Raw genomic sequence first — 461373 nt, 5'->3', positions numbered from 1 at the left:
AAACAAGTAGTCGCATAGGCTATCTCAGTCAGAACATGGATACAGTACTCACCTTGGGACTCACCATTCTTGCTGAGTGGCTAGCTTTTTTTATTTTCATTAAAAAAAATGTCCCCCAAAGACATGTCCTGGGCTGGATACTGTTTATCGTAGGGATTAATTGCCTAACCAATCCCTTAGCGCAAATGATTTATTCCAGCCTAAAGACGCTTAATTTTCGACCTTTAGATTGGCTTCTAACTGAAATTCTTGTCATTTTGGGTGAAGCCTTTCTCATTTATGAAATCATGGCGCAAACCTTTCGTAGAGGCTTGTTTTATTCCATGTTGTTAAATATTACCTCTATTCTCGTGGGAGCGATATTGTGTTGGTTAAATTTATTGCCTTGGTGTTATTAGGATTCTGGTCCTTCTCTTCCTATGCCGATATTATAATTCCTGACAAAAAAGCAGAGTTCATGGATGGCTTTTTTAGTCCCAATGAAAAGCTCTCACTGGTTTTAATCTTGATCGGCATTATCATTCTTGTTTTTGTTTGGCGTTATGTAAGAAGACGAAAATGACACAGATGTCTAACAACGTAACCCTGCCATGTTCAAGTTTTACTTTTTAGGCTAGAGCTATCTTTCCCTGCAAATAAAGTCGACAACTTCCCGTGAGTAATACGCGATCACCACTGACCTCACAAATTAACTCCCCTTGACGTTTCAATCCTTGAGAAGCGTGAATGCGTTGTTTTCCTAGCCGCTCGCTCCAATAAGGTGCAATAACGCAATGAGCTGAACCTGTTACCGGGTCTTCAGGGACATCACAGCCAGGGTAGAAGCAGCGAGAATAAACATCGAACTTTGCTGAGGGAGCCGTTAATATTATTCCTCGATTTTGCAACAAACTGATCGCGTTAAGATCAGGTTTAGCTTCCTCGACTTCTTTTTCTTCAGCAAAAATCAATAGGAGGTCAAAGGTGCTTTCATAAACAGCTTTAGGTGTAACATTCAATGCAGCAAGTAAGGCAGAAGAAGGAGTCATTTGTTTATAAGGTAAAGCAGGAAAATTCAGTTGTAATTGCTCCCCTTGTTTTTTAACTTGCAATTCACCACTTAAACTCTTAAACGTAATGCTATTCCCAGCATGACCTAACATTGTAAAAATCACATAGGCACTGGCTAATGTTGCATGTCCGCAAAGAGCAACCTCTGAGTTAGGGGTGAACCAACGAATGTGATAGGCTTCTCCTTCTCTTACAATAAATGCCGTCTCTGACAAATTATTTTCATTGGCAATGGCTTGCATTGTTTTGTCATCAAGCCAACGATTAAGAGGACAGATTGCCGCTGGATTACCACCAAACAATTTTGTGGTAAATGCATCCACTTGATATATATCTTGCGTTACCATCAGAACTCCTAGAAATTAAATATTGCGCACTATAACATAGCATGCTATATATTAGCAATAAATATAAAATGGATCATTGTATGCAAACATCGACCCTCTTAAAAAAAGCCAATCGCTTGCTGGTTAAAAAAGCCAATGAATTACTCAAACCCTATAAAATTACCCATGCCTATACCTCTTTTTTAATGGAATTATTTGCAAAAGCAGGCCTCACACAAGCTGAAATGTGTAAGCGCATCGGGATTGAGCAACCAACAGCAGTCAGGACCCTTGATCGTATGGAACGCGATGGATTTATTCGTCGCAAACCGTCAGAAAACGATAGGCGCGTTTATCTTGTTTTCCCAACTGCAAAAGCATTGGCAGTAAAAAATGAGATTGACCTGTGCGCACAAAAACTGAATGAATTGGCTTTACAAGGATTTAGTGAGGAAGAAAAAAAATATTTTAATCAATTGATTAAGCGTTTAAACGATAATCTAGGATAATTTTTTTTATCTATGGTATAACAAATAAACTTTACATTTAGAGGCTAAGAATCTAGCATGAAAGCCATTGGATATCAAAAATCCCTGCCCATCGATGATAGCAGCTCATTGGTGGATATCGAGTTGCCAAGCCCAGTAGCCAATGGGCGAGATTTACTGGTTGAAATCAAAGCCGTTGCCGTTAATCCCGTTGATACCAAGGTTAGGGTGAGAGAAGAACCACCTCCAGGCGAATATAGAGTATTAGGGTGGGATGCCGCGGGCATAGTAAAAGCAATAGGTGAAGGCGTGCAACTCTTCAAACCAGGGGATGAAGTTTGGTACGCTGGCGATATCACCCGCCCTGGAACGAACAGTGAACTTCATCTTGTTGACGAACGCATTGTAGGTCTTAAACCAAAAAATCTTTCTTTTGAAAAGGCAGCTGCACTACCGCTAACATCTTTAACTGCCTGGGAACTCCTCTTTGACCGTCTGGGTGTCATGGCCAGTGAAAAATCTAGTCTTCTGATCACCGGTGCCGCTGGCGGAGTAGGATCGATTTTAGTGCAACTAGCAAGACAACTCACAACGTTAACCATCATTGGCACGGCATCAAGAAAGGATTCTAAAAAATGGATTCTTGAGCAAGGTGCTCATCATGTCATTGACCATAGTAAACCCATGCACGAGCAACTCTTAGCACTTGGCATAAATGAAGTGGATTACGTTATCAGTTTGACGCATACCGATGAGCACGCAGAGGAGCTGGTCAAATGCCTCAAACCGCAATCCAAATTTGCACTCATTGATGATCCCACCCATATCGATATACGTCTCTTTAAGCCTAAAAGCATCTCAATTCATTGGGAAATGATGTATACCCGCTCAAAGTTTAAGACGCTAGATATGGTTAAACAACATCATATTTTAAACGAGGTAGCCCACTTGGTGGAGAAAGGGGTAATCAAAACGACATTTAATGAGAGTTTCGGGACAATTAATGCCGAAAACCTACGCAAAGCGCATAAACTCCTGGAGAGTGGTCAGTCAAGGGGTAAAATTGTGCTTTCTGGGTGGGCTTGAAACCCCTCACCCACCCTCTCCCACAAGGGGCGAGGGTACTAGAAGAGAAGCCGAGACGCAGCGTAAAGGGGTTTATCAATCACTTAAAATATACGCTTTAATGAGTTAATGAGACTAGAATCTTCTTCTAACTGAACCTCATTTGTAAATTCGGAATACTCATTAAGTTTATTCAAATAATTGACAGTTGTGGTGTTTTTAAGCCCAAATAGTCCGAGAATAAAAGTCAAAATATCTTGCCCTGTATTTAAAATTTGGTATTTTGTTTTATTTGAATTAGGAGTCTTCGTGTTATCGCAGTAAAACGCCTCAAGTACAGCTTGAACTCCGTCCATGGATTTTTGACGTTCTAAGTCTTCAATTAAGTCGCTTAATACGACATGCTTATCCCTAACCGCCAGGTATCCAAAAAAGTGCTCTCTTCTATCGCTCTTTAAGAAATCCCTGTAGCTTTTGAGTTTTTGAAAAATGCCACTATTAAAAAAAATTACTGCTGCTGGAGTATGAGGCTCTCGCTCATCATAAACAGGTTTTGGAGAAGGGATGTGCGCATCAGGAAGGAGCGCGTGCATTCCTTTTTTAAGGAATCTCATATGCTGGTTGAAAAATTCCATTTGTTTGGTTGATGCGTCTTTGTTCTCTAAGTATTTTGCAGCACACCATACAGCTTGCGCATAGACCTCGAAATGGTGTTTAGTAGGGGTTTGACTAAGCGTCCTTAGGCACTCTTCGACATACTTCTCTTCACCATCCCACTTTGATTTAGCATTGGGCACTCTTGCCGGTACTCCGGTTCTACCACATGCTTCCTGGATGTCTCTACTATATTTAAGAATATCTTCCAATTTATAATGCATAACATTCCTCTACTCATGTATCATTTAAACAGCTGTTATACCTGCATTAGTTCGGCTTGACAAACGTTTCTCGAGAAAACTTCTCATCCCGTTCAAACGCAACTATCGCTTTTGCCAAAGCACAGTAGACCTTATGAGTCGTGTCGGTTCTTTTCCAACTTTTACTTTCTTGCTCACCATCATAACCTCTGTCTAAAAGAGCCTTTTTTATACCAGCGATTTTTAGGTCGGAGCTAGCATGCCCATTCAGAAAACGGTTGATGGCGATAATACCTTTGGGACTTAAGAATTCCTCTTGGGTTAACTTATCAAATTCATAGGCATACTCAGGGTTGCGGAAAAAAACCAAACTTCTACTAAACTGCCGTATCCAATTAAAACGAACTTCTTTGCTCCAATCATAAGGCTCTATGATTTTTTGCAAATCATTTAGCAAGTCCTGTGCACTCATATCTACTCCTTGATAATCAGCTTTGCTAACGATTACATATCCCTTCCCGTATTGCAAATGCAACATGAGTAGACATTATCAAGCGCTTGACATTCTCTTGTCTCATAATAAATTAAGGAATTCCTCATAGCCCAAGGTGATCATGTCCACCAATTCGCCAATAACGCTGGTTCAACTATCTGATCTTCATTTCTCAGGAGAAAAGCCTTTAAAAAATCATCCCAAACTCCCCGCTGAAGGTCTGGCTAATGTCTTAAAGCATATCGAAACCACTATACCAGAGGAAAAGATTATCATCCTAACAGGTGATCTTGTCGCTGATCCTGACCCTGCGTTATACCAGGAACTAGCTTCTATCTTTAGAACACTCCCCCACACGGTTGCTGCTATTCCAGGAAATCATGATTCCTTTGAGATGATGAAGGAACATTTTTTTGGCTATAATATTTCTTCGAAAACTGTCCTCTCTATTGGTAAATGGTTAAATATTTTATTAGATTCGAGTCATTCAGGGCTAGTAAAGCACTCGGGGCGCATCATCAATAGTGATCTAGAAATGCTCGAGAACACTCTGACGCAACATCCAAATCAACATATATTAATTTTTTTACACCACCCACCCATTGCTTTTGGATCTGAAAAGTTTAAGAAAATCATCCTTGAAAATGCCGCTGATTTTAATTCTATCGTTCAACGCTTCGAACAAGTAAAAGCAGTCATCTTTGGACATGCTCATACTGAATTTAGCCTTCTGCGGCAAAAAATATTGTATTTGAGCTGCCCTTCTACATGGGCACAATTTGATCGCTCCCAAGATGACTTGTTTTTTATGCCAACACCATCAGCCTACAATAGCTATCGTCTCTATGATGATGGTTCTTTTCTTTTTATGACGCATTATTGCTGGAGCTAAACTCAGTTGTCCGCAAATACACAAGAACGTGTCATCCCGAGCATGGTGGGGGATAACAGACTCTCACCGAATTTGTGATAAAATTGCTCATAGTTATTATTAATTCACTACCCAAAGTTATGTCGAATATCATTTCTCTACGTTCGTACAAGACAGAAAGCGCAAGTCATAGCCATGAGTTTGCTCAAATAGTCCTACCTATTCGTGGCTCACTTGAACTAGAGATTGAGGGTCGAGGTAGTCAGGTCAAAGATGGCATTGGCGCGTATATTGCCACCAACAGCCGCCACTGTTTCGCAGGAAGTCAGGACAACTTGTTTTTAGTAGCCGACCTCCCAAAACAATCGCCAGAACTAAAACCTTTTGTTTATGTAACTGCTACTGTAAAAAAATTCATTTGCTTCACTCACTCCTATTTGCAAACAACGCAAGATCCCCTCACAGATTATCTACTCTATCAATTGATGGTGAATGTTTTATCCCCATCTTCCTTGCTAAGTCATCGCAGTGTACAACTTGCCAAAGAGTGGATTGCAAAACATCTTGCTGCGCCAATGGATATTTCTAAATTAGCCCGACACTGTTGTCTTAGTAAGAGTCAGTTGCAACGGCGTTTCAAAGAAGAGACTGGGCTTGGTCTTGCTGAATATTGGCGTATAAAAAAATTGGAATATGCTCAAATGTTATTGAGTAAAGCTAAATTGTCCATTGAAGAGATTGCCTTCGAAGTAGGTTATGAAAATTTATCTGCTTTCAGCCGACGATTCACTAAATTTTTCTGTATGACCCCTTCTCAATGGCGCCATATGACGCTAACGGCAAAGAGTATGCGTCCTAAAGACAAGAACTAGAACTAAAAGACCTGGTAAACTATGGTTTATATTTTAGTCTTATAACTCTGGGGTTGGTTTATCATTATGCGTACAGCAGCTAAAAGTCCTTCACAGGGACTGGTATTTTTAATTCTTGCGCAAACGATGGTCGGAATTAATATCGTAGCGTCTAAAGTGTTATTGGCCTCACTACCCATATTTTTTCTGTTGTTTATACGTTTTACCTTGGCAACTTTAATCCTTTTAGCTTTACATTGGCTTACTTATCTTAAAGAAGCCACCCCCTTAAGTTACTTTTTTTCTGAACTCAAACGAAAAGACTGGCTTTTTATTCTCGCTCAGGCTCTTTCTGCTGGTGTGCTATTCAACTGTCTTATGCTTTTAGGCTTACATTATACCGATGCCAATGTTGCCGGGATCATTACCAGTACGCTGCCAGCAATGATTGCTATTCTCTCCTGGATTTTTCTTGGGGAAAGAATAGCAGGAAAACAAGGTCTTTGTATCTTTTTTGCTACCATGGGGCTTATGACGATTGCTTATGGCAAACTCTCTGGCACGCAAGTCATTCACTCATTTGTTGGCGATATTATCATTCTTTTTTCTCTTTTGCCTGAAGCTGCCTATTATGTTTTATCTCGAGCTTACCCAAATCGCCTCCCAGTCTTTCTTATTTCGGCTTTGATGAATGGCATAAATGCAATGTTAACCTTACCCCTCGGCATTCTCTTCTACCTGCAAACCCCTACGTTTGATCTAACGACATGGATAATCATGTTTATTTTAGGACTAAGTTCAGGATTATTTTATGTTTTTTGGTATTTTGGCTGCCAGCAAGTGGATGGTGTTCTAGCTTCTCTTTCTACAGCGGCGATGCCGCTTGCTACTGTAATATTGGCTTTCGCAATTTTGGGAGAGCAATTAACCCTTCAGCAAGGTCTGGGTATGCTGTTAGTATTGTTCTCCATAGTCCTCTATGCTCGGAAATAGGACTACGACAGTGACAGCCTAATTTTGACAGGTAACGATCTTCAACGAGGGGTGGCACGGAAGGAGGGCTCCCACCGCGCGCAGCTTGCGAGCACGGTGGGATACCTGCAGTGACAGGACCCCGAGGCGAGGAATTCTCTTTGAGGAACGATTAAGAAGAAACCCTTTTTCCCCTGTCAACATTAGGCTGTCACTGTACTACAAATCCATATGGATTGAATGACTACGTTACGCTTAGATCACATACTAAGACTTGCTTGTGTTGATGGCTCCACGTCAGGTATTGCGTCAGTAATCTCTTTAAATAAGATCTCATTGCTTTTACTCTCATGCCATCTTAGGTTTGCTCCAGCATTCGTCGTCATAAACCGAAGATAGAGCTTGAGGTCGTTTAGGCAATTTTTTATGGTTAGTGCAGGGATTTCGCTGAATTTTTCCACCTCAAATAGCTCACACAATAATTTTGCTAAAGCTGATCTATCTTTAACTGAACTTTCAAACGTATATTCGTTATTGATTTTATCTAAATGCAATAAATATACACCGGCTAAAGCACGCCTTAAAAATTCAGTTATTTGCTGATTGTTAGGTGTTTCCTTACGAAATATTCGTGCAAGCGTCTGATATTGATATCTATTTTTATCGATATTTTTGGCAACGGTACAGATAAAATTAATATCGCTTGACCTATTTGGATTGTTTGTTTCACCTCTATAGGAGGCTAGAAACCTATTCTTATCCATGAGCTGGCGTTCTTCTTTATAATCACCGAGCAGACGGTCTGCAAAAGGGATTAACTCATCCAAGGTAGGTATTTTAAATGTCATTTTTCTTCTCCATGATGAAAATGCTACTAAATGAACACAATGTCCCAAATGACAATTTACTATACTTTTTCTTTCATCTGTAGAGTAAGGGAACGTTCCCAACGTAATTTGAGGATAAACTTTATAATTTGTGAATAACAGTCTTAAAAGCAATTGCTGCATGCAAGAAATGAAAATGATGGGGGCGGGGAAAATCCGCCCCGCTAAAATTAAGGACTTACAGCGAAATAAGCCTCATCATAGGGATAGCAGGTCCAGTTAACTGTTCGTCCACCTATATTTACTTCAATCACATTCGAACTTAAAGCGGCTAGAGAGGGTTGTGCCTCCGCATAACATATCTTGTTAGTACCACCGATAGTTACATAATGATAAGAGCTGGTTGTTGTGTAAGTGTTAGGAACATAGTAAACAGCACCACGATCTTCCAAAACAACTGGCGGACCAGATATAACAACCTTATCGGCAAATGAAGAAAAGCTGAATGCCATAAGAAATAAAGAAGAAATACTCACTGTAATCGTTTTCATCGTCAAATCTCCAGTTATGTTAATAAAGCTGGCAATATAGACAATTCAGGGTTGTCTACCATGACACAAATTTCTTGCTAAACTCCATCTTAGTTTAGCATTTATTTGAAGTCTTATATTTTGCTGAAATTTTCTACTGATACTTCACGGATTTCCTTATCTCAGCAATGCAGTTACCATCCCAAATATAATCATAATGCCCCGCTTGCACAGGCAAAGTTAGCGCTGGAGGTCTGAAGATTGCCAGACACCTAGCATCTGCGCTCTCGCTTCTTACGCTGGGGTACAGTAAGCCCCATTCGTTTTGCCGCTTTATTTCGCGTCCTAACTCCTGACTTTTAAAATAAGCATTGATGTTAGGATTTAAGTAGTCTCTGTAGACATCACTAGATAAATCAACCAGAGGTTTTGTAACGAAAGCGGTATATTCTCTCATTTGTACAATGCAAGGAGGCTCCTGCGATGCAGCCAGGAAACGTTCCCTATGAAACCTGGTTTCAGCAATCGCCGTTCTTATGGAATCGCCAGCATAGTAAATCCCATACGATGTTCCATCACTAAATCTTGAAACACCAAAATGGGTAAAAGCCGCCATTAATGGCGTTGCTCCTGGTCCCCCTACCCAATCATCTTTAGCCACTAAGGAAATTTGACCATACTCCGTGGTTAAACGATCATTGGTTAGACCCTCAAGGTAAGCAAGTTGTTCCAATTCTTCAGGAGACTCCACCCAGTCAAATAATGTAACTGGAGGATAGCGTGATGGAATAAGGCGATGTGTTTTTTCTTTAAAATCCGTATAATTGAACATCTATATATTAATATCCTCGCCAAAAATCCAAAAACCTTCGTACCTCTGCGAGCCTCATTAAACTGCCCTCCATCATGTAGTTTCTTGGGCTAAGGCCATTAAATGGAGGCAAATTATTTTTTCGATCTATCCACGACATAGCCTGGTTGCTATCAACAAACAAAATTCGCAGGTCCTTATAGATACCTAGTAACAAAGAAATGCGTTCTTTTTCATCTCTTGTTAAATTACCCTCATATTTACTTATCCCTTTATAATAAGAGGAAGGCGGCATGTCTCCCATCAAGATAAGGGCCTCTTCTTTATTAAAAGAGAATCTTTCCACCAAATTTTTTAAAGCCTTCCATGCAACTTCATTAGGAACAGATAATGAGACTTGAGTTGAAGTTTTCATGATAGTCTTCTTCTTGCAACTATAATCCAACTATAGTCTATTTTTAGAATTTTGTCTAATTTTAGAATAAATTTTTAGATAAAACATGTTAGTAGCACCGATCACAGCTGCTGGCATGACTAAAAGGTTCATAAAAGGAACAAAACTTAATAAACTTGCTGCAAACCCAAAACCTAACGATAAACTTTTATTGTTACTAATCATGCTTCGCATTGTCTTAAAATCAATCAAATTATTATCCATAACAAAATCTTGATATTGAATACTCAGTATCCATGCATTAAATACAAACCATAAGAAGGGTAACATGGGGTGAAATGGTGGCAGAAAAAACAAAAAACACATCAGTAGTAAGCGTGGTACATAATAAGCAATAAATTGCCCCTGTCGTTTAATACTTTGAATCACTGCCTTACCGAACCCTCTTTCAGGAATAGACGCATTCTGTAGGATCTTTTGAGCTCGCTCGGCTAATAAACCATTAAAAGGTGCAGCAAACAAATTGGCCAAAACGGAAAAGGTAGTTAAAAAAAAGAGAATAAATAATAGAAAAAATAAGATAGTAAAAACCACACTCAGAAAACTAAGCCAATGAGGTAATTTACTAATGTAGTAATCTGCCCAAGGTGATAAATAATGATAGCCCAAATAAGCGATTGCCCCATAAACAAAAAGATTAAAAATCACGGGCATCACGACAAAACGCCTAAGTCCTTTTTTATTTAAGCTTCGCAGACCCGAGAAAAAATAGTATATCCCTGTAAAAAAATCGCGCATTTTCCTTTAAAGCCTCTGAGTCCCAATTATTAAGAGAATCAACTATGGTTTAAATGTAGTATAAAAGAAAGTGTATCAGCAGTTCCTCTAATATGAGTGCCCTAAAGCGTATGCTGGGAGAAAAAAAATGAAGCATCAGAAAGACAATAAATCTAATGCAAACCATCCTTTAGACAAAGAATTACAAGTAGTCATCGATTTTGCTTATAAAGCGGGTAACATCGTAAAAAATATTCGTTCCCGAGGCTATAAGATCTTTGATAAAGGAAAACATCTAGGGTTGGTTACTGAAGCTGATCAGGAGGTAAGTCAGTTCTTAGTCAAGTCAATGAAACAAGTCTTTCCCGATGATCTTATTATCTCCGAAGAAGAACCCCTACCTCCCAAATCAGCCCAAGCGGATAGGATATGGTTTATTGACCCGATTGATGGCACAAGTGATTTTATCTCTGGCAGCAATGAATGGTCCGTCATGTTAGGGCTTGCTATTAAGGGGGAGGCTCAACTTGGCGTGGTCTATCAACCAGATACACAAGAACTTTATTATGCTATAAAAGACTGCGGTTCATTTTTCACCAAACCACAGAAAAACCAGCCCCTACAAGTGAACACCGTCTCAGATCCTGCTCGAGCGATTTTAATACAATCCAGGAGTCATTGGAGTACTAGAGCAGAAAACATAGCAAAAGAGCTAGGTATTAATAAAATCATCAAGCATGGCTCCCTCGGCTTAAAACTGGGGAAAATTGCCAAAGGTGAGGCTGATCTTTATTTTAACTTTTCCGGTCATTGCCATTTATGGGATCTATGCGCTCCTGAGATCATTCTCAACGAAGCAGGAGGAAAACTTTTGACAGCCTCTACTAACAGACTTATCTACTGTGCAGGTGAAACAAGAATTAAAGAAGGTTTTTTGGCGACGACCAATAGCTTAGCCACTAAAGTTCAGCGATTTTTGCAATAAATGATTAACTATCAGCCTACTAAACTCAACCGAATTAGGGACGTTCCTAAATTCTAGATATGAATTTGTTATCCTTTATATAAAACCGCAACAATTCGTTTGCCCAATGCTTGGCATAGTCAACACCTACACGTGGTCTTTCTGAAATGGCTATATGGGTTTCATCAATAGGAGCAGCAATATAAAAATTGTCACTTAGTAAATCATGACCATTTAATTGTTTGTCTATTCCCATTGCCTTACATAGCAAACCTGGGCCTTGTGTACGTTGGTTAAGATTGTTAATCGGTTCAAGTGCTCGCAATAAGACAGCAGAACCACTACCCTCACTCTCTGTAACCACATTCATGCAATGATGAATACCGTAAATCAAATAAACATAAGCATAACCTGGGGGGCCAAACATTATTTTTGTCCGTGGTGTCACACCCTTTGAGGAATGCGCTGCCAAATCATGCTGGCCTAAATAAGCCTCGACTTCAACAATTTTACCAACGCGTTCATAACCGTTTGTGGAGTGAACTAAATACTTACCCAATAGATCCTTAGCCACTGTTATTGTGTCTCTACCATAAAATTCACGGGATAATTTTTGCATATGCTTTATATACAACCCCTGTAATAGACCTGTTAAAAGTTTAGCAAAGACCTAGATACAAGATTAATCTAAAAACAATAAGGCTAAATTTTAGCTATCTTATTGTCGACAAAGCAAATTATTTTTAAATAATTGAATTTAGATTTAGTAAAAATAAGATTTTTTGTCTATCCTTGTAAGGTACATCTTTAAGGGAATAAATAAAATGTCAACAAAATCTAGATTGGATTTCTTACTAGGCCTTGGAGTAATGCTATTACCTCTATCCACCATGGCAACATCCCCCACCGAAATGACCAAGGATGATTGGCTAGCAAAACTGAAAGAAGTGGCACCTAGTGTCATTTGCAAAGGTTTCTTTGAAGAAGCTTCTCTCAAACAGCGTATGGATGACTTGAAAATTGACAATGCGAAGTGCACTTCCTTGATCCCTGATAGTTTTGAGAAATGCCAAAAACAATATTATTCCAATCTACCTGCAATGATGAATAAAGAAAGTGCATCAAAATGGGGACATACGCTTGGCGAATGCATCGGCACCGATTTTGCGACCAAATATTTGGTTAGTGCTTCTTCCCCCAGTACAGCAAGCTCAAGCACGCAATCCGTGGACATGCCTAAAGATAAATGGTTAGAACAGGTTAAAGCACTTGCTCCAACGATGATTTGCAATGGTTTCTTTGAAGATGAATCGATTAAGAAAAAACTTCAGGGACGCAATATTGACAATGCGAAATGCATGACTTTAATTCCTGAGAGTTTCGATAAGTGCCAGACGCAATATTACTCCAGTCTTCCAAGTACTCTCAATGTGGAGACAGCAAACACTTGGGGACATAAGATAGGCGAGTGTATTGGCACCGATTTTGCGAAAAAATATCTGGTTCCTGCTGAAACGACCACAAATGGTCAATAAAATTCCCTCACCCTACCCTCCCTCTGGGAGAGGATAGGGTGAGGGGAGAGATCCTCTCAGTGCATAGCATGGTGAGTGAGGGGATTAAGTGGACCTTTAGTCCAAGCTTAAGTTTCAAATTTAAGTATTTGCTATATTAAAAATAACAATCCTATTAACACTAAATCATATGTCTAAAGCGCCAGTCAATCATCTCATTCATGAAAATAGCCCATATCTACAACAGCATGCGCATAATCCTGTTGAATGGTATCCATGGGGAGAAACGGCGCTAGATAAGGCGCGAACAGAAAATAAGCCCATCTTACTTTCCATTGGTTATGCAGCCTGCCATTGGTGCCATGTGATGGCTCATGAATCATTTGAAGATGAAGAAACGGCAGCGTTAATGAATCAGTTATTTGTCAACATTAAAGTTGATAAGGAAGAACGCCCTGATCTAGATAAGATTTATCAAACCTCCCATTATTATTTAAGCCAACAAAGTGGAGGCTGGCCACTTACCATTTTTTTAACCCCTGATCTTACACCATTTTTTAGCGGAACTTATTTTCCTCTGGAGGATCGCTATCAGCTACCCAGTTTTAAAAAGGTGTTGAATATCACATCCTATTTATACAAAAACAGGACAGAAGACATCCGCAAACAAGGCATGGAATTAAAACGAATTTTGCAGCAACAGAATAAAACATTCAGCTTATCGTTAAATCCACAACCATTAGAACTTGCGTTTACCATGCTGGAACAAAATTATGATGAAAAATATGGTGGCTTTGGTACCGCTCCCAAATTTCCGCAAGCTAGTAAATTGGAGTATTTATTGAGTAATCGATCTCCTCTGGCAGCTGAAACATTAAAAAAAATTGCCAAAGGTGGTATTTATGATCAATTGCGAGGGGGATTTTATCGCTATTCCGTTGATCAAAAATGGAATATCCCTCATTTCGAGAAAATGTTATACGATAATGGTCAATTGTTAACGCTTTATAGTTTGGCGAGCCGTGCCTATCCGCAATCTTCATTTAAGAAAATTTTAACAGAAACTGCAGAATGGGTGATTGCAGAGATGCAATCCGCAGAAGGCGGGTATTTCTCCAGTTTAGATGCTGACTCAGAAGGTGAGGAAGGGAAATTCTATTATTGGGATAAAAGCGAAATTCAAGCTTTATTAACTGCACAAGAATACACTGTTGCTTCGCTGTATTTCGGCCTAAATAATCCTGCCAATTTTGAAAATCACTGGCACCTATATATCTCACAGCCTTTAAAATCGGTGAGCAGAACATTGAATATGCCACTGGTAGACGTCAAAGAATTGATTGCCTCTGCAAAGAGAAAGCTCTTGTGGGCACGCAATAAGCGCTCCACCCCTTTTCGCGATGAAAAAATTTTAACATCTTGGAATGCCTTGATGATAAAAGGCATGTTATTGGCAGGAAAACGATTAAACCAAGAAAAATACCTTCATTCTGCTTATCAGGCTTTAGATTTCGTTCAAAGCAAGCTTTGGGACGGAGAAAAGTTACAAGCCTGTTATAAGAATGGTGATGCTTATTTGCTGGGTTATCTAGATGATTACGTCTTTTTATTGGACGCCTTACTGACCTCTTTGGAAGTATCCTGGAATACTGACCATTTATTATTTACTATTGAACTTGCAGAAGCTATTCTGGCTCATTTTTCTGATGAAACAGTTGGGGGCTTCTTTTTTACAGCTAACAATCATGAGAAATTACTCTATCGTCCCAAAACGATGATGGACGATGCTATTCCCGCAGGCAATGGTGTTCTTGTGCGCACCCTTCTTATCCTTGGTCATTTGCTAGGAGAAATTCGTTATATAGAGGCTGCAGAACAAACCCTAAAAGCAGCGTGGACCATGTTGTCTCGTTACCCAGCGGAACATTGCTCTTTGTTATTAGGATTGCAAACCTATCTAACCCCACCACAAATCATTGTAATTCGCGGTCAAGAAGATGAAATTCAGCGTTGGCAAGCTCTTGCAAAATCCTTTAATAATTATGTGGTTGCGATTCCAAGTCATGTATCGCATTTGCCTGAAGTACTAGCGGCTAAAAAGGCTCAAGGAGATTGCTGTGCTTATGTCTGTCAGGGGCATGAATGTAAAGAGGTCATCAAAGCCTTTGATGACCTCAAACGCGCTCTAATAAAGGAACCAACCAGTTCCTAATCATTGCTGGAATAAGAAAACAACAATTCTCCTTGCTAAAACTTAATCTTCAAATTTCTTATTTCTCTACTTTTCGTAACATCGAATTACCGTGGTTTGACCACGGGGTCTATTGAGGCAGTCAATGGATACCGTGGTCAAGCCACGGTAATTCGGTATTTTAGCCTAACTTAACAAGTGAACCTTACCCCTTGTATAAACGTCGTAATTTTCAGCTAAGCGTTCTTTGATTTTTTGTTCTCGTTGCGGACCAAAGAATAAAGGAGCATATAATACATTTAAAGTTTGCTGAATATGACAAATTTTTGCCTTTGAAGCTTTAACAACAATTTCTGTCTCAGGATCGTCTTTACCCAGGCTTTCAAGAAGCTCTTTTTTTGTTTTCCCAAATCTCTCTGTGTTGCCGTTATCTGACTCGGGTATGAAACGCTTTTTTCCCTTTAACAATTCACGTTTAGCACGGTAATAGTCGCCCAACTCCTGCAAGCTGAAGGTTTTCTGTTGTTGATTTCTGTACATATCAAGTAATGGGCTTCTTGCTAACGAAGGATTATGGCACGCTGGAGGTGATATTTTTTCACTTCCTAGAACAATATTTAAGGTCTCATTTGCCTTGTAAGTTATGTAAAGGACTAAAGGTAAAGCGGTAATCATAGCGATAGCAAAGGGAAGCATGACTGGACCAAATGTTATTAGAGACAACGTCACTACAATACTAAGTACAGTCATGCTGCCGACAACACATCCCAACCCTTCTGGTTTTGTTAGCCAAAGCAAAAATTTGAAAAACTCAGAAGACTTATCTCCTTTGTACCAATTGACTAAGCACCAAAATGTTTTATCCAGTAAGAAACCTAGGGGGATACCAAAGACAGCAAAACATGCAAATCCAAGCGTAAAAGGGAGACTGGGTAAGGCAATCACTGGAGCAACAACCAATAACAACCACGGTAAAAAAATTACTGTAGCTGTAACAGCAAGTTGGGTTTTATGACTAGTAATATAACGCAATAAAGGTAAGCTAAAATAGCGAAAAGGCACAACAGCAAAATAATAAACTAACACCCGCCCAACGGTATAAAACCAAAAATTACGTTTTCTATGCTCCTCATTATCCGCAAGTGGATCAACAGTAATAAACTCTGTTTGCGCGAAACCCGCGTAATTTAAAGCATGATCAAGGAGTGGATTTGGTCCTTTCTTATCGGGCGGCGGTTTTACATGTAAAATATTCCAGTCACTCTTCCATACCCCAAATCGGGAAACAGGATCATTACCCTGTTTTTGCACGAACACTGCTGGCTTGTGCTTCAAGTGTTCCCAGTGATCGTCAGTGTCTTTGAACCACGCGTCATGAAGACCAGCAGGATTAAGAGCATCAACTCGAGATATTTTATCGTCTTGATCTTTATCGAGTGCCAACAGCAAAGATAAAGATCCCCCTAGACTGGTTCCACAAACATGCACCTTACCTCTTTGCTGATGCAACCAATCCATTATTCGTTTTCGCCCACTCCGATATAGCTTAGTACCCACTGTTTCGAAGCCTTTTAAATCTGCAGCCACCTGAGTCGGGAAACCTTGACCAGCCGGATAAGTGGTCCCCATGAACAGCAAGTGGGATTCAGCATTATCGTTATTAAGGGGTTCCAAACCATAGGCAAATACCCTGTCCTCATCCCGCATAAACAATTTTTTAAACCCATGCGTAGGGGTTAATTCGATGGGAACAACATGATAATCAATGAGTTGCCATTGCCCCTCTACCCACTGAGGAACAGCGATGGATTCATAGGGATTAATATCACTAAACGGTAACAGAGTCAGACAATTGCTGATATATAATTGCGCTTGTCTAAATTGTGGTTTTTGTGATTCAGTTAACCCTGCTCTTAGCAATTGTCCGTGGATATGAGTAAAACCTTGCTGGAAGGCCTCTCTCATGCCCAGCATTAATTCACGATCACGTTTAAGAAAGACGGCTTTGAGAACCTCAGGAGATATCATCTGCTGCCAATCAGAATGCCACCCCATCATTAAAATCCGCAAAGCATTCCTTGCAATAGCAGTGGCTTTATCGGGTGAATCTGTTGGAACCCGTTCAAGATCAGCTGTCTGGAAAAAATTTAGATCTAGCCCACTAGCATAAATTTCCCCGGCACTCATCCAGCCCCTCCAAAGGTTTGGGTACGTAAGGGCGATTAAGCAATAACCGAAAAACCAAATAATATTCCATGTTGTGTAGGAATACTTGAAAAACGCCCCGCATCATTCAATGGCGGATGAAACCTTGTGTTACCGCCAAAAACACCTTGGTATAGCAAATTTAAACTTGTAATTTCCGTAAGCGGGTAACCAAAACCCGCTTGAACTTCTCCTGCCAACTCTGTTTTATTGTTTATCAGATTCGTTTCCATCTCCCATTGACGATAAGCAATGCCACCTTTTAATTGCGCGAAAAGTAAGCTTTCGCTGATCGGTGTTGTATTCGCAGTAAATAGCAAATCTAACATGGGTTTGACGGTTGTGCGGACAACGCCGCCCAGGATGTCCAATGTTCCTGGAGGCAGCCCAACACGCATACGGTTTCCATTCTGAACACCAAACTCTAAACCGAATGCTGTTTGTGTAGTTGTAAGTAGCTCTGCTCCAACGGCCAACCTGCCCAGAGGCGTTTGGCCATCATCACTATAAGCATGTTCGTATTGCCCATAGCCCAAACTTGCAATAATAGACCATCGATTACCTTGGCTTTCTTCTATTGTTATCGCCGGTAAGTAAGTTCCTGCCAAAGCATTAAATGATAGAACACACCCCAGCGCGATCATTCGCGTTCTATGTGTCATGCTCTCATCCTTTTAATTAATTGCACAATTTAGATTCAACACTACGAGCTCAGCTCCTTTTATACGGTATTTGTAAACTTTTTTCCACTGGATTGAGTAATTTTGCCTGACTTTATAAATTTAGATGCTTTCCTTCATTAACTGACATACACTAAGTCTGCAAATACGGACAAGCTAAGAGCTAGATTTTGGAGATGATTATGAGAAAAATAAAGACAAGTCTATTCATTTTACTAACGCTATTTTGTCTTTTTAGCTTGTTAAGCGCTTGTGCGCCAACCACGCCAACAACGGAAGAAGATTATGGCGGAGGAGGTCCTGGTGGTTACGCCGGAACAGGTGGTGTCGGAGGAGGTCGTTAAGCAACCATAGAAACCACAACCTTGATCTTAAGGTCAATAAAAGCGATGATTTTTTCTTTTTGATTTGTAAGGAGTTGGTGTGCAGCACGAAACAATGGAATATGATGTCGTCATTGTCGGTGCCGGCCCGGCCGGGTTATCCGCGGCTATCAAACTTAAGCAACTAGCAGCAGAAAGCGGCAAAGAACTTAGTGTTTGCATTCTTGAAAAGGGAGCTCAAGTAGGCGCTCATATTATGTCAGGAGCCGTGCTTGAGCCCAGAGGTTTAAAAGAGCTCTTGCCTAACACTTGGCAAGAAGCCCCCTTAGATACCGCCGTCACCGAAGATGGTTTTTATTTCCTGACTAAAAAACATCACTTTCGCTTCCCTACACCAAAGCCCATGCAAAATCATGGCAACTACATTATTAGCCTGGGTGAATTATGCCAATTCTTAGCGACGCAAGCAGAACATTTAGGTTGTGAGATCTATCCTGGGTTTGCTGCCACCGATATTCTCTATAATACCAAGGGAGAGGTCATTGGCGTGGCAACAGGCGATGTTGGTATCGACAAGAAAGGAGATAAGACACCTCACTTCCAGCCTGGAATGCATTTGCATGCCAAACAAACTCTTTTTGCGGAAGGTTGTCGCGGACAACTCAGTCAAAACTTGATGCGTCGTTTCCATCTACAAGACAATGTGCAACCACAAACTTACGGGATAGGGATAAAAGAAATTTGGCAAGTTCTTCCTGAGAAACATAAACCTGGCTTAGTCATTCATACTTGTGGATGGCCTCTGGATCAAGGGACTTATGGCGGCTCCTTTATCTATCACTTGTCAAAAAACCGCGTAGCCCTTGGTTTCGTTGTGGGACTTGACTATAAGAACCCCTGGCTAAATCCTTTTGCTGAATTCCAACGTTTTAAAACTCACCCTTTCGTGCGTCCAACGTTAGAAGGCGGTGAACGAATTAGCTATGGTGGGCGAGCTCTTAATGAAGGTGGCTGGCAGTCCATACCCAAGTTAATTTTTCCTGGTGGAGCATTAATTGGTGATGCGGCTGGTTTTCTGAATGTACCAAAAATTAAAGGTATTCATGCCGCAATGAAATCAGGGATGCTTGCGGCTGAAGCTTGTTATGAAGCGTTAAAGCAAGCAAGCATCGATTCCCAGGTTACGCTTAAGACCTACCCTGAGAAATTTCAGCAATCGTGGCTTGCAGAAGAATTATATAAGGTCAGAAACATTCGTCCTGGATTTCGCTACGGACTTTGGGTGGGACTAGCCAATGCAGCTTGGGAAACGTATGTAACGCATGGCAAATCACCGTGGACGATGAAACATCATGCTGACTATACGACGTTGATCCCAGCTGAGAAAGCAAAAAAAATTGATTATCCCAAACCTGATGGCGTATTGACTTTTGATAGACTCTCTTCCGTATATTTAACAAATACTTTTCATGAAGAGAATCAACCATGTCATTTGAAACTTCGTAATCCCAAACTGGCCATTGATGTTAATTACCAACAATATGCCTCACCTGAAATCCGCTATTGTCCAGCGGCAGTCTATGAAATCATCCAAGAGGAAACCGGCCCAAGGCTACAAATCAATGCGCAGAATTGCATCCACTGTAAGACTTGCGATATCAAAGATCCACGTCAGAATATCGTTTGGTATGCCCCAGAAGGCGGTGGTGGTCCAAATTATGTAGAGATGTGAAGCGCATTATTGTTATTTCCCAACGATAAAGCTAGACTTGCATACGAATAAGTCCCGGTGGCACAGCTGGATAGCGCAGCCCCCTCCTAAGGGGCAGGTCGGAGGTTCGAATCCTCTCCGGGACGCCAGTAAAACATGTTAAGATTAAATACCCAACACAACCCAAGTTCATAGGGTGCATCTAGGGTGTATATTAAATGTGTCTCCATATTAGCAAGCGTAGGCTGGGCTGTTAAGCCCAGCATTTAAGGATTGGAAACACTGTATTCGAAATGATGCAAATTATGAACAGCATATCAATTATATTCATTACAACCCCGTAAAATATCACTATGTCTCTAGTCCATCTAAATGGCCTTATTCAAGTATCCATCGATTCATTCAATCAGGAATACTTCCTGTCAATTGGGCTTATAATGATGAATTTCATAATGGACATTTTGGAGAGTAAAATCAATTCGACAACCGCTGGGCTTGACAGCCTAGCCTACGCTTGCTTTGCAAGATTATTTAAGAGGCTTGGCCTCCCTATTCCTAGAGAAACTGGAGTGAAAAAACAAATAGCAAATTACTGGTGAAAAAATCATGGATAAGAATCAGTCATTAGTTGATGTAGATATCAAGCCACGTAGTAAACCTGCAAAATCTTCTAGTAGTACTCTTGATGCTCTCGATCTTCAGCAGCAAGAAAAATCTGTTTCAAGTTCACTAAAACCGCGGTGATTTAACCTTGCTTGAATACAATGTGCCATTATTCTTTGTGGATGTCCCAACTATTCGGTTTAAAAAGGAACATTTTTATGCTTGAAAAAATGACGTACATGGGACACCAAGGTTCGCAGTAAATTTTGATGATCGGCTTCCGGGATCTTAACTTGAGCATGTTGCAAATGCTCAATAGCACTCACCCTTTTTACAACCAAGGCACTTATCTTTTCCATTAGTTCGGGTCTATTCGCAAATAGAGCACCAATATTATCATGATCAATTTCAATAATTATACTTTCTGTTTTTACAACAATAGATCCTCTGCAAAGAGCACCCGTTAAAAGGGAGATTTCACCAAAATAGTCGCCTTCTTGATAGCTTTCAAATAGCACTGGATTATTCGTCTTTGTATTTATAAAAAGGGACACTGAACCTCGATAAATAACATATAATGATTGGTTACTCTCACCTTCTACCAACACCCTTTCTGGGGGACCATACATTCTATAGTGACAATGTTCTGCAAGTGATTGGATTTCCTCCTTTTGTAAGCAATGAAATAAATCCACTTTACGCAAGAAACTAGCTAATTCTTTGTGAGAAAGCGTGGGTTTAGGGGGTAATTCTGAACCAACGAGAATAATATCTTCGCGCAGACATCGATACCAAAGTGCCGACAAAATTTGATCATTGATCATTGTTGTACTAATTTCTTTGGTAGAATAAACCAATTGGTACAACGAATCTTCCTCTCTAAGTTCCATCAAAGTGGCAATTGGTTTAGGTTCAGCCAACACTTTGTCTGACTGTAAGGCAACCGAGACTAGAATGTTTTTAAACCGCTCAGGAGAGATAAGCTGTTTTACAGTAACAGACAGTGTCCCAGAATGAACAGGATTAGGTTGCGACAGATTTTCAATAATTTGCTGAGAGATAACCGAGTTGGGTATCGATAGAATGTTTCCATCGTAGCTAAGTAAATTTACAAAGCGCCAATTGATATCCAAAACTTTTCCTGTGACCGAACGTCCTGCGCCCGCGCCGCCATATACAGTTATCCAATCACCATCACTAAATTGTTTCGTTGTATTTAACCCTATACCGGCAAAAACATCACTTAACGTTGCCTGTGCAGAATAACCAAGAATGATTGCCATTATTCCAGATGCGGTAAAAATACCAAAAACAGATTTCGCAAAAACAAAGTGTACAATAGCTGCTACAGTTAAAATCAAAAAAACCAAGGAAACTAAATTTTTAAAAATCCTAGGAACAATCACACCGGATTGTAATAACCACTTGTTCCATATGAAATAATTAATGATTTGGTTGGCCAAAAAATAAAGGGAAAACCACCATAAACATTCAAGTACTGTCTGAATAAAGTATTGGAATTCTTTATGTTTACTAAATGAAATGATTTGTGTCTCAAAAGCGAATAAAAAACTGAAAAAAATAAAAAGACCACAAGCCAACCAGAGCTTATATTGTGTAACATTTTTAACCAGTTTTTTCAAAATATAGCTATATAAATTAACTGCCAGCAGGAGGCTTGAAATTAACAAAATTGTTTTGAACAACTCATTAATATTCATAGGAAGAAATTAACTGGGCGATGCTAAAAGTTTAGTTCATTTCAAAGCGCGGAGGAAATTTAGGCATCATAGGCAGTTTCCCGTATTACGCGCTGCTGCGCTATACGGGCTACAACTCTACAACTCTTTAAAACAATGGCATGGCAGCTTAGCTGCCATGGTTTATTCTGGCTAACTGAACTGAACAGTAGTGTTTGCCGTATCTTCCGCATGATGCGTACAAGCCTGCTTAAGCGCATTAAAGCCTGTTTGAATCGCATAACTGATACCCTGTAAAATATCCAGGAAACTCCCGTGTTTATAACCATAGATTTTGAAATACATCTGATTTTCTTCCTGGCTTAATTGATGATCAAAGAACTTAATATCGTCTCTAATCGATTTTGCATCCTCAATAAACTCTTCTTCTACTTTGTCATCAATAAATTCGCGCAATTGCGCATCATTCGTAACAGGAGCTAAAGTCCTAATCATCTCTTGGATAGCTGGGCTTTTACGAAGCTCAGAGGAGTCTTTTACATCTCCCAAACTCCAAACACAGCATCGAGCCAAATTTTCAAGCGCTTCAGTATATTCAACATAAGCGGTTTTTCTTTGTCCTAATTGGTATGACCCGTAGGCAAAACCAACCATAGCAGCCATGCTTAAAGGCAGAAACCAGGACAAACTTAAAGCACCAAAGCCAGTGGCGAACCCTGCCGTAGCATGAGCATCAATGGCTTGTAATCTTTCTAGTTTGTGCTTCATCATTCGGCTGCAACCTTCTAGCAATTTTATATGCGCGGGGTCTTCAGGATTAAACTTCACTTTTTTCTCGTGATACTCTACCAATAGCAACGTATGCTCAAACGAGCTGATAGAAGGTTTTGCAAAAAAAGACATAATTACTCCCTGTTATAAAAATTGTGCATAATTTATTAGATAATTTTTTGATATACAATACTTTTTTAAAACAAATAATGTATTACCGACACATCGATGGATTTTGATTCTGTGGATACAGGGTTGACTCGGTTAAGTCGATGCGCGCTCCATCTCTGGAAAATATCAGGATAATACTGAAGCTAATACCAATCTAAAGCATAATTTTAACCCGTGATTTGTTTGACTTCATTAAGGAAAACTGAGCCAATACCGGCAACATTGAGTTTGACTCCTTCTCCGTTTACCCCTAGACAGACACTATCCACATTCGCAGCTGTCATTGTTTTGAGTGTTACCTCTTGTCCGTCGCATATGGCATTCACCTTAAGGCTATAGTTACCAACTGGAACTCTTTCACCTTTGTCATTAGAGCCATCCCAAATGAATTCAAACAACCCTGGATTTTGTTGCCCTAAAGAAATTATTCTCATTAAGTCTCCTGACTGAGAATAAATTGCCGCTCTTAAGTGCTGCACTTCTCCTGCAGGCACATCAATTGCTGCCTTTACTCCTTCCTCTTGACCTAGATTAAGAATATTACTACTGACTAGAACCTTTAGACCTACTAATGCAGATGCCTGTAATGCTTGATTAGAGTGTAAGGAGGAAGTCAATCTTTGAATCGATTTTTGCATTTTAGTAATCCCATCATTCATACTGAAACTGCATTGGATGAGCAGCCACCATTTACTTCCAGGCTCAAAGGAATCTGCTACGAACTACGAAAAGTCATCTATAACCTTTGTCAATAGCAACGATGCAAGGGATATGCCAACCAAATAATCTTATACTCTTGAGCTGATGAAAGTTGTTCTATGTGCAGTTTGACAGTAAAATTAGCAAGAAATCACGGGTCCAGAAGACTAGACATGAATGAAATAGAAAAATTGCCCACCGATGCCATTGACCTGATAAAAGCATATTTACTTCAGCTACAAAATACTATTTGTAGGACGTTAGAAACCTTTGAGCCTCAAAACCCATTTATCGAAGATGTCTGGACAAGGCCGCAAGGTGGTGGCGGAATCACTCGTATTCTCACTGAAGGAAACGTGTTTGAAAAAGCGGGGGTAAATTTTTCTCATGTGTTCGGTGAACAATTACCTCCTTCCGCAAGTGCCCATCGACCTGAATTAGAGGGCAGGAAATTTAATGCACTAGGCGTGTCACTCGTCATCCATCCTGATAACCCTTACATCCCTACTTCACATGCAAATGTTCGCTTTTTTGTGGCAGAAAAGGAAGGCAGTAATCCAGTTTGGTGGTTTGGTGGCGGTTTTGATCTTACCCCTTATTATGGATTTCGTGAGGATTGTCAGCATTGGCATCAAACAGCCCTTGCTGCATGTGAGCCTTTTGGAGCAGATATTTACCCTCGCTTTAAAAAATGGTGTGATGAATATTTTTATCTTAAACATCGCCAGGAGGCACGTGGCATCGGAGGGTTGTTCTTTGATGACTTTAATCAAGGCGGATTTGCTAATAGCTTTGCTTTAATGAAAAGCATAGGCGACCACTTTATCGAGGCCTATGTACCCATTATTAAAAAACGCAAAGATCTTGCCTATGGAGAGCAGGAAAAAAATTTTCAACTTTACAGGCGCGGACGTTATGTGGAATTTAATTTAGTTTATGATCGCGGTACATTATTTGGCCTGCAATCCGGCGGAAGAACTGAATCAATTTTGATGTCTCTGCCTCCTAAAGTTCATTGGGAATATAATTGGCAACCCGAAAAAGACAGTGCTGAAGCTCGACTTTACACTGATTTTTTGCCAGCACAAGATTGGCTGAACACTTGTCTATAGTGTTCCAATCTTGGTAAGGGGCCACCATAATCCTACAGCAGTCAGAGCATTTAATATGGCTAGAATGAGAAAAACCATAGGAATGCTCATGTTTAAATAGATTAAAAACATGACAAATGCGGATCCAATGATCATAAATAAGGCATTAAAGATGTTATTTGTGGCAATGGTGCGTGCTCGTAACGTTTCATCACTCACCACTTGAAGGTAAGTGTATAAAGGAACGATGAATAACCCAGCACTAACAGAAAACAGAAAAAAATCGGCGGTAATACGCAGACTATTTAATTGAGATAAAAATACAATTAAAGACTGCAAAGAATCAACCGTAAGTGCCTTTGGTGAAGCCAGGTATAAATCAATCCCAAAAAAGGACAGTAGGAGCATACATGGGGGCACGTAACGTAATGTTATTTTCCCTGCTAATAAATGACCAATAGAAATGGCTCCTAAAGCAATGCCAATGGAGAACAAAGCAAGAAAAAAAGCAAAAACGGTAGGCTGCGCCTTTAAAACGTAATGAGTGTAGTCGGGTAATTTGGTGAGGATGACAGTACCGAGCAACCAAAACCAGGAGATGGTAAAAATTGCAGGCAATACCTTATGGTTGGTCATAGCAGCTTTCATCATTTGTATCGTCGCTCGCCCAACATTCCAGTCTATTTTAAGCTCACTCACTTTGGGTAGCGCTTTAGGAATAAAAATGCTTGATGCCAAACCTAACCATGCAACTAAATTGGTTAAAGCTACCGCATATCCAGGATGCGGACTAGTGCTTCCAATGGTTAAAGCACCGAGGGTGGTCCCAAATAAGATAGCTAGAAATGTGGATGCCTCAATTAAAGAAGTGCCTCCAAGTAATTCTTTACGAAATAAATGATTAGGCAAAATGGCATATTTTATGGGCCCAAAAAACGTTGAGTGAATACCCATACCCGTTAATGTTAACATCATCAAGAAGACATTTTGCAAGTAAAGAGCAAAGCTGCCAATGATCATTAGAATCACTTCAAGTATCTTGACCGCGATTGCAAGACGGGCTTTATCGAACTTGTCAGCCAATTGACCTGCCGTTGCTGAAAAAAGAAAAAAAGGGATAGTAAATAAAGCACCCGCAATGGCTTGATATTTCTCTGATTGCATCGAGGACGTACTGACGTGATAGCTAATCAAGGTTAGCATCGCTAATTTGAAAGCATTATCATTAAAAGCACCAAAAAATTGCGTTAAAAAAAGAGGTAAGAAACGTCTTGATTTAAGTAAATAGGCCGTTGGAAACCCCATTTATGCTCCATCTTCTTTTTGAAATAGCATAACTGCAGAATCCCTTTCTTAACAGTCACTAGGAATAAAAGGACAACTATGAGCGTTTCGACGAACATCAAAGATGACTTTTGCCTGAGGATAATGAGGACTTAAAACCACTTGCCCTACACAGTTCATGAACACTCGTTTATTATCGCCCAACATTAGAAAATCTTCCTGGTTAAAGCTCGTAGGTAAGTCTACTACACTCTTTAAATTAATCGGAGATGAGATGAACTCTTTCTTGCCATCTTCTACGTAATTAAGAAATAAATCAATTTTTTTGTCATTCATCTCATAAACATCAAATGCCTCCAAATGGTCATCTTGACAACGCCAAAAAACTTTATAGTCTGCTCCATAGCTCAAGGCTGAAAAAAATAACATGATCAGGCCCGCAATCCAGGTATTCATTCCTTTCTCCCGCTAAATCGTAATGTTGGGCCAAGGCCCATAGCCGTCAGGCTAAGAAAGAAATTGTTTGTTTAACTTATTGAAATAATAATAAAAAAAGCTAGAGTACCCTTTTAAATTTTTTCCCGCCAGGAAAACAACCAAAAGGGACTCTATGCTGCTGGATACCCTATCAAATATTCCTCAAGAAATCTTTAAATTTTTTACTTATGAAGCGGATCGGATAGGAAAGGAAACAGGTTTTCAGAAACGCCGTTCAAAATTGACACCTAGTGTTTTTATAAAATCATTGATAACGCTCTGTTTTTCAGAACATTTTAATTTGGAACTTTTCTGTGGATTGGTAAAAACGCAAAAAGTTTATATCAAAAAACAATCATTACATGAGCGATTTAACGAACGAACAGCCGGATTTCTTAAAGCCTTTTCATTATTCTGTTTAAAGCACTTTCAAATGAAAAAGTTACCTCAACTCCAAGGATTGGAGCAATTTAGTAGCCTTAACATCATTGATAGCAGTACTATATCCTTACATCAGGCGCTGAATGAGCTTTTTAAAGGCAGTGGCGGAGCCGCATCCAGTTCCGCTATGAAAATCCAAATGATGTTTGATTATCTTGGTGGACAAATAAAAGAGCTTACTCTAACTTCGGGCTGTGATAACGATCAGGGCTTTGATAATTATTTTAATACTATTGAAAAAGGAGCTCTTTATTTAATGGATTTAGGTTATTTTAAACTGAACACGTTTAAGAAAATTATGGAAGAAAACGCTTTCTTCATAAGCCGCTTGCTCACCGGAACTAAACTTCTAACACAAGATAAGAAACCTTTTGATTTACTCGTTACCTTGGAGAATGCTGCACCATTCTTTTCTCAGCAGGTCCTTATGGGAGCAACGCATAAAATTCCTGTCCGCTTGGTCGCTCAACGATTACCACCAGTCATTGCCGAGCAAAGGCGGAGAAGACTTATAAAAGATCATCGTCGCCGTGGTTCCACACCAAACCAGGAATCGTTGGCTTTACAAAGTTGGTCTATTTATATTACCAATACCTCTGAAACTCAAATCAATAATAAAGCAATTCATCAAACGTATGCTTTACGATGGCAGGTAGAACTCCTCTTTAAATTAAGTAAATCCTTAATGCATATTGACTCTATCAAAACTAAAAAGTTTGCTCGAGTGATTATTGAAACCTATGGTAAGTTTATTGCAATGATGCTTTTGTTTTTGCTATGCAATCCCATGCGCAACATAGAAGGCAAACAACTCTCTTTTTATAAAGCCTGTCACCAACTAAGTTCCAAGGCTACTGGATTGATTATCGCCCTCATGTCTCCTTATCGATTAAAGCATTTCTTGAATGATTTCTATGAAAATCTCTCCCTCTTTGCTATCAAAGATTCAAAAAAGAAACCTCTTTTGACCTTTGACTTCTGCGAAGGAGAGTGCTTTTAAACTCTTAGCCTGACGGCTATGGGCCTTGGCCCAACCTACATTATTTTATCCTATTTATTTAAAATTAAACTTCAATAAAATCGTCCTAACTCTCGCTTGTCATGGCACGCTTGCTTAAGGAGGCAATAATTTTTTCCAGACTATGATGGTGCGGGTCCTGTTGCTCAATAATTGCTTGCATTCGTTGCTCACAATAATCCTTTACTTCCCTATCCGGTAGAATATAAAAGGTTTTGCTTTCAACCTCTTTAATAATATGTTGGGCCACATCCTCTGCAGGTCGGCTACGAGCAACCAAATCAGCGACCATATAATGAAGTCTATCTGTATGCAAAGGTGTTGAGTTTTTAAGTAACTGGGTATTGGCAAAGGAAGGACAAACCACAGACACATCAACCGGTTTCTCTAAACGCTTCAGATCAAAATATAACGATTCAGAGAGTGCCACAATAGCATGTTTTGACATCGCATAGGCAGACATCTGCGAACCACTGCATAATCCATATAGACTAGCCATATTTATGATATGAGAACGATGAGGTTGCTTAAACATAAAAGGCAAAAATGCCTGTATTCCATGAATAACGCCATGCAAGTTGACATCCAGAACACGGCGGATATGCTCATTTGTCAATTCCCATATAGGTGCTAAATGCCCACTAATTCCTGCATTATTAAACAGCCAATCTACGCGATTAAAATGCTCATACGTTTGTTTTGCTAAATGCCGCAGACTTTCAGCCTTAGTGACGTCACATACGACACCCAACACTTCAGCTTGCGATTGATTGCTTAACTGCTCAACCTTATCGCAAAGGATTGTCACAGCATTATCCGCCATAACCACATGCATTCCGCGCTGTAAACACATGTGAGCAAGAGCAAGCCCTATACCGCTTGCAGCGCCGGTGATTACTGCAACTTTTTGATCAGACTCCATTCCAATCTCCTCTGAAGTGATAATAATGTTGCTCCCCTATTGCTTCTAAGCAGCTGATTCTTTCTGCTTTAATTTTAAACAAAGGAAAAAGTTAAGGTGGATAATAGCGATTCCCATAGTCCTTGGTCAAGACAAGTATCGGTTGGAATTTTACTGAAACATAAAAGACAAGAGTCAGGTAAGTCTACCTGACTCTTGTCTCATAGAGATATTTAAGTTATTCGATTATAAATTACTTCGCTTCATCAGTAATCACGATAACATCCTGAGCTTTATAACCCTTGGGTCCTTTATCAAGTACAAAAGTTACCGGATCGTTTTCATGTAAGGTTTTGAAACCAACGCCCTGAATATCTTTATAATGAACAAATATATCGTCCCCTTGTTCATTAACGATAAATCCAAATCCTTTTTTTTCATTGAACCACTTAACATGGCCAGTTTCTCTTTGCGACATTCACTATCCCCTTAGTCTAAAACCTCTACTTTTCATAAGTAGAGTAAAGCTTTGTAAACGCTCCTCGCTCAATGGCAATCGTAACACCAATGATAATCAAAAAGCACATTTTAAATTTTGATGGATACTTTTTAGATTATCTTCAGTAAACGCACAATTAGAATAACAGTTTTTTGTTGATTGTTAATGGTTTTTTTAAAAACATTGCATCTTATCGCCTCTTTGGGTCCACTCTTGGAAAAAATTTATGTAGAATGCTCGTTTACTGAAGCCTTTTTTTATAATCACAGACGTAGGTAACTTTTATGCACCAATTTAAAGAGTCATTTATTCGTTTAGCACTGGATTGTCAGGTATTGAAATTTGGTGAGTTTACCTTAAAGTCCGGACGACAAAGTCCCTATTTTTTTAATGCAGGATTATTTTATCAAGGTGGTGCCTTGCATCAGTTGGGACAATTTTATGCAAAAACGCTTTTGGCTAACAAAGTAGATTTCCAACATCTCTTTGGACCAGCTTACAAAGGCCTTCCCCTGGCCACAGCCACGGCAATTGCCTTAGCCGAACTGGGCGTGAACGTTACGGTGACATTCAATCGCAAAGAAATTAAAGATCATGGTGAAGGGGGACAACTTATTGGAGCTCCCTTATCTGGCAAAACGGTCATCATTGACGATGTTATAACTGCTGGCACAGCCTTTCGGGAGTCTCAATCATTAATTCGGGCTCATGGGGGTAACCTTACTGGAGTCATCATCGCCCTGGATCGCTGCGAAAGAGGTATAGGTAATCAATCCACACTTGCAGAAATCGAAGCTCAAGGGATTCGCGTATACTCTATCATCACCTTATTTGATTTAATTGACTATCTTAAAAAAGACGGCCAACTTAATGAAGTTGACCGTCTTTTAGCTTACCATCGTGAGTATGGGAGTTGAAATAATAGATGCTTCATCCGACTCACTTTCCTCCTCACCCTACCCTCTCCCACAATGGGAGAGGGAATAATGTGCACCTCTCCCCTTTGTGGGAGAGGTCGACGCGCGTTAGCGCGACGGGTGAGGGGAAATCGGGTCTATGCACCGGTCACAAACCAGGAGGATGACACTAATCAAGCTGGCTTAATACGCTGCGATATCTATCGTTTTCATCTTGTAGTTTAGCATCTTACCATGCCTTAGAACGGCCAAGTTGATTGTCTCGCCAACCTTAATATCAACTAGAATATTGTAGAAGGCATCATAATTCTTTACAGGATGGCCATTAATAGCAACGATAACATCACCCAGATGAATATGTCCCCAACTATCCCGCGTGGTTCCTCGCAGTTTGACTTGTGCTGCGGGCGTGTGAGGTAGAACATCAGCAACCAATAATCCTTTAGTAACCCCAAGCCGTTTAGCAATGTGAGGCTCTACCACTTGAATACCGATACCGGATAAAACAACTCTACCATTTTTAATCAATTGCGGAACAATGCGTGCTATATCATCGGCAGGCACTGCAAAACCAACACCTGCAGAAGAACCTGAGTTTGAATAGATCGCCGTGTTAAGCCCAATCAGTCGTCCTTTACTATCAAGCAAAGGACCTCCAGAGTTACCTGGGTTGATTGAGGTATCGGTCTGGATCATATCACGGATAGTCACGCCACCTGCTCCGGGTACTTGACGTCCCAACGCGGAGATTACTCCCACGGTTAAGCTATGATCTAATCCAAAAGGATTACCAATGGCAATCGTTTTTTGTCCTACTAAGAGCTCATTCGTATGGGCAAGTTCAAAAGGAGTATAGGATTTTAGTAATTCCAATGCCTTGGGAGCAGTAATTGCAAGAACAGCAATATCCTTTCGCGGCTCAGCGCCTACTACTTTCGCAGGAACCGTTAATTTACCAATAGTTACACTCAAGTGATCAGCGCCATTAATGACATGGAAATTGGTCACAATATGCCCTTGAGCATCCCAAATAATACCTGAACCAGCACCTGCAGGAACTTGCATACGCTCATAAGAATGGTTCAACACGGTGGCCAAGCGATGAACATAAACAACTTTTGGTGAGAATTTCTGAAAAATTTCAACGGTGTTTCTTTCATTTGGTAATAGCTCATCTAAACTAGTCGCATAAGAAGGCAATGCCAATAAATTAGCAATGCACAGTAACAACAAAACAAACCATCTACTCATTATCAAACTCCATACCTATCGCACCAGATAAACGTTTACGAATACTCTGACGAGATAATAATTTATCTATCACGGGTTGTGGAAAATCTGTGATTGTAATTAAATTCTTACTTATCAACAACTCAATGAGATCTTCTAATACCCGAATCAACTGCAGATCTGAGCGTAGTAACTTCAATTGCTCCTCGCTATCACAACGAGCGAGAAATTCAATAACCTCAGGGTGCTGCATATCAATTTCTTCCATGCCTGCCCCACCTGTTTCGTAAAGTGCACAAATTTTGCCCTTACTATCGCGTTTAATGTAAGCCACAGGGATTGTCCTTATTTTTTTGCCAATTATGCCTTATTTTAGTGTAAATAGACAAATAATAAAACATCAAGAGCTGTTTAAACTAGCTGGCAAGGAAATTGCTTGTTAATCGCATTATCCAGCTTTATCAGGAAGGTGAATCCCGCAGACGCCAAATGTCAATTAGCACTTATGATCGTATCAGTGGTGCACCAGCAGTCGTTGCCGCTCTTGATAAATTTTTGGAATATGCTAGAAAGCACCCTGGAGGGTGGTTTGCCCGTAAAGATGAGATTGCACAATGGGCTCTTAACAATCATTTATCTTAAGGAGCAATAGAATGCCACACGTAATTCTTGAAATACCTCGTCCTCTAACGGCTGGAAAAGATTTGCAAAAACTACTGCACGGTATACATGACGCAATTGCCTCTGTCCCCAGTGCATTTTTGGCAGATATAAAAACGCGTATTCATCTGCTAGATGATTTTCGCGTTGGAGCAGGAACAAGTGAGTCAGGATCTTTCATTCATGCTAGATTGATTCAGACTAGGCCACGTTCTCCTGAGGATCAAAAATTGATGGGTGAAAAAGTCATGGCAGCACTTGAGGCTTTCTTTGGCAAAGACAAACCAGCTTATCCGCTACAATTGTGTCTTGAAACCACCATCATTCCTGTGGGCGGGTATTTAAGGGTAATTATCTAGACTTGTACTCTTTCATCAAGAGTTCAGCGAAATTTGTTGATGTCATTGTTAATAAACAAATTAGCCATAGCCATTTTACTATTGTTCTTTTTTGCTGCTATGAAACAACATTCTCTCCAAGATGATTCGGTATAATCTTTGGCGAACCCATAAGGGATTTTATAAACACTTCTATTGGGAGAGGACTTTAAGGACCAACAAGAATTGCGTGAACAACAATGGCAAAGACAAAAAGAGAATGAAATCAATCCTGTTTACGACATTAGGGAAGAACAAAAAGACGAGCGACCAATCCAATTAGAAGCTCAAATGCTTGAAAAAAGTGCCTTAATCAATGATCTGACCCAAAGTATCTATCAGCACTCAAGCGAAGAGGAGATAGCCAAGATCCGAGAGAAAATTCAAGGTGCAAGACGTGAACTAGAACGCTTATGGCATCAACAGGCTCTTATTGAACAAGAGAGTGAACAACAGCTATTGTTAAATAGCACAAGGCTTTGTGCTTGAACGGGTTGCTTCCTTTAACAGAGTAAATACTAATGATTTACAAGTTTGTAACGGTAGTGTTAGCATCTACTAATTAAATTAGGAAAAATGATTTTTATCTAATTTTACAAGGAAATGGCATGTCAAATGCAGAGTAAAAAAAAACTTAGCTGGTTAGTACTCTTACTATTTTCTACCTCAGCTTCTGCGGTAGCAGATAATCCTATTAGTATATTGCCATTACCTCCTCGGCTAAATATTTGGGGTTCTACAGGAAATAACACCTTTGGTGAAGGTGATGCGATGATTCCACTATCTGGTAACCCAAATCAAATTCTTTATGGTGATATCTCTGGCAAATATGGTGATGACCGTGCGTGGTATGTCAGTGGCGGTTTAGGCGGTCGAAAAATTGTTCGTAATACCACCATTCTGGGAGCCTATTTTTTTACTGACTATAACAAAACTCCTAATGCTAATTACTTTACTGTGCTTAACCCTGGCATTGAATTGATGAGTAACCGATGGGATGGGCACCTTAACGGTTATGTTCCAATCGGGAAAAGAAAGGACTTAATGGGCATTTTCACTACTAATCAGCTTGGTAAACCTAACATGAGCTTTTTTAGCGGGCATGCGCAATATGAGCCTTTATTTGATTAAATAGAAAACGTTGGGCCTGGCGTTGATTTAGAGGTAGGGCATACTTTCAATTCACCCTATTTGAGGCGAACACGTGTTTTTGCTGGAGGCTATCATTTCAATCCGAGATACACGTCTAATGTGAATGGTGTTGAGGCGGGTTTTGAGATGCCATTAAAATTTAAATGGGCTTCGGTAGAAGTACGCGATAGTTATGACAACATTAATCATAATACATTTCTTTTGACCTTACGCCTTACTTTTGGTGGATTAGATAAGACTGGTGAGCCGGATATTCATGACCGTATGTTAGATAGAATACCGCGTCATATAGCAAACCTAAACAATGGTGATGGTATTCCAAGCGAAAAAGGAATTATCAATACCGGTCGAACAGTGCTAATAAAAGACAACATTTGGTTTTTCAATGCAGATGGAACCCCATCAGTCGCTCAAGGATTCCAAAGCTGTACCTTCGAACATCCCTGTATTGGTTTGGCGCAAACACAAATTGATACGATTAATGCATTATCTCCCAACGCGAATTTTTATCTGAGTTCGGGTACTTATAATAATCCTGCTGTGGGCACGGGTTTTACTTTTTATAATGGACAAAATATTTTTGGTAGAACAAGCAACTTTGCTTTATCTGCAAATGGTTTGGACCGCCCATTAATTAATGATTCCTTGTTGCTTGATGGAAACAATAACATTGAAAATATAAGAGTTAATGGTCAAACAATAAGAATTTTAAATACGGGTTTAGATTCTATTCCCTTGCAAGTGGGTGTATTAATCAACCCTCTTTCGACTGGAATAATTAATATTTCCAATACCGAAATCAGTTCTACATCATCTACAGGTAATGTTATTGGCTTTGCTTCAAACTCTGTAACAAGTTCAACATTAATAAACTTAAACAATTCTGCTGTGATTGCAAGCATTACGAATCTTCCAGTTATGCCTTCTTTAACCATCGCCATCGGGGCTGGAAATTTGCATAATGGAGTATTTAATATTATTGACTCCACTATCTCAGCGTCAGCCTCAGATACAGCAAATAACGGGAACATTGTGATAGGGGTAGTGAATAATGAGCAAGGGACAATAAACATAGCAAGCTCTTTAATTACTTCTAATCTTAACAATGGAAATCTATCAGCAGCTATATTAAATAATGCATCCTTAGGTCTTGGTCTAGGCATTATTAATATCACTGAATCGACCATTTCAGCTACTGGTAATGGCGCTGGTCTTGTGGTTGGGTCATTAAATCAAGCTAATAACCTATTTGGAGTTAGTGGGGCGATTAATATTAATCAGTCAACAATTTCTGTGCTCTCTAATAATGGAGGAGGTACAGTAATAGGAGTAAATAATGGTGGAAGCGGCACAACTTCTATAGTTAATTCTTCTATTAATGGAAGTGCAGATAGTGGAAGTCTTTTTGGTATAGTTAATAGTGATCCTGCATCAACAGTGAATTACCAAAATACTACTATTTCACTTAACCCCTCTGGTACGGCAGTTGCAACGCCAACGGCAAATGGAGGAACTTTGAATGACAATGGTGGCAATCAATGTTTTGTAAATGGCGCTCTTGTGCCTTGTTAGTTATTGTATGATGAGTTCGATGTCGAGTTTTCCCTTCACAAGATTTGCTATATTGATTCTTGAAATTATTCGGTTGTAGTTCGATGGCACGAGCTTATTGCCATTAGTTCAGGCTGGCTATGCGGAAAACCTATAATTTTAATTTTAAAAATATGTGTTCTATGACAATGATACACTGGAATGACTCAGCATGGTAGTGGCCATCATAGCCCCCGCTGTGTCTAATTGTAGTTCTTTGTAGGGCTGCAGTTTGCTTACTCAATAGTTCATCATAACCAAACATATCATTACTCATGACCTGCCACGCATGTTTCTTTTTCAAAACGAGCGGCATGGTAGCGATTCTTATGCTGAAAATTGAGGTAATAAACCCAGGGCAGGACGGTGAACTAGGCAGGCATCACCAGGATTTACCGGTTGCAGGTTCTACGACACTCATTTCAGTAAATCCATTACGACAATCGGCGATGGATTCGGCTTCTTGCATTAAAGCATAGATAGTTTGTTCAGGCTCATTTTCATCTTGATAAGGAATTTTCAGAATGTATTCCCAGCCGTCTTTGTCCTTTTTCACCATATCAAATGATGCAAATGATGTGGTTTAGGCTGCCCCTTATCTTTATGTGGGTACCCAAAAATCACGTCTTTAAATATCCCGGGGTACTTAGACTTTATTAAAAACTACATTATTTTCAAACTCCAAATCAGCCAAGTGAGCGATCAGAATAATGTCGCATCACCGATGCATTAAGTATTGCAAAGAGTACCGGCCAAAATTGCAAAGACATAAAAAACAACAAAATAAACCATGTGAACCGTTTGTGAACCGATAAGATGTAAAAAAACCACTAATTTCATATAGTTATGCATGTCAGTGGTATTGACGCAAGTAATAAGAGAGGATAACTGAATTTAATTATAGAAAGTGAGCAATATTCAAATAAAAAGGGAGGATTAAACAATGAAGAACATTTATAAGAAATACTAAAAAGTACATCAGTTATGAAGAGCGCCAACTCTTCATAACCTTAGCTCAATTAGCTTGGAACGAAGCTAAATGCGAAAATTACCAGGGATAAGCTCAAATCCATAGAAATTTTCGGCGAGAAGCTGACATTATTTGGCCATAGTTTTATAGGACTCTCTTTTGGAGAACAGCTAATTTACTCAAGAAAATTATCATTCAGCAATATGAAGCATCTCCTGAATCCCTAAAAGATCCCTCACTACGTCGGGATGACAACGAACTTGTCATTCTGAGCATAACGAAGAATCTCCTGAATCTTGGGATGCCAGTTTATTGCAATCACCAAATCCTGTCTACACAATCAATTCATGCTTGATCTTAGTGTCCCTTAAATTATCATCATCTGTTGGTGTATCGTTGATGTCGTCTTCGGCATCAGATACATCTTCTCTTGCATCGCTTTCATCCTTGGCTTTACTCTCATCAACATTGGTTGAACCTTTAAAGTACTGCATTAACAGGGTGATGGGTGCCATAATGAGCGCTTTAAACGTTTCTGTACTGGCTTCAATCGATTTTGTAGCAACAACTTCGCTGTTGCGGTTATGACGCAGATAGATTTTTTCTAGTAAACCAGAATGACGTTCATAAATAGCATCGAGATGACTATTCCGCTTTTTTTCTTGATCTAAGAGATAATCCTTTAGCTCTGAATGTGTATCCCACAATGAATCACGGCGTTTCTGTAACTGTTCTAATTCATTGTTGTAGAATTCCAATTCTTTATCAATTTCCCTTTTTAGCTGATCACAGGTCGCCTTTCGATCTGCGGATTGTTCACCTCCAACTATAGCTGTAGACTCTTTAATGGCCATTTGTCCATAGCGGTGGATTAGCTCTAATTTTTTCCTAAGAATATCTTCAATCTTTTGATCAAGGTATTGGATAGCATCCTTATTGGAACCTAATACCTGGTAATGGGAATCGAAACGCTTACTGCTAGCCATTTCTTTACGTAAGTTCTCCAACTCTAGTACTTCTTGACTTAATGCTCTCTGCTGGGCTCTATCATTTAAATCTTTATCACGACTTAATAACAGTTGTCTGATGAATGCAGACAATACCGCAACAACGCCAAATGCAGTCGCACAAATGATCGCTATAGTTATGGGTTCCATAGCAAATCCTCCTTTAGTGCAAATGAATCAATTGAGTGTGGATATCGATGGCAAAATAACTGCTAAATGTTTGATATGAATCAACTATTGGCCATTCTTCTCTGTTATTACACATACGCATCATCTCAGACTCGAAGATTGGTTGGTAATAATGTTGAAGGAAGGGCTTTATTTGACTTAATCGACTAAAATTTTTGATCACAACAGTCGCATTCTCTGCCAAATGAGACAGAGTGACTCGTTCCAAGACACTAATTAGGTCAGATTGCTCTTCTACTGCTGCCTTCATCCATTTAAGAAGCACGGATCGAGGTCTAACACGCAGTAGTTGCTTGCCTTCTTCTATTGAAGATTCCATAAGAACAATTTGTGAGTGAAGTTCGAATTTAAAACAACATAGAAAGTCCAAGAAACTTCCCTCAATTTCATTGCGAGCATTTTCTCCAAGCCAGCGAGATATCTCGTGTCTAAACATCGTTGTAAAATGGCGCTCAATTTCATTTAAAGTTTCTTCATCATTTTTTTGCTTTTTAATAACATAAGCGGTGTTATCAGTCTGTAACAAACGTAATTCCGGTAATTCAATTTCTGGTAATTGAGAAGCAAGGAATGATAAGAAAACAGGGGTGGGCTTAAGAATAATAATTTCCCATCGACTTGGTTGCATGACGCTCTCCTTGAATTTTATCGACTCATCCTGAGTACAACTAAAAAGCAAAATCAACGTCTTTAGTACAACTTTAAAACCAAAATCAACGTCTTTTTTCCCAAACTCTTTTCTGAGGGAAGACTATCAGATTAACTTAAATACAGGAAAATAACAAGATATTCACAAGAAAATAACAGGATAAATTTTCTTAAACACAAGAAAATAACAAGATATACACAAGAAAATAACAGGATAAATTAAATTTTTCGGGTTGATGTATAACTTGACATGGCTCTCGTTATCTATACTATATGCTTGCCGTGTCTTCCTTATCTCTAAAAATGAAATTTCTAAAAAGATTAGTCTTTACCTTCTCGGCTCTTGTTATTATTGCAAGCTTAATCCTCTGGACACTTTCCAAATCAATAAGACCAGAGATTGTTAAAGATTACATAAACGCGCAACTAACGGCGTTGACTCATCAAAATAGTAAAATAGAAGGCGATATTTCCTGGCAAATTTTCCCAAGACCAGCTATTCGGGTTATAGACGTGCAAATTGGAGAGCAGGATAAATCCTATTACGCTGTTAAATTAGACAATTTGCTTTTTAATTTAAAAATAACTCCACTTTTACGGGGAAAGTTGGTATTCAGTGAACTGAATGCGAATGGTTTCCAAGTCAATATTAACCCTGATGCACAACTACCGGTTAAATTTAAGAAATCCTTATCTTCTGAGCAAACACAAAACCATCATGTTGCAGAACAATTTGCAATTGAACGAGTTCTACTCAGCCATGGTCAAATTATCTTAAAACAAAATCAACAAATAACGACCCTCTCTAATTTACAAATTGGAGCTGAGCAATTTAACTTAAAAAAAATCCCCTTCCCAATCCAACTAAAAACTCAGCTTGCCATTATTTCTGAGAATAAAACGCTGGCAAAAGTGCAAGTTAATTTTAAGGGCAGCACGGCATTATCCACCTCTTTGTTTAATAATCCTCTGTTAGCATTGCAAAATACTCCTTTAAATGGACAATTGTCGCTTCAGGATCTGAAGGTGAAGCAAATAAAAATCAGTAAAGTCAGTGCAAATGTAAAAACGAAGACAGGTGTATTTTCATTAAACCCATTGACTGTGAGCCTCTATAACGGTGAATCAGTGGGTGATCTTGCTTATGAATTTGCAAGCGGTAAACTTACCCTCAATCAAACCGCAACCAACCTGAACGCCAATAAACTCCTACATGATCTTCTTAAGAAGAAATTATTTAAGGGTAGTCTTGATTTCTCTCTTCATAGTCAAGCTAATGTTCAGCGTAGTAATTGGCACGAGAGCATCCTCGGTAAGGGTAGTCTAACCATCAAAGATGGAGAACTTGAATCCATAAATCTTGACAGAGTCATTGATGAAACCAGTAAAAAAATTAATCAATTGCTCAGTGGCAAAAAGGACCAAGTCAACGATGTATTACAGTTAAGTCAATTTGATGATCCTTCTTTTTTCAGAGGCAACACCGCGTTTAAGCTTTTAACTTTTCAATACACACTACAAAACGGTAAGCTCCAGAGCGATTCTTTGGTATTGCAGACTGACAGACTGCAACTTAAGGGCGATGGTGAGTTAAACCTTAGTGATGACAGTCTAAATAGCCATCTATTTGCGAAAGTTAGCTTGACTGATCCAGAGGTAGATAAAATTCAACAATTATTGGGTGGAAATTTTCCTCTTTTAGTTAAAGGCACTCTAAAAGCACCTATCGTTCTACCTAACTTGGGTGTAATCAACCCTATTCTTTCCAAGTTCTGGCTAAAGGAAACGCTAGCAAAACCGGTCAAGCAAATTCATAACCAAATTAAATCACTGTTAACCAGCGACAATGAGATTAATTAGGATAAAGCTCATTTTGGTTTGAAATAGTGATTTTGTTTGAAATTGTTCATATTTTCGTCATTCCCGCGTAGGCGGGAATCCATTCAACAAGATACACCAGAATTTAATACAGAAGTGGATTCCCGCCTACGCGGAAATGACAAAAAATGTTACATATACAATCCAAGTCCTTTAGCTAAGGTAGTAGAAATGTCCTTACAAGAGAAATTCAGCCTCCCCTTACTAAGTTGGTTCGACCATTTTGGACGAAAGGATTTACCTTGGCAAAATCCTCGTACTCCGTACAGAGTTTGGATTTCTGAGATTATGCTTCAGCAAACTCAGGTGAAAACAGTGATTCCTTACTTCAACCGTTTCATGGACAATTTTCCAGAGATTTGGCACTTAGCTCGCGCGTATGAGGATGATGTTTTATCACTCTGGTCAGGCTTAGGTTATTACAGTCGCGCGCGCAATCTAATCAAAACGGCAAAAATTATTTACGAGAGGTACCAAGGGGAATTCCCACGTGATCTGCAGTTATTGATTTCATTACCAGGTATTGGGCCCTCAACTGCAGCAGCCATTACGTCGCAAGCATTTAATTTGCCCACGCCAATATTAGACGGAAATGTTAAGCGTGTTCTTTGTCGTTACTTTGCAGTAGATGGCCCTCCAAATTTAAGCTCAGTGCAACACCACTTGTGGGGATTAGCAAAGCAATGTATGCCAGATAAACGTTGTGCTGATTATACTCAAGCAATTATGGACTTGGGAGCCACCTGTTGTACAGCTAGAAAACCTGATTGCGCTATTTGCCCATTGCAAGAAACCTGTCTAGCTAAGCTGCAAAATCAAGTTGAACGTTATCCAAATAAAAAGATCAAAAAAAGCCTTCCCATTAAAGAACAGCTCTTTTTGTTACTATATACGGCAAAGGATGATATTTTCCTTGAAAAAAGACCCCCAGTAGGCCTCTGGGGTGGACTTTGGTGTATGCCTATCATTGACCCTGATACCTCTGCCGCAGCTCATATTAAAGAATTGTACAACTTTGATGCTACCCAGATTCAAGAATTGATGAGAATAAAACATTCCTTTAGCCATTTTCATTTACAGATAGCAGCGATAGCCATCCTCATCGCAGAACCTGAAGATAGAATAAGTGAATCCTCTGGAAAATGGATTAAGATCAGTGAAATTCATCGACTTGGACTCGCCAAGCCAACGATGAGCATTATTAACTATTTTCGAGAGAAACGGAATTTGGGCCGCGACGATTACTAAATGCCATAAAAATTAAGATAATACCAGCCAGAATTAATAAAACAATTTCTCCTGAATAGAGTTGAGTAATAGGAACATTTTTCCAGCGAGCCAATCCATAATAAAAGAAAATAATTACCGCCCCAGATAAGCTATTAAACAAAGATTGCACTCTGCCTTGGTAGTCCAAATCTGTCATCCCCTGCGCAAGTGTCGTTAACAACGCCCACGAGGAGAAAGAAAAACCAATAAAAAAATGATAAAAAGTAGCCCACGTCGGATTATGTGTATGGCTAAAGAGATAAAATGAAATAGCACCTAGCACTACTTGCCCAAAGATGACTTTTGATAGTGAAAACACCGTTGCCAGCCAAGGACTTATAAAACCACCTAAAATAATTCCAGCTGAGAGCATGGCTTCAAGCCAACCGAATTGCATTACATTGCTGTGTAATACTGATTTTGCAAAAGGTGCCAACAAGACGGGAGCAGTCATATAACAAATAAAAAAGAGCCCCTGGACTAAATAAATAAAGAGTACCGGTATGCGGCGAATGATATAACGCCATCCTTGAATAAATTGCATGAGAAATGATTCTTTCATGGTATTGGCCTTCCCATCCCTATAGTAAGGAATTAACAAAATAAGAAGAGTAGCCAGCAAGTAACAGGCTCCATTGATAATGAAGCAAGTTGCAAAGGACGTCTCAGCAAGAATTAGCCCAGCACTTCCCATCCCTAGAACAGCTCCCATCTCATAAGCGGTGTCCAACAAGGCATTAGCATATAACAAATCTTCTTCAGCAATGATTTCGCGCACAAATGTCATAGCCACTGGGATATATGCAGCTAGCAATGTCCCTATGACTGTTGCAAGAAAGTAGATTGCAAACGCCGAAATATAATTATGATAAGCAATGAAGGCAAAACCAAACAAACAAACAGCTCGCAAACCTACGGTAAGGAGAAGTAAGTGTTTTCTATTACAGCGATCCGCAAGAACACCCAAAAAAGGACCAAGTAATACATTAGGAAGCCAAAAACAAGCCATTAGAATCGCCGTTGAAACCACAGAGGCGTCAAACTTCATCAGCGCCCAGACCATAACTATGTAAGTTAGTCCATTGCCGAACATCGCGAGCATGCAACTTAGCATAAAATGCCTAAAAGCCGCATTTTTTAAAAGATAACGTTGTTTATTAAACATAATAATCGTTTTTGTTGAAGAGTGTTCAATCTTTGATGGAATCAAAGATTACACTGATGATGATTCAGGCCGATATCATCCAAATCAGCTCCTCTCATGCTGCCCTACTGTCTTCATCTCCGTCCTACGACACCAATCAAGCAGTGAACTGGATATTTTATCATGTCGTCAGTAATATGAAAAGTTTTTGAACATTATGCGTGGTTCATTCACCCGTAAAAGCTTATTGTGTTCGCCGATAAATGCAGTATTATCAGGTCTTAATCTTCTTGAGAGCCGTTATGATTCTTTTACTTCTGATAGTCAGTTTCATTGCTTTGTTGTGGGGAGCAAATAATTTGGTTACCGGAGCATCCGGAATTGCTGCACATTACCATCTGTCACCACTACTCATTGGCTTTACCCTAGTAGCATTTGGAACCTCGGCACCAGAAATTATGATCGCCATTACAGCCTCTCTCGAAGGAGTGACGGATATTACTATTGGCGATGCCATTGGAACTAACATAGCAAATATCGGCTTAGTGTTAGGGTTAACCGCTCTTATTAAGCCCATACGCGTTCAATCCACTCTACTGCGCCGCGAATACCCATTACTTTTTTTGGTCATGCTCTTTTCTTATTCTCTCATGTTGGATGGTTACTTGGGGATTTTGGATGGCTGTCTATTTTTGCTGATATGTTTATTGCTACTTAGTTATTTCATTTTTGTCACTCGTCAACAACGCCCGCAAAAACAATTAACTCTTGCTTTTCAGCACGCCATGTTAGCCAAATTTTCGCTAAGATCACATGTAATTAGTCTAGTACTCGGTCTTATTGTACTGCCCATCAGCGCCAAATATTTAATTAGCAGTTGCATTGAAGTTGGACATCTTCTTGGTGTAAGTGATTTGGTCATGGGTTTAACGCTTATCTCGATAGGAACCAGTTTACCTGAACTCGTAACATCCATAGTAGCGGTAATAAAAGGCTCAGATGATATCGCCATTGGTAATATCTTAGGTGCCAATATGTTTAACCTCGTCGCAGTTATGCTTTTCCCCAGTATTATTCATCCAGCGGCAATCAGTACAACCCTTCTGTGGAGAGATGTACCCGTAATGTTTGTGACTACTTTTATTCTTTTATGGATCAATTATCGCAATAAACAAAGGATGGCACGCTGGCATGGTGGAATTTTAATTCTGATTTATTGTTGCTATATGCTATCGATAATTATCAACGCTAGCATTTAAAATGACTTTTTAGAGATCGAATTACCGTGGCTTGACACGGTATCCATGGTCAAGCCACGGTAATTCGATATTGATTTGTCAAATTTAAAACTTGGAGGTCGAATATTAACAAATCAGCTAAAAATGGTATGGGGCTGTTGCTGTAGAATGGCAACAGCAGCAACTGCATCAGGTTGCCCAGCCCTTGCTGCCTTCCGAATCCAGTACCAAGCTCTTTTGCGATCTTCGATGACACCTTGACCGTAATAATACATATACCCTACCGCGTATTGGGCATCGGGCTGTCCTCTTTTGGCTTCTTTTTTAAGGCGAACAAAAGCTTTCCGATAATCTTGTACACGAAAACTTCTGATGCCTGCAGCCAGATTAGTATGATTGGTATGATGGGTATGACTTGCGCAGCCAAACTGAGTAAGACTTAGAATAATGGTCACCAGAGCTATGCGCAGCGAAAAAAGCATTCGTTTATTCCTCAATTAGCGGCTTAGCTGGAGCATCAAAGAGTAATTCATTTTTTGGCAAACTTAAACTCTCCAGGACTCCATTGTGCAAAACAACCACCCCATTTTCCGAAATTCGTTTGATAACAGCCCCACCAGGCAAAGTATCTCCAATCATGTAAATTTTCTCTTGTCCACCACCAGCACGGATTATAACCTGTGAATTCTCCTCTTTGTTAGAAAAAAGGATCCCCACAACCTCAACGTCCAGCATGGACTGTTTAATCTCAGCATCTGCCAAATTCGTCGGAACATAGGCTCCAAATAAAGGCCTAGTAAACAGCGGTGAATTACTCTGCAAACTTTCTCGGCCGCGAACACTCGTGATTTTCGTGGTGACTGTTACTATTTCCTGCGATCTAAAAAAGCTGACCATTTCCCAGAGAAAGAGGAAGCAAGCTACTAAAAAAATTAGCACAGCCGCTATTAATTTGGAATCTTGAGCTTCTAAAAAAAACTTGATATTTTTCATCATCTTAAATTCAACGAGAGCATGATTTTTGTCTTATTCATGCATATAACCCAACCGACAACAGGGCAACCGCATCTTATGGTTAAATTAATATCTATCTGACGTCATTGCGAACGAAGTGAAGCAATCAAGAACTGAATTTTAACGAGGCATCGATCTGGATTGCTTCACTTCGTTGGCAATGACGGCGAATTGTTTTAATTTTATTGTCATGCGTTTGCCCTGCAACCGACAACTATATAGCCCTCTTATCTTTCTCTGAAAGCATCAGTAATAGAACGTTGAATAGGCTTGAATAAATACTCTAATAACGTCTTTGAACCAGTAATAATATCGGCCTGAACAGTCATTCCTGATTTTAAAGATTTTTTTTGAGTTGGAGAACCTAAATATTGCTTTGCTAACTGAATTTGTGCTTTGTAATAAGGGTTTCCTTTTTCATCAAAAAAAGTGGAGGCAGAAATATTGCTTACTTGTCCGTCAATAGTACCAAAACGCGCGTAGTCATAAGTCAATATTTTAACTTTTACTTGAGCACCTGTCTTAATATAGCCTATATCTTGTGGTTGAATGCGACTTTCTGCAATGAGTCGTTCTCCTTCAGGAACAATCTCCATTAAAACATCTGCTGCTTTAGCTACGTTTCCTGGAAATACGGTGATTCCTTTTACTGTTCCAGCCATTGGAGCGCGGATATATGAACGTACTATCTGTTCTTGATATTTTTCTATCTTATGATCAACAGTCAATATATCAGCTTCAACCTTTGCTAATTGAGCTAAAGCCTCTTTCCTTGTAGTAGCTGTAATTTCTTGAAGCTTGTTTCCTGCTTCTTCTATAGCCTGTTTTGTTTGCGCTATTTTGCTATCTAACGTAGCGCCCTCCCCTTGAGATTGGTTCATTTCTCGCATAATCGTTAAATAGTCCTTACTAGAGATGTAAGATTTATTTTTAAGACCTTGATACATATTAAATTCTTCGGTCAATAATTTGATATGAACTTCCCAGATTTTCTTTTTATTAAGCAATTCTTTTAATTCTTCATTATGTTTCTCTAGGCTATTTTTAAGACCTTGTTGTATTTCCTCTAGCTCCCGATACTGTTCATTGAGTAAACGAACTTGATTGCCTACGAGAATATCGATCTCAGATTTTTGTTTGATCTGATTATATTTTGATTCGAGAAGTGTCTTTGTCCAGACACCAGCATTGGCCGGCTTATTATCCAAAAAGCTTTTGAGGCGTAAAGAATCAAGAAGCAAAGAAGTTTCATTACTTTCCAATTCATCCAGTTCAGCTCTTAATTCATTCGTTTTTAGCTCAATCAATAACTGATTTTTTTTAACGAAATCACCATCTTTAACCAATACTTTATTAACAATACCCCCTTCTAAATGTTGAATTACTTGAATCTGACCCTCAGGAACGAGTTGACCGTATGTGTTTGTTGTTTCGGTAATTGTGGCAAAAGCTGACCAAATGATTAAACTGAGTAGCAATATCGCAACCGTTATAAGCCCTTTCAGAATCAGCTTTGTATTGCTGGCTTCTTCTAAATAAGTTACATCGGAAATATATTGTAATTGCCTATAGTTTTGTAGTTCCTGATGTTCCATATCCGATGTCCACTATTTTTGAATAATTTGCAGTCTAGGAATAACTTCATTAGGGGGACCTTGTAATACAAGCTGCCCTTGATCCATTAAAAAAATCTTATCTACCTTACGCCAATGTGAAGGCCTGTGAGATACCATGATAACAGTTTTCTTCCCATGCAAAGAAGTTAGATACTTTATCAGTTGTTCATCTGCAACTTCATCTAAAGTATTCCCAGGCTCATCAAGTAATAATATCGGCGAATCGCGTAAATAGGCACGTGCTAAACATAAAGATTGAACGAAACTGGTTGATAAATTTTGTCGATTTTGATCATGTATTTTTGTCTTAAACTGTTCAGGCAGTTCAAGAATGGTATCCAAAATTCCTGCTTTTTTTGCAGCATTTGCTATGTCATCTTCACTTGCTACTGGATTGCCTAGTCGCAAATTGCTTTCGATAGTGCCAAAAAAGAGTTCAGGGTTTTGGGGCAAATAACCAACACTAGAACGCAAATCGATAGGATTTAACTGCCGTATATCCTGACCGTCAATTAAGATGGCTCCAGCTTGAGGTGCATATAATCCTAATAAAACTTTCAATATAGTGGTCTTCCCTGAACCATTTCGTCCTGTAATGACAACAAAGCTTCCCGCATCGATAGAGAAAGTAACACCGAGTAGACTGGGATTGTAAGCATTCGGATAACGCATACTTACACGCATAAAATCAATATCACCACGAAAAACAATCCTTCCCTTTTTGACCTGAGCGATTTGAGTGGCCTCAGATGGCAAACTCATTAATTTTTCAATTTGATGCACGCTCGTATTTAATTGTAAAAGTCTAGGAAGTGAGGTCACTATGGATTTCATGGGACTTAGAATTCGCCATACAATCATCATAATACCGAGCAATTCGCCTACATTGATACTTCCATTCATCGCTTTTAATGCACCAATAGCGAGGACAGTTATACCTGAACTCATTAAAATAAATTCAGAAATTGTGTTATTGATAGCGTCATAAAAAGTAAGTTTAATATTTGCCAAGTTTGTTTTAGCGGAGGCTTCGCGATACCTTTGACTCCAATCTCGAACTCGATTGGTGTATTTAATGACTCTCAGTGATTCAATGGATTCAAGTAAAAACTCTTGTAATGAAGAGAAATTTTTTGCAGATTCAAGAATTGTTTGATTGATTTTAATGGAAATCAGATAGGAACTTAAAAGGAATAACAGCAGAGCTGCCAAAGGAATAAAAGCGAGGCTACCGCCTAAGAAAGCAATCAAAGACAAACCAATCAAAATAAATGGCAAATCAAAAAAAACATTGAGCATTGGACCAGAAACGAATTCGCGCAATCTATCAAAATCTTTTATTCTGGCAATTTGTGCCCCTACAGTCGCTGTTTCCGTATATGAGGGAGCAAGATATAAAAGTTGGTCCATTATTTGGTTACCAATTGCTGAATTAAAATATGCACCCAATAAGGACAGATGTTGCGCCCTGATTTTATAAATTAAAGACATCCCCACGAGAGCTAATATAATTCCTATAACAAACTCGCTCAGCATTACATAAGAAGAAGCATTTATTACATAGTCATAAATAGCTATTACAAAAATGGAGGTGGATAACATCAGCAAATTTAGAATAAAACTCAGAAAAAGGGCGCTGTATAATAAAGCCTTATTTCTCTTTACTGAGCTCCAAAACCAACCCCCACCATGGGTGGAGATCTCAATTTTTTCTTTGGATTTAAAAATATATAGCGTACCTTTTTGAAAGTACTCTTGAAACTTCTCTTCTTCAATGACTTGCAGTTGGTTAAGTTGTCCATTAAATAACTTATAGTTAAAACCAGAACGTTCTAGAAGAACAAATACTTCATCACGCTCAGTAACAAGAAGAGCGGGTAAAATACGCTCGTCAATCCCAGATTTACTTAGACCGAGGTTTTTAATATCAAATTGCAAATTCTCGAAAACCTCAAGAAAAACTCTTAGAGAGTTAATTTCAGAAAAATGAGGTAATGATTCTTGAAGTTGTCGATAATTGCCTTGCCAATTTAAGGCATCCAGTAAAGGCATTAAGCTATTGGCATAGGCAGGTTTATTTTTCATAACGGATGACACTAGTATCGGGTTCAGTTATCAATTGTAATTTCCCATTTTCCAAGACATAACTTCTATGAGCCATGGCAATGACTGATGGACGATGAGAAACTAATATCATGGTATGCTTATCCCGCAGGCTTTTTAGCAACTCAATGATTCTTCTATCACCTTCAATATCAATAGCTATATTAGCTTCATCAAACAATATTATTTTTGGATCAGAAATAAGCGCCCTTATAATGACGATGTACTGCATAAGACCACGCGGCAAAGTAGCTGCTGCTTGGTATCCAACCTTTGTTTCATAACCATCTGGCAGTTGCTCAATGTAATTAGCAAGACCTGTCTGACGTGATAAGAATCTAGCTTTTACATCATATTCTTCCCTGAACATCGTTAAATTTTGTAGAATTGTTCCTTTAAATAGAATAGCCTGTTCAGCCATATACCCAATAGCATGGCGTAGGCTTTCCGGACTCAGTGAAACAATATCTTTCCCATCAATTAAAATACGACCACTCGTTGGAGTATTTAATTTCAGTAATAATGATAAAAGAGTGCTTTTCCCACTTAAGCCTTCCCCGGTGATACTGATGGTTTCTAGAGGCTTAATTTTTAAATTGATGTCCTTAAGAATAAAATAATCTTTATCTGAGTAGCGAAAACTTAAGCCATCCAATTCTAATTCTCCCTGAACATCTCTAAGCGTCTCCATTCCAGAGGTATATTCTGGCACCATCGTCATTATTTTCTGCAACTCTTGGTGAGCAATCCTGATTGTTTGTAATCTTCCCCACATGCTCAGCAGGGAATTAACAGGTTGAAGACATTGACCTGCTAGTAAAATACATGCGGCCAAAATACCTACGCTTAAAGTGCCACTGAAGACCAAGACGCTACCTAAGCCTGCTACAAGAACGATAGTCGCTTGAGAAAATATAATACTATCCGATATTAAGATTGCGCTTCCTTGGGTGATTTGATAATCGAAAGCAGATGAGGACTTTTGTAATCGTTCAAAACGCCGCAACATTTGTGCTTCCATGGTAGTGGATTTTATGGTGTGGATTTTTGATAACGTTTCTACAATAAAATTTAGCCGCCGTTCATCATGATCTTGGCGCTTCATTAATTTTTTCTGTAGTAGGTTCGTGCTGTTTAAAGTTGTAATAAAAGCAATCGCAATAATAAACATAGGAGCTAGAACTAACCAACCGGCCACATAAGTAATAAGAGCTAGGTATAGGAAGATAAAAGGCACATCGACTAATGTAATTAAAGCTTGCCCGGCATAAAACTGCTTTAGTGAACTCAGGGCGGTCATACGCTTTAAATGCCTACCACTACCCTCTTTTTCATAAAATGATAATTTACATTGCAGTAAACTATCGAAGGCTTTACAACCAGTGTGGTGCTCAAATTTAGCATCAGCCCATGCTCCCACATATGAACGAACTATTTTCAGAATAGCGCTCAAAATAAGTGAGCCAAAAACTAATATGGTAAGCCAAATTAAGGTACCAATGGATTGGTGAGGGATAATTCGATCATAGACCTGTAATAATGTGAGTGGAAAAATTAAGTTTAAAATGTTTATTATCAAACTTGAGAGTAGAACGCTATAAACAATTTTCTTGTCATTTTTCCAAGCCCCCATTAATAAAGAAAATCCTGAATCCTTTAGCCAAATCTTTATCCAAGAAAATTTGCTGAGCCAATCATAAGGCTTTTTTGCCCTCACTCCCTTCGCATCCAGATGCATTCAATAATAATCCTTTCTTATTATTTAGGGACTTTAGGGACGCTCCCTAAGACCAACGAATTTGATCAATATCAGTAAATGTAGCCATACTTCCATCAGCAAGAGTAATTGTACCACTTGCATTACCTTCAGTGAAAGTGACTGCTTTGTCAACTATTGTGTATGTGGCTTCTGTTTGTAGGAGCCAATCACCCCGTGCTTCAATAGAGTTAGCTGGTCCAGTAGTCGCATCAGTTAACTGAACTGTGTCTACCCAGCTGCCTCCGTCTTGTGTATCGGTACCGCCATATAATACATCGCTATCACTGTTTAAACCAAAGGTAAACAAGTCATTGCCTGCTCCACCCATCAACGTATCATTCCCAGCACCTCCACTCAAAGTATTGGCATTGGTATCGCCTAAAAGAGTATCGCTATATTTCGAGCCTGTGATATTTTCAATACTGGTAAATGTATCTCCGTGGGCTTCTCCGCCACTTCCTATACCCGTACTTAGATTAACTGAAACCCCCATGGTTGAACCCGTATAGGAAGCTGTGTCACTGCCTTCTCCTCCGAGCAAAGAATCCTCGCCAGCTCCACCTTCTAAAATGTTATCACTTCTGTCACCTATTAATGTATCTCCAAAAGAAGAGCCTTTGATATTTTCAACATCTTGCAAGCTATCGCCCATACTGGAAGTGCCCGTTGTTAAATTTACTGTCACCCCACTAGCAGAGTCCTCGTAGGAAGCTGTGTCAACGCCTGTGCCACCACTAAGGATATTACTTCCCGAGCCTCCGAGGAGAACATCGTCTCCGGCACCACCAATCAATTGATCGTTACCTTCACCGCCCCAAAGGGTATTATACCCACTGTTACCTTCAAGGATATCAGCATATTTAGAGCCTCGAATATTTTCAATGCCACTTAAGATATCGCCTGTAGCATCTCCTCCAGTGTTTGATCCAGAAGATAGATTGACTTTTACCCCAGCTAAAGAATAGGAATAATCAGCCGTATCCATTCCGGTTCCTCCTGAGAGATAATCTGCGGCCCCACCACCAATTAGAATGTCATCACCTGCACCACCACTAATAATATCACTAGACTCGGTACCTCTTAGCGTGTCATTGCTAGAGCTACCTTCCATAAACATTCCTCCTTGGGCCATATCCTTAAGAAGACTATGGTAAATATCCCATCCAGCTGCTTGATTCTGGGATTGCCAGGCTATAACAATGCTGCCATCCGTAAGCTCTGTTAGCGTTGGGAGATTCTGATCATTTGCATTATGAACATTTATTCTAAACTCATCGCCAGCTTTGCTGCCATCCGCATTAAATTCTTGTGCAAAAACCCCATATTTATCTGAGCCACTTTCTACTGAACTCCAAACAACCATGTATCCTCCTGATCTAAGAGCAGTAACGGCTACATTATCCTGATTTCCAGTTGTTGTTGTGTTTATTCTTGTTTCAACACCTACTGCAACCCCATCTGCGTCAAACTGTTTGAGATAAATTTCTTTACTAGAGCCCACTGTTGATTCATACGTGACAACAAAATTGCCATTTTCAAGAACAGTAACTTCTGGATTATTCTGGTTGCTACCCACAATTGTATTAACTATGAAATTACTACCTATAAAACCTCCAAGACTGGATGAGTCGATAGAAATTAATTGTGCTTTGATATCATAACCATTGCTTGAATTTGCATTATCTTCCCAAGTAATAACAACTTTATCCCCCACCTGGGAAATACTTGGGCGTTGTTGATTATTAGATAAATTGGTATTAATTCGAATTTCATTCGTTAATGCTGTTCCTGAACTATTAAAGAAGCGTGCATAAATATTCGGAGCACCGGATTCAACAGATTCCCAAACAACAGCAATCTTTCCATCATCTAACACAATCACCTGACTATTCTGTTGATTGCCTGAGGTTGATTGATTAATTCTAAATTCACTACCACCTACACCATTGCTATTAAAAACACGAGCATAAACACCTGTACCACTGCTATCCAAAGCACCTGATGCTGAATCCCAGGTTGCAATAAATCCTGAAGAGGTTGTAGCAACACTTACATTTTGTTGGTTACCAGAAGTTGAGCTATTAATACGAAATTCGCTTCCAATTTTTGATCCAGCGTCATTATAAATTTGACCATATACTCCAGTGGTATCACTAGCTCCTCTTCCTTCCCAAGCAACAACATAACCTCCGCCAGACAAAGCTGTTACTACGGGATCACTTTGATTACTATTGGTCGTGGTATTTACAAGTGCTTCATTTGCAGGTGTAAATTCAAACCTACGTTCATGAATGTTTATAGCAACAGTTGCTGTGTTACTTGTTCCACCTAAAGGATCAATGACCTTATATGTGAAACTATCTGTTCCATAATACCCTGGATTTGCTGTGTAGCTAAATGAACCATCTGTATTTAAAATGAGTTGACCATGTGCTGTGCCCGTGACCACGTTAAAAGAAAGACTATCCATGCCGTGGTTGCTATCTGCATCGGTAGCATATAATTGACCTAAAATATTTTGTCCCTCACCTAAGCGTAAGACGCTCGCAGTTGCTACCGGGTTATCATTAACACCAACTATATTACTAATTGTTAGCGTCGAGGTGGTCAATCCACCGTATTGATCAGAAACAGCATACTCAAAGGTCTCACTTACAGATTTCCCGGCACCCAGATAAGCAGTAGCATCAGGATTAACAGTATAAGTAAAACTACCATCAGGTTCCCATGTTAATTGGCCCCAAGCTCCTATGCTTGTGCTATTGTTTGAATTATTTATCCAGGCAAGATTTAATTGATCACCGATATCTACATCCCTATCATTACTAAACAAATTTCCAGATACTGATTGAGCGGCATTTAAGCTTACTACATCTGCAGTAGCAATCGGCAAATCATTTGTGCCTTTGATGGTGATAACAACGTTTTGATTGGTACCGTCCACTGTTTTAACCGTGAAGGTTTCCGTTAAGCTGCCATTGGCTGGCAAGCGTTGTATGGCTTCTTGACTGTTATCAGCACTATAAGACCATTCACCTTCGGCATCCATGCTAAAGCGACCATAAGTCCCTGCAACGTTCTCTTGTGCAATGAACGCGGCTTCGCCCGTATCCACATCGCTGATCGTCAAACGACCCCCGGTGGTTAAAAGGGCTGCCCCTTCTTCACTGACCAACCCTGCAGCTGCACCTGCAATCACCGGTAAATCATTGGTGCCTTTGATGGTGACCGTGATGGTTTGATTGGTGCCATCAACGGATTTGACGGTGAAGGTTTCCGTTAAGCTGCCATTGGCTGGCAAGCGTTGTATGGCTTCTTGACTGTTATCAGCACTATAAGACCATTCACCTTCGGCATCCATGCTAAAGCGACCATAAGTCCCTGCAACGTTCTCTTGCGCAATGAATGCGGCTTCTCCCGTATCCACATCGCTGATCGTCAAACGACCCCCAGTGGTTAAAAGCGCTGCCCCTTCTTCACTGACCAGCCCTGCCGTGGCACCCGCAATCACCGGTAAATCATTGGTGCCTTTGATGGTGACCGTGATGGTTTGATTGGTGCCATCAACGGATTTGACGGTGAAGGTTTCCGTTAAGCTGCCATTGGCTGGCAAGCGTTGTATGGCTTCTTGACTGTTATCAGCACTATAAGACCATTCACCTTCGGCATCCATGCTAAAGCGACCATAAGTCCCTGCAACGTTCTCTTGTGCAATGAACGCGGCTTCGCCCGTATCCACATCGCTGATCGTCAAACGACCCCCGGTGGTTAAAAGGGCTGCCCCTTCTTCGCTGACCAGCCCTGCAGTCGCTCCCGCAATCACCGGTAAATCATTGGTGCCTTTGATGGTGACCGTGATGGTTTGATTGGTGCCATCAACGGATTTGACGGTGAAGGTTTCCGTTAAGCTGCCATTGGCTGGCAAGCGTTGTATGGCTTCTTGACTGTTATCAGCACTATAAGACCATTCACCTTCGGCATCCATGCTAAAGCGACCATAAGTCCCTGCAACATTCTCTTGTGCAATGAACGCGGCTTCGCCCGTATCCACATCGCTGATCGTCAAACGACCCCCGGTGGTTAAAAGCGCTGCCCCTTCTTCACTGACCAGCCCTGCCGTGGCACCCGCAATCACCGGTAAATCATTGGTGCCTTTGATGGTGACCGTGATGGTTTGATTGGTACCGTCTATTGTTTTAACCGTGAAGGTTTCCGTTAAGCTGCCATTGGCTGGCAGGCGTTGAATGGCGGCTTGGCTATTATCGGCGCTATAAGACCATTCGCCCTCGGCATCAACGCTGAAGCGACCATAAGTCCCTGCAACATTCTCTTGTGCAATGAATGCGGCTTCGCCCGTATCCACATCGCTGATCGTCAAACGACCGCCGGTGGTTAAAAGCGCTGCCCCTTCTTCACTGACCAGCCCTGCAGTCGCTCCCGCAATTACTGGTAAATCATTGGTGCCTTTGATGGTGACCGTGATGGTTTGATTGGTACCGTCTATTGTTTTAACCGTGAAGATTTCCGTTAAGCTGCCATTGGCTGGCAGGCTTTGAATGGCGGCTTGACTGTTATCGGCACTATAAGACCATTCACCTTCGGCATCCATGCTGAAGCGACCATAAGTCCCTGCAACGTTCTCTTGCGCAATGAATGCGGCTTCTCCCGTATCCACATCGCTGATCGTCAAACGACCCCCAGTGGTTAAAAGCGCTGCCCCTTCTTCACTGACCAGCCCTGCAGTCGCTCCCGCAATCACCGGTAAATCATTGGTGCCTTTGATGGTGACCGTGATGGTTTGATTGGTGCCATCAACGGATTTGACGGTGAAGATTTCCGTTAAGCTGCCATTGGCTGGCAAGCGTTGAATAGCGGCTTGGCTATTATCGGCGCTATAAGACCATTCGCCCTCAGCATCAACGCTGAAGCGACCATAAGTCCCTGCAACATTCTCTTGTGCAATGAATGCGGCTTCGCCCGTATCCACATCGCTGATCGTCAAACGACCCCCGGTGGTTAGCAAGGCTGCCCCTTCTTCACTGACCAGCCCTGCAGTCGCTCCCGCAATTACTGGTAAATCATTGGTGCCTTTGATGGTGACCGTGATGGTTTGATTGGTACCGTCTATTGTTTTAACCGTGAAGATTTCCGTTAAGCTGCCATTGGCTGGCAAGCGTTGTATGGCTTCTTGACTGTTATCAGCACTATAAGACCATTCACCTTCGGCATCCATGCTAAAGCGACCATAAGTCCCTGCAACGTTCTCTTGTGCAATGAACGCGGCTTCGCCCGTATCCACATCGCTGATCGTTAACCGACCCCCGGTGGTTAAAAGCGCTGCCCCTTCTTCACTGACCAACCCTGCAGCTGCTCCCGCAATCACCGGTAAATCATTCGTGCCTTTGATGGTGACCGTGATGGTTTGATTGGTACCGTCTATTGTTTTAACCGTGAAGGTTTCCGTTAAGCTGCCATTGGCTGGCAGGCGTTGAATAGCGGCTTGGCTATTATCGGCGCTATAAGACCATTCGCCCTCGGCATCAACGCTGAAGCGACCATAAGTCCCTGCAACATTCTCTTGTGCAATGAATGCGGCTTCGCCCGTATCCTCATCGCTGATCGTCAAACGACCGCCGGTGGTTAAAAGCGCTGCCCCTTCTTCACTGACCAGCCCTGCCGTGGCACCCGCAATCACCGGTAAATCATTCGTGCCTTTGATGGTGACCGTGATGGTTTGATTGGTACCGTCTATTGTTTTAACCGTGAAGATTTCCGTTAAGCTGCCATTGGCTGGCAAGCGTTGTATGGCTTCTTGACTGTTATCAGCACTATAAGACCATTCACCTTCGGCATCCATGCTAAAGCGACCATAAGTCCCTGCAACGTTCTCTTGTGCAATGAACGCGGCTTCGCCCGTATCCACATCGCTGATCGTCAAACGACCGCCGGTGGTTAAAAGCGCTGCCCCTTCTTCACTGACCAGCCCTGCAGTCGCTCCCGCAATTACTGGTAAATCATTGGTGCCTTTGATGGTGACCGTGATGGTTTGATTGGTACCGTCTATTGTTTTAACCGTGAAGATTTCCGTTAAGCTGCCATTGGCTGGCAAGCGTTGTATGGCTTCTTGACTGTTATCAGCACTATAAGACCATTCACCTTCGGCATCCATGCTAAAGCGACCATAAGTCCCTGCAACGTTCTCTTGTGCAATGAACGCGGCTTCGCCCGTATCCACATCGCTGATCGTCAAACGACCCCCGGTGGTTAAAAGGGCTGCCCCTTCTTCGCTGACCAGCCCTGCAGTCGCTCCCGCAATCACCGGTAAATCATTGGTGCCTTTGATGGTGACCGTGATGGTTTGATTGGTACCGTCTATTGTTTTAACCGTGAAGGTTTCCGTTAAGCTGCCATTGGCTGGCAGGCGTTGAATGGCGGCTTGGCTATTATCGGCGCTATAAGACCATTCGCCCTCGGCATCCATGCTAAAGCGACCATAAGTCCCTGCAACGTTCTCTTGTGCAATGAACGCGGCTTCGCCCGTATCCACATCGCTGATCGTCAAACGACCGCCGGTGGTTAAAAGGGCTGCCCCTTCTTCGCTGACCAGCCCTGCCGTGGCACCCGCAATCACCGGTAAATCATTCGTGCCTTTGATGGTGACCGTGATGGTTTGATTGGTACCGTCTATTGTTTTAACCGTGAAGGTTTCCGTTAAGCTGCCATTGGCTGGCAGGCGTTGAATAGCGGCTTGGCTATTATCGGCGCTATAAGACCATTCGCCCTCGGCATCAACGCTGAAGCGACCATAAGTCCCTGCAACATTCTCTTGTGCAATGAATGCGGCTTCGCCCGTATCCACATCGCTGATCGTCAAACGACCGCCGGTGGTTAAAAGCGCTGCCCCTTCTTCACTGACCAGCCCTGCCGTGGCACCCGCAATCACCGGTAAATCATTCGTGCCTTTGATGGTGACCGTGATGGTTTGATTGGTACCGTCTATTGTTTTAACCGTGAAGGTTTCCGTTAAGCTGCCATTGGCTGGCAAGCGTTGTATGGCGGCTTGACTGTTATCGGCACTATAAGACCATTCACCTTCGGCATCCATGCTGAAGCGACCATAAGTCCCTGCAACATTCTCTTGTGCAATGAATGCGGCTTCTCCCGTATCCACATCGCTGATCGTTAACCGACCCCCGGTGGTTAAAAGCGCTGCCCCTTCTTCACTGACCAGCCCTGCAGTCGCTCCCGCAATTACTGGTAAATCATTGGTGCCTTTGATGGTGACCGTGATGGTTTGATTGGTACCGTCTATTGTTTTAACCGTGAAGGTTTCCGTTAAGCTGCCATTGGCTGGCAGGCGTTGAATAGCGGCTTGGCTATTATCGGCGCTATAAGACCATTCGCCCTCAGCATCAACGCTGAAGCGACCATAAGTCCCTGCAACATTCTCTTGTGCAATGAATGCGGCTTCGCCCGTATCCACATCGCTGATCGTTAACCGACCCCCGGTGGTTAAAAGCGCTGCCCCTTCTTCACTGACCAGCCCTGCAGTCGCTCCCGCAATTACTGGTAAATCATTGGTGCCTTTGATGGTGACCGTGATGGTTTGATTGGTACCGTCTATTGTTTTAACCGTGAAGGTTTCCGTTAAGCTGCCATTGGCTGGCAGGCGTTGAATAGCGGCTTGGCTATTATCGGCGCTATAAGACCATTCGCCCTCAGCATCAACGCTGAAGCGACCATAAGTCCCTGCAACATTCTCTTGTGCAATGAATGCGGCTTCGCCCGTATCCACATCGCTGATCGTTAACCGACCCCCGGTGGTTAGCAAGGCTGCCCCTTCTTCACTGACCAGCCCTGCAGTCGCTCCCGCAATTACTGGTAAATCATTGGTGCCTTTGATGGTGACCGTGATGGTTTGATTGGTACCGTCTATTGTTTTAACCGTGAAGGTTTCCGTTAAGCTGCCATTGGCTGGCAAGCGTTGAATGGCTTCTTGACTGTTATCAGCACTATAAGACCATTCACCTTCGGCATCCATGCTAAAGCGACCATAAGTCCCTGCAACATTCTCTTGTGCAATGAATGCGGCTTCGCCCGTATCCACATCGCTGATCGTTAACCGACCGCCGGTGGTTAAAAGCGCTGCCCCTTCTTCACTGACCAACCCTGCAGCTGCTCCCGCAATCACCGGTAAATCATTCGTGCCTTTGATGGTGACCGTGATGGTTTGATTGGTACCGTCTATTGTTTTAACCGTGAAGGTTTCCGTTAAGCTGCCATTGGCTGGTAAGCGTTGAATGGCTTCTTGACTGTTATCAGCACTATAAGACCATTCACCTTCGGCATCCATGCTAAAGCGACCATAAGTCCCTGCAACGTTCTCTTGCGCAATGAATGCGGCTTCTCCCGTATCCACATCGCTGATCGTCAAATGACCACCAGTGGTTAAAAGCGCTGCCCCTTCTTCACTGACCAACCCTGCAGTCGCTCCCGCAATCACCGGTAAATCATTGGTGCCTTTGATGGTGACTGTGATGGTTTGTGGTGTACCATCCACCGATTTGACGGTGAAGGTTTCCGTTAAGCTGCCGTTGGCTGGCAGGCGTTGTATGGCTTCTTGACTGTTATCGGCACTATAAGACCATTCACCTTCGGCATTCATGCTAAAGCGACCATAAGCCCCTGCAACATTCTCTTGCGCAATGAATGCGGCTTCGCCCGTATCCTCATCGCTGATCGTCAAACGACCGCCGGTGGTTAAAAGCGCTGCCCCTTCTTCACTAACCAACCCTGCAGCCGCTCCCGCAATCACCGGCAAATCATTGTTTTCATCTCTCATATCTGTGGAAGTTTGCACCTCAACTTCATTCGAGGCTGCGAGGGATTCTGCAAGGGATTCTAGGGTCAAATTTTCTGTAATTGGTAAAGATGCTGTTGGAGAAGCATTTTCTTCTAAAATCAATTTAACTTGAATATCATCTGCAGGCTCTTGGGATGCGCTAGAAAAATGCAATTTGTTGGTCACGTAAGCACTGCTTCGTGCAGCTTCATCCGGAGAATAACTATGAAAAGAACTCTCATTGTTATAAAAAAAATCCTCATTGACTGGTAAATATCTGTTATGGGAGAAGGACTCCACTGAATCAGTATCACTAAATGAAGGCCGCGAAACGACTCCTTTATACTCGGAAATACTAAAGGTTTCATTATCAAGATTGGGAACGCTTGAAGACAAATTTTTATCATATGTACCAGCTTTGCTACCTTGGTGAATATTGGCAAAAAAATTATCTAAATTGGGTGTGTGCTCAGGTAAGTTTGGTTGGTGCTTACCAGTAGGAATAGTCTTTAATTTGGTAATTTCTTGATCTTGAAAGAAAAGCTTATAGTCAAGGGTACTATCAAAATGATAATTTAAGTTTTTAATTTCCATACTTCTCTCTTCAAATTTAATCCCCTAGTCTATTTTTTAGTATTCTTAAATTAAATATAGCATGCGTCCTGCGGAAAGATCTTAATATAAAAATATAGACTACAAGAGGGATTATTTCCCTGATAAAAGTGACAACAATTCATCGCTGAGTTCACAGTAATAAGTAGCGATGGTTATGCAAAATAATGATAAGCCCCTGACAGCACTGAATTTTCATGGTGAGAATTAGTGAGATCTCTTTGATTAGTTTAAATTTGTTATAAATGCAAACGAGATCTAAACACATGATGAGGATCATATTTTTTCTTAAGCCTCATCCAATCCTCGAAATAAGTACCAAAGTGCTTCTGCCAGTACGATTCATCCAAATTGTTGCCAAGATAGCCTGAAAGATAACGCTTGCCACCATTTTGCAAAAAAAACTCATCTAACATCTCTATTGTTTGCAAGCAACTTGGGACTAATTTCGGATGCACCCCAGGATTTAAAATCATCACCTCGTAGACCTCCTTATCTGTAGGTAGCATGAAAAAACCGGTGGGTAATTGTTCAGGCATCGGTACTATTTGTAGTATCAAAGCATAATGAAGGGGTAGTTTTTCCAATAAATTATCAAGATGAGCTCTTAGTATCCTACCAGGAACAAAGCACTCATACCAAGGATGAGCAAGCTCCCATTGTCCAATCAATTTCATTGCTTCAAAACGCGAATCATGGCGATACAAATAGGACTCAATGGCTTCATCTTGTATATGAAGTATTTTCCATGGACGCAAATGTTGACCAAAATCATCCAATTGGGGAGGTGTACCGTCATACTCTTTTGAAACATGCAACACATACAACCATTGAGCAAAGGGCAAACGCTTCCCTGCAACCAATTTGGCACCTTGCATAGCTGGAGAACAAAAGGTTTCAATATAATCCGCGTGTTGGCGGACTTTTTGTAGATCTTCTAGCCATTGTTCTTGCTCAAGGTAGAGCAAAAACATCGTTCTCACATTTTTTAAGCAAGAACGCAATTTTATACAAGCTTTTGTTATGACTGCGAAGCGTCCTTGACCAGAAAGACAAGCTTTAAATAACTCAGATTGAGAGTCAACAACCTTCAATTCGCCTGCTACCGTCATCACTTCTAGCGCTTCAACGTGAGCACTGACGCTGCCAAACTTGAACGATGAGGCACCTACTCCTCCTGCAGATAAAACACCGCCAACCGACAAATGACAATTGTATGGTAGAACATAAGGAATTTGAGATTTTTCCAGCGAAATTTGCAGCATCGTTGCCCAACTGGCATTACTATCTACCCAGATTAAATTTTGCGAATACTCATGGGCACTATTGAATTTTCCTAAATGTAAACTAACTCCACCATCAACAGGAAGCGACTGACCTCCTTGACTTAAACCATTCCCTCTTATCGTTAACGGAAGCGAATTTTGGTGAGCATAATTCAGAAATAATTGCAGTTTTTCTAGTGATTGCGGAACATAAACAGCAATAGGATTAGCTTGTACTAACTTACCAAAATCATGGGCATATGAAACAAGCGTAGGCTCGTCCTTGAGCAGCGCTTGTCCAATTTCTTTCTCACAGTGCTTTATCTGATGCATATTCCAATGCATTTGCTGCATTTTTTTCCTTTTCTTTAGCCAATTGCAGTCGTTTATTACATGCAAGAATTAGTCCATCAAACATCCTGCTGAAAGCATCATAACATCTATCGATCATCTTAAGTGCCTTACGACGAACATCGATAGGTACTGGCCACTCTACTAGCCTTCGTTCCATCTCTTCTTCAAAGATGGCATGTGCCATTTCTACTTCGAGATGTGAACTTGAGAAATATTTGAGATTTTTATCTTCGCCCGTTTTTTTCACTTGTTTGACCACCTTTTCAAAAAAGACATGGCCAGAAGATTCCAAAGTGAGCAATAAGGCGATATTCAATATTTCGTTATCCATTTTATAAATCTCAGACACGATAGCATAAGCTGCATCACGAGTAATCTGAGATTCTTTACTGTACAGCCAAGCTACGTCATCTTTTGTACATGATTTATTACTGGACACATTACCCAAGTATTTCTTATCGTGCAAAAACCACTTGTCATGACCAGCATCTTCTAGACGGTGGTGACGAGCAATTTTTTTGAGATAAGGATCAGTGACTCTTTCTTCATTCAGACGTAAGATATCTTGGAAAGTCATTGCCCAGAATGTTAATTCAGGAACAAAATAACTGATCTCCTCTATGCTATTTAGTTGAGCAAGGGTATCAAAAAAGGGATGATTCATAAATTCTTGTTGCTTAGAATCAATATAAGCTTGTATCGTTTTCATAGTCGTTGCCTCCGAGGCATAATTTGTTACTCAAATATGGTATTGCACTCCGCATGCCAAAAATTTTTACTTTTTGGTTGTTATTTGCTCTAAATTTGCCTGAATTTTTCTTTTTTGCAGGGCAAAACCTCGGAAAGCGACAAAAATTTGTCTCCGAAATCGGGGGTTGTGACAAAATTTTGGCCAAATTAATCCTTTAAGTTAAATGACTTTCCGTTCTTAACCTTAAATTCGCCAAATTTTTGTCGTATTCGTCCATGAGATCATCGACTGTTTTCCAGTCTATCTCTTCAATAGTCCTCACTTTTTCACAAATTTTCTTTAACATCTCCTGTTGTAGTTCCCCACATGCCCTTGCTTTGGCATAAGGGGTGTTTGTAAACATGACCAAGACGTGTTTTGAAACATAGCGCTCTGGGTAACGATGCATTAATTCTTGTTCTGTTTGTTTGCGTAAATTAAATTTTTCATCCCGAATATCGCTTTGGATTTCATGGTAATTGTCCATTGACATTGCCGCTACTGCATCTGTATTGACTTTGCGAGAAGTAAAAAATGCTGGTAGCACTTGCTTCCAATTATCGTGATATTGATCTAAAAGTTCATTTAAGATGCGACAATCTTCAAAGGCACTATTCATTCCCTGACCAAAAAAAGGAACGACAGCATGCGCAGCATCGCCTATCAATAAGCAATGATCCTCCACATGCCAAGGAGAACATTTAACCGTACTTAAATGACCCGTTGGATGACTAAAAAATTCTCCAATTAAATCGGGCATTGTCTTAAAAGCATCAGGAAATTCCCTTTGAAAAAATGAATTAACAGCCATTTCATTATTAAGTTCTGCAAAACTATTCTTTCCTTCGTTCGGAAGAAACAAGGTTCCTGTAATGGAATAATCGCGATTGGGATTGCCAAGAAGCATGAAAGAATCTCTTGGCCATAAATGTAAATGTTCTGGAACAAAATCAGTGGAAAAGCTTCTAGAAATAGTTAGCTCTTTATAACCATGCGGTAGAAAATCACGTGAAGCTTCAACAAGATGCTGCTTTTTTAATGCTTCCCGAACATGAGAGGCAGCACCATCAGCGCCAATCAGCAGATCATACGTTTTAACGACCTGCTCTTCCCCATGTTGTTCAAAATGCAACAATTTTTTGTGTACATCAATATCCACTAGCTTCCTGTTGAAATGCAAATGAATGCGAGGAATTTGTTCAGCAGCATTAAGCAATAACACGTTTAATTCACTGCGATGGATCGCATTAATATATTCTTCCTGATGGCGGCCAAATGCTTGAAATTTTATTTGGCCATTAGAAAGATGAATGGCACGAGCACGCATGGGGACCATGATTTCTTTAACCTGTGTCAATAACGCCGCCGCAGCTAAACCAGTAAGCCCACGACACGACAAAGCCAAATTAATTGATCGCCCCCGATCCATTCTTTCTACACGAATGTCAGGTCTCGATTCAAACACATCAACCTCATAACCTCGCTTGGCTAAATAGAGCGATAATAAAGTCCCCGCTAACCCAGAACCAATAATGGTTACGCTTCTCATCCTTCTCTCCATTGCCTACCCCAGGGCTATTAAAACTCGCTTACACCAAGTTTCAATACCTTGGACTTGCTTTCCTTAACACATCTGTCACTATCCCTCGGCAAAGTGACTAAACCAATGACTTCTTCTTTAGCCAATCATAACTAATTCAACATCACAACCCACAAACCTCCAGTTTTCATGGCAATCGTTTGAGAACTCAAACCGTAAAAAGATCCCAGCAATAATTGTACCTATTTGATGGATATAGCTTGTTTTTCGTTCTGTCCACTCCCTTAACTGTACTGACATTAAGCTAAGGATTTTTTTCTATCCTCTAATTACCGCTCCCGGACTCGATCCGGGATCAGACCGCGGTACCCATGACATCATGGACCCCGCGGTCGATGCCGGGGATTCGAAATCAATTAACTTAATGCCAGTGAGCTGTGGGAAGCGGATGGTAGCGGATGGTAAAATGAGAGGGTTAATCTTTATAGCTAGGATATTCTTTCAGGAAATCCTCTAAGACCTCAGGGGAGTTGGGGGCTTGGAAATAATACCCTTGAGCGTAATCGCACCCATGCTGTATCATGAATTCTTTTTGTAGCTCTGTCTCTACTCCCTCAGCCAATACTTCTAAATTCAAGCTATGTCCTAGATTGATAATGGCTCTTGCAATCGCCGCATCATTTTCCTGGTTAACTAACTCAGAGATAAACGAACGATCAATTTTTAATTTGTCTACAGGAAATTGCTTTAGATAAGACAAACTAGAGTATCCTGTACCAAAATCATCAATAACCAGTTTTACTCCCATATCTTTTAATTGATACATTGTTTCAACAGCATGCTCGATATCATCAACCAATAAGCTTTCAGTCAGTTCAAGCTCTAAGTACTTTGCGGATAGCCTAGTTTCTTTTAAAACCGCGCGAATCACTTCAGGCAATTGACTTTGACGAAATTGACGTCCAGAAATATTTACTGCAATGGTTAAATCTTTATATCCCTGTTTATGCCAGTTTAATGTTTGTATACAAGCTTGTTCTAAAACCCATTTGCCAATGTCGATGATTAAACCATTTTCTTCGGCCATGCCAATGAAATCAACAGGTGAAACTTGGCCTAATAGATGACTATTCCAACGTAATAATGCTTCAAACCCAACAACTCGATGCTTTTTCAAATGAATAAGAGGTTGATAAACCAGGTAAAACTCATTATTTTTCATAGCATCCCGCAATGCATTATCAAGTTGCATATGGTTGATGACGCGTCTGTTCATCTCTTGTTCAAAAACACGATAATTATTACGTCCGCTATCTTTCGCATGGTACATGGACAAATCAGCACTTTTCATTAAGGTTTCATAGTCCAAACCATCTTTAGGATAATAACTAATCCCGATACTGCCAGTTATTTTTAAACTGTGTTGATCAATTTGAAATGGCTTTTCTAAAAGAAATAAGATTTCCTGTGCCATTTGCTCTGCCTGCGATTCCGTACTGAGATCAGGTAAAAGAATAACAAACTCATCGCCCCCCAGACGTGCAACGGTATCAAAATCGTTGGTAGCGATGAGTAACCGATTGGAGACCGCTTGCAGTAATTTATCACCAATGCTGTGGCCGAGCGTATCATTTGTCATTTTAAAGCGATCGAGATCAAGAAACATGAAACCAAGTAAAGTATTCTTCTTTTTGGCCTGCAGAATAGCTTGTTCAACCCGGTCCATTAACAAAACTCGATTAGGCAATTCAGTAAGGGAATCGTGGGTAGCTTGCCTAACCAACTGCTTTTCCATTTCACGACGTTGAGTTATGTCATTGATAATGCATACAAAATGCTTGATTTTACCGAATGAGTCACTAACCGGTGCAACACTCAATTCCGACCAATACATTTCGCCATTACGACGGTAGCTTTCAAGCTCGACAGTTTCTTCACGCTCTTCTCGGATAGCTAAATTCAACCTTTTTTGGTTAACTTGATCGATTTTACTACCAATGATTAATGAAATATTTTGACCAATCGTTTGTCTTTCACTATACCCAGTTATGCGCTCAAAGGCTCTATTAACATAGATGATTGGTTGCACTGCTCTGGTAATATCTATTATGGCCACACCGTGGGTACTGGCTTCAATCGCTCGTTCGCGAATACGTAACTCATCATTAGCCATTAACTTCTGGGTTACATCTCGAAAACTGTAAACACGACCAACGATTTCTGATCCAACCCTTTGAGGTTGAGTATAGCGTTCAAAAACACGACCATCTTTAAAATGTAATAAAGGTAGCTCACCTTCCCACTCTGGGTTTTCATATAAATACTGAACATCGGCAATGACCGCTGCGGGATTGCTTAATTGCTCCAGAATGTAATCAAAACTGATACTTTCAGTCCCTACCTCCAACATATAGGATGGTATACGCCACATTTCCACAAATTTTTGATTCCAATCCACTACCTGACCTTTGCCGTTGACCATCATGATGCCATCAGCAGTTGACTCCAATGTGGCCCGTAAGAGTGACAGCGATTTTTCCAGCTCGATATTCTTTTCAAGAATTTCGCTTGTTTTAATTTTAATATTTTCGGAAAGTGGAGCTTTAATGGAGCGCTGGAACTCCGGTTGATTGCTATACCATTTTTCAAGAAGCGAAGACAACTCCGGGGTAAAAGACAGGATCCCCAACTCTTCACAAACATTCGTTAGAGAGGGTTCCTTCCCCCGCTGTTTTACAGACTCTGCGGCAGAGGCAACTTTTTCATAGCTAATTTCTTGCCTAGGCATCCATCCCTCACTAGAATGACATCATTTTGATGTACTGTTCTTAAAACTTAATAACTGGTTAATTCAGTACTTATTATTAAATTATTATATACTGCTCTGGTAATTTTTGCCGGGCAGTGAATTTGCAACAAAGGAATTCCTATGGACAAGACTCATTTTGATACCCGTGCCATTCATGCGGGTCAAACACCTGATCCTAGTACTGGCGCAGTAATGACGCCAATCTATGCCACATCAACTTATCATCAGAGCGCCCCAGGAATCCATAAAGGCTACGAGTACTCGCGTACGCATAATCCAACAAGAAAGGCTTATGAAGACTGTGTCGCTAGTTTAGAGTCAGGGGAACGTGGATTTGCCTTTGCTTCAGGGATGGCGGCGATTAATACCATAATCGATTTATTAGATTCTGGTGATCATGTAATTGCTACAGATGATCTCTACGGTGGGACATTCAGGTTATTTGATAAGGTTAAAACACGTACATCAAACCTGTCTTTCTCTTTTGTCGATATGGCGAATAGCAAAAATATTGAAGACGCAATTCGTCCTGAAACTCGAATGATTTGGGTAGAAACCCCATCTAACCCTATGTTAAAACTCGCTAATTTACATGAAATTGCAACACTGGCAAAACGGCACAATATTCTTACCGTTGCTGATAACACATTTGCCACACCCTGGATTCAACGACCACTCGAAGCGGGTTTTGACCTGGTTGTACATTCAGCGACCAAGTATTTAAATGGTCATTCTGATGTTGTGGGTGGAATCGTTGTTGTTGGAGATAGCCCTGAATTGGCCGAACGAATGGCTTTCCTACAGAATTCCTGCGGAGGAATAGCTGGTCCTTTTGACAGTTTTCTTGTCTTAAGAAGCTTGAAAACCCTATCCTTACGTATGCAGCGTCATTGTGAAAATGCCAGTGCTCTCGCCCAATGGTTAGCAGCACATCCTAAAATTTCCAGGGTGATTTATCCAGGCCTGGCCAGTCACCCGCAACATGTTCTGGCCAAGGAGCAAATGCACCATTTTGGCGGGATGATTTCTATGGTAATTCATGGAGACGTGCATACAGCCACACGGTTCTTATCACGCTGTGAATTGTTTACCTTGGCTGAAAGTTTAGGCGGAGTAGAAAGTTTGATTGAACACCCGGCTATCATGACCCATGCTTCTATTCCAGCTGAAACAAGAAAAACGTTAGGGATTGATGATGGTTTTATCAGACTTTCGGTCGGTATCGAATACATCGATGATCTGATTGCTGATTTAGATTACGCTCTCAAAGGTTGTTAAGTAAGGAAGGAGAAACCATTGAAAAAAGCAAAACGTATAAGAGGCCAGCTTCACGGTTTTCTGGCCATAGGAATACTGATTCTGTCTACCTCCTTGGGATTTATCCCTATACTTTTGCTAGGGGTATTAAAACTTTTTCCTAATCGTCATTGGCAACTTTTTTGCACTAAAATGGTGGATGTAGTGGCCAGTTGGTGGTCAGCCATCAATAGTGCCTATATCAAACGTACCCAATGCATCACTTGGGAAGTTGATGGCCTAGAGAATCTCAGTCGCCAAAACTCATATCTAGTGATCGCTAATCATCAAAGCTGGCTTGACATCGTGGTACTACAACATCTTTTTAATCGTAAGATACCTGTTTTAAAATTTTTTATTAAAGATCAACTGAAATGGGTTCCTCTTCTGGGGTTCGCCTGGTGGGCAATGGGATGCCCTTTTATGAAGCGTTATTCCAAAGAATATCTGGTGAAAAATCCCCATAAAAAAGGCAAAGATCTGCTTGCCGCTAGCAAGGCCATCGAACTATTCAAACATGCTCCAGCAACAATCATGAGCTTTGTAGAGGGCACACGTTTTAGTATGCAAAAAAGCAAAGAACAAAAGTCACCCTATCAATTTTTATTAAAGCCAAAAGCAGGCGGACTAAGCTTTGTCATCAGCACAATGGGACATCAATTTACCAGTCTACTGGATGTAACCATTATTTACTCAAACGCCAAACATTCCCTTTGGGACTTCTTATGCCGCAGAATTGATGCCATTAAAGTACACATTAGACATTTACCTATCCCTAAACAATTTTTAAGCCCCTCATTAATCGCAGATGATAAGGCTCAAGAAGAATTTAGGAATTGGCTAAATAATAGTTGGTATGAAAAGGATAGATTAATTGCTAGCTTAAAAGCTTAGGAATGCCCCTCACCCTACTCTCCCCCCTTGTGGGAGAGGTTGACGCGCGTAGCGCGGCGGTTGATGGGTAATATGAGATTACTAAGCAGGAATGGCTCCATAAAAAGACAAATACCATTGCACAAAATGCGAAATGCCTTGTCGAAAATCGACTTTAGGCAAATACCCAAGCTCGTCGTGCAAACGATCTGTATTAGCCCAGGTTGATAAAACATCTCCAGGTTGCATAGGCAGAAATTCTTTAATCGCCTTTTTGTCTGTCATCTTTTCAATTTGCTCTATATAGTCCAACAAATTCACAGGCCTACCACAACCAATATTATAAATTTTATAGGGCGCATAACTACTTGCAGCATTTGGATTCATTGCTGACCATGCTGGATCAGGGGCAGCAATTTTGTCAATTGCCATTGAAACACCTGCCACAATATCGTCAATATAAGTAAAATCTCGTTGCATATGACCATGGTTGTAAACTTTTATAGGCTTGCCTGCAAGAATATTACGAGTAAATGAGAAAAACGCCATATCTGGCCTACCCCATGGACCGTAAACAGTAAAAAACCGCAGGCCTGTGGTAGGTAATTGATATAAATGAGAATAGGAATGGGCAATAAGTTCGTTTGCTCTTTTTGTCGCTGCATAAATAGTTAGAGGGTGATTAACCTCATCACTTTCTTTATAGGGCTGCGCTTCATTTGCACCATAAACAGAGCTCGTTGAGGCATAAACCAAATGTTCGACCTGATGATGCCTGCAGGCTTCAATGATGGTGGTAAAACCAACTACGTTTGATTGCACATAAGCATGGGGATGACTTAACGAATAACGAACACCTGCTTGCGCTGCCATGTTCACCACGCGTTGAGGCTGATGTTGCTTGAAAATGGCATTTATCTTGTCAGCATCAGCAATATCTACTTGGTAGAATTGGAAATTTGAATAAGCTTGTAATTGCTGCAAACGGGCTTGTTTTAAGCGAGTATCATAGTATTCATTCAGATTATCCACAGCAATCACTGAATCCCCACGCTCTAAACGCAGTTTTGCTAAATGAAAGCCAATAAACCCAGCAGCACCAGTGATTAACAAACGCATAGTTAGTCCACGAATTCTAATTGTGAGGGAGTATACTCCCTATCTTGTTAACTGCAAACCAGGCTCTCCGAGAAGTTTTTCATGTCTAACATTAGCATTTCTATAAATCTTTCCTTTGAGTATACTAACTTGCCATTATCTTACGATGTGTACCATTATGAACTCATTACAATCGACCATTGAGTTGGGTTTTGACCAACGCCAAGAACTGACGCCAGACACAGCTCCCAAAGACATCATTGATGCCGTAAATGACGTTTTAAGAGGTTTAGATCAAGGGTATTATCGAGTTGCCGAAAAACAAAACGGGGAATGGGTTGTACATCAGTGGCTCAAGAAAGCCGTACTCCTTTCCTTTAGACTGAACCCCAATCGAGTAATTGATGCAGGCTTCACAAAATTCTACGATAAAGTCTCACTTAAATTTGCAGAATTTGGCCTTCAGGAATTCCAAAACACCGGGGTACGCGTTGTTCCTCATGCCATGGTTAGGCATGGAGCATTTATCGGCAAAAATACAGTGCTAATGCCTTCTTATGTCAATGTCGGCGCTTACATCGATGAAGGAGTAATGGTTGATACCTGGGCAACGGTAGGTTCTTGTGCACAAATTGGAAAAAATGTACATCTCTCTGGAGGGGCCGGTATAGGCGGTGTTTTGGAGCCTCTACAAGCTAACCCTACCATTATCGAGGACAATTGCTTCATAGGAGCACGTTCAGAAGTCGTCGAGGGGGTTATTGTTGAACGTGATTCCGTTTTGTCAATGGGAGTATTCTTAGGTCAAAGCACAAAAATCTATAATCGTTTAACCGGTACGATCACCTATGGCCGGATTCCTGCAGGTTCAGTTGTTGTCCCGGGAAATCTGCCCAGTGAGGACGGGCATTATAGTCTTTATTGTGCTGTGATTGTAAAACAAGTTGATGAAAAAACACGTGCAAAGGTTAGTATTAATGAGCTGTTAAGAGATGTTAAATGAATAAAATAAAAACCCTGCTCACTAAACTTGTGGAATTCCCCTCGATTACGCCCAATGATGCCGATTGTCAAGAGTTTATGATTGCTTTTCTTGAAGGACTGGGTTTTCAATGCCAGCGCTTTAACAATCCACCTGTCAGCAATTTTTTTGCACGCTTGGGTCAAGGATCCCCACTATTAGTGTTTGCTGGCCACACCGATGTCGTTCCAGTAGGTGAAGTGGACAAATGGCGTACAGACCCATTTATTGTGGAAGAAATTGATGGCCTCCTTTATGGCCGTGGCACAGCAGATATGAAAGGAAGTCTTGCCTCCATGATGCTTATGGCCACACGCTTTGTGGAAAATCTCTCTCATTTTACAGGAAGTCTTGGCTTTCTCATTACCAGTGGAGAAGAAGGCGATGAATTTGCTTTAGGAACCCCCTATGTTATGTCTGAGCTCCATAAGCAAGGGGTTAAACCCGATTTCTGTGTAATAGGCGAACCTTCAAGTAGTCAATTATTGGGAGATGTTATTAGAATCGGTCGACGTGGATCATTAACAGGCAAATTAATCTTGCACGGAAAACAAGGGCATGTTGCCTACCCTCATCTTGCTCAAAATCCCATCCATAATATAAGTCCGGTTCTTGCAGAGCTAACTTCAAGAACATGGGATACAGGCAATCAATATTTTCCACCAACCTCCTTGCAAATTACTCATATTAAAGCTGGTGGCCATGGGGGTAATATTATTCCTGGTGAACTAACCCTACATTTTAATTTCCGATTTTCAACTGAGCAATCTGCTGATACATTGAAAGCAGCCGTCGAATCCTGTTTTAAAAACCATGGATTACTACCTACTATCGAATGGACATTGAATGGCGAGCCTTTTTTAACGGCACAGGGCAAATTGTTGGAGAGTTGTATTAGAGCTATTCAGCAAGTGACTAATAGAACCCCTGAATTGTCAACCGGCGGAGGAACTTCAGATGGCCGCTTTATTGCACCCTACGGGGTTGAAGTCATTGAATTAGGTCCATTGAATGGAACCATTCATCAAGTGAATGAATGTGTGTCATTGAACGACCTGGGTGTTTTGAGTTCTATTTACTACAGTATCTGCGAACAGCTTTTACATTGACTTAACCGTAACCATGATTAGGTTAGTCAATCTTCACGGTTATCTTTCTTCGTGTTAATATCTTATTATGGTTTTTGTTTTTACATGTTGATAATATGTTGGTCACAGAAAACAATCTAAATAAAGTAACTCTTTTATTAGATGCAGGAAAAAAACAAGAGGCTGTCAATGAAATAAAGCCAATTATCTTCGACTTCTTCACCGATGTCCAAAATGCCAGTGGCGCTTGGGAATACTCAGGCACGCAAGTGGGAGAGAAGTTGCAAGCATTATTAAACAGGATTCGCAGCGAATGCCCGGCCGAATGCCAAGTATCAGATTTAGAAGTGCTACGTTTTCAGGTAGGTGACCGAGTGTATGGCTATAACATAGATGAATCAGCCATATTGTTTGCATTATCACCCTTTTTGGGAGAGGGTAACCTCATTATCGATCATTTAAATGATCACTACCGCATCCAAAGTTCCACTTTAAGCTCTGAGGAGAGTTTGTATGGATATAAAATTTGGCATGGCAGCGATGTTTCCTCTGGTCTTCAAGAACATCTTGTGGAGGGTTATGTTGAATTCTATCAAGAAGTGCCCAAACTCGCTCCATTACCTCGATACGAGATTTCAGTCAAAGATATGTCTCAGATCACAAAAGAAAACATTACAATGATTGATCGAGCATGTAAAGCGGGGATCTTAAAAACGCTTTTGGATGGGAAAACCGTTCACTTCAATGTAGACCAGTACCTTCATAATCCTGATTTTATTAGTCAAGCGCCTGCCAAAAAAGACAAAACGTCTGGTGGCCCAGGGTTTTATACTGCAAAAGAGTTACGTTTTGTTAAACGACTCACTGACACTTACCCAGAGCTCGCTAAAAACATCAAATTTTACGATAAGGGTGTCGAGGTGCAACCTCCATGGATTACGCACTCGGCACAGTGGCTACAATATAAGAGTAAAGGACATGGGGTACAAGAGACAATAGCTGCGATTGCTTACTCTTCAAAAAATAAGAATCTCCGTGAAGCGGCGCTAAGCGTTTTAGCTTCTGCAACTACCGCTGCAGTCAGTGTTTTATCTGATATTGCAGTGTCTGTAGATGCGACCAAACAACTATAGGTCATCAGAGGAGCCAGAATGTTTGCACCATCTGAGTTTAAGACAAAGGAATTTAAAGGATTATTAGCTAAGACCTGGAGCCCCCTAGAGGAATTGAATAAAGAGTTAAAGAAATTACAGAATGAAGTTCATAACGACGAACTTGAAATGACTATTGCACTTATTGATGAGGTATCGTCATTTAAAAAAAGTAAAAGTGAGATAGTATTACAATACCTTTCTGTCGTTATGCTAGAGGTGGCTTACTCTTTGGCAAATATCAAAGATGAACATCATCTTCTATCTAACCATGCAAGAGAAGCCCTGGAAGAAATTAATTACATCACGAAACATTTCGAGACAATGTTTAGGGACGTCCCTAAACATTGCAGTAAATAGCTACTCCGTCACCAGTTCAGGGCTAATAGCAGGCAGCTGTTGGGCCAAGTATTGATCAGCATTCACTTTTTCATTAACAACTTTGGCCACACAAGAATCAGACCAAACGTTTAATGACGTTTCAAGCATATCGATAAGACTATAAAACGGTAAAATGACCCCCATTAAGGTAATAGGTACATTCATACTGGCGAGCAAACTAGCGCTTAAGAAGAAGCAACCCATTGGAACTCCAGCATTACCTATTGCTGCTATAGTGGCAATCACCACCCACAATGCCATCATAGGCAAGGAAATGACGATACCGTGATTTTGCATAAGGTAAATAACTGTTGCAAAAATAAATGCCGCACAACCGTTCATATTCAGGCTGGTGCATAGCGGTAATACAAAACGGCTTACCTCAGGCTTAACTTGTAAGTTTTTCTCTGCCGTTTCCATAGTCACAGGTAGTGTACCCACTGATGATTTTGAGAAAAAAGCAACAGACAGCGCAGGCAACATGCCTTTAAAAGCTGCGAAGGGTTTTATCCCTTGTGACTTTAACCATAATGGCAGGACAACTAACCCTTGAATTAAGTTCGCAAGAACGACAATTAGCAAATACTCCCCAATCCCTTTAATTGCCACACCATCCCGCAGTTGTACTACCGTTGTGGTAATAAATCCGTATAAACCTATAGGAATAACTGCGATAATCCAATTGGTTATTACCATGAACAGTCCATGCGCTCCACGGAAAAATTGCGTAATAGTCTGTCTAGCCTCAGGCTCAGGAATAAACCGTATAGCCACTCCCACGACTATCCCAATCAACAATACGCCCATAACCTGATGTTCTAAAAAAGGTGCCAGAATACTCGATGGAATAAGGTTAGCAATATGCTCGAAGTAGCCAAGTTTGGTGGTTTCAGGAGCAACCGGGGTTTGCTTTATAATACCAACCATACCAGGCTGAATAAGCAAATACAAAAGACAGCTAATTGCTGCAGCAATCAGGGTTGTCCCCAATGTATAAGACATGGCTCGACGCCAAATTTTTCGCATGGCACCATCCGCACGATAATTGGCTAAAGTGACGATGATGGAGAGAGCGATAATGGGTAAACTAATGCATTTAAATATCTTGATAAAGACATCTGCGATAAATAGCCCAAATGTTTTTAATAAAGGGAAATCCGAATAACCGCTAAGTAAACCAAGAATGATCATAATAGCGTATAACACTGGAGTACTTAACCACTTTTTCTTTGAAGAATGTTGTGCACACATGACTGAGTTACCTTCTAGAATTCATTAATTGGGGTGCGGAAAATAAAGAGTTAGCAACAACAGCAGCAGCAAATATGGGAGAAGAATGCCGGAGAAGAGATTACTGTGTATGAAGGTAAATCAGAAGGGTCGTGCATAATCATCATGAGTTAGTTTATTTTTTGTACAGAGAGATCATATGCTAACATATTTTCTTTTTAGGTCAAGTTAATTTTGCACGAAATTCCTTTTGCAGCTATAAAATTGCTTTAAGCGCACTATTCTCGCATAAGCTTGTGCGATACGTTCCGATGATATTACTTTTAAACTGACAAGCTCTTCTATCTTATCGATCACTTCACCGGCAGTAATTTCTCCTAATTGATTAGCAAAAATTAACATGTCAGCTCCTGCATTAATCGTTAAACACAACGCATCCTGCAAAGAATAGTGTTTGGCTATAGCATGCATCTGTAAATCATCACTAATGACTACACCGTCAAAACCAAGTTCTTGTCGCAATAGGGATAACATTGTTTTTGATAAGGTCGCCGGTAAGCCACTAGGATCAAGCTTGCGGTTAATGACATGGGCTGTCATAACCATTGCCGGAAAACTCTTCTCCTTGGCCATAATCCTATAGGGCTCAAGCTCAGCCGACTGAAACGTGTCAGTGACATCAACAAAGTCAGCATGAGTATCTCCCAAGGCACTACCATGACCTGGAAAATGTTTGTAGCAACAAACAATCTCATGTTTAGCATGAGTATCCACAAATGATTTAGCAATCGCACTAACCCTGTCGGGCCGGGAAGAGAAACTACGTCCTAACTTCCCTATGATGCCATGTTCTTTTGTGAGCTCTAAATCCACCACTGGGGCAAAGTTAAGATTAAAACCTAAGGATTTTATATTTTCTGCCATCTTATTAGCTTCAATACGAAAATCCGTTCTTGAAAGCATGGCTTGTTCACAGGGACTTATCGTAGACGTACACCCCGGCACATGCTTTAAACGATCAACCGTCCCTCCCTCATAGTCAATGGCGATAAAAAGAGGGAGTTTCATTTGTTGATGACTTGAAAGTGCAGCTTGCTGAAGTTGATTCGTCAAATGTTGAATTTGAGTACGATCCACGAGATTCTTACCCTGGCGTTGCTGGCTTACATCATAGTCAAATAACAAAACACCGCCTATCCCATCCTGATTTATCCAACGTCTGACAGGACTGGATTGATCAATTGTTGTTCCTGAGAACCCCATGATTAGCATCTGTGCAATTTGCTGTCTTAAGGTTGTCACCTATAACCCCTCTCTCTCAGCCATGAAGGAGGATAATACAGTGTCATTGCTGCGAATGAAAGCCTTCTTTATCTGAGTTCCAGAACTACCAAGTTGACTTATACGTGAACGCTTGCGTTACCGTATAAGTCAATTTCCATGTTTCATTCCTAAGTTGAGCTTACAGACTCTATTGTGGTGGTGGTGGAGGAATATTTTCCCAGCCACAATCGCAATTTCCAACTGCATCTGGGGGAAGAGGTACAGCCGCAAAATTAGCAGCAAAACAAACAGGAATGTTCCAAGCTGTTTCCTTTGGACCTATAGAGGCTGGCAAAGACCAGTAGCGTATCGATTTGTAGGTTTTGCCGATCTCACTTTGCCAAAATACAGGCTGATAAGTCGCTTGATAATAGAATCGTTGCGCAGGTTCACAAGTGAATAACTGTCTTCCCCAAGATTTTCCCTTAGGGAGATCAATGGTTAAAATTTGTTTGTTTGTCGTTGCATCGATGACAATAACCTTTACTTCATAGTTAGCCCAACAACTATCCTTTGCTAGAGTAAAAAAACATGGGAAAGCAAAAAGTTTTGCTGAAGACATAACGCATAGAATGGCAAGAGTGATTTTGGTAATCATATCTATTCATTACGCTAAAAAAGATACTGTAATTATATACTATCCCTATGAATTCCTGATATTCCTACTCGCGGTTGATTTCCTGGGTAGATGAGTATATTCTTCGCGCTTGAGGAGAGATGGCCGAGCGGTCGAAGGCGCACGCCTGGAAAGTGTGTATACGGCAACGTATCGAGGGTTCGAATCCCTCTCTCTCCGCCACTACTATCAGGAAATTTATAACAAATCTCTCTATGAATGCACAATTAATAGACCTTTTCTATCAGTGCGAAGACTATTTCTTCAAAGCGATAAGCCGAGAATCCTTCATCTTAGAGAATGAGACTGCAGTTTATATAACCGGTGTGCCTGTAGCAAGCTTAAATCTTGTTGTCATGCATAAGGACATCAATAACCTCAAAGATTTTCTTTGCGAGTGCGACCAATTTTTTTGCGCGAAAAATTTACCCTGGGCTGCGGTACTCTCTGAACATTATTTAGAGCATGAACTGGAGGAATCTTTGGCTCGTCTTTACTTTGAAGACGCTGAAAATGCAACACCAATGGTTATTGCGATTAATAAGAAACCGCAGTTTGAACCGCAAGTGGATCGATTAGTTAAATCGACTGACACGAATTTAAAAGCCTGGATGTTACCCTTGATAGAAGCTTTTCATTCCACAGAAGAATTAACCGCTCTTTATCTACAAACTCATGAACACGCACTGAGTAAACCATCACAACTGCGCCATTTAACCTTGTTTATTGATGACGACCCCATATCCTCCCTAACGCTTTCTTTTACCAACAATGTTGCGCGCATCGATGATTTTGGAACCGTACCTTCTTATCAAGGAAAAGGTTACGGCCGCTATTTATTGTCTTACGCTTTAGAAGAGGTAAAAAAATTAGGAGTAGAGCTTTGTTTTCTAGAAGCAGCGGAAACCAGTTTGTCCCTATATAAAAAAATGGGGTTCACATCACTTTTTAGAAGAAAATACTTGTGGAATTTCTTGAGGTAGCCATTCTTTTAAAACCCTCACCCTACCCTCTCCCACAAGCCCACAAGGGGAGAAGGAAAAAATGCCTCTCCCCTTGTGGGAGAGGTCGACGCGCGCAGCGGGACGGGTTAGGGAAACCAAAACAATTCTAATCTACCCTCATGAAGGTCTAGCAAAAAAATCAGAAGCGATTGCCTGCTCCACCTCTTTTTTAAGGTATCCATTCCCACACATTTGCACGATTTTAGTTAAAATTTGCTTTTGAACCTCAAGCTGCACCGCAGGTTCAAATTGACTGGGATCTTGCTTGCTAAGTTTGCAAAATACCTTTATTTTTTGAGCTAATGGCTCGCTTGGGAGACGAAAAAAGCTATGCTGAGCATGCCCTTGGGCAAACACTCGTGCAACCTCCCTAATACGAACAAAATCTTTGGCTCCTTTATTGGTATATTTTTCTTCAGAAGTCGTCACTGGATGAGGCTTCGCTCCTAATACCTCCACAATGCTTAAAGCATGCTCAGGATCCTCAAAAAGTAGATCAAAATTCCTTTGATCAAGTTTGTCGCTATCGAATAAACAGGTACAAGCACTTTCTACCACTCGGAAAAATTGAGCATGCTTAATTAATTTTTCAATATTCGGAAGATTGAGAAGTTCTGCACTTTCTAGATCAGCTAATAGATCAAGGAGCTCTACTCTCATTAATTTCTTACTCAATAATTCTTGGCAGAGGATATTCTTCTTTGTCAGCTTAGCGTTTGTCTGCAATAATTCATCTTCTGCATTAAAAAGTTTAAGATCAAGATAGACCATGATACTGCCCACAATCGTCGCATTTTCTGGGTCCCTCAGTGCCAGTTCTTTCGTTTCGGGAGAATATTGACCATCCTTTAATTCTTTTAACAAAAAAGCAAGGTCATCTGCGTATCCTGGAGTGCGGCAGATGACTCCTAGATTGTCTTTATCCATTAGATCGTTTTGCAGGAGATTTCCCACTCCATCAAGAAATTTGTCATAGCATTCAGGGAACTTAAATATTGTCTCCAAAATGGGTTGAACTAGATGGGGACTGAGTTTGAACGTCTTTAATTTTTCGAAAGCTATTGCTATTTTTGTGCCAAACCCAGCAATAATACTTACAATGATGGCATCCAAATTATATTCTGTATTCCAGCCAGTCTCACGAAATATAAATCCCTTTATTTGACTGAGCTCATCGAGGATCTCTGAAAGCAATAAGCTGTCTTTCTCGAGATTGCATATGGCTTTTAAATGGGGTGCAATCAAGTTAGGATCAGTACTTTCAAGTCGTAACAAAATATTGTAAATAGAACCGATGTAAATAGAACAAGGCAAATAATCCCAAGCTTCTTTGCCGATTTTATGCTTATCCAAGAGCAATATTGTGTTAGCCATTGCAGTCGCTGCTTCTGCTTCACATTTGGCCACTAATAACACTGTTTCCTGACAAAGCAAGTTTGCTTTTTTTAGAGACCTTATGTCTTTTAACTTTGGTTGAATCGTTGATAAATCGATCTGTTTTATCAATGTTCGCAGAGGCTCACCAGTAACAACACCCTTTAATAAAACGATAAAATGAGATAACTCATCAGCAAATTGTTTATTTGTTTCGATGAGCACAACCGTCGTCATGGTTAACCGTTTGTGATCTTTCAACCGTTGCAGTGCCTCCCTCCCCCCTAATTGGTCTAAGAGGCCATCAAGGGCTTTACTGCTCTCTGAATCATTCCAAGTATTTTTTCCGAGGCAAATTTTGACCAATTTCAAGTGTTCTTCGGGTGTTAAATCCCTATTTTCTTCTTTAATGGGATCATAAAATTGACGTAATTCTTCGATATGAGGCTCGCCTTTTAGATTACGGCGGCTGAAGCCCTTGTTTGCATCATAACCCTCAAGACATTCTTTAATTTTTGAAATCTTCATTTAGAAATCCTATCTTTGTATTTATTCCATACCTCGTTGAGGAAACTTGAGGCAAGCATCTTGCCTGCAAGAAAATAGCTTTAGCCTTACCAAGAGTCAATAATTAACCGTTAATTATTGGTTAATAACAAATTCAAAAAAATTTGAGCTAAGCGTGCAAAATATCAAGCGATCTTCTAAATTCACATTCAAAATAATTGATCTTATGGAGCACAGATTGATAGCATTTCATCGTAATTGAATTTTTGATTATCATGATGTATGTTATTTGAATTTATAGCTCTGATATCATCAAAAATGCCAGGTAAAACACGAACCAACACCCCTGCTCGTTTGCAAGACATTGTTCTTGCAGCAATCGCTCAAAATCCTGATTTGAGCATTAGCATCATTCACAATAAAGAATATGAGATTCCTCATATTAAAGAAGCTTTAATAAATAGTCTTTTCATCCAACTCTTACCTGTAGAGATACAGTGTGAGATCATCTCTTTTCTGCCTATCCAAGACTGGGAGTCGTTATTTAAAGTGAGCAAAGCATGGCAGCAACAAGTGGTTACTGCAGCAAACCTTTATCTTAATTCCATCAAGAACCAGCTAGCGCCAATTCAAAATTATAACTTCGAGAGTTTGATGAAAAAGTTAATGAATCAAGTTCACGCTTATGACGGTCAAGCCAATAATTACGGAAGACACCCTAATCGGTCCACCCAGATTAACGCTTTATTCCAACTAAATGATGAGATTCCCTGCTTAACAAAACCTCTGGCAAAATTATTTCACTGTCAGAAAAAGGTGGGTGAGATTCAAAGCGCTATAGAAAAAGAATATTCCTATGGCTCATTCTTTGTCTCTATTCCCCAAAACAGTCGGTTGTATAGCATTCTCCTGCCGGTCAGTACAGAATGCCGAAAATTAACCCAGCGGCTTAAAAAAGCAATGGAATGTGCTAAATTTTCTCCTGAGCACCCTGTTGCCAAACTATTTTCTGATGCTCTTTTAGAAATAAAAAATCTGCAGAGTCTCAAAATGGAAATTGAGTCCGGTCGCGAAGAAGCTTCTTTGGCCTTATGATAAATAGAACATTATAAAACGTCGTTCGTCATACTTGATTGTCGCGTTTGCCAATCTTTTTGCAACAAACGATACAGAACATGCCACGAAAGAGGATGCTCAATAGGTAAATTGGGATGATGAAAATCATCCTTTTTATCATGAGACAACCCTATTTTTTGCATGACCCGCTGTGACCGTTTATTCCTCTCTGAGGTAAAAGAAACAATTTCCTGCACGTGTAACTTGTCGAAAGCATAGTCCAACACAGCCTTGCCTCCCTCAGTGGCCAATCCTTGCCCCCAAAATGATCGAGCCAGACGCCAGCCAATTTCGACACAAGGAGTAAAATGTGCTGTAAAAGAAGGGACATTTAAACCGATAAATCCAATAAACTCTTTTGTTGCTTTAAGTTCAGCTGCCCAAAGACCAAATCCATGACGTTGAATGTGTGCTTGTATTCGTTCAACCATAGCCCTTGTTTCTTGTTCTGTAAGCCTGGCGGGAAAATATTTCATGACTTTGCTATCAGCATTCATTAGAGCAAAGGGTAAAAGGTCAGAATCTTGCCATTCTCTAATTACGATACGCTCAGTTGATAAGATATTCATTTTAATCCCAAAATTTTTTATACCGTCATTGCGAACGAAGTGAAGCAATCAAGTACAAATCTTTGTTCAAAGTTCGATCTGGGTTGCTTCGCTAATGCTCGCAAAGACACCATTTTGATTTTTTGTCTATGCGAAGCTAAATCTATACATCGTTGACCCTTTAACAGTTTCTCATAGCAAAATAACCACTCTTATAAATTAGTGATTCACTCAAAAAAATAATTCTTGCGTTCTAAGCTTTTTTCTTATAAAAATCTCCTTCTGTGTATTTTGACGTAAAAATTTATGGACAAAATACAAAATTATTGTACAATTTTTCGGGCCATTCATCCTTCACTTTGAGAGAGATTAAACAGTTAGTGAGTACTCATAACAAAGGCAGTGCCGCGCCAATAAACGATGGCGGTTACAGAAGAGGTCTTAAAGACCGTCACGTTCAATTGATTGCATTGGGCGGAATTATTGGCTCCGGCTATTTTCTAGGAACAGGCGCAGTTGTCAACCAGGTCGGCCCTTCTGTTTTTATCGCCTATATGCTTGGCGGTTTAATCATCTATCTAACCATGCTCTGCATGGGAGAACTTGCTGTTGCAATTCCGATTTCAGGCTCATTCATCACGTATACCGCTGATTTTATCTCTCCAACCATTGCTTGTGGTGTGGGATGGTCTTATTGGATCAGTTGGGTCGCTTATATACCAGCAGAGTGCATTGCAGGTGGGATCATCATGCAACATTTTACTGGAATAAATGGCTATATCTGGGCTGTTTGCTTCGGCCTCCTGATTACTTATATCAATATTGCCAAGGTGGGTACTTTTGGTGAGATTGAATTTTGGTTGGCTATTATCAAAATTGCCGCCCTTATGGGTTTTGTTGGGCTATCGGTTTTGATTTTCTTTGGTATCATCCACGGGCCACAACCAGGTGGGATTATTGGCGGTAAGTTTATTTTTGATCAAGGAGGACTCTTCCCTAATGGGCCTATGGTTTTGCTAACAGCCATGGTTTTACTGCTCGTGAATTATCAGGGCTCTGAAATTATCGGTCTTGCTGCTGGAGAGTCAATTAATCCAGCTCGGATGATACCACGTGCAATTCGCACAGTAACGTTTAGAATTCTCTTTATCTATATCATCCCGGTTTTTTGTTTGGTTTTGATTTTTCCCTGGCAAAAAGCAGGACTTGCAAATTCAGTATTTGCCGATGCGCTTGATTTCTACGGCTTAAAGTGGGCAGGTGTGGCTACCAGCTTTGTCACCCTTAGTGCTACTCTTTCTTGTTCAAATTCGGGCGTTTATGGCATCGTGAGATCATTAAATGCGCTTGCTCGCAATGGTATGGCACCACATAAATTAAGCAAGTTAAATCGCAATGCAGTCCCACAAAACGCAGGCATCGTCACTTTAATTGCGATTTGGTTATTGTTGGCCGCAGGCTATTTTTTTGGTCAGTCCATGCTATATATTGCTCTTCTGCTTGTCTCAGGCTTTACCGGAGCCACCGCTTGGATTTCTCTCTGTTGGGCACAAATTAATTTTCGCAAACGCTTATATAAAGCAGGTTATACCACTGAGGATTTAAGTTATAAAACACCAGGCTCCCCTTATACCGGCATTGTCGCTATTATTCTGATGTTAGCCTGTATGACTTTCCTGATTCTAAATCCTGATCCAAGCTATAAAATCGCCTTTGTAATGGGAGTGATAAGCTTTGTCGGCCCCATCCTAATTTACAAAATTGGAGGCTTCGATAAGCGTCGGCATCTCATCCCACAAACAACTAATTTGCAATTTAAGGATGTTTTTCCTGAGCGCAAGAGAACTAGTCCCCCACGCATAAAACTCTCGCAAGGGAAAGCTTTGTAGACATTTTCTAAACTATTGTACATTATATATCTTGCCAGTTTGTAAGCCTTCCACACTTTTACTATAAGCCAGGGCCACACGAGCAGCAGGCACGGGCTCATAGCCTCTGAAATATTCTGCATAATTTTCCATTGATTCAGCAATGACAGTTGGGCTAACGCAATTAATACGTTGTCGTTTTGGCATTTCTATTGCCGCTGCGATAACAAAGGAACGCAAAGCACCATTAACCAGTGACGCCGAACAACCATAACGAATTGGATCATCACTTAAAACACCACTCGTTAAAGTAAACGAGCCGCCTTCATTTACATAATGCCTTCCTATTAATACCGTATTCACTTGTCCCATTAGTTTATCTTTTAAACCAACGCTAAATTCCTCTTCATCCATTTGCATGAAATCACCAAAATGCACCTTACCCGCCGCCACAATTACTGCATCCACCGACTTAATTTTGTTAAACATTTGCTCAATTGAGTGTTTATCCTTAAGATCAACGTTAATATCACCTGAATTAAAACCCGCGCTAATCATTTCATGACGTGATTGCAACTCATTTACGATGGCTCGTCCGATGGTGCCAGAAGCCCCGATAATTAGTATTCTCATAATCAAATCTCCTAAACAAATTCTCTAAAGTGTGTCGACAATGCCCCCAACACGTGCCGCGAACAAGTCGCGGCACGTAGGTTTGGTACCAATTATCAACACACCCTAAAATTTCTTAGAATTTAGTTTGTCAGAAAAAAGTATTTGTTTCTACACTGGTTTTTTAGCTCAGCGTAATTTATAGCTAAAACACCAGTTAAAAATAAAATATGCAACCTTTGTTTTGCAATGGTCACAAAAGTACATTATATTAACTTATTGTTCTAAATTTGACATCGTGTTAAAATAGACAACACTTAATTTATTCGTCTTATTTAAATTATGCCATTACATAAGCTTTCTAAGCCCATCATCTCTGATAAAAAAGCACTCACAGATCCACGTTATACAATTCTATCTACATTGATCGACAGTTTTAATAAAGCTGAAGAAGGTAGTTCCGAGCAGTTGATGTTCCTTGAACAAATCGACATGTACTCGAGAGCTATCGTTGAACAGTGTGAAGCTGAATTTTTCGAAGAGCGTCCTGAAGCCGCAGCTCTTGGAGCCACGAGTATAATTATAAGTGCGGTTTATGATTGGCGAAACGAGAATAGATTGTTTACTGATACACGAACAGAGCTCATAAAAAAAGCGCTTCGGCAGACAGAAACATTAGGAAGAACACTTGAGCTGTCCTGCAATTTAACGCAGGCAGCTAATTACAAAAAATGTTTAAAAAAGACACTTGAGCAGGTAACCGAATTACAAAAAGACTTTGAGGAAGCAAGCCACCTAGAGGAAGCGCTTAAGCAACTAGATACGTTACAAGAAATGCTTGGGCAAGAAAGTGACATTGATTCACAAGAGTCACTTACGCAAGCACAAGAGGAACTACAGGAAACGCTCAAGCAAATAAGAGACCCCGATAAAACAATATTTCAGCAAGCAAAAAGCTTAGATGACTCTCTAAATCAGAAAAGCCCATTACGAAAGCAGCTTCAGCAGGCCAAAAAACTAGAGACAACGCTGCGTCGGCAAGCAAACAACTTAGAGGAAGCGCTTAAGAAAAAGACACACATATTTCAGGAAACGCTTAAACGAGCAACCAACTTAGAGAAGGAAATTAGAGAGCAGACAACTGGTCCAGAGGAATCGCTTAGGTGCGTAGATGGTTTAGAGCAGACACTTCAACAGACAGGACAATTAACAGAAGCTCTACAACAGAGACTTAAATTGCAAGAGACTCTTAAGCGTAACAGCCTGGAAGGTGCTCTTCAGCTAGCAAACGACTTAGAAAAGACGCTTCAGAAGTCTTCCCCTGGAGCAGAAGCGCTCAGACAGATAAAAAGCTTAGAGAAGGAGCTTAAAGAGGCAAACGGTTTAGAGAAAGCCCTTGAACAAACGCGCATACTGAAGAGTAGGCTTGAGCAGGATCTCGAGATAGAGAAAACATTTCAGAAGACAAATAGCTTACATGGAGAACTACAGCATTTCGGAATACATCGAGATGCATCGATTTTTCTTAGAAGCGGAGAATATTCAGCTGCATATGCCAGTCTATTGAAAGCAAAAAATGAGCAAAAAGAAAGTATTGATGAGGAAGTAACGCAAGAGGATTTGGACTCTGAAACAAGCGTTCTAAGATTTTATGAGCTCATGAATCAGCGTTACTTGATTTTAAGCAACATGTTAAAACAAAAGTGTAAGCTGGAATCAGAGAAAGAAAAGACATCATCTGATCTTTCAAAAGCAGAAGAAGATTTGGATGAGTTGCAAGGTCGCTTGCATAAAACTCATACCAACATGTTTCATTTAATTCAATCTTCATCTGCAGTACAAGCATTATTAGCAGAGCATCGTCATATGCTGCCTTTCTGTCTAGCGAAAGCTGAAGCACGTTTAGAAAACCGAGAAGACAAAACGTTTACTATGGACAAGGAATTTGCAAAGGAAGAAGAAAAACGCTTAGGAAGGAAAGTAAATAATGACAATTTCCTATTCAAGCTTAAAGCACATAATTCAGACATAATGTTAGTCATTCGCAAAGAGGATCGTGACGATTTAGAACATGAGCAGCGGTTACAATCTAACCCCATAGCGAGATTTTTTATTCCTGACTATGTTACTTTCATGGAGCGAGATGAAAAAGGGGGTTATAAACCTGTTAGTATCAGCCGATACGCAACAGGAGGAGATTTAGAACACATTGCCGATAAGCTGGAAATAGAGGATATCGTTCGACAAGCCCAACTTTATTTTGCTCAGATCAGTCGATTTTGCCAAGAGCTAATTGCACTAGGCCTATATCATCCGGATATTAAACTTTCAAATTTTCTTGTTGATTTTCAGCTAACTGAGACCGATCATGGAACTATCACAACTTACAAAATTCAAGTAAGTGATCGAAAGACTCTTTTAAGTAAGAGAAAAATCCCTATTACAGAAGTTAGAACCAGTCCCCTTTATTCACCTCCAGAATTGACGCAACATCTCAATAAAGCGGGAAATAACTTTGGTGCTCGATTAAGAAGATTACATCTCCAGAAGAAGCAGAAACCCCCAGAGATTGATCTTGTGCCCTATATGTCTTTCCAAGTGGGAATAGCATTAAAATTATTTTTAGTGATGGGAAAGGCTTCAATTAATATTCAGCGGGTTAATTTTTTTGATTTTATTCCAAATCCTAGTGTGGAAGAACGAAATTTACTTACTTTAAGTCAGGCACTAACAAGGAATAATCCTAATCAACGAATTAGTTTAGAGACTTTTTCGAACATGCTTTCTTCAGAGAAATTACACCTTAACCCTGAAGAGTTTTGCGTTGAATTAAATAAACTTCATGGACAGGAGGTTTTTCCTGTCGCTACTGCATTGCGTGGGTTAATACAAAAAGGCGAAGAAGATATCAATATCACTGAGCTTAAAGACGCATTGGCCGGTTATAAGGATAATCTTTCATTACTCGACTACGATGCTGAGCTCATGCTCTTAACACTCTTTAAACAAAAAAAGGTTTCCTCAATCTCTTTCCGTGAGGTGGCAATCAAAATAGAAACCATTCAAAAAATTGCAAACCAAGTCCAGATGACTAATAAAAAAGAGTTACAAAAAAAATATCTCGAAACTCTTTATCAAGCTATTGAAGAAGGTAAGCGTTTTCTAGAACCAAACAAAAATGTGAAGGAAACATCTTTCGCTAACCAACTCCTAAGCAAAACATTACTCGAGGTGGAGAAAGACTATGGAGATTATCTAAATAGAATGAGAATGAAGAGTTTATCCCCCAAACTTGAGAATAAAACCCTTACCTTAGAAGAGCTAACAGAGATATTTACATATTTAAATAAATACTTGAGCACGAATATAACAGATCTAGAATTTAAAAAAGATTTCGATTGCTTTAAAACTCAAGCTCACAAATATATTGAGGATGAAGTAGCCACCTATAACTATCATAAAGCCTGGTTCTGGGAAAAATTCTTCGTCTGGCTTGGATGGGCCAAAACCGTTCCTAACAGACTGGAAGCTAACATGAAAGACATGGAGAGCAGCCCAGAACTTCAACACAGTCATAAACTTTTATCTGCCCTTGAGAAAAATAAGGTTAAAGATTTGTTCTTGGATGATAGCCCACTGCAAACAAGCATGGTAACATTTTACGCTCCGAAAGAAGAAAACGAGCTGGCTACGAAGGAAGAAGAGAAGAACCCCGATTCCCATAAAAAAATGCAAACAGCTCTTGGAAAATCTGTTAAACCTACATCTGATCTTGCTCGTCGTCCCGTAAACACATCAAAAATAGACAATAATGAAACTAAACCTGAGCATACACCACCGCAGGAAGATACGGACCCGAGGACTGCTACTACAGAAATTCACAAGGCTTATGATACTACTCAAATATATATTTAGGAGAAATTAGTTACCAAGGATTGAATTCTGATAGTTAGAAAATTTGAAACTGCACATCAAGCTGCGTCATTCCCGCCTTCGCGGGAATGACAGAATATGAATCAAAAAGATATTATTTTAATCTTAATAATATCAACATCCCCTAATGCAATTTTTGGCCGTTGGGGACTTTATAATCCGTGGTGATTAAGCAAATAGCTCCATTTGCATCAGTAAAACCCACCAATAAAAATTGTGAGGTAAATCCAGCCACATTTTTTTCACTTAAATTTACACAGCCAACCACTGATTTTCCCAACAACGATTCTCGTGTGTAGTTAGTGACTTGAGCAGAGGTTTGTAAGATACCGATTTCTTCGCCAAAATCGACCCAGACTTTAGATGCCGGTTTTTTTGCTCTCGGAAATTCTTCCACCTTCACTACGGTTCCAGAACGCAAATCAACACGAGCAAAATCTTCATAACTTATCTTCATATACTACCTTTTTACTAACAGAAAACTTTAAACTAACCCCTTCTCAACCAATGCCACCAACCTAACCGGTGCCTCAGTTCCCTCTTCAACTTTGATAGGTAAAATTAAGATATAACTTCCTAATGGTAGAAGACAACCAGCATTTGCCACATTTTCTACAATATATTTTCCCGCTCCTAAGAAAGTCTTATGAACGTTGTAGCCTGCATCAGGTCGATCGGGAGAGAGAGTATCTACTCCAAGTCCTACCGCATTACGCTGTAATAACATATCAGCTGCATCCTGAGCAACGTAAGGAAAAATATAGTTATTCCGATATTTGTCTCGGTCGACCCAATACTTTTCCCAGCCGGTTCTTAGGATAACAAAAGAATGCTCCTGAATTTTTCCATAGTTCATTTCAAAATAAGAGATATCTTTGGCGGTGATTTGAGTATTTTCTGTGGCCTTTGTAGAAACATCAATGACTACACAAGGAGCCAACAACTGATCTAAATCCAGATCAGCTATGGTCTTACCACCTTTAACGCAATGTGCAGGGGCATCAATATGTGTACCAATTCCCGCATCCATAATAAGACGTTGTACGCGAAAACCTATCTCAGAATCACTATCGTCATAATCTAAAACAGTTTGATGCTGGAAACCGCAATCTCCCTCCCAGCTAGGAATGAAGCCAGACAAGCTATGGGATAAATCGATAAGTGTGTAGGGAAACGGTTTTATGGCCATTATTTCTTCCGTAGCCCTCGCTCTCTTAAGCTCTCTATAGTCACATAGAACACTGGAACAACAAATAAGCTCAAAATCGTTGCTAAAAACATGCCACCCATCACCGTAGTCCCAATCGAATGACGGCTGGATGCACCTGCGCCGGTTGCCACAGCCAAAGGTAAGGTGCCTAAGATAAATGCAAAGGCTGTCATTAAAATGGGCCTTAAGCGTAAGATTGCCGCCTCCAGAGCTGCATCGAAAATGGATGCCCCTGCTTCACGCTTATCCTTAGCAAACTCAACAATAAGAATAGCATTCTTGGCTGCCAATCCAATTAATAAGACAAGGCCAATTTGCGCATAAACATCCAAGGCCAAGGATCGCAACGTTAACGCAAGACCTGCGCCTAATAAAGCCAGAGGAACAACTAATAAAATCATGAAAGGCATGGACCAGCTTTCATAGAGCGCTGCAAGAAAAAGAAATACGAACACTAAACAAAGCATAAAAATAAATGGAGCTAAATTACCTGCTTTTAATTGTTGGTAAACAATGTTTGTCCACTCATAACTTATTCCCTTAGGAAAAACCTGATCAGCCGTTTCTTCAACCGCTTTTATCGCATCACCAGAACTATAACCAGGAGCTGCTGCGCCAGTTACACTAGCGGCTGTGTAAAGATTATAATGAGGAACATTAAAAGGCCCTGTTATAGACCGAACCTTAACCAAACTACTTAAAGGAATCATATCCCCCTTATCACTTTTTACATAAAGCTTATTAATGTCAGAAACTTGTGCTCGCGCTGTCCCTTCAGCCTGTACCATCACACGATAGACTTGATTGTATTTGGTGAAATTATTGACATAATAAGCACCTAAATAGGTCTGTAAAGTCGTCAATAAATTAGTAATGGGAACATTAAGCGCTTTTGCTTTCGTTCTATCAATATCTAGATAAAGCTGCGGAACGCTTGTCGATAGATCAGAAACTAAAGGTGTTAACTCTGGGCGCTTACTTGCTTCGGCAATGAATTTGTTAACAGAGTCTGTCAAGACGTCTATTCCTAAGTTCCCAACATCTTCTACCTCAAGCTGAAATCCACCCACTGAGCCTAATCCAGGTATGGAAGGAGCATTGACGGTCCCAATGATGGCATCCTCGATTTGTGCAAATTGTTTTTGCACTGTCTTCATTATTCCTTGCACATTTAATTCTGGCGTTTTCCGTTGCGACCAGGGGTTAAGAACAACGAATATAACTGCAGCATCAGGTTGATTAATTGAGTCAATAATATTGTACCCATTGACACTTACGATAGCGGAAACCCCTTCGGTTTTTTTCAGGATATCAACGATCTTGGAGACTGTTTTCTCAGTTCGATATAAGGACGAGGCATCAGGTTTTTTAACCACCACAATGAAGTAACCTTGATCTTCTTCAGGAATAAAAGCACTTGGTAGATGGTTAAGAACAAAAAATGTTGCTAAAGCTAAGAGGGCAAATATCAGAAAAACGGATTTTCTATGGTTAAGGCAATACTCAACACCATGTTTATATTTGCGGAGTGCTTTTTCATAACCAGCCTCAAACCACCGGAATATAAAAAAATGGCTTTCTGTCTTCTTTTTTAGCAAAATGCCACAAAGTGCTGGGCTTAGGGTAAGGGAGTTGATACCTGAGAGCGCCACTGAAAAAGCAATGGCTAAAGCAAACTGGTTATAAAGCTGCCCCGTCAATCCTGGAATAAACGCTACTGGCACAAACACAGCCAGAAGAATGAGCGTTGTAGCGAAAATTGGCCCCTGCACTTCTTTAGTCGCCAACAAAACCGCTTCTTTGACATTGGTAATTTGTTGCTCCAATTTTTTCTCAACGTTTTCGACAACCACAATCGCATCATCCACAACCAAACCGATTGCCAAAACGAGGCCAAGCAAACTCAGCAAATTGATTGAAACTCCAAATACACTAAATAACGCAAAAGCACCGATCAGAGACACAGGAATTGCAATGCAGGGAATTAGCGTCGTTCGCCAATTTTGCAAGAAAATAAATACAACAAGAAATACCAATACCAACGCTTGTAAGAGTGTTTTAACTACTTCCCAGAGCGACTCCTTAACAAAATTCGTCGTATCATAATCAATAACGTATGTCATACCATTGGGAAAGTTTTTTGCCAATTCTTTCATGACCACACGAACTTGCTCAGCAATTTGCAAGGCATTAGAACCTGGCAACTGGTAAACACCCAAACTGGCTGTAGGTCCACCGTTTAATTGGGATGTGGTAACGTAGGTTTCTGCACCCATTTCAACTCTTCCCAAATCACGGATGCGAACAATCTGGCCATTCTCATCCGTTCTGACAATAATATCAGCAAATTCCTCAGGCTCACTCAATTGTCCCAGTGTGGAAATTTGATACTGGAAAGGCACATTACTTGGTACAGGTGGTTGACCTATTGCTCCCGTTGCAGCTTGTTGATTCTGATCCTGAATAGCATTAATGACATCTTGAGGACCAAGCCCCATACTAGCCAACTTATTGGGATTAAGCCAAACACGAATGGAGTATTGCAATAAACCAAAATTGTTAACATTACCAACTCCAGGAATTCTGCTTAGCGCCGGAGTAATATGAATATCAGCATAGTTGGTAAGAAAAGCATCATCGAACTCCTTATTTTCGGAGTACACATTGACCACCAAAACCATGTTACTAGAAACTTTTTCAATAGTAACCCCACCTTGGGTAACATCTGCAGGCAGCAACGGTTGGGCGGTGTTTGTTTTGGTTAAAACATCCACTGCAGCGATATCTACGTCATATCCCACATCAAACGTAATGGTAATCAGGGAATTGCCATTGTTAGTACTTGCCGAAGACATGTAAATCATGCCTTCTACCCCATTAATATTGCGCTCTAAAGGAGTGGTAACTGTTTTTGCAACAACATTGGCTCCCGCACCGGTGTATTGTGCACTCACTTGGACTTGTGGAGGCACAATAGAAGGATACTGCGCGATCGGCAGAATGAAGATGCAAATACCACCCACGAGCAACATCAAAAGGGCTATCACCATAGCAAAAATAGGGCGATGAATGAAAAATTTAACCATAGGGCCCCCTATTGCCCATTCATTTTTATAATAACCTTTTGATTCGGTTTTACGTTTTGCAAACCACTCGTCATGATGACGTCGCCAATCTGTAAACCTGATTTAACGATTGATTGATCCTCATATTCGGCTGCCGTAGTGATGGTTCTAACTTCTACCTCATTTTCTTTATTAATAACATAAACCGATTTTTCACCTTGGGTCTCCATGATGGCTTTAGAAGGAATTAGAATCACGTCGCCATGCTCAGTTAAAATAACTTTTATATCAACATAAATACCGGGCAGAAGCAATTTCTCAGGGTTCTGTATAAGTGCCCGCATTAATATTGTTGCGGTGGGAACATCGGCTTGATTATTTACCAAATCAACCTGACCACGGAAAACGAGGTCCTTGTTTTGCGGTAGACTAACCTCAACCTTAAAAGGAACATTCTCTCGATACTTTAAAAATTCACCAAAATCATTAACGCTTGGACTGAATTGTACGTACATGGGGTCTAATTTAACTACCGTTGCAAGCAACGTATTCTTAGTGCCACCAACTAAATTACCAACATCGACGTATCTTTCTCCAATAATTCCATCAATCGGTGAACGCATATAGCAATAGCTCAAATTGATCTTTGCTTCTTCGACTTTTGCCCTACCAACTTCAACATCAGCCTCGGCCTCTTGATAGGTTGCACGCACCTCATCATAACGCGATTGCGATACATCACCCTTCGCCACAAGCTCTTTCATGCGCAAGAATTGTACGCGTTGGAATTCCTGATCGGCTATGCTCCTTGCCAATTGTCCTTGCGCGAGTTCTAACTGTGCCTCGAAAGGCTTAGGGTCAATGACAAATAAGAGCTGGTCCTTTTTAACAGGTTTTCCCTCAACAAAATTCATTTGTGTTAAAAAACCTTCGACCCGAGCTCTGATACCAACACTCGCAATGGATTGCGTGATACCGATATATTCTTTGTAAATAGGAATTTGCGAGGAAACAACTTTAATCGCAGAGACAGTAGGGGTAGGAGCTGTCGGCTGCTTATCCTGATGACATCCTGTAATAAGCATCAGCACTAAGGAACTAAGGCAGAAATATATTTTTATAAAATCCGTTTTTATCATTATTATTCAAGTAATTTTGCGACTGAGTTTGGTTCTATTTGTGAGTTGAACTCTGGAACCAAGCTCTTTAATAAAATGTATAGCTCTGCATTATTATGCATAGTACAAGCCATATTTAACAAACGGATTGTCTGCGTTAATTCCGTCCACTCCAGATTCCGAAATTTTGCTTTAAACAATTTCTCATGTTCTGTCTGCGCCAATTGTTCAGAAGAATGAAACAACTCCTCAAACAATTTTTCACCAGGTCTTAGTCCTGTATACTCTATGGCGATATCTTTTCCCGGTTCTTTTCCAGCCAAACGAATCATCTGTTCGGCAAGATAACTGATTTTAATAGGCTCTCCCATATCCAAGACAAAAATTTCTCCACCCTGACCGTTTACCATGGCTTGCAAAATGAGCTGACAAGCTTCAGGAATGGTCATAAAATAGCGTTCTATATCAGGATGAGTGACAGTAAGAGGTCCGCCAGCTTGTAATTGCTTCTGGAATAAAGGAACCACGCTTCCTGCCGAACCAAGCACATTACCAAAACGAACAGTAATAAATTGCGTATCCACTCGTTCATTTAAATTCTGACAATAAATTTCAGCAACGCGCTTGGTTGTTCCCATAACATTCGTGGGATTAACAGCCTTATCTGTAGAAATTAGAATGAATTTTTCCACACCAACAGCCACACTGGCTTCAGCAACCACCTGTGTACCGATCACGTTGTTTTGAACTGCAACACGCACTTGCTCTTCAAGCATAGGAACATGCTTATAGGCTGCGGCGTGGAAGATGATCTGTGGTTTAAATTGATGAAACAGGAAGTCAACAGCCGTCGCATCTGTTACTGAAATCAATCCCAGTTCAAGAGGACTATTTGGGAATTTTTTCTTTAATTCCAGCTCTATTTTGTAAAGATTAAACTCGGAATTATCAATAATTAACAGTTTGCTAGGATTAAGTTGCATTATTTGGCGGCATAATTCGGAACCAATTGAACCACCTCCCCCAGTTACAATAATATTTTTATCCTTTATGTTTGCAGCGATTTTTTCCCAGTTTAATTGGACTTGGTCACGCCCCAAGAGGTCTTCAATATTCACATCGCGAAGCGCTGTAACCTCAACACGGCCTGCAGCCAGAGCAGAGAGACTAGGCAATGTACGAAAAGGTACTTTGCAACTTTCACAGTGATTGACAATTCGACGCATGGTTGCGGAGCGGGCGGAAGGTATTGCAATAAATATCAGTTGGATATCATAGTTAGCCACTAAATCAACCAGATCTCGTGTGGTGCCCAGTACCCTGACACCATGTACCTCCAACCCTCGTTTTGCCAAATTGTCATCGACAAAGCCAATAGGCCGATAGGATTGTGTACGCTTTAAATCTCTCACCAACCCTTCGCCAGCCCTGCCAGCCCCGATAATTAGAACGCGCTTTGCTTCACCAAAATGACCCTTTTCTTGCCAATCCCAAAAAGACCGCAATGTCAGTCGTGCACCACAAAGCAAAATGACCAAAATCATGTTATATAGCGGCAGGACGGAACGGGGCAAGTGTTGTAGCAAAGAAGCAAAGTATAATGCTAAAACAGTCAAAACTGTCGCAAAAATTGTAGAATTAATAATCCTGGCCACATCTTTAAGGGAAGAAAAACGCCATAGACCACGATAAACCTTGAAATAATAATAACAACCAATTTGCACGGTGGTTAGAATCAACAAGGAAGATAAAGAGTAAAAACTAGTAAGATTACGAGGGAAAGGCTGCAAGTTATATCTTAGCCAATAAGCAAGATACCAAGCACATGGTATAGCAAACACGTCGAAAGCAATGACAGGCAATTTCTTATAAAATTTTTGTAAAAAATGACTAAGGCTCTGCATATTGGAAAAATCCTTTAGATTTACTGCGCCAATTTCCTAAAAAATAAAAAATGAATATTACTACAGCTTCACTTTGAGAGTGTATAAATTTCATAGCGATATAACGATTTTTGATTGCCTGTCGTGAGAATCGCTCTGAATTTGTATAAATTGGTATTTTTCAGCCTTTGCTGTAAACAAAAGTCAGCTGGTGTATACCTGATTTCTCCTTTTTCTACTAAAGAGGTTAAAATAATTGCATCCGGATGGCTGATAAATACTTGATTACATAAAAAAAAGTACATATCTTGTGCTGATGCATTTACCATTTGTTTATTATTGAGACAATAAGAATCAATAAAATTTAAAGAGCTCATATAAGGAATCATTCCGCTATCAGCTAAAACAACATAGCTACCTGGCTTCATGTGTTGATTTAACCAGTTAACCACATTTTGCCGAAGGCGCAAACCGAGTTTTGGGTTTATGGTGAAGTAGCGGTAATTTGCTAAGGTCATTTTGGGAATAAACAATAAAGCGATCACTACCACAGTCACTAGAAGAGCAGCAAAATAAAAGACGTCCTCTTGCGGGAAAACGTATTTAATTGCAATGTTAATGCCCTGCAGGGTCAATGGTAAAAGTAAAATAAAGGCCGGTAAAAACAGACGATTAGCAAAAGCCGCTACTGGATCAGCACCAATGAGTAGCAGTAAATAAATCAAACTTGGCAGCCACAAAAAATAATTGCGTTTATCATGAGCTCTGCGAATAATCGCCGGTAGCGCTAATAGGATAAAGGGCCATGCTAGACGTAAATAGACTAAGTCCAACTGTAAAGAAAAATCAACAAGGCCCTTACAGTAGATGGCATTGGGAAATAACCGCCCATAATAATGCCAACGCCAGAAAAAATAAGGCATAAAGAGTATAAAAAAGATAAGACAGCTCAATAACCAATTTTGCAAATAGTTTCTTTTCATATGCTTTGGACTATCAAAGAGAGCCCAACTATAAAAAACAACGATCAGGGCTGGAGCTTCGGGTCTGGTCATACTGGCTAAAGCGAAGAGTGCTCCAGTCACCACCCAGAAAACGTTCTTTCCTTCTTCTCTGCTACCCGGAAACGAACGGTAGCCCATGGCTCTCAATAAAAAAAATAAAGAGGCACAAATTAATCCCTGATACACCGTGGTCTCTAAACCACTAACACTCCACAGAATCTCACCGTTGTATAGCAATAACCAAAAACAAGGGATAACAGCAACCCAAGATGAAAACCACAACCTAGAGAGACCGTATAGACTTATAGTGCTTACCAACAACCCAAGCACTCCAAAACTTTTGAGCGTAATGACGGGATCTAGATTGAATTGAATAGCAAGGGCAGCAAGGACAACAAAACTAAAATTTGAATAACCTTCAACAGGGTCTTCACTAATGTTCCATAATAGGCCATGCCCTTCTGCCCAATGTTTAGCGTAACGTAAAGGGATGTACATATCATCAATCGTGAAGGGCCAAATAGCACTGACTTGCATCACCAGAAGGTAATAAAAAGATAACAGCAAAAAAGCGACCAAGATGCATCGACGAAGCAATTCTCCTCTGCAGTAGAGTTTCGAAAGAAGTCTATTGATCATTTCATGAGCGCAATCACAGTAAGAGTCAGAAAACACAGTAAATTAAAGCGGGATAAATTATCTCTAAAGAAAATGGAGACTGGATCGTCATTATCAGAATTGCGGGTTGTTAACCATGCAAAACGCCATAATCCAATTGCTGCAAAAGGGAGCGTCAACAAAAAATAGAACGATTCATCTCGAGCATAGATGGTATAAAAAAGATAAGTGACAAAGCTCGCTATAGCGGTAATTGTTATAAGGTTATCTAATAAATGAGGCGAATATTTTCTTAAAACAGCTCTGGTAGCAGAACGCAACCCCAATTGCTTTTCCAATCTTCGCTTACAGAGAGCAATAAATAAGCTAATTAGAGTAGCTGTGAACGCTAACCACCAGGAAATTGGCAGATCAATCCCTATAGTCCCTGCTAAAACTCGAAGCAGGAAACCACTTGCAATACAGAGAACATCAAGAATAGGAACATTTTTTAGTACATGATTATAGGCCAGGTTAATGAGTAAGTAGATTCCAAGAAGTGCAGCCAGGTTACTTGAAATTAGCCAAGCAAGAATGAATCCAGTGAGCAAAAGGATAGCAAGCATGCTGACTGCAAAATCCAGTGAAATTTCTCCAGAAGCCAAGGGACGATAACGCTTTTTGGGGTGTAGCTGATCTTCTTCTATGTCCTGAATGTCATTGTAAATGTAAACAGCGCTAGCAATGAGACAAAATGCAAGCGCAGCAAGTAAAGCATTAGGAAGGTATTGCAATGATCCAGCATAAAAAACACCCAGGAGAACAAATGCTGCTTTAGTCCAATGGGATAGTCTTAGTAACTTGATGCATTGTTTTATTGACGTCATAACCAACAGCCTAAGATAATATTTTTTATTCTTATCACGTCACTATATCATCAGTTTTTCAATAGGTTAATTAGGGCTGTTCAATTCGTCTATAATATCTACGTACCGCGGGCTTGTCCGCGGTATCCAGAAATCTCATGGAAGCCGACGTACAAGCCGCGGCACGTAGGCAACGGTATGAATAGTCAACATGTCCTAGTGTTACTTTTACAATAGCTAAACATAATAATTTAGTAAAAATTAACCAACTGAGATTGCATTTAACCAAGGAATCCGTAATATAGAAAGCTAGGATGATATTTCAACAAGGATGTGAGGTGACTATGGGCTTCGTACTTTCTGATAAATTTCTGCCAAGGATGGCAAGTCTTCGGTCAGACTACCAAAATGAGGCCAAGGTAATTTTGGAGGGAACACAAGGCCCCAATCGCTTGAGTCTTTTTCTAGGTGCGAAAGACACTAAAACCAGGGATAAGCAGATTGCTTTTATTGAAAAATGGCTTGCTGCACTCGACAACGACCTCCATCCCGAAAGACTTTTTCTTCAGGAAGCACTTCCCGGATCGGAAAAAGATACTTTAGTAACAAGTAATCCTGAAGACACCCAAGCTCCCTCCTCCTCTATACCGAAAGAGCCATTCCTGCTCCATATTCCAGCCGAAGCAATGGAGAATCAGATCACCGCTTTACGTGTTCTTGTTACAGCATCTCTATACCTCAAATCTCAGATCGACTCAACTTATTCGAATTATTCCGTGCGGTCTGGGGAATATTCGATTTTAGAGCAATTACTTAACAAAGCGATGGGGCTTAGTTCTACAAATCCTATGGATGAAGAAACACGAGCCTGCTGCCTGTTGGCAGCAAAGCGCTACCTCACCGAAAAGGGTCGGTTTGAAACGATAAACGCTGTTTTGCGTCCCCGTTTCACGGAATCCCAATGGAATGATTTTTTAGTATGGGTAATCAATCAATGTGATGGGCTACACCCCAAGTATAAGACAAATTACCCAGTAACGCGCGTCATGATGCCACTATTTGGGAAGCCTCTTGAATTAGCCGGGTATACTACCGGTTTCTTACTGGGCGAGATGGTAGGCAAATCCACCAAATTATTGAAAGGTCGTATAGCATTAACGGGTGTAATCAGTAGTGGTTTGATGTTTTTTATGGGTCCAACAGCCAGTGTTGGCGTCATGTTACTCGCACCCACTTATGCCGGAAAAATTTTAGACGCGTATTGTGGTGTTACCTTGGCTTGGGTACTAGGAACAGTCGGTAATATGGCTGGGCAAGGTATTGGTTTGGGCGTTGGCTTGTCCTTGGATTTGAGTTGGAAATTAATTTACAAAACTTGCAAGGTAATAGGCAGGCTTTATTCAAGCCATGAAAGTATGGAAAAGTTAACGGGCATTTGTCTAACGGATGGGGCTCGTATGTTGAATGGACATAAACTAGAAATTGTTGAGGTGGACAGTTCAGCATTTGCGAAAGAGAACTGTATAGTAAAAGTTGAGGCTGATGATAGCGCTTTAAAAATAACCCTTAACGACGAACAGGCTATCATTCCTTGGCAAGATGGACAGCCTGCTTATTTAGAAGCATTGAAAAAACTCCTGCTAGCGAAAGCCAATGAAGGCAAAATACAATTGCTCCCAGACGATGATAGCGTACAGAAAAACCAAGAAAATCCAACCACTGTAATTACAGAAGAACTGCAAGGGGATAGTCTAGAAGAAAGCAAAAGGCAAATTCAGTTAACTGTTTGATTTTTTTTAATTTTTTATTCATACCCAAGATTCAGGGGATCCTTCGCGGCGCTCAGGATCTCTGAATCTTGGATATGATAGAGCTTTCATATTATTTCTTTTTTTCTGCTCCCGGGCTCATTAAACTAGATACAACACTGACAATTAAAATAATAACTATCACACCCAAAGCAATAATGGTCGGCACATGTAGCCAGTAACTTACTATCATTTTCAAACCAATAAAAATCAGGATGCAAGCTATCCCATATTTTAAAAGATGGAAACGATCTGCCAAATTTCTCAATAAAAAATACATGGCACGCAAACCTAAGATAGCAAAAATATTGGACGTAAAAATAATGAAGGGATCCTCAGTAATAGCAAAAATAGCTGGAATGCTGTCTAGGGCAAAAATCAAATCGCTCATTTCAATAAGTACTAATACTAAAAATAAAGGCGTAATGAACCATTGATTATTTTTTTTAATAAAAAAACGCTCTTCATATAAGTCTTTCGTCACTCTTAGATATTTCCGCATGACAATTAAAATTGGATTGGTATCCAACCTTGCATCTTTCTCAGCAAAGAAAAATAATCTCACACCACTAATCAAGAGAAAGATGCCAAAAAGGTAGAGTATCCAATGAAATTTGGCCACCAAAAAGACCCCTAATAAAATGAGCAGCAAGCGCATGAAAATAGCGCCTAAAACCCCAAATAGTAATACACGACGCTGATACTCAGGTGGAATACAAAAATAATTAAAGATCATGATGAAAATGAACATATTGTCCATTGAGAGCGATTCTTCGATTAAATACCCTGTCAAAAACTCGAGAGCTCTTGCGTGGGCGATTGCAGGGGTTGTGGTATGTAGCAAATAAATCCAGAGAAGGAGATTAAATATCAGAGCCAAGGTTATCCATGTAATCACCCATGCCAACGCTTCCCTTGTTGAGACAAAATGGGCTTTTTTTCCACTTAACATAAAGATATCAATGGCAAGCATCAAGCCGATAAAGAGAAAAAAACCTGCCCACATCCACCATTCACTGATTGACTGCATCCATTGCTCCTAGCCAACTGAAATAGGGAATATCCCATGTCATTTGGTGATCGATTTAATAATTTAATGGATAAATTTAATTATATTTGTATTATTTTAATACAATCTTAAGGTTTATATGTAAAAATAATCCTCAAGTACTTTTAAGGAAATCCATTTTATGAGACAGAAATCTGACTATACCAGTGAATCTTTAAACTGGACACCATCCATGTTTCAACCGCTAGGTAACAGCAAAAGTCAAATGACTGAACTTTCAGCTGTTAGCTTGACCCCAATGGAATTGTTGTTAAGATCATACAAAAAATATCCCCTCCTGGAAGGTTATAAAGATCTTAGAACCATCCGTTCAGAAAACAGAGATTATGAGGGTGTTGAGTTGCTCAATAATCCCACTGACTTAATCAGTGGCAGAGATTATTTATATGTGATCACTGAAAGTGGCCAAATTTGGTTTGCTCCCCAGTATGTAAAAGGCAACAAACTCACTCATGGGGGTCTACTAAGAAAAGCCTTGAAAATACCTGAGGGTGAGCCTACTCCACCCGTACTTTCCGCAGGTCTTATAGGAAGAGATGAGAATCGTTTCTTTCTCAACCTTGCTAGCGGACATTTTATACCAGGATTTAATGCTTATTTCCCTACACTCGAAACATTAAGCAGTATAATTCCTGAAAAAGAAGTTTATATTCAATTTGTTGGTCATTATAAAAGTCTGGATGCACGTTCCTGTGACAGGATCAATTTTCAGGGTGTGCAAGAAAATCAGTCTTTCAGGCTAAGTCTTCTCAGTTACATCCAGGAAAACAGCCACAAAGTGGCCCTATGCGATTCTGTACGTAAAATCTTCTCAGCAATAAATGTTTCCGGCGAAGATTTCAGCGACGAGAAAACATTTACCTTCTCTCAGGAAGAAGTAAATGAGCTATTTAAAGATGAAAAATTAGCCGAGCTCCTTAAAAAACATGCTTCACTCTGCCCTGAGGAGATGCAATCTCTCATGAGTAATCTCGGCGGTGACTTTGGTATGAAGACTTAAATAGGATTAGAGCTATCAATAAAATAGTGCTCTAATTGGAAATTAACGGCTAGATGTTTGCCTAATTCTTGAATGCCATAACGTTCTGTCGCATGATGTCCACAGGCAAAATAGTGGATTCCCAACTCTTTCGCCTGATAGTAAGTACGTTCAGATATTTCTCCACTGATATAAGCATCTGCACCAAGATGATATGCATCCTCAATAAAATCTTGGGCAGCCCCCGTGCACCAGGCTAGCCGCTTTATGACCTTAGCCTTTCCTGCAATATGCAAAGGCTTTCTTTGCAACTGTTGCTCCAATTCGCTTAAAAATTCAGGAATAACTTTAGGCTCCCCAAATACCCCTGACCATAAAAGATTCGCTGTTTTTCCTGCTCGATGCATTTCAGTAGTACTTAGATTTAACCGCTTCGCAAGGCTTGCATTATTGCCAAATTCAGGATGACAATCGAGAGGCAAGTGGTAAGCAAACAGTGAAATGTCATGAGTCAATAATTTACCAAGACGTTGACGCTTCATTCCTGTAATGTTGGGCTCCTCTCCTCGCCAAAAATATCCGTGATGAACGAGCAAAGCATCTGCTTGGAGTACAAGCGCGTGTTCAATCGTCTCAGCGGATGCAGTCACTGCTGTACAGATCCGTTGAATGTTTGTTTTACCCTCAACCTGCAACCCATTAGGTGCGTAATCATTAAAATCAGCGCAACTTAGAAGGTCATGCAGATAGGATGCTAATGCATCACGTGCAATCACCTTACGGAAACCCTCTTGATATCCGCTCCGAGCATGGACAATTTCTCTTCAATGCGCTCATAACCGCGATCCACATGATAGACCCGTTCTACAGTTGTTTCTCCTTCAGCCGCAAGACCCGCCAAAATCAGGCTGGCGGAGGCTCGTAAATCGGTTGCCATCACCGGTGCACCAGTCAATTTTCCCACACCAGTTATCATTGCTGTATTGCCATTTAAATGGATTTGGGCTCCCATTCTTTGTAATTCTTGTACATGCATAAAGCGGTTTTCAAAAATGTTCTCAATCACCGATGACGAGCCATCAGCCAGCGTATTTAATGCCATAAATTGCGCTTGCATATCCGTGGGAAAAGCTGGGTAAGGGGCGGTGGAAATATTAACCGCTTGCGGTCGTAGGCCATGCATATTCACCGTCACCCAATCTTCTCCGATTGCTAATTCAGCACCGGCCTCCTCAAACTTACATAGCATAGAGAGTAAATTATCGGGTTTTACACGACGCACAGTCACTTTTCCACGAGTTATAGCTCCTGCAACGAGATAAGTCCCCGCTTCAATACGATCAGGCATAACAGCATAGGTGCCTCCTGATAAGGCATCGACACCTTCCACTTCTATTGTTCCGGTGCCCGCACCAGTGATCTTAGCGCCCATTTGATTCAAAAAATTGGCCAGATCAACCACCTCAGGTTCACGAGCTGCGTTTTTAATTAGCGTTTTTCCTTCAGCGAGAACAGCGGCCATTAATACATTTTCAGTACCGGTTACGGTAACGGAATCAAAGACCAATGTTTTACCTTGCAGCCGACCCTTTTTACAGCGAGCTTTGATATAGCCATTTTTTACCGTAATATCAGCTCCCATGGTTTTTAAAGCCTTAAGATGCAAGTCAACCGGGCGTGTACCTATCGCACAACCGCCAGGAAGAGAAACATCAGCTTGGCCAAAACGAGCCAATAGGGGACCTAATACTAGAATAGAGGCACGCATGGTTTTTACTAGCTCATAAGGTGCAACATACTCAGTGATATGGGATGCGTCCACCTGAACATTCATTTTTTCATCAACGGTTAACTGTGTACCCAATTGCCCTAAAAGCTCCATCATCGTGGTGACATCTTTAAGATGAGGGACATTAGCAATGGTCACATTGTCGTTAGCGAGAAGAGTGGCCGCCATGATGGGTAGTGCTGAATTTTTTGCTCCCGAAATGATGACCTCGCCTTGTAAGGCTTTGCCACCATTGATAATTAGCTTATCCATGATTTTTCTCCCACTCTGCCTTCGTTAAAGTCTTCATACTTATCGCATGCAGACTACCGGTCGTAATGTAATCTTTGAGTTTTGCATAAACCCATTGCTGTCTGGCCACTTTTGACTTGCCGATAAAGGCATCCGATACGATCGTTAACTGATAATGGTAGCCATCCCCTTCCACTCGCACAAAATCAACGTCACCTGCTTCAGCCAGACGATCTTCTAATTCTTTATTATTCATGCAACATACTCTCACATCTAACACTCACTCAAGATGGCATCCACTCCACAAAATTCAGCCAATGCTTGGACAATTTTGGGCATGCCATCGATTTTACACATTTTGTTTTCCCTGGCACTTAATCGTTTTGCTTCAATTAACAAAGCAAGACCAGCACTATCACACTGTGCGACTTCGCTCAAATCCAATTTAATAAGCTTTTCTTTCGTTTCACGCACATAATTATTCAAACGTTCGCGATCAGATACCACTGTTGCGAATGTCATTTCTTGTGATGGCTTGAATGATTGCTCTTGCATTTATGCTGCCTTTTTTCCAGGTTGCTGACGCAGTTGCTTAATAATTTCCTCCATGCTTGAGCTTCTGAGTGCTTCTGCAAATTGTGAACGGAAACTTTGCAATAAGCTCACCCCTTCCACACTAAAATCGTAAATTTTCCATGTGCCATTCTTAGAAACCAGGCTATAGCTTAAAGGAATATTCTGACCATTTGAGCGAACAATCACACTGTTAACACGTAAAAAGCGATTTTCAACAGAACCTCTAATGGGCAAAAATTTGATTTTTTCATCCGTGTATTCCGCAAGAGGGCTTGCATAAGTACGAATCACAAGCTGAGTAAATGCGTCTGCAAATTGTTGTCTTTCACTAGGAGAAGCCTTATTCCAAGCTTGCCGACCTAATACGGAGCGTGACATTCCGCTCACATCAACAATAGGCAATAAATGACGTCTGACGATCTGTTGAATGACCTTTGGATTATTTTTTAAGGCTGCCTTGTTTTCCTTTAATGAGGCAATGATTTGATTCGCTGTATTTTCAAGCATGGGGATAGGTGACGTTTGCGCCCATAAAAATTGGCTAATTGACAAGGCTATTGCAACGACGAATGACTGAAGTGCTTTCATAATTCACCTTATTTTTTATTGATGTTAAATAGTAGCTGACCAATCAAATTTTCGAGTATGACAGCTTCCTGTGTTTTAACAATGACATCACCCTCGCGCAGGTAAGGATGCTCTTGGTTCTCATCTTCGAAACCAGGAACAATACTGATGTAATTAGAACCAATCAGGCCTTCAGTTAAAATGCGAGCTGATGTGTCCTCATAAGGGATTGGCTTATCATTCCTAAGCGACATAGTCACTTTGGCATTTAATTCACCAGGCTGTAATTCAATACGAGTGACCTCACCAATTTTTACACCAGCCACAGTAACAGGCGCTCTTACCTTAAGTCCACCGATATCGGTGAACTCAGCACTAACGGTATACCCTTTTTTAGAAACCAGGGTGGTTATACCGCTCACCTTCATCACGAGAATAAGTAAGGCAGATAAGCCTAGCAACATAAAAATTCCTACGCTTATATCGATGTAACGTTGCCTATGATTATTCATTTACCAACCTCCAATCATCATCGCTGTCAAAATAAAATCAAGGCCAAGCACCGCCAGCGACGAATAAACTACAGTCCGGGTTGTTGCTTGACTAATGCCTTCTGCAGTAGGAGTACAACTAAAACCTTGAAATACAGCTATCCACACAACAACAAAAGCGAACACAATACTTTTTATAATTCCACTTAGAATATCAATGCGAAAATCAACGGCGGCCTGCATATTTGACCAAAAACTGCCGGCATCAACCCCCAACCATTCCACACCAACAAAATAACCCCCATAAATTGCCACGGCAGTAAAAATTAATGCCAATAACGGTAAGGAAATTAAGCCGGCGATAAAACGGGGATAAACGACCCGCCCTAAAGGATCCACACCCATCATATCCATACTTGCCAATTGTTCCGTGGCCTTCATTAAGCCAATTTCAGCCGTTAGGGCAGAACCTGCCCGTCCTGCAAACAGTAAAGCACTTATTACGGGACCAAGCTCCCTAGCTACACTTAGCGCTAACAGCTGACCCAGTTGGCTGCTCGCACCAAATTTTTGTAATGTATTATATCCTTGCAAACCAATGACCATACCCACAAACAATGCAGAAACAACGATAATTAAGAAAGACAAAACGCCAACAAAATACAGTTGTTCTCTTAATACCGGCCACAATCTTGGTAGATCAGGGTCTCTTAGAAACATTCGTAATAAGAACACGCCCGAATTACCCATTGCTTGCAAATTGTTTACTCCACGCTGACCTAAACGTGCAAGTAGATCAAGCATCTAGCAACTCCTCTGTATAGGGGCAAGCTGGGTAATGAAACGGTACAGCACCATCAGCTTCACCATGCATAAATTGTTTAACCTGCGGTTGAGTTGATTTTTTTAATTCAAGAGGCGTGCCATATCCAATGACTTGTCCCTCAGAAATGAGATAAATATAATCTGCAATAGAGCAGGTTTCTTCCACATCATGAGAAACAATGATCGTTGTTGTTTGCAACAATTGATTTAACCGCTTGATTAAACGCACGAGAACACCCATTGAAATGGGATCTTGCCCTGTAAAGGGCTCATCATACATCATTAACTCAGGATCAAGTGCAATCGTTCTCGCTAAAGCAACACGCCTTGTCATACCTCCTGAAAGTTCATTTGGCATTAATTGCGCTGCCCCTCGCAAACCGACAGCCTCAAGCTTCATTAAAACAATGTCACGTAACATGGCATCGTTTAAGTCGGTATGCTCCCGTAAAGGGAAGGCGACATTATCAAAAACAGACAAATGAGTAAAGAGAGCACTGCTCTGAAACAATAAACCTATTTTGCGTCTAGCCAGATATAATTCTTTGCGTGATAGTTGGTGGATATTATTCCCGTTGATTAAAACAGTCCCGGCTTCTGGGTACAACTGTGCCCCAATTAAGCGCAATAAAGTGGTCTTACCGCTACCACTAGGCCCCATAATGGCAGTAATTTTTCCGCGCTCCATCACCATATCTATGCCATTAAAGATGCGACGTTTTCCCCTGGCAAAGGTAAGATTAGTAATTTCTACTAAATTATCCTTCATGTATTTTTATTCTCAGATGAAATTTAAACGATGATTATATACTCGATAAGCGTTATTTTGCGAATTTAAAAATCCGTGGGGTGGGGGAAACGTAGGGTCCCCCACTCACCTGTAAAGAGTAAAATTCCTATGGTACACTTCACTTCTTTATTGGATCACAAAAAAAACATATGAATTTTTGCAAATTAGGTCTTGCAGTTATTGAAACTGAAGCACAAGCAGTATTTGCTCTAACGCAGCGTCTTGATGAACGTTTCGAGACAGCTTGCAAACTCTTATTGGCTTGCAAAGGTCGGGTAGTAGTTACTGGTATGGGTAAATCGGGACATATCGGTAGCAAAATTGCCGCCACATTTTCAAGCACAGGCACACCTGCTTTTTTTATGCACCCTGGAGAAGCCAGTCACGGTGATTTAGGGATGATTACTCGCCAAGATACTGTGCTAGCCATCTCTAATTCAGGTTTTACCAATGAAATCATTACCCTACTTCCCTTACTAAAAAGACTGGAAGTCCCTTTAATCACGTTAACAGGTAATAGCGAATCCACCATTGCCAAAGCTGCAGATGTAAATCTTGATATTAGTATTCATCAAGAGGCCTGCCCTTTGGGGCTTGCCCCTACAACGAGCACCACCGTTTCTTTAGTGATGGGTGACGCATTAGCCATTGCCCTTCTGCAGGCCAGAGGTTTTAGTGCTGAGGATTTTGCTTTAGCTCATCCTGGAGGCACATTGGGTCGGCGACTTTTACTGCGTATTGATGAACTTTGTCACGAAGATGATGAATTACCCCTCGTTAATGAACAAGCCACAATTAGTGAAGCTCTAATCGAGGTCACTGCAAAAAAGTTAGGTATGACTTGCGTCGTGGATGCACACGGATATCTTGCAGGTGTATATACTGACGGAGATGTAAGACGAACGCTAAACCAAAATATTGATATTAGCATTACGCCTGTGGCAATGGTCATGAGCAGGAACTGTAAAACAATCAAAAAAGGACTACTAGCCGCTGAAGCTCTAACCATGATGCAAAAATATAGCATTACTTCTCTGGTGGTCATTGATGATAGTAATCGACCTACCGCAGTTGTGCACTTGCACGATCTGTTGCGCGCTGGTGTTATTTAGAGGGCAAAAGATGAATGAGTTGATTGAGAAAGCAAAAAAGATAAAGTGCTTGATTTGTGATGTAGATGGCGTTTTAACTGACGGTCTCCTATACCTTGATAATTATGGCAATGAGTTAAAGGCGTTTCACGTGCAAGATGGTATGGGCTTGAAATTGTTGCTCGCCGCTGATATTCAGGTCGCCGTGATTACCACTTCAATAAATGCAGTCGTTGATCATCGAATGAAGCAACTAGGTATCCAGCATTATTTTACCGGGCAAGTGGATAAACGCAGTGCCTTTGCAAAACTTAAGGCCAATCTGGGTCTACATGATAGTGAATTCGCTTACGTAGGTGATGATTTACCCGACCTTCCTCTCATTCAGCAAGTAGGCTTAGGCATTGCTGTGGCTAATGCCGTTCCTCAGGTTAAAGAATTTGCTGTATGGCAAACAGAGCAATCTGGAGGCCGAGGTGCAGTACGAGAAGTTTGTGAACTGATTTTAAAGGCGCAAAATAAGCAAGAAACTGCTCTTTCAAGGTACCTAATGACATGAATGCAGCAAAACATACTTTCTGGTTATTCTGTGTACTTATAGCTCTAGCTTGCTCAGGGTGGTACTTCGCAAGCTCGGCGGATATTATGAAATTAGATGATAAAACCCTTTCCCAATCCGCGGATACAATTGTTACCAATCTATCAATACGCCGATTCGACGATAAAGGAGCGCTTGTCAATTTTCTGCAGACGCCAGAGATGCAACATATCCCCGCCGAAAATACCCATCTCCTTAGAAGGCCACATATTGTCGTGGTCCAGCCAGGTCAGCCGGAATGGCAAATCAGTTCAGATCATGCAAAGGCCATTCATGGTGGAGAACAGATTACGTTTATTAATAATGTTGTTGTTCATCAAAATAAAGGTGAACGTACTCAAGAAAGCACCATGAGAACCGAAGAACTGGTATACTACCCCAAGCAGAAATTAGCTACTAGCAAGCTTGCTGTCAGTTTTGAGCAGCCAGGCACTATAGTGCGTTCACAAGGAATGAAAGCTTATCTTGCTGATAAGAAAGTACAACTTTTAAGTCGAGCTCGAGCAATATATGAACCTAAACATGGTTAAATTATTAACTTTTACAGTAACACTTATCATGATCATGGCCTCCAAGATTAGCTTCGCCATGCCCGACGACCGTGAAAAAGTGGCGGAATTATCTGCTGACTCAGCCGATTTAAACCAACAAACCCATCGCGGAGAGTACATAGGGAATGTAGAATTTGACCAGGGAACTACACACTTGCGTGCAGCCAAAGCAATCACCGAAGGAAACCAACAGAATAAATTAATCCTTGCTGTTGCTCTAGGCGATAAAAATGCTCAGGCGCATTATTGGACGCAAACGGCAGCCGATAAACCTTTAGTACATGCCTATGCCGATATGATTCGCTATTATCCTGAGCGTCATTTGATTGAGCTCATAGGTAATGCGCGGGTGATTCAAGGAGACAATTCCTTTTCGGGTCCTAAAATCAGTTACGATACGGAAAAACAACATGTCATTTCGAAGGCCGATGGGGAAAAGCGCATCAACATTGTTATTCATCCTGAGAAAAAGACATGACTACGTTGTCAGCACAGCACCTAAAGAAATCATTTAAAACACGCACCGTTGTTAATGATGTGAGTATTGACATCCATCAAGGAGAATGCGTAGGGTTACTAGGTCCAAATGGTGCAGGTAAAACAACTTGCTTCTACATGATAGTAGGCTTGCAATCATGCGATGAAGGAAAAATTATTCTCAACGATAAAGACATCACTAAAGCAGCCATGCACGAGCGTGCGCGCTTAGGTATAGGTTACCTACCACAAGAAGCCTCCGTATTTCGTAAATTGTCCGTAGCAGATAACATCTTGGCTATTCTACAATTACGCAGGGATTTAGATGACAGAGCACGTCAGCAAAAGCTACAGGAATTGATGCAAGAATTTCATATTTCTCATATACAAAACAGCTTGGGGATGAGTCTTTCTGGAGGAGAACGACGTCGTGTTGAAATTGCTCGTGCTTTAGCCATTGAGCCAAACTTTATTCTACTGGACGAACCATTCGCGGGCGTGGATCCTATTTCAGTCCTAGATATTAAAAAAATCATTCTTCATCTGTGTGACAAAGGAATTGGCGTATTAATTACTGACCACAATGTACGTGAAACATTGGATATCTGTGAACGTGCCTATATCGTGAGCCAAGGTAAAATTCTTTGCGAAGGAACATCGCAAACCATTCTCGCTAACCAACAAGTTCGCGCAGTTTATTTAGGGGAAGAATTTTCTTTATAACTCGATCTTCAAGTTTTATTGCTTAACCCTTTAGAACATCGAATTACGGTGGCTTGACCACGGTATCCAGCGATCTTCAATGAACCATGGATACTGTGGTCAAGCCACGGTAATGCGTTTTGATTTGCCACATTTAAAAACTTGAAGATCGAATAAATAGTTTATCAAGAGTTTTTGCATGTTGCTCATTATCGATAATTATGATTCCTTTACTTACAACCTGGTGCAATATTTTCAATACCTAGGGCAACGCGTTGTTGTATACAAAAATGATAGGATTACCCTCGAGGACATTGAGCACATAGCTCCCAGTCATCTTGTCATTTCACCAGGTCCGAACGGCCCGAAAGATGCCGGAATTTCGTTAGCGGTGATCGAACACTTTCACGCGAAAATCCCAATTTTAGGAATATGCCTGGGGCATCAATGCCTGGCTCATTTTTTTGGTGCATCCATTATTCAAGCATCAACCATTATGCATGGCAAAACATCAGCCATTATGCACCATAAACAAGGACTGTTTCATGATCTTCCTTGCCCTTTTCAAGCCACACGCTATCATTCTCTTGCTATCGATACAGCTACCCTTCCCTCTTGTTTTTCAATTGATGCTTGGGCAGACGATACAATCATGGCCATTTCTCATCGTCAATATCCTCTTTTTGGTCTACAATTCCATCCGGAAGCCATTTTGAGTGAATACGGCTTAGAATTGTTAACTAACTTCTTAAAACATGAATACAAAACAGCTTTTTGAACAATTAATTGCTGGTGAGGATCTAAGTGCTCCCCAAATGCAAGAATTCATGCGCGCATGCATGGCTGGAGAATTGACTGATGTGCAAATAGCCGCCTTTCTCGCGTTAATGCGTATGAAAGGTGAAACGACAGAAGAATTAACCATAGCAGCCTCAGTGATGATGGAACTAGCTCACTTTATTGATTTAGGTGAGGATCTCATTGATATTGTAGGTACTGGAGGAGATGGAAGAAACACATTTAATGTATCTACAGTGAGTAGTTTTGTGGCGGCCGCTGCTGGTGCTCGTGTTGCTAAGCACGGAAATCGCTCGGTATCCAGTCGCAGCGGCAGTGCCGATCTGTTATTAGAGGCTGGTTTTCAGATCCAGTTGCGTGATGAGCAACTTAAAACGTGCATGCGCGCATGTGGCCTTAGTTTTTTATTTGCTCCCCACTTCCATCCAGCAATGCAATATGCCCGCAATGCCCGACAACAGTTAGGCATTCGTACCTTGTTTAACCTTCTCGGCCCCGTAATTAATCCCGCACGCGTAAAAAGGCAGGTGGTGGGTGTCTTTGATGCACATTGGCTTAGGCCTTTAGCCACAGTCTTAGCTAATCTTGGTAGCGAACGTGCGCTCATTATTAATTCTCGTGATGGCTTGGATGAAGTAAGCATCACAGCGATTACTGATGTGGTCGAATATCAACACGGACAATTTAGAGAATGGTTAATAGACCCAAAGGATTATGGTTGCTTTCACCCAAATTTAGACGACATCCTAGTCGACTCTCCTGCTCAAAGCCTCTTTTTAGCGAAAAAAGTCTTCAATGGTGAACCAGGGCCTGCGCGTGATATCGTTATACTGAATACGGCAACAGCATTATATTGTGCTGAAGACTCGCTAACTTTCGAGAAAGCCTTAGAAAAAGCAAAAAAAGCCATCGATAGCCAAGAGGCCGCAAGACGATTCAACGAGCTAAAAAAAATAACCCAAACAGGGCAAGCATCATGAAGAGTATTCTAGATAAAATAGCACAACGGAAAAAGCAAGAGGTCGAGCAGGCCAAGCACAAGACGCCTGTAGAACACCTAAGATGTGACAAACCAACGCGTCATTTTATTGATGCTCTAAAAAAAACTAGCCCAGCTATCATCGCCGAAATCAAAAAAGCTTCACCTAGCAAAGGATTGATTCGTGCAGATTTTGATGTTGCTAGTATTGCTAGCACTTATGAAAACGCTGGTGCCAGCTGCTTGTCAGTCTTGACTGATGTTGATTTTTTTCAAGGGGATCCATCCTTTATCGGGATAGCAAAAGCAAACTCGACATTGCCTGTACTTAGGAAGGATTTCATCATTGATTCCTATCAAATCTACGAGAGTCATTTTCTAGGTGCTGACTGTATTCTTCTTATTGTGGCTATGCTCGATGATGCTCAGCTTCAAGATTATTGTCAATTGGCCCAAGAGCTTGGCATGGCGGTCTTGGTTGAAAGTCATACACTTCCAGAGTTACAACGAGCGCTTAGCCTTCCCACCCCATTGATGGGTATCAATAACCGCAGTCTACATACGTTTACTACAGACATTCGTACAACCCTCGAATTAGTGCAATATCTTCCCGATAACAAAATAAGCATCACAGAAAGTGGTATCAATACTCGTGAAGATATTAAGCTCATGTTGGCACATGGTATTAACGCGTTCCTCATTGGTGAAAGCTTGATGCGTGCTCCGGATATAGGCAAAAAGCTAAAGGAATTCTTAGGGAACGTCCCTAATTTATAAAATCAGGGTGGCGACTAAGAAATAAATGGTGATGCTAATAATATCTTGTAATGCAGTTGCCAAAGGCCCACTACCCAACGCAGGATCCTGACGCAAGACATTAAAAGCAATTGGTATTAAACAGGCTAAAACTGTGGCAATGACGACTGCCAAAAATAATGAAATTCCTACGACCAAACCAATGATGAACGTTTGAGAAATTAGAATTGCACCAATAGCCCCCAATAAACCCAAAAAAGCACCAATCAATATGCCAATGAACAGTTCTTTTAAAAGGTAGGCAAGAATGTTAACTTTCAAGACACTGATTGCGCGGATAAAAATGGTTTCAGTTTGCGTACCGACTGAATCTGCAATATAGGCTATTACCGGAATAAAAAAGGCTAAAGCGATATTTTCTTGCAATGTTCTTTCGAATCCTCTTGCTATAACCCCCAATCCTATGCCGACGATTAGTCCAACAATCAGCCATGGAAGTCGAGCTTTAAGGATGAAAAATAAATTACCTGTTGCCAACTCCAGAAGGTTAGCCCCTTTACCACGAATTCCAGAAGACCTGAAGAAATACTCTAGATGTTCCTTATGCAAAATATCAATGATCTCATCAGCAAGAACAACACCCAATAGTTTCCCATTATCATCGACAACTGGAACTGACTCGACATCGCTTTTAATGGCTTCTCTAACTAAATTGACCTGACTTAAAGAGGGAGTTATGGTCAGTTTAGGTTTTGACATTAACTGTTCAGCGGTTTCATCTTTTTTAGCCGCTAAAACTTTTGGAACTGGAATCAAACCAACTAACGTTTTTTCCTCAGAAAGCACAAAAATAGTGTGCACATCTCCCCAATCCTTGCTTGCGAGGATCGTCATTACTTCAGATGCTGTGGTATTTGTTTTGACCACGGGTACTGAAGTAACCATTAATCCACCAGCGGTTTCAGGTGAATAGGTGTTCTTATCCATCATTTTATGCTCTTGCAAATTCCATTTTCATGTTGCCTTTTATTTGTATTACTGTGCTAAATTTAGCATAATGCAAGACTTTTTTTCTTTTTGAAAAAACTATGACACAAAACAGAGTAACTCTTGATCTCTTAAAACAGCTGGTTAGCAAGGCAGAGCTTAGCCAGGAAGGCGATACAGCTAACTATATCCCCGAGTTAGCAAATGTAAATAAAGATATTACCGCCATAGCCGTTCATCCTTTGGATGGAGAACCAATATCTTATAGTAATCAGGAAATTGCACCGGTTACTCTGCAAAGTACGGGCAAAATGATAACGCTTATTGGGCTACTGGAAGAGTTTGGTCTTGAACAAGTGTTTGAATGGGTTAAAGTTGAACCTTCAGGCGATGATTTTGCTTCAATAACCCGTCTTGAGCAACTTGGCCCTAAACCCTCAAATCCTATGTTAAATGCCGGAGCCATTACCTTATGTTCACACATTCCTGGCGTTGGGGAGCAACAATTCGCCTGGTTGGAATTTTGGGTACAAAAACTATTTAATCAAAAACTTAGCATTAATCCTTTGGTATTTGCTTCCGAAAAAAGGACAGGGAATCGCAATCGTTCTTTAGCTTACCTACTTAAAAGCCGGAATAATTTGGGTGCTGAAGTGTCCGAAACATTGGACTTATATTTTGCGCTTTGTTCCTATGAGGCCAAGCTGGAACAAATGCTCTATTTACCTACAATCCTTGCTAATGCTGGAAAGGATCCAAAAAATGGAGAGCAAATTATATCTCTTGAAACGTGTAAAATTACTCTAGCGATTATGGCAACCTGCGGTTTATACGATGAAACAGGTACGCACATGGTAAGGACAGGCATGCCAGCAAAAAGTGGCGTTTCTGGTTACACTATTGCCGTGGTGCCAGGAAAAGCTGGAATTGTTGTGTTAAGTCCGCGCGTTAATCCCAAAGGCAATAGCATCCGTGGGGAAATCATGTTGGAAGAGTTGTCCAAAGCGATGAGTTGGCATTTCGCTTTGCCTTAGAAATGAGGGGCAAGTATGAGGTTGAACACTCCATTAGTTAAGCTAGAAATTCTTCGTCTTCCAGCTTTTATTCTATCTCTTACCCACCTAACTCGTTCACGACTACGATAGGCTGCTGCACAATATCCTGCAAGGACTGGAGTCCTTGGACATCTGGTATGCTGGGACCTAGCCCTTCAAAGGTAAGTTGGGCGCCACTAGCAAAATTTACATTCAAATCTTGACCATCGCCGCTCTTTGAGAAAGGATTATTTTGATCCAGGAGTTCGTCAAGATCATCAACGGTCTCAACACCCAAAACACTCTCAAATTTGAGAACATCTTGTTGCGGATCAAAATGCTTAATGGTGTTATGACCTTTAAATGTTTCAAGGTTAAGAAGCAAAGTGTCACTATCTGTGTCAATCCCGAAGTCAATGATGTTATTACCTGTTCCAGGATCCACAACGTCAGCGCCCCTGCCAGCAAGAATTTCATCATTGCCTTCCTGACCATAAATTCGGTCATTACCTGCACCACTATCAATGTAATCGTTACCACCTGCTCGACCAGAACCATTAGCGAGTAATGTTTCTTGAGCAAGTTCATGACTGTGATTATTGATATAATCAAGCGTATCTTCCCTAGTCCAGTTGTACTGGCTATTATTTTCCAATTCATCAAACACAGACCAACCAGAACCTTCAGGAAAATCAAAGAGGTCAAGACCCATCAGCGTGGCCAACTCATCAGTATTTAATGCATCACCATAAAGAATGTCATCCCCATAGTCACCAACGATGCGATCATCACCGACCGTATTTAATTGGTTCAAGGGTGATAGATCAGATAATACCTGATTAAGTTCCTCAGCACTGTCAATATTATTGCTCAGACTGCTTGGATTACTGCCCTCCATTTTATCTAGAATCTGTTTAGCAGTTAAATCATTGGCTGTTCCAGATGGATTGTACACAATCGCCGTTTCGCTGACATTAATACCAATAGCCTCAATTGGACCAAACGTTTGTTCTAACAAAGCAACTTCGTTAACGTTATCTTGGGCTGTGGCACCTAATGGGTCATACACAGTTCGTTCAGTCGTGGTACTACCGGTACCGCCTACTGTACCGTTACTGTTAAGATAATAGGTTGGAGCACCGTCGGAGATAAAGATAGTCTGATTAATTAGATTCTGATCTCCAGTTAATGGCCCTCCACCATTAGCCCAGTTATATGCGTTTTGGAAAGCCGCTTCATAATTCGTTCCCCCATTAGCGCTTAGACCATTAATTGCAATTAGAGATTGCTCCAATGCGGTATCTACCATTGCCCCATTGACAACTAAATTAAACGTACCAACTGCAGCGGCATTGGTATTAAACTGGACAATATGAACACGAACATTTAACGTTTGGCTCTCTGCGAGTTCATTTAAGAGATTACTAACCGCATTTTTTAGCGCTTGCATACGAGAAATGGTTGATCCTCCAAAAGGTATTTGATTGCTCATGCTACCTGAGGTATCCAAGATTAAAAGGAGATTAATACTTTTCAGGGTGGCATCAATACCGCCTACATCACCGACAAGAACATCATTGCCACCATTTCCAGTTATTGTACCTGTTCCAGATCCAACCTCATAAGTTGCAGGACTGGACGTACTATCACTGGTATTTGTGCCAACTTTAAATACTGGCTCAGCCAAATTGACTGTTAAATTAGCCAGGCTTGTATCACCGTCAGCATCTTGCAAGGCAACTTCAAAATTCATATTTACATTAGGGACATTCGTAACAATTGTCTCATAGGAGAAAAGGCCAATGTCAAAAGCTTCTCCATTTAACGTTGAATCATTAATGCCATGAGCGCCCGAACGCGCATTCTCTATTTCGATGCGGTTATAACCTTCATCTGTCCCTACAGTGATAATATCATTTAAGCTCAAACCTCTGATCAGATAACCACCAGAACCATCTGATTGCAGATCATCCAGATCCAAGCTAACGCCATTTACTTTTATCGTTGAGATCGTTGTTTGAGGATCATCTGCCAATTGCGCATTGTGCACACTGGTACTCGTACCACTGGGGTCATCATCATTTGCATCATAAGTACGAACCCATATCTCTATGGAGCCTGGTGGTGGATTACCGTTAACCTGAACAATCTTAAAGTTAAAGTTATTGATATCAAAGTGATCCGTATAGTTATAGGAGTTACTTGCAGAGTTTGTCACTGAAGGTGAATTGACAAAATCGATACGTAGATTATCTCCGTCATTCATGCTCTGATTATTAACGCCAACAGCAGTGCTATTCGTATTAACCGTACCCTGAGTAAGGGAACCATTTGTTGCACGCACGTAACCTGAGAATAATAAATCTTCGGTGGTGCCACTTACATCAATAAAGTTGAATGCTTTATTTCCGGCTGTTGCAAAACTAGTATTGGTTATCGTGGTTGTTGTGCTAGTCCCAATTGGAACAAAAATCTCAACTTTATACGTGTCATTATTTAAATTGTAATTACCATCGGGCTGTAAAGTAATTCTAAATACCTCTATTGCACCCACATCGCCAGGGGCACCTTTTATCCAGCCTTGTAGCGTATCAGGGGTTGCAACATTAGAATCATGATCGACTAAATACAAATGAATCGGAAATCCGTTAGCGCTTAAGTTAACTACATCACCATCTATAACTCCAGTTGCCTGTTGTCCATCTACGATACTTGAAAAACTTATACTACCTAGCTGATCAGCGCCCACATTATTATCAATGTTACCATCAGTATCTAAGGAAAACGTCGTGGTTGAACCAGCAACATTTCCAAGAGAAGCTCCTTCTGGATCAATGATTGTAGGGACATCGTCATCAATGACTACTGTCAGAGAACCGATTGACGTATCCCCATCACCATCAGTCACCGTATAATTTAGGTTTACACTAGCATTCGTTGTTTCATTGTTATCTGCAATTTCATGATGATTAACAGCGGCAAGTAAAGTGAAAGTATATTGACCATTTACTGGGTTGACAGTGATCTTAAACACATCATCTGTACCTAAAACCCCATTCGCCCGATAAGCAGTCAAGGTATTGTCGCTAGCATTCCAGGAGTATTTAATTGATTCAGCACCTAACGTAGCTGTTAATCCATTCATTGCTACAAAATCGATTTTTCCAGCACCATCAGCACCAAAATTATGAACCAATGTGCCAGTTAAATTGCTTTGAGCATCATCCCCGGTAACTATATTATTATTACCCTTGGCTAAGTTATCTTCATCTGCTGTTAGGCTTTGTGTACCTGCATGTGGACCATCATCTGCAAAGCGAACATTGCCACCCAAATCAATGGTTTCACTGTCTGTGGCCGTATCGCCATCACCATCCGTCGTCAAGGCACTGGCCGTTAAGGTCACCAAACCATTACCTAAAACCGCAAACTGATCGGCAAAGGGTGAACCCGTAGGACTTGGATCGTTAGCAATTGGATGGTCAATTTCTTCATATTGCTTGAGCGTCACGACCCCTGAGGCATCGACACTTAAGTCAAAAATCGTATTGGAGGCATCAACCCCTGCTAATGCCGCAGCCGTTGAACCAACAATCACGCCAGCGATGTCGTAAAGATAAATGGATAGGCCATCGCTGTCTAAACCAGAATCCGTTCCCGGGGCGCCTGCCAACGCCAGTGAATAACTCATCACCGTGCTGCCCGCACCGTCTGCACCATAAGTCGGGGTGTTGCTAAACACACCGCTAAAATTAGCCGTCGTTGTCGCGGTATCCGTCGCAGCCCCAATCGTATCCGCATCTTGCGTCGTCAATAATACGCCTGCTTCGGCATTTGCATTGACCACCACACTCGGACCATCATCGGCAAAGCGAACATTGCCGCCTAAATCAATGGTTTCACTGTCTGTGGCCGTATCGCCATCACCATCCGTCGTCAAGGCACTGGCCGTTAAGGTCACCAAACCATTACCTAAAACCGCAAACTGATCGGCAAAGGGTGAACCCGTAGGACTTGGATCGTTAGCAATTGGATGGTCAATTTCTTCATATTGATTGAGCGTCACGACCCCTGAGGCATCGACACTTAAGTCAAAAATCGTATTGGAGGCATCAACCCCTGCTAATGCCGCAGCCGTTGAACCAACAATCACGCCAGCGATGTCGTAAAGATAAATGGATAGGCCATCGCTGTCTAAACCAGAATCCGTTCCCGGGGCGCCTGCCAACGCCAGTGAATAACTCATCACCGTGCTGCCCGCACCGTCTGCACCATAAGTCGGGGTGTTGCTAAACACACCGCTAAAATTAGCCGTCGTTGTCGCGGTATCCGTCGCAGCCCCAATCGTATCCGCATCTTGCGTCGTCAATAATACGCCTGCTTCGGCATTTGCATTGACCACCACACTCGGACCATCATCGGCAAAGCGAACATTGCCACCTAAATCAATGGTTTCACTGTCTGTGGCCGTATCGCCATCACCATCCGTCGTCAAGGCACTGGCCGTTAAGGTCACCAAACCATTACTTAACACCGCAAACTGATCGGCAAAGGGTGAACCCGTAGGACTTGGATCGTTAGCAATTGGATGGTCAATTTCTTCATATTGATTGAGCGTCACGACCCCTGAGGCATCGACACTTAAGTCAAAAATCGTATTGGAGGCATCAACCCCTGCTAATGCCGCAGCCGTTGAACCAACAATCACGCCAGCGATATCGTAAAGATAAATGGATAGGCCATCGCTGTCTAAACCAGAATCCGTTCCCGGGGCGCCTGCCAACGCCAGTGAATAACTCATCACCGTGCTGCCCGCACCGTCTGCACCATAAGTCGGGGTGTTGCTAAACACACCGCTAAAATTAGCCGTCGTTGTCGCGGTATCCGTCGCAGCCCCAATCGTATCCGCATCTTGCGTCGTCAATAATACGCCTGCTTCGGCATTTGCATTGACCACCACACTCGGACCATCATCGGCAAAGCGAACATTGCCGCCTAAATCAATGGTTTCACTGTCTGTGGCCGTATCGCCATCACCATCCGTCGTCAAGGCACTGGCCGTTAAGGTCACCAAACCATTACTTAACACCGCAAACTGATCGGCAAAGGGTGAACCCGTAGGACTTGGATCGTTAGCTATTGGATGGTCAATTTCTTCATATTGATTGAGCGTCACGACCCCTGAGGCATCGACACTTAAGTCAAAAATCGTATTGGAGGCATCAACCCCTGCTAATGCCGCAGCCGTTGAACCAACAATCACGCCAGCGATGTCGTAAAGATAAATGGATAGGCCATCGCTGTCTAAACCAGAATCCGTTCCCGGGGCGCCTGCCAACGCCAGTGAATAACTCATCACCGTGCTGCCCGCACCGTCTGCACCATAAGTCGGGGTGTTGCTAAACACACCGCTAAAATTAGCCGTCGTTGTCGCGGTATCCGTCGCAGCCCCAATCGTATCCGCATCTTGCGTCGTCAATAATACGCCTGCTTCGGCATTTGCATTGACCACCACACTCGGACCATCATCGGCAAAGCGAACATTGCCGCCTAAATCAATGGTTTCACTGTCTGTGGCCGTATCGCCATCACCATCCGTCGTCAAGGCACTGGCCGTTAAGGTCACCAAACCATTACTTAACACCGCAAACTGATCGGCAAAGGGTGAACCCGTAGGACTTGGATCGTTAGCAATTGGATGGTCAATTTCTTCATATTGCTTGAGCGTCACGACCCCTGAGGCATCGACACTTAAGTCAAAAATCGTATTGGAGGCATCAACCCCTGCTAATGCCGCAGCCGTTGAACCAACAATCACGCCAGCGATGTCGTAAAGATAAATGGATAGGCCATCGCTGTCTAAACCAGAATCCGTTCCCGGGGCGCCTGCCAACGCCAGTGAATAACTCATCACCGTGCTGCCCGCACCGTCTGCACCATAAGTCGGGGTGTTGCTAAACACACCGCTAAAATTAGCCGTCGTTGTCGCGGTATCCGTCGCAGCCCCAATCGTATCCGCATCTTGCGTCGTCAATAATACGCCTGCTTCGGCATTTGCATTGACCACCACACTCGGACCATCATCGGCAAAGCGAACATTGCCGCCTAAATCAATGGTTTCACTGTCTGTGGCCGTATCGCCATCACCATCCGTCGTCAAGGCACTGGCCGTTAAGGTCACCAAACCATTACCTAAAACCGCAAACTGATCGGCAAAGGGTGAACCCGTAGGACTTGGATCGTTAGCAATTGGATGGTCAATTTCTTCATATTGATTGAGCGTCACGACCCCTGAGGCATCGACACTTAAGTCAAAAATCGTATTGGAGGCATCAACCCCTGCTAATGCCGCAGCCGTTGAACCAACAATCACGCCAGCGATGTCGTAAAGATAAATGGATAGGCCATCGCTGTCTAAACCAGAATCCGTTCCCGGGGCGCCTGCCAACGCCAGTGAATAACTCATCACCGTGCTGCCCGCACCGTCTGCACCATAAGTCGGGGTGTTGCTAAACACACCGCTAAAATTAGCCGTCGTTGTCGCGGTATCCGTCGCAGCCCCAATCGTATCCGCATCTTGCGTCGTCAATAATACGCCTGCTTCGGCATTTGCATTGACCACCACACTCGGACCATCATCGGCAAAGCGAACATTGCCACCTAAATCAATGGTTTCACTGTCTGTGGCCGTATCGCCATCACCATCCGTCGTCAAGGCACTGGCCGTTAAGGTCACCAAACCATTACTTAACACCGCAAACTGATCGGCAAAGGGTGAACCCGTAGGACTTGGATCGTTAGCAATTGGATGGTCAATTTCTTCATATTGATTGAGCGTCACGACCCCTGAGGCATCGACACTTAAGTCAAAAATCGTATTGGAGGCATCAACCCCTGCTAATGCCGCAGCCGTTGAACCAACAATCACGCCAGCGATATCGTAAAGATAAATGGATAGGCCATCGCTGTCTAAACCAGAATCCGTTCCCGGGGCGCCTGCCAACGCCAGTGAATAACTCATCACCGTGCTGCCCGCACCGTCTGCACCATAAGTCGGGGTGTTGCTAAACACACCGCTAAAATTAGCCGTCGTTGTCGCGGTATCCGTCGCAGCCCCAATCGTATCCGCATCTTGCGTCGTCAATAATACGCCTGCTTCGGCATTTGCATTGACCACCACACTCGGACCATCATCGGCAAAGCGAACATTGCCGCCTAAATCAATGGTTTCACTGTCTGTGGCCGTATCGCCATCACCATCCGTCGTCAAGGCACTGGCCGTTAAGGTCACCAAACCATTACCTAAAACCGCAAACTGATCGGCAAAGGGTGAACCCGTAGGACTTGGATCGTTAGCAATTGGATGGTCAATTTCTTCATATTGATTGAGCGTCACGACCCCTGAGGCATTGACACTTAAGTCAAAAATCGTATTGGAGGCATCAACCCCTGCTAATGCCGCAGCCGTTGAGCCAACAATCACACCAGCGATGTCGTAAAGATAAATGGATAGGCCATCGCTGTCTAAACCAGAATCCGTTCCCGGGGCGCCTGCCAACGCCAGTGAATAACTCATCACCGTGCTGCCCGCACCGTCTGCACCATAAGTCGGGGTGTTGCTAAACACACCGCTAAAATTAGCCGTCGTTGTCGCGGTATCCGTCGCAGCCCCAATCGTATCCGCATCTTGCGTCGTCAATAATACGCCTGCTTCGGCATTTGCATTGACCACCACACTCGGACCATCATCGGCAAAGCGAACATTGCCGCCTAAATCAATGGTTTCACTGTCTGTGGCCGTATCGCCATCACCATCCGTCGTCAAGGCACTGGCCGTTAAGGTCACCAAACCATTACTTAACACCGCAAACTGATCGGCAAAGGGTGAACCCGTAGGACTTGGATCGTTAGCAATTGGATGGTCAATTTCTTCATATTGCTTGAGCGTCACGACCCCTGAGGCATCGACACTTAAGTCAAAAATCGTATTGGAGGCATCAACCCCTGCTAATGCCGCAGCCGTTGAACCAACAATCACGCCAGCGATGTCGTAAAGATAAATGGATAGGCCATCGCTGTCTAAACCAGAATCCGTTCCCGGGGCGCCTGCCAACGCCAGTGAATAACTCATCACCGTGCTGCCCGCACCGTCTGCACCATAAGTCGGGGTGTTGCTAAACACACCGCTAAAATTAGCCGTCGTTGTCGCGGTATCCGTCGCAGCCCCAATCGTATCCGCATCTTGCGTCGTCAATAATACGCCTGCTTCGGCATTTGCATTGACCACCACACTCGGACCATCATCGGCAAAGCGAACATTGCCGCCTAAATCAATGGTTTCACTGTCTGTGGCCGTATCGCCATCACCATCCGTCGTCAAGGCACTGGCCGTTAAGGTCACCAAACCATTACCTAAAACCGCAAACTGATCGGCAAAGGGTGAACCCGTAGGACTTGGATCGTTAGCAATTGGATGGTCAATTTCTTCATATTGATTGAGCGTCACGACCCCTGAGGCATCGACACTTAAGTCAAAAATCGTATTGGAGGCATCAACCCCTGCTAATGCCGCAGCCGTTGAACCAACAATCACGCCAGCGATGTCGTAAAGATAAATGGATAGGCCATCGCTGTCTAAACCAGAATCCGTTCCCGGGGCGCCTGCCAACGCCAGTGAATAACTCATCACCGTGCTGCCCGCACCGTCTGCACCATAAGTCGGGGTGTTGCTAAACACACCGCTAAAATTAGCCGTCGTTGTCGCGGTATCCGTCGCAGCCCCAATCGTATCCGCATCTTGCGTCGTCAATAATACGCCTGCTTCGGCATTTGCATTGACCACCACACTCGGACCATCATCGGCAAAGCGAACATTGCCACCTAAATCAATGGTTTCACTGTCTGTGGCCGTATCGCCATCACCATCCGTCGTCAAGGCACTGGCCGTTAAGGTCACCAAACCATTACTTAACACCGCAAACTGATCGGCAAAGGGTGAACCCGTAGGACTTGGATCGTTAGCAATTGGATGGTCAATTTCTTCATATTGATTGAGCGTCACGACCCCTGAGGCATCGACACTTAAGTCAAAAATCGTATTGGAGGCATCAACCCCTGCTAATGCCGCAGCCGTTGAACCAACAATCACGCCAGCGATATCGTAAAGATAAATGGATAGGCCATCGCTGTCTAAACCAGAATCCGTTCCCGGGGCGCCTGCCAACGCCAGTGAATAACTCATCACCGTGCTGCCCGCACCGTCTGCACCATAAGTCGGGGTGTTGCTAAACACACCGCTAAAATTAGCCGTCGTTGTCGCGGTATCCGTCGCAGCCCCAATCGTATCCGCATCTTGCGTCGTCAATAATACGCCTGCTTCGGCATTTGCATTGACCACCACACTCGGACCATCATCGGCAAAGCGAACATTGCCGCCTAAATCAATGGTTTCACTGTCTGTGGCCGTATCGCCATCACCATCCGTCGTCAAGGCACTGGCCGTTAAGGTCACCAAACCATTACTTAACACCGCAAACTGATCGGCAAAGGGTGAACCCGTAGGATTTGGATCGTTAGCTATTGGATGGTCAATTTCTTCATATTGATTGAGCGTCACGACCCCTGAGGCATCGACACTTAAGTCAAAAATCGTATTGGAGGCATCAACCCCTGCTAATGCCGCAGCCGTTGAACCAACAATCACGCCAGCGATGTCGTAAAGATAAATGGATAGGCCATCGCTGTCTAAACCAGAATCCGTTCCCGGGGCGCCTGCCAACGCCAGTGAATAACTCATCACCGTGCTGCCCGCACCGTCTGCACCATAAGTCGGGGTGTTGCTAAACACACCGCTAAAATTAGCCGTCGTTGTCGCGGTATCCGTCGCAGCCCCAATCGTATCCGCATCTTGCGTCGTCAATAATACGCCTGCTTCGGCATTTGCATTGACCACCACACTCGGACCATCATCGGCAAAGCGAACATTGCCACCTAAATCAATGGTTTCACTGTCTGTGGCCGTATCGCCATCACCATCCGTCGTCAAGGCACTGGCCGTTAAGGTCACCAAACCATTACCTAACACCGCAAACTGATCGGCAAAGGGTGAACCCGTAGGACTTGGATCGTTAGCAATTGGATGGTCAATTTCTTCATATTGATTGAGCGTCACGACCCCTGAGGCATCGACACTTAAGTCAAAAATCGTATTGGAGGCATCAACCCCTGCTAATGCCGCAGCCGTTGAACCAACAATCACGCCAGCGATGTCGTAAAGATAAATGGATAAGCCATCGCTGTCTAAACCAGAATCCGTTCCCGGTGCGCCTGCCAACGCCAGTGAATAACTCATCACCGTGCTGCCCGCACCGTCTGCACCATACGTCGGGGTGTTGCTAAACACGCCGCTAAAATTAGCCGTCGTTGTCGCAGTATCCGTCGCAGCCCCAATCGTATCCGCATCTTGCGTCGTCAATAATACGCCTGCTTCGGCATTTGCATTGACCACCACACTCGGACCATCATCGGCAAAGCGAACATTGCCACCCAAATCAATGGTTTCACTGTCTGTGGCCGTATCGCCATCACCATCCGTCGTCAAGGCACTGGCCGTTAAGGTCACCAAACCATTACCTAACACCGCAAACTGATCGGCAAAGGGTGAACCCGTAGGACTTGGATCGTTAGCAATTGGATGGTCAATTTCTTCATATTGATTGAGCGTCACGACCCCTGAGGCATTGACACTTAAGTCAAAAATCGTATTGGAGGCATCAACCCCTGCTAATGCCGCAGCCGTTGAACCAACAATCACGCCAGCGATGTCGTAAAGATAAATGGATAGGCCATCGCTGTCTAAACCAGAATCCGTTCCCGGGGCGCCTGCCAACGCCAGTGAATAACTCATCACCGTGCTGCCCGCACCGTCTGCACCATAAGTCGGGGTGTTGCTAAACACACCGCTAAAATTAGCCGTCGTTGTCGCGGTATCCGTCGCAGCCCCAATCGTATCCGCATCTTGCGTCGTCAATAATACGCCTGCTTCGGCATTTGCATTGACCACCACACTCGGACCATCATCGGCAAAGCGAACATTGCCACCTAAATCAATGGTTTCACTGTCTGTGGCCGTATCGCCATCACCATCCGTCGTCAAGGCACTGGCCGTTAAGGTCACCAAACCATTACTTAACACCGCAAACTGATCGGCAAAGGGTGAACCCGTAGGACTTGGATCGTTAGCTATTGGATGGTCAATTTCTTCATATTGATTGAGCGTCACGACCCCTGAGGCATCGACACTTAAGTCAAAAATCGTATTGGAGGCATCAACCCCTGCTAATGCCGCAGCCGTTGAACCAACAATCACGCCAGCGATGTCGTAAAGATAAATGGATAGGCCATCGCTGTCTAAACCAGAATCCGTTCCCGGGGCGCCTGCCAACGCCAGTGAATAACTCATCACCGTGCTGCCCGCACCGTCTGCACCATAAGTCGGGGTGTTGCTAAACACACCGCTAAAATTAGCCGTCGTTGTCGCGGTATCCGTCGCAGCCCCAATCGTATCCGCATCTTGCGTCGTCAATAATACGCCTGCTTCGGCATTTGCATTGACCACCACACTCGGACCATCATCTGCGAAATTAAAGGCCAATCCAATATTGGCGACTGCACGGCTGCTATCTCCATCGCTATCCGTTGCGACGGCCTCTAAGGTAATCAAATCAGCGGCGGCTAAGTGAACAACATCATCAGGTGTGGTAGCGTCAGGATGAACAAGCGCTCGTTGTTGATCAAGTGTGATCTTACCATCGTTATCCAAAGAAATCCTAAAGGCTTCTGCACCTTCCTTACTACCAACGTGGCCTACCACAACCCCGTTTTCTAAGAACAAGTAAATTTTTTGCTGAGTAGCCGTGTCAACAAGACCCGAATCAACACCCGTACTTTTGATCGCAAGAGAGTAAGTCAACGGATTATTAGCAGCAGCATCGTCTGTACCAAATTGGGCGTTAAAGAGGAAACGAAAATCTCCTGTGGCATCATTAGCTAATACCGTTTCATCTACGCTTAAATCAGGAGTCGGAACATTCTCTACTACAATCCTGGGACCATCGTCATCAACCCTTACAGTAAAATCTCTTGTGGCCTGAGCGCCATCTGTTCTTGTCAGTGTAACCGTAATGCGCACTGACATGGCGTCATCATGATCAGTAGTATCAGGATGAGTCCATGCTCGTAATTGTTGGAACTCGTATTGCCCAGTGTTAGGATCGAAGCGAAGCTCCCAACTGCTATCATCTGCCCTTAACGTTTGACTAGCTGCATCCCATGTTGCATCAGATGCAGAAAAAGTGATTGCGTTGATATCTTCAGAAGCAGCGTTAGTTTGTATGGCTGCAGAACCCAGTGCCAAACCATCAGTCTCATCATAAGCTAGATCTACAACACTTAATTGCAGTGGTTCAGGAGAAGAGGGTTCAGGAGAAGAGGATTCAGGAGACTCCTCTGTTGCTAGTGATTCAGTGACAGAAGCTATCTCATCTTCCTCTTCAAAAAGAGGTATGTATCTTTCAGCTGAACGAAATATCAATTCTGGGCCTATGGTTTCATAACCAGCAGATACAGAGCCAACTCCATAGAGAGGATCAATGCGGACAGCATTTCCTCCTTCACCCAGGAGCACTTCTTCCCCTGCAGCGGTAGGTTCTAAAGCTTCAAGCACAGCAACAGGATCAATCCCATTGGCTATTGCATGTTCAATTAAATTTTCAGCATCGGCTTGGGAAGTGATATTTTTTAAAAGGGGGGAAATACCGTCAATTTTAAATGGCCGCTCAAGACCTAAAGCAGCATCACCTAATGTTACATGGCGTAAAAGTGCTTCTCCACTTAAAAGAACCACTTGATCACCAGCCATTAACTGTGTGCCATTTTTAGCAATAGACACTTGACCATTAGCATGGTTCTTAATCAATAAGCCATTCAAGGCATCCACAACAGGCAAGGGTTTATTCATTTTTAACCTCGTATACCAACAGAGTTCACAGGTTCTCTCATCGATATCCGTTTGCTATGCCTAACGTATTTAACGGTCACCTGCTACTCATAAAAAGAGTACCTCTGATTGAATTCCCTTTACACCGCATAACCTTGTAGATCATTAACTTGGCAAATACCCGAAAATCCCATTCGTCTGTATAAATATAGTACAAAACCAGATCAAATAATAAAGAGCGCGTCGTTCTTTTCGAATTTTTAACCATATTTCGAACAAAGTCTTACCTTAAGTCTGAATGACATTTTTCTAGTTGTTTATAATTTAGTATATAAGGATTAATTGCGGTGAGATAAAAGAGAAAATCCAGGGCAATTTGCGGGTTGAGGCCTTGGCCAGAATTAACAGTTTTATTTAAAATAATTAGTACAAATAAATACTTATATGGATTGTAAATGATAAATGAGAACAATTATTTTGACCATGATGCTGATATTGGCATTATCGGATACGGAAAGTCCTTGGAGGACAGCTTTGAGGAGGCAGCAGAGGCTACCTTTGCCTTGATGGGTGATTTATCAAAGGTTACTCCTAAAGAGTCTGTCTCTTTTGAATTTGAAGAAAGTGATGTTGAATTAGCCTTTATTACTTGGCTTAATTTACTCATCGCTAAAGCACAAGCTAATTATTTAATATTAGCCTCTTTTAAAATTAAAAGAATGAATAACCACTGGTATGGCGAAGGGCAAGGTGAACCGTGGCGTGATGAGATCGAACGAGGGATCGATGTCAAAGGAGCCACCTTAACCATGTTGTCTGTTAAACAAACTAACGGCCAATGGCGATCCCAATGTGTCGTGGATGTTTAGAGACGCAACAGGAGATTAATGTTCTATGGATATGACACAAATCAAACAACTTGATGAATATCGTTGGGCTCCAAAAGAGAAACAAGATTCAGTCATCCTGTATGGTACTCGAGAGCTCATTGAAGCCATGGATGAAAAAGTACGAGAGCAAATCATTAATGTAGCCAGTCTACCCGGATTGGTTGGTCATGCAATGACAATGCCGGACGCGCACTGGGGTTATGGTTTTCCTATTGGTGGGGTGGCCGCTTTTGATGCTAATCAAGGTGGCATTATCTCTGCCGGAGGTGTTGGTTTTGATATTTCCTGTGGCATTCGCTGTTTGCGTACCAATCTTTTCCATTCCGATATCTTGCCTTATCTGGCAGAACTCGCAGAAAAGCTATTCGAAAATGTTCCTTCAGGAGTCGGTTCGGTTGGGAAAATACGTTTATCCACGGCTGAGCTCGATGATGTCATGTCTGGTGGAGCTCTGTGGGCATTGGACAGAGGTTATGGGATCCATGAAGATTTAGAATATATCGAAGAAAAAGGTTGCATAGCAAAAGCTTCCCCAAAGGATGTCTCTGAGCATGCCAAACAACGTCAATTACGAGAAATGGGCACGCTTGGTTCTGGAAATCATTATCTAGAAATCCAACTCGTTAAACAAATTTATGATAAACAAGCAGCAGAAGCATTCGGACTTGTTGAGGATCAAATTTTAATTGCAATTCACTGTGGTTCTCGTGGGCTTGGGCATCAAATTGGCTCAGATTATCTTATATCACTTGCTAAAGCGGCACAAAAATTAAATCTCCATTTACCGGATAGAGAACTTGCTTGTGCGCCTATTCTTTCACCTGAAGGCCAGCAATACCTGGGGGCCATGCGTGCGGGAATCAACTGTGCGCTGGCGAATCGACAAATTATTGCCCATTTAACACGTGAAGCCGTAACAAGTGTACTTCCTAATGCTCAACTTGAAACCTTATTCGATGTTTCCCATAACACATGTAAGCTGGAAAAGCATACAGTGAATGGAAAAGAAAAAGAAATTTACATTCACCGCAAGGGAGCAACACGTGCCTTCGGACCTAAACATCCTGCTGTACCCCACCGATACAAAGAGGTTGGTCAACCTGTTTGTATCGGTGGAAGTATGGGAACAGGTTCGTTCATACTGGCGGGAAACTCCACCAATGATGCATTTGCTTCAGCTTGCCATGGAGCAGGCCGACAGATGAGCCGAAGGCAAGCATTAAAACACTGGCAAGGAAGAGCCTTAGTCGACAAATTAAGAAGTGAGGGCATTTATATCCGTAGTCATTCCATGCGTGGTATAGCCGAGGAAGCCCCTGGGGCTTATAAAGACGTCCATCAGGTTGTTGAAGCAACCGAATTGGCAGGATTAGCACGCCGAGTTGCTTTTTTGAAGCCCTTAGCTTGCGTGAAGGGATAATTAGCTATCTAGCCTATGCTGGAAAATTCATGAGACCACTCTTCTAGGATATCTCGGGGAGATTATGAGGAGGGAGCTCTCAAGATCTTAGCTTCGCTCTAGATTACAACTTTATTTTTGATGCTTACTCCAAGGACTATGTACTCAGTCCTAGAGCTTTTCTAATATTGAATTTAACATATAATGTAGAGTATGACGTCTACTTACTCCGATAGCCTGGCTTGGGCGCATCCCCTTGTCCGTGAATGGTTTATTAACAAATTTACTGCTGCAACAGAGCCCCAAAAACAAGGTTGGCCCCATATTCTCTCAGGCAATACCACACTCATTTCTGCACCCACAGGCTCAGGAAAAACATTTGCTGCCTTTTTGGTTTGCATCGATCATTTGGTACGTCAATCGGTAGCGAAAGAATTAACTCACCAAACCCAGGTGTTATATGTTTCACCTTTGAAAGCGTTAACAAACGATATTCAAAAAAACCTTCTTGGCCCGCTTACAGAAATCCAGGCACTGGCAAAAGCGCAGGGTTATACCATGGAAGACATTGAAGTGACCGTGCGCACAGGCGATACACTTTCTCGTGAAAGACAAGCAATGGTGAAGAAACCACCTCATATCTTGGTCACCACTCCTGAATCGTTGTATTTATTGCTTACGGCAGAAAAGAGTCGTGCCATACTGAGGGATGTCAAAACAGTCATTGTTGATGAAATTCATGCACTGGCAAATAGCAAACGAGGAACGCATTTATCATTATCCCTGGAGCGACTTGAGGCCATTTGCCTGCAAAAACCTGTGCGGATTGGTTTATCGGCTACACAAAAGCCCATTAAGTTAGTTGCTCATTTTCTTGCTGGTAATGATCGTCCACAGCCTGACATCGTAAACATCGGCTACGCTCGGCATTTAGACATTAAGATAGAAGTACCGTCCAGTGAATTAGGATCTATTACCTCGAATGAAATGTGGGATGAAATTTACGATCGTGTAGCAGAATTGGCGCGACAAAATCTTTCTACCTTAATTTTTGTCAACACCAGAAGATTAGCCGAACGCGTTGCTCACCATTTAGCGGAGCGATTAGGCAAAGAAAGCGTTGCTGCACATCATGGCAGCCTCTCTCGCAAGTTGCGATTAACTGCCGAAACAAGATTAAAAAATGGCGAGTTAAAGGCGTTGGTGGCCACTGCTTCCCTGGAATTGGGAATCGACATTGGGGCAATTGATTTAGTTTGTCAGTTAGGTTCTCCACGCGCAATTGCAGTGGCATTACAGCGCATAGGCCGTGCCGGCCACTGGCATGGTGCTATTTCAAAAGGACGAATTTTTGCCACCACTCGCAATGAACTTTTGGAATGCACTGCCCTCCTCCATGCTATTCGTGAGGAAGACCTCGATAAACTACTTATTCCAGAAGCACCATTGGATATTTTGGCACAACAAATCGTTGCGACCTGCGCAACCGATGATTGGCATGAACAAGCTTTATTTGAATTAGTGAAAAAAAGTTTTCCCTATAAACACTTATCACGAGAAAACTTCGATTCGGTCCTCAACATGCTCTCAGAGGGGATCGCTGGTTCTCGCGGACGATATAGTGCCTATCTTTTTCATGACCGAGTAAATGGTATTGTTAAAGCAAGACGCGGCAGCCGCTTAACAGCCATTACAAGTGGTGGGGCTATTCCTGAAAATGCATTGTTTACAGTGTTGGCTTCGCCTCATGAAGTCATGGTCGGGACATTGGATGAGGACTTTGCCGTTGAAAGTAATCGTGGCGACATCATCTTACTGGGAAGCACATCCTGGAAAATCAAGCGGATTGAGAGCACAAAAGGTCGCGTGTTGGTTGAAGATGCACATGGTGCGCCACCGACTGTTCCCTTCTGGCGGGGTGAAGCACCACCAAGAACGGATGAACTCTCTTTGCGAGTATCTAATTTACGCAAAAAACTCAACGAGATGCTCCCTGTAACGCTTTCTCCAGTTGAAGCCATTCAAAACCAACCTGAAGCGGCAAGTGCATTAGCGTGGTTAAAAGAACATTGTGGCGTTGATGATGCCGGGGCAGAGCAGCTGATTGAATATATTCTGGAAGGGCGAGCAGTTCTCGGGGCAGTGCCAACACAAGAAACCATCATTGCGGAGCGCTTTTTTGATGAATCAGGGGGAATGCAATTAATTATTCACTCTCCTTATGGAGCACGCATCAATAAAGCATGGGGCTTGGCGTTAAGGAAACGGTTTTGTCGTTCTTTTAATTTTGAGTTACAAGCAGCGGCGACAGATGACGGGATTAATATTTCCTTGGCTGAACAACATAGCTTTCCGTTGGCAGACGTATTTCGTTTCTTGCATCCAAATACCGTTAGCGATGTGTTGAGACAAGCCGTTTTGCAATCACCTCTTTTTGCCACACGTTGGCGTTGGGCTGCAACTCGATCCCTTGCATTGGTACGTTTTCGTCATGGTAGAAAAGTACCTCCCCATATACTTCGTATGCTTGCAGACGATCTTCTGGCCGCTGTTTTTCCGGATGCGGCGGCGTGTCAGGATAATTTAGCCGGTCAAGATATTGAACTTCCAGCTCATCCATTGATCACAGAAACCATAAAGGATGCGTTAACGGAAGCACTTGATATTGATGGTTTGACTAAGCTTGTACAGGGCATCACGGATGGCACTATAAAGTATTTAGCCATAGATACACCTGTCCCTTCTGTTTTTTCTCACGAGATTTTAAATGCCAATCCTTATGCCTTTCTCGATGATGCTCCACTAGAAGAAAGGCGGGCTAGAGCCGTGGAAATGCGTAGGGTATTACCAGAGTCCGTGCTTCGTGAAGTGGGTGCCTTGGATCCTGCTGCCATTTTAGAGGTCCAACGACAAGCATGGCCTGATATCAGAAATGCAGATGAATTACACGATGTTTTGCAAACACTCATTGCTTTGCCAATCGAGGTTAATCTAACGGAGGCACAAAAAATTCTGCCACAGTGGCAAACTTTTTTTACTGAACTAGTGAATCAAAGACGGGCGGGACTCGCCTCTTTTGATCATAAACAATTTTGGTTTGCAACAGAGAAGAAACAAGCGTTTACAACCATTTATCCAGATAGCATATCTCTAAATCAATTGCCGGATATTAAAGAAACCCCGGTTGATAGAGATACAGCCATTGTGCATATGATTCGTGGCTGGATGCAACATTTAGGTCCCATTAGTCAAGACGAATTGGCAAACACATTGGCTTTAAGGGACTTTGAAATCGAACAGGCTTTGCTGAATTTAGAATCCTCAGGAGCGATATTGCGTGGGCATTTTAGAAGCAGCACATCTCAAGAATGGTGCGACAGACGTCTCTTAGCAAGAATTCATAGCCTAACATTGGGCAAACTTCGTAAGGAAATAGAGCCAGTCACTGCTGCGCAATTCATCCGCTGGCTGACAACATGGCAACATCTAGCACCTGGCACACAATTGCGCGGCGAGCATGGTTTACTAGAGACTATTAAACAGTTACAAGGCTTTGAAATTCCTGCTAATGCTTGGGAAAAGCAAATCTTTGCCAAACGTATTGTTGATTATCACCCTGATCTACTTGATCGGCTTTGCTTAACTGGACTGGTTGGCTGGGGTCGCTTATCCCCACATCCTGCTTTGCTATCTCAGAGCACTGAAGAAAATAATAATACACATAACCTGCCGACTTCCCGTTCCCGGACTCGATCCGGGATCACCGTGGGATACAGCGAACTTGCCAGATCCATGGATCCCGCGATCAAGCCGCGGGAAGTCGGCGGTGAGCGAGTAAAAACTAATAGCCTTCTTTCGAGACACAAACGCATTTTACCTACCAGCGTCGTTCCCATTACGTTTTTTGTACGTGAGGAATCGGATTGGATGATGCCTCATCTCGATCTCGAAAACGCGAACCAACTCGTCTTAAGTCATGTTGCTCAGGATATCTATTCTTATTTAAAAGAAAGAGGAGCTTCTTTTTTTGTGGATATTGTGCAAGGAGTAAATCACTTACGCAGCGAAGTTGAAACAGCTTTATGGGAATTGGTCGCAGCAGGACTTATCACAGCCGATGGTTTCGATAATCTTCGTTCTCTAATTGATCCGCATCGTCGAACCGGAAGAAGGAGTAGGAGCATTTTCCGGCATGCGACAGGACGATGGTCGTTGTTAAATACTAAAAGATGTATCGCTAAAGACAAGCAGATTGAAGCCATTTGTTGGATGTTACTCAAGCGTTACGGTGTGTGTTTTCGGGAATTGATAACTAGAGAAAGAATTCTCCCAAGTTGGCGGGAGTTGCTCATCGCTTTTCGTCGCTTGGAAGATCGAGGAGAAATTAGAGGTGGGCGATTTGTGAGTGGTTTTTTGGGCGAACAATTTGCCTTACCTTATGCTGTAGATTCTGTGCGTGCCATCAAAAACAAACAGCCAGAAGGAAGCATTAACATCTCAGCCGTGGATCCTTTAAATCTGCTCGGTATCGTTTTACCTGGAGAACGGGTACCCGCATTCTCAGGGAAGAGTGTGTTGTTGACTGAGTAATGGGGATGACGATAACAAAAATAGTGTTGATGACAAACTTTTTTGATTCACTCAGTTACAATAGGCTCAATTGCACTTAAGTACTCCCCCTGCCCCCATTTTATACCCAAGCCTCGTAGAGCCTGCCATTGTGCTTCGGTCTCTATTTGTGTAGCAATCACTTTTATTCCCAATGTTTTCGCCATCTCATTAAAATAATGAATGAAAAACTGCTTGTTCTGGTTTTCAACAACATCCTGTAATAAACTGCCATGCAGTTTGACATAATCAATGGGTAATTCATTCAAGTAATGCATCGGTGAGAAATGGATGCCTACTTGATCAATACCTATGGTAATACCTAATTTTTGTAATGCTTTAACAAAAGTCAGGGCTTTTGAAAAATTTCTTAAAATGACGGTTTCATTGAACTCAATATGAAGTCTTTCTCTAAGCGTTTTAGACAATTGCTGTATTTTCTCTAAATAAGCGTTTCGATGATTGGGATTGATAATTGTTTCTTCAGTTAAATTTAGAGCCAATACATTGTCTGCTAATAAATTTGCGGCAAGCACTTTAGCCAAAACCACTTGATCAATGAGATGCGCTATGCCCGCTTTCTCTGCAACTGGGATAAAATAGCCAGCAGATAGTTGCTTTCCACTTTCATTGATGCGAATAAATACCTCTCGGTGGAAAAGGGTTTTACTGGAAGTGACCCTCTGACCAAATAACGAAAATCGTAGCTCGGATAATGCACTCATTATCATGTCACTGTTCATGCTAATGTCAGATTTGGGAAACTGAGCACTATAAGCCAATTTATTGGTCTCGCTCCTCGCGATTTTCAACATCCGATCGGCTTCAACAAGAAGTTCCGTAGGCGTTTGATGTAAGACATAAGCAGTAACCCCCAGAGAAACCTGACAAAGAGGATAATTTATAAATATTTTCTGCAACATCTGGTTGAATTCATTACACGCCTTTATAAAAACTTCCGGTTCACTTTCTCTTATTACAAGAGCAAAATTAGTACCGCTTATCCTGGATAAATTGAGTAAGGCGGAGGAGGACCAGAAGTTGGCGCAAGCTTTAGCCGTTTCACAAAGAATTTTATCCCCTTGTTCAAATCCTAGTTTTTTATTCACATGGTCAAGCCCGTCTACTGCGACCAAGAGCATAAAACCTGGGGCGAACTCTTCTTCATTATTCAGCATAGAAGTTAATTGTTCCAAAAAATAGCGGCGGTTGCCCAAGTTTGTTAAAGGATCTTGAAAAGATTGTTCACGCAATCTTTCCATCTGCTCCAACTGATCTTTAAAAATACGTTTAATTCTCTTTACCATGCGATTCATAGCCAACGTCACCTGCCTTAATTCAGGTGTTCTTGGAATATTCTTCTGCACTGGAAATTCACCCTGACAAATCCTATTAGCCTGTGCCCGCATCTCCTTTAATGGTCTCAACAACCAATGAATGAAAAAATAAACAATAAGTAGAGATAAAACAGCGAATAAGGCATACCAAACAACTAACTCAAGAGCATTGTACCATAGTGTGTTATAAGCATAACTGGGATCAGCAGCCACAGAGACCTCACCTACCTGATGCCATCCACTCATGATAATGGATGATTGCACAGCTGGGAGCCACTGAATCACTTTTATGAACCACCCAGGAATTTTGGGGCTTTGTGCAGGTTTCTCGTAGCGAGCTACCAATAGTTTCCCATCTATATCTCTGACTGCAATCATGGCAAAATCACCGCGATCGAACACAGCCTCCACCATTGAAAGCATCATTGCCTTGTCTTTATGAGTCAGAGCATGAGAGAGCGATAGACCAAGAGAAGTAGCCGTATCCTGTGCATTACTATTCATCTGTCGCATAAAATAATTTCGCTCGTTATTTAGGGTAATGACGTACGAGCCAATACATATTATTAGTAACAGAGTTAAGACCACGATGGACATCTTTTTAGCTAATGTCATGGAATCACCTTCCTTGCATTCTTTGAATAACGCTTCGCCACTTGCTTAAACGACCAGGATCTCCTAGAAGCTTATCGCGCCCTCGCTGTTTGGCTAACCAGAGTCCTGCACCATTAAAACCATAAACGGGGATTAAATCAGGTCGTTTTGAAGCGGGTAGAATATCGCTGATTAGATTATCTAAAATTAATGGCTCTGCCTCTGGTCTGGGATAATAAGCTAAAACCATGTGCGCACGATTAAGTTGAATTGACTTAACGTAAGTGATACGCAACGTTGACATAGGCACACCTAGGGCAAGCAAAGTAAAATATTTTGCAATTGAGAAATCTTCGCAATCCCCTGCGCCAGCAACAAGAAATTCTTCAGGGGTTTGCCAATAATCTTCAACACCTTGGTAATTATACTCATATTGAAATTTAAATTGATTAAAGAAATCGTTCGTCGCCTTTAATTTTTCCTGCAACGGTTTATTTCGGTAAGTTGAAAGCAAGTTTTGCCAAGCGTTAAAACGTTGCTTGATTCCCCCAGTATATTTTTGCTTTTCTTTATTAATTTTTTGAACAGAAACAAGCAAATTTTCTTGTGGATAAGTAACCCCAGAGACTATAAGCAAGCCCGCGATGAGCAGGCTTGCCAATAGATTAGATGATGATGTGCTTGGGTATTTCTTTATAAGTAGCCAATATCCCTGGTACATGAGCAACTTCCTTTAGTCTCTCCATCGCATTTGCAGCATGACCTCGATACTCGTAAGGACCGACAATAACATTGAAACAGTTATTATCAAGAAGCTCTATACAGGTAGCAAAGCCTAACGCTTTTAGGCGATTTGCTAGAGCTATAGCTTCTTCTTTTTTCACAAAGCGCCCAACTGAAACATACCAAATTTTTGGAGTGACCAGAGGCGGTGCACTTGTATTTTTATCGACAATTGCTTTAGTCAAGCGCACAGTATTCATATTCTTCACAGGATGGGCCAATATTAATCCTTGATCAGAATTATCAGGAAATGGGATGCGATCCATGGCCTTATTGAGTAAAATGTGAGTCTGCGCGGAGCTAAAGACATCGTTATTTACCACATTCACAGGTAATCTGAGTTTAAGATAAGAAAGCAATCTCCCCATACCATTGAGAATACGATAACGTCCATAAATCTCATCATTTTCTCCTCTAGCAAGGGCGATCTGTGCTTCATAGAATTCATTTTGGGAATCCAATAGGTCAAGTAGGGTTCTTTTGCTAACCTTAAACTGTTCGGAATAAGCTGTTCGCGTTTGCCTCGATGATTGTACATGTTGTCGTAAAGGCTTTAGCCTAAGTCCTGCTGCAGTCCAAGCATTCCATGATAGTCTTATGGATTCTTTCAGATCGATTAAAGCTCTGTTTTTTACCTCGTAGGCTTCTTGAACTTGATATGCTGTCTCACGAACATGTGCGTAATCAGAGCCGCCACGGAAAACGTTGTAAGTCATACGTATCATGGCTAATCGATCAGTATTGGGTCCAATAAGACCATCTAAGTTCTTATTTTGAGAAGCGCTCAAGACAAAATCGACCCGAGGATAATAAGTCGCCTGAGCAACCTCATATTGGGATTTGGCTTCTTTAACATCAGCATAGGTCGAACGAACGGTAGGATGATTATCTAGCCCCCTCTCTATGGCTTCACCTAAAGAGCGCGGTAATTCTTGATGAGTGGGGATTCGCGGCCAACGCAACTTCCCTGGCCATTTACCTACTACCTTCGCATAATTGATTCTTGCTTCTTGTAAATTCGCTTCCGCGCTAATTCTATTGGCTTCCGCCAAAGCCAAGCGCGCATCAGCCTGATCCACTTCGGCCTCACGGGAAAGCCCAGCCTCACTGCGCTCTTTAATCATAGAAAAAACGGAGCGATGTGCTTGCAGATTTACTACGGCATAGTGGTAGAGTTTTTCATGCAACAGGACAAGCAGGTAGCGATTAATAACTTCTAAAGCCAAATCTTCAGCCACCCCTTGTGTTTTTAAAGTCTGTGCCTGGCATAAAAACTTATTGCGCTTAAGCTCATTGGCTATTCCGCCACCGGCGAAAAGATTTTGACGAAATTCAATGTTAGATTCCGTGCGATTTAAAATGCGTACGCCTGGGCCATCAATCGCCTCTGTCGTGGGGTTTCTACTTCGTTCACGACCAAACCCAGCGGTCACATCAACGGTTGGGAAATAAGCACCCCTAGCGACTTTAACGGCTTGCTGCGCAGACAAGCCTTTTGCTGTTTCAAACAATACATCAGGATTAGAAATCATCCCATGCTGCACAGCTTCAGCTAGCGTTTCGGCAAAAACTGGAAAAGTTATCATCAGTCCGGTAAAAATAAAAAAACGCTTTATACTCATCTTTCCCTATATCTTAAATCCCAATCTCAATAAGTTAAAGGAAAGCCCCCATAACATCAACTATTTTTCCCATTATTTGTTAATATAGATACCTTTTTGAAATTAACATATTTTCGCCATGATGCAGCATGACAAACCGGCACTTTCCATCAGTCAACTTAATCGCCAAATTCGCTTGTGGTTGGAAAATGAGATAGGTGAAGTTACCGTTGTTGGAGAGTTATCAAATCTAACCAAACCCAATTCAGGCCATTTCTATTTTACTCTGAAAGATCCTGGCGCTCAGTTGCGCTGTGTATATTTTCGTAATCATCACTCACTAAACAGCAAACATTTCAAAGACGGACAACAGGTTCTAGCGACAGGACGATTGAGCGTCTATGAAGCTAGAGGGGATTATCAACTTATCGTCTATTCATTAACCGAGGCAGGCCTGGGAGAGCTTTATCGACAGTTCGAAGAATTAAAGGCCAAGCTACAAGTCCAAGGCCTGTTTGACTCCAATAGGAAAAAAATTATTCCTCGATTTCCTTCTGTGATTGGCGTGATTACTTCACCAACTGGTGCTGCATTGCACGATATTTTAACCACCTTGGCAAGACGTTACCCTTTAGCCCGCGTAAAAATCTATACAAGTGAGGTGCAAGGTAAGGATGCAGCACAACAACTTATTAAAGCCTTAAGTAAAGCAAACGAAGATAAAGACGCTGAGGTCTTAATTTTAGCGCGAGGCGGAGGTAGCATTGAAGATTTGTGGGCGTTTAATAATGAGCAATTGGCCTTAGCAATCAGCCAAAGCTCAATACCTATTGTATCTGGCATTGGACATGAAACCGATTTTACCATAGCCGATTTTGTCGCAGATTTAAGAGCAGCTACACCTACAGCTGCTGCTGAGGCTGTCACACCAAACCGCATTGATTTAGCAGCCTCACTAAAGGATCTTGAACAACGAGCTCTTTCTTCGATCACACGTTACACTCAGCATAAACAACTTTTGCTTTCCAATCGCATAGCTAAAATTTTATCCCCGCAACAACTCATTGCAAGGCACTGGCAAACCCTTGACTTCTTAGAACGTCAACTTTATCAGTGCATGCAAAGTTTGCTATATCAAAAGAAAAATACCCTTCATTTATTCATAACCAAACTTCAGGGTAAAAATCCAAAAGCCCTGTTGCAACATTCTGAGATCAAAATCCGTGGGATAGAACAGCAATTAATTCAACACATTAAAAACAAATTATCTGAATTAAAACAGACGTTTACAACACGACTAGCCACATTGCATGCTGTCAGCCCATTAGCTACACTGGAAAGAGGCTATGCTATTGCAACCATTAACAATAACATTATTTTCAGCAGCACTCAGGTAGAAAAAGGCAATATTATCAATGTGCGTCTTGCTCAAGGACGCTTGGATTGTGAAGTGAGCGATATTAAGGAATAAAGGTCATGAAGGATTGGATGAAATGGGTAGGATGTATGACGTCGTTGTTATTTCTATGGGGAAATAGTCTCATTGCTACAGCGAATGTTCTGCCTGAAAATCACTCTGTGAACGGAGGAGTGACCATTATCCCCATCGATCTCAAACAAAAACCTGAAGTCTATTATGACAATAAAAAAATTGTGGTTCTCCCTAGCTCTAGACCCAACCAATGGTTATTAGTCGTTGGCATCCCTTTAGATAAGAATGAGTCGATTCAGAATCTCATCATGACCAAGCCCTACCAAATGACCATTCCCTTTCATGTCAGTAATAAATTCTACGCCACACAATCGTTAACCATTGGGAATCAGCGCTTAGTTGACCCTTACACAGAAGATAAGATACGCATTGACGAAGAAAACAAAGAGATGGCGCTTTTATATGCTCAATTTACCCCAACAGATCCCTTTGCAGAGGGATTTAAAGCACCCAGTCATGGACCCATCAGTGGACTCTTTGGCTTAAAACGCGTGTTTAATAATCAACCTCGTCCACCTCATTCTGGTTTAGATATCGCGGCTCCCGAAGATACACCCGTTCGAGTGATTACCAAAGGTAATGTCATAAGCACAAAGGAATATTTCTTTACAGGGAACACCGTGATTGTCGATCACGGCATGGGCGTTTTCTCCCTCTATGCTCATCTTAAACGGATTGATGTGAAGGTAGGGGATCACGTCAAACAGGGTGATCAGATTGGCACTGTAGGCAAAACGGGCCGTGCAACAGGACCTCATTTGCACTGGTCGATGATAATGAATCAAACCCTAGTGGACCCTCTTCTTTTTGTCCCTGTACGTGTAATTACTGCAAGCACCAGCGTTCCAAAAACACTTCCGCAAGCAGCGCAAAAACCTACTCCTTGATTATAGGGTTAACAGACCATGCTTGAAGAATTATATACGAGTTTGGCACTCATCATCAGACAAACCCAAGCCAACATGAATACTCTCATTATTATCTTGGGGATAGTGTGGCTGGTCTATTTCATCAATATTTTTGTTAATAATCGCTTGTATTATTTAGGTATTATTCCTAGACGTGTCTATGGACTCCCAGGAATCATTTTTTCTCCATTCTTACATGCAAATTTTAATCATCTTTTTTTTAACTCTATTCCCCTACTCGTATTGAGTAATTTTATATTGATAAATGGATTAAGTTATTTTTTATGGGTGACCTTAAGCATCACCCTCCTTAGTGGATTCTTGATTTGGTGTTTTGCGAAACCAGGTATTCATATTGGTGCTAGCGCATTAATCACGGGGTATTGGGGTGTATTAGTTAGCGATATTTACCAACAAGGCAGTGTAACTGCCATTATTTTAGGTCTTATTAGCCTTTATTATTTTGCCGGTATCTTTCTTGGAATTTTTCCTGGAGAAAAAGGAGTTTCCTGGGAGGGCCATCTGTTCGGATTACTGGCAGGGCTAGTGACCAGCTACTTTCTTTAGAGCTCAAATTCAGTGCCTAATTGCCTTTCCTTTGCATTCCAATACACAGCTTGGGCAATGCTGATATCCTGAATTGCAAGTCCCACTGATTTAAAAACAGTTAACCTTTTCTTATAGTAAGGGGAGGCGTGTTTCGATATGACTTTTCCTAATTCTTTAAGACTGGTTTTTTTGAGCACTTTATTTCTAATCGCATGAATGATCTCCCCTGCTTCCGCAAGGGCTGCGCTTTTCTGATCAACAATCACTGAAGCGTTGGCTAACACATCATTAGCAATTTCACGCATGTCTTTTGTATGAGAACCTATAGCATTAATATGAACATTAGGCTTGATATGTTTTAAGTGAATGAGAGGTTCTGTACTTGCTGTTGCCGTACAAATGATATCCGCATCCTTTATTGCTGTTTCCAGTTTTTTGTAGGTCTTAACTTCAAAATGATTTTGTATTGTCTCTGCAAGAGTATTCGCTCTTTCCTTATTACGAGACCAAATGGAAACTTGCTCAATATTTCTTACTGCTGCAATGGCTTCCAGCTGAGTGGCAGCTTGAGCACCAGCCCCGATAATCGCAACATGTTTAGCATTCTCATCACTAAGAAATTTAGTCGCTAACCCTGACACTGCACCTGTCCTAAGTGCGGTGAGATAAGCCCCCTCCATAAGCGCCTCTACTTTTCCCGTCTTTGCATCTAAAAGTAAAATAACCCCTTGAACACTATGTAAATTCTTTTTTAGATTATTGGGGAAGATTGAAACTACTTTTAAGCCTAATGCACCCTGCTCTGGTAAATAAGCTGGCATACTTAAAGTTAGGGCATTTTCCTTAAATACAGGAATAGGCGTCCTCAAGGGCATGATGACTTCTCTCCTGGCCAATTGTTTAAAGGCCTCTTCCATAACATCTATCGCTTCTTTCATAGTGATGCAGCGCTTAATATCTTCCAGCCTTAATAATGTTAACGCCATTTTTGCTACTCCAATGCCTAAAAACGTGTGTAATTCTTCTTATAACATTTTAATCAGATTCAGACCCATATATACTGTTTAAGCGTTTTTATTCATAACCTTAAGGAAAACATTATGAAAATGAAAACCTTTATTGGCCTCGTTGCCACTTTTTCATTAGTTACAGCCACAGCGAACGCTAATTGGGTCTGTAATATTGCTAACAAGCGTGGTCAACATTGGACCTTTACTGCCCCTGATCAGGCTGGTGCTGAAACAATGGCAAAAAATGCCTGTGATGCCAACAGCATTAACCCGGAGAACTGCAATCCAACTTGCTATGATAATGGTGTAGCAGCCGGCCGTTGGCACTGTGTAGTAAGTAACTTAAAAGGTCAACATTGGTCATTTACTGCTCCAACCCAAGATCAAGCCTCTGCTTTAGCTAAAAACGCTTGTGATGCAAACAGCATTAATCCTAACAACTGTAATCCTTCCTGTCTTCCTGAATAATGGCGTTGCCGTTGGTTGATTGTTGGGCCTTGGCCCAATCAACCAACATGGAACTGTTTTATCGTATACTTTGTAGTATACTCTGCGCCTTAAAATTTTACAGTATGCGTTAGCTTCACATGGTCAAGCTTATATTCAATCCACCTCAAATTGCAAAGAAACAAACATGGGGCCAATTACATGGCTGTAGTCTCCCATTAGCGCTGGCTGAGTTTTGTCAACAAAGGCCAGGTATTAATCTGATAATTGCTCCGGATAATCTGACAGCCGGACAACTTCTAGCTGAAATAAGTTTTTTCATGGGTACTAGGGAGAATGCTCCAGAACTGCTATTTTTTCCTGATTGGGAAACATTACCCTATGACCAGTTTTCACCTCACCAAGACATTATTTCCGAACGGTTAGCAGCGCTTAGTCGTCTACAACAAGTATCAAATGCAATCGTCATTAGTTCGGCAAGCACTCTCATGCATCGCCTTTGTCCGCCGCAGTTTTTGCATCATCATGCCTTGCTGCTAAAGGAAGGACAAACGCTCCACTTAGACCACTTCAGACATCAATTGCAGCAAGCGGGTTATTACTGCGTGAATAAAGTCTTAGAGCATGGTGAATTTGCAATTCGCGGTGCTATCATTGATGTCTATCCCATGGGAAGTACCGCCCCTTTTCGCATCGAATTATTTGATGATGTCATAGACAGCTTACGTGAATTTGATACCGAATCGCAGCGAACAACCGCAAAGATTAATGAAATTCATCTTCTACCAGCACGAGAATTCCCTCTTAATGAACAAAGTATCACTTTGTTTCGTCGCGCCTTCAGGGAACAGTTTGCCGGGAATCCAAGTCAATGTCCTGTTTATGAAGCAGTAAGTGAGGGACAATTTCCTTCAGGTATCGAATACTATTTACCACTATTCTTTGAGAAAACAGCAACCTTTTTCGACTATTTGCCACCCGATGTCAATATTTGTTTAATTGAAAATATTCAGGAGCAGGCCGAACAATTCTGGAGTGAAGTCACTACACGCTACGAGCAACGAAGCTACGATATTACCCGACCTATTCTTAAGCCTAATCATTGCTTTTTAACCCCAACAGAATTATTAACCCATGCCAATGAATATCAGCAACTTCGCTGTTACCATGAACCCGTTGAGAAAAAAGGAGCGGTATTTAATTTCAATATTTGTAAGGCGCCTTCTCTGCCGCTAGAACGCCAAACCGAACAGCCTCTAACTAAACTTAGTACTTATCTAAATGATAAGCAGAAGCGTTTTCTCATCATTGTAGAAAGCGCGGGCAGAAGAGAAGTCTTATTGGATTTACTTAAACAAGCTTCTATTACCCCTAAAATCCAAAGCTCCTGGCAGGATTTTCTTCATGATAATACGGCGATCAATATCACAACCGGTCCGGTCATTTATGGTACGGAATTAGTCGATCAACAAATCGCTATCATCGTAGAAGCACAATTGTTTGGTGAGCAAATTATACCGCAACGTCGTAGCACCCAAAAAGCGATCGACCCCGATCTCATTATTCGTGACCTCGCTGAACTAAGAATAGATACCCCTGTTGTTCATTTACAATTTGGGGTTGGCCGTTACAAAGGTCTTAAAACTCTAGAAAGCAATGGCATGGCAAATGAGTTTCTCGTACTCGCTTACGCCGGTGACGATAAAATTTATGTTCCTGTTACCTCCCTGCATTTTATCAGTCGTTATACAGGCATGGACAGTGAGAATGCCCCCCTGCATAAATTAGGTTCTGATCAATGGCAAAAAGAGAAGAAAAAAGCGGTAGAGAAAATACACGATGTAGCTGCACAATTACTGGAAGTATATGCAAAGCGAGAAGCAAAACCTGGTTATGTCTACCAATTTCACGCTGGTGATTACCAACGCTTTGCTAGCGGCTTTCCTTTTGCTGAAACGCCAGATCAATTAAGCGCTATTGAACAAATCATTAAAGACATGAAATCACCCCGTCCCATGGACAGACTTATTTGTGGTGATGTTGGTTTCGGCAAAACAGAAGTGGCGATGCGAGCCGCCTTTATTGCTGTACAAAACAGTAAACAAGTTTGCGTATTGGTGCCAACTACTCTTCTGGCCGCCCAACATTTTGAAACCTTCCGCGATCGCTTCGCTGAGTTCCCCATCAATATCGAATTGTTATCACGATTTCGCAGTAGCAAAGAGTCGGAAAAGGTCATTCAATCTCTAAAAAATGGCCAAGTGGATATTGTTATTGGGACTCACAAACTTTTTTCTAAAGACATTGAGTTTAAGAATTTGGGTTTACTGATCATTGATGAGGAACATCGCTTCGGGGTGAAACAAAAAGAATATATTAAATCATTACGCACCCATATTGATATTTTATCCATGACAGCCACCCCCATTCCCAGAACATTAAATATGGCTATGGCAGGCATAAGGGACATTTCCCTGATAGCAACCCCTCCTGCCAAAAGGTTAGCCATTAAAACGTTTTGGCAAGAAAAGAATGATTTCATGTTGCGTGAGGCTATTTTACGGGAAATCTTACGTGGCGGTCAGGTGTATTTCCTTCACAACAATATACAGACCATTGAACGCATAGCCCAAGAGTTACAGACCTTAGTACCTGAGGCCAAAGTGCGTAGTGCGCATGGTCAGATGCGTGAACGCGAGTTAGAGCGCATCATGTCTGATTTTTATCATCACCGCTTTAATGTATTGGTATGCACAACAATCATTGAAACAGGTATCGACATACCTACAGCAAATACCATTATTATCGACCGCGCAGATAAATTTGGTCTAGCTCAGTTGCACCAATTACGAGGACGCGTGGGACGTTCTCATCACCAAGCTTACGCCTATTTGCTCACACCTAATGAGAAATTATTAACCTCTGATGCGGTTAAACGTCTTGAGGCTGTCGTGTCTTTAGAAGACCTAGGCGCAGGTTTTACTCTGGCTACACATGATTTAGAAATTCGTGGTGCAGGTGAACTATTAGGTGAAGAACAAAGCGGTAATATGCAGGCGATAGGTTTCACCCTCTTCATGGAAATGCTGGATAAAGCGGTGACCGATTTGAAAGCAGGTAAAACACCTGAGTTAGCCACACCAATGTACCAAGGACCTGAAATTGATTTACGCTTAAGTGCCATTCTGCCCGAGGACTACATTGCTGATATCCATACACGACTAATTATGTATAAACGGATTGCAAATGCGAAAAATAGGCAGCAATTACGCGATTTACAAATTGAAATGATTGACCGTTTTGGTATGCTTCCTCCTTCTGCCAAAAATCTTCTGCTTGTTACAGAACTCAAATTATTGGCAGAGAAGTTGGGTATCACTAAAATTAATGCTACTCAACAACAGGGAAAAATTGAGTTTGATGATAACCCAAACATTGATCCAGGCATTCTGATCAATCTTATCCAGGTACAGGCTAAGCGCTATCAGATGGATGGTCCCTCGCGCTTAAGGGTTGCTCTAGACAGCACTTCCGCTCAAGAGCGTATTCACGAGATGCAATCCTTACTCACGAAATTAGCTAATCGAGAGGTTGATTGGTAAGGACAATGATAAGCTTGGGAGACAACTTTGAGCTTGATATATAACCCAGTTCTATTTAAAGTATGAAATTTATAAATTTTGAACACTTAATATAACCATTTTCTTATGGGGTTTCCGTGTCTCCATTCACACAAATTACTCTTCCTAATCTTAAAAATGCCATTAAGAACAAACTTACCTTTCTTATCGATGCAGCTACACAAGACATCCCTCAAGATCCAGTTTTGGTAGCTTATCTTAATTACTCAGAAGTACGCTTAATGTCAAAAACGACATTAAGAGCATTGCATCAACAACTTATTGATGCTCGCAAGACTATCGATGAAGGCGCTGCAGATATAAGCGGGATCCGGATTGCCTTACAGCAACTGCAAGAAAGCGAACTCTCTGAGGTTGAGAAGTTTTATAGACGGATTTTATTAAATAGGACCGGTACCTCCAGCGAGGAAATATTAACGCAGTGTGAGGCACTACAGGTATTTGCGTTATTAGTTCTTACAGACCCAATAAGTTTTTTGCAATTCGTTCTGCCCATTGTCTCCCCTCCCTTTGCAGCCGCCGCAATACATCTGGCGAAACTATTCAGAAACTCTGATGCAACAGAGCCAGTGCCTACACCCGTATTATTTTGTATGGAAATGATATTTGAACAACAAGCAATCATTGAAGAAAATCGCAAAAAATTACTTCATAACGGGGTGGAATTAACCACTGATCAAATTTTGTGCCCATATACACGAAAAACCACGGTCGTTTCTACTTCCTTGTCCACTACAAAGAAAGCACAAGATTTTCTTGCCATATGCATTGCTCTCGCTAAATTAGCAAAGGTAGATGACTCAGATATTGACCAATTTTTACGCGCCAAGCCTGCAAATTATTTGCGAACAGCAAACAAAACATTACTACAATATGTACTCCTCCCACAAACCTTCTCTTTCACTGCCCAAGAGAAACAATTTTTGATTGATTTAGGCGTGGAAGAGGCCGCGAAACAAATTAGAATAGCTTATGACAAATGCTATAGCCATCTGTGGCGAGAAGATAATGATGCTAAAGCTAATACACTAGCAGTATTAATTGATTACAATAAACAAGATTGGTTCTCTCCAACACTTGGATTGTTTTTTACAGGTCATTGGAATCGTCATCATCACCAATTAGTCAGGCAAACGATAGAAGATATAAAAACCGGGAAATCGCTGTGCTTGGCTCTCCAGGAATTACGGACTGCGGCCACCAAACACCCGAATTTTAATATAGAAGGCTCCTTAATTAGGCGTTGTGAATTCATAGCTCATAAAGGGAAGATTGAGCTTAATCCTGTAAATCCCTCAGAGCCTAGAGTTGAAGGTATAGAGCCAGGGCCGCCCTAAGATCGTTTGATAAGCAATACAGTTAGAATGGACTTTTAACAGATATGTGGTTAATATCATGAAAAATAAATAAAAATCATAGAAAAAACGTCTCAGCACCAACTAAGATTAAGAATATTAAATCATTCGTATCTGAATAAAGCGCGCAAAAATCTGACTTAGATATATACTATAAACGAGGACAATTTAGTATAAGGTTTATTATTATGGACATGAAAAAATATATCTTATCATTTTCACTTTGTACCCTATTACTAAACCCACTCTATGCCACCACAGAAGAAGGTGAAGCAGCTTATAAAGAAAAACGCTATGAGAAAGCTTTCCTCCTGCTTTCAGAAGAAGCTGCCAAAGGTGATCCAAAAGCGCAATATCTGCTAGGTAAAATGTACTATCACGGCGAAGGTGTCACATATAACCCAGATAAGACCGAGCAATTATTACTCGCTGCAGCCAATCAGGGTAATGTCGATGCGCAAGTTCTGTTAGCCGGCTTTTATTGGTATCAGGAAACACCCGATGGCTATAGCAAGGCGCTTTCATGGTATGAGAAAGCAGCGGCTCAGAATAACGCTGATGCACAATATGCTTTGGGTTATATGTATGACCACGGCACTGGTGTCACACAAAATTATGATACTGCTATGTCCTGGTATAAAAAAGCTGCTGCACAAGGAAATTCTGAAGCAGCCTTGTCAATCGGATTTATGTATGACACAGGCACCGGTGTGGCAAAAGACTTGAATGAAGCCATTAAGTGGTATCGACAAGCCGCTGATATGGGGAACCCTGGTGCACTATATAATCTGGGCCTTTTGCACAAATTTGGTGAAGGTGTACCTAAAGACGAAGCCAAGGCATTTGAGTATTTCCAAAAAGGTGCAGATAAAGGGCATGCGAAATCTCAACTTGAAGTCGGCTATTTTTACGATACGGGTAAAGCAGGAAATACGGATTTACAAAAAGCCGCCTATTGGTATCAAAAAAGTGCAGATCAAGGTAATGCAAATGCCCAATTTAATATAGGAGATATGTATCTATACGGTGACGGTGTTACAAAAAACCTGGAGCAAGCCATCAGTTGGATACGTAAATCAGCGGAACAAGGCTATGGCAGAGCCCAAAATAAAATGGGGGTTTTTTATCGTGATGGCATCGGCGTAACAGCCAACCCGGTAGAAGCTTATGCGTGGTTTAGTGCCGCCGTTACTAATGGCTTTAATGACTCAAGTAAATATCGCGACGAACTTGAGAAATCATTAACTCCTGAACAGTTACAGCAAGGTAAAGACTTAGCTAAAAAATATTCAGAAGACTATAAGAAAGAACAATAACCCCGCTCCCGCCGCGCTATGCGCGCTAACTTCTCCCTCAAAGGGAGAGGTTGCATTTGTTCTCCTTTTCCTCCATGCTTTGTGCAGCGGCAGGTTGGGCCAAGGCCCATAGCCGTCAGGCTAAGAGTTTAAAAGCACTCTCCTTCGCAGAAGTCAAAGGTCAAAAGAGGTTTCTTTTTTGAATCTTTGATAGCAAAGAGGGAGAGATTTTCATAGAAATCATTCAAGAAATGCTTTAATCGATAAGGAGACATGAGGGCGATAATCAATCCAGTAGCCTTGGAACTTAGTTGGTGACAGGCTTTATAAAAAGAGAGTTGTTTGCCTTCTATGTTGCGCATGGGATTGCATAGCAAAAACAAAAGCATCATTGCAATAAACTTACCATAGGTTTCAATAATCACTCGAGCAAACTTTTTAGTTTTGATAGAGTCAATATGCATTAAGGATTTACTTAATTTAAAGAGGAGTTCTACCTGCCATCGTAAAGCATACGTTTGATGAATTGCTTTATTATTGATTTGAGTTTCAGAGGTATTGGTAATATAAATAGACCAACTTTGTAAAGCCAACGATTCCTGGTTTGGTGTGGAACCACGGCGACGATGATCTTTTATAAGTCTTCTCCGCCTTTGCTCGGCAATGACTGGTGGTAATCGTTGAGCGACCAAGCGGACAGGAATTTTATGCGTTGCTCCCATAAGGACCTGCTGAGAAAAGAATGGTGCAGCATTCTCCAAGGTAACGAGTAAATCAAAAGGTTTCTTATCTTGTGTTAGAAGTTTAGTTCCGGTGAGCAAGCGGCTTATGAAGAAAGCGTTTTCTTCCATAATTTTCTTAAACGTGTTCAGTTTAAAATAACCTAAATCCATTAAATAAAGAGCTCCTTTTTCAATAGTATTAAAATAATTATCAAAGCCCTGATCGTTATCACAGCCCGAAGTTAGAGTAAGCTCTTTTATTTGTCCACCAAGATAATCAAACATCATTTGGATTTTCATAGCGGAACTGGATGCGGCTCCGCCACTGCCTTTAAAAAGCTCATTCAGCGCCTGATGTAAGGATATAGTACTGCTATCAATGATGTTAAGGCTACTAAATTGCTCCAATCCTTGGAGTTGAGGTAACTTTTTCATTTGAAAGTGCTTTAAACAGAATAATGAAAAGGCTTTAAGAAATCCGGCTGTTCGTTCGTTAAATCGCTCATGTAATGATTGTTTTTTGATATAAACTTTTTGCGTTTTTACCAATCCACAGAAAAGTTCCAAATTAAAATGTTCTGAAAAACAGAGCGTTATCAATGATTTTATAAAAACACTAGGTGTCAATTTTGAACGGCGTTTCTGAAAACCTGTTTCCTTTCCTATCCGATCCGCTTCATAAGTAAAAAATTTAAAGATTTCTTGAGGAATATTTGATAGGGTATCCAGCAGCATAGAGTCCCTTTTGGTTGTTTTCCTGGCGGGAAAAAATTTAAAAGGGTACTCTAGCTTTTTTTATTATTATTTCAATAAGTTAAACAAACAATTTCTTTCTTAGCCTGACGGCTATGGGCCAAGGCCCAACCTACTCCCAAACAATGGTATCGGGCTGCGTGATTGCCCCTTGAATCACATCATGATAATTTGTTTCCACGAGACGTCGTTTAACTTTGAGAGTTGGTGTTAGAAATCCGTTTTCGGTGGTCCATGGTTTTTTGGCAATAATTACATGACTGATTTTTTCATAACTCGCAAGTTCGCTATTAACTTTTCGCAAATTTTCCTGCAGACTTTGTTTAATATTTTCCTTACTTTGCTCCTGTCCCGATTCACTCAGTGTAATAACCAAAACATTGTTTGGTAGCTCACGGCCCACCATGCAGAGTTGCTCGATATCTGAATTCATCGCAAATCGTTTCTCTATAGGCGCAGGGATAATAAATTCGCCTTTCTGATTTTTAAAATTCTCAGAAAGGCGACCCACTATTTTTACATTATTGTTTTCATCCAATTCAGCAATATCGCCAGTATGTAACCAGCCATCCTTGGTTAAAGCTGCACTCGTTGCCTCTTTATTCTTATAATATTCCTTCATCAAACATGGCGATTTAATCATTAACTCATTTTCGTCAGCTAACTTTACTTCAACTTGCAGTCTTGGGGTACCAACATAACCAGGGCGGCGCTTATCAAGCATCGAGAATGTTGCATAGGCTAGATTTTCCGTTTGACCGTAACCTTCCTGGATCTTGATATCAAGCTTGTCAAAAAAATTAAGAATGGACACAGGCAGATGAGATGCGCCCGAAAAGCAGTTGGTGCAACGATTTAAACCTAAATGATGTCTAATTTTATTTTTAATTAAACTGGAAATAAATGGAATTTTAAGAAGGATATTTAGTCGTGATGGCGGTAATTTTTGTTCAATCTTCTGCTGAAAAACGCCCCAAATCCTAGGGACAGCCGCAAAAAACGTGGGTTGTACTTCTCTTAAATTATCGGCAAATTTATCAAGGCTTTCTACGAAAGAAACATCAGAAGGGATAGTTATACTCCCTAATTGGATGGCAGAACGCTCATACACATGAGCCAAAGGCAAATAAGACAGCAGATGATAATGGTCAAGCACACGTATACGTTTAATATCTTCAGGAAACAAGGATAAGTAATTAGCGGTTATTCCATGAGTATATACAGCACCTTTGGGTTGGCCGGAAGTGCCAGAAGAATAAATGATCGTGTATAAATCATCTGGAGAAGGTAGGACAACCTCTTGCAGCGGCTCTTTGTTAAGAACATCTGTCCAGAGATAAGTCGTATTAAGATTATCATGATAACCAAAACTCACTGTGATAAAATCTTGCGGAATATAGCCACGTACCCGTTGATGATCATCAAGCTTCCCCACAAACACCAACTTAGCTTCAGCATGCTCCAAGACATATTTGATGCTCTCTTGATGCTGATTAGCGAATAAAGGAACACTCACCATACCTGCCAAGCTAATACCAAAATCCGTAATGAACCATTCCGCACAATTCTTTGAAAAGATAGCGACATGATCCCCTTTTTTCAGACCAGCATCCTGCAGAAAACGCGCTACTTGCCTTGCCTGGCGAATCACTACCGCCCAGCTAAACTCATGCCACCGTCCCTCGCGAGGTTGCCTTAGGTAAATTTTGTCACCCCTTTGTTTTTCATTTTCTAACAAAAGTTGATTCAGTGTTCTTGTTGGTGTCGTCATGGCCGTCCTTTAGAAATTTTTAAAGTCATATCAATTTAATAATAGTATTCAAGGGGATAGGTTCCAGTTGGATCCACTTAAAAGCTTTTCTAGCAGCTCTTATGCCAGTTCATATGCTAAGCAACTCATCTCAACAAAAATAGGCACAGTTTTTGAATATTAAAACCTCGATCGGCAAGTTTTTAATTTGACAAATCAAAACCGAATTACCGTGGCTTGACCACGGGTAATTCGATGTTCTAAAAACCAAAGCAATTAAATAGGATTATAGAAATGAAAATAAATAAAACACTTATAAAAATTTTTCCCTTGATTCTTTATGCCATTATTTCAATTTATCATAGTGCAATTACTCTGTATTAGAGTTTGGCAATGTCCTGGGAAGTGAATAACTAAAGCTTTGCAATATCTAATGGAATGAGGAAAAGAATTGTGTTCTCTTTTTTAAATTTAGCCTTGCCTGTTTTCTGATTTAATTCACCATTTAATTCGAAATCATTATCAGTGATAAGAGCAATGTGTTTCTGATTGACGAGAGCAATCCCTTCTATTTTTTTGTTCTTAATGCCCAGAGCGGCTAAATTCAAAACTTCTTTTTTGCTAACAGTACGCACTCCTGCTTGTTGTAGCTGAATACTCTCTAAGTTCTCTGCATTTAGTGATGGAGGTTGTTTATTTGCTTGTATATTAGTAGCATTTGCAAGATCAATGAGAAAAATTTTCTTTAAAACACTTTGGCCTTTTCGACCATTTTGCTCAATCACTAAAAAACGGTTGCTACCAAGAGCAGCCATGTCTCCTATGGAAGCGGATGGCTCCTCAAGTATATATAAGTACTGCCCCACCGTACGTCTTTTTTTGGTATCGAATTCAATAATGCGAATCATTTTGGATTGTTTGTTGTTGTTCTTTTTATTCAGAGGACCTTGCAAGATAGCAAATAATTTATCTTTATGAAGTGCTATCCCCTCAAAACCAAAATTTGGTTTTATCTGTGTAATCATCTTTGGTAATCCTGCTGCCGGGGTAAACAAAGCTAATAATTTTCCTTGGGAAGAGAAATACATCAAAGAAGGACCGTACTCATCTCCCATCCAGTAACCACCGTCAGCTGCCATATCAATACTCTCTAAATCCATTCCTTTCTTATCAAACGGCAACTTTTTACCATAAAGATTGACTGGGTGTTCCCGAGTTCTCATTGAAGGTAAGCCCGTTAACAGTTGACCGTTATCAGACTTCAATGGAATTTGTTTAATAATTTTTAGTGTTTTCGTTGGGGGGTCAACTTCCAAGAAGATTAAGCGTGGATTAAACTCCGGCAACATAAAAGGTCGCATTAAAATACCTTTTTTGTAGTAAGCATGTGGATTAGGACCACGATCAGTATGGGTAACAAAAATCAACTTGCCATTCTTTTTGCCTACAAACCTTAAACCTGAGAACCCTCCTAAATGTATTGGTTGACCTGCTCTAGTTACACCAAGTCTTGGCGGATTGAGTAATTCATATTTCGCTATACTTTGGTTCTGCGCAGTCTCAGAGATCGTTTGACTACAGAGAGAGGTCGATAAGAGTAAACTGAAAAAAAGAACTGTGGATTCTAATTGTTTTATTTTTAATACTGAGTTTCTCATTAAATCATCCTTGTCTATAAACCCCTCACCCTACTCTCTCCGAGGGGAAAAATGCCTTTTTGTGGGAGAGATCGACGCCTATTTTAGTTTCGATTACTTGTTTTGAAATTGATTCTTTTGCGTTTCAAATATATAATAGAGCAAATTTTGTACTTATAGAGCAAACTAAACCATGCACAAAATCATCCACGCTTTTTTAAAAACCCTGTTTTTACTTCCCTTGATCTCATCAATGGCTTTGGCAAACCCCGGTATCGTGGTATTTCAAAGTGATTTTGGTGAAAAAGACGCTGCAGTCAGTGAAGTAAAAGGAGTGATCTATTCCGTAGATAGATCGCTTCTTGTCTCTGATTTAACGAATGAAATTCCACCCTTTAACATTTGGGAAGCTGCTTATCGTCTTTATCAGGCTGCTCCATATTGGCCAAAACAATCTGTATTTGTTAGTGTTGTCGACCCCGGTGTAGGGACAAAGAGACGATCTGTCGTTGCTCTAACAAACAATGGATTATATATTGTCACACCAGACAATGGTACTTTAACTTTAATTGATGATATTTACGGCATAAAAGAAGTCAGACTCATTGATGAAACAAAGTATCGCTTGATGGGCTCTGAGAAATCCTATACTTTTTATGGCAGGGATGTTTACGCTTATACTGCTGCAAAATTGGCCTCCGGTAAAATTTCGTTTGCAGAAGTCGGGCCCATATTAAAGGAACCTATTGTAAAACTGCCCTATCAAAAACCCACGATAGAGAATAATGTTTTGCGGGGCACCCTTGTCATCCTGGACCCACAATACGGGAACATTTGGACTAATATCGATAAAGATTCAATGAAAAAATATGGCATGAAGGTCAATGAACGTTATCAAATAAAGATTTATCACAAGCAAAAAGAAAAATATGCCGAGATCCTGTCTTTTCATCATACGTTTGGCGACACAAAGCCAGGCACTGATTTACTGTATTTAAATAGTTTGCTTAATCTTGCTATCGCCAAAAATCAAGGTAATTTTGCCAAGCTACACCATCTTGGTTCAGGGCCCGATTGGCAAATCAGTGTTGAAAAAGTTAAATAGCCTAACGAGTACCACCAATTGTTAAGGCATCAATTTTTAATGTGGGTTGGCCAACGCCCACAGGGACAGATTGCCCATCTTTCCCGCAAACACCAATACCACTATCCAGGGAAAGATCATTGCCCACCATACTGATCTTTTTCATAACGTCTGGGCCATTGCCAATCAGTGTTGCACCTTTCACAGGCTTGGTAACTTTTCCATCCTCAATGAGGTAAGCTTCACTAGCTGAGAAGACAAATTGACCGGAAGTAATATCGACTTGGCCTCCTCCAAAATTAACAGCGTATAAGCCTCGCTTAACAGAACGAATGATTTCCTCAGGATGGTATTTACCAGCAAGCATATACGTATTTGTCATACGAGGCATAGGTACATGGGCATAGGATTCTCGACGACAATTTCCCGTAGGTTTCATACCCATTAATTTGGCGTTAAGTTTATCCTGCATATAATTCACTAATACACCATCTTCAATCAGCATTGTACATTGAGCAGGAGTACCTTCATCATCAATAGTGAGCGATCCACGTCTGTCTTTTAACGTTCCATCATCAACAACAGTTACCCCTTTTGCAGCAACTTGCTGTCCCATACGACCTGAAAATGCAGACAATCCCTTACGATTAAAATCACCCTCTAAACCATGACCTACAGCTTCATGCAACAAAACACCTGGCCAACCCGGACCTAAAATCACAGGCATGGTTCCAGCGGGAGCATCTTGTGCTTCAAGATTAATCAAGGCTTCACGCACAGCCTCTCTGGCATAATTAAGCGCTCTTTCTTTCTCGAGAAAGTAAGAATAAGCAACGCGACCTCCGCCCCCAGAGCGAGCTGATTCTCTGCGACCATTCTTATCTTCAACAATAACACTGACATTAATACTTACTAACGGTCTTACATCAGCAATCATGTCACCATGCATACCGGCCACCATCACGACCTCATAGCAACCGCTTAAGGACGCATTAACTTGAATAACCCGTGGATCTAACCGTCTTGCTTCTTTATCAATTGCTTCCAATAACGCAATTTTCTCTTGCTTGCTCATGCCTTCAATGGGATTTAACGGCGCATATCGACTAATCGGAGCTCCCGCTATCTGAATCGCTTGTGCTGGTTTGGTTCCAACGAAAGCGATGGAACGGGCGGCATCAGCAGCCCTTTGCATGGCAGGTAACAAGATATCATCACAATAAGCATAACCTGTTTTATCACCACTAATAGCGCGAACCCCAACCCCACGATCAATGGAATAACTACCACTTTTTACTTCTGAATCCTCCAAATACCAAGATTCATAACTACTGCTTTGGAAATAGAGATCAGCATCGTCTACGTGATGCGTTATCATCGAACGAATTAATTTTTCTAAAGCAAACTCATCTAATAATGCGGGCTTTAATAATAAATCTTTGGCAATGCTTAATGCCTGAGTCATAATTTTACCTTTTCAATGTCTAATTTTAACCTGTGCACCTCTAACCTACCAATATGCAACTTTTCGAATCCCCGTGGCTTGATTGACCATGGGGTCCATGATTGCACCTGGTCATGGATACCGCGGTCAAGCCGCGGTAATTCGCCGCTTCGGAAAGTTACACATCACATTAACTTTATTTTATCAAATGAGGGAGCACGTGGTGTTCATTTGATGGGAATTGTTGGCGCAGTTGCTCTAACCGTCGTAAATCAATTTCCGCAGTAATCAGACCAATACCCGTTTCTTGTTGCGCTATTATCTTCCCCCAAGGTTCAACGATCATACTGTGCCCATAAGTATGGCGTCCATTTTCATGTTGTCCACACTGATTAGGGGCAACAACATAACATAAATTTTCAATCGCTCGTGCTCGCAACAACACTTCCCAATGTGCAACCCCCGTAATTGCAGTAAATGCGGATGGTACGACAAACAATTCAGCACCCCTTAATACTAATTGTCGATACAATTCTGGAAAACGCAAGTCATAGCAAACTGTCAATCCCACCCGACCAACAGGAGTCTCCGCAACAACAACGTCATCCCCTCTTTCGATAGTAGAGGATTCTTGATGCACCTCTTGTTCAGAAACGCACACATCAAACAAATGAATTTTATCGTAACGAGCAGCACATAAACCTTTATTATCAAACACTAAACAGCTAGAGCGTACGTGCGCCTTTAATCCTTTTAAGGGTAAGGTTCCAGCAATAACCCATAATCTATATTCCTTGGCCCAGCGACTTATATGCTCCTGAATTTCACCTGTACCATATTGTTCCGCTTTCTGTAGTTTATCCTTTTCGCTCTTGCCCATAAAAGCAAAATTTTCAGGCAAAACCAGGAGATCAACACTCTCGTCTCTCGCTTTAGCAAAAAAAGGCTGAATTTGTTTTAGATTCTTTGCAATGGACGTTGAAGAGGTCAGTTGTACTGCAGCAACTTTTGCCATAACTAATCCTTATGGTGTAAAATAATGTTCATTATCTGTGATTAGTTTGGCAGGTTTCAACAGACCACTAACTTTTCTGTTAAAAAATGATTAAGATCATGAAAGAATCTTGCTAGTTAATTCACCTAGTTATAGACTTGAAATTAAAGCAGCACACCCACATATATGCTAAACTAGCAATATGAATAATCTGGAGCTATTGCATGAACAGAAATGATGTCACCTTGTTAAGTCAACGAAGTCAAGCGGTACTTGCCACCAATAAAGTTTTGCGCAATACCTATCTTTTACTTGGCATGACTTTTATATTTAGCGCACTAACAGCTTATGCTTCCTTTGCCTTTAATGCTAAACCCCTCAACCCATTGTTCCTTATTGTTGGTGTCTATGGTTTGATGTTTCTTACGCATGCATTAAGAAATAGCGCTTGGGGCTTGCTAAGTGTTTTTGCTTTTACTGGTTTCCTCGGTTATACCTTAGGGCCTGTTCTTAATTTTTATATAGCGAATTTCTCTAATGGCCATCAACTGATTGCAACCGCTTTAGGTGGTACAGGCATCATCTTCTTTGCTTTATCCGGATATGCGCTCACTACACGAAAGGATTTTAGTTATTTAGGTGGTTTCCTGTTCGTGGGAGTCATGGTAGCTTTACTGGCGATGATTGCAGGGATCTTTTTCCAAATGCCAGCTTTGCAATTGGTTATTTCAGCAGCATTTGTGCTGATTTCTTCTGGTTTGATTTTATTCCAAACCAGTGAACTGATTCATGGCGGTGAGACAAACTACATTTCAGCAACTGTTTCCTTATTCGTCTCCATCTATAATTTGTTCGTAAGTCTGTTAAATTTATTAAGCGCATTCTCAGGCCGCGACTAAAATCATCTCCTCAAACTTGATCCCGGTTTATACCGGGATTTTTTCTACCAAACCAAACTTTCGTCCAATGGTACTACTATCATTCCTCTCTTTGTTCCCAACTTGCCTTAGAGCGAAACAAGTCAGCCAAATCATGTATCGAGCGTGTGATAGGGTAATTAAGGGTAAAAATTTGGCGCATGCTTTGATAATAAATGCCTAGTGGAACAGGAAAATCAGGGAAATTTAAACGAGTCAAACGCATTGCCGCCAGAAAATTGCTCGGATCATGTAGATAATTTTCTTTGCCATGATATTTAACTCGCTGCAGATTTTCCCCTACTAGGGTTAAAGCCTGCTGCTCATCGTCAAACACCAAGGGTTTGCCCTCCTCCAAGAGGATGGTTTGCGCATTGCGATTTGCTTTTACGGCAAACGCATCAAAGGCACCGTTATTAAAAATATTGCAGTCTTGGTAGATCTCAACGAAAGCACATCCCTCATGTTCATAAGCTTTCTTAAGAATTAAGGCAAGGTGATTAGGATCTTTATCTACAGCGCGAGCAACAAAGCTGGCACCGGCAGCCAGAGCGAGGGATAAGGGATTGATAGGCTCATTATTAACACCGTGCGGAGACGTCTTGGTCACTTGTCCCTTTTGCGAAGTCGGTGAAAATTGTCCCTTTGTCAAACCATAGACTTGGTTATTAAACAATAATATTTTGACATTTACATTGCGTCGTAAACAGTGGACCAAGTGGTTTGCACCAATGCTTAAAGCATCACCATCGCCAGTGATGACCCAAACAGTTAGGTCGTCACGCATGGCTTTCAGTCCAGTTGCAACCGCTGGTGCTCTTCCGTGAATGGTGTGGAAACCATAAGCATTCATGTAGTAAGGCAATCTACCCGCACAACCAATGCCTGAAACAAACACATGTTTCTCAGGTGGTAAACCAAGCTCCGGTAAGAGTCGTTGCAAAGCAGCCAATATCGCATAATCTCCACACCCTGGACACCATCTTACTTCAGTAGAATTGGTAAAATCTTCACGTTTATACTGGTTCATGATTTGTTTCCAATTTGATAGCTTTAACCAAACGACTGACTGTAAACGGTTGACCTGAGCACTGATTGATTGACTTGGCATCCACTAAATAAGTCGCGCGTAAGAGCTGACACAACTGACCTGAATTAAGCTCGGCAACGATAATTTTGTTAAATCTGAGCAATAACGTGATTAATTCTTGTGGCAAGGGATTTAGATAGCGCAAGTGGATGAAAGCAATTGCAATTCCTTCTGCCTGACACTGATTAACCGCCGATTTAAGACTACCATAAGTACTACCCCAACCCATTAGCAAAATAGTGGCATTCTCATCCCCTTCGATTTCCAAAGAGGGGTATTCTCGTGTCATGCCAGCCACCTTGTCACCACGAAGCGTCACCATCTTTTGATGGTTCTCTGCATCATAACTAACTCTCCCCTCCTCCCCTTGCTTCTCTAGACCTCCTAGTTGATGAATAAATCCAGGGGTTCCAGGGATATTCCAACTGCGAGAGAGGATATCATCACGTTGATAGGGCTTAGGAAAACGATTGAAATGGATAGCAGGGATCGATAGCGATTCAATGGCAGGAATCTTCCAAGGCTCAGCAGCATTGGCAAGATAGGCATCGAGCAACACAATCACCGGAGTCATATATTTTATGGCTAAAGTAAAAGCCTCCAGAGTAGTATTGAAGCAATCAGCAGGGGATTTGGCCGCCAGAACAGGTAATGGTGCCTCGCCATGCCGGCCATAGAGCGCTTGACGTAAATCGCTTTGCCCCGTTTTCGTTGGTAAACCAGTGGAAGCTCCTGCACGCTGTACATCAATTAAAACCAATGGTAATTCAGCCATCACTGCAAGCCCTAAGCTTTCTGTTTTTAAATCGAAACCAGGACCAGACGTACATGTTAATGCCAAACGGCCGCCATAGGCAGCACCAATACAGGCACAAATCGCAGCAATTTCGTCCTCAGCTTGTAATAATTGCACCCCAAAATCGCTCAATTTTGCACACTCATGCAAAACGGCAGACGCCGGTGTAATCGGGTAACCAGACACCAACACAGGTGTTTCTGTGCCCGCAGCCATTGTTGCAACCGCCAAAGCGACCGCTTCAACACCCGTTATCTGCCTGTACTCACCATTCTTACGATTTACCTGACCTAACATAAATTGACGACGAGTTAATTCCAAGGTCATAGCATAGTTATAGCCTGCTAAAAGCGTTAACTTATTGGCCTTAGCAATTTGCGGATTGGCTTTGAATTTTTTATTAATAAAGTCAATACAATTCTCTGTCGGTAAATCGAATAGCCACAGCACTAACCCGAGAACATAGAAATTTTTTGCTTTCTTCGACTGGGCATGATTGATATCTAATGCCTCAATGGCCTTTAAGGTCAGCGTAATGAGAGGCAAAGAAACAAGTTGGTAATGCTCCGCCACATTATCAAGAAAATCTTTCGTTAAACCTGCTTTTTGCCAATCCTTCGCTTGAAAGCTATCCTCATTGACTATTAATAAACCACTTGGTTTTAAATGCTGTAATGAATGTTTCAAAGCAGCGGGATTTAATGCCACCAATACATCGAGCGTTTCGCCAGCCGTAAAGATGGCTTGTTCTGACATCGCTAATTGGAAACCGGATACTCCTGCAACAGTTCCTGCGGGTGCTCTGATTTCCGCAGGGAAATCAGGAAGTGTCCTAACATCTTTACCCGTAAGTGCTGCGGTGATGGTTAGCTGCTCACCAATAAGCTGCACCCCATCACCGGAATCTCCCGTTAACCGAATAACGATTGCGTCAGTATTTGCCATAGCTCCTTGCTTCCAACATGAGTTGGCGCATGTGTCTTACCGCCTCCTTAAAACCAGAAAATAACGCACGAGCGATAATGGCATGGCCAATGTTTAATTCACGTACTTCTTTAATGGCGGCTATAGGTTTTACGTTATGATAATTCAAACCATGGCCAGCATTCACAATCAAATTGAGACTTGCAGCATAATTTGCAGCTTCAGTGATCCGGTGCAATTCATGCGCTTGTTCTATTGGATTGGTAGCATCAGCATAGCATCCTGTGTGAATTTCAATAACACGAGCACCTACATCAACTGCAGCCTCAATTTGCTTCCTATCCGGATCAATAAATAAAGAAACTTCACTACCAATAGCCTCCAAGCGTTTTACTGCTGCAGCAACAGCATGATGATGACTGATGACATCTAGCCCACCTTCTGTGGTCAATTCTTCACGCTTTTCAGGAACCAGACAAGTGTGTTCTGGTTTGATTTCTTCAGCAAAATCGAGCATCGCATCGGTGACTGCCAACTCAAGATTCATCCGTGTTTGCAATACAGCCTTGATGAGTCTGACATCACGCGCTTGGATATGGCGCAAATCCTCACGCATGTGCAATGTAATACCATCAGCACCAGCTTCCTCGGCTTCTATAGCAGCTTGTACTGGATCAGGGTAACGTGTTCCTCGTGCCTGACGTACGGTTGCAACATGATCAATATTTACACCAAGTAAAATTTCATTCGTCATAGGGGTTCACCATGTTAAAAAATAGTGCCAAATTATGACCTGAAACCTGGTTTCCATCTATAGTTGACGCTAATCATTTTTTCCTTTGAACCTATCTCAGATTGATAAATACAAGCGATTTACATGCCAAAATTTCATTGAAACTTTGAACGTCGAAATACGGTATTGTATAGTTATTTCAAATAATTAAAGAACCATAAGTTATGGCCTCTCCTTTCTTAAAGTTTCTTGTTTTCTCCAAACAGTCTTCTCTTAAATTTGTTTTCATTGGATTGATAACCATCATTTTTCTTTGGGTAAGTAATTGGCAAAATATTCAAGATGCCATAGAGGGTCGGTACTATGTCTATGATCAAGATGCTTATATGCATTTAGTGATTGCAGCGGATTTATTGCATACTAGAGATTGGCATCAACATTTCAATGACCGATTAAATACACCTTGGGGAGCTGATACTCATGGCTGGACAAATGTTGTTACTGCCCTACTAGCAGGCGGAGCATGGTTACTTGGCTTCTTCATGCCGCTGTCCTCTGCTCTTTATCTTTGGTCTTTTGTTCTGCCGATCATTTTTTATGCCATCGCAGCATGGGCGATGTTATGGGTCATCCAGGCATTGCAACCGACAAGCTATCAACAATTCTTTGTCTTGGCAGCTTTTCTGTTAAACCCATTTATGAATTCCTTTTTCTTTCCTCTTCGGGTTGATTATGATTTTTTGTTAATCACGTTAAGCATTATTTATTGGGGGTTTTTATTAAGATTTCTTAAGAGCGACAATACCAGGTTGGCGATTATCACTGCTGTTATTGCAAGTTTAGGCACATGGACAAGCATCAGCTTTATTTTGCTAATATTCTTAAGCCTAGCTTTTCTGTTTTATTATAGTTTAATCAAAAAAGAGATTCGACAACAAAGTCTAGTTGTTTATTTGATGACATTATCTCTCTGTTTCGTTGTGATTATTCCCTTTGAACATCGTCATTTTTTTAGCATTGCTCATGACATTCTCTCCATCGTGCATTTGACTCTTTTGCTAATGTTAACTTTGACTCTTGTCATTTATGCCAGATGTTTAGAAGAAAGGCGTGTGGCGGCAAAACTTATTTTTATTTGTGTCGCATTGGTGATTATTTTCTTGGTTATGAATGCTCTATTTCCAGGATTTTATCGTGGCCCATATAATGAAGTGGATCCTTACCTATTACGACATTTCTTTCCTGTACTCTCAGAGTTTTACTCACCTTTTGCTGTTGATCGATCTCTCGCATTAGCCATCCTCTGTTATTTTCTTATCGGTGCTGGTTATTGCTACTATCTCTATTTATCCTCTGAACTTTCAATTCCGAAACGATTGTTTTTGTGGGCTGCCTTCACAACCACGTTGCTTACAGTGTGTATGTATCGCTGGGTGGAATATGCCACTCCTATCAATATTCTATTGGTATCTTTTCTAATGAAAGATATTAAAAACACTTCATTCTTGTTCAGGTTATTCGCCTTTATTCTTATGGTTTCTTTACCGAGCCTAATCTTATCGCTTGCTAGAGATTATTTTTCAAAGCCTGAGCAAATTTGCCAAGAACAATTTTACTCAATGTTAAATAATCGTTTTTTGGGAAGCCCACAGTTTAAGCAAGATAAGAGGATTTTCGTGCATAGTAACTATGGTCCTTTACTCCTTTATTCCACTCCCTTTTCCATCGTTGCCAGCAATGATCATCACAACCCGCAAGGACTTAAAGACAGTATTCTTTTCTTTAAAACGAATGAAGCGAAAGCAAAAGACATCGTTTTGCGGCGACAGATCGATTTAATTCTTCTTTGTCCGATAGAGTTCTCAACGAAGTTTAATCCGGATAAAGCTTCATGGCTGCGCCAAGTACCCCTTCCCAAGGAGTATTCACAATGGCGGCTTTATCGGAGATTCGACACTAAAAATGTCAATTGACGTGATTTCTTATAAGGAAGATTTATTTTTATGACGCATAAACAATGTGCGAGATTTTAATTCTCTTCCTTCCAAAAGATGATCGATGGCCTGGCGCATGATAAATTTTGCTGTCTTCAGCACATTGATGTCATCCAGATATCCTTGCGCGAACGCCAAAATATCCTTCCCAGCTAAACCTGCTATGGCAGGCAGAAAACCTTCACTTACTATAAATTGATAATACTTATCTTCGGTAATCAAGTTCGTGGAATGCGCTTCTTTTGTTAACGAAACAGCTTGCCCACAAGCAATAAGCAAAGCCCATTCAAAACGCCTCAGTAAGGCTTCTATTGCCAAATTATCCGTAGCAACGCTTAATCCTCGAAGTGTTTCTATATAGGTATCAAAAAGGAGAGGATGGGGATCGATAGGACTTAGCGTATAATACAGCAACTCATTCATATAAAGAGCAGCAAAAAGCGCAAACCCTTTGATGTTGACCGGTAAAGAAGTACTTTCAACTTGGCGACTGTAGTACCATTCCTTTCGCACTTCTAAAGCTACCCACAAAGGAGTAAATGCTTGTAAAATAGCTTGCTTTTTCGGTGCTCTACCCCCCTTACACAAACAATTTATCACCCCTTTTTCCCGGGTAAAGAAAGTCACACGAACACTGGTGTCCCCAGAAGGCCGTTTGTGCAGAATCCACGCTTCGAATGCTTCAACTGTCATAACCTAATTGCTTCAACATGCGCTCATCATCAGCCCAACCCGTTTTTACTTTACACCAACATTGTAAAAAAACTTTTTTGCCTAGGAGCTTCTCCATGTCCAAACGAGCACTGGTGGCCATCTCCTTTAACTTCTGTCCTTTATCGCCGATGATAATGCGCTTGTGATTTTCTTTTTCAACCAAAATCAGAGCATGAATCCTTACTAAATTGCCTTCATCTTTGTAGGATTCAATTTCCACAGTCGTTGCATAAGGTAATTCCTGCCCACAAAGACGGAAAATTTTTTCTCGGAGTAATTCCGCACATAAAAATCGTATAGGACGATCGGTAAATTGATCCTCTGCAAACAAATGTGGTCCCTCAGGCAAATAGGCTTTTAGTTCTTGTTCTAAGTTATCCACTTGGGCACCGGTTTTAGCAGAGATGGGGATGATTGCAGCAAAATCATGACGTTCGTTCAATTTTTCTATCCAGGGTAATAGTTGTGATTTGTCAGGAATTTTGTCCACTTTGTTAATTAATAAAATACAAGGTACTTTGGTTTGCTTGATGAGGTGTAAAACGTATTCATCTTCCTCATTCCAATGAGTCCCATCCACAATAAAGGCAATGACATCCACATCACGTAAGACAGATTTGGCGGTCTTATTCATCATACGATTCATTACTTTTTTTGAGCCCTGATGAAGACCTGGGGTGTCCACATAGACATATTGATAGTCGCCAATCGTCTGGATTCCTAATAGGCTATGCCTAGTTGTTTGAGGTTTGCGAGAGGTGATACTCAATTTTTGTTGCAGGATGCGATTTAATAAGGTTGATTTACCCACATTCGGTCGACCTACTAGAGCAATATATCCACAATAACTTGTCATTAACAATTAGTCCTGTCTATTTTTGATTCATTTTAACAGTCCATCTGTTTGATTGCCAGCAGAACACTGCTGCGACAACGCGGGAATTCGGTGTTCTGAAAAGTCACGCAATAAAAACTTGAAGATTAAGTACGAAACCTTGTAGTGTTAATACAAAATGGAGATCAGCCGTTAGATTATGGTCGAGACTAAAGTTAGAAGGAAACACTCACAACCCGTTATCCCCTTGCAAGTTAAACCGCATGCTCATCAAGGAGTACCAACCATTACTGGCTCCGCTATTAGTCACCAGGCCGGAACAGTGTTGTATGGCTACTACAGCATGGATTATAAACTGCCCGGTAATGATTATTTGCGGATTTTTGCTAATCACAACAAAAAGAACATTCAATTGTTCCTGCTCACTCACGATCCTGAAAAATTGAAACGTTTACCAGGAGCGCGTCCAGCCTCTTTAGTTGCAGATGCCATGAGTAATATCAATCTTTATCGCATTCGCTCGGATCATTATGAAAAACCACGCTCACTCGAACAAGACGCTAAATATCAGCTTGCTACTAACTGCATCACTCAACTTGCTCAACTTCTCAGTCAAGAACGAGAATTAGCTAGTAATGATTGGGAAGGTCAAGAAACCCTGCGGACAAAAGTGATTGCTATTATTGATAAATGTCTTGGTAAAAATTTATTGATTGCCATACATCCTACTGTTTCTGCAGGTTATTTCGACACACTGCTCTATGAAGCTCGAAAGAAAGTACAGCATTTTCAATTTAATCGTATGTATCCCGTCTGTAGGCTTGACCAGCTTGATTTTAGTAAACAGCACGACGCTGAGGTTTTTGTATGGGATAGTGAGCTGCATATTGGTCAAGACGAGGAAGCATTGAATCATGTTATTCGAGTCATTTGTCAAGAATATGGTCTTACCCCCGCTCCTTCCCTTAGCAATATAATTGCCAATCGATTCGAACGTCTGCAATGGTTTCTGCGCAAACTCTGGCTTGATGGTCGTGATTGGGTCGAGCACTTGCGAAATCCTCGTAATGCAACGCACATCAGTGAAACTGAAACACGAGCAGATGGCTTATCAATCACCAAAATTAAACCCTACTACCTTTTGGATGGTGTTGCGCAAATTGGCTACTCAAAACCAGAAGATATTGTAGCGGCCTTTAGTCGAAGCCATACAAGAAATCATCATAAGGCCGCTTCAATGGAAGAAGCCCTACACTGGTTAGGCGATCGTCCGAATGGAAGTTGGGTTGAATTGCTCGAAAAGCAATTGGTTTTGCGCTTGCATGATGAAATGCTCATTATTAATTATTTTGAAGAGCAAGGATTATTTTATCCTCTTCCGTTTGGAGAAGACCTCTATAAATTAAGCCAATTGGGTAAACATCATCTTTATTTGCCAGAACGAGCAAGTTTACAGCTAAAAGCTTTTTTTTCTCGTTTTCCTATTTTTTTCAGAAACTTATTTTCTAATATCCGGCAATTTACCACGACTTTGTATAAAGAATTTTTTAACTATGTGCACGCCAATCATGATGATGTCAAGTTGCCAAACCAAGATGAAAAACCATCAAAATCGCACCGACTAAGTTATTTACAAGAAGTGTTATATGCCCAAGGTATTCTAAGTAATGGTCAAACCCTGGAAGAATTCGTACAAACTCAATTAAGAAAAAATCACTACGTCATTGTACGCGAAGCTCATCCACCTAGTCCTCCACCCTACGACAACCCGTTTCATCGTTCTTTGGAAATCTTACGGCATATCGGCGGTTTTTTTGTTGACACCAGCGAGAAAAACCCCATTCTTGGCACACTGGCTATGGCTGCCTATGCTTATGGCGCAGGAGCTGTGATTGCCCCTGAGGCGCTCACTTCAATTTTAGTTAAATTGCATCTCAATGGGCTTATCCATGGGATAGAGCCTACCCAAGCTCTTGCAAAATGGATGAGCCATGGCACCACTTCTGAAGCCATTTCAGCGGCAGTTACCTATTGGCAAGCCATTGTTGTTGGCGGTGATCTTGATCAATTTTTTATTAAAGCCGTTGACTTATTAAAAGAAAAACCTGCTGAAGTCGCTATTGTTGTCGCCCTTGCAATCAGTTTGGGTTACGGCTTGTGTAAAACCATACCTCGTCTTGGAAAGGAAATGGGCGAGTTCCCTTATATCAATTATGCGGCCTTAGGGGCTAAAGGCGGGGCAGCTATTTATGATACCGTCATGCACCCAGGTGATGATTGGCTTCTTGGTTCAATAAAATGGTTTCTCAAGGGAGCCCTTACCTTGGTAAAACTCATCGCAGGCCCCTTTGTTGAAGCCTATTTTTATGGCTATCGATCGGGCTTTATCTCGGGTTGGAAAAAAAATAGCAAATTATTGGTGAAGACGGGCAAACAATTTGCAGCAGCAGTTGCTGATTTCTTTCTAAGCTTGGCAACTGTGCCCTTACTTGAATTAAGCTCTCTTTTAATTCATGTTCCTTTTCGTGGGATCACAAAATTGGTAAGCAAGGCTTTAGTTATCGCAGGCCATTGGCAAATCATTGGGGAAATGCTCACGCAATTTGCTAATCGCCCCAGCAGCTGGGGGTATTTACCCGGATTTCGCTTATCTCCACTCTACGGCTTTAGTAATCCGTTCGGTAAATATGCCGAGAATAAATTGGCAAATGTTTGTCTAAATTTACTCGGGTTATTGGTTTTTCCACCTTTGGCAGTTATAAAAAACGTCCTCTTATTACCAGTCCTCGATCTTATAGCATTTTTCGTTCGTTTAACTTTTACGCTTTTGGATCCCATAAGTAGGGTAGTCGCTTACATCTTAGGATCCACATTGTGGACAGGGGGTATGATATGGGACAACTCCCTCGGGCGTGTCCTACAGTTTACAGCTTATATCATCACCCTAAGCAGCAATGCGTTGGATAATTTTGCCGGTCATCTGAAACAAAGTGCACTGGCCAAGATACAAACCCATCGTCGCAGCCTCTATCATTGGGCTTTCTCAGATGATGAAGAACGTGCTTTTCATAAGATGAATACGGATACTGACTATTGTCAGGCAGACCCCATGAGAAGCGAGCGCTTGCCTCATACATCAACAAAATGCTTGTTGCAAAATCTACTCAGTTCTTCAAGCGTTACCTTCGCTGCTACAGAGGAAAATCCGAAACATACCAGCTTATTTCACCCTAAAAAAGACGATCCATCTCCCACTCACCTACAAGAAGAGGTAACGGTGGGCAATGCTTTGTAAAAAATTATACTCGCAAACAATGAGACAAGGATTCTCACTCATCGAGCTAATGATTGTGCTGGTCATTATTAGCCTATTCACTTGTTTTGCTTACCCAATCTATCTAAACCATCTTATGCAGGCTCGACGATACGACGGACAAGCTGCACTTTTTGATTTAGCTAATCGATTGGAGCATTACTACTCTGAGTATCATAGCTATGAAAAAGCCTCTCTAGGGACCGGTGAGGTTACAGATATAAAAAACGATAATCTCTCCGCACAAAAGTGGTATTGTTTAAAAATAAGCTCACAAACACACACTGCTTATAGTCTGCAAGCAATCCCCAGAGGTGCCCAGACTAAAGATAAAGACTGCCAAAGTTTTACTCTAGATAATTTGGGTCATAGAGGAATTGCTCCTGGACCACATGGTGATCCCTTAAGGAAAGCAGATGAATGCTGGTGATTAATTGGGCTAACTGAAACTATTCAGGTCTTTTGCGAGTCAAATTGACTATTGTCTAGTCAGTTTAATCGTGTATAATTAAAGGTATTAAGTTCTTCCGAGGGATTTGTATGGCCAATACTCCAAAGCGCGATCATCAGGATGTACTTACTCGCGGCATACCAGAAGAAAGAACGCTGGAAAAACAAGACGTTGATTCTTTTGCACTAACTACAAAAAACAAAGAGGGTGTGTTTACTCACAGCAAACGAGAAGAGAGGAGTCTGGAAAAACAAGATGTTGACTCCATTACACTGACCACAAAAAATAAAGAAGAGATTACACTTACCTCTTCACAGTTGGAGCAATGGTTTGCAAATTTGGAAGCAAGAAAATTAGAACATCCAAAATCAAAGCATGCTCACAAGTCATCTACCCCAGAACCACATTCACATGACCTAGCTACTCAATACCTTAGTCGTTATGGTTTAAAGACTGCTAAAGATGTTATTACTTTTTTAAAATCACCTGCAGGTCATGCCATTATTGCACTAATTGGTGAAAAGCTAGCCGAGATTGCGTCAATCAATAAAGCTATTCGTCAAGAGTTGCTGGATCATGAGACAAGAAAACATCGGGCGCTGGCTGCTTTGCTTTTGGGCCTGCTTTACAGAAAAGAAGCCCAAGCAAGAGCGAGGCATGAAGCAGAAGAAAAACAAAGCAAAAAACTGCATGACGCGCAAAAGCAATCCCAAACCTCATCTGGACAAAGCTCTGCAGAGGCTGCTAAAGCCTATGCTGCATATAGGGAATCCATTGTTGCCTTAGAAGACGTATTGAAAGAGAAAGTAAAAGCTTCTGAAGAACTAGAACAAGAAATGGATAAACTTGAAAAACAAGGGCAGGCGATTAACAGCCGTTACGCTAATTTTGATCACTCGCTTGCTCTCCTTGATCAGTTTACCTTTCTCATGCAACCAGATGCTATGGACCCTCAACAGCGGGTTAATTTCTTAAACTCTCTGCAAAACGAAATTGATAGTCTGCGTGCAGAAGCTCAAAAAATAACGGAGCCTGGTCCTGACAATGAAGAGACGTTGAAACACTTACTAACGCGCATTGATATGCTCAAAGAGCAACATGATTTCCTACAGAGCAACCTTGACAAACCTCCAACAGAACTTTTGCAACAAAGAATCGATGGACTCATTAAGAAGCTAGAAGGACAAGCTGAGTTAATTGGCAAATTGATTGAAGCCAATAATGATGAGCAAGCCCTGCGTCTATTGCATGAACACAATGCTATGCACGTCCAGGTCGAAGGCTTGCGAGATATGTTAGCCGTGATGAAAGGAGAGAAGGTCCTCTATAACGATGAAGGACAGGTAACATCCGACTTTACGAAGGCCGCTTTTGTTCTGCCAAAAGAGGAACAGGGCAAAAATCTACCGAAAGAAGAACAGGGCAAAAAGCTGAGTATTGTACATAAAAACGGCAAATATTACCTACTAAGGGGTCATGATCCTAAAGATTTTGAATCTCTACCAGAAGAGGTAAAAACAGCTGCACAAAAGAACTTTGAGCGCGCACGTCCTGATATCGCAAACTTAAAAAAATTAGTTGAGCATAATAAAACGCTTGAAGGGAAAGAGCATAAGAGCAAAAAAGAAACCTTGACTCAACACACTGAAGATATGCAAAAAGACATTTTGCTTATCACCAATCAGATTTTACAATTGCAAGCTGCACAAGCGAATGTATCTACCTTAATGAAGCAAACACCTCAAGTTTCTGGCATTGAGAGCACGACCACTAGTCCAAAATTAACACCGATGCCAACACAGGGTTTAAGTAAGGGCTCCTCATCGAAGCCTAGTAGTGACACTTCTGCAATTGTGAAAAGCTGTAAGCATGTTCTTCTATTAATGAAAAATAATCCAACCCCGGAATCTATTAACCTGCTTGGAAATATGTTCAAAGGACCGGATGGTAGAATAGACTCTCCTACGCAAGAGGTTCTGGCGAGTATCCGAGTGGGCAGGCCTATCCCACAGCAAACCATGAATTTCTTGTTAAAAAATATGGAACGTCTTGGATTAGATGCTTATCGCCCAAATGTTAGCTCGATTCCAGATCCGCTCCGGCAAGAACCAAGCTCAACGGCACCAACTCCCTTCAAAACAAAACCATATTAATAACTTGCCAAGCAGCCGCAACTCTTCTAACATGGACAGATATTGCGGTGGCTTGCGAATGGACCATGATGACTGATAAATTGTTTGATAATCAATCAATTATTGTAACTTTAGATGTTGATGCTTTTTTATTTGATAGACTTAAACAAATCGCTAATGCGGGCTTCGTTGTAGTAGAAATCAATAGCAGTGAACAGGCTATTTTGAAAAAAATCTTGCAAGACTTTCCTGCATTGCGTGTGGGCTCTGGTAATATTACCACAACGCAACAATTAGAAGATTGTTACCAAGCTGGGGTTCATTTTGCTTCCAGCCCTGGCTTTTTACCAGCCATTGCACAAACAGCAGCCATCTATTCTGTAAATTATCTGCCTGGGATAGCAACAATTTCTGAAGCGATGCAAGTTATGGCTTTGGGTTACCATCAAGCAAGACCATACCCTGCCAATTTGACACTCTGTGCCTCGTTGAACAAGTGCTTACCAATGCTAAGATTATTCCCAGCAGAAGTTGAATGGGAAGAAGCAGAACATTACTTAAGCCTACCAGCTGTCGCTGCGGTCAGCATCCTGAATCCAGAAAGCAAGCATTTGCAAGCGTTATCGAATGGGGTTTTTGCATAGTAGATAGATCACACTACTTGCAAGATTATAAACTACTTGCAGTGACAGCCTAATTTTGACAGGTACCGATCTTAAACGAGGGGTGGCGCGGAAGGAGGGCTCCTACCGCGCGCAGCTTGCGAGCACGGTGGGATACCTACAGCGACAGGACCACGAGGCGAGTAATTCTCTTTGAGGCACGATTAAAAAGAAACCTTTTTTTACCTGACTGAGCTGCTATTTTTGCATAAGTCAACCAGCAAGAGAAACGCCCCCATACAGATGGCACTGTCTGCCAAATTAAAAACAGGCCAGTGGTAATTTTTATAATAGAGATCAACAAAATCGATTACCTGGCCTAAAATTGCCCTATCGTATAGGTTACCTAGCGCGCCTCCGAGTATCAAACTAAGTGCAAAAGATTGCAATTTTGCTCTAACAGGCAAACGAAGCATCCAAATGATTAAAAATAAACTCATTAGAACGCTAAAGCCTGCAAAAAACCATCGATGCCAGTCACCTGTTCCGCTAAGAAAACTGAAAGCAGCACCGCTATTAAAGGCCAAAGTAAAATTGAGCATGGGCAATAAAGGCTCGGGCTGATACGGCACTAAGGTCGTTGCAGCCCAATATTTAGACCATTGATCAAGCAGAACAACGACAATACTCAACACAAACCATGGCAACTTTTTCATGCAAACTGCCTCACTTCATCATGACCTGTAATGTTATCAACGCAACGTTGGCAGAGAGTTGGATGCCTGACATCAGCGCCAATATCTGGCCGCCTATGCCAACAACGCTCGCATTTTTCATAAGAGCTAGGAGTGACTGCGATGCTCACTCCCAAGGCATCATTCGTAGACAAAACATTTTCAGGCTTAGACGCTATTGGTTTAACTATAGCTCCTGAAGTAATGAAAACAAACCTTAACTCATCACCTAATTTATTTAATAAAGAAAAAGTATCTTCATTTGCATAGATCTTTACTTCTGCAGCCAAGCCTGAGCCTATCTGGCCTTCTTTACGTTGGTTCTCGAGCGCCTTATTGACTTCATCCCGAATGGCTTGTAACTGCTCCCAGAACGTCATATCCACATCTGCAATGAGTGGCCATTTATCGTACCATTGCTCCACAAAAACGGATGTGCCTGTCTGCCCCGGGATAAATTGCCAAATTTCTTCAGCAGTATACGACAATATAGGCGCTAACCAGCGTGTTAGAGCGTGAATAATGTGAAACATAGCCGTTTGACACGAGCGCCGTGCCACACTATTTGTGGGCGTCGTATACTGACGATCTTTAATCACATCCAAGTAAAAGCTACCCATATCAACAGCACAAAAATTATGAATCTTTTGATAAATCACATGAAAATTATAATTTTTATAAGCTTCTATAATCTCCTTCTGCAGCTGTTGTGAACGCCTAATCGCCCAACGGTCCAGTTCGACTAAATGCTCAGGCTTAACACAATGCTGTTCGGGGTTAAAATCAAATAAATTAGCCAATAAGAATCTTGCTGTATTGCGAATGCGTCGATAGGCATCAGCATTACGTTTAATAATTTCTTCAGAGATACTGACTTCGTGACGATAGTCAGTTGAAGCAACCCATAGGCGCAAAATATCAGCGCCGTGCTGATTAATCAGCTTATCCAACGCCACATAATTTCCTTTGGACTTCGATAGTTTCTTCCCTTCGGCATCTACGGTATAACCATGGGTCAAAACGGTTTTATACGGAGCATGTCCGTAAATGGCAACTGCCGTTGTCAAGGAAGAGTTAAACCAGCCACGATGCTGATCCGAGCCTTCAAAATACATATCGGCGGGTAGATCAAGTTCTGCATTTTGCTTTAAGACACAATAATGAGAAACACCGGAATCAAACCAAACATCCAAAGTATCTGTTAGCTTTTCATAGTGATCAGCATCTGCGCCTAAGAACTCGCGGATATCTAGATCAAACCAAGCATCAATTCCTTTGCTTTCCACACTGGAGGCTATTTCCTCAATTAATGCAACCGTGTTTGGATGAAGTTCGCGAGTGCTTTTATGCACAAATAAAGTCATGGGCGTTCCCCACGCTCTCTGACGCGAGATACACCAGTCAGGTCTCGTTTCAACCATACTAGCGATACGCGCTTTACCCCAATCAGGTATCCAGTTTACTCGTTCAATCTCTGCAGCTATAGAATGGCGCAAACCATTTTTATCCATGGCAATAAACCATTGGGGTGTAGCAAGGAATACCATGGGGGTTTTATGACGCCAACAATGTGGGTAACTATGACGAATGGTCTCATGGTGAAGCAGGACCTTACGCTCCTTAAGAACCTCTATAATTTTGTCATTCGCCTTTAATACGGGAAGACCCGCAAACAAAGGGACCTCATCATGATAACAACCGTTAGCGAGAACAGGGTTGATCAAAGGAAGATTATAAGCCAGCCCTACTTGGTAATCATCCGGTCCATGTGCAGGAGCAGTATGCACACAGCCTGTTCCTGCGTCCGTGGTAACGTGTTCACCTAAAACAATCGGAACTTGTCTGTCATTAAAAGGGGGTTGCAAAGGAAGGTTCTCAAAAACTTTCCCTTTTGCTCGACCAACAATGTTGTAACTCTCAATACCATAACGCGTCAAAACCGGTTTTAGAAGTTCTTCGACGATCAAGAAATACTGTTTATTGTCATCTATCAATACATAATCAAGTTCCGGATGGAGGCAAACCGCTTCATTAGCTGGTAATGACCAAGGGGTAGTTGTCCAGATGGGCACAATCACTGGCTTCACAACCGATACACCGATCGCTGACAGGAAGTCGCGAGGTGCAGCAGCCAGGAAAGCAACATCAATTGCTGGTGAGGTTTTATCCTCATAATCAACCTCTGCTTCAGCCAAGGCAGATCCACAATCAACACACCAATGAACAGGCTTAAATCCTTGCTGTAAGTGACCATTCTCAATGACCTTACCTAGGGCGCGAATAATATTTGCTTCATAAGAATAATCCATCGTTGCGTACGGATGTTGCCAGTCCCCAAATACGCCTAAACGTTTGAATTCCTCACGCTGAATATTAATCTGACTGGCTGCATATTCCCGACATTTGATGCGAAATTCACGCGCACTAATCTTGACTCCAGCCTTTCCTATCTTTTTTTCAACATTAAGTTCAATAGGCAAGCCATGGCAGTCCCACCCAGGAACGAAAGGAGTATCAAAGCCACTCAAACATTGCGATTTATTAATGATATCTTTCAGTATCTTATTGAGTGCATGACCACAATGCAGATGACCATTCGCATACGGAGGACCATCATGAAGAATAAACTTCTCTTTCCCAAGGCGCGCTTGTCTAATTTTTTCATAGATACCTTGAGTTTCCCAGTTAGCTAACATATCGGGCTCACGTTGAGCAAGATTCGCTTTCATGGGAAAGCTTGTCTCCGGTAAATTTAAGGTATCTTTATACTCTGCCATGACATTACTCTACTAAGTTTGAATAAGGGTCCTAGAGCTCGGAGGCATGAAATTGTGCCTTAGCTGCAGTTACATCTCTATGGATTTGCACAATTAAACTCTCTACTGAGGAAAATTTAATCTCATCACGCAACTTGTGCAAGAAAAATACCTGCAACATTTCACCATATATATCTTCATCGAAATCGAACAAATGAACTTCAAGAATGTTTTTTGTGCCATCCACAGTTGGTCTACTACCCAGATTTGCGACACCTTTTAACCATTCACCCTTTCTTTTTATCCGTATACAAAAAACCCCTCTTAGAGGTAGGGAAAGCCTAAGCATAGCTAAATTGGCTGTGGGTATTCCCCATTCTTTACCACGCCCATCTCCTTTAATCACTCGTCCGCAAAGACTATAGGTTCTTCCTAAAAGAGCAGATGCTCGTGCCAGATCACCTTTGGCTAAAGCTTCTCTGATTTTTGTTGAACTGATGCGTTCATTTCCCATAGAAACATTGGGAAAAACCTCAACAGTGCAATCATTATCCTTAGCCATATTTCTTATAAGGTGGATATCTCCTGTTCTTTGTTGCCCAAAGCGAAAATCCTCGCCTACCAATAGGTACTTAACATTTAGTAAGTCGAAGAAATAATGTTTGGCAAAATTTTCGGCCGTCATCAAAGACAATGCTTTATTAAATTTTAAACAATAAACATAATCAATATGGCATTGTTTCAATACGGCCAATTTTTCACGTAAACTAGTCAATCTCGCTGGTGCTTGCTGACCATAAAAATATTCGCCAGGCTGTGGTTCAAACAATAATACGACCAAAGGTAATTGCATTTTATCTGCCTGGGCACGAAGCGTTGCCAATAAGGCTTGATGCCCACGATGTACACCATCAAAATTACCAATGGTTGCAACTGTTCCTTTTAAAAGATGGTTATTGGGTCCACGCAGCAGCTTCATGGCTGTTCAAACAAAATAATAAAGAAAAGATTATACCTAGTTTATTGTAGATTGCGAAATGAATCTCAGTAAATGTAAGGTAAGATTGCCTGGATGCCGCGAACAAGCATGCCCCACGCTTTATGCGAGGGGTCGCGGCGCGTAGGCGGTGGGAATGAATTTTTTCGGACTTTGTGAAACTTTGCATAAGTAGCATGAAAAGGTATTTTTTATTTGACAATAACTCGTGTACAAATAGATTTTTTTAGGTTAAAAAGAGTAGCCATCATAAAAAAAGGAACTGAGATGAAATTATATTTTACACAAGGAGCTTGCTCTCTGGCTGTGCGAATCGTTATCAATGAAATTGGTGTTGATTGCGAATATGAAGCTGTCGACCTCAAAACCAAAAAGACAGAGGAAAATCGAGATTTTTTAAGTGTTAACCCCAAGGGAGCCGTTCCAGTTCTGGAATTAGATAATCATCAAATACTCACTGAGAATGCCGTTATTCAACAATACCTGGCTGATAAATATCAAGCGCGAGAATTATTGCCTCCAGTCGGTGATTTTAATCGCTACCGTGTCCTTGAATGCTTAAACTTTATCTCAACGGAAGTACATAAAAGTTTTGGGGGCTTGTTTAATCCAAGTTTCCCACAAGAGATCAAAGATAAAATCTTTATTCCTTTAATTAAAAGCAAATTGAGTTTTATTGATAAGCAATTAAAGAATCAATATCTCATGGGTGATCATTTTACTTTAGCGGATGCCTATATGTTCGTTATGCTTTTATGGGCGGGTTCCTTCAAGATCGATTTGAAAGCATGGGATCGTTTGCCACATTATTTTGCAACGTTAAATAAAAGAGGTTCTATCGTGAAATCTCTTAAAGAAGAGACTCTTGAAATTGCGTGAGATCAGTCCCCACCCTACCCTCTCCCACAAGGGGAGGGGGTAAAATTTGCGTTTAAATTAATCAACTTTAGGACGAACAATAAGAACATCACATTCCGCCCCATGAAGAATGGCATTGGCCGTGGAACCAAGCAATAAAGCCAATCCATGTTTACCGTGACTTCCGGTGACAATTAGATCAATCTTCTTCTCTTTAGCAACCCGCAAAATTTCATTTTTGGTAGAACCAAACTCAATCATGCAATGTGCGTTATCGACACCAAGCTTTTTGGCCAAGTTTGCTAATTCTTTTTCAGCCTGCTCACGTATAGATACTTCCACTTCCGCAAATCCTGCAAATCCCGGGTAAGCATATGCGGGAATTGGCTCGACGACATGAACGAGAAGTAAGTCAGCGCCGTTTTCATCAGCAATTTTTTTCGCTTTATGAGCTGCTTTTATCCCAACTTCATCAAAATCTGTCGCGAATAATACCCTGTTGTACATAATTATCTCCTTGGCTACGCTAATTCTAGGATCCGTTGACCCTAAGCTTTTAGAAAATTTCAATTTCCATGAACGTCAGTTTACTATAAAATTTGATTCTCTTAAATTCAAATAAATGCTAAAGAGATTTCGGGGTGTTCTTATCTTCTTCAACAACATCATAGATAAGGGCTGAGAAAATACCCATTGAACCTGTTCGGGTAATGCCGTCGTAGGAATCATTGAATGTTTATTGATGTTTTAGGGGCCATGATTTCATTATTGGCTACTTACTATTTTATACGTCTTAATAGTAAAGCATGGCTTATCAGTCTTATGGCCACATCCATGAATGGCTGGTTATATTGGCAAAAAGGCATTTATGCGGACACCATCCTAGAATCGTTCTACTTTTTAAGTGCCTGTTATGGGTGGTACGTTTGGCGTATGCCTACTCGACAAAACAACCTATTGATCATCAGACTTCTGTCGTTAAAACAATCCTTCCTATTTATAGCTTTGACCTTGGTTCTTTTTATGTTCATTGCCGTTTTATTAAGCACCTTCACCGACTCGAATGTGGTTATCCTAGACGCCCTTACGACCTCTTTAAGCATCGTCGCACAGGTATTAATGTGTTACAAAATCATCTTAACCTGGATCCTATGGTTTATTACGGATGCCATTTATGCCTATATGTATCTCCATAAGCAAATACCCTTCCATAGCATGATGATGCTCGTTTATCTGGGCATGGCAATCATTGGCTATTGCAACTGGAAAAAGCAATACATCAACGAGGCTGTCCCAGTTGCCTCTTCTTTCTAGAAGGGCGAATGGTACTTATTTAAGGAAAAAGTGCCAAAGTGAAGCAACCCAGACCGGAGTTTTGTTCAAGGACCGAAACTGGGTTGCTGCGCTTTGCTCGCAATGACGAAGCAAGGTGCACTAAAAATGCACTCAATTCCTTAAGTAAGTACCATTCGCAACAAACCTAGCCGACCGCATTAAGATCGGTCATTGAGCGAATCCATGGTTTAAATTGAGAAAGGGATGCAGGTAAACTATTAGCTGCTTGTTGCGCCTGCGTGAAACCACTGTACTCACCTAAAGTCAAAACGAACCAATCATGCCCCTGATGTTTTGTTTTGCGAATTTTTGTATTTTCACTGAGATGATGCAACCTCATAAAGCGCTGAATATCTTCGAGCCTCTGACTTGCAACAAGTTGTACGGTATATTGGCCACCTGCTGTAACTTTCCTTTCGACAGGAATTGCCGACGCTACCACTGCGGGAGCATCCTTAGAAAATGCTGGCGCAGAAATTGGCTTAGGAAGTTCTCGTGCAGATAAGACATTTCGTTCTAGATCTGCTACTTTTCTTGCATGTGGATTGCTAATAGTTTTTGGTATAACAACAACTTTATCCATAAGCACCAAAGAATTATTTTCTTGCTCATCTTCGTCCAAGACAATATCGACAACACGCTTCAGTGGAGGTGGCTGTACTGCTTGTATCATCGCAGAAAGATTAAAGGGGGCTATGTAGCTAGCCGTTCTATCATTATCATAAGCAGGTATTTCGCTAATTAATGCTTCTTGATCACCTGATGGCATAGATATGATTGATGCTAAATGACTGGCAAGACCTCCTATTTGTTTGGCCTTTTCCAGGGTAGCAGCAGTGACGGGTTCTACATGACGGAAACGATCTTGATTTTGCCAAACAAATATACCAGCTAACACGGCCACGACAAACGTTGCTGTCAAGCTTAGATATTTTGCTAAATGCGAGTTTCTTGTTGACGGAACTTTCAAGGCTTCTGAACAAAAGTAATGGAGCATCTCCTTATTGATACGCGCTATATTTCCCCCGGTTAGCTGATAAAATTGCTCCAATCGCTTATCTGACATTGTCTTATCTAGGCGCTTTGGCGCGGGTAAAGCCTTTAGTAGATAAGTCTTTGTTTCGTTTTCAGTTAAAGCACCAGGTTCCAGAATCTGAATTAAACTTCCAAACGGTGTTGCTTCTAGTTTATTTAAGTTAGCCATTATGGAAAAATCAGAGACAAGACAAAGGTGAAAGAATGTTTGCTCCCCCTCTTGTCCTAACTCAAGTAGAACTTCATTTAAAAAAGACTCGGAGGCATAGTGGGCATCATCAATTACAATGAGCGTATGTGTCTTTCTTTCATTAATTTGTTGAATGAGATTATGGATATTGAATTCATTATCAATTGACAAATGAAAAGTCTTAGCAAGCTCCTCTAAGAATCCAGTTGGCGTAAAAAGAGGTGTAGCCGTAACAACATGTGATTTAATTTGGCTATCAAGCCCAGATTGTAACAATTCGATAAAAGTAGTTTTTCCACCACCTTCTTCGGCAACCACTGTTATTAACGCATTCTTAAAAAGCACAAGATGATTGATAAAATCAATTTTTGCCAACCATGCAGCAGGTTTAAACAGTTCACTGGGGTCCGCGTTTACTTCCTGAGTTGATTCTTGTGTCATATTTTGCATTTATTAATCTCCTTCGACTGCAGCTTGCAATGTCAAGCGTAACAGGTGTTCCGATACTCGCTCTTCGATATAACAATTACCTGCTGCTCTCATTAATATGAATCGTAAATGTTTACTTTTAATTTTTTTGTCCTGAGACATTAATGCTCTTAAAGCATCAAGGTCAATATCTGATGGAATACGTCGCGGTAATTTCGCCATGACTAGCATTTCATCAATGAGATGAATCGTCTCTTCATCCAACTGCGCACATTCACGAGATAATAAAGCAGCACAGTAGAGACCAATGGCTACTGCTTCTCCATGAAGCCAGCGTTTATAATGCGTACACGCCTCAAGGGCGTGTGCAAATGTGTGGCCAAGATTCAACAAAGCACGTTCTCCCGAGCATTCATACTCGTCTTGCTCTACATACGTAGCCTTAATCCGACAACACTCACTTATTACAGTTGGTAAGCTTTCGTAAAAATTTTCTTCGATCCCGGATTGTAAAAGCTTATACACTAACTGAAAAAATTGTCCGCCTACCAACAGCGCATATTTGATAACCTCTCCAAATCCTGCATGAAGCTCCCGTGTAGGGAGCGTTTTTAGCGTATTCAAATCAATGATCACCGCTGCGGGTTGATGAAAACTCCCGATCATATTCTTGCCTAGAGGATGATTAATCGCTGTTTTTCCTCCAATGGCTGCATCAACCTGAGCTAATAACGTGGTTGGGATCTGTATGAACCTTACACCACGCTGATAGGTTGCAGCTGCAAAGCCAGTGATGTCACCAACAACTCCTCCTCCCAAAGCAACCAATGTCGTAGCACGATGATGTTGCTTAGTGAGCAATTTATCATAGATAGTAAATAAACTTTGTTGGTTTTTAAACTCTTCGCCATCCTGAAGAACAACAACATCACATTGCTTATTGGCAAAAGCAGTTTGCAGGTGGTCTAGATATAATGGTGCAACCTTGTCATTCGTAACGATCAAGACTTGCTCGCCAGCCAAATACTGACATAAGGTTTCTGGATCGTTTAGAGCACCATAACCGATGACGATCGGATATTCTCGGGCTGGTAAATTTACCACCAACTTCTGATATAAATTAAACTTCGCCATAAATATATTTAATAATATTATTAGCGACAGCTTTGACGGTTAACTTATCCGTCTCAAAGCTGATGTCAGCAAGCTCATCATAAAATGGCTCTCTTTCATCTCGGAGCGATTCTAGGCGACTCTCTAAGTCTTCCGTTTGCAGTAAAGGCCGCTTCGTATCACGTTTAGTTCTTTCATATTGTTGTTGTAAAGATGTCTTCAAATAAATAACTGTTCCTCGTCCAGCCAAAGCATTGCGATTTTCCGGTGTCATAACCACACCGCCACCGGTTGCTAACACAATGTTGGTCTTCTGGGTCAACTCTTCAATGACCTTCTGCTCTCGACGACGAAAGCCTTCTTCTCCTTCAATATCAAATATCCAGGAAATATCAGCTCCTGCACGCTCTTCTATAACTTCATCGGAATCATAGAACTCGAGCTTGAGCTCTTTTGCCAAAGTACGGCCTATTGTGCTTTTACCTGCTCCCATCGGCCCTATTAAAAATATATTTCGTACTTTAACGATGCTCATTTTTAATCACATACCCCTTCAGCTGAAAATGAAGAAAAATTCCTCATGTTAAATTAAACATAGTACACCTAGGAGAGCTTATAAATCCTCTCCTATTTGATCACCAGACTTATTTAATTTTACTCCTTGTATTAAGAAACTTTAGAGACGTTCCTTAGTTTTTTGCCTTTGCCTTCTTAACGGTTTTTGCCGTAAATTGTTTGATATTATCCTAGGAGTAATGAAAATGAGCAACTCCTCATTTCTAATTGATGTCGACTGATTTCTAAATAATCCGCCTACCATTGGTAATTCTCCTAGAAAAGGGACACGATTGATCTCGTTATTTTTATCTTGTTTATAAATTCCACCGAGAACAATGGTTTGTCCATTACAGGCTAACACATTTGTTTGAATTTCCTTCGTTAGAATCGTTGGGACACCATTAAATACCTTGGGAGTGGGTATATCCTGGTTAATTTTTAAATCCATTAAAATTTTACCATCAGGGGTGATCTGTGGGGTCACTTTCAGGCTCAATACAGCTTTTTTAAAAGATACAGCTGTGGCGCCACTCGAAGTTGCTTCTTGGTATGGAATTTCTTCTCCTGATTCAATCACTGCTGGCTGCTGGTTAGTCGCTATCAATCGTGGACTGGAAATGACTTCTCCTCGACCCTCACTTTCTAGGGCGGAAAGCTCCAAATCCAACAAAATCCCATCACCCAACTTGGCAAGAGCTATCCCAAGAGAGGCTGTTGAAGTTCCTATAGGTATGTTTCCAATATCAAAATTTAAGCGATCTGCTAATGGAGTTGCTGATGGCGAAGCAGTCTTTTCTGTCAATTGCGTGATATTATCCTTGCGCGCATCACTAAGTCTGCCTCTGGAGAGACCAAAATGCAGCCCTAAATCCTGAGCAAAATCTTTTGTTACATTAACAATACGTGCTTCTATCAATACTTGTTTCACTGGAACATCAAAATACTCAATCAATTTTCTTATAACGGCAAGTCGCCTGGTACTCTCTTGTATCCAAAGTGTATTGGTTCTTGCATCAATAGCCATCTTACCCCGAGTAGACAGAAGGGTTTCATTCTTTGCTTGCAATATATTGGCAATTTCAGAAGCCTTCGCATAATTGATTTGAAAGAGCTCAGATTGCAACGGGGTCATATCGTTTAACTTAAGTTGAGCTTCTTCAATTTTTTTCCTACGCTCTGTTATTTCAGTGGCTGGCGCGATAAATATGATATTGCCCATTCGTTTTTTCTCTAAGGATCGGGTTGTTAGAATAATATTTAAAGCCTGGTCCCAGGGTATATCATTCAAGCTAATTGTTATATTGCCCGCTACTGTATCACTCACAACTATGTTGATGCCAGCAAATTCAGCCAATAATTGCAAAGCGGATCTCACCTCAATATCTTGAAAATTTAGTGAAATTCGTTTGTGATAAACATCCTTTCTTGTCATTTTATCTTTTTCGCTCTTTCCTGCAACTATCGGTATGACTAAACTGGGTTGTGCAAGTAATTTAGAATAAAAAAGAAAAAAAATGAACAATACTAAAAATATGTTTCGCAAAATCAAGTGTGACTCCCTTTACTTAACGTGAGGCTGATAATTTTTCTCTGCCATTTTCCCTTTGTTAAAATCTGTCGCTCCAAGATAAGCAATCTTTCCTTAATGCTAATAACTTCTAACCTATCTTTTCCTATGTAATCTCCCGATCTCACATGGCTAATCCGTTTGCCCTGAACTTTAATCAAACCCCAGCTTGCAGAGCCAGATTTCAGTGTGCCCACAAACCGCAGATCAGATAAAGGAATATCATTCAAAAATTGCCGTGGATAGTGACTAATCCGTTCAATATTGTTTGGAATGTTTAGCCTAAACGGATCGCGACAGCCCGCACTTCCTGTGTAATTAAATTTATTCAATATGTGAAATTGACGCTTTCTCTCCTTAAACACAACATTCCTTTTTTTTACCATGTGTATATAATCTTCCAGGTCATCTTTTGTTGAAGAATCGCACGACATTAGCATTAAAAATGATGCAACGATAATCCATGTTCTTATACTCATTCTGTACGAGACCGATAAATTTTAAATTTAATTTTCATCAACAAGGGATTCGATGAAGAACTTTTGCTTTCTCTCTTAGATAATTTTGTTATTTTGATATCATCAAAGGTTATGATGTAATGTAAGTGATTGATTTTGCTAAGAAAGATAGCCAATTGATGATACTCACCTTTTATTGTTGCATCCACAGGTAACTCCATATAAAAATCATGTTTAATTTCACGTCGTGGAGCAAATAGATTTACTGTAAGGTGGTTTTCTTTTGCCAGCTTAAAAATGTTTTCCATTAGAGGAGAAATCGTTTCCTTTGATGGTAGCAACTTAAGCATAGCTGCAAACTGAGCCTCCGATGCACTGAGGCGATGACGATAGTTATTGATAGTAGCTGCTAATTGTTGTTTATGCTCAAACTCAACCCGCAAAAGAAGTTCTGTATTTCTAAGATTTTGGTATTCTTTTCCCTGTGGTATTATTATCACCAAATAACCAATACCAGTGACGAAAATAGTCAAAAAAACAATAAATGCCGTTCTTAAGAACGTTGATGTCTGGCTAATATTGTTCAAATTTATTGTGTTAAGATGCATACGAATAACGGGTTCTTAGCTCAATACTTAATTTAAATTTATTTACTTCTCTTATTTCGATATGCGGCATCTTTATTTCCGCCAATTTGGCATTTAAAAACCATTTATTCTCACCAATTGCATGCATCATCAATCCAATATCGTGATGAGATTTCACATAGCCTGACAAACTTACCTTATTTTTCGATTTTTCTATTTTTGTCAGCCTAACATTTGCAGGAAGAATCTTATAAATCTCATTGAACAAATGCAGAGATAAAATCGGATTGTTATATAAATGACTTATTCTCCTTAAACGGGCAAGAAGTACAGTTGTTACTTTGTTAATTTTTCTAATTTCTGAAATTTGCTGGTCATATTGCTTGATTTCATTGTTTAGCCGTTCATTACGTTGTAACTGGCTTTTTGTAAGATGATTCATTCGCGAAGCTAATGCCATTACAACAACGATAGCCATTACCAGGCTCCAGACCGTCATAAGCATAAATTTTCTTTTTAACTCTAGTCTCTTTATGGTTCGCCATGGCAGTAAATTAACTTCAACCATACTTAATCCACATCCCTTAGAGCCAAACCACAAGCAAGAATAAATGAAGCCGCTTTAGCCATTTTTGTTGGGCATGGCGGTATTGAGAATTTCATTCGTCTAAAAGGATTAGCAACGGTGGTAGGTGTTCTTATTGTTTCTTGCAAACATTGCGCGAGATGGGGTAGATCGAATATCTCGCCAGCTAGAAAAATATGATCAAGCCTGTGCGCTGTCGTTGAAGAAAAAAATTGTAACATGCGCTTCAAATGCCGAAGTATAAGATCGGATGAGAGTGATATTTTATCTAATTCATGCTGAATTTTGTTGTGAATAAAAGCTGAATCTAGCGTCTCATGATCCTGTTCAAAGCGTTTCACCCATGGATTGGCTGCAAATATTTCCTCATGAGTAAAACTTGTTTTACCTGTATCAATCACATGCAAAGTGGCTGAGAACCGGTTCACATTAATGACAGCTATTCTTTGTGTTTGATTAAGTGTTGAATGACATAGCCAGGGTATAATCCGTTCCAGAGAGTTGGATTCCATTTCAACTACTTTCACCACAAGACCAGCTCGAGAAATAGCTTCAACACGACCGTTGATGTTTTCTGCTCTACAAGCGATCACTAAAACATCTAGCTGATGAGCATGCGTGTCTGATGGTCCTTGAATAATGAAATCTAGATTGATTTCATTAATGGGATAAGAGAAATATTTGCTAGCCTCTAGAAAAACCGATTCTTCCATTTCCCTTTCAGGAACCTTACTACTTACCTGAATCACCTTGGTAATGATCGCCGAATTCGGAATGGCAAGAACTGCGGCCGTTTTCCCACGCAACGAAGTACCGTGTATTAATTTTTTAACACAGGCAGTAATAGCGTCTTGATCTTTGATCTGATTATCAACTAGTGCATTTGCAGGTAAAGGCTCAGAGTTAATATTGTCAACAACGAAATGATCACTCGTTTTAGAGATCTCGACGACTTTGATAGATAATGGGGTAATATCAATTCCTATGATGGAATGATCGAGTGGTTTAAACCGCTTGAACACTTTTATTCCTTATTTTGCTTTTAATTGGACTTGACCAGTAGCTTCCAAGCTACTTTTAGGCGGCTAAATATTAACTTAAGATTAATAGAAATGGAAATTTTTTTTATCCAATGCAAATCTATAGATTCAAAAATTAACGTAGTAACTTTTGCATCAACCATCTGTCCAACACTTGCTCTCACCGTCTTCTTTAAATATAGTGGATCAGCTGGTTTTTGTTTTGAACCTGCCGTTCACTACTGTTAAAAGGAGTTAATATGCCATCACGTTTGGAAAAAATAGTGCATTCGTTGTGTGAAGTCGTTTTGAGTTATAGCTCCACTCAGACTTTGAAACCTTATTCTTTGAAAGAATTACTTGAAAAGGAACATGAAAAATTTATTGAGGCCCTGCAATCTATCATTAATGATGGTACGAAAGGATATACCACAAGGCTTAGCTTGCTGAACTACTTTCTTTTTGTAATTAACCAAGTGAAACCATTGTTGGTTCAAAATAAACCGATGAGTAATGAAGAATGCATAATAGTGCAACAGCATTTAGAAAATCTTATACTTAACGTCAATAAGTTACTAAACACTTATCAAAACCAAACGATTGTTGTGAATTACAACGATAAAAAAGAAAATATCTATGGGTTTGTTCGAGGAATATCCGGAATGCATAAAGCTTATACCTTATGCAATTCTGGACAACTTCTGCAAGACAATTTCATTACCCCATTAGGCTTGACAGAATACTCAAAAAATACAGTAAATTCCTTTGTTGCTGAGTTAATCGATGAGCATCAGCGTGCATTAAAGTTGTTGCTTCTTAATGAAGAAAATACCACTTTAAAGAAGCAATTTAGCGAATTAGAGGAAAGATTCAAAGCATTAGAAGAAGAGAAACTGAGCCTAGAAGTAACAATGAAACAACTGCAACAAGAAAAACAAAGGACAGATGAAGCGCTTGAGCAACTCAATCAGGAGAAGCTTAGTCTAATGGCCGAGCTTAAGCTTGAGAGGGAAAAGACAACAGAAAAATCAAAACCCAGTTCTATAAAACGATCATCTAATATGAATTCGATGGGCGGTTTTGGTTTAAGGCCATACTACCTTTCTCCGTTTTTTCCGAGCATCGGTCTTCCTTCTTTATTGGAGTATAAAGAAGGCGGTGAATTGGATGATAAAGAAGGTAACGAAGAGACCGGGCCTAAAAGTACCACAACTCAATCTCTCGATTTTGATATCTAACCTGCTTTCCCTCTCTTTGAGAGGGATTTGAATTTATAATTGGGAAAAGACATTGTTCACAGACGGGCGAAAGCAGAAGGTGTCTACAATCATCTAGTTTTTATATTAAAATTAAACGCAAAATTTTACTGAATAATTCGCAAAAAACTAGCAAATAGCGCTATAATCCGCAAATTATAAATTTCGTTTATATTGATATATCTCATGGGAAAATCGGCATATTTTTGGCGTAAAGGCTTATGGGCATTATTAAGCCTTTTTTTTCTATTCATTGTGGGCGTCAGCTTTCTCTACCTTTATTTAGAAAGTCAACTACCGGATGTAGATTCCCTTAAAACGGTTCGTCTGCAAGTCCCTCTTCGTATTTATACACAAGATGGTTTGCTCATTCAGGAGTATGGCGAAAAACGACGCATACCAGTGAATTATGAAGATATTCCACCAATGTTAATTCATGCTGTTCTTGCAACAGAAGATCAACGCTTTTTTGAACACCCAGGCGTGGATATTTTTGGCTTGGGACGCGCAACGGTTCGTATGATTCAGACTGGAACAAAATCCCAGGGTGGTAGCACAATTACGATGCAGGTAGCACGTAATTTCTTTTTAACTCGTAAAAAAACCTTTTTACGCAAATTTAATGAAATCTTACTGGCTATTAAAATCGACCGAGAATTAAGTAAAGAAAAAATTCTTGAGCTTTATCTTAACAAAATTTATCTTGGAAACCGAGCTTATGGTGTTGGCGCAGCTGCCGAAGTCTATTACGGCAAGCCACTGAAGGAATTAAACTTGGCAGAATTAGCCATGATTGCAGGTTTACCTCAAGCTCCGTCAACACAGAATCCAATCGCTAATCCTTTGGCTGCTAAGAAACGACGTGATCACGTCCTGGAGCGTTTACTGGAAGAAAAATACATTACTGAAAAAGAATACCAAGAAGCAGTTACTCAACCCATTACTGCAAAATATCATGGCACAAACATCGAAGTAAGTGCTCCTTATGTTGCTGAAATGATTCGACAATCGCTCTATGAGCACTTCGGACCTAAAGCCTACACCAAAGGGTATAAAGTCTACACTACCATAAAAGCACCCCTACAAATTGCAGCAAATAAAGTAATCGCTGATAATCTACTGGCCTATGATCGTCGTCATGGTTACAGGGGTCCGGTTGCCCAAATAAGTGGCGTTGATAGCCAATCACCAGATGCTTTACACAAATTGTTGGCGCAATATCCTGTTATTGATGGTCTTGAGCCTGCTGTTATTCTTGCGGTAGGGGAAAAAGAAGTGATGGCAGCAACACGACACGGCCGCAATTTTACCATCACTTGGGAAGGGTTATCATGGGCGAGACCCGCTCTTAAGAATGGTTGGATGGGCCGCGCTCCGACCAAAGCACAACAAATCGTGGCTGTTGGCGACATTGTATATGTACGCAATCAGGACAACAAATGGCAGTTGACTCAAATCCCACAGATCGAAGGTGCATTGGTGGCTCTCAACCCCAACAATGGTGCACTGGAAGCATTGGTAGGTGGATTTAGCTTTCACAAGAGCAAGTTTAATCGTGCTACGCAATCAGAAAGACAACCAGGGTCAAGCTTCAAACCGTTTATCTATGCCGCAGCCTTAGATAAAGGATACACGTTGGCTACATTAGTCAATGATGCGCCAATAGTCGTTGACGATCCTAGTCAAGCTAACTTGTGGCGCCCACACAACGTCAATCTTACTTTCAATGGACCGACTCGTCTCAAAGATGCACTGGTCCATTCACGTAATTTAGTCTCGATCCGAGTTTTAGACGATATTGGTTTTGATTATGCGATCAATTTTATTTCTCGATTTGGGTTTAGGAAGGAAAAACTGCCCCGTGCATTATCATTAGCCTTAGGTAGCTTATCCGTTAGTCCCATGGAGTTAACTGCTGCTTACGCCGTTTTTGCCAACGGTGGCTTCAGAATCGAACCCTATTTAATCGATCATATCACCGATAATAATGGCGAGATTCTTCTGCAAGCCAAACCATCTATAGCATGCGACAATTGTGAACCAGATAAAGTTGATCATGCAACGCTTGCTCCTCGGGTAATTCCAAGTGATATTGCTTTCTTGATGACTTCGGCATTAAAAGAGGTTATTCAACATGGCACTGGACATGCAGCAAAAGTTCTAAATCGACCTGACCTGGCTGGTAAAACTGGAACGACGAACGATCTAGTTGATGCCTGGTTCGCTGGTTTTAATGCCGACCTGGTTGTTACCACTTGGGTGGGTTACGACAACCCACAATCCTTGCATGAATACGCAGCCGGCTTGGCTTTGCCTATGTGGATCGATTTTATGAGAGTTGCACTCGCTAATATGCCCGAAAGGGAACTACCGCAACCTGAGAATGTTATTGCAGTACGCATTGATCCCAGCACGGGTTTATTGGCTAAGAATAATCAAGCCAATGCCATTGTTGAGTATTTTCGTGAGCAGGAGGTACCAGGAACTGAACCTTCCACTGATGACACCGAGACTTCGGTAGAGGCGGATACTCAAGAGAATTTATTCTGAGCCCCTCTCACCCTACCCTCTCCCACAAGGCCCACACAAGGGGAGAGGGAAAAACGGGGACGCGTTGTTGCTAACTAGCTAATGCCTCTGTAGCATCAACATAATCATACCCAAGCTCACGAGCTACAGCTTCGTATGTAATCATGCCCTTATGAACATTAAGACCATTAAGTAAATGACCATCACTTAGCAATGCCAGTTTTACACCTTTGGTAACTAAACTCATCACAAAGGGTAATGTTGCATTATTGAGGGCAAAGGTTGATGTACGAGGAACGGCTCCTGGCATATTGGCTACGCAATAATGCACGACATTATCAACGACATAGGTCGGCACTTGATGTGTCGTGGCACGGCTTGTTTCAAAGCATCCTCCCTGATCAATCGCAACATCGACCACAACGGAGCCAGGGCGCATGGTTTTTAGCATGTTGCGCGTTACTAATTTAGGAGCGGCAGCTCCAGGAACTAAAACTGCTCCGATCACCAAATCAGCTTCACGAACATACTGCTCCAGAGATTCTACAGTCGCATACATGGTATTTAATTTTGAACCAAATTGAAAATCCAATTCGCGCAGACGTGTGAGAGATTTATCAATAACAGTTACCCGAGCGCCCATTCCCATCGCCATGCGAACAGCATTACTACCAACGACACCACCGCCAATAACGACAACATTTGCAGGTGCTACTCCGGGTACCCCTCCCAACAAAACACCACTACCTCCTTGAGCCATCTCCAAACAATGTGCCCCCGCCTGAATTGACATACGTCCAGCAACCTGCGACATCGGTGTTAGTAATGGTAATCCACCATCATTTTGAGTCACGGTTTCATAAGCAATTGCAGTCGCACCCGATTCTTTTAGTAAGCGCGTTTGCTGAGGATCCGGAGCCAAATGCAAATAAGTAAATATGGTTTGCCCTTCTCTTAAGCGCTTGCATTCAATAGGCTGTGGCTCCTTCACTTTAACAATTAATTCAGCACGTTCGAAAACCTCCTCTGCTGTAGCAACGATCTCTGCCCCAGCCGTATGGTATTGTTCATCACTTATACCGATCCCCAAACCCGCGCCCTTTTCGACGAGAACCTCATTGCCAGTTCTGACAATTTCGCGCACACTACCTGGAACTAGACCGACTCGATTTTCTTGCGGCTTAATTTCTTTTGGGACACCTACAAACATAGAGCTCTTCCTCTGTTTAGTTTTTTAATTATGCTTTAATAACTTAATAAGTTGCGGTACCAATTCGAAGAGATCCCCAACCAATCCATAATTTGCGATTTGGAAAATTGGAGCATCTTCATCTTTGTTAATCGCTACAATCACTTTTGAATCTTTCATGCCGGCTAAATGCTGTACTGCTCCTGAAATACCAATGGCTATATATAATGAAGGAGCTACTACCTTCCCTGTCTGCCCTACTTGGTAATCATTAGGAACAAAACCAGCATCCACGGCTGCTCTTGATGCTCCAACCGCAGCACCAAGTGCGTCTGCCAATTCTTCAACAAGTTTAAACTTCTCTGCACTCTGCAAACCTCGGCCTCCAGAGACTACTATTTTGGCACTTCCTAACTCAGGACGCTCCGAGCGGCTTAATTCATGCCTTACAAATCGAGTAACACTTTCCTTTATCTCTTTATCAATTCGCTCGATGCAGCAAGGAGATTGCGTTTCATTAACACCATCAAATGCGGTGGTTCGAATCGTCAGTACTTTTATCGGATCCAAAGCTTTGACTTTTTCAATTGCATTACCAGCATAAATTGGATGTTCAAAAATATCCTCACCAAGAACGCGTGTTATATCTGAAATTTGTGCCACATTCAATTTGGCAGCGATACGAGGCAATAAATTTTTACCAAAAGTAGAAGCAGGTGCCAAAATGGCAGAAAAAGAGTCTGCTATGGATACCACCAATTCACTGACAGCTTCCGCCGTCTGATGTTCGAGGCGATCGTTATCGGTTATCCATACGGCATGCACACCAGCTATAGTAGCTACTTGTTCAGCAACAGCTTGGCATTGATGACCTGCAACCAATAACACTGGATTTTGGTCGAATTGTAATGCAGCTCTAAGCGTATGTCGGGTAGAAGGGTGCATTACCTTATTATCATGTTCAACAATTACTAAAGTGCTCATTCTTTCTCCTTATTAAAGCACTTTGGCTTCATGCTTTAATTTGTCAAACAATTCCTCCACGGAGGCCACCTTTATCCCCCCGCTACGTGCTGCTGGTGGATTTGTTTCTAGGATTTGAATATGTTCTTGTAAATTTACACCCATATTCTCATATTCAATAATATCCAAAGGCTTATGTTTGGATTTAATGATGTTGGGTAGGCTAGCATAGCGTGGCTCATTTAGGCGCAAATCAGTGCTAACTACTGCAGGTAGATTCATAGATAGCGTTTCCAAACCACCGTCGATTTCCCGAGTAACCTCTATCATTTTCCCTTGGACCACCAACTTGGATGCAAAGGTTGCTTGCGGCCAATCAAGAAGAGCAGCAAGCATTTGTGGCGTTTGGTTGTTATCACCATCAATAGATTGCTTACCCATTAATACCAAATCTGGTTGTTCATTCTTTACGATCTTTTGTAATAACTTGGCAATATTTAAACTACAAAAAGATTGATTACTACGCACCAGGATCGCTCGATCTGCTCCAAGTGCCAACGCATGTCGTAGCGTTTCTTGATTAGCATCAGGACCAATGGTCACCGCAACTACTTCGGTTGCTATATTTTTTTCTCGTAACCGTATAGCTTCCTCAACGGCGATTTCGTCGAAAGGATTCATCGACATTTTAATGTTTTGGGTTTCAACCCCTGTGTGGTCTGATTTAACCCGAACTTTAACATAGGGGTCTATTACCCGCTTCACTGCAACCAGAATTTTCATAGTTCCTCTCTGGAAATTAATCAGTCAGCATCTTGCCAGAGATGCTGACTGAAGTTCAAGTTAGTTTTTAAGAGACTGCTCATTTAAATTATGTTCTGCGTGGGTGGGATTCCATTCTGGAATAACATGTAGCCCGGGGTGAAACGCAGTGAACCCCGGGTTCAGCCCTTCGGGCTTCTATCCAGGCTACTTCCTATACACCTACACAAGAATGACACAATTCAGTAACACTCTCGTTTTTAATTTCTTCTAAGATAACGTTCCTAAATAATCTTTAAATTCCTTCCCAATTTCTGGATGGAGCAGTCCCAGCTCAACCGTTGCCTGTAAATAACCTAATTTTGACCCACAATCATAACGCTTCCCATGAAATTGATAGGCTTGAACTTTTTGTTCATTCAATAATCCACGGATGCCATCTGTTAACTGAATTTCACCACGATAGTCGGGGATCGTTTGTTTTAAACAGGAAAAGATTGCCGATGTGAAGATATAGCGACCAACTGCTGCTAGATTAGAAGGCGCTAATTCTCTCTTTGGCTTCTCTATCATTGCAAGTATAGTGGAATAATTTTCCTCGGCATCAACGACCTTAACGACCCCATATTGATTGACATCACGCCAAGGAACTGGCTGAACGGCCAAAACGGACAATTGATCTCTTTCAAAATGCTCTGTCATAGCAGCTAGACATGGCAACCTGGAGTCATCGATTAAATCATCAGCGAGTAGAATAGCAAAGGGATCGTCACCGACCACATGCTCGGCACACAATATGGCATGACCTAACCCCAAAGGTTGATTTTGTCGAACATAAGTAAATTGGATACCTGGTGGGGAAACGCTTTTTACGACCTCTAAAAGGTTCTCTTTACCCTGCTCTTCCAAGCGCTTTTCTAATTCAAAATGATTATCAAAGTGGTCTTCGATGGCTCGTTTGCTAGAGCTGGTGATAAAAATCATATGATTAATTCCAGCACGCACAGCTTCCTCAACAGCATATTGAATCAAGGGCTTATCAACAATAGGTAGCATTTCTTTAGGGTTGGCCTTTGTTGCTGGCAAAAAGCGAGAACCTATGCCTGCGACGGGGAAAACAGCTTTTTTTATTGGCATCCTCTACCTACTCCTCATCTGCTGCCCATCCATGACCAAAGGACGTCCAACAGAATAATAAGACAATCCTGCAAAAGCCACTTTGGACAAATCAAAGCAATTACGACCATCAATGAGTGGTGCTTTACCTAATTTATCCTTCAGGGTACGCAAGCAAAAATTTTTAAACTCCAGCCATTCAGTTGCAATAACTAAAGCGTCCACACCACCATCAAGCACCTCTTCTGCAGACTCGCACCATATGATGGTTCCTTCTAATATTTTTTTTGCAGCAGGCATGGCTACCGGATCATATACCCTAAGTTGCACCCCAGCACAAAGCAATGAATCAATGATCACAAGACTGCTTGCCTCCCTCAAATCATCTGTTCCAGGTTTGAATGACAAACCCCAGAGACCAATTGTTAATCCCTTGAGATTATGATGAAAATGTTTGGACACCTGCTTGAAGACCCAATCTTTTTGCCATTGGTTAACATTCTCGATAGCTTCCAAAAAATCGACATTCATATCGATTGACTTTGCAATTTGTATTAAAGCGCGGACATCCTTAGGGAAACAAGAACCTCCGTAACCTATGCCAGGGAACAAGAAATGAGGACCAATACGATGATCAAACCCTATACCCTGGCGGATCTCATCAACATTGGCATCAAGTGCTTCTGCAAGTTGACTGATATAATTGATAAAGCTAATTCTTAAGGCCAGCATAGCATTGCTAGCATATTTCGTAAGCTCGGCAGAACGCCGATTCATACACAGAAGTGGGATACCTTTATCAACAAGAGGTTGATAAATCCTCTTAAGGACATCAAGAGCCTTCTTATCTTCCCCTCCTATAACGATTCTATCTGCATGCAAGAAATCATAGACAGCTGTTCCTTCACGTAAGAACTCAGGATTAGCACATACTGCGAGCTTAATCGTTTTTCCACCACGTAAAAGCTCCTCCTCGACGTGAGTTTGAACTGCATCACCCGTTCTGACTGGAACAGTGGATTTGATAACCAAGATCCCGTCAATATCCGCCTCTTGAGCGATCATAGTAGCTACGGCAAAAACCTGGGACAAATCAGCACTGCCATCAGGCAAGCTTGGGGTCCCCGTTGCAATAATGTGGATCTCTGCTTTCTTTATTGCTTCAACCAGGTTATTGGTGAACATAAGCCGTTTATTTAGTTGTTCTTCCAACAATTCTGGAAGTCCATCTTCATATATGGGACATTTGCCCTCTAGTAACATGTGAATCTTGTGCTCATCGATATCAGCACAAATCACTTGATATCCGAGCTTGGCCAGACATACAGCAGAAACCAATCCTACATAGCCTGCCCCATAAACTGAAATGATCATGGTTATCTCAAAAAAGCAAATCCTTGCATTATCAGCCAAATTCACAAGAATGCAAATAGCTTTAAGTAGGAGTCACTGAACCGAACGGTGTTAAGCTAAAGCGTTTTGTTTAAATTTACAACTATATGTTAATTATTGCGCCACAGAGATCTCAGACTGAACCGAGTTAGAAACTTAAGCGCTTAACTTAAATCCATTGCTACTGAACTCAGGTAAGGGAAATCATTTCGTCGCAATGGATAAGGCTTCTTTCTTCTTCCGCAGGTTTTGGCTTCTTAAGCCTCACTAAAGTCATTTGAGCCATCTTAATAGTCTTGTTCGTTCCACTTCCATTGACATTTACTTTTTGATTCTTGGCTAGCTCTTTTATAATCTTCTCCGCTTCATCTAATTTAGTGCTTAGATCCACGTCAGTGCTGTCTAATCGTTGCAGAGCTTGTAATGTTTCTTTTATCGCAGCATACTTTATGCTTCCTGCTCGCCAACCAAGTAACCATTGATTCTTCAATTGCTTCGCTTTCTCCTCAAGCCCCATTGCTAATAACTTTAATTCAAATGTTGTAAAACGTAAGCCACCAAATAAATCTTGGGGAGCTAAGATGAGCGCTCTACTATTGTTTGTTGCATCATTTGGAACTCTCGGAGCTGCAAGTAATTTATAAAGCCCCCCACTCGCATCAATACCTAAATTAATCGCTCCTCGAACCATAAAAATATTCAATTCTGTTAGTCTGGCTATGAGTGCAGTTACTGCAGCAAAAATGGTGTCACTAAATACATGCATTACTTGTCCCACCATCTGCAAATGCGTTGAACTGGAATGTTCAAACCATTGACCACTCTTCGTTAGGGTAAAGGTAACTGCATACAATAAGGCCAATTCTTTTAGAAAATAACTTACACAATAGCCTGTCGTAAGATAAGGCATTAGCTGTGTCAACCGTTTTGCCCAAATGATCGGGATTTTGTCGTCCATCTGACTATTATAGTTACCTGCTGACCTGAGCATTGTTAATATACTCTCCAACAAGGCACGCTCCGTATATGTCGTTGCATACTCCTTATCTCGCTCTAAACGTGTAATCAAAGCCTCCATCGTTGTTATATTTTCAAGATGGAACTCAGGCAATTCAGGGTTTTTTAATTTCTTCTCACATAATTTCACCAAATTAAAACAAGTCCCTCCCTTGCTTGTCTCTGTGGGATATAGCGTATCTTGCAGCCACTTATTTTCGGGGGAACTGGTTAGGTATTTGTCTGGATGAAAAAACCTTTGCAGTTTTTTTGAATGATGGGTAATCCTATCTTTGTCCTCTAATCCATCCTGAGAAAGGTATTGAGAGATTAAAGCAATCAACATTGCTTCAATTTTTTGTTTTTCTTCAATGCCTAAGGATTTTTTGTCTTTATAAATATTAAGTTCCTTATCATAAATGGCATAAACAGCAATGAGTTCCTCTAAGTCCTTTTCAAAGTTCATGATTACCTGCTCCCTGTTCATCACAAGCTTAAAGGCATATTCTGTATTGATACAGATACAGCTTAAAAGAAAGAGTAAAAAAAAGCTAATGAGATATTTCTGGCAAGAAGGCTCCGAGAGCTCAAAAAGTGAGAGGATCAATCAGCGCCTCACTGCATCCAGGCTGCTAAAATCGTATAATGCTGCGTTTTAACTAATGTAAGCTTTGCAAGCAATACGGATATTTAATATGAAAAAAGACGGTTATTGGCTTGGGCATCCTGCAATTATCCTGTTTCTTTTTAGCTTAACCATTCTTCTCATCAGAATTTTTTTCCGTGGCCAAATCCTTTTACTCGATGAATCCGAACAAGTCATGCTGGCCCAGGAATTACTTCCAGGCTATCCTGGTCAACCACCTTTATATACTTGGCTGCAATATCTTTTCTTTAAGGCATTGGGTGTTAATTTGTTTTCCTTAACACTCCTAAAATGTAGCTTGTTCTTTTTTTGCCTTTATTTTTTTCATTTAATCTGCAAGATTCACTGCGAAACGCTTCTATTGGCCTGGTGTGCTACGCTCTCATGGACTCTTATTCCAGCAATCGGCCTTGATCTCATCAAAGACAATACGCACTCTATTTTAGCGTTACTCACTGCCTGCTTAACATGGTATTGGATGATTATTCCAGAACGCTTCTCGAAATATATTTGGTACACTCTATTTGGCTGTATTCTCGCTGCAGGACTGCTTGCAAAATTTAACTACCTACTATTTTTGGTTGTTCTTTTGACTAGTGCTCTTTCATTAAAAGAATTCCGCAAAAAATTTATCCATCCTTACATGATTTACAGCTTACTATTGGCACTCTTACTCACCTGTCCCTACTTATGGTGGCTTTGGAAAGAGCCACACATTGCATTATCTAGCATCTACAAATTGCATCCAAATGCTACTTCACTTAGACAAGGGATGGGAGAATTAACCATCGTCGTGTTGATATTTAGCCTACCTGCTTTTGTGACTTTATGTTTTTTTTTCCCAAAAAGACAAATCAATCTATCTGAGAAAATAGCCAATAGATTATTGCATCGATATCATATCATTCTCTTACCCGTCTTATTCTTGACAGTCATTATCGGTGATATGCATGCCTTTAAGACACGTTGGCTGATTCCTCTTTTATTTCTTTTCCCGGTCTTTTATCTCAGTCAGGTTAAATATTGTCCTGATTTAAAAACACGAATTCTTAAGTTTGTAAGTTTGAGCCTCCTAATCGAAGTTATCTTCTTGATGATTTTAATCCTTAGTCATCACTTTGAACAAAGCAAGAACAAACAAAAACCCTTACAGGCAATAATTGAACTCCTTAAATACGATTCTTCTCATCACATAGACTGGATTGTTTCAGATTCTTATTGGCTATTAGGTAATCTTACATCTACTCTAGCTCACAAAAATGTATGGTTACTAACCTCCATTAACAAATATCACCTACCTCAGGGTCAATGTTTACTCATTTGGAAGGGAAAGGAGATTCCTTTCTGGGTATACGCTCATGATCAAATGCATGCAAGTAACGTCAGATTGATTGAAGACACTAAACGAAAAACAGTAATAGGCGGGTACACTTTTATGCAAATTTATGAATCATCAGATAAGCCTGGGTGAAACGAATGAAACCCGGGTTTCAGCCCTTCGGGCCCAGGCTACTTTTTATAATTTAAAGAAATAGCAAGAAGTCAAGACACCCCTTTTTGACTCATGCGATTTAGTTTAGCAATACGTGAAGCCCTTTCTCGATGGATAAGGTATAAGTTCCTTGTATAGATGAACACACCTGTTGACTGACCAAGAATGAATACAGGATCTTGCTTATAAATTGAATACACCAACAGTGTTAACCCTCCAAATAGGCTGAGATACCAAAATGCAACTGGGATGATACTTTTCTTCTCTCTTTCGCTAACTAGCCACTGCACAATAAAACGCGCAGAAAAAACACCCTGCCCAATTAAACCAAGCCCTAGCCAAAGGTATTCAGTTCTCATTTGTAGAAACCTCCGGTGCACACGGACGCTTTAATAACCAGCGAACGCCAATTAAATCATATATACCTACGAATAAACGATTCATGATGCCATATTTTGAAACACCGTGTCGTCGGGGACGATGATTAACGGGAAGATTAATCAGTCTAAATCCTGCTCTCTTGAATAGAGCAGGTAGGAAGCGGTGAAAATGATTGAAGTGAGGTAAGGCCAAAAAAGCATCTCGAGGGAATAGCTTTAAGCTACACCCTGTATCAGGACAATCATCATTGAGTAAACGCTTACGGACACCATTGCCGATTCGTGACGATAGCCGTCGCAAGATATTGTCATCTCTTTTTTTGCGAATACCCAACACAACAGTTCGCGCATCCTTTCGTTGCTCAAAAAGACGAGGTATATCATGAGGATCATTTTGACCATCACCATCTAAAGTCACCAACATTGAATATTGAGCAGCCTTTGCTCCACTTAGTAAACCCGCACTTTGGCCAAAATTTCTTCTATGATAGAGCACCCTTAAGTTTGGTAAATTTTGTGACAAAAGCCTTAAACGTTCCGCCGTACCATCGGTACTCCCATCGTCAATAAAAATGACTTCATAGATAAATCGCTCCAGAGAAAGGGCAGCTGCGATTTCTTTATAAAGAGCTTCCACATTATCTACTTCATTATAAACAGGGATGATTATGGAAACATCCATCTGCGTGTTTGTGGGCATTGACTTCTATCCAAATGATTAAATGTCCCACATTATACTGTATGTCCCCATGCAGGTGCCAGCCACGATTTGCGCCGTAAAAAGCAAAGCAAAATGCCTATTTCTAATAAGCTCAAATAACTTGCAGCTAGAATGTCACTTAAATAATGATGGGTTAACAATACACGGGAAATAGCAACCGTTATTCCAGTCAACATCAATGCATAAGCATATCTTGGAAACACGATACTTAAGCCAAAAACGAGGCTCATTATGGTGGTTGTGTGACCTGAAGGAAAAGACCAAAAAGGAGAATGCAGTTGCAAACCATAAAAGCCAAATAGATCATTGTGCAGCCATAAATTTGGCCGTGCACGCCCGAAAAGCACTTTCAAAAATCCACAAATGGCGCTAGGGATTGCAACGCACATAAATAAAAACCAAGCCCGTACTTCATATTCACGATTTGCATAAATATAACGAAAAAAAAGAGCAGCAATAAACAAAACAGGCAACCAGACCATACCCAATCCTAATTTGGTCAGCCACCCGATCAAAGCCAAGTGTGCCCTTATATCAAGGTTGTAGAAATATTCAGCGATGGGTTTGTCGAAATAGAGAAAAGATAATACGATTAAACCGATATAACTTAACATGATGCCAGGTTTGGTCATTACCCCTAACAAGCGATCAAATGGCGACATTTATTTCTCCTCTTCTGGCCACTAAAAAGAGCTCAACCCAGCGACCTTTCGTATAATTAAACCCCTTGGTCTGGGCTACGATGGACAATGTGAGTCCACCTTTCTCCCATTCGTTTAGAATAATACCATCAATTAATGCTAGACGCGTTATGTCATTTTTTATTATTTGCTTAGCCTCGGTACCGTCACTGTATTTGACCAGTTTGGTATTCAAATTAAAGACCAAACTGGGTTCTGCAAATCCTACAACTAATAGAGGTTTTTGCTGCGAAATTTTCTTTATCTCGATGAGCTGGGCAGCATTACGAGCAAGCCACACAGGCTCTAATTGCGGCAGAAGTTTGTTAAAAATAATGGGATAGACTAAAAGTGATGCCAGAAAAACTGCCACACAGGAGCGGTGATAAGCACCTTGCCAGGAGAAATAGATGGCAATCAAGGTCAATACCGAAATCCCACCAAAAATAATAAAACTGAGCATAGGAATTTTATGCAAAACGAGATAAGGAAGTAGAGCCAAAACGAACGCTAGACCTAAGGACAATAACCCCCACATTAGCTGTAAAAAATGCAACCACTTTCCTCTTTGAGTGATGTGATCAGTCTGAGTATGATTAATAGCCAATGCACAAAGCAAAGCAATAGCTGGGAAAGTGGGTAATACATATTGTGGCAACTTCGTAGGCATGATCTCAAAAAAAAGCCAAGTGGGCAAAAGCCAAGCCAATAGAAACTTTACTGTCTTTTGATGCCGATTGACTGTGGCATAGACGCCGCCTTGCCACAAAAACAGTGATGCAGGCCAGAAGGTTAAAGGTAGGATAGCAAGATGAAACAGAGGTGGTCTGCCATGGGACTCATGCCCTCCTTGTAATTTAGGTAACAAGTCTTTATGAATCATCTGCATTAAATAATTGCTATTTTCTGCGGCATTCAGCATCAATAACCATTTCAGAGTAAGGAGAATAAAAAATAACAACCCACGACATGGTCGCAACCCTCGCAACCAATTCACACGCTTTTCTATAATGCATAAGGCTAAAATTGTGAGAAGGCCTACTAACGGGGTGACACCTTTTAAAACCATGCCGTAAGCCATAGCAAACCAAAAACATAATGCCCAAATCCAGTGAACATTCTCCCCCCTTAGTCCTTTATCATAACAATACCAAAGAGCTCCTTGCATCAATAAAACAGCCGATAGCAAAGAAGCATCTGTCACCGCCAAATGCGCTTCAACAACGAATAGCAAAGCAGTAGCTAACAAGGCTGAAGCTAATAAGGCTGTGCTTCGACCAACAAATTGGTGAGCAAAAAAATAGAATAAGAGCACTGAAAATAGTGCCCCCAATACTGAAGGTAGGCGATAAGGCCATATTGCTTTAGATTCAGCATCACTAAATACGCTGACACTGACAACTTGCAACCAATTTATCCCGGGCGGTTTTTGAAAACGTGTCTTATCTTGGAAACGAACCTGAAAATACTGGCCAGTTTGTAACATTTGTCGGCTGGCTTGAGCAAAATGTGCTTCGTCTCTATCTGTTACCGGCATGGCGATGATGCCAGGAAGAAAAAGTAGCAAAGAAAATAGAGTTAGTAAGAGATAATGCTGGACTTTATGCAACGTATATCCATGCAAAAGAAGGAATAATATAAGAACCATGAGCAAAATTCCATTCATTTCCTGACAGGCAGAGGGCAACGCATAACAATAAAATTAAAACAATTCGCCGTCATTGCGAACGAAGTGAAGCAACCCAGATCGATGCCTCGTTAAAAATTCAGTTCTGGATTGCTTCACTTCGTTCGCAACGACGTCAGAGGATGTTAATTAACCATAAGATGCGGCTGTCCTAGGTATGATTATAACTTGAGTAGGAACCTCACTATCCGTTAATATGTTAAATTTCCTTATTCCTTTCCTAGCATGCTTGAATTAACCGCTGTTCAACAAATAGCTATCTGGTTGCTTCCTGTTTTATTCGCTATTACCCTACACGAAGCAGCGCATGCATGGGTAGCATACCGCTTAGGGGACACAACAGCAAAAATGCTGGGGCGTTTAAGCTTTAACCCTTTTCGCCACATTGACCTTATAGGCACGATTCTCATCCCGATTATAGTGCTCCTATTAAGCCAATTTAATTTTGTGTTTGGTTGGGCAAAACCAGTACCGATCGATGCCTCACAGTTCAGTCACCCACGTCGCGATGTGGCCTTCACCACAGCTGCAGGACCGTTGTCAAATTTGTTAATGGCACTCCTATGGGCGGCTTTATTGAAATTAGCTTTGCTACTTAATCCTCAAGTATCAAACATTGCTTTATTTACTTTGCTTACCGCTCGTGCGGGAATCATCATTAATCTGTTATTGGCTTATCTTAATTTGATACCTATTCCTCCTTTAGACGGAAGCCGCATTGTTTCTAGTCTCCTTCCTCCGCATCTTGCTACGCTCTATGAAAAAATTGAACCATTTGGGATCATTATTTTACTCATTCTCATCTTTACAGGTATTTTAGGTTGGCTCATTAATCCCCCTATTCAATGGTCATTAATAGCTCTTCGTAATTTATATAACTTATGAAAATTCTTGCAGATGCCACATTGCCAGGTTTACATGCAGCGTTTCCTGGCCCTTTTGAACTAACCTTATATCACGATGCCAAGGAAATTCCGCTCTTGCTTAACGATCAGCAAATCTTACTTTGTCGATCCACCCTTAAAGTAACCCAAGCATTATTACAGAATTCTTCGCTCAGCTATGTTGCCACCGCGAGCAGCGGTGTTGACCACATCGATGAAGCCTACCTAAAGCAACGTGGCATCCATCTCATTGATGCCAAGGGGAGCAACGCACCTGCTGTGGCCGACTACATTATCGCAAGTTTGGCTTTTTTAATGATCTATAAAGGTTTTCAAGGAACAAAAGCCGCTGTAATAGGCGCTGGAAAGGTAGGCACAAAAGTAGCCGAACGCTTAAAAGCAGCCGATCTACAGGTTATTTTCTACGATCCTCCAAAAGCAAGACTTGATGCCAATTTTCAGAGCAGCTCTTTAGAGGAGGTATTGGATTGCGATTTAATCTCAATACATGCCAACCTACATACTGCTCCACCTTATCCAAGCCTTAACTTAATCAATGAAAACTTACTCAAACAATTAAAACCTGGATGCGTAATCATCAATACTTCTCGAGGTGGGATTGTGAACGAGAAAGACTTATTGCACTCAAAATACCCAAGGCTTTACTGTACCGACGTCTTTAACAATGAACCCTCCCTAAATGCTGCAATTGTTAATCTCGCCACTTTATGTACTCCGCATATAGCAGGTCATAGCATTGAGGCAAAATATGCTGCTGTGATGATGATTAGTGAAAAATTGCATGGACTTTACCAACTATTTCCTCCTAAGAACATCTTATCATCCCCTCATGAGCCACCGACTTTTACTGCCAAACTAAGCTGGCAAGACTACGTCTTATCTCTTTACAATCCGAGTTTTGAAACTGACATTTTAAAGAATACTAACGATCTCGAATCAACCTTCTTGAGTTTACGTAAAGCACATGACTATCGTCATGATTTTTTTACTTATGCTGATGATTTAGAAGGCAATGAAAAATTGCTCCAAATACTGGGCAAAGGATAGTCAATGATTAAGCTAGCTGTTTATTAATCAATCTCCGTATAACCACTTGATCTGAAAATGAGAAACGGGTCGTTCCTATTTGTTGATAGTCTTCGTGCCCTTTACCGGCAACCACGATAATATCGTCTTTGTTTGCTAAAGCAATTGCTTTCTCAATTGCTTTCTCGCGATCGACAATTTTGTAAACATCAGCATCAGGAACAATTCCTGCTGCAATTTCATCAATAATGACTGTGGGAGCCTCGGTACGTGGGTTGTCGCTAGTAATAATAGCAATATCAGCGTATTGGCTAGCGATGCGTCCCATCATTGGTCGTTTCTTCTTATCGCGATCCCCACCACAACCAAATACAACCAAGATCCTACCTTCTTTCATTTTATTTAATGTTGCCAATACATTTTCCAAAGCATCAGGTGTATGGGCATAATCAACAAGAATATAAGGTTCTTGCGATACAATCTCCATTCGTCCAGGCGCCGCTGTTAATTTTGCCATCACGGGAATAACCTTATTGATAGGATATCCATGAGCCAAGAGGCTTGAGAAAACAGCTAGTGAATTGTAAACATTAAAAAAACCCAAGGTATTGAAATGTAATTGCACTTGTCCCCAGGGAGAGACGATTTCACAACGACTGCCAGTTATAGCCACTCTCCAATCAATGACCCGCACATCAGCATTATCTTTAAAACCATAGCTAATGATCTGACAAGATGGCGAAGACACCGCATTTCTCATTAACTGACCATGGTTGTCATCCTGATTGACAATAGCCCATTTTAGCGTTGGCTTGGCAAACAACAACGCTTTTGCCTGTGCATAGGCCTCCATAGTTATATGGTAATCCAGATGTTCATGGGTTAGGTTTGTAAAAATCGCTTGCTGGAACTCGATAGCCTCCACACGCTCCTGAGAAAGCGCATGGGAGGAGACTTCCATACATACCTGCTTGATTGCATTTTCTCGATAAGTTGCAAAAAGATGTTGAAGACAAAGAGCATCTGGTGTTGTATTTATCAAGGTCGATAAGCTGTTAACTCTACCCTGCCCTATAGTCCCTATATAAGCAGCTTTCTCTCCTAATAAATCATGGGCCTGTGCCAGTTGATAAGCAATCGTCGTTTTGCCATTGGTGCCAGTGACACCTGTAACCATTAATTCCTTTGTAGGATAACCATAAAAACGACTGGCGATGTCTGCCAGTTTTTGTGCAACGTCCGGGAAAGGAAGAGCATTTAATTTTGTCGGCAGCTCAACATCTTGTGGCCAATTTTGCGGCTCATAGAGAACAGCTTGAGCACCTGCGTGAATAGCCTGGGAAATAAATAAGCGACCATCGGTTTGCGCACCAGGGTAAGCAAAAAATAAAAAGCCTGGTTTTATCTTACGACTGTCATTCTCAAGCCCTAAAATTTCACAATCAGGGATCGCGGAATCAATCCAGGGTTTTATTAGTTCTGTAAGTTTCATTTTAATCCCACATTTAATCTCACATCGTCGTTTTATCAGGTGGAACCTCCAAAATACGCAATGCACCTGACATAACCTGAGCAAAAAGAGGTGCAGCAACTGCAGCACCATAATAACTGTTTCGCGTAGGTTCGTGAATAACAACGACAACAACTAACCGTGGATTAGACACGGGAGCAATTCCGGCAAAGCTTGCTATGTGGCGATTGGCTTCATAACCATTTTTCCCAGCAATTCTCGCTGTACCTGTTTTACCGGCCACACGGTAACCAGGAACTCGGGCCTGTTTACCAGTGCCTTCATTGCCAAGCACAGCCTCCATCATTAACAGGACTTGGTTAGCCGTTTTTTCATCCAAAACTTGCGCTCCCAAGGTAGTGGGCTGATTATGTATTAGTGTCACAGGTAAAGCTCGACCATGGTTAGCAAAAATAAGATAAGCTTTTGCTAGTTGTAAAGCAGTTACTGAAAGACCATAACCAAAGCCTATGGTAGCAAGTACAAAAGGATTGGCATCTTTAACATCAACAATTGCCCCCTCACTTTCTCCTGGGTAGCCACTTTCTGTTCTTTGTCCAAAACCACTGCGCTGCAAAAGACCAATTAACTGCTCGGGTGGACTTTGCAAAATCATCTTTGTTATACCCACGTTACTGGAGTGCTGTAACACGCCGGTAACATCTAACACGCCATAATTACGGATATCACGAACGGTGTGACCATGAACGATCATCCAACTTGGACGAGTATCAATGATGGTATCAGGTTTGAACAGACCACTCCCTAGAGCACTCGCAATACTAAACGGTTTAATCACTGATCCTGGTTCAAACATGTCGGTGATTGCCTTGTTACGATAACTGTCATGGGTGTAACGACCACGTGCATTAGGATTAAAGGAAGGTGCATTTGCAGCTGCGAGAATCTCGCCATTTGTTGTATCAACAACAACCACGGAACCCGATTTTGCTGCAAATTTTTCCAAAGTATTTTGTAATTCGTGATAGGCTAAATATTGAATACGACTATCGATACTTAATACCAGCTCATGCCCCGGGCGAGGTTCCCTAACCACACCAAGTTCCTCGATGATCTGCCCCATCCGGTCCTTTAAAACGCGTTTTTTGCCATTTATACCCATTAACCAATCTTGATAGGCCAATTCCAACCCTTCGATACCAATGTCATCAATATTTGTAAACCCAAGTAATTGCGCAGTGCTATCACCCGCTGGATAGTATCTTTTGAATTCTTGTTGAAAATTTAATCCTGGAATTTGCAGCTGCGCAATTTTTTTGGCGAGCATCGGTGTTAACTGACGGCTTAAATAGAGGAATTCTCGGCCAACGGCTTTTTTTACTTGGGACAACAAGATTTTAGGAGAAATTTTAAGCAGACTGGATAATTCAGCCAGCTGTTGTGCATCTGGAGCGAAGATCTTGGGATTTACCCAAACAGATTGCACAGGAGTACTGACAGCCAATGGTGTTCCTTGTCTGTCCGTTATCATTCCTCGATAAGCAGGAATATCTACAATGCGAACACTTCGTGCATCCCCTTGGCCTTGTAAAAACTGACGATGCAAGACGGTCAAATCAAGCATTCGCCATAAAAGAGCAACTAATAATACCAAAAAAAAGCACGATACAACCATTAGGCGTGCTTGGTGACGTCTATGCTTCATCGGGTTTGCAACACATAAGTATCTTTGTCTAAAGGCAATTTCATATGCAATTTTTCTACTGCAAGTTGCTCTACTCTTCCAGGAGTTGCTAGGCTCGCTTGCTCAAGCAACAATTGTCCCCATTGTAATTGCAATTGTTGAGCTTGATGCTCCAAACGCTGCAATTCACTAAAACCTACACGATGTTCATTAGTGACATAAACTACAGCCAATGCACTAACCAACACCGCCAACAATAATGATAAAATAAAACAAAGCTGTTTTGAGAGACGCATATCTGTTAGATGTCCATTAAAAAGATTGCTTTGATGAATCGCTCTAGCTGCTGCGTTCATGCTATTTTCTCCCCTATTCTTAAAACCGCGCTTCGCGCTCTAATATTCTCTTTTACCTCTTGAGCACTTGCCTTTATCGCTTTGCCTATTTTTTTAAAGTTTGTTTTGATCTCCTCATGACGTACCGGAACACCAGAAGGTAATCTTCGCCCTTGCTCTTTATCGCGCATAAATTGCTTCACAATCCGATCTTCTAAGGAGTGAAAACTAATAACCACTAAACGACCGCCAACAGCTAAAACATCCATTGCAGCTTCCAAACAAGTCGTTAAATCATTTAACTCCTGGTTAATATGAATACGTATTGCTTGAAATACGCGTGTTGCAGGATGTTTATGTTTTTCCCATTTCGGATTGGCTTGTTTAACAATCTCAGCCAAGTCTCCCGTCGTTTCAATGGGTGACTCGGCACGTGCTGCCACAATGGCTCTCGCTATACGCCCAGCAAAACGTTCTTCACCATATTCTCTGAAAATAGCAGCCATCTCGTCGGCTTCCGCCTCATTAATAAATTGAGCAGCATCAAGGTCCTGCTCAAGATCCATACGCATATCCAATGGACCTTGTCGTGTAAAACTAAACCCTCGAGTGGGATCATCAAGCTGGGGGGAAGATACCCCCAGATCCAATAAAATACCGTTTACCTTGCCATAGACATTCGCCTGTTTGGCAAAATCCGCAAGTTTCGCAAATGAACCGTGGTAGATATAAAAGCGCTTATCATGGGTAAGATGTTGTTTTGCATAAGCAACTGCCTCAGGATCTTTATCGATCGCAATCAATTTCCCTGATTCTGACAGATGGCGCAAAATCTCACGGCTATGACCACCTCGACCAAAAGTGCCATCGATATAGATTCCATCTGCCTTGATAGCTAAGCCTTCTAAAGCTTCATGCAACAATACAGATTGGTGCGCCGTCATAATCATTTCCATCAGAGAGAAAAGGTTTTCATTTCATCAGGCAATCCACCACCTTCACCAGATGCTTCGTCAGCCAGCCACTGCTCACGTCTGGACTGCCATAATGCTTCATCCCAAACCTCAAATTTATTACCTTGCCCAATCATTACTACCCGCTTATCGAGATGGGCATACTCTCTTAATAAGGGGGGCAGCAGCACGCGCCCATTACTATCTAATTCCACATCCGTTGCATGCCCGATTAATAGCCTTTGTATACGACGGGCTGCAGCATTAAAGCTAGGTAAATTTTGCAACTTGTTTTCAATAACTTGCCATTCTGATGCCGGATAAAGCAGTAAACAGGTTTCTTCCGTATCAATGGTCACCACCAAGGGAGCTTTATCCATATCCCCTGCTAAAGTTTCACGGTATCGCGTGGGCACTGCGAGACGCCCTTTTCCGTCAATGGTGATGGCATTAATTCCACGAAACATAGTCTTTATTTTGTGGCTCGCCGGCGGCTTCCCACAATTCTCCACTTTTTTTGTATTTTAACCCACTTTTATACACTATAGAAACACTATTTCCCAAGCGTCAACCCCTAGATCCACTTTTTGTGTAAAAAAATAGACAAATGACATTCCGTGCAAAGACAATTGTATTTAAAAAATACAGAATGAAATATTTTGTTCATGTAACCCTCGGACCACTGCCAAGTTAAGAATTTTTAGTGCCTCGAATTACCGTGGCTTGATCACGGGAAGTCGGGTGAACAAATAGTTACGTTTTGGAATACAACAGAGTTACAACTGGATTAGCATATCAGCGTGTTACTACCATTCAATTCTATTAGGATTGTTAAGCATTGCCGCCAGGCGGATACCCTGTAAAACCAAGTCAGGGACTAAATAATCGTAAATCCCTTGCTTTTCAAATAGAGAAGCAAATCCGCCTGTGGCCAATACCAATACGTCTTGTCCTGCAAATATATCTTCTTTAGTACGAGTAATTAATTCACGACATGCACCTAAAGCGCCATAAAACACCCCAGACTGAATACTTTCAATTGTAGAGCGCCCCACCACTTGATCAGTTCTTACAATTTCAACGACTGGAAGCTTAGCTGTTTTGGTGGCTAGAGCATCGACCGCTAAACGAACACCAGGTAAAATCGCACCACCCAAATAAGCTTTTTGTGCTGTAATCACACAAAAAGTGGTTGCTGTGCCAAAGTCGATAACAATGATATTTGTTCCTGGATAAGTGTGCGTTGCAGCAATCGCATTAGCAATTCTATCCGCTCCTACTTCAACTGGATTACGATATTTAATATTAAGACCAGTTTTTACTCCAGCTTGCAGAAAAAAGGGGTCTACTGAAAAGTATTTTAAACAAGCAGAGCGTAAAGAATAATCCAATTGAGGGACGACTGAGCAGATGGCAATTTCATTAACGGTCTCAGGGGAACATTGGTTCTCTCGCAATACCGACTTCAGGAAAATACCTAATTCATCAGAGGTACTGACCTGTGAAGTATGTCGAAAACGAAGACGGATTTCATCTCCAGTAAATACACCGCCATAAATATGGGAATTACCAACATCGATACATAGCATCATGGTTATGACTCAGCCATTAAAAGAATGAGAGAACAGCTGCCATTAAGTTGATGGCAGTAGCTCTTAGCGATAGTAAGTCTAGTTATCATGAGAATCAAGAGAAAAAAGTCGGTCGATAAGCCGGGTTCTGTCATGGACAATCATTCATCTAGGACATGTGTCACCACATGCCTCAAGCGACCTACCCGAATCCCGTACGGGTCATACGTTCTAGCAGCGCTAGTAGGATTCCTATTTGGTCTTGCTCCGAGTGGGGTTTACCCTGCCACGACTGTTGCCAACCGTGCGGTGCGCTCTTACCGCACCATTTCACCCTTACCTGCTGTGCTAAGCACAAGACAGGCGGTATATTTTCTGTGGCACTTTCCGTAGGCTCGCGCCTCCCAGGCATTACCTGGCACTTTACCCTATGGAGCCCGGACTTTCCTCTCCTTGTTTGACAAAGAGCGATTGCCTGACCGACTTTGTAATCAATATTAGCAAAATGCCCAGTCAAAGACCAGGCAATTGCTGAACCCTATTTATAGAATATACGAATTGAAATTGATAATTATCCGCGAGTACCAATAAATTCATCATCAAAATAACGCTTTAGCTTGGTACGCAATGTACCGCGGCTCACGCCAAGCACTCTAGCGGCTTTTGATTGATTGTAACGAGTCAATTCCATAACCGTACGAAACAGAGGGGCCTCAACTTCTTCAACAATCAATTGATAAAGATTTAGATTGCTATCTTTATTACCAACTGTAGTTAGATAGCCCTTTACAGCCCCAATCACTTGTTGGGTTAACGCTTCATTATGTTGTTCAACTTGTTGCATAACTGCACTCATATCCTCTCTCCAACACAAAATAAAATTACCTATTCCACTCAGTCACAGACTGAACATCATGCTCGATATACTAACAAATATCACAAAGTATGTAAACATTGTTTCAATGATATTCATTTATTAAGGGAAGCTTAAGTAAAAATGAGGATTTTTTCAAGCAATTTTTGCACGAACAACGCATTTCTGGGTCATTAGTGCTCGTTTTTACAAATTTTTTACTTTTTGAGATAGCAAAAGTGCTTATTTTTAGGAAATTTAATCGAGAACGATCCTAACGTTTGTTTAGGATCTTGATTGAGCTTTTTCTATTTAAGATAGGTTAGGTACTCTCTATCCGAATATCTTGTTAAGATAAGAAGTTAGCCCCCCTTTTGTGGGAGGCAGTTACTAATAGATTCTCCTGTCCTTTAGCTTCTAAGTCTTTAATCAACTGTAAAACTTTCACCACATCCGCATTGTCCTTTTTGGTTAGGATTATTGAAAACAAATTTATAATTTAATCCCTGTTTTACATAATCAACATGCATGCCTTTAATATAAGGATAACTGCCTTTGTCGATGCAAAGTTGGTACTCATCCGTCAATGGCTGGACAATATCATTGTCTTGGGGAGCTACAACATAATCCACCACATAAGATAACCCAGAACAACCTGTTTTTTTGACTGACAGGCGAATCCCTTTGCTGTCTTTTTGCTTACTGAGATAAGAGAGAATGTGACGTTTGGCAGCCTCACTTAAAGTAACACCGGTGACCAAGTCACTTATATGTTGCATCACCTCAGACATTATTTTTCCTCACTTAATTTTAGTTTCATTTTCATTACTACTTCTCGGTAACCATCTTCAATTTGCAAAGCCACCGGATACCGTGTTTTCGGGATCTCCAATTGCTTCACCAACCAAACATGATCAATGTTTGGATGATCCTGAATCTTGCTCCCTTCTAACTGCTGACAGATTAACTCTGCTGCTGCAACTAAATAGGGATTACCGTAGGCTTTAAAACGGGCCTTAAGTACGAATCCCTGTTTGTCACATAATAAATAAAAATCCAAGACATCCCCGCGTCCTGACTCGCCGACCCGATCATGAACACTTAATGGTTCTGATAGATCAATAACACCAACGTGTTTCGGGGAAAAAAAACAAAATTCTACTAGTTCATTATACATCATAGTGGTGATATTTCGTGTAAATGGTTTACTTGTTGACGAATGATAGCAATAGTATGTTTCACTTGTTCCTCTGTTGTAAAACGACCACAGGAAAGACGAACTGAGCTATGAGCCAATTCATCATCCAACCCTATAGCCCGCAGAACATAAGAAGGTTGCTGACTAGCCGAAGTGCAGGCAGATGTTGTGGATATTGCCAGCTCATGCAGAGCAAGTAGAAGTGAATCGCCATCAACGCCTGCAAATGTTAAATTCAGATTACCAGCAACACGTTTATGTTCATGTCCGTTGAGGCGGATACCGGGAATCATTTTAATTCCCTCCCATAATTGTTGTCGTAAATGCAGAATTCTTGCTTGCTCTTCAACCCGTGAAGCCTCAGAGAGTGCAAACGCTTCGCCCATGCCAACGATTTGGTGCGTTGCTAAAGTGCCTGAGCGTAAACCTCCTTCATGCCCGCCCCCAAAGGATTGTGGTTGCAAACGTACTCTTGGTTTATGTCGTACATACAAAGCACCGACTCCTTTAGGACCATAATTTTTGTGTGCTGAAAAAGACATTAGGTCAACTGATAATTTGTGCAAATCAATTTCTAATTTACCGGCGCTTTGAGCAGCATCCACATGGAAAATAATGCCTTTATCACGCAGGATTTCACCAATAGCCGCGATATCTTGTATGACCCCAATTTCATTATTAACATGCATGATCGACACAAGAATCGTTTCATTCCGAAGTGCTTTGATCAAATGATCTAAATTAAGCAAACCATCTGGTTGAGGATCTAAATAAGTCACTTGAAAATCTTCTCTTTCCAATTGATGGAACGTATCGAGCACCGCCTTGTGTTCAGTGCGCATCGTTATAGCATGTCGACCTTTGCGTTGATAAAAACGTGCTGCCCCTAAAATCGCCAAATTGCTGGCCTCAGTCGCACCTGAAGTAAACACCAGCTCTTGAGGAGAGGCATTAATCACTTCTGCTATCTGCTGTCGCGCGTACTCAACAGCCTCTGCCGCCTTTTTCCCGTAGATATGAGTCACCGAAGCCGGGTTACCAAAAATGCCGTCCGGACCTAAATATTGCACCATTTTTTCTATCACTCGGGGATCGACGGGGGTCGTCGACATGTAATCTAGATAAATCGGCAAATTAGTCATCCTCAACTCCTATGGTTGCTGTCACAAATTTATAGCAACTCATAATAAATATATGCTACTGCAAGTAAAGAAATATGAGTGTCGTCGTGATTTGCAGTTAAAAAATTCATTCTTTATTTAGGGAACGTCCCTAGGAACGTTTCCTAGCATTAAGGCTTTTTGAATGTGGCTTAGAATACCTCGTAAAATAGTCACCTCCATATATTCCAATTTGGCACGATTAAATATACGGCGAATTCGTTGCAGCAGACGTTTAGTTGGACGCGTCGGTTTGAGAAATTTAATGGCAATCATAACGGCTTGCAGATGGTCGTAAAATTGCTCTATTTCATCAGCTGTAGCCAAACGATCATGACTAAGTTCCACCGAAGCTTTAGGCTCCAAAAGCTTCATACGTAATTCATAGGCGATAATCTGTACTGCTTGAGAAAGATTTAGCGAGCTATACTCCGGATTACTCGGAATATTGACATGATAGTGACTACGTAAGAGTTCCTCATTCGTAAGTCCTGCATGTTCGCGCCCGAAAAGTATCGCAATTTCAGTCTGATCGGGTTGAGTTGCAATCAAGCTTGCACTTTCAGAAGGAGTTACCCCTGGTAATGATATCCCCCGAGGTCTAGCACTTGTGGCAAAAATTAATTGACAACCGGCAATCGCTTCATCCAGCGATGAAGTCACAATAGCTTCATCGACAACATCATCAGCGCCAGCAGCCATTTCGTAAGCTTTTTGATGTGGAAAGGATTTTGGTGAAACCAGATAAAGTCTACGAAATCCCATTGTTTTCATTGCCCTAGCTGTGGAACCTATATTGCCAGGATGAGAAGTAGCTATTAAAACAATGCGGATTGAAGAAAAATTCATACTAATACAATCAGATAATGGTCTCGAGCTCCAAGTTTCTAATTTGACAAATCAAAAAACCGAATTACCGTGGCTTGACCACGGTAATTCGATTTTATAAGAAATCAGTTGATAAAAAACTTGAAGGCCGAGTAAGTAACAATCAGTTTTTTATTAACTTACAACTATACAGCAATGTCTTCTCTCTGTACAAAAAAAAATGTGTTAGAATCGCTGACTTTTGTGGAAATGAGCAAACCCATGCAACCATTACTAAATATTGCTGTTACTGCCGCACGTCTTGCCGGTGAGATCATTCTCCGGCATATAGAACAAGTGGATCGTCTAAAAATCACGCCCAAGAGTAGCGAAGAATACTTTAGTGAGGTCGACGTTAAAGCTGAGCAAGCCATTATTAATGCAATTCATAAGGCCTATCCAGATCATGGCATTATTGCAGAGGAAAGTGGGGTTTATAAAGACGATGCAGAAGCCGTGTGGCTCATTGATCCTCTAGATGGAACCACCAATTATTTGCATGGCTTTCCTTTTTTTGCAGTCTCCATCGCTCACCGTGTAAAAAATCGCATTGAACATGCCGTCGTTTATGACCCCCTGCGCCATGAATGCTTTTCTGCCAGCCGCGGTCAAGGAGCCCAATTAAATGAGCGTCGCATTCGTGTCTCTAAGAAAACACAATTGTCTGGAGCTCTCTTGGGAACAGGGTTTCCTTTTCGTAATGTAACCCTGGCTCAACGCTATTTGCCCATGTTTGAAGCATTAATTGGCAAATGTGCGGGTGTTCGCCGAACAGGCTCTGCAGCCCTTGATTTAGCTTACGTAGCAAGTGGACGATTAGATGGCTATTGGGAGCTTGGCTTGCGTCCTTGGGATGTTGCCGCTGGTTCACTCATCTTAAAAGAAGCAGGCGGTTTAATTAGTAGCTTACAAGGCGGAGAAGATTACATGAATAAGGGGGATGTAGTTGCTGGGAATCCAAAGATCTTCAAAGCGTTATTGCAAACGTTAATGCCAGTGGTTAAGGGTTGACCAGTGATCTCCCTTCACCCTACCCTCTCCACAGGGGAGAGGGAAAAGTACCGATCACATAGCAATAACTCAAGCCCTTACCCCTGGCTTTAACCCCAAGGCTTCAGGTAAATGATCAGCAAAAGCCGTTCCCAAATTCTTAGAGAAACGCTCAAATAACGTTGGCTTATAGGTGTAATCAACCACTTTTTCAAGTTGCATTTTTTCTCGGGCCAATTGACCACTGCTTGCAAAACCATCTATCAAACCCCGAGCCTTGGCTTGTTCACCAGTCCAGAAGAGACCAGAAAAAGTATCTTCATCAATGTGAAGTCGACTACCGCGTCCTTCTTTAACTCTGCTTATAAATAGTTGATGAATATTATCTAGCATCGTTTGTAAGAGTTGTACCTGTTGCGGTGTTTCAGGGGAAAAAGGGTCCAGAAACCCTTTGTTCTTCCCTGCAATTTGCAAGCGTCTGGTGATTCCCAATTTGTGCATTGCGTCAACAAAACCAAAACCATTAAAGAGCACCCCAATAGAACCCACAATACTGGCTGGGTTGGCATAAATCTCATCAGCGCCAGCGGCTACATAATAAGCGGCTGAAGCACACATATCGACACATACAGCATAGGTTTTAATATTTGGGTATTTGTGACGATAATACTGCAAAGTATTGTACATATAGTCGGCTTGCACTGGACTACCACCAGGACTATTGATGCGAAGAATTAAAGCCCTCAACCCTGTACTTTTATAGGCTGTTTGCATGCTCTTGGCAAAATTCTCCGCACTCGCTCCTTCCGTATCGAATATTGTTCCATTCACGTCAATTAAGCCAACATGAGGTTTAAGTTTTAGTGCTTTATCTTCATCGCCGTAGCTATACATTTGATAAATTAACAGAACAATAAAAAGAATAACAATACTGCGTATGACCCAGCGCCAACGTCGTTTGCGTTTCTGCTCACGCATGTATTCAATGACTATTTGATTTAACAATGTTTGTGAGTCAGGTTTATCCGTTGATGAGGTACTCTCTATTTGCATGCTATTACCACTTGATTTTTATAAATGAACCCTTATTTTACGGCAGGTACCAAGTATTTTAAACACTCATTTTAGAGAGGCTACTTTTATGCGGATGGACAAGCTCACCTCAAAGTTTCAAATGGCCTTGGCTGATGCTCAATCAATAGCATTAGGGCGAGATAATGGGTTTATTGAACCCGAACACGTTATGAAAGCCTTGCTCGATCAACAAGGGGGCAGTTGCAGACCCTTACTAACAAAAGCAGGTGTCAACTTGTCACAATTACGAACCCTAATCGATCAAGCCTTAGATAAGCTCCCCAAAGTTTCTGGTACAGGAGGGGACATTCACATCTCAAATAGTCTCGGACGTTTATTGAATCTCACCGATAAATTTGCGCAACAACGTAAAGATAGCTACATTTCAAGCGAGCTATTTATCTTGGCTGCGATTAATGAAGAAGGTAGTCTTCAGAAGTTACTAAAACAAGCTGGAGCGGATAAACAAACCATAGAGAAGGCAATTGATGACCTCCGTGGAGGTGAAACCATCAATGATCCAGGTGCCGAAGAGCAGCGTCAGGCATTAGAAAAATACACAATAGACTTAACCGAGCGCGCCGAACAAGGGAAACTTGATCCAGTGATTGGACGTGATGATGAAATACGCCGCACTATCCAGGTCTTACAACGTCGCACAAAAAACAATCCTGTTCTCATCGGTGAACCTGGTGTTGGTAAAACCGCCATCGTTGAAGGTCTGGCACAACGTATTGTGAATGGCGAGGTTCCAGAAGGATTAAAAGATAAACGCTTATTATCACTGGATATGGGGGCTCTTATAGCAGGGGCTAAATATCGTGGTGAATTTGAAGAGCGTCTAAAAGCTGTATTAAACGATCTTGCCAAGCAAGAAGGACAGATTATTCTTTTTATTGATGAATTACACACCATGGTTGGCGCGGGTAAAGCTGAGGGCGCAATGGATGCAGGCAACATGTTAAAACCTTCCTTGGCTCGCGGTGAATTGCATTGTATTGGAGCGACGACCTTAGATGAATACCGCCAATACGTTGAAAAAGATGCAGCTCTTGAGCGACGATTCCAGAAAGTATTAGTTGATGAGCCCAGTGTCGAAGACACCATCGCTATTTTACGTGGTTTGAAAGAACGTTATGAGGTTCATCATGGGGTAGAGATTACCGATCCAGCCATTGTTTCTGCAGCCACTTTGTCGCATCGCTATATTACAGATAGACAATTACCTGATAAAGCAATTGATTTAATTGACGAAGCAGCAAGCCAGATTCGTATGGAGATTGATTCTAAGCCAGAAAGCCTGGATAAGTTGGATAGGAGACTTATTCAATTAAAAATTGAGCGCGAAGCCTTGAAAAAGGAAAGTGACGAAGCCTCAAAAAAACGTCTCAAAGATCTCGAACAATTAATCAAAGAGTTAGAAAAAAATTACTCTGATCTTGAAGAAATTTGGAAAGCTGAAAAAGCCACCTTGCAAGGTGCCACCCAGATTAAAGAAGCATTGGAGCAAGCCAAACTTGAACTTGAGACAGCACGGCGTGCAGGCGATTTAGGACGTATGTCAGAACTACAGTATGGCCGTATCCCCGAACTTGAAAAACAATTAGCTCAAGTCTCAGAGGTCGAAACCAGTGAAACCAAATTGGTACGCAACAAAGTAACTGAAGAAGAAATCGCAGAAGTTGTTTCTAAATGGACAGGTATCCCAGTTGCCAAAATGTTGGAAGGTGAAAAAGAAAAACTGTTGCATATGGAAGAGGCACTACATAAACGCGTTGTTGGTCAAAGTGAAGCAGTTGACACTGTAGCCAATGCCATTCGACGTTCGCGCGCTGGCTTATCTGATCCCAAAAGACCCATTGGTTCGTTCTTATTTCTTGGCCCAACAGGTGTGGGTAAGACAGAACTTTGTAAAGCTTTGGCTGCTTTCCTTTTTGACACAGAAGAAGCGATGGTGCGCATCGATATGTCAGAATTTATGGAGAAGCATTCCGTTGCAAGAATGATAGGCGCTCCTCCAGGCTATGTTGGCTATGAGGAAGGTGGCTATTTAACTGAAGCAATTCGTCGTCGTCCTTATTCTGTTATTTTGTTGGATGAAATAGAAAAAGCACATGGCGACGTATTTAACATACTCCTGCAAGTCCTGGATGATGGTCGCTTAACGGATGGTCAAGGTAGAACCGTTGATTTTCGTAATACGGTGATTGTAATGACCTCTAATTTAGGTTCCTCCTTAATCCATGATATGGGAAATAAATTAAATTATAATCAGATTAAAATCGCCGTTATGGATATCGTTGGTCAGCACTTTCGACCAGAATTTATTAACAGAATTGACGATACTGTGGTTTTTCATCCCTTGGACGAAAAGCAAATCGCCACTATTGCGTCAATTCAAATTGGTTATTTGCAGGAAAGACTTAAGCAGCAAAATATTTCCTTACAGGTTACACCTGAGTCCTTGGCTCATATAGCAAAAGCAGGATTTGACCCTGTATATGGTGCAAGACCTTTAAAAAGGACGATTCAGCAAAAACTTGAAAATCCATTAGCACAAGATCTGCTCACAGGTAAATTTAAACCGGGAGATACGATTAAAATATCCTGGAAAGATGAGCACTTACAGTTTCAAGCAGCTTAAAGGGGAGAGGCACTTTTTTCCCTCTCCCCCTGTGGGAGAGGGTAGGTTGCGAGGGCATTTTACACAATTAACAAGCAAGACTAGCCGTACGTTTCATTACTCGATTATACAGCTCAATCAAGTCCTGTCTCATATGCTCCTCTCCTGTATCAAGATTCCATGCTTTGCAATCCATCGCTGGTCTTCCTGGAATCTCGACATAAGTCTTAAAAGCCTCTAAAGCTAGAGCTATCGTATCATCATCCAATTGATTAACTCCTTTTGCACCCAGAGTATGATTGAGAGCATCTTTTAATTTGGGTCTTTCTGTTTTACATAAACTAAGGGCCATAACATAAGATCCGATTAAGACATAGTTGCTCGTGATGCTCAAGGCCTCAACCATATAGTCCTTAAAAGGTTTAATCCAATCCTCCTCAATTTGCACACCACTTTTTGTTACCCCTTGCCTTGGTAGACTAAGGATAAATATCTCCACAAAGATTTGATTTTTTGGTGTTTTTTTGGATCTAAGTAAACTGACAATGTCTTGTTTTGTTAAGTACGGTTCTGCCTTTAATTTCTCAAGGACGACTTCAGATAGCTCAGTGAAAATATCATCGACACCTTTGTCAGTTTCACGTAAAGCATGTGCCACTGATTTAACGAAGGCGATAATTTGCAATTGCTGCCTTATGGCTTGTGCTCCGATCTTTGCAACAGTAATGACTTGTTCTAATTTCTTATAAAACTCACCGTCCTCCTGAATATAGGGGAACAGGTCCCCAACTTTCTTATTGGTTCTACTTTTATCTGGTTGTCTTAAGTAAGCTAGATAGGCCTCGCAACAAGTCGCCAAGGTTTCATCATCCAATTCCAGTAAATGAAATTCTTCTTCTAACGTTCTAGATAAAGCGCTATTTTCCGGAGTGTAGCCAAGGAAAGAATACGCCACACCCTGATAAGAAACGGTGATCCGTTTATAACGATAAAATATTGCTCCCTGCAAAATATTTTGCGCTAGATTTATCTGCTCTTTTTCTCCCGCTTCAGGCAACTTTGGCAGTAGCTGGGCTATACATGCCGTCTGATCGCGACGTAGCTCAGGGTTTGAGAAACTAAACCAACTTGTTTTTTTGGTTATTTTTTCATCATATTTTTTCTCTAAGGCAGTGACTTTACTACGCAGCTCCTCATATCTGAGTGAAATGTAACGCTTGCAAAGTCGATTAAAATAGTCTTCCAGATCATCTGTTTTTTTTTGTAGGTCTGAATATTCTGGTACTATATAGCCCATATGATCTCCTTAAAAAAGGCTTTTAACACCTATTTTTGTCATTAAATCAGCAATTGTGGTTCCCCATGTCGAAGCGCTCGAAGTGCCGTTATTCATTTGCAATTGGATATTTCCTTGCATGTTATGGGGAAACGCTTCGTATAAGGCATTTATTTGTTGGTATTGATTCCTATACTCAAAGATCCAATGACAAAACGTTTGTAATGCTGCAAGACCTTTTTGACAAGTGCTCGGCCCTAGATCACTTAAGGACTCTGCATCAAGGTGTTCCTGAACCAATTTCAATAAAGGTCTATTTAAAAACCATTGTAATGGGCTGTTGTACTGATGCCAAACATAGACATACATCCCGAGCAGGACCCAATATTTAACTTCCTCAGTCACATTGGCCCCTGAATAAAAATCTAAACACTCGGCGGTTTGTTCAATCAGGTAAGCGTCATTTAATGATTGCATACTTAGAGGCGAGGGAAGGCAAGTAAAGAATAGTGCACCAGCTGGATATTTTCGTATAGAAGTGCGGCTTAATGACTCTGAGAACCCTTTTGCAGCCTGTTGCAAATTCTGAAATTTTGGCATGGTTCGCTCCTTGCAAGACTTCGCCCGCATACAAAACAGCGAGCCTGCTAACCCAAAGCCATCATCCTTGGGGACCTTCCTTTTTTATAACAATCTGCTAAAGAATTTGCAACATCAAATCAGACTTTAAACTTTAAATCAATTTGCGCAACCAAATGCTTGTGAATGCCATTAAAACCTCGATTACTCATAACCAACACAGCATCACCAGCACGAACTTCCTCAAGCACTGCTTGAACAATGGCATTTGTGTCCGGCAAGATTTGATAAGGACAGATCCAATCTTGAACCACATGAGCAAGACTAAAATGCTCAGGATTCAAAATATAGGCGTAATCAGCATCTTTTAATGCCTGCGCCATCGCTTCAGAATGAACACCCGATTTCATTGTGTAGGAAGCAAATTCCAGCACAACCAAAATCCTCTTATGCCGCGCGCTACCTTTTAAGGCATGAATTGTTTTGGTGATTGCTGTGGGATGGTGAGCAAAATCATCGTAAACGGTAATATCATGCCGATCTGCTTTCACTTCCAAGCGACGCTTAACGGGTTTAAATTCAGACAATGCGCGTGCAGCAACTTCAGGTTTAACACCCGCATGATAACTTGCTGCCATGGCAGCTAAACCATTTTCAATATTAAATGTACCGATCAAAGGCCAATGTACTTCTGCGACCACCACCCCTTCATGCCACACGCGGAAAGCCTGACCACTATCATCCAGGATCTCAGCCCGCCAAGTAGCCTCTCCCTTTAAAGCTAATTCTTCCACTTGAGAAAAAACACCTTGACTCAAAACTTGGTTTAGGGCAACGTCATCTCGAGGCTTAATCACTACTCCCTTACCCGGAATGGTTTTCAAATAGTAGTGAAATTGCTGTTGAATGGCTGCAAGATTGGCATAGATGTCAGCATGATCAAATTCGAGGTTATTTAGTATGGCAATCTCAGGACGATAGTGCATCAATTTCGGTCGTTTATCAAAGAAAGCACTATCATATTCATCTGCCTCGATGACAAACCATGGCCCATCCCCTAAATGCGCACTTGTGTTAAAGTTAGGTGCTACCCCACCAATGAGAAACCCTGGCTTTAAACCTGCATACTCCAAGATCACAGCAAGCATCGATGTCGTGGTTGTTTTTCCATGGGTACCAGCAACTGCTAGGACACGATAACGATGCAAGATATTTTCGGCTAGCCATTGAGGCCCTGAAGTAAAATTCTTTCCAGCATTAAGTACAGCCTCAAGCACAAGCATACCCCTCTTCATTGCATTACCAACAACCACACAATCTGCTTCTAATGCCTGCGTACTATCTTCATAACCTTCAGACCATTCAATTCCTTTCGCTGTTAACAGATCACTCACCGGTGGGTAACAATTAGCATCGCAGCCAGATACTTTAAAACCCGCTTCCTTGGCTAAAATCGCCAAAGCGCTCATAAACGTACCACTGATCCCTAAAATATGTATGTGCATGTTTTTCTCACCGCCAAAATGAAACAATTAAAACATTACAGGCCAACAATCCAAAACTTGCCAAAACAGATGTAAGGGTATCCGTCTCTAACGCATGTTTATAGATATGGGCCGTCACTAGGAATTGCCAAGCTGTTAAGACTAACGTCAACAGCAGATAAATAATTGCTAACAATAAAGCCGCTGTATTCGTTACATTTGCACTCGCAAGTATAGGGGTTACAAGTAGCAAGGGTATGGCAAATAGATGCACAATTAAATGACTTGCCAAAAGAGAGGTTAATGTCTTCACAACCCTGTTTGCTTTCCTATTCATCTTTAATATCAGAAAAGTAAAGATGAAGTAAGTTCCTATTAGACTGATACCAGTAGCAACTGATGTTGCAAGTTTAAATTGTCCTTTTATATCAACCATGAACCATTGCCACACCATCAACAAAAAAAATAACAGGGCAACAATAACCAGCAAGGGTATTGAGTAAGGGGTATTGGCCGGACTTTCTCTAAACGTAGAAACTTGCCAATAACGCTTAAGAAGTATATCCCACATGTCTAGTCCTATCTGGATAAAGGCTTATACTCAGTCTCTCAATTTTTTACCGAATTACCGTGGTCAAGCCACGGTAATTCGATGTTTTAAAAGTCAAGCATCAAGCGATAAAACTTGAAGATCAAGCTATACCTTGCGTTTTTTAATAATCTTCACTTGCTGAACCACAGGTTGTTTCCAAGGACCAGTGATCTTATAGGTATAACCACTAATTTTTTGCATACCATGATTAATTAATTTACTAGCCACCCAGGTTGCAATCCCAGCAATCGGGCCACCTGCAATCGTTGCAACAACAGGCAAACTGGCGGTAATATGAGGATTGACTTTTAAATCGAGATCATAGTATTGCTTAGCAATATCCAAATTACCTTTCATGCTCGCATACGCGACAGGACCATCGATATAGCTATCTTGGGTCGTCATTACCCCATTAGCTATACTGAAATTGCCATTAAATTCATCAAAACTATAGCCATCCTCTGATAAGTCACTAAAATCCAATTTAAGTCGTCTTGGGATCGTTTGCAGACTAAGTATACTTAGCAATTTCCCTAAGCCCAATTTCTCTTCTGTTTCTGGGCTTAGATTAGTAATTCGCCCATCTTTTAAACTAATACCCATTTCTCCATTTAACTTGGCTAATGAGAAATGATAGATGGGACCTGACCAACCGCCACGAAATTGAACCTCTCCTCGGTCTGCAGCCACCACTGGACTTACATTCCATTCTTCTAAACTTTTTGCCAAGTTAGTAATGTGCAAATCTGCTTGCAGTTTTGTTGTGCTTACCTTCCCGTCTTTCTGCCAACCACCTCTTGCACTAAGCTGATACGATGGCGACTTAATCTTACAATCATTGATTTGCCACTCATTTTTTAACGCGGTGGTTTTGATAGCAACCTCTCCAACCTCTAAGTCACCAAGCTCAAGGGAGGCTATCTGCAAATCAAGATTGGGCATATCTGCTGGTTTCAATTTGGCAATAGAACCATCTCTCAGGAGGTTTGTTTCTTGTTGTTGCAAATGTAATTTCTCAACCAAACCTCTCAAAGTATTACTTGCAGGATGATAACGCAAATTGGCAGCAATATTCTCTTGGTGCAAACGAATAGACCATTCACCTTTTTCTAATTTTTCTGCCTTAATAGATAAATCTTTATAACTTTGGTTAAATATTTTCGCTACCTGAAGTTTGATATCCACAAAATTTACAAGATCAGTCAACTCTTTCTGCTCGGTATTTTTGCTGATTTTTTCCTTCACCTTGAGCCATTGCTGTAAATCAAAATCAGATAAGGATCCCACAATTTGCAGACCATGGCGCTGTTCATATTCCGTATATTCCGTAATATTAGGATTACCTAATATAATTTTTCCTTTTTGCAATTCAAAGGTGCCCTTTACAGCTGAAAACCATAAATCACTACTTAGGCGATTATTATAATCAAATCTTAATCTGACCCCTTTTTTGGCATTAAAATCGAGATTGACTGTTAGCGGTGTCGTGTCATCAGCCATTTTTCCTAGAGGCGATGGCAAGTCGATAGCTAATCCACGCAAAGACGTTTGCACTTGCAAATGATCCAGGTCCCTTGGTTCATCAGTCAGAATAAGCAAACTCTCTAACCATAAAGACCCATGCATAAGAGAAAAAATAGGCAGTTTAAATTTATCTCGCAATACGGAAATATCCGTTTGTCCTTTAATTCTGACTTCTGTAGAGGGCGTTGGCGTACGGATGGATTTGATTAATAAGCTGACTGGATTGCCTAAAAGATTGGCTTTAAGGTTACTGCCAAGAATGCTTCTCTCATCAAATTGTAAGTTACCATTTAGATTGTTGAGTTCCACATCATCTAAACTGTGATGAACCTTCACATTGTTATTTTTGAAATCGATATTCCCTAAAGCCAAGACCTCATCATTTTCCGGATAAAGAGGAACTTCGACTTGGAGATCTAATTCTATTGGCCCCTGCATTTGCAGCATGTTTAGTGTGGATAATTTTTTCTTTAATGGAGACAAGTTTACATAGGCTAAAGCTTTTTTGGCCTGCGTTTCTGCTTTGGCGTGAACTAATAGCACTTCTTTATCCAAACCAAGATCACTTACCTGTAAATTACCTTTTTCGACGATAACATCCTGCAAATTGGCATGAACGATATTCGCTTCCAACGTTCGTTTATCCACATTCAGATACGCTTCAATGTCGCGTGTCATCGGCCACTTTGGAGCAAAATTCAAGTCTACTCCTGATAAATAACTTCTTATTGAAAAAATGCCTTGCTGTTTATCAAAAGGGAAATCTGCCATATTACCATTGATGATCAATTCCCCAGTTGCTTTGTCAATGTGTTTAACATCATTTTTCAGCCAAGCATTAAGCTTTGGCTTTAAACGTTTAGATGGGAGATAAGGTAACCATTTTTCTGCATTTTTAGCAGAAAATTGGGCGTGCAAACGCAGTGACCCAAGGGAATTCAGAGAGACATCATCAGCGACACCCTGCGCACTTAATAATAGACTAGTATGACTTAAGATAATGCGATCCATACTCACTCGTAAGCCATTCTCTAACTCCTTCCAGTCAATCACAGCATTGATCATAGAAAAAGTAATGGGTGTCTGCTTCTCAGGGACAAGAACCGTATTATTACTATCAATTTCCAAACGTCCTTCATTTGGCTGCCAATGGAGCACACCGTCAAGATTCTCTACTCCTGGGCGGCTATTGTTTGGCAACCAACCTAAATGAGCAAATCTGGTGAGGACATAATGCAACCCACTGCCATTTAACTTAAGCTGTGTGTCATGCAGTTCACCATGAGGCTTGCTAGTCAAGACATTATTCAATAGACCTTTTTCGGAATTCGCTGCAGAAACGGGGCACAGGGCCGCAGTGTATATGTCAGTATACGAGGATTCGAGCGCTGCAGCGAGAAAGCATCCCTCCGTTGCAGTAGAGTTTTGAAAGAAGTCGATTACCCCTGGCCAGGCGACAGCACTGTCAAATAAGGATTGTAGTAGGATATTTTTTACATAGATAAAATAATCTTGCTTATCTTCTTGGTATCGTATCAATAGGGAATTTTCTGGCCAAGAAGTGCCAGCCAAACGCAAGCCAATATGATCCCCAGATAATTGCCAACCATCCTTTGTAGGATTCCAGGCTAGATTAGCTTTCAAAGATTGTATAAATTGATCTTTTTTAAGATTACCGTCCGTGAATGACAAATGGTGAAAATGGAATATTCCCTGGACATTTGCAAATTTTCCCTTCTTAAAATCAGTCCATAATTGGATATCGCCTCTACCTCCGTTTAGCTTGAGGCGCGATTGCGGGAAAAATTTTTGCCATTGATTGGGTAAGAGATCTTGAACAGAGAAAAAAGCTTGCCCTGAAGCCCAATTTAAATGCTCGGAATCCAACCTGAGATCGGCGAGTAATTCAAACTTTGTTGGGATCGCTTGATTAAGATGAGCTTCACCTTTGATACGATAACGTCCAGAACGATTGGCAATGGTAAACTTCAGATCATCCAAGGGAATAACACTACCATCTAAAAGATAAACATGGGCGGATAACTCTTTGATAATTATCTTCTGTTGTGCTAGTACCCATGACAAGACGGGTTTTAAGGACGCTGCATCCATGGCCATATTTTGTTTATTGGTAACGCCATCCACCTGCCAGCCTTGAGCTGTTTGATGTAAGCTCAAATGCAGATCATCGATAAACAGCACTCCAGGTTGAATTTGCCAATGCCACAAAGAGCTAAATAAGTTAATACCCACAAATAGCTTATTTAATTTAATGACTGTCTTTGTGCCATCCAGAACTGCAACTTGGTTTAATTTGATAACAGGTTCAAACCAATACCAACCTGTTTCCATGGTCCGTATGCTTACAGGTTCGCCAAGCAATGTTGATAAATGCTGCTCGATTTCCGTTTTGTATTGTTTTGCCCATGGAGTTAAGGCACGAAAAAGGCTGGAAATTACCGCGGCAGTAATAATTAGGATAGCTAAAGGCATCCAGCAACGTTTGAGAAATTTATTCACCGCGCTTGTTCAGTTAATTACAAACCTTTACTATACCACGCTTTTACGTGTACTTATCAATTTCTTTCTAATTTGCCCCGTTTTTCCTTCATTTTTACTGAAATTAGAAGCCTTTCGTCATCTTGAGCTGAAAGCCTTGATTTTAGGCATAAAGTTGGGCCTTTGCTTGAAGAAACTTAAATGATAGCTCCAATCCCACATTATAATATTCCCATATTGGAATAATCCCCACCTTGTAGCATACTACTATAAAAAGCATTATTGGAGAACTCTATGACCGCAAAAATGTTACGACCAGACTCTAAAGGACGTATAACCTTAGGTTCCATAGCTAGAGGCATTAGCGGTTATGCTATGCACCAAGAACCAAATGGTACCGTTATTTTAGAGCCTTTTGTCGAAATTCCTGCGAAAGAGAAATGGCTTTTTGAAAATACCTCAGCCTTACAAAAAGTACAGACAGGATTAACTCAAGCAAAAAATAAAGAGCTGATTGATAAAGGTAGCTTTTCCCAATTTGCTGACGATGAAATCGAGTAGTGAATGTTTAAACTATTATTCACTACACAGGCAAGCCAAGATTTTGATCTTTTAGCGAATGATCCATCTTTACATAAGCGCTTTAAAGCAGTCAGAAAAGCATTAGGTTATTTGGAAAGAAATCCTCCGTACCCAGGTTTGAATACTCATAAATATTCTTCTTTGCAAGGTCCCTCTGGTGAAGAGGTATTTGAGGCATATGCAGAAAATAATACGCCTGTAGCCTATCGGATTTTTTGGTATTATGGACCGAATAAAGAACAATTTACTATTATTGCCATCCCCCTCATCCATGATCAAATAACTAATAAAATAGGACATTTACTATAAATTTTCAGGGAGGAGTGATGTCATCGGAATTATTAAATCGCCGAAATTTTCTCAAAAAAAGCTGCCCTCCTCATTGGCGGTTCATTATTGGCCAGCCCTTACTGTGGCTAAACCCATGTTTAGTTCAGAATGTGCATGTTACTGGCTTCGATTTACTTATTGATTAGGAGCGCAGGACAATGGTCTATTGATGCTTGGATTTTGCAACAACCTCATCAATTAAAGTAGCAATCAAGTAATTGAACAATTAATGTTGAGAAAAAATAATGAAGACCAACCCACAACAAAAGGCACTGAAGCGCGAATTAGGAGTATGGGGAGCAACCATGATGGGCCTTGGTTCTATTGTGGGTACGGGTGTCTTCGTGAGTATTGGCGTAGCTGCCGGTGCGGCAGGTCCTTCTGTTATTCTTGCTATTGCCTTAGCAGCCGTTGTAGCAACATGTAATGCTTTCTCAAGTGCGCAGCTTGCAGCCAGTCATGCGGTCAGTGGCGGAACCTATGAATACGGCTATCGTTACCTTCATCCTTGGCTCGGTTTCACAGCTGGCTGGATGTTTTTATGTGCTAAAATGGCTTCAGCAGCAACCGCTGCTCTCGGATTTGCGGGTTATTTGTTGCATTTATTGGGATTTAATTCAATCTCAATCATTCCAATTGCTGTCAGCATAACAGGTGTATTAACACTCCTGGTTCTCAGTGGTCTAAAACGTTCCAATTGGGCAAATAGTGTTATTGTATCGCTGACATTAGTCTCACTTTTGGTCTTCGTATTATTTGGGTTACCTGATTTCTTTCGTTATGGTGCATCGAATCTCCTGCCTTTTTTCCCGCAATCAAAACAAGAGGGCTTTAGCGGCTTCTTCTACGCAACCGCTTTAATGTTTGTCGCCTACACGGGTTACGCACGCATAGCTACCCTTGGCGAAGAGGTAAAGAATCCACGACGTTTCATCCCTCGCGCAATTGTAATTACCCTTATTATCAGTGCCCTTCTATACATCACAGTTGGCTCAGTTGCAGTTGGTTCTGTCGGAGCTTCTCGTCTTGCAGCAGTTACCCAAAGTCGAGCAACCCCTCTTGAGATTGCAGCGACCTCTATAGGCACGCCAGGACTTAGCAAACTAGTAGCTCTAGGAGCCTGTACTGCCATGTTAGGAGTTTTATTAAACCTTATTCTGGGATTGTCTCGGGTGGTTCTGGCAATGGGGCGTAAAAGAGATCTCCCTCCCCTATTTGGCCATGTTTCAGAAGAAGGCCGTGTGCCGTCAGCAGCAGTAATTGGTATTGGGGTCGTAATCATCGGTCTATCTTTAACAGGTAGCGTTGAGACCACCTGGGCATTTAGTGCCTTTACGGTATTAATTTATTACTCAATCACCAATCTCGCCGCTTTGCGTCTTGCCAAAGAGGATCGCCTGTATCCTAATGCGTTTGCTATAGGAGGACTTCTATCTTGTCTTTTTTTGGCCTTTTGGGTTCCAATGATGATTTGGATCTTTGGCTTAGGTCTGATGGGTATTGGCCTTTTATGGCATCTCCTAGCAAGCCACCTATGGCAGCGTAAATAAAATGAGTATTGTTCCTACACGGAATAACCTTCTTCACGCATCTTAGCCAGCTTATAACGCAACGTACGCTCACTTACCCCCAAGATAGCCGCTACTTGTTGACGGTTACCATTATGCTCTTTCAGTGTTTGTAGGATGAGCTCAAATTCATGATTTTGCAGACTCTTACCCTCGATCTTTTTCGTCTCCATCTTACGAGCGGCGACAGCTCCATCATTGTTTTTCGGAAGCTGCAGATGAGGAACTTCAATAACCCCATGAGTTTGCAACACTAATGCACGTTGAACGACATTATCTAATTCCCGTGCATTTCCTGGCCAACTATATTCTAAAAGGGCTTGCTTAGCTTCCTCACTCAAGATCGGTATCACTGGATAATTATTCTGACAATGACGACGAATAAGGTAATTAGCTAACGGAATAATGTCACAAATTCTTTCCCTTAAGGGCAACCAGTGCAGAGGAAAAACATTTAAGCGATAGAACAAATCCTCACGAAAACGACCATCTTTTACTTCATCAAGCAATTTTCTATTACTCGTTGCTATCACTCTGACATCCAGTTGGATAAGTTTATTCGCACCTATCCTTTCTACCTCTTTCTCTTGTAGTACACGCAACAATTTCGCCTGCAAGGCCAAACTCATCTCACTTACCTCATCAAGAAGCAAGGTTCCCCCTTGAGCTTGCTCAAATTTACCTGGTGTGGATTTATAGGCCCCGGTAAATGCTCCTTTTTCATAGCCAAATAATGTTGCCTCGAGCATTTGCTCAGGAATCGCTGCGCAATTGATAGCAATAAAAGGATGCTGTTTTCGCGGGGAATGATCATGGATGAAATGAGCAAGAACCTCTTTACCAGTCCCACTTTCACCGCTAATCATAACCCCAACATCAGACTGTGCGACTCGTAGGGTCATGGACAATAACGCTTGGCTTTTTGGATCTTGCGCCACAGGCTGACTGTCATCATCCGTTAGCGGTTTAATATAGCGGTTTATTTTTTCGGTCAGTGAGTGAGCACTAAATGGTTTTTGCAAATAATCAACTGCTCCATTTCGCATGGCGGTCACTGCGTCTTCGACAGAACCATGAGCAGTCATCAAGATGACCGGAACACCAGGATTTCGACGCTGAATCTCTGCCAATAGTTGTTGCCCATCGATTTTATCCATGCGAATGTCACTGAGCACAATAGCCGGACTGTGACGTTCAAGCATGGCTAAAGCTTCTTTACCATCTTTCGCCGCCAAGTATGAGTGCCCGGCAAGATTCATTGTCTCTGCCAGAGCTTCTCTTAAAACAGGGTCATCTTCAACGATTAATACATCACTCATAGGTATAATCCTCTGTTTAAGGTAACTGCTCGCTCCCTATGTCGCCAACTTCCCGCGGCTTGACCGCGGGATCCAGCGAACTTGCCAGAGCTATGAATCCCGCGGCCAAGCCGCGGGAAGTCGGGAGTGAGCAAGTAATTACGTTTAAAGTACCATTATCCCGGTAGATTAATCGTGACACAACTCCCTTTTCCTGACAAAGAATCTAATGTTACCTCTCCACCATGTGCTTTTACCACTGCATTAACAACAGCCAGGCCCAATCCTGTACCTTGAGCCTTTGTTGTAAAAAAAGGAGCAAAGGCCTGAGATTTAACTTCATCTGACATTCCCACACCATTATCTGCTACTTTTAATTGCACACCTTTTTCACCAATTTGCTGAATCGTCAACGTGAGATGAGTGGCTTTAGCCTGTAGGGCATTGATTATCAAATTCAATAGAGCACCTGTTAGTGATTCAGCATGAAGTGAGATCTTACGTTCTCCTAAAGTATTATCGACAGTTAATTCCGCGGAATGGGCTGCAATTAGGTGCTTTGCTCTTGCTAACAACTCCTTCGTCCACTCTTGAATCTCTGTCAATGTGGGCTCAATGGTTTCGCCTCTTGCAAATAGCAGTAAATCATGGATCTGTTGCTCTATACTGGCGTGGCATTCCTGCAAGCGAGCTATCCATTGTAAACAACGAGCATCCATAGAGGGGTGCATACCTAAGTGCTCTGTATAAAGAATTGCTGAGGATAAAGGCGTTCTAATCTGATGCGCCAATTGCGCTGTCATTCGTCCAATGGCAATCAAGCGATGTTGATTCGCCCTGGCTTGCTCATAGGCGCGCGTAGCAGTTAAATCAGTTAAGGTCACCAACTGACCAGGTAAACTATCGATAGAAGAAATAGCAACCCTTACCCTACGACCATCCACAAGTGACACTTCATGACCATCATCTTCCCGTGGTGCAAAAACTTGATCAATCACATCCCGCCATGCAGCTCCCTGCAGGTTAGAACCTAACAACCCCTCTGCAGCTGAATTTAACCAAACGATGCGTCCTTGGGTGTTCAAGACCAAAAGACCACAAGGTAAACAGGCAAGAATATCTTGCTCCGGTAAATTAATAGATTCTTTATGTTGATTCTTAGTCTGCATGAGTGCTAGGCTGTTAGTCGTCTATTAAGACTGTAACAAAATTTTAACTAAAAATAAAAATAGCATTAACTTGAGCTTTTCACTATTTGTGCACCATGGAACAACTACATCTTATTTGCAACACTATTTTACATCTTGATTCTTATCTTTTTTCCTTTGTTTCTCAATATGGTGCCTGGACTTATCTAGTGTTATTCTTGATTATTTTTTGTGAAACTGGTCTTGTTATCCTACCCTTTCTTCCTGGCGACTCCCTTCTTTTCGCTAGCGGAAGTATTGCAGCTCAGTCTAGTGCATCCTTGGATATCGTTCTCCTTTTTACCTTGCTCGTCATTGCTTCCATCATCGGTAACCAACTTAATTATTTTTTCGGAAGAGTCATAGGTCCTCAGGTCTTTACCAGTGATAAATCACGTTTTCTGAACAAAAAGTATTTGATGAAAACGCATCATTTTTATGAAAAGCATGGAGGTAAAACGATAATCTTTGCTCGCTTTATTCCCATTATCCGTACCTTTGCTCCTTTTATCGCTGGAATAGGTTATATGAAGCGCTCGCATTTTTTTCTCTATAATATAGCCAGTGCTACGCTGTGGATTGGTAGCCTGCTCTTTTTGGGCTATTTTGTAGGGGGACTGCCTTTTATTAAAAACAACTTTACCTTAGTCATTTATGGCATCATTGTGCTTTCTCTTCTTCCACCTATACTGACTTTTTTGTATCGCAAATTAGCTCGCGCACAGAAAAATTAAACACTATGAGCTCGATTAGAAATAATTAGTATCGTATTTGAGTGATGTTTTTTTGACACAGGTTTCTATCTATCCTCTAATGGCGTTAAGTTAAGCTTAATTTCTAACCGGTTCGGGCTGAGGAGGCGTTTACGCCGTCTCGAAGCCTTTAAAGCCTTTACTAAAGAGGTTTCGAGACGGTGCTGCGCACCTCCTCAGCCCGAACGGGGTGTGAAATTGGGACAAACACTCCTTAACTTAACGCCATTGTCCTCTAATCACCACCACAGTTTTTGCAGCCAAAAGACCAACCTGCGCGTCGTATTAGAAAACAGTTTGGGCTTATAAAACTCCCCAGCTACTTGTTTACTCACTTCACTCAGCGTGGGATAAGGGACGATCACATCGGTAAAACTTCGTAAGGATTTACTCTCACGAACAGCTATCACCCAAGGGAGAATCAATTCGCCAGCATGTGCACCGACGATGGTAGCAGCAACAATTCGACCTTTTTTATTGGTCACGATTTTAATTTTCCCTAGGGTTTCTTTCTCAGTTTGCGCCCGATCGTTGTCTTTAAATAACCATTCAGTCGTTTGATAATTTGTATCATCGTTAACTTCCGAATCCGTTTTGCCTACATGAGCAAGTTCAGGGTAGGTGTATGTAACCCAAGGTATGGCTTGATGATTGATTTTAGCTGGCAGTTTAAAGACGATATTGCGCAACACAATACCCGCATGATAGCTTGCCATATGTGTGAATTGGTAAGGGCTTGCTACATCGCCAATGGCATAAATATGTTTATTCGTCGTTTGTAGTCGGGCATTAACCTCAATGCCTTTTGCGGAATAACGAACACCCGCCTTATCCAAATCCAATTGAGCAATATTAGGGCGTCGTCCTGTTGCCACCAACACATGAGAGCCTGTCAATGTGCATACTCCCTTAGGTGTTTCGATTTGTACATCAATTCCTGATTTTAGATTTGCAATAAGATTGACTTGCGATTGTTCATAAAACCTAACACCTGTTTCTTCCAGTTGATGCTTTACAATGGCTACACAATCCCGATCATCTTTAGGCAGAATGGTCATTGCTTCAATGATAGAGACTTCACTACCAAGCATCGCAAATGCTTGAGCCAGCTCGCAACCAATAGGACCACCACCGATGACCATTAAATGTTTAGGCAATGTCTGAAGGTTAAAAATGGTTTCATTCGTCTCATAAGGGATGGACTCAATCCCCTGGATGGGCGGCACGAACGGGATTGAGCCGGTTGCAATGACAAATCGCTTGGCTTTTATGCGCACATCACCCGCTTGAAGTGTATCTGGCGATAGAAACTGAGCATGACCCCGGATGACTTGAACACCCAAGGATTCAAAACGCTCAACGGAGTCATGCTCTGCAATTGTTTCAATGACACGGCTCACATGACTCATCACTTGATGAAAATTAATGGTTTTTAGCGATCCTTCCGCGCCGAAATATCGGGCTTGATGGCGAGCTTGATAAATGGATTTTGCTGCTGCAAGCAACGATTTGGAGGGAACGCAACCTGTGTTCAAACAGTCACCGCCCATCTTGTTCGACTCAATTAAAACGACGTTTAACCCTAATTGAGAAGCGCCTGACGCCAAACTCAACCCACCGGGACCAGCTCCAATGATGGCCAAATCAAAACGAATTGTCTGGTTCATGATTTAACTCCCTTTCGTTTTCTTAAGAGTATTCGATAGAGCACCGGTAGCAATGATAACGTTGCTAAACCCAGGAGTGGGAGCAACACATGAGGATCAAAAATAATCCCTAAATTTGGGGTTTGGTTGGTTGCGAACACATGGCTTAATCCACTACCAACGAACACATATACTACGGAACCTGGAATAATTCCGATAAATGTGGCCAAAACAAATGTTTTAGCCTGAACACCTAACAGTGCTGGGACAATATTCACCACCCAAAAAGGAAACAAAGGAATTAAGCGCAATACTAATAAATACGAAAACGCATTTTGATTAAATCCATCACGCATGCGATGAACCCAACTAGATGCACGTTTAGCTAATGAGTCACCCAGCGCCGTTTTTACCGCAAAAAACAAGAAACTTGCGCCTAATGTTGCGCTAAAAACCACAAAAAGGCTGCCCCAAATAGGGCCGAATAAAAATCCACCGGCCAACGTCAGAAAAACAGCACCCGGTACTGAAATGGCGACTGCAATCGTATAAATTCCGATGTAGGTTAGGCTAGCGAGCCAATAATGCGCGTTTGTCCATTCTATTAACAGAGATTGGTATGCTTTTAAGCTCTGAAAACTTAAGTATCGCTGCAATCCTAGGCTGAAGAATGCCACAAATCCCCAGAGTATGAACACTAACGGAAGCCAGCGCTTAACTGACTGCCATAGCCGTCGGTTTGTTAATTTCATTGTGTTTTACCCATGATGATGTACTACTGCTAAGTTATAGAATGTACTTTTAATAACATGGCTTCCAGAGTTAACCCAGGTCCAAAAGCGCAGCTAAATATGTTTTTTTTATTATCTTTCTCGTTGAGATTGGCCCAAAGTCGTTTTAGAACAAATAACACCGTGGCAGAAGACATGTTGCCAAACTCACGTAATATTGCATAGGAATGATTGTTATCCTCAGGCGTAATATTTAATGCCTCTTCGCAGGCTTGTAAAATCTTAAGACCTCCTGGATGAATAGCATAGTAATCAATATCAACAAATGACCAACTTACCGTTTTCAAGAGATTCTCAGCAAAGATAGCAATACCAGACTTTATGATCTCTGGTACATAACTACTAAGAACGATGTCAAATCCCGAATCAGAAATATGCCAAGCCATTTCCTCCTGAGTTTGTGGAATTAAATCACAGTAAAACGATTCTAATGCTAAATAACTCTTGGTTTTTCCTCTCACTTCAATTAGCGCTGCCGCCGCACCATCAGCAAAAATAGCATTAGAGATAATATTTTCTGTGGTTTGGTTTCTCTGAAAATGGATGGTGCATAGCTCTATACAAACCACTAACACCTTCGCATTGATATTGGTTTTACACACTGCATCAGCTACTTTGATGCCATTAAAGGCTCCATAACAACCCATAAAGTTAATCGCTGTACGCTGCGTTGTGGGATTTAATCCCAGGTGGTGAATGATCTCAATATCCAAGCCAGGAGCATACATGCCTGTGCAGCTCACTGTTATCAGATGAGTAATGGCTTTTTTGTTGAAATCGGGTCGACCTGTTAAACAATTCTCAATAGCATTCAACGCTAATGTTAACGCATGATCTTTGTAAATCCGCATTCGTGCTCCTGTGCTTGGCAAAGGAGCATCAGCATCATTGGGCAAAAAATCAAACTCTTCCGGAGACTTGCCATAATCACTTAGAACACTATATCTTTGCTGAATCCCGCAGGATTTATAAATGGCCTTTACGAGCCTCCTCTCAGCAGGCTTTAACTTAAAGCCTTGGCAGATGAGGTCTGCGATTTCACGTTGGTCTCGTTTATAAGGAGGGGTTGCGGTTCCGATTGCAGTGATCGCAGATTGCATTATAAATCCCTTTAGTAGTGCTCGTTATTTCTTAGGCTGTTCATTACTGAGTCATTCCTGCGTAGGTGGGAATCCATTCTGGAGTAGCACGAGGCTTTAATCAAGTTGGCTCCCCGCCTACGCGTGAATGACGCAGTTTGGTAAACACTCCCTATTTCTTGGCTGCTTCTTTATCTAATTTTCTTAAAAATGCCATCTTCTCAGCAATTTTTATTTCTAGCCCCCTAGAGGTAGGATCATACCAACGAGGTTCCGGCATTCCTTCAGGAAGATAAGTCTCACCTGCTGCATAAGCATTGGGCTCATCGTGAGCATAACGATACTCATGCCCATAACCCAATTGCTTCATTAAACGCGTCGGGGCATTACGAAGATGGAGTGGCACTTCACGGGATTTATCCTGTTTTACAAAAGCCATAGCTTGATTAAAGGCTGTGTAACCGGCATTACTTTTAGGGGCTATCGCAAGGTAAATCACTGCTTGACCTAAAGCCAATTCACCCTCAGGAGATCCTAAGCGCTCATAGGTGACAGCAGCTTCATTGGCCAATTGTATGGCGCGAGGATCGGCTAAACCAATATCCTCCCAAGCCATTCTTATGATTCTGCGAGCCAGATAAAGGGGATCTACCCCACCATCCAACATGCGGCATAACCAATATAAAGCAGCATCTGGATGGGAGCCGCGGACAGACTTATGCAATGCTGAAATTTGATCATAAAAATTTTCTCCGCCTTTATCGAAGCGTCGATTTGCCGGACTTAATGCATTGCGAATCAGATCAACCGTCACCTCTGCCACACCCAAAGCCTCAGCAGCCGTGCTAATTTGCTCCAATAAATTAAGTAAGCGACGAGCATCACCATCCGCATAGGCTACCAAGTGATGAATAGCCTCTTCCTTAAATTGCAGATGAGAAAGGACCTTTTGCTGTGCACGCTGCAACAAGGCTTTAAGATCTGTTTCCCTCAAAGCGTTTAAGACATACACTTGCGCCCGTGAAAGCAGCGCTGAGATCACCTCAAACGACGGATTCTCCGTAGTCGCTCCAATAATCGTAATCAGCCCAGATTCCGTAAACGGTAGCAACGCATCCTGTTGGGACTTGTTGAAGCGATGGATTTCATCGATAAATAATATGGTTTGTCGGTTTTGTTCTAAATGTTGTTTAGCTTGCTCAATTGCTGCTCGGATATCTTTAACACCAGAGAAGACGGCTGAAAGCGCTATCCATTCGCAATCAAAAGCCTTAGCACTTAATCTCGCTAATGTTGTCTTGCCTACACCTGGTGGCCCCCATAGGATCATCGAATGCGGCACACCTGATTCAAACGCTAACTGTAATGGCTTCCCAGGTCCTAATAAATGTTCTTGCCCGATCACCTCACTCCAATGCGTAGGTCTTAATAATTCAGCAAGAGGGATTTTTGGTTGCATACTTCTTAACTCATTGTTTAACCACATCAGTTCCTTTTGGTGGTTTAAATTTAAACAAAGTGGAGGCAAGTTTTGGATTCGTCTTTACATTCTTTAAATTGACAATGGTATGTTGACCAAGCTGATCATACATTTCGATGCCAGTTAAGATATCGCCAGCAAAAATTAACTTCACTCGTTGAAAGTTAGCTTTAGGTGATTTTGAGTGTAAGTCATAAATCTGCGTTTTGCCTTTTGTTGTTGCAGTAACATCAAAATCACGTGTAACTGTGTCATCATAACCACTTAAAAACAAAGCCGCTGTGCCTCCGACACCTTTTTCTTGCTTTTTAACCGTTACTTGTTCTAAGTCTACATCATAAACCCATAATTGCTCGCCATCAGCAACGACGAGTTGTTCCATTGGGTCCTTTGTTTGCCAACGAAAACGCCCTGGTCTCTCCAGTGCCATTGTGCCCGAGGAACGAGAAAGCTCTCGTTTTTTTGCCTTAACTACCTGGCTAAAATTAGCACTTAAACTGCGAATGCCATTCAGTTTAGTTTGTAGTACATCCCCAACTGAGTCACTAAATGCATTTGTTCCAACGATCAATAATAGTAAAAAAATCACTCTTCTCATGATTAATCCTCTGTGACAGCGGAGACTAACACATCTCTAAAGCCTCCATCTAAAGGTCCAACAATTCCAGTTCTCTCCATTTCCTCAATTAAACGCGCAGCGCGATTATATCCAATTTTTAAACGCCGCTGCACAGCAGAAATACTCGCCTTTCGGCTTTGGATAACAAATTCAACGGCCTGATCATACAACGGATCAGCCTCCTCAGTATCCTGATTTTCCTCACTAAGACCAGCTTCTGACATTTCTGTGATACTGGTAATTTCATCAATATATTCGGGTTCACCACGAGCTCGCCAGTCATCAGCAACCCGGTGAACTTCTTTATCATCGACAAATGCCCCATGAACCCGTAAAGGGGCCCCACTACCGGGCGCTAAATAAAGCATGTCTCCATGTCCTAATAATTGTTCAGCACCTTGTTGATCCAGAATGGTTCGTGAATCAATTTTTGATGAAACTTGAAAGGAAATTCGCGTAGGAATATTTGATTTAATCAAACCTGTTAATACATCAACTGAAGGTCTTTGCGTTGCCAAAATCAAGTGAATTCCTGCTGCTCGAGCCTTTTGAGCGATGCGTGCAATCAGTTGTTCAACTTTTTTGCCAACAACCATCATCATATCAGCCAATTCATCGATAATAACGACAACGTAGGGTAAAGACTCTAGGATAGGAGCCTTTTCATCGATTGAACCAACAGGTTTCCATAATGGATCAGTTAATGGTTCTCCTTTAGCTTGGGCTTCGGCCAGTTTGGTATTAAAGCCTGCTAAATTACGTACACCTAAGGAAGCCATCAAGCGATAGCGTCTTTCCATTTCACCAACACACCAACGCAAGGCGCTGGCAGCTTCTTTCATATCAGTTACGACCGGTGTCAATAAATGCGGGATTCCATCGTAGATGGATAACTCAAGCATTTTAGGATCGACCATGATTAAGCGGACTTCTTTAGGCGTCGATTTAAAGAGAATGCTCAAAATCATTGCATTGATACCGACGGATTTACCAGAACCTGTGGTTCCTGCGACAAGCAAATGAGGCATTTTCGCTAAATCAACCACCATTGGATGACCTGCAATATCCACACCTAAAGCAAGCGTGATAGGAGAATGAGCCTGTTGATAGACGTCAGCAGATAATACCTCTGACAAACGCACCATATTACGATGCTGATTAGGCAACTCCAGACCGACTACTGTTTTTCCGGGTATGACCTCAACAACACGCACGCTAGTTACTGATAAAGAGCGAGCCAAATCTTTGGCGAGGGCTGAAAGTTTACTTACTTTAATGCCCGCAGCAAGTTGTAATTCAAAACGTGTAATCACAGGTCCAGGATGCACAGCAACGACATCAGCCTGAATACCGAAATCTAACAAATGTTGCTCAACCTCACGAGACAAGCTTTCCAGTTCCTGGTGGGTGTAACCACCCATCGCTTTGCCCTGCGCACCTTTATCTAACAAACTCAAGGAAGGCAAATGACCAATCACTTGTGTAGGTGACTTTGTACGCAACGATTCCTTCGGCTTTGTAGCGGGGATTATGGTGGGGGTGGCTGTAGACACGGGGGTACTTGCAATCGGCCCCAAAGATGGCATCACCATCGGTGTAGGATCACTTTTCTCTCTTCGCTTGCTAATTGACTTGGCATCCGTTTTATCATTTACCCGTTCTGTTTGTTTACCTTCACTTAACTCATTAACTCGGGCTTGTATTGAGCGATAGGCTGCAAGCACTATCTGAAGAATCCGATTCGCTACCAGAGAAGTATAAAAACCAATTGATTCAACAGCTTGAATCCAGGAAAGTCCAGTAAGTAAAGTCACACCTACCAAAAGAATGGCCAATAATAATAATGTTGCACCTTGTAAACTTAAAGCATAATTAAAACCATCTGCCACAAAACTGCCTAGAACTCCACCCGCACTATGCTTCGCATCTAGCGCAAGTTGAGGATCCAAACTGAGTAGTGAACAACCACCCAGCATCATAAATACGAAACCACTAGCACGTAATAACATGGCCGGTTTATTAATGGTTCGCAAAGCACGGTGATCTGTTGAAATTAACCAGGACATATAGACAAAGACGGGCGGAATTAGGAAAGAGAAATAACCAAAAACATAGAACAGTGCATCGGCAATATAAGCACCAACCTGACCTCCAGCATTGGTGATTTCCTCATTGCTTTTGCTCACCTGTGACCAGCTTGGATCACTGACGTCATAAGTGCTTAATGAAAGCAAAATAAATAAAGCTAAGGTCAATACTAAAATGAAACTGCCTTCGCTTAAACGTTTTACTAAAAAAGTAGGTAATGCTTGCTTACGATTCCCTGCTTTACTACTTGTGTGTTGTTTTCCCATAGGTATTTCATTGTTTGTTGTTTTGTCATAATATTTGCCATCTTAACACAACTAATAAGGAAGGCAGAGATGATAAATGTGAGTCATCACTATCGCCTAATCATACTTGGTTCTGGTCCTGCTGGATATACCGCAGCAGTATATGCTGCCCGAGCCAATCTAAACCCAGTTCTCATCACGGGTATGGAGCCGGGTGGCCAATTGACGACCACCACGGATGTAGATAATTGGCCAGGCGACATCGAAGGCCTTCAAGGACCCGCTTTGATGGAACGCATGCAGAAGCATGCAGAACGCTTCGAAACCAAAATTATTTTTGATCATATTGTAAAAGCCGATTTGCAACAACGTCCTTTTGTTTTGCAAGGCGATACTGACACGTATACTTGTGATGCTTTGATTATTGCTACCGGTGCCTCTGCACGTTACCTGGGACTCGAATCTGAAAAAGCCTATCAAGGTCGCGGTGTCTCGGCTTGCGCTACCTGTGACGGATTTTTTTACCGTAATAAAGCAGTGTGTGTGATTGGCGGGGGTAATACAGCAGTGGAAGAGGCGCTTTATTTATCAAATATCGCTGCTTCTGTAACGCTTATCCATCGTCGGGATACACTACGTGCAGAAAAAATTCTGCAAGATAAATTATTCGAAAAAGCACGTACAGGTAATATAAAATTATTATGGCACCATACCTTGGAAGAAGTTGTGGGTGATAATGCGAAGGTTACCGGTGTACGGGTACGTAACACCCTTAATAATGAGGAGCAGCAGTTAAATCTTGATGGCGTGTTTATTGCCATTGGACATACACCAAACACAACGATCTTTAAAGATCAACTTACCATGAAAGATGGCTATATTACTATACGTTCGGGGCTAGACGGCATGGCTACCGCAACCTCTATCCCAGGTGTGTATGCTTGTGGTGATGTGGCGGATCACGTCTATAGACAGGCCATTACCTCAGCCGGTTTTGGTTGTATGGCAGCTTTAGATGCCGAAAAGTATTTAGAGTCTGGGGCTGATTGACATTTCGTTAACTTTGTCCAAGATAGTTAGTAATGCCACTATGGAGAAATAGCTATACCTCACCTAACATTACTAATAAGTGATAACCTCAATTTTCCTGATCCCATGGAGAGCGACGCACAAGGCTTGCTCGCTGTGGGTGGCGATCTCTCACCAGAACGTTTATTGACCGCTTACAAACAAGGTATCTTCCCTTGGTTTGAACCCGGATGTCCTCCGCTTTGGTGGTCTCCAGATCCACGCCTAATCCTAAGACCGCGCGACTTCAAAATGTCCCGTAGTTTGAAACAATCGCTTAAGAAACCTCATCGTTTTACTGTGGACAGTGCTTTTTCGGAGGTTATAAGTGCTTGTGCCTTGAGTAAAGGTCGGATAAATAATACCTGGATTACTGATGAAATGCGGACCGCTTACACCTTATTGCATACCCTGGGTTATGCTCATTCTTTTGAGATATGGGAAAATGATGAGCTTGTTGGCGGTTTATATGGTATTAGTTTGGGAAAGGCTTTTTTTGGTGAATCAATGTTTCATCACAGAAGTGACAGTTCAAAATTAGCGTTGTATTATCTTTGCAAAACGTTGCAAGAGTGGGAGTTTGATTTTATAGATTGCCAATTACCCACTGCTCACTTACAAAGTTTAGGAGCTGTCTGTATTAGTCGTCGAGAGTTTCTTCATCTTTTGCAACAAGCCTTGGAGCATCCCACGCAACAAGGCCGATGGACTAATATATTTTTGCCTAGTAGCCTGGATTAGATGTTTGCCCCGTATTACGCTGCGCTAATACGGGCTACAAACTAACGCAGGGATGCTCATTTGCAATGACAGATTGCCATTTTACCTGTTTTAGTGCACTATTTGCGCCTTATTCTTATATATTGATGGGAGACCCATGGCAAAAGAAGATCATATTGAGATGCTCGGTACCGTAATCGATACTCTACCTAACACCATGTTTCGTGTAGAACTTGAAAATGGTCACATTGTAACTGCCCATATTTCAGGACGTATGCGCAAAAATTATATTCGGATATTAACCGGTGACAAGGTGAAAGTAGAACTGACGCCTTATGATCTAACCAAAGGTCGCATCATTTTTCGTGATAAAAGTTAGTCTTTGATATTCCCGCTTACGCGGGAATGACGCAGTTAAATGAACCGTCTCGAATTTCTTACCAAACTAGGGGATAGGTATAGGTGTAGAACGCGTTAAATTCATTCCCAAAATAGTAATTTTATGACGCGGAATATGCAGAGGCACTCGATCCTTATCCCTTAGAATACTTGAAATACTGTAGCGTAAGGTGCCTACCTCGCTACCCTCTGGTTTTTCGTAACGGATGTCATGCAGCCAAACCCCAATTCGTTTAACATGATGGTCTTTACATGGGTAACGCAATTCCCACGCAGTTAACATTGGAATAGCATAATCATAGGGCACATTCTCTATAACATGTTCTTGCGTAATAACATCACCACCAAGCTCTCCGCAATTCCCATAGTCCTCTTTTGGGATGATGATGAAAGGAGGTTGCTTGGTTTCAATCCCTCGCCCAGCAATGACACTTACAGCAGAACCGAAGCGAAAATCCCTCTTCGTGCTATTGTCTTTGAAAATACCATGGGTTTCCCAACTAACAAAACGAGACGCTTGATCATCACGAATATCAGGCTCTGGACCACTCCAAGTTCGTCCAGCTTGAGCATAAATCTCACTGTGATCCAGATTATAAGCTATTTGTAAGAGATGATGATCAGCTTGGCTGAAGCCCTCTTCCCAACCATAAACGAACCCTCTTGGAAGTACCGCTGCATTAACATTACCGAAAAGAAAATCATTTTCGAGAAAACCCGCCACTGAGACAAGCGCTACATGATCGTGAGGATTATAAAAGGAGAAGGTGGTATTATCTTGGAATCCTAAAACTCGAGCATCAATCCGATCACGATTCCAGGCAACAACAGTAAAGTGATAACACCATCGATAACCATCATCAAAATTCTTATCTCTAAGGACACCAACAGCTTCCCAAGTGAGTTGCCGACCCTCTCGTCGCGGACTTCTAATAATTGCAGCTACGCGGCCGATATGGTGATCACTGCTTAAATATCTCGTGTCCCAACCATTCAAAAAAACGGTAGCGTCTGTGGCATAATCAGGTAAATCAAAACTGCCTTGCAAGGAAATAGCCTCTTCAGCACCAGAGCGATTGGATTCACCACACGCCGAACCTTCTACAACTTGAATTATTCCTGGGTCTTCCAACTCATTAGTGCGCGTAGTAGATGTGGGTTGAACAGGTAGTACTTTAGCTTTTGCAAGGAGATCCTCCTGCTTAACTTGAGTTGAAAATAACGAGGAGCAGAAAAAAGCCATGAGCATAAGCACTTGAATTTTATAACATTGTGCTCTGAAACACATATCAACCTCCGTGTGCAATGGGATTTTAGTTTATATGAAAGGAAGGTTACTGGCTATTATTCGGTCTTCAAGCTTTTGGATTTAACAAATCAAAAAGCCGTATTACCGTGGTCAAGCCACGGTAATTCAATGTTCTGAAAAGTCGAGCAATAAAACTTGAAGATCGAGTATAAAAACCTGGCAACCACAGCCTAATGACCAGCCACCATCATCTCCTCAATCAAGACAGAGCCACATCGGGTGGATAAATTCGGATTTATGTCCGTACCCACCGCCACAATCGCTTTAAACATATCTTTAAGGTTTCCTGCGATCGTAATTTCCTCAACCGGATATTGTATTTGGCCATTCTCCACCCAAAAACCACTGGCCCCTCTTGAATAATCCCCGGTAAGGCCATTGATTCCCTGCCCCATGAGTTCAGTTACTAATAAGCCTTTATTCATTTTTTTCAACAAATCCTGCAAGTCCCCGGCCGTCGCGTCAATGGTGAGATTATGGACTCCGCCACTATTGGCAGTGGTTTTTAATCCCAACCGGCGTGCTGAATAACTACCTAAAACATAATGACGCAATACGCCATCTTCAATGAAGACATTGTTTCTTGTTGGGACACCCTCACCATCAAAGGGGGAGCTTCCTAACCCCTTTAATAAATAAGGCTGCTCATATACTCTAAAGCCTGCTGGAAAGATTTGTTGATCAATAGAATCCAATAAAAAAGAATTTTTGCGATATAGATTGCCACCACTAATCGCATTGATAAAACTTGAAAAAATACTGCTCGAAACCCGAGAAGAAAACAGTACCGGAATTTTTTGTGTTTTTATCTGTCTCGCACCTAAGCGACTTACAGCTCTTTCAACAGCATTTCTAGCAATCTTATCCAAAGGATATAAACCGTCTACATATCTGGCAGTTGTGTAATCATAATCTCTTTGCATACTTTCACCTTGCTTGGCAATAAGAGAACAACTAACACTATGACGAGTGCTCTGGACCACACCCTCTCCACCATTAGTCGTAGCAAAAGCATGGCAAAAAGCGTATGTAGATAAGTTAACACCATCTGAATTGCTAATGCGTTTATCCAAAGCCAAAGCCTGCGTCTCACAAGCAAGGGCCTTTTCAATCGCTTCTGGTGGAGTAATTGCCCACGGATGATAGAGATCCAGATTGGGGTATTTGGTAGTCATTAACTCTCGATCTGCAAGACCAAAACAGGGATCTGTGCTACTCACTTTAGCAATGTCACAAGCCGCCGTTACCAAAGCATCTAATGCAGCAGGTGAGGTATCCGTGCTGCTTGCTCCTCCCTTGCGATGCCCAATGTAAACAACCAGACTGATGCCTTTATCCTCACTGAAAGCAACGGTCTCTACTTCTCCCATGCGCACATCCACAGAAAAACCACTGTCATGGTTAACGGATACCATGACATCAGTGGCTCCCTGGGCTTTGGCACGATCGAGAACCTCATGCATTAACTCAACTAAATTGTTGGTTGACTTCTCTATTGGTCTATTGCTATTTTCCGATAATGTTCCCATTGGTGATTCCGCCGCTATAAAAGTTGTTCACAAGGATACAAGATTAACATGCCCAGGCAAACCATTGCTTACGCAAAACGGCTAATCAAAGCCAATAAATTGTTATATTTATTTATTTTATTACCCCTATTTTTTTATGATCATATTTTCGCTGCCAGTGAATGGCGAAAAGTAGCTCCTGGTATAGAATATCAAGATTTGGATGGTAATTTTTTAACCCCTTGGTCGCACATTCATGCTTTCCGTATCAATTTAAAAAAAAATCAACTTTCACTAATAACTGCCTCTGACTTATCACGTGAACATGCCTCTGTTGATGAATATGCCCAGCACAGCAAAGCATTATTGACCATTAATGGTGGCTTTTTTGACAGTGACTACAAACCACTAGGATTAAGAATTAATAATAAACAACAAAAAGTGCCTTTAAAAAATATTAGCTGGTGGGGAATTTTTTATATAAAAAACCATAAACCTTATATAACAAACGCAGCCCATTTTCGACCTAATGATCAGATAGATTTTGCAATTCAGAGTGGTCCAAGGTTACTCATTAATAACCGTATCCCTCCATTAAAAGCGGGAAGAGCAGAGCGCTCAGCACTAGGTATTACTTATGACAACCATGTCATTGTACTGGTTACTGATAACTTACCACTGTCAACAACAGAATTGGCTCAACTCATGAAAGCCCCCCCATTAAACTGTCAGAATGCTCTGAATCTCGATGGCGGCAGTTCAAGCCAATTGCGTGCGCAACTAGGTTCATTTCAATTAGAAGTTCACGGCTTCTCTAATATCAGCGATGCGATCATCGTAAAAGCTCGTGGTTAACTATTCAGTAAGGACTAACATTTTATCCACAGCTTATACCCATATTGTTCTCTTGACCTTGACAACAAAACACAATATATAGTTGTCATGATCTAATAAACAAACCAGATATTGTGTTTTTAGGGTTGTGATTTAAGGAAAAGTATTCTATATTTTAAATATGGACTCATTTAGTTTCATGGATAGAAGCTAATCTAGTCTCATTACACAACACCTTCCGTGGAGAAAACATGTCTGAAATTCTTGAGCCGGTAAAAGATGTGCCGCAAACAAGTCAATTGGAATTAGCCGCCAATGCTCCGGGTTTACTAAAAACCATTAAACGCAATGGCAAGGTAGTCCAGTATGATGATAATAAAATTAAAGTTGCCATCACCAAAGCGTTTATTGCCGTAGAGGGTAGCAATGCTGCTGCATCTAATCGCATTTATGAACAAGTCAGTGAACTAACGCAACAAGTTACTCAAGCATTTAAGCGCCGTTTACCCAGTGGCGGAGCCATTCATATTGAAGATATCCAAGATCAAGTCGAGCTTGCTTTAATGCGTAGCAGCCACTACGAAGTTGCTCGTGCCTATGTCATCTATCGTGAGGAACGTCGCAAAGACCGCGAGACCGCACTCAAACAACAAGCTCGCGACGCCAAAGTGCCGTTAATCACCATGCCAGATGGCGAAATAAAACCATTAGATATGACTCGTGTAACAACGATCGTTAATGAAGCCTGTCGCGAATTAGACAATGTTAAAACAGAACCTGTTATTAAAGATGCTCTACGCAACCTGTATAACCAAGCCAAGCTAGAAGATGTTCATAAAGCGCTAATTATGTCTGCGCGCACTTTGGTGGAAAAAGAACCTAATTACACTTATGTCAGCGCTCGTTTATTACTGGATAGTCTGCGCACAGAAGCACTTGGTAAATTACAAATGCAAACAGAAGCCACGTTTGATGAAATGGCTGAACTCTATCCTGTTTATTTTAAAGCCTATCTGGCACAAGGTATCAATCAAGGTTTACTTGATCCTAAATTAGCTGACTTTGACTTGGATAAACTAGGTAAAGCCTTAATACCTCAACGTGATATGAAGTTTACTTATTTGAGTTTGCAAACGCTTTATGATCGCTACTTTATTCATGAGGATGGTATACGCTATGAATTGCCTCAGGCATTTTTCATGCGTGTAGCTATGGGTCTTGCAATCCGTGAGCAAGACAGAAATGAAAGAGCAATTGAATTTTATTTATTGCTGTCTTCATTTGACTATATGTCATCTACACCGACACTATTTAACTCAGGTACAGTAAGACCTCAGCTATCAAGCTGCTATTTGACAACAGTACCCGATGACTTGGATGGGATTTATAGTGCTATTAAAGATAATGCATTATTATCCAAGTTTGCTGGTGGTCTTGGTAATGACTGGACACCAGTAAGAGCAATAGGTGCCCACATCAAAGGTACAAATGGTAAATCACAAGGAGTCGTCCCCTTCTTAAACGTTGCTGACGCAACAGCAGTTGCTGTAAACCAAGGTGGTAAACGTAAAGGTGCTGTTTGTGCTTATTTAGAATGCTGGCATCTTGATGTCGAAGAGTTCCTTGAATTACGTAAGAACACGGGTGATGACAGACGCCGAACTCATGATATGAATACCGCTCTATGGGTTCCTGATTTGTTCATGAAACGTGTTCATGAGGAAGGCGAATGGACTTTATTTTCCCCAGACGAGGTTCCTGAATTGCATGATGAATATGGGAAGGCTTTTGAAGTTCTCTATGCCAAATGTGAAGAAAAAGCCCGTCGTGGTGAAATTAGAAATACTAAAACACTACCTGCTATCAAGCTGTGGCGCAAGATGCTCTCCATGTTATTTGAAACAGGGCATCCTTGGCTGACATTTAAAGATCCTTGCAATTTGCGCTCACCTCAGCAACATGCTGGTGTCATTCATAGTTCAAATCTATGTACTGAAATTACCTTAAATACTTCACAAGATGAAATTGCTGTTTGTAATCTGGGTAGCGTTAATTTGCCTGCACACATTCATAATGGTCAGATAGATAAAGAAAAATTAAAACGTACGATCACTACTGCCGTTCGCATGTTAGATAACGTTATTGATATTAACTACTATTCTGTACCACAGGCACGTAACTCAAACTTACAACATCGTCCGATTGGTTTAGGCTTAATGGGCTTCCAAGACGCACTGTATGAATTAAAAATTAATTATGCATCCCAAGAAGCAGTTGAATTCGCTGATATCTCCATGGAGATGATAAGTTACTATGCTATTGAAGCATCTTGTGAATTAGCTAACGAGCGTGGAAATTATTCAAGTTACGAGGGTTCATTATGGAGCAAAGGTATTTTGCCCATTGATTCCATTAATTTGCTGCAACAATCTCGTAATAAATATCTTGAGCAGGATCGATCTCAACGTTTAGATTGGGAAAGTTTGCGTGTTAAGGTACGTACTCAAGGCATGCGTAATTCCAACGTGATGGCGATTGCTCCTACAGCCACGATTTCTAATATCTGTGGTGTAGCCCAATCCATTGAGCCAACTTATCAAAATCTCTATGTGAAATCGAATTTGTCTGGCGAATTCACTGTTGTAAATCCCTATTTGATTGCTGATCTAAAAGCACTGAATTTATGGGATGAGGTGATGGTTAATGACTTGAAATATTTTAATGGTAGCGTACAGCCCATTAGCCGTATTCCCAAGGAACTAAAAGCCCGGTATGCCACAGCGTTTGAAATTGATCCTATCTGGCTAGTTGAGGCAGCATCGCGTCGGCAAAAATGGATCGATCAAGCACAGTCACTCAATATTTACATGGCTAAGCCTTCAGGTAAAAAACTTGATCAACTCTATAAGCACGCATGGATAAAAGGATTAAAGACCACCTATTATTTACGGAGTATGGGTGCCAGCAATGCTGAAAAATCAACCATTACTGATGGAGCGCTTAATGCAGTCAAGATACAGGAACCCAAAGCCTGCTCTATTGCAGATCCTGACTGTGAAGCTTGCCAATAGGAGGAGAATTTAATGTCAACAAATACAGACATTCTTACGGTACCCGAACGCTTGGGTGCCACTGGCTTAGAACTGTTAGAGATGGGAGCCAGTCGTATTCATGTGGATGACAAACAAATCATTAACTGCCGTGCTGATTTGAATCAACTGGTTCCTTTTAAATATAAATGGGCTTGGGATAAGTATTTGGCAGCTTGTGCGAATCATTGGATGCCAAATGAAATTAATATGAGCGCCGATGTGGCCTTATGGAAAGACCCTCATGGCCTAACTGCAGACGAGCGATTGATTGTTTTACGCAACTTAGGATTTTTCTCCACAGCGGATTCATTAGTCGCCAATAATCTGGTATTAGCCGTTTATCGTCACATTACGAATCCTGAATGTCGTCAATATTTATTGCGCCAAGCTTTTGAAGAAGCACTACATACCCATGCCTATCAATATGTCATTGAAAGCTTGGGATTAGACGAAGCAGCGGTATTTAATATGTATCGTGAAATCCCTTCTGTTGCTAGGAAAGCATCTTGGGCTCTACCCTTCACGCAAAGTTTGGGTGATCCTAATTTTCATACAGGCACTCCAGAAAACGATCAGCGATTACTTCGTGACTTGATTGCTTTCTATGTGGTTTTTGAAGGGATATTTTTCTATGTAGGGTTTACACAAATTCTATCTATGGGCAGACGCAATAAGATGGTGGGAACGTCCGAACAATTCCAATATATCTTGCGTGATGAATCCATGCACATGAACTTTGGTATTGATGTCATTAATCAAATCAAAATTGAAAACCCACATTTATGGACCTCTGAGTTCAAAGAAGAGATCATTCAGCTGATTAAAGAAGGGGTTGAATTGGAGTACCAGTATGCCAAAGACACTATGCCTCATGGCATCCTAGGCATGAATGCTGAGATGTTTGAAGAATATCTGCAATTTATTGCCAACCGGCGCTTAAATCAAATAGGTCTACCTGAGCAATACCCAGGTGCCGAAAATCCTTTCCCCTGGATGAGTGAGATGATGGATCTAAAGAAGGAGAAAAACTTCTTTGAAACACGAGTGATTGAATATCAAGCGGGCGGTACGTTAAGTTGGGAGGATGAAGAGTAGTCTGATACCTGAATATCTGATTTACAATCACCGGATGTCCGTTGGCCATCCAGGCTACAACTCCCTAAACGTAGCCTGGTTGGCGCAGCGACAACCAGGATTTCAATGAAACGCCTTGAGAGCCGATTTACAATTACCCGGATGTCTGTTAAAACATAGCCATCCAGCCTCCAGTGTTATAAATTTTAGTGAAGGATTTAATCATCGCTTAATAAGACAATAATTAAATTTTTGAGGATAACAATTTACTTTAACTCTCTGAGAGTGAGGCGAATCATAAGACAAGTTTGATAATTATAGAACATTAACCTTTTTTATCTTGCTCTCTATTAAACAACTCATCAAATCTTTCATCTAATAGATTTTCGATATTATCGAGCTGGGACATAAATTCATCAATTTTGTATTCGATGCTACGTAAAAGCTGCTCTATCTCCTTCAATTTTTTTTCGGTTTCCATGGTAAATCTCCTGTGCTGATAGATCTATTATAGATAAGAAGCATGGGGAAAATTTGTATTCGGATAAAATAATTACGGCAGTCTGCACAGCCTTATGCATCGTTTTTTGGTCTCTCAGGGCGGAGCGCAATCAAGGGTTGGCTGCAATCGGTGCTTACTTAATACTCGGCATATAAGAAATTTACATATAACACATACAAATAATCAATTTTTATTACACATTAGCAGACATTATGATAGCCACATTGTCTTATTAGTTATCTATCTGTACCTATGAAAATGAAAGATGAAATGAGTGAGAAACGATCATCCGCACCCCAAACTCAATTGTTTGGTTTATTAGACTCAATACCGGATGAAGTTCTTTTTGCTATTTTGCGTTTTTTACCCTCAAGCGCATTCCATGACGTCAAGCAAGTTTCCCAGCGCTTTTATCAAATCATCAACGACCCGGTATTCATAAAGGTATTCATAAAATCTGTCACCAAACAGTATTTTCCCCATAACCAGAGTACTGATTTTAAGAAAATATTAGAAACACAATGGCTCAAAGAGGAACATAGACATCTTCCTGAGCTATTATTCCTGCTTCTAATAGGTAATAACTCCTTGTTGAAAGAAAAAATAAAGCTGGCTGATTTGTACTTTTACGATAAAGATGGAGTGTCTCTATATGATTGGATCTATAGAGCAGGCAATCAGAACCTCCTGAATTATATTTATAAACATCTAATTGTGCCCCATTATCAAAGCCAAGATGGGAAAATTGACACTAAGCAAACCGATGAAGCAGGTTATACATTACTGCATTGGGCGATTCTTTGCCGTCAATCGCTTGAGCAAATCAAAGAACTGAATAATCTGGGGTTTAGTCTTGATGCTGTTTCTTCTTATCAAGTCACTGCCTTACATGTTGCAGCAGCAGCTGGAGATCCTGAAGTAGTTCAATATTTGCTGTCTCATCATGAAGCAAGGGTGAATGCTGCCCGTGCACATGATGGTGCTACTGCTTTATTTCTTGCGGCACAAGATGGTTATACTGATGTGGTCAAACTATTGCTCACTTACGATAAACATGTTAAAGCCATCAAACGTTGGTTGACTTATGATCAAATTGATGTGAATGCTGTCTGCACAACTGATGGTGCTACCGCTTTATTTGTTGCCGCACAAAACGGTCATGCTGAAGTTGTCAAACTTTTGCTCGCTCACGCTCAAACGAATGTTAATGCTGCCCGTACAACTGATGGCAGTACTGCTTTATATATGGCTGCACAAAACGGTCATGCTGATGTGGTTAAACTTTTGCTCGCTCACAGTAAAACCGATGTAAATGCCACCTGCATAGATAATGGCGCAACTGCCTTACATATAGCGGTACAAGAAGATCATGCTGAAATAGTGAATTGTTTACTGGCAAATAAAGCATCTGCTGCATCAGGAATGCAGGAAGATATTCAAATTTTACTGGCTTTGGCCGAAAAAAATCATCGCAGAAGTGCACTAACCGCTTGGTTGGAAACCCAATTTCAAGACCCTCTCCCTGATCACATCCCTGGTATTACTCCACTCGATATAGCAATCATTGCTGGGCACACTCACATCGCGCAACGATTGTTAGAGAAAGCAAATGATTTTCCGCAAGAAAAAATCATGCAAGCTTTACAGATAGCACAAGCCATGGCCAATCAAGTGATAGTTGAACAACTACAAAAGATTTTGCAGCGTAATCAGTCAGAACAAAGTGCTCAACCTCAAGTAAGTCTAGGCACCAGCGGCTTTTTTGCCAATGCCAGTGGTCGTGAAAGCTCTTCGTCAAGCACTTCATGCATCCTTTCCTGAAAAGTACGTAGATACTGTCTTTAAAAGCAAGCAACATTTTCATTAAAAGGTTGTTTATTCTTTAAGACACCGAAAATGATGTGAGCTAATTTACGCATCACGGCACAAATGATTATTTTCGGTGTTTTGCCTTTAGTTTGCAGTTTATTGATAAAAGGCAGAAGAGACTTGTTGTAACGTTTGGCAACTAAAGCAGCCATATAAAGAGCTTTTCTTAATCGACTATCTCCAAGTCTTGAGATGGTCGTTTTGCCAATAAGAGATCCGGATTGCTGTTGTTTTGGCGTAATGCCCATATAAGCAGCGAATTGTTTAGCTGTTTGAAAGCACTGGATGTCAGGTATTCGAGCCAGCACATGATAGGCGGTGAGTTTGCCTATTCCCTTAATGGAAAGTAACAATTCGAATTTTTCTTTAAGCTGCTGATTATTGTTAATGAGTTCATCAATTTGTTGTTGAATACGCTTTATTTCTTGCTCAAGCTTCTCAATCATTTTCTTTAAGCTTTTCTGTGCCGCATGACCTCTAATGCTATGCAGTTGATTGGTTAACTGAATAACCTGAGCTTTCAGCATATCCAAGACTTTGGTTAACTCTCTTATTTCTTTTTGCTCAGCAGAGTTGGATTGATAAATGCGTGGTTCCATACGTTGACCAAATTGTGCAATGATTTTGGCATCAATCCTATCATTTTTATTGCGTGCCAAGGAGGCTTTAGCAAAGCTCTTGATTTGAAAGGGATTAACCACACTGACACGAATTCCTTTCTCAGCTAAGAAATCAGCCAGTCCCTCACTGTAATGGCCAGTCGCTTCCATACAGACCCAAGGAGATATCGTGTATTGCTCAAGCCATTTGAGGAAAGCTTTGTATCCCTGTTCGTTATTAGAAAAAACAGCATGCTTGCAGCGATTATTGATTTCCAGGGCACTATCAAATTTATCCTTAGCAATATCAACACCTACAAATTCATATGCACTCATGCTAATCTCCAATGGCTGTAAAAAATACTTGAGGTTATATTTATCATTGACCAAGCTTGCGAATACAGGCTTACTTTGATGGAGCGGCCTAAGATACTGTTCGGTCGATTGATAAGCGGGGAGAAGGTCCTAATCTACACCTCAGGCTTTATGCCTTGCCTGGTTACAAGATCTCTTCTCCCATCTCAAGTGCCCTTGAGATTAAGCATTTCTGCCTACTTTTTAAAGATACAAGCCTGGTTGGCGCTTAAGCGACAACCAGGGTTTCAACAGGCCGATTTCACGATCCCGGATGTCCGCTAACGCGGCCATCCAGGCTACCCCTGATCTTGAGGTAAGGGCTTCGAGACGGCATAAGTGCCCTCCCCAGCCCGAACGGGTTAGACAATCTCGACCTAATTTTGTCGGAGATGAGGGAACAAGATGACGTCCCGTATTGAAGGAGAATTTGTAAATAGCATTACTAATCTGTCGATGCCTATCCCTTCTCCTGCTGTAGGTGGCATGCCGTATTCCAATGCTTCGATAAAATCATGATCAAAATGCATAGCTTCCAGATCACCGGCGTCTTTCTCCTCCACTTGTTTTTGGAAACGCTCCGCCTGATCTTGTGCATCATTTAATTCTGAAAAGCCATTGGCGATTTCTCGTCCAGCGATAAAAAATTCGAAACGATCAGTTACTTCTGGATTCATATCATTACGTCTTGCCAAAGGCGATACTTCTGTTGGATAAGCGGTGATAAAGGTTGGTTGAATTAATAAATCTTCAACGGTTTCCTCAAAAACAAGCATTTGCAACTTACCTAAACCATCGCTGTGTTTATACTCTATCCTCAGGCGGTCGAGCAACGATCTACAACCCTCACTGGTCTCGATCTCCCCATGAGATAACTCTTTATGGTAATGCAAAATGGCTTCTTTAACTGTCATACGTGCAAAGGGTTTTGCAAAATCAATGATCTGACCTTGGTATTCAACTTGTTGACTGCCTATCACAACGTCACATAAATAACGCAGCAATTTCTCGGTAAAATCCATCAAATCATTATAATCAGCATAAGCTTGATAAAATTCGACCATGGTAAATTCAGGATTGTGACGTGTGGAAATCCCTTCATTGCGGAAATTACGATTGATTTCATAAACCCTTTCGAAACCACCGACCACCAGACGCTTTAAATAAAGCTCAGGCGCAATACGCAAAAACATTTGCATGTCCAACGTGTTATGGTGGGTTACAAAAGGACGGGCTAAAGCACCACCGGGAATAGGATGCATCATTGGCGTTTCTACTTCGAGAAATTGATGACTATCCATGAATTGTCGGAGGGCTGTAATCAATTTTGAACGCAAAAGAAACGTCTCTCGACTTTCTTCATTAGCAATCAAATCAACATAGCGTTTACGATATCGTAATTCTTGATCAGCTAAACCATGAAACTTATCCGGTAATGGACGAAGCGATTTCGTTAGCAATTCAATATGCTGTGCATTGACCGTTAATTCACCCGTATTGGTTATAAATAATTCACCTGAAACGCCGACAATATCACCTAAATCCCAATGCTTAAATTGTTCATAGATTTCTGGCAACTCGTTTTGACGAATGTAGATTTGAATACGACCAGAAACATCCTGGATATGAAAAAAGCTCGCCTTACCCATGATACGGCGCAGAACAATTCGGCCAGCGACAACTGCTTTGACATGTTTTTCGGCTAAACTATCCTTCTCAAGTTGAGCATATTTATTTAATAAATCAGCGGCGAAATCATGGCGGCGAAATTTGTTTGGGAAGTTAAAGCCACTCTTGCGTAAATCAGCCAGTTTTTGTTTACGAATCTGATAAACTTCGCTTTCATCTAAGTGTTCTTCTGTCATGCTTCCCCTACTCCCGCCTTTAAACTGGCTTCAATAAATTGATCTAAATCACCATCTAAAACTGCTTGTGTATTACTTGTCTCAACACCTGTGCGTAAATCTTTAACACGAGATTGATCGAGGACATAAGAGCGAATCTGCGAACCCCATCCAATATCTGATTTACTTGCTTCCAAGGCTTGTTGCGCGGCATTTTTCTTTTGTATTTCCATTTCATATAACTTGGCGCGCAACTGCTTCATCGCCTGATCTTTATTTTTATGCTGACTCCGGTCAGTCTGACACTGAACCACAATACCCGTTGGCATGTGAGTGATCCGAACGGCTGAATCGGTGCGGTTAACGTGTTGTCCACCAGCCCCTGAGGCTCGATACGTATCGATGCGTAAATCAGCCGGATTGATTTCGATATCGATATCATCATCCACTTCAGGTGAAACAAACACAGCTGCGAAAGAGGTGTGACGACGGTTACCTGAATCAAAAGGAGATTTGCGTACCAAACGATGCACACCCGTTTCTGTTCGCAACCAACCGTAAGCATACTCGCCAACAAAATGGATGGTTGCACTTTTGATACCCGCTACTTCTCCTGCGGAACACTCGATTAATTCCGTACTAAAACCATGATGCTCTCCCCAACGCAGATACATACGCAATAACATCTCAGCCCAATCTTGTGCTTCTGTACCACCGGAACCGGCTTGAATATCCAAATAGGCATTAGAACCATCCATCTCACCTGAGAACATGCGACGAAATTCAAGCCCCGCGACTTGTTGTTCGATCGTAGCCATCTCTCTAGCTACTTCGCTAATAATAGCATCATCATCTTCAGTACGAGCAAGCTCAAAAAGCTCGGTTAAATCAGTTGTCGATTGTGTTAATTGTTCCAGCTGATGGACAACAGCCTCAAGTTGAGCACGCTCACGGCCTAGTGCCTGTGCATGTTCCGGTTCGTTCCAAACATTAGACGATTCCAGTTCACGGATAACTTCTTCTAATCGCTCACGTTTTTTGTCAAAGTCAAAGATACCCCCTAAGCGCTGCAATTCGCTTATCCAAATCAGCCAAGGTAAGAGTAATTTGATTGACTTCTAACATGAGTATCCTAGCAAATGTAATAAGGGCATTATTGTACAGCTAAAGCTCATTTCTGACTACAGAATAGCAATTCTCAGTCGTCATCTTAAATATCCCACATGCTTACTTTACTGCCATTAAGTTAATGGCTTTTCCATTCGAATTACCGCGGCTTGACTGCGGTATCTATGTCCAGACTGACAGGATGGACCCCGCGGTCAATGCCGCCGCGGGGATTCGAGAACGCTTAACTTAATGACAGTGAGGAGGAAAAGTGGGGTATTTTCTGCAACACTCCCTTTATGGCATCAAATTGAAATTTAGATCCTATCCAATTGAGCCTTGGTTAATTCAGAAGTTACATCACCAGTATTTAATGTCGTTTTAGGTTCAATTAACATAACCTGAACCTCTTCATTGGCAATGGGCATATGTTCAATTCCCTTGGGGATGATAACAAATTCACCCTCATCAAGATGGATATCTCTATCTCTTAATTTGATGAGCAAATGGCCTTTAATAACGAGAAATAATTCATCCTCTGTGTCATGTTTATGCCAAACAAATTCCCCTTTAAATTTAGCAAGCTTGACATGAGAATCATTCAGATCACCAACAATTTTAGGTGACCAATAATCATTAAAAGCAGCAAATTTATCCTGCAGATTTATTTTTTTCATGCCTGGCCCTCAAAATGAGTAATTAATTTTCTTATTGTACATCTAGAGGATGAATTGTCGAATGTTTTTGCTCTAGTTCTTTTTATCACCGGAACCATAGGGACGAGTAAGCAACTCCAAAAGATGACCATTTGGATCTTCAAAATAGACCCCTCGACCACCATCTCGATGATTAATTTCGCCTACTTTTGTTTGTCCAGGATCAGCCCAATAAATCAGATTTTTTGCTTGGATTCGCTTAAAGATACTATCAAACTCCCTCTCGCTAACTAAGAAGGCATAATGCTGTGGGGATATTTTACCCTCATCTTTTATAAAATCGAGACTCACGCCATTATTTGTTTCTACCATAAAGAAAGGACCGTAAGATGTGGGAACGGGAAGATTTAGAATCTCAGCCAAAAACATGGCTGATGCTTTATGATCCTTAGCTGATATTATCGTGTGATTAAACTCGATGGTCATATTTCAGTTCCTTTACTGTGAGTGAACGACACCTAACTCACTCCGATAATCGCGACTTAATACGCAGCGTTGCCTGACTATGAATTTGAGAAACTCGAGATTCACTTACACCAAGCACTGCACCAATTTCTTTTAGATTTAGATCTTGTTCGTAATATAAAGACAACACTAAACGTTCTTTTTCAGGCAAACTGTCAATAATTTGCGAAAGTTGATTAATCATGTCCTGTTGTTGGATATGAACATGTGGCTCAGTTGATTCGTTGCCGTTATCCATTTTTAGAACATCATCAGTAACCCCGAGATCGTCAAAGCCATAAAGCTGGCTACCAGCAGAATCTTTTAACATCTCATGATATTCATCGAGACTTAGATTAAGTTCGCTAGCAATTTCATGATCCTTCGCATCTCGCCCCAAACGATTTTCAACCTTTTTTACTGCCTCAGAAATCATTCTTGCATTGCGGTACACTGATCTTGGAACCCAATCATTGCGTCGAACTTCATCAAGCATATGACCACGGATACGAATACCTGCATAGGTTTCAAAGGAAGCTCCCTTCGTTGCATCGTAATGCCTAACAGCTTCGAGCAAGCCTAACATTCCTGCCTGGACTAAATCGTCAAGCTGTACAGAATGTGGTAATCTTCCCAATAAATGATGAGCTATTCGTTTCACCATTAAGGCATGGGTTTTTACTAGCATTTCCTGTGTTTGTTGATTCACTTTGCTATACGCAGCCAAAGCATCCACGATTGCTCCTTAGTCTTTTGCCTAACGGTTTAACACCTACTGGTTAAGCCCCATCAAGACAAACTCTAATTCCCTTTGTGTGCTCCAGTAACTAGACGCTTGAGAAAAAAGCTAGTATTCCCTCCTAAAGCATATTTGGTTGGCCAATCATCGACAGTTTCAGCCAGCTGTAAGAGTGCTTTAGCGGCATTAGAATCAGGATAAGCCAGGACGACAGGTTTTTGTTTTTTAATCGCTTGATGCACATGCTCGTCAAAAGGAATGGCCCCAGCATAATCTAAACGCACATTCAAAAACTGTTCTACAACTCGATATAATTTGTTAAACAATTCACGTCCCTCTTTTATGCTACGCACCATATTTGCTAACACATGGAAATGAGTCCACTCATAACGATTGCTCATGACTTTGATAAGTGCATAGGCATCAGTCAATGAGGTAGGCTCATCGCAGACGATGACGATCAATTCTTGGGAAGAACGGACAAAACTTAATACGGTATCAGAGATACCGGCAGCGGTATCAATAATCATATAATCTGCATCGTCTGTCAGCTCATTGAAGGCATCAATAATCCCAGCATGCTCAACTGGACTTAATTGGGTCATGTAATCACTGCCTGAAGAAGCAGGTATTACCCGAACTCCCTCAGGTCCCTGCAACACGATTTCATTAAGATCGCAAAGACCCTGCACCACATGGGAAAGGTTATATTGGGTATGCAACCCCAACATAATATCAATATTTGCTAAACTTAAATCGGCATCCAAAAGAAGAACTTTTTTCTCTTTTTGCGCAAGAGCTATTGCTAAATTCACGGACACATTACTCTTACCCACACCACCTTTACCGGCTGCAACAGCAATGACTTTAACTGGTTTCGGACGAGATCCATTGCGAAATTTTGGTGTTCTTTCAGCTAGATGCTTAGTCTTCGACATGCAGCCCCCATTTAACATGGATAAAACCATTCATTACTTAATAAATACGCACAAAACGTGCCAGCCGGGTGAAGCGCGGGTTTTATTTTCTATTAATGCCTAACATCCCGCGGCTTGACCATGGATCTTCGACCCGGAAAAAACCGTTTTAATCACACCCTATCAGAACAGAAGCTTTTTATTTTAAAGAAAACATGCCACACTTAAATGGATCAGGATTATTATGAAAATGCCGAGCTCGACTAAAAAACTGTCAAACTTCACTAACGCGATACAAACTAGCGCAAGTTGCGTACGCCCTGAAAATGAAGAACAAATTACCACGGTTTTTTTAGATTCTGATGGTTTGTTGGCTCGTGGTAATGGATCCAGTTATGGGGATTGTTGTGTTAATCATGAAGGTATCATTGTTGATACCACACGCTTAAATCATCTATTGTCCTTTGACCCTGAAACAGGTATTTTAATCGCGCAGGGAGGTGTAACCTTCGCTGATCTTTTTGCCGTGGATTCTTCTTACGTTCCTCCTGTTATACCAGGTACTTTACGCGCCACATTGGCAGGTGGCGTAGCCAATGATGTTCACGGCAAAAATAATCATCAAGCCGGCAGTTTTGGTCATCATATCGAATGGATAGATTTACAACTAGAAAATCAGGCATTCCGTTGTAGTGCTAAAGAAAATAAACAACTTTTTTACGCCACCATTGGCGGGCTTGGCTTAACTGGCATTATTAAACGCTTGGCAATTAGGATGCGTAACTCATCACATTTTGTGGTTACAGAAACCGAAAAATACTTTGAATGGCAGTCCTTATTAGAGCGGATGCAATCGCATGGGCCAAATTACGACTATCAAGTTGCCTGGGTGGATTTGCTCAATGATCAATGCCGTGCTTTACTCTCACTCGCCAATCATATAGAAACTGGTCAACCGAAGTCACGTTATCACTTTAGTATTCCCAGATTACCTTGTCGGCTAATATATAACTGGAATATGCGCTGGTTCAATCGCTATTATTTTAGTACTTTCCCTACTCAGAAACGCGTCTTGCCTCTGCCTTATTTTAATAACCCTCTGGATGCCATTCAAAATTGGAATCGTTTATATGGTAGAAAGGGGTTAATCCAGTTTCAAGGTGTTTTTGGAGTTAGCGAGGCGTTGCAAACTATCCACCAATGCCTTGCTATCATTCGTAATGCCAAAGCCACCCCCACATTAGCTGTGCTAAAATATTTTACCCAGCCTGGTAAAGGTCTCTTGTCCTTCCCCCAACCAGGATTTACCTTGGCTGTTGATTTTATTAATAATCCTCAAGCTCATACCGCAATCCGTGCCATCAATGCCTGCATCACGGATGTAGAAGGGAAAAGTTATTTAGCCAAAGATTTGCTGCTTACTCAAGAACAATTTTACCGCCAATACCCAAACCACCAGGCATTCATTAACGTATTATCCCATTATAAAAGCCCTATGTGTTCTGATTTAAGTAGGCGATTGGGGATCACTTCATGACTCAAAAAGAATCTAGGACCTGGGTCATCTTGGGCGCAACATCTATTATTGCAGAGGAGTTCGCTCATCTGGCTGCTCACGCTAAACAAAATCTGCTTCTTGTAGGACGAAACTTGAGGCAACTGGAAATCATCGCAGCGAATATTCGTTTACGATATCAAGTGGATTGTGCTTTGCTATGCACTGATATGGTAGCCGATCTGACACATTTACTTGATCTCTTCCAACAAAAACCTGAAGAGCTGGATCTTTTCTTTGCTTACAGTTCTATGGCGCAAAATTCAGAGCTAGATTCTAAGACCATTACAGAACTTGTTAATACCAATGTTTTAAGTACAATACAATTAATTCATGCCTACCTGCAGCGACCACAAGTAAGTTTTCATCTGGTTTTTTTAAGTTCCGTCGCCGCTTGTCGCGGTAGAGCCAAGAATAGCCTCTATGGTGGCTCTAAAGCTGCCATTGAAATTTATCTCCAGGGTTTACAGCAAACCACTCGCGATAACCTCTTCATCACGATAGCGAAGCTTGGTTTTATTGATACAGTGCAAACTTATGGCGTCTCAGGAATTTTCTATGCCTCCCCTCCAAAGGCCTGTGCCAAAGCCTGTTGGAAGGCAGCGAAATCTGGAAAGCGACTTATCTATCATCCCTTTTTTTGGCGTCCCATTATGGCCATCATAAGGTGTCTACCCTTCTTTGTTTATCGTAGGCTGAAATTTTGAATGTCACTTAAACGCATGACGGTAATTTGTCTAGAACTCGATCTACAAGTTCTTATTTGACTTTTTAGAACATCGAATTACCGTGGCTTGACCACGGTATCCATAGTTTCTTGAGGGTCGCTGGATACCGTGATCAAGTCACGGTAATTCGGGTTTTTTGTTTTTGGCAAACTAAAAAACTTGAGATCGAGTAAACTATTCGCCAAATTTCGTCAATACTTAGCCAAAATGACCAGTAAAACGAAGTATACCACTTGTTCCTTGGGGACGATTTCTGGCATCCTGTTCTATGTATAAGTTACAAAACAGAAAAAGATTTTTCGAGATATTATATAATGCTCCTGGGCCAATGGCCCAAACTTTTTCCCGCCTGCCAGGTACATTTATATCGTTAACCCGTGTATCCGTAAATTGATCGAAGAAATAACCATTGATACCTACATTAAATTTTTCTGTTATCGCATAATTTGTTGCAAAATTGCCAAAAACAGCCTGCCCGGCTTGAGTTGTTCGAGCTGTTGGACCAAATGCGATATTGGGATCATGATTTTTTGCATTCCATAAATAATGCAGGCGAGTAGAGCTTGACCATTTGGGCGTAATCCAAATGGTTGCTGCCCAATACGGGTTAATTGCCCAAAAGTTCCCTCCTGGATTAATAGCAATAAAATTGTCATATTCTCCCATTGGAGCAATGATATCGAGTGCGAAACGGTGTACAAACAATGGACCTTTCCCATCTTTTCGCATAATTGGATCATATTGCAAGGCAGGACCAATAAAGAGATCACTTGGACCATCCTGTATCTTTAAAACCGCGTTGTTTAATCCATCATCTACATTAGCATTTATAACCCATGGCAAAAGAGCTGAAACTCCTAGGTTAGCTCCAACTATTTTTTTAGTGGATAAATAAATCAATTGCGTCGTATTGACAGCAACATCCACGTCATTGCGAGGAAAAGGTAATCGCTTCCCTTTATTGTCATTTAAGCGATTGGTTGTATAGTATTGAAAATAGTCTTGAAAATAAAATCCTGGGCCGGCAGGAGGACCTCCATCAAAGAAGCTGGTATAACCCAAATTAACAGCAGGTTCATCATAAGCAAGTGCTGTTGAAATCTGCACAATACAACACACAATACCAAAAAACCACTTACACCATTTCATAAAGTTCATCCCTTCAATTACTTTAGTAATGGAGAGCGTTTACCAAACTGTGTCATTCCTTTGTAGCAGGAATAACACCATTTCTAAACAGTCTCAATAAATGAGCAACGTGCTTGTTAGCTAGCTTTCCAATTCTATTTAAGAGATATTGTGCTTCTGGACCTGTAATTGTCAAGAGATCATGACTTGACTACGGCATCCATCATTTTTCGTTAGATGCTGTGGTCAGTCATGGTTAATTCGAGATTTTGACTTGAAAGACCAAGTCAATTTAGGGTTTCCTAGCGAAATAACCTAAGTGGCGGCAACACAGTATGAATGATGCCAAAGAACTGCAGTACGTAAATGATCAAAATAATTAAAACGACTACATTGAGTAGCGTCTTGATTGCATAAGGCATGGGGATAAAAACATTTATCAGCCACATGGCTACCCCAAAAATGATAATAATTGCTAGTAGATTCAATAAGTCGGCCATGGATATTCCCTATCAGTAGCTTCCTTATTAGTGTAGTACAAAATTAGTCCCATTCCATGTAATTTTCTATGTTGGGCTCAGGTCGAGTGAAACGAGGACGCTCTGCAAGTTTCATCTTTGGTTTTACTTTATGTTTCTTAGCCAGTGCTTTAGGAGGATCATCAGCGGTGGTCTTTAATGCCTCCTCCAAACGAACAAAAGTATAGCCATTTTGTTTATAAAGACTGATGATATCAGGCAGAACATAAGCATTAAGAAGGTTCGCATGGATTAATAAAATTTGAGCCTGCTCGGGTTTATGAGCTAAGCGACTATGTTCTTCGGCTTTCAACGTCTGCTGCCAAATAAAATTAATATAACACGCCCGCAGCACACTGAGAAACCCACGCCTTTCTTTTTCGGGCACTGCATACAAAATTTGATTGAATAGGAAATCCTTACTATCTATGGTAATTGGTGCGATTTGGTAGTTTTTTGACTCAAGAAAGTGCAGAACCTTATCTTTCTTGTCTCCTTGACTCATAGCCAAATAAGGATAACGAAAATATTTTGGTTCAGTGAGAATTGGCAATAATACTTTATCTGCAGCATCTATCTCCTGGATATAAGCGTCAGTGTTTACTCGATTTAAATTTACATGGGAGTAAGTATGATTACCTAAACCCAAACCGGCATCATGAAACTTAAGTAGCATTTGCCAGTTTTCAGGAGTAACCTCGCCAGCTATCACAAACCCTGTTGCTGGGACTTCATTTGTTTTTAGCGTATCGATGATCATATTTAAGTGAAAATTTTTGCTTTCACCAACAAAAGGCAAGTCATCAATAGTAATAGCAATTTCTTTTTTTTGCGCGAAACTTGTTGTGGCTAAGGCGAATAAGAAAAATAATACAAATAAAAATTGCTTTTTAATCAATGGAACTCTCATTAGAAATCTATGTTAATACTTAGGGACGTTTCCTACTTTATTTTTTAAATTACAGTTTGCCAAATGATACTTTTAGTCAGCAGGGGGCTAAAGCTTGCGTAAATAATACCATATTAATCAATAATTGCCCAATATGGGTTTTGGCGTGCTCTATTTACTCTTATTTTTATCCATAACCCCCGCACGCAACAAATCTCTAATTTCCGTTAGCAATGCCTCTTCTCTGGTAACCCTTTCCGCTTCTTTTTCCCGCTTAATTTGTAATACATTAATGAATTTAATCGCGACAAAAATGGCAAAGGCGATGATAGTAAAGTCGATGATCGTTTGCAGAAAAGCGCCCCATTTTATGACTGCTTCACCAATTTTAAGTGACTTATCGCTAATATCAATCCCTCCTAACAATAAACCCATTAGGGGCATGATGATGCCATCAACAAGCGAAGAAACAATTTTGCCAAAAGCAGCACCAATCACCACTGCCACAGCAAGATCCATCACATTGCCACGCGTTGCAAATTGCTTAAACTCACGCAAAAATTTCATTTATCCGCTCGTTAGGTATTCAAATTTCCTAATGCAGCAAACGTACCTGGCTCGTTTCCTAGTGACCTACGGGACTCGTCACGACCATCACCCTCTAGCCGAAAAACGCTATGGAGCGCACGAACCCCTTCATCCAACAATATCGTGTCGATTAATACCGAAATTTTGATTTCTGAAGTAGCAATAAGTTGGATATTAATTCCCTTTGTCGCCAAAGTCTTAAACATGATGGTTGCGACTTCAGGATGACTTTTGAGTCCTGCACCAACCAAGGATAGCTTTGCAAGGCCAGTCACTCCTTTCACTTCCTCCGCTTTTAAATGTTTTGCAATCTTCCGTAACTGTTTGAGTGTTGCCTGATATTCATCACAATGAACAGTAAAGGTAAAGTCAGTTTTCCCAGGTGCAGACAAATGTTGTACTATCATATCAACATTAACACCAATATCACTGATTTCAGCTAAAATACCTGAAGCAATCCCAGGAGAATCAGGTACCCCCGACAAAGTGACCTTCGCTTCTTTACGGCTAAAAGCAATTCCTGTTACAGAGAGAGCCTCCATACTGTTTTTTTGATAAGTGATTAAGGTACCCGGACCTTCTTGTGATGAAGACAAAACCCGTAGTGGAATATTGTATTTTCCGGCAAATTCAACTGCACGGATCTGTAAAACCTTTGCTCCTAAACTAGACAATTCGAGCATTTCTTCAAAAGTGATCTGCTCTAGGCGTTTGGCGTCAGGGACAATTCTGGGATCTGTGGTATAAACACCATCCACATCAGTATAAATTTGACACTCATCGGCATTAAGCGCTGCGGCAATTGCTACTGCAGTAGTGTCCGACCCCCCTCGTCCTAAGGTCGTGATATTTCCATCCTTATCTACACCCTGAAAACCAGCAATGACAACAACAGTGCCTTCTTCAATATCCTTAAGTATGGGCTGGGTATCAATCGCTTGGATACGCGCTTTTTTAAACTGACTACACGTCTGAATTCTTGCCTGTGCCCCAGTATAAGAACGCGCCTTTACTCCTCGGTTAATTAAAGCCATCGCCATCAAGGCCATGGATACTTGTTCCCCAGTAGACACAAGGGCAGCGTATTCTCGTTCATCAGGGTATTCACAAAGATCATTGGCAAAACCTATAAGCTTGTCTGTTTCACCACTCATAGCAGATACAATAACGACTACACTATGCCCCGCTTGCTTCGCCTTTGCTACAACATCAGCTGCGTGATGAATATGTGCTAGCGTAGCTAGCGATGTCCCACCAAATTTTTGCACCAGTAATGCCATGTCAGCACCCCGTCTTTTTCTTGTTAAACCGCGTGCTCAACGATCATTGTTTTAATCTGCGAAATCTTTTCCTTGAGATCCTCTGGAACACGTCCTCCACCTTGAGCCATATCCTCTCTCCCACCACCTTTGCCACATAAATGCTTTACTAATACCGCGGCAGTTGGTACTCGACCTAAAAGATTTTTGCTCACTCCAGCAACAACATTCATCTTGTCCTCATCAATAGCAAACAACACAATAACTGCGTTATCCAAGCTAGATTTCAGCTGATCCAACGTTGTTCTCAATGCGTGACTGTCCCTATTATCTAATTGCTTCACCAGCAAGTTAACATCATCAACCACCTGCACCTCAGAGAGTAAATCCGCACTTGATTTCGCCGTTAACTTCGCTTGTAAACGCGTTAATTCTTTTTCTTGTTGCTTTGCATCATGCAAAAATTGTGACAATTTCTCTGGTACATTTGCGATAGACGTTTTAAGTTTCAAAGCCAAGAGATCCAAATTGTCCAATTGTTGATTCACCCAATTTAGAGCGTAGGATCCTGTGACAAGTTCTATTCGCCTTATACCGCTCGCTATACCATACTCAGCGACAATTTTAAAAAGACCAATATCTCCTGTTCGTGAAGCATGCGTGCCCCCACATAATTCCTTAGAGAAATCTCCCATAGATAAGACCCGAACAGAATCGCTGTATTTTTCTCCAAATAAAGCCACAGCGCCGCTTTTTTTTGCGGCCTCGATGTCCATCAGCTCCGTTACTACTTTATCGTTTGCACGAATCCTCTCATTCACCAGCGCTTCCAACTCATGCAGTTGTGTCGGGGTAAGCGCTTCAAAATGGGAAAAATCAAAACGCGCCCTTTCTGCATCAACCAAAGATCCTTTTTGCTGCACATGCGGACCAACAATGACTTTTAGTGCTGCGTGCAATAAATGCGTTGCCGTATGATTTAAGCGAATAGCTTGCCGTCTTTCACCATCGACTTCGGCATTTACGTGTTCTCCCACAGCCAATTCTCCGCTTAATAATTCACCATAATGGACAATTGCCCTACCAATGCGCTGGGTGTCTTGGACTTGAAACACCGCTTTACCACTACTAATCAACTGACCACGATCGCCAACCTGCCCCCCACTCTCTGCATAAAAAGGTGTGTGATCAAGAATGACTGCGCCTTTATCCCCTGCGGATAATTTTTCTATTTTTTTACCATTATCGAGAATGGCAGCAATATTTGCAGGTAAACTAATCTTCTCATAGCCATGAAACATGGAAGACTCGGCAAGCTGGGTTGTGCTTGAATAATCTGTCGTAAACTGGCTTGCTGCCTGTGACAATTCTCGTTGTTGCTGCATGCATTGATTGAAGCCATCCATATCAATGGACAAGCCTTGTTCACGTGCAATATCGGCAGTTAAATCCACAGGAAATCCATAAGTATCATATAGCTTAAACGCTACATCACCTGGGATTTCTTTGGTATCGAGAAGTTGAATTTGCTCCTGCAATAAGCGCAAACCTTGTTCAAGCGTGCGAGCAAACTGATTTTCTTCTTGAGTCAAAACTCGCTCAAGTTGGGCATGGCTGCTAATTAATTCAGGATAAGCATCACCCATGACTTCGATGAGAGGTTTTACCAGTTTACAAAAGAAAGGGGTTGGCAAACCCAATTTACTGCCGTGACGTACGGCTCTGCGAATAATACGACGTAAAACGTAACCTCTTCCCTCATTACTGGGCATCACCCCATCAGCAATTAAAAATGAACAAGCACGAATATGATCTGCAATGACTTTTGAGGAAGCATGGTGGGGGTCAATCCCTGATTTTAATGAGCATATAGCACGGATTAAATGCTGGAAACTATCAATATGGTAATTGTTATGAACACCTTGAACCACCGCTGTAACCCGTTCAAGCCCCATTCCAGTATCTACTGATGGCTTAGGTAAGGGATGTAGATTGCCGTCTTTATCACGGTTATATTGCATGAATACCAGGTTCCAGATTTCAATGTATCGGTCCCCATCTTCATCTGGACTACCCGGAGGACCACCAGCAATTTCAGGTCCATGATCATAAAAAATTTCTGTACATGGTCCACAAGGTCCTGTGTCCCCCATAGACCAAAAATTATGCTTTTCTCCACAACGTGAAAAGCGCGCAGATGAAACGCCTATTTCTTTCAACCAGATATCAGCAGCTTCATCATCATCTTCAAAAACAGTTATCCACAGACGCTCAGGAGGTAATTTCAATACAGTAGTTAAAAACTCCCAAGCATAGTGAATTGCTTCACGCTTGAAGTAATCACCAAAACTAAAATTACCAAGCATTTCAAAAAAAGTATGATGCCTTGCTGTGTAACCAACATTTTCTAAATCGTTATGCTTTCCCCCTGCACGAACACATCGTTGAGAACTAACTGCTCGTTTATAAGAACGGGTTTCTAAGCCAAGAAAGATGTCTTTAAATTGGACCATGCCCGCATTGGTGAATAGCAAGGTTGGATCATTCCCTGGTATAAGAGAGCTTGATTCCACAACCTGATGGCCTCTTTCAGCAAAATAATCAATAAATGCTTTTCTAATTTCTGAACTTTTCATGCTTTTATAATTCATAATCTATTATTATAGCCTTGAGCCCAAATGGCTTGATTTTCGATTTACCCCTCACGCGCTATGCGCGTCGACCTCTTCCACAAGGGGAGAGGTATTTATATTCCCTCTCCCCTTGTGAGAGAGGGAAAGGGAGCAAATATCTAACTTTCCTTCACTAACTTTGCGATAATCTCAGCTGGGAAGCCACGATAGGACAAAAAACGCTGGCCTTTCTGTAACTCAGAATAAGACAACACTTCCTGGCTCTTAAATTTTTTTTCCCAAACTGCTTGAGCAAGCTTAAGCCAATTATCACGTTCTTGTTCGAGAACTTCATCAATCAATTCACGAGCAATCTGCTTTGCCTGCAATTCTTGAATAATCTTCAAAGGACCACAACCTTGACGAATACGTATGGAACATACAGATTCAACAAAACGTACATCACTTTGCAAACCTAGACTCTGGCATCTCACAATCGCCTCATCAATTTCCGCTTTACTATAACCTTTTTGTGCTAATTTATCCGCTAACTCTTTGGCACCATGCTCGCGCCTGGCAAGCAGACGCAATGCACAGTCCATTGCTTTACTCATCGATGCTCTCTAATACTTCTTCTTCCACATTACCGCTTGTTGGCAATTTTTTCACTAACAATTCAGCCCTGATTTGCTGTTCTAATGTCTGAGCTATTTGAGGATTATCTTTCAAATATTGACGAACATTGTCTTTACCTTGGCCAATCTTTTCTTGATTATAACTATACCAGGCACCTGATTTCTCAATAAGACCTAGTTGTGCACCCAAGTTGATAATTTCGCTTTCTCGGGAAATCCCTTCATTATAAAGAATATCGAAATCCGTAGTTTTAAAGGGCGGAGCAACTTTATTTTTAACGACTTTCACCCGTGTTTCGCTACCTAAAATCTCATCACCCTTTTTGATTGAACCGACACGTCGTATATCCAAACGCACAGAAGCGTAAAATTTGAGCGCATTACCGCCAGTTGTCGTCTCAGGATTACCAAACATAACCCCAATTTTCATACGAATCTGGTTAATAAAAATGACAAGTGTGTTAGAACGCTTAATGTTGGCTGTCAATTTACGTAAAGCTTGCGACATTAATCGTGCTTGAAGACCCACATGTGCATCTCCCATCTCGCCTTCAATCTCAGCCTTAGGTGTTAATGCGGCAACGGAATCGACAATAATAACGTCCACGGCAGCAGAACGAACCAGCATATCGGTAATTTCCAATGCTTGTTCACCTGTATCAGGCTGAGAAACCAATAATTCATCTACGTTCACACCGAGTTTGGCAGCATAGCTGGGATCAAGCGCGTGTTCTGCATCCACAAATGCCGCTGTGCCACCTTTTTTCTGACATTCAGCAATGACTTGTAGCGTGAGTGTTGTTTTTCCTGACGATTCAGGGCCATAAATTTCAACAACTCGTCCTCGGGGCAAGCCACCTATGCCCAAAGCAATATCAAGACCTAATGAACCGGTAGAAATGGCTTCAATATCGCGCACTGCCTGATTATCACCCATGCGCATTACAGAGCCTTTACCAAATTGACGTTCAATTTGGGCGAGAGCCGCACTTAAAGCTTTTTGTTTATTATCTTCCATATTTCGCTCACTTTTGTGCAAAGGGCAAATTATCACACAGATGTGGGTCTGCGTAAACTTAACCTTCCTTTGGAGTGTGATTAAAACTGCGCTTTATCACCTAGGTAGGAAATCATACCTTCCAAAGCACGACTGCAAGCCAATTGCCGAACTTTTTTGCGAGAAAGCTCAGGGAAGTGACAGCGGATACTTGTTGCTGCTTGCTCACGCATAGCCCACGCAAAACAAACCGTCCCAACAGGCTTGTGGGCACTACCGCCCTCTGGACCAGCAATTCCTGTTACTGCCAAAGAAATATCAGCAGCACTGTAGCGTAATGCACCCAGTGCCATTGCTTCGGCAATCTGCTCGCTTACCGCCCCATGTAGCTGAATGAGATCTGGAGTTATCCCTAACATCTCTTCTTTTGCTAAGTTACTGTAAGTGACAAAACCTCTTTCAAACCAATGAGAACTTCCAGGCAAGTCAGTTAATAGACCCGCAATCAAACCTCCAGTACATGATTCAGCGGTGGCAATCTGCAAATGCATTGTATGAAGCCTGTTTGTCAGCTTGCGTACCAATCTAGCCAAGTCGTTCATTTTGTTGCCCCGATTAAAAAAAACCCCGCGGGTTAGCGGGGTTTAAAACCGTAGTCGTGAATTACTGAGTAGGTTGACTTGGTTGTCCGGTGCTAGTATCAGAAGGCTGACCTTGCTGCTGTTGTTGCTCTACAGTAGTTGCAGCGCCATCCTCAGCTTTTTTCTCGGCGCTTTCACCACAAGCAGAGAGTAATACCGCTAGAAATGCGGTTACAGCTAGAAAAGCTAAACGTTTCATAATTCATTCTCCGTAGTTGATCATAGGTTTTAAAATCCCTTCAATAGTCTAACAAAAATTTGCCTTAAGTGAAGGACTTACAACTCTCAAAAGTAAATAAACTTTGCATTCGGACAAATTAAAAACTCTTGAGGTATTTTTTTGCCAAACGGGTAGATTCATTCTCATTAGATATCAATGAATTTCATCCTTCACCCCCAAGATAGACACGTACTGACTTACGTTGGACCATTTGTTAGAATCCCACTAAACTCTACTTCTTATTAATATCCATGTCTGTAACACATACCCCCATGATCCAACAATATTTAAGCATCAAAGCGGAATATCCTGACATGCTTCTCTTCTATCGCATGGGTGATTTTTACGAACTGTTTTATGATGATGCTAAACGAGCAGCCAAGCTACTTGACCTTACCTTAACGCATCGCGGGCAATCCGCCGATAAGCCTATTCCCATGGCGGGTGTACCCTATCATGCCGTAGAAAATTATCTTGCGAGACTATTAAAACAGGGGGAATCGGTTGCTATTTGTGAGCAAATAGGTGATCCAGCCACAAGTAAAGGACCTATGGAACGCCAGGTAACTCGTATTATCACCCCTGGAACAGTCACCGATGAAGCCTTACTTGATGCCAGACAGGATAACATCTTGTTAGCTATTTACCAGCAACGCAAGCAATATGGGCTTGCATGGGCTTCCCTCAGTAGTGGGCGTTTCCATTTGCTGCAACTCACCGAAGATGCAGAACTTTTTGCCGAGCTCAATCGTCTAAAGCCCGCGGAAATCCTACTGCCTAATCATCTTATACAACACTTAAAAGAAAATTATATTGTCAAGATACGTCCTGACTGGGAATTTGAGCTACAACAGGCTCGTCGACTGCTCTGTCAACAATTTGCAGTAAGCAGTTTAGAAGGTCTGGGCGAAAGGACGCATGGTATTGCGTTTGCTGCAGCAGGATGTTTATTAACGTACTTGCAAACCACTCAGCGACAATCATTGCCTCATCTAAAACAACTAACCCTAGAACAAAGTAGTGATTATTTGCAGCTCGATGCTTCCACTCAAAGGCATTTGGAGTTATTTGAAAATTATCAAGGAGGCCGTGAGAATAGTCTGCTTGCAGTTCTTGATAATACAACTTCAGCCATGGGCAGCCGCCTTTTAAAACGTTGGCTCGGAAAACCGTTAAGTGCACATGCTTTGATTCAAGAAAGGCAGCAGGTAATTGCAGAGTTACTAGAAAAAAAACAAACTGAAGTGCTTCATTCCTTATTAAGGCAAGTCTGTGATATCGAGCGCATTGTCTCACGAATTGCATTGAAGTCAGCTAGACCACGAGATCTCGTACAATTACGTGAGACTTTGCTTTTATTACCTGAGCTAAATACCGTCCTTAAGGAAAACGACGCCCCTCTTCTTAAGCGTCTGGTTAATAAACTTATCCCACAACCTACTTTACAGCATTTATTAGCCAGTGCAATTGTAGACAACCCGCCAATGCTCATTCGCGATGGTGGAGTCATTGCCCCAGGGTTTGATGAAGAACTTGATGAGTTAAGAGCTTTAAATGAGCATGCTACTGAAAAACTTGTCGCCCTGGAAGAAGCAGAAAAGCAACGCTCCGGTCTGACGTCTTTAAAATTGGGTTATAATCGCGTGCAAGGCTACTATATTGAAATTCCACGCAGCCAAGCTAACAAAGCACCCCTCTCTTACCAACGCAAACAAACATTAAAGAACGCAGAGCGTTACATAACTCCAGAATTAAAAACATTTGAAGAAAAAGTGTTGTCAGCACAAGTTAAGGCTTTGGCCAGAGAAAAGTGGCTCTATGAAAATTTATTAGACGAGGTACAGCAATCCATCGCTGATCTCAGCCAGCTAGCCCAGGCAATTGCCGAACTCGATGTGCTAGCCACGTTTGCTGAGCGAGCAGAATCTTTAAATTGGTGCAAACCTCAATTGGTTTCAGAACCTGGTATTCACATTACTGCAGGTCGCCACCCAGTCGTTGAACGGGTATTATATGAGCAATTTATTGCCAATGATCTCCACTTAAATCAATCACAAAACATGCTGCTAATCACGGGACCCAACATGGGGGGGAAATCGACCTATATGCGTCAAAATGCCCTTATTGTGCTGTTGGCTCATCTTGGCAGCTATGTCCCTGCCACTGAAGCACGTATAGGGACTATCGATAAAATTTTTACACGCATCGGAGCTAGCGATGATCTTGCATCCGGGCGCTCGACATTTATGGTCGAAATGACAGAAACAGCTCATATCCTGCGCCAAGCAACGGCTAAAAGTTTAGTACTCATTGATGAAATAGGTCGAGGCACCAGCACATACGATGGGATGGCGCTAGCGTACGCAACCTGTGCTTATCTAGCCAATAATATAAGAGCTTATACTTTATTTTCTACTCATTATTTTGAACTAACCACACTACCCAAAGACTTTAATTGCATCAGAAACATTCACTTAAAAGCCACTCTCGCAGCTGGCAGTATCATCTTTTTATATCGGGTTGAAGAAGGTCCGACTGATCGCAGCTATGGCTTGGAAGTGGCACAACTTGCCGGTATACCAAAGGACGTTTTACAGGTAGCTACGCAACAATTAAATCTTGTACAACACCCAAAACATAAACAAATCACACCACCAAAGAAGTCACTAACCTCGGTGATACTTGCTGAACTGGCAAAGGTGGACCCTGATAATTTGTCTGCGCGCGAAGCCTTGGATCTTGTTTATCGATTAAAGTCATTAGAAGCAAATCTGGACGATCAAAACATAGGACGTCGAACAGAAATGATCTTACCTTCGACATGAAAAAAAGACTTTATCCCTTACTCGCACTCCTTTGCTTTTCTTTAGCTGTTCCTGCCGCCAAGGAACCAACCATTCATATTTCCGGTGTTACCAATGAAGTTACGGCCAATATTGAGGCACGTCTCAAAGAATTTACAAAAGATAAACCATTAAATACGCAATCCATTGAAGAACTTAGCACACAGACTGCTAAAGCCATGCAACCCTATGGTTATTTCAAACCACAAATCAATATCTTAAGTCGCGAACCGCTACGCATCTCGATCAATCCTGGCCCACAAGTCCATATCAACAGTGTACGCATAGAAATTAAAGGCGAAGGAGCTAACAACATTTTAATTAAACGAGTATTAGAACCACTTCCCATAAAAAAAGGGGATCCTTTAAACACAATTAAATATACACAGCTCAAACAAAAACTATTGAATGCAGCAGAACATCAAGGCTTTTTACGCGCTAACTTTGAGAAATCCGAAATCCTTGTTCAACCTGACAGTTACACCGCTGACATCACTCTCATTCTGGATACGGGATCGCAATTTTATTTCGGTCAAGTAAGGTTTGATCCTACCTTTATTTCACCTGATTTGTTACGACGCTATATCCCCTTTAAATATGGTCAACCCTACTCCACCGATCAGATTTTGATGTTCAATAATCAATTAGCCTCAAGCGGCTATTTCAGCAATGTTTCAGTAAAACCTCAAATGGATAACTCGCGGTATATTCCATTGGACGTTCATTTACAACCTGCTCCACGATTTAATTATTCCTTAGGCATCGGTTACGGAACAGATACAGGTTTACGCGGTCGACTAGGTTATCACGTCGTGCCTCTTAATCCCGCTGGCCATAAATTTAATGCCATCGCTCTTGGTTCTTTCAAAGAGAATGCGCTGCAAGGGCAATACATCATTCCAGGCACAAACCCTATTACCGATCAGTATGCTATCACAGCCAATCTTGCTCATCTAAGCTATGACTCTGGCTCCAGTAATTCCGTATTAACATCTATAGCTCAGCAACATACCAAACCAAGATTCCAGCGCAGCTTATCCTTAAATGGATTGTATGAACGCTATTATTATGTAACACAACCAAGAGAAGAAAAAAATACATTATTCCCCAGAGCCACATTTACCTGGACAAATGCCGAGAATAAACTTTTTTCACCGTCAGGATATAATCTAACCCTTAATGGATTGGGAGCAAGTAAAACTGTTTTGTCAGAAGTTAACTTTGCCCAAGCATCTTTAAACTTCCGGGCTGCCTTAACGCTTGACGCCATACGAACACGTTTTTATTTCCACTCCATTCAAGGAATCACCGCCATTACCGACATTAATCAAATGCCATTATCCTTAGCATTTTTGCTTGGAGGCGCGGATAACCTTAAAGCATACAGTTATAACTCACTCGGACCGGGAAAAATTCTAACGTTTAATGGTCTTGAGATTCAAAAAGAAACCACTGATCACTGGTATTTTGTTGGTTTTTTTGACAGTGGCGATGTTTACATGCCAATATCCAGAGATTTAAAAAATGACGTAGGTCTTGGTCTGATGTGGGTTTCTCCAGTAGGTCCTATCAAAGTGGGTGTAGCACAAGCTTTGAATAGCCACTTCAACCGTAGCGATAAAGGACCAAGGCTAGTCATTAATATGGGCCCTGATTTATAAATGCGCTTTCTTAAGAGAACTCTTAAATCAGTTATATATAACTTACTCTTGGTCTTTATTTTATTGACTGCGATGGCTGTCTTTTTGACAACCACAACACCTGGTTTATATTTGGTTTTTAAGATAGCGGGTTATTTTTTACCAGGTGATTTACATGTTGAAAAGTTAGAAGGTCGTCTTATTGATCATTTTTCATTGGCGAGGCTTTACTATCATGATGAAAAGTTAAGTCTTAACCTAAAAAATCTCAGCTTAACCTGGCAAAGCAAGTCTCTTCGTCACCATCAAATACTCTTTAAAAATTTAAGCGTCGAACAACTGCAAGTAGATGGAGAAAAAACCAAGTTTGCTTTACCGAGATGGCCTTTCAATATTTCTATTGAAAACGTTTCTGTGATCGATGCGCAAATTATTCAAGGGAATTCGACACATAAAATCAAAAACTTAAAGCTTAAGGCTGATTTAACCAATAGGCAATGGCAAATCAGACAACTAAATTTTGATTTTAATGCTGTTCATGTTACTGGTGAACTCATTGGCCAGCCAGTCATTCCTTATGCTTTAACTGCGCAGTTCCAATTTAGAAATCGCCTTCTCAGCGAGCCTAAAATTAGTGCTAATTTAAACATAGGTGGTGATTTTTTTCTCTATCATTGGCGAGGAGAGATCAAAAGCCCTGGTTCTCTCGTTTTAAATGGGACACTCAAAGAGGGGAGTGAATTACACACGCAAGTGCAATGGGCGTTGGATAAAATACCCCCTCACCCTATCCTCTCCCACAAGGGGAGAGGGAAAAAAATTAACTCCCTTCCCCAGAGGGCAAGAGAAAAAATTACCTCTCCCCTTGTGGGAGAGGTCGACGCGCGCAGCGCGGCGGGTGAGGGGAAAAGCAGGACATTTTATGAAGGTCAAATGAAGATAGACGGTAACCTGCCTAATCTAAGCATCAATCTTAATTCCAAAATACCCTCCCCACTTCACTCTATTCTCAAGCTTAAAGCACAAACCTTCGCCCATGGAGTTAGGGCTGAGGGAGAAATGACACTCCCAGAAGGGCAACTGCAGTTTAATGCCAATTACGATGCAACAATAACGCCTCACTTAAAAGGAAAGCTTAATGGAGAGATGGCAGCTCTAAGGGAATCAACCCTGACCATTAAAGCTCTAAAATTTGCGGCACAATTCTCTGGTAATTCTCTAACTGATTTGCAATTAAATAGCCATTTAACTGCCCAGTATCTTAACAATGCTTTCGCTGACGGTAATCTGCATGCCTCTTTATCTTCACAAGATTTAAATTTAAAAGGAACTTTAACCCTTGATAATAATAAAAAATTAAACATCGCATTTAAATTACCTCAATTTACTCTCCTAACAGGACTCTCAGCAACACAAGCTTTGCAAGGCGATGTGCGTCTTGACGTACATTCTCTTGAATTCCTACAAAGCATCAGCACAGAAATCGCACATCCCCAAGGACATTTGCAGGCAAGTCTTAACGTTACAGGAACCGTAAAAAATCCTATCATCGAAGGTAAACTTACGCTACACGACGGGAAAGTTTCTATCCCTCATTGGGGTATTGATTTACATTCCATTAACCTAGATTTGCAAAGTCGCAATAAGCGTTGGCAAGCTCATGGTATCCTAAGCTCAAATGCGCAAACCTTAAACCTAAAAGGACAAGGGGCCTTTTCACCTAGGGTAACGGGATCCATTCATGTTGATGGCGATAATTTTCCTCTAATAAACATTCCAGAATACGTAATCAATGTATCACCTAAACTGCTTGTTGAATTCAATCCTGATTCTCTCATTGTTAAAGGAAACGTCGTTGTCCCACAGGCGAAAATTAAGCTGCAATCATTTACCAACTCGGAAAGTTTATCAGACGATGTTGTCTTTGAAGGCCACCAACGAATAATAAATCCTTTGCATATTAACAGCGATATCCATCTGGAAATGGGAAACGACGTTTCCATTGATGTAAAGGGACTCAAAGGATTGCTAGCTGGCTCTATTCACCTTCACCAATTGCCTGATGAGCCACTCAATGCCACTGGGGAGCTCACTATCCGGAATGGGAAATACCAAGCTTATGGTCAAGATTTAACGATAGAGCAAGGGCAGTTATTCTTTACTGGACCTAGGATAAGCGATCCTGGTGTGCGAATTCGTGCCGTTCGTCAAATTAACAATAGTTCCATGTCTTTTGCTAATACAGCCCAATTATTTGATTTCAATAACACCAACTTACAAGCATCTAATTTGGGCGATAAGACAACCGTTGGTATCGAGATGACTGGTCGATTAAACTCCCCTAAGCTAGAGCTTTTCTCAAATCCTAGTATATTCTCTCAAGCTGATATTCTTTCCATGTTGCTGCTTGGGAGACCAGCGAGTCAGGCAAGTAAGTCCGGAGGGCAGCTGTTGTTGGCTGCAATATCATCAATGAACCTTGATACTGGGACAAAAGGAACTCAGCTAATGGAACAGTTGAAACACGCCTTGGGTGTTGATATCAATGTAGAAAGCACGCCCAAATATGATGAAGCAACCAACCAAGTTACTGATAGAACATCCGTTGTCGTAGGCAAATCATTATCAAAACGACTATATGTTAGCTACAATTTCGGTTTAGCACAGACAGACAGTAACGTTGTAACCTTAACCTATCTTTTAAATAAGTTTTTTAGCCTCCAAGTGAATTCCAGCATCACTGGTAGTGGCATTGATTTACTTTATACTCACCGTAAGGAATAAAGATGACAAATTATTACCTGCCTTTACGATTAAAGCGTTTGCGAAAGACACCCGCCACCCGCGCAATCATACAAGAAACACGTTTACATCCTCATCAATTTATTGCACCCTTGTTCATTAACGAAACTCTGACTGAAAAACGTGCAATCAAAAGCATGCCTGGGCAATTTCAGTTAGCGTTGAATGATTTGCCTGCAGAAATAGGAGAGCTTAGTGAGCTGGGCATCCCTGCTGTATTACTGTTTGGCATCCCTGCTCATAAAGATGCACAGGGAAGCACCTCTTTTGCCACAAATGGCATCATCCAGCAAGCCATACAAAAGATACGCAATGTTAACAAAGATGTCTTAGTTGTCACAGATATCTGTTTCTGTGAATACACCACTCATGGACATTGTGGGATTATGCAAAATGAACGAATAGACAATGACAAAACCCTTGAATTACTGGCACGACAGGCGGTGACCCATGCAGATGCTGGCGCAGATTGGGTTGCTCCCAGCAGTATGACTGATGGTATGGTCACTGCTATTCGCCAAGCCCTCGATGAGGCTGGTCATATTGATACAGCTATTTTGAGTTATGCTGTCAAATATAGCTCGAGTTTCTATGGTCCCTTTCGAGAAGCTACCGAAGGTGCACCTAAATTTGGCGATCGAAAAACTTATCAGATGGATCCAGCCAATGGTAATGAAGCTTACAGAGAAGCTGCCCTGGACTTGGCTGAAGGGGCTGATATGCTCATGGTGAAACCTGCACAAAATTACCTGGACGTTATTTTTAGAATCAAACAACGTTATCCTGAAGTACCCTTGGGAGCTTATCAAGTCAGTGGCGAATACTCCATGCTCAAAAACGCAGCGACTCAGGGCTTAATCAATGAAGAGCACGCGATGGTTGAAAGCCTATCCGCCATTAAAAGAGCTGGAGCGGATTTCATTATCTCCTATTTTGCCAAAGACATAGCCAAGCTATTAAACAGCCGATAGGGGTTGTCTCTTACTAAGCATTCCCCTATAGTAAATGCTCGTTGGAATAAGCATCCAACTTTTCTTAATAATGGAGTGAAATTTATATGAATCAATTGCTTAAAAGCTTGACTGCTTCTGCTCTGGCCTTGATTACAACAGCAGCCTTAGCAAGTCCAGCCTATTTAATTACGCACAATAGAACAAATGTAGAATCTAATGCTTATGTTGCAGGTGTACCTTCCCCTCATCCTACTAAAGCAAACAGTGATGGAAAGGTATCCTGGTTAGCAGTAAGGGTGGCTTGTTATAATCATACGGAAAATGGCATATGTAAAGCCGTGATTAAAATGGCTACGAACACCCCTAACCCTATAGAACTAGGCGTGGTGTCCATGAATATAGAATCTGGTGACATTACCCCTAAAGCGCTTACTGGGAACGGTTATACGATGACAGTAAATGGACTCGGTGAAGCGACGCTGACAAAAAATTAATTAGATTACTTGACCTTTAAGTGTTTCATTTGACAAATCAAAACCCGAATTACCGTGGTCAAGCCACGGTAATTCGATTCATAGAAATCAAACAACAAAAAACGTGAAGTTCGATACCGAGTATTAGATAGGAAAAAGCCACGCTAACTGTGGCTTTTTATTCTAACTTACTTCGTTGGTACTAGAATTTCTTTATCGAGAATCCAATTCACTTGAATACCAACTAGATCAGCGTGAGCATCACCAACAGCATTAACAGTATAAGTGCTTGTAGCTCCGGTAATATCTGTTCTATTAACTGTAGGATGTCCATCAGCAAACAAATGAGTATATCCTGCATCAATACCAAGGTTTGGTCTCATTTGATAATGGCCACCGATAGAAAGCGCCCACCTGCTAGCATCCGGGATACGAATACTTCTAAAAGCATCGGTAATAGGAGTCTCATCATAACCACCACCAACACGCAACATCCATTGCTCATTAAAGCGGTAGTTTGCTCCTATTGCAAATCGCCAGGCATTATCATAGTTTTCCGTTGAAATCGTATTTACTAATACTTGTCCTCCGGCAAAAGTAGCTGAAGGAGGTGCATAAGCCACGGCATTATTTAATTCAATTGTCTTTATGCTATCCCAACCTGTATAAACGATAGAACCTAGCAAAGCAAGCTTCTCATTGATATCCTGGTACGCACTTAGGGTCACAACATCAGGGAAATCAATGTTGTTACTTGATAAGGTATCATTTTGAAATACAGCGCGAGGATCTGCCGTCAATACTGAGAATGGATCAGTTATATCAAGGCCAGGAGAAGCCAACCGCCCATTTAAACGACTAAACCCATGAAACTTATGTCTCATCTCAGATTGATAATTTAAGCCTACACGAGTGTGGTTGTCGTTAAACATAGCAAGCACACCAGCATGAAAGCCCACACCAACAGAATCACCTTGGTTGAAACTTTCTGAATCAACAAAATTAGGTGTTACAGGAACGCCAAAAACATTAAAAAACTGCATCAGCGCTGGAGCACCTAACATGCGATTAAACTTAACACGTGCGTATTGAACATCAACCCCAGCCCCAACAGCAAGATTCTCATTTAATCTGCCACCGATCTCAGGGGAAACGTTTACTGTGCGTAAATCACTAACAGTAGCTGCATAACGCACTGGACTTGTTTCGCCCCATACAGTTCGCAAACCAAAAGGTGAAACCACACTGAAGCCGAAGGTCGCACTCTCACCTATAGGTAGAGCATAATGAAAGGAAGGAACCAGAGCATCTCTAGCACCATCTAGATCATTGAACGTTTGGATGTAAGGAGGAAGGCCCAGTGTATTGAAGGTGCTTGTTCCGCTTATTTCAGAGACTGGGAATACGCCAACTCCACCAATAGCAACTTGCTGCTCACGAATTAACACAAGACCTGCTGGATTATACCAACCAATGGATGCATCTGCTGCTTCAGCCGCAATACCAGCAGCAAAATTACCTACTGCTCGTCCATTGCTTTCAGTATATAGGGAAAAGCTTCCTGCGCTCACAGCATTCGACATCAGCGCAACAACAGCTGCGCTGACTAATGTTCTAATGGGTTTTTGCATACTCTTCACACTCCTTACGTTTTAAATGCATCCCAAATTCCTTGCAAAACTAGAGTGATGATAAATGAAATGAAAGCGATTTCAACCGCCTCCTGAAAATAAATTCCTCATATAATCAAAAACTATTCACTAACAATCCACCGTGCGCATAACATGAGCATCATGAGAAATAATTGTAATTAGCCATTAAGTAATTACTTGTTAAACTCTCTCACTCCATGCTAATGTGTTTGTTTTTTGCACGAATATCATTATGCAACAAGTCGTCACCAAATTTGGCGGTACCAGTGTGTCATCTTTGCAAACCTGGGAAAAAATTACCGCCATTACCAAACACCATATCACTAGTGGTGTACAGCCAGTTATCGTATGCTCGGCCTTAACTGAAATATCAAACAAGCTAGAAAAAGCAATCGAGGCTGCATTAATCAATCAACATCAGAATATTGAAGCAGATATCAGCGAAAGTTATCAGTCTTTGGCGAAAGCATTGCAGGTTTCATCCGAGCTCATTAATGGGGAGTTAACTCTATTACAACAATGGCTTATGGGAATCGCCCTTCTTAAAGAAGCCTCTCCCAGAACCCGTGCCCAAATTCTAAGCCTGGGTGAACTCATGATGACGCGTTTAGGACATGCCTTCTTGTGTAATCAAGGAATTAATTGTCTCTGGTTTGACGCACGTGAAGCTTTGGTTTCGACTCCTATCCCCGGGATGGATGCGGTCAATTTCCTTGCAGCACGCTGTGATAGTGAACCTAACCCAGAGCTTACTAAGAAATTGATTGGGAGCGGCGCACAAGCGGTTATTACCCAAGGCTTTTTTGCAACCAATCCTCAGGGAGAAACTGTACTGCTCGGTCGTGGTGGTTCAGATACATCAGCAGCATTGCTTGCTGCAATTCTTCAGGCCAAAACATGCGAAATCTGGACAGACGTACCAGGGATATATACTGCAAACCCGCATGTTCTGCCTCATGCTCGCTTACTCAAGCAGCTTACTTATGATGAAGCGCAAGAAATTGCCTCTATGGGAGCTAAGGTTCTTCATCCTAATTGCCTACCGCCAGTGCGCCGAGCCGGTATCCCTATGGTGGTTAAATTTACCAAAATGCCAGAACATTCCGGGACGCGTATTTCTAAAGAGAGCGATGATAAAGCACCACCTATTAAGTCTATTCAGGTGAAGCATAGTATTATTCTTATTTCAATTGATACCATAAATATGTGGCAACAAGTTGGTTTTTTGGCCGATGTTTTTGCTGCTTTCAAGTTGCATGGTTTTTCAGTTGACTTATTATCATCTTCTGAATCCAATGTGACCTTATCATTGGATAGCAATGCAAAGCTTCACGATCGAAGGGCATTAGATGCCTTGCTGGTTGACTTAAATCGCTTTGGGCGCGCAAAACTCATTGAACCTTGCAGTGCAGTGAGTTTGGTGGGTCATCATATTCGGACTGTTCTTCCTCAACTAGGCCCCACACTGGAAGTGTTTGATGCACAGCAAATTTATCTCATGTCACTTGCCTCAAATGACTTGAATTTAACATTTGTGGTCAATGAATCCCAGGCGGATAAACTATGTCAAAAATTGCATAATCTATTGATCGATGATAATCCGCAAAGCTTCTACTACTCAAAAAGTTGGCAAGAAGAGTTTGGTACTCCTGGATTAAAAAATACACCATGGTGGGAACATGAACGTGGCAAACTGCTTGATATTGCTGCAACCAGTTCACCTTGTTATGTCTATCATCTGCAAACTCAGTCACGCAAGGCAGATGAATTACAAGCCTTAAAATCAATTGATAAGCTTTACTATGCAGTCAAAGCTAATCCTCATCCAGCTATTTTGAAAAATCTCTTTGCAAAAGGAATTGGTTTTGAATGTGTATCTATTGATGAATTAAGGCATGTCTTGGGTTTATTCCCCGAGATCGATAAACAACAGTTATTGTTTACTCCTAATTTTGCAGCTAAAAAAGAATATGAATTTGCCTTGTCTGTGGGTTGTTACATAACCATTGATAATTTATATCCCCTAGAAAATTGGCCTGAGCTCTTTAAACAGCGATCTCTTTTACTGCGTATTGACCCTGGATGTGGAGCAGGTCATCACAAATATGTGTGCACAGGGGGGAACGAATCAAAGTTCGGCATCCCACAAAATGATTTGGCTACGGCCAGTAAATTAATAGAAGAGCATCAAATTCAGGTCATTGGTTTGCACGCTCACTCTGGTAGCGGGATATTAACACCTGAGCTTTGGCAACAAACTGCATCTATGCTTACTTCTTTAACGAGCCGTTTTCCAGATGTTAAAATAATCAATCTTGGAGGCGGTTTGGGTATCGTTGAAAAACCAGGTCAACAACCTTTGGATTTCGCTGCCATGGATGCTTCATTAATGGCTGTTAAATCTGCCTATCCTCAGATTTCTTTCTGGCTGGAACCTGGCCGCTTCTTCGTTGCTGAAAGTGGAGTCATTCTTGCAAAAGTTACGCAGTGTAAAGAAAAAGGCAAGGTGCGCTTTATTGGTATTGAAACGGGAATGAATAGCCTAATGCGCCCTGCTCTTTACGGGGCCTATCATGAAATAGTTAATCTCAGCCAATGGCAAGCTGAAAAAACAGGGTTTGCACATGTTGTAGGACCTATTTGCGAATCAGGTGATACCTTAGGCTATGACCGCTTATTCCCAGTGACCAAAGAAAACGATGTTATTCTCATTGCAGGTACTGGAGCTTACGGTCATTGCATGAGTTCCTATTATAATCTCAGAGCACCAGCGCAAGAACTTATTTTGGAGAGTAATTACCCACCCACGACTTCCCGCGGCTTGACCGCGGGATCCATGGATCTGGCAAGTTCACTGGATCCCGCGGTCAAGCCGCGGGAAGTCGGCGATAAATAGGGGCGAGTAGTTACTTTAGAGTAAGGAGCATTCATGCTTCAGGATAGCAAACAGCGAGAACAAGCCACTGACCCGCGCCGCTCTTTTATTGTGCAAGCACCGGCAGGTTCGGGCAAAACAGAACTGTTAACCCAGCGGTATTTGAGACTGCTAGCAACAGTTAACGTACCGGAAGAAATCGTTGCCCTAACGTTCACCCGCAAAGCGGCAAGTGAAATGCGCGAACGCATTTTATTGGCACTAAAGCGAGCGGCCGATGGCTATACCCCTACCTCCTCGCATCAACAACAAACTCATGACTACGCTATACAAGCGTTGGCTCGATGTGAGCAATTAGGATGGCAGCTACTAATACAGCCTGCGCGCTTACGAATAATGACAATTGATGCGCTATGTCAAGCGATCAATCAGGCAATTCCTTTACAAGATAAACAAATTCCCTACGCTCAAGTGACTGAAAAACCAGAGTCCCACTACCAAGCTGCTGCTCGTTCCTGTTTCGAATATGCCTTGACTGACGCTAATTTCCATCAACCATTAAAGATTTTATTGGGGCATTTGGACAACCGCCAAGATAATTTATTGGATTTGCTGAGCGATTTGTTAGCCAAGCGAGATCAGTGGCTAGCTTCCCTCTATATCGCCCGTGATCAAAGCCAAGCTACTTTCGAGCAAATGCTTAGCATCATTGAACAACATGAGTTAACCCGTTTTAAAAATACCGTTCCTTTTGCATGGCGAACAGAACTTTGTGCGCTTGCCCGACAAATGGCCGAAATTGAAGCAAACCCGCAATCACCACGCTACGTACTGCGAGACTGGCTTAATTTTGATGCGTTGAACAGGCTGCAGGCAATTGGCCTAGCAAGTCTACTATTAACTGCAGAAGACGAGTTACGCAAAAAATTTGATCACTGGGTGGGTCTTAAACGAGGAATCTGCGAAGATAAGCTATACGACAAACTTAAGTCGGAAAGTAGCGAATTATTGACGAAACTCAACGAACAACCTGATTTTCTTGCCGCACTCTTAAAAATTAAAGACCTCCCACTCCCTCATTACGATCCCGAGCAATGGGCCACGCTACAAGCTTTATTTTCCTTATTACCGCTCTTGGTCGGTCACCTGCATCTTAGGTTTAATGAATATAATGAAGTTGACTTTACAGCGGTTTCTCAGCAAGCATTATTTGCGCTAGGTGAAGAAGATGAGCCAACCGATCTTGCACTCTATTTCGATAGTCGTATTAATCATCTTCTAATCGATGAATTTCAAGATACATCCATTTCGCAATTCCACTTACTAACTAAATTGGTCTGTGGTTGGCAGCCAGATGACGGTCGAACCCTTTTTGTTGTGGGCGATCCAATGCAGTCCATCTATCGTTTTAGACAAGCGGAAGTCGGTCTTTTTCTAAAAGCCAAACAGCAAGGAATAGGACCTGTACGCCTGACAAGTTTAGAGCTATGTTGCAATTTCCGCTCGACAGCTACCATCGTTGATTGGATAAATCAGCAGTTTCACTCGATTTTTCCCAAACTGGATAATATCGAATCCGGTGCTATTTCCTTTCATACCTCAGTTAATGTCCTGCCTGCTTGTGAAAACAGCTGTGTAGAAGCCTATCAATTTAGCAATCGTCTTGCTGAAGCAGAAGCAGTTGCCAAATTGGCGGCGCATGAACTAAAAAAGTATCCTCAAGATCAAATTGCTATCCTTGTTCGCTCGCGCACCCAGTTAACTGAAATCACACGCACATTACGAGCACAGCAAATACCTTTCCAAGGGATGGAGATTGACCTCCTTTCCAAGCTACCTCATCTGCGTGATCTATGGTCTTTAACACAGGCGCTTCTTTTGCCCGGTAATCGCTTGGCTTGGCTAGCTTTGTTAAGAAGCCCGTTTTGTGGACTATCTCTTTCTGAATTACACGCAATCGCTAATTTTAATAAAAAGAAATCCATCCTTTATGCCCTAGATCATCTGGAAAAACTTCCTCTCACCGATGAAAGCCGTATGCGATTACAATTTGTTCATACAATTCTTCACAATGCTTTGGCTCGACGACATTATCAATCTCTAGTCGACTGGGTCTGTGAGACGTTTAGAGAGTTACATGGGGAGAAAATCCTGGATGCGGTGCAACAAGCTGATCTAGAGCAATTTTGGCTATTGCTCGAGCGTTTTGCCAACAAAGGGCAATACCCTAACCTGGAAGAATTAAATAGCGAATTTAGTCAGCTATACTCAAAACGCACTAACCCTTCTCGCCTGCAAGTCATGACAATTCATAAATCCAAAGGGTTGGAATTTGATTGCGTTATTTTGCCAGGGCTAAGCGCCAAAAGCCAAACAGCGGATAATCCTTTATTACGCTGGTTAAAATTCCCTTCATCTGAGAATGACTTATTGCTGGTTTCTCCAATAAAAGCCTCGCATCGTGAGCATTGTTTACTCTATAACTATCTTGCAAAAATCGATGCTGAAAAAAGTCATTACGAGTTACAACGATTACTTTATGTGGCCATTACGCGCACTAAAAAACGACTCTATCTTTTTGACTATACAGAAAGAGAAACAGTGGGAAGCTTTCGCAGACTGCTAAATCAAGAATTCTCAAGCGCAGCAGACAAATCAGAGAATGAAGCAGCGAAAGAGACTTTGCCCCCACTTTATAAATTACCTAATCATTTTTATTCACAACAAGAAACTTTGTCTACTGTGATAAACAAAACGACATTAATCCCCTTTCTTAATCATGCCCGACAAATAGGGGTCGTTGCTCATGAACTATTGCAATGGATTTGCGATTATCACCCACAAAATGACCAAGCATTACCTTGGTCGATGGTTACCAACCATTTGAGAATGCTAGGTTTTGCGCAAGATGAGTTAGACGAAACTCTCAAGCTACTAAAGAACCAAATAGCGACCTTATTTCGTGACCCGAAGGGCCAGTGGCTCATCCAAGCCCATACAGAAGAAGCCAATGAATATGCCTTATTAGTTACTGAGCAAGGAGAGGTAAAAACGCGTGTAGTTGACCGAACATTTATCTACAACGGTCAACGTTGGATCATAGACTTCAAAACAGGAAGTGACGAGGAAGACGCACAAGATGCACATCGCAAGCAAGTGCATGAATATGCCTATTTGTTTGCCAGCAACTCTAACCTTCCTATACGTTGCGGTTTATATTATTTAGCAACCGGGAAATGGTTAGAATGGGACTATAGTCAAGAGGCGACCACCCGATTTGAATCCAGCCCAATTTAAGATAAGACTGGATCCTGCATAAATTCTGCGCACTTTTAAAAATGCTTCACCACTGCAGGCTCTTGTTGTACTTCAGGAGAAGCATTTTGCTGAATTTCAGGAATTGTGGGTACTTTTGGGATTTTTTGCGGGTTTATCAATTGCATTTTAGGTGAATTATTCTGCTCAATCTTAGGTGTTCCCTCCACTTGTGGAGCATCCTGCACTTCTGGTTCTTGGTATAATTCTGGAGGTATTTGCTGAGCGACTTGGTGTCGTTTTGGAGTCATTTGCTGAGGGAGTAGCTGAGCTTCAGGAGCCTGTTGAACTTCAGGAGCCTGTTGAACCTCAGGAGCTTGTTGAACCTCAGGAGCTTGTTGAACCTCAGGAGCTTGTTGAACCTCAGGAGCCTGTTGAACCTCAGGAGCCTGTTGAACTTCAGGAGCCTGTTGAACTTCAGGAGCCTGTTGAACTTCAGGAGCCTGTTGAACTTCAGGAGCCTGTTGAACCTCAGGAGCTTGTTGAACCTCAGGAGCCTGTTGAACTTCAGGAGCCTGTTGAACTTCAGGAGCCTGTTGAACTTCAGGAGCCTGTTGAACTTCAGGAGCCTGTTGAACTTCAGGAGCCTGTTGAACTTCAGGAGCCTGTTGAACTTCAGGAGCCTGTTGAACTTCAGGAGCCTGTTGAACTTCAGGAGCCTGTTGAACTTCAGGAGCCTGTTGAACTTCAGGAGCCTGTTGAACTTCAGGAGCCTGTTGAACTTCAGGAGCCTGTTGAACTTCAGGAGCCTGTTGAACTTCAGGAGCCTGTTGAACCTCAGGAGCCTGTTGAACCTCAGGAGCCTGTTGAACTTCAGGAGCCTGTTGAACCTCAGGAGCCTGTTGAACTTCAGGAGCTTGTTGAACCTCAGGAGCTTGTTGAACCTCAGGAGCTTGTTGAACTTCAGGAGCTTGTTGAACTTCAGGAGCCTGTTGAACCGGCTGAGTAGTGGGTTGTTCGGTAGGTTGTGCCTGCGGCTGCGTCGTTTCCGGAGAAGGTTGAGCAGAGCCGTCTGGTTGAGTAGCCAATCCCTCTATTTGCTCAGAGGTTAACGGTTTACCAGGATCATTCGCAAGCAATTGTTGTTCCTGGGTAAATGATGGTGAGGCAGCAGGTGGTTCGGATTTCACCACCGTTTGTTCACTTAGTATTTCGCTGCTGGGAGCCGTAGTAGCTGTTTGGGTCCCTCCTTGCACGCTAATCGCCTCGGGCAAGACTGCCGCAACAGGTGACTTTGGAGCTGCTGCTATTGTTTCAGGAGAAACTTGCACAACTGCATTTTCAACAGGATTAGATTGAACAAAAGTGGGGGTAGGTACAGCAGTGATACTATTCGTCACCTGCAAATTTTGATAAGCAATATTAACATTTGGAGAATTGTAAACATTATTGACAATCGTTTGATTAATTTGAGTATTACTGATATTTACCTGAAGAAAATAATTACGATTTACTTGATAAGGTGGGAAATACACCTCACCCGGAGCAAGCGGGAACCAAGCGATAGCAGACGTTCTCCCAAGCTGTAAATTAAATTGTCGACCGCCAACAAAGGCTACTAAAGCGGGAGCATAAACTGGCGCAAATTGTCGTGGGCCAGGTACCCAAGCCCATCGATTTTGAATATGTATCCAGCGTCCATAATGAAACGGCGCAAAACCCCAAGGTTGATCATCAACCCAAGTCCATCCCCATTGAGTAAGCCATATCCAACGTCCTGTTCTGTAAGGAGCCCAGTTTGAAACCTCTACTCGAGGAACCCAAACACGACCATAGGTTTTAACTACCTTCCATGTGCCATACTGTTCTAGATCCTCATAACCAATTAATGCTGGAGAAACATACTTAATGCTAACTGTTTTTAGAGCTCGACGATCACGCTCAAGACCGAAGCGATCAAAATCATCAGTAGGACCTATGGCAGAACATTGACGCCCTTGCAAATTATTCCCAGTAAAACGACAAGATTGGCCTTTCTTAATTGTGAATGAAGCACTCTTGCCATAAACCTCGGCTCGTCCATTGCGAACAGTCACAACAGTGACATCTTTTTTACTATCTACATCTATCCGATAATAACCCGATTGGGTTGCGGTGAAGGCTAAATTGGGGGTATCAATTTCATAGCGTCGATTAGCATTTGCAGGCCGGATACTTAGACCCAACATACCATTGGTTTGCTGAAATTGACCAATCTTGTTATTGAGATTTAGGATTTTTAAACTGGTTTGATCCCCAATACGAATCACTGCGGTGCCCAATTGTAATTCCACAAGAGCATCAATATCTGCCCATAATTGATCGCCAATAACCAAAGGACGATTAAGACTAACATTGACCCATTTTTTAATCCCTGCGGGAGAAAAACTGACAACTCCTTTTATATAACTTAAACGAGCTACTGAAGGAATATTTTCAGATGCCGCAAGAATGGCTGAAGGGAGCAAGATACTACAAATGAATAAGGCATATTTAAGAAACTTGAGGTGTAGTGATATCATTTTTATCATAGCGTCCCCCAGCTCCTATTGCAGAAAATGCATCTACGTTCCTACCATAAATATAAGTATGGACCCATTTCCTCCCTTCTTTTTAGGCAATAATAGTGAAATATTATTTTGCTTAATGAATTAACTTTGTGCTATTAATACTCCCTTAAGTATCATTCTCTTACAATAACATCATTTTGATCGTCATCGATTGGGGAAATAATATGCCTAGACCAATTCACTATTTTGTTGACATGGGCGATAGTTTGTCTGATACCGGATTTATGAATCATAGGAAATTGGGGGGTGTGATCCCCATGGATGGTATTAGTGGTTTAAAAGGCAAATCACCAAAGGGATCGTTTACCAATGGTTACGTATGGGACAAAGACTTTGGTAATGACGTCGCTGAAGAAGCCATTATTAAGGAGCTCAAACGTCAAGGTAAGGATTCTACAGATATCTCTGATGCGATTATTGATCACGACGAAAGCGTAGAAAAACCCCTGCACGACGATTTTAACCTTGGTGATTACCGCCAAACAAAATTCAAAAACCAAGATTTTATCAGATATTACACGGAAGGCGGATTAACTTCTTATGACTATTCAGGAAGGCTAACTGCTAATCTCAAACTCTTAGCCACAGAGAAAATTCTGGCTACGCTTGATGAAAAACGTAATTTGCTTCTTCAGGACGATAAGGCAAGAGGAATTCCCCCAGAACATAAAAAGCAAACCTTAATCACAGAATGGTCTGGGGCAAATGATTTAATGACCGTTAATGAAAAGCCAACCAAAGAAGCAGCAGAAAAAGCAGTTGCAGCGCGACTTAAAAACCTAGAAGAATTGATCAAGAACGGCTATGAGAATTTTGTTCTCTTTAATCTTCCTGATTTGTCTCTCACTCCTCGTTTTCAGGCACAAAGTAAGGAAGAGCAGCAAAATGCTCGCGAAGTTTCAGACTATTTTAATGAGTTATTAGCAGAAAAGGTTGCTAGACTCAAGGAAGCATACCCGGATTGTTCAATTGACATTTTTGATGTCAATACATTTTTCCATGATGCATACGAGCACCCAGAAAAATATAAATTAGATCCCAAAAAACTACGAACCCCTTATACAAAGTCAGATGATTTCGAGTTAGACAAAACAAATGATACCTCGCCTGCCCCAGGCTATATGTTTTGGGATGACGTACATCCTACCGCCTACGTTCATGAACTGATTGCTGAAAAATATTATGAGGAATACAGCAAGAAATACAATTTTTCTGCCCCTCATGAAACCTTATTGGAACAGTTCAAAGAAAACTATGGGCAACGTTGGGAAGATGATTTGCGCGGTTGGTTTAGTTTTTGGAGAGAATCGAATATTGGTTATAAAAATCCTAAACTGACCCTTGAGATGATCCTGGACCATGCTTTGAATGAAAAAGGTTGTCGTACCCGCGACGTGCTTGTAGAAATGGGATGGATTAATCAAGAAGGAAAGCTCATTTCGAAAAATCCTTTTTTAGTTGAAGCGATGCAAGAGCTTGAGCAAAAGAAATTGGAGCATGAAGAGCATAATGATACCGAGATGTCATCTCTTAACCCGATGTCATGGTTCCAATGGCACTAATCCATTGACTCACTGCCATTAAGTTAAGGAATTTTAGTGCCTCGAATTACCGTGGCTTGACCACGGTATCCATGTTCTCAGGCACCTTCATGGACCCCGCTGTCTTGATCACATCTCTGCCTACGCCCCGCTCCCGGACTCGATCCGGGATCACCGCGGAGTCCAGTCTTTTAGTGCAGTGCTCCTGGATCCCGCGGACAAGCCGCGGGACGTCGGAGAGCAGAGGTGGGCGGGGTTTCAGAGATACATAGAAGATTCAGATGGATGCCGCGGGGAATCGATTTTCTTAACTTAATAGCAGTGAATCCCAGACTGAGGTATGATCTTTCCTTTAATAAAACGCCGGATGTTCCATGAAAATAGAAGGCATCATCACTGAGGTATTATCCCAAGTTAAGGCTCCAGATCTTGAATTAACAGCTCAAGAGATGGGTTTACATCCTGAAATCAACGTTCAAGTGAATAAAATAGAGCTCACATTAAAGGCCGGTTTTCCCACCAATTTTCTAAAACATAGTTTACTCCCCCTTCTGACAGAAGAACTAAAGCATGCACTTCCTCATCATCAAATCAGCCTCTCTGCGAATTTTTTTATAAAAGCACATCAAACACAAATGGTCGGTAAAAGTTTGAAGGGAGTGAAAAATACGATAGCAATCGCTTCAGGCAAAGGTGGCGTGGGCAAATCAACAGTTGTTGTCAACTTAGCCATAGCATTAGCACGCGCAGGAGCTAAAGTCGGTATTCTAGATGCAGATATTTATGGGCCAAGCGTTCCGCTGATGTTAGGAAAAACAAATCCTGTCACGGTAAAAGATGATCATTATTTGCCCGTAGCAGCACATGGTATTAAAGCCATGTCCATAGGTTATTTGACTGACAGCAATGAAGCGTTGATTTGGCGAGGCCCGATGCTTGCAAAATCCCTGATACAAATGCTTGATCTAACGCTCTGGGATGAGCTGGATTATTTATTGATTGATTTACCACCAGGCACAGGTGATATTCAATTAAGTCTCGTGCAAAAAATTCCAGTGACCGGAGCCATCGTGGTCACCACCCCACAAAACGTCGCTACCCTGGATGCACAAAAAGCAATTAAAATGTTTGCGCGCACCAATATTGATGTCTTGGGCATTGTGGAAAATATGGCAATACATATCTGTCAGCAATGTGGTCATCAGGAAGCAATTTTTGGCACAGGCGGGGCTGAACGATTGAGTCAATCTTTTTCGTTACCTCTGCTCGGACAACTGCCATTAGACAGGCGTATCCAAGCTCACTCTGATGAAGGAAAACCCACTGCTCGAGGCGATGATGCATTGGCAAATGCTTTCATAAAAACAGCTTTGCATGCTGCCATCATACTGGCAAGAAAACCATTAAATTATGCGGGCAAATTCCCTAATATTGTTGTTGAATGACTCTAGACAGCTCGATGATAGTCATGTACAAAAAGAAGTGGGGGGTTATTGCTTGTTATCTGGAGCTGATATCAATGGCGTTAAGTTAAGCTTGTTAACCCCGTTCGGTATAAATTCCTTAACTTAACACCATTGCGCCCAGGATGACACCATAGCAAATCTTTCGTGCTAAACTATGTATATTTTATAGGTAATAGAACACAATGTCTGAAACTTACACTGCTGAAGCGATAGAAGTCTTAAGTGGTCTGGAGCCAGTTCAACGTCGTCCGGGTATGTACACCGATACTACCAGACCTAACCATTTGGCTCAGGAAGTGATCGATAATAGTGTCGATGAAGTGATTGCCGGTTTTGCTAGCCAAATCATTGTCACTCTTCATGAAGATGGTTCTATCGAAGTCGAAGATAATGGTCGTGGCATGCCAGTCGATCTGCACCCTCAACTTGGATTAAGCGGTGTAGAAGTGATCATGACCCGTTTGCACGCAGGCGGAAAATTCTCTGATAAGAATTATCGTTTCTCAGGTGGACTACACGGCGTTGGTGTTTCTGTGGTTAATGCGCTATCTGAACGTGTTGAAGTTACGATTAAGAGAAATGGCATTATATATAGCATGGCTTTTGACAATGGTGAAAAGCTTCAAGAACTCAATGAGATTGGTGTTACTAAAAAACGTGATACGGGAACGCTCATTCGCTTTTGGCCAAATGCGAAATACTTTGACACCACAAAAATTTCTGTAAAACATTTAACGCATGTGCTTCGGGCAAAAGCGGTGTTATGCCCTGGTTTAGCCATGACCTTCATCAACAAGATCACGAATGAAGAGGAGCATTGGTGTTATGAAGAAGGATTGTCTGATTATTTACGTCAATCCCTAACCACTGACTACTTCCCCGATGAACCTTTTGCAGGTGAATTTGCGAGTGAAGAAGCTACAGTTGATTGGGCCTTAGCATGGTCAACTACAGTGAATATGAGTTTCAATGAAAGTTATGTTAATTTAATTCCCACTGCACAAGGGGGCACGCATGTAAATGGACTGCGCGCTGGACTTTTTGATGCCTTAGCTGCGTTTTGTGAGCTACGCAACTTATTACCACGAGGGGTAAAGCTAAGCGCTGAGGATATTTGGGAACCCTGTCAGTACGTATTGTCTGTGAAAATGAAGGAGCCACAGTTTGCTGGACAAACAAAAGAACGCCTCAGTTCACGACAAATGGCGAGTTTCGTTGGCAATGTGGTTAAAGATGCTTTCGCACTCTGGCTTAATCAACATCGTAGTCAAGGTGAACTCATCGCAGCACTTGCGATTGAGCGAGCCCAGAAACGTCTGCGACAAGCGAAACAAGTCGCGCGTAAGCGCATCAATCAAGGCCCTGCACTACCAGGGAAACTGGCAGATTGCCTACAACAAGATTTAAGCCAAGCTGAATTATTTCTGGTTGAGGGAGATTCAGCCGGAGGCTCTGCAAAACAAGCACGTAATAAGGATTACCAAGCCATATTACCCTTACGTGGGAAGATCCTAAATGCATGGGAGGTTGAATCTTCCGAAGTCTTAGCTTCTCAAGAAATTCATGATATTTCTGTTGCTATTGGGGTTGATCCAGGCTCTCAAGACTTTTCTGGCTTACGCTATGGTAAGCTTTGTATTCTTGCCGACGCCGATTCTGACGGTGCTCATATTGCCACCCTGTTGTGTGCCTTATTTTTGCGCCATTTCAAACCTCTGGTACAGGCCGGGCATGTTTTTGTTGCCATGCCGCCTTTATATCGTATTGATGCAGGCAAAGAAGTGTATTACGCATTGGACGATGATGAAAAGCAAAAAATCGTGGCAAGACTAAGCAAAACAAGTAAAGCCAAGATTAATGTCCAACGCTTTAAGGGGCTGGGTGAAATGAACCCCATACAGCTTCGTGAAACCACCATGGATCCTGCTACTCGACGCCTGATTCAACTTACTCTTGATGATGAAGAATCAACAATGGCTCAGATGGACATGATGCTAGCAAAGAAACGTGCTTCCGATCGTAAAATTTGGCTGGAGACAAAAGGAAATTTAGCTGAAATTTAGGGAGTGTTGACATTGCTCTATAAGGCCTACGTAACGCGGCTTGTCCGCGTCATCCAGGGATCTTGTGGGTACCGCGGACAAGCCGCGGTACGTAGGGGTTTTCAAGAAAATTGAATGTCAACAGGGCCTAGATCCGAATCAATGACCAATCCTCTTTATGAGCACTTTGTCGAACCAAAAAATTTATGATCAATATTAATGCATTTTTAAAACGAATTGTCGTATAATCGGAAATTATTTCTTAGCCGTTATAATGATGAGCGACAATATTTTTATCGAAATAGAGAACTACCTCATTCACCCTACCAAAACTTCCGCACAAAGAATTAAAAAACTATCCAACTCCTTGTTTAATGAAGTTTTTCGCGAGGTACTTATCCAACAAATTCAGAAAATTCGCGGAAAGATAGAGCAAATCCCATTAGAACAGTCTTCTGGGGATTACAAAAAAACTGTAGCCGAAAAGCTTCACGGGATCCCAGGGCCAAAAGAGCCGGATGACCATAGCAATGCAAGTTATAAAAAGGCAGTTCTTACTAAGCTTCGAGAGATAGAGGAAACCGTTGGAAACTCACATGAAGCTATCAAAGATATACTTCTAGCCACAGCTCTCAATAATCTTGTTAAAGGTGATGAATGGTCTCCTCATTTGGCTGAAAGAATCGAAGAGGAAGCCGCTGCTGCTTTTCCTCTCTCCAATAGATTGGTAGCTAATCTTTCATTGAGCAAAGAAGATGAGGAATTTGACGCACCATATATTTTTAAAGTAACGGAAAACCAGCAAAAAAAGATTAAGTCACTTCTGAACGAGATGTTTGCAGAAGTAAGAGAAACTAAATTAGCTCCTCATGCGTTGACTTTTGCCTTTGGACGCTATATTGAACGCAGAAGAGGTTCGAAATTCAGATATTGTGACACTCGCGAAGCTGTCATCCGCGATAATAATACGTTATTGGGTTTAAAAGGCGTTGAATTAAAGGAGCATGGTTATGAGGATGTCGCTAATGCTCTTGAACAGACTGCCTATCTAGCAATTAACGAGAGGTGTAAAGCCGCTTCGCATGGTTTTTTATCCAATGAAATTGAAGAAATTAGTGGTATATTACTGAATGCCAGCCAATCTGAAATCATTCAAACTCATCGTGGCGCTAAACAAGTTATTGTCAATTTTTTAATAGCACTAACAGGATTAGGCTTGTTATATTTAGGATACACTGCTAAAGATAGGGGTTCATTCTGGTATCGTCCCTGTACCAACACTGAAAACAAGCTGCAAAAATTTGCTAAAGAAGCCCAAGCGACAGTTGATCTCGCAGACAAAGAAGAAGACGATGAGAGAACACCTCTGTTATCCTAATAAGTGCTGGTGCACCATCATCACCACTTCAACAAAGGGATCAAATTAGAGTAATCATCTGTCCACAAATGATAATTCATTCCAGTAACAAATCTCCACCCGGCCTGTTGCATCAGTTTTATGGCAAAAGCTTCATTCATGGTTAATAGAACCCACTCAGAGGCCAATTGTCTTTCCTTTATATTCTCTGCTTGTTGTTTTTGTAAAATGATCATATCGAGTTGACGGGCAATAGTGGTTAAGACGGGCAGTAAATTTAAATTACGATTTGAAATATGAGCCAGAATGACACCGTCTGCTGTGATTTTTTGCTGATAGAGTTTGACTGCTTCCAAAGTCAATAAATGGGTAGGAATGGCATCTGAAGAAAAAGCATCTACCACCAATAAATCTACTTTTGTATCCGAGCTATTTTGTAAGATCAAGCGTCCATCCCCTTTAATCAACAAAGGCTTTGCTGGGCAATCTCTCAGATAGGTAAAAAATCGTGGATCAGTAGCAATATTAATGACTTGCTCATCGATATCAATAATCTTAACAACGTCTTCCCTGCGAAACTGACAAGTCATGATTCCAGTACCTAAACCTATAATAGTTGCACGTAACGGTTGCTTTGCTTGCTGCAAACGCTGAACCACCGTCATCATTGGACCATAATAAGCTACTGAACCGTCCAGACCTGCGGAGCCTGGAAGTTGGAATCCATGCATCGTATTTTGACTGGTTAATACATGTGCTCCTGCCGAAACGGACACATGTTTCACCCCATAAAAATTTCGTTGTTGCGTTAGAATTTCAGTTTTTTGGAACCAAGGAGAAAATAAAAAAATAAAAAGGATACTCATGCTTGCAAAAAGCGTTATGTTACTCCCTGGCCATAGCAGAATGAGTATTAAAGCAACGATCTCAATAAAATGAGATTGCTTTACTTGGAGGAGAAAACCATGACCCGGTAAAAGATAATTAATCATTAGCAAGACCAATACAATAAAAGGGATATAATTCCTCCCTTTTAATTTTGGCAAGGGAATACATAATAGTGCTAGTGCCAATACCATTGGATACTCATAGGCCCCAATAAAAATCCGTGGCGCCAAAAGGCTATTAAAAACACCGGCTAACACGCCCCCTAAAGCCAAGCAAAAATAAAACAAGGTTAATTGATTCGGCGGCGGCCTCCTCGCAACCAACCGACCATGACATAGAAGAGCAAGCATAAAGAAAGTTAACAAATGAAAGAAAATCACTTGCCAGACTGGTACAGTATTGGTGTGGAGAATAAACCCTACGATGGGGAATATAGTAAAAAATAAAATATGCCGTGCAACCCATGCATTAGGGATCATTGGTCGCTTTGCAAACGTGATAATAAATGAAAGGAGATATAAGGCTAAAGGCACAACCCAAAGCAGCGGGGTGGCAGCAATATCAGCAGAAATATAAAAAGTCACTCCTAACAGTAAACTACACGGTATGAAGCTAAAACTTACCCATTTGAAAATGTTTAACCAGGACAAGTTTATTTGTGCCACTTTTGCATCAACATGTGGTTGATAAGAAATGCTAAAAAAAATGCCTAGGAGCAAAAGCACGTAAAGACCATACCCTATCGTCCAATAGTAAAACTGCATGTGCAAACCAACATAGCGCTCAATTAGCCAAGGGTAAGCGATCAAGGCCAATAAACTACCGATATTACTTGCTACATACAAAAAATAAGGATCCCCTGCTCTTTTTTCTTTTGTCTGACTATAGGCAAATTGTAAAAGAGGGGCTGATGCACCAATAACTAATAAAGGCAATCCCAATTGCAAGGTCAAGCTCTCGAGAATACTAACTTCAGGTAAACCCTCTTTTAAGAAAGGCGTAAAGACAACCGGTAAACTAATTAGAGTAATCAACACTAAAGAAATATGAAATAAACGCCAAAGCCAGGTATTGCGCACACGACTCACAATATGGGCATAGCCATAAGCAAGTAATAATAATGATTGAAAAAAAAGCATACAAATGGTCCACACGGCCGGTGTCCCGCCGTAGACCGGAAGTAAGGCTTTTGCCGCCATGGGTTGGATAACAAATAAGAGACTCGCACTTAGAAAAAGACTAATTGAAAAAAGAAGCTCTATCACATTTATAATCCATATTTGCATCTCCAACCAAAAAATCCAGATGAAACTATCTTAGAGTACGATGCAAGATGAATGACTGCAAGAATTCATCTGCATAGCTAACAGAAATGAAATTAGGGACGTTCCCTAAGCCCTTTCGCGTGAAGCATTCAACATCCAACGCGCTTTTTCATGAGCTACGATTCTATCGCCAAGCAAGGTGGCTGTGCCTTCATCATGTTTCTCTTGCGCAAAAACCAAGGCTTGATTTAAATCTTTAATGAGGCTATCGTGATCATGTGCAAGCTCAGTGACCATTTCATTGGCACTTTTCTTGGCATCACCATCTTTTATTCGTTTTAAATTTTCAAATTCTCTAAACGTAGCAGGCGTCTGATGACCTAAGGCACGAATCCTCTCCGCTATCGTATCAACGGCTTCGGCTAATTCTATATATTGCATTTCAAATAGCTCATGCATCGCCTTAAAATTAGCTCCCGTAACATGCCAGTGATAATTTTGCGTTTTGAGGTAAACAGCATAGGTGTCTGCCATTAAAATTGATAATTTTTTAATTACGTCATCCATACAATACTCCTTTTTGTTTATATGTATGATCTTCAAGTTTTTTTAATTTGGCAAATCGTAAAGCCGAATTACCGTGGCTTGACCACGGTATCTAGTGATTTATTGACCGTGGATACCGTGGTCAAGCCACGGTAATTCGATATTCTGAAAAATCTACCAATAATAACTTGAAGATCGAATATATAGTAAAGATAGTTGAAAAAGAATATGAGTTAAAATCAAAAGATTATATTATTTTGATAATTATTATCTATAGCCAAGCGCAACTTCCGCACTTATCCATAATGGTGCTTTGCGAAGGACAAGACAAAAATTTTTATTGGTGTCTTTGCGAACGACGTGAAGCAATCCAGAGTAGATTTTTAATCAACGCTCGATCTCGATTGCTTCCCTAACGCTCGCAAAGACATTTATAAATCGTTTGCAATGGCTCGATTAAACTCATCCAGTTCGATTCCTTCTTGTCCTATTTTTAAAACCTCACGCACATAGTTAGATGCTGACAACAAGGCTTGCAAATTATAGTCCTTTATTTTAGTTGCTTGGAGATAAGCAGCAAAAAATTCCGTCCTAAGATTACCGATTCCTTTCCCCATCCCTCCTAAAGAAGCATCAATGTAAGTAGCTCCAGCATGAATGGCAGCTATTGCATTTGCTTGCGCCAAACCTAAATTATCATGTGCATGAAAACCAAATGGGAGGCTACATTGACTGGTATATTTTTTATAGAGGGAACTAATTTTATCAGGCAATACACTACCATTTGAATCTGCCAAGTAGATGATATCTGGTGCATATTGCAGAGCTGCTTCTATAATCTTATCCAATTCATTCTCAGCATACTGGGACATATTAATGAAATTGAATGAGATCTTTAAACCCGTTTGTTTAGCAATCGCTGCGATTGCAGCAGCCTCAGCCAATTGACCTTTAGGAACACAAATTCGCAACAGAGTAACACCGCAAGCTTCTAATTCTTTAATATCTAGGATAGCGATATTACGTGGATATACCATCACAGCTATCTTGGCTTGCCTTATCAAGGGAGCACAAAAATGGAGATAATCGCGCTGGCATAGACCTGCTCGCCCAATATTTTTTATGACTTGTATTGGACCATTACGATAACCAATTTCAATATATTCAATGCCTGATCGATCAACTGCAGTTAAGATCTGTTCTAGCACTTCATCTTGAAAATTAAAATCTGTTCGATGGCCGCCATCGCGTAGGGAGACATCGAATACTTCTACTCTTTGAGTCATTGTGAGTTAACACCTTTAGAAATATCTGAATTATTCTTCTGTTAATTTAATTATAGTTGCATCCTTCTTAGTTTATGCGCGGTAGGGAGTTTATCAGCTTTGACCATAATCTGAGCCTAAGGTTTTGCAGGATTGAAACTTATCTACTACTCTGAACATAGGCCCATAATTTGCAAAGGGATTTTAAGAATGAGCCTGGTAGAAATAGCCATTTTAGTGATTATTCTAGCTGCCGTATTACCCATATGGCCTTACAGTAAAGGCTGGGGCTATTTGCCCTCAGGAATCGTAGGTCTGCTTCTTGTATTGCTGATACTAATGTTACTACTTGTACCTAAGGTTGCTCATGCGCTATTCTAGCTTATTCAGCTAATCCAGGCAGATAATATTAGGGAACTAGGGAAACAATTGCATTTTTATAAGGAGATAGAAATGCTAAAATATATTATTGCTTGGTTATTGGGCATACCCTTATGTATCTTGATCTTGATATGGTTAGTTTCACATATTTTTTAATAGGGGCACCCATCTAATTAACTTTTTTTCCACTTAACAAGGATAGTTATTATGGCTAATGAAAATATTACTTCTTCGAATCAAACCATTCCGCCCCATGAGCACCCTTGCGTTCCTCCTCATGAGCATCATCATTGTATAGTACATCCTTTCAAACGTATTTCCTGGACTGCAATTTTTGCTGGCGCCATTGTCGGTGTGGGTCTTGGTTTTTTGCTAAATTTATTTGGTCTGGCTATTGGCTTAAGCGCTTTTACTCTCAATGAAGAGGGCGGAACAGTTTTAGCCATAGGAGGATTAATTGGCATTCTCATTGGTGTCATCGCATCAACAGTTGTCGCCGGCTATACAGCTGGATACTTAGGTCGTTTATATTGTCCTAAACGTAATCTTGGGATTTTGTATGGTTTTATGACCTGGAGCATTGCGCTTTTCTTGAGTGCTATTCTCACCGGTCATGTTGGCCAGCATATGGGAGCCTACGCCAATGTTGTTTCAAGCTCAATGGCCGCCGCACCACAGCAAAGTGATCAAACAACACCACAGGCAAATGTACAAACACCCCCTGAAACAGCTAGTACCGGTCTGAACGTAAATGTTACCCCACGTAATTTGGCATGGACGGCTTTCATTATTTTCGCCTTATTTTTTATTGGTGCACTCTCTGCTTGTGTGGGAGCGTGTTGGGGTATGGCATGCCGCAAAGAGGATTAAAGCGGGATTGACTGGATCCCCTAACCCTACCCTCTCCCCAAGGGGAGAGGGAAAAATGAAAGCTATTATTCTGTCATTTAGATTTCAAAAGATTGGAATTGCGTACATGTGCTAGTGTTGTCATTAATATAAATCTGACAAAACGCTTAAATTTACTCTTACCCGGTTTCACTATCCTGGCTTCATGCCATCCAGCTAAAAACACTGGTACTAAGGAGGCAATCAACAAATACTTATTATTAAGAAGCCTGTCAAAATAATGTCTGTGTTCTGACAACCTAGCTTTCTCCATTTGAATTTTCGTTTCTAAGCGGCTAATGGAATTCTGTATTTCTTTTCGTGAGCTCATAACCATCCTTTGACTGATATTTCGTTAAGAGGGCCCTTGTTTTTTCAAAACTCATCTGTCTTACACAGGAAGTCAAACTTTTAACCACAAATATGAGAGCAACGATATTCAAGACCAACATCAGGATCATAGCCATTAAAGGCCCTACTAAAAGCAGGATGAGATAACCTAACAATATCATTAACGTTAACCAAGCTGAAAAGCAAAGGGCAATAAATGCTCCCAACATGATCAAAAACGGAACAACATTTAATCCTGCAAGTTTAGCTTCTAGCTTAAATAAGGTAAACAATCCCTTAGCTACAGCATACTTGCTAACGATAAGACCCTCTAAATGCTCAATGAAGCCCATAATAATCACTTTCTAAATAGTGATGACAAAATAAAACCAATACTGCCAGCAATGAGAATGGACATCAGTGGCTTTTTCCTTACATTTTCTGCCAGTTCATTACTGTATTCTTTTAATGTTTCCTTAGCTTCGCCTAATTTTGCTCTGGCTTCCTCAAACATTTCGCTTGTGCTTTGTGTCAATTGTTCGTAGTGCTCGTTTACAGTGTTCTTTTGAGCTGCTCTCGTTCTTTTTCTATTTGCTTTAGAAGTGGGATCCGCGGTTGGACTCACATCATGAGATAAGTGGCTACTCTTTCCAAGATTAGGAGCGTGTTTTCGACCATTGGACTTTGGAGTATTCTTCGTCATGATATTTCCTTATATTGCATGGTTGTCTACTCGTAATATTTATGGATCTTGGTGGCAAACTCTGGTGCCGCAAAATCAGGCCAATGATCCTTATCAAATCCTGGAGCATTGATTAACCTTTCTTTATCAATATCAATAATGAAACAATCCGCTATTTTGTCATATTTAAATAGATGCCAAGGAAGAGCAAAATATTTATTCCCAAAGCCTAAAATACCGCCAAATTCCAAAACGACATAGTTGACTTTGCCGTAAGCTTTATCGATAACTACTTCATGAATCGTGCCAAGATTCTTGCCAGCCATGTTTTTAACACAAACACCCGTCACTTCGCTGGCTTTTACAATACTTCTTTGGCTTACCATAATTAACACTCCTGTTATAAGGGATTACGCTTATAACATCAGTCAGTGTTTTGCTCTCGTTATTAGTTTAGACTAACTTTGCCATCTCTTAGGGAACGTCTCTAATTTGGGCATAAAAAAACCCGCACAAGGCGGGTTTTTTAAAGGCTACGGAGAGTAGCGGCTTACATCATGCCCATGCCACCCATGCCGCCCATGCCGCCCATATCTCCAGCACCGGAAGCCTCCTCTTTCTTAGGAAGATCAGCAATCATGCATTCCGTTGTAAGCATAAGGCTTGCGACAGAAGCTGCATTTTGCAGTGCGGTACGAGTTACTTTTGTTGGGTCGAGAATACCCATCTCAACCATATCACCGTATTCGCCAGTAGCTGCGTTGAAACCAAAATTATCTTTGTTCTCAGCAACTTTGTTAACGATTACAGAAGACTCATAGCCAGCATTGGCAACGATTTGGCGTAGAGGTGATTCAATAGCACGACGTAGAATGTTAATACCCATATCTTGATCAGCATTATCACCTTTTAAGCCATCTAATGCTTTTTGAGCACGGATCAGGGCAACACCACCACCTGCTACGATACCTTCTTCAACAGCAGCACGAGTTGCATGCAGAGCATCTTCGACACGCGCTTTCTTCTCTTTCATTTCAACTTCGGTAGCTGCACCCACTTTAATGACCGCAACACCACCAGCTAATTTAGCTACGCGCTCTTGTAATTTTTCACGATCATAATCAGAAGTAGTCTCTTCCATTTGTGCACGGATTTGAGTGATGCGTGCATTGATTTCAGATGCTTTGCCTTCTCCATCAATGATGGTGGTATTTTCTTTCGTCACTACGACGCGTTTTGCAGTACCTAAATCGTCTATTGAAGCACCTTCTAGGCTCTTACCTATTTCCTCAGAGATCACTTGACCGTTAGTGAGAATAGCAATGTCTTGTAACATCGCTTTACGACGATCACCAAAGCCAGGAGCTTTCACTGCACAAACTTTCACGATACCGCGCATGTTGTTAACAACCAAGGTTGCTAAGGCTTCGCCTTCAACATCTTCAGCGACGATCAATAAAGGACGACCAGATTTAGCTACAGCTTCTAAGACAGAAAGCATATCGCGGATGTTAGCAATCTTTTTGTCAACCAAAAGAATGAAAGGATGCTCAAGCTCAGCACTCATATTTTGCTGATTGTTGATGAAGTAAGGAGAAATATAGCCACGATCAAACTGCATACCTTCAACCACAGATAATTCATTCTCCAAGCTATTCCCGTCTTCAACGGTAATTACACCTTCTTTACCTACTTTTTCCATTGCTTCAGCAATAATATCACCGATGGATTGATCAGCATTAGCGGAAATGGTTCCAACTTGCGCAATTGATTTGCCATCTTTGCAAGGCTTAGACATCGCTTGTAATTGCTTGGTTACCACAGTAACAGCTTTATCAATACCACGCTTCAGATCCATTGGATTCATACCAGCAGCAACAGCCTTATTGCCTTCCACCATAATAGCGCGTGCTAAAACAGTTGCAGTCGTAGTACCATCACCAGCCGCATCGGACGTTTTAGAAGCCACTTCTTTGACCATTTGTGCGCCCATATTTTGGAAACGGTCTTCAAGTTCAATTTCTTTCGCTACAGACACACCGTCTTTCGTTACAGTGGGAGCACCAAAAGACTTCTCTAGCACAACATTGCGTCCACGAGGACCCATCGTGACTCGCACAGCATTTGCCAGGATATTAACACCAGCAATCATTTGTTGACGTGCATCATCACCAGAACGTACTTCTTTAGCCATTATAATAATCTCCTTTAAAAATCTTATGTTAGATTACTTCTCAATCACGCCCATGATGTCGTCTTCACGCATCACAACCAGCTCTTGCCCTGCCACCTTAACTTCGGTACCTGAGTATTTGCCAAACAGAACAATGTCTCCAACTTTTACGGCCAAGGCACGAACGTCGCCATTGTCTAGGATTTTACCAGCACCAACAGCGATGATTTCTCCGCGCATGGGTTTTTCAGTAGCGCTGTCGGGAATGACAATACCACCCGCTGTGGTGCGTTCTTCTTCCAGACGACGAACAACAACACGATCGTGTAAAGGACGAATTTTCATACTTGTTTTCTCCTGGTTTTTTGGTTATCACCTATAATTTTCAGAATAAGGCTCTGTTTTTTAGCGTTATACAATGTGAGTACTTCTATGTAACGAATCATTGTACATCGCTGATGTCAGCCCATATGGGGACAATTAAATAGCTTTCAAGGGGTAATTTAAAAAAATTTTTGGTTTTTTTTTAATACTACTATTACAATGGTCTGCAATTTGATTGAGTTGAAACGATAGATGAAAAAATGGGTTTTACTTTCATTACTTTGCTTGACTTCTTTAGTTAACTACGCAAGTCCTCTACCTGCTGCAGAAGTATTCAAAGTAAATGCAACGCAGATAGATCCTAATACGTTGTCTATTCATTGGCAAGTTAAGCCTGGCTATTTCCTTTATAGTGACCGCATCAAGATAGATGTGCCCTCTAATAGCAATGTTCACTTGGGAACAATACGTTTTCCTCAAACCCTGATGAAAATCGATAAACAAGGACGGACTTATCCTATCTATCGCAATGAATTGTCACTTCCAGTACCCATTTTGGGTGAACAACCTGGGGAAACGCTGCTTGATGTACACTTCCAGGGATGTGCTGATGATGGCTTTTGTTATCCCCCTGAAACTCGACAAATTAAGCTAGCCATTGGTAATGATCTAGCATTAACCAGTGTCAGTATGGAAGAAACTCCTGTCACAGTTGCAAGTACATCATCACAAGAAACAGATGATATTGAAGCTGTCTTTAGCAAAGAACATTGGATCATGGTAGTTTTAACTTTCTTTGGTTTTGGTTTACTTTTGGCTTTTACACCCTGTGTATTGCCAATGGTCCCTGTTCTTTCAGGGATAATTGTCGGACACGGAAAAGACCTTTCTACACGCAAGGCATTCTTCCTTTCCTTAAGTTATGTATTAAGTATGTCTGTGACCTATGCTTTGGTAGGTGCTCTTGTAGCTTCTTTGGGGAGTAACTTACAGGTGATCATGCAATCGCCTTGGATAATTGTCACGTTTAGTCTGATATTCGTTCTACTAGCACTGTCCATGTTTGGTTGCTACGATTTACGCCTACCCGTTTCCTGGCAGGCGAAATTAGCCAACATCAGCCGTCGACAAGGTAGTGGTCACTATGTTGGAGCGGCAGTTATGGGATCATTATCAACGCTTATTTTATCCCCCTGTGTTACTGCTCCTTTGATCGGCGCATTAGGTTACATCGCGCATAGTGGTAACATCTTGTTTGGGACCCTGACTTTATTTTTCTTAGGATTAGGCATGGGGACTCCGCTATTGCTCATTGGAGCATCAGCTGGAAAATGGCTGCCGAAAGCAGGCACATGGATGAATACTGTTAAAGCATTTTTTGGCGTTTTATTGTTAGGTGTGGCCATTTATCTTCTTGACCGTATCCTACCTAGTACTATTGTAATGATTTTATGGGCAAGTTTGCTCATTTTTACTGGAATCTATTGCGGTGCACTAACGATAGCCTCTTCCAACCATGCCAAATTACGACAAGGATTGGGCATCATGAGCCTGGTATATGGTTTACTCATCTTGGTTGGAGCAAGCATGGGGAGCCATAACCCCTTACAACCATTAGCAGGATTCCAAGCTACAGCAAATGCAGCAGCCCCAGGTTTTACAATAGAAACCGTTAAATCGATTGATGAAGTACAACAGGCAATTTCTAAAGCAAAAGGCAAACCCGTGATGTTAGATTTTTACGCTGACTGGTGTGCTTCTTGTCAAACTATGGAAGCAACAACGTTTAAAGATGCTAGAGTGGAAGCAGCATTAAGGAATTTTGTGGTATTAAAGGTAGATATTACTGCAAACAATGCTCAGGACAAAGCTCTCCTCAAGGCGTATGGGGTTGTTGCGCCTCCGACGTTTTTGTTTTTCAACAAGCAAGGTAAAGAAGAAAGCAAGCTGAGGGTGGTGGGTGAAACATCGGCAAGCAAGTTCTTAGAACAACTCACTAGAGTTACTGCTTTAGATTAGGAACGTCCCTAGACTAATTCCCTGTAGAAGCGTTATAATTCGCCCACTTTTTTTACAGATCGAGAATTATGAATCACAAGGTGGGCTTTGTCAGTTTAGGCTGCCCCAAGGCGCTGGTTGATTCCGAGCGAATCATTACCCAATTGCGCGCTCAAGGCTACGATTTAGTTTCCAGTTATCAAGATGCTGGTGTTGTTGTAGTAAACACCTGTGGCTTTATTGATGCTGCTATCACCGAATCATTGGATACGATTAAGGAAGCAATGGCAGAAAACGGCCGAGTCATCGTAACTGGTTGCCTAGGTGCCAAAGCAGAAATGATTCGTGAGGCTTGCCCTGATGTGCTGCATATTAGTGGAGCCCATGCGTATGAAGAGGTTGTCCGCGCCGTCCATAGACATCTTCCGCCCCCTGCTGACCCATTCACACAGCTGATTCCGCCGCAAGGCATTAAACTTACCCCCAGACACTATGCTTATTTGAAAATTTCTGAGGGCTGTAATCAAAAATGCACATTCTGCATTATTCCCACGATGCGTGGGAAACTACAGAGTTATTCTCTGACACAAGTCCTGTCGGAAGCCAAGCGCCTTAAAGATGCAGGGGTACAGGAATTATTGGTGATCTCTCAGGATACAAGTGCCTACGGAGTGGATACTAAATTTCAGCCAGTAGAGTGGAAAGGCAAGACGATTAACACCAAATTCTATGACTTGTGTGCAGCGTTAGGTGAATTGGGAATATGGGTTCGCTTACATTATGTTTATCCTTATCCCCATGTGGATGAGATTATTCCTTTAATGCGCGATGGTTTGATCTTGCCTTATTTGGATATCCCCTTGCAACACGCCAATTCTCGCATTTTAAAAGCCATGAAACGACCTGCAAGCAGTGAGAATACGCTCAGTAGAATTGCTCAATGGCGAGAGATTTGCCCCGATATTACCTTGCGCTCTACTTTTATTGTTGGTTTCCCTGGGGAAACTGAAGAGGAATTTGAAGAATTGCTCGCATTCTTGCATACAGCACAGCTTGATCGCGTAGGATGCTTCCAATATTCTCCCGTCGATGGCGCAAAAGCAAATGAATTACCCAACCCAATCTCTGAGGACGTGAAAGAAGAGCGCTATCACCGTTTCATGGAGCTACAGGCAGAAATCAGCCGCAATAAGCTCGCACGTAAAATTGGTTCGAAGCAAACGGTACTAATCGACGAGGTCAATGAGGAGAATATTATTGCTCGTAGTAAAAGCGACGCACCAGAGATCGATGGTCTGGTCTATTTGTCCTCTAATAAAGAACTAAATGTAGGCAGTTTAGTCGAAGTCACCATCACGGACAGTGATGATTATGATCTATACGGGGAAGTGATTTAAATTTTAAATAACCCAAACTGCAATACCCTGTGGATATTGTCAAAATTAGATGCGTTTACTCTGGGACTATCCTGTTGCCTCAATAGAACCTGTTGCCGAAGGACAAAAAATATACTGAGTCGTTGCCTCAGAATAGGTGTTGCTTTTGAGAGGTTTTGTTGCGATTAAAAAATAATTGCTATTGAGCCTGGTGGGTGTGTGGGCGAGAAGCCTGTGAGTGTGGGCAATAACTGTGAATAACGTCTTTTTGTTATTCATGGTTTTGTCCACACGTCCCATAGGGCACAGGCTGGTCCGAAGGACTCGTCCATCATATCCACAGGCTTTATGTTCCTGTCTTTTTACAATATTGAATAAGACTTTCATTAAAGAGCCTTTCTTTGTTTTACATGTTGAATATTCACTAATCTAAATATTAATTTTAGCTTTTTTTGAATCTTTTTTTGCAAGTCAAACGGGTCGAGTGTATTAAAGGTCTCTTGTAATTTTGTTTTCTGAGCGAGAGTAAGACCATTCGACGTCATCAGTCGCTGATAGGGCGTTTGGGGTTGATCATATTTTTTGATTACACGGGATTGAATTCGTACTTTGTCAATGAGCTTAATGCAAGGATAGAAAAAATTAAATAACAAGGAGACTTCGTTAGAATATAAGTCATTCATAAGCTCAACGAGCTTTGGATTACCAAAACGATGATAACCAAACAGTTGACGCACATGAGTCCAGTTCTTTTGTTCAACATGTGCATTATCGTCTTTTTTATAAGGACGAGAGCGAGTAAATTGAACCGCTTTTTGTGGGTCCCGCTCAGTAAAATAATGAATGAGATGCCAATTGAGAAACTCTGAGCCGTTATCACAATCAAACCCTTTGATTTCAAAAGGTAAATTTTTTTCTATGTCTTGAATACCCCCCAAGACACCGTGAGCTCCTTTATTCCAAGTGGCCCGCATTTCTGTCCAGCCACTGAAAATATCCGTCAGCGTAATAGACCAAACAAAATCACCGGCTAGTGATGCTCCACAATGCGCAACGCTGTCGGCCTCCATAAAACCCACTTCGTTAGTATTCCACTGATTCGTATTGACTGGAATTTGATTCCTGAGAATACTTCCAGGCTTTGTTCCACTTAAGCCTTTTCCATAGCGAGTTTTAACAGGCTTGAGTAAGCGATCAATTGTAGCAGCGCTCATGGTTAGCAGTTGAGAGGATATCTCCGCCGCTAAAGGCTCATAATGATTTTGATAATGAGGTAACCATAAGGGAAGAGCTCTCTTTAATCGTTTACCACACATCTGATCCGTGCCAAGCCATATCTTTTTTAAAGGCTCCAGCAATATGGATGGGTCATAGGTCTTCTTTTTTCCAACTTTCTTCGGACTTTTATCAGAAATGGGTAACTGTCTTAATAAACGAGCTGCTGCTTTGCGATGATAATGATGCGTCTCGCAAAATTCATCCAGAATGCGTTTTTTTAACGCTCTATTGCCTCGTTGATAGCGGATACGCTGTATTTTTAGATACAAATCCATATTCACTTGCCCCATTTCTGTTCCTCTCGCTCGGCAACAGCCATATTGAGGCAACGAAGCAATTTATGGACTTATTTACGTCATTCTTCGGCAACAGATAATTTGAGGCAATTCGTTATTCAAGACATCTCTTCAGAGTTAATAAATCTTTAAGGTTAATTGTTTAAAATTTATATTTTTTGTACTTGTAGGTTAAAAATGTGGCCTTTTTCTTCTAAACCGCCAGTTTTCTTCACGGAGGAAAAAAAATCTTGGCGTAATATTTTTATAGGAAATATTCTTGAAATCAACTCTACTTCAGAGGAGATGTTTTCCGCTTTTAAAACGCGAGATATTTTATCAGCTCCATATACGTCGCCTGAAAATCTCGAGGAAATTCTCAAAAATATTGATAATTCAGAGATTTCTCCTGCGGAAAATCCAATCATTAAAGAGTGGACTCGTATACTTTGCCATGTAAAATCCATAGGCTTTACTGAAGAACAAATTAAAAAAATGCCCACCTCTTTTGTTCTAAAATGCAGCGCTATCGTATTCGCTGCTGGAGTAAAAAAGCTTGGTCAGGCTGCTAATAATGAAGGCCTTGGAATAATTGAATCAAATTATATGAAGCTGGGAGGAGTGGATGCTCAGCGAGATAAAAAATGTTTTTTAGAAAATGAATTGCCTCGCCTAGCTGCTCCTCTTCTAAAATATTATTTGCTTAGAGAGATTTTGGGTAACATTTGTAAGGAAGCCGCTCAAGACTTAGATCATTCTTTTACCTTAGCTTGTGAGAATTATCAAAAAGATAAAGATATTGCAGCTTTAAATCGAGCATGCCAACACTTGCTTTCAAAAGCCGCAAGTACGTGGGGAGAGGATAATCGTTTGTCATGGCTTTTTGTTGAAGGAACAGAAAAAGATAAAATATTATCCAATCCCACAACTGGTTTGTCTTTTGGAAAAATAGAACTCTTTGCTGCAACGCTAATTGCTGGCTTGCAAACACTTGCAAAAAGATTAAAAGCCCTTCTTGGTTATATCTTTTGTGCACCACAGCAAGATGTTGCTGAGCATAATCCTTCTACAGAAGCTCTCCCTCCTAGCTATCCACCTAGCTTAATAGATGGGTTAGGAGTTAAATCATCATCTGATAAGGATGCGCCATCAGCATTAATGAATGATAGACAGCCTGTATTGAAAGACGATGGTAACTTATTAATCGACAACATTAATGAAGAGAATAGGACTAGCCTGTTGCCTCAATAGAACCTGTTGCCGAAGGACAAAAAATATACTGAGTCGTTGCCTCAGAATAGGTGTTGCTTTTGAGAGGTTTTGTTGCGATTAAAAAATAATTGCTATTGAGCCTGGTGGGTGTGTGGGCGAGAAGCCTGTGAGTGTGGGCAATAACTGTGAATAACGTCTTTTTGTTATTCATGGTTTTGTCCACACGTCCCATAGGGCACAGGCTGGTCCGAAGGACTCGTCCATCATATCCACAGGCTTTATGTTCCTGTCTTTTTACAATATTGAATAAGACTTTCATTAAAGAGCCTTTCTTTGTTTTACATGTTGAATATTCACTAATCTAAATATTAATTTTAGCTTTTTTTGAATCTTTTTTTGCAAGTCAAACGGGTCGAGTGTATTAAAGGTCTCTTGTAATTTTGTTTTCTGAGCGAGAGTAAGACCATTCGACGTCATCAGTCGCTGATAGGGCGTTTGGGGTTGATCATATTTTTTGATTACACGGGATTGAATTCGTACTTTGTCAATGAGCTTAATGCAAGGATAGAAAAAATTAAATAACAAGGAGACTTCGTTAGAATATAAGTCATTCATAAGCTCAACGAGCTTTGGATTACCAAAACGATGATAACCAAACAGTTGACGCACATGAGTCCAGTTCTTTTGTTCAACATGTGCATTATCGTCTTTTTTATAAGGACGAGAGCGAGTAAATTGAACCGCTTTTTGTGGGTCCCGCTCAGTAAAATAATGAATGAGATGCCAATTGAGAAACTCTGAGCCGTTATCACAATCAAACCCTTTGATTTCAAAAGGTAAATTTTTTTCTATGTCTTGAATACCCCCCAAGACACCATGAGCTCCTTTATTCCAAGTGGCCCGCATTTCTGTCCAGCCACTAAAATATCCGTCAGCGTAATAGACCAAACAAAATCACCGGCTAGTGATGCTCCACAATGCGCAACGCTGTCGGCCTCCATAAAACCCACTTCGTTAGTATTCCACTGATTCGTATTGACTGGAATTTGATTCCTGAGAATACTTCCAGGCTTTGTTCCACTTAAGCCTTTTCCATAGCGAGTTTTAACAGGCTTGAGTAAGCGATCAATTGTAGCAGCGCTCATGGTTAGCAGTTGAGAGGATATCTCCGCCGCTAAAGGCTCATAATGATTTTGATAATGAGGTAACCATAAGGGAAGAGCTCTCTTTAATCGTTTACCACACATCTGATCCGTGCCAAGCCATATCTTTTTTAAAGGCTCCAGCAATATGGATGGGTCATAGGTCTTCTTTTTTCCAACTTTCTTCGGACTTTTATCAGAAATGGGTAACTGTCTTAATAAACGAGCTGCTGCTTTGCGATGATAATGATGCGTCTCGCAAAATTCATCCAGAATGCGTTTTTTTAACGCTCTATTGCCTCGTTGATAGCGGATACGCTGTATTTTTAGATACAAATCCATATTCACTTGCCCCATTTCTGTTCCTCTCGCTCGGCAACAGCCATATTGAGGCAACGAAGCAATTTATGGACTTATTTACGTCATCCTTCGGCAACAGATAATTTGAGGCAATTCGATCGTTCTGCCCTTTGCTTTATGCTTAATTATAAGTTAATAAATTAGTGTTATACTCAAAATTAATTGTTCAATTGGATATCGTTTATGGGTCTTTTTCAAAAACCTCTTTTAAGAAGATGGGCTACCACTAAAAAATTAGACGAAACGTGGGGCCCGGATAAAAGAAGAGAATATATTCAAACCTATCTTAAAAGTGTTAACTTAGACCAGGGTGTTACGGGTAGCGATAGTTTTGATGGCTATCAGCAAAGGCGCTTTCGTCAAATAGAAGATTTTCTTGACTATAAAGATGATAAGGGAAATCTTATTCTTAAAGGCCGCCATTGGGAAGAGCTTAAGAACGATCATCCTCCCCATACCCAGGCTGTAAAAGATGCGGTGAAAGATGCTCTTGAGGATACTGATGAACTTACCGACGCCCTAACCCAATTTAATAATGATTTCGCCAGAATCAATGCGGGCCTGAAAGCGGGAGAGATTGATCCAAGGCAGCTTCCTGGTATCCTCCATGTAGCAAAGCTTGATGCGAAAAAGGCCATTGAACAACATCACACCCATGCCAAACACGAATTAGAAGCTAAATTTAATGATCCAACTCCTCCTCCTAATGGATTTAAGGATAAATTAAAAGCCAGTATGAATCTAACTGACGATGCTCAAGTGGCAAAAGTAAAAAAAGAGATGTTAGATACCCTAGACAAAAAATATAAAGCTGAACTTGCTGAATTTGAAAATTCTGTCAATAAAGGAATCACTGACATTCAGACAGCAATACAACGTGAACATGATCGTATAAGTTATTTAGCAGGCCTATTGTCATTAACGGACAAAAATACCAGCGCTCGTAGGAAAGCCATCCAAGATCTTTATGATGAACATAGAAGACAAAACCCAGACGCATACAATGATCCCGTTAGCCTACTCACGAACCCTCCCACCGGAGACGCCTCTCTTAAAGGGGTGCGACCTGACAAGCTGAAACTTATACATAGTATTACCGGCATCCCAATAACGAACGAAAATGGTACCTTTCACATGCAACTTCCCGCTTGGTGGCAGGATCCCCTTTATCACAACAGTCGCCATCAAAATGTAGATTATGATATTCAGAACTTGGCCGAAGCAGTAAGAGCCTGCGGTTATGACAAGATTATCATGTCAGTCTCTTGTGACAACCCCGACGATGCTAGAGAATACGGTAGAAAAATGTATGAGGCTTGTATTAATGCAGGCTTTGATCCAGACAATATCACCATTACGGTTAATGGTGAAAAATTTACCAAAAAGGAAGGACTCAAGCAGGGTAAAGATAACGAGCATCCTGGATTATTCCAAGGCTTTTCCGATAGATGGGAAAAAACGGAGCAAAGGGCAAAAAAATTGAAGGAAGAGAGAGAACAATTCGGGAAAGAGCCAGAAGGTCTCGATTTGCAAAAATGCAAAAATACGCTGCAAGAACTACGCACAACACCGGCTCCTACGCATACTGGACCCATCATTTAAGCTCTAAATTTTACTATCATTACCAATTCCACTGTCTTTAACAGTGGAATTCTGTTATTTTCTTTATGTAGCCTATTGATATATTAATGGGGTAATGGCACAGGGAGGCTGCTACTATGACCATTCAGCGCTTTGAGGATTTTGAAACTGAACCTGAAGAGTTCAATGATGCGCAAGCTATTATTGAACCTAGTTTAAGCACCAAGCTAGAACGACGCAGGCGCATTGAAGACCTCTTTGAGGAAAAGCGGCTGCGCAAAGAATTGGATGAATTTGATTTGGTTTAGTGCTGAAAATAGACTCATTGCCCCCACCTTACCCTCACCGCCATTAATGCTCGAATTACCGCGGCTTGACCGCGGTATCCATGTCCAGACTGGCATGATGGGATGGACCCCATAGCCGTCAGGCTAAGAGTTTAAAAGCACTCTCCTTCGCAGAAGTCAAAGGTCAAAAGAGGTTTCTTTTTTGAATCTTTGATAGCAAAGAGGGAGAGATTTTCATAGAAATCATTCAAGAAATGCTTTAATCGATAAGGAGACATGAGGGCGATAATCAATCCAGTAGCCTTGGAACTTAGTTGGTGACAGGCTTTATAAAAAGAAAGTTGTTTGCCTTCTATGTTGCGCATGGGATTGCATAGCAAAAACAAAAGCATCATTGCAATAAACTTACCATAGGTTTCAATAATCACTCGAGCAAACTTTTTAGTTTTGATAGAGTCAATATGCATTAAGGATTTACTTAATTTAAAGAGGAGTTCTACCTGCCATCGTAAAGCATACGTTTGATGAATTGCTTTATTATTGATTTGAGTTTCAGAGGTATTGGTAATATAAATAGACCAACTTTGTAAAGCCAACGATTCCTGGTTTGGTGTGGAACCACGGCGACGATGATCTTTTATAAGTCTTCTCCGCCTTTGCTCGGCAATGACTGGTGGTAATCGTTGAGCGACCAAGCGGACAGGAATTTTATGCGTTGCTCCCATAAGGACCTGCTGAGAAAAGAATGGTGCAGCATTCTCCAAGGTAACGAGTAAATCAAAAGGTTTCTTATCTTGTGTTAGAAGTTTAGTTCCGGTGAGCAAGCGGCTTATGAAGAAAGCGTTTTCTTCCATAATTTTCTTAAACGTGTTCAGTTTAAAATAACCTAAATCCATTAAATAAAGAGCTCCTTTTTCAATAGTATTAAAATAATTATCAAAGCCCTGATCGTTATCACAGCCCGAAGTTAGAGTAAGCTCTTTTATTTGTCCACCAAGATAATCAAACATCATTTGGATTTTCATAGCGGAACTGGATGCGGCTCCGCCACTGCCTTTAAAAAGCTCATTCAGCGCCTGATGTAAGGATATAGTACTGCTATCAATGATGTTAAGGCTACTAAATTGCTCCAATCCTTGGAGTTGAGGTAACTTTTTCATTTGAAAGTGCTTTAAACAGAATAATGAAAAGGCTTTAAGAAATCCGGCTGTTCGTTCGTTAAATCGCTCATGTAATGATTGTTTTTTGATATAAACTTTTTGCGTTTTTACCAATCCACAGAAAAGTTCCAAATTAAAATGTTCTGAAAAACAGAGCGTTATCAATGATTTTATAAAAACACTAGGTGTCAATTTTGAACGGCGTTTCTGAAAACCTGTTTCCTTTCCTATCCGATCCGCTTCATAAGTAAAAAATTTAAAGATTTCTTGAGGAATATTTGATAGGGTATCCAGCAGCATAGAGTCCCTTTTGGTTGTTTTCCTGGCGGGAAAAAATTTAAAAGGGTACTCTAGCTTTTTTTATTATTATTTCAATAAGTTAAACAAACAATTTCTTTCTTAGCCTGACGGCTATGGGATGGACCCCGCGGTCGATGCCGCGGGGATTCGAAATCGCTTAGTGGCAGTGATCAGTTCGCGGTGACAATGGATGACGCGATGCCATTAAATACTATAAACATCAAAACGCACCGTTTTCCCACCGATCGCTGATGTGGGGTTTAAAAGAGGCGCCAGGGATTGAGGCCACTTCACTACGACCTGTTTTTTTACCTTTGTTCGTGCAAGCTGTAGCAATTCAAATATCTTATCATCCCTTTTGATGAGCCTTTGCAAAGCTTGCATATCTTTCTTTACAAGAGCCGTCTTTTGCCGTTCGGGATGCATGGGATCAATATAAATGATGTCAGGGTAATCCGTTGCAGACAAATTTACTAGGTAATCGAAGGCATCTGTTTCATACAATTTGAGATTCATTTTTTCTTTAGAGTATTCATCACGACGCATCAAGGCATCAGCTAGCAGAGCAGCCATGATTGGCTCTCTTTCCAACATGATCACTTCAGCACCAAAACTCGCAAGCACAGCGGCGTCACGACCCCAACCTGCTGTAACATCAATAATTTGCAAACCAGGTTTTGGCTTGCACGCTCTTATCAAACCTTGTTTTTTCCCTGCATCCCGACGCTTTTGCCAATTTGTGCTTGAGAAATCAGCATATAGAGGAGTGAAATGCTCTATCTTCAAAGCAAGCTTATCAGCCATAACCAATAATCTTGCCTTAGCCTCATTATCCACCTTTAGATGCAAAGACGCGGCAAGCTGCTCTGCACACTCACGTTGCTCCTCATTCTCATAACCAATCGCTATTTCTTCAATCATTTTGGGTTAGCAAAAAATCGACGCACTCGCGAAGTGAATGGAAAATAGGGATATAGGAATATTGTTGCAAACCCACCCGATCGGTCATCGGAGAAAGAATGATCATAGGAATTGCTCCCGCGGCAAGAGCTGCCTGGATATCAGAAACCCTATCTCCAATGAAAGGGACGTGGGTAAGAGAACAACCAAGACGCCGTGCTAGAGCTTGTAACATGCCAGGCTGCGGTTTACGGCAAAGACAACCTGCATCAGGCATATGAATACAGTATTCGATTGCTTCAATTTCTCCACCCGCGGTACGAACATCATGAAGAAGCTTATCATGAATCGCTGCAAGCTCAATCTCATCATAAAGACCTCGCGAAACACCAGATTGATTGGTAGCAACGCCGATACGATAACCAGCTTTTGTAAGCTGCACAATCGCCTCAATGCTGCCTGGTAAAAATACAAATTCATCAACTGATTTAATATAATGCAGTGAATCCTGATTGATGACACCATCTCTATCTAACAGGATTATCTTGCTCATTGGTGAAGCTGCAATAAAGAAATGTCAGCAACTCCTTGCAACAAACCTTGCAACCGCGATAGAAGTTGCAGGCGATTCTTTCTGACGGCCTCCTCTTCAACCATCACCATCACATGCTCAAAAAAAGCATCCACAGGTTCTCGCAAACTAGCAAGCTGAGTAAGAATGGTCTTATAATCAGCAGCTTCATAAAGAGGCTTAAGTACTTGCTCCATGCTATGAAGGTGGGCAAATAAGGCTTTTTCCGCACCCTCCTCTAATAAATTCTCATTGATATCTTCCCTAGCAAGGTGCTCTGCTGCCTGTGCTTGTTGTAATATATTATTCACGCGTTTACAGGCCGCAGCCAGAATATTGGCTTCAGGTAATGTTGTAAATTCTCCCAGCGCTTGGATGCGTTTGTCAAAATCATAAAACCAATCATCTTGTCGACCACGAACAGCATGGAATAAATCGATGCTATACCCTTGACCATGATAATGAGACTGCAGGCGTTCGAGAATAAATGGTTTTAACTCATGAACAGCATCATTATTTGCTGGTAACTGCTCGCCATAAATCTGAAGTGTCTTCATGATCAATGTGGATAATTCTAATTTGGCAGACGTTGCAATCAGTAAACGCGCTACAGCTAAAGCATGTCGTCTTAATTTAAACGGATCTTTATCACCTGATGGCTTTTGACCGATGGCAAAGATACCCACCAACGTATCAAGTCTGTCCGCCAAGGAAAGAGCAAGACCTAGTGGAGAAGATGGTAATTCATCTGCAGCAAAGCGCGGCATATACTGCTCTTTCAATGCAGTGGCAACATCTAGAGCTTCGCCGTCATGTCGAGCATAATAATATCCCATTACACCTTGTAGTTCAGGAAACTCTCCGACCATCCCTGTCATCAGGTCACATTTAGACAATTCGGCAGCGCGGATTGCTTTTTCTTCAGAGAGGTTAAGAGGCACGCTTAACTTTTTCATTAGCGCTTTGACGCGTTCAGCCTTAGCGCGTAAGGTACCAAGTTTGGCCTGAAAGATTGCCTTTTCCGTGGCAGCAAGATGATGACTTAAGGGCTGCTTCTTATCTTGATGGAAGAAGAAAGCTGCGTCGCTTAAACGGGCACGCATCACCTTCTCATTCCCCAACACGACTTGTTGTGGATTTGAGCTGCATATATTAGCAACCGTAATAAAATGAGGCAGTAAATTACCTGATTTGTCTTGTAAAGCGAAACATTTTTGATGTGTTTGCATCGAAGCAATCAAAGCCTCCGCGGGTACTTGTAAAAATTCTTTTTCAAAATTCGCAATCAGTGCCTGTGGCCACTCGACAATGGAGGTTACTTCGTCAAGTAAATCTTCTGGCATAACGACTTGAGCATCATGTTGATTGGCAATTTGCTTGACCTGTTCAACGATCAATTTACGACGGGCGGCAAAATCAGCAATAACAAAAGCATCCCGCAACAACGATTCATACGTTTGGGGTTTTGTGATTTCTACCGGCTGTTGATGATGAAAGCGATGACCAGAACTAAATCGTCCTGTCTGAATACCCATAATTTGTGCAGGAATGACTTGATCAGCAAGCAACATGACTGCCCAATGTATTGGACGAGCAAACTCATCATCTCCCTCTCCCCAGCGCATGGGTTTTGCAATGGGTAGCTTCAGCAATGTTTCCTGAATCAGAGTAGGCATTAATTCTTTTGTTTTAGCTCCCTGAACCCGAGTTTCATAAGTAACCCATTCGCCTTTATCAGTTTTACAGGTAGAAAGGGACGCGACATCAACGCCACATGATTTTGCAAAACCCAACAAAGCAGGAGTTGGCTGACCATTAGCATCATAAGCTGCCGCTAAGGCAGGACCCCGTTTACTTATTATTTGACTTGGCTGTTCTTCGGCAAGATCAACGATTAAAACAGCCAATCGTCTTGGTGTTGCAAAAGATTTTACTTGCCCATAACGGATTTGAGCCTTATCCAGGGCAGATAAAAGATTAGCAGTTAATGCTTCTGTTAAAGGCCAAACAGAACCGGAAGGTAGCTCTTCACAGCCTAATTCAAAAAGAAAATCATTGGTCATTACACACCTTTTGCATGGGAAAACCTAGTGCCTCGCGCGCATCATAATAAGCCTGCGCCACCGCTCTTGATAAATGACGTACTCGTAAGATATATCTTTGACGCTCAGTTACGGAAACGGCTCGTCTAGCGTCCAACAAGTTAAACGTATGAGACGCTTTCATCACCATTTCATAAGCAGGCAAAGGAAGATTCAAAGCAATCAGTTTCTGGGCTTCTGCCTCATAGTAGTCAAACTGTTTAAATAAGGCATCGACATTCGCGTGCTCAAAATTGTAAGCAGACATTTCCACTTCATTTTGATGGAACACATCACCATACGTTACGATGCCAAAAGCAGTTTTACTCCAAGGAAGGTCAAACAGATTATCAACACCAAGTACAAACATGGCGATACGCTCAAGACCATAGGTCAATTCACCTGTGACCGGCTTGCAAACTAAACCACCGACCTGTTGAAAATAGGTAAATTGTGAAATTTCCATGCCATTTTGCCACACTTCCCAACCCAACCCCCAGGCACCCAAGGTGGGTGATTCCCAGTTATCTTCAACAAAACGGATATCATCAGCAAGGGGATCTACGCCTAAAGCACGCAATGAGTCGAGATATTTTTCTTGAATATCCAGGGGAGATGGCTTTAAAACAACTTGAAATTGATAATAATGCTGAACACGATTCGGATTTTCACCATAACGGCCATCAGCAGGACGGCGAGAAGGTTGCACGTAAGCTGCTGACCAAGACTCTGGACCTATCGCGCGTAAAAAAGTAGCCGGATGGAATGTACCTGCACCCACCTCCATATCTAGCGGTTGCAACATCACGCAGCCTTGATCAGCCCAAAATCGCTGTAATGTTAAAATGATATCTTGAAATGTGCTAGGCTTTGTCATTTTATGTCTCGATACAACTAGATGGCAGATGGTAACACTCTTACAAAGAGGTTGTCATCTCGAATGGAGTGAGGGAGTGCAATTGAAAGCGTAGGTTAATTCTTAGGCCGACTTCCCGCGGCTTGACCGCGGGATCCAGGAATCTATCAGCATCGCTGGATTCCGCGGTCAAGCCGCGGAACGTCGACCTACTTTCAATCACCCATAGAGAGAGCTCCGCAAGATTCAGGAGATCCTTCGCTTCGCTCAAGACGACATTTCTTAGGCACTAACCGTTATTACTTGCTGCCTTTTTAATAAGTTCCTGTAAAGATTCTTCGCTGGCTGCACCGGGAATAAAGGCTGGCGTGCTGCTTTCTTTCAATTGGCCACCACCCGGTGTTGCTGCAACGATAAGCGCAGGCGTACCCATTAAATGCAGCTTTTCAGCGAGCTGACGATTAGCATCTAAAGCATCTGTCACTGTTTTGCTTTCCATGTCGGCTTTCAATTTCGTCATATTCAAACCAAGCGCTTTAGCGGTATCCATAACAATTTCATCATTCAAACGCTTGTCTTGTTTGATCAGAGCATCATGCATTGCCTGATATTTTCCTTGCATGGCTGCAGCCAATGCCACTCGAGAAGCCGTATCGGAACTTTTACCAAATATCGGGAACTCTTTGTAGACTACTCTTAGATTATTGTCTTTTTTGATTAACTCACTAATCACAGGAGCCATCTTTTTGCAATGGATGCACTGGTAATCAAAAAATTCAACTAACGTCACATTGCCCTTTGGATTGCCAACAACGGTTAAATTATCATTTAGTAATTGATTGGCATTTTCTTTGATGGCTGCTTGTGCCATTTGCTGCATTTCTTGCTGTTGTTTTTGTTGGAGCGCTTGTGAAGCTTCTAACAGAACTTCAGGATGACTGACTAAATAATCATGAATGATTTTTTCTATTTCTTGCTTTTGTGCTGGTGTCATCGTATTAGATGGATCTGCTGCCATAGCGAATGGTGATGCCATGGCTGTTGCCAGGAAACCAGCAGTTAGTAAACTTGTAAATTTCACACCCTTCCCCTTGTTTAAATTAACTAGCAAATTAAGCGAAACATTGATGAGATTTTTCGCCAACAGAAACGTAGCACCAGCTTAAGTTAAATTCAACATTTATTACTCGATCTTTAAGTTTTTTAATTTGACAAATCAAAAAACCGAATTACCGTGGTCAAGCCACGGTAATTCGACGTTCGATCGAGTATAGTAAGCAATCCTCAAAAAGCTGCATAATCCTCAAGAGTCAAATTCGCATAAGCCAAGACTAACCATTTGGCACCGTGCTCAGCAAATCTAACTTGCACGCGCGTATGAGCACCACTTCCCTCAACAGCCAGTAATACACCTTGACCAAACTTAGCATGACTTACATTTTGTCCCAGTTTTAACCCAGCCTCTTGTGCTGCAGTTGTGGATATATTTTTAGCAGACAAGGGGGTTTGCAAGCGCGATTTAACTCGTACTTCTTCCAGCAACGCTTCTGGTAATTCACGGACAAAACGAGAGCGACGATGGTATTCCTCACGCCCGTATTGGCGGCGAACTTCAGCATAAGACAAAATCAGCTTTTCCATTGCCCGTGTCATACCGACATAGCAGAGTCTACGTTCTTCTTCTAAACGACCAGGTTCCTCAAGGCTTTGCTTACTGGGAAAAACCCCTTCTTCCATACCAACTAAAAACACAAGAGGGAACTCTAATCCTTTTGCCGCATGCAAAGTCATAAGATGCACAGACCGCTCCTGTTCTTCGGCCTGCATCTCACCAGCTTCTAAAGAAGCGTGAGCAAGAAAGGCAACAAGCAAAGGAAGCTCTTCTTCAACCTCTTGTTCGTAGCGGAATTGCTTTGCTGCATTAATCAATTCTTGCAAGTTGTCTAGGCGAGATTCGGCTTTTTCTCCCTTAATTTTTGCAAAATGTGCATACAAGCCGCTGCCTTCAATGACAATGTTGATTTGTTCATCCAATTCCTTGTGCGCGATTTGCTTTTGTAATTTTTCGATGAGCTCAATAAATTTAGTCAATGAGGAAGCAGCTCTTTGGGGTAAACTCTGCGCTTGCAAAACGGTGTTAGCAGCTTGCCATAAGGAAACCTCATTGATCTTGGCAAGTTGTCGCAATTCTTCCAAAGTTTTTTCGCCAATTCCCCGGGTAGGGAAATTAATGATACGTTCAAAAGCCGTGTCATCATAGGGATTAGCAAGCAAACGCAAATATGCCAACGTGTCTTTAATTTCTGCACGTTCAAAGAAACGAACGCCACCGTAAATCCGGTAAGCTATCCCTGCTCGTAACAAAGATTCTTCTATCACACGAGATTGAGCATTAGAGCGATAAAGGACAGCAATATCATCAGCGTTGCGACCATTATTCATTTCCATCACAATTCGTTCACTGATAAAACGGGCCTCATCCAATTCATTAAATGCGGTATAAACCATAATTTTTTCGCCAGGGACTCCTGCTGTCCACAAATTTTTGCCCATGCGCGAATGATTATTATTTATTAAGGCATTAGCAGCATCAAGAATGGTGGATGTTGAGCGATAATTTTGTTCCAAGCGCACAATTTGAGTATTGATAAAATCTCTAGGAAACTGCTGAATATTTTCAACTTTCGCTCCACGCCAACCGTAAATGGATTGATCATCATCTCCTACTGCCATAACTGAAGCTTGACCACCAGCAAGCAAACGTATCCAGGCATATTGAATGGTATTGGTATCTTGAAATTCATCAACCAAAATAGCCTGAAAACGATGCCGATAATGAGCCAAAATATCAGGGTTATCACGCAATAATTCATGTGTACGCAATAACAATTCTGCAAAATCAATGACACCAGCCATTTGACAAGCCTGTTCATAGGCTTTATAGATTTGTACTAAAGTCCGCGTTGGACCATAGGGCAGAATATGAACATGATCAGGCCTTAAACCTTCATCCTTATTGCCATTAATAAACGCCTGTGCTTGCTTAACTGGCCACTGATCTTCATCAAGATTTAAAGCCACCATAACACGTTTGAGAACTCTAGCTTGGTCCTCACTATCGAGAATATGAAACTGCTCAGGTAAGTTAGCATCCTTATAGTGACGACGTAAAAGACGATGACATAGGCTATGGAACGTTCCTACCCACAAGCCCATTAGAGGTGTATCAAGCATGGCATTTAGCCGGGTTTTCATTTCACCAGCCGCTTTATTGGTAAAAGTTACAGCTAAGATAGAATGAGGTGGGATATGTTCTTTCTCAATAAGCCATGCAATACGACTGACCAACACACGCGTCTTACCGCTACCCGCCCCCGCCAAAACCAGAGTATTGCCTAAAGGTGCGGTTACCGCCTCTTGTTGTTTCTCATTTAATCCTGCAAGCAACGCTGTCATTACCTTAAAAATCCGTAAACTGATAACTATAGTACATTATCGTAGATTTAGTGCTTAAAGACAAAAAATTTACTCATCATCCAGCTTTATCGCCGTCATTTCCGGGTTGATTGGACGTTGCTTTCCCCTCATCCGCCGCACTAAGCGCGTCGGCCTCTCCCAAGGAGAGAGGCATTTTTTCCCGCTATCTTTTGTACGGGTATCAATCAAAGCATCCTTTCAATATACTCACTGGCAGTATAAGATTGTAAGAAAAAATTTAAGGCATGCCATGCATTCCCTTTATCCTGCCATTAAACCGTATAAACGCCATGAGTTGCCCGTGAGTAAGCCTCATGTTCTTTATATTGAAGAAACGGGTAACCCGAAAGGCAAACCTGTCATCGTTTTACATCCGGGGCCTGGTGCCGGTGGCAATGCTTATTTACGTCGTTTTTTTGACCCACAAGTATATCGCATCATTCTTTTTGACCAACGCGGATGTGGGCTCTCAACGCCTCATGCGGAATTGGCAAAAAATACCACACAAGATTTACTTGATGATATTGAAGCGATTCGTGATTATTTAGGTATCACTCGATTTGTATTATTTGGAGGCGGTTGGGGTTCTCTCTTGGCCTTGCTTTATGCACAAATGTTCCCACGGCAAGTCGGCGCTTTGTTATTACATCAAATTTTTTTAGGTCGACAGAAAGATATCGATTGGTTTTATAAATCGGGGGCCAATCTGATTTTTCCCGATTACTGGCAAGATTTTATCAGCATTGTACCTTCGGATGAACAAAAGCAAATCACTAAATATTATGCGGATTGTCTGCAAGGAAACAACGAATTAGCCCGTATGGCTGCTGCCAAACACTGGGCTTTGTGGCAAGCACGTTGTAGCAGTTTGCATCCGCATTTAAGTGTCATTGATCAATACAGCGTTCCTCATTTTGCCTTGGCATTGGCAACGCTGGAATCACATTATATCAATAATCATTATTTCATTGCGGACGATCAAGTTATGAAAAACGTGAATCATATCAGGCACTTGCCTACATATCTTATTCACGGCCGCTATGATATGATTTGTCCTCTTGCTGGTGCCTGGGATCTACATCAAGCATTACCTGCCTCTACTCTAAGAATTGTGCGCGATGCTGCTCACTCAGAACGAGAAGCTGGGATAATTGATGCCTTGGTTACTGCAAGTAAAGAAATTGCCTGTCAGGATTTAGATGTATGTTAGCCGTATTACAACGCGTTCGCGAAGCTCATGTTGAAGTAAAGGATGAAACCATCGGCGCCATTGCCCAAGGGTTATTGATTCTTTGTGGTTTTGAAGCCAAAGACAACCAAGAAACGCTCACGCGCATGCTGGATAGGTGTTTGAATTATCGGATTTTTAGCGATAAACAAGACAAAATGAACCTGAGTATTCGTGATATTAATGGCGGTTTATTATTGGTGCCACAGTTTACTTTAGTAGCAGACACAAAAAAAGGATTACGTCCTAGTTTCTCTTCTGCAGCCCCACCCTCAATAGGTCAAGCGTTATTTGAGCAATTACTAAAATTAGCCCGAGAAAAATATACTAATGTGGCAAGTGGAGAATTCGGCGCTAACATGCAAGTCCATCTTTGTAATGACGGACCAGTAACGTTTATCCTGCAGTTTTAAAACAACAGAATTTTACAAATCAAAAGAACCGAATTACCGTGGCTTGACCACGGTAATTCGATGTTCTAAAAAGCCAAGTAACAAAATTTGAAGATGGAGCACATGGTTTCCAATGCTTATAAACTCGTGTAACATCAATTAATGCAGTAAAATTTAAAAATAAAAATCATGCGTTTAATCGTGCCCTCTACTATTTTAGCTAGTTGTTTCATGCTTTCCGCCTGCATACATAAAGGTTCGAATCCCGTCGATCCTTATGAGCCATTTAATCGCAAGATTTACAATTTTAACATGGCTGTTGACGCTACCATGTTAAAGCCTCCTGCAAGACTCTACAAAGCAATGATACCCGCACGGGTAAGAAAAAGTATTAATAATGCTTATAATAATGTTGCAATGCTGCCTACCGTTGCCAATGATGTTTTACAAGCCGATTGGCGCTATGCCATCAAAGACAGTTGGCGTTTCGTGATCAATTCCACGTTTGGTGTAGCAGGCTTCTTTGATATTGCTGACAGTCACTTTGGCCTTCCTCCACACTATAATGATATGGGTTTAACCTTTGCCAAATGGGGAGACAAAAAATCTCCATATATCGTTCTGCCATTATTAGGACCAAGCACGATTCGTGATGGCATGGGTCTATTATTCGATTACACGGTATTAAGTCCATATGCGTACATAGACAATGCTGGTGTTGTCTGGGGATTAGCTGTATTAAGATACGTTGATCTTCGCTCACAAATGTTTGAAACCGAAGCATTGATGGATCAAGCTCTGGATAAATACGCCTTTATTCGTGACGCTTATTTGCAACATCGAAATTTCCGCATCACAGGAGAACAGGAAACAGGCTCTTTATATATTGATGACGATGATGACGCTGAAATGGGTGTTTACATTGATGACAACCCTAGCTCTGGCGAGATATCTGAATTAAAAACCAATCACAAAAATGCTGCACATAGCCCTGTATCAACCTGAAATTCCTCCTAATACGGGTAACATCATCCGCTTATGCGCTAATAGTGGCGCACAACTGCATCTTATTCATCCGTTAGGTTTTGCTTTAGATGATAAGCGCATGCGCCGAGCAGGACTCGATTACCATGAGTGGGCAAATGTGATTCATTATGAAAATGAACAAGACTTCATTAACAAAAATCAGCAAAAGAGGATTTTTGCCTGCTCGACAAAAGGCCAAAAGAGCTATCATGAAATGACTTATCAAGACAATGATTTGTTCCTCTTTGGCCCTGAGACAAGAGGATTACCTGCTCCTCTTCTAAACCATTTTACAGCGATTCGCATTCCAATGCGTCCTCACAGTCGAAGCTTGAATTTATCCAATGCGGTGGCAATTATCCTTTTTGAAGCCTGGCGTCAATTGCAGTTTATAGGAAGTTAGAGTAGTACTCAAATCCATAGCTTATAAAGAGTATCTTAAGATTTCTAATTTTTTATAGATAATCATACAGTTTCTTATGATTAATTTTCCCGCTGTTCGTCACAGGCATTTTATCAATAAAATAAATTTTTGCGGGTATTTTATATTGAGCAATTTGCCCCAGTAAAAATGAATTTAATTCTTCTCTTGTTAATTGTTTATCATTTTTTATGACCACAAAAGCAACCGGTACTTCACCTTCCTTATCATCAGGCACACCGATCACTGCGGCTACACTAACAGCTGGATGGTTATAAATTGCTGCCTCAACCTCTCCTGGCATAATGTTGGATGTATTGCGAATAATAATGTTTTTAATACGACCCGTGTAATAGAAATCACCTTGTTCATCCTGGATTGCACAATCGCCGGTTTTAAACCAACCTTTTGCGAAAGCTTGTCGGGTTGCCTTAGGATTATCCCAATAACTATGCATCACCATATCACCTTTGACTTGGATTTCTCCCATTTCACCACAACGCACTTCTTCTCCAGTTGAGTTAACAAGACGTAATTTTACGCCTGCTATCGGTTTGCCAATACAGGCTTTGGGGATTAAGTCAGGATTTCTGCAAATGGTTAACCAGATGGCCTCTGTCATCCCATAACCCACTTGAATAGGTTTGCCAGCGCAGGCTAAAAATTTATTTTGTACTGCAGCAGGCAGCGTATCTCCCCCGGTATATATTCCGCGAAATGACTTAAAGGTTCCTGCACTGCAACGTCCAGAATCTAACAACTTTATAAATGTATCAATATGATGAACGGCAAGCGTAGGTTTTTCGCACATTACAGTCGCAAGATACCAATCAACATCAAAGCCATCATTTACCAGGGCTGTTCCTCCTCGTGATAATGTGGAGAATGTTTCAATAAATCCGCTAACATGACATTGCGGCTCACAAATTATCAGTTTATCTTCAGTCGTAATGTTCTCTAAAGCTAAAGACGTTGAATCAAGCATGGCTTCAATGGAAGAGAGTGTGTGGACCACTCCTTTGGGTTGCCCGGTCGAGCCAGATGTATAAAAAATAACTGCAGGTTCTTCATAGAATAAGGGTTGTTTTTTCAAATTCGCTGGTTCACTTAACAATGCATTAAAAGGTAAATACGGATGATTCTGACTTTCACCTACCACAAAAATTTTCTTAATTCCCGTTGATGGTAAATTTATTTTTTCTAGCAAAAATAGTTTTTCTGCTTCGATAATTAAATAAATTGGTTGAGCATCTTGTAACACCCTTTCAAATTCAGGTGGGGCATAGCGGCGATTTACAGGCATAGCGACACAACCTGATTTAAAGCAAGCAAGATAAGTAGCTATGATTTCAAGACCATTTGGCAGCATAAATGCGATGCGATTTCCAGAGAGTGCTGCATTTAGAAAGTGAGTTGCAATATGATCTACTGCATCAAACAATTTTTCATAAGATATAGAGTTACCTGCAATGGTCATAGAACATTTTTTCTTGAATCTGGTCTCTGAAAAAATAAGCTGCTCTATTCTTTTTTCAGCCATTGTGGTCTCCTGGCAGTTGAATTCGTTACTTTATATTATGGATCACGCGATGCTTAGTATAGGTTTTCGTTTAGAACGACGTTAGCTTGTCTGTTCACAATTTTTGCGACTTATAATAAGGAACGTCGCTAACCTCCATCGGTAGTGGATTCATCTCTGGAATTTAGGTATCTTGCTCTTAGAAATCTCATGCACAAGGACATGCAATGCTAAAACCAAGAGAGGTCATCACTGCAGAAGACGCAAAACGAATTGTTGAGGAACGCAACCTTAGCCATATTAAAGTTGGAATTTTTGATATCGATGGAGTGATGCTTGGTAAGTATATGAGCCGGAGCAAATTCTTCTCGGCCCTAGACCATGGCTTTGCTTTTTGTGATGTCATTTTGGGTTGGGACTCTAAAGATAAACTCTATGACAATGGCAAGTACACAGGGTGGCATACAGGTTATCCGGATGCACCGGTGCGCATTTTGCCGCAAAGCTGCCGCGAGTTGATTTTTGAAGATAATCAACTCTTATTCATGGCGGAATTTTCTGGTACCGCCGAAGCCCTATGTCCTCGAGCTTGCCTTCGCCGAGTGGTTGAAAAAGCCGCTGATATGGGATTTGACACCTATGCCGCCCTTGAATACGAGTTTTTTATGTTTGACGAAACGCCTGATAGCGTGCGTGCCAAGGGATTTCGCAACTTAAAGCCCTTTACCCCAGATTTCTTCGGTTATTCTATCATTCGTAATACTGTACATGCCGATTTATACCATCAGATACTCAATATGAGTGAAGTCATGGACTTTCCTATCGAGGGTTTACATCCTGAAACAGGACCTGGCGTTATTGAAGCAGCCATTGCAGTGGACAACTGTGAGGCTGCTGGAGATAAAGCAGCGTTGTTTAAAACCTTCATGAAAATCTTAGCGCAACGCAACAACATGATGGCAACATTTATGGCCAAGTGGTCACCCCATTATCCAGGGCAGAGTGGACATATTCACCTCTCTTTACATCATAAAAATGGCTCAGGTTCAGCCTTTTATGATCCATCGATGACTCACAACATGAGCAAAATCCAACGTCATTTTCTTGCTGGGCAACAAAAGTTGATGCCCGAATTCCTGGCAATGGTCTCACCTACAGTGAATAGTTACACACGGTTGATTCCCGGTTTCTGGGCTCCCACAGACGCTACATGGGGTGTAGAAAATCGCACAACAGCATTACGTGTCATTCCTGGCAGTGATAAATCTCAGCGGATTGAATATCGTCTGGGCTCTGCCGATTCTAATCCCTATTTAGCACTAGCAGCAGCACTAGGATCAGGCTTGTATGGCATTGAACAGGAGCTAGAACCAGGCCCACAGATTAAAGGCAACTCTTACGAACAATACCACGATGAAGAACTGGCTTTGCCACGTACCCTATGGGAAGCATCTCAGCGTTTGAAAAACTCAAAAATAGCTCGCGCCTTATTTGGTGAAACATTTGTCGATCATTTCGTCGCCACTCGCGAGTGGGAAGAACGAGAGTTCCGACGCCATATTACTGACTGGGAATTGGATCGTTATTTTGAAATTATTTAACTCGATGGGATTCTAAAATGAATGACAAATTAAGAAGCTATTCCCCCATTGATAACTCCCTTTATGTGGAACGTCCATGGGCCACGCAAGCAGAGATTCAAGCAGCGCTGACAAAAGCCCGAATAGCACAAAGACGATGGCGAGGCACTTCCTTCCCTGAGCGCGAAAAATTCTGTACAGCCGCCATTGATGCCCTAGTGGCTAACAAAGAAGTCATTGCCCAAGAAATATGCTGGCAAATGGGACGCCCCATCCGTTATACACCAGGAGAAATCAGCGGTTTGGAGGAGCGTGCACGCTATATGATTGCGACCGCCAGAAATGCTCTCAAATCTCTCAGCTTGCCTGAAAAGGCAGGGTTTTTACGTTATATCAAACACGAGCCGCTAGGGGTGACCCTGGTTATCGCCCCTTGGAATTACCCTTATCTTACAGCAGTCAATGCCATCATCCCTGCCATCATGGCTGGAAATGTTGTACTACTTAAGCATTCTACGCAAACGCCATTAGTCGCAGAACGTTTTGCGCAAGCATTTGCATTGGCTGAATTGCCGGAAGGGGTTTTCCAGTACCTTCATTTGACCCATGCCGACACTGAAAAGATCATCCAATCGCCACAAATTAACCACGTAGCTTTCACAGGGTCAGTCGGTGGTGGTGAAATGGTAGAACGTGCAGCAGTTGGACGTTTTCTCCATATTGGCTTAGAGTTAGGTGGCAAAGATCCAGCTTATGTGCGAGCAGATGCTGATATTGATCATGCGGTGGAAACAGTCATTGATGGCGCTTTTTTCAATTCGGGTCAATCCTGTTGTGGTATAGAGCGTATCTATGTCCATCAGGATATCTATCAAACGTTTCTGAACAAAGCAGTCGCTCTAGTTAGCAGGTACAAACTCGGTCGCCCTGATGATCCTGAGACAACACTAGGCCCTCTCGTTCGTGCTTCTGCTGCAGAATTTGTACGAGAGCAAATTAAAGAAGCAGTAGCTCAAGGAGCTGTAGCGCATATTGAGAGCCAAGATTTTCCTATGGATAGACCCGGTTCAGCTTATCTTGCCCCACAAATTTTGACGCAAGTAAATCATCAGATGCGCGTCATGACTGAGGAATCTTTTGGTCCAGTAGTAGGTATTATGGCCGTCGCTAATGATGACGAAGCTGTTACACTCATGAATGACAGTGCGTATGGTCTGACTGCCGCTGTTTTTACCAAAGACATTGATGCAGGGATAACCATTGGTGAGCAACTAGATACGGGTACCTTTTTTATTAATCGCTGTGATTACCTTGATCCTGCGCTAGCTTGGACCGGTGTAAAAAATTCTGGACGAGGCTGCACATTGTCTTCCCTTGGCTATGAATCGCTTACGCGACCCAAATCTTTTCATATAAGAACTGTTGTAGAAAGGAGTTTCGCATGAGGGCTAACTGGAACTATCCCACATCAATACGCGTTGGTGCAGGACGCGTTAGCGAACTTGCTGATGCTTGCATTACATTAAATTTGCGATCTCCTCTATTGGTTACCGACCCTATGTTAGCCGAATTGCCGATGATTGCTGATGTTTTGCAACATTGCCACGACAAAGAGCTGCGCATTGCTTTATTCAGCCAAATTAAGGCTAATCCCACCGGCGAGAACGTGATGGAAGGAGTCGCTACTTACCATGCTGGTAAACATGATGGGATCATTGCTTTTGGTGGTGGCTCTGCCTTGGATGCTGCAAAAGCCATCGCGCTAATGGTTGGACAGAGTCTCCCTCTATGGGATTTTGAAGACATTGGTGACAATTGGAAACGAGTCAATTCTGCCGGCATAGCACCGGTTATCGCCTTGCCTACTACTGCAGGAACTGGTTCTGAAGTAGGTCGCGCATCAGTAATTACCAATACGCAAGAGCAAGTCAAAACGATCATTTTTCATCCCAAAATGCTTCCTCTCATTGTGATTCTTGATCCTGAATTGACGGTGAAACTACCGCCAGCTATCACCGCAGCCACAGGTATGGATGCCTTATCGCACTGCTTGGAAGCTTATTGCGCCCCTAATTACCACCCTATAGCAGAGGGCATTGCACTTGAAGGGATGAGATTAATAAAAGAGTATTTGCCGCGCGCGATGCAAGATGGACAAGACCTTGAAGCCCGAACGCATATGCTTGTGGCCTCAACCATGGGTGCCACAGCTTTTCAACGCGGGCTAGGAGCAATGCACGCCCTTGCACATCCCTTGGGGGCCATCTACGATGCTCATCATGGTCGCTTAAATGCGATTCTGATGCCTTATGTACTGCAAGCTAATCGTGCGGCTATTGAACACAAAATTTCACGACTGACAGCTTATTTACAACTTTCCAATGGCTTTAATGGCTTTCTCGATTGGATATTGCAGCTGCGTTGGGATTTGGGCATCGAGCACTCTTTAATTGAGATTGGCATTGATGATTCTCAAGCAGAACGGGTAGCAAAAATGGCTACGCAAGATCCCTCATCATCGAGTAATCCTATTATCTTCAATAAGCTACAATATAAAGAAATTCTCATCGCTGCGATACATGGGAGATTTCGATGAACATCGGCATATTACAATGTGATGAGATACATGAAAAATTCATCCCCGAACATGGTCGGTATCAGGACATGTTTGCTAAATTGTTTCATGAGATCGATCGCAGTTTAACATTCGTAGTCTATGATGCGAAACATGGCGAATTGCCTTCTCATACAGATGAAGCGGATGCTTATCTGATTACTGGCAGTCGTCACGGTGTGAACGATGATTTTCCATGGATTACAAACCTGGAGGAATTTATCCGCCAACTTCATCAGGTGCAAAAAAAAGTGATCGGTGTTTGTTTTGGTCATCAATTGATTGCCAAAGCCTTGGGAGGCAAAGTGATTAAATCCCCTAATGGGTGGGGGATAGGGATGTCGATAAACAAAATCATTCAAAAAAAGAATTGGATGATCCCAGCACAAGATAATCTCAATTTGCTGGTAAGTCATCAGGATCAAGTTATAGAACCACCGAAAGAAGCAGAAATATTGGCCCAAAGTGATTTCTGCCCGTTTTATATGATGCAAATCAATGAAAATCTCTTCACCATACAGGGCCATCCGGAATATAGTAAAGCCTATACTCAAGCAATCATTGAAGATCGTAAAATCATTCTGGGTGAAGAACGATCAGAGCAAGGCCTAACTTCACTACAACTGGATGAGCATAATCACTTGATTGCCAAGTGGATGGTCAATTTTTTGTATGGCTGAAGAACATCAACAACCAACAGTATTATACGTAAACATTAAAGTGAAATATTGTCCCAATATATTGATAATTGGACAGTTATTTAATACACTGATTGCCATTTTAGGAAGTAGTCTGAGAGCAGTATGCGCCCCGTCAATAATGTCATTTATAATCAAGCCAATATCAGCTCATGGAACGATGACTTACCTGGTCTTCATGAACAAATCGGTTCAGCTAGACAATCTATTGCAGAACAAAGAGAACACCTAATTCCTCTAGATAACAAGTTGCAGAGTCTAAATATCCAGATCAGTTCATTGCAATCACAAATTGCTATCGCGCAAAGTGCACAAGCTACTCATTACCATTATTATCATCGTAATCATTATCATAGTCACAACCATCATCACCATGATCCAGGCATTCTTCACACGATTTCGGATACACTAGCTACGGTCAATATAATCAGCTTAAACACTCAATTAAATAGCTTAATCTCGGAACGCTACTCTTTAGAGAGGCAAAGAGAGCCTTATCTTCGCAACGTTAGCCAATTAGAAGAGAAAATTAGCATTGCGCAAGCACGCATTCAATGGATCGAAAAGCATGTGAAGGAGGGTCGACAATTCTTACAAACATTAGCAGACGATCCGTCTCATTTACTCACTCAGCTTAAAAACAAACTGGTAAACTGCTTTACAGATTTCGAGCAAAATCATCCCGCAGGACTTTCACCTCAAGTGCGCTTTTGCCTATTGAATTTGCAACATAGGTTACAAGACTTGTTCACTCCTATTGCAACTTATGGGATGGTTGATCCGCAATATCAGTTGCCAACTATTTCGCAATCCTTTTTTGACCGCATCTGCTATCTTCGACTATGTGCTTTTATTTTGGACATTTATCAACGAGTAAACGAAGAAGGAAAAGATGAACAATTTATTGATTTATTGATAGATCTTGTTAATTCGACTCATATTGACAAAAATAAAGATTTACCAGATCACTTGCAAACAGGAAAAGCAGCGTATATTCATTACCTTGACGTAAAAACAACCAGTCAATATTTATGTGACTTGACAGAGCAACAACTGGAAGAATATGAGGCCCAGATTTTTAATTTAGCAGTTACTAACTTGAAACGCTCTATGCATCGTGCAAATACTGTTGAAGTTCATATAGAGAACGCGCTCCATTTAATGGAGTTAGAAATTGCAACAAAGCTGGATCAACATAAGTTGGTAGATTATCATTTTTATACTCAAGTTCTTTATGATTTTGATAAAATAGTTAAAAGAACCGCATATCCTAATTTAATCAACCATTTGGGAACACTTGCTGACCATGCTTCAGGCACGCCTTCTCTAGGTAGAAAATTTGTAGGCACATTATTGGTTATTGCTGGCTTATTGATTATTGGTGCTAGCATAGCAGGTTTAGCTGCCACTTTCGGCAGCAGTTCCTTTTTTAGCGCTTATGGGGTAGCATTTGGGTTATCTCTGCTTCAGTTTGAGATATCTTTTGGTGCTTTATTCACTTTCTCAGCGATAGCTGGGAGCAGTTTGACATTTTTTGGTAGTAACACCTTTAAAAGTGGAATGCGCCAAAGCTTATCTCTAGAACTCACGCAAATCCAGGAGGACTGTCGAAGCCTTGAGAATTCAAGTTATTTTCTACCAGAACCTTCTGCTCCTCCCATGTATTAGACCTCTTTCCAAACTTACTGAGGAGAGCGAAGTGTGAGGAGACGCTGAGCGGAAAAATCGGAGTGTACACGCCAGTACATGAGGATCATGTATAGTCTTTATTAGCTAAACGACCGCGTAAGCCGTCATAAAACTGCCATGTATGCTGAGCCATCATTCCTAGTCCTTTAGATAATTGCTCTCTCATAAGGTTAGTACAATTTGGCTGAGGATTACAAAACACAGGAACGGCTACCTTCATAATCAAACGGGATGATCCTAAGATGACATGGGTTTAACGGCAGATTGTAACTTTTTTGCTCGCCGTCGTTCCTGCCAACCCTGTATCACCACATAAAAGGATGGGACAAACAACATGGCAAGACAGGTTGATGCAAGCATACCACTGCACACTGCGATACCAATTGAGCGCCGTGCATTAGCCCCTGCACCAGTGGCAAATACCAGAGGTAATACGCCCATGATAAAAGCAAAAGAGGTCATTACAATAGGTCGGAATCGTGTTTTTGCTCCTAGCACTGCGGCTTCTAGAACGGATTTATTATGAATTTGCCGTTGCTCGCGCGCCACCTCGACGATCAAAATGGCATTCTTGGCAGCTAGGGCAATTAAAAGCAATAAACCGATCTGAGTGTACATATTATTAGCAATCCCAATGCTCGATAATGCCAATACAGTTCCTAGCAATGCTAATGGCACACTTAAAATGATGGCTGCTGGTGTAAGCCAGTTCTCATATTGTCCAGCCAAAATTAGATAGACCAGAACGAGCGACATGAGAAAAATATAATAGCTCATACTTCCTGCTAGCTTTTCTTGATAAGCTGTACTGGTCCACTCATAAGACAGTCCAGCCGGCAATAAATAATGGGCCAATTGCTCCAATGTTTGAATGGCTTGACCTGAGCTATAGCCGGTGGCTGCTATACCAGTGATATTACTTGAAGGATACAAGTTATAAAGAGAAATAATCGATGGTCCCACTGTAGGATTAATATCGGTAAGGGTACCCAGTGGCACCATTTCCCCCGATTGATTTTTAACATAATAATTGCGAACATCCTCGATAGTCATGCGTGAAGATTTATCTGCCTGCACATAAACTGGGAAAACCTGGCCAAACTTTGTAAAAAGGTTCACATAAGATGAGCCCAGGTAGGTTTGTAAAGTATCAAATGCATCACCAACCGTCACACCTAACGACTCCGCTTTGGTCCGATTGATTGGTGCTGCAACTTGTGGCACAGAGGCACGAAACGAAGTCATCGCTTTTTGCAACTCCGGCTGCTGACTAGCATGATTAACCATCTGATCGGTAACATCCTGCAACTTACGATAATCAAACGTTCCATCTTGCAATTCGACTTGCATTTGAAATCCACCTGATAATCCTAAACCTTGAATTGGCGGAGGTACCACAACCAAAACTTTAGCATCCAGGGTATTCATAGCAATGTCATTGAGCTTATTATAAAGGGACAGTAAGTCTTCTCCCTTACCACGTACACTCCAATCTTTAAACATGACGTATATAACGCCAGCATTTGCAAGGCTAGAATTATTATCCAAAAGCGAAATACCATCGATAGAAATCACGTTCTCAACGCCACCAATCTTGGAGGCTTTCTTGCTAAGCTCATTTAAGACGGTATCAGTACGGTCTAGTGATGCACCATCTGGCAACAGCACATTCAGGATCAAATATCCCTGATCTTCAATAGGAATGAAACCTGTCGGAACTCGAGTTAAACCAAAAATAGCGACTGCAACCAATAAAATACCAATTAAACATGTACGACCACTACGATGCACGAGGCGATCAATGAAGCGGATATAAGCCTTCTCCAGAGGATTGTACAACTGATCAAAGGCTCGATAAAAAGCGTTCTTTGGTTTGTTAGTATCTATTGACTTTAACCATAAAGCACATTGAGTTGGTTTTAAGGTCATGGCATTAATTGCACTAATAAATGCGGTTGCGGCAATAACCAAAGCAAACTGAGCATACATTGCCCCCGTCAGGCCCGGCATAAAACCTGCTGGCACAAATACAGCCATGAGCACTAAAGTGATACCAAGAATCGGTCCAAATAATTCCCGCATCGCTTCAATCGCAGCCTCTTTTGGAGGAACACCGCGTTCGATATGCTGACTGACCCCTTCAACAATGACGATCGCATCATCCACCACAATACCAATGGCTAATACCAAAGCAAATAATGTCAATAAATTGATGCTGTAACCTAGCATCAACATGGCAAAGAAAGCACCAATAATCGTCACAGGCACGGTTGTGGCTGGTACCAACGTGGCACGGAAATTTTGCAGAAAAACGAGAATAACTATTAATACTAAAATTCCTGCTTCATAAAGCGTTTTATAAACCTCGTTTACCGATGCTTTTACAAAGGTTGTTGTATCGAAAGGAATAGAATATTGCAGTCCTGGTGGAAATTTTTTTGCCATTTTATCCACGGTTTCACGTACTTCTTTGGCAACTTGTAAGGCATTAGCCCCGGGGAGCTGAAATATCCCGATGGCCGCTGTCGGTTGCCCATTTAGTTTAGCGAGCTGGGCGTAACTGGAAGAACCGAGTTCAACACGACCGACGTCACCAATACGTACAATTTGAGCACTCGTTCTGGTACTTTGAGTAGTCGTGTTGCTGCCGGAGTCTGTCTCTTGACTTGCTTGTGTGGGCTGGGTTTTGATGATGATATTGGCAAATTCCTTGGGATCAGCAAGCTGGCCGGGTACGTTTACTGTAAATTGGTAGGGTTGTTGGCCTACTGCTGGCGGAGCAGCAATTTGCCCAGCTGAAACTTCCTTGTTTTGATTACTAATAGCATTGAGTACGTCGTTTGGAACTAAACCAAAGGAAAACATTTTTTGTGGATCAAGCCATACTCGCATGGCATAGGTCCCAGATCCAAAGATGAGCACATTACCTACACCGGGCAAACGCGACAACTCATCTTGCATATTGATTGCTGCATAATTGCTAAGAAATAATCCATCATATTCGCCATGTTTTGCAGTCAAGGTGATAAATTGCAGGATAGCAGTGGATTTTTGCTGTACTAAAACACCCTGCTGTTGCACTTCCTGCGGCAATTGTGCCATCGCTGCTTGCACACGATTTTGCACCAACACTTGCGCGAAATTGAGATCAGTACCAATAGCAAAAGTAACAATCAAATTATAATTGCCGTTATCGTTACTTGTGGATTGCATATAAAGCATGTTTTCAACCCCATTGACTTGCTGTTCAATAGGGAGTGCGACTGTTTTGATCAGTGTTTTCGCATCCGCACCAGGATAGTTTGTAGTAACTTGGATCGTTGGCGGCACAATCGCTGGGTATTGAGACACGGGTAAAATACCTATGGCGATGCACCCAAGAAAAATTAATAGCAATGCAATTACGTTTGCTAATACAGGTCGTTCAATAAAGAATTTAGAAATCATTCCTTCTTCTCACTTTTACTAGATACTTCCTGCATTTTGGGTGCAACTAAATTACCCGGCGTTGCATTTTGTAGTCCATTAACGATAACCTTATCTTGCGCAACAAGCCCTTTAGTAATAGCCCGCATACCTTGCTCCACGCTGCCTAAGACCACTCGCTTTAGTACCACATAATTATTTTTATCAACCACCAACAAATAAGGCCCAATTTGATCGTACAGCACTGCCGTGTCCGGCACAGTTAGTTGTGGAGTGGGTGAAGTTATGGGTATACGTACTTTCACGAACAGACCTGGCAGTAAATTATAATTGTCATTCGGTAGAAGTGCGCGAAATTCCATGGTTCCTGTTGAGACGTTCAAACCAGTATTGACGAAATCAAGTTTGCCTTCATAAGGAAATCCTTCTTCATTTTGCGTGCCGACATAAACAGGAATCTGACTAATATCTCCTGGCTTAAAACCCCGCTGTCGTGCCGCTGCGCGAATTTTAATTAAATCAAGCTCATTGAGATTGAAATAAACGTAGATCGGCTTAATTTGCTCAATGGTTGCCAAATCGGTAGCCTTGCCATTACCGACTAAGTTCCCTGGGTCAACCAAATGGCGACCAATTCGTCCATCAAATGGAGCACGAACATGAGTATAGCTATAGTTAATTGCTGCTATTGTTGCATTCGCCTTTTGTTTAGTAACTCCTGCTTTGGATTCCTCGTATTTGGCCAGCCATTTCTGGACATTCTTTAAAGAGGTAGCATTTTCTTTATACATTTTCTGCTGACGCTCATATTCAATCTTGTCATAAGTGTTAGCTGCTTCCAGCACTGCTACTTGAGATTCTGCTTCCCGAAGCTTTTCTAGATAAGGTTGCGGCTCGATAATAAATAGCAGTTTGCCTTTTTTGACAAAACTTCCATCGGTAAACTCTACAGAATCCAAGTAACCTTCCACACGAGCAACCAAATCAACTGAATTGTAAGCGACCAAGCTTCCCGTTTGTGTCACATATTCAGTCATTTCAACCAATTCTGGTTTTTTAACAATAACGACTGGGGTTGGAAGAGGCGGTGTGCTGCTTTTTGGTTTGTGAAACACCACCAAATAAATGAGAAGCACAACAATCAGTCCTATAATTACTCTTTTTATTAATTTTGCTCGTTCATCCTGATTCATACTCATCACCAATTCGGTAGATAAAGTTGCTTTAGTCGCTCGCGCTTTGTCGCAGGTGGTATATGATTCTTTTGCTTTAGCAAATTACCCCAGTTGGTACGTGCAGCCATTTCTGCTTTAATGTGTTCAGGAACAATATCATTCCCCCCTCGGATTTGCCAGCCACCTCCCAATGCACGATAAAGCGCCACTAGAGCTTGTGCAATTTCACCTTTCGCATTCGTTAGTGACGTTTGCACACGAAGTTGTTGCTGTTCTGCATCCAGCACAACGGTATAACTCGATTGACCCTCTTTATAACGTACCAATGCCAGTTTTGTGGTTGCGGTAGCCGAATTATTCGCTATGGTCAAAGAGCGTGCTGCTTTCCTTGCCTCAATATATCGAGTAATGTTGTCTTGGACTTCTTGCTGGGCCTGTAATACCAGATTTAGATATTTAAACAACGCCTGCTGAAAGGCAGCGTCCTGTACGCGCACCGCATTGGTGATTTGCCCGTAATTCAACAACGGCCAGGAGAAACTAGGTCCAGCGGTGATTGTTCGATTTGACCAGTTAAAAATATCGCTAATGGACGAACGACCAATCGAATTCGAAGCGAAAGCAAACGTCCCAGCGAGTGAAAATGCGGGATAAAGATTGGCTTTGACTTCTCCTATTGCTTCAGATTGTGCTATAGCTTCCAGTCTTGCTTGATGAATGTCGGGCCGTTGCGCCAATGTTTCTAACGGGATCCCTACGGCTACCGATGGTGGTGCTTTGGGGATGCCCCGACTTTTTACAAGCAAATGATCCACATCATTAGGAACAGTACCAAGCAATACGGCCAAGATATCTTTCTGTTGCTGCAACTTATAAACGTAAGTAGGAAGAGTGGCTTGTGTTTCAGCAAGTTGAGTCTGTGCTTGCTGCACATCGATTAAGCTGGTTTCTCCTGCCTTGTAGCGAGATTTAGCTATCCTTAGACTCAATGCCTGCACTTGGATATTGGCTTTTGTTACTCGAATCAGTTCCTGCTGGGTACGAATGTTAGTGTAGGTGCTAGCAATATCTGCCGTAAGGGTGACCAAAGCATTATTATAGGCAGCGAAGGAAGCTAAAAACGCAGCGTTATCTGATTGAATCGCCCTGCGATACTTACCCCAAAAATCAAGCTCCCAGCTGGCTGTAAAACCCAATAACGCCGTTTCAAACGTCTGAGGCAAAATATCCTGCAAGTAACCACCACCAATGCGATAATAAGTATAATTGCCGATCATCGCTTGCTCTTGCGGATAGAGTGTACCCACTGCTTGAGCAAGTTGTGCTCTAGCTTGCAAAACATGAACACCAGCACTCTGCAACGATAAATTATTTAGATAGCCTTGACAGATTAAAGACGTTAAGGTTGGGTCATTAAAAACTTGCCACCAATTCGCATCCTGTAGTGGGGCTGCTTTAACTGCAGGGCTGTTTTGTAACCACTGAGCCATAACCGTTTTTTGTGGCTCTTTGTAATTAGGGCCGACCATACAGTTACTAAGAAACAAACAAGATATGACTGTAAAAATCCTTAACATTTAGTCTTATATTTCCCTACACTTTACTATGACGGACCCTCACCCGCCCCGCACTATGCGCGTCAACCTCTCCCAAAAAGGGAGAGGTATTTTTCCTCTCCTCTTCGGGGAAAGGGAGATGAGGGGGTATTCTAAGATTTGGAGCCTCCGGTCAAGCCAGAGGATGACGCTCTGTTCAAACCGAAAGATGTAGACTACTCAACTAGTTAACAATAATTTATGAGCATTCTAACCTGTTATATCCCTATTTGCACCTAGCCTTTAACAGGTTTATGAAAACAGAGAAATGGAGACTCAAGCAATTATGCCACCTCGCTCCCCTGCCACAGGCTTAATAAGCACCTGGTTTTGAGGGAGATGAAACCTCTTGGAGAGTGCAATTTACAAAGGCTTTCTCAGAAAACCAGTTGGCATAATCTTGCATTTCCGGGGTAAGAAATGCTTTAAAATCCCAGCCAATTTTTTCACTGTGGTTAAAGGGGCCTAGCTCGATACCCTTTGTTCGAGCAATCCCTCTAATCATCCATTCTACGATGGCGGAATTTCCTCGGCCTACTGGTTGTAAAAGAGCTAGAGAGTGGGCAAGCTTCCCAGCATTGACTAAAAATTTCTTCAATCCCTGGTGCGACTCCCAATTTAAGCAAGCTTGGAAATAAGGTTCAATCAACGCAAACTGCACCTGGAAATAACTTGACTGACTAGCATAATTTTCAGCAAAAGGAGTTGGGCTATGATCAATAACAATTGCGGTTCGAGCATCATCTTTACCATAATCATGAAACGTTATGGTGAGTATATTCTCATCTTCAATAAAAGGTGATTTTGTAGCCAGATTTTTGTTGTGTAGTCGTTGCATTTCATGCGCACTCCTTTTAATTTTTATCGTATAAATAAAGCTTTTTTCTGCTTCTGTATTTACCCTTTTCTCAACATCAACGAGCGGATTTGCATGACTAATCAATGATGACAGTTGTTCATAAATAGCCTCTTTTTGCGTGGGTATATCTTTGTTGAGATTAAAATCGTCAGTTGAGGCAAAACCAGCTTTATTAAACAGCCCAAACTGATGTCTAAGGGGCCCCTGTTTTAACTCTTTGGCTACCTGGCGTCTTTTACTTGCAAGAAAAGCATAAGCGCAACCCAGCTGACTCGTGAAAACCTCTTCCGGGCAGCGGATATCTTCACGTACATGAGGTTTTTTTCCTGGAAAACTGGGTAATAACTCACAAAACTCCTGAATTATCTCATCACTGTATTTTAACCAGGCGCTTTGCTTTGAGACGTCAAAATCTTTAACACGGTCAACGGATGAAGCCATGCTGTTCAGATCTTTAGATGCAGGCGATTCTCTTGAGAACAACGTATTGCGATTCGTGATGCCACTATCTAGTTTGTCGGTATCATCTTTCTCTTCCATTACAAGATCCATAAATTTCAAGGCCTTCTTAAACTATAGCCCCAAATGCAATAAGTTAATCCAATGTGTATCAATAAACTATTTAGTGGAATTTATTTTAACTATAAGTTTTTAGTCTGTATAATATGCTCTCCATTTAAATCATAGGTATTTTTATGAAACTTGAAAGAATCACCGCATTAATTAATAAAGCCGGATACGCATACATCGGAGAAGGTAGAGGGATCGGTCAGGCAGAGGGGAAAAAAGTAGAATGTTTCCAGAAAAAAGGGCTTTATTCCTCTGACGTTATCCAATTAGTTATTATGGACGAAAAGAAGGACGAGATTCTTCCTGTTTTTTCTGTAAATGTTCCTATAACATTACGCGATGCAGTTTATGCCATTATGAATGATCATACACTCGCAGCAGAAAATTCCATGCAATTATTTAATTAAAAAATCCAAATTAGGTTGGGCCAAGCCCCATAGCCGTCAGGCTAAGAAAGAAATTGTTTGTTTAACTTATTGAAATAATAATAAAAAAAGCTAGAGTACCCTTTTAAATTTTTTCCCGCCAGGAAAACAACCAAAAGGGACTCTATGCTGCTGGATACCCTATCAAATATTCCTCAAGAAATCTTTAAATTTTTTACTTATGAAGCGGATCGGATAGGAAAGGAAACAGGTTTTCAGAAACGCCGTTCAAAATTGACACCTAGTGTTTTTATAAAATCATTGATAACGCTCTGTTTTTCAGAACATTTTAATTTGGAACTTTTCTGTGGATTGGTAAAAACGCAAAAAGTTTATATCAAAAAACAATCATTACATGAGCGATTTAACGAACGAACAGCCGGATTTCTTAAAGCCTTTTCATTATTCTGTTTAAAGCACTTTCAAATGAAAAAGTTACCTCAACTCCAAGGATTGGAGCAATTTAGTAGCCTTAACATCATTGATAGCAGTACTATATCCTTACATCAGGCGCTGAATGAGCTTTTTAAAGGCAGTGGCGGAGCCGCATCCAGTTCCGCTATGAAAATCCAAATGATGTTTGATTATCTTGGTGGACAAATAAAAGAGCTTACTCTAACTTCGGGCTGTGATAACGATCAGGGCTTTGATAATTATTTTAATACTATTGAAAAAGGAGCTCTTTATTTAATGGATTTAGGTTATTTTAAACTGAACACGTTTAAGAAAATTATGGAAGAAAACGCTTTCTTCATAAGCCGCTTGCTCACCGGAACTAAACTTCTAACACAAGATAAGAAACCTTTTGATTTACTCGTTACCTTGGAGAATGCTGCACCATTCTTTTCTCAGCAGGTCCTTATGGGAGCAACGCATAAAATTCCTGTCCGCTTGGTCGCTCAACGATTACCACCAGTCATTGCCGAGCAAAGGCGGAGAAGACTTATAAAAGATCATCGTCGCCGTGGTTCCACACCAAACCAGGAATCGTTGGCTTTACAAAGTTGGTCTATTTATATTACCAATACCTCTGAAACTCAAATCAATAATAAAGCAATTCATCAAACGTATGCTTTACGATGGCAGGTAGAACTCCTCTTTAAATTAAGTAAATCCTTAATGCATATTGACTCTATCAAAACTAAAAAGTTTGCTCGAGTGATTATTGAAACCTATGGTAAGTTTATTGCAATGATGCTTTTGTTTTTGCTATGCAATCCCATGCGCAACATAGAAGGCAAACAACTCTCTTTTTATAAAGCCTGTCACCAACTAAGTTCCAAGGCTACTGGATTGATTATCGCCCTCATGTCTCCTTATCGATTAAAGCATTTCTTGAATGATTTCTATGAAAATCTCTCCCTCTTTGCTATCAAAGATTCAAAAAAGAAACCTCTTTTGACCTTTGACTTCTGCGAAGGAGAGTGCTTTTAAACTCTTAGCCTGACGGCTATGGGCCAAGCCCCAACCTTGAATTAAACCAAATAAAAATGCAAAAGCAATCCGATAACATAAGCAAGCACTGCCGTAATAAGCCCAACGATTAAGGTTTCCAGGCCAGAACCAAACCAGGATTTAGGAGACCATTGACTTTTGATGGAACCAATTATAAAGAATGTCATTCCCGTAAAAAAACAAGACCAATAAAACGTATCGGTAAAGTTAAACACGTAAGGAAGCAAGGGAATAAATCCGAAACAAAGGAATGCCAAAAACGTGTATAGAGCAGATTTATATGGCGATCGAATTGATATCGGCAAACCATATTCTTCTTGTAACATAGTGCTTATCCACAAAGCTCGATTGGCAGTAATTTCATCCACAACGATTTCTAATGCCTCACCCGTTAAGCCTTTATTTTGAAATATTTGCCTAATTTCCTTTTTTTCACCTTCTGGCTTTCTTTCGATATGTTTCTCTTCAATGGCTTTGTATCGTTGATATTGCTCTTGCTCTGATTTCGTTCCTAAGTAATTACTCGCCGCCATTGAAAAACCATCTGCCAACAGATTTGCAAAACCTAATATTAGAATCACAAGAGAGGATAACTGGCCTCCTACAACACCTGAAACGATCGCGAACGTTGTAACAGCCCCGTCAATTCCTCCATATATCCAATCACGCAAATAACTTTGCGCAGGAGCTTTTGCAAATCGCTCAATAATTTCTTTTTTGCTATGGCCGTGTTCTAGGTCTGACATGGAAATAATCAAATTCAGAGGGAATGAAACTATAAAATGACATAATTATTAGTAACTTAAAAGATGGACTGAAGAACAGCGTCACCTGTGCGAATAATGCACTGAGCAGTGATCTCATTCCCGCGAAAAGCAGGAATCATGAACGACCTCTAGACGAACAGCCATTATTATCACAAAATATTAGACCCTGACATATGGAATGTGTTTGATGAAAAAAGAGTTTTGTGGTGTATTACTCAGTTTGATCTGTACTCAACTACAGGCTTTGCAAGCTCCGGATGCTCCGCAAAATGCTCAAGCCACTCAACACCTATTATCCCAATTTCAAAAACCGACAGACATCCATTGTGGTTATAGCATTCCAGCTGAAACCAAAAGAATTAATCAGGCGTTCGTTTTAAACTGGGTAGAACATGCCGTAAGTCAATCTTTTGACTTTAACTTTGAATCGATTGATGCTCAACTGCAGGCATTGGAACCATGCTATACCGAAAAGGGATGGAGTGAATTTAAGACTGCATTGCAACGATCAGGTAACATTGAAGCCATTAGAAATCAGAAGCTGATCATGAACAGTCGGATAGATGGTCAAGCCCAACTGATCGAATCCAACAGCGATTCATTTTGGAAAGTCACATTGCCTTTAAACGTTGTCTACCAAAATGATGAAAAAAGAATAACTCATTTTCTTAATGTTTATGTAACTATTGGTCGGAAAATAAGAGGTGAGCTCGCAATTATGCAAATGATTGCGACGCCACGTATGCCTCCTTTATCCCAAAAGCCAGGATCAATAGAAGAAACAGCTCGAAGTATTTATATAATTATGGCCCATAAAAATACGGAAACCTTTGATACGGCGCAAACGAAGATCATTACCCCATTGTTTACCTCCTTGTTTCCGCCGCAAACGAGAATATCCTCATCACAAGTGAAACCAACGACTGGTCAGCCAAGACAGCAAACAGATTTGCGAAAAGGACAACAGACAAAGATAGCAAGAGAAGTACCCCACATTGATCAATTGCGACCATATCAATTTTCATCAATAGCAAAAATCACACAAATACCAATCACTAAGCCCCCTACTAAAGCGCCTTCTGCAACTGCAAAAATGGATCAAATTCTAAATTGGCAAAACGATGTTATAGCGCGGTCATTTGATTTAACACCTGAGTTCCTGGATACAACCATGCAGACATTGCAATCTTGGTATGCAGAAAAAAAATTATTTGAATTAAATGTGACAGTGAAAAAATCCAGTAACATTGCGGCAAATAAAACGCCGAAACTGATGACCAATCATTCGATGAATCGACAACTTTCACATAGCGATAGCAATGACCGCCAATGGAACATCAGCTTACCCATAAAAATTGCCTATCAGAACGATTGGGGCCAAGCAACCCCGTTGCTTGATGTTAATTTTACTGTGGGTTGGAAAATCACTGGTGATCTTACAAAAATACTGACTACGTCAGGAATTGCCTTCATGCCTGCAAAAATCGCACGCGCGTCTTTATCTGGTGCAAATATTATTTCCAGTCAAACTGTACAACGAGTAGATTTGGCTCCTCAAATATCATCACCCATGACACAACAAGTTCAATCTTCAGCTCCACAGCAAACTCCTCAAATCTTGCAAGATACACCAGCCAATCAAATGTTAGTCTCTAAACAACTAGCAGAAGCAGAAACCATCAATTGTGACTATAAAATTCCTGCCGATATTACAAATATCGATCCAGCACTTGTTTTAAGTTGGGCACAATACGCTGTAACACAATCTTTTGATTTTAACCATGCGTTTATTGATGCGCAGTTGCAGAAATTACAGTCATGTTACACCGAAGAAGGCTGGGCTGAGTTTAAGGCTGCATTAGACCAATCAGGTAATATCGACGCAATCAAAACGCTTAATCTCATCATGAGCAGCCAAATGGCTGGGCAAGCGCAACTGATTGAATCCAACAACAACCAATGGAACATCACCTTACCGTTAAAGGTTATCTATCAGACGGATAAAGAAAAAGTGAGTCAGTTATTTAATATTAATTTAACCGTAGGTCGGAAAATAACTGGTGATCTCGGAATCATGCATATAATCGCTACGCTAGGTGCGGCCTCTGTGCCCTCTGAGTTACCTCATAGCTGATGTTCATCAGGGACGTTCCCTGGTATGGTCCCTTCTATTTATACTTGTTGCAGAGGATCAACGTGTAGTATAAATATGGGTTGCCTAGGGACCATTTTAAAATCGTTATTGAATACAAAGGAAGGTACGTCATGCGAAAACAAGTGCAAATGTTGTGGGTGTTTTTTCTCTTTTTGGTTTGCTCATCTTTATTAGCTAATAACCCTCCCCCCGAAAAGCCTTTACATGATAAGCCACTTCAGGCTGAAAAAATGAAAACCAACCCCATGCAACAGTTTTTAGACTGGTATCATGAAGCAAGTCAAAAGATGGGGGAGAGAGAAGCTGCCTATTTTATATTGGCCACTGCCAGCAATGAAGGCAAACCCTCCACCCGATCGATGATGGCCAAAGATATCAATGAAGATGGTTTTTCTTTTATCGGAAATCTTCACACGCAAAAATTTGAGGAATTACAAAAAAATCCCAATGCAGCCGTTACGTTTAACTGGCATCCAGAACAAAAACAGGTCAATTTGAGTGGGACTGTGCGTCCTCTTACCCGAGAAGAAGCGGAAAAAATTTTCAGAGAAAGGGATGCAACTCATCAAGTAACTTCCGTTTTATTTGGTGAAGCCAAACAAATAAAATCCTATGATAAGCTGGTTCAAAGGTATAATGAATTACACAAAGAATATCAAAACAAACCAATCACTATGCCCAAAACTTGGGGAGGTTATCATTTTATTCCAGAAAAGATAGAATTTTGGCAACGAGGTGCCCACAATTTGCATTCTCGCATTGTTTATGTAAAAGATAGTAATGGCCAATGGAAAAAAACAGAGGTCTTTTTATAATCCTGTCTTTTATACCTATCAATGAGTTGTTACCTGAATCTACTATGATACAAGTCTGGGTGGGGCTGAAAGACCATAACCCAGGTTTTACTTTACTTACCTAGACTTGTATCGTGGTTTTAATCCTGCGTAGACGTACATTTCATGACAATTATTATGCATAATGTTCTCTTGTTGTTATAATATACCATTCGCCACACTTAGTTTTTTGGGGAAAAATGATCTTTGCAGTATTTTCACTAGGGCAGTTTATCTCATCAGATGTTAATAAATTAAAATCAGGTTTCACCGATTATTTTTCTGCACGAGGAAAAATATAACAGGTGAGCAAATTTGGCAGTGGATGGTACCTAATCTAGGACCATTGAGAATAGCAGATATTACTCTTGAAGACTTTTGCAAAAACTTAAATGAACATTTCAAGACGGCGATCAGTTTCTTAGATTTTGTTAATATCTTTAATTCAATGGCTCAAGTTGACGAACAATCATTAGAACGAATTTCTGAGTTTAAACGCTTTTTAGATGAAAACAGTCATATTAAATTCCTGCTAATATCACATACCAATTTTTCTCATCTGAACTACATTCTGGCGCAAATTGAAAGTCGACTACCTGAATGTCGCTCAGGGGTTATTGATATTACAAATACATGGGCTAAAGAGACACAAGTTTTGTTTGCACCTTCGATGTCCTCAAAATGTCCAGATCACCCAAGTACCCTAAAATATGCAATAGCCAAGTTAGAAATAGGCGCTACAACCCCTTTAGTTTCCTTTTTGAATACAATTAAAACGTTTGAGGAGCATCAGAATTTCCGATATATAGATGCAGGGCCAACGTTAAATCATAAAGCAATTACCGAAAAGTTAAATGAGATACATGAATCAATAACTGCCTCCATTTACGAGAAGCAATTAACCATTCCATTTACATCCTAATAAGCATAACTGGCTATGATTGAAAGTTCCTTTGTCTGCAAGCAACTGAATCTTCTACACATCTCTGAAAACCCAGTCCAGCTCCGCTCTCCGATGTCCCGCGGCTTGTCCGCGGAATCCAGGAGCACTGCACTAAACACTGAACCCAGCGGACAGCCGCGGGGCATAGGCAGAGATGTGATCAAGAGACAGCTGTAAGCAACCAGTCTACATTTGCTCTCAAAATTATGATCTTAGTTGGTCTAAATCCAGGGAGTCAGTACAATCCAATTTATCTCGTTTACAAAGGGGCAATACCTGTACTTTGCAGGCGATTCTGAAGACAGCATAAATCATTATGCAGAGCAGATGGCACTTCATTGATTAAAGGTATCCATCGTTTATCAACTAATGAAAAGATTTTATTTAGACCCAAACCATCACGGACTATTTGATAAACTAAATTTTCAAGATAACGAGCACCTAAAGAATCGCAAGTTTTATTCTTGACTAATGCATCAATCCTTTCAGAACAACTCAATAATACAGAGGCTATACTTTCTCTTTTCATTGGATCAGCCATTTTAGCTGTGATTAAACTTTGTGTGTCAACAATATTAAAGAAACTGTATTCAACCCCTAGTTCATTTTTATAACCCTCCTTATCATCGTAATAAGAAGCAATTTTTTCACCACGAACAAAAAAACCTGTGTTTCTGCATAACTCAGCCACGGCGAGCTCAGCAGTGAATAATTCTACTTTTTTTACACAACCTTCTTCGAGGATATCTGACAGAATTTTTTGCAAAGCCAGAGTAGCTTCAGGTTGATGATCAAGCAAGTGAAATTGTATTGACAGGAAACCGATATGTCGAATCACAGAATTGTCTGGGTAAAAATCAAGAGTTAATAATGGTTTTTCCTTAAAGTAAGCAATGAATTGATTATTGACACGTTGAACAGTAATAGCATTATTACTTACAGCCCGTAGCGGCGGAATGACTTCCTGATATTTTAAGCTTGGTAACTTAGAAGCAATTGCAGCCAATTTATCGTCTAAGAAGCGATAAATATAGCGTTCAATTAGGTAGAAATCGCCATTATTATTGTGTCGTTGTAACCAATCAGGGAAGACAGCTTCCTCAGAAAAACTCTTGTCAATTATATGAAAGGCTGCGAGATTTCCACCGCTTTGAGTCAGTTGTATCCTTTTAATGCCAGCTTTGCGTACGATTTTTTCAGATTCCTGATAAAATAATTTTGCATAACCTTTGCTCTGGTAATCCTTATCAATAGCCATTGAGCAATATTCTGCAATATGTTGATATTGATTTTTACCGAATTTAATTCGTCTTACCCCAACAATTTTCTCTTGATCATTGACTTTATCAATAAGCACATAAATATCGCTTGCTTCCGTCATACGTGCATAATGTGTTCTAAACTCTTCCTTACTCTGTTTGCCGAAAGACATCCATTGAATAATATGATCCTGCATCCATATTGCCCATATAGCATCGTAATCATCGGATTGAGCTTTGCGAATATAGGGGTACGCAAGGTATGGCAAAAATTTTTCTCCAGTGTCAATAACCCAAATAATCATTATTGTACTAAAGAATAACTTTTTGATCAAAGACAGATCAATTGTTTCTTTTAAATGTTTTTTGATTTTGACTTATCTCGATGGATAGCCATAAATGAATAGAAAGGCATTAGAATAAACAATAAGATTATGCCATAAAAAATAACGTCCTTGCCCGAGCCTACGATGGCAAATAAAACGTAAATACAAGCCAAAATAGCCATGACCATCACACTGATAAAATTGCCCCTGCTACTTGGTTCTTTAAATTGCTGAAAAGCCACCATGGCAGCGATACTAGTATAAAGATAAGGCACCAGAATACACAGGTTAGATAAAGTGACAAGAAGAGTAAACTGAGACGTGAGTAACTTAGAATAGCTCATGCCCAAAAAAATCGTCATGATCAGAGCAGAAACAATAATTGCCCAATAAGGAGTCTGATATCGCGATAATTTTGCAAGAAAACCAGGCAACAAACCATCTCTTGCTGTCGCCATAGCACCCTGGCTAGTAATGAATAAAAAACCAATAATGGTACATATGCAGGCAATAATGGCTGCTAAAGCAAAAATCTGGTTAGTTAGCTCGCCAAAAATCAGCTTGCCTGCCTCAGCAAAAGGAGCTGGATTATTAGCTAAAAACCCGGGAGAAAACATCCCCATAATTGCTATGGTACTCAGTATATAAATTAGTGCGGTGATAACGGTTCCCAAAACTGTAGCCCGATAAATGGTCCTCTCTGGATTTTTAACATTCTCTGCAGGAATTGTTGCTGATTCCAATCCTGCAAAAGCAAAAAAAGTTAACATAGCTGCATTGGCCAAAGCAGCTATATTAGATTGTCCTGAAACATTAAATTCTGCAAGATTAGCAATTTGTACATGAAATAGCCCCACTATTGAGACAAGAACAATAGGAATTAATTTAACAACAGTAGTAATGACTTGAACGATTTTGACTTCCTTTACGCCGATAATATTAAGTAAAGCGATGCACCAGATAACACCACTGCCAACAAAAAATGCTAAACGATGATCCACATTAATTGCAGGCCAAAAGACGGTAAGGTAGGCCAATAAAGCAACAACAGTGGCTGCATCACCAATAATATTACCCAGTAAGTAGGCAATACCTACTTGATAACCAGCAAAACTACCCAACTCATGATGGCAATAGGCGTATAATCCTCCGACCAAAGGCAAGCGCTGGCTTAGTTTACCGAAAACGATAGCCAATAAAATAGAACCCAAAGCGGTCACAACCCAGCCTAATAAACTAATACTCCCTATTGCTGCAAGAGAAGCAGGTAAAAGGAAAATACCAGCCCCAACCATATTTCCAATAACGAGTGAGGTGCTCGCAGGCAATCCCAATACACGTGGCTGTTTCATTTGATCCTTGGTCAATTGCTGGATTTTAATTCGGCAGTATACAAAGCCCCCGATGTAGCGAAGCGTATGCAAAAGTTTGACAATTATATCAATATAAAAATAAATATCTTAAATGACAATAAGCAGAACCTTTTATTTAAATGTATTATCTGCATTACAACAACGTTGTAGGAGTACGATTGAACTCTGCGTTTAATGAAGAGGTAATGATTGTCATTTCTCATGATCAATCGTTCTTAAACCCTATTCGAGTTACAAAAACAGTTTGCTTGGAGTCTGATTAAGATGAATAACTTGCACCATTTTAAAGCACCCACCATCTGGCAGTTCCTGTGGAGCATCATCAAGCCTTATCGCTGGTGGTACTTGCTCATCATGCAGGCACCCATTTTGACTGCTTTTTATGTGTTTGCCAATAATTATTCATTGAAATTACTGGTGGATGCCTTTTCCAGAGAAGGGCCTGTTAGTTATGAGATTTTAATTCATCCTATTGTTTTATTTATTGCAGCACAAATTGGACTGGATGTGGTGTGGCGATTAAGTAATATAGGAGAATGGAAGGCAGAACCTTATGCACGCCGACGGCTGCTTTTAACCGTCTACGACTATATTCAATACCACTCCTATCGCTATTTTCAGAATACTCAGGGAGGCACCCTCATCAGTAAATTAAAAGGCATTTTAGATGGTTACGATACTGTCTTTTCTAGCTTACATCACACAATAGGGAAGAATTTTGCGGTGGTAGTGGTATCTATTTTCGTTTTATTAATAGTCAATACCACCGTTTTCTTCTTTATGTTGCTGTGGTGTGCCCTTGTGATTGCGCTCTTGTTACCCATGAGTATTAAACTTAATCGATACTCCAATGAAGCCGCTGAATCAAAGCACCATGTGATTGGACGTTTTTCAGATAACATTACCAATATTTTTTCTTTATTTTACTTTGCAAAACGTCAGGATGAATTAAAGCGTGCCAGCGCGTTCATGTCTGAGGATTATGTCCCACGCCAAGTCACGTTGTATCAATATGATTTTAAATTTAATTTAGTGGGTAGCGTTCTGTATTGGTTCATGCTCATTGGTGTTTTTATTTTCATGATTCATTTGCGCCAGCAAGCTGAAATTTCAACCGGCGATTTGATTTTTGTGATGCTTACAGCCTTAGCAATTTCATTTGATTTATGGGCATTTATCTCGGGAATGTGTGATTTCACAAAGCAAATTGGAGATTTTAAATCTTCATTTAATGTCCTTGAGACACCACATGAAACGATTGACAGCTCCATCGCGCGAGATATTCGTTTAAAACAAGGGACCATTGAGTTTAAAAACCTATCGTTTGCCTACCAGGAGGAACAGCCGATTTTTTCCGGTTTGAATCTTTCCATTAAAGCAGGCGAAAAAATAGGACTTATTGGCCATTCCGGTGCTGGTAAATCCACTTTAATTTCTTTGTTACTCAAAAATTTCAAACCACGCTCAGGAACTATTTTACTAGATGGTCATTCCATTGAAGAGATGACGTCTGATTCAGTCAGACGTCAAATTTCACTTATCCCACAAGATATCATGCTCTTCCATCGCTCCATTGCGGAAAACATTGGCTATGCAAAAGAAAATGCTTCTTTTGAAGAAATTAAACAAGCAGCGCAATTAGCCAATATTGATGAATTTATAGAGTCTTTACCAGAGCAATATGAGACGATTGTTGGCGAGCGAGGTGTAAAGCTATCTGGTGGCCAACGCCAACGTATTGCGATTGCGCGAGCCATTTTAAAAAATGCTCCCATCATTATTCTGGATGAGGCGACTTCTAGCTTAGATACCGTAACGGAACAACAAATTCAGCAATCCATTAATACCATTTTGGAACAAAATGGGGCAACTGTGATTGCTATCGCCCATCGGCTTTCAACTATCCGGCATATGGACCGGATTGTGGTCATGGAAGGAGGAGCAATCATTGAAGAAGGTCGTTTTGATGAACTCATTAACAAAGATGGTTACTTCAAATCCTTGTGGGATGCTCAAGTAAATGGGATGGTGTTGTGAGTTTTATTCTTCTCTTTATTTTTAATTGACATTATGTATAATGATTATTCTTTATGCATTAATATTCGACTTACACGAGTTTGGCACGATGATTCTCCCATATATTAAAACTTTTTTTGGCAAACTATCCAATTTTTTTGGCAAATTGTCTAAATACTTAATCAATTGCTTCAGTGGTGATGAGCTTTCAAGTGATGAGCCTTCCGAAGAAATGATTACGCTACCTGCTGATGACACTCCTACTACATCACCTATGACTGGTAGTCTGCTATCTCCTGCCCTAATTGTTATGGTAGTTGCTGGGAGAAAAACGCATCACGACATTCCGTTAAACTGCAAACCTTTTCATTTTAAATTCGATGATGACGATAAGGATAACGATCATCCAGGCGTAGGTTTGCTTCATGAAATGGCTGTTACTTCCTACGATAATGATGTAGACACTAGATCCTTTGCTGCTGCTTGTGCATAAGGATTTGTGTCGACAATACCTTAATATAAAGGCTCTGGCTGCAAGCAGCCAGGCTCCATGCTAAAATTAGTACATAATATCTTTGTTGACCGCTCGTATGAGAAAATGGTTAGTAAAGCTTTATAAAGATTTTGTGGACAGGAATCCCGATGTTTTTGCTCCACATCCTAATTACGCACCTGATTATAAAACCTTCCCTTATTCAGAGGGGGATGTTAAGTCGCGAACTAGTCATTTTGATTTTTTTACCGGTTCGACTCTACATTCAGATCTTCATAAATATCAACAATTTAATCCTCAAATTACGCAAACAGAATTTAAACAAGAGGTAAGTCAGCTACCTTTTGGACTCCATGGTTATAATGTGGATAATTTAAAGATAGAACTCTCTCAAGATTCAATAGAAAAAACTTATCAGCAACATGGTGTCATTCAACTAAGAGAAGTTCCAAAGAAAAAGGATGTCCTAGTCATTGGTTGTGGTAATGATCCCCTTACTGATGATGGAGGAATGCCATGTAAAGAAGAATCCTCTTATCGGAGTGAACACAGTCATAGTGATGCGGTGAGTATTGATCCTGATTTAGGGAAAAATCCTACGTTTGTAGCTGCCTTTGGCGAGAGAACGATCTTGCCATTAATGAAAGGAAAAAAATTTGAAAAAATTGTTTTTGAGGGGTTTGGTTTTACTCATGAAAATCAATATGCTTTATCTGATTTAAAACAATTGCTAGCTTCAGGAGGCACCATTCAAATTCAGGGGGATCCAGGCGTGATTGACCGTGAAATTTCTTATGAAGAACTACAAAATATGCAATCAATATTGGAAGTATTTTCTCCCCGTGAAAAAGTTGAAGAGCCTACCAACCCAAGCAAATTGACTTGATTATAATTAACTAATTCAGATGCTGTACATGATCTCGACACCATTCGTTATTTTTTTGTCGAGATTAACGGGAAATCAGGTATACTGATGATTGCGACGGGGATTCTCATTACCCATCCAAGTCTATCTAATGGGAAAAAAGTTATGATAACAATTGATTTCCTAAAATATCACCCAGAATGCATTGCTTCACTTGCCAATATTTGGCATGAAGTGCTTGGCAAAATTTGGCTTCCTGATGTTCCTATTGCACGCGTGGAAGATAATCTTCATAACCATTTAAACAGTGAACAATTACCACTCACTTTCGTTGCTTTCCACAACGATAAGCCTGTTGGTATGTGTTCTTTGCGTGAAAATGATGGGATTCGTCCTGATTTAACCCCATGGCTTGGTTCTTTGGTTGTCTCACCACCTTACCAGAAACAAGGCATTGCAAGAATACTCATAGATAGAATCAAAGCGAAAGCAGCCGAAATGGATTTCAAAACCCTTTATCTTTTTGCCTTTGATGCAACCATTCCTGATTATTATGCGCGTCTTGGTTGGACTACAATAGCCGAAGATGAATTCAAAGGACATCCGGTGACGGTTATGGAAACAATGAGCACCCATCGATGATGGACTTCCACGAGACGATTACATTTGATAGGAACTAACCCATTCTGCGATTTGGGAGTCAATTTGTTCAATGGCTTGGTTGATTTGGGATTTGGGTGTGATAACTTGGAAAATGCGCGGGATGAATGATTATTTTTTGATAATAAGATTCATCTTGTTCAGGCTATAACACAAAACAGCCCATGTACCCGTTTTAATATTTTGGACTTAGTTTGATATAACCAAATCGGGTGAGAGATCTTCTAATCTTACTTTGAGAGGAGTAGAAGGATAGAGATTTCATCGATTGTTGATGCATTTTATAGAACTCCTGTAATTAGATCCTTACGTCAAACAGAAGCAAGATAATGTGAAATGAAGTCTTGACTGATAATTCTTTATTTATTGTCAATAATATTAATTTTCCACTAAGGCAAGACCTCGTTCCACAACACACTGGTTCGAAGGTTGGCAATCTAAAATTTAACCTATTGATTTTAAATGCTCATACAAAAAAAAATCACATTGTTAATAAAATGTTAAGGTTTCCTCTTTAAATTACACCCAGCGCTAGCTCTTTGATCCCAATTTAGACGACGGGATCTTAAGTCTTTAATTAATAATAAGAAGTAGGAAAAACCATGAGAAAAAACGCATTCATGTTCACCATCGTGTCACTAGCCATTGCATCCCCTATCAGTACTTTTGCTTCTAGCCCAGACAAAATGGCTTATCAGTTTGACGGATTGTCATTAAATGCTGGATTAGGCTATTTATCAGGAGAGTCGCATGAGTATGTTTATATAGAAAATACGGATAGAAAACTTAGCCAGTTAAACTGGAAAATAAACAATGCCTTAATCACAAAAGCCGAGATAAATTACGATTTACTGTCTTGGCTTAGTCTGAATGGAAGAGGATGGACTACATTGTCTAAAAGTAAAGGACTTTTAGATGATTATGATTGGTTAAATGATAATCAAGCCCATTGGACAGATTGGTCTCACCATGAAAATACACATCTTGATTATGGCAATGGAATCGATCTTAATTTGCAAACCTGGCTGCTTTATAATCAAAATTATAAATTAGGATTACTCGGTGGCTATGAACGAAACTCGTTTAGTTTCATGGCGAAAGGTGGATGCTTCCAATATGATAATGGCCGTTATTTTGGATGTTTCGCAGATGATGAACCTGGAATAGGCTATCGACAAACATTCAGCTCTCCTTATGTCGGGCTTACTGGTAAATATGCGGTAAATAATATTGAATTGAACTTATTATTTAAATTCAGCAATTGGGTAAAAGCGAATGACAACGATGAGCATTATGCTCGTAACTTAACATTTAAAGAATGGGGAGATAGCTCAAGATTTCACTCCCTTACGCTGAATGCAGGGTATTATTTCACAAAAAATACCAAGATTTTTGCTGAAGCCTCTTATACTCGTTATTCTAATGCCAAAGCGAACATGGAAATTACAGATAATGATTCGGGAGAACGGTTGTACATTCCTAATTCGGCTGGTTTAGATAATAAAAATTATGCTTTAATGCTTGGTCTTAAATATATTTTTAACTAATTTTTTTTTATAGTCGTACTCGTTGAGAAGCACGCGTAGCCTTGAGAAATCCTCTAAGACTACGTGTGCTAACAAATAATAAAAAACAAGGAACCTGAGATGCCAACACAAGAATGGCCAGCTCATGATTATGCAATTGGCTCTTATATCCAAGCAAACATTGCAAATAGTTATTTAAAATATTTAGAAATAAAGCAAACGGATCATGTTTTAGATATTGGATGCGGCAATGGGACATTCAGCCGTAAGATTTTGGATAAAATTCCGCAAGGTCAATTTTTAGGGATAGATGCCTCAGAGAATATGTTGGCATTGGCCAGACAAGAGATTGCTGATTATCCTAATGCTAAATTGCAGCAAACAGATGTATTGGTCATGTCATTTAAGAATCGGTTTGACTATATTGTCTCATTTTGGTGCTTACAATGGTGCGCTTTTGCTATAGAAAAAGCCTTTCTCAATATTCATAGGGCTTTAAAAACCACTGGAAAAGTGTTGGCTCTTTTTCCTTCCGGCGATGATCCTTTCATTACAAGCTATTACCGTGTTCAAGCGTCTGGGCAATTCCCCTGTTTAAACGATTTTAAACCACCGGTAGATTATCGGGACTTTCAAAACTTAGAAGAAAAAATACTTGCGTTGCCCTTTAAACACATCAAGTTTGAACGGTTAAAGCATCAGATTCTTTTACCTTCTCTGGACATTTTTCGTAAATTTGTTAAAGGTATTGCTTTTTTTCAAGGCCAAATCCCCAGTAAATACATCAACTCCATTAATGAGGCCTTGGTAAACACATATGATCAAGAATGCCAAGAGAAATTTTCTGGTGAATATTGGTTTACCTTATCCATTTATCTGATGCGAGGCGAAAAATAATATTCTAATGTAAGCAGCTAGCGAAGCCTTGATGCAGTGTGTAATGAAGGTTTTAGTAGCCAGACATGACACACTGTTAATAAAAAATATTGAGGTAGTAAATGAAAACAAAAGCTATCCCACAAGAGTATCAACACAGATCCCCAACTGGCGCAGAGGTGCGATTGCTGATGAATAATCATCTAGGTGGTATGGCACACTGTACTCTATTCGAGTAGCATCAATCATGACTTTACAGCTATCTTTTGAAGAGAATCCATTGCCAAATGATATTCAAATTTTAGGCAACGGCATTATGGCTTATGCCAGGGAAAAAAAGGGGTTTAAGCCTCTGGATTTTTTTGCTTTTTTTATTCGTGATAAAGACAACACAATTGTAGGTGGGTGTAATGGAAGTACGCTTTATGGCTGTCTTTACATCGACCAGCTTTGGGTGAGTGATTCAATAAGAAATCAAGGCTGGGGCAAGAAACTCATGAATGCCGCCTTGGACTATGGAAAAGAAAAGGGTTGCACTTTTGCCACAGTGAATACCATGGATTGGGAAGCAATTGGTTTTTATCATAAGTTAGGATTTAAGCTTGAATTTGAACGACGTGGTTTTCAGAAGAATTCTGTTTTTTATTTTTTGCGTAAAGAATTTTTTGAATCTGATCCATCCATTCAAAAGCAGAGTCCAATAAAAATAAGCACCTTTGCAGAAAAAGATATTACTCATTTAGTCAATGAATTTGCTCGTCACCATTGGCCCAAACCTAAATCGACATTTGAATCGTATTGGCATGAACAGATGAGAGATGAACGTCTCATTTGGCTTGCTTTTTACAATGAACAACTTGCAGGTTATGTGACCTTAAAGTGGGTTTCCTATTATCAGCCTTTTAGAGAGAATCATATTCCTGAGATTATGGATTTAAATGTTCTGCCTCCATATCGTAATAAGGGGATTGGTTCTCGCTTATTGAATACTGCAGAAAGAGAAGCTGCATTACGTAGTGATGTGGTTGGCTTGGGTGTCGGTTTATATCAAGATTATGGCAACGCTCAAAAATTGTATATCAAAAAGGGATACAGCCCTGATGGCCATGGTGTGACTTACCAGTATAAAGCGGTTAAACCAGGTAATAGTGCTCCAGTAGATGATGATTTGGTATTGTGGTTTACGAAGAAACTAAAATCGCCCACACAACAAGGACAGTTCCCATGATTTTTACAAATGGCTCGGATATCACAAAGAAAGAATGCCAAATCAAATTTGATGAAATCGATGAGGCGACTGAAAAACGAATGACCAAAGATCTGATTGCCTATGAAACCCGTCATGGTATAGACGTTAATTACCGACGATTTTCAGTAGTCATCTCCAATGAAAAAGATGAGATTTTTGGTGTTCTCAATGCTTATACGGCGTTCGCAGAAATTTATGTTGATGATATCTGGGTGGACAGTTCTTATCGTGGCAAAGGATATGGAAGGCAGTTATTGTCAGCTCTTGAAAATCATTTCAAAGGTCAGGGGTTCAATAATATCAACCTAGTGACAAGTGCTTTTCAAGCTCCAGAATTTTATAAAAAATGTGGCTTCAAAGCAGAATTCACCAGGGAAAATAAAAAAAATCCCAAATTAAGCAAGACTTTTTTCGTGAAATTTTTTAACGAAGATTCAGAAACACAAGGCATTCTGAGATAGTATCAACGTGAATAAAAATCAATTAGAAACAATCTGTAAAAAATTAAATATTGTACCTTGCGAATTGCCTAAACGAGTTTACGGTGGACTCTTGCACAGAATGTGGTATCTGGAAGGTAGAGATTCTAAATTTGCTATAAAACAGCTAAATAATGATATTAAATTTACTGAGGAACTAAGATTCCAATATGAACTGACGGAAGAAATTGCCTTTCAATTTTCCAGGCATAATATTCCAGCAGTCCATGCTATAAAAACGGAAAATAATTATTTAATTTTTTCAGAAGATGAAGCTTTTCTTGCTTATCCTTGGATAGCAGCAAAAGCACTTGATAAGGACGCCATATCTGAGGTGCATGCGATTAAGATTGCCACTGTCCTGGCTGGAATCCACGGCATCAATCTTAATGTACCTGAGCTTGACTCCCAAGAATTCGATATTCACTCTAATGGGAAAATTATTTCTTTGATAAACGAATCATTAAGTCAACATTTAGTCTTTAGCGAGCAATTAAAAGATAATCAATCGGCTATAACAAAGACCAACGATCTCTATCAAAAAGCGATACCAATTTTACAAAGTAACAGTGTGGTAAGCCATGGCGATCTTGATCAGAAAAATGTTTTATGGGATGAAAATGATTTCCCCTTTCTAATCGATTGGGAATCCGCACGAAAACTCAATCCAACTTATGAAATTATCAATTGTGCCCTTGATTGGAGTGGCATTACTACACAGCTTTTCAATAAGTCGTTATTTATAAAAATGCTTAAAGCATATGCCTTCGCTGGAGGAGCGATTAATAAGGATCATTTGGAGGCTGCATTTTATGGTGTTCTTGGCAACTGGCTCAACTGGCTAATATACAATATAGAGCGTGCTTTCAGTTCTGAAAGAGAACAGCGGGATATTGGGATTCAGCAGGTCTTCCAGGTTTTGCCTACTATTTTACGAGTAAAGGCAAAGATTACTGCATTAATTCAATTCATTGCAAAAGAATTGTGACGCAATGACAGCTGGCTATGTAGACGCATAGAATGAGTGTTTACCAAAACTATGTCATCCCCGCGTAGGTGGGGATCCATCTTTGCAATCACATACCGTCGCCCTCCGCGAAAGCGGAGGGTCCATGTTATTGTTAATCACAAAATATTTTTGTATAAATCGTCCCATTTTGGATTAACAGACTCAATTAAATCTATTTTCCATGTTCTAAGATATTTTTTTAATCTCTTTTCACGTTTAATTGCTTCAAACATATCCGAATGTTGCTCATAATAACAAGGCGATTACAACCATATTTTTTGGTGAAACCCTCAACCATCTTGTTTTTATGCTCCCAAATCCTTTTAATGAGGTTTGATGTTACGCCAATATATAACGTACCCTTCTTTTGATTTGTTACAATGTACACGTATGAGTATTTTTCCATTATCACTCACTATCTGACTTGCTTTCATAGACCCTCCGCTTTCGCGGAGGGTGACGATTTTCCTCAGCAAATGCTCACACAAATAATTCTAATTTCTACTGCGGAATGACAGATAGATGGGAGTCTTGGCGCAATTGTCTATTAAATTTTAGAATGGTTTGCAAAACCATTTGCCAAAAATCCACCATCTACTGCGATGCATTGGCCTGTTATATAGGACGCTTGCGGCATACAAAGAAACGCAGCAAGGGTCGCTACCTCATGGGGTTTTCCGACACGACGCATCGGTGTACGCGAAATGATGGCATTTAATTTTTCTTGATCGGATAAGGCTGGCTTGGTTAATTCAGTTTCAATATACCACGGTGCTATGGTATTAATTCTGATGTTATCTCGCGCCCACTCTACCGCAAGATGCTTTCCTAATTGGATCACCGCCGCTTTACTCATTCCGTAAGGAGCTCCCGATGCATCATCAATTAATCCCGAAATGGATGAGATATTAACTATGTTTCCTTGAGATGATTTTTTTAGAAAAGGATAAGCCAATTGGCACAATCTGAACGTTGACGTTAAATTCGTTTGCATTATCTCTTCAAATTCATGAAGTAAATAATTTTGAGCAGATTTTCTGATATTGATTCCAACATTGTTAATGAGAATATCTAATACATCCCATTTCTGGGCAATTGTATTGATTACATGTGAATAGGATTCCTCTCGATTTAGATCAGCTACGATTCCATTTACAAGAAAACCTTCAGAACACCAATTCTTGGTTACTTCCTCGAGATTATTTTTATTTCTAGATACTATAGTTACCTCTGCGCCTAACTGCAGAAACTCTTCAACGATTGCACGTCCAATTCCCCGGGTACCACCGGTAATGAGTGCTTTTTTACCTTGTAAATTCCAGCATGATTGTTTCATGGTTTTTTCAATATGAATCATAGTATTTTTCCTACGGCTGTGTCCTGAGGGTGGCTTTCATAACCATCCGGATCATCAAATGGCATGTCAACATAACCGTTATTTCTGTAAAATTTTAAAGCATTAGGTGATGACTCAAGATGTAGACTTTTATACCCTTGGCTTTTGAGCCATTTTTCGCATAATGCCAAGAGCTGACTACCGCATTGATGATTTCTTTTTGCCTCATCAATGACAATAATGCGCATGGCTGCCCGATGATGAGGCCATAATTGCAAATGGGCATAACCAATGATTTCTGCACCTTGATATAATACAAAATGCACATGATCATCATGCTCAAAAGTCCAAGTGTACGGGTCAGAAAGCCTTGCTTTGTCAAAAAAATAAAATTGTCTAAAATGACACACTGCATTCCATTCTCGAGCGGTCAATGCTTTAACCATCCTTAATCCAGTAAACCCTGCCCTTTGATCAATGCTTGCAATAAATTCCTCTTTACCCAGGCAATAGGCAGTGATGTCATCAGGATATTGACGCACCAAGCTTTGTTTTAAATGAGCATAAGTCTCCCTGTCCTCTGGATGGTTTCTCATCCAATCCCGAAATTTTAAATGCCGTTCAATTTCTGGATTACCTACCTCAAAGACATGCACGTGATGCGTTCTTTGGTTACCCCCTTTTTGAAAATAACGGCGAAAAGGCATGCCATATTCGCCTTTCGCCTCATATCCAAGGGCCAGCATCGAGGAGCTAGCCGCATCGACTTTCATGATCTCTAAGACCACCGGAACCATATCAATGACAGGCTTGGCAGCAAGACCAGGAACTGATGTTGAGCCAATATGATGAATCTCAATGCAGTTGTCACCTAAGGCTTTTTTAACCGCTTGTGCCTCCTCTGCAAATTGCATGGGCCAGCTGGCACTATAAGGAACCACTTCAATAAGTCGTTGCTGTTTAATTGACATGATTTAATCTCCGTTTTCAATGTGCTTAACCAATTCATGAACAAACAGATTCACTTCTTCATAGGTTTCTTGAATAAGGCGACTGCTTACGTCCATTTGGTTAGAGCGTATTAGTGCTCTTTGAATCAAATCCTTCCATTTGGGAAATTGGGTCAACGTCCAGGTGCCTGCTTTTAATTTGGAACCCTGTTCGTGATGATGGATAACATACAAAGCTCTGCATAAGGTTAATACCACATAATATTGATACCCTAGAGATTCCCTCGTATGGACAATCCAATCCTTCCATTCAACGGCTTGTTTTTTAACATGCGCTACAAATTCACTCTTTGAAACAGGGGCGATAATTGATTTGGGTGAGGGCCCAAAAAGAATCAAGCTCTTGTTTTGCAACAAATAGTAATTAATTAGCCAATCGGTGCCAGCATTTTTGATGTTAAATGCTTCTCCGGGGCTAATAACTGCAATCCTACCTACCTCCATCTTAAAATGTTGCAACATCCTGGAAGAAGCATAAGCTACTTCAATCCGATCATTCCAATTAGGAAAGCATTCGACAAGCATAGTATGAAAGCTACCCAGAGCTTCAAACTCCTCTGGTGTTATTTCTTGGTTCAATGCCACAAATACATCAATATCGCTGGTCGCTTCATCAAAATCACCCCAAACGAAAGAACCGTAACCATAAACACCAAGCAAATTTTCTTTTAAAATCGATTTTAGACCTGATAGCAGCTCAGTCAATAAACCATTCACTGTCGAAAATTCTGCGTATAATTTATTCATTAATTACACCATTACCCAATATTTCCACGCGCATTATATCTCTTTCTGGCAATTGGCTAATGAATGTATGAGCATCGCTTTTTGGGAAGCTGAAATAAACCATTAAAAATGGTTTAATTTTATTTAATTTGTTTAAATTTTTTCTTTCCTAATATTCCCTTAAGATCGACCAAGTAGAATTTGTTCGTTTTTATAAAAAAATAGAGGAAATAGTATGGCAAAGTTAACAGAAATCATTAAAGACCTTTCTGGAGTATTTAACAGTTCAAAAAGATCTGATAAAGGACACTTAATTATAGCTATAGCAACAGAGGATGCAAAAAGGCTTACTCAAAACATCAATGATTTTTTTATTAATAACAACTTGAACAAGGCTGATAAAAAAGCCCTAGCTCAGTTTATAATAGACAACCAAATCGCAGTTACTGGAGAATTTCTAAGCAATCTTACACGTTTAAAAGGTTATTGTGACTTTCGTAAAACCAATGAAACGTATGCGGAATTGCAACAAAACCTTGACCTGCTAAGCCAAGGATTACTTGCAGCAAATAGAATGAAAAGCGAAACTCAACTACATGCTCAAGTAAAACAAATGCAAGACGGTATCGCTGCAGCATTAGCACAAATTGAATATCAATTAGGTACATGTCCTGAAGGTTCACCAAAAGAAGAACGCCTCAACACGCTGAAAAAATCGTTAAACGCCTATCGGGATGAACTTACAAATGGCACAGAAACAGGTTTGATAAATGGAAACGATCTGGTAGACGTGAAGGGCAAACTCAATAGAGCTTTTGAAGACGCTAAAGCTAGTACTAGTGAAAGATTCAAAACATTTATTAATAACTTAATGGAAAAAATATTTGGCTCTTCACGTCCTTTACTATTTGCAACTCCTGAAACGAGCTACAAATCAGGGAAAATGACTACGGATGGCAGCAGCCTAAAGATGTCATAACATCATAAAGTTTAGTAGTACTATATGTAACTTGAGTTTTGGATAAGCATGAAATCCAATATGAATTTAAAATGTGGATCCAAAACTCAAGTTTAAATTTCAAATCTTCAACTACAATCCTAACCTTCATCTTAAAATGATTTACTGTCGAAAAATCCGTATGTAATTTATTCATTAATTATCCAATATTTCTTCATACTCTTCATCCCTTTTATCAGGTAAAAACCCTCCCACTTGGGCATCCCATAGCGTTTTGTACAATCCCTGCTGCTGAAGCAGTTCATTGTGGGATCCATCTTCAACAATATGCCCTTTATCAAAGACCAGGATGCGGTCCATGTGCAGAAGCGTTGATAGACGATGGGCAATAACCAGCGTTGTTTTCCCCTGCATTAACTCCCATAAACTCTCTTGAATATTCGCCTCCGTAATAGAATCAAGCTGGGAGGTTGCTTCATCAAGAATTAATATCGGCGCGTTCTTTAAAATAGCTCGCGCAATCGCAATACGTTGACGCTGACCGCCTGAAAGCTTAACCCCGCGTTCCCCTACCAATGCATCATATCCTTCCGGCAATTGGGTAATGAATTCATGAGCATGTGCTTTTTGGGAGGCTGCAATGACTTCCTCATTGGTAGCTTCCGTTCTACCATAGCGAATATTATCCATCAGGCTTCGATGGAAGAGTGTTGGGTCTTGCGGGATCATGGCAATGGCTTGACGCAGACTATCCTGGGTGACAGAGCGGATGTCTTGGCCATCGATAAGAATTTGACCACCCACCACATCGTAGAGTCTTAGAATGAGATTCACAAAAGTTGATTTGCCACTACCAGAATACCCCACCAAACCTACTTTTCGACCTGCTTCAATCGTCACCGACTTATTTTGAAATAGCGAATACGCGCCTCGGTAATGAAATTTGACCTTTGAAAATTCAATTCGACCTTGGGTGACTGCTAATTGGGTCACCTCGTTTTTATCCTTGATGTCATGCGGCAAAATCAGCGCCTTTAAACTCTGCTTACATTTTCCCAGGGCTTGATTAAACTGATCAACTTGGAACATGGTGTACCACATCATGTGCCCCAATTCCATGGAAAGTCCTAGAATTAAGGCAAAATCACCAATACTAATAAGACCCTTGCCATATAAATGGATTAAAGTAAAGGCTGCAAATCCCATCATCACTGCAATCATGGCGCCTTGTACGCAGGACAACAAGACAATGAAGATCTCTTTTCTTTGAAACGCTTGTTGCACTAAGTGAAAAAAGCGGCTCATTCTGACGAGTTCATAAGTCTTTTGCGAAAAGATACGGATATTTGATTGGTTACTTAAGGCATCCACTAACTGGCCAGAAAGCAGGGATTCGCTGCTTGCATGCTCATCAGACAAATGCACCAACCGTCTTGACATGAAAATGCTAAACGAAGCAAACGCGATGAACCATAGGAACAAGATATAAAAAAACAGGACATTGACGTAATAAGCCGTAATAAATGAAACAATCAATAAGGAGACTCCGCGAATAAAATCCACAGAAACCCGATGTAAAATAATCTCGAGATTATCGGCGAGTGTCGTAATTTGATCGGCAATACGCCCCGATAAATTATCTTGAAAAAATTGATATGAAGATCCCAATACATACTCAAAGGTTTGGCTAATGATCTGATTTTTGATGACGGACTCATATTTGTAATTCAAAAACCCTAGTGTTCGCCAGGTTACATTATCAAAGACGATAAAGTTCAATACCAATAAGCCTGCTATCCAATAAAGCCGTGACATATTCGTCTCTGGATTTGATGCAAGAGTATTAATCAACGATTTAATCAATAGACTGTTGAAAGGTCCCCAAAATCCAGCCAGTACTGCAAGCAGGATAAACAAGAGAACAATCCATCGGTAAGGTTTTAAGAAATGCCAAATAAAGGCGCCTAAATGCGAATAAGTGAGACTAAGGTCTTTAAATTGAATGGATTTGTGGTTCATGGATTACTCTTAAGTTTGTCTTTCAGGACAATAAAAACCTAAAAAGCCAAGAATGGCTTTCTACCTTGCCCTTTAGATTGGGCGTACTTAAGACGTAATTTTCATGATATACCTGAATCTCGTGGGTTTTTTAACTTAAACCAACGATTATAAAAAATGTTTACCTGGATGTCAAAATTAATTTGTTTTTAAATTGAAAAACAAGATTGATATTCAAGCAGAAGTTCAAAGATGGTTTCCCCTAGAAGAATGTGTTAGCAAGTACCTGAAATATCTCAAAATTCAATCCAGGTTAATTCTTTCTCAATTTTATCGCTTATTTTGCTTTTTTAAAAAACTTTACACACTGATTTATTTCTGTTAAAAAATAAATCACTGCTTTTAAAGCAGAGAAATTGTATAGGATTTACGATTATCTTTAAAAGGAGTTTTATTATGCCAAAAGGTAGATTTGATACCGATCAGTCCACTGACACCTCCAAGGAAAAAGACCCGAAGAAGAAAAAGAAAACCGAATCGCACAATGACACTGGTTCACCCCTTCCCCCCTATTCACAGCTTTCTAACCACCCTAAATCAGATTTTACAGCGACTGATTTTTCTTATCTCGCAGAAAATGAACATGGTCGTTATGTACCCAATAGTAAAAAAATAGGACATGCCGTGATCACCGAGGAGGGTGATAAGACAATTGCACTCCAGTACGAATTGCCTTCAGTAGATAATGATGAAACACCTGTTGTTCGTCCTTTAGTTAATATTGAAGCGATAGAGCCGTTTCGTGGAATGCATCGTTACCGTGCACAAACACCTGATGGCCACACACCCATGTACGCAAAACGCTTTATTTCTGGTAATGTTGGCGAGGAAGGCAAGGAAGAATCCATTCAAATTGCTTGTTTTTCCCCATCCCCGGAAGAAGGCAAACCACCTTTTTGGGGATCGATTCGCCCAACACCTTTATTTCGAACCGATCTGTCTAAAGCAGTAAAAAAAGATTTAGAAAAAGACCTGAAAGAAATGAAAGAAGCAACGAAAGGTGGCGATGAATTGGTGGTTGAACACGCCTCTGTGCCGCAACGTGATTTGATCAAAACAAGAACTCCTGATCAAAATACCGTCATGGGTGAATCGGCTCGAGATGCCTATGAACACTTCTTTGATAAAATGGCGGACGAACTCCATCCTGAAATGAAGCAACGTTTAAAACGTGCTTTTACCGCCGATATTAAAGACAATTTGTACAAAAATAGTTTTCGCCCAGAGTGGTTGCATCTCAAAGGTTGGTCATTGATGCCAATGAGTAAGGATCCACAGACGAAAGATAATTTGGGTGCAGGGCCAAAATGGGCCAATACCCAGATGATGATTTTGGAAAGGGTTGTCAAATGGTTTGCTATAAACGCCCCTGAATCTTTATTGACCATTCAGCCTAAATTTGACATGCTGCTTGATTCAGAATTGATTCAGCACATTGATTTCAAAGTCAGAATTCAAATAAAAGAACGTTTTGTGGAATTGATCCAATCGATAGATCCTTTCCAGGCTTACCCATTATTTCCAAAAGCATCGGATTTAGCTCAGGGAACAGCTATAACCCACAACATTTTACATCATGTTAATCCAGTCAGCAGGCAAGTGGTTAAAGGAGTGAAGAAAAAAACGCCCACCAGTAAATCAAAAAAAGACGATGAGCAAGTTTCGTCATCCTCTATCTTAACTCATACTCCTGCAAAGGAAACCGGCGGTCCTCTAACAAATTCGACTCATAGTCAAGTTGCTTCTCAGCCAGTTGGCTCAGGTGGAGGAGGAGATCGCAAAAGGAAACGTGACAGTTACATTGAAGACGAGCTCAGCCCATCGGAAGCAAAACGTCCTGCTAAAGCGAATCCTTCAGCAAATTCGACGCAACAGCCCACTACTTCACACATAAGCTCGATCAATCGCAAAAAAAGAAAACGCGATGATGAAATGACAGACGACCATGTTACTGACAGGTCCAAAGCGAAGCGTATTGATGCTAAACCCAAATTTCCCACCCAAAATCAGCATGAACGCTCAGTGGTGCAAATTTATGCTGACTATTTCATCGCAGATTATGATAACCCCTGGAGAGATCCGGAGTCATCTTCTTGCTCGGGATCGGGGTTCATTGTCGAAGATTCTTCTGGCAAAAAATACATTATGACGAATGCTCATGTTGCGGAAAATTCTACTTATATCCAAGTAAGATTAGCCAATAATCGCATTAAAAAATATGAAGCAAAAGTCAAATGTGTTTCCTATCAGTGTGATTTGGCCTTATTAGAGGTTGATGATCCAGAGTTTAATGAACTCGTAGAGCCCGTTGAATTAGGCGATATGGTTAGCTTACGCCAAAGAGTCATGGTTGTTGGTTTCCCAATGGGTGGAACTGAAATATCCCTATCAAAAGGAATTGTCTCACGTATTCAAGTTGATGGTTATTCGATGAGTGACCAACGTTTGTTGCAAGCTCAAATTGATGCAGCAGTAAATCCTGGTAACAGTGGTGGACCTGTTTTTTCTGGCAACAAAGTGGTTGGGGTTGCTTTTCAAGGCTATGGTGGTCATCAGGGATTAAGCTATATTATTCCTATACCTGTCATGTGCCATTTCTTAATTGAAGCATTAGGTAGTAAGAAATATCGTGGGTTTCCAACGATTCCTATTATTACTGAAGAACTTGAAAATTCCAGTGAACGTGCGTTCTATAAGATGGATCAAAGAACCGGCATACGCGTTGTAAAAGTTGATAACTTATCTGACGCCTACAGCAAATTAAAGCCAGACGATATTTTACTTGCTATTGATGGCTTGCCCATTTCTAATGAAGGCACAGTGGATATTCCTGGTATTGGGAACTGTATTGATTTTTTTCATGTGACCCAGTCAAAATTTATCGGTGATAGCGTGACACTGAGAGTTTTACGAAAAAATTCAGCAAATAATGCAACAGAAGAATTAGATGTTGATGTTGTTTTAGATACCATCTTGGGCGATACCGAAAAAGTATCTGTTGCAGAACATGACAAAATGCCAACCTATTATTTTAACTCTGGCGTTTGCTTTGTCCCATTGACACGTAATTACATGGAAGGAGAAGGATGTACTTTTGAGGATATGCATTTGGTTGAAGAGAACTGCACTTTGCCTGATGCACCCAAAAAAAATCCCGATGAGCAAATTATTGTTATTAATACAATCCTTAAATGTAATGAAACAAATGGCTACGAAAAGCATATTCATGCAATTGTTAAAGAGATTAACGGAAAACCAATTAGCAATATTCGAGATGTCCTTCTTGCCATGGAAGGGCATAAAGGGGAAAGACATGTCATTACGCTAGCGTCAAAATCTAAAATTGTCCTCCCGAACATGTCCCCTCACGAACACGCTCGGCTATTAAAACGTCATTTTATTTCTCATGATCGTTCAGCTGATTTAGTAGCTAAGCCTGTTGATGCACCAACTAAATCCTCTACTCACATTGCACGCCAAACAGATTCGGAGTTGCATGTAGAAGATCTAGAATTAACTCAATCAGGTATGCACGCTCTTTTTGCGCGTATGGGGTATCCAGGCATTACTAGTGGTTCTGTTTACAACGGCATGCCTACTATAGATATTGAAGCACTTAACAGGCAAGGATTTATGCCTGTATTAACAAATGTAGGACAAAGAAATGTCACTGGTCACTGGATTATGCTAATTCACGGTCGAGGTAATCAATACTACCTCTTTGATCCACTTGGCCAAGTATCAGGAATGAGTAATCATGACATTTTGGCCCCACAATTGCCCAGGGATGCTGCTCTCTCTATTATTCCTAATGGAGAGGGGTTAAACGGAGGATTGTGTGGATATTGGATTGCATCAGTAGGTTTAAGGGTATACACGGCAATAAATCGAGCTGCTGCTGCAAGAACTCTTCCAGATTTAGTTAAACTCGGTCAAACCATCACAGACGATATGCAGGCTGAATTAGCTGATAATGGCTATGTGAGAATTATAAATTGGTTACAATCTGTAGCTGCAAGATTCCCAGGTGCTCCAGCAACTAATCCAATCGATGCAAGGGACTTAAGATATGCTGCTGAAGCAAGGCCTGTTCCCATTTTGTCTCCCATACCAAAAAGACCCCTTTCAATGGGTTTTTTTGGGAAACTAGAGAAAGAAATCGGAGAGGAAAAATCAAAACCCAAAAGAAAGCGTGTTATTGAATCGTCCTCTGAGGAAGATGAAGAAATAAAAACAGTATTATCCGTTGAAGAAGATGTTGAGGATGGTCCTTTAACGAAAGATATGTTGCCGGGTTTGAAGCGTTTCAAGCAAACGATCGACGAAATGGAAGAGCACTATAAAAATCTTCCCGATGTCGATGAGGAAGATGAGGAGTACGAAAATTCCCTTGATGAAAACGGTGATAACTCGGAGCTTGCGAGTCAATCAGAAGAAGTCGAAACTGATGAAGAACGTATGGAAACCGATGAAGAAAGTATGGAAATAGATGAAGAGGACTCACCGCAAAAACCTCTTACAAAACTTCGTCGAAATACAACGTTACAAAGTCAGCGGTTTTTCCAGCCACCATCTACGGGAGCTGATAAACCACTAATTGAAAAAAGCCAGATTGGTCTTTTCAAATAGTCACGTTCATTTAAGAGTGCGCCATGGTCATTAGACCTGGCGCTTCTTTTCTTATGGTTATTTCATCTGTTTCTATCTCATGGGAGTAAAAACAATGTTTCATAAGATTTTGGAAATAAAACACTTTCGCGAAGCTTTAAAAGATGTTCATTTTGATACTTGGTTGATTTTAGATCTAGACAATACGGTCATGACACCTCGTTTTGCATTAGGAGGAGATGCTTGGTTCGAGGGCCTATTTGTTCACTATAGGCAAAAAAATATTGAACAGACAGTCGCTGAGCCTTCACTCATGTCAGTTTATAATACGGCTCAACATTTTGTTCGAACGTCAGCTGTAGAGTCTGCAATAGTTATAATCATTAAAGCACTGCAAGATATCGGGGTGCCTGTGATCGGATTAACAGCACGAGGTTACTCTATTCGACACCAGACGCTGAGACAATTGGCTGACATGGGGGTCGATTTTTCTCGAAATAGCATTGTACCCGACAACGATTTTTGCGAGGGAGGAATTATTTTTTGTGATGGTAAAAATAAAGATGAAAAGTTGAGTGCATTTTTTAAAACACTAAAACGTCTCCCTCATCATGTCGCTATGCTTGATGATAAAAACAAACATTTAGAGCGTGTAATGCTCTTTTTAAAATCTTTAGGAATCAGTTTTAGTGGATTTCGTTACAGTTACCTTGATGAAAAGGTAAAGGAATTTAATATGGAGATAGCCAATATTCAACTGGCTTATTTGTGGAAATGGTTGTCACCTACCGTACGGAAAGACATAATGAGTCTAAAACTTATTTCTGAGGAACCTCTCGATCCATCAAGATCTTCAGAATATGCTGATGGTTTTTTTCACCCTGATTATCCTTTACATCCAGTTGTATCAAATACTTTAGGCAGCCTACCCCAAGCCCAACAACCCAAACTTGTTCGTTCGATAAGTGCAGCATCTTTTTTTCATGAGAAAAATCAAACTACTGCAAATTCCTCAAAAAGAAAGCGTGCCGATTGCGAGTTACCAACCCATATAGATTACGAGGAATCGTTGCAAGTTCAACCACTATCAAAACCAAGTCGTAACAATGCAATCGACAGTCAAGGATTTTTTAGGATAGCATCTAATGAAAACAATGATTTAACCTTTAAGAAAGGTCAGGTTGGCATGTTTAATTAACCAAACTATTCGTTGCAGTAGAATAGATAGTTTTTTTGTATAACCTTATTAATTACAGGGAAATAAGGACATGAACTTTGATATCATTTCATATAAAGACCTGCTCGATGGAGAAAACGCTTTCATCAGAGACAAAATTAAATCTGCATTATATATGACGGGTATTGTTGGCGTATGTGATGTGCCTGCCTTTGTTGAAACATCAAAAGATTATATTGAAGCAGTACGAAAATTTTCGGCGTTGGATATGGCTTCTAAAAAACAATATGAACCTAATCGTGATGCCGGTCTAACGGAGGGTTATGAAGTAGGAGCTGAGCAGTTTTTGGATCAAAATGGTCAGTGGCAAACGGACGATAAAAAAGCTTCTTTTTATGCGTTTGTCCCTGACCATCCGCGCAACATATGGCCTAGAGAAGTGGATTTAAAAACGCCCTATTTAGCACTGGGCGAACTGATGTTCGAAACAGGTAAAAAAGTCTTGGATTTTTTGGGCTTGAATGAAGCTGTCGGATTGCATCTTGATGACATGGTGGGTTATGGGCGCATGCTGCATTATCTTAATGTCGATGAGTCACAGAATGCCAATCCAAACTGGTGTGGAGCGCATCTAGATCACGGGGTATTTACAGCGTTAATGCCCGCTTATTATTTCAGGGAGGGGATAGAAGTAGAAGAGCCTGAAGAAGCTGGGCTTTATATTATGCCCTCCAATAGCGATCAGTTTGAGAAAATCAATGCTAGGGATAAATCGATTATGTTGTTTCAGGTGGGTGAATTTTTGCAACTGGCCTCGAATGATCAAATTCTTGCGACCAAACATTTGGTTAGAAAGGCCAAAGGAAATATTGAACGTTATACCTATGCTTTATTCTTTTCCGCACATGATGATACAGTCATTTATCCCCATTCAAAATTAACTAAAGATACACGTTATCTTGAGCAAAAATCACCAGATGGCAGCATCAGCTATGGTAAATGGGAAGCTGCTTCTTATGAGCTATATCGAGCGCGTTAATGATGCTATCACAAATACAGAACTAGAGGGTCAGAGGGACTAGGGGAAGGGCTTGAATTTTGCCTACAAAATCAAGCCCTGTGCGGCTAACATCGACAATCAGATACGTATAGCTTTTGGGCTATTCTCATATCCAATTGCTCCATTTTCGGTCGCCTCATAAACATGCACATAACCTTTTATTTTAATATTATCCTTCCCAATTTTATTTAATTCCTCTTTTACTTTAAAAGCTAATGTTCCAGGATTAAATGAAGCAACATCTTCAAACGTCCTAAGGTTTTTAAACATACTTTTAGCAAATAGTCTTTGGCTTTCTGGTATTTTTTTATTTTTCCATGCATTTCTTGATTCAATAGCAGCTAATCGTTGAGTTTCTAATGCTAATGGTGGTAATCCTTCTTTATATGCTACAGTAGCAATTGCTTCTTCAACGTCTTTTGATAGTTTATTTCCTGGGGGATTAAGAGGAATATTTTTAATTTCTTTGGTTACGCTCTTTCCAGATAAATTTAAAAATCGCACTCTAGTTATCAATTCATTATCTACTTTAATTTGTTGAAATAAAATTTGGTTCTGATCCAATTTCTCCTCACTTATCTGTTTACTCGGAGCCACGATTTGTATTTTTTTCTCGTTAAACAAAGGCCTTTGAAAAGCGGGTATACTTGCTGAACAACAGCCTCTTAATACAATTTCTTCAAGCTTTGGCATCTTTTTTGCGATAGCGTTTATATTTTTAACTATCTCATTATTCTCCCAAATTTCTTTACTACAAACATCCACACTCCAATGTTGCAAGAAGCTAAGTTTAGTAACATCATCATAAGAAATATTATCTTTTGAGTTGGCCAACACATTCATAAAGTACGAATTTAATGGAAAAAAAATAAATTTCTTTTCCTGAGAATTAGATAACCTCTTTTTTATTACATTAGCAATATCTTCATCTTCTGCTAACGGTGGATCATCATGGGAGGATTTTGGGAGAAGGACGAGTAATTCAAAATCTTCCTCTTGATGAGAGGATTTGAGCTCTATAAATACTTTGTGTAAAGCATCTCCCATAACTGATTTAAAATAGTCAGAATTTCTATCTAATGTATAAGTCATTTCAATCGAATTTACTAACTCTATTAATCTCTCGTCCCAAACACTTAACGCTTGCGTCATAACATCATTATTCTTAAACGATCGATAAAGTTGTTGATATATATCCATTAACTTATGTGTAATATCAGTCAAAATTTTATCCCGATTAAGATCAGGCTGTTGGCTAGACATATCATATTCCCATAACCACCTAACACGTATAATTATAGGTCAAAAAGATAGATTTTTTACAAACTTTACCAAGGATACTGATCTGAGATAGACAGATAATTTGTACACAAATGGGTGACCCCTAAACTCACGGCCATTAAGTTAAGCAATTTCGAATCCCCGCGGCATCGACCGCGGGGTTCATGTGAGTTTGGGCATGGATACCGCGGTCAAGCCGCGGTAATTCGAGAATAGAAAAAATCGATTAACTTAATGGTAGTGCCCCCTAAACTATGTAATTGTGTATAACTGTTCCTGTTTGATGGACCTTTTCTCCAGATGATGTTGATGACCAAAAGCTAAATTTAGAATCAGGTAGGAAAGTTGTGAGTTCATTATGAAGCATTATTTTTTTATCATGCATGTTTTTCCGGGCTATCATGGCTGTTTTTGAATCTTGTATCCTTTTTGCATCATCCTTGTTCTCAGGCAAAATAACAGGTAATTCACTAACAATATCTAGATAATTTTTAAGTGCTTTTGGTGGCTGCCCATGCTTGATATATTCATCAGCTATCAGAGAATATGCCCAAAAATCTCTAAGACTAAAACGAAGCTTTTCCTTATTTTCCAGGAGTATTTTATCCATTTTTTCAAAATCGCCATGTCGCGCATAGGCAAGCATTCGTTCTGCTATTGATAATTCTTGAGATATTTTAAATAAATCTGTTGAATCGATCATTACATCATTAATCACAGGCTCCAAACCAAGTTTCAGCGCACAGACATTGACAGCCCTAATGTTTGCCGGTGAAAAATAGGCATGCGTAAAATTAACAAAACTAGTCAAATCCACTTCCTCTCCAGCATGTAATGCATCAAATAATCCGTTCGTGTATTTTCCGGTATCGTGCTTGATGACACTGCCTACTTTAAATTGCCAATCATCTTTTTCGTCTTTAAAAAATAAAATGTTTTCAAATCCCATGGCATCCAAGATGATATTGGTCCTTTGATAAAAATCACGATAGTGACTTAGAAACTCAATCATGATGTCTCTTAGTTTAGAATCACTATCCAAACGTTGCAAAATTACACCGATTCTTTCATCAAGGATCGCATAATCATTAAAAGCAAAATTGACTTTAGAGCCATCTTTATGAATAAGCGCTTTATTTACCTTGTAGAACAACTCCTTGTGGTGATCCATTAAGTAAGGGTCAAGTTCTGTAGGTTCTATTTTAAAATCAAATTTTACTTTAGATTTGAAGCATTTTTCGTAGGGAACGATTGCTAGAGCTGCATCTTGTGGCTCTTTTCCAGGAGGTAGTAGCACTTGATGAGTAATATGCTGTTCCCGAATGCATCGTTGTTTTCTATTTTTGTCAAAACACTCGTATAAAACAGCATATTTTTTCTCTAACTCATCAAGTTCCTTGGGGTTTGGATTTTGTTTCATTAATTTAATAACAAAAGGAGCATCTGGAAATCGATAAAGCACGTGAGTGCCGCCTTCAGCAATACACTCGGCTTTCGTTAAATCAATTGCACCAGATTCAGTCTTTGGTACTGCAACTACCCCTGCGCTTTCTCCGATTACAGCTAATATAATAGATTCCAGCATTTTAAATCTGAATTTAAGTTGACAAGCTCCGTATTATATTTAGATAAATATGAATACTGTTACGATGGGCATTAAATTTACATATTATTTACTGTTGATTTTCAGGGTTCCACTTTAACCTACCGCATTAGCTGGAACCCATGTTAGCTGTTTAAATGATGTATTTTGAGGGACGTTCCCTAACATTGCGATAACGTTTTCGGATGCACTAGATTTAAAAAATCTTCGCTTTTGACTTTTAGCAGTTGATTATGATTACCAGCATTAAAAACTAACCATTCTTTATGTGCAAGGCTATCTGCAAGATAGACGTCCATATCATAGAGCTCGCCAAAAAGCGGTATAGCTCCAACTTCACAATCTGTAAACTTGCTTTGAAATTCAAATTCTTTAGCAATTTCTGCGTGTTCTGCTCCAGTCTCTTTTTTTAATCGATCTAAATCCAGTCGAATATTGGCGGGAATTGCTATTATTGCAAATTTGCCATCCAATTTGACAACCACAGATTTAGCAAAATAGTTTCCTTTAATATGCGCTGCTTGTGCACATTGCGATGCTGTATATGCTCTAGGATGACTGATTGTTTTGTATGCAATATGATGATTCTTCATATATTTCCTAATTGATGGACTTAACATGAGGTTTCTCCGGCAAAACGATCATATATGTTTAATTATAGATCAATTTGTCCGTCTCCTATCTAGGTCAAGTGCGTAGCAAGCGATGCGTTTAGCGGAACAAAAAATGATTTTCTGAATGAAGAGAAATTAGAAAGGCAGAGACATTATCTGATTCTTGTGCTTCATCATTTTTACAAAAACGGAGAATGTTTTGGTAAACTTCTTATGGAACTGATGCTTAAGATTATCAATTACATTACTTTACCTGCGATTCCTCAGCAACGATTAGAACAATTTATGTCGAGCATAGGGATGCGTTTAATATCTGCGACGAATGAAAAAATGGAGATTAACGAGGTAGTGAATGAAGATGAGGAAATATTTGATACAATTCCTTATCAATACAATTAGTATAGGACTGCGCATGCTTAGGTATTTTTCTTTTTCTAATATGGCAGCAGGATTTATTGCCGTGATGGTGGGCTTCACTAGCTCAGCAGTTTTAGTCTTTCAAGCCGCCACAACTGCTGGAGCTACGCCTGCAGAAATCAGTTCCTGGCTTTTTGCTTTAGGCATGAGTATGGCAGCGACCTGCATTGGACTTTCTCTTTATTATCGCATGCCTATCTTAACCGGTTGGTCAACTCCAGGTGCTGCTTTACTTGTCACAAGCCTATCTGGGGTATCAATGCCGGAAGCAACAGGAGTGTTTATTTTCGCATCGTTTCTTACTATTTTAACAGGACTCACAGGTGCCTTTGAGAAGGCAATCACTCACATCCCACGTTCACTTACTTCCGCCATGTTAGCAGGTATTTTAATTCACTTTGGAATGAATGTTTTTGTGGCCATGCAAGCACAATTCATTTTAATTTCATCCATGCTTATTACTTATTTGCTTGGAAAACGACTATTTCCACGTTATGTGATCATCGTGGTCCTACTTGTTGGAATCTCGGTGGCAGAAATAAAGGGCCTATTTCATTTAGACCATGTTCACTTTGCTCTTGCTACACCTATCTTCACAGCCCCAGTATTTAAGTTATCAACGCTAATTAGTGTTGGTATACCTTTATTCTTTGTTACGCTTAGCTCTCAAAATATCCCTGGTATTGCTGTTCTTCACGCCTCCGGGTTCCATCCACCTATCTCACCGGTTATTAGCTTTACTGGCTTTATTAATTTCATTTTCGCTCCATTGGGTAGTTATTCCATAAGTTTAGCGGCGCTAACAGGTGCTATTTGCACTAGCAGAGAGGCAGACATTAATCCTAAAAGCCGCTACAAATCTACCATATTTGCAGGACTCTGTTGGTTTTTCATTGGAATATTTGGCGCTACCATTGTAACACTTTTTTTTGCTTTTCCACGTGAATTGATTTTCGCTATTGCAGGACTTGCTCTCTTAAGTACAATTGGCAATAGCTTGAAAGTAGCCTTAGATGACGAGAACCAACGTGATGCTGCGCTAATCACTTTTCTTGTTTGTGCTTCCGGTATCAGCTTCATGGGTATAGGAGCTGCTTTTTGGGGATTGATTGCTGGTATACTGACTTTTATGTTTCAATGGAAAAAACCTGCACTACAAAATCAAAGTACCCTGTCGTCGTCCAGAGCGTAATATATATTCATTCTGTGCGTAGTTGTAAAAGATTTTTCTTTGTCAGCCATCAAGAGCTTCCAGCTGGACATGGACTATGCGCTTGGTTTGCGGCACTCACCATCGTATTTTGAGACTCAGTTTTTGAAAAAAAAGCAAACGTGTAATTTGAACGCGCATAGAATTTAGCTCTCTCTTGTGGTGATACAAGTTCTGGCTTTTTTTGTTCTATACAAGACTGATTTTTTAGATAAGCCCTTAGAGAAAGCACTACTCCATGAGTGATGGCACTTAAAAACAAGACGCTCATCAGTAAGAATGAGGTATCCTTATCTTCATGTCTTTCACGAAAAGCCCCTACTACGAGCGCTGCATTTTTGGGTCCTTTTCTTAAACCAGAAAAGAATCCATCTAGAATAAAAAGGCTATTTTGAAAAACTTGTAGTGAAATATAGGGTTGAATTTTCGATAAAAACCCCTTTACTTCTTTATCTGTTTCCTGATGACTAATCGTTTGCTGAATTTGCCATTGGGTAATTGCATAAGTAATTAATCCAATTAAGCAAGCCGACACAAGGGTAGCATAAATGATTGGTAACGCGACAAGACACGTTGCTGGCAGAACACTCGCTGCTAAAAAAGCGATACGGCTAATAACGAAAATAGTAAACGAAGCGTTTTTTGCAGCAGATAAAATAGCTGAAATATAAGTGGGTGTAATCAATCGAGCAAGAGCAATTTTTTTGATAATTAATGCTATTTCATTTATGTGGTGGTTCATTTCCTCTGGGGTACTTGAGTGTTCTAATTCCATCTCTTTATTGTATAACGCTAATTCAATCTTATTCTGGTCTATAAGAAGTGCATTCTGAAATGCATATTCCTCATGAATAAAAGCAGCCAAGCGTACAACAAAATAGATTGCACAAAATGCCACCATCACATTAAACAATGCCGGTGTAAGGCTAAAGGCTCCCACAATACCTATGTATAAACCCAGGCTATCAATAGTGCTTTGATAAATAGAAGAAATTAAGAGACTGGCTTTTAACCGTTCTGATTTTCTTATAATTTGTTCACGTTTAAGTTTAATATCTTCTTTAGATAAGGAAGCTGCTTCAATCTCTTTCAATAAATTAGCATTTGCCTTCATTATATTTTTGCGCTGACTAAGTAAACTCCTCTCCCAAAAGTGATTAGCAATTGACAAACCACTAATCAATAAACTGCAGGGAACAAGTAATTGACTTAAATTCGATTTATCAAAATTCGTCTCAAGTAGCTTGAGGGTGCCAAATACCAGCCTATTACCATCTTTTAAGTCCTTGATTAGATCTCGACAATAAGGCCATATAATGGCTATATATCTTTTTAATATGTTTTTATCATCACTTTTAAAATGATTACCCAGCATGGAAAACACAACTAATGTAGTCGTATTTTGTAATAATACCGCCATACCTACTGGCTCGATCACCCAATCCTCCATGGACTCTGAAGAGGGACACATGGCAAAAGAGTATTTGAGGAAACTATAGGACAAGCTTAAACCATCCAAAGCGCCATAAAGTGCATAGATATAGCTTAGCCAGGATGTTTGATTATTTTTCGTATTATTAATTTCAACAGTATATTCCTTGACTGTAAGTTGCGGGGTTATTATTTTATAAATAAAGGTGTTTTCACCTGGCTCATTTATTTTATTGTCCGACATCGTCTAACAGCTCTCATAAATTTTTAAATTTTGAATATTTTATACTCAAAATGTTAACAAATTATTACGTAGCCCTATTTTGGTTACTCGGCGAATTGCCTCAAATTATCTGTTGCCGAAGGATGACGTAAATAAGTCCATAAATTGCTTCGTTGCCTCAATATGGCTGTTGCCGAGCGAGAGGAACAGAAATGGGGCAAGTGAATATGGATTTGTATCTAAAAATACAGCGTATCCGCTATCAACGAGGCAATAGAGCGTTAAAAAAACGCATTCTGGATGAATTTTGCGAGACGCATCATTATCATCGCAAAGCAGCAGCTCGTTTATTAAGACAGTTACCCATTTCTGATAAAAGTCCGAAGAAAGTTGGAAAAAAGAAGACCTATGACCCATCCATATTGCTGGAGCCTTTAAAAAAGATATGGCTTGGCACGGATCAGATGTGTGGTAAACGATTAAAGAGAGCTCTTCCCTTATGGTTACCTCATTATCAAAATCATTATGAGCCTTTAGCGGCGGAGATATCCTCTCAACTGCTAACCATGAGCGCTGCTACAATTGATCGCTTACTCAAGCCTGTTAAAACTCGCTATGGAAAAGGCTTAAGTGGAACAAAGCCTGGAAGTATTCTCAGGAATCAAATTCCAGTCAATACGAATCAGTGGAATACTAACGAAGTGGGTTTTATGGAGGCCGACAGCGTTGCGCATTGTGGAGCATCACTAGCCGGTGATTTTGTTTGGTCTATTACGCTGACGGATATTTTCAGTGGCTGGACAGAAATGCGGGCCACTTGGAATAAAGGAGCTCATGGTGTCTTGGGGGGTATTCAAGACATAGAAAAAAATTTACCTTTTGAAATCAAAGGGTTTGATTGTGATAACGGCTCAGAGTTTCTCAATTGGCATCTCATTCATTATTTTACTGAGCGGGACCCACAAAAAGCAGTTCAATTTACTCGCTCTCGTCCTTATAAAAAAGACGATAATGCACATGTTGAACAAAAGAACTGGACTCATGTGCGTCAACTGTTTGGTTATCATCGTTTTGGTAATCCAAAGCTCGTTGAGCTTATGAATGACTTATATTCTAACGAAGTCTCCTTGTTATTTAATTTTTTCTATCCTTGCATTAAGCTCATTGACAAAGTACGAATTCAATCCCGTGTAATCAAAAAATATGATCAACCCCAAACGCCCTATCAGCGACTGATGACGTCGAATGGTCTTACTCTCGCTCAGAAAACAAAATTACAAGAGACCTTTAATACACTCGACCCGTTTGACTTGCAAAAAAAGATTCAAAAAAAGCTAAAATTAATATTTAGATTAGTGAATATTCAACATGTAAAACAAAGAAAGGCTCTTTAATGAAAGTCTTATTCAATATTGTAAAAAGACAGGAACATAAAGCCTGTGGATATGATGGACGAGTCCTTCGGACCAGCCTGTGCCCTATGGGACGTGTGGACAAAACCATGAATAACAAAAAGACGTTATTCACAGTTATTGCCCACACTCACAGGCTTCTCGCCCACACACCCACCAGGCTCAATAGCAATTATTTTTTAATCGCAACAAAACCTCTCAAAAGCAACACCTATTCTGAGGCAACGACTCAGTATATTTTTTGTCCTTCGGCAACAGGTTCTATTGAGGCAACAGGTCGGACGATAACTCGCCATTCGACTTGTTCTCAAATTCGAAATAGCTTTAAAATTAATCATAGGGGTTAAAACTACGATTCGCGATCTGTGATTTTTTCTCTTTTATTAAATTTCTCTACCGTGATAATATCAAAAAATATAAGGAATCAAGCAGTCGATACATTATGTTTCAGCCACGATTTGCAATCTTAGTAGTAATAATTTTGTTATCAGCTTTATATAGAATTATTCCGCATCCATTTAATTTTACGCCAATTGGCGCCATAGCATTATTTGCGGGGGCAAAATTTTGGGATAAACACGTGGCCGTTTTGGTCACCTTGCTTTCAATGTTATTAGCTGATCTTTATTTAGGGCTATATAATTCCATCATATTCACCTACCTAGGGCTGTGTTCTATGGTGTATATTGGTACTGTAATTCAAAAAAAAGAAAGCCTTATAAATATTGTAATAGCAGGAGTAACGGGCTCACTTGCGTTTTATGTTATTAGTAATTTTGGCGTATGGTTATTATCCGGGATGTATGATCATACAATGAATGGATTAGCGGAATGCTATTTGTTAGCAATACCATTTTTACAAAACAGTCTGAACAGTACATTATTTTTTAGTTTTCTTTTTTTCTCCATTTTTTATCTATTGGAACAAAGATATCCATTACTCAAAACAGGAAACACAATATGACAGAAGTATTTGCAACTTATAAGGATATAGACTCTTCAATCCTTATAGGATTACCGAATCCTGCCAAAGAAGCATATGAAATCAAAATTAAAGTACCTGAATTTACTTTTCTGGGCATGAAGCAACAGCCTGATTTTGCAACCATTTTTTTGACCATGTATCCGAATGAGAAAATAATTGAATTAAGATCATTAAAAAATTATGTCTATCAATTGCGAAGTATAGTTATTTCATATGAGAGACTTATTAATGTGGTTTATGACCATTTATATACCACCTATAAACCCGCACGTCTTCGTTTAGTAATGAATTTTAACCCTCGCGGTGGTATTAGCTCCAAACTAACCATCGACTCAGATTGGAAAATAAGAGGTGGTGCCGATATTTATAGTAAATGGAATGAGCATGATAACAGCTGGATTAATGAGTACGATAGCAGCTGGATTAATGTCTAATTAAATAGCTCGTTTCACTTCTATTTCTGTTAGCGAAGCCTTGATTTATGAAAAAATCTAGAAATTATGATTTATTGCATCAATTACTAAAGGAACGGATTTTGTTTCTAGATGGTGCAATGGGTACCATGATACAAAAACACCAATTAAAAGAAGAAGACTACCGCGGTGATAGATTTTATAATTGGGAGTGTGACTTAAAAGGAAACAATGATTTATTGTCCCTAACACAACCTAAAATAATAAAAGACTTGCATGATGCCTATTTAGAGGCTGGCGCTGATATTATTGAAACGAATACTTTCAATGCTACTCGTGTGGCCATGGCTGATTATAAAATGCAAGATTATTCTGCAGATATAAATTATTTTTCAGCAAAAATCGCACGTTCATCCGCTGATGAATTTACTATAAAGACGCCTAATAAACCAAGGTTTGTTGCAGGGGTGATTGGCCCAACTAATCGTACATGCAGCATTTCGCCGGATGTAAATGATCCGGCTTTTCGTAATATTAATTTTGTACAATTGAAAGACTCCTATCTAGAATCAATAACGTCACTTATAAACGGTGGTGTAGATATATTATTAGTAGAAACTATTTTTGATACGCTTAATGCAAAAGCTGCAATATTCGCGATTTCTGAATATTTTGAACAAAACAATATTATTTACCCTGTTATGATCTCTGGTACCATAACAGATCGATCTGGCCGGACTTTAACAGGTCAAACTACAGAAGCATTTTATAATTCATTAGAGCATATAAAACCTTTATCCATAGGTTTAAATTGTGCATTGGGTGCAGAGGATCTGCGACAGTATATTGTGGAAATGTCGAATATAGCAGAGTGTTATGTTTCAGCCCATCCGAATGCTGGCTTACCCAACCAATTTGGTGAATACGACGAATCCCCTCCTAAAATGGCAGAGCAGCTAAAAGAATGGGCGGATAGTGGTTTAGTTAATATAATCGGTGGTTGTTGTGGTACAACACCTGAACATATAAAAGCAATAATAGATACAATAGGTAATACACCAGGCCGTAAAATCCCCCATATTTCCGTTGCATGTAGATTATCAGGTCTTGAAGCATTAACTATTGATAGCAATAGCTTGTTTGTTAATGTTGGTGAGCGTACTAATGTCACTGGGTCCGCAAAATTTCTAAATTTAATTAAGTCAGGTGATTACGAGGCTGCATTATCCGTTGCAAGACAGCAAGTAGAAAACGGGGCTCAAATAATAGATGTAAACATGGATGAAGGAATGCTGGACTCAGCTGCAGCGATGACACGTTTCCTAAATTATATTGCTTCTGAGCCAGATATTAGCAAAGTACCCATTATGATTGATTCGTCTGATTGGGATGTCATAGAGTCTGGGTTAAGATGCATCCAGGGCAAGGGGATCATTAATTCAATTTCATTAAAAGAAGGTGAAGAAAAATTTAAAGAACAAGCTAAATTAGCAAGACGATATGGCGCAGCTGTGATTGTTATGGCATTTGATGAACAAGGACAGGCAGATACTATACAAAGAAAATACACCATATGCGAGCGCGCATATAAAATATTAACGAAGGAACTCGAGTTTCCAGCTCACGATATTATCTTTGATCCTAATATTTTCGCTATTGCAACTGGAATAATAGAACACAACAACTACGCTGTCGATTTTATAGAAGCAACAAGATTAATCAAAAAGAACTTACCCTATGCATTAGTGTCTGGCGGAGTGTCTAATGTATCTTTCTCGTTCCGGGGTAACAATACTGTTCGTGAGGCTATTAATTCATCATTTTTATATCATGCTATTAATGCAGGCATGGATATGGGGATTGTTAACGCAGGACAACTAACTGTATACGATGATGTACCAAAAGAGTTGCTAGATGCGATTAATGATGTTGTACTCAATACATACAAAGATTCTAATCATGGGACTGATCAATTACTTTCTTTAGCAGATAAATATAAAAAAAATACCGAAACCACGGTAAAAAACGAAGTAGAATGGCGTAAGCTTAGTACTAATGAACGCCTCCTTCACGCATTAGTAAATGGCATTAATGAGTATATTGAACAAGATACAGAAGAAGCTAGAGTCCTATTGAACTCTTCCTTAAAAGTAATAGATGGTCCATTGATGGATGGAATGAATGTCGTTGGCGATCTATTTGGTAATGGCAAAATGTTTTTACCGCAGGTAGTAAAATCAGCAAGGGTAATGAAGCAAGCAGTTACCTATTTATACCCATTTATCGAGAAAGAAAAACTTACCAGTGGAAAATCAAAGTCAAATGCCGGTAAAGTATTAATGGCTACTGTGAAAGGCGATGTTCATGATATCGGTAAAAACATTGTCAGCGTTGTACTACAGTGCAATGGTTTTGAGGTTATAGATCTAGGTGTAATGGTCCCTTGCGAGGTTATTTTAAAAACAGCGAAAGAGCAAAACTGCGATATTATTGGATTATCTGGACTAATTACACCCTCATTAAATGAAATGGTCCATGTTGCTAAGGAAATGCAACGACAAGGATTTGAATTACCATTAATGATAGGTGGCGCAACCACCTCGAAAAAACACACAGCAATAAAAATTGCACCTAATTATAATCATTGTGTTGTACACGTTAATGATGCATCAAAAGCTGTTGGTGTAGCTCATAAATTGGCGAATAAAGAGACTCGTATAGAGTTTAAAAAACAAGTTGATATAGATTATGCAAAAGTAAGAGAAGATTTTGAACGACGATCGAATAGAAACGAAACGATGCTCTCATTAGAGCAAAGTAGGGAAAACAAGTTTAAAACAGATTGGAGCAAATATAAAATAACTATCCCAACGTTTACTGGCATAAAAGTATTTGATGATTTTGACTTGGCTTCCCTTGTTGAGCGTATTGATTGGACGCCATTTTTCTTTACTTGGTCTCTACATGGTTCATATCCGAAAATTTTTGATAATGAATTAATTGGAAAAACAGCACAAAAATTATTTGATGATGCTCAAATAATGTTGGATAAAATAATTAAAGAAAAGTGGTTGCAGGCAAAAGGGGTCATAGGTTTTTATCCTGCTAATTCGGTGGATTATGATGATATTGAAATTTATTCTGACAGCAACAGAACCAAAGTCATTTACAAATTACATCATTTGCGCCAGCAAACGAATAAAAAAAATCAGCACCCTAATTTTTGCCTGAGCGATTATATTGCTCCCAAAGAAACAGGAGTAATCGATTATATGGGGGCATTCGCAGTGACTGCAGGCATTGGCATCGATAAGCATGTAAAAAGGTTCGAAGAAAACAATGATGATTATTCAGCAATTATGTTAAAGGCTTTGGCAGATAGATTTGCGGAAGCCTTTGCAGAACGCATGCATGAATTAGTCCGAAAAAAATACTGGGGTTATTCAAGCACAGAGTCTTTATCTAATAAAGAAATCATAAATGAAGAATATCAAGGTATCCGGCCTGCTCCAGGGTACCCTGCTTGTCCAGATCATACTGAAAAGAAAACGCTCTGGGCAATGTTAGAGCCCGATAAAAATATTGATTTAACCATCACTGAAACTTATGCCATGTTACCAGCATCTTCGGTATCTGGTTGGTATATTGCACATCCTGAATCCAGGTATTTTGGTATTGGTTTGATTGGTCAAGATCAAGTAATTAATTATGCTCGTCGCAAAGCCTTAACTTTAGCCGAATCTGAAAAATGGTTAGAGCCTATACTAGGGTACTAGTTCAGCAGACCCAGTTATTCCACCAGCCACTGGGCCCGTCGCCGCATCTCTTCACTCCGGGATAATCGCTTATGACCTGACTCATCCTTCCAGTATTCCCGTTGGTGGATAAACGGTAATATCATCACTTGTTTTAAGTAATTATCCTTTTCCCTCGCATATCCAGGAACACCGATATCGATTTCTTCCTGGGAGACTCCTAAGCCGATCGTTCGGTGCAACCTGTCCCAAACCGAAAAAACAACGGAGTAGTTCGAATCCGTCTCTCTCCTGAAATTAGAGTGATGAATGCCATGCATCCTTGGCGTCACGAAAATAAGGTTGAGTGCTCGTTCCAAACGCAACGGAAAACGCAGGTTCGAATGATGAAAAAAAGTGCCAATCTGAAATATGACTTCATATATCACAAAAGTACCCGCCGATACGCCAATGAGCGCTACCTGAATAGCTCGAAAGACAGTGGAAAGCGCCACTTCTCCTGGGTGAAACCGGAACCCTGTGGAAACATCAAGATCAGGATCGATATGATGTGCGTTGTGAAAACGCCAAAGGAACGGAATCTTGTGGTTGGCAATATGCCAATAGTAGAAGCTAAGATCTAACAGAAAAAAACCGGTCAAAGCTTCCCAAAGACCCGTGAGTCTAAACCACTGTATTAGTCCGAACGATGTCCTGGCGGTCCAACCGAGAAAAAAGCTCGTCGTTGGGCGTATAAGCAGAAAGGCAACTGTAAAGGTAGTAATAGAAACTGCAATATTGACAGTCAGACGGGAAAACGTGTCTCTTTTGCGCTTCCTGAGGGGAAACATTCTTTCCAGGAAAAACAAAACAAGTGCGAATCCAGCCGCAATGAATATTCCAGTCAATGCTTCATCCTTTTCAATTCAATTTATTTAGGAACGTTCCCTAAGATATACTACTTAAAATTATTAATGAAAAATACAGGAGTAGAAATGTTAAAACAATCAAAAGCGTTTAGTGGATTTTCAGTGAACGATCTCGAAAAAGCCAAGTCATTTTATGCTGACACTTTAGGCTTGAATGTAACTGAAGAAGATAAAATGGGATTGATATTACACCTGGCGACTGGCGCTGACATTTTTATATATCAAAAACAAGATCATCAACCGGCTACTTTTACCATTTTAAACTTTCCAGTGGACAACATTGATAAGGCTGTAGACGCACTGACAGATAAAGGGATTAAATTTGAACAATATACTGGGGAATTGCAAACTGATCAAAAAGGGATTTTCAGAAGCCGATCTAAAAAAGAACCCAATATTGCTTGGTTTAAGGATCCAGCAGGAAATATATTGTCGGTACTTGAAGAATAATCAAGTCGCCCGGGATTGACTAAAGGGCCATTTTCTTAGGCAGAAGTTGGATATATGATTCATGCATTGAAAGAAGGCTTTGAGTTTTGAATTTACTTAAATCTGATTGTCGCTAACGCGTCAACCAGGCTACATTTTTTTAATTTTTTCATTATTTCTCGAGAAATAAAAATTATTCTATAGATTGTAATTCTTTTAACTCTTTTTTCAGTTTAGCAATTTTAGCTTTGCGACATTCCTTAACATCTTTTGTAGCAATTGATACACTGTTTACAGTTTTTCCATATAATACAGGTTTCATACAAGCAAACCAGAACGATTTATCACCAATACCTTCATCAGTGTAACCTGCACTTCTGCAAGCATCTGCAATAGCATCGCATTGTTTGTTGGATAAATCATCGGTGTCAAAAGTGCCGGCGAATGAGGCTTGAGTTAAAAATAAAGTGAAAGAAGCGATAATGATAGAATGCTTACGCATAGTTGAATATCCTTTTCATATGTTAGTCCAAAATTGATATTAGCATGATTTTCTGGGAGCGAGTACTCTGCTGCTCATTAGTGCATAAGAGACAGTTGCTTGCAACCAGACCACGCTTGCTGCTACTTTTTTTTCTTATTAGAAAAATAAGAGTATGTCCCTTGAGAAGTAGCAGCATCGCAATATCGATTTAAAGCATGAATATAAGTTGCCGTTCGCATATCCGTTTTATACTTATCCTTTAAATGACAAATGTTTTTGAATTCTTGAGATATTTTCTCATGCAATTCTTTATGAACTTTTTTTAAACTCCAATAATAACCGTATTTATTCTGAACCCATTCAAAATAGCTGACAGTGACGCCACCTACATTCGCCAAAATATCTGGCACAATTAAAGTACCTTTTTTATTGAGAATCTTATCAGCATCAACCGTAGTGGGGCTATGTGCAAGCTCGACAATAACAGATGCTTTTATCTTTGTTACATTTTCTTTGGTAATTTGGTTTTCAATTGCTGCAGGAATTAAAATATCTACATCGAGCTCGAGTAATTTTTCCTTAGAAATTTGCTTTGCATTCATTATTTCGCAAACTGATTCCTTGCAATAAACTTCGGTAACTGATTTAGCACTTTTTTTAGCTTGAATTATTTTGGGTATATCTAACCTTTCTTCTTGAAAGATACCACCTTTTGAATCACTCACAGCCACAATTTTATATCCGTCTTGATGTAGCAATTCAGCAACCGATTGAGCCACATTTCCAAAACCTTGGATCGCGACACGTGTTTTTTCTACGTTCCATCCGCGTTCTTTCTCAAGTTCTTTAATACAATAATAAGCACCGCGCCCTGTAGCACCTTCTCGCCCCTGGCTTCCGCCCAATGGAATAGGCTTACCAGTGATAACAGCAGGGGAAGCATGGCGAACGATATTAGAATATTGATCCAGCATCCAACTCATAATCATAGGATTAGTATAAAGATCCGGCGCAAGGATATCTTTTTCTGGACCAATATAATCGGCAATAAGATCAATATAATTTCGGCTTAACCGCTCTAACTCCATGGGAGACAATTCTTTGGGATCTATACTAATACCACCTTTAGCTCCACCAAAAGGAATTCCTACCACAGCACACTTCATTGTCATCAAAAAAGCAAATGCTTCCATCTCTCCCATATTCACCGAAGGGTGAAAACGAACCCCTCCTTTTGTTGGGCCACGTAAGTCATTGTAGTGTACTCGAAAGCCATTAAATATTTTTAAGCTTCCATCGTCCATGCGAACAGGAACAGAAACTTTCATGCAAAGTTTAGAGTGTTTTAATTTTTCTACGACTTCCGGATCAATTTCAGCATAAGAAAAAGCCATATCAAGTCGAGATAAGGCTTCCGTATAAATATTGGTTGTCATCATTCCTCCTGAAATCCTAATCCATTAATAAACAAACTCCACTCGCAATCACATTGATTTGCCATAAACATAACGTGTTGGAGGATGAGGGGCATTTAAGCAAGTGTAGATACTGTCTTTAAAAGCAAGCAACATTTTCATTAAAAGGTTGTTTATTCTTTAAGACACCGAAAATGATGTGAGCTAATTTACGCATCACGGCACAAATGATTGTTTTCGGTGTTTTGCCTTTAGTTTGCAGTTTATTGATAAAAGGCAGAAGAGACTTGTTGTAACGTTTGGCAACTAAAGCAGCCATATAAAGAGCTTTTCTTAATCGACTATCTCCAAGTCTTGAGATGGTCGTTTTGCCAATAAGAGATCCGGATTGCTGTTGTTTTGGCGTAATGCCCATATAAGCAGCGAATTGTTTAGCTGTTTGAAAGCACTGGATGTCAGGTATTCGAGCCAGCACATGATAGGCGGTGAGTTTGCCTATTCCCTTAATGGAAAGTAACAATTCGAATTTTTCTTTAAGCTGCTGATTATTGTTAATGAGTTCATCAATTTGTTGTTGAATACGCTTTATTTCTTGCTCAAGCTTCTCAATCATTTTCTTTAAGCTTTTCTGTGCCGCATGACCTCTAATGCTATGCAGTTGATTGGTTAACTGAATAACCTGAGCTTTCAGCATATCCAAGACTTTGGTTAACTCTCTTATTTCTTTTTGCTCAGCAGAGTTGGATTGATAAATGCGTGGTTCCATACGTTGACCAAATTGTGCAATGATTTTGGCATCAATCCTATCATTTTTATTGCGTGCCAAGGAGGCTTTAGCAAAGCTCTTGATTTGAAAGGGATTAACCACACTGACACGAATTCCTTTCTCAGCTAAGAAATCAGCCAGTCCCTCACTGTAATGGCCAGTCGCTTCCATACAGACCCAAGGAGATATCGTGTATTGCTCAAGCCATTTGAGGAAAGCTTTGTATCCCTGTTCGTTATTAGAAAAAACAGCATGCTTGCATGCGATTATTGATTTCCAGGGCACTATCAAATTTATCCTTAGCAATATCAACACCTACAAATTCATATGCACTCATGCTAATCTCCAATGGCTGTAAAAAATACTTGAGGTTATATTTATCATTGACCAAGCTTGCGAATACAGGCTTACTTTGATGGAGCGGCCTAAGATACTGTTCGGTCGATTGATAAGCGGGGAGAAGGTCCTAATCTACACCTCAGGCTTTATGCCTTGCCTGGTTACAAGATCTCTTCTCCCATCTCAAGTGCCCTTGAGATTAAGCATTTCTGCCTACTTTTTAAAGATACAAGCCTGGTTGGCGCGTTTGCGACAACCGGGTGACCCCCTCCCACCTGTTGCCTCAATAGAACCTGTTGCCGAAGGACAAAAAATATACTGAGTCGTTGCCTCAGAATAGGTGTTGCTTTTGAGAGGTTTTGTTGCGATTAAAAAATAATTGCTATTGAGCCTGGTGGGTGTGTGGGCGAGAAGCCTGTGAGTGTGGGCAATAACTGTGAATAACGTCTTTTTGTTATTCATAGTTTTGTCCACACGTCCCATAGGGCACAGGCTGGTCCGAAGGACTCGTCCATCATATCCACAGGCTTTATGTTCCTGTCTTTTTACAATATTGAATAAGACTTTCATTAAAGAGCCTTTCTTTGTTTTACATGTTGAATATTCACTAATCTAAATATTAATTTTAGCTTTTTTTGAATCTTTTTTTGCAAGTCAAACGGGTCGAGTGTATTAAAGGTCTCTTGTAATTTTGTTTTCTGAGCGAGAGTAAGACCATTCGACGTCATCAGTCGCTGATAGGGCGTTTGGGGTTGATCATATTTTTTGATTACACGGGATTGAATTCGTACTTTGTCAATGAGCTTAATGCAAGGATAGAAAAAATTAAATAACAAGGAGACTTCGTTAGAATATAAGTCATTCATAAGCTCAACGAGCTTTGGATTACCAAAACGATGATAACCAAACAGTTGACGCACATGAGTCCAGTTCTTTTGTTCAACATGTGCATTATCGTCTTTTTTATAAGGACGAGAGCGAGTAAATTGAACCGCTTTTTGTGGGTCCCGCTCAGTAAAATAATGAATGAGATGCCAATTGAGAAACTCTGAGCCGTTATCACAATCAAACCCTTTGATTTCAAAAGGTAAATTTTTTTCTATGTCTTGAATACCCCCCAAGACACCATGAGCTCCTTTATTCCAAGTGGCCCGCATTTCTGTCCAGCCACTGAAAATATCCGTCAGCGTAATAGACCAAACAAAATCACCGGCTAGTGATGCTCCACAATGCGCAACGCTGTCGGCCTCCATAAAACCCACTTCGTTAGTATTCCACTGATTCGTATTGACTGGAATTTGATTCCTGAGAATACTTCCAGGCTTTGTTCCACTTAAGCCTTTTCCATAGCGAGTTTTAACAGGCTTGAGTAAGCGATCAATTGTAGCAGCGCTCATGGTTAGCAGTTGAGAGGATATCTCCGCCGCTAAAGGCTCATAATGATTTTGATAATGAGGTAACCATAAGGGAAGAGCTCTCTTTAATCGTTTACCACACATCTGATCCGTGCCAAGCCATATCTTTTTTAAAGGCTCCAGCAATATGGATGGGTCATAGGTCTTCTTTTTTCCAACTTTCTTCGGACTTTTATCAGAAATGGGTAACTGTCTTAATAAACGAGCTGCTGCTTTGCGATGATAATGATGCGTCTCGCAAAATTCATCCAGAATGCGTTTTTTTAACGCTCTATTGCCTCGTTGATAGCGGATACGCTGTATTTTTAGATACAAATCCATATTCACTTGCCCCATTTCTGTTCCTCTCGCTCGGCAACAGCCATATTGAGGCAACGAAGCAATTTATGGACTTATTTACGTCATCCTTCGGCAACAGATAATTTGAGGCAATTCGGTGGAAGAACTTGAAGATCGAATGTTAATAATTCATTAAGCTTAATCTTTTATAATCCCATAAAATTATTAATTGACTTATCTCATTGCATAGATTAATTGACGATCTAAATCATTTTGAACAGTATCTAAAGGGCGCCCACTCTAAATCCCTTAAGAAACACTTGCGCTATTATAATTATCGCCTCGATGAATTAAAGACGAATTATCATGGCACTCGCATTCATTCAGATCCCCAAATTCTCGCAAAGGTTAAGGCTTTATTAAACCGTTTAAATATTCCTCCTTCTAACTGGGAAAAATATTTAAACCTTACTCTTTATGAATTGCTTCTGAAATTAAATCGTGAAGAACATCCTCAAATTTCTTATATTTTAAAGTTAATTGATAACAAAACAGCTATACGAAAGCTCACGCTGTTTATATATGGCGGAACATTCATATTCTTTGTGGCATCTATCTTATCTGCACCGGTTTTCGCACCCGTGCTCTCTGCACTGGGAATATTATTAACCTCAGCACGAGGTTTGCCTGTCTTAGGGCTAGCATACACTGTAATAAGCAGCGCTGTAATTTTTTATCAAAATCAGGTTGACGCAAAAAGAACATTATTGAACAGAATCCATGACAATTTTATTCTTTTAGTAAAAAGCTCATTAAATATAACCGGCTACATTTTTTGGATGATTGCCGCTACACCAATGACACCCTTAGTAGCTGGACTATTTGTAGCAGCATCAGCCGTTGATGTTATCAAAGAAATAACTGACTTAACCCAAAGCTATTCTAAACATAAAAATCGGCCATCCATACACGAATCCTCTCAGCTACTCATTCACCAGACTTATGCCCGAAATGAGTATGGTTTTCGTAAGCATAGAAACGCTTTGATCATTAATCTTATTACTTCAATTCTATTGCTTGGAATTATGGCTGCCTGGTGTTTTCTACCTCCAGCATTAATTCTAACCGTTGGATCAGTTGTCGCAATTGGAGTGGTGTTTGGAATAAAATGTCTATTGCACAAGTTTAATGAAGCAAGAGTAAGAGAGCAACTGCAAATTGAGTTAAGCAAGATAGAACAAGACTATAGAACCACTGATAATAACGATGCACTGGACGTCTCACCAGCTCTGTCTTTGCTTACCTCCTCGGCACCCTCTAACGACGAGGGTAACATAATACAAACTCCTGAGGTACAGTTAGAACGAAAAGGCAGCCTTGGACCTTTCCGCAGACCAGTTGAAGAGTATCAACCACATTACTCTAACAATCAAATTCAATTATGGTGAATATTTTTTCTGTTATTCTAGTGTAGCGAAGAATCTCCTGGGTTTGGCTGAGAAATGCGATGCTATAAATTAAAAAACCAACATGTTATTCTCTTAAGTATATTTTTTAAAATAAGACCTTAGCTGAGATGAACAGACATCGCTCGGGATGACACGTTAAAGGATTAAAATATGTATGTCTTTCGCCGTTTGGGTTTACATACTATAAAGTTTATTTATTCCCTAGTGTTGATTTTTCGTTTTTTCGGGCATTTATGTCATAGCCTAAAAGATGTGTTATTTGGTGAATTATCCATTGCCTGGGGAAATATGGTGGAAATTATCTATTATTCCGGTGCCCGGCTAGTGATTCCGCTCGTATTTATTTGTGCATTGCTTGGTATATCGGTTTCGCAAACCGTTTACATTCTCCTTAGTCCTTTTCATTTGCACCATAAAGTACTACCCACTGCGCAAAATGTTCTTACTCATGAAGTATTGCCTTTATTACTCGGTTTTATTTTATGTATCCAGGCAGCCTTACATCTAATCAATACAAGGGTACGAAGGTATCGACAGAATCCTGAGGAAGTCATTCTCGAGCATGTTTGGCCAATCATCACTGGAATGAATATCACGTCTTTGCTGTTGTATACTTACACAGTTGTCACGATTTTAATAAGTTTTTATATCACTTTCCGCTACATGTTGTCCTATACCACTTATGATTTTATGCTGCACATAACAAGTGCAACCACCATCTATGATCTCATTTACTCAGCGTTTAAGACCTTAATTTTATGTGCCGTTGTGAGTTTGGCCGCTGGCTATTATTATTATGAAGCAGCTGTTAGGCATCTATCCTTAAGAAAAGCAGTGTCTCGAATCATGACTCGCAGCTTATTCTGGCTAGTAGTAGTCAGTGTGTACATTACATTTATGATCTAGGACAAAAATGCGTCACGAACGATTTTATACATTGGTGGGTGTCTTTGTGGTTGGTGCTCTTTGTTTGATGCTTCTGGGCGCCGCCTTTTTTTATGAAGAGTACAAACGTGCCCAAGTGCAAACCTTTGTTATGTTTTTCAAAGGCTCACTCAGGGGATTAACAGCCGCAGCACCTGTCACTTATCGTGGTGTTAAGATCGGTGAAGTCAATCTTATTGAAATAACGGAAAATAAGGCCGGGACGAATGTCAGAATTCCTGTATATGTGCAATTTTTCGTTGAGAAAACCTTTGGCTTTAGCCAAGACCCAATACGTCTTCTAATTAATAATGGTTACATTGGCAATATAAGCAAACCCAATTTACTAACCGGTGTCGCAGAAGTAGAGTTGATAAAATCATCTTCACCAAGGAAGTTCAAACAGACTTATTATCATGGCTACCCTATCTTCCCTACTCAAAATATCATTGAGAAATCCACAAGCATTGATGAGGCATTAGACGCTGCCAAAAAGACACTTCAAGACATCAGTGAATTGGTACGCTCACGAGAAGTCCGTGACACGATTGAAGCAGCCCATAGAATGGCTGAAAGTCTCGATAGATTAGCTTATAGCCTAAATCAAAATGTGCCCAGTGTTGTGGCTTATCTCGATCAGAGCTTAAAGCAAATTTCTAATGCGGCTTATTCCACTCAAAATTTAATGGATTATTTATCAAGGTACCCAGAATCCTTGCTACGAGGTAAACGGTGAAAATAACTAAAATAACTTTGCTGTTAACACTGAGTTTTCTCCTTCTTGCTTGCGGACGTAGCAAGGAAGCGCAGTTTTATCTATTAAATCCTCTTCCACCACAAAAACAAAACGGTCAGCCCTACCGTTACCTACAAATAGGAATCGATGAAATAAATATTCCTCCATATACTGAAAAACCACAATTGATGATTCATTGCACACCCCATCGTCTAGAGCTGGAAGAATATCATCAGTGGGCTGAGGCACTCGATAAAAACATAACACGGGTTGTGGAAACGAATCTTTCCAATTTACTGCCCGGAGCCATTGTCGAAAGTTCACCGTGGAACAGTCGATTCAAACCTGGCTATCACTTGCAGATTGATATTTCGCAGTTGGACATTGATGTTCATGGTTACAGCTCCCTCGCAGCTGAGTATCTTATCTATCATGAAGACGAACTTGTTAAAAAAGGAACCGTCTATTATCACACCAAAGTCCCCGTGGTTAACATTGAATCGCTTGTAATTAGCGTGAATACTAACCTTAGTTGTTTAACCCAGGAAATTGCGCGAGTTTTTGCACGTATGAGTATCAAAGATAAATAAATCATTCGATCTTCAAGTTTTTAGGGACGTTCCCTATTGTTTGGGTTTTTTAGAACATCGAACTACCGTGGTTTTGACCACGGTATCCATGGTTCATTGAAGATCACTAGATACCGTGGTCAAGCCACGGTAATTCGGTTTTTAATCTATCAACTTGAAGATCGAGAAATCAATTTAAAGTTGAAGTTCATCTTCAAAACCAAAAAAGCGCAGATCCTGTAATCTTTGGGGAAATAAAATACCGTCAAGATGATCACATTCATGCTGAATAATTCTTGCATGGAACCCTTGGGCAATGCCTTCAATCCTTTTCCCTTGTGGGTCGAAGCCACAATAGGCGATTTTATTATAACGAGAAACAAGGCCTCTTAAGCCAGGAACACTTAAACAGCCTTCCCATCCATCATTCATGTCGGTAGACAGAATTTTTAGAACAGGATTAATTAATATTGTAAACGGAACAGGTTTTTCCTTAGGGTAACGCTGACTCTTTTCAAAGCCAAACATGATCACGCGTTTATTACAACCGATTTGTGGAGCAGCAATACCCACCCCACCCTTCTCTTTCATAGTGTCTAACATATCCTGCAGCAAGTCAGTCAATCCGGGATAAGAACCTCCTTGATGCTCAAAGTTCTCAAGAGGGACCGACGAGATTGCCAATTGCCTATTACCCATTTTTAAGACCGGTTTACTTGACATCGCTTTCATTTCCTCTGTGTAACTTAGATCTTTCAGGCAGAATACAGTAATTTTAGGTTTTTTATTTAAACTTTCAACTTATCAGAGAACGTTCCTAAGTATTGCAAATTTTACGGCACGTAAAAATTTATGTAGAATTAAAAATTAGTACACAAATGACTTAAAAATAAGAAAATGAGCGCTTTATCTTATCGCACAATTTCCTCTGTGGTTCTTTCATTCATTTTATTGCTAAGCACCCTATTCCTCACAAACTGTATGGATCTTGCCTCACAGACCCCTTCCAAAAACAAAGAAGGAGCAAAATACAAGCCAGGACAAGTTTATACCATGCGTGGCTTGGGCGGGGTATTTAGTACTGGGATGAATCGCCTAGAAAATACCTTGGATAGGCAATACAAAGTTAGAACAGCGAGTACCATATGGTACAAAGCCAACAAATTAAGCGACTATATCATTGCGCATCGCAAGAACAAGACCCTGAATGGACCTATCATTTTGATAGGACACTCCCTGGGAGCTAACGAACAGATTAAGGTTGCACAAAACCTCTATCGCGCCCATATTCCTGTGGATTTGCTGATCACAGTGGATGCAGTAGCACCCGTTGAAGTTCCCCCCAATGTCAAATATGTTCTTAATCTTTACAAACCTGCTTTAGTGCCGTTGTTCAGTGGACTTAAAATCAAAGCCGTTGATCCAGAATTTACATATGTAAATAATTTTGATGTTTCTAAGCTTAAAGATACTTATGTAAATCACTTTACGATTGACAAGAACAAAGAAATTCAGAAAATAATGCTCGAAAACGTGCTAGCGGTAATAAATAAGACGAATAAAAAGCATGGTTAGCCTGGAAACGATAAAAAGAAGCGCTTATAAGGTTAACTAGTCCGTGAATGTGAGAGTGTTTATCGAACCGTGTCATCCCCGCGTAGGCGGGGATTCCATCCTTGATTAAAGCCTCGTGCCATTCCAGAATGGATTCCCGCCTACGCGGGAGTGACACGGTTTAATGAACAGTTTCGTGAATGTTGTTTTTATGATGAAAATATCTCCGAATGCCTTGAAAATTTGTATCATTGGTGCAGGCCCCTCTGGAATTGCTGCCGCAAAAAACCTCCTTCAAGAAGGGTTGTATAATATCACGGTCTTCGAGAAGAATTCTCAGTTAGGTGGTAATTGGGTTTTCGACGAAGAAAATACGCACTCAAGCATTTATGAAACCACGCATATCATTAGCTCTAAGCGCTTGTCTGAGTTTGAAGATTTTCCCATGCCTTGGGAATATCCGGATTATCCATCTCATGTCCAGATACTAAAATATTTTGCAGATTACGCAGAGTATTTTAAATTACATCAATTTATAAAATTCAATTCAACGGTGGAGAAAGCCTACCCCGTTGAAAACAATCGATGGCGAGTCATTTACCGAGATGAGAGAGGGCAATTTGAAGCTGACTTTGACTATCTATTGGTAGCCAATGGACATCATTGGGATCCCTTATCGCCTCAGTACCCTGGTGCGTTTCTAGGTGAAACACTGCACGCTCATCAGTATAAAAAAGCGGCTCCCTTTAAAGATAAGCGAGTACTTGTAGTCGGTGGAGGCAATTCAGCATGTGATATTGCCGTAGAAATTTCCCGCATATCCCCAAAAACATGCATTAGCATGCGTCGAGGTCAACATATTTTTCCTAAATTTATCTTCGGCAAACCAACCGATATCCTTTTCTCCAAAATCAATTGGATTCCGTTGGGATTGAAACAGCACCTGGCTAAGGGGGCCATTCGTATACTCCAGGGACGCTATCCCAAATATAAATTACAAAAACCCACCTGTAAGCCACTAGAAATTCATCCGACCATTAATTCTGAGCTTCTCTATTTCATAAGGCATGGGAAAATTCTCCCTCGCGCAGGCATTGAGCGCTTTGAAGGAAATACTGTTCACTTTGTTGATGGACGGAACGATGATTTTGATGTGGTGATTTTTGCAACGGGTTATAAGATAAGTTTTCCATTTTTTGATAAGGAATTAATTGAATACAGCACTAAAACAGATATCTCACTTTACCGCAAAATGATGCATCCAGAATTTGACAACCTATATTTTATTGGATTGGTGCAACCCCAAGGCTGTATCTGGCCCCTTGCTGATTATCAAGCCAAAATTGCTGCGAAAATCATTGCCGGCACTTTGCAGCGACCAGCCAATTTGGTGGATAAAATCAAAAAGGAAATCAAGCAAACACGTCGCAACTATAAAGGAAGCATCAGGCATGCCCTCGAAGTCGATTATCTAGCATTCCGCCGTTTGCTGTTGAAAGAGTTAAAGAAAGAGAAAAAGTAGCCTGGGTGGAAGCCCGAAGGGCTGAAACTCGGGTTTCATCTGAAACTCGGGTTTCATCTGAAACTCGGGTTTCATCTGAAACTCGGGTTGCGTTTCACCCAGGCTACTTGCTGTAATTTCCTTTTTATGATCCTGGATGTTCGCTAAAGCGACCATCCAGGCTACCATAGGTGTAAATGTATTTAGCAATAAGAGCTACTTCCTTGAAACAAGATTTGCTAAACAACGCAAATAGTCTCCGGCAACATCTAACCCTGTTTCTTTAGTGATTTCTTGTAAACAGGTTGGACTCGTGACATTGATTTCTGTTAGATAATCACCAATCACATCAATCCCAACAAAATACAATCCTTTTTCACGCAGCGTTGGCTGAATTTGTTCACAAATCCAACGATCTCTATCTGTAAGTGCTACCACTTCGCCACGAGCTCCAGCAGCAAGATTCCCACGCAACTCGCCTTTAGCAGGAATACGCGCCAATGCATAGGGCACCGGATCACCGTTGATAAGCAAAATTCGCTTATCACCTGAGGTCTTGATTTCAGGAATATAATGTTGAGCCATAATGCTTACCGTTTGACTTTTAGTAAGCACTTCCAAAATAACCGATAAATTAGCGCCTTTTTCATCAACATGAAAAACAGAGGCCCCCCCCATTCCTTCAAGTGGTTTAAAAATGACATTATTATGCTCTTCCCAAAATGCTCGCAGTTGCGCAATATGACGACTCACTAAGGTTGGGGGACAACATTGAGGAAAATTTAGCGTAAAAAATTTTTCATTGGCATCACGAAGACTTTGAGGCTTATTGGCAATGAGAACCCCTTCTTTTTCGGCTAAATCCAAGGCATAAGTCGCATAAATGTACTCCATATCAAAAGGGGGATCGCGCCGCATAAGAATAATATCAAATGTGCTTAAGGGTTGCTCTGAAGCTTCTCTCACGTCTGCCCAATGCTTACTTTCGAGATCCCCAATACGAATTCCATGCACGCGCGCATGAGCACGCCCTAATCGACAATATAGATCCCCTTGCGTGAAATACACACAATCCCATCCTAAGCTTTGCGCAGCTTTAATCATGGCAAGCGTTGTATCCTTATAGGGTTTTAATTTATCTAAAGGATCCGTTAGCACCGCAAGTTTCATTACAGAGCTCCTAGCTTATATTAGTATTATTTAATCGCAGCGATTTCTCTTGCAGCCGCTAATGCCGCAAGTCGCGCTATCACACCATAAGCGTAGAAACGATTCGGGCAATCAACCACATCCAGATCCCAACGCGGGGTATTACAAGCTTGCGCGAAAGCCAGCGGCTCAAAATGCATCCCTGGAGCATTCAAATTTTCATTGCTACCACGACCTTGATGGACACGATAGAATCCTCCAACAACAAATTGACCAATCATGTAGACCACTGGTTCAGCAACAGAACCGTCCGGCATGGTTTCAAATGTATAGACTCCCTCTTGCACCATGACACGATCAACTTTACGACCTCCCTTACTTGCTGCCATACGGGTACGCTGTTTGCGATTCAATTGCATTAGCTCCTCCCCCTCATGAACCATCATCACACTCATACCATAGGTGCCATTATCCGCTTTAATGACAGCAAAAGGTTTTTCTGTAATACCATAGGTGGAGTATTTATCTTTTATTTGCGAAAGCAATTTTTCAGTCTCAACTGCTAGCATTTCAATTCCTTCTTGTGCCATAAAATCGATATCATCAACGGCAGTAAAATAAGGATTAATCAACCACGGATCTAAATTGACCAATTTGGCAAACTCAGACGCTACTTCGCTAAAAAAATAAAAGTGATTAGATTTTAATCTGTTGGACCAACCGAGTTTCGCAGTCGGTTGGATTTGCTGTTCCAAGTCTTGTAAGATCCCGGGCACTCCAGAGGATAAGTCATTATTCAGTAGCAAAGTGCAGGGATCAAAATCAGGTAATCCCACACGATTGCCGCGTCGCATGATAGGTTCCAAAAGCAACGTCTTGCCATTATCAAGACTAACTTCCTGCGGTGTTATAACCTCAGGGTCCAAGCTACCAATACGCACCACAAAGCCTGCTTGTGTAAAAATATCTTGTAAAACGCTTAGGCTTTGTAAATAAAATCGATTACGTGTGTGACTCTCAGGAATCAATAACACTTTCATGCAACTAGGAACTGAATCAACCATTACGGATTGAACAGCCTGGACACATAATGGCAAAAAATCACGATTGAGGTTGTTGAAACCCGCTGGAAATAAATTCGTATCCACAGGGGCTAATTTGAAACCCGCATGACGCAAATCAACAGATGAAGTGATAGAAGGCGGTGTTTCCAGCCATTTCTCCCTAAACCAAGCTTCAATTGTCGCTATTTGATTTAAAATAACTTTCTCTACATGATGTAGGGGGCCGCAATGTGCAGTAGTCAAATGAGGTACAGGAACATCACTAGCTTGCATGCTCTCTCCTGAGAAAAATTATCAAGCGATGGTAACCCAGGTTCGCCTACGAAGCAAAGATTGAATTTTTCTTTACCCAGATTTGGAGATTCTTCACTACGCTCTAAACGATAAGCAGTGATACAATCCCTTAATCCGCATTACCGTGGCTTGACCACGGTAATGCGATTTTCTAAAACTCAAGCAATAAAAACTTGAAGAATTAAATTAATTTTATCACGTGGGAATGATTAAAGTTGTGAATTCTCAAACATTACGTGCCTTACTGCTATTAACATTATTGGGATTTATCTGGGGATCCGGCTACACGCTCGCCAAATATGCTATGACCAATGGTGTATCTCCCTTGGGTTATGCTTTTTGGCAATCTTGTGGCCCGGCACTCTTGCTAACAGGACTTTGTTTGCTCAGTGGCAATGGCCCTTTTTTAAATTTACGTTACTGGCCTTATTTTCTTATTTGCGGGTTAATAGGAATCACCATTCCAAACACCAATATGTATTTCATTGCCAGTCATATACCAGCGGGTCTCTTAGCCGTTCTGGTAAATACTGTTCCATTATTCGTATATCCAATGGCGTTATTCGCCAAACAGGAGCATTATGATGGTTGGCGAGTTCTCGCCATAATGATAGGTCTTATTGGTATATTGATGATCATTGATCCAACGATGCAGGGTTTATTATCCAGCTGGTCTCTTCTTGCCCTAATTAGTCCTTTTGGATTTGCTCTTTGTTCAATTTATATCACCGCCAAGCAACCATCTGCATTGAATGCCCTTCGAGGTGCCAGCGGGATGTTAATTGCTTCCAGTCTTTTGCTCTTGCCCCTGGTGCTGCAACAACATGCATTCTACCCCCTTACACTTCCTTTGAGCACACCACAGCAAGTCGTTATTTTAGAAATCATTTTATCGAGTATTGGTTACTTATTATTTTTCAAGCTTCTCAGCATGGCTGGGCCGGTTTTTTATAGTCTAACAGGCGGAATAGTTGCACTGACGGGTTTATTTTGGGATTTTGTTGTATTTGATGCGCTTCCAGACAAAACGAGAGCTTTGGCCAGTCTGTTAATTATTTTTGCTCTTTTTCTGCTATCATGGCGGCAATCCAGACAATTGCAGGAGGCTAGATGACGATGACGGAATTTATCCAACAATACCAAGGCCCAATACAAACATTTCAGTACCTTTTGCTGTTAATTAATGCGTTATTGCACGTCTTATTTGCCGGGGCAGTTGCGCGTGACGCTGGCAACTTATATCAAGTTGGGCAGCGACCGGCTTTAGTATCTGCGGCCACCTGGGCCTTTGCCACCTTAATTGGAGGGGTGATGACTGCAACCATTTACTGGTTTATTCACCATTCGACACTCACAAGGCCGTTTGTTAGAGAGAAATCTTATGATTGAAAATCCAAGGAATGGCAAGAGATAAATACCCTGCGCTACCACAGGGTATTAGCACTATTATTTAGCTTTTGAGATTAGAAGTGCTGGGAATGTGTTGATCTTCATCATCTTCGTCCTCTCTCTTCTTACTACCATTGGCACCAGTAATCCAACTAAGTAAGCTAGCCTTAGGATGCAATCTTTCTTCTTCTTTTCTTTTTCGCTCTTTTTCCTCATGAATTTCTTTAGCTAAGCGAACGTCATTACGTGTCCAGCATGCTTTACGTTGCTCAGCAACAGCATCACTTCCTTTAGACCAGTAGTCGCTTAAGCTTAGTTCAGCAATCTTCGAAAAAGGATGCTCATGCAACAATCCGTTACGTGTTTTTCCTTGGCGACAAGTGTTTTCTACCAAGAATTTCATAGATGATTCAAGCAGGTTGCAGATATCCTCAGAATCTAATTTATTATCTTCACTTACGCCAACGTTATTGAATAGCATGCGATAAAATGTGCTGTTCTCTGCTGAACGCAGTGAGTAGCTTTTTTCAATTACAACCGCAGTTAGATACATCATACCACTTAAAATGCGTGATTTCTCCTCCGTTGTTTTACCGGATGAGTCTAATAAAGAAATGGTTTTTTGTAATAGCAGCACTTGATGCCTGCGAGGCTGTGGTAATTCTTCCTCCGTTGCTGCTTTATGACTTCCCTTTAGGGTAAGAACATTTTCCCTAAACTCACTTTTTAATTCACTATAAGCTTTTAAATCAAAACCCATTTTACTCTCCTTAACTCCATTAATAGGTTATTGGTGCAATCATTCACCGCAGACCAGTGTAAACTAAATCTTGGCGTTCGTCATGGATTTTCTTTAAACGAATTAATCAATTTACAAGCTTCTGATTAAATTAAAAAACTTCATTTTTTTATCTAACTGCTTCGATCCTTTATGGCTATGTCAAAATTTTTATTATCTGCTCAAAAAATTTGTATTTACCCGTCTCGCAAACTGCTTTAGGATGCCGTTATTTTTTACTTTTTGTGAGAATAATTGTGAAAAAAATACTAAGCCTGCTATTTATTTTTTGTTCAAGTTTGGCTTTAGCCAATAGTCACCCCCCCAAACTAGTGGTACAACTTGTTGTCGATCAGTTAAGAGGTGATTTGCTTAGCAAATATCAACAGAAATTTGGTCCCGATGGATTCAATTATCTTTTGCAACATGGTCTTGATTATCATAATGCCCATCATCCTCATGCCAATACAGTCACCTGTGTTGGCCATGCGACCATTGCTACCGGCAGTTACCCTTCTTTACACGGCATCGTTAATAATGAATGGTATGACAGGGCAAGCCATCATGAGATCAATTGCGTTGAAGACCAGCAAAGCCCCATTCTGGCTACCAAGCACTCACACAAATCGAATGTAGGCCGTTCACCGCGAAATCTTATAGCATCTACGTTGAGTGATGAAATTGTACTGGCACAAAAAGGTCAGGCTTTTGCCGTATCTTTGAAAGATCGCTCTGCAATCACCTTGGCTGGACATGCAGGGAAAGCGTTTTGGTTTGATCGAGACAATGGTGGTTTTGTAACCAGTCGACATTACTATACTGCCTATCCACAATGGGTTAATGATTGGAATGACCACTATGTAGCTAAAGATCAACAATGGGATTTAAGTGCCCCAAAGAACAGTTATACATTTGCCAATGCCCCCAGATTCAAGAATCGTTTCCCAGGATTCGGCCAATCCTTTCCTCATCATTTAGGTGCCCCTGACTCGGAAACCTACTACAAATATTTATCAATGACGCCTATTGCCGATGAACTGACTGCAGACTTTGCCATTTTTCTCTTGCAAAATGAGAAATTAGGCACTTCTGAGCAAAAGACGGATTATTTGGCCATAAGTTTTTCAGCCGTTGATGCAATTGGACACCAATTCGGACCCAATAGTCTTGAATCCGAGGATAATCTTTTACGTTTAGATAAAACGCTGGCAAAATTGCTGGCTGCAATTGATAAGCAGGTGGGTTTGCAAAATACCTTAATCGTTCTTACAGCTGATCATGGTGTGAGTGATGCGCCGGTTTATCTTGCTTCCCATCATATCGCTGAGAATAAGGCTTTAAAGCTTTCTCAGATACAAAAAATAATAGAAACAACCTTGGCTAAACGCTTTCAACTGCCTGCCAACACATTGCAAGCCATTTCTTTGCCTTATATTTATCTTGATCATCAAATCATTGCTGATCATCAATTATTCATTAACCAGGTCAGTGCTTATTTAGCTGAAAGCTTGCGTCAACAACCAGGTATTTTCCAAGCTTACAGCATACCACTAGCCAATACAGAACATGATTGGTTAAGCACTAAAGTTGACAAAATGGCATTCCCTGAACGTTCTGGTGATCTCTATCTTGTTTCCCCACCTTATCAGGCCCTAGCAGATAAAAGTGAGCAACGTGTGGCTCATGGAAGCCCTTGGCAATACGATAGTTATGTTCCTTTGTTATTTGTAAACCCTGCTTTTACTGCAAAACGGATCACCACAACGGTTAACACGACAGATATCGCTCCCACCCTTGCAACTATTCTGTCTATCAAATCACCTTCTGCTACTGTCGGACAACCTCTGTTGGACGTTATCAAGCCTTTTGAAGCCAGGACTTGAAATTATGAAAAGTTGCCCCTATTTTTTCAGAAAGGGGGGCAACTTAACTGGAACTAAAATGAATAATATTAGAACATTTATCCTACTTGCAGCATTAACGGCACTGTTGCTTGTTATTGGCAATTTGTTGGGGGGCCAAACAGGGTTCATTTTTGCGTTAGTCTTTGCGGTCATTATGAATTTTGGTGCCTATTGGTTTTCTGACACCATTGTTTTACGGATGTATGATGCACAGCCTTTAGACCCTAATCACCCCGTTTATACAATTGTTTCTCAATTAGCAAAAAAAGCACAAATCCCTATGCCCAAAGTTTATGCTGTGGATAATCCAACGCCAAACGCTTTTGCAACGGGACGCAACCCCCAACATGCCAGTATTGCCGTAACAACAGGGCTCTTGAATCGCCTGACCCCAGAAGAGCTAACTGGCGTCTTGGCGCATGAAATGTCTCACGTTACTCATCGCGATACCCTAATTAGTGTCATTGCAGCAACATTAGCGGGGGCGATTAGTGGTATAGCGAATATGTTCATGTGGACATCAATGTTTACTCATGGCGATGAAGACCGCCCCAATCCCATTGTCGCCATCTTGATGATGATCTTAGCGCCTCTAGCTGCGGCGATGGTACAAATGGCTGTCTCTCGTTCTCGCGAATATGAGGCAGATGCAGGAGGAGCTAAATTATGTGGTCAGCCGTTATGGCTTGCCAGTGCCTTAGGAAAACTTGAAGTAGCCAATCAACAAGGACAATTTCAACAAGCTGAGGCGCACCCTACCACAGCCCATCTCTTCATTGTTAATCCTCTGAGCGGTGAAGGATTAGCAAATCTTTTCGCAACACACCCTCCCATTGCTGAGCGAATAAAGCGTTTGCAGGAAATGGCTCTCTAGATGAACACTTGCTTTAAGAAGTTATTCTGGGGATAATTCGCCAATTTATAGCTATACTTGGATTGAAGATGGGGCAGCTAGGTCAATTTATTGTAAACCATTGGGTACTTTGGCTCACACTTTTGATTATTTTAATCTTAATCTTCGTTAATGAGCTATTAGCACTAAAAAAACGAGCTAAAGAGCTGTCCCCACAGGCTGCTGTGGATCTAATTAATCATGAAAATGCTGTGGTAATTGATTTACGTGATGTCGAAACGTTTCGTAGCGGCCACATTATCGACTCCATCCGCGCCAATACAGAAGATTTCGAGCAGCAGCGTATGGAAAAATATAAAACGAAACCGGTAATTCTGGTTTGTGCACGTGGTATACATTCAGCACAACTGGCAGCCAAGTTAAAACTAGCGGGGTTTACGCAACCTCTCGTTCTATCAGGAGGTATAACCGCTTGGCAAGCTGCTGGATTACCCATTGTTAAAGGAAAATAGTTAGAAGGACAGATGATATGGCTGACGTGATCATGTATAGCACTGCCTATTGCCCATTCTGCACAAAGGCACGTGATTTATTAGACAAAAAGGGCGTTACCTATACTGACATTCGTGTTGACGAGGAGCCTGTAAAACGCGATGAAATGATTGCTAAGAGTGGCAGACGTACCGTACCGCAAATATTCATTAATGGCCAACATATTGGTGGTTGTGATGATATGTATGCTCTGGAGAGTCAAGGGCATTTAGATAAACTTTTACGAGGATAAGAAAAAAATGACAGAACAAGCACGTGCTGGACAGAATACAGAAGCACAGTTCATGATTCAGCGAGTTTATATGAAAGATTCTTCTTTCGAGGCGCCTAATACCCCGGGCATCTTTCAGCATCAATGGGAGCCTGAGCTCTCCTTGGATATAAACACGCAACACACTAAATTGGAAACTGATGTTTACGAGGTCGTATTAACAGTTACCGCCACAGTAAAGAATAAAAACAGCACAGCTTTTTTGGCTGAAATCAAGCAGGCTGGTATTTTCACCATCCAAGGCACGTCGAAAGAGCAGCTTGATCATTTACTAAATAGTTTCTGTCCAAATATTCTCTTTCCATATGCACGTGAAGCCATTACTTCGCAAGTCATTCGAGGTAGTTTCCCACAACTCGTACTTGCTCCAATTAACTTTGATGCGCTCTACATGCAGCAGTTAAAAGAGAAGCAAAACGCTGCTAACACCAAAGAGCAGGAAGAAACTCGTTAAGCATCATGGAAAAAATGACGATTGCCATGCTTGGCGCCGGATCTTGGGGGACTGCCGTTGCAGTTCATCTGGCTCATCGTGGCCATCATGTCATGCTGTGGGGACATAACCCACAGCATATACGCGACATGGAAAAGACGCGCTGCAACAAACGTTACCTACCAGATGTTATTTTCCCGAACTCTCTCTCACTTGTTGAAGATCTTAAACATTGTATTAGCGAAGCAACAGAAATCATTATTGCTGTACCTTCGCATGCCTTTGCTAGTCTTTTTTTGCAATTACCTAAACCAGCTCATGGATTAGCCTGGTTAACTAAAGGCATTGATCCAGCTACCAATAAACTGCTGAGTGAACTCGTGGCTGAGCGTTGGGGCGAATCATTTCCTATTGCGATTATTTCAGGGCCTTCATTTGCCAAAGAAGTGGCACATCTTCTGCCTACCGCGGTAACACTCGCCGGCAATGACCCTGCTTATCAAAAAATGATTCAGGCGATGCTGCACTGTGATAGCATGCGTGTATATATAAGCAACGATATCATAGGTGTTCAGTTGTGTGGTGCTGTGAAAAATGTATTGGCTATCGCCTGTGGCATCAGTGATGGGCTAGGCTATGGGGCAAACGCTAAAGCGGCATTAATTACCCGAGGATTAGCCGAAATGAGACGTCTGGGTATTAAAATGGGAGCTCGTGAAGAAACGTTCATGGGTTTAGCCGGTGTAGGTGATTTGGTATTAACCTGCACAGATGACCAATCCCGCAATCGACGTTTTGGTTTACATTTGGGTAGAGGACTTGATCTTTTAGAGGCAGAAGAACAAATTGGTCAAGTGGTTGAAGGCAAGCATAATGCAGCGCAGGTTTGTGCCCTGGCAGAACAATTTGAAGTAGAAATGCCGATTTGCTTACAAGTAAAAGCTGTTTTAGCCGGAAAAATCACCGCTCACAAGGCAGCGATGAACTTGATGAGTCGCTCCCCACGAGAAGAATAAAAAGTTCAATTAGGTTACAAATGCAAATAATGGTAAGTTGTCTCCTATTTTTTCTTACTTTTTCCTGCCTTGCCATACCAATTGTCAAGAGAGTACAAACCTTTTATCAAATCAGCGGTAACACCGAGCAAGCCCTGCGCCAACAACTCAATCAACTAGGACCCACAGTCAATAACGAACATTTCGATTCTAAAACGACTTGGCATATTACTTGGACCTATACCTGGCAATTTGATAATCAATTAGAGACGACCTGCTCCATCAAAGATGTGAGTGTTTCTGTAAAAATTAACACCCTTTTTCCGCAATGGATTGATCAGTATAATGCATCTCCCGCATTAAAAACCAAATGGAACAATTATCTAACTGCTCTGCAAATTCATGAACAAGAACATGAATACAATGGCTTAAAAGCAGCCCAAGAGATTGAAGCGGCCTTGCTGCAGACATCATCGATGCCAAGCTGCGAGGAATTGCAAACTAAACTTGAAACAACCGCAATAACAATCCTTAAGCAGCATCATATTTGGGATCAACAATTTGACTTAGAAACCAACCATGGAAAGAACCAAGGCGCAGTTTTTCCTTAAATTGCATTCACTCACTCTCCGCAATTCCAAGGTGCCCCACAGCCTAAGTCAAATTGCTCTAATTGCAAGCCATGATATTCTTTTTGCCTAGTGGCCGAATTTGCACATAACTCGTCGATTGACTCTGGAAACATTGTCCGCTGAATATTATTCTCCAAGCTTTGCAATCGCTCCAAAGAAAAGGAATCAAGATTCTTGAGTTGTTGCCTATTCATATGAATACAAGGGCTACACTCCATGCTCGCATGGGGAAGCAATTTAAAGCCAGTTTTTTGCACCAGATGCATAAATTCTTCATTGTCTGTTTGCCAAAGAGGATACCATAATGTTCGTCCTTGATAGAGCTCGTTTTGCAACTCAAATTCTTCGAGATTGGCATAACGTCGAGAATCTAATCTTCTTTTGCCAGAGACGATAAGCGCCTCGCAGGAAGGATCATGTTCGTCAAGGTAATTCAGGATGGTCAATCCCTTGAGGAATCCAGCGCACCACTGAAATTTTCGACTTGGAAACTGTTTGCGGTCGATGACCATTTCACTAAAACTTGATTGTGCTTTCAAATGATGTACTTGAACTTGGTTTTTTTGGGCGTAGTCTGTGCATACGGAAATTCTTTCAGACCAACAAGCTGCTGCCCAACCTGTGTGCACGTAAATGAAATGAATATCAGGCAAAGCTCTATCAATAAGAGTCTGCATAACAGCCAGGGAATGATTTCCGAAATTACCAATAATTATGTGCATATGAGAACATGGATGGTGCCCAGGGCCGGAGTCGAACCGGCACGGAGTTTAATCCTCCGAGGGATTTTAAGTCCCTTGCGTCTACCTGTTTCGCCACCTGGGCATTTTATTGGAGGCTGAGGCCGGAATCGAACCGGCGTCCACGGCTTTGCAGGCCGCTGCATAACCACTCTGCCACACAGCCAAAACTAAATCCGAAAAAAAAAAGCGACTACGGCGTCGCTTTAATTTGGAGCGGGAAACGAGACTCGAACTCGCGACCCCAACCTTGGCAAGGTTGTGCTCTACCAACTGAGCTATTCCCGCCTCTCTACGGGTTGCCATTCTACCGCAAATTCTTACGCTGTCAACAAGTTAACGCTAAATTTATTCGAAATCTAAACACATCTCACAAGTTCTATACCTTCCTCAACGATAGTTGAGTTCACACTTCGTCAAGACGAGGAAACATGCGCTTTTGCCATTAATTGCGGCCATGCAATAGTAAGATAAATAATCATCGACCAAATGGTTAAAATAGCAGCCATATACAACAAAATGAAACCTAATACGCCCCACCAAGATTGCGTTGGAGTAAAAGCAACCAACAGAAAAAGAGCAAACATCTGAAGAGTAGTTTTAACTTTACCAATGTAACTTACCGTAACACTAGCACGCCTGCCAATCTCCGCCATCCACTCTCTAAGAGCAGAGATAACAATTTCTCGTCCTACAATCACGATAGCAGGAATAGTGATGTAATCCATGTCCTTCGCGCCTACGAGCAAGAGCAAACTACAAGCAACCAGTAACTTGTCAGCAACAGGATCAAGAAACGCACCAAAGGGTGACATCTGCTTTAATCTGCGCGCTAGATAACCATCCAACCAGTCAGTAAAGCTTGCCAGCGCAAAAATAGTGGCAGCCAAACCATGTGACCAGCGAAATGGTAAATAAAAGGCAATAATAAACACCGGGATCAACACGATGCGCATTAAGGTTAACAAATTAGGTAAACTGGTCCAGGTACTCACCGGAGTCCTCCCTCTTTAGGCAACTGTAAATAATCAGCCAAATGCTGGTAATCATCAAAGACTGCCAAAGCACCTGCAGCGAGTAATGCAGTTTTTTGCTGATGATAAAAATCGACACCAATAGCATCAACACCAAGATTCTTTGCCATCTGCATATCCGTCACAGAATCACCCACCATGAGTGCTTCATCAGCTGTCACATCAAATGTATCTAAAATTTCCTTAAGCATTTCTGGTGACGGCTTGGCTGCTGTTTGCCCGGCCGAACGAGTGACTTTAAATAACGTATCTAATCCGGAAATATGAAGGACTCGCTGCAGTGACTGTTGTCCCTTATTGCTGGCAATCGCAACATCAATCCCAGCCTGCTGCAAACGACCGACAAAATCTTTTGCTCCGGGTATCAAATAAACTTCTGTACTGCGCGAAATCAAAGATTGCTGTACAGCATACAACAGCTGTTCGTGTTGGGCGTCACTTAAGTGAGGAAAGACTTTCCTCAGTGCCTTTACCAATCCTAAATCCACTGCTTGTCGGGCAACTTGCTGGTCGATTTCACCAAAGTTTAAGCGTCGTGCCTCGGTGGCGACGCTATTAAAAATTTGGCCTAATGTATCACCTAAAGTACCTTCCCAATCAAACACTACCAAGCGATATGGCTTACTCATGCAACAAGCTCCTCGCATGCAATTTTTTTTCAGACTTCTTTCAAAACTCTACTGCAGTGAATTTCGAAAGAAGTTCAGTGTTTCAGTAAACTGATCATCTAAATTCGCTTCAAACGAATAATTTTTTCCGTTCAGGTTAAATTGAATTGCTCTTGCATGCAAATAAAGTCTTGGTTTAATTAATTTCAATCCGTCTATTTGCAGTGCTTTGCTGCCATATTTCTCATCACCAACAATGGCATGTCCAAGATAGGCACTATGCACTCTGATCTGATGGGTACGTCCCGTTTTGGGTGATGCCTCTACTAAACAGGCTTGTTGGTAATTTTCAAGCAACTTAAAGACTGTCTGCGACAGTCTACCTTCTGGACTAACGACCACCATCCTTTCACCTGATTTTAAACTATTTTTCTTAAGAGATGCGTTGACTTCCACAATTTTTTTATCTTGCCAAGCATTAGTCAACAAAGCCCAATACGTTTTTTGTACCTGACGAGCCTCAAGTAAAGCTTGAATCATTCGAAGCCAACTTCTTTTTTTTGCAAGTAATAAACAACCCGACGTTTCTTTGTCTAACCGATGCACAAGTTCAAGATAAGATAGATCATCACGGGTTTTACGCAGAGCCTCAATGACTCCTAAACTGACCCCGCTACCCCCGTGAACGGCAATCCCAGCTGGTTTGTTAAGCACCAGAAGCTGATTATCTTCATATAAGATACTATTTTGTAACTGTTTCTCGAGTCTATCACCAACAAAAATATCTTTTTCCTGGGAAACACGTACTGGAGGGATACGTACAGAATCACCTTCTTCTAAACGCAAAGCCGCTTGTGCTCTTTTTTTATTTACACGTACTTCACCTGCACGAATAATACGATAAATATGACTTTTGGGAACACCTTTGAGGATCCTCATCAAGTAATTATCGAGACGTTGCCCTTCTTCCTCGGCGGTGATTTCTGTATAACGTACATCACTCATTTGTATATTAAACCTATTTGCTGTGACTGTTTTTTTTGATAACATTAAAAATCGCGTGAATATTCGCGCGACCGAATTATAACGTATAAACGAAAAGTTTATCAGCCGCTATACCTTCGTAAGGTATAATAACTCGGCTATATCAAGGCCCTTAGCAATTTGCCAAGTGAATGTCTAGACCGATTTCGTACACAATGATGCAACTCAACAAGCAGCAAAGCACGAAAATCAGCAGTTAAGACGTCATTTGTAGTATAATTGAAGTTAGGTCCTTAAAATGAAACGCGCTACCTTAAGTTTATGATATAAGGAAGCACCCTGAACCAGAGCCAAATTGAAAAAGAACTCATCAGATACCCACGCATGGCCGACATGCTCTACATCAGTTTCAACTTATTTTGCGAATTTAGGCAAAGGATGGTTTCTTATGCATAAAGCCATTGACAAAAGCCTGTTCATCACAAAATCTAGGCACTACAGATGTACATATTCAGCATGCGCCGCTAATCTGCAGCACTATGCGTGCCGTCTGTCCTTATGGTCTTGGGGATGCTTAAGCAAATATTTTTTGTTACTTAGGAAACGTTTAAACAATAGCTAAATTTTTCTGGCTCCTAAATATTAAGGAGTCATAGATATCAAAATGGAACTGAACCTTAGCGTGAACGTAACTTCAATAAACAAGAAATACATCCTTGCACTATCTTACTTAAGTGTTGCGCCCTTTATGGGGTAAGTAATGGAAAAAATGTTAATAAATGCAACGCAAACTGAAGAGATAAGGGTTGCACTAGTAAAAGATAAACATCTCTATGATTTAGACATTGAGTGTCCAGCAGAAAGCAAGAAAAAAGGGAATATCTACAAAGCAGTAGTTACCCGTCGAGAACCCAGCCTGGATGCCATTTTTGTCGAATATGGTGCTAAACGCCAAGGGTTTCTTCCTCTTAAGGAAATTGCACCAGAGTATTTAAGTAAACATCCTGACGAATTTGGTGAAGAGAAACCGCCTATTACCTCTTTAATTCGTGAAGGCCAGGAATTACTTGTTCAGGTTGATAAAGAAGAGCGTGGTAATAAAGGAGCAGCGTTAACAACTTATATTACTTTAGCTGGCTGTTACCTAGTATTAATGCCTAATAACCCTAACTCCGGCGGCATTTCACGTCGCATAGAAGGCGATGATAGAGATGAATTAAAAGAAACCTTAAATGCCCTGGAATTACCTGATGACATGGGACTTATTATCCGCACCGCTGGAGTTGGTAAAGGTCAGGATGAATTGCAAGCCGATCTTGATATGTTGTGCAACCAATGGCAAGCCATAAAGCAAGCCTATTATACCCAGCTTGCACCCTGCCTGATTCATCAGGAAGGCGATGTGATTATCCGCTCTATCCGTGACAATTTGCGTAAATCAATTGGCGAAATTATTATTGATGATCAGATTTCTTATGTAAAAGCTAAACAATACATTGAACAAGTAAAACCCGACTTTTTACCGAATCTCAAGCTTTACAATAGCACCATCCCTTTATTTAATTTTTATCAAATTGAAAGCCAGATAGAAACCGCCTATCAGCGAGAGGTTCCATTGCCTTCTGGAGGTGCGCTTGTTATTGATCGTACCGAAGCATTGGTTTCAATCGATATTAACTCAGCTAAAGCAACAAGCGGTTCTGATATTGAAACAACCGCTTTGAACACCAATCTAGAGGCAGCAGATGAAATCGCGCGTCAATTGCGCTTACGAGATCTCGGCGGCTTGGTTGTTATTGATTTCATAGACATGAGTTCGAGTAAAAATCAAAGGGAAGTTGAGAGCCGCTTAAAAGAAGCTCTTAAAGCTGATCGAGCTCGAATTCAGGTTGGTCGTATATCTCGTTTTGGATTACTCGAGATGTCTCGTCAACGCCTGCGGCTCTCATTAGGTGAAAGCGCTCAAGAAATATGTCCACGTTGCGAAGGACGAGGTACTGTAAGAAGTATTCAATCTCATGGGTTATCCATCATTCGTCTGATTGAAGAAGAGGCTTTAAAGGAAAAAACGGCTGAAGTACAAGTTCAGTTACCACCTGAAATAGCCACCCTCATCATGAATGAGAAACGTGAATTTATTTTAAATATAGAAAAACGCCATGGGGTACATGTTTTAATCATAGCCAACCCCTATTTGCAACCACCTCATTACGAACTTACACGGTTAAAAGAAGACAATGTTGGCAAGACTAAAAAACCGAGTTATTTGCTAATCCAACAACCTGAATTGACTGTTGCTCGAGCTGAAGATACAGCCAAGCATGATGAACCAGCCGTGAAGGCCTTTGCCCTGCCTCACTCCGAAAAAGCTCCGCAGAGCAGTTTCATCAAACGGTTATGGAAAAGTTTATTTGGTGCTGCCGAGCCAAGTGCCTCTTCCAGTCGACAAGAGAAAACTGCACCTGCTGCAACCAGCTCCCAACAGTATAAACATGCTCCTGGTCTACATGAGAGACGTCAATCTTCTTCTAACCGCCGTCGTCGTTCAGGGGGCCAACAACGTGGTTCTGGGAATGTCCAGCGAAAGAAAGGTCAGTCCGGGCAAGCAAGCCAAGGACGCGTAGTACATATGAAACCTGAACAAACAAAAAAAAAAGCGCCAGCCAGTAAAGAACCACATGACAGTTGATGTTAGTTAATTTAGCCTGCCCCCTCACCCGCTACGCGCGTAGGGTGAGGGGGCATAGAGTAGCTATTTTACGCATTCCCGTCTAAAGTAGAACTTAATTTTGCATCTATCTGAGCCCACTATGAGCACAATCTTATATTCTCTAATTCTTCTTATTATGTTGTGCTCCAATCTATACGCAGGAAGTAGCTTAACAATCAATACCCCAAAAAAGCAGATTATTTATACGAGAGAAAATTTACTAAACCATCCTAAGGTTGTGACTTTAAAATCAATCCATTTGCCAAGCTATCCGGATAAAATTTTTGATCTCAAGGCAATCAAGTTGTGTGAATTACTTGTAGCGGATGACAGTACCGGTACAACATTGAAAGTGCGGGCCTTTGATAACTATATTTCCTATTTCAATTTGCAAAAAATCCATCCCTGCGAAACGCCAAGAGCTAGCATTGCATATCTTGCCATTGAAGAACCGAATGAGCCATGGCCAATAATTCCTCAACTTAAGCGCTCTGCAGGATCTTTTTATCTCATTTGGATAGGTCAAAAAGTGCCACAAAGCAATTGGATTTTTGGAGTAGAATCCATACAAGTTACAGCATCAAACCCATTTTCCAAGCTTTTACCCCAACATAGTACTGACGTACAAGCCAAAGGATTGGAGATATTTGCTGACCAATGTGGTGGTTGCCATTCAATCAATTTAGTGGGAAATCTTGAAATTGGCCCTGATTTAAATTTTCCGAAAAACCCCACTGAATATTTCTCTGAGAAACACCTAAGGCAATTTATTCGTAATCCTCAATCCATTCGTTATATGAAAAACGATAAGATGTTCCCGTTCACTAAACAAAATTTATCCGATGAAGAGTTGGATGCACTGATTGAGTTTTTAAAATTAATGCGTGAGCACAAAATCAAAGAGGTGCCAGCTCATTTACAAACTAAGCCACTATTATGAGGAAGCAGATGTCGTTACGTACGCTCTTTTAAGCCGGTGGCAATTGGCGTTACACCAATATTAGGGTTGAACCCACAATCATCAAGCAATTTTAACAAATTATTACCACGTCGCGTTAAACGTTTTATACAGTACTCTTCCAAATAACTATAGAGAATGTAGTAATATTCTGGCAGGGTCAAAATGGTCAGAATTTTTTCTGCTCTCTCCACATGATGGCTATTATTATAATCGCATGCTTGAAAGAGAACCGCCGCCAATATCGAAGCAAAACTGGCTTTCCGCACCGGATTTGCTAGATAAAATCGCTGAATGCACTCATCTAAGGCACGATCTTTATCCCATTCCACCCAAGTATTGTAAAGAGCAATGGCGGCATCTGAATTGAATTCCTCTGGCGATTGCGTCTGCAATTCTTGTAGAGCATATCCTACAGGAACAATGGCTTGTATATTTGCCCAGGAACAGTTACCTGCAATTTGTGAGCTGATTGGCATATGCAGTACAGGTACCAACCCTAGCTTTTGGTTGATGGTTTGATGAAAATAGCGCCGACTTTGTTTTTTGAATAAAAAATCCAGTAGGAACGGTAAATTGATCATCTCGGGTCGTGTGATGCGATAAATATTAATACTACCTTCTTTTAAACTATTCTCCCCCCTATCAATTTTGGCCCACCAGTTTTGATAACGGATAAAACCAAGCGCATGCCCCCGACTTGCAGCAGGCAAAATGAGCATAGGCGATTTGACTAACTGATTGAGGCGTTCTTTATGCTCATCTGTTAAAAATGGATACTGTTGAAATTGCAGCAATTCTGCAGCGACAGTAAAAGCATCCATGATGTTATAGATAAAAGGAAATTGATCGCGTAGTTTACGAGTGGAATAGCTGCTAGTAAAACGTCTAAGAGAATCTTTTACAATAGCCACTGTAAATTCAAGAATAAAACCTTCATAATCGAGTTCAATAAATTCACCCTCAGCATTAACAATATCCACATCCCCAGTAAGCTCAAAGCGGTGCCCAATTAATTTGGCATTTATAAAATCGAGTGCAAAATCCAATTTTGCCCCATGTTGATACAACAAATGTTTCAATGGATCTTGTCCTCTTAAAACAGGATAGACAAGAACAGAAAGTCCTGAGGTTGTATAGGCATCTGCATTAGCACCATGACTCAACAAGAGTCGAGACATCTCCAAATCATTATTGTCAACAGCCCAATGCAGTGGGGTACGTCCGGTCACATCGCCTTTATTCACATTAACTCCACGAGCAATGAGTTGTTCGGCAATGTGAGGTTGTCTGGTGATGGCGCATTCAATCAGTGGAGTGAAGCCATACTCGTCAATATCATCCAGTGATTCACCTTGACTGAGGTAAAAATCGAAGTCGGGTACGCGACAACTGATGATATCATTAGCTATTGTCATTTAGAAAAACCTATGGTCTAAATTGAGGATCTGTTCTCATCTTCGGCATATTACCCAAACGCAGCTGCTTCTCCATTTCTTGTTCACGACGTTCATTATCAAATTCCCGCCGAGCTTCTGTGTTGAGTGGCGGCTCAGGATTTAAATTCGGATCGATACCATCATTGCGTTGTGAATTCAGAAAAGGATGCTGCAGAATGCCATTTTCCATTGCCTCCTCTGGCGAAACGTTTTGCTCCTCATCATTATGCTCGCGAGCATGGACTTTAGCCAATTTCCTATGTTGTTGCTGCTCTGCAATACGCCTTTGACGTTCCATCGTCTTAGTTTCATCGAACAAAATTGATTGGCCAGATTTTGCTGTTGGTACACTCAATATTGTTAAGACGGCCGAATTGCTAATCGCTCTACCAGCACTATTAGAGAATATTGCTCGATATTTTTTCCCATTATCAGCAACGGTCAGTGTTGCGGTAGTATAGGTGGTTGAGGTTGCACCTTCGATCCCTACCCAAACAGCACTTCCTGCCTTGCAAAATTGCCATTGCACTGTAGGTGCAGGCAAACCAGAAGCTAGAGCGGTAAAGCTCGCCTTCCCACCTATATTCACAGCCTGATGGATCGGCTGAGTCATTATCTCTGGTGGGATAAAAGAACTCTCTATATTTTGTCTATGTGTTTCAGTAGCCATATAATATACATTATAGATAATCTCTATGCAGAATCTCAGCAATTTGTACAGCATTTGTAGCTGCACCTTTGCGAATGTTATCTGCCACTACCCATAAGTTTAAACCATTTGGAGAAGAAATATCCTGCCTAATCCGACCAACAAAGACCTCATCTTTGCCCACAGCGTGAGTAATAGGCGTTGGATACTGCAATTTATTGGTATCATCAATCACTTTAACACTTGGCGCTTTATTCAGTAACTTACGTGCTTCAACGGCGGTAAGAGGCGCCTTCAATTCAAGATGGATTGCTTCTGAATGACCATAAAGCACGGGTACACGCACCGTGGTGGGGTTAACTAAAATACTATCATCTTCCATAATTTTTTTAGTTTCCCAAACCATTTTCATTTCTTCGCGGGTATAACCATTCTCTTGAAACTCATCGATATGCGGTAACACATTAAATGCTATTTGTTTAGGGTAAACAGAGGGTTTAATCGGCCTGCCATTTAACAACTCGCTAATCTGACTAACCAATTCATGAATCGCTTTTTTACCTGTTCCTGATACGGCCTGATAAGTAGCGACATTAATACGATGAATACCTACTGCATCATGCAATGGTTTTAGAGTAACAACCATTTGGATAGTTGAACAATTGGGATTGGCAATGATACCGCGATTTTTGTACTCAGCAATGCGATGTGGGTTCACTTCCGGCACAACCAAAGGAATATCATTGTCATAACGGAAACATGAGGTATTATCGACAACAACACAACCGGCGGCGGCAGCCTTCGGTGCATACTCTTTAGAAACAGCGCTACCTGCAGAGAATAAAGCGATATCAACCTGGCTAAAATCAAAATGCGCCAAATCTTCTACATCCAGGGTATAGTTGTTAAACACCACTGTTTTACCAACCGATCGTGAGCTAGCCAGAGGATAAATGTTATCTACAGGAAAATCACGTTCTTCCAAAACGGTTAATAACGTTTCTCCCACAGCACCTGTGGCACCTACTATTGCGATGTTTAAACGTCGACTCATTTGTTACCCCTTCTTCATTGATTTTGTGCCTTATGCCGTAAATAGTGATCCATTAATACCAGAGCCATCATGGCTTCAGCAATAGGTACGGCTCGAATGCCAACACAAGGATCATGGCGTCCTTTGGTCACTATTACTACCTCTTCACCTTTGGTATTGATTGTTTTTCCAGGTTTGACAATGCTTGAGGTCGGTTTAAGCGCTATATTTACCTCAATGTTCTGTCCTGTAGAAATCCCTCCAAGAATCCCTCCAGCATGGTTTGTCAAAAAACCCGCCTTGGTCATCTCATCGCGGTGTTCGCTACCCATTTGCCTAATGACCTCAAAACCTGCACCTATTTCTACGCCTTTTACAGCATTGATCGACATCATGGCATACGCCAATGTCGCATCAAGCTTATCAAAAACCGGGTCACCAAGACCAACAGGTACATGACGAGCAATCACTTTCACGCCAGCACCGACGGAATCTCCTTGTCTACGAAGCTTGTCAATATAAGCTGCTAAGTCAGCAACTTGATGCTCGTTCGGACAAAAAAAAGGATTGTCATTGATCGCTTGCTCACTCACAAACTCTATATTAAGCGTTCCCATCGCTTGCAAATAACCGGTTATTTCAATCCCCAGCGTGCGTTTTAAATACAGTCTGGCAATCGCTCCAGCAGCAACGCGAGCAGCTGTTTCCCGCGCGGAGGAGCGACCACCCCCACGATAATCTCGGTGACCATACTTATGGTAGTAGGTAAAATCAGCATGCCCCGGACGGAACAAATCTTTAATCTCCTCATAATCCCTCGAACGTTGATCGCTGTTTCTGATCAATAACGCAATTGGAGTCCCGGTAGTCAATCCTTCAAAAACACCAGAGAGAATTTCTACTTTGTCCTCTTCACGTCTTTGGGTCGTGTATTTCGATTGTCCTGGTCTGCGTTTATCCAAAAAAGGTTGAATATCTTCGGCAGTCAACACTAGTCCTGGGGGGCACCCATCAACAATACATCCCAAAGCGGGTCCATGGCTTTCCCCGAAACTGGTTACTGTAAACAACTTACCAAAGGTGTTTCCACTCATAGATTAATTACCTTGGGATGAAAAGTAAGTTTTTAATTGTTGACTTGTCATTAGAAACACACCCTCTCCACCATGCTCAAACTCAAGCCAGGTAAAAGGCACATGCGGGAATGCATCTTCCAAAGCTTGTGCACTGTTTCCGACTTCAACCACTAAAATACCGTCTTCAGTTAAATAAGCATGGGCTCTTGCAAGGATTTTTTCAACAACTGCCAAACCATGATTGCTTGTTTCTAAAGCCAGTTTGGGTTCATGATGGTATTCAACGGGTAATGTTTGCATCTCTTCTGTGCTGACATAGGGCGGATTAGAAACAATCAAATCATAACGTATAGAAGGCACATTCTCCCAACAATCTGATTGAATAAGTGTAATCACATCGTCCAAGCCATGACGTTCACAATTCATTGCTGCGACTTGCAGTGCTCCCTCTGAGATATCCACAGCATCAATGATGGCATCAGGAAATGCATAAGCACAGGCAATAGCAATACATCCACTTCCTGTACACAGATCAAGAATGCTATGCACCCTCTCGGCTACCAGCCAAGGAGAAAATTGTTGCTTGATAAGCTCTGCGATGGGTGAACGTGGAATCAGTACCCGTTCATCCACATAGAAAGGTAATTCACAAAAATAAGCTTTATTGGTCAGATAAGGAACTGGGACTTTATCCACAAGACGTCGTGAAAGCTGTTTAACCAGCATTTCTTTTTCAACCTGGGTTAATCGTGCTTGGAAAAGCATGGGATCAACATCAAGAGGCAGATGTAAACTGCCAACAATTAGTGCAATCATCTCGTCCCAGGCATTATCAGTCCCGTGACCATAATAAAGATGATTTACATGAGCTTGAGTCATGCCAAAACGTAAAAAATCAAGGATTGTTTCTAACTCTTTACTCGCTGTCCGATATACATCCGTCATAATTCGTAACCCTGTGACCACAATTGTCACAAATTGTACGCTAGTTTCAAACGTTTGTCCTTAAGCTAGGATTCCTGTCCTTAAGCCACATGGAATAGTCACTATAGCTCGATCTTCAAGTTTGTTAATTAACGAATTACCGTGGCTTGACCACGATATCTAGCGATCTTCATGGCAAATGGATACCGTGGTCAAGCCACGGTAATTCGGTTTCTAAAAAGTCAAGCAATAAAAACTTGAAGATCGCGTATAATTACTAATTATTGCACTATATGATGCTGACCTATGTCCGATGATTTTCTGTCTGAGGAAGACAAAGCTTTATTCCGTAAAATGGTAGGCGAGGTAAAACCACTATCCAAAGACAAGAAGATTGCAACCGTCACTCCAAAATCTAAAACACCTACTGCTAAAGCACAAAATGCAACAGAAAATAAAAAGGCTAATCCTATTTATTTATCTGATTATTACATGAATGAAGTGCAAGCAAACAGTTTACTTTCTTACTGCAGCCATAGCATCCCACTCAAACGACTTCGTGAGTTAAAAAGCGGACAAATTCAATGGGATTCCCGATTAGATTTGCATGGTTTAAGACCCAATATAGCGAAAGAAACATTGATCAAATTTATTCTGCAACAAAGCGCTTCTGGACACCGTTGTTTGCTGATTATTCATGGTAAGGGAAGTCATCATGGTGAGGCGCCTGTATTAAAAAATTTGGTCAATCACTGGCTGCGACAATTCCCACAAGTTCTAGCCTTCTCTAGTGCCTTAGCGCGTGACGGCGGTAGTGGCGCTTTGTATGTGTTACTCAAACGGCAGAGAGAGAAGTTATAAAACACAACATATCTCTTATAGCTTTAGGGGCTGTTGCCATTTCGCTAGCTTGAGCCAAAATGATTTGATTCGAGCACCGCAACGCAGCATACATAGAAGTATGGTGGAGCACAGAAAATCAAATCATTTTGGCCAAGATAGTAGAAATGGCAACAGCCCCGGATTGAATTTATCGTCATAAACCCTTACCATTGCACAAAATTTTAAATGATAAAACCATGAGTAAACAAGCCATTATTATCGGAATTTCTGGCCCCTCAGCTTCGGGTAAAAGTCTTTTGGCCAACACCATTGTCAATGAACTCGGTTCTGAACAAGTTGTTGTGATCTCTGAAGACGCTTACTACAAAGACAATAGTCATTTACCTTTCTCTGAAAGAGAGAAAATAAATTACGATCATCCCGATGCATTTGACCATGCATTGCTTTGCGAGCATCTTCGCAGTTTACAGCAAGGGAAGGCTGTTGATATCCCAATCTATTCTCATTCCAAACATATTCGCTTATCAGAAACGCGTCATATAGGACAACATGCCATTATTGTCCTGGAAGGTATTCTTCTTTTTAGTGATAAAGAATTACGAGAGATAATGGATATTCGTATTTTTATGTCCACTCCTCTCGATGTATGCCTCACGCGCCGTCTGAAACGCGATGTGGTGGAACGCCATCGTTCTTTTGAATCAGTGGTTCACCAGTATGAGACCACCGTGAGACCGATGTATTTGCAATTTATTGAACCATCCAGTCGCTATGCGGACATCATCGTTCCCCGAGGGGGTGAGAATCGTATCGCAATCGGTATGATTCAGGCTAAAATGCGCGAGTTACTCGCGACACACCAAAATGGCTTGAGTACTGAAATTATCAGAGGAGAATGAAGTGGGATTTTTAACCGGGAAAAAAGCATTAATCGTTGGTCTGGCAAGCAATCGCTCTATTGCTTATGGTATTGCTAAAGCATTTCATGAGCAAGGTGCTGAGCTTGCGTTTACCTATCAAAATGAAAAGTTGCAAGCTCGTGTAGAAACCATGGCTGCTGAATTTCACTCTAATTTAACCTTCCCTTGTGATGTAGCAAGTGATATTGAAATTCAGGCTGTTTTTGAGCAGTTACATAGCCATTGGGACAAATTGGATATTTTGATTCATTCTGTCGCCTACGCTCCTGCTGATCAAATTAGTGGCGATTTTGTGGATAATGTCAATCGTGAGGGCTTCCATATTGCACATGACATCAGCGCCTATAGCTTAATCGCTTTAGCCAAGGCTGCTCAACCCATGATGCAAGATACACAAGGCTCTGTCTTAACCTTAAGTTATTATGGTGCTGAAAAAGCGGTTCCTAATTACAACGTCATGGGTATCGCTAAAGCAAGTCTTGAAGCGTCAGTGCGTTATCTGGCAGCAAGCTTAGGTCCCAGAGGAATTCGAGTGAATGCGATCTCTGCGGGTCCCATCAAGACATTAGCAGCAGCAGGAATTAAAGATTTCCGCAAAATGCAGGCCTTTTATGCAAGCACAACTCCCCTAAGACGAAATGTCACTGCAGAAGAAGTAGGCAACGCTGCGGCTTTCTTATGTTCTGATTTAGCTTCAGGCATCACCGCAGAAGTGCTGCATGTTGATTCTGGTTACCATGCGGTATCTATGACTGATCTGGAGTGATCCCTGGCTTGCGGAGCAAGCCATTACTTGCTGCACATCAGATCTCCTGAGTATGGCCTCTGTCTTGCGTAGCTTGTTCTTCCTCTTCTTCTAAAGTCGGATTAGTTAGCCTTGTAACAGCTACTTTAAAAAAAGTCTGAGCTGCTGACCACAATGAATGATTTCTTGAAAAATCAGTTACAGCAGCTCGATAAGTATACAGTAAGGACGTTTGGGTAGACGGTGTAGCAGCAATTGAATCTAGAACAATCCTTTGTGTGTTACTATCGCTCTCCTGGAAGCGCCTTTCAAAGTCTTCACGTGCTTGACGACGAGCATCTGCGGTTGCGGTTAAATCTTTAGCTTCTCGATCTAATTGGATTAATTCGTTATATAGAGCCATTTTCATTAGAAACCTCTCAAAAAAATACAAATAGCTGCATAAATGAACACATTGCAAATAATACTTTAAATAGGTACATAAAAAAATCTATATATTCTTATACGACATATAAGATATTCTTATCGTTTAATAATAACCCTCAATTGAGAATGTAAAATAATCTTATGAAATCTAATCATTATCTTTCTGCAAGCTATAAGCATGGCCCATCACTTCGTTTTCATGTCTTGTCGTTATCGGCTTAGTCAAAGGGTGTTTACCGACCAAGAGATAATTGACCCAATAAGGAGGATTAGCTCCCTCCCAAACCATCAACATGTTTTCCTTAGGAAAAACTTGCTCTTTCATGAACGGAATTAAAATTCCATCTTTCAACCCTAAGAACAACATGAGATTCCCTACGAGCAAATCAGAGTCGGCAACAACCAGTGTAACTGGTTGATGATCTTTTTTGATATCTTCAACCAGTTGCATCATAGGAGACTCAGCCGAATTGGGGATATGAATGATCCAAGCACTCACCAACCCTAATTGAACCAATAAGCACAAGCCTAAATAATATCGGGCTCTCCTTAACGAATATTTCTTGATATCAACAATATGAAAGAACCAAACGGGAGTTAGAAATAATATCGGGAGTACCCAATGGGTTCTGACATTGTTCATGCCAGAGGCAATAACAAACAGCACAAGAAAGGGAAATACCACTAGATGATAGCGCCACAAGAGTTGATTTTGGGGGGTGTGAACAATTGCGACACGTGATAAAGGAAAAAAGATCTTGATGAGAACCAGTGGTCCGATAAAGCAAAGGAATGCTGCAAATAAACGGATGACTCCATGCCATTGATTCTTCTCTGGTAAAACCAGTTTATATGAAGCGGATAAGCCTACACTTGCATTATGAATGAGCCATACCCAGTAAGGGCTTGAGATAAAAACAGCTATTGCAAAACTGATTAATATTCCCGGCGCAATGACTTTAACACGGTATTCTTGAATAGTTAATGCCGAGATAAGCAATACAGCTAAAAAAATTAAATAATTAAATTTGGAGAGAATGCCTATGCCAATAAGCAAGCCCAAACCAGCATACCAGACAAACTTAGGCGCCCGCTGAGGTTTAATAAACCAGTACCAGGTAAGGCAGCTGACCAGTAGAGCGGTGATCACATGTGTTTTATGAGGTAGAAAGTCATAACTGATATTGGGAATAAACGCCCACGAAAGAGTAGCGCACCAGGCTAACAGGGAATTGTGGCAGTAGTAACGACAAATGAGGTGATAGATATAAAAGCAGGCTCCTATGAGAGTGTATTTTACTAAAGCCAGACTAAACAGATTTAACCCCATTCCCTTAAACGCTAGCCACTGCAACCACGTATAAAAAGGAGGCTGTGCAGGGTAACCAGCAGACAATTTCTGAGCAAAGAAAACCTGCTCTGCTTCATCATAGCTCAGTATGGGATAGCACAAAAAAACTCTCGCCACAATGAGAAAACAGACATATAAGAGAAAATAGAAAAGAGCTTGTTGATTAGCATTTAAATGAAAAGTCTTCGTGTGTAACATCTGCATGCCCTTGGTGAGCTCTGGCAAAAAGGCTAAGGCTATCATAAGCCAAACTTAAAGGACAGAGGGTGTGGGGAAGCAATGGATTCTCCATTGATCATCTTTTGGCCTAATCGGCGTTATGCATAATCCGCTTTCCCCTCACTCGCCGCGCTACGCGCGTCGGCCTCTCACAAGAGGAGAGGCATTTTTTTGAACATCCCTCCCCCCTTGTGGGAGAGGGTAGGGTGAGAGGCATTTCAGGCAAACTTATTGGTAATAATACGATGCCGAAGGATTCAATTCAGGATTATAAGAAGGGGGAGGCGTCTGTCCATAATATGGTGACGACTGTTCTGGGTAAAGTGATTGAGGAGGTGTCGTATAAGTAGGCACATATTGTTGGAAAGGTCTTAAGTCAATGGTTCTTTTGTCTTCACCTTTACCAATCGTAATCGTATACCCATCTATCTCTCCACGACGCAGTTTTCTTACCTGTTCCAATAACGCTTGCTTCCCTTCATCATCACAGAAAAGGCGGCTCAAACGCCAAGGCACGCTTTTACCAATTTCCTCGTGCAAAGCAACCATAGCGCACTTGACCTTAATCGGATCTAAAGCATAGGGCTGCTTGCTTAATAAATTTTGTTCTTCTTGTTCTGTAAGTCGGAACCGATAAGGATCATGAGGGTCGAGAGAGCCTTTATTGAACGACTTAATTATCGCGTCTTGTATCTGATTAGTAATAAAGCAACCAAGTCCTGTCCCTATGATGGTTAGGCAAACCACGCCTAAAGCAGCCATACCAACAGGATTGCTCACCCCAGCAGCCAAAGCAAGAGCCATAAGCGGAGCTGAAGCAAAATTGCTAGCCAAAAAACCTGCAACCAAGCCACTTGCTATAGCACTAGACAAACTAATTATCGCTTTGAGCCAGCCTTCATTCCAGAACATGCGTTCTAAACTGTCCGCAGCCTCCAATAATAAGTAAAATGTAGCTAAGGCGGCTAGGGCAATTAAGCTGGTTACCAAAAGAACCAAGAGGAGGAATAATAGACATTTTGCTTGATCCTCAGAAGATCCTCCATGCCTATGATGATTATTGCTAGAGGGAAAACAGCAGCCGCTGTCATGATAATGATGATGATGTCTTGAGGAAAGAGAATCTAATAATAGCCAAGTGAAAAGAAAATCATTGGAGGGACAATAGCAGTGATAATGAGAGTCTATCACATGGATTGTCCTCAATTCCGTTACAAAACGAAAACTGCGTTGCTCATGTTCCTGTAGATTGCTGTACTGAGGACAGGACGCCATAAATGTATTAAATACATACCAAACTTTATACTGCTCCAGAGCATCAAGTCCATATAAAGAACTTTGGGGATTGACAAGCTCCATTTGAATATCACGCTCCAGCGTTGCGTAAATTTGACTAAATGGTAGACGGGATAACTCCTCCCTATATCGTTTCTGCAGCTTTAAATATATCGTAGCTAAATGATTATCAGTAAAAGCCATTACTCCCTCCTTGATAGTGTTAGTGCCTGTTTATTTTGGCCTTATTCACTAAGTTGTTTACATAAAGGTCGTAATCCATTACACCGTAGCTAGACTCAATTTGCTGAGCAATACTAGCTTGCTGTTCCCTATCCAATTGTTCAAATTGACCATCACTGATTTTTCGCAGGTGGACAATGACGTAATCACCATTCCTCAAACTGCGACCATTCTGACTACTCACTTTAGCCAAACTAAATGCTAAGTCATTAATTGCAGCATCTGCTTTATCCGTGTCACGTGTTGCTTGTTCTACTTGCTGCCATTGCAGTTGATTCTCTTGCAATAATTTTTCCTGTGCTTGAGCATCTGTTTTTGCAGAAAGAAGATTAGAACCTAGCTGTTTGGCTTGTTGCTCAGCCTGTTTTAAGGCTAATTTATTAGCAATCGTTTGTTTTACTTCAGCAAGTGGTTTTTTAGATGCAGGGATCTGCTTGTTGACACGTAAGACAATAACACTATCATTATCGAGTTGTATCGGTTCACTGTTATTACCAAGCTCTAGCACATCATGACTAAAGGCGGCATTAATCACGTCTTTGTTTTTGGTTAAACTACTGTCTCCTCCTTGACGCGAAAAAGGCTCAGTGTGTTCAATCTTTAATTTTAAGGCGTCAGCCACAGGTTCTAAAGAATCTGGTGATTCATAACTTAAATCACTCAGCTGTTCTAATGCCTGAGAGTACTTGGTTTGCGCAAGATCCGCCAGCAATTGCTCTTTAATCTCAGACTGAACATTTGCTAAAGGTTTCAACGTGGCAGGTTTATAATCGATTAATTTAAAAATTTCAAAGCCGTGAGCTGATTGTACAGGCGGTGAAATTTGACCTGGCTTAGTTAATGTTGCTAGCGCTTTATCAAACTCAGTCTGACCAGCTACCATCCACGGAAGTAGACCATTATTTGCCACAGACAATTTGTCGTCAGAAAGGGTTTTTACTAATTCGTCAAATTTTGCTGGATTATCTTGTAACGTTTGATAAGCATCTTCAGCTTTTTGTTTGATTTGCTTTTCCGTCTCCGCTGATGCGTCTTGGGGAACAGCAAAAAGAATATGGGCCACTTGCCATTGAGCTGGCGTTTGGAAACTGCTTTTATTATCCTCATAATAACGCTTGATATCATCGTCACTGACGTTAATTTTATCTTTGAGCTCTTGCATCGATAAACGTACGTAATCGATGGAAACTTTTTCAGATGCAATAAATTCTTTCTGATGTTTTTGGTAATAATCTAAGATGGCTTCATCAGATACTTTGCTATTCTTCATAAACAAGGACGTTGGGATTTGCAAATAGTCATAATCCCGAGTTTGCATGTATAGCTTCACGAAGCGTTGAATTTCATTAGGCAAGGCAAATGCACTACCAATGAAAGCAAAACGTTGTTGGTTAAGTAACATGCCTTGTCTGACTTCATGCTGGAATGATTCCGGAGTAAATAAGGCATTACTTAATGCTTGTTGATATCGTTCTGCCGAAAAGCGACCATCCTCTTGGAATTGAGGAATACTAAGAATTGCTGCGTTAGCTTGCTCAAGACTCACCTCAAAACCACTGGCTCTGGCAGCCTGCACTAACACTTCGTTGACAATCATATTTTCAATGACTTGCTTTTTGAGCGCTTTTTCACTCGCGGCTGTCATTTGTGCCGCATCACGTTGTTGGCGAGCGCGTCTGTAGCTCACCTCAAAAGCCTGTTTGCTAATAGGCTCACCATTTACTTCTACTTCCGCAACAGAAGTCTGATGCGACTGCATGTAATAGTCCACGCCAAACATGGTAAACGTTATGGCAATAAGAATAATGACTACCCAGGCTACAATACCCTGTATGCGTTCGTTCAACTTCTGCAACATGATCAATATTCCATAATTCAGTAACTCGCCAGAAAGTACCAGTAAAAAAAACGCGCCATTCGGCGCGTTAATCTTGGCGGAGTGGACGGGGCTCGAACCCGCGACCCCCGGCGTGACAGGCCGGTATTCTGACCAACTGAACTACCACTCCAATTCTTGGTGGGTGCTGCAGGGATCGAACCTGCGACCCTCGCCTTGTAAGGGCGATGCTCTCCCAGCTGAGCTAAGCACCCCAAAAAATTACGCTATTTCTGTACAGCTTCTTTCAATGATTTACCAGCTTTAAATTTAACTACTCTTGAAGCCTTGATGGTAATGGTTGCACCCGTTTGTGGATTTCTACCAGTACGAGCAGACCGATTACCGGTGGAGAAAGAACCGAAACCTGGTAATACAATTTGGTCACCGCTTCTTAAAGCGTCGGTCACGGTGGTCATAAAAGTATGGAGAACTCGGCTAGCGTCAGCTTTAGTTACTCCAGAACCATTTGCAATTGCTTCAATCAATTCACTTTTATTCATCTTTTCCCCTATCAGTTATTCTTCCTTATCCAAGCCGATTAAAACAAAATGATCGAGCTCAGTCAAGCAGCGACATCCTTGCATCGCCCGCCAGTAGTGGGCAACGCTGTGAAATATACCCCGTATTAATGGGCGTGTAAATCCTTATTCTTAATTTTTTTTGAACTTTTACCCGGAATGACTTCAGGAACTGTCGGGCTCGGAGTACTAACGGTAGGACTACGTTGCAAAGCTATGTCCAAAACCTGTTCAATTGTTTTTACTGGGTGGATAGTCAATTTCTTAAGAACATTATGGGAAATCTCTTCAAGATCCTTACGATTTTCCTCAGGAATAATGACATGCTTAATTCCTCCTCGATGGGCAGCTAGTAGTTTCTCCTTAAGCCCGCCAATAGGAAGAACCTGTCCTCTTAAGGTGATTTCCCCAGTCATGGCAACATCTGCACGTACGGGGATCTGGGTAAGGACTGACACCAATGCTGTGCACATACCAATCCCAGCACTTGGACCATCTTTCGGGGTGGCTCCTTCCGGCACATGCACATGGAAATCGTTTTTGTCATAGAAGTCATCGGCAACACCAAACGATTTTGCACGACCACGCACGACCGTCATTGCGGCATGAATTGATTCTTGCATGACTTCACCTAGTTGTCCGGTGTGCGTTGTTTTGCCTTTGCCAGGCATCATCGATGCTTCAATGGTAAGCAATTCACCACCAACACTTGTCCAAGCAAGTCCAGTTACTTGTCCTACCTGATCGAACTCTTCAGCTAGGCCATAGCGGAATTTTTGAACACCCAAGTATTTTTCAATATTATTACGTGTCACTAACACTTTTTTAACCCGTTTTCCGGTTAAAATCTCTTTCACCACTTTGCGGCAAATGCTAGCAATATCACGCTCCAAATTACGCACCCCAGCTTCACGGGTATAGTGACGAATAATTTCACGCACCGCACTTTCGGCAATATTGATTTCCTGCGGCTTCAAACCGTTTAAGACTAATTGTTTGGGGATTAAATAACTTTCGGCGATATGGATTTTCTCATCCTCAGTGTAACCAGCCAAACGAATGACTTCCATGCGATCCAAAAGCGGGGCCGGTATTTCGAGAGAGTTTGCCGTAGCAATAAACATCACATCACTTAAGTCATAATCGACTTCAAGATAATGGTCGCTGAAGGTATGGTTTTGCTCAGGGTCCAATACTTCAAGCAGAGCAGATGCTGGATCGCCACGAAAATCCATGGCCATTTTATCGACTTCATCCAACATAATAAGCGGATTTTTTACCCCTGCTTTACATAACTTCTGAATGATTTTTCCTGGCATAGAGCCAATATACGTTCTGCGATGCCCGCGAATCTCAGCTTCATCGCGAACGCCACCTAAAGCGATACGAATGAAGGTTCTACCCGTTGCATTGGCAATCGATTGCCCTAATGAGGTCTTACCCACACCTGGAGCTCCGACCAAGCATAGAATTGGTCCTTTCAAGCGCTTAACGCGTTGCTGTACGGCGAGGTATTCAAGAATACGTTCCTTAACTTTTTCCAAGCCATAATGCTCTTTATCCAACAAACGTTCCGCTTTACTTAAGTCAAACTGGATTTTATTTTTTCTTTTCCATGGAACCGTTAGCATCCAATCAAGATAGTTGCGAATCACAGTAGCCTCAGCAGACATTGGCGACATCATTTTGAGCTTTTGCAACTCAGACATCGCTTTTTCTTTTGCTTCCTTAGGCATACCAGCCTTGTTGATCGAACTTTCCAGCTGCTCAATTTCATTACCTTCTTCACTCAGGTCACCCAACTCTTTCTGGATGGCTTTCATTTGTTCGTTGAGGTAATACTCTCGCTGACTTTTTTCCATTTGCCGTTTGACACGTCCACGAACACGTTTTTCAACATGCAGCAAATCAATCTCGCCTTCGATGGCTGCCATTAACCGCTCAAGACGCTGACCGACATCAAGAATTTCGAGCAACTCTTGCTTGTCATCAACTTTTAAGGATAAGTGAGCGGCAATCGTATCAGCCAATCGCCCAGGCTCTTCGATACTTGCCAACGATGTCAAAACTTCAGGAGGAATTTTTTTATTTAACTTAATGTATTGTTCAAATTGTGACATGAGGGAGCGCATCAGAATTTCAATTTCCTGCTCTTTCATTTGCTCACTGACTTCAGTAATGGACTCCAAAGATGCTTCTAAAAAACCTTTTTCCTGATGATAGTCCTTAACCTTTGCACGTTGCTCGCCTTCTACCAGCACTTTAACCGTGCCATCAGGCAATTTTAATAGCTGTAGAACGCTGGAAACTGTACCAACATTGTAAACATCCGCAGGTCCTGGATCATCATTGGATGATTTTCTTTGAGCTACCAGAAAAATTTGTTTGTTATCAATCATTGCGGCTTCTAAAGCCTTAATCGATTTTTCTCGTCCGACAAACAAAGGAATGACCATATGTGGGTAAACGACAACATCCCGAAGAGGCAAAACGGGTAGCAATGAGTTCTCTTCTTCAGTTTTAGTTAGCATGAGTTCATTTTCGCTTTCGCTAGACATAATAAGCCCTTATTCAAACGATAATCCTATGGGATAAAATACAGCCACTCAGTTAGTGAGGTGAAATTGAAAGTGTAGGTCGACGTTCCGCTCCCGGACTCGATCCGGGATCAGGCCGCGGAATCCATCGATGCTGATGGATTCCTGGATCCCGCGGTTTTATCCCGGATCGAGTCCGGGAGCGGGAAGTCGGCATAAAGAATAACCCTTAAACCTATACTTTCCAATAACGCCCCACGGCGTTTACACTTGAAAGCACTTTCTCTTATTCTCTTCCACCTGCGGCTGATTGTTTGCTTTCTTCACCCTCATAGATAAGAATGGGTTTTCCAGTGTTATTAATCACGTTTTCATCGATAACTACTTTCTTAACACCTTCCATCGATGGTAATTCATACATGGTGTCTAAAAGTATATTTTCAAGGATAGACCGTAACCCACGCGCACCTATTTTTCTATCCAGCGCCTTCTTTGCAATTAAATGCATAGCTTGTTCACGGAACTCCAATTCAACCCCTTCCATTTTAAACAACGCATGAAATTGCTTGGTTAGTGCATTTTTGGGCTTTGTAAGAATATCGATCAGTGCTCCTTCATTTAATTCATGAAGGGTCGTCACCACGGGTAATCGGCCAACGAATTCAGGAATTAAGCCATATTTGACCAAATCCTCAGATTCAAGTGCACTGAGCACTTTTTCCATGTCTTGGCTATCTTTTTTATTTTTTAATTCTGCAGAAAAACCGATTCCAGATTTATCGCTTCGCTCACGTATAATTTTATCCAGGCCAGCAAAAGCTCCGCCGCAAATGAATAGAATATTTGACGTATCTACTTGTAGAAACTCTTGTTGCGGGTGTTTCCGTCCCCCTTGAGGTGGTACAGAGGCAATGGTGCCCTCTATTAATTTCAAGAGCGCCTGCTGAACTCCTTCACCGGAGACATCGCGGGTAATTGATGGATTGTCTGATTTGCGTGAAATTTTGTCTATTTCATCAATGTAGACAATCCCTTGTTGAGCCTTATCCACATCGTAATCGCATTTTTGTAATAATTTTTGAATGATGTTCTCAACGTCTTCACCAACATAGCCTGCTTCTGTGAGTGTTGTGGCATCAGCCATGGTAAATGGGACATTAAGTATTCGCGCCAACGTTTGCGCCAATAAGGTTTTTCCACTACCTGTTGGTCCGATGAGCAAAATATTGCTCTTACCCAACTCAATGCCATCCTCAGTTTTGTTATATAAGCGTTTATAATGATTATAGACTGCCACAGAAAGCACTTTCTTCGCATGTAGTTGTCCAATCACGTATTCGTCTAAAAAATTGGCGATTTCTTTAGGCGTAGGTAAACGAGTCTCCGTTTCCTCCTGGCTTTCCTGAGTTTCTTCGCGAATGATATCATTACATAGCTCAACACATTCATCGCACACAAAAACAGAGGGGCCAGCAATTAATTTTTTTACTTCATGCTGAGACTTCCCACAGAAAGAACAATACAAAACCTTATCACCATCTTCGGTTTTACTCATCTACAAACCCCTTCTTACTCTTACCAAAAGCAGTGGTAATCTGGGTTGCCCCAAAGGATGCTGAATTAAATGCAATTAGCTAGCGAGAGTAGATTGATCATTTCAATGATTAGTTGAAATATTCTTTCTCGTCGCCTCAGCTTTTCTTCATTGAGTTTCTGCAAACTTTAGGTACAAGCCCCTAGTAAAATTTTAGACAATTGGAAAAATATCGCCAGTCATAATGGCCAGTTTCCTAAGAAACCAACCCATGATCTTACTTCGTTTCAGTTTCTGAACTCCGATCATAGAGGACTTTATCCACCAGACCATACTCCATTGCTTGTGTTGCACTCATAAAGTTATCACGTTCCGTATCGTTCATGATTTGATCAGGCGTTTTCTTAGTATGTTTCCCCATAATCGTATTCAAGCGTTCACGTATCGCCAATGTTTCACGAGCATGAATCTCAATGTCCGTGGCTTGTCCACGGTATCCACCCAAAGGCTGGTGAATCATCACTCGCGAATTTGGCAAGCAGAATCGCTTACCTTCTGCTCCTGCGCATAGCAACAATGCAGCGGCACTCGCTGCTTGTCCAATACATAACGTACTTACATCAGGTTTAATAAACTGCATTGTATCATAAATGGCTAAACCTGCTGTAACCACGCCCCCAGGTGAATTAATATACAAGGAAATATCTTTCTCTGGGTTTTCTGACTCCAGGAACAGCAACTGCGCTACGACCAAATTAGCCATGTGGTCTTCAACTTCGCCCAATAGAAAGACGATTCGCTCTTTCAGGAGCCTTGAATAGATATCATAGGAGCGCTCCCCTCTTGAGGTTTGCTCAATCACCATAGGAACTAAAGTGCCGGCATTTTTTATCAAGTTCTCTGAATAGCCCTCCATATTCTTATGCTCCCTCTTGTGCTTTCTCTGTCTTGGGATTCATGACCTCATCATATGTCATTTTCTTTTCCGTAAGCTTGGCATTCTCACTGATCTTCTCAGCAACGATTTCTTCCATCACCAACGCCTCGACTTCACCCATACGCTCCTTGCTTGCTTTATACCATGAGCGAAGCTCATCAGGATTTTCATAGGCACTGGCAAACTTATCAATCATGGCATTGACTCGATCTTTATCAGCAATCAACTCATGCTTCTTAACATACTCAGAAAAGAGTAAGCCTAGATGCACCCGGCGTTTGGCTTGCTCCTCAAATAATGCTCTTGGGAAATCTGGAATCTTTTCATGATCTGAATGCTCATGACCAAAGAGACGGTGGTACATATCATGTTTCAGATGCTCAATTTCTCTGTCAATGAGTGCATTTGGTAAATCAAATGAATTAATCGCTAACAGTTGGTCGAAGATTTTTTCGCGATTCATTGCACTTACCCGCCGCTCTAATTCGCGGACCATGTTATCTTTGATATCCTGTCTAAGCGCGTCAATACCGCCTTCGTTAATGTTAAACTTCTCTGCAAAAGCATCATCTAAAGCAGGTAATTTACCTTCCATAACTTTGTGTATAGTAATTTTGAATGTTGCTTCTTTACCAGCCAGGTCTTTATGACCATAATCTTCAGGGAATGTCACTTTAATATCGAAGGACTTGCCTTTTTTACCACCAATCAAACCATCTTCGAATCCAGGAATCATCGCGCCTGAACCAATGACAATTTCATAGCCTTCAGCACTTCCGCCTTCAAATGGCTTCTCATCCAAAAAGCCTTGGAAATCAATAACAACTTTGTCATCCTTAGCGACAGCTCGTGAAACCTCTTGCCATTCTTTATTTTGTTCACGCAATTTCTCAAGCATGTCATTTACATCTTTATCTTTGACTTCAGCGCGAATAACCTCAATTTTGGTGTTATCTTTTAATTCAGCAATGTTGATTGTTGGAAACACCTCAAACGTTGCTGTGTAGACAAAATCTTTTCCAGACTCAATCTGTTCAGGTTCAACATGCGGAGAACCTGCTGGGACTAATTCTTCTTTTTTTAAAGCCTCAGGGAGGGTTGACTGCACCATTTCTCTGGCCACATCCTCACGGACACTGTCAGAAAAACGACTTTTAACAATATGCATCGGAACCTTACCAGGACGGAAACCGTCGACTTTCACTTTGCGAGCAAGATTTCTGAGACGCTGACTCACTTCTTCCTCTACTTTTGCAGTTGGTACCGAAACTGTTACCTTACGTTCCAAACCTTTCAAGGTCTCAACAGAAACTTGCATCTAGTCACCTCTTGGAAATTGTCATGAAATGGTGCGAAAGGAGAGACTCGAACTCTCACGGGTTACCCCACTGGAACCTAAATCCAGCGCGTCTACCAGTTCCGCCACTTTCGCAAAACAGGGTGGAATTATCAAACAGTATGCTTGTCTTGTAAAGACTCGGAATGGAATCTTAAACCAGATCACTTTCGAAACTCCGCGCAGCAAGTTTCAAAAGAGGTCTAAAGCAGCCGTTTTTATTTGGTTGTATGGGGTGAACGATGGGACTCGAACCCACGACAACCGGGATCACAACCCGGGGCTCTACCAACTGAGCTACGCTCACCATATTGTCAAACCAGGAATTCTGCACGTAGGGCTGGCACGCCCGGCAGGATTCGAACCTGCTACCCTCGGCTTAGAAGGCCGATGCTCTATCCAGATGAGCTACGGGCGCAAACTTAAAATTGGTCGGGGTGGAGGGATTCGAACCCCCGACATCCTGCTCCCAAAGCAGGCGCGCTACCAAACTGCGCTACACCCCGTTCAACCCATCCGAGGACAGAGCGCAAATAATACTCGCAGGCTTGCATGAGGTCAATCCTCAAATCATTAATTTTTGATGGGTAAACATCAGCAGGCCAAAGCGATTCACTTCAATTTGACATACACGTGTTTGTTGTCCACCGGCAACAAACGCAATGGAGCTATTATAGCAGATAATGACTGAAGATAGTCCCATTCATTGCTGGCTCAATCATTTTTAGTTAGGATAACTTTTAGTTAAATTAAAAAAATAACAACATGAAGTCTCAACTTATACTTCTGCCACTATTCGATAACATTCATCATTTACATAAAAATCATGAAAATGTCGTTTTGCCCAATCCCAAATTTCAAAATGATTTTTACTATAGTTTGAATTTCCTCAAAAGTTATGTAGGTAGCTTAGGAACGTTTAATAGTTATCGCCGTGAAACTGAACGCTTATTACAGTGGTGTTGGCATATTAAGAAAGCAACATTGAATCAACTAAAAAGAGAAGACATAGAGCAATTTGTCCGTTTCTGCCAAAACCCGCCACAAACATGGATTGGTTTGAAAAAAGTCCCCCGTTTTATTGACAAAGAGGGGAAACGTATTCCTAACGAAAACTGGCGTCCTTTTGTGGCGACCATTAGCAAAGTGGGGAGGAAGCAAGGTGCTCATCCATCCGTAGAGCAATTCAATTTATCACAGGGCGCCATTCAAGAAATCTTTGCCATTTTGAGTACCTTTTTTAATTTTTTGATTGCTGAAGAATATCTCGTCTCTAATCCTGTTACCTTGATCAGACAGAAGAGCAAATTCGTCCGTAAACGCCAGCAAAATGCGCCTATTCGACGTTTAAGTCTGAGCCAATGGGAAGCAGTGCTTGCAGCTGCAAATGCGCTTGCTGAAGAAAACCCGGAGAAACATGAGCGCACCCTTTTCATCTTGAGCATGTTATTTGGCATGTACTTAAGGATTTCAGAATTAGCCGCGAGCGACCGTTGGATTCCGATGATGAATGATTTTGCCAAAGACGCAAATGGACAATGGTGGTTCACCACGGTAGGGAAAGGAAATAAAGAAAGACAAATAGCAGTAAGTGATGCGATGCTGGAAAGTTTAATGCGTTGGCGTCAATTTTTAGGTCTAACCGCCCTACCTTCCCCTGCTGATAATTCACCGCTTATCCCCAAAATTCGCGGCACAGGCCCCATGAGCGACACAGCACCTATCCGGCGGTTAGTGCAACTTTGTTTCGACCTGGCCGCGCAACAGTTGCGTAAGCAAAATCGAGTTGAAGAAGCTGATCATTTAGCGGCAGCTACGGTGCATTGGTTAAGGCATACAGGTATATCAGAAGACGTTAAATTTCGTCCTAGAGAGCATGTTAGGGATGATGCTGGGCATGCGTCCAGTGCGACGACGGATCGTTACATTGATGTTGAAAGACAAGCACGCCATCAATCGGCACGTAAGAAGAAAATTGAAGTGGTGAGTGATTAAGAGGTTTATTTCAATTCCCCTCACCCTACCCTCTCCCACAAGGGGAGAGGGGAAAAAAATTTACCTCTCCCCTTGTGGGAGAGGTCGACGCGCACAGCGCGGCGGGTGAGGGGGAGTCGACGCAGGCGAATTACTTCGTTAACTTACAAGCATCCACCAACTCAATTCTCTCAACATTCAACGGCTCACCAAGAAAAATTTCTCCTACGGTTTGAAACCGCTTAATTGAGTCAGTAACCAAGTAATTGACTGTACTGGTTGAACCATTTGTGGTAAGCAGATCAGCCTTCACTAAGACATCGTGCAAAGCCTTAGCTGTTGCTTCAGCTGAATCGACAATCGTCACACCATCAGGTAAAAGTGTCTTTAACACCGTCTTAAATACAGGAAAATGCGTGCACCCTAAAAGCAAGGTGTCCTCTTCATACAATCCTGCCAAATAATGTTTTAGGGTTTCATGAGCAACGGCATTATCTATCATCCCTTCTTCCGCCAATGCCACCAATACACTGCAAGCACGAGCGCTTATTGTCGCTTGCGGTAATTGCGCTGAGATCAAACGTTGATAAGCTTGAGAAGCAATGGTGGTCTCCGTAGCTAATACGGCAACACGATGATTTTTCGTCGCTGCAACCACAGCAGCCGCTCCGGGTGAAACAACACCTATAACGGGCATATCAGGAAGCATGGCTTGTAGATGGGGTAATGCGGCAGTGGTTGCCGTATTACAGGCAATCACCAAGGCTTTGATTTGTCTCTCAACGAGCACCCTTGTCATTTGCAAGGCATATTGTTGGACAGTATCAGGACTTTTTGTACCATAGGGCAATCGAGCGGTGTCCCCTAGATAGACAAACGATTCACGTTTTAGCGTCGCTTTCAATGCCCGCAGCACCGTTAAGCCACCCATTCCTGAATCAAACACACCAATAGGCAAATTGTTTTTATTCATTTTTTTCCTAGGTCTTATATTGTTTGTTGTTTTTTGGATAACTCCCTTCATCCTATAACACTAGGAAACCTTTAGGGTTTCATCCCACTATCAAGTGTGGGGGTGGTATCTTCTGCTTCTTTATTTTTGGCGTTAACTTCTGTAATTATACTACCAAGTTTGGTTTTCATTGTATTAACTACATCAACATTGGCGGTTACTTGCTTTTGCTGTTTTTGCGCCTCTTTACCGAATTTCTCCTCATTATATTCCTTGATGCTAGCTAAGCAACCTTGCACGGCATTGTTTTTTTCAAAGCCAGCAAAACCTGGATCGATAATGGTCTCACCCCACATTCTTCCTTTCTGCACAAACTTTTCTTTATCAAAGGCCAAGCTGGGTATCTGAATAGCATCACTATTAAATTCCATATTCGGATCATTTTTCCCAATTACCATTAAGGCTCTCCAAATGCCTGCAAGCACGACAGGATTATGGCCTTGCACATAGATAGGCTTCTCCTTCGTTGGCGGAGCGTTTAACTCTTTTATTAAACGCATAGCCATCTCCATGTACATGATATTGCGTGCCTCCCGGCATGCTTTCTTCTCAGCGTCAGTAGCTCCTTGAGGGACTGTAGGAATATCCCTTATTGTAAGCGCATAATTAGGCGAAATCTCGGTTCCTTTCGCTTTTGATGAGCTAACGATGTCTTTACCACGTTCTTCCAAATAACCACTTTCAATAACTTGGGATAATGGATTAGTAGGATCTACTGGAACAGCAATGGTATGATTACGAATCTGACCAGGGGGAATAGGCTCACGCAAAATATCAAGGCCAGAACGTTTGTCTAAGGCTGTGAAATGCTGAAATCTCTCTGCAGTTCCGGTATGAGCGACGACCGCACTAATAGTAACCGCATCTTTTACATTGTCATGAAGCAGTCTGCCCTTTTCACTAGCTGGATGATCGCTGTAAGTGGATGCATGACTTGTGAAAGTAATGTCTCCACCTTTCACCGCTTTTTCAAGCATGTTTAATACGCCTTGCTTTAGCAAGGGATCAGGAGCACCGGGATCACCATGTAAGATCTTTTGGACTTTCTCGTAACGTTCTAATTCCGCATTTGCAGCATCTAATCTTGTCTGTATTTCTTGTCTACGGAATTTAAATCTTGCACTGCGCGCAGCCAAGTTAGCTGGTATCGTTTCTGTATCTGGATCGGGTATACTTTTCAGTTGCGCTTCAAGAAGTGCCTTCTCATTCCTATAAAACTTCACCATCGTCGAAGAAATTTTATCTAGCTCACGATAATAAGGCAGCATGTTGTTGGCATTTTGCTTGGCAGTAGCTTGGAATACTGGGTTAAACCAATCAAATGGCTTGGTCTCACTCAAAAGCTCTATATCCTTATGGAGTTTTTTGTCTTGTGCAACAATCTTCTCATGCAAATCAACAAAGTCTTTACGTTCTTTTTGTTGTCGATCGACAAAAGCTCTTAATTGAGCTTGGGGAGCATTAGGATCAAGCAAAAGCGCCCTGTCAGCACCGCTCTTAGCTGCTTTATAAGCCTCGGGGGTAATTTGTTGTTGTAAGTCTTTTAAACTGAATACTGTACCTGCATATGGGTCACTGACGAGTATAGGATTAATGTTTCTAATGAATTCAGCTGCCGTTGGCGCCGCACGAAAAGCTTGAACTAGAGCATCAATTTCATTATTGGGTAAGACTTGATGCTTTTCCAAACCCATTAAAAACCTCAGGATAACTTGATCGCTTGCAGACGCTGGAGGAATAACTGGTAAAACCCCTAGATTTCCATTATGTTTGATTATCAAGTCTTGATTGTGCTGAACTTGTGCATCTATAGCTGCCTGAGGAGACGTTCCAGAAAAACCCAGGGCTCCTCCTCTACCAGTAAGACCAAAGGTATTGTCTAAAGCACCAAGAGCTAAAACGCCGGGAGGCGTAGTGAAAGCCACGTGGTTAGTAATACTATCTAGCGCAGCTTGGCAACCCGCAGGAGTGGAAAAATCAGGTTGTGGTGCAGCAGTTAAAATGTCATTAATAGCAGCAACCCTATCTGGAGTTAATAGAAGAGGAGCTGGTGGCATACCAACACCAGGGGGAACAGTCAAATCTCCGATGATTTTTGCAATCTTTGAATTAGCAATTTCAGAAGCTAAGGCAAACTGAGTATTTTCAGTCACTAAATTGCTTAAAAGAGGCTGATTAAGACCTGTCGCAGCCTTACCTAATATTAACTTGATCGCCTCCTCACTACGAGCATCAGCTAAAGAACGTACAATACCAGGATTGGTGAATAAACCCTTTTGTGCATCAGAGGGTAATTGGTCAATTAATGCTGCTAATGCGGGACGTTGTGCGAACACTGAAATAGATGCAGTCTGCAAAACATTTAGTCGTGTGCGTGCAAAATTTTGCATCTCTTGCATTGTCGCTGTAGTGATCCAATCAGTCGGCGGGTTATGATGCACGATACCAGCAGCGGTAAGTTTGGCTTTAAACTCAGTAATGTCTTTAGCTTGTGCAATATCTTTTAATTGTTGAACATTCACATGAGCTAGAACTTGAGCTTTATCATCTCTGTATGCCTTTTCCAGCTTTGCCTGATCTAAAAATTCTTTTGCAATTCCTGCATTGATATTGGGATCTGTAAATAAATCATCAATGGGATGAGCAACGCCTGCAGTGCCACCCAGTAAGACTCGAGCACCACCAATAACTGTTCCAATAGCGACAGCTACCACTAAATTATTGAGGGCAGTGCCATCCATATTCTTTAGATTCTTTTTGGCATAGGCCATGAAGGCTTGTGAGCGTGCTTCTTTTAAATGAGCAGCTCCAAAAACCATTTTATTTGCACAATCATCTGGAACACCGAGCGCTTTCGCTGCGTTGATAAATGTCGGGGTATCATGGGCAATGAGTAAATTTTTAATTAATTGGTCATTCGTACATGCTTGAATTTTATGAAGGAGAAGGATTCGTTGCGCATTTTTTTGAATTTCATCTTTCGCTGCAACGGAGATCACATCTGGCGTATTAATAGCCCAATTTGGATACGTTGTAAAATCACCAAAGAGCCTCTTTCCTTCAGGAGTAATAAGCTGTTGTCTCACCTCATCCGGAGTTGCTGCTTTAATAATCTCGACCAATAATGCTTCGCTAGCCGTTTTTAACCCTTGAGCCACTTTATTTTCAGCTGTGAGTGCCAAACGTCTTTTGGCTTCAGCTTGAATTCTCGTAGCTGCATTGGCATCTAGAATGGCTGCCGGGTTGACATTCCAACCTGGATAGGTTGCCAGATTACCAAAAGCACTTATTCCATCAGGACCGAGCAATTTCTGTCTGACTTCACCGTCATTAGCCGCGCTCACAATGTCTTTTAGTAATTGTTCGTTGGCCGTTGCCAACCCTGCAGTCACTTTTCTTTCCACGGCTAATGGTAAGTGGGGGCTTGCTGCTGCTTTAATGTTGGCTAGTGCTTGGGCATCAAGCAAATTGTCATTATTTGAATTCCAACCAGTCCAAGTCCCTGTTATATTACCAAATACTGCTTGGCTATCAGGATGTGTCGCCAATATATTTCTTAGGCTGGGATCATCTGGGGCTTCTAGGATAGCTTTCAATAAATCTGCACTGGCATCTTGCAAAGCCAATGTGATTCTTTTTTCAGCGGCATGCTTTCGTAAGGTAGCAAAATTATTTTCTACCGCTGGTCCCCATTTATACCCGTTATTATCTCCTTTTTCCCATAAAAATTGTTGGGAATGGTGATCGTCTGTGGGAACTATAGTTGTCCCTAAAGTATTCCAAAAATTTCCATGACCCTTTACTGCTCCTCTAAAATTATCTCCCTGCGTTTTATCATTTAAATTAGAGGTATCGACTCGTAGCATACTGTCCAAAGCATTCTTAGCTGCAGCAGTGAGTGGGGCAGCAAGATTAATTAAGGCATTTTTTAAAGGTATGTTTTGCCGGTTAGCCATTGAAAAGCTCCAGTAGATCTAAATCTAATAACTTCATTTTAACCTTAAATTATTAACTATTCCTTAAACTTTGCAAAATTTGCAGGCAAAGGCTCGATTTTGTGATCATTTTATCCTTTTAGTATAGCAAGTGCTGCCTTCGAGACGGTGCTTCGCACCGAACGGTTAAACGACTGGGAGCGCGCTTACAAATAACCATAACTTGCCGTTAACAGCATAGCCACCACCAACCAAATAATCATGCTGGTGATAAAGCTATAGCGGAAAGGTTCAAAACGTCTTCTTTTTTCCAAAAAATCGATGACTACGACCGGAAGAACAGCTAAGACCATGAGAATCAGAATCTTCGTTATAAGCAGTGAGCCTGGGAAAGGAAAGCGATTTGCCATCGTTGTTACTGCCACGTGTAACAGCCATCTGGCATACAATACTCCCCATGAAACCCAGTGTTCGTATAAAACAATCAGCGTAGTAGCCAAAATCAAAGGCAACAACAGTTTCATCCCGCGAATTGCAAATAACTTTTTAAAGAAATTGGCAAATTCGTTAGAGAAAAAAACGACAATTGCACAAAATAAAACCAGTAATGCTAAGGTTAATAGCATGTTTACCCCTTGTCTTCCAATATTTCCCAACGTTCATACAATTGTGCCAACGCTTGCTCGTCAGCCGCCAATTGTTGATTGTAATCAGCAATCACTTGAGCATCTTGTTGATAAAAATCAGGCTGCAACATCTTCAGTTGCAGTTGCGAGATTTTTTCCTCCAACGCTTCAATTTTCTCTGGTAGTTGCGCTAATTCACGTTGCTCATTAAAGCTTAACTTTACCGACATTTTCGCACGCTTTACAGGTTTAGTGGTTGGTTCTCGCTGTTGTTGTTTTTTCTGCATGCGATAATCTTCGTAACCACCCACATATTCTGTAAATTGCCCTTCCCCTTCATAAACCAAAACACTACTAACCACCTGATTAATGAATGCTCTATCGTGACTGATCAAGAGCAAGGTGCCCGGATAATCCATCAGCCTATTTTCTAATAATTCCAGGGTTTCTATATCCAAGTCATTGGTAGGCTCATCCATGACCAATAAATTAATCGGTTTCGCGAATAATTTAGCCAGCAACAAGCGATTACGCTCACCCCCTGAGAGTGTGGCAACGGTTTGATTAAAACGCTCGGGTGGGAATAAAAATTCGCGCAGATAGGAAGCGACATGTTTTTGTTTACCATTAATGATGACGTAATCAGACCCATCGGCGACATTCGCCATCACTGTTTGTTGTTCATCTAATTTACGCCTTAGTTGATCAAAATAGGCAATCTCCAAAGCGGTTCCATGACGCACCGAACCAGAGTCGGGTTTTAATTCACCTAATAACAGGCGAAGGAGCGTGGTTTTACCACAACCATTCGGGCCAATAATGCCTACTTTATCCCCACGCATGAGCAGCAATGAGAAATGACGCAACAGGGTTTTTCCTTCGATGACATAGCTCACATCCTTGGCTTCAATCACTAAAGCACCTGAGCGCGAAACATCGAGCTCCATCGTTTGCACTTTACCAAGTTGTTCACGACGGGCTTTGTATTGCTCTCGCATGGCTTTTAAAGCGCGTACACGACCTTCGTTACGAGTGCGTCTCGCTTTAATGCCTGTACGGAGCCAGGCTTCTTCATCGGCCAAACGTTTATCGAATAACTCATTTTGCTTTTGTTCACTTAAGCGTCTGCCTTCGCGTCTGTCTAAATAAGTCTCGTAATCGCAGTCATAACTGTATAATTTGCCTCGATCAATTTCGACAATGCGGGTGGCGACTTGGCTTAAAAATTCCCGATCGTGAGTAACAAGCAATACACTTCCGGAATAGGTCTTTAAGTAAGACTCCAACCATTCAATGGCATTGAGATCCAAATGGTTAGTCGGTTCATCTAATAGCAAAAGATCAGGCGCTGCAATCAACGCTGCAGCGAGCAACGCTCGCCGTTTCATGCCCCCTGATAATTGGCTCATCTTCACATTAGGGGAAACGCCTAGTCTGGTTGCCATCATGTCTACTCTGGGTAAGAGATCCCAGGCATGCAGATCATCCATCTTCTGCTGGCATTTCACCAATTTGGCAACCTCATTGGCTTGTGTAAGCTCATGAAATTCAGAAAGCACTTCACCCACCTCGCCTAGGCTTCTTACCAAAAAATGGTAGACCGTTTCTTGGGCACTTAAGGGCACTTCCTGAGTCAAGCCAGCAACACGCAAGCCACTCACCTGACTCATTTGCCCACTATCTGCTACTAATTCTCCTTGTAACAAGCGTAATAAAGAGGATTTGCCCGCGCCATTTCTGCCCACCAAGGCAATTCTATCCTGAGGTTGAATTTGCCAATCCACTTGGTCAAGTAAACAATTACCAGCAAGATTTAAACTGACGCCATGAAAGGAAATAATACTCATACAAACTCGTTATTGTTAACTACCAATTGGGAGTGGTTACCAAACTGTGTCATCCCCGCGTAGGGGGGGATCCATACTGATTAAATCCTCGTGCTATTCCAAAATGGATTCCCGCCTACGCGGGAATGACGCCGGTCTTCAAGTCTCCCTCATTCGATACCCCTCCAACACTTTGCTACAGCCAATGCTAGGTAATCTTTCCATAGATTCCTGATAAAAAACCATATTGTCGCTAATCGCGATTCCTTTTAGCAAGTAGATACTGTCTTCAAAAGCAACCTAAATTTTCGTTAAAAGGTTGCTTATTTTTTAGGACTCCAAAAATGATATGAGCCAATTTACGCATCACGGCACAAATTATAGTTTTTGGAGTTTTTCCATTGCATTGGAGTCTTTCGACAAAGCCATCCAAAGCTTTATTGTAGCGTTTGGCGACTAAAGCAGCCATGTAAAGAGCCTTTCTTAATCGACTATCTCCGAGTCTTGAGAGAGTTGTTTTGCCAATGAGAGAGCCGGATTGATGTTGTTTGGGGGTGATACCTATATAGGCGGCAAATTGTTTGGCTGTTTGAAAGCACTGGATATCAGGCATTCGTGCCAGCACATAATAAGCAGTGAGTTTGCCTATGCCTTTGATAGAAAGTAACAAGTCCAATTTTTCTTGAAGTTGTTGATTATTGCTAATTAACTCATCAATTTGTTGTTGAATCGCTTTTATTTCTTGCTTACGTTTTTCTATCATTTTCTTTAAGCTTTTCTGTGCCGCACGACCTCTAATACTATGCAGTTGGTTTGTTAATTGAATAACCTGAACTTTCAACATATCCAATACTTTGGTTAATTCTTTGATTTCCTTTTGCTCTGCAGAGCTGGATTGATAAATGCGTGGTTCCATTCGTTGACAAAATTGAGCGGTGATTTTAGCGTCAATCGTATCATTTTTATTACGGGCTAGGCAGGCTTTAGCAAAACTCTTAACCTGGAAGGGATTTACAACACTGACGCGAACACCTTTCTCCACTAAGAAATCAGCAAGTCCCTCACTATAATGACCTGTTGCTTCCATGCACACCCAAGGAGATGATGCATATTGATTAAGCCATTTAAGGAAATCTTCATAGCCTTTCTTTGAATTTGAGAAGACAGCATGTTTATAGCGATTATCGATGCTTAGAGCACTATCAAATTTATCCTTGGCAATATCAATACCTACAAATTCATATGCACTCATGTTAATCTCCAATGGCTGTAAAAATACTTGGGGTTATTTATCGTTGACCAAGCTTGCAAATACAGGCTTACTTTGATGAGAGCGGCCTAAGATACTGTTCGGTCGATTGATAAGTGGGGAGAAGGTCCTAATCTACACATCAGGCTTTATGCCTTGCCTGGGTACAAGATCTCTTCTCCCATCCCAAGTGCCCTTGAGATTAAGCTTTTCTGCCCACTTTTTAAAGATACAAGCCTGGGTGAAACGCAGTGAAACCCGGGTTTCAGCCCTTCGGGCTTCCACCCAGGCTACAATGCTGCTGGGTCAGGTTATAGAGATTGCACAATTTGTTATCTAGGTGCCTTATTTAAGGCTGCTTCTTCAAGCGTTGCTTCTAATTTTTCCTTTATTTCTTTGCTATCATTATATAGAAAAGTGATCTTCTCATGATCACCTACACTATGGTATAGATTTTCAGCTGTTATTCTAATTTTTTGTGCATCTTCATCCCATTCGATATCCAAACTAACTAACTCTCCCTCGACCTTATTTTCTTCGGAGTCATATTCACCGGCAAACTGTGCTATAAAGCTATCTACTAATTTATCTTCCATAATTTTTCTTCTTAATGGAGTTATTTCTTCGTCAATGAACTTAAGTGTCTCTAACTTTTTCCTAAGCTCTTCCGGGAGCTTATTTTGTTCTTGGGATTTGTGAAATAAAGTTTGGTTCCCCAAAATAGACTTACTTACAATATCTTTTAAAGAAGCAGGGTCTTTCTTAGTCGTATACTCCGTAAAAGCACCAGACTTTTTGGGTTCTTTTGGCATAACATCCCCCTATCTTTACGGATTTCTCCATATAAGAATAGCAGGTCCCCCCATGGATTTTTTAATCAACAAGTAGCCTGGGTGGAAGCCCGAAGGGCTGAAACCCGGGTTTCACTGCGTTCCACCCAGGCTACTTGTTGATTAATGATTTCGTGCATCTTGATTCCTTTTTAGAATTAGACGCTTGCCTTCCTGAGATAGATGAAATTGTGACAATACATTCATTCCTAGTAACACCAGTTCCTCATCATCTGCTGGAACAATAACTGCTTTTACATTATGCAACTTGAAATCAGCAAAGGAAATTTCCTCAAGCCTTGTCAAGAAGCCGGTAACCTCGCCGTTTGCGGTTTTGATGGTTATAGGATAACGTCCACGAAGGTTCATGGACGTCGCTAAATTCTGGGGAACCGCAATCAACGTTGCCCCAGTATCAATAAGAAATCTGACGGGCTGATGATTAATATAACCATCAAGGTAGTAATGCCCCTGTTTGTCCGGGGAAATTGTGATCCCCCCTGATGCGATCTGATATTCGCTTTGTTCTGCCCCTTGATAGGAATAAAAAAATAAAAATAGCAGCCCAAAGAAGATTAACCAAACCACCAGGAACATAAAACGGCCCACTTTGGTGTATTCGGTGTCACTCACACTAGTTAACAAAGGTCAGTTGACATTTCGCTATCTTGAGCCAAAATGGCTTGATTGTCGAGCACCGCAACGCAGCATACTTAAAGGTATGTGAGTAGCGGAGCACAGAAAATCAAGCCATTTTGGCCAAGATAGTAGAAATGATGTCAACAGACCCTATTTGGATGGCAAGACCATTATGCCATCGACCTCTACCTGCGCATCACGAGGCAACGCTTTAACGCCGATGGCTGCTCTTGCAGGATAAGGTTCTGTAAAATAACGACTCATCGCCTCATTGACTAAAGGAAAGTGATTCAAATCTGTCAGGTAGACGGTGAGCTTGACAAGATTGGCAAGACTACCACCCGCCGCTTCACAAACGGCTGTCAGGTTATCGAACACCTGGTTAATTTGCATTCTAACCTCAGTACTGCATAATTGCATGGTTTGAGGATCAAGGGGGATCTGCCCAGACAAATAAACGGTATCGCCACAACGAATGGCTTGACTATAGGTACCAATTGCCGCCGGTGCTAAATCACTGTGAATCGGTTGCATTAATTATTCTCCTGCTTTTTACGATAAAGGCGCATGACTACTTTGTTGGCCCGCAAACGACGCATGACGCGCGCAAGATGAGTTCTGTCACGCACACTGATGGAAAACATCACAGCGTTATGACGCCCATCTCTTGGGTCCACATTTATATTGCCAATGTTTGATTCTGCTTCGGAAATAGCTGTAGCTAAAGCAGCAAGAACACCTCGCTGATTGGCTACTTCAACAGTAATATCAACCCAATACTCACCCTGAACCTGTTCATCCCAACGCAAAGAAATTAATTGTTCAGGATGACGTCCTTGGTTGATATTTGGACAATCACTGGCATGTACGATAATTCCACGCCCTTGCTGGAATCGGCCTACGATATTATCACCAGGAATGGGTTGGCAACAATCAGCAAAATGCACGACCATTCCTTCTGTCCCTTTAATCGCTAGAGGACGGCTTTTAGCCGATTTATCCAACTCGGTATTCTCTTGGCTGATAACTAAACGCTTAGCAATGACCATGGGCATTTGATTACCGATACCGATAGCATAAAGCAATTCATCTGCAGATTTATAATTCAAATCATGAAGTAAACTCTGCAATGTCTCCGGTGGAACCTTGGCATAATCACTGGATAACTCAGTCAAGGCTTGTTCCAACAAACGCTTTCCAAGCACAATGGATTCTGCGTGCTGCTGACTCTTTAAAAAATGACGGATATTACTACGTGCTTTACCTGTTACCACAAAATTTAGCCAGGCGGGATTAGGATGAGCACCCGGAGCCGTGATAATTTCTACCGTTTGCCCATTAGTCAACGGAATGCTTAATGGTACCAGACGACGATTGACTTTAGCAGCGACACAACTGTTCCCTACGCCAGAGTGGACAGTATAAGCAAAATCCACAGGGGTTGCCCCCTTAGGTAACTCCATAATATGACCTTTGGGCGTGAAAACATAAACTTCATCGGGAAATAAATCGATCTTAACGTTTTCAATGAATTCCAGGGAGTTCCCGGTACTTCGTTGCATTTCCAACAATCGCTGCACCCATTCGCGAGCTCGCAATTGCGCTTCATTAACTTCCAAACCAGAGGATTTGTAAATCCAATGAGCAGCAACCCCATTTTGCGCCACTTTATCCATGTCCCTTGTTCTTATCTGGACTTCCAAAGGCACACCAAAAGGACCAAACAATGTGGTATGCAATGATTGATAGCCATTCGCTTTAGGAATCCCAATATAGTCTTTAAACCGCTGGGGAACGGGTTTATAGGTGCGGTGCAAAGCACCTAGAACGCGGTAGCATGAATCGATGTCTTCAGTGATAATACGAAAAGCAAACACATCAGTGATTTCTGCGAAAGATGCCTTTTTCTGCCGCATCTTGCGATAAATGCTGTATAAATGTTTTTGTCTGCCAAAAACATGTTCGTAGGGAATATTGAGCTGCTTTAAGGCTTGTTCCAGGTCCTGTTCAATTTTTTGCATCAACTCACGCCTATTGCCGCGAGATTTCTCTACCGCAGATTTAATGGCACGATACCGCATAGGATAAAGGGCTTTAAAACCTAAATCCTCAAGTCCTGTATAGATAGCATGCATACCTAAGCGATTGGCAATCGGAGCATAGATTTCTAGTGTTTCAATGGCAATTCGTCGTCTTTTTACTGCGGGCATAGCACCCAAAGTTCGCATGTTATGATAACGATCGGCGAGCTTGACAATAATCACGCGAATATCTTTCACCATGGCGAGAACCATTTTGCGAAAATTTTCTGCCTGGGCTTCCGCGCGTGATTCGAATTTAATCTTGGTTAATTTGGTAACCCCATCCACCAAGGCGGTAACGTCTTCGCCAAATTGCTGAATCAGATCTTCTTTGCTGATAGAGGTATCTTCAACGACATCATGAAGCAAAGTGGCCATGATGGTTTGATAGTCAAGCCGCATACGTGCCAAAATTAAGGCAGCAGCTACCGGATGAGTGATGTAAGGCTCACCTGAACGACGCATTTGACCAAGGTGAGCTTTCTCAGCCACCAGGTAAGCTTGATAACATTTCTCAATATGCGGTTGCTCGAGGTAGCATTTAAGCTCTTCGTCCAACTCCTTAAAGTAGCTCACGCCATACTCCTGTCCCTTCACTACCGCGCAAATGCATTGGGCTCAATAGCCAGTGGCAGAATACTCTGAGTTTTTTAGCCAATCCATGAAGATCAATTGTCACCATACTCAGATTCTTAATCACGGTAACCAGGAAAACACAGAAGAACGAGCAAATCCGTAACTTCAAACCATCACCATGCTATTGACGAAATGTCTCCATTAATCCTTTTCCAGGATATCAGGCTGAATTAAGCCTGCAGCAATTTCGCGCAAAGCAACAACAGTTGGTTTGTCATTTTCCCAATCAACAAGGGGTTGCTCGCCACGAACAGCAATGTCCCGAGCACGCTTGGTTGCTACCATCACGAGCTCAAAGCGATTTTTTACATGCTCTAAGCAATCTTCCACAGTTACACGTGCCATAACATCTACCTCCGAAACTAAACTATTTTATTGGCCAACGATAGTTAAGGGGCTCACGTTAATTCACAAGTAACTTAATTTCTAACATCTTTTTATATTAATATAGCTAATATCTGGGTAATAAAGTCAGAAAATCAAGATCTTGGAAATTATTAATGAATTATCGATGACCCAAATAATCTATTTTACTGCGATGACAAGAGGAATGAAAGTAGTTTTCTTTGTTTCTGTGATTGCCTGGGCATTTGCAAGCGACTTGCGATGACGATTGATTGTAGTTCTAAAGCCGCTTTATTAAAATCATCATTCACGATCAAATAATCAAATTCACAATAGTGGCTTAACTCGTCTTGTGCTCTTTTCATACGACCGTCAATAATCTTGGAGTCATCCCGGCGCCTGTTGAAAAGACGTTGCTTAAGAATCTCTAATGAGGGTGGAACGATAAAAACAGAAATTGCTTCAGGAAAAATTCGCCTAATTTGTTGAGCACCTTGCCAATCAATATCCAACACAACATCGATCCCTGATTCCAGACGGGTGTTAATTTGGGCCACTGAGGTACCATAATAATGATCAAACACCTTTGCATATTCGACAAAAGCCCCATCATTGATCATTTTTAGGAATTCTTCCTCGCTGATAAAAAAATAATCTAAGCCATTTTTTTCACCAGGCCGCTGGCTACGCGTTGTGTGGGAAATAGACACAGCGATATCATCAAGACACTCCACTAACTTCTTGACTAAACTGGTTTTACCACCACCAGAGGGTGCAGCCACAATGATTAAATTACCCCTGTAGGAAACGTCCATGGTCTCTTACTCTATATTTTGAATTTGCTCTCTCATTTGCTCAATGAGAACCTTCATTTCGATCGCACTTTGGGTTAATGCAATGGCATCTGATTTTGAACTCAATGTATTTGCTTCTCGATTTAATTCCTGCATCAAAAAATCTAACCGTCGCCCAACTGCTGTCTCACCACTTTTAAGTGTATTAGCCACTTCCTGTACATGAATGTTCAATCTGTCCAGCTCTTCACTAACATCCGCCCGGGCAATCAATAAAGCCAACTCTTGCTCAAGTCGTGCATTATCAACCTCTAATTGCAGGTTCTGCAAACGAGTTACTAATTTATCGCGTAATTGCTCATTATAGGAAGTTATATACTTTGCACATTTATTAACCTCTTCGCTCAATTTCTCCAGACGAAGAGTGATCTGAGCATTCAATGCGTTGCCTTCAACTTGCCTTGTTGTAAGCAACTGCATCAATGCCTCTTCAAAGAGCTTTTCTGCTTGTTGCCCCAACATGTCAATATCAGGTTTTGTGATCTCAAGTACACCAGGCCAAGCTAAAATCGTGCTCAATGATAAATCGTTAGCTATCATGTGACTTGCAGCTACTTTATTACCTGTCGCAATCAAATCATTTACCAACGGCTCATTAACAAGCATGGATTGATTACTATTCATTGCGTCATGAAATTTAAGTTGGCATTCCAATTTACCACGACTAATTTTGCCACGCATCAAAGATCGTAGAGCAGGTTCTAAAAAACGAAACATCTCAGGAAGACGAAAGGAGACATCAAGGTAGCGATGATTTACAGATTTAATTTCCCAGCAGAAAATACCAACGTCTAGCTGGTGCTCTACTCTGGCAAAAGCAGTCATACTGTGAGTCATAATCAGAACCAATTCGATCCAACGTGGGCGCGACTATATACTAAATTTGTACAAATGCAAACCTTCTTTTTTCGATTTGTCCGGATGGCAATAACCCCTGTTGCAAGCAACCAGGCTACTATATATGAGGTAGATACTGTCTTTAAAAGCAAGCAACATTTTCATTAAAAGGTTGTTTATTCTTTAAGACACCGAAAATGATGTGAGCTAATTTACGCATCACGGCACAAATGATTATTTTCGGTGTTTTGCCTTTAGTTTGCAGTTTATTGATAAAAGGCAGAAGAGACTTGTTGTAACGTTTGGCAACTAAAGCAGCCATATAAAGAGCTTTTCTTAATCGACTATCTCCAAGTCTTGAGATGGTCGTTTTGCCAATAAGAGATCCGGATTGCTGTTGTTTTGGCGTAATGCCCATATAAGCAGCGAATTGTTTAGCTGTTTGAAAGCACTGGATGTCAGGTATTCGAGCCAGCACATGATAGGCGGTGAGTTTGCCTATTCCCTTAATGGAAAGTAACAATTCGAATTTTTCTTTAAGCTGCTGATTATTGTTAATGAGTTCATCAATTTGTTGTTGAATACGCTTTATTTCTTGCTCAAGCTTCTCAATCATTTTCTTTAAGCTTTTCTGTGCCGCATGACCTCTAATGCTATGCAGTTGATTGGTTAACTGAATAACCTGAGCTTTCAGCATATCCAAGACTTTGGTTAACTCTCTTATTTCTTTTTGCTCAGCAGAGTTAGATTGATAAATGCGTGGTTCCATACGTTGACCAAATTGTGCAATGATTTTGGCATCAATCCTATCATTTTTATTGCGTGCCAAGGAGGCTTTAGCAAAGCTCTTGATTTGAAAGGGATTAACCACACTGACACGAATTCCTTTCTCAGCTAAGAAATCAGCCAGTCCCTCACTGTAATGGCCAGTCGCTTCCATACAGACCCAAGGAGATATCGTGTATTGCTCAAGCCATTTGAGGAAAGCTTTGTATCCCTGTTCGTTATTAGAAAAAACAGCATGCTTGCAGCGATTATTGATTTCCAGGGCACTATCAAATTTATCCTTAGCAATATCAACACCTACAAATTCATATGCACTCATGCTAATCTCCAATGGCTGTAAAAAATACTTGAGGTTATATTTATCATTGACCAAGCTTGCGAATACAGGCTTACTTTGATGGAGCGGCCTAAGATACTGTTCGGTCGATTGATAAGCGGGGAGAAGGTCCTAATCTACACCTCAGGCTTTATGCCTTGCCTGGTTACAAGATCTCTTCTCCCATCCCAAGTGCCCTTGAGATTAAGCTTTTCTGCCCACTTTTTAAAGATACAAGCCTGGGTGTTTGCAACTGGGACTTCTCTTTATCAGGTGCATAGTCGCAATGAAAAGTTTATACTTATTTACTTTTACCGAGGACTAACCATGCGACCCAGTAATCGTGAACCCAATCAATTGCGTCCAATCAAAATCACTCGCAACTACACGCAACATGCAGAAGGCTCCGTCTTGATCGAATTTGGCCAAACACGTGTGTTATGTAATGCATCGGTGATTGATGGTGTCCCGAAGTTTCTTAAAGGTAAAAACCAAGGCTGGATTACTTCAGAATATGGTATGTTACCACGGGCAACTCATAGCCGCACTGAACGTGAAGCAAGCAGAGGAAAACAAGGGGGCAGGACACTCGAAATCCAACGTTTAATAGGCCGCTCTCTCAGGACTTGCGTTGACTTAAAACTACTCGGTGAAAACACTATCACTCTCGATTGTGATGTCATTCAAGCAGATGGCGGTACCCGCACCGCTGCCATCACAGGAGCCTGCGTTGCCTTGAAAGATGCCGTAGCCTGGATGGTTACGCGTGAAAAATTAAGAAAGATGCCGACCTTTAATTATGTCGCTGCGGTTTCTGTTGGGATCTATCGTGGTCAACCGGTATTGGATTTAGATTATGCTGAGGATGTGCTGGCCGAAACAGATATGAATATCGTAATGAATGAAGAAGGTCATTTTATCGAAGTACAAGGAACTGCCGAGGACAAAAGCTTTACTCGCGAGCAACTTAATAGCATGTTATCGTTAGCAGAAGCCGGAATAGCACAATTGATTGACATCCAGAAAAGTGCTTGAAGTCTTCCCGAGCCCTTCGAGAGCCTCAGGATGCAACGTACTGCCATTAAGTTAAGCGATTTCGAATCCCCGCGGCATTGACCGCGGGGTCCATTATGTCAGTCTGGACATGGATACCGCGGTCAAGCCGCGGTAATTCGAGCAAAAAAATCCTTAACTTAATGGCAGTGAGGATGCGACGCAGGATCTCCCAAAACTCAGGGATTCTTTGCTACGCTCAGAATGACAGCATTAATTTTTAATTGCTAATTTTATGACCACCATTACCCAACGGGTTAAAGAACTGCAAGACTTTATCGCTGCAACAGCGAAATACTACCAACGGCCCCCGCAGGAAATACATCTGCTGGCCGTTAGCAAAGGGCATTCCGTTGCAGCTATTCAAGAAGCGTACAACGCAGGCTTGAGGGATTTTGGTGAAAATCATTACCAAGAGGCATTGGCAAAGATGCAAGCCTTACAAGACTTGTCTATCTGTTGGCATTTTATTGGACCGATTCAAAGTAATAAAGCGAAGGGAATTGCACAACATTTCAGTTGGGTCCATAGTTTAAGTCGCAGCGAAATTGCTCATTTACTCAACAAACATCGACCTGAACATTTACCGCCTCTCAATGTTTGCATACAAGTCAATTTAGATAAAGAAGTAACCAAAGCAGGAATTTCTTGTGAACAGGTCGGAGAACTCGTAACAATCGTTAATACGCTACCCAAACTAAAACTACGTGGTTTAATGGCAATTCCGTTTCCACATAAAGATGAACAAAAGCAATATGAAAGTTTCGTGCGATTGCAAAATTTGCTCCTGACCTTAAACGGCCAACACAATCTGATAATGGACACGCTTTCCATGGGGATGAGTAATGATCTTGCAGCCGCAATCCGAGCTGGTAGTACGATTGTTCGCATCGGACGCGCATTGTTTGGCGAGCGGAGAATTGAATGAAAATTAGTTTTATAGGCTTTGGCAACATGGCTCAAGCCATTGCCCGCAGCTTAATTCATAAGAAAGAATACCAGCTTTTTGCGGCCTCGCCTTCTTTATCTAAAGGTATTAATGCGGAAGGGATTGTTACAGACTCTGATAATTTCAAAATTATCGAAGGCGCTGATGTTATTATTCTTGCTGTTAAACCGTCTAAGATCAATGATGCTTTGTCTCAGATTGCGCGTGCTATTCCACCACAATGCTTACTCATCTCGGTAGCTGCAGGAGTAAGCTTAGCGTCCCTGGAAAAGTACTGTCGCAAAGATCAAGCCATTATCCGCAGTATGCCCAACACCCCTATCGCCGTAGGTAAAGGAGCTACTCCCCTGATTGCCAATAGCAAGGTGACTCAAGCCCAGCGACAATTGGCGGAATCTTTATTTCAGAATGCGGGCATCGTTTGCTGGGCCAATGTGGAAGCTGAGATAGACGCTTTTACTGCCTTATCCGGGAGTGGCCCAGCCTATGTCTTTCTTTTTATGGAAGCGATGATCGAGGGTGCCGAGAAGCTCGGTTTAAGCCAGGAAATCGCAAAAAAATTTAGCTTACAGACAATCGCTGGCGCTTTAAGCTTGGCATTGAGTAGTCATTTGGATATCAGTGAACTAAGAGCCAAAGTCACCTCTCCATCTGGGACAACAGCGGCAGCGCTTACCACGCTTGAAGAAAAGGGTTTCAGACAAGCAGTCATTGCGGCAATGAAAGCTGCTTATGAGCGTGCCAAGCAATTAAATTTGTAGAATGTAGCAAATTTTTGTAAGCGATAAACTCGATCCTCAAGTTTTTAATTTGACAAATTAAAAACCCGAATTACCGTGGCTTGACCACGGTATCCAACGATCTTCAATGAACTATGGATACCGCGGTCAAGCCACGGTAATTCGATATGGTAAAAAGTTAAGTAATAAAAATTTGAATTTAAATAAAGAATATTTTCATTTTTATGGGATATCCAACCTATAATACAATCATTTAAATATTACTTAGAAGAGCTGGATCCCGTATAAATGCTACGCATTTTAAGGGATAACGTTCGTTTAGCGACATAAAAGGCATTTATGCCTTTCATGTCGAACTCACGTTACTTATCATTGAGAGGAACTATGTCAGGTTTAGTCGCTGTCGCTTATTTCTTAATTAGCTTGTTTTTTAATTTGCTTATATTTGTCTTATGGATAAGAATGGCCTTGCGTTATTTCGGGGTTAGCTCATTGCACCCTGTCGGGAGCCTCATTTATAACCTCTCCGATCCCATTGTTCACCCTATTGAGCGTTGGGTTTATTCTGGAAAAACAACCATTAAACGCTACGATTGGGTAACCTTTGGCCTTATCATCGCTGTGGAGCTGTTGAAATTTCTTATCATTGGCTTGCTGTTTCATGGTGTTCTATTACCTATAACCTATCTACTTGTGTTTGTTTTGGCTGATTTAATTATTCAGGTGTGTAATCTTCTCTTTTACATCATCTTGATTCGAGTGATTATGAGTTGGATTAATCCCACCTGGGAACATCCAGTCCTCGATATTATGAAGCTAATTACTGATCCACTATTAGAATTAGGGCATCGCATCATTCCAGATATCTCAGGCTTTGATTTCTCGCCCTTTGTTATCCTGATTCTACTCAAAGTGATCGCTTTATTTATGGAGGCATCGCTTCCTTTTAGCATGTAGGGCTGTTGGGCAAACTGCCCTTTAATAAATCCAGCAAAAATAGATCAGGGAAGCTATAATTGAAGCATACTAACTACCGGACCGTATCATGCTGAACCGCTTAGTAACTCCTTTTGCTATTGCTTCTCTTGGTTTTTCCCTGGAGGCATTTGCTGTTCAATCCATGTATTGCCCACAAGGACACGGTTACATCAATGTCGGTATGACACCGGCTCAAGTCCTTTCCGCTTGTGGTCAACCTCTGAATAAACAGAAATCGAATACACCTTTCATGCAAAAAGTACCTGTCCTGCAATTAATGTATAACAATCAAGGCTCGCAATCTGCATTTTATGGTGTTTGGTCTTTACCAGTAGGTACGAATAGTGGTGCTCAACTGGAAGTGGATATTGTTGATAATAAAGTAAGTGCCGTGCGTATAAATGGTGCAAGCTCGAATGCCTTTTCTCTCTGTGGGGGTAGTATGATACAAGTGGGCGACCCAGTAGGAAAAGTTTACGGTGCTTGTGGTAACCCTTCAGTTGTCAACAACACGTTTATAAATCAACCTGTTCAGAGTAATCAAAAACCAGAAATATGGACTTATCAAGTCGATCAATTTCAGACACCATTTAGCTTGACATTTGTTAATGGCAAATTACAATCCATCGATTAATCATGGTCTTGGATAAGGTTTATGGCTGAAACAATTGATGATCTAACGATTACTTTTCATGACAATGGAACAGAAATTACAAAAGAGCTAGGAAAATATGTCTTGTCGAAAGGTGCCTGGACTACCATCATGTTTCGCTATCAAGATTGGGATAATAGCACCAAGGATTACGGTCCCGTAAAGTATTCCATAAGACGTTACCAGAAGCGCAATAATCAATATTGGATGAAATCAAAATTCAATATCTCCAGTGAAGAGCAAGCTCGCAAAATTATCGAAGTTCTCTCACAATGGCTAGAAGAGGATAAGAAGTAGTAGCATTTTTTGAATCAACCTGCAAACTACCCTATAATCGAAATTTAATGCCCTTAGGATGCTAACTGCATGAAATATCGTTCTATAGTATTGCTTTCACTCTTGGTTAGCCTTTTTCTGGGCCTTTTCTTCTTTTTCCCAGCTAAAAAAACGTCAAGCAGAACCACGGAGCCTAGGGCTATCACGGTAGAAACTGCACCAGTGACTCAAAGAATTCTTGCTGACCAATTTGAAACAATAGGAAGTCTTGCAAGTACAGATAATATCGATATTAGTTCAGAAATTGCTGGTCAAATCGCTGCTATTTATTTTAAACCTGGCGCCAATGTTAAAAAAGGAACCTTGCTCATTCAGCTCGATGATACGGTTTTAAAAAGCGAATTGGCAAGTGCCAAGGCAAATTTAGCATTAAGTGAAACAAGCTATAATCGCACGAATGAATTGGCCAAACGCAAAATTGCATCTGAACAAGCTCTGGATCAGGCTTTAGCC

The 461373-nt window shown here is 41.1% G+C and carries 382 protein-coding genes, 11 tRNA genes, 1 other RNA gene, 2 pseudogenes and 1 riboswitch (2 of these 397 running past the window's edge); of the genes and pseudogenes, 165 read left to right on the top strand and 231 right to left on the bottom strand.

Translation table 11 applies throughout. From position 1 onward, the window contains the following. Positions 1-398: the 3' portion of a hypothetical protein gene (locus CKV79_RS04845; protein ID WP_028373528.1), read on the top strand. Its footprint begins 28 nt before the window's first position; the window shows 398 of its 426 coding nt (coding positions 29-426); the start codon falls outside the window, past its left edge; the stop codon is at positions 396-398. A 210-nt stretch (positions 399-608) separates the two neighbouring features. Here the strand turns inward: CKV79_RS04845 and CKV79_RS04835 are convergent, their stop codons facing one another. Continuing rightward, positions 609-1397, bottom strand: coding sequence for a PhzF family phenazine biosynthesis protein (locus tag CKV79_RS04835; RefSeq protein ID WP_028373530.1), 789 nt, complete (start codon positions 1395-1397; stop codon positions 609-611). 80 nt (positions 1398-1477) lie between these two features. Here CKV79_RS04835 and CKV79_RS04830 point away from each other — a divergent pair, with 80 nt between their 5' ends. Then, positions 1478-1885: a MarR family winged helix-turn-helix transcriptional regulator gene (locus CKV79_RS04830; RefSeq protein WP_028373531.1), complete on the top strand. Its 408-nt coding sequence runs from the start codon at positions 1478-1480 to the stop codon at positions 1883-1885. Positions 1886-1942: 57 nt separating this feature from the next. Next, on the top strand, positions 1943-2950 hold the full coding sequence (locus CKV79_RS04825) for a zinc-binding alcohol dehydrogenase family protein (RefSeq protein WP_028373532.1): 1008 nt from the start codon (positions 1943-1945) through the stop codon (positions 2948-2950). Between the two features lie 83 nt (positions 2951-3033). Here the strand turns inward: CKV79_RS04825 and CKV79_RS04820 are convergent, their stop codons facing one another. Together CKV79_RS04820 and CKV79_RS04815 are read right to left on the bottom strand one after the other, a co-directional pair. Continuing rightward, entirely contained in the window at positions 3034-3795 is a 762-nt protein-coding gene (locus CKV79_RS04820) for a hypothetical protein (protein ID WP_157737134.1), read from the bottom strand. 58 nt (positions 3796-3853) lie between these two features. Continuing rightward, positions 3854-4258: a hypothetical protein gene (locus CKV79_RS04815; protein WP_028373534.1), complete on the bottom strand. Its 405-nt coding sequence runs from the start codon at positions 4256-4258 to the stop codon at positions 3854-3856. A 142-nt stretch (positions 4259-4400) separates the two neighbouring features. On the opposite strand from CKV79_RS04815, the gene CKV79_RS04810 reads away from it, so the two are divergent. The 3 genes from CKV79_RS04810 (at position 4401) to CKV79_RS04800 (ending at position 6994) form a co-directional block, all read left to right on the top strand. Then, positions 4401-5171: a metallophosphoesterase gene (locus tag CKV79_RS04810; RefSeq protein WP_028373535.1), complete on the top strand. Its 771-nt coding sequence runs from the start codon at positions 4401-4403 to the stop codon at positions 5169-5171. A gap of 83 nt (positions 5172-5254) precedes the next feature. Continuing rightward, a complete protein-coding gene (locus tag CKV79_RS04805) occupies positions 5255-6022 on the top strand; it encodes a helix-turn-helix domain-containing protein (RefSeq protein WP_028373536.1) in 768 nt (255 codons plus the stop codon). Between the two features lie 66 nt (positions 6023-6088). Next, positions 6089-6994: a DMT family transporter gene (locus CKV79_RS04800; RefSeq protein WP_028373537.1), complete on the top strand. Its 906-nt coding sequence runs from the start codon at positions 6089-6091 to the stop codon at positions 6992-6994. Between the two features lie 239 nt (positions 6995-7233). Here CKV79_RS04800 and CKV79_RS04795 read toward each other — a convergent pair whose 3' ends face one another. The 5 genes from CKV79_RS04795 to cysZ form a co-directional block, all read right to left on the bottom strand. Next, positions 7234-7821: a hypothetical protein gene (locus tag CKV79_RS04795; protein ID WP_028373538.1), complete on the bottom strand. Its 588-nt coding sequence runs from the start codon at positions 7819-7821 to the stop codon at positions 7234-7236. 209 nt (positions 7822-8030) lie between these two features. Then, the gene (locus CKV79_RS04790; protein ID WP_028373539.1) at positions 8031-8351 is read right to left on the bottom strand and encodes a hypothetical protein; all 321 of its coding nucleotides are present in this window, start codon (positions 8349-8351) and stop codon (positions 8031-8033) included. Positions 8352-8484: 133 nt separating this feature from the next. Next, the gene (locus tag CKV79_RS04785; RefSeq protein WP_028373540.1) at positions 8485-9162 is read right to left on the bottom strand and encodes an RES family NAD+ phosphorylase; all 678 of its coding nucleotides are present in this window, start codon (positions 9160-9162) and stop codon (positions 8485-8487) included. A 7-nt stretch (positions 9163-9169) separates the two neighbouring features. Beyond that, positions 9170-9556 carry an antitoxin Xre-like helix-turn-helix domain-containing protein gene (locus CKV79_RS04780; RefSeq protein WP_028373541.1) on the bottom strand — a complete coding sequence of 129 codons (387 nt, stop codon included), beginning with the start codon at positions 9554-9556 and terminating at the stop codon, positions 9170-9172. 30 nt (positions 9557-9586) lie between these two features. Beyond that, entirely contained in the window at positions 9587-10333 is a 747-nt protein-coding gene (gene cysZ / locus CKV79_RS04775) for a sulfate transporter CysZ (protein WP_028373542.1), read from the bottom strand. Positions 10334-10460: 127 nt separating this feature from the next. Here cysZ and CKV79_RS04770 point away from each other — a divergent pair, with 127 nt between their 5' ends. Further along, the gene (locus CKV79_RS04770; RefSeq protein WP_028373543.1) at positions 10461-11297 is read left to right on the top strand and encodes a 3'(2'),5'-bisphosphate nucleotidase CysQ family protein; all 837 of its coding nucleotides are present in this window, start codon (positions 10461-10463) and stop codon (positions 11295-11297) included. Between the two features lie 46 nt (positions 11298-11343). Here CKV79_RS04770 and CKV79_RS04765 read toward each other — a convergent pair whose 3' ends face one another. Further along, positions 11344-11895: a DNA-3-methyladenine glycosylase gene (locus tag CKV79_RS04765; protein ID WP_028373544.1), complete on the bottom strand. Its 552-nt coding sequence runs from the start codon at positions 11893-11895 to the stop codon at positions 11344-11346. A 205-nt stretch (positions 11896-12100) separates the two neighbouring features. Here CKV79_RS04765 and CKV79_RS04760 point away from each other — a divergent pair, with 205 nt between their 5' ends. Beyond that, positions 12101-12811 (top strand): hypothetical protein, encoded by a 711-nt coding sequence (locus CKV79_RS04760; RefSeq protein ID WP_051546175.1) that lies wholly within the window; start codon positions 12101-12103, stop codon positions 12809-12811. Between the two features lie 169 nt (positions 12812-12980). Continuing rightward, on the top strand, positions 12981-15002 hold the full coding sequence (locus CKV79_RS04755; RefSeq protein ID WP_051546176.1) for a thioredoxin domain-containing protein: 2022 nt from the start codon (positions 12981-12983) through the stop codon (positions 15000-15002). Positions 15003-15167: 165 nt separating this feature from the next. Here the strand turns inward: CKV79_RS04755 and CKV79_RS04750 are convergent, their stop codons facing one another. Further along, positions 15168-17168, bottom strand: coding sequence for a hypothetical protein (locus tag CKV79_RS04750; RefSeq protein ID WP_051546177.1), 2001 nt, complete (start codon positions 17166-17168; stop codon positions 15168-15170). Between the two features lie 35 nt (positions 17169-17203). Next, entirely contained in the window at positions 17204-17848 is a 645-nt protein-coding gene (locus CKV79_RS04745; RefSeq protein WP_028373545.1) for a hypothetical protein, read from the bottom strand. A gap of 200 nt (positions 17849-18048) precedes the next feature. Here CKV79_RS04745 and CKV79_RS13760 point away from each other — a divergent pair, with 200 nt between their 5' ends. From CKV79_RS13760 to CKV79_RS04735, 3 genes are all read left to right on the top strand, one after another. After that, positions 18049-18210 (top strand): hypothetical protein, encoded by a 162-nt coding sequence (locus CKV79_RS13760; RefSeq protein WP_154660311.1) that lies wholly within the window; start codon positions 18049-18051, stop codon positions 18208-18210. Between the two features lie 79 nt (positions 18211-18289). Next, the gene (locus tag CKV79_RS04740) at positions 18290-19921 is read left to right on the top strand and encodes an electron transfer flavoprotein-ubiquinone oxidoreductase (RefSeq protein WP_028373546.1); all 1632 of its coding nucleotides are present in this window, start codon (positions 18290-18292) and stop codon (positions 19919-19921) included. A gap of 51 nt (positions 19922-19972) precedes the next feature. After that, positions 19973-20049: transfer RNA gene (locus CKV79_RS04735), tRNA-Arg, on the top strand. Positions 20050-20703: 654 nt separating this feature from the next. On the opposite strand, the gene CKV79_RS04730 is transcribed toward CKV79_RS04735, so the two are convergent. From CKV79_RS04730 to CKV79_RS04720, 3 genes are all read right to left on the bottom strand, one after another. Then, positions 20704-22224, bottom strand: a complete 1521-nt coding sequence (locus CKV79_RS04730; RefSeq protein WP_028373547.1) for a mechanosensitive ion channel family protein — start codon at positions 22222-22224, stop codon at positions 20704-20706. A 171-nt stretch (positions 22225-22395) separates the two neighbouring features. After that, entirely contained in the window at positions 22396-23106 is a 711-nt protein-coding gene (locus CKV79_RS04725) for a hypothetical protein (RefSeq protein ID WP_028373548.1), read from the bottom strand. A 206-nt stretch (positions 23107-23312) separates the two neighbouring features. Continuing rightward, positions 23313-23783 (bottom strand): FLgD tudor-like domain-containing protein, encoded by a 471-nt coding sequence (locus CKV79_RS04720; RefSeq protein WP_231950213.1) that lies wholly within the window; start codon positions 23781-23783, stop codon positions 23313-23315. A gap of 234 nt (positions 23784-24017) precedes the next feature. Between CKV79_RS04720 and hemF the strand changes: the two genes are divergently transcribed. Beyond that, a complete protein-coding gene (gene hemF / locus CKV79_RS04715) occupies positions 24018-24956 on the top strand; it encodes an oxygen-dependent coproporphyrinogen oxidase (protein ID WP_028373549.1) in 939 nt (312 codons plus the stop codon). Here the strand turns inward: hemF and CKV79_RS04710 are convergent. Both CKV79_RS04710 and CKV79_RS04705 read right to left on the bottom strand, forming a co-directional pair. Further along, a complete protein-coding gene (locus tag CKV79_RS04710) occupies positions 24951-26240 on the bottom strand; it encodes an MFS transporter (RefSeq protein ID WP_028373550.1) in 1290 nt (429 codons plus the stop codon). The two genes, hemF and CKV79_RS04710, sit on opposite strands and share 6 nt — an antisense overlap. 48 nt (positions 26241-26288) lie before the next feature. Beyond that, positions 26289-26675 carry a hypothetical protein gene (locus tag CKV79_RS04705; RefSeq protein ID WP_028373551.1) on the bottom strand — a complete coding sequence of 129 codons (387 nt, stop codon included), beginning with the start codon at positions 26673-26675 and terminating at the stop codon, positions 26289-26291. Positions 26676-26829: 154 nt separating this feature from the next. On the opposite strand from CKV79_RS04705, the gene CKV79_RS04700 reads away from it, so the two are divergent. Next, the gene (locus tag CKV79_RS04700) at positions 26830-28137 is read left to right on the top strand and encodes an IS4 family transposase (RefSeq protein ID WP_095141691.1); all 1308 of its coding nucleotides are present in this window, start codon (positions 26830-26832) and stop codon (positions 28135-28137) included. 85 nt (positions 28138-28222) lie between these two features. Here the strand turns inward: CKV79_RS04700 and CKV79_RS04695 are convergent, their stop codons facing one another. Together CKV79_RS04695 and CKV79_RS04690 are read right to left on the bottom strand one after the other, a co-directional pair. After that, positions 28223-29077, bottom strand: coding sequence for an SDR family NAD(P)-dependent oxidoreductase (locus CKV79_RS04695; RefSeq protein ID WP_028374382.1), 855 nt, complete (start codon positions 29075-29077; stop codon positions 28223-28225). Positions 29078-29309: 232 nt separating this feature from the next. Further along, positions 29310-29534 carry a cold-shock protein gene (locus tag CKV79_RS04690; protein WP_028374383.1) on the bottom strand — a complete coding sequence of 75 codons (225 nt, stop codon included), beginning with the start codon at positions 29532-29534 and terminating at the stop codon, positions 29310-29312. 305 nt (positions 29535-29839) lie between these two features. Between CKV79_RS04690 and pyrE the strand changes: the two genes are divergently transcribed. Beyond that, positions 29840-30472: an orotate phosphoribosyltransferase gene (gene pyrE, locus CKV79_RS04685; RefSeq protein ID WP_028374384.1), complete on the top strand. Its 633-nt coding sequence runs from the start codon at positions 29840-29842 to the stop codon at positions 30470-30472. A 183-nt stretch (positions 30473-30655) separates the two neighbouring features. On the opposite strand, the gene CKV79_RS04680 is transcribed toward pyrE, so the two are convergent. Further along, the gene (locus tag CKV79_RS04680; protein WP_028374385.1) at positions 30656-31723 is read right to left on the bottom strand and encodes a S1C family serine protease; all 1068 of its coding nucleotides are present in this window, start codon (positions 31721-31723) and stop codon (positions 30656-30658) included. Continuing rightward, a complete protein-coding gene (locus tag CKV79_RS04675) occupies positions 31716-32036 on the bottom strand; it encodes a hypothetical protein (RefSeq protein ID WP_028374386.1) in 321 nt (106 codons plus the stop codon). Before CKV79_RS04675 ends, CKV79_RS04680 begins: the two co-directional genes overlap by 8 nt. Positions 32037-32191: 155 nt before the next feature. Between CKV79_RS04675 and CKV79_RS04670 the strand changes: the two genes are divergently transcribed. From CKV79_RS04670 to CKV79_RS04650, 5 genes are all read left to right on the top strand, one after another. Then, positions 32192-32344 carry a hypothetical protein gene (locus CKV79_RS04670; protein WP_193787168.1) on the top strand — a complete coding sequence of 51 codons (153 nt, stop codon included), beginning with the start codon at positions 32192-32194 and terminating at the stop codon, positions 32342-32344. Positions 32345-32355: 11 nt separating this feature from the next. After that, positions 32356-32721: a 5-carboxymethyl-2-hydroxymuconate Delta-isomerase gene (locus CKV79_RS04665; RefSeq protein ID WP_028374388.1), complete on the top strand. Its 366-nt coding sequence runs from the start codon at positions 32356-32358 to the stop codon at positions 32719-32721. Between the two features lie 204 nt (positions 32722-32925). Then, positions 32926-33228 (top strand): hypothetical protein, encoded by a 303-nt coding sequence (locus CKV79_RS04660; RefSeq protein ID WP_131796112.1) that lies wholly within the window; start codon positions 32926-32928, stop codon positions 33226-33228. Positions 33229-33354: 126 nt separating this feature from the next. Next, positions 33355-33870, top strand: a complete 516-nt coding sequence (locus CKV79_RS04655) for an inverse autotransporter beta domain-containing protein (RefSeq protein WP_028374390.1) — start codon at positions 33355-33357, stop codon at positions 33868-33870. Positions 33871-34017: 147 nt separating this feature from the next. Further along, entirely contained in the window at positions 34018-35463 is a 1446-nt protein-coding gene (locus tag CKV79_RS04650) for a hypothetical protein (protein ID WP_154660326.1), read from the top strand. A 130-nt stretch (positions 35464-35593) separates the two neighbouring features. Here CKV79_RS04650 and CKV79_RS04645 read toward each other — a convergent pair whose 3' ends face one another. The 4 genes from CKV79_RS04645 to CKV79_RS04635 form a co-directional block, all read right to left on the bottom strand. Continuing rightward, on the bottom strand, positions 35594-35797 hold the full coding sequence (locus CKV79_RS04645; RefSeq protein ID WP_028374392.1) for a hypothetical protein: 204 nt from the start codon (positions 35795-35797) through the stop codon (positions 35594-35596). 66 nt (positions 35798-35863) lie between these two features. After that, positions 35864-36040, bottom strand: coding sequence for a hypothetical protein (locus CKV79_RS13875; RefSeq protein WP_165475302.1), 177 nt, complete (start codon positions 36038-36040; stop codon positions 35864-35866). Positions 36041-36783: 743 nt separating this feature from the next. Then, positions 36784-37608 carry a hypothetical protein gene (locus CKV79_RS04640; RefSeq protein ID WP_065236371.1) on the bottom strand — a complete coding sequence of 275 codons (825 nt, stop codon included), beginning with the start codon at positions 37606-37608 and terminating at the stop codon, positions 36784-36786. 13 nt (positions 37609-37621) lie between these two features. Then, a complete protein-coding gene (locus CKV79_RS04635; protein WP_028374393.1) occupies positions 37622-38275 on the bottom strand; it encodes a hypothetical protein in 654 nt (217 codons plus the stop codon). A 323-nt stretch (positions 38276-38598) separates the two neighbouring features. On the opposite strand from CKV79_RS04635, the gene CKV79_RS04630 reads away from it, so the two are divergent. Both CKV79_RS04630 and mutY read left to right on the top strand, forming a co-directional pair. Then, positions 38599-40155, top strand: coding sequence for an AsmA family protein (locus CKV79_RS04630; protein ID WP_028374394.1), 1557 nt, complete (start codon positions 38599-38601; stop codon positions 40153-40155). A gap of 189 nt (positions 40156-40344) precedes the next feature. Continuing rightward, positions 40345-41421, top strand: a complete 1077-nt coding sequence (mutY, locus tag CKV79_RS04625) for an A/G-specific adenine glycosylase (protein ID WP_035916399.1) — start codon at positions 40345-40347, stop codon at positions 41419-41421. Here mutY and CKV79_RS04620 read toward each other — a convergent pair. Further along, positions 41375-42607 (bottom strand): MFS transporter, encoded by a 1233-nt coding sequence (locus CKV79_RS04620; RefSeq protein ID WP_028374395.1) that lies wholly within the window; start codon positions 42605-42607, stop codon positions 41375-41377. The genes mutY and CKV79_RS04620 overlap by 47 nt on opposite strands. Positions 42608-42888: 281 nt before the next feature. Between CKV79_RS04620 and CKV79_RS04615 the strand changes: the two genes are divergently transcribed. After that, entirely contained in the window at positions 42889-43845 is a 957-nt protein-coding gene (locus CKV79_RS04615) for a calcium/sodium antiporter (protein WP_028374396.1), read from the top strand. Between the two features lie 113 nt (positions 43846-43958). Here CKV79_RS04615 and CKV79_RS04610 read toward each other — a convergent pair whose 3' ends face one another. The 10 genes from CKV79_RS04610 to CKV79_RS04565 all read right to left on the bottom strand — a co-directional run bounded on the left by CKV79_RS04610 (position 43959) and on the right by CKV79_RS04565 (position 66447). Then, positions 43959-44306, bottom strand: coding sequence for a tetratricopeptide repeat protein (locus CKV79_RS04610; RefSeq protein ID WP_028374397.1), 348 nt, complete (start codon positions 44304-44306; stop codon positions 43959-43961). 4 nt (positions 44307-44310) lie between these two features. Next, positions 44311-44820, bottom strand: a complete 510-nt coding sequence (locus tag CKV79_RS04605; RefSeq protein ID WP_028374398.1) for a type II secretion system protein N — start codon at positions 44818-44820, stop codon at positions 44311-44313. 245 nt (positions 44821-45065) lie between these two features. Beyond that, positions 45066-46433: an HlyD family type I secretion periplasmic adaptor subunit gene (locus CKV79_RS04600; protein ID WP_028374399.1), complete on the bottom strand. Its 1368-nt coding sequence runs from the start codon at positions 46431-46433 to the stop codon at positions 45066-45068. A 12-nt stretch (positions 46434-46445) separates the two neighbouring features. Further along, positions 46446-48539 carry a peptidase domain-containing ABC transporter gene (locus CKV79_RS04595; RefSeq protein ID WP_035916402.1) on the bottom strand — a complete coding sequence of 698 codons (2094 nt, stop codon included), beginning with the start codon at positions 48537-48539 and terminating at the stop codon, positions 46446-46448. Further along, positions 48529-50295, bottom strand: a complete 1767-nt coding sequence (locus tag CKV79_RS04590) for a peptidase domain-containing ABC transporter (RefSeq protein WP_051546342.1) — start codon at positions 50293-50295, stop codon at positions 48529-48531. Before CKV79_RS04590 ends, CKV79_RS04595 begins: the two co-directional genes overlap by 11 nt. A gap of 46 nt (positions 50296-50341) precedes the next feature. Further along, positions 50342-59752 carry a VCBS domain-containing protein gene (locus CKV79_RS04585; RefSeq protein ID WP_095141726.1) on the bottom strand — a complete coding sequence of 3137 codons (9411 nt, stop codon included), beginning with the start codon at positions 59750-59752 and terminating at the stop codon, positions 50342-50344. Positions 59753-60009: 257 nt separating this feature from the next. After that, the gene (locus tag CKV79_RS04580; RefSeq protein ID WP_028374401.1) at positions 60010-61389 is read right to left on the bottom strand and encodes an FAD-binding protein; all 1380 of its coding nucleotides are present in this window, start codon (positions 61387-61389) and stop codon (positions 60010-60012) included. Further along, the gene (locus CKV79_RS04575; protein ID WP_028374402.1) at positions 61346-62098 is read right to left on the bottom strand and encodes a hypothetical protein; all 753 of its coding nucleotides are present in this window, start codon (positions 62096-62098) and stop codon (positions 61346-61348) included. Before CKV79_RS04575 ends, CKV79_RS04580 begins: the two co-directional genes overlap by 44 nt. Before the next feature lie 196 nt (positions 62099-62294). Next, the gene (locus CKV79_RS04570) at positions 62295-63668 is read right to left on the bottom strand and encodes an FAD-dependent oxidoreductase (RefSeq protein ID WP_028374403.1); all 1374 of its coding nucleotides are present in this window, start codon (positions 63666-63668) and stop codon (positions 62295-62297) included. Between the two features lie 466 nt (positions 63669-64134). After that, positions 64135-66447: a bifunctional diguanylate cyclase/phosphodiesterase gene (locus CKV79_RS04565; RefSeq protein ID WP_028374404.1), complete on the bottom strand. Its 2313-nt coding sequence runs from the start codon at positions 66445-66447 to the stop codon at positions 64135-64137. A 141-nt stretch (positions 66448-66588) separates the two neighbouring features. Between CKV79_RS04565 and CKV79_RS04560 the strand changes: the two genes are divergently transcribed. Beyond that, complete coding sequence (locus CKV79_RS04560) at positions 66589-67746, top strand: cystathionine gamma-synthase (RefSeq protein ID WP_028374405.1); 1158 nt, start codon at positions 66589-66591, stop codon at positions 67744-67746. Positions 67747-67764: 18 nt separating this feature from the next. Next, the gene (locus tag CKV79_RS04555) at positions 67765-68658 is read left to right on the top strand and encodes an acyltransferase (RefSeq protein WP_028374406.1); all 894 of its coding nucleotides are present in this window, start codon (positions 67765-67767) and stop codon (positions 68656-68658) included. Between the two features lie 81 nt (positions 68659-68739). On the opposite strand, the gene CKV79_RS04550 is transcribed toward CKV79_RS04555, so the two are convergent. After that, positions 68740-69756 carry an NAD-dependent epimerase gene (locus CKV79_RS04550; RefSeq protein WP_028374407.1) on the bottom strand — a complete coding sequence of 339 codons (1017 nt, stop codon included), beginning with the start codon at positions 69754-69756 and terminating at the stop codon, positions 68740-68742. 157 nt (positions 69757-69913) lie between these two features. Here CKV79_RS04550 and dapD point away from each other — a divergent pair, with 157 nt between their 5' ends. The 4 genes from dapD (at position 69914) to CKV79_RS04530 (ending at position 73355) form a co-directional block, all read left to right on the top strand. Continuing rightward, positions 69914-70738 (top strand): 2,3,4,5-tetrahydropyridine-2,6-dicarboxylate N-succinyltransferase, encoded by an 825-nt coding sequence (gene dapD, locus CKV79_RS04545; protein ID WP_028374408.1) that lies wholly within the window; start codon positions 69914-69916, stop codon positions 70736-70738. Beyond that, positions 70735-71865 (top strand): succinyl-diaminopimelate desuccinylase, encoded by a 1131-nt coding sequence (dapE, locus tag CKV79_RS04540; RefSeq protein WP_028374409.1) that lies wholly within the window; start codon positions 70735-70737, stop codon positions 71863-71865. The genes dapD and dapE overlap by 4 nt, the downstream gene beginning before the upstream one ends. 95 nt (positions 71866-71960) lie before the next feature. Further along, positions 71961-72977: a hypothetical protein gene (locus CKV79_RS04535; RefSeq protein WP_028374410.1), complete on the top strand. Its 1017-nt coding sequence runs from the start codon at positions 71961-71963 to the stop codon at positions 72975-72977. An 18-nt stretch (positions 72978-72995) separates the two neighbouring features. Next, the gene (locus CKV79_RS04530) at positions 72996-73355 is read left to right on the top strand and encodes a hypothetical protein (protein ID WP_028374411.1); all 360 of its coding nucleotides are present in this window, start codon (positions 72996-72998) and stop codon (positions 73353-73355) included. Here CKV79_RS04530 and CKV79_RS04525 read toward each other — a convergent pair whose 3' ends face one another. The 3 genes from CKV79_RS04525 to CKV79_RS04515 all read right to left on the bottom strand — a co-directional run bounded on the left by CKV79_RS04525 (position 73356) and on the right by CKV79_RS04515 (position 76527). Next, positions 73356-74627: a dicarboxylate/amino acid:cation symporter gene (locus tag CKV79_RS04525; protein ID WP_028374412.1), complete on the bottom strand. Its 1272-nt coding sequence runs from the start codon at positions 74625-74627 to the stop codon at positions 73356-73358. 207 nt (positions 74628-74834) lie between these two features. Beyond that, the gene (locus tag CKV79_RS04520) at positions 74835-75908 is read right to left on the bottom strand and encodes a glycoside hydrolase family 3 protein (protein ID WP_028374413.1); all 1074 of its coding nucleotides are present in this window, start codon (positions 75906-75908) and stop codon (positions 74835-74837) included. 169 nt (positions 75909-76077) lie between these two features. Beyond that, positions 76078-76527, bottom strand: a complete 450-nt coding sequence (locus CKV79_RS04515) for a hypothetical protein (protein ID WP_028374414.1) — start codon at positions 76525-76527, stop codon at positions 76078-76080. 113 nt (positions 76528-76640) lie between these two features. Between CKV79_RS04515 and CKV79_RS04510 the strand changes: the two genes are divergently transcribed. After that, positions 76641-76728 (top strand) — tRNA-Ser (locus tag CKV79_RS04510). Between the two features lie 32 nt (positions 76729-76760). Then, the gene (locus tag CKV79_RS04505) at positions 76761-77528 is read left to right on the top strand and encodes a GNAT family N-acetyltransferase (RefSeq protein ID WP_028374415.1); all 768 of its coding nucleotides are present in this window, start codon (positions 76761-76763) and stop codon (positions 77526-77528) included. Between the two features lie 138 nt (positions 77529-77666). Here CKV79_RS04505 and CKV79_RS04500 read toward each other — a convergent pair whose 3' ends face one another. Further along, positions 77667-79451 carry a hypothetical protein gene (locus CKV79_RS04500; RefSeq protein WP_028374416.1) on the bottom strand — a complete coding sequence of 595 codons (1785 nt, stop codon included), beginning with the start codon at positions 79449-79451 and terminating at the stop codon, positions 77667-77669. Positions 79452-79748: 297 nt separating this feature from the next. Between CKV79_RS04500 and CKV79_RS04495 the strand changes: the two genes are divergently transcribed. Further along, entirely contained in the window at positions 79749-80525 is a 777-nt protein-coding gene (locus CKV79_RS04495; protein ID WP_157737133.1) for an F-box protein, read from the top strand. Positions 80526-80536: 11 nt separating this feature from the next. Here CKV79_RS04495 and CKV79_RS04490 read toward each other — a convergent pair whose 3' ends face one another. After that, positions 80537-81115 carry a GNAT family N-acetyltransferase gene (locus CKV79_RS04490; protein WP_028374418.1) on the bottom strand — a complete coding sequence of 193 codons (579 nt, stop codon included), beginning with the start codon at positions 81113-81115 and terminating at the stop codon, positions 80537-80539. A gap of 359 nt (positions 81116-81474) precedes the next feature. Here CKV79_RS04490 and CKV79_RS04485 point away from each other — a divergent pair, with 359 nt between their 5' ends. Continuing rightward, a complete protein-coding gene (locus CKV79_RS04485) occupies positions 81475-82983 on the top strand; it encodes an amino acid permease (protein WP_095141846.1) in 1509 nt (502 codons plus the stop codon). Positions 82984-82995: 12 nt separating this feature from the next. Here the strand turns inward: CKV79_RS04485 and CKV79_RS04480 are convergent, their stop codons facing one another. After that, positions 82996-83595: a short chain dehydrogenase gene (locus CKV79_RS04480; protein WP_028374419.1), complete on the bottom strand. Its 600-nt coding sequence runs from the start codon at positions 83593-83595 to the stop codon at positions 82996-82998. A 321-nt stretch (positions 83596-83916) separates the two neighbouring features. Between CKV79_RS04480 and CKV79_RS04475 the strand changes: the two genes are divergently transcribed. Further along, a complete protein-coding gene (locus tag CKV79_RS04475; RefSeq protein ID WP_028374420.1) occupies positions 83917-87489 on the top strand; it encodes a hypothetical protein in 3573 nt (1190 codons plus the stop codon). A gap of 142 nt (positions 87490-87631) precedes the next feature. On the opposite strand, the gene CKV79_RS04470 is transcribed toward CKV79_RS04475, so the two are convergent. The 7 genes from CKV79_RS04470 to CKV79_RS04440 form a co-directional block, all read right to left on the bottom strand. Beyond that, a complete protein-coding gene (locus CKV79_RS04470) occupies positions 87632-87964 on the bottom strand; it encodes a tRNA-binding protein (protein WP_028374421.1) in 333 nt (110 codons plus the stop codon). Between the two features lie 27 nt (positions 87965-87991). Continuing rightward, complete coding sequence (locus CKV79_RS04465; RefSeq protein WP_028374422.1) at positions 87992-88696, bottom strand: cyclase family protein; 705 nt, start codon at positions 88694-88696, stop codon at positions 87992-87994. Continuing rightward, positions 88696-91803 (bottom strand): efflux RND transporter permease subunit, encoded by a 3108-nt coding sequence (locus CKV79_RS04460; RefSeq protein ID WP_035916407.1) that lies wholly within the window; start codon positions 91801-91803, stop codon positions 88696-88698. Before CKV79_RS04460 ends, CKV79_RS04465 begins: the two co-directional genes overlap by 1 nt. A gap of 8 nt (positions 91804-91811) precedes the next feature. Next, on the bottom strand, positions 91812-92921 hold the full coding sequence (locus tag CKV79_RS04455) for an efflux RND transporter periplasmic adaptor subunit (protein WP_051546344.1): 1110 nt from the start codon (positions 92919-92921) through the stop codon (positions 91812-91814). 2 nt (positions 92922-92923) lie between these two features. Next, positions 92924-94804, bottom strand: a complete 1881-nt coding sequence (locus CKV79_RS04450; protein ID WP_028374423.1) for a polysaccharide biosynthesis protein — start codon at positions 94802-94804, stop codon at positions 92924-92926. A gap of 68 nt (positions 94805-94872) precedes the next feature. Next, positions 94873-96426: a protein LphB gene (locus CKV79_RS04445; protein ID WP_231950211.1), complete on the bottom strand. Its 1554-nt coding sequence runs from the start codon at positions 96424-96426 to the stop codon at positions 94873-94875. Then, positions 96423-97271 carry a decaprenyl-phosphate phosphoribosyltransferase gene (locus tag CKV79_RS04440; protein ID WP_035916409.1) on the bottom strand — a complete coding sequence of 283 codons (849 nt, stop codon included), beginning with the start codon at positions 97269-97271 and terminating at the stop codon, positions 96423-96425. Before CKV79_RS04440 ends, CKV79_RS04445 begins: the two co-directional genes overlap by 4 nt. Before the next feature lie 323 nt (positions 97272-97594). Between CKV79_RS04440 and CKV79_RS04435 the strand changes: the two genes are divergently transcribed. Next, a complete protein-coding gene (locus CKV79_RS04435; RefSeq protein ID WP_028374426.1) occupies positions 97595-99040 on the top strand; it encodes a hypothetical protein in 1446 nt (481 codons plus the stop codon). A 91-nt stretch (positions 99041-99131) separates the two neighbouring features. On the opposite strand, the gene CKV79_RS04430 is transcribed toward CKV79_RS04435, so the two are convergent. After that, on the bottom strand, positions 99132-100088 hold the full coding sequence (locus tag CKV79_RS04430; protein ID WP_028374427.1) for a TerC family protein: 957 nt from the start codon (positions 100086-100088) through the stop codon (positions 99132-99134). A 160-nt stretch (positions 100089-100248) separates the two neighbouring features. Between CKV79_RS04430 and CKV79_RS04425 the strand changes: the two genes are divergently transcribed. Continuing rightward, complete coding sequence (locus CKV79_RS04425; protein ID WP_028374428.1) at positions 100249-101127, top strand: hypothetical protein; 879 nt, start codon at positions 100249-100251, stop codon at positions 101125-101127. On the opposite strand, the gene CKV79_RS04420 is transcribed toward CKV79_RS04425, so the two are convergent. Genes CKV79_RS04420 through CKV79_RS04385 form a run of 8 tightly spaced genes read right to left on the bottom strand, consistent with a single transcriptional unit; the run spans position 101124 to position 106354 of the window. Continuing rightward, positions 101124-101882, bottom strand: a complete 759-nt coding sequence (locus CKV79_RS04420; protein ID WP_028374429.1) for a Nif3-like dinuclear metal center hexameric protein — start codon at positions 101880-101882, stop codon at positions 101124-101126. The genes CKV79_RS04425 and CKV79_RS04420 overlap by 4 nt on opposite strands. Continuing rightward, positions 101879-103147 carry a UDP-N-acetylglucosamine 1-carboxyvinyltransferase gene (gene murA / locus CKV79_RS04415; RefSeq protein WP_028374430.1) on the bottom strand — a complete coding sequence of 423 codons (1269 nt, stop codon included), beginning with the start codon at positions 103145-103147 and terminating at the stop codon, positions 101879-101881. Before murA ends, CKV79_RS04420 begins: the two co-directional genes overlap by 4 nt. Beyond that, positions 103140-103382, bottom strand: coding sequence for a BolA family protein (locus CKV79_RS04410; RefSeq protein ID WP_028374431.1), 243 nt, complete (start codon positions 103380-103382; stop codon positions 103140-103142). Before CKV79_RS04410 ends, murA begins: the two co-directional genes overlap by 8 nt. Positions 103383-103399: 17 nt before the next feature. Further along, entirely contained in the window at positions 103400-103681 is a 282-nt protein-coding gene (locus CKV79_RS04405) for an STAS domain-containing protein (RefSeq protein WP_028374432.1), read from the bottom strand. Beyond that, entirely contained in the window at positions 103682-104290 is a 609-nt protein-coding gene (locus CKV79_RS04400; protein ID WP_028374433.1) for an MlaC/ttg2D family ABC transporter substrate-binding protein, read from the bottom strand. An 8-nt stretch (positions 104291-104298) separates the two neighbouring features. Further along, the gene (gene mlaD, locus CKV79_RS04395; RefSeq protein WP_035916412.1) at positions 104299-104781 is read right to left on the bottom strand and encodes an outer membrane lipid asymmetry maintenance protein MlaD; all 483 of its coding nucleotides are present in this window, start codon (positions 104779-104781) and stop codon (positions 104299-104301) included. Further along, on the bottom strand, positions 104782-105564 hold the full coding sequence (gene mlaE / locus CKV79_RS04390) for a lipid asymmetry maintenance ABC transporter permease subunit MlaE (protein WP_028374435.1): 783 nt from the start codon (positions 105562-105564) through the stop codon (positions 104782-104784). Continuing rightward, positions 105557-106354: an ATP-binding cassette domain-containing protein gene (locus tag CKV79_RS04385; protein WP_028374436.1), complete on the bottom strand. Its 798-nt coding sequence runs from the start codon at positions 106352-106354 to the stop codon at positions 105557-105559. The genes mlaE and CKV79_RS04385 overlap by 8 nt, the downstream gene beginning before the upstream one ends. Positions 106355-106524: 170 nt before the next feature. On the opposite strand from CKV79_RS04385, the gene CKV79_RS04380 reads away from it, so the two are divergent. From CKV79_RS04380 to trpC, 8 genes are all read left to right on the top strand, one after another. Beyond that, positions 106525-107487: a KpsF/GutQ family sugar-phosphate isomerase gene (locus CKV79_RS04380; protein WP_028374437.1), complete on the top strand. Its 963-nt coding sequence runs from the start codon at positions 106525-106527 to the stop codon at positions 107485-107487. Between the two features lie 10 nt (positions 107488-107497). Further along, complete coding sequence (locus CKV79_RS04375) at positions 107498-108025, top strand: KdsC family phosphatase (RefSeq protein ID WP_028374438.1); 528 nt, start codon at positions 107498-107500, stop codon at positions 108023-108025. Next, the gene (gene lptC, locus CKV79_RS04370; RefSeq protein WP_028374439.1) at positions 108022-108594 is read left to right on the top strand and encodes an LPS export ABC transporter periplasmic protein LptC; all 573 of its coding nucleotides are present in this window, start codon (positions 108022-108024) and stop codon (positions 108592-108594) included. Before CKV79_RS04375 ends, lptC begins: the two co-directional genes overlap by 4 nt. Continuing rightward, positions 108587-109093, top strand: a complete 507-nt coding sequence (gene lptA / locus CKV79_RS04365; RefSeq protein ID WP_028374440.1) for a lipopolysaccharide transport periplasmic protein LptA — start codon at positions 108587-108589, stop codon at positions 109091-109093. Before lptC ends, lptA begins: the two co-directional genes overlap by 8 nt. Continuing rightward, positions 109090-109815, top strand: coding sequence for an LPS export ABC transporter ATP-binding protein (lptB, locus tag CKV79_RS04360; protein ID WP_028374441.1), 726 nt, complete (start codon positions 109090-109092; stop codon positions 109813-109815). Before lptA ends, lptB begins: the two co-directional genes overlap by 4 nt. Positions 109816-109993: 178 nt before the next feature. Then, positions 109994-110572: an anthranilate synthase component II gene (locus CKV79_RS04355; protein WP_028374442.1), complete on the top strand. Its 579-nt coding sequence runs from the start codon at positions 109994-109996 to the stop codon at positions 110570-110572. Further along, the gene (gene trpD / locus CKV79_RS04350) at positions 110550-111572 is read left to right on the top strand and encodes an anthranilate phosphoribosyltransferase (RefSeq protein ID WP_028374443.1); all 1023 of its coding nucleotides are present in this window, start codon (positions 110550-110552) and stop codon (positions 111570-111572) included. The genes CKV79_RS04355 and trpD overlap by 23 nt, the downstream gene beginning before the upstream one ends. Next, entirely contained in the window at positions 111569-112348 is a 780-nt protein-coding gene (gene trpC, locus CKV79_RS04345) for an indole-3-glycerol phosphate synthase TrpC (RefSeq protein WP_028374444.1), read from the top strand. The genes trpD and trpC overlap by 4 nt, the downstream gene beginning before the upstream one ends. On the opposite strand, the gene CKV79_RS04340 is transcribed toward trpC, so the two are convergent. Further along, on the bottom strand, positions 112343-113317 hold the full coding sequence (locus CKV79_RS04340; RefSeq protein ID WP_028374445.1) for a magnesium transporter: 975 nt from the start codon (positions 113315-113317) through the stop codon (positions 112343-112345). The two genes, trpC and CKV79_RS04340, sit on opposite strands and share 6 nt — an antisense overlap. A gap of 98 nt (positions 113318-113415) precedes the next feature. Between CKV79_RS04340 and glsA the strand changes: the two genes are divergently transcribed. Beyond that, positions 113416-114348, top strand: a complete 933-nt coding sequence (gene glsA / locus CKV79_RS04335) for a glutaminase A (RefSeq protein WP_028374446.1) — start codon at positions 113416-113418, stop codon at positions 114346-114348. 79 nt (positions 114349-114427) lie between these two features. Here the strand turns inward: glsA and CKV79_RS04330 are convergent, their stop codons facing one another. Further along, positions 114428-127366, bottom strand: a complete 12939-nt coding sequence (locus CKV79_RS04330) for a DUF5801 repeats-in-toxin domain-containing protein (protein WP_095141722.1) — start codon at positions 127364-127366, stop codon at positions 114428-114430. Between the two features lie 434 nt (positions 127367-127800). Here CKV79_RS04330 and CKV79_RS04325 point away from each other — a divergent pair, with 434 nt between their 5' ends. From CKV79_RS04325 to CKV79_RS04315, 3 genes are all read left to right on the top strand, one after another. Continuing rightward, positions 127801-128214, top strand: coding sequence for an archease (locus CKV79_RS04325; protein WP_028374049.1), 414 nt, complete (start codon positions 127801-127803; stop codon positions 128212-128214). 25 nt (positions 128215-128239) lie between these two features. Further along, positions 128240-129655 (top strand): RtcB family protein, encoded by a 1416-nt coding sequence (locus CKV79_RS04320; protein ID WP_028374050.1) that lies wholly within the window; start codon positions 128240-128242, stop codon positions 129653-129655. A gap of 192 nt (positions 129656-129847) precedes the next feature. Further along, entirely contained in the window at positions 129848-134224 is a 4377-nt protein-coding gene (locus CKV79_RS04315; RefSeq protein WP_028374051.1) for a DEAD/DEAH box helicase, read from the top strand. 47 nt (positions 134225-134271) lie between these two features. Here CKV79_RS04315 and CKV79_RS04310 read toward each other — a convergent pair whose 3' ends face one another. Genes CKV79_RS04310 through CKV79_RS04300 form a run of 3 tightly spaced genes read right to left on the bottom strand, consistent with a single transcriptional unit; the run spans position 134272 to position 138578 of the window. Then, positions 134272-136194 (bottom strand): bifunctional diguanylate cyclase/phosphodiesterase, encoded by a 1923-nt coding sequence (locus CKV79_RS04310; protein WP_028374052.1) that lies wholly within the window; start codon positions 136192-136194, stop codon positions 134272-134274. 4 nt (positions 136195-136198) lie between these two features. Next, on the bottom strand, positions 136199-136894 hold the full coding sequence (locus tag CKV79_RS04305) for a transglutaminase-like cysteine peptidase (RefSeq protein WP_065236341.1): 696 nt from the start codon (positions 136892-136894) through the stop codon (positions 136199-136201). Then, on the bottom strand, positions 136839-138578 hold the full coding sequence (locus CKV79_RS04300) for a TolC family outer membrane protein (RefSeq protein ID WP_095141720.1): 1740 nt from the start codon (positions 138576-138578) through the stop codon (positions 136839-136841). The genes CKV79_RS04305 and CKV79_RS04300 overlap by 56 nt, the downstream gene beginning before the upstream one ends. Positions 138579-138699: 121 nt before the next feature. Between CKV79_RS04300 and xseA the strand changes: the two genes are divergently transcribed. Genes xseA through CKV79_RS04285 form a run of 3 tightly spaced genes read left to right on the top strand, consistent with a single transcriptional unit; the run spans position 138700 to position 141524 of the window. After that, positions 138700-140028, top strand: coding sequence for an exodeoxyribonuclease VII large subunit (xseA, locus tag CKV79_RS04295; protein WP_028374055.1), 1329 nt, complete (start codon positions 138700-138702; stop codon positions 140026-140028). A 5-nt stretch (positions 140029-140033) separates the two neighbouring features. Further along, complete coding sequence (locus CKV79_RS04290; RefSeq protein ID WP_051546244.1) at positions 140034-140936, top strand: M23 family metallopeptidase; 903 nt, start codon at positions 140034-140036, stop codon at positions 140934-140936. Between the two features lie 18 nt (positions 140937-140954). Further along, a complete protein-coding gene (locus CKV79_RS04285) occupies positions 140955-141524 on the top strand; it encodes a rhomboid family intramembrane serine protease (protein ID WP_028374056.1) in 570 nt (189 codons plus the stop codon). On the opposite strand, the gene CKV79_RS04280 is transcribed toward CKV79_RS04285, so the two are convergent. After that, on the bottom strand, positions 141521-142492 hold the full coding sequence (locus CKV79_RS04280; protein ID WP_028374057.1) for an ornithine cyclodeaminase family protein: 972 nt from the start codon (positions 142490-142492) through the stop codon (positions 141521-141523). The genes CKV79_RS04285 and CKV79_RS04280 overlap by 4 nt on opposite strands. A 114-nt stretch (positions 142493-142606) precedes the next feature. On the opposite strand from CKV79_RS04280, the gene CKV79_RS04275 reads away from it, so the two are divergent. From CKV79_RS04275 to CKV79_RS04260, 4 genes are all read left to right on the top strand, one after another. Next, the gene (locus CKV79_RS04275; RefSeq protein WP_028374058.1) at positions 142607-142984 is read left to right on the top strand and encodes a hypothetical protein; all 378 of its coding nucleotides are present in this window, start codon (positions 142607-142609) and stop codon (positions 142982-142984) included. Positions 142985-143103: 119 nt separating this feature from the next. Next, positions 143104-146565, top strand: coding sequence for a transcription-repair coupling factor (gene mfd / locus CKV79_RS04270; RefSeq protein WP_035916038.1), 3462 nt, complete (start codon positions 143104-143106; stop codon positions 146563-146565). 116 nt (positions 146566-146681) lie between these two features. Then, a complete protein-coding gene (locus tag CKV79_RS04265) occupies positions 146682-147941 on the top strand; it encodes a DUF5617 domain-containing protein (protein ID WP_028374060.1) in 1260 nt (419 codons plus the stop codon). A gap of 206 nt (positions 147942-148147) precedes the next feature. Beyond that, complete coding sequence (locus tag CKV79_RS04260) at positions 148148-149275, top strand: Sel1 repeat protein (RefSeq protein WP_028374061.1); 1128 nt, start codon at positions 148148-148150, stop codon at positions 149273-149275. Positions 149276-149403: 128 nt separating this feature from the next. Here the strand turns inward: CKV79_RS04260 and CKV79_RS04255 are convergent, their stop codons facing one another. From CKV79_RS04255 to CKV79_RS04245, 3 genes are all read right to left on the bottom strand, one after another. Continuing rightward, on the bottom strand, positions 149404-150711 hold the full coding sequence (locus CKV79_RS04255) for an IS4 family transposase (protein WP_095141691.1): 1308 nt from the start codon (positions 150709-150711) through the stop codon (positions 149404-149406). Positions 150712-150841: 130 nt separating this feature from the next. After that, positions 150842-152500, bottom strand: a complete 1659-nt coding sequence (locus CKV79_RS04250) for an AMP-binding protein (RefSeq protein WP_028372847.1) — start codon at positions 152498-152500, stop codon at positions 150842-150844. Positions 152501-152892: 392 nt separating this feature from the next. Continuing rightward, positions 152893-154137 (bottom strand): esterase-like activity of phytase family protein, encoded by a 1245-nt coding sequence (locus CKV79_RS04245; RefSeq protein WP_028372848.1) that lies wholly within the window; start codon positions 154135-154137, stop codon positions 152893-152895. Between the two features lie 172 nt (positions 154138-154309). On the opposite strand from CKV79_RS04245, the gene CKV79_RS04240 reads away from it, so the two are divergent. After that, on the top strand, positions 154310-155221 hold the full coding sequence (locus tag CKV79_RS04240; RefSeq protein WP_051546116.1) for an SAM hydrolase/SAM-dependent halogenase family protein: 912 nt from the start codon (positions 154310-154312) through the stop codon (positions 155219-155221). A 1-nt stretch (position 155222) separates the two neighbouring features. Here CKV79_RS04240 and tldD read toward each other — a convergent pair whose 3' ends face one another. Next, positions 155223-156665 (bottom strand): metalloprotease TldD, encoded by a 1443-nt coding sequence (tldD, locus tag CKV79_RS04235; protein ID WP_028372850.1) that lies wholly within the window; start codon positions 156663-156665, stop codon positions 155223-155225. A gap of 175 nt (positions 156666-156840) precedes the next feature. Then, positions 156841-157659, bottom strand: coding sequence for a carbon-nitrogen hydrolase family protein (locus CKV79_RS04230; RefSeq protein WP_028372851.1), 819 nt, complete (start codon positions 157657-157659; stop codon positions 156841-156843). Between the two features lie 203 nt (positions 157660-157862). Between CKV79_RS04230 and CKV79_RS04225 the strand changes: the two genes are divergently transcribed. After that, positions 157863-158537 carry a Bax inhibitor-1/YccA family protein gene (locus CKV79_RS04225; protein ID WP_028372852.1) on the top strand — a complete coding sequence of 225 codons (675 nt, stop codon included), beginning with the start codon at positions 157863-157865 and terminating at the stop codon, positions 158535-158537. A gap of 79 nt (positions 158538-158616) precedes the next feature. Here the strand turns inward: CKV79_RS04225 and CKV79_RS04220 are convergent, their stop codons facing one another. The 3 genes from CKV79_RS04220 to pdxJ are packed head-to-tail and all read right to left on the bottom strand — an operon-like array spanning position 158617 to position 162119. Then, positions 158617-159588: a 2-oxoacid:ferredoxin oxidoreductase subunit beta gene (locus CKV79_RS04220; RefSeq protein ID WP_028372853.1), complete on the bottom strand. Its 972-nt coding sequence runs from the start codon at positions 159586-159588 to the stop codon at positions 158617-158619. After that, positions 159572-161386 carry a 2-oxoacid:acceptor oxidoreductase subunit alpha gene (locus CKV79_RS04215; RefSeq protein WP_028372854.1) on the bottom strand — a complete coding sequence of 605 codons (1815 nt, stop codon included), beginning with the start codon at positions 161384-161386 and terminating at the stop codon, positions 159572-159574. Before CKV79_RS04215 ends, CKV79_RS04220 begins: the two co-directional genes overlap by 17 nt. Beyond that, a complete protein-coding gene (pdxJ, locus tag CKV79_RS04210; protein WP_028372855.1) occupies positions 161373-162119 on the bottom strand; it encodes a pyridoxine 5'-phosphate synthase in 747 nt (248 codons plus the stop codon). Before pdxJ ends, CKV79_RS04215 begins: the two co-directional genes overlap by 14 nt. A gap of 203 nt (positions 162120-162322) precedes the next feature. Between pdxJ and CKV79_RS04205 the strand changes: the two genes are divergently transcribed. Next, entirely contained in the window at positions 162323-164071 is a 1749-nt protein-coding gene (locus CKV79_RS04205) for a hypothetical protein (protein WP_028372856.1), read from the top strand. A 9-nt stretch (positions 164072-164080) separates the two neighbouring features. Here CKV79_RS04205 and recO read toward each other — a convergent pair whose 3' ends face one another. Together recO and era are read right to left on the bottom strand one after the other, a co-directional pair. Next, positions 164081-164785: a DNA repair protein RecO gene (recO, locus tag CKV79_RS04200; RefSeq protein WP_028372857.1), complete on the bottom strand. Its 705-nt coding sequence runs from the start codon at positions 164783-164785 to the stop codon at positions 164081-164083. Beyond that, positions 164775-165662, bottom strand: coding sequence for a GTPase Era (gene era, locus CKV79_RS04195; RefSeq protein ID WP_028372858.1), 888 nt, complete (start codon positions 165660-165662; stop codon positions 164775-164777). Before era ends, recO begins: the two co-directional genes overlap by 11 nt. Positions 165663-165840: 178 nt before the next feature. Here era and CKV79_RS04190 point away from each other — a divergent pair, with 178 nt between their 5' ends. The 4 genes from CKV79_RS04190 to CKV79_RS04175 all read left to right on the top strand — a co-directional run bounded on the left by CKV79_RS04190 (position 165841) and on the right by CKV79_RS04175 (position 172181). After that, a complete protein-coding gene (locus tag CKV79_RS04190; protein ID WP_035915238.1) occupies positions 165841-168936 on the top strand; it encodes a hypothetical protein in 3096 nt (1031 codons plus the stop codon). Continuing rightward, positions 168926-169384, top strand: a complete 459-nt coding sequence (locus CKV79_RS04185) for a type IV pilin protein (RefSeq protein WP_081778051.1) — start codon at positions 168926-168928, stop codon at positions 169382-169384. Before CKV79_RS04190 ends, CKV79_RS04185 begins: the two co-directional genes overlap by 11 nt. A gap of 110 nt (positions 169385-169494) precedes the next feature. Then, positions 169495-171558: a hypothetical protein gene (locus CKV79_RS04180; protein WP_028372859.1), complete on the top strand. Its 2064-nt coding sequence runs from the start codon at positions 169495-169497 to the stop codon at positions 171556-171558. A gap of 65 nt (positions 171559-171623) precedes the next feature. After that, a complete protein-coding gene (locus CKV79_RS04175) occupies positions 171624-172181 on the top strand; it encodes a beta/alpha barrel domain-containing protein (RefSeq protein WP_028372860.1) in 558 nt (185 codons plus the stop codon). Positions 172182-172381: 200 nt separating this feature from the next. Here CKV79_RS04175 and lspA read toward each other — a convergent pair whose 3' ends face one another. The 3 genes from lspA to ribF are packed head-to-tail and all read right to left on the bottom strand — an operon-like array spanning position 172382 to position 176608. Then, complete coding sequence (lspA, locus tag CKV79_RS04170; protein WP_028372861.1) at positions 172382-172855, bottom strand: signal peptidase II; 474 nt, start codon at positions 172853-172855, stop codon at positions 172382-172384. Beyond that, positions 172852-175650 carry an isoleucine--tRNA ligase gene (gene ileS / locus CKV79_RS04165; RefSeq protein ID WP_028372862.1) on the bottom strand — a complete coding sequence of 933 codons (2799 nt, stop codon included), beginning with the start codon at positions 175648-175650 and terminating at the stop codon, positions 172852-172854. Before ileS ends, lspA begins: the two co-directional genes overlap by 4 nt. Positions 175651-175681: 31 nt before the next feature. Next, entirely contained in the window at positions 175682-176608 is a 927-nt protein-coding gene (gene ribF, locus CKV79_RS04160; RefSeq protein WP_028372863.1) for a bifunctional riboflavin kinase/FAD synthetase, read from the bottom strand. A gap of 285 nt (positions 176609-176893) precedes the next feature. On the opposite strand from ribF, the gene gstA reads away from it, so the two are divergent. Continuing rightward, a complete protein-coding gene (gene gstA, locus CKV79_RS04155) occupies positions 176894-177505 on the top strand; it encodes a glutathione transferase GstA (RefSeq protein ID WP_028372864.1) in 612 nt (203 codons plus the stop codon). Positions 177506-177562: 57 nt separating this feature from the next. Here gstA and CKV79_RS04150 read toward each other — a convergent pair whose 3' ends face one another. Next, positions 177563-177991: a universal stress protein gene (locus tag CKV79_RS04150; RefSeq protein ID WP_028372865.1), complete on the bottom strand. Its 429-nt coding sequence runs from the start codon at positions 177989-177991 to the stop codon at positions 177563-177565. 120 nt (positions 177992-178111) lie between these two features. Next, positions 178112-178226, top strand: a riboswitch (TPP riboswitch). Between CKV79_RS04150 and pnuC the strand changes: the two genes are divergently transcribed. Continuing rightward, positions 178217-178798 (top strand): nicotinamide riboside transporter PnuC, encoded by a 582-nt coding sequence (pnuC, locus tag CKV79_RS04145; protein ID WP_051546118.1) that lies wholly within the window; start codon positions 178217-178219, stop codon positions 178796-178798. Its footprint overlaps the riboswitch before it by 10 nt. A 166-nt stretch (positions 178799-178964) precedes the next feature. On the opposite strand, the gene CKV79_RS04140 is transcribed toward pnuC, so the two are convergent. The 8 genes from CKV79_RS04140 to pilM form a co-directional block, all read right to left on the bottom strand. Continuing rightward, on the bottom strand, positions 178965-180494 hold the full coding sequence (locus CKV79_RS04140) for an AAA family ATPase (RefSeq protein WP_028372866.1): 1530 nt from the start codon (positions 180492-180494) through the stop codon (positions 178965-178967). 3 nt (positions 180495-180497) lie between these two features. Beyond that, positions 180498-181607 (bottom strand): 3-dehydroquinate synthase, encoded by a 1110-nt coding sequence (gene aroB, locus CKV79_RS04135; RefSeq protein WP_028372867.1) that lies wholly within the window; start codon positions 181605-181607, stop codon positions 180498-180500. Beyond that, the gene (gene aroK / locus CKV79_RS04130) at positions 181594-182121 is read right to left on the bottom strand and encodes a shikimate kinase AroK (protein WP_028372868.1); all 528 of its coding nucleotides are present in this window, start codon (positions 182119-182121) and stop codon (positions 181594-181596) included. Before aroK ends, aroB begins: the two co-directional genes overlap by 14 nt. A gap of 141 nt (positions 182122-182262) precedes the next feature. After that, a complete protein-coding gene (locus CKV79_RS04125) occupies positions 182263-183693 on the bottom strand; it encodes a type IV pilus secretin PilQ (RefSeq protein WP_051546119.1) in 1431 nt (476 codons plus the stop codon). Next, positions 183690-184076: a pilus assembly protein PilP gene (locus tag CKV79_RS04120; RefSeq protein WP_231950209.1), complete on the bottom strand. Its 387-nt coding sequence runs from the start codon at positions 184074-184076 to the stop codon at positions 183690-183692. The genes CKV79_RS04125 and CKV79_RS04120 overlap by 4 nt, the downstream gene beginning before the upstream one ends. Positions 184077-184186: 110 nt before the next feature. Beyond that, complete coding sequence (locus CKV79_RS04115; protein ID WP_028372869.1) at positions 184187-184777, bottom strand: type IV pilus inner membrane component PilO; 591 nt, start codon at positions 184775-184777, stop codon at positions 184187-184189. Then, entirely contained in the window at positions 184767-185324 is a 558-nt protein-coding gene (locus CKV79_RS04110; protein ID WP_028372870.1) for a PilN domain-containing protein, read from the bottom strand. The genes CKV79_RS04115 and CKV79_RS04110 overlap by 11 nt, the downstream gene beginning before the upstream one ends. Positions 185325-185326: 2 nt before the next feature. Then, positions 185327-186364 carry a type IV pilus biogenesis protein PilM gene (gene pilM / locus CKV79_RS04105; RefSeq protein WP_028372871.1) on the bottom strand — a complete coding sequence of 346 codons (1038 nt, stop codon included), beginning with the start codon at positions 186362-186364 and terminating at the stop codon, positions 185327-185329. A gap of 257 nt (positions 186365-186621) precedes the next feature. Here pilM and CKV79_RS04100 point away from each other — a divergent pair, with 257 nt between their 5' ends. Both CKV79_RS04100 and CKV79_RS04095 read left to right on the top strand, forming a co-directional pair. Then, entirely contained in the window at positions 186622-187599 is a 978-nt protein-coding gene (locus tag CKV79_RS04100; RefSeq protein ID WP_028372872.1) for a hypothetical protein, read from the top strand. Between the two features lie 204 nt (positions 187600-187803). Further along, positions 187804-190167, top strand: a complete 2364-nt coding sequence (locus tag CKV79_RS04095; protein WP_028372873.1) for a penicillin-binding protein 1A — start codon at positions 187804-187806, stop codon at positions 190165-190167. 70 nt (positions 190168-190237) lie between these two features. On the opposite strand, the gene ald is transcribed toward CKV79_RS04095, so the two are convergent. The 6 genes from ald to CKV79_RS04065 form a co-directional block, all read right to left on the bottom strand. Further along, a complete protein-coding gene (gene ald, locus CKV79_RS04090) occupies positions 190238-191356 on the bottom strand; it encodes an alanine dehydrogenase (RefSeq protein WP_028372874.1) in 1119 nt (372 codons plus the stop codon). Positions 191357-191380: 24 nt separating this feature from the next. Next, on the bottom strand, positions 191381-192319 hold the full coding sequence (locus tag CKV79_RS04085) for an electron transfer flavoprotein subunit alpha/FixB family protein (RefSeq protein ID WP_028372875.1): 939 nt from the start codon (positions 192317-192319) through the stop codon (positions 191381-191383). Between the two features lie 12 nt (positions 192320-192331). After that, positions 192332-193081: an electron transfer flavoprotein subunit beta/FixA family protein gene (locus CKV79_RS04080; protein WP_028372876.1), complete on the bottom strand. Its 750-nt coding sequence runs from the start codon at positions 193079-193081 to the stop codon at positions 192332-192334. Positions 193082-193330: 249 nt separating this feature from the next. Further along, positions 193331-194197, bottom strand: coding sequence for a UTP--glucose-1-phosphate uridylyltransferase GalU (gene galU, locus CKV79_RS04075; protein ID WP_028372877.1), 867 nt, complete (start codon positions 194195-194197; stop codon positions 193331-193333). A 3-nt stretch (positions 194198-194200) separates the two neighbouring features. Next, entirely contained in the window at positions 194201-195550 is a 1350-nt protein-coding gene (locus tag CKV79_RS04070; protein WP_028372878.1) for a UDP-glucose dehydrogenase family protein, read from the bottom strand. 208 nt (positions 195551-195758) lie between these two features. After that, positions 195759-197030 carry a hypothetical protein gene (locus tag CKV79_RS04065; RefSeq protein ID WP_028372879.1) on the bottom strand — a complete coding sequence of 424 codons (1272 nt, stop codon included), beginning with the start codon at positions 197028-197030 and terminating at the stop codon, positions 195759-195761. A 229-nt stretch (positions 197031-197259) separates the two neighbouring features. On the opposite strand from CKV79_RS04065, the gene CKV79_RS04055 reads away from it, so the two are divergent. Beyond that, positions 197260-198681 carry an ArnT family glycosyltransferase gene (locus tag CKV79_RS04055; RefSeq protein WP_028372881.1) on the top strand — a complete coding sequence of 474 codons (1422 nt, stop codon included), beginning with the start codon at positions 197260-197262 and terminating at the stop codon, positions 198679-198681. Positions 198682-198752: 71 nt separating this feature from the next. Here CKV79_RS04055 and CKV79_RS04050 read toward each other — a convergent pair whose 3' ends face one another. From CKV79_RS04050 to CKV79_RS04035, 4 genes are read right to left on the bottom strand one after another with little or no spacing between them, the layout of a single operon-like run. Beyond that, positions 198753-199061 carry a lipid-A-disaccharide synthase N-terminal domain-containing protein gene (locus CKV79_RS04050; protein ID WP_028372882.1) on the bottom strand — a complete coding sequence of 103 codons (309 nt, stop codon included), beginning with the start codon at positions 199059-199061 and terminating at the stop codon, positions 198753-198755. Beyond that, a complete protein-coding gene (locus CKV79_RS04045; protein ID WP_035915248.1) occupies positions 199051-199782 on the bottom strand; it encodes a glycosyltransferase family 2 protein in 732 nt (243 codons plus the stop codon). Before CKV79_RS04045 ends, CKV79_RS04050 begins: the two co-directional genes overlap by 11 nt. Before the next feature lie 32 nt (positions 199783-199814). Further along, positions 199815-200465 carry a phosphatase PAP2 family protein gene (locus CKV79_RS04040; RefSeq protein WP_028372884.1) on the bottom strand — a complete coding sequence of 217 codons (651 nt, stop codon included), beginning with the start codon at positions 200463-200465 and terminating at the stop codon, positions 199815-199817. Further along, positions 200452-202131: an ArnT family glycosyltransferase gene (locus tag CKV79_RS04035; protein ID WP_028372885.1), complete on the bottom strand. Its 1680-nt coding sequence runs from the start codon at positions 202129-202131 to the stop codon at positions 200452-200454. The genes CKV79_RS04040 and CKV79_RS04035 overlap by 14 nt, the downstream gene beginning before the upstream one ends. A gap of 264 nt (positions 202132-202395) precedes the next feature. Between CKV79_RS04035 and CKV79_RS04030 the strand changes: the two genes are divergently transcribed. Together CKV79_RS04030 and CKV79_RS04025 are read left to right on the top strand one after the other, a co-directional pair. Then, entirely contained in the window at positions 202396-203055 is a 660-nt protein-coding gene (locus CKV79_RS04030; protein ID WP_028372886.1) for a site-2 protease family protein, read from the top strand. Beyond that, positions 203052-204122, top strand: coding sequence for a 4-phosphoerythronate dehydrogenase (locus CKV79_RS04025; RefSeq protein ID WP_028372887.1), 1071 nt, complete (start codon positions 203052-203054; stop codon positions 204120-204122). Before CKV79_RS04030 ends, CKV79_RS04025 begins: the two co-directional genes overlap by 4 nt. 7 nt (positions 204123-204129) lie before the next feature. Here the strand turns inward: CKV79_RS04025 and CKV79_RS04020 are convergent, their stop codons facing one another. The 12 genes from CKV79_RS04020 to CKV79_RS03965 all read right to left on the bottom strand — a co-directional run bounded on the left by CKV79_RS04020 (position 204130) and on the right by CKV79_RS03965 (position 214175). Beyond that, a complete protein-coding gene (locus CKV79_RS04020) occupies positions 204130-205593 on the bottom strand; it encodes a UDP-N-acetylmuramoyl-L-alanyl-D-glutamate--2,6-diaminopimelate ligase (RefSeq protein WP_028372888.1) in 1464 nt (487 codons plus the stop codon). A gap of 19 nt (positions 205594-205612) precedes the next feature. Further along, positions 205613-207277 (bottom strand): peptidoglycan D,D-transpeptidase FtsI family protein, encoded by a 1665-nt coding sequence (locus CKV79_RS04015; protein WP_028372889.1) that lies wholly within the window; start codon positions 207275-207277, stop codon positions 205613-205615. Further along, positions 207274-207612 carry a cell division protein FtsL gene (gene ftsL, locus CKV79_RS04010; RefSeq protein ID WP_028372890.1) on the bottom strand — a complete coding sequence of 113 codons (339 nt, stop codon included), beginning with the start codon at positions 207610-207612 and terminating at the stop codon, positions 207274-207276. Before ftsL ends, CKV79_RS04015 begins: the two co-directional genes overlap by 4 nt. Beyond that, a complete protein-coding gene (gene rsmH / locus CKV79_RS04005; RefSeq protein ID WP_028372891.1) occupies positions 207609-208535 on the bottom strand; it encodes a 16S rRNA (cytosine(1402)-N(4))-methyltransferase RsmH in 927 nt (308 codons plus the stop codon). Before rsmH ends, ftsL begins: the two co-directional genes overlap by 4 nt. A gap of 11 nt (positions 208536-208546) precedes the next feature. Beyond that, the gene (gene mraZ, locus CKV79_RS04000) at positions 208547-209011 is read right to left on the bottom strand and encodes a division/cell wall cluster transcriptional repressor MraZ (RefSeq protein WP_028372892.1); all 465 of its coding nucleotides are present in this window, start codon (positions 209009-209011) and stop codon (positions 208547-208549) included. 339 nt (positions 209012-209350) lie between these two features. Next, positions 209351-210136 carry a type III pantothenate kinase gene (locus tag CKV79_RS03995; RefSeq protein WP_028372893.1) on the bottom strand — a complete coding sequence of 262 codons (786 nt, stop codon included), beginning with the start codon at positions 210134-210136 and terminating at the stop codon, positions 209351-209353. Positions 210137-210236: 100 nt separating this feature from the next. Continuing rightward, positions 210237-210602, bottom strand: an RNA gene (gene rnpB, locus CKV79_RS03990) — RNase P RNA component class A. 84 nt (positions 210603-210686) lie between these two features. Continuing rightward, positions 210687-210971: a helix-turn-helix domain-containing protein gene (locus CKV79_RS03985; protein ID WP_028372894.1), complete on the bottom strand. Its 285-nt coding sequence runs from the start codon at positions 210969-210971 to the stop codon at positions 210687-210689. A gap of 422 nt (positions 210972-211393) precedes the next feature. Beyond that, positions 211394-211759 (bottom strand): HesB/IscA family protein, encoded by a 366-nt coding sequence (locus CKV79_RS03980; protein WP_028372895.1) that lies wholly within the window; start codon positions 211757-211759, stop codon positions 211394-211396. Further along, positions 211759-212148 (bottom strand): iron-sulfur cluster assembly scaffold protein, encoded by a 390-nt coding sequence (locus CKV79_RS03975; protein WP_028372896.1) that lies wholly within the window; start codon positions 212146-212148, stop codon positions 211759-211761. Before CKV79_RS03975 ends, CKV79_RS03980 begins: the two co-directional genes overlap by 1 nt. Then, positions 212145-213308 (bottom strand): IscS subfamily cysteine desulfurase, encoded by a 1164-nt coding sequence (locus CKV79_RS03970; protein ID WP_028372897.1) that lies wholly within the window; start codon positions 213306-213308, stop codon positions 212145-212147. Before CKV79_RS03970 ends, CKV79_RS03975 begins: the two co-directional genes overlap by 4 nt. A 117-nt stretch (positions 213309-213425) precedes the next feature. Beyond that, positions 213426-214175 (bottom strand): RNA methyltransferase, encoded by a 750-nt coding sequence (locus tag CKV79_RS03965; RefSeq protein ID WP_028372898.1) that lies wholly within the window; start codon positions 214173-214175, stop codon positions 213426-213428. 240 nt (positions 214176-214415) lie between these two features. On the opposite strand from CKV79_RS03965, the gene CKV79_RS03960 reads away from it, so the two are divergent. Then, a complete protein-coding gene (locus tag CKV79_RS03960; RefSeq protein WP_028372899.1) occupies positions 214416-215204 on the top strand; it encodes an inositol monophosphatase family protein in 789 nt (262 codons plus the stop codon). Between the two features lie 69 nt (positions 215205-215273). Here CKV79_RS03960 and CKV79_RS03955 read toward each other — a convergent pair whose 3' ends face one another. Further along, positions 215274-216236 (bottom strand): S49 family peptidase, encoded by a 963-nt coding sequence (locus CKV79_RS03955; RefSeq protein WP_028372900.1) that lies wholly within the window; start codon positions 216234-216236, stop codon positions 215274-215276. Positions 216237-216324: 88 nt separating this feature from the next. On the opposite strand from CKV79_RS03955, the gene clpB reads away from it, so the two are divergent. Continuing rightward, positions 216325-218901, top strand: a complete 2577-nt coding sequence (clpB, locus tag CKV79_RS03950) for an ATP-dependent chaperone ClpB (protein ID WP_028372901.1) — start codon at positions 216325-216327, stop codon at positions 218899-218901. A 67-nt stretch (positions 218902-218968) separates the two neighbouring features. Here the strand turns inward: clpB and CKV79_RS03945 are convergent, their stop codons facing one another. The 5 genes from CKV79_RS03945 to CKV79_RS03925 form a co-directional block, all read right to left on the bottom strand. Continuing rightward, complete coding sequence (locus CKV79_RS03945; protein ID WP_028372902.1) at positions 218969-220177, bottom strand: hypothetical protein; 1209 nt, start codon at positions 220175-220177, stop codon at positions 218969-218971. Positions 220178-220186: 9 nt separating this feature from the next. Continuing rightward, complete coding sequence (locus CKV79_RS03940; RefSeq protein WP_028372903.1) at positions 220187-220756, bottom strand: hypothetical protein; 570 nt, start codon at positions 220754-220756, stop codon at positions 220187-220189. Between the two features lie 119 nt (positions 220757-220875). After that, positions 220876-222240: a UDP-N-acetylmuramate:L-alanyl-gamma-D-glutamyl-meso-diaminopimelate ligase gene (gene mpl, locus CKV79_RS03935; protein WP_028372904.1), complete on the bottom strand. Its 1365-nt coding sequence runs from the start codon at positions 222238-222240 to the stop codon at positions 220876-220878. Between the two features lie 7 nt (positions 222241-222247). After that, positions 222248-222790: a hypothetical protein gene (locus CKV79_RS03930; protein WP_035915255.1), complete on the bottom strand. Its 543-nt coding sequence runs from the start codon at positions 222788-222790 to the stop codon at positions 222248-222250. A gap of 126 nt (positions 222791-222916) precedes the next feature. Then, the gene (locus CKV79_RS03925; RefSeq protein ID WP_051546122.1) at positions 222917-226828 is read right to left on the bottom strand and encodes a YhdP family protein; all 3912 of its coding nucleotides are present in this window, start codon (positions 226826-226828) and stop codon (positions 222917-222919) included. 300 nt (positions 226829-227128) lie between these two features. On the opposite strand from CKV79_RS03925, the gene CKV79_RS03915 reads away from it, so the two are divergent. From CKV79_RS03915 to CKV79_RS03905, 3 genes are all read left to right on the top strand, one after another. Then, positions 227129-227395 (top strand): hypothetical protein, encoded by a 267-nt coding sequence (locus tag CKV79_RS03915; protein ID WP_028372907.1) that lies wholly within the window; start codon positions 227129-227131, stop codon positions 227393-227395. A gap of 3 nt (positions 227396-227398) precedes the next feature. Further along, positions 227399-227725 (top strand): hypothetical protein, encoded by a 327-nt coding sequence (locus tag CKV79_RS03910; RefSeq protein WP_051546120.1) that lies wholly within the window; start codon positions 227399-227401, stop codon positions 227723-227725. 266 nt (positions 227726-227991) lie between these two features. After that, positions 227992-229296, top strand: a complete 1305-nt coding sequence (locus tag CKV79_RS03905) for an APC family permease (protein WP_028372908.1) — start codon at positions 227992-227994, stop codon at positions 229294-229296. 14 nt (positions 229297-229310) lie between these two features. Here CKV79_RS03905 and CKV79_RS03900 read toward each other — a convergent pair whose 3' ends face one another. Together CKV79_RS03900 and CKV79_RS03895 are read right to left on the bottom strand one after the other, a co-directional pair. Beyond that, on the bottom strand, positions 229311-230633 hold the full coding sequence (locus CKV79_RS03900; protein WP_028372909.1) for a sigma-54-dependent transcriptional regulator: 1323 nt from the start codon (positions 230631-230633) through the stop codon (positions 229311-229313). A 155-nt stretch (positions 230634-230788) separates the two neighbouring features. After that, complete coding sequence (locus CKV79_RS03895) at positions 230789-231781, bottom strand: sensor histidine kinase (RefSeq protein WP_028372910.1); 993 nt, start codon at positions 231779-231781, stop codon at positions 230789-230791. Positions 231782-231876: 95 nt separating this feature from the next. On the opposite strand from CKV79_RS03895, the gene CKV79_RS03890 reads away from it, so the two are divergent. After that, entirely contained in the window at positions 231877-232533 is a 657-nt protein-coding gene (locus CKV79_RS03890) for a DedA family protein (protein WP_028372911.1), read from the top strand. Between the two features lie 257 nt (positions 232534-232790). On the opposite strand, the gene CKV79_RS03885 is transcribed toward CKV79_RS03890, so the two are convergent. The 6 genes from CKV79_RS03885 to CKV79_RS03865 all read right to left on the bottom strand — a co-directional run bounded on the left by CKV79_RS03885 (position 232791) and on the right by CKV79_RS03865 (position 240520). Further along, positions 232791-234218, bottom strand: coding sequence for a dihydrolipoyl dehydrogenase family protein (locus tag CKV79_RS03885; RefSeq protein WP_028372912.1), 1428 nt, complete (start codon positions 234216-234218; stop codon positions 232791-232793). Beyond that, positions 234215-234949, bottom strand: a complete 735-nt coding sequence (locus tag CKV79_RS13995) for a TVP38/TMEM64 family protein (RefSeq protein ID WP_028372913.1) — start codon at positions 234947-234949, stop codon at positions 234215-234217. Before CKV79_RS13995 ends, CKV79_RS03885 begins: the two co-directional genes overlap by 4 nt. 29 nt (positions 234950-234978) lie before the next feature. Next, positions 234979-236088 (bottom strand): type III polyketide synthase, encoded by a 1110-nt coding sequence (locus CKV79_RS03880; protein WP_028372914.1) that lies wholly within the window; start codon positions 236086-236088, stop codon positions 234979-234981. A 151-nt stretch (positions 236089-236239) separates the two neighbouring features. Beyond that, a complete protein-coding gene (locus CKV79_RS03875; RefSeq protein WP_028372915.1) occupies positions 236240-237526 on the bottom strand; it encodes a replication-associated recombination protein A in 1287 nt (428 codons plus the stop codon). 10 nt (positions 237527-237536) lie between these two features. Further along, a complete protein-coding gene (gene lolA / locus CKV79_RS03870) occupies positions 237537-238145 on the bottom strand; it encodes an outer membrane lipoprotein chaperone LolA (RefSeq protein WP_028372916.1) in 609 nt (202 codons plus the stop codon). A 2-nt stretch (positions 238146-238147) separates the two neighbouring features. Continuing rightward, entirely contained in the window at positions 238148-240520 is a 2373-nt protein-coding gene (locus CKV79_RS03865; protein ID WP_028372917.1) for a DNA translocase FtsK, read from the bottom strand. 72 nt (positions 240521-240592) lie between these two features. Between CKV79_RS03865 and trxB the strand changes: the two genes are divergently transcribed. The 3 genes from trxB (at position 240593) to infA (ending at position 242666) form a co-directional block, all read left to right on the top strand. Then, complete coding sequence (gene trxB, locus CKV79_RS03860; protein ID WP_028372918.1) at positions 240593-241549, top strand: thioredoxin-disulfide reductase; 957 nt, start codon at positions 240593-240595, stop codon at positions 241547-241549. 105 nt (positions 241550-241654) lie between these two features. Then, positions 241655-242308 (top strand): leucyl/phenylalanyl-tRNA--protein transferase, encoded by a 654-nt coding sequence (gene aat / locus CKV79_RS03855; RefSeq protein WP_051546121.1) that lies wholly within the window; start codon positions 241655-241657, stop codon positions 242306-242308. Positions 242309-242444: 136 nt separating this feature from the next. Continuing rightward, positions 242445-242666, top strand: a complete 222-nt coding sequence (infA, locus tag CKV79_RS03850; RefSeq protein WP_028372920.1) for a translation initiation factor IF-1 — start codon at positions 242445-242447, stop codon at positions 242664-242666. A gap of 66 nt (positions 242667-242732) precedes the next feature. On the opposite strand, the gene CKV79_RS03845 is transcribed toward infA, so the two are convergent. Further along, positions 242733-243974 carry a hypothetical protein gene (locus tag CKV79_RS03845; protein ID WP_028372921.1) on the bottom strand — a complete coding sequence of 414 codons (1242 nt, stop codon included), beginning with the start codon at positions 243972-243974 and terminating at the stop codon, positions 242733-242735. A 191-nt stretch (positions 243975-244165) separates the two neighbouring features. Continuing rightward, positions 244166-245524, bottom strand: coding sequence for a metalloprotease PmbA (gene pmbA / locus CKV79_RS03840; protein WP_028372922.1), 1359 nt, complete (start codon positions 245522-245524; stop codon positions 244166-244168). A gap of 48 nt (positions 245525-245572) precedes the next feature. Between pmbA and CKV79_RS03835 the strand changes: the two genes are divergently transcribed. The 3 genes from CKV79_RS03835 to CKV79_RS03825 all read left to right on the top strand — a co-directional run bounded on the left by CKV79_RS03835 (position 245573) and on the right by CKV79_RS03825 (position 250524). Then, a complete protein-coding gene (locus CKV79_RS03835) occupies positions 245573-246358 on the top strand; it encodes a phosphodiester glycosidase family protein (RefSeq protein ID WP_028372923.1) in 786 nt (261 codons plus the stop codon). Positions 246359-246588: 230 nt separating this feature from the next. Further along, on the top strand, positions 246589-249408 hold the full coding sequence (locus tag CKV79_RS03830; RefSeq protein WP_028372924.1) for a ribonucleoside-diphosphate reductase subunit alpha: 2820 nt from the start codon (positions 246589-246591) through the stop codon (positions 249406-249408). Positions 249409-249420: 12 nt separating this feature from the next. Then, on the top strand, positions 249421-250524 hold the full coding sequence (locus CKV79_RS03825) for a ribonucleotide-diphosphate reductase subunit beta (protein WP_028372925.1): 1104 nt from the start codon (positions 249421-249423) through the stop codon (positions 250522-250524). Positions 250525-250828: 304 nt separating this feature from the next. Here the strand turns inward: CKV79_RS03825 and CKV79_RS13755 are convergent, their stop codons facing one another. After that, positions 250829-250984: a hypothetical protein gene (locus tag CKV79_RS13755; RefSeq protein ID WP_154660302.1), complete on the bottom strand. Its 156-nt coding sequence runs from the start codon at positions 250982-250984 to the stop codon at positions 250829-250831. A 291-nt stretch (positions 250985-251275) separates the two neighbouring features. Between CKV79_RS13755 and CKV79_RS03820 the strand changes: the two genes are divergently transcribed. After that, positions 251276-252826: an ankyrin repeat domain-containing protein gene (locus CKV79_RS03820; protein WP_028372926.1), complete on the top strand. Its 1551-nt coding sequence runs from the start codon at positions 251276-251278 to the stop codon at positions 252824-252826. A gap of 20 nt (positions 252827-252846) precedes the next feature. Here the strand turns inward: CKV79_RS03820 and CKV79_RS03815 are convergent, their stop codons facing one another. The 7 genes from CKV79_RS03815 to CKV79_RS03785 all read right to left on the bottom strand — a co-directional run bounded on the left by CKV79_RS03815 (position 252847) and on the right by CKV79_RS03785 (position 259615). Further along, positions 252847-253809, bottom strand: coding sequence for an IS110 family RNA-guided transposase (locus CKV79_RS03815; protein ID WP_058387169.1), 963 nt, complete (start codon positions 253807-253809; stop codon positions 252847-252849). A gap of 395 nt (positions 253810-254204) precedes the next feature. Further along, positions 254205-255692: a lysine--tRNA ligase gene (gene lysS, locus CKV79_RS03810; RefSeq protein WP_028373958.1), complete on the bottom strand. Its 1488-nt coding sequence runs from the start codon at positions 255690-255692 to the stop codon at positions 254205-254207. Then, a protein-coding gene (gene prfB, locus CKV79_RS03805; RefSeq protein ID WP_131796109.1) for a peptide chain release factor 2 occupies positions 255689-256796 on the bottom strand; the annotation gives its coding sequence in 2 pieces (ribosomal slippage) (positions 255689-256720 and positions 256722-256796; 1107 coding nt in all). The genes lysS and prfB overlap by 4 nt, the downstream gene beginning before the upstream one ends. A 299-nt stretch (positions 256797-257095) precedes the next feature. Then, a complete protein-coding gene (locus CKV79_RS03800) occupies positions 257096-257455 on the bottom strand; it encodes a cupin domain-containing protein (protein WP_028373957.1) in 360 nt (119 codons plus the stop codon). 72 nt (positions 257456-257527) lie between these two features. After that, positions 257528-257920, bottom strand: coding sequence for a VOC family protein (locus CKV79_RS03795; RefSeq protein WP_028373956.1), 393 nt, complete (start codon positions 257918-257920; stop codon positions 257528-257530). A 37-nt stretch (positions 257921-257957) separates the two neighbouring features. Then, the gene (locus CKV79_RS03790; protein WP_028373955.1) at positions 257958-258674 is read right to left on the bottom strand and encodes an RNA polymerase sigma factor FliA; all 717 of its coding nucleotides are present in this window, start codon (positions 258672-258674) and stop codon (positions 257958-257960) included. A 65-nt stretch (positions 258675-258739) separates the two neighbouring features. After that, positions 258740-259615, bottom strand: coding sequence for a MinD/ParA family protein (locus CKV79_RS03785; protein ID WP_028373954.1), 876 nt, complete (start codon positions 259613-259615; stop codon positions 258740-258742). Between the two features lie 223 nt (positions 259616-259838). Between CKV79_RS03785 and CKV79_RS03780 the strand changes: the two genes are divergently transcribed. Together CKV79_RS03780 and CKV79_RS03775 are read left to right on the top strand one after the other, a co-directional pair. Continuing rightward, positions 259839-261131 (top strand): FAD-binding oxidoreductase, encoded by a 1293-nt coding sequence (locus CKV79_RS03780; RefSeq protein WP_231950207.1) that lies wholly within the window; start codon positions 259839-259841, stop codon positions 261129-261131. Further along, positions 261128-261856, top strand: a complete 729-nt coding sequence (locus CKV79_RS03775; RefSeq protein ID WP_035915951.1) for an SDR family NAD(P)-dependent oxidoreductase — start codon at positions 261128-261130, stop codon at positions 261854-261856. The genes CKV79_RS03780 and CKV79_RS03775 overlap by 4 nt, the downstream gene beginning before the upstream one ends. Positions 261857-262075: 219 nt before the next feature. On the opposite strand, the gene CKV79_RS03770 is transcribed toward CKV79_RS03775, so the two are convergent. The 10 genes from CKV79_RS03770 to CKV79_RS13745 all read right to left on the bottom strand — a co-directional run bounded on the left by CKV79_RS03770 (position 262076) and on the right by CKV79_RS13745 (position 271343). Then, positions 262076-263026, bottom strand: a complete 951-nt coding sequence (locus CKV79_RS03770; RefSeq protein ID WP_051546233.1) for a SphA family protein — start codon at positions 263024-263026, stop codon at positions 262076-262078. Positions 263027-263307: 281 nt separating this feature from the next. Continuing rightward, on the bottom strand, positions 263308-263505 hold the full coding sequence (locus tag CKV79_RS03765) for a Thivi_2564 family membrane protein (RefSeq protein ID WP_028373950.1): 198 nt from the start codon (positions 263503-263505) through the stop codon (positions 263308-263310). Between the two features lie 43 nt (positions 263506-263548). Further along, on the bottom strand, positions 263549-264433 hold the full coding sequence (locus CKV79_RS03760; protein ID WP_028373949.1) for a polysaccharide deacetylase family protein: 885 nt from the start codon (positions 264431-264433) through the stop codon (positions 263549-263551). A 150-nt stretch (positions 264434-264583) separates the two neighbouring features. Beyond that, positions 264584-264979: a large-conductance mechanosensitive channel protein MscL gene (gene mscL / locus CKV79_RS03755; protein ID WP_028373948.1), complete on the bottom strand. Its 396-nt coding sequence runs from the start codon at positions 264977-264979 to the stop codon at positions 264584-264586. 11 nt (positions 264980-264990) lie between these two features. After that, on the bottom strand, positions 264991-266280 hold the full coding sequence (locus tag CKV79_RS03750) for an aspartate kinase (protein ID WP_051546231.1): 1290 nt from the start codon (positions 266278-266280) through the stop codon (positions 264991-264993). 23 nt (positions 266281-266303) lie between these two features. Then, positions 266304-268895, bottom strand: a complete 2592-nt coding sequence (alaS, locus tag CKV79_RS03745) for an alanine--tRNA ligase (protein WP_028373947.1) — start codon at positions 268893-268895, stop codon at positions 266304-266306. Positions 268896-269050: 155 nt separating this feature from the next. Next, positions 269051-269485 carry a recombination regulator RecX gene (recX, locus tag CKV79_RS03740; protein WP_028373946.1) on the bottom strand — a complete coding sequence of 145 codons (435 nt, stop codon included), beginning with the start codon at positions 269483-269485 and terminating at the stop codon, positions 269051-269053. Beyond that, entirely contained in the window at positions 269478-270524 is a 1047-nt protein-coding gene (gene recA, locus CKV79_RS03735) for a recombinase RecA (protein ID WP_028373945.1), read from the bottom strand. Before recA ends, recX begins: the two co-directional genes overlap by 8 nt. A gap of 80 nt (positions 270525-270604) precedes the next feature. Then, positions 270605-271105, bottom strand: coding sequence for a CinA family protein (locus CKV79_RS03730; RefSeq protein WP_028373944.1), 501 nt, complete (start codon positions 271103-271105; stop codon positions 270605-270607). A 61-nt stretch (positions 271106-271166) separates the two neighbouring features. Beyond that, positions 271167-271343 carry a hypothetical protein gene (locus CKV79_RS13745; RefSeq protein WP_154660320.1) on the bottom strand — a complete coding sequence of 59 codons (177 nt, stop codon included), beginning with the start codon at positions 271341-271343 and terminating at the stop codon, positions 271167-271169. Positions 271344-271615: 272 nt separating this feature from the next. Here CKV79_RS13745 and mutS point away from each other — a divergent pair, with 272 nt between their 5' ends. From mutS to CKV79_RS03705, 5 genes are all read left to right on the top strand, one after another. Beyond that, positions 271616-274189 (top strand): DNA mismatch repair protein MutS, encoded by a 2574-nt coding sequence (gene mutS / locus CKV79_RS03725; protein ID WP_051546229.1) that lies wholly within the window; start codon positions 271616-271618, stop codon positions 274187-274189. Continuing rightward, positions 274186-275868, top strand: a complete 1683-nt coding sequence (locus CKV79_RS03720; protein WP_028373943.1) for an autotransporter assembly complex protein TamA — start codon at positions 274186-274188, stop codon at positions 275866-275868. Before mutS ends, CKV79_RS03720 begins: the two co-directional genes overlap by 4 nt. A 72-nt stretch (positions 275869-275940) precedes the next feature. Beyond that, complete coding sequence (locus tag CKV79_RS03715) at positions 275941-278631, top strand: translocation/assembly module TamB domain-containing protein (protein WP_157737131.1); 2691 nt, start codon at positions 275941-275943, stop codon at positions 278629-278631. A 2-nt stretch (positions 278632-278633) separates the two neighbouring features. After that, positions 278634-279620 (top strand): porphobilinogen synthase, encoded by a 987-nt coding sequence (hemB, locus tag CKV79_RS03710; protein ID WP_028373942.1) that lies wholly within the window; start codon positions 278634-278636, stop codon positions 279618-279620. A gap of 86 nt (positions 279621-279706) precedes the next feature. Further along, complete coding sequence (locus CKV79_RS03705; RefSeq protein ID WP_028373941.1) at positions 279707-280096, top strand: hypothetical protein; 390 nt, start codon at positions 279707-279709, stop codon at positions 280094-280096. 167 nt (positions 280097-280263) lie between these two features. On the opposite strand, the gene CKV79_RS03700 is transcribed toward CKV79_RS03705, so the two are convergent. Further along, positions 280264-281715: an OmpP1/FadL family transporter gene (locus CKV79_RS03700; RefSeq protein WP_028373940.1), complete on the bottom strand. Its 1452-nt coding sequence runs from the start codon at positions 281713-281715 to the stop codon at positions 280264-280266. A 244-nt stretch (positions 281716-281959) separates the two neighbouring features. On the opposite strand from CKV79_RS03700, the gene CKV79_RS03695 reads away from it, so the two are divergent. Together CKV79_RS03695 and CKV79_RS03685 are read left to right on the top strand one after the other, a co-directional pair. After that, positions 281960-284623: a bifunctional aspartate kinase/diaminopimelate decarboxylase gene (locus tag CKV79_RS03695; protein ID WP_081778110.1), complete on the top strand. Its 2664-nt coding sequence runs from the start codon at positions 281960-281962 to the stop codon at positions 284621-284623. A 33-nt stretch (positions 284624-284656) separates the two neighbouring features. Further along, entirely contained in the window at positions 284657-287899 is a 3243-nt protein-coding gene (locus CKV79_RS03685; protein ID WP_028373939.1) for a UvrD-helicase domain-containing protein, read from the top strand. 35 nt (positions 287900-287934) lie between these two features. Here the strand turns inward: CKV79_RS03685 and CKV79_RS03680 are convergent, their stop codons facing one another. Continuing rightward, the gene (locus CKV79_RS03680) at positions 287935-290427 is read right to left on the bottom strand and encodes a DUF6600 domain-containing protein (RefSeq protein WP_157737130.1); all 2493 of its coding nucleotides are present in this window, start codon (positions 290425-290427) and stop codon (positions 287935-287937) included. A 203-nt stretch (positions 290428-290630) separates the two neighbouring features. Here CKV79_RS03680 and CKV79_RS03675 point away from each other — a divergent pair, with 203 nt between their 5' ends. The 4 genes from CKV79_RS03675 (at position 290631) to CKV79_RS03660 (ending at position 296893) form a co-directional block, all read left to right on the top strand. Further along, positions 290631-292028 carry an SGNH/GDSL hydrolase family protein gene (locus CKV79_RS03675; protein ID WP_051546247.1) on the top strand — a complete coding sequence of 466 codons (1398 nt, stop codon included), beginning with the start codon at positions 290631-290633 and terminating at the stop codon, positions 292026-292028. A 353-nt stretch (positions 292029-292381) separates the two neighbouring features. Beyond that, positions 292382-293452 (top strand): iron-sulfur cluster carrier protein ApbC, encoded by a 1071-nt coding sequence (gene apbC / locus CKV79_RS03670; protein WP_028374063.1) that lies wholly within the window; start codon positions 292382-292384, stop codon positions 293450-293452. Positions 293453-293655: 203 nt separating this feature from the next. Continuing rightward, positions 293656-295536, top strand: coding sequence for a DNA topoisomerase IV subunit B (gene parE / locus CKV79_RS03665; RefSeq protein ID WP_028374064.1), 1881 nt, complete (start codon positions 293656-293658; stop codon positions 295534-295536). Positions 295537-295789: 253 nt separating this feature from the next. Then, entirely contained in the window at positions 295790-296893 is a 1104-nt protein-coding gene (locus CKV79_RS03660) for a hypothetical protein (RefSeq protein ID WP_028374065.1), read from the top strand. 20 nt (positions 296894-296913) lie between these two features. Here CKV79_RS03660 and CKV79_RS03655 read toward each other — a convergent pair whose 3' ends face one another. From CKV79_RS03655 to CKV79_RS03640, 3 genes are all read right to left on the bottom strand, one after another. After that, complete coding sequence (locus CKV79_RS03655) at positions 296914-299046, bottom strand: spermidine synthase (protein WP_028374066.1); 2133 nt, start codon at positions 299044-299046, stop codon at positions 296914-296916. 105 nt (positions 299047-299151) lie between these two features. Beyond that, positions 299152-299592, bottom strand: a complete 441-nt coding sequence (locus tag CKV79_RS03650; RefSeq protein ID WP_028374067.1) for a Dps family protein — start codon at positions 299590-299592, stop codon at positions 299152-299154. A gap of 410 nt (positions 299593-300002) precedes the next feature. Then, positions 300003-300857, bottom strand: a complete 855-nt coding sequence (locus CKV79_RS03640) for a beta/alpha barrel domain-containing protein (protein WP_028374068.1) — start codon at positions 300855-300857, stop codon at positions 300003-300005. Positions 300858-301046: 189 nt separating this feature from the next. Between CKV79_RS03640 and CKV79_RS03635 the strand changes: the two genes are divergently transcribed. Both CKV79_RS03635 and CKV79_RS03630 read left to right on the top strand, forming a co-directional pair. Further along, complete coding sequence (locus CKV79_RS03635; RefSeq protein ID WP_081778117.1) at positions 301047-301217, top strand: DUF3309 family protein; 171 nt, start codon at positions 301047-301049, stop codon at positions 301215-301217. A 207-nt stretch (positions 301218-301424) separates the two neighbouring features. Beyond that, complete coding sequence (locus CKV79_RS03630; protein ID WP_231950205.1) at positions 301425-302087, top strand: hypothetical protein; 663 nt, start codon at positions 301425-301427, stop codon at positions 302085-302087. A gap of 314 nt (positions 302088-302401) precedes the next feature. Here CKV79_RS03630 and CKV79_RS03620 read toward each other — a convergent pair whose 3' ends face one another. From CKV79_RS03620 to groES, 5 genes are all read right to left on the bottom strand, one after another. Then, on the bottom strand, positions 302402-302788 hold the full coding sequence (locus CKV79_RS03620; protein WP_028374071.1) for a hypothetical protein: 387 nt from the start codon (positions 302786-302788) through the stop codon (positions 302402-302404). Positions 302789-302793: 5 nt separating this feature from the next. Beyond that, positions 302794-303138 carry a hypothetical protein gene (locus CKV79_RS03615; RefSeq protein WP_035916053.1) on the bottom strand — a complete coding sequence of 115 codons (345 nt, stop codon included), beginning with the start codon at positions 303136-303138 and terminating at the stop codon, positions 302794-302796. A 26-nt stretch (positions 303139-303164) separates the two neighbouring features. Beyond that, a complete protein-coding gene (locus CKV79_RS03610) occupies positions 303165-303503 on the bottom strand; it encodes a PRC-barrel domain-containing protein (protein ID WP_028374072.1) in 339 nt (112 codons plus the stop codon). Between the two features lie 164 nt (positions 303504-303667). Continuing rightward, positions 303668-305311, bottom strand: a complete 1644-nt coding sequence (gene groL, locus CKV79_RS03605) for a chaperonin GroEL (RefSeq protein ID WP_028374073.1) — start codon at positions 305309-305311, stop codon at positions 303668-303670. A 33-nt stretch (positions 305312-305344) separates the two neighbouring features. Beyond that, positions 305345-305635, bottom strand: a complete 291-nt coding sequence (groES, locus tag CKV79_RS03600; protein WP_028374074.1) for a co-chaperone GroES — start codon at positions 305633-305635, stop codon at positions 305345-305347. Between the two features lie 231 nt (positions 305636-305866). On the opposite strand from groES, the gene dsbD reads away from it, so the two are divergent. Beyond that, positions 305867-307633 carry a protein-disulfide reductase DsbD gene (gene dsbD / locus CKV79_RS03595; protein WP_028374075.1) on the top strand — a complete coding sequence of 589 codons (1767 nt, stop codon included), beginning with the start codon at positions 305867-305869 and terminating at the stop codon, positions 307631-307633. 68 nt (positions 307634-307701) lie between these two features. Further along, positions 307702-309009 (top strand): 30S ribosomal protein S12 methylthiotransferase RimO, encoded by a 1308-nt coding sequence (rimO, locus tag CKV79_RS03590; RefSeq protein ID WP_028374076.1) that lies wholly within the window; start codon positions 307702-307704, stop codon positions 309007-309009. A gap of 66 nt (positions 309010-309075) precedes the next feature. Here rimO and CKV79_RS03585 read toward each other — a convergent pair whose 3' ends face one another. Together CKV79_RS03585 and CKV79_RS03580 are read right to left on the bottom strand one after the other, a co-directional pair. Next, positions 309076-309375: a hypothetical protein gene (locus CKV79_RS03585; RefSeq protein WP_028374077.1), complete on the bottom strand. Its 300-nt coding sequence runs from the start codon at positions 309373-309375 to the stop codon at positions 309076-309078. Next, positions 309375-310556 (bottom strand): integrase, encoded by a 1182-nt coding sequence (locus tag CKV79_RS03580; protein WP_095141685.1) that lies wholly within the window; start codon positions 310554-310556, stop codon positions 309375-309377. The genes CKV79_RS03585 and CKV79_RS03580 overlap by 1 nt, the downstream gene beginning before the upstream one ends. 144 nt (positions 310557-310700) lie before the next feature. Here CKV79_RS03580 and CKV79_RS03575 point away from each other — a divergent pair, with 144 nt between their 5' ends. Next, on the top strand, positions 310701-311792 hold the full coding sequence (locus CKV79_RS03575) for a hypothetical protein (RefSeq protein WP_157737128.1): 1092 nt from the start codon (positions 310701-310703) through the stop codon (positions 311790-311792). Here the strand turns inward: CKV79_RS03575 and CKV79_RS03570 are convergent. From CKV79_RS03570 to CKV79_RS13900, 3 genes are read right to left on the bottom strand one after another with little or no spacing between them, the layout of a single operon-like run. Further along, a complete protein-coding gene (locus CKV79_RS03570) occupies positions 311773-312072 on the bottom strand; it encodes a hypothetical protein (RefSeq protein ID WP_028374077.1) in 300 nt (99 codons plus the stop codon). The genes CKV79_RS03575 and CKV79_RS03570 overlap by 20 nt on opposite strands. Continuing rightward, positions 312072-312659, bottom strand: a complete 588-nt coding sequence (locus CKV79_RS13905; protein WP_095141825.1) for a hypothetical protein — start codon at positions 312657-312659, stop codon at positions 312072-312074. The genes CKV79_RS03570 and CKV79_RS13905 overlap by 1 nt, the downstream gene beginning before the upstream one ends. Next, the gene (locus CKV79_RS13900) at positions 312602-313252 is read right to left on the bottom strand and encodes a hypothetical protein (RefSeq protein ID WP_197697227.1); all 651 of its coding nucleotides are present in this window, start codon (positions 313250-313252) and stop codon (positions 312602-312604) included. Before CKV79_RS13900 ends, CKV79_RS13905 begins: the two co-directional genes overlap by 58 nt. A 186-nt stretch (positions 313253-313438) precedes the next feature. Here CKV79_RS13900 and CKV79_RS03560 point away from each other — a divergent pair, with 186 nt between their 5' ends. Together CKV79_RS03560 and CKV79_RS13865 are read left to right on the top strand one after the other, a co-directional pair. Next, positions 313439-314857, top strand: coding sequence for a hypothetical protein (locus tag CKV79_RS03560; protein ID WP_028374252.1), 1419 nt, complete (start codon positions 313439-313441; stop codon positions 314855-314857). Between the two features lie 116 nt (positions 314858-314973). Beyond that, entirely contained in the window at positions 314974-315144 is a 171-nt protein-coding gene (locus CKV79_RS13865) for a PA3496 family putative envelope integrity protein (protein WP_165475306.1), read from the top strand. Between the two features lie 131 nt (positions 315145-315275). On the opposite strand, the gene CKV79_RS03555 is transcribed toward CKV79_RS13865, so the two are convergent. The 7 genes from CKV79_RS03555 to uvrD all read right to left on the bottom strand — a co-directional run bounded on the left by CKV79_RS03555 (position 315276) and on the right by uvrD (position 324447). Then, complete coding sequence (locus CKV79_RS03555) at positions 315276-316583, bottom strand: IS4 family transposase (RefSeq protein WP_095141691.1); 1308 nt, start codon at positions 316581-316583, stop codon at positions 315276-315278. 204 nt (positions 316584-316787) lie between these two features. Further along, complete coding sequence (locus CKV79_RS03550; RefSeq protein ID WP_028374006.1) at positions 316788-317504, bottom strand: class I SAM-dependent methyltransferase; 717 nt, start codon at positions 317502-317504, stop codon at positions 316788-316790. Further along, on the bottom strand, positions 317497-318036 hold the full coding sequence (gmhB, locus tag CKV79_RS03545; protein ID WP_028374005.1) for a D-glycero-beta-D-manno-heptose 1,7-bisphosphate 7-phosphatase: 540 nt from the start codon (positions 318034-318036) through the stop codon (positions 317497-317499). Before gmhB ends, CKV79_RS03550 begins: the two co-directional genes overlap by 8 nt. Continuing rightward, positions 318033-320117, bottom strand: a complete 2085-nt coding sequence (glyS, locus tag CKV79_RS03540) for a glycine--tRNA ligase subunit beta (protein WP_028374004.1) — start codon at positions 320115-320117, stop codon at positions 318033-318035. The genes gmhB and glyS overlap by 4 nt, the downstream gene beginning before the upstream one ends. After that, positions 320107-321012 carry a glycine--tRNA ligase subunit alpha gene (gene glyQ, locus CKV79_RS03535; RefSeq protein WP_028374003.1) on the bottom strand — a complete coding sequence of 302 codons (906 nt, stop codon included), beginning with the start codon at positions 321010-321012 and terminating at the stop codon, positions 320107-320109. Before glyQ ends, glyS begins: the two co-directional genes overlap by 11 nt. A gap of 268 nt (positions 321013-321280) precedes the next feature. After that, on the bottom strand, positions 321281-322072 hold the full coding sequence (locus CKV79_RS03530) for a DsbA family protein (protein ID WP_028374002.1): 792 nt from the start codon (positions 322070-322072) through the stop codon (positions 321281-321283). 203 nt (positions 322073-322275) lie between these two features. Beyond that, a complete protein-coding gene (gene uvrD / locus CKV79_RS03525) occupies positions 322276-324447 on the bottom strand; it encodes a DNA helicase II (protein ID WP_035916002.1) in 2172 nt (723 codons plus the stop codon). Between the two features lie 271 nt (positions 324448-324718). Here uvrD and pip point away from each other — a divergent pair, with 271 nt between their 5' ends. The 4 genes from pip to trmL all read left to right on the top strand — a co-directional run bounded on the left by pip (position 324719) and on the right by trmL (position 327517). Continuing rightward, on the top strand, positions 324719-325678 hold the full coding sequence (gene pip / locus CKV79_RS03520; protein ID WP_028374000.1) for a prolyl aminopeptidase: 960 nt from the start codon (positions 324719-324721) through the stop codon (positions 325676-325678). Next, positions 325672-326109: a D-aminoacyl-tRNA deacylase gene (dtd, locus tag CKV79_RS03515; protein WP_028373999.1), complete on the top strand. Its 438-nt coding sequence runs from the start codon at positions 325672-325674 to the stop codon at positions 326107-326109. The genes pip and dtd overlap by 7 nt, the downstream gene beginning before the upstream one ends. A 168-nt stretch (positions 326110-326277) precedes the next feature. Beyond that, entirely contained in the window at positions 326278-327093 is an 816-nt protein-coding gene (locus tag CKV79_RS03510; RefSeq protein ID WP_051546236.1) for an MlaA family lipoprotein, read from the top strand. After that, the gene (trmL, locus tag CKV79_RS03505; RefSeq protein ID WP_028373998.1) at positions 327065-327517 is read left to right on the top strand and encodes a tRNA (uridine(34)/cytosine(34)/5-carboxymethylaminomethyluridine(34)-2'-O)-methyltransferase TrmL; all 453 of its coding nucleotides are present in this window, start codon (positions 327065-327067) and stop codon (positions 327515-327517) included. Before CKV79_RS03510 ends, trmL begins: the two co-directional genes overlap by 29 nt. Positions 327518-327569: 52 nt before the next feature. On the opposite strand, the gene CKV79_RS03500 is transcribed toward trmL, so the two are convergent. Beyond that, the gene (locus tag CKV79_RS03500) at positions 327570-329075 is read right to left on the bottom strand and encodes a class I adenylate-forming enzyme family protein (RefSeq protein ID WP_028373997.1); all 1506 of its coding nucleotides are present in this window, start codon (positions 329073-329075) and stop codon (positions 327570-327572) included. Positions 329076-329281: 206 nt separating this feature from the next. Here CKV79_RS03500 and CKV79_RS03495 point away from each other — a divergent pair, with 206 nt between their 5' ends. The 5 genes from CKV79_RS03495 to CKV79_RS03475 all read left to right on the top strand — a co-directional run bounded on the left by CKV79_RS03495 (position 329282) and on the right by CKV79_RS03475 (position 335614). Further along, entirely contained in the window at positions 329282-330655 is a 1374-nt protein-coding gene (locus CKV79_RS03495) for a glutamine synthetase family protein (RefSeq protein ID WP_028373996.1), read from the top strand. Between the two features lie 17 nt (positions 330656-330672). After that, positions 330673-332079 (top strand): aldehyde dehydrogenase family protein, encoded by a 1407-nt coding sequence (locus CKV79_RS03490; RefSeq protein ID WP_028373995.1) that lies wholly within the window; start codon positions 330673-330675, stop codon positions 332077-332079. After that, positions 332076-333230, top strand: coding sequence for an iron-containing alcohol dehydrogenase (locus CKV79_RS03485; protein WP_028373994.1), 1155 nt, complete (start codon positions 332076-332078; stop codon positions 333228-333230). Before CKV79_RS03490 ends, CKV79_RS03485 begins: the two co-directional genes overlap by 4 nt. Continuing rightward, positions 333227-333928, top strand: coding sequence for a glutamine amidotransferase-related protein (locus tag CKV79_RS03480; RefSeq protein ID WP_028373993.1), 702 nt, complete (start codon positions 333227-333229; stop codon positions 333926-333928). Before CKV79_RS03485 ends, CKV79_RS03480 begins: the two co-directional genes overlap by 4 nt. A gap of 123 nt (positions 333929-334051) precedes the next feature. Further along, the gene (locus tag CKV79_RS03475; protein ID WP_028373992.1) at positions 334052-335614 is read left to right on the top strand and encodes a hypothetical protein; all 1563 of its coding nucleotides are present in this window, start codon (positions 334052-334054) and stop codon (positions 335612-335614) included. Positions 335615-335872: 258 nt separating this feature from the next. Here the strand turns inward: CKV79_RS03475 and CKV79_RS03470 are convergent, their stop codons facing one another. The 4 genes from CKV79_RS03470 to CKV79_RS03455 form a co-directional block, all read right to left on the bottom strand. Next, a complete protein-coding gene (locus CKV79_RS03470; protein WP_028373991.1) occupies positions 335873-339082 on the bottom strand; it encodes an efflux RND transporter permease subunit in 3210 nt (1069 codons plus the stop codon). Beyond that, positions 339079-340254: an efflux RND transporter periplasmic adaptor subunit gene (locus CKV79_RS03465; protein WP_028373990.1), complete on the bottom strand. Its 1176-nt coding sequence runs from the start codon at positions 340252-340254 to the stop codon at positions 339079-339081. Before CKV79_RS03465 ends, CKV79_RS03470 begins: the two co-directional genes overlap by 4 nt. 5 nt (positions 340255-340259) lie before the next feature. Continuing rightward, positions 340260-341813, bottom strand: a complete 1554-nt coding sequence (locus CKV79_RS03460; RefSeq protein WP_028373989.1) for an efflux transporter outer membrane subunit — start codon at positions 341811-341813, stop codon at positions 340260-340262. Positions 341814-342144: 331 nt separating this feature from the next. Next, positions 342145-343230: a hypothetical protein gene (locus CKV79_RS03455; RefSeq protein WP_028373988.1), complete on the bottom strand. Its 1086-nt coding sequence runs from the start codon at positions 343228-343230 to the stop codon at positions 342145-342147. Positions 343231-343385: 155 nt separating this feature from the next. Here CKV79_RS03455 and CKV79_RS03450 point away from each other — a divergent pair, with 155 nt between their 5' ends. Together CKV79_RS03450 and CKV79_RS03445 are read left to right on the top strand one after the other, a co-directional pair. Next, a complete protein-coding gene (locus CKV79_RS03450; RefSeq protein ID WP_028373987.1) occupies positions 343386-343667 on the top strand; it encodes a hypothetical protein in 282 nt (93 codons plus the stop codon). 144 nt (positions 343668-343811) lie between these two features. Then, the gene (locus CKV79_RS03445; RefSeq protein WP_095141691.1) at positions 343812-345119 is read left to right on the top strand and encodes an IS4 family transposase; all 1308 of its coding nucleotides are present in this window, start codon (positions 343812-343814) and stop codon (positions 345117-345119) included. 41 nt (positions 345120-345160) lie between these two features. On the opposite strand, the gene CKV79_RS03440 is transcribed toward CKV79_RS03445, so the two are convergent. Next, positions 345161-345886, bottom strand: coding sequence for a VIT1/CCC1 transporter family protein (locus tag CKV79_RS03440; RefSeq protein ID WP_028373937.1), 726 nt, complete (start codon positions 345884-345886; stop codon positions 345161-345163). A gap of 208 nt (positions 345887-346094) precedes the next feature. Between CKV79_RS03440 and CKV79_RS03435 the strand changes: the two genes are divergently transcribed. The 3 genes from CKV79_RS03435 (at position 346095) to CKV79_RS03425 (ending at position 349817) form a co-directional block, all read left to right on the top strand. Next, positions 346095-348041, top strand: a complete 1947-nt coding sequence (locus tag CKV79_RS03435; RefSeq protein ID WP_051546226.1) for a DotI/IcmL family type IV secretion protein — start codon at positions 346095-346097, stop codon at positions 348039-348041. A 131-nt stretch (positions 348042-348172) separates the two neighbouring features. Further along, entirely contained in the window at positions 348173-348877 is a 705-nt protein-coding gene (locus CKV79_RS03430) for a pyridoxal 5'-phosphate synthase (RefSeq protein ID WP_051546225.1), read from the top strand. A gap of 364 nt (positions 348878-349241) precedes the next feature. Continuing rightward, complete coding sequence (locus CKV79_RS03425; protein ID WP_131796102.1) at positions 349242-349817, top strand: hypothetical protein; 576 nt, start codon at positions 349242-349244, stop codon at positions 349815-349817. A gap of 280 nt (positions 349818-350097) precedes the next feature. Here CKV79_RS03425 and CKV79_RS03420 read toward each other — a convergent pair whose 3' ends face one another. Together CKV79_RS03420 and CKV79_RS03415 are read right to left on the bottom strand one after the other, a co-directional pair. Continuing rightward, on the bottom strand, positions 350098-351402 hold the full coding sequence (locus CKV79_RS03420) for a GNAT family N-acetyltransferase (RefSeq protein WP_028373935.1): 1305 nt from the start codon (positions 351400-351402) through the stop codon (positions 350098-350100). Positions 351403-351452: 50 nt separating this feature from the next. Further along, positions 351453-352775, bottom strand: coding sequence for an amino acid permease (locus CKV79_RS03415; protein WP_028373934.1), 1323 nt, complete (start codon positions 352773-352775; stop codon positions 351453-351455). Positions 352776-353060: 285 nt separating this feature from the next. Here CKV79_RS03415 and CKV79_RS03410 point away from each other — a divergent pair, with 285 nt between their 5' ends. The 9 genes and pseudogenes from CKV79_RS03410 (at position 353061) to CKV79_RS03360 (ending at position 361948) form a co-directional block, all read left to right on the top strand. Then, positions 353061-354833, top strand: a complete 1773-nt coding sequence (locus CKV79_RS03410) for an ABC transporter ATP-binding protein (protein ID WP_051546224.1) — start codon at positions 353061-353063, stop codon at positions 354831-354833. Positions 354834-354873: 40 nt separating this feature from the next. Continuing rightward, complete coding sequence (locus CKV79_RS03405; protein WP_028373932.1) at positions 354874-355305, top strand: hypothetical protein; 432 nt, start codon at positions 354874-354876, stop codon at positions 355303-355305. 97 nt (positions 355306-355402) lie between these two features. Next, complete coding sequence (locus tag CKV79_RS03400) at positions 355403-356191, top strand: hypothetical protein (RefSeq protein WP_028373931.1); 789 nt, start codon at positions 355403-355405, stop codon at positions 356189-356191. Positions 356192-356335: 144 nt separating this feature from the next. Continuing rightward, on the top strand, positions 356336-356812 hold the full coding sequence (locus CKV79_RS03395) for a GNAT family N-acetyltransferase (RefSeq protein ID WP_028373930.1): 477 nt from the start codon (positions 356336-356338) through the stop codon (positions 356810-356812). 620 nt (positions 356813-357432) lie between these two features. Continuing rightward, positions 357433-358377 (top strand): omptin family outer membrane protease, encoded by a 945-nt coding sequence (locus tag CKV79_RS03390; protein ID WP_028373929.1) that lies wholly within the window; start codon positions 357433-357435, stop codon positions 358375-358377. A 99-nt stretch (positions 358378-358476) separates the two neighbouring features. Next, a complete protein-coding gene (locus CKV79_RS03385; protein ID WP_028373928.1) occupies positions 358477-359253 on the top strand; it encodes a class I SAM-dependent methyltransferase in 777 nt (258 codons plus the stop codon). Between the two features lie 226 nt (positions 359254-359479). Next, positions 359480-360460 (top strand): GNAT family N-acetyltransferase, encoded by a 981-nt coding sequence (locus CKV79_RS03370; RefSeq protein ID WP_081778107.1) that lies wholly within the window; start codon positions 359480-359482, stop codon positions 360458-360460. Positions 360461-360483: 23 nt separating this feature from the next. Continuing rightward, positions 360484-360942, top strand: a pseudogene (locus tag CKV79_RS03365) (GNAT family N-acetyltransferase); the annotation flags it as partial. A 7-nt stretch (positions 360943-360949) separates the two neighbouring features. After that, on the top strand, positions 360950-361948 hold the full coding sequence (locus CKV79_RS03360) for an aminoglycoside phosphotransferase family protein (RefSeq protein ID WP_028373926.1): 999 nt from the start codon (positions 360950-360952) through the stop codon (positions 361946-361948). A gap of 137 nt (positions 361949-362085) precedes the next feature. Here CKV79_RS03360 and CKV79_RS03355 read toward each other — a convergent pair. The 4 genes and pseudogenes from CKV79_RS03355 to CKV79_RS03340 all read right to left on the bottom strand — a co-directional run bounded on the left by CKV79_RS03355 (position 362086) and on the right by CKV79_RS03340 (position 365062). Then, positions 362086-362375: pseudogene (locus CKV79_RS03355) on the bottom strand (GIY-YIG nuclease family protein). Between the two features lie 141 nt (positions 362376-362516). Beyond that, positions 362517-363326: an SDR family oxidoreductase gene (locus tag CKV79_RS03350; RefSeq protein WP_028373925.1), complete on the bottom strand. Its 810-nt coding sequence runs from the start codon at positions 363324-363326 to the stop codon at positions 362517-362519. Next, positions 363323-364276, bottom strand: coding sequence for a bifunctional GrpB family protein/GNAT family N-acetyltransferase (locus CKV79_RS03345; protein WP_028373924.1), 954 nt, complete (start codon positions 364274-364276; stop codon positions 363323-363325). The genes CKV79_RS03350 and CKV79_RS03345 overlap by 4 nt, the downstream gene beginning before the upstream one ends. Positions 364277-364279: 3 nt before the next feature. Next, positions 364280-365062 (bottom strand): aminoglycoside adenylyltransferase domain-containing protein, encoded by a 783-nt coding sequence (locus tag CKV79_RS03340; RefSeq protein ID WP_028373923.1) that lies wholly within the window; start codon positions 365060-365062, stop codon positions 364280-364282. A gap of 214 nt (positions 365063-365276) precedes the next feature. On the opposite strand from CKV79_RS03340, the gene CKV79_RS03335 reads away from it, so the two are divergent. Continuing rightward, positions 365277-366020: a hypothetical protein gene (locus CKV79_RS03335; protein WP_028373922.1), complete on the top strand. Its 744-nt coding sequence runs from the start codon at positions 365277-365279 to the stop codon at positions 366018-366020. A 174-nt stretch (positions 366021-366194) separates the two neighbouring features. On the opposite strand, the gene CKV79_RS03330 is transcribed toward CKV79_RS03335, so the two are convergent. Continuing rightward, the gene (locus tag CKV79_RS03330) at positions 366195-368018 is read right to left on the bottom strand and encodes an ABC transporter ATP-binding protein (RefSeq protein ID WP_035915934.1); all 1824 of its coding nucleotides are present in this window, start codon (positions 368016-368018) and stop codon (positions 366195-366197) included. 435 nt (positions 368019-368453) lie between these two features. Between CKV79_RS03330 and CKV79_RS14055 the strand changes: the two genes are divergently transcribed. The 3 genes from CKV79_RS14055 (at position 368454) to CKV79_RS03315 (ending at position 374881) form a co-directional block, all read left to right on the top strand. Then, on the top strand, positions 368454-372686 hold the full coding sequence (locus CKV79_RS14055) for a trypsin-like peptidase domain-containing protein (RefSeq protein ID WP_051546223.1): 4233 nt from the start codon (positions 368454-368456) through the stop codon (positions 372684-372686). Between the two features lie 94 nt (positions 372687-372780). Next, positions 372781-373863, top strand: coding sequence for a DUF2608 domain-containing protein (locus CKV79_RS03320; RefSeq protein WP_065236345.1), 1083 nt, complete (start codon positions 372781-372783; stop codon positions 373861-373863). Positions 373864-373933: 70 nt separating this feature from the next. Then, positions 373934-374881: an isopenicillin N synthase family oxygenase gene (locus CKV79_RS03315; RefSeq protein ID WP_028373920.1), complete on the top strand. Its 948-nt coding sequence runs from the start codon at positions 373934-373936 to the stop codon at positions 374879-374881. A 99-nt stretch (positions 374882-374980) separates the two neighbouring features. Here CKV79_RS03315 and CKV79_RS03310 read toward each other — a convergent pair whose 3' ends face one another. From CKV79_RS03310 to CKV79_RS03300, 3 genes are all read right to left on the bottom strand, one after another. Next, positions 374981-376165 (bottom strand): hypothetical protein, encoded by a 1185-nt coding sequence (locus tag CKV79_RS03310; protein ID WP_028373919.1) that lies wholly within the window; start codon positions 376163-376165, stop codon positions 374981-374983. 265 nt (positions 376166-376430) lie between these two features. Next, the gene (locus tag CKV79_RS03305) at positions 376431-377768 is read right to left on the bottom strand and encodes a hypothetical protein (protein WP_051546222.1); all 1338 of its coding nucleotides are present in this window, start codon (positions 377766-377768) and stop codon (positions 376431-376433) included. A gap of 179 nt (positions 377769-377947) precedes the next feature. Beyond that, positions 377948-378379, bottom strand: coding sequence for an aminoacyl-tRNA deacylase (locus CKV79_RS03300; RefSeq protein WP_231950200.1), 432 nt, complete (start codon positions 378377-378379; stop codon positions 377948-377950). Between the two features lie 243 nt (positions 378380-378622). On the opposite strand from CKV79_RS03300, the gene CKV79_RS13735 reads away from it, so the two are divergent. Together CKV79_RS13735 and CKV79_RS03295 are read left to right on the top strand one after the other, a co-directional pair. After that, positions 378623-378799, top strand: a complete 177-nt coding sequence (locus CKV79_RS13735) for a hypothetical protein (protein WP_154660319.1) — start codon at positions 378623-378625, stop codon at positions 378797-378799. Between the two features lie 13 nt (positions 378800-378812). After that, positions 378813-380009 carry a benzoate/H(+) symporter BenE family transporter gene (locus tag CKV79_RS03295; protein WP_028373916.1) on the top strand — a complete coding sequence of 399 codons (1197 nt, stop codon included), beginning with the start codon at positions 378813-378815 and terminating at the stop codon, positions 380007-380009. Positions 380010-380058: 49 nt separating this feature from the next. On the opposite strand, the gene CKV79_RS03290 is transcribed toward CKV79_RS03295, so the two are convergent. Continuing rightward, the gene (locus tag CKV79_RS03290) at positions 380059-381702 is read right to left on the bottom strand and encodes a hypothetical protein (RefSeq protein ID WP_028373915.1); all 1644 of its coding nucleotides are present in this window, start codon (positions 381700-381702) and stop codon (positions 380059-380061) included. Between the two features lie 191 nt (positions 381703-381893). On the opposite strand from CKV79_RS03290, the gene CKV79_RS03285 reads away from it, so the two are divergent. From CKV79_RS03285 to metH, 5 genes are all read left to right on the top strand, one after another. After that, positions 381894-383075, top strand: coding sequence for an integrase (locus CKV79_RS03285; protein ID WP_095141685.1), 1182 nt, complete (start codon positions 381894-381896; stop codon positions 383073-383075). Continuing rightward, the gene (locus CKV79_RS03280) at positions 383075-383440 is read left to right on the top strand and encodes a hypothetical protein (protein WP_095141712.1); all 366 of its coding nucleotides are present in this window, start codon (positions 383075-383077) and stop codon (positions 383438-383440) included. The genes CKV79_RS03285 and CKV79_RS03280 overlap by 1 nt, the downstream gene beginning before the upstream one ends. A 95-nt stretch (positions 383441-383535) precedes the next feature. Further along, positions 383536-384057 (top strand): DUF6580 family putative transport protein, encoded by a 522-nt coding sequence (locus CKV79_RS03275; protein ID WP_035916277.1) that lies wholly within the window; start codon positions 383536-383538, stop codon positions 384055-384057. Beyond that, the gene (locus tag CKV79_RS03270) at positions 384054-384512 is read left to right on the top strand and encodes a preQ(1) synthase (RefSeq protein ID WP_051546283.1); all 459 of its coding nucleotides are present in this window, start codon (positions 384054-384056) and stop codon (positions 384510-384512) included. The genes CKV79_RS03275 and CKV79_RS03270 overlap by 4 nt, the downstream gene beginning before the upstream one ends. A gap of 47 nt (positions 384513-384559) precedes the next feature. Beyond that, complete coding sequence (gene metH, locus CKV79_RS03265) at positions 384560-388267, top strand: methionine synthase (RefSeq protein ID WP_035916279.1); 3708 nt, start codon at positions 384560-384562, stop codon at positions 388265-388267. A 14-nt stretch (positions 388268-388281) separates the two neighbouring features. Here the strand turns inward: metH and CKV79_RS03260 are convergent, their stop codons facing one another. Further along, on the bottom strand, positions 388282-389133 hold the full coding sequence (locus CKV79_RS03260) for a sterol desaturase family protein (protein WP_028374230.1): 852 nt from the start codon (positions 389131-389133) through the stop codon (positions 388282-388284). Positions 389134-389220: 87 nt separating this feature from the next. Here CKV79_RS03260 and CKV79_RS03255 point away from each other — a divergent pair, with 87 nt between their 5' ends. Beyond that, positions 389221-389604 (top strand): VOC family protein, encoded by a 384-nt coding sequence (locus CKV79_RS03255; protein WP_028374231.1) that lies wholly within the window; start codon positions 389221-389223, stop codon positions 389602-389604. Positions 389605-389776: 172 nt separating this feature from the next. Here the strand turns inward: CKV79_RS03255 and CKV79_RS03250 are convergent, their stop codons facing one another. The 5 genes from CKV79_RS03250 to CKV79_RS03230 all read right to left on the bottom strand — a co-directional run bounded on the left by CKV79_RS03250 (position 389777) and on the right by CKV79_RS03230 (position 394338). Continuing rightward, positions 389777-390085, bottom strand: coding sequence for a hypothetical protein (locus tag CKV79_RS03250; RefSeq protein ID WP_028374232.1), 309 nt, complete (start codon positions 390083-390085; stop codon positions 389777-389779). A 122-nt stretch (positions 390086-390207) separates the two neighbouring features. Next, the gene (locus tag CKV79_RS03245) at positions 390208-391503 is read right to left on the bottom strand and encodes a Glu/Leu/Phe/Val family dehydrogenase (protein ID WP_028374233.1); all 1296 of its coding nucleotides are present in this window, start codon (positions 391501-391503) and stop codon (positions 390208-390210) included. Positions 391504-391621: 118 nt separating this feature from the next. Next, complete coding sequence (locus tag CKV79_RS03240) at positions 391622-392533, bottom strand: IS110 family RNA-guided transposase (protein WP_157737126.1); 912 nt, start codon at positions 392531-392533, stop codon at positions 391622-391624. 267 nt (positions 392534-392800) lie between these two features. Further along, complete coding sequence (locus tag CKV79_RS03235) at positions 392801-393157, bottom strand: hypothetical protein (protein ID WP_095141708.1); 357 nt, start codon at positions 393155-393157, stop codon at positions 392801-392803. Then, positions 393157-394338: an integrase gene (locus tag CKV79_RS03230; protein ID WP_095141685.1), complete on the bottom strand. Its 1182-nt coding sequence runs from the start codon at positions 394336-394338 to the stop codon at positions 393157-393159. The genes CKV79_RS03235 and CKV79_RS03230 overlap by 1 nt, the downstream gene beginning before the upstream one ends. Before the next feature lie 263 nt (positions 394339-394601). Between CKV79_RS03230 and CKV79_RS03225 the strand changes: the two genes are divergently transcribed. From CKV79_RS03225 to CKV79_RS03210, 4 genes are all read left to right on the top strand, one after another. Beyond that, positions 394602-395729 carry a hypothetical protein gene (locus CKV79_RS03225; RefSeq protein ID WP_131796085.1) on the top strand — a complete coding sequence of 376 codons (1128 nt, stop codon included), beginning with the start codon at positions 394602-394604 and terminating at the stop codon, positions 395727-395729. 171 nt (positions 395730-395900) lie between these two features. Further along, on the top strand, positions 395901-396656 hold the full coding sequence (locus CKV79_RS03220; RefSeq protein ID WP_028373554.1) for an ABC transporter permease: 756 nt from the start codon (positions 395901-395903) through the stop codon (positions 396654-396656). A 67-nt stretch (positions 396657-396723) separates the two neighbouring features. Next, positions 396724-397410, top strand: coding sequence for an MlaD family protein (locus CKV79_RS03215; RefSeq protein ID WP_028373555.1), 687 nt, complete (start codon positions 396724-396726; stop codon positions 397408-397410). After that, positions 397407-398000 (top strand): PqiC family protein, encoded by a 594-nt coding sequence (locus CKV79_RS03210; RefSeq protein WP_028373556.1) that lies wholly within the window; start codon positions 397407-397409, stop codon positions 397998-398000. The genes CKV79_RS03215 and CKV79_RS03210 overlap by 4 nt, the downstream gene beginning before the upstream one ends. A gap of 174 nt (positions 398001-398174) precedes the next feature. On the opposite strand, the gene def is transcribed toward CKV79_RS03210, so the two are convergent. Further along, positions 398175-398702: a peptide deformylase gene (gene def / locus CKV79_RS03205; protein WP_028373557.1), complete on the bottom strand. Its 528-nt coding sequence runs from the start codon at positions 398700-398702 to the stop codon at positions 398175-398177. A gap of 174 nt (positions 398703-398876) precedes the next feature. On the opposite strand from def, the gene CKV79_RS03200 reads away from it, so the two are divergent. After that, a complete protein-coding gene (locus tag CKV79_RS03200; protein WP_028373558.1) occupies positions 398877-399554 on the top strand; it encodes a lipase family protein in 678 nt (225 codons plus the stop codon). Positions 399555-399744: 190 nt separating this feature from the next. Then, on the top strand, positions 399745-401055 hold the full coding sequence (locus CKV79_RS03195) for a flavin-containing monooxygenase (protein WP_095141844.1): 1311 nt from the start codon (positions 399745-399747) through the stop codon (positions 401053-401055). Between the two features lie 195 nt (positions 401056-401250). Here CKV79_RS03195 and gshB read toward each other — a convergent pair whose 3' ends face one another. Then, the gene (gene gshB / locus CKV79_RS03185) at positions 401251-402204 is read right to left on the bottom strand and encodes a glutathione synthase (protein WP_028373561.1); all 954 of its coding nucleotides are present in this window, start codon (positions 402202-402204) and stop codon (positions 401251-401253) included. 26 nt (positions 402205-402230) lie between these two features. Further along, positions 402231-403520: a glutamate--cysteine ligase gene (gshA, locus tag CKV79_RS03180; protein ID WP_028373562.1), complete on the bottom strand. Its 1290-nt coding sequence runs from the start codon at positions 403518-403520 to the stop codon at positions 402231-402233. A 238-nt stretch (positions 403521-403758) separates the two neighbouring features. On the opposite strand from gshA, the gene CKV79_RS03175 reads away from it, so the two are divergent. Then, complete coding sequence (locus tag CKV79_RS03175; protein ID WP_231950197.1) at positions 403759-404655, top strand: DMT family transporter; 897 nt, start codon at positions 403759-403761, stop codon at positions 404653-404655. 2 nt (positions 404656-404657) lie between these two features. Further along, positions 404658-404930: a hypothetical protein gene (locus CKV79_RS03170; RefSeq protein ID WP_035915706.1), complete on the top strand. Its 273-nt coding sequence runs from the start codon at positions 404658-404660 to the stop codon at positions 404928-404930. 61 nt (positions 404931-404991) lie between these two features. Here CKV79_RS03170 and CKV79_RS03165 read toward each other — a convergent pair whose 3' ends face one another. Then, positions 404992-405690, bottom strand: a complete 699-nt coding sequence (locus tag CKV79_RS03165) for a hypothetical protein (protein ID WP_028373565.1) — start codon at positions 405688-405690, stop codon at positions 404992-404994. 275 nt (positions 405691-405965) lie between these two features. Between CKV79_RS03165 and CKV79_RS03160 the strand changes: the two genes are divergently transcribed. The 7 genes from CKV79_RS03160 to CKV79_RS03130 all read left to right on the top strand — a co-directional run bounded on the left by CKV79_RS03160 (position 405966) and on the right by CKV79_RS03130 (position 411327). After that, on the top strand, positions 405966-407591 hold the full coding sequence (locus CKV79_RS03160) for an alkaline phosphatase family protein (RefSeq protein WP_028373566.1): 1626 nt from the start codon (positions 405966-405968) through the stop codon (positions 407589-407591). Between the two features lie 58 nt (positions 407592-407649). After that, positions 407650-408486: a zinc metalloprotease HtpX gene (htpX, locus tag CKV79_RS03155; RefSeq protein WP_028373567.1), complete on the top strand. Its 837-nt coding sequence runs from the start codon at positions 407650-407652 to the stop codon at positions 408484-408486. A 68-nt stretch (positions 408487-408554) separates the two neighbouring features. Beyond that, positions 408555-408977 carry a rhodanese-like domain-containing protein gene (locus CKV79_RS03150; protein ID WP_028373568.1) on the top strand — a complete coding sequence of 141 codons (423 nt, stop codon included), beginning with the start codon at positions 408555-408557 and terminating at the stop codon, positions 408975-408977. Positions 408978-408994: 17 nt separating this feature from the next. Continuing rightward, positions 408995-409249, top strand: coding sequence for a glutaredoxin 3 (grxC, locus tag CKV79_RS03145; RefSeq protein ID WP_028373569.1), 255 nt, complete (start codon positions 408995-408997; stop codon positions 409247-409249). A gap of 7 nt (positions 409250-409256) precedes the next feature. After that, complete coding sequence (gene secB, locus CKV79_RS03140) at positions 409257-409742, top strand: protein-export chaperone SecB (RefSeq protein WP_028373570.1); 486 nt, start codon at positions 409257-409259, stop codon at positions 409740-409742. Between the two features lie 5 nt (positions 409743-409747). Next, positions 409748-410737 (top strand): NAD(P)H-dependent glycerol-3-phosphate dehydrogenase, encoded by a 990-nt coding sequence (locus CKV79_RS03135; RefSeq protein ID WP_028373571.1) that lies wholly within the window; start codon positions 409748-409750, stop codon positions 410735-410737. A gap of 20 nt (positions 410738-410757) precedes the next feature. Beyond that, the gene (locus CKV79_RS03130) at positions 410758-411327 is read left to right on the top strand and encodes a DUF922 domain-containing Zn-dependent protease (protein ID WP_051546179.1); all 570 of its coding nucleotides are present in this window, start codon (positions 410758-410760) and stop codon (positions 411325-411327) included. A gap of 11 nt (positions 411328-411338) precedes the next feature. Here the strand turns inward: CKV79_RS03130 and CKV79_RS03125 are convergent, their stop codons facing one another. The 7 genes from CKV79_RS03125 to CKV79_RS03095 form a co-directional block, all read right to left on the bottom strand. Continuing rightward, on the bottom strand, positions 411339-412070 hold the full coding sequence (locus CKV79_RS03125; protein WP_028373572.1) for a phosphoadenosine phosphosulfate reductase domain-containing protein: 732 nt from the start codon (positions 412068-412070) through the stop codon (positions 411339-411341). Between the two features lie 13 nt (positions 412071-412083). Beyond that, positions 412084-412173 (bottom strand) — tRNA-Leu (locus tag CKV79_RS03120). Between the two features lie 7 nt (positions 412174-412180). After that, positions 412181-412254, bottom strand: a tRNA-Cys gene (locus tag CKV79_RS03115). A 46-nt stretch (positions 412255-412300) separates the two neighbouring features. Then, positions 412301-412376 (bottom strand) — tRNA-Gly (locus CKV79_RS03110). Between the two features lie 128 nt (positions 412377-412504). Continuing rightward, the gene (gene pgsA, locus CKV79_RS03105; RefSeq protein WP_028373573.1) at positions 412505-413083 is read right to left on the bottom strand and encodes a CDP-diacylglycerol--glycerol-3-phosphate 3-phosphatidyltransferase; all 579 of its coding nucleotides are present in this window, start codon (positions 413081-413083) and stop codon (positions 412505-412507) included. Continuing rightward, positions 413080-413751 carry an HAD family hydrolase gene (locus CKV79_RS03100; protein WP_028373574.1) on the bottom strand — a complete coding sequence of 224 codons (672 nt, stop codon included), beginning with the start codon at positions 413749-413751 and terminating at the stop codon, positions 413080-413082. Before CKV79_RS03100 ends, pgsA begins: the two co-directional genes overlap by 4 nt. A 48-nt stretch (positions 413752-413799) precedes the next feature. Beyond that, on the bottom strand, positions 413800-414735 hold the full coding sequence (locus CKV79_RS03095; RefSeq protein WP_028373575.1) for an RluA family pseudouridine synthase: 936 nt from the start codon (positions 414733-414735) through the stop codon (positions 413800-413802). Between the two features lie 739 nt (positions 414736-415474). On the opposite strand from CKV79_RS03095, the gene CKV79_RS03090 reads away from it, so the two are divergent. Together CKV79_RS03090 and CKV79_RS03085 are read left to right on the top strand one after the other, a co-directional pair. After that, complete coding sequence (locus CKV79_RS03090; RefSeq protein WP_051546180.1) at positions 415475-417403, top strand: Rne/Rng family ribonuclease; 1929 nt, start codon at positions 415475-415477, stop codon at positions 417401-417403. A 121-nt stretch (positions 417404-417524) separates the two neighbouring features. Further along, complete coding sequence (locus tag CKV79_RS03085; protein ID WP_081778090.1) at positions 417525-418364, top strand: c-type cytochrome; 840 nt, start codon at positions 417525-417527, stop codon at positions 418362-418364. A 14-nt stretch (positions 418365-418378) separates the two neighbouring features. Here CKV79_RS03085 and ankH read toward each other — a convergent pair whose 3' ends face one another. From ankH to prmB, 5 genes are read right to left on the bottom strand one after another with little or no spacing between them, the layout of a single operon-like run. Further along, entirely contained in the window at positions 418379-419800 is a 1422-nt protein-coding gene (gene ankH, locus CKV79_RS03080; RefSeq protein ID WP_028373576.1) for a Dot/Icm T4SS effector AnkH/LegA3, read from the bottom strand. A gap of 10 nt (positions 419801-419810) precedes the next feature. Beyond that, positions 419811-420491 (bottom strand): immunoglobulin domain-containing protein, encoded by a 681-nt coding sequence (locus CKV79_RS13980; RefSeq protein ID WP_231950196.1) that lies wholly within the window; start codon positions 420489-420491, stop codon positions 419811-419813. Positions 420492-420501: 10 nt separating this feature from the next. Next, positions 420502-421524: an aspartate-semialdehyde dehydrogenase gene (locus tag CKV79_RS03070; protein WP_028373577.1), complete on the bottom strand. Its 1023-nt coding sequence runs from the start codon at positions 421522-421524 to the stop codon at positions 420502-420504. A 14-nt stretch (positions 421525-421538) separates the two neighbouring features. Next, positions 421539-422597 carry a chorismate synthase gene (gene aroC / locus CKV79_RS03065; protein WP_028373578.1) on the bottom strand — a complete coding sequence of 353 codons (1059 nt, stop codon included), beginning with the start codon at positions 422595-422597 and terminating at the stop codon, positions 421539-421541. 3 nt (positions 422598-422600) lie between these two features. After that, positions 422601-423524, bottom strand: a complete 924-nt coding sequence (prmB, locus tag CKV79_RS03060; RefSeq protein WP_028373579.1) for a 50S ribosomal protein L3 N(5)-glutamine methyltransferase — start codon at positions 423522-423524, stop codon at positions 422601-422603. 285 nt (positions 423525-423809) lie between these two features. Here prmB and CKV79_RS03055 point away from each other — a divergent pair, with 285 nt between their 5' ends. The 3 genes from CKV79_RS03055 (at position 423810) to CKV79_RS03045 (ending at position 426032) form a co-directional block, all read left to right on the top strand. Next, complete coding sequence (locus CKV79_RS03055) at positions 423810-424364, top strand: Smr/MutS family protein (RefSeq protein ID WP_028373580.1); 555 nt, start codon at positions 423810-423812, stop codon at positions 424362-424364. A 218-nt stretch (positions 424365-424582) separates the two neighbouring features. Continuing rightward, complete coding sequence (udk, locus tag CKV79_RS03050; protein ID WP_028373581.1) at positions 424583-425245, top strand: uridine kinase; 663 nt, start codon at positions 424583-424585, stop codon at positions 425243-425245. Between the two features lies 1 nt (position 425246). Then, a complete protein-coding gene (locus CKV79_RS03045) occupies positions 425247-426032 on the top strand; it encodes an enoyl-ACP reductase FabI (RefSeq protein WP_028373582.1) in 786 nt (261 codons plus the stop codon). Between the two features lie 37 nt (positions 426033-426069). Here the strand turns inward: CKV79_RS03045 and CKV79_RS03040 are convergent, their stop codons facing one another. The 15 genes from CKV79_RS03040 to CKV79_RS02970 all read right to left on the bottom strand — a co-directional run bounded on the left by CKV79_RS03040 (position 426070) and on the right by CKV79_RS02970 (position 438772). Next, a complete protein-coding gene (locus tag CKV79_RS03040) occupies positions 426070-426420 on the bottom strand; it encodes a hypothetical protein (RefSeq protein ID WP_028373583.1) in 351 nt (116 codons plus the stop codon). 165 nt (positions 426421-426585) lie between these two features. Beyond that, entirely contained in the window at positions 426586-428031 is a 1446-nt protein-coding gene (locus CKV79_RS03035; RefSeq protein WP_028373584.1) for a glycosyltransferase family 39 protein, read from the bottom strand. A 204-nt stretch (positions 428032-428235) separates the two neighbouring features. After that, on the bottom strand, positions 428236-429486 hold the full coding sequence (locus CKV79_RS03030) for a hypothetical protein (RefSeq protein ID WP_028373585.1): 1251 nt from the start codon (positions 429484-429486) through the stop codon (positions 428236-428238). Between the two features lie 19 nt (positions 429487-429505). Beyond that, positions 429506-431383: a SurA N-terminal domain-containing protein gene (locus tag CKV79_RS03025; protein ID WP_028373586.1), complete on the bottom strand. Its 1878-nt coding sequence runs from the start codon at positions 431381-431383 to the stop codon at positions 429506-429508. Between the two features lie 74 nt (positions 431384-431457). Continuing rightward, a tRNA-Asp gene (locus CKV79_RS03020) sits at positions 431458-431534 on the bottom strand. A gap of 6 nt (positions 431535-431540) precedes the next feature. Further along, positions 431541-431616: transfer RNA gene (locus tag CKV79_RS03015), tRNA-Val, on the bottom strand. Between the two features lie 12 nt (positions 431617-431628). Then, positions 431629-431904, bottom strand: a complete 276-nt coding sequence (locus CKV79_RS03010; protein ID WP_028373587.1) for an HU family DNA-binding protein — start codon at positions 431902-431904, stop codon at positions 431629-431631. Positions 431905-432029: 125 nt separating this feature from the next. After that, positions 432030-434480, bottom strand: a complete 2451-nt coding sequence (gene lon / locus CKV79_RS03005; RefSeq protein WP_051546182.1) for an endopeptidase La — start codon at positions 434478-434480, stop codon at positions 432030-432032. A 265-nt stretch (positions 434481-434745) separates the two neighbouring features. Then, on the bottom strand, positions 434746-436014 hold the full coding sequence (gene clpX / locus CKV79_RS03000; RefSeq protein ID WP_028373589.1) for an ATP-dependent Clp protease ATP-binding subunit ClpX: 1269 nt from the start codon (positions 436012-436014) through the stop codon (positions 434746-434748). A 256-nt stretch (positions 436015-436270) separates the two neighbouring features. Next, positions 436271-436909: an ATP-dependent Clp endopeptidase proteolytic subunit ClpP gene (gene clpP / locus CKV79_RS02995; protein ID WP_035915700.1), complete on the bottom strand. Its 639-nt coding sequence runs from the start codon at positions 436907-436909 to the stop codon at positions 436271-436273. Positions 436910-436913: 4 nt separating this feature from the next. Then, positions 436914-438248, bottom strand: coding sequence for a trigger factor (tig, locus tag CKV79_RS02990; protein ID WP_028373591.1), 1335 nt, complete (start codon positions 438246-438248; stop codon positions 436914-436916). Between the two features lie 29 nt (positions 438249-438277). Beyond that, positions 438278-438362: transfer RNA gene (locus tag CKV79_RS02985), tRNA-Leu, on the bottom strand. A gap of 135 nt (positions 438363-438497) precedes the next feature. Next, positions 438498-438573: transfer RNA gene (locus tag CKV79_RS02980), tRNA-His, on the bottom strand. Between the two features lie 34 nt (positions 438574-438607). Continuing rightward, positions 438608-438684: transfer RNA gene (locus CKV79_RS02975), tRNA-Arg, on the bottom strand. Between the two features lie 11 nt (positions 438685-438695). Continuing rightward, positions 438696-438772, bottom strand: a tRNA-Pro gene (locus CKV79_RS02970). A gap of 259 nt (positions 438773-439031) precedes the next feature. Here CKV79_RS02970 and CKV79_RS02965 point away from each other — a divergent pair. Beyond that, complete coding sequence (locus CKV79_RS02965) at positions 439032-440261, top strand: tyrosine-type recombinase/integrase (protein ID WP_028373592.1); 1230 nt, start codon at positions 439032-439034, stop codon at positions 440259-440261. A gap of 130 nt (positions 440262-440391) precedes the next feature. Here CKV79_RS02965 and murI read toward each other — a convergent pair whose 3' ends face one another. From murI to CKV79_RS02900, 13 genes are all read right to left on the bottom strand, one after another. Continuing rightward, positions 440392-441213, bottom strand: coding sequence for a glutamate racemase (murI, locus tag CKV79_RS02960; protein ID WP_028373593.1), 822 nt, complete (start codon positions 441211-441213; stop codon positions 440392-440394). A 71-nt stretch (positions 441214-441284) separates the two neighbouring features. Further along, complete coding sequence (locus CKV79_RS02955; RefSeq protein WP_028373594.1) at positions 441285-445208, bottom strand: hypothetical protein; 3924 nt, start codon at positions 445206-445208, stop codon at positions 441285-441287. A 185-nt stretch (positions 445209-445393) separates the two neighbouring features. Continuing rightward, positions 445394-445813, bottom strand: a complete 420-nt coding sequence (locus CKV79_RS02950; protein WP_028373595.1) for a hypothetical protein — start codon at positions 445811-445813, stop codon at positions 445394-445396. A gap of 2 nt (positions 445814-445815) precedes the next feature. Then, positions 445816-447660, bottom strand: coding sequence for an ATP-binding cassette domain-containing protein (locus tag CKV79_RS02945; RefSeq protein WP_028373596.1), 1845 nt, complete (start codon positions 447658-447660; stop codon positions 445816-445818). A 268-nt stretch (positions 447661-447928) separates the two neighbouring features. After that, positions 447929-448891 carry an IS110 family RNA-guided transposase gene (locus CKV79_RS02940; RefSeq protein WP_095141706.1) on the bottom strand — a complete coding sequence of 321 codons (963 nt, stop codon included), beginning with the start codon at positions 448889-448891 and terminating at the stop codon, positions 447929-447931. A gap of 329 nt (positions 448892-449220) precedes the next feature. After that, positions 449221-449700: a hypothetical protein gene (locus CKV79_RS02935; protein WP_028374235.1), complete on the bottom strand. Its 480-nt coding sequence runs from the start codon at positions 449698-449700 to the stop codon at positions 449221-449223. A 141-nt stretch (positions 449701-449841) separates the two neighbouring features. Continuing rightward, positions 449842-450351, bottom strand: coding sequence for a retropepsin-like aspartic protease family protein (locus tag CKV79_RS02930; protein WP_028374236.1), 510 nt, complete (start codon positions 450349-450351; stop codon positions 449842-449844). Positions 450352-450507: 156 nt separating this feature from the next. Next, the gene (locus tag CKV79_RS02925) at positions 450508-450891 is read right to left on the bottom strand and encodes a RidA family protein (RefSeq protein ID WP_028374237.1); all 384 of its coding nucleotides are present in this window, start codon (positions 450889-450891) and stop codon (positions 450508-450510) included. Beyond that, a complete protein-coding gene (spoT, locus tag CKV79_RS02920; RefSeq protein WP_028374238.1) occupies positions 450891-453014 on the bottom strand; it encodes a bifunctional GTP diphosphokinase/guanosine-3',5'-bis pyrophosphate 3'-pyrophosphohydrolase in 2124 nt (707 codons plus the stop codon). Before spoT ends, CKV79_RS02925 begins: the two co-directional genes overlap by 1 nt. Before the next feature lie 201 nt (positions 453015-453215). Continuing rightward, entirely contained in the window at positions 453216-453419 is a 204-nt protein-coding gene (gene rpoZ, locus CKV79_RS02915; RefSeq protein ID WP_028374239.1) for a DNA-directed RNA polymerase subunit omega, read from the bottom strand. Between the two features lie 185 nt (positions 453420-453604). Next, the gene (gmk, locus tag CKV79_RS02910; RefSeq protein ID WP_028374240.1) at positions 453605-454234 is read right to left on the bottom strand and encodes a guanylate kinase; all 630 of its coding nucleotides are present in this window, start codon (positions 454232-454234) and stop codon (positions 453605-453607) included. A 6-nt stretch (positions 454235-454240) separates the two neighbouring features. Next, the gene (locus CKV79_RS02905; RefSeq protein WP_028374241.1) at positions 454241-455110 is read right to left on the bottom strand and encodes a YicC/YloC family endoribonuclease; all 870 of its coding nucleotides are present in this window, start codon (positions 455108-455110) and stop codon (positions 454241-454243) included. Between the two features lie 142 nt (positions 455111-455252). Further along, on the bottom strand, positions 455253-456215 hold the full coding sequence (locus CKV79_RS02900) for an IS110 family RNA-guided transposase (RefSeq protein WP_058387169.1): 963 nt from the start codon (positions 456213-456215) through the stop codon (positions 455253-455255). A 324-nt stretch (positions 456216-456539) separates the two neighbouring features. On the opposite strand from CKV79_RS02900, the gene rph reads away from it, so the two are divergent. The 7 genes from rph to CKV79_RS02865 all read left to right on the top strand — a co-directional run. After that, positions 456540-457247 carry a ribonuclease PH gene (gene rph / locus CKV79_RS02895; protein ID WP_028372262.1) on the top strand — a complete coding sequence of 236 codons (708 nt, stop codon included), beginning with the start codon at positions 456540-456542 and terminating at the stop codon, positions 457245-457247. Between the two features lie 253 nt (positions 457248-457500). Further along, a complete protein-coding gene (locus CKV79_RS02890) occupies positions 457501-458193 on the top strand; it encodes a YggS family pyridoxal phosphate-dependent enzyme (RefSeq protein WP_028372261.1) in 693 nt (230 codons plus the stop codon). Then, on the top strand, positions 458190-458975 hold the full coding sequence (gene proC / locus CKV79_RS02885; protein WP_028372260.1) for a pyrroline-5-carboxylate reductase: 786 nt from the start codon (positions 458190-458192) through the stop codon (positions 458973-458975). The genes CKV79_RS02890 and proC overlap by 4 nt, the downstream gene beginning before the upstream one ends. A 363-nt stretch (positions 458976-459338) precedes the next feature. Then, on the top strand, positions 459339-459911 hold the full coding sequence (locus CKV79_RS02880) for a YggT family protein (protein ID WP_028372259.1): 573 nt from the start codon (positions 459339-459341) through the stop codon (positions 459909-459911). A gap of 88 nt (positions 459912-459999) precedes the next feature. Next, on the top strand, positions 460000-460566 hold the full coding sequence (locus tag CKV79_RS02875; protein WP_051546043.1) for a DUF2845 domain-containing protein: 567 nt from the start codon (positions 460000-460002) through the stop codon (positions 460564-460566). Positions 460567-460587: 21 nt separating this feature from the next. Further along, a complete protein-coding gene (locus CKV79_RS02870; RefSeq protein ID WP_028372257.1) occupies positions 460588-460881 on the top strand; it encodes a hypothetical protein in 294 nt (97 codons plus the stop codon). Positions 460882-460950: 69 nt separating this feature from the next. Further along, positions 460951-461373 carry the 5' end (the start) of an efflux RND transporter periplasmic adaptor subunit gene (locus CKV79_RS02865; protein WP_051546042.1) on the top strand. The gene runs 627 nt beyond the window's last position, so the window shows 423 of its 1050 coding nt (coding positions 1-423); its start codon is at positions 460951-460953; the stop codon falls past the right edge of the window.

The organism is Legionella lansingensis (genome assembly GCF_900187355.1).
Classification (GTDB): Bacteria; Pseudomonadota; Gammaproteobacteria; order Legionellales; family Legionellaceae; genus Tatlockia; species Tatlockia lansingensis.
This window is presented reverse-complemented; position numbering and strand designations above follow the sequence as displayed.

What these genes read in the sequence shown, in the direction of transcription:
- metH (WP_035916279.1), top strand. Translation starts at nt 384,560, where the DNA reads ATGAAAAAATCTAGAAATTATGATTTATTGCATCAATTACTAAAGGAA.
- CKV79_RS03400 (WP_028373931.1), top strand. Translation starts at nt 355,403, where the DNA reads ATGAGAAAATGGTTAGTAAAGCTTTATAAAGATTTTGTGGACAGGAAT.
- CKV79_RS04495 (WP_157737133.1), top strand. Translation starts at nt 79,749, where the DNA reads ATGCCAGGTAAAACACGAACCAACACCCCTGCTCGTTTGCAAGACATT.
- CKV79_RS03125 (WP_028373572.1), bottom strand. Translation starts at nt 412,070, where the DNA reads ATGCACATAATTATTGGTAATTTCGGAAATCATTCCCTGGCTGTTATG.
- CKV79_RS04780 (WP_028373541.1), bottom strand. Translation starts at nt 9,556, where the DNA reads ATGAAAACTTCAACTCAAGTCTCATTATCTGTTCCTAATGAAGTTGCA.
- CKV79_RS04150 (WP_028372865.1), bottom strand. Translation starts at nt 177,991, where the DNA reads ATGTACAACAGGGTATTATTCGCGACAGATTTTGATGAAGTTGGGATA.
- CKV79_RS04325 (WP_028374049.1), top strand. Translation starts at nt 127,801, where the DNA reads ATGATAAATGAGAACAATTATTTTGACCATGATGCTGATATTGGCATT.
- CKV79_RS04275 (WP_028374058.1), top strand. Translation starts at nt 142,607, where the DNA reads ATGAAAATGAAAACCTTTATTGGCCTCGTTGCCACTTTTTCATTAGTT.
- CKV79_RS04505 (WP_028374415.1), top strand. Translation starts at nt 76,761, where the DNA reads ATGAATGCACAATTAATAGACCTTTTCTATCAGTGCGAAGACTATTTC.
- CKV79_RS04285 (WP_028374056.1), top strand. Translation starts at nt 140,955, where the DNA reads ATGCTTGAAGAATTATATACGAGTTTGGCACTCATCATCAGACAAACC.
- CKV79_RS03955 (WP_028372900.1), bottom strand. Translation starts at nt 216,236, where the DNA reads ATGCAAATAGAGAGTACCTCATCAACGGATAAACCTGACTCACAAACA.
- tldD (WP_028372850.1), bottom strand. Translation starts at nt 156,665, where the DNA reads ATGACTCAGGCATTAAGCATTGCCAAAGATTTATTATTAAAGCCCGCA.
- CKV79_RS03490 (WP_028373995.1), top strand. Translation starts at nt 330,673, where the DNA reads ATGAATGACAAATTAAGAAGCTATTCCCCCATTGATAACTCCCTTTAT.
- CKV79_RS04770 (WP_028373543.1), top strand. Translation starts at nt 10,461, where the DNA reads ATGAAGCATCAGAAAGACAATAAATCTAATGCAAACCATCCTTTAGAC.
- lspA (WP_028372861.1), bottom strand. Translation starts at nt 172,855, where the DNA reads ATGAAAAAGTTGCCATGGTTTGTGTTGAGTATTGTCGTTGTTCTGCTT.
- mutS (WP_051546229.1), top strand. Translation starts at nt 271,616, where the DNA reads ATGTCTGTAACACATACCCCCATGATCCAACAATATTTAAGCATCAAA.
- clpP (WP_035915700.1), bottom strand. Translation starts at nt 436,909, where the DNA reads ATGGAGGGCTATTCAGAGAACTTGATAAAAAATGCCGGCACTTTAGTT.
- CKV79_RS03350 (WP_028373925.1), bottom strand. Translation starts at nt 363,326, where the DNA reads ATGATTCATATTGAAAAAACCATGAAACAATCATGCTGGAATTTACAA.
- CKV79_RS03830 (WP_028372924.1), top strand. Translation starts at nt 246,589, where the DNA reads ATGTCTGAAATTCTTGAGCCGGTAAAAGATGTGCCGCAAACAAGTCAA.
- CKV79_RS04620 (WP_028374395.1), bottom strand. Translation starts at nt 42,607, where the DNA reads ATGTTTAATAAACAACGTTATCTTTTAAAAAATGCGGCTTTTAGGCAT.
- CKV79_RS04255 (WP_095141691.1), bottom strand. Translation starts at nt 150,711, where the DNA reads ATGCTGCTGGATACCCTATCAAATATTCCTCAAGAAATCTTTAAATTT.
- CKV79_RS04525 (WP_028374412.1), bottom strand. Translation starts at nt 74,627, where the DNA reads ATGTGTGCACAACATTCTTCAAAGAAAAAGTGGTTAAGTACTCCAGTG.
- CKV79_RS03345 (WP_028373924.1), bottom strand. Translation starts at nt 364,276, where the DNA reads ATGTCAATTAAACAGCAACGACTTATTGAAGTGGTTCCTTATAGTGCC.
- CKV79_RS03385 (WP_028373928.1), top strand. Translation starts at nt 358,477, where the DNA reads ATGCCAACACAAGAATGGCCAGCTCATGATTATGCAATTGGCTCTTAT.
- CKV79_RS14055 (WP_051546223.1), top strand. Translation starts at nt 368,454, where the DNA reads ATGCCAAAAGGTAGATTTGATACCGATCAGTCCACTGACACCTCCAAG.
- CKV79_RS04035 (WP_028372885.1), bottom strand. Translation starts at nt 202,131, where the DNA reads ATGGTTCTTATATTATTCCTTCTTTTGCATGGATATACGTTGCATAAA.
- CKV79_RS03910 (WP_051546120.1), top strand. Translation starts at nt 227,399, where the DNA reads ATGTTTAAACTATTATTCACTACACAGGCAAGCCAAGATTTTGATCTT.
- CKV79_RS03975 (WP_028372896.1), bottom strand. Translation starts at nt 212,148, where the DNA reads ATGATGTATAATGAACTAGTAGAATTTTGTTTTTTTTCCCCGAAACAC.
- CKV79_RS03095 (WP_028373575.1), bottom strand. Translation starts at nt 414,735, where the DNA reads ATGAGTGATGTACGTTATACAGAAATCACCGCCGAGGAAGAAGGGCAA.
- CKV79_RS03460 (WP_028373989.1), bottom strand. Translation starts at nt 341,813, where the DNA reads ATGTTAAGGATTTTTACAGTCATATCTTGTTTGTTTCTTAGTAACTGT.
- ribF (WP_028372863.1), bottom strand. Translation starts at nt 176,608, where the DNA reads ATGAAGCTGCTGCGTGGACCCAATAACCATCTTTTAAAAGGAACAGTT.
- gshA (WP_028373562.1), bottom strand. Translation starts at nt 403,520, where the DNA reads ATGCAAGCTAGTGATGTTCCTGTACCTCATTTGACTACTGCACATTGC.
- CKV79_RS04600 (WP_028374399.1), bottom strand. Translation starts at nt 46,433, where the DNA reads ATGGAACATCAGGAACTACAAAACTATAGGCAATTACAATATATTTCC.
- CKV79_RS03730 (WP_028373944.1), bottom strand. Translation starts at nt 271,105, where the DNA reads ATGAACGACTTGGCTAGATTGGTACGCAAGCTGACAAACAGGCTTCAT.
- CKV79_RS04245 (WP_028372848.1), bottom strand. Translation starts at nt 154,137, where the DNA reads ATGAGAAACTCAGTATTAAAAATAAAACAATTAGAATCCACAGTTCTT.
- CKV79_RS04560 (WP_028374405.1), top strand. Translation starts at nt 66,589, where the DNA reads ATGGACAAGACTCATTTTGATACCCGTGCCATTCATGCGGGTCAAACA.
- CKV79_RS03305 (WP_051546222.1), bottom strand. Translation starts at nt 377,768, where the DNA reads ATGCTGGAATCTATTATATTAGCTGTAATCGGAGAAAGCGCAGGGGTA.
- gstA (WP_028372864.1), top strand. Translation starts at nt 176,894, where the DNA reads ATGAAATTATATTTTACACAAGGAGCTTGCTCTCTGGCTGTGCGAATC.
- CKV79_RS04830 (WP_028373531.1), top strand. Translation starts at nt 1,478, where the DNA reads ATGCAAACATCGACCCTCTTAAAAAAAGCCAATCGCTTGCTGGTTAAA.
- CKV79_RS03500 (WP_028373997.1), bottom strand. Translation starts at nt 329,075, where the DNA reads ATGGCTGAAAAAAGAATAGAGCAGCTTATTTTTTCAGAGACCAGATTC.
- CKV79_RS03070 (WP_028373577.1), bottom strand. Translation starts at nt 421,524, where the DNA reads ATGAGTCGACGTTTAAACATCGCAATAGTAGGTGCCACAGGTGCTGTG.
- CKV79_RS03580 (WP_095141685.1), bottom strand. Translation starts at nt 310,556, where the DNA reads ATGGGGCAAGTGAATATGGATTTGTATCTAAAAATACAGCGTATCCGC.
- recO (WP_028372857.1), bottom strand. Translation starts at nt 164,785, where the DNA reads ATGACAGTTGAAGCATTCGAAGCGTGGATTCTGCACAAACGGCCTTCT.
- CKV79_RS03635 (WP_081778117.1), top strand. Translation starts at nt 301,047, where the DNA reads ATGAGCCTGGTAGAAATAGCCATTTTAGTGATTATTCTAGCTGCCGTA.
- CKV79_RS03960 (WP_028372899.1), top strand. Translation starts at nt 214,416, where the DNA reads ATGCAACCATTACTAAATATTGCTGTTACTGCCGCACGTCTTGCCGGT.
- tig (WP_028373591.1), bottom strand. Translation starts at nt 438,248, where the DNA reads ATGCAAGTTTCTGTTGAGACCTTGAAAGGTTTGGAACGTAAGGTAACA.
- CKV79_RS04080 (WP_028372876.1), bottom strand. Translation starts at nt 193,081, where the DNA reads ATGAAAATTCTGGTTGCAGTGAAGCGGGTAATAGACCCCTATGTTAAA.
- CKV79_RS13755 (WP_154660302.1), bottom strand. Translation starts at nt 250,984, where the DNA reads ATGGAAACCGAAAAAAAATTGAAGGAGATAGAGCAGCTTTTACGTAGC.
- CKV79_RS03100 (WP_028373574.1), bottom strand. Translation starts at nt 413,751, where the DNA reads ATGAGTAAGCCATATCGCTTGGTAGTGTTTGATTGGGAAGGTACTTTA.
- CKV79_RS03255 (WP_028374231.1), top strand. Translation starts at nt 389,221, where the DNA reads ATGTTAAAACAATCAAAAGCGTTTAGTGGATTTTCAGTGAACGATCTC.
- mlaD (WP_035916412.1), bottom strand. Translation starts at nt 104,781, where the DNA reads ATGAATAATCATAGGCAACGTTACATCGATATAAGCGTAGGAATTTTT.
- CKV79_RS03310 (WP_028373919.1), bottom strand. Translation starts at nt 376,165, where the DNA reads ATGTCTAGCCAACAGCCTGATCTTAATCGGGATAAAATTTTGACTGAT.
- murI (WP_028373593.1), bottom strand. Translation starts at nt 441,213, where the DNA reads ATGAATAAAAACAATTTGCCTATTGGTGTGTTTGATTCAGGAATGGGT.
- udk (WP_028373581.1), top strand. Translation starts at nt 424,583, where the DNA reads ATGAGTAAACAAGCCATTATTATCGGAATTTCTGGCCCCTCAGCTTCG.
- recX (WP_028373946.1), bottom strand. Translation starts at nt 269,485, where the DNA reads ATGAGTAAAGCAATGGACTGTGCATTGCGTCTGCTTGCCAGGCGCGAG.
- CKV79_RS03405 (WP_028373932.1), top strand. Translation starts at nt 354,874, where the DNA reads ATGATTATTCTTTATGCATTAATATTCGACTTACACGAGTTTGGCACG.
- ald (WP_028372874.1), bottom strand. Translation starts at nt 191,356, where the DNA reads ATGTTTGTAGGTGTCCCAAAAGAAATTAAGCCGCAAGAAAATCGAGTC.
- CKV79_RS04070 (WP_028372878.1), bottom strand. Translation starts at nt 195,550, where the DNA reads ATGATCATTTCAGTTTATGGGGCAGGCTATGTAGGATTGGTTTCTGCT.
- CKV79_RS03055 (WP_028373580.1), top strand. Translation starts at nt 423,810, where the DNA reads ATGTCCGATGATTTTCTGTCTGAGGAAGACAAAGCTTTATTCCGTAAA.
- CKV79_RS03320 (WP_065236345.1), top strand. Translation starts at nt 372,781, where the DNA reads ATGTTTCATAAGATTTTGGAAATAAAACACTTTCGCGAAGCTTTAAAA.
- CKV79_RS04385 (WP_028374436.1), bottom strand. Translation starts at nt 106,354, where the DNA reads ATGAAGGATAATTTAGTAGAAATTACTAATCTTACCTTTGCCAGGGGA.
- clpB (WP_028372901.1), top strand. Translation starts at nt 216,325, where the DNA reads ATGCGGATGGACAAGCTCACCTCAAAGTTTCAAATGGCCTTGGCTGAT.
- CKV79_RS04185 (WP_081778051.1), top strand. Translation starts at nt 168,926, where the DNA reads ATGCTTTGTAAAAAATTATACTCGCAAACAATGAGACAAGGATTCTCA.
- CKV79_RS02870 (WP_028372257.1), top strand. Translation starts at nt 460,588, where the DNA reads ATGGCTGAAACAATTGATGATCTAACGATTACTTTTCATGACAATGGA.
- aroB (WP_028372867.1), bottom strand. Translation starts at nt 181,607, where the DNA reads ATGGCGAAGTTTAATTTATATCAGAAGTTGGTGGTAAATTTACCAGCC.
- CKV79_RS03275 (WP_035916277.1), top strand. Translation starts at nt 383,536, where the DNA reads ATGTTTCAGCCACGATTTGCAATCTTAGTAGTAATAATTTTGTTATCA.
- CKV79_RS04575 (WP_028374402.1), bottom strand. Translation starts at nt 62,098, where the DNA reads ATGAAAACGATACAAGCTTATATTGATTCTAAGCAACAAGAATTTATG.
- CKV79_RS03785 (WP_028373954.1), bottom strand. Translation starts at nt 259,615, where the DNA reads ATGTCGAAGACTAAGCATCTAGCTGAAAGAACACCAAAATTTCGCAAT.
- CKV79_RS04750 (WP_051546177.1), bottom strand. Translation starts at nt 17,168, where the DNA reads ATGAGTGCCGGGGAAATTTATGCTAGTGGGCTAGATCTAAATTTTTTC.
- CKV79_RS03245 (WP_028374233.1), bottom strand. Translation starts at nt 391,503, where the DNA reads ATGACAACCAATATTTATACGGAAGCCTTATCTCGACTTGATATGGCT.
- CKV79_RS04570 (WP_028374403.1), bottom strand. Translation starts at nt 63,668, where the DNA reads ATGAGAAGCGTAACCATTATTGGTTCTGGGTTAGCGGGGACTTTATTA.
- CKV79_RS04565 (WP_028374404.1), bottom strand. Translation starts at nt 66,447, where the DNA reads ATGCCTAGGCAAGAAATTAGCTATGAAAAAGTTGCCTCTGCCGCAGAG.
- CKV79_RS02925 (WP_028374237.1), bottom strand. Translation starts at nt 450,891, where the DNA reads ATGCAACCGATTCACAGTGATTTAGCACCGGCGGCAATTGGTACCTAT.
- hemB (WP_028373942.1), top strand. Translation starts at nt 278,634, where the DNA reads ATGACAAATTATTACCTGCCTTTACGATTAAAGCGTTTGCGAAAGACA.
- CKV79_RS03560 (WP_028374252.1), top strand. Translation starts at nt 313,439, where the DNA reads ATGGGTCTTTTTCAAAAACCTCTTTTAAGAAGATGGGCTACCACTAAA.
- CKV79_RS04810 (WP_028373535.1), top strand. Translation starts at nt 4,401, where the DNA reads ATGTCCACCAATTCGCCAATAACGCTGGTTCAACTATCTGATCTTCAT.
- CKV79_RS04115 (WP_028372869.1), bottom strand. Translation starts at nt 184,777, where the DNA reads ATGCATCTTAACACAATAAATTTGAACAATATTAGCCAGACATCAACG.
- CKV79_RS02890 (WP_028372261.1), top strand. Translation starts at nt 457,501, where the DNA reads ATGACCACCATTACCCAACGGGTTAAAGAACTGCAAGACTTTATCGCT.
- gmhB (WP_028374005.1), bottom strand. Translation starts at nt 318,036, where the DNA reads ATGAGCAAGATAATCCTGTTAGATAGAGATGGTGTCATCAATCAGGAT.
- CKV79_RS04445 (WP_231950211.1), bottom strand. Translation starts at nt 96,426, where the DNA reads ATGATCAATAGACTTCTTTCGAAACTCTACTGCAGAGGAGAATTGCTT.
- CKV79_RS03550 (WP_028374006.1), bottom strand. Translation starts at nt 317,504, where the DNA reads ATGATTGAAGAAATAGCGATTGGTTATGAGAATGAGGAGCAACGTGAG.
- CKV79_RS04800 (WP_028373537.1), top strand. Translation starts at nt 6,089, where the DNA reads ATGCGTACAGCAGCTAAAAGTCCTTCACAGGGACTGGTATTTTTAATT.
- CKV79_RS04765 (WP_028373544.1), bottom strand. Translation starts at nt 11,895, where the DNA reads ATGCAAAAATTATCCCGTGAATTTTATGGTAGAGACACAATAACAGTG.
- CKV79_RS04225 (WP_028372852.1), top strand. Translation starts at nt 157,863, where the DNA reads ATGAACAGAAATGATGTCACCTTGTTAAGTCAACGAAGTCAAGCGGTA.
- CKV79_RS04755 (WP_051546176.1), top strand. Translation starts at nt 12,981, where the DNA reads ATGTCTAAAGCGCCAGTCAATCATCTCATTCATGAAAATAGCCCATAT.
- CKV79_RS03940 (WP_028372903.1), bottom strand. Translation starts at nt 220,756, where the DNA reads ATGCCAAAATTTCAGAATTTGCAACAGGCTGCAAAAGGGTTCTCAGAG.
- CKV79_RS13745 (WP_154660320.1), bottom strand. Translation starts at nt 271,343, where the DNA reads ATGAAACGTTTAGCTTTTCTAGCTGTAACCGCATTTCTAGCGGTATTA.
- CKV79_RS04355 (WP_028374442.1), top strand. Translation starts at nt 109,994, where the DNA reads ATGTTGCTCATTATCGATAATTATGATTCCTTTACTTACAACCTGGTG.
- CKV79_RS03495 (WP_028373996.1), top strand. Translation starts at nt 329,282, where the DNA reads ATGCTAAAACCAAGAGAGGTCATCACTGCAGAAGACGCAAAACGAATT.
- CKV79_RS03890 (WP_028372911.1), top strand. Translation starts at nt 231,877, where the DNA reads ATGGAACAACTACATCTTATTTGCAACACTATTTTACATCTTGATTCT.
- aat (WP_051546121.1), top strand. Translation starts at nt 241,655, where the DNA reads ATGGAGAGCGACGCACAAGGCTTGCTCGCTGTGGGTGGCGATCTCTCA.
- dtd (WP_028373999.1), top strand. Translation starts at nt 325,672, where the DNA reads ATGTTAGCCGTATTACAACGCGTTCGCGAAGCTCATGTTGAAGTAAAG.
- CKV79_RS04400 (WP_028374433.1), bottom strand. Translation starts at nt 104,290, where the DNA reads ATGAAAGCACTTCAGTCATTCGTCGTTGCAATAGCCTTGTCAATTAGC.
- glyS (WP_028374004.1), bottom strand. Translation starts at nt 320,117, where the DNA reads ATGACCAATGATTTTCTTTTTGAATTAGGCTGTGAAGAGCTACCTTCC.
- CKV79_RS02935 (WP_028374235.1), bottom strand. Translation starts at nt 449,700, where the DNA reads ATGCCAAAAGAACCCAAAAAGTCTGGTGCTTTTACGGAGTATACGACT.
- rsmH (WP_028372891.1), bottom strand. Translation starts at nt 208,535, where the DNA reads ATGACGGCGCACCAATCTGTATTGTTGCATGAAGCTTTAGAAGGCTTA.
- groL (WP_028374073.1), bottom strand. Translation starts at nt 305,311, where the DNA reads ATGGCTAAAGAAGTACGTTCTGGTGATGATGCACGTCAACAAATGATT.
- CKV79_RS03980 (WP_028372895.1), bottom strand. Translation starts at nt 211,759, where the DNA reads ATGTCTGAGGTGATGCAACATATAAGTGACTTGGTCACCGGTGTTACT.
- CKV79_RS04250 (WP_028372847.1), bottom strand. Translation starts at nt 152,500, where the DNA reads ATGACGACACCAACAAGAACACTGAATCAACTTTTGTTAGAAAATGAA.
- trpD (WP_028374443.1), top strand. Translation starts at nt 110,550, where the DNA reads ATGAATACAAAACAGCTTTTTGAACAATTAATTGCTGGTGAGGATCTA.
- CKV79_RS04635 (WP_028374393.1), bottom strand. Translation starts at nt 38,275, where the DNA reads ATGCAACCAAGTCGATGGGAAATTATTATTCTTAAGCCCACCCCTGTT.
- CKV79_RS03750 (WP_051546231.1), bottom strand. Translation starts at nt 266,280, where the DNA reads ATGGCATTACTGGTGCAAAAATTTGGTGGGACATCGCTAGCTACGCTA.
- CKV79_RS04815 (WP_028373534.1), bottom strand. Translation starts at nt 4,258, where the DNA reads ATGAGTGCACAGGACTTGCTAAATGATTTGCAAAAAATCATAGAGCCT.
- CKV79_RS04785 (WP_028373540.1), bottom strand. Translation starts at nt 9,162, where the DNA reads ATGTTCAATTATACGGATTTTAAAGAAAAAACACATCGCCTTATTCCA.
- CKV79_RS04475 (WP_028374420.1), top strand. Translation starts at nt 83,917, where the DNA reads ATGCCATTACATAAGCTTTCTAAGCCCATCATCTCTGATAAAAAAGCA.
- CKV79_RS03695 (WP_081778110.1), top strand. Translation starts at nt 281,960, where the DNA reads ATGCAACAAGTCGTCACCAAATTTGGCGGTACCAGTGTGTCATCTTTG.
- CKV79_RS04595 (WP_035916402.1), bottom strand. Translation starts at nt 48,539, where the DNA reads ATGAAAAATAAACCTGCCTATGCCAATAGCTTAATGCCTTTACTGGAT.
- CKV79_RS03315 (WP_028373920.1), top strand. Translation starts at nt 373,934, where the DNA reads ATGAACTTTGATATCATTTCATATAAAGACCTGCTCGATGGAGAAAAC.
- CKV79_RS04630 (WP_028374394.1), top strand. Translation starts at nt 38,599, where the DNA reads ATGAAATTTCTAAAAAGATTAGTCTTTACCTTCTCGGCTCTTGTTATT.
- CKV79_RS03230 (WP_095141685.1), bottom strand. Translation starts at nt 394,338, where the DNA reads ATGGGGCAAGTGAATATGGATTTGTATCTAAAAATACAGCGTATCCGC.
- CKV79_RS03895 (WP_028372910.1), bottom strand. Translation starts at nt 231,781, where the DNA reads ATGCAGACTAAGAATCAACATAAAGAATCTATTAATTTACCGGAGCAA.
- CKV79_RS04530 (WP_028374411.1), top strand. Translation starts at nt 72,996, where the DNA reads ATGTTTGCACCATCTGAGTTTAAGACAAAGGAATTTAAAGGATTATTA.
- CKV79_RS03465 (WP_028373990.1), bottom strand. Translation starts at nt 340,254, where the DNA reads ATGAATCAGGATGAACGAGCAAAATTAATAAAAAGAGTAATTATAGGA.
- CKV79_RS03900 (WP_028372909.1), bottom strand. Translation starts at nt 230,633, where the DNA reads ATGAGTGATGTATTAATCGTTGAAGATGACCCTGTTTTAAGAGAAGCT.
- CKV79_RS03220 (WP_028373554.1), top strand. Translation starts at nt 395,901, where the DNA reads ATGTATGTCTTTCGCCGTTTGGGTTTACATACTATAAAGTTTATTTAT.
- CKV79_RS03640 (WP_028374068.1), bottom strand. Translation starts at nt 300,857, where the DNA reads ATGACTCAAAGAGTAGAAGTATTCGATGTCTCCCTACGCGATGGCGGC.
- CKV79_RS03845 (WP_028372921.1), bottom strand. Translation starts at nt 243,974, where the DNA reads ATGTGTTTCAGAGCACAATGTTATAAAATTCAAGTGCTTATGCTCATG.
- aroC (WP_028373578.1), bottom strand. Translation starts at nt 422,597, where the DNA reads ATGAGTGGAAACACCTTTGGTAAGTTGTTTACAGTAACCAGTTTCGGG.
- lysS (WP_028373958.1), bottom strand. Translation starts at nt 255,692, where the DNA reads ATGACAGAAGAACACTTAGATGAAAGCGAAGTTTATCAGATTCGTAAA.
- CKV79_RS04405 (WP_028374432.1), bottom strand. Translation starts at nt 103,681, where the DNA reads ATGCAAGAGCAATCATTCAAGCCATCACAAGAAATGACATTCGCAACA.
- CKV79_RS13905 (WP_095141825.1), bottom strand. Translation starts at nt 312,659, where the DNA reads ATGCGGGCCACTTGGAATAAAGGAGCTCATGGTGTCTTGGGGGGTATT.
- grxC (WP_028373569.1), top strand. Translation starts at nt 408,995, where the DNA reads ATGGCTGACGTGATCATGTATAGCACTGCCTATTGCCCATTCTGCACA.
- CKV79_RS03510 (WP_051546236.1), top strand. Translation starts at nt 326,278, where the DNA reads ATGCGTTTAATCGTGCCCTCTACTATTTTAGCTAGTTGTTTCATGCTT.
- CKV79_RS03170 (WP_035915706.1), top strand. Translation starts at nt 404,658, where the DNA reads ATGACGGAATTTATCCAACAATACCAAGGCCCAATACAAACATTTCAG.
- ankH (WP_028373576.1), bottom strand. Translation starts at nt 419,800, where the DNA reads ATGACAATAGCTAATGATATCATCAGTTGTCGCGTACCCGACTTCGAT.
- CKV79_RS03985 (WP_028372894.1), bottom strand. Translation starts at nt 210,971, where the DNA reads ATGAGTGCAGTTATGCAACAAGTTGAACAACATAATGAAGCGTTAACC.
- CKV79_RS03760 (WP_028373949.1), bottom strand. Translation starts at nt 264,433, where the DNA reads ATGAGAGTTCCATTGATTAAAAAGCAATTTTTATTTGTATTATTTTTC.
- CKV79_RS03925 (WP_051546122.1), bottom strand. Translation starts at nt 226,828, where the DNA reads ATGCCTTTAGCTATCCTAATTATTACTGCCGCGGTAATTTCCAGCCTT.
- CKV79_RS04440 (WP_035916409.1), bottom strand. Translation starts at nt 97,271, where the DNA reads ATGACGTCAATAAAACAATGCATCAAGTTACTAAGACTATCCCATTGG.
- CKV79_RS02905 (WP_028374241.1), bottom strand. Translation starts at nt 455,110, where the DNA reads ATGACTCACAGTATGACTGCTTTTGCCAGAGTAGAGCACCAGCTAGAC.
- recA (WP_028373945.1), bottom strand. Translation starts at nt 270,524, where the DNA reads ATGGAAGATAATAAACAAAAAGCTTTAAGTGCGGCTCTCGCCCAAATT.
- ileS (WP_028372862.1), bottom strand. Translation starts at nt 175,650, where the DNA reads ATGGCAGAGTATAAAGATACCTTAAATTTACCGGAGACAAGCTTTCCC.
- rph (WP_028372262.1), top strand. Translation starts at nt 456,540, where the DNA reads ATGCGACCCAGTAATCGTGAACCCAATCAATTGCGTCCAATCAAAATC.
- CKV79_RS04670 (WP_193787168.1), top strand. Translation starts at nt 32,192, where the DNA reads ATGTCAATTAGCACTTATGATCGTATCAGTGGTGCACCAGCAGTCGTT.
- CKV79_RS03090 (WP_051546180.1), top strand. Translation starts at nt 415,475, where the DNA reads ATGGAAAAAATGTTAATAAATGCAACGCAAACTGAAGAGATAAGGGTT.
- CKV79_RS03875 (WP_028372915.1), bottom strand. Translation starts at nt 237,526, where the DNA reads ATGCAACCAAAAATCCCTCTTGCTGAATTATTAAGACCTACGCATTGG.
- mlaE (WP_028374435.1), bottom strand. Translation starts at nt 105,564, where the DNA reads ATGCTTGATCTACTTGCACGTTTAGGTCAGCGTGGAGTAAACAATTTG.
- CKV79_RS02940 (WP_095141706.1), bottom strand. Translation starts at nt 448,891, where the DNA reads ATGAGTGCATATGAATTTGTAGGTATTGATATTGCCAAGGATAAATTT.
- trpC (WP_028374444.1), top strand. Translation starts at nt 111,569, where the DNA reads ATGAAGAGTATTCTAGATAAAATAGCACAACGGAAAAAGCAAGAGGTC.
- CKV79_RS02955 (WP_028373594.1), bottom strand. Translation starts at nt 445,208, where the DNA reads ATGGCTAACCGGCAAAACATACCTTTAAAAAATGCCTTAATTAATCTT.
- CKV79_RS13865 (WP_165475306.1), top strand. Translation starts at nt 314,974, where the DNA reads ATGACCATTCAGCGCTTTGAGGATTTTGAAACTGAACCTGAAGAGTTC.
- CKV79_RS04020 (WP_028372888.1), bottom strand. Translation starts at nt 205,593, where the DNA reads ATGAAACTTACAGAACTAATAAAACCCTGGATTGATTCCGCGATCCCT.
- CKV79_RS04665 (WP_028374388.1), top strand. Translation starts at nt 32,356, where the DNA reads ATGCCACACGTAATTCTTGAAATACCTCGTCCTCTAACGGCTGGAAAA.
- CKV79_RS04110 (WP_028372870.1), bottom strand. Translation starts at nt 185,324, where the DNA reads ATGGTTGAAGTTAATTTACTGCCATGGCGAACCATAAAGAGACTAGAG.
- CKV79_RS04655 (WP_028374390.1), top strand. Translation starts at nt 33,355, where the DNA reads ATGCAGAGTAAAAAAAAACTTAGCTGGTTAGTACTCTTACTATTTTCT.
- CKV79_RS02900 (WP_058387169.1), bottom strand. Translation starts at nt 456,215, where the DNA reads ATGAGTGCATATGAATTTGTAGGTGTTGATATTGCTAAGGATAAATTT.
- CKV79_RS03270 (WP_051546283.1), top strand. Translation starts at nt 384,054, where the DNA reads ATGACAGAAGTATTTGCAACTTATAAGGATATAGACTCTTCAATCCTT.
- pyrE (WP_028374384.1), top strand. Translation starts at nt 29,840, where the DNA reads ATGCACCAATTTAAAGAGTCATTTATTCGTTTAGCACTGGATTGTCAG.
- CKV79_RS03480 (WP_028373993.1), top strand. Translation starts at nt 333,227, where the DNA reads ATGAACATCGGCATATTACAATGTGATGAGATACATGAAAAATTCATC.
- CKV79_RS04430 (WP_028374427.1), bottom strand. Translation starts at nt 100,088, where the DNA reads ATGCAGTCAATCAGTGAATGGTGGATGTGGGCAGGTTTTTTTCTCTTT.
- hemF (WP_028373549.1), top strand. Translation starts at nt 24,018, where the DNA reads ATGAATGAAATAGAAAAATTGCCCACCGATGCCATTGACCTGATAAAA.
- CKV79_RS03835 (WP_028372923.1), top strand. Translation starts at nt 245,573, where the DNA reads ATGCCCAGGCAAACCATTGCTTACGCAAAACGGCTAATCAAAGCCAAT.
- CKV79_RS02965 (WP_028373592.1), top strand. Translation starts at nt 439,032, where the DNA reads ATGAAGTCTCAACTTATACTTCTGCCACTATTCGATAACATTCATCAT.
- CKV79_RS04480 (WP_028374419.1), bottom strand. Translation starts at nt 83,595, where the DNA reads ATGAGAATACTAATTATCGGGGCTTCTGGCACCATCGGACGAGCCATC.
- mscL (WP_028373948.1), bottom strand. Translation starts at nt 264,979, where the DNA reads ATGAAATTTTTGCGTGAGTTTAAGCAATTTGCAACGCGTGGCAATGTG.
- CKV79_RS04375 (WP_028374438.1), top strand. Translation starts at nt 107,498, where the DNA reads ATGAATGAGTTGATTGAGAAAGCAAAAAAGATAAAGTGCTTGATTTGT.
- glsA (WP_028374446.1), top strand. Translation starts at nt 113,416, where the DNA reads ATGACACAAAACAGAGTAACTCTTGATCTCTTAAAACAGCTGGTTAGC.
- CKV79_RS04050 (WP_028372882.1), bottom strand. Translation starts at nt 199,061, where the DNA reads ATGAGAACTGAATACCTTTGGCTAGGGCTTGGTTTAATTGGGCAGGGT.
- CKV79_RS03150 (WP_028373568.1), top strand. Translation starts at nt 408,555, where the DNA reads ATGGGGCAGCTAGGTCAATTTATTGTAAACCATTGGGTACTTTGGCTC.
- CKV79_RS04025 (WP_028372887.1), top strand. Translation starts at nt 203,052, where the DNA reads ATGAAAATTCTTGCAGATGCCACATTGCCAGGTTTACATGCAGCGTTT.
- CKV79_RS03915 (WP_028372907.1), top strand. Translation starts at nt 227,129, where the DNA reads ATGACCGCAAAAATGTTACGACCAGACTCTAAAGGACGTATAACCTTA.
- CKV79_RS03720 (WP_028373943.1), top strand. Translation starts at nt 274,186, where the DNA reads ATGAAAAAAAGACTTTATCCCTTACTCGCACTCCTTTGCTTTTCTTTA.
- CKV79_RS04040 (WP_028372884.1), bottom strand. Translation starts at nt 200,465, where the DNA reads ATGTCGCCATTTGATCGCTTGTTAGGGGTAATGACCAAACCTGGCATC.
- CKV79_RS03285 (WP_095141685.1), top strand. Translation starts at nt 381,894, where the DNA reads ATGGGGCAAGTGAATATGGATTTGTATCTAAAAATACAGCGTATCCGC.
- CKV79_RS04305 (WP_065236341.1), bottom strand. Translation starts at nt 136,894, where the DNA reads ATGTACCAGGGATATTGGCTACTTATAAAGAAATACCCAAGCACATCA.
- alaS (WP_028373947.1), bottom strand. Translation starts at nt 268,895, where the DNA reads ATGAAAAGTTCAGAAATTAGAAAAGCATTTATTGATTATTTTGCTGAA.
- ftsL (WP_028372890.1), bottom strand. Translation starts at nt 207,612, where the DNA reads ATGAACGCAGCAGCTAGAGCGATTCATCAAAGCAATCTTTTTAATGGA.
- CKV79_RS13735 (WP_154660319.1), top strand. Translation starts at nt 378,623, where the DNA reads ATGCTTAAGATTATCAATTACATTACTTTACCTGCGATTCCTCAGCAA.
- mraZ (WP_028372892.1), bottom strand. Translation starts at nt 209,011, where the DNA reads ATGTTTCGTGGAATTAATGCCATCACCATTGACGGAAAAGGGCGTCTC.
- CKV79_RS03610 (WP_028374072.1), bottom strand. Translation starts at nt 303,503, where the DNA reads ATGGTAAGCCAAAGAAGTATTGTAAAAGCCAGCGAAGTGACGGGTGTT.
- CKV79_RS04745 (WP_028373545.1), bottom strand. Translation starts at nt 17,848, where the DNA reads ATGACACATAGAACGCGAATGATCGCGCTGGGGTGTGTTCTATCATTT.
- cysZ (WP_028373542.1), bottom strand. Translation starts at nt 10,333, where the DNA reads ATGCGCGATTTTTTTACAGGGATATACTATTTTTTCTCGGGTCTGCGA.
- CKV79_RS04535 (WP_028374410.1), top strand. Translation starts at nt 71,961, where the DNA reads ATGTTGGTCACAGAAAACAATCTAAATAAAGTAACTCTTTTATTAGAT.
- CKV79_RS03340 (WP_028373923.1), bottom strand. Translation starts at nt 365,062, where the DNA reads ATGAATAAATTATACGCAGAATTTTCGACAGTGAATGGTTTATTGACT.
- CKV79_RS03820 (WP_028372926.1), top strand. Translation starts at nt 251,276, where the DNA reads ATGAGTGAGAAACGATCATCCGCACCCCAAACTCAATTGTTTGGTTTA.
- CKV79_RS03040 (WP_028373583.1), bottom strand. Translation starts at nt 426,420, where the DNA reads ATGAAAATGGCTCTATATAACGAATTAATCCAATTAGATCGAGAAGCT.
- CKV79_RS03135 (WP_028373571.1), top strand. Translation starts at nt 409,748, where the DNA reads ATGGAAAAAATGACGATTGCCATGCTTGGCGCCGGATCTTGGGGGACT.
- CKV79_RS03165 (WP_028373565.1), bottom strand. Translation starts at nt 405,690, where the DNA reads ATGGGTTTTGATTTAAAAGCTTATAGTGAATTAAAAAGTGAGTTTAGG.
- dsbD (WP_028374075.1), top strand. Translation starts at nt 305,867, where the DNA reads ATGAAAAAATGGGTTTTACTTTCATTACTTTGCTTGACTTCTTTAGTT.
- CKV79_RS03415 (WP_028373934.1), bottom strand. Translation starts at nt 352,775, where the DNA reads ATGAAACAGCCACGTGTATTGGGATTGCCTGCGAGCACCTCACTCGTT.
- CKV79_RS03655 (WP_028374066.1), bottom strand. Translation starts at nt 299,046, where the DNA reads ATGCAAATATGGATTATAAATGTGATAGAGCTTCTTTTTTCAATTAGT.
- CKV79_RS04215 (WP_028372854.1), bottom strand. Translation starts at nt 161,386, where the DNA reads ATGGCAAATACTGACGCAATCGTTATTCGGTTAACGGGAGATTCCGGT.
- CKV79_RS03620 (WP_028374071.1), bottom strand. Translation starts at nt 302,788, where the DNA reads ATGGGCTTCATTGAGCATTTAGAGGGTCTTATCGTTAGCAAGTATGCT.
- CKV79_RS04175 (WP_028372860.1), top strand. Translation starts at nt 171,624, where the DNA reads ATGATGACTGATAAATTGTTTGATAATCAATCAATTATTGTAACTTTA.
- CKV79_RS04310 (WP_028374052.1), bottom strand. Translation starts at nt 136,194, where the DNA reads ATGACATTAGCTAAAAAGATGTCCATCGTGGTCTTAACTCTGTTACTA.
- CKV79_RS03865 (WP_028372917.1), bottom strand. Translation starts at nt 240,520, where the DNA reads ATGGGAAAACAACACACAAGTAGTAAAGCAGGGAATCGTAAGCAAGCA.
- CKV79_RS03770 (WP_051546233.1), bottom strand. Translation starts at nt 263,026, where the DNA reads ATGAAATGGTGTAAGTGGTTTTTTGGTATTGTGTGTTGTATTGTGCAG.
- mutY (WP_035916399.1), top strand. Translation starts at nt 40,345, where the DNA reads ATGTCCTTACAAGAGAAATTCAGCCTCCCCTTACTAAGTTGGTTCGAC.
- CKV79_RS03470 (WP_028373991.1), bottom strand. Translation starts at nt 339,082, where the DNA reads ATGATTTCTAAATTCTTTATTGAACGACCTGTATTAGCAAACGTAATT.
- CKV79_RS02875 (WP_051546043.1), top strand. Translation starts at nt 460,000, where the DNA reads ATGCTGAACCGCTTAGTAACTCCTTTTGCTATTGCTTCTCTTGGTTTT.
- CKV79_RS04455 (WP_051546344.1), bottom strand. Translation starts at nt 92,921, where the DNA reads ATGATAAAAACGGATTTTATAAAAATATATTTCTGCCTTAGTTCCTTA.
- mpl (WP_028372904.1), bottom strand. Translation starts at nt 222,240, where the DNA reads ATGCACATACATATTTTAGGGATCAGTGGTACGTTTATGAGCGCTTTG.
- CKV79_RS03420 (WP_028373935.1), bottom strand. Translation starts at nt 351,402, where the DNA reads ATGATTATTTGGGTTATTGACACTGGAGAAAAATTTTTGCCATACCTT.
- CKV79_RS04055 (WP_028372881.1), top strand. Translation starts at nt 197,260, where the DNA reads ATGAAAAAAGACGGTTATTGGCTTGGGCATCCTGCAATTATCCTGTTT.
- mfd (WP_035916038.1), top strand. Translation starts at nt 143,104, where the DNA reads ATGGTCAAGCTTATATTCAATCCACCTCAAATTGCAAAGAAACAAACA.
- CKV79_RS04450 (WP_028374423.1), bottom strand. Translation starts at nt 94,804, where the DNA reads ATGCAGAGCCTTAGTCATTTTTTACAAAAATTTTATAAGAAATTGCCT.
- CKV79_RS03815 (WP_058387169.1), bottom strand. Translation starts at nt 253,809, where the DNA reads ATGAGTGCATATGAATTTGTAGGTGTTGATATTGCTAAGGATAAATTT.
- CKV79_RS04260 (WP_028374061.1), top strand. Translation starts at nt 148,148, where the DNA reads ATGGACATGAAAAAATATATCTTATCATTTTCACTTTGTACCCTATTA.
- htpX (WP_028373567.1), top strand. Translation starts at nt 407,650, where the DNA reads ATGAATAATATTAGAACATTTATCCTACTTGCAGCATTAACGGCACTG.
- CKV79_RS04835 (WP_028373530.1), bottom strand. Translation starts at nt 1,397, where the DNA reads ATGGTAACGCAAGATATATATCAAGTGGATGCATTTACCACAAAATTG.
- CKV79_RS04725 (WP_028373548.1), bottom strand. Translation starts at nt 23,106, where the DNA reads ATGTCTTTTTTTGCAAAACCTTCTATCAGCTCGTTTGAGCATACGTTG.
- era (WP_028372858.1), bottom strand. Translation starts at nt 165,662, where the DNA reads ATGACAAGTTATTGTGGATATATTGCTCTAGTAGGTCGACCGAATGTG.
- CKV79_RS04380 (WP_028374437.1), top strand. Translation starts at nt 106,525, where the DNA reads ATGAATTTTTGCAAATTAGGTCTTGCAGTTATTGAAACTGAAGCACAA.
- CKV79_RS04030 (WP_028372886.1), top strand. Translation starts at nt 202,396, where the DNA reads ATGCTTGAATTAACCGCTGTTCAACAAATAGCTATCTGGTTGCTTCCT.
- CKV79_RS04100 (WP_028372872.1), top strand. Translation starts at nt 186,622, where the DNA reads ATGCCATCACGTTTGGAAAAAATAGTGCATTCGTTGTGTGAAGTCGTT.
- CKV79_RS03475 (WP_028373992.1), top strand. Translation starts at nt 334,052, where the DNA reads ATGCGCCCCGTCAATAATGTCATTTATAATCAAGCCAATATCAGCTCA.
- apbC (WP_028374063.1), top strand. Translation starts at nt 292,382, where the DNA reads ATGAAAATAGAAGGCATCATCACTGAGGTATTATCCCAAGTTAAGGCT.
- CKV79_RS04640 (WP_065236371.1), bottom strand. Translation starts at nt 37,608, where the DNA reads ATGGAACCCATAACTATAGCGATCATTTGTGCGACTGCATTTGGCGTT.
- uvrD (WP_035916002.1), bottom strand. Translation starts at nt 324,447, where the DNA reads ATGACAGCGTTGCTTGCAGGATTAAATGAGAAACAACAAGAGGCGGTA.
- CKV79_RS04095 (WP_028372873.1), top strand. Translation starts at nt 187,804, where the DNA reads ATGGGAAAATCGGCATATTTTTGGCGTAAAGGCTTATGGGCATTATTA.
- CKV79_RS04580 (WP_028374401.1), bottom strand. Translation starts at nt 61,389, where the DNA reads ATGCAGCAAATGCATTGGAATATGCATCAGATAAAGCACTGTGAGAAA.
- CKV79_RS04015 (WP_028372889.1), bottom strand. Translation starts at nt 207,277, where the DNA reads ATGAAGCATAGACGTCACCAAGCACGCCTAATGGTTGTATCGTGCTTT.
- CKV79_RS04290 (WP_051546244.1), top strand. Translation starts at nt 140,034, where the DNA reads ATGAAGGATTGGATGAAATGGGTAGGATGTATGACGTCGTTGTTATTT.
- CKV79_RS04280 (WP_028374057.1), bottom strand. Translation starts at nt 142,492, where the DNA reads ATGGCGTTAACATTATTAAGGCTGGAAGATATTAAGCGCTGCATCACT.
- CKV79_RS03435 (WP_051546226.1), top strand. Translation starts at nt 346,095, where the DNA reads ATGAAAAAAGAGTTTTGTGGTGTATTACTCAGTTTGATCTGTACTCAA.
- CKV79_RS03485 (WP_028373994.1), top strand. Translation starts at nt 332,076, where the DNA reads ATGAGGGCTAACTGGAACTATCCCACATCAATACGCGTTGGTGCAGGA.
- lolA (WP_028372916.1), bottom strand. Translation starts at nt 238,145, where the DNA reads ATGAGAAGAGTGATTTTTTTACTATTATTGATCGTTGGAACAAATGCA.
- CKV79_RS03215 (WP_028373555.1), top strand. Translation starts at nt 396,724, where the DNA reads ATGCTTCTGGGCGCCGCCTTTTTTTATGAAGAGTACAAACGTGCCCAA.
- CKV79_RS04710 (WP_028373550.1), bottom strand. Translation starts at nt 26,240, where the DNA reads ATGGGGTTTCCAACGGCCTATTTACTTAAATCAAGACGTTTCTTACCT.
- gshB (WP_028373561.1), bottom strand. Translation starts at nt 402,204, where the DNA reads ATGAAACTTGCGGTGCTAACGGATCCTTTAGATAAATTAAAACCCTAT.
- CKV79_RS04065 (WP_028372879.1), bottom strand. Translation starts at nt 197,030, where the DNA reads ATGAACTTTGAAAAGGACTTAGAGGAACTCATTGCTGTTTATGCCATT.
- CKV79_RS03675 (WP_051546247.1), top strand. Translation starts at nt 290,631, where the DNA reads ATGCCTAGACCAATTCACTATTTTGTTGACATGGGCGATAGTTTGTCT.
- CKV79_RS04730 (WP_028373547.1), bottom strand. Translation starts at nt 22,224, where the DNA reads ATGAATATTAATGAGTTGTTCAAAACAATTTTGTTAATTTCAAGCCTC.
- prmB (WP_028373579.1), bottom strand. Translation starts at nt 423,524, where the DNA reads ATGACGGATGTATATCGGACAGCGAGTAAAGAGTTAGAAACAATCCTT.
- CKV79_RS03290 (WP_028373915.1), bottom strand. Translation starts at nt 381,702, where the DNA reads ATGTCGGACAATAAAATAAATGAGCCAGGTGAAAACACCTTTATTTAT.
- CKV79_RS03615 (WP_035916053.1), bottom strand. Translation starts at nt 303,138, where the DNA reads ATGACGAAGAATACTCCAAAGTCCAATGGTCGAAAACACGCTCCTAAT.
- def (WP_028373557.1), bottom strand. Translation starts at nt 398,702, where the DNA reads ATGTCAAGTAAACCGGTCTTAAAAATGGGTAATAGGCAATTGGCAATC.
- parE (WP_028374064.1), top strand. Translation starts at nt 293,656, where the DNA reads ATGTCTGAAACTTACACTGCTGAAGCGATAGAAGTCTTAAGTGGTCTG.
- CKV79_RS03660 (WP_028374065.1), top strand. Translation starts at nt 295,790, where the DNA reads ATGATGAGCGACAATATTTTTATCGAAATAGAGAACTACCTCATTCAC.
- CKV79_RS03705 (WP_028373941.1), top strand. Translation starts at nt 279,707, where the DNA reads ATGAATCAATTGCTTAAAAGCTTGACTGCTTCTGCTCTGGCCTTGATT.
- CKV79_RS04490 (WP_028374418.1), bottom strand. Translation starts at nt 81,115, where the DNA reads ATGAATATCTTATCAACTGAGCGTATCGTAATTAGAGAATGGCAAGAT.
- clpX (WP_028373589.1), bottom strand. Translation starts at nt 436,014, where the DNA reads ATGAGTAAAACCGAAGATGGTGATAAGGTTTTGTATTGTTCTTTCTGT.
- pmbA (WP_028372922.1), bottom strand. Translation starts at nt 245,524, where the DNA reads ATGGGAACATTATCGGAAAATAGCAATAGACCAATAGAGAAGTCAACC.
- CKV79_RS04795 (WP_028373538.1), bottom strand. Translation starts at nt 7,821, where the DNA reads ATGACATTTAAAATACCTACCTTGGATGAGTTAATCCCTTTTGCAGAC.
- CKV79_RS03200 (WP_028373558.1), top strand. Translation starts at nt 398,877, where the DNA reads ATGAGCGCTTTATCTTATCGCACAATTTCCTCTGTGGTTCTTTCATTC.
- CKV79_RS04300 (WP_095141720.1), bottom strand. Translation starts at nt 138,578, where the DNA reads ATGAGTATAAAGCGTTTTTTTATTTTTACCGGACTGATGATAACTTTT.
- CKV79_RS04465 (WP_028374422.1), bottom strand. Translation starts at nt 88,696, where the DNA reads ATGGCCATAAAACCGTTTCCCTACACACTTATCGATTTATCCCATAGC.
- CKV79_RS04190 (WP_035915238.1), top strand. Translation starts at nt 165,841, where the DNA reads ATGGTCGAGACTAAAGTTAGAAGGAAACACTCACAACCCGTTATCCCC.
- CKV79_RS04230 (WP_028372851.1), bottom strand. Translation starts at nt 157,659, where the DNA reads ATGGCAAAAGTTGCTGCAGTACAACTGACCTCTTCAACGTCCATTGCA.
- CKV79_RS03130 (WP_051546179.1), top strand. Translation starts at nt 410,758, where the DNA reads ATGCAAATAATGGTAAGTTGTCTCCTATTTTTTCTTACTTTTTCCTGC.
- CKV79_RS04500 (WP_028374416.1), bottom strand. Translation starts at nt 79,451, where the DNA reads ATGAAGATTTCAAAAATTAAAGAATGTCTTGAGGGTTATGATGCAAAC.
- CKV79_RS03300 (WP_231950200.1), bottom strand. Translation starts at nt 378,379, where the DNA reads ATGAAGAATCATCATATTGCATACAAAACAATCAGTCATCCTAGAGCA.
- CKV79_RS04700 (WP_095141691.1), top strand. Translation starts at nt 26,830, where the DNA reads ATGCTGCTGGATACCCTATCAAATATTCCTCAAGAAATCTTTAAATTT.
- CKV79_RS03330 (WP_035915934.1), bottom strand. Translation starts at nt 368,018, where the DNA reads ATGAACCACAAATCCATTCAATTTAAAGACCTTAGTCTCACTTATTCG.
- CKV79_RS04590 (WP_051546342.1), bottom strand. Translation starts at nt 50,295, where the DNA reads ATGCATCTGGATGCGAAGGGAGTGAGGGCAAAAAAGCCTTATGATTGG.
- CKV79_RS04340 (WP_028374445.1), bottom strand. Translation starts at nt 113,317, where the DNA reads ATGATGGATAAGAACACCTATTCACCTGAAACCGCTGGTGGATTAATG.
- CKV79_RS03010 (WP_028373587.1), bottom strand. Translation starts at nt 431,904, where the DNA reads ATGAATAAAAGTGAATTGATTGAAGCAATTGCAAATGGTTCTGGAGTA.
- CKV79_RS03235 (WP_095141708.1), bottom strand. Translation starts at nt 393,157, where the DNA reads ATGAAAGTCTTATTCAATATTGTAAAAAGACAGGAACATAAAGCCTGT.
- CKV79_RS04605 (WP_028374398.1), bottom strand. Translation starts at nt 44,820, where the DNA reads ATGATGAAAAATATCAAGTTTTTTTTAGAAGCTCAAGATTCCAAATTA.
- CKV79_RS03410 (WP_051546224.1), top strand. Translation starts at nt 353,061, where the DNA reads ATGAATAACTTGCACCATTTTAAAGCACCCACCATCTGGCAGTTCCTG.
- CKV79_RS03395 (WP_028373930.1), top strand. Translation starts at nt 356,336, where the DNA reads ATGATAACAATTGATTTCCTAAAATATCACCCAGAATGCATTGCTTCA.
- CKV79_RS03795 (WP_028373956.1), bottom strand. Translation starts at nt 257,920, where the DNA reads ATGACCATCGAGTTTAATCACACGATAATATCAGCTAAGGATCATAAA.
- aroK (WP_028372868.1), bottom strand. Translation starts at nt 182,121, where the DNA reads ATGAGCATCGTTAAAGTACGAAATATATTTTTAATAGGGCCGATGGGA.
- CKV79_RS03685 (WP_028373939.1), top strand. Translation starts at nt 284,657, where the DNA reads ATGCTTCAGGATAGCAAACAGCGAGAACAAGCCACTGACCCGCGCCGC.
- CKV79_RS13875 (WP_165475302.1), bottom strand. Translation starts at nt 36,040, where the DNA reads ATGGTGAAAAAGGACAAAGACGGCTGGGAATACATTCTGAAAATTCCT.
- CKV79_RS02945 (WP_028373596.1), bottom strand. Translation starts at nt 447,660, where the DNA reads ATGAGTATTATTTCCTTTCATGGCGTCAGTTTAAATCTTGCTGGTAAT.
- CKV79_RS04790 (WP_028373539.1), bottom strand. Translation starts at nt 8,351, where the DNA reads ATGAAAACGATTACAGTGAGTATTTCTTCTTTATTTCTTATGGCATTC.
- CKV79_RS03035 (WP_028373584.1), bottom strand. Translation starts at nt 428,031, where the DNA reads ATGATAGCCTTAGCCTTTTTGCCAGAGCTCACCAAGGGCATGCAGATG.
- CKV79_RS04460 (WP_035916407.1), bottom strand. Translation starts at nt 91,803, where the DNA reads ATGGTTAAATTTTTCATTCATCGCCCTATTTTTGCTATGGTGATAGCC.
- CKV79_RS04410 (WP_028374431.1), bottom strand. Translation starts at nt 103,382, where the DNA reads ATGAATAATAAAGAATTAGAAGATCGTCTGGCTGAAGCAGGTGACGTT.
- CKV79_RS03930 (WP_035915255.1), bottom strand. Translation starts at nt 222,790, where the DNA reads ATGTGGGATATACTTCTTAAGCGTTATTGGCAAGTTTCTACGTTTAGA.
- CKV79_RS03390 (WP_028373929.1), top strand. Translation starts at nt 357,433, where the DNA reads ATGAGAAAAAACGCATTCATGTTCACCATCGTGTCACTAGCCATTGCA.
- CKV79_RS03775 (WP_035915951.1), top strand. Translation starts at nt 261,128, where the DNA reads ATGACTCAAAAAGAATCTAGGACCTGGGTCATCTTGGGCGCAACATCT.
- CKV79_RS04680 (WP_028374385.1), bottom strand. Translation starts at nt 31,723, where the DNA reads ATGAGTAGATGGTTTGTTTTGTTGTTACTGTGCATTGCTAATTTATTG.
- CKV79_RS04825 (WP_028373532.1), top strand. Translation starts at nt 1,943, where the DNA reads ATGAAAGCCATTGGATATCAAAAATCCCTGCCCATCGATGATAGCAGC.
- CKV79_RS03945 (WP_028372902.1), bottom strand. Translation starts at nt 220,177, where the DNA reads ATGGGCTATATAGTACCAGAATATTCAGACCTACAAAAAAAAACAGAT.
- CKV79_RS04435 (WP_028374426.1), top strand. Translation starts at nt 97,595, where the DNA reads ATGGGCTTCGTACTTTCTGATAAATTTCTGCCAAGGATGGCAAGTCTT.
- CKV79_RS03800 (WP_028373957.1), bottom strand. Translation starts at nt 257,455, where the DNA reads ATGAAAAAAATAAATCTGCAGGATAAATTTGCTGCTTTTAATGATTAT.
- CKV79_RS02950 (WP_028373595.1), bottom strand. Translation starts at nt 445,813, where the DNA reads ATGCTATTAACCTTAGCATTACTGGTTTTATTTTGTGCAATTGTCGTT.
- CKV79_RS03880 (WP_028372914.1), bottom strand. Translation starts at nt 236,088, where the DNA reads ATGCAATCTGCGATCACTGCAATCGGAACCGCAACCCCTCCTTATAAA.
- CKV79_RS03440 (WP_028373937.1), bottom strand. Translation starts at nt 345,886, where the DNA reads ATGTCAGACCTAGAACACGGCCATAGCAAAAAAGAAATTATTGAGCGA.
- pdxJ (WP_028372855.1), bottom strand. Translation starts at nt 162,119, where the DNA reads ATGACGAATGAAATTTTACTTGGTGTAAATATTGATCATGTTGCAACC.
- CKV79_RS04425 (WP_028374428.1), top strand. Translation starts at nt 100,249, where the DNA reads ATGAGACAGAAATCTGACTATACCAGTGAATCTTTAAACTGGACACCA.
- lptB (WP_028374441.1), top strand. Translation starts at nt 109,090, where the DNA reads ATGACTACGTTGTCAGCACAGCACCTAAAGAAATCATTTAAAACACGC.
- CKV79_RS03970 (WP_028372897.1), bottom strand. Translation starts at nt 213,308, where the DNA reads ATGACTAATTTGCCGATTTATCTAGATTACATGTCGACGACCCCCGTC.
- dapE (WP_028374409.1), top strand. Translation starts at nt 70,735, where the DNA reads ATGAATAAAATAAAAACCCTGCTCACTAAACTTGTGGAATTCCCCTCG.
- CKV79_RS04705 (WP_028373551.1), bottom strand. Translation starts at nt 26,675, where the DNA reads ATGAATACCTGGATTGCGGGCCTGATCATGTTATTTTTTTCAGCCTTG.
- CKV79_RS03195 (WP_095141844.1), top strand. Translation starts at nt 399,745, where the DNA reads ATGATGAAAATATCTCCGAATGCCTTGAAAATTTGTATCATTGGTGCA.
- CKV79_RS03715 (WP_157737131.1), top strand. Translation starts at nt 275,941, where the DNA reads ATGGCTGTCTTTTTGACAACCACAACACCTGGTTTATATTTGGTTTTT.
- rpoZ (WP_028374239.1), bottom strand. Translation starts at nt 453,419, where the DNA reads ATGGCACGTGTAACTGTGGAAGATTGCTTAGAGCATGTAAAAAATCGC.
- CKV79_RS13980 (WP_231950196.1), bottom strand. Translation starts at nt 420,491, where the DNA reads ATGGCTACTGAAACACATAGACAAAATATAGAGAGTTCTTTTATCCCA.
- murA (WP_028374430.1), bottom strand. Translation starts at nt 103,147, where the DNA reads ATGGATAAGCTAATTATCAATGGTGGCAAAGCCTTACAAGGCGAGGTC.
- trmL (WP_028373998.1), top strand. Translation starts at nt 327,065, where the DNA reads ATGCTGCACATAGCCCTGTATCAACCTGAAATTCCTCCTAATACGGGT.
- CKV79_RS04320 (WP_028374050.1), top strand. Translation starts at nt 128,240, where the DNA reads ATGGATATGACACAAATCAAACAACTTGATGAATATCGTTGGGCTCCA.
- CKV79_RS04045 (WP_035915248.1), bottom strand. Translation starts at nt 199,782, where the DNA reads ATGCCCACAAACACGCAGATGGATGTTTCCATAATCATCCCTGTTTAT.
- CKV79_RS03885 (WP_028372912.1), bottom strand. Translation starts at nt 234,218, where the DNA reads ATGAACCAGACAATTCGTTTTGATTTGGCCATCATTGGAGCTGGTCCC.
- CKV79_RS03430 (WP_051546225.1), top strand. Translation starts at nt 348,173, where the DNA reads ATGCGAAAACAAGTGCAAATGTTGTGGGTGTTTTTTCTCTTTTTGGTT.
- pnuC (WP_051546118.1), top strand. Translation starts at nt 178,217, where the DNA reads ATGTTTATTGATGTTTTAGGGGCCATGATTTCATTATTGGCTACTTAC.
- infA (WP_028372920.1), top strand. Translation starts at nt 242,445, where the DNA reads ATGGCAAAAGAAGATCATATTGAGATGCTCGGTACCGTAATCGATACT.
- CKV79_RS03555 (WP_095141691.1), bottom strand. Translation starts at nt 316,583, where the DNA reads ATGCTGCTGGATACCCTATCAAATATTCCTCAAGAAATCTTTAAATTT.
- groES (WP_028374074.1), bottom strand. Translation starts at nt 305,635, where the DNA reads ATGAAAATTCGTCCTTTACACGATCGTGTTGTTGTTCGTCGTCTGGAA.
- CKV79_RS03570 (WP_028374077.1), bottom strand. Translation starts at nt 312,072, where the DNA reads ATGAAAGTCTTATTCAATATTGTAAAAAGACAGGAACATAAAGCCTGT.
- CKV79_RS04515 (WP_028374414.1), bottom strand. Translation starts at nt 76,527, where the DNA reads ATGATTACCAAAATCACTCTTGCCATTCTATGCGTTATGTCTTCAGCA.
- CKV79_RS04760 (WP_051546175.1), top strand. Translation starts at nt 12,101, where the DNA reads ATGTCAACAAAATCTAGATTGGATTTCTTACTAGGCCTTGGAGTAATG.
- CKV79_RS13760 (WP_154660311.1), top strand. Translation starts at nt 18,049, where the DNA reads ATGAGAAAAATAAAGACAAGTCTATTCATTTTACTAACGCTATTTTGT.
- lptC (WP_028374439.1), top strand. Translation starts at nt 108,022, where the DNA reads ATGAATGCAGCAAAACATACTTTCTGGTTATTCTGTGTACTTATAGCT.
- CKV79_RS04610 (WP_028374397.1), bottom strand. Translation starts at nt 44,306, where the DNA reads ATGCTTTTTTCGCTGCGCATAGCTCTGGTGACCATTATTCTAAGTCTT.
- CKV79_RS03030 (WP_028373585.1), bottom strand. Translation starts at nt 429,486, where the DNA reads ATGGCTTTTACTGATAATCATTTAGCTACGATATATTTAAAGCTGCAG.
- CKV79_RS03250 (WP_028374232.1), bottom strand. Translation starts at nt 390,085, where the DNA reads ATGCGTAAGCATTCTATCATTATCGCTTCTTTCACTTTATTTTTAACT.
- CKV79_RS04085 (WP_028372875.1), bottom strand. Translation starts at nt 192,319, where the DNA reads ATGAGCACTTTAGTAATTGTTGAACATGATAATAAGGTAATGCACCCT.
- xseA (WP_028374055.1), top strand. Translation starts at nt 138,700, where the DNA reads ATGCAGCATGACAAACCGGCACTTTCCATCAGTCAACTTAATCGCCAA.
- CKV79_RS04690 (WP_028374383.1), bottom strand. Translation starts at nt 29,534, where the DNA reads ATGTCGCAAAGAGAAACTGGCCATGTTAAGTGGTTCAATGAAAAAAAA.
- CKV79_RS04695 (WP_028374382.1), bottom strand. Translation starts at nt 29,077, where the DNA reads ATGGAGTCTGATCAAAAAGTTGCAGTAATCACCGGCGCTGCAAGCGGT.
- galU (WP_028372877.1), bottom strand. Translation starts at nt 194,197, where the DNA reads ATGCCAATAAAAAAAGCTGTTTTCCCCGTCGCAGGCATAGGTTCTCGC.
- CKV79_RS03280 (WP_095141712.1), top strand. Translation starts at nt 383,075, where the DNA reads ATGAAAGTCTTATTCAATATTGTAAAAAGACAGGAACATAAAGCCTGT.
- CKV79_RS03335 (WP_028373922.1), top strand. Translation starts at nt 365,277, where the DNA reads ATGGCAAAGTTAACAGAAATCATTAAAGACCTTTCTGGAGTATTTAAC.
- CKV79_RS03995 (WP_028372893.1), bottom strand. Translation starts at nt 210,136, where the DNA reads ATGATGCTATGTATCGATGTTGGTAATTCCCATATTTATGGCGGTGTA.
- CKV79_RS02880 (WP_028372259.1), top strand. Translation starts at nt 459,339, where the DNA reads ATGTCAGGTTTAGTCGCTGTCGCTTATTTCTTAATTAGCTTGTTTTTT.
- proC (WP_028372260.1), top strand. Translation starts at nt 458,190, where the DNA reads ATGAAAATTAGTTTTATAGGCTTTGGCAACATGGCTCAAGCCATTGCC.
- lon (WP_051546182.1), bottom strand. Translation starts at nt 434,480, where the DNA reads ATGTCTAGCGAAAGCGAAAATGAACTCATGCTAACTAAAACTGAAGAA.
- CKV79_RS04180 (WP_028372859.1), top strand. Translation starts at nt 169,495, where the DNA reads ATGGCCAATACTCCAAAGCGCGATCATCAGGATGTACTTACTCGCGGC.
- CKV79_RS03650 (WP_028374067.1), bottom strand. Translation starts at nt 299,592, where the DNA reads ATGGATGACGTAATTAAAAAATTATCAATTTTAATGGCAGACACCTAT.
- CKV79_RS04205 (WP_028372856.1), top strand. Translation starts at nt 162,323, where the DNA reads ATGGCCTCTCCTTTCTTAAAGTTTCTTGTTTTCTCCAAACAGTCTTCT.
- CKV79_RS03585 (WP_028374077.1), bottom strand. Translation starts at nt 309,375, where the DNA reads ATGAAAGTCTTATTCAATATTGTAAAAAGACAGGAACATAAAGCCTGT.
- CKV79_RS04470 (WP_028374421.1), bottom strand. Translation starts at nt 87,964, where the DNA reads ATGAAGATAAGTTATGAAGATTTTGCTCGTGTTGATTTGCGTTCTGGA.
- CKV79_RS03630 (WP_231950205.1), top strand. Translation starts at nt 301,425, where the DNA reads ATGGCTAATGAAAATATTACTTCTTCGAATCAAACCATTCCGCCCCAT.
- CKV79_RS04720 (WP_231950213.1), bottom strand. Translation starts at nt 23,783, where the DNA reads ATGCAAAAATCGATTCAAAGATTGACTTCCTCCTTACACTCTAATCAA.
- CKV79_RS03450 (WP_028373987.1), top strand. Translation starts at nt 343,386, where the DNA reads ATGAAACTTGAAAGAATCACCGCATTAATTAATAAAGCCGGATACGCA.
- CKV79_RS03085 (WP_081778090.1), top strand. Translation starts at nt 417,525, where the DNA reads ATGAGCACAATCTTATATTCTCTAATTCTTCTTATTATGTTGTGCTCC.
- lptA (WP_028374440.1), top strand. Translation starts at nt 108,587, where the DNA reads ATGGTTAAATTATTAACTTTTACAGTAACACTTATCATGATCATGGCC.
- CKV79_RS03445 (WP_095141691.1), top strand. Translation starts at nt 343,812, where the DNA reads ATGCTGCTGGATACCCTATCAAATATTCCTCAAGAAATCTTTAAATTT.
- CKV79_RS04550 (WP_028374407.1), bottom strand. Translation starts at nt 69,756, where the DNA reads ATGCGTTTGTTAATCACTGGTGCTGCTGGGTTTATTGGCTTTCATTTA.
- CKV79_RS04240 (WP_051546116.1), top strand. Translation starts at nt 154,310, where the DNA reads ATGCACAAAATCATCCACGCTTTTTTAAAAACCCTGTTTTTACTTCCC.
- CKV79_RS03765 (WP_028373950.1), bottom strand. Translation starts at nt 263,505, where the DNA reads ATGGCCGACTTATTGAATCTACTAGCAATTATTATCATTTTTGGGGTA.
- secB (WP_028373570.1), top strand. Translation starts at nt 409,257, where the DNA reads ATGACAGAACAAGCACGTGCTGGACAGAATACAGAAGCACAGTTCATG.
- pip (WP_028374000.1), top strand. Translation starts at nt 324,719, where the DNA reads ATGCATTCCCTTTATCCTGCCATTAAACCGTATAAACGCCATGAGTTG.
- dapD (WP_028374408.1), top strand. Translation starts at nt 69,914, where the DNA reads ATGAACTCATTACAATCGACCATTGAGTTGGGTTTTGACCAACGCCAA.
- CKV79_RS03025 (WP_028373586.1), bottom strand. Translation starts at nt 431,383, where the DNA reads ATGTTGCAGAAGTTGAACGAACGCATACAGGGTATTGTAGCCTGGGTA.
- CKV79_RS04615 (WP_028374396.1), top strand. Translation starts at nt 42,889, where the DNA reads ATGATTCTTTTACTTCTGATAGTCAGTTTCATTGCTTTGTTGTGGGGA.
- CKV79_RS03965 (WP_028372898.1), bottom strand. Translation starts at nt 214,175, where the DNA reads ATGAATTTTTCTTCAATCCGCATTGTTTTAATAGCTACTTCTCATCCT.
- CKV79_RS04330 (WP_095141722.1), bottom strand. Translation starts at nt 127,366, where the DNA reads ATGAATAAACCCTTGCCTGTTGTGGATGCCTTGAATGGCTTATTGATT.
- CKV79_RS13995 (WP_028372913.1), bottom strand. Translation starts at nt 234,949, where the DNA reads ATGAAATTAACAAACCGACGGCTATGGCAGTCAGTTAAGCGCTGGCTT.
- CKV79_RS03455 (WP_028373988.1), bottom strand. Translation starts at nt 343,230, where the DNA reads ATGGAAGAGAAAGATGATACCGACAAACTAGATAGTGGCATCACGAAT.
- CKV79_RS04140 (WP_028372866.1), bottom strand. Translation starts at nt 180,494, where the DNA reads ATGCAAAATATGACACAAGAATCAACTCAGGAAGTAAACGCGGACCCC.
- glyQ (WP_028374003.1), bottom strand. Translation starts at nt 321,012, where the DNA reads ATGACAAAGCCTAGCACATTTCAAGATATCATTTTAACATTACAGCGA.
- CKV79_RS03825 (WP_028372925.1), top strand. Translation starts at nt 249,421, where the DNA reads ATGTCAACAAATACAGACATTCTTACGGTACCCGAACGCTTGGGTGCC.
- rimO (WP_028374076.1), top strand. Translation starts at nt 307,702, where the DNA reads ATGAATCACAAGGTGGGCTTTGTCAGTTTAGGCTGCCCCAAGGCGCTG.
- CKV79_RS03370 (WP_081778107.1), top strand. Translation starts at nt 359,480, where the DNA reads ATGACTTTACAGCTATCTTTTGAAGAGAATCCATTGCCAAATGATATT.
- CKV79_RS04585 (WP_095141726.1), bottom strand. Translation starts at nt 59,752, where the DNA reads ATGGAAATTAAAAACTTAAATTATCATTTTGATAGTACCCTTGACTAT.
- CKV79_RS03780 (WP_231950207.1), top strand. Translation starts at nt 259,839, where the DNA reads ATGAAAATGCCGAGCTCGACTAAAAAACTGTCAAACTTCACTAACGCG.
- CKV79_RS03295 (WP_028373916.1), top strand. Translation starts at nt 378,813, where the DNA reads ATGCTTAGGTATTTTTCTTTTTCTAATATGGCAGCAGGATTTATTGCC.
- CKV79_RS03905 (WP_028372908.1), top strand. Translation starts at nt 227,992, where the DNA reads ATGAAGACCAACCCACAACAAAAGGCACTGAAGCGCGAATTAGGAGTA.
- gmk (WP_028374240.1), bottom strand. Translation starts at nt 454,234, where the DNA reads ATGGACGTTTCCTACAGGGGTAATTTAATCATTGTGGCTGCACCCTCT.
- CKV79_RS13900 (WP_197697227.1), bottom strand. Translation starts at nt 313,252, where the DNA reads ATGGGGCAAGTGAATATGGATTTGTATCTAAAAATACAGCGTATCCGC.
- CKV79_RS04650 (WP_154660326.1), top strand. Translation starts at nt 34,018, where the DNA reads ATGCCATTAAAATTTAAATGGGCTTCGGTAGAAGTACGCGATAGTTAT.
- CKV79_RS04315 (WP_028374051.1), top strand. Translation starts at nt 129,848, where the DNA reads ATGACGTCTACTTACTCCGATAGCCTGGCTTGGGCGCATCCCCTTGTC.
- CKV79_RS03680 (WP_157737130.1), bottom strand. Translation starts at nt 290,427, where the DNA reads ATGATAAAAATGATATCACTACACCTCAAGTTTCTTAAATATGCCTTA.
- CKV79_RS04645 (WP_028374392.1), bottom strand. Translation starts at nt 35,797, where the DNA reads ATGCCGCTCGTTTTGAAAAAGAAACATGCGTGGCAGGTCATGAGTAAT.